The sequence below is a fragment of the Embleya sp. NBC_00888 genome (assembly GCF_045207655.1).
Taxonomy (GTDB): Bacteria; Actinomycetota; Actinomycetes; order Streptomycetales; family Streptomycetaceae; genus Embleya.
Genome location: NZ_CP108785.1, coordinates 5,237,841 through 5,699,213, shown reverse-complemented (window position 1 = coordinate 5,699,213; position 461,373 = coordinate 5,237,841). Strand labels below are relative to the sequence as shown.

Annotated in this window: 400 protein-coding genes and 34 pseudogenes (2 of these 434 running past the window's edge); 184 read left to right on the top strand and 250 right to left on the bottom strand. The window is 70.1% G+C overall.

Going from position 1 to position 461,373, the window contains the following annotated elements:
• Window positions 1-5,852: the 5' portion of a polymorphic toxin-type HINT domain-containing protein gene (locus OG948_RS59445; protein ID WP_331773367.1), read on the bottom strand. The gene continues 1,093 nt to the left of window position 1, outside the view; only the first 5,852 of its 6,945 coding nucleotides appear in the window; the start codon lies at window positions 5,850-5,852; the stop codon falls past the left edge of the window.
• Window positions 5,853-6,276: 424 nt separating this feature from the next.
• On the opposite strand from OG948_RS59445, the gene OG948_RS59440 reads away from it, so the two are divergent.
• A complete protein-coding gene (locus OG948_RS59440) occupies window positions 6,277-11,358 on the top strand; it encodes an FG-GAP-like repeat-containing protein (RefSeq protein ID WP_331773366.1) in 5,082 nt (1,693 codons plus the stop codon).
• A 558-nt stretch (window positions 11,359-11,916) separates the two neighbouring features.
• Here the strand turns inward: OG948_RS59440 and OG948_RS59435 are convergent.
• Window positions 11,917-12,399: an excalibur calcium-binding domain-containing protein gene (locus tag OG948_RS59435; protein WP_331773365.1), complete on the bottom strand. Its 483-nt coding sequence runs from the start codon at window positions 12,397-12,399 to the stop codon at window positions 11,917-11,919.
• 1,292 nt (window positions 12,400-13,691) lie between these two features.
• On the opposite strand from OG948_RS59435, the gene OG948_RS59430 reads away from it, so the two are divergent.
• The 3 genes from OG948_RS59430 to OG948_RS59420 all read left to right on the top strand — a co-directional run bounded on the left by OG948_RS59430 (window position 13,692) and on the right by OG948_RS59420 (window position 17,545).
• Window positions 13,692-14,000, top strand: a complete 309-nt coding sequence (locus OG948_RS59430; protein ID WP_331773364.1) for a hypothetical protein — start codon at window positions 13,692-13,694, stop codon at window positions 13,998-14,000.
• 23 nt (window positions 14,001-14,023) lie between these two features.
• Window positions 14,024-14,350, top strand: a complete 327-nt coding sequence (locus tag OG948_RS59425; protein WP_331773363.1) for a type II toxin-antitoxin system PemK/MazF family toxin — start codon at window positions 14,024-14,026, stop codon at window positions 14,348-14,350.
• A gap of 432 nt (window positions 14,351-14,782) precedes the next feature.
• Window positions 14,783-17,545, top strand: a complete 2,763-nt coding sequence (locus OG948_RS59420) for a Helicase associated domain protein (protein WP_331773362.1) — start codon at window positions 14,783-14,785, stop codon at window positions 17,543-17,545.
• Between the two features lie 330 nt (window positions 17,546-17,875).
• On the opposite strand, the gene OG948_RS59415 is transcribed toward OG948_RS59420, so the two are convergent.
• The gene (locus OG948_RS59415) at window positions 17,876-18,190 is read right to left on the bottom strand and encodes a hypothetical protein (RefSeq protein WP_406300863.1); all 315 of its coding nucleotides are present in this window, start codon (window positions 18,188-18,190) and stop codon (window positions 17,876-17,878) included.
• Window positions 18,191-18,386: 196 nt separating this feature from the next.
• Between OG948_RS59415 and OG948_RS59410 the strand changes: the two genes are divergently transcribed.
• A complete protein-coding gene (locus OG948_RS59410) occupies window positions 18,387-19,121 on the top strand; it encodes an A24 family peptidase (RefSeq protein WP_331773360.1) in 735 nt (244 codons plus the stop codon).
• A 67-nt stretch (window positions 19,122-19,188) separates the two neighbouring features.
• Here OG948_RS59410 and OG948_RS59405 read toward each other — a convergent pair whose 3' ends face one another.
• From OG948_RS59405 to OG948_RS59395, 3 genes are all read right to left on the bottom strand, one after another.
• Window positions 19,189-19,503, bottom strand: a complete 315-nt coding sequence (locus tag OG948_RS59405) for a hypothetical protein (RefSeq protein WP_331773359.1) — start codon at window positions 19,501-19,503, stop codon at window positions 19,189-19,191.
• 389 nt (window positions 19,504-19,892) lie between these two features.
• On the bottom strand, window positions 19,893-20,726 hold the full coding sequence (locus OG948_RS59400; RefSeq protein ID WP_331773358.1) for a hypothetical protein: 834 nt from the start codon (window positions 20,724-20,726) through the stop codon (window positions 19,893-19,895).
• A gap of 75 nt (window positions 20,727-20,801) precedes the next feature.
• Window positions 20,802-21,041, bottom strand: a complete 240-nt coding sequence (locus OG948_RS59395; protein ID WP_331773357.1) for a hypothetical protein — start codon at window positions 21,039-21,041, stop codon at window positions 20,802-20,804.
• A 407-nt stretch (window positions 21,042-21,448) separates the two neighbouring features.
• Here OG948_RS59395 and OG948_RS59390 point away from each other — a divergent pair, with 407 nt between their 5' ends.
• Both OG948_RS59390 and OG948_RS59385 read left to right on the top strand, forming a co-directional pair.
• On the top strand, window positions 21,449-23,203 hold the full coding sequence (locus tag OG948_RS59390; RefSeq protein ID WP_331773658.1) for a protein kinase domain-containing protein: 1,755 nt from the start codon (window positions 21,449-21,451) through the stop codon (window positions 23,201-23,203).
• A gap of 282 nt (window positions 23,204-23,485) precedes the next feature.
• Window positions 23,486-23,857: a hypothetical protein gene (locus OG948_RS59385; protein WP_331773356.1), complete on the top strand. Its 372-nt coding sequence runs from the start codon at window positions 23,486-23,488 to the stop codon at window positions 23,855-23,857.
• Window positions 23,858-24,395: 538 nt separating this feature from the next.
• Here the strand turns inward: OG948_RS59385 and OG948_RS59380 are convergent.
• Complete coding sequence (locus OG948_RS59380) at window positions 24,396-25,289, bottom strand: hypothetical protein (RefSeq protein WP_331773355.1); 894 nt, start codon at window positions 25,287-25,289, stop codon at window positions 24,396-24,398.
• 375 nt (window positions 25,290-25,664) lie between these two features.
• On the opposite strand from OG948_RS59380, the gene OG948_RS59375 reads away from it, so the two are divergent.
• From OG948_RS59375 to OG948_RS59355, 5 genes are all read left to right on the top strand, one after another.
• A complete protein-coding gene (locus OG948_RS59375) occupies window positions 25,665-26,318 on the top strand; it encodes a DCL family protein (protein ID WP_331773354.1) in 654 nt (217 codons plus the stop codon).
• 80 nt (window positions 26,319-26,398) lie between these two features.
• On the top strand, window positions 26,399-26,683 hold the full coding sequence (locus OG948_RS59370; RefSeq protein WP_331773353.1) for a hypothetical protein: 285 nt from the start codon (window positions 26,399-26,401) through the stop codon (window positions 26,681-26,683).
• Window positions 26,680-26,979, top strand: a complete 300-nt coding sequence (locus OG948_RS59365) for a hypothetical protein (RefSeq protein WP_331773352.1) — start codon at window positions 26,680-26,682, stop codon at window positions 26,977-26,979. The genes OG948_RS59370 and OG948_RS59365 overlap by 4 nt, the downstream gene beginning before the upstream one ends.
• Window positions 26,976-27,980 carry a DUF3800 domain-containing protein gene (locus OG948_RS59360; RefSeq protein ID WP_331773351.1) on the top strand — a complete coding sequence of 335 codons (1,005 nt, stop codon included), beginning with the start codon at window positions 26,976-26,978 and terminating at the stop codon, window positions 27,978-27,980. Before OG948_RS59365 ends, OG948_RS59360 begins: the two co-directional genes overlap by 4 nt.
• Before the next feature lie 260 nt (window positions 27,981-28,240).
• Window positions 28,241-28,531 carry a hypothetical protein gene (locus tag OG948_RS59355; protein ID WP_331773350.1) on the top strand — a complete coding sequence of 97 codons (291 nt, stop codon included), beginning with the start codon at window positions 28,241-28,243 and terminating at the stop codon, window positions 28,529-28,531.
• 32 nt (window positions 28,532-28,563) lie between these two features.
• Here OG948_RS59355 and OG948_RS59350 read toward each other — a convergent pair whose 3' ends face one another.
• The gene (locus OG948_RS59350; RefSeq protein ID WP_331773349.1) at window positions 28,564-28,968 is read right to left on the bottom strand and encodes a tyrosine-type recombinase/integrase; all 405 of its coding nucleotides are present in this window, start codon (window positions 28,966-28,968) and stop codon (window positions 28,564-28,566) included.
• On the opposite strand from OG948_RS59350, the gene OG948_RS59345 reads away from it, so the two are divergent.
• Window positions 28,902-29,435 carry a hypothetical protein gene (locus OG948_RS59345; protein ID WP_331773679.1) on the top strand — a complete coding sequence of 178 codons (534 nt, stop codon included), beginning with the start codon at window positions 28,902-28,904 and terminating at the stop codon, window positions 29,433-29,435. The genes OG948_RS59350 and OG948_RS59345 overlap by 67 nt on opposite strands.
• Window positions 29,436-29,479: 44 nt before the next feature.
• Here the strand turns inward: OG948_RS59345 and OG948_RS59340 are convergent, their stop codons facing one another.
• Window positions 29,480-30,322: a tyrosine-type recombinase/integrase gene (locus OG948_RS59340; RefSeq protein WP_331773348.1), complete on the bottom strand. Its 843-nt coding sequence runs from the start codon at window positions 30,320-30,322 to the stop codon at window positions 29,480-29,482.
• A 657-nt stretch (window positions 30,323-30,979) separates the two neighbouring features.
• Here OG948_RS59340 and OG948_RS59335 point away from each other — a divergent pair.
• The 4 genes and pseudogenes from OG948_RS59335 to OG948_RS59320 all read left to right on the top strand — a co-directional run.
• Window positions 30,980-31,321 (top strand): hypothetical protein, encoded by a 342-nt coding sequence (locus OG948_RS59335; protein WP_331773347.1) that lies wholly within the window; start codon window positions 30,980-30,982, stop codon window positions 31,319-31,321.
• Window positions 31,322-31,333: 12 nt separating this feature from the next.
• A pseudogene (locus tag OG948_RS59330) lies at window positions 31,334-31,840 on the top strand (reverse transcriptase domain-containing protein); the annotation flags it as partial.
• Entirely contained in the window at window positions 31,823-32,224 is a 402-nt protein-coding gene (locus OG948_RS59325; protein ID WP_331773657.1) for a group II intron maturase-specific domain-containing protein, read from the top strand. The pseudogene OG948_RS59330 and the gene OG948_RS59325, both read left to right, overlap by 18 nt.
• Before the next feature lie 400 nt (window positions 32,225-32,624).
• Window positions 32,625-32,698: pseudogene (locus OG948_RS59320) on the top strand (DUF1348 domain-containing protein); the annotation flags it as partial.
• 166 nt (window positions 32,699-32,864) lie between these two features.
• Here the strand turns inward: OG948_RS59320 and OG948_RS59315 are convergent.
• On the bottom strand, window positions 32,865-33,443 hold the full coding sequence (locus OG948_RS59315; RefSeq protein ID WP_331773346.1) for a TetR/AcrR family transcriptional regulator: 579 nt from the start codon (window positions 33,441-33,443) through the stop codon (window positions 32,865-32,867).
• Window positions 33,444-33,555: 112 nt separating this feature from the next.
• On the opposite strand from OG948_RS59315, the gene OG948_RS59310 reads away from it, so the two are divergent.
• Entirely contained in the window at window positions 33,556-34,080 is a 525-nt protein-coding gene (locus OG948_RS59310; protein WP_331773345.1) for an ATP-binding protein, read from the top strand.
• Between the two features lie 528 nt (window positions 34,081-34,608).
• Complete coding sequence (locus tag OG948_RS59305; protein ID WP_331773344.1) at window positions 34,609-34,920, top strand: transposase; 312 nt, start codon at window positions 34,609-34,611, stop codon at window positions 34,918-34,920.
• Between the two features lie 296 nt (window positions 34,921-35,216).
• Here the strand turns inward: OG948_RS59305 and OG948_RS59300 are convergent, their stop codons facing one another.
• The 3 genes from OG948_RS59300 to OG948_RS59290 form a co-directional block, all read right to left on the bottom strand.
• Complete coding sequence (locus OG948_RS59300) at window positions 35,217-35,846, bottom strand: pyridoxamine 5'-phosphate oxidase family protein (protein WP_331773343.1); 630 nt, start codon at window positions 35,844-35,846, stop codon at window positions 35,217-35,219.
• A gap of 125 nt (window positions 35,847-35,971) precedes the next feature.
• The gene (locus OG948_RS59295; protein WP_331773342.1) at window positions 35,972-36,832 is read right to left on the bottom strand and encodes an alpha/beta hydrolase; all 861 of its coding nucleotides are present in this window, start codon (window positions 36,830-36,832) and stop codon (window positions 35,972-35,974) included.
• The gene (locus OG948_RS59290; protein ID WP_331773341.1) at window positions 36,829-38,085 is read right to left on the bottom strand and encodes an MFS transporter; all 1,257 of its coding nucleotides are present in this window, start codon (window positions 38,083-38,085) and stop codon (window positions 36,829-36,831) included. Before OG948_RS59290 ends, OG948_RS59295 begins: the two co-directional genes overlap by 4 nt.
• Before the next feature lie 79 nt (window positions 38,086-38,164).
• Between OG948_RS59290 and OG948_RS59285 the strand changes: the two genes are divergently transcribed.
• Both OG948_RS59285 and OG948_RS59280 read left to right on the top strand, forming a co-directional pair.
• Window positions 38,165-38,770, top strand: coding sequence for a CGNR zinc finger domain-containing protein (locus tag OG948_RS59285; protein ID WP_331773340.1), 606 nt, complete (start codon window positions 38,165-38,167; stop codon window positions 38,768-38,770).
• Between the two features lie 475 nt (window positions 38,771-39,245).
• On the top strand, window positions 39,246-39,524 hold the full coding sequence (locus OG948_RS59280; protein WP_406300862.1) for a helicase associated domain-containing protein: 279 nt from the start codon (window positions 39,246-39,248) through the stop codon (window positions 39,522-39,524).
• 377 nt (window positions 39,525-39,901) lie between these two features.
• Here the strand turns inward: OG948_RS59280 and OG948_RS59275 are convergent, their stop codons facing one another.
• The 5 genes from OG948_RS59275 to OG948_RS59255 all read right to left on the bottom strand — a co-directional run bounded on the left by OG948_RS59275 (window position 39,902) and on the right by OG948_RS59255 (window position 44,730).
• Window positions 39,902-40,339 carry a hypothetical protein gene (locus OG948_RS59275; RefSeq protein WP_331773338.1) on the bottom strand — a complete coding sequence of 146 codons (438 nt, stop codon included), beginning with the start codon at window positions 40,337-40,339 and terminating at the stop codon, window positions 39,902-39,904.
• 225 nt (window positions 40,340-40,564) lie between these two features.
• A complete protein-coding gene (locus OG948_RS59270) occupies window positions 40,565-41,335 on the bottom strand; it encodes a DeoR/GlpR family DNA-binding transcription regulator (protein WP_331773337.1) in 771 nt (256 codons plus the stop codon).
• Window positions 41,332-42,366 carry a 4-hydroxythreonine-4-phosphate dehydrogenase PdxA gene (gene pdxA, locus OG948_RS59265; RefSeq protein ID WP_331773336.1) on the bottom strand — a complete coding sequence of 345 codons (1,035 nt, stop codon included), beginning with the start codon at window positions 42,364-42,366 and terminating at the stop codon, window positions 41,332-41,334. Before pdxA ends, OG948_RS59270 begins: the two co-directional genes overlap by 4 nt.
• Window positions 42,367-42,409: 43 nt before the next feature.
• Window positions 42,410-43,666 carry a four-carbon acid sugar kinase family protein gene (locus OG948_RS59260; protein ID WP_331773335.1) on the bottom strand — a complete coding sequence of 419 codons (1,257 nt, stop codon included), beginning with the start codon at window positions 43,664-43,666 and terminating at the stop codon, window positions 42,410-42,412.
• Entirely contained in the window at window positions 43,663-44,730 is a 1,068-nt protein-coding gene (locus tag OG948_RS59255) for a 2-keto-3-deoxygluconate permease (RefSeq protein ID WP_331773334.1), read from the bottom strand. The genes OG948_RS59260 and OG948_RS59255 overlap by 4 nt, the downstream gene beginning before the upstream one ends.
• A gap of 1,193 nt (window positions 44,731-45,923) precedes the next feature.
• Here OG948_RS59255 and OG948_RS59250 point away from each other — a divergent pair.
• Window positions 45,924-46,955, top strand: coding sequence for a Gfo/Idh/MocA family oxidoreductase (locus OG948_RS59250; protein WP_331773333.1), 1,032 nt, complete (start codon window positions 45,924-45,926; stop codon window positions 46,953-46,955).
• 323 nt (window positions 46,956-47,278) lie between these two features.
• Here the strand turns inward: OG948_RS59250 and istB (OG948_RS59245) are convergent, their stop codons facing one another.
• The 4 genes and pseudogenes from istB (OG948_RS59245) to OG948_RS59230 all read right to left on the bottom strand — a co-directional run bounded on the left by istB (OG948_RS59245) (window position 47,279) and on the right by OG948_RS59230 (window position 51,215).
• Window positions 47,279-48,085, bottom strand: coding sequence for an IS21-like element helper ATPase IstB (istB, locus tag OG948_RS59245; RefSeq protein WP_331773332.1), 807 nt, complete (start codon window positions 48,083-48,085; stop codon window positions 47,279-47,281).
• Window positions 48,082-49,342: pseudogene (gene istA / locus OG948_RS59240) on the bottom strand (IS21 family transposase). The gene istB (OG948_RS59245) and the pseudogene istA overlap by 4 nt, the downstream one beginning before the upstream one ends.
• A gap of 85 nt (window positions 49,343-49,427) precedes the next feature.
• Window positions 49,428-49,961 (bottom strand): N-acetyltransferase, encoded by a 534-nt coding sequence (locus tag OG948_RS59235; RefSeq protein ID WP_331773331.1) that lies wholly within the window; start codon window positions 49,959-49,961, stop codon window positions 49,428-49,430.
• A 6-nt stretch (window positions 49,962-49,967) separates the two neighbouring features.
• Entirely contained in the window at window positions 49,968-51,215 is a 1,248-nt protein-coding gene (locus OG948_RS59230) for a hypothetical protein (protein WP_331773330.1), read from the bottom strand.
• Between the two features lie 198 nt (window positions 51,216-51,413).
• On the opposite strand from OG948_RS59230, the gene OG948_RS59225 reads away from it, so the two are divergent.
• The 3 genes from OG948_RS59225 (at window position 51,414) to OG948_RS59215 (ending at window position 53,193) form a co-directional block, all read left to right on the top strand.
• On the top strand, window positions 51,414-51,620 hold the full coding sequence (locus OG948_RS59225) for a hypothetical protein (RefSeq protein ID WP_331773329.1): 207 nt from the start codon (window positions 51,414-51,416) through the stop codon (window positions 51,618-51,620).
• 278 nt (window positions 51,621-51,898) lie between these two features.
• Window positions 51,899-52,684, top strand: coding sequence for a hypothetical protein (locus OG948_RS59220; protein WP_406300861.1), 786 nt, complete (start codon window positions 51,899-51,901; stop codon window positions 52,682-52,684).
• The gene (locus tag OG948_RS59215) at window positions 52,681-53,193 is read left to right on the top strand and encodes a hypothetical protein (RefSeq protein ID WP_331773327.1); all 513 of its coding nucleotides are present in this window, start codon (window positions 52,681-52,683) and stop codon (window positions 53,191-53,193) included. Before OG948_RS59220 ends, OG948_RS59215 begins: the two co-directional genes overlap by 4 nt.
• 173 nt (window positions 53,194-53,366) lie before the next feature.
• Here OG948_RS59215 and OG948_RS59210 read toward each other — a convergent pair whose 3' ends face one another.
• A complete protein-coding gene (locus tag OG948_RS59210) occupies window positions 53,367-54,290 on the bottom strand; it encodes a hypothetical protein (protein WP_331773326.1) in 924 nt (307 codons plus the stop codon).
• A 60-nt stretch (window positions 54,291-54,350) separates the two neighbouring features.
• Window positions 54,351-54,560 (bottom strand): hypothetical protein, encoded by a 210-nt coding sequence (locus OG948_RS59205; protein ID WP_331773325.1) that lies wholly within the window; start codon window positions 54,558-54,560, stop codon window positions 54,351-54,353.
• Window positions 54,561-54,779: 219 nt separating this feature from the next.
• On the opposite strand from OG948_RS59205, the gene OG948_RS59200 reads away from it, so the two are divergent.
• The 5 genes from OG948_RS59200 (at window position 54,780) to OG948_RS59180 (ending at window position 60,461) form a co-directional block, all read left to right on the top strand.
• A complete protein-coding gene (locus OG948_RS59200; RefSeq protein WP_331773324.1) occupies window positions 54,780-55,526 on the top strand; it encodes a hypothetical protein in 747 nt (248 codons plus the stop codon).
• Window positions 55,527-55,852: 326 nt separating this feature from the next.
• Window positions 55,853-56,458, top strand: a complete 606-nt coding sequence (locus OG948_RS59195; RefSeq protein ID WP_331773323.1) for an ATP-binding protein — start codon at window positions 55,853-55,855, stop codon at window positions 56,456-56,458.
• A gap of 108 nt (window positions 56,459-56,566) precedes the next feature.
• Window positions 56,567-57,700 (top strand): tyrosine-type recombinase/integrase, encoded by a 1,134-nt coding sequence (locus OG948_RS59190; RefSeq protein ID WP_331773322.1) that lies wholly within the window; start codon window positions 56,567-56,569, stop codon window positions 57,698-57,700.
• A 2-nt stretch (window positions 57,701-57,702) separates the two neighbouring features.
• A complete protein-coding gene (locus OG948_RS59185) occupies window positions 57,703-58,029 on the top strand; it encodes a helix-turn-helix transcriptional regulator (RefSeq protein WP_331773656.1) in 327 nt (108 codons plus the stop codon).
• Window positions 58,026-60,461, top strand: a complete 2,436-nt coding sequence (locus OG948_RS59180) for a hypothetical protein (protein WP_331773321.1) — start codon at window positions 58,026-58,028, stop codon at window positions 60,459-60,461. The genes OG948_RS59185 and OG948_RS59180 overlap by 4 nt, the downstream gene beginning before the upstream one ends.
• Here OG948_RS59180 and OG948_RS59175 read toward each other — a convergent pair.
• On the bottom strand, window positions 60,450-61,043 hold the full coding sequence (locus OG948_RS59175) for an Imm21 family immunity protein (protein WP_331773320.1): 594 nt from the start codon (window positions 61,041-61,043) through the stop codon (window positions 60,450-60,452). The two genes, OG948_RS59180 and OG948_RS59175, sit on opposite strands and share 12 nt — an antisense overlap.
• Window positions 61,044-61,315: 272 nt before the next feature.
• Here OG948_RS59175 and OG948_RS59170 point away from each other — a divergent pair, with 272 nt between their 5' ends.
• Complete coding sequence (locus OG948_RS59170) at window positions 61,316-65,107, top strand: hypothetical protein (RefSeq protein WP_331773319.1); 3,792 nt, start codon at window positions 61,316-61,318, stop codon at window positions 65,105-65,107.
• A 286-nt stretch (window positions 65,108-65,393) separates the two neighbouring features.
• Here the strand turns inward: OG948_RS59170 and OG948_RS59165 are convergent, their stop codons facing one another.
• From OG948_RS59165 to OG948_RS59140, 6 genes and pseudogenes are all read right to left on the bottom strand, one after another.
• Window positions 65,394-65,813, bottom strand: coding sequence for a hypothetical protein (locus OG948_RS59165; protein ID WP_331773318.1), 420 nt, complete (start codon window positions 65,811-65,813; stop codon window positions 65,394-65,396).
• Between the two features lie 160 nt (window positions 65,814-65,973).
• Window positions 65,974-66,213 (bottom strand): replication-relaxation family protein, encoded by a 240-nt coding sequence (locus OG948_RS59160; protein WP_331773317.1) that lies wholly within the window; start codon window positions 66,211-66,213, stop codon window positions 65,974-65,976.
• Window positions 66,214-66,593: 380 nt separating this feature from the next.
• Window positions 66,594-66,965, bottom strand: coding sequence for a transposase (locus OG948_RS59155; RefSeq protein ID WP_331773316.1), 372 nt, complete (start codon window positions 66,963-66,965; stop codon window positions 66,594-66,596).
• A gap of 293 nt (window positions 66,966-67,258) precedes the next feature.
• Window positions 67,259-67,855, bottom strand: a complete 597-nt coding sequence (locus tag OG948_RS59150; RefSeq protein WP_331773655.1) for a transposase family protein — start codon at window positions 67,853-67,855, stop codon at window positions 67,259-67,261.
• A gap of 471 nt (window positions 67,856-68,326) precedes the next feature.
• A pseudogene (locus tag OG948_RS59145) lies at window positions 68,327-68,518 on the bottom strand (NucA/NucB deoxyribonuclease domain-containing protein); the annotation flags it as partial.
• A gap of 1,020 nt (window positions 68,519-69,538) precedes the next feature.
• On the bottom strand, window positions 69,539-70,852 hold the full coding sequence (locus OG948_RS59140) for a hypothetical protein (RefSeq protein ID WP_331773314.1): 1,314 nt from the start codon (window positions 70,850-70,852) through the stop codon (window positions 69,539-69,541).
• A gap of 574 nt (window positions 70,853-71,426) precedes the next feature.
• Between OG948_RS59140 and OG948_RS59135 the strand changes: the two genes are divergently transcribed.
• From OG948_RS59135 to OG948_RS59120, 4 genes are all read left to right on the top strand, one after another.
• A complete protein-coding gene (locus OG948_RS59135) occupies window positions 71,427-72,938 on the top strand; it encodes a serine/threonine-protein kinase (protein WP_331773313.1) in 1,512 nt (503 codons plus the stop codon).
• 386 nt (window positions 72,939-73,324) lie between these two features.
• The gene (locus OG948_RS59130; protein WP_331773312.1) at window positions 73,325-73,987 is read left to right on the top strand and encodes a hypothetical protein; all 663 of its coding nucleotides are present in this window, start codon (window positions 73,325-73,327) and stop codon (window positions 73,985-73,987) included.
• 217 nt (window positions 73,988-74,204) lie between these two features.
• Window positions 74,205-74,447: a DUF397 domain-containing protein gene (locus tag OG948_RS59125; protein WP_331773311.1), complete on the top strand. Its 243-nt coding sequence runs from the start codon at window positions 74,205-74,207 to the stop codon at window positions 74,445-74,447.
• Window positions 74,448-74,549: 102 nt separating this feature from the next.
• Window positions 74,550-75,476 (top strand): helix-turn-helix transcriptional regulator, encoded by a 927-nt coding sequence (locus tag OG948_RS59120; RefSeq protein WP_331773310.1) that lies wholly within the window; start codon window positions 74,550-74,552, stop codon window positions 75,474-75,476.
• A gap of 685 nt (window positions 75,477-76,161) precedes the next feature.
• Here OG948_RS59120 and OG948_RS59115 read toward each other — a convergent pair.
• From OG948_RS59115 to OG948_RS59080, 8 genes are all read right to left on the bottom strand, one after another.
• Window positions 76,162-76,587, bottom strand: coding sequence for a DUF4259 domain-containing protein (locus tag OG948_RS59115; RefSeq protein ID WP_331773308.1), 426 nt, complete (start codon window positions 76,585-76,587; stop codon window positions 76,162-76,164).
• A gap of 122 nt (window positions 76,588-76,709) precedes the next feature.
• Window positions 76,710-76,883, bottom strand: a complete 174-nt coding sequence (locus tag OG948_RS59110) for a DUF6210 family protein (protein WP_406300860.1) — start codon at window positions 76,881-76,883, stop codon at window positions 76,710-76,712.
• Between the two features lie 11 nt (window positions 76,884-76,894).
• Entirely contained in the window at window positions 76,895-77,380 is a 486-nt protein-coding gene (locus OG948_RS59105; protein ID WP_406300859.1) for a hypothetical protein, read from the bottom strand.
• 299 nt (window positions 77,381-77,679) lie between these two features.
• Window positions 77,680-78,495, bottom strand: a complete 816-nt coding sequence (locus OG948_RS59100; RefSeq protein ID WP_331773306.1) for an SAM-dependent methyltransferase — start codon at window positions 78,493-78,495, stop codon at window positions 77,680-77,682.
• Window positions 78,496-78,773: 278 nt separating this feature from the next.
• Window positions 78,774-79,238: a sigma factor-like helix-turn-helix DNA-binding protein gene (locus OG948_RS59095; RefSeq protein ID WP_331773305.1), complete on the bottom strand. Its 465-nt coding sequence runs from the start codon at window positions 79,236-79,238 to the stop codon at window positions 78,774-78,776.
• A 92-nt stretch (window positions 79,239-79,330) separates the two neighbouring features.
• Entirely contained in the window at window positions 79,331-79,879 is a 549-nt protein-coding gene (locus OG948_RS59090; protein ID WP_331773304.1) for a hypothetical protein, read from the bottom strand.
• Window positions 79,880-79,995: 116 nt separating this feature from the next.
• Entirely contained in the window at window positions 79,996-80,265 is a 270-nt protein-coding gene (locus OG948_RS59085) for a hypothetical protein (protein ID WP_406300858.1), read from the bottom strand.
• Window positions 80,266-81,117: 852 nt separating this feature from the next.
• A complete protein-coding gene (locus OG948_RS59080) occupies window positions 81,118-81,465 on the bottom strand; it encodes an alpha-ketoglutarate-dependent dioxygenase AlkB (RefSeq protein ID WP_406300857.1) in 348 nt (115 codons plus the stop codon).
• Window positions 81,466-82,262: 797 nt separating this feature from the next.
• Between OG948_RS59080 and OG948_RS59075 the strand changes: the two genes are divergently transcribed.
• Complete coding sequence (locus OG948_RS59075) at window positions 82,263-82,445, top strand: hypothetical protein (RefSeq protein ID WP_331773678.1); 183 nt, start codon at window positions 82,263-82,265, stop codon at window positions 82,443-82,445.
• Between the two features lie 43 nt (window positions 82,446-82,488).
• On the opposite strand, the gene OG948_RS59070 is transcribed toward OG948_RS59075, so the two are convergent.
• A complete protein-coding gene (locus OG948_RS59070) occupies window positions 82,489-83,844 on the bottom strand; it encodes a transcriptional regulator (RefSeq protein WP_331773301.1) in 1,356 nt (451 codons plus the stop codon).
• 337 nt (window positions 83,845-84,181) lie between these two features.
• Here OG948_RS59070 and queC point away from each other — a divergent pair, with 337 nt between their 5' ends.
• The 13 genes from queC to OG948_RS59005 all read left to right on the top strand — a co-directional run bounded on the left by queC (window position 84,182) and on the right by OG948_RS59005 (window position 94,413).
• Window positions 84,182-84,892, top strand: a complete 711-nt coding sequence (gene queC, locus OG948_RS59065; RefSeq protein WP_331773300.1) for a 7-cyano-7-deazaguanine synthase QueC — start codon at window positions 84,182-84,184, stop codon at window positions 84,890-84,892.
• Window positions 84,889-85,590 carry a 6-carboxytetrahydropterin synthase gene (locus OG948_RS59060; RefSeq protein ID WP_331773299.1) on the top strand — a complete coding sequence of 234 codons (702 nt, stop codon included), beginning with the start codon at window positions 84,889-84,891 and terminating at the stop codon, window positions 85,588-85,590. Before queC ends, OG948_RS59060 begins: the two co-directional genes overlap by 4 nt.
• A complete protein-coding gene (locus OG948_RS59055; RefSeq protein WP_331773298.1) occupies window positions 85,587-86,306 on the top strand; it encodes a 7-carboxy-7-deazaguanine synthase QueE in 720 nt (239 codons plus the stop codon). Before OG948_RS59060 ends, OG948_RS59055 begins: the two co-directional genes overlap by 4 nt.
• Window positions 86,296-86,748, top strand: a complete 453-nt coding sequence (locus tag OG948_RS59050; protein ID WP_331773297.1) for a DUF6884 domain-containing protein — start codon at window positions 86,296-86,298, stop codon at window positions 86,746-86,748. Before OG948_RS59055 ends, OG948_RS59050 begins: the two co-directional genes overlap by 11 nt.
• A gap of 189 nt (window positions 86,749-86,937) precedes the next feature.
• Window positions 86,938-87,624: a PIG-L deacetylase family protein gene (locus OG948_RS59045; protein ID WP_331773296.1), complete on the top strand. Its 687-nt coding sequence runs from the start codon at window positions 86,938-86,940 to the stop codon at window positions 87,622-87,624.
• Window positions 87,621-88,343, top strand: a complete 723-nt coding sequence (locus tag OG948_RS59040) for a WbqC family protein (protein WP_331773295.1) — start codon at window positions 87,621-87,623, stop codon at window positions 88,341-88,343. The genes OG948_RS59045 and OG948_RS59040 overlap by 4 nt, the downstream gene beginning before the upstream one ends.
• Window positions 88,340-88,939, top strand: coding sequence for a GTP cyclohydrolase I FolE (gene folE, locus OG948_RS59035; protein ID WP_331773294.1), 600 nt, complete (start codon window positions 88,340-88,342; stop codon window positions 88,937-88,939). Before OG948_RS59040 ends, folE begins: the two co-directional genes overlap by 4 nt.
• 134 nt (window positions 88,940-89,073) lie before the next feature.
• On the top strand, window positions 89,074-89,625 hold the full coding sequence (locus OG948_RS59030) for a formylglycine-generating enzyme family protein (protein ID WP_406300856.1): 552 nt from the start codon (window positions 89,074-89,076) through the stop codon (window positions 89,623-89,625).
• Complete coding sequence (locus tag OG948_RS59025) at window positions 89,622-90,731, top strand: glycosyltransferase family 4 protein (RefSeq protein WP_331773292.1); 1,110 nt, start codon at window positions 89,622-89,624, stop codon at window positions 90,729-90,731. Before OG948_RS59030 ends, OG948_RS59025 begins: the two co-directional genes overlap by 4 nt.
• A complete protein-coding gene (locus OG948_RS59020) occupies window positions 90,728-91,531 on the top strand; it encodes a reverse transcriptase domain-containing protein (RefSeq protein ID WP_331773291.1) in 804 nt (267 codons plus the stop codon). Before OG948_RS59025 ends, OG948_RS59020 begins: the two co-directional genes overlap by 4 nt.
• A gap of 26 nt (window positions 91,532-91,557) precedes the next feature.
• Window positions 91,558-92,940, top strand: a complete 1,383-nt coding sequence (locus OG948_RS59015; protein WP_331773290.1) for a glycosyltransferase family 4 protein — start codon at window positions 91,558-91,560, stop codon at window positions 92,938-92,940.
• Window positions 92,937-93,764: a 5'-3' exonuclease H3TH domain-containing protein gene (locus tag OG948_RS59010; RefSeq protein WP_331773289.1), complete on the top strand. Its 828-nt coding sequence runs from the start codon at window positions 92,937-92,939 to the stop codon at window positions 93,762-93,764. Before OG948_RS59015 ends, OG948_RS59010 begins: the two co-directional genes overlap by 4 nt.
• Window positions 93,765-93,909: 145 nt before the next feature.
• On the top strand, window positions 93,910-94,413 hold the full coding sequence (locus OG948_RS59005) for a nucleoside 2-deoxyribosyltransferase (protein ID WP_331773288.1): 504 nt from the start codon (window positions 93,910-93,912) through the stop codon (window positions 94,411-94,413).
• A 237-nt stretch (window positions 94,414-94,650) separates the two neighbouring features.
• Here OG948_RS59005 and OG948_RS59000 read toward each other — a convergent pair whose 3' ends face one another.
• Window positions 94,651-95,508 carry a hypothetical protein gene (locus OG948_RS59000; RefSeq protein ID WP_331773287.1) on the bottom strand — a complete coding sequence of 286 codons (858 nt, stop codon included), beginning with the start codon at window positions 95,506-95,508 and terminating at the stop codon, window positions 94,651-94,653.
• Between the two features lie 162 nt (window positions 95,509-95,670).
• On the bottom strand, window positions 95,671-95,913 hold the full coding sequence (locus OG948_RS58995; protein WP_331773286.1) for a hypothetical protein: 243 nt from the start codon (window positions 95,911-95,913) through the stop codon (window positions 95,671-95,673).
• Window positions 95,914-96,409: 496 nt separating this feature from the next.
• Between OG948_RS58995 and OG948_RS58990 the strand changes: the two genes are divergently transcribed.
• Window positions 96,410-96,652 carry a hypothetical protein gene (locus OG948_RS58990; protein WP_331773285.1) on the top strand — a complete coding sequence of 81 codons (243 nt, stop codon included), beginning with the start codon at window positions 96,410-96,412 and terminating at the stop codon, window positions 96,650-96,652.
• Between the two features lie 90 nt (window positions 96,653-96,742).
• Here OG948_RS58990 and OG948_RS58985 read toward each other — a convergent pair whose 3' ends face one another.
• The 5 genes from OG948_RS58985 to OG948_RS58965 all read right to left on the bottom strand — a co-directional run bounded on the left by OG948_RS58985 (window position 96,743) and on the right by OG948_RS58965 (window position 101,700).
• On the bottom strand, window positions 96,743-97,390 hold the full coding sequence (locus OG948_RS58985) for a hypothetical protein (RefSeq protein ID WP_331773284.1): 648 nt from the start codon (window positions 97,388-97,390) through the stop codon (window positions 96,743-96,745).
• A 205-nt stretch (window positions 97,391-97,595) separates the two neighbouring features.
• Window positions 97,596-98,732 carry a UDP-N-acetylmuramate dehydrogenase gene (locus tag OG948_RS58980; RefSeq protein ID WP_331773283.1) on the bottom strand — a complete coding sequence of 379 codons (1,137 nt, stop codon included), beginning with the start codon at window positions 98,730-98,732 and terminating at the stop codon, window positions 97,596-97,598.
• A 24-nt stretch (window positions 98,733-98,756) separates the two neighbouring features.
• A complete protein-coding gene (locus OG948_RS58975; RefSeq protein ID WP_331773282.1) occupies window positions 98,757-99,773 on the bottom strand; it encodes a serine hydrolase domain-containing protein in 1,017 nt (338 codons plus the stop codon).
• Complete coding sequence (locus OG948_RS58970; RefSeq protein ID WP_331773281.1) at window positions 99,770-101,092, bottom strand: UDP-N-acetylglucosamine 1-carboxyvinyltransferase; 1,323 nt, start codon at window positions 101,090-101,092, stop codon at window positions 99,770-99,772. The genes OG948_RS58975 and OG948_RS58970 overlap by 4 nt, the downstream gene beginning before the upstream one ends.
• Before the next feature lie 5 nt (window positions 101,093-101,097).
• Window positions 101,098-101,700, bottom strand: a complete 603-nt coding sequence (locus OG948_RS58965; protein ID WP_406300855.1) for a hypothetical protein — start codon at window positions 101,698-101,700, stop codon at window positions 101,098-101,100.
• Between the two features lies 1 nt (window position 101,701).
• On the opposite strand from OG948_RS58965, the gene OG948_RS58960 reads away from it, so the two are divergent.
• The 3 genes from OG948_RS58960 (at window position 101,702) to OG948_RS58950 (ending at window position 103,326) form a co-directional block, all read left to right on the top strand.
• Window positions 101,702-101,872 (top strand): hypothetical protein, encoded by a 171-nt coding sequence (locus OG948_RS58960; protein WP_406300854.1) that lies wholly within the window; start codon window positions 101,702-101,704, stop codon window positions 101,870-101,872.
• Window positions 101,873-102,083: 211 nt separating this feature from the next.
• Window positions 102,084-102,650: an A24 family peptidase gene (locus OG948_RS58955; protein WP_331773279.1), complete on the top strand. Its 567-nt coding sequence runs from the start codon at window positions 102,084-102,086 to the stop codon at window positions 102,648-102,650.
• Between the two features lie 256 nt (window positions 102,651-102,906).
• Window positions 102,907-103,326: a hypothetical protein gene (locus OG948_RS58950; RefSeq protein WP_331773278.1), complete on the top strand. Its 420-nt coding sequence runs from the start codon at window positions 102,907-102,909 to the stop codon at window positions 103,324-103,326.
• 168 nt (window positions 103,327-103,494) lie between these two features.
• On the opposite strand, the pseudogene OG948_RS58945 reads toward OG948_RS58950, so the two are convergent.
• The 3 genes and pseudogenes from OG948_RS58945 to OG948_RS58935 form a co-directional block, all read right to left on the bottom strand.
• A pseudogene (locus tag OG948_RS58945) lies at window positions 103,495-104,727 on the bottom strand (NADH-quinone oxidoreductase subunit D); the annotation flags it as partial.
• An 89-nt stretch (window positions 104,728-104,816) separates the two neighbouring features.
• Window positions 104,817-106,811 (bottom strand): aconitate hydratase, encoded by a 1,995-nt coding sequence (locus OG948_RS58940; protein WP_331773276.1) that lies wholly within the window; start codon window positions 106,809-106,811, stop codon window positions 104,817-104,819.
• A 67-nt stretch (window positions 106,812-106,878) separates the two neighbouring features.
• The gene (locus tag OG948_RS58935) at window positions 106,879-107,079 is read right to left on the bottom strand and encodes a hypothetical protein (protein WP_406300853.1); all 201 of its coding nucleotides are present in this window, start codon (window positions 107,077-107,079) and stop codon (window positions 106,879-106,881) included.
• Window positions 107,080-108,204: 1,125 nt separating this feature from the next.
• On the opposite strand from OG948_RS58935, the gene OG948_RS58930 reads away from it, so the two are divergent.
• From OG948_RS58930 to OG948_RS58920, 3 genes are all read left to right on the top strand, one after another.
• Window positions 108,205-108,390 carry a hypothetical protein gene (locus tag OG948_RS58930; protein ID WP_331773274.1) on the top strand — a complete coding sequence of 62 codons (186 nt, stop codon included), beginning with the start codon at window positions 108,205-108,207 and terminating at the stop codon, window positions 108,388-108,390.
• A 251-nt stretch (window positions 108,391-108,641) separates the two neighbouring features.
• The gene (locus OG948_RS58925; protein ID WP_331773273.1) at window positions 108,642-109,217 is read left to right on the top strand and encodes a hypothetical protein; all 576 of its coding nucleotides are present in this window, start codon (window positions 108,642-108,644) and stop codon (window positions 109,215-109,217) included.
• 354 nt (window positions 109,218-109,571) lie between these two features.
• Window positions 109,572-110,456 (top strand): hypothetical protein, encoded by an 885-nt coding sequence (locus OG948_RS58920; RefSeq protein ID WP_331773272.1) that lies wholly within the window; start codon window positions 109,572-109,574, stop codon window positions 110,454-110,456.
• Between the two features lie 191 nt (window positions 110,457-110,647).
• On the opposite strand, the gene OG948_RS58915 is transcribed toward OG948_RS58920, so the two are convergent.
• From OG948_RS58915 to OG948_RS58865, 11 genes and pseudogenes are all read right to left on the bottom strand, one after another.
• Window positions 110,648-111,175 carry a transposase gene (locus OG948_RS58915; RefSeq protein ID WP_331773271.1) on the bottom strand — a complete coding sequence of 176 codons (528 nt, stop codon included), beginning with the start codon at window positions 111,173-111,175 and terminating at the stop codon, window positions 110,648-110,650.
• Entirely contained in the window at window positions 111,172-111,780 is a 609-nt protein-coding gene (locus tag OG948_RS58910; protein ID WP_331773270.1) for a helix-turn-helix domain-containing protein, read from the bottom strand. The genes OG948_RS58915 and OG948_RS58910 overlap by 4 nt, the downstream gene beginning before the upstream one ends.
• A 213-nt stretch (window positions 111,781-111,993) precedes the next feature.
• On the bottom strand, window positions 111,994-113,229 hold the full coding sequence (locus tag OG948_RS58905) for an IS701 family transposase (RefSeq protein WP_406300852.1): 1,236 nt from the start codon (window positions 113,227-113,229) through the stop codon (window positions 111,994-111,996).
• A 56-nt stretch (window positions 113,230-113,285) separates the two neighbouring features.
• Window positions 113,286-114,398, bottom strand: a complete 1,113-nt coding sequence (locus OG948_RS58900; RefSeq protein ID WP_331773654.1) for an IS630 family transposase — start codon at window positions 114,396-114,398, stop codon at window positions 113,286-113,288.
• A 66-nt stretch (window positions 114,399-114,464) separates the two neighbouring features.
• Window positions 114,465-115,467: pseudogene (locus OG948_RS58895) on the bottom strand (IS5 family transposase).
• Window positions 115,468-115,860: 393 nt separating this feature from the next.
• Window positions 115,861-116,835, bottom strand: a pseudogene (locus OG948_RS58890) (OmpL47-type beta-barrel domain-containing protein); the annotation flags it as partial.
• 105 nt (window positions 116,836-116,940) lie between these two features.
• A pseudogene (locus OG948_RS58885) lies at window positions 116,941-120,438 on the bottom strand (ThuA domain-containing protein); the annotation flags it as partial.
• 199 nt (window positions 120,439-120,637) lie between these two features.
• The gene (locus OG948_RS58880) at window positions 120,638-121,498 is read right to left on the bottom strand and encodes a sugar phosphate isomerase/epimerase family protein (RefSeq protein WP_331773268.1); all 861 of its coding nucleotides are present in this window, start codon (window positions 121,496-121,498) and stop codon (window positions 120,638-120,640) included.
• 95 nt (window positions 121,499-121,593) lie between these two features.
• Entirely contained in the window at window positions 121,594-123,363 is a 1,770-nt protein-coding gene (locus tag OG948_RS58875) for a substrate-binding domain-containing protein (RefSeq protein WP_406300851.1), read from the bottom strand.
• 655 nt (window positions 123,364-124,018) lie between these two features.
• Window positions 124,019-124,258 (bottom strand): annotated as a pseudogene (locus tag OG948_RS58870) (L-rhamnose mutarotase); the annotation flags it as partial.
• A 459-nt stretch (window positions 124,259-124,717) separates the two neighbouring features.
• Complete coding sequence (locus OG948_RS58865) at window positions 124,718-125,068, bottom strand: hypothetical protein (protein ID WP_331773652.1); 351 nt, start codon at window positions 125,066-125,068, stop codon at window positions 124,718-124,720.
• Between the two features lie 589 nt (window positions 125,069-125,657).
• On the opposite strand from OG948_RS58865, the gene OG948_RS58860 reads away from it, so the two are divergent.
• From OG948_RS58860 to OG948_RS58850, 3 genes are all read left to right on the top strand, one after another.
• Complete coding sequence (locus tag OG948_RS58860) at window positions 125,658-125,966, top strand: transposase (RefSeq protein WP_331773267.1); 309 nt, start codon at window positions 125,658-125,660, stop codon at window positions 125,964-125,966.
• Window positions 125,963-126,883 (top strand): IS3 family transposase, encoded by a 921-nt coding sequence (locus OG948_RS58855; RefSeq protein ID WP_331773651.1) that lies wholly within the window; start codon window positions 125,963-125,965, stop codon window positions 126,881-126,883. The genes OG948_RS58860 and OG948_RS58855 overlap by 4 nt, the downstream gene beginning before the upstream one ends.
• Before the next feature lie 348 nt (window positions 126,884-127,231).
• Window positions 127,232-127,426, top strand: coding sequence for a hypothetical protein (locus OG948_RS58850; protein ID WP_331773266.1), 195 nt, complete (start codon window positions 127,232-127,234; stop codon window positions 127,424-127,426).
• 50 nt (window positions 127,427-127,476) lie between these two features.
• Here the strand turns inward: OG948_RS58850 and OG948_RS58845 are convergent, their stop codons facing one another.
• Complete coding sequence (locus tag OG948_RS58845) at window positions 127,477-127,632, bottom strand: hypothetical protein (RefSeq protein WP_331773265.1); 156 nt, start codon at window positions 127,630-127,632, stop codon at window positions 127,477-127,479.
• 194 nt (window positions 127,633-127,826) lie between these two features.
• Window positions 127,827-127,985 (bottom strand): hypothetical protein, encoded by a 159-nt coding sequence (locus tag OG948_RS58840; protein WP_331773264.1) that lies wholly within the window; start codon window positions 127,983-127,985, stop codon window positions 127,827-127,829.
• 185 nt (window positions 127,986-128,170) lie between these two features.
• Here OG948_RS58840 and OG948_RS58835 point away from each other — a divergent pair, with 185 nt between their 5' ends.
• From OG948_RS58835 to OG948_RS58805, 7 genes are all read left to right on the top strand, one after another.
• Window positions 128,171-130,579, top strand: a complete 2,409-nt coding sequence (locus tag OG948_RS58835) for a tetratricopeptide repeat protein (protein WP_331773263.1) — start codon at window positions 128,171-128,173, stop codon at window positions 130,577-130,579.
• A gap of 359 nt (window positions 130,580-130,938) precedes the next feature.
• Window positions 130,939-131,172 carry a hypothetical protein gene (locus OG948_RS58830; protein WP_331773262.1) on the top strand — a complete coding sequence of 78 codons (234 nt, stop codon included), beginning with the start codon at window positions 130,939-130,941 and terminating at the stop codon, window positions 131,170-131,172.
• Window positions 131,173-131,612: 440 nt separating this feature from the next.
• Window positions 131,613-132,752 (top strand): S1 family peptidase, encoded by a 1,140-nt coding sequence (locus OG948_RS58825; protein WP_331773261.1) that lies wholly within the window; start codon window positions 131,613-131,615, stop codon window positions 132,750-132,752.
• Between the two features lie 292 nt (window positions 132,753-133,044).
• Window positions 133,045-133,275, top strand: coding sequence for a helicase associated domain-containing protein (locus tag OG948_RS58820; RefSeq protein WP_331773260.1), 231 nt, complete (start codon window positions 133,045-133,047; stop codon window positions 133,273-133,275).
• A gap of 140 nt (window positions 133,276-133,415) precedes the next feature.
• On the top strand, window positions 133,416-133,547 hold the full coding sequence (locus OG948_RS58815; RefSeq protein ID WP_331773259.1) for a hypothetical protein: 132 nt from the start codon (window positions 133,416-133,418) through the stop codon (window positions 133,545-133,547).
• Between the two features lie 179 nt (window positions 133,548-133,726).
• Window positions 133,727-133,954, top strand: coding sequence for a hypothetical protein (locus OG948_RS58810; RefSeq protein WP_331773650.1), 228 nt, complete (start codon window positions 133,727-133,729; stop codon window positions 133,952-133,954).
• A gap of 783 nt (window positions 133,955-134,737) precedes the next feature.
• Window positions 134,738-135,469, top strand: a complete 732-nt coding sequence (locus tag OG948_RS58805; protein WP_331773258.1) for an A24 family peptidase — start codon at window positions 134,738-134,740, stop codon at window positions 135,467-135,469.
• Between the two features lie 61 nt (window positions 135,470-135,530).
• Here the strand turns inward: OG948_RS58805 and OG948_RS58800 are convergent, their stop codons facing one another.
• The 11 genes from OG948_RS58800 to OG948_RS58750 form a co-directional block, all read right to left on the bottom strand.
• Window positions 135,531-136,187 carry a hypothetical protein gene (locus tag OG948_RS58800; protein WP_331773257.1) on the bottom strand — a complete coding sequence of 219 codons (657 nt, stop codon included), beginning with the start codon at window positions 136,185-136,187 and terminating at the stop codon, window positions 135,531-135,533.
• Window positions 136,188-136,231: 44 nt separating this feature from the next.
• A complete protein-coding gene (locus tag OG948_RS58795) occupies window positions 136,232-137,074 on the bottom strand; it encodes a hypothetical protein (protein ID WP_331773256.1) in 843 nt (280 codons plus the stop codon).
• An 80-nt stretch (window positions 137,075-137,154) separates the two neighbouring features.
• Window positions 137,155-137,610 carry a hypothetical protein gene (locus OG948_RS58790; RefSeq protein ID WP_331773255.1) on the bottom strand — a complete coding sequence of 152 codons (456 nt, stop codon included), beginning with the start codon at window positions 137,608-137,610 and terminating at the stop codon, window positions 137,155-137,157.
• A gap of 34 nt (window positions 137,611-137,644) precedes the next feature.
• Window positions 137,645-138,475 (bottom strand): hypothetical protein, encoded by an 831-nt coding sequence (locus OG948_RS58785; protein WP_331773254.1) that lies wholly within the window; start codon window positions 138,473-138,475, stop codon window positions 137,645-137,647.
• 107 nt (window positions 138,476-138,582) lie between these two features.
• A complete protein-coding gene (locus OG948_RS58780; protein ID WP_331773253.1) occupies window positions 138,583-139,584 on the bottom strand; it encodes a hypothetical protein in 1,002 nt (333 codons plus the stop codon).
• Window positions 139,585-139,688: 104 nt separating this feature from the next.
• Complete coding sequence (locus OG948_RS58775) at window positions 139,689-140,273, bottom strand: hypothetical protein (RefSeq protein WP_331773252.1); 585 nt, start codon at window positions 140,271-140,273, stop codon at window positions 139,689-139,691.
• A gap of 51 nt (window positions 140,274-140,324) precedes the next feature.
• Complete coding sequence (locus OG948_RS58770; protein WP_331773251.1) at window positions 140,325-141,296, bottom strand: hypothetical protein; 972 nt, start codon at window positions 141,294-141,296, stop codon at window positions 140,325-140,327.
• A gap of 209 nt (window positions 141,297-141,505) precedes the next feature.
• Window positions 141,506-142,228, bottom strand: coding sequence for a DUF317 domain-containing protein (locus OG948_RS58765; protein ID WP_331773250.1), 723 nt, complete (start codon window positions 142,226-142,228; stop codon window positions 141,506-141,508).
• Window positions 142,225-142,734 (bottom strand): DUF317 domain-containing protein, encoded by a 510-nt coding sequence (locus tag OG948_RS58760; protein ID WP_331773249.1) that lies wholly within the window; start codon window positions 142,732-142,734, stop codon window positions 142,225-142,227. The genes OG948_RS58765 and OG948_RS58760 overlap by 4 nt, the downstream gene beginning before the upstream one ends.
• A 61-nt stretch (window positions 142,735-142,795) precedes the next feature.
• Window positions 142,796-143,146 carry a hypothetical protein gene (locus tag OG948_RS58755; protein WP_331773248.1) on the bottom strand — a complete coding sequence of 117 codons (351 nt, stop codon included), beginning with the start codon at window positions 143,144-143,146 and terminating at the stop codon, window positions 142,796-142,798.
• 200 nt (window positions 143,147-143,346) lie between these two features.
• Window positions 143,347-143,799, bottom strand: coding sequence for a hypothetical protein (locus tag OG948_RS58750; protein ID WP_331773246.1), 453 nt, complete (start codon window positions 143,797-143,799; stop codon window positions 143,347-143,349).
• Window positions 143,800-143,966: 167 nt separating this feature from the next.
• Here OG948_RS58750 and OG948_RS58745 point away from each other — a divergent pair, with 167 nt between their 5' ends.
• Window positions 143,967-145,103, top strand: a complete 1,137-nt coding sequence (locus tag OG948_RS58745; protein ID WP_331773245.1) for an IS30 family transposase — start codon at window positions 143,967-143,969, stop codon at window positions 145,101-145,103.
• An 88-nt stretch (window positions 145,104-145,191) separates the two neighbouring features.
• Here OG948_RS58745 and OG948_RS58740 read toward each other — a convergent pair whose 3' ends face one another.
• The 11 genes and pseudogenes from OG948_RS58740 to OG948_RS58690 form a co-directional block, all read right to left on the bottom strand.
• Window positions 145,192-146,751: a LysM peptidoglycan-binding domain-containing protein gene (locus tag OG948_RS58740; RefSeq protein WP_331773244.1), complete on the bottom strand. Its 1,560-nt coding sequence runs from the start codon at window positions 146,749-146,751 to the stop codon at window positions 145,192-145,194.
• The gene (locus OG948_RS58735) at window positions 146,748-147,233 is read right to left on the bottom strand and encodes a hypothetical protein (RefSeq protein WP_331773243.1); all 486 of its coding nucleotides are present in this window, start codon (window positions 147,231-147,233) and stop codon (window positions 146,748-146,750) included. Before OG948_RS58735 ends, OG948_RS58740 begins: the two co-directional genes overlap by 4 nt.
• Window positions 147,230-147,721 carry a TadE/TadG family type IV pilus assembly protein gene (locus OG948_RS58730; RefSeq protein ID WP_331773242.1) on the bottom strand — a complete coding sequence of 164 codons (492 nt, stop codon included), beginning with the start codon at window positions 147,719-147,721 and terminating at the stop codon, window positions 147,230-147,232. The genes OG948_RS58735 and OG948_RS58730 overlap by 4 nt, the downstream gene beginning before the upstream one ends.
• A 3-nt stretch (window positions 147,722-147,724) precedes the next feature.
• Window positions 147,725-148,141 carry a TadE/TadG family type IV pilus assembly protein gene (locus tag OG948_RS58725; protein ID WP_331773241.1) on the bottom strand — a complete coding sequence of 139 codons (417 nt, stop codon included), beginning with the start codon at window positions 148,139-148,141 and terminating at the stop codon, window positions 147,725-147,727.
• A gap of 83 nt (window positions 148,142-148,224) precedes the next feature.
• Window positions 148,225-148,548 carry a hypothetical protein gene (locus OG948_RS58720; RefSeq protein ID WP_331773240.1) on the bottom strand — a complete coding sequence of 108 codons (324 nt, stop codon included), beginning with the start codon at window positions 148,546-148,548 and terminating at the stop codon, window positions 148,225-148,227.
• Window positions 148,549-148,612: 64 nt separating this feature from the next.
• Window positions 148,613-149,509: a type II secretion system F family protein gene (locus OG948_RS58715; protein WP_331773239.1), complete on the bottom strand. Its 897-nt coding sequence runs from the start codon at window positions 149,507-149,509 to the stop codon at window positions 148,613-148,615.
• Window positions 149,506-150,417, bottom strand: a complete 912-nt coding sequence (locus OG948_RS58710; protein ID WP_331773238.1) for a type II secretion system F family protein — start codon at window positions 150,415-150,417, stop codon at window positions 149,506-149,508. The genes OG948_RS58715 and OG948_RS58710 overlap by 4 nt, the downstream gene beginning before the upstream one ends.
• A pseudogene (locus tag OG948_RS58705) lies at window positions 150,414-151,793 on the bottom strand (CpaF family protein). The gene OG948_RS58710 and the pseudogene OG948_RS58705 overlap by 4 nt, the downstream one beginning before the upstream one ends.
• Entirely contained in the window at window positions 151,790-152,653 is an 864-nt protein-coding gene (locus OG948_RS58700) for a hypothetical protein (protein WP_331773237.1), read from the bottom strand. Before OG948_RS58700 ends, OG948_RS58705 begins: the two are co-directional and overlap by 4 nt.
• On the bottom strand, window positions 152,653-153,273 hold the full coding sequence (locus OG948_RS58695; RefSeq protein WP_331773236.1) for an SAF domain-containing protein: 621 nt from the start codon (window positions 153,271-153,273) through the stop codon (window positions 152,653-152,655). The genes OG948_RS58700 and OG948_RS58695 overlap by 1 nt, the downstream gene beginning before the upstream one ends.
• Before the next feature lie 194 nt (window positions 153,274-153,467).
• Window positions 153,468-153,743, bottom strand: a complete 276-nt coding sequence (locus OG948_RS58690) for a hypothetical protein (RefSeq protein WP_331773235.1) — start codon at window positions 153,741-153,743, stop codon at window positions 153,468-153,470.
• On the opposite strand from OG948_RS58690, the gene OG948_RS58685 reads away from it, so the two are divergent.
• Entirely contained in the window at window positions 153,727-153,912 is a 186-nt protein-coding gene (locus tag OG948_RS58685; RefSeq protein WP_331773234.1) for a hypothetical protein, read from the top strand. The genes OG948_RS58690 and OG948_RS58685 overlap by 17 nt on opposite strands.
• Window positions 153,913-154,273: 361 nt before the next feature.
• On the opposite strand, the gene OG948_RS58680 is transcribed toward OG948_RS58685, so the two are convergent.
• Window positions 154,274-154,798, bottom strand: a complete 525-nt coding sequence (locus tag OG948_RS58680) for a hypothetical protein (RefSeq protein ID WP_331773233.1) — start codon at window positions 154,796-154,798, stop codon at window positions 154,274-154,276.
• Between the two features lie 111 nt (window positions 154,799-154,909).
• Between OG948_RS58680 and OG948_RS58675 the strand changes: the two are divergent.
• Together OG948_RS58675 and OG948_RS58670 are read left to right on the top strand one after the other, a co-directional pair.
• Window positions 154,910-155,656 (top strand): annotated as a pseudogene (locus OG948_RS58675) (helix-turn-helix domain-containing protein); the annotation flags it as partial.
• Between the two features lie 70 nt (window positions 155,657-155,726).
• Window positions 155,727-155,957 carry a hypothetical protein gene (locus OG948_RS58670; RefSeq protein WP_331773231.1) on the top strand — a complete coding sequence of 77 codons (231 nt, stop codon included), beginning with the start codon at window positions 155,727-155,729 and terminating at the stop codon, window positions 155,955-155,957.
• Window positions 155,958-156,261: 304 nt separating this feature from the next.
• On the opposite strand, the gene OG948_RS58665 is transcribed toward OG948_RS58670, so the two are convergent.
• The 30 genes from OG948_RS58665 to OG948_RS58520 all read right to left on the bottom strand — a co-directional run bounded on the left by OG948_RS58665 (window position 156,262) and on the right by OG948_RS58520 (window position 192,137).
• Entirely contained in the window at window positions 156,262-156,918 is a 657-nt protein-coding gene (locus OG948_RS58665) for a hypothetical protein (RefSeq protein WP_331773230.1), read from the bottom strand.
• Between the two features lie 20 nt (window positions 156,919-156,938).
• On the bottom strand, window positions 156,939-157,142 hold the full coding sequence (locus OG948_RS58660) for a hypothetical protein (protein WP_331773229.1): 204 nt from the start codon (window positions 157,140-157,142) through the stop codon (window positions 156,939-156,941).
• A 566-nt stretch (window positions 157,143-157,708) separates the two neighbouring features.
• Window positions 157,709-158,689, bottom strand: coding sequence for a hypothetical protein (locus OG948_RS58655; protein WP_406300850.1), 981 nt, complete (start codon window positions 158,687-158,689; stop codon window positions 157,709-157,711).
• Window positions 158,690-158,791: 102 nt separating this feature from the next.
• Window positions 158,792-159,619 carry a hypothetical protein gene (locus tag OG948_RS58650; protein ID WP_331773227.1) on the bottom strand — a complete coding sequence of 276 codons (828 nt, stop codon included), beginning with the start codon at window positions 159,617-159,619 and terminating at the stop codon, window positions 158,792-158,794.
• 415 nt (window positions 159,620-160,034) lie between these two features.
• A complete protein-coding gene (locus tag OG948_RS58645; protein ID WP_331773226.1) occupies window positions 160,035-161,171 on the bottom strand; it encodes a Fic family protein in 1,137 nt (378 codons plus the stop codon).
• Between the two features lie 269 nt (window positions 161,172-161,440).
• On the bottom strand, window positions 161,441-162,331 hold the full coding sequence (locus OG948_RS58640; protein ID WP_331773225.1) for a hypothetical protein: 891 nt from the start codon (window positions 162,329-162,331) through the stop codon (window positions 161,441-161,443).
• The gene (locus tag OG948_RS58635; RefSeq protein ID WP_331773224.1) at window positions 162,328-163,302 is read right to left on the bottom strand and encodes a bifunctional lytic transglycosylase/C40 family peptidase; all 975 of its coding nucleotides are present in this window, start codon (window positions 163,300-163,302) and stop codon (window positions 162,328-162,330) included. Before OG948_RS58635 ends, OG948_RS58640 begins: the two co-directional genes overlap by 4 nt.
• Before the next feature lie 4 nt (window positions 163,303-163,306).
• Window positions 163,307-164,269, bottom strand: coding sequence for a replication-relaxation family protein (locus tag OG948_RS58630; protein WP_406300849.1), 963 nt, complete (start codon window positions 164,267-164,269; stop codon window positions 163,307-163,309).
• A 181-nt stretch (window positions 164,270-164,450) separates the two neighbouring features.
• Complete coding sequence (locus OG948_RS58625) at window positions 164,451-166,910, bottom strand: type IV secretion system DNA-binding domain-containing protein (protein WP_331773222.1); 2,460 nt, start codon at window positions 166,908-166,910, stop codon at window positions 164,451-164,453.
• Window positions 166,907-169,171: a VirB4 family type IV secretion system protein gene (locus tag OG948_RS58620; RefSeq protein WP_406300848.1), complete on the bottom strand. Its 2,265-nt coding sequence runs from the start codon at window positions 169,169-169,171 to the stop codon at window positions 166,907-166,909. The genes OG948_RS58625 and OG948_RS58620 overlap by 4 nt, the downstream gene beginning before the upstream one ends.
• Window positions 169,168-170,160, bottom strand: a complete 993-nt coding sequence (locus OG948_RS58615; RefSeq protein WP_331773221.1) for a PrgI family protein — start codon at window positions 170,158-170,160, stop codon at window positions 169,168-169,170. The genes OG948_RS58620 and OG948_RS58615 overlap by 4 nt, the downstream gene beginning before the upstream one ends.
• A gap of 77 nt (window positions 170,161-170,237) precedes the next feature.
• Window positions 170,238-172,013: a conjugal transfer protein TrbL family protein gene (locus OG948_RS58610; protein WP_406300847.1), complete on the bottom strand. Its 1,776-nt coding sequence runs from the start codon at window positions 172,011-172,013 to the stop codon at window positions 170,238-170,240.
• A gap of 452 nt (window positions 172,014-172,465) precedes the next feature.
• Window positions 172,466-172,942 (bottom strand): pilin, encoded by a 477-nt coding sequence (locus OG948_RS58605; RefSeq protein ID WP_406300943.1) that lies wholly within the window; start codon window positions 172,940-172,942, stop codon window positions 172,466-172,468.
• Window positions 172,943-173,400: 458 nt separating this feature from the next.
• On the bottom strand, window positions 173,401-174,219 hold the full coding sequence (locus OG948_RS58600; RefSeq protein ID WP_331773219.1) for a hypothetical protein: 819 nt from the start codon (window positions 174,217-174,219) through the stop codon (window positions 173,401-173,403).
• Between the two features lie 1,479 nt (window positions 174,220-175,698).
• Window positions 175,699-177,645, bottom strand: coding sequence for a hypothetical protein (locus tag OG948_RS58595; protein ID WP_406300846.1), 1,947 nt, complete (start codon window positions 177,643-177,645; stop codon window positions 175,699-175,701).
• A gap of 53 nt (window positions 177,646-177,698) precedes the next feature.
• Window positions 177,699-178,760, bottom strand: a complete 1,062-nt coding sequence (locus OG948_RS58590) for an IS3 family transposase (RefSeq protein ID WP_331773648.1) — start codon at window positions 178,758-178,760, stop codon at window positions 177,699-177,701.
• 114 nt (window positions 178,761-178,874) lie between these two features.
• A complete protein-coding gene (locus OG948_RS58585; protein ID WP_406300845.1) occupies window positions 178,875-180,287 on the bottom strand; it encodes an IS4 family transposase in 1,413 nt (470 codons plus the stop codon).
• 54 nt (window positions 180,288-180,341) lie between these two features.
• Window positions 180,342-180,644, bottom strand: coding sequence for a transposase (locus OG948_RS58580; protein WP_406300844.1), 303 nt, complete (start codon window positions 180,642-180,644; stop codon window positions 180,342-180,344).
• A gap of 367 nt (window positions 180,645-181,011) precedes the next feature.
• The gene (locus OG948_RS58575; RefSeq protein WP_331773215.1) at window positions 181,012-182,187 is read right to left on the bottom strand and encodes a CoA transferase; all 1,176 of its coding nucleotides are present in this window, start codon (window positions 182,185-182,187) and stop codon (window positions 181,012-181,014) included.
• Window positions 182,180-183,499: a CoA transferase gene (locus OG948_RS58570; RefSeq protein ID WP_331773214.1), complete on the bottom strand. Its 1,320-nt coding sequence runs from the start codon at window positions 183,497-183,499 to the stop codon at window positions 182,180-182,182. The genes OG948_RS58575 and OG948_RS58570 overlap by 8 nt, the downstream gene beginning before the upstream one ends.
• On the bottom strand, window positions 183,496-183,822 hold the full coding sequence (locus OG948_RS58565) for an antibiotic biosynthesis monooxygenase (protein WP_331773213.1): 327 nt from the start codon (window positions 183,820-183,822) through the stop codon (window positions 183,496-183,498). The genes OG948_RS58570 and OG948_RS58565 overlap by 4 nt, the downstream gene beginning before the upstream one ends.
• Window positions 183,819-184,124: a Dabb family protein gene (locus OG948_RS58560; protein WP_331773212.1), complete on the bottom strand. Its 306-nt coding sequence runs from the start codon at window positions 184,122-184,124 to the stop codon at window positions 183,819-183,821. The genes OG948_RS58565 and OG948_RS58560 overlap by 4 nt, the downstream gene beginning before the upstream one ends.
• Before the next feature lie 42 nt (window positions 184,125-184,166).
• The gene (locus tag OG948_RS58555; RefSeq protein WP_331773211.1) at window positions 184,167-185,327 is read right to left on the bottom strand and encodes an iron-containing alcohol dehydrogenase; all 1,161 of its coding nucleotides are present in this window, start codon (window positions 185,325-185,327) and stop codon (window positions 184,167-184,169) included.
• Window positions 185,324-187,480 carry an acetate--CoA ligase family protein gene (locus OG948_RS58550; protein WP_331773210.1) on the bottom strand — a complete coding sequence of 719 codons (2,157 nt, stop codon included), beginning with the start codon at window positions 187,478-187,480 and terminating at the stop codon, window positions 185,324-185,326. Before OG948_RS58550 ends, OG948_RS58555 begins: the two co-directional genes overlap by 4 nt.
• Window positions 187,452-188,399 carry an enoyl-CoA hydratase-related protein gene (locus tag OG948_RS58545; RefSeq protein ID WP_331773209.1) on the bottom strand — a complete coding sequence of 316 codons (948 nt, stop codon included), beginning with the start codon at window positions 188,397-188,399 and terminating at the stop codon, window positions 187,452-187,454. The genes OG948_RS58550 and OG948_RS58545 overlap by 29 nt, the downstream gene beginning before the upstream one ends.
• Window positions 188,396-189,307: a fumarylacetoacetate hydrolase family protein gene (locus OG948_RS58540; RefSeq protein WP_331773208.1), complete on the bottom strand. Its 912-nt coding sequence runs from the start codon at window positions 189,305-189,307 to the stop codon at window positions 188,396-188,398. Before OG948_RS58540 ends, OG948_RS58545 begins: the two co-directional genes overlap by 4 nt.
• 3 nt (window positions 189,308-189,310) lie before the next feature.
• Complete coding sequence (locus OG948_RS58535) at window positions 189,311-189,724, bottom strand: tautomerase family protein (protein ID WP_331773207.1); 414 nt, start codon at window positions 189,722-189,724, stop codon at window positions 189,311-189,313.
• A 3-nt stretch (window positions 189,725-189,727) separates the two neighbouring features.
• On the bottom strand, window positions 189,728-190,522 hold the full coding sequence (locus tag OG948_RS58530; RefSeq protein ID WP_331773206.1) for a fumarylacetoacetate hydrolase family protein: 795 nt from the start codon (window positions 190,520-190,522) through the stop codon (window positions 189,728-189,730).
• The gene (locus OG948_RS58525) at window positions 190,522-191,358 is read right to left on the bottom strand and encodes a 2-keto-4-pentenoate hydratase (RefSeq protein WP_331773205.1); all 837 of its coding nucleotides are present in this window, start codon (window positions 191,356-191,358) and stop codon (window positions 190,522-190,524) included. Before OG948_RS58525 ends, OG948_RS58530 begins: the two co-directional genes overlap by 1 nt.
• Window positions 191,359-191,372: 14 nt before the next feature.
• The gene (locus OG948_RS58520; protein ID WP_331773204.1) at window positions 191,373-192,137 is read right to left on the bottom strand and encodes an SDR family NAD(P)-dependent oxidoreductase; all 765 of its coding nucleotides are present in this window, start codon (window positions 192,135-192,137) and stop codon (window positions 191,373-191,375) included.
• 233 nt (window positions 192,138-192,370) lie between these two features.
• Between OG948_RS58520 and OG948_RS58515 the strand changes: the two genes are divergently transcribed.
• Window positions 192,371-193,315, top strand: a complete 945-nt coding sequence (locus OG948_RS58515; protein WP_331773203.1) for a LysR family transcriptional regulator — start codon at window positions 192,371-192,373, stop codon at window positions 193,313-193,315.
• Here OG948_RS58515 and OG948_RS58510 read toward each other — a convergent pair.
• Window positions 193,306-194,529: a DUF3500 domain-containing protein gene (locus OG948_RS58510; protein ID WP_331773202.1), complete on the bottom strand. Its 1,224-nt coding sequence runs from the start codon at window positions 194,527-194,529 to the stop codon at window positions 193,306-193,308. The two genes, OG948_RS58515 and OG948_RS58510, sit on opposite strands and share 10 nt — an antisense overlap.
• 784 nt (window positions 194,530-195,313) lie before the next feature.
• Window positions 195,314-196,492: an ABC transporter substrate-binding protein gene (locus OG948_RS58505; protein ID WP_158696126.1), complete on the bottom strand. Its 1,179-nt coding sequence runs from the start codon at window positions 196,490-196,492 to the stop codon at window positions 195,314-195,316.
• A gap of 476 nt (window positions 196,493-196,968) precedes the next feature.
• On the opposite strand from OG948_RS58505, the pseudogene OG948_RS58500 reads away from it, so the two are divergent.
• The 11 genes and pseudogenes from OG948_RS58500 to OG948_RS58450 form a co-directional block, all read left to right on the top strand.
• A pseudogene (locus OG948_RS58500) lies at window positions 196,969-197,484 on the top strand (ISAzo13-like element transposase-related protein); the annotation flags it as partial.
• 302 nt (window positions 197,485-197,786) lie between these two features.
• The gene (locus tag OG948_RS58495; protein WP_331773201.1) at window positions 197,787-200,498 is read left to right on the top strand and encodes a branched-chain amino acid ABC transporter permease/ATP-binding protein; all 2,712 of its coding nucleotides are present in this window, start codon (window positions 197,787-197,789) and stop codon (window positions 200,496-200,498) included.
• Window positions 200,495-201,223 (top strand): ATP-binding cassette domain-containing protein, encoded by a 729-nt coding sequence (locus tag OG948_RS58490; protein ID WP_331773200.1) that lies wholly within the window; start codon window positions 200,495-200,497, stop codon window positions 201,221-201,223. Before OG948_RS58495 ends, OG948_RS58490 begins: the two co-directional genes overlap by 4 nt.
• Window positions 201,224-202,281: 1,058 nt before the next feature.
• A complete protein-coding gene (locus tag OG948_RS58485; RefSeq protein WP_406300942.1) occupies window positions 202,282-203,334 on the top strand; it encodes a tyrosine-type recombinase/integrase in 1,053 nt (350 codons plus the stop codon).
• A gap of 114 nt (window positions 203,335-203,448) precedes the next feature.
• Window positions 203,449-204,084, top strand: a complete 636-nt coding sequence (locus tag OG948_RS58480; protein ID WP_406300843.1) for a hypothetical protein — start codon at window positions 203,449-203,451, stop codon at window positions 204,082-204,084.
• 26 nt (window positions 204,085-204,110) lie between these two features.
• Window positions 204,111-204,506 (top strand): hypothetical protein, encoded by a 396-nt coding sequence (locus OG948_RS58475; RefSeq protein WP_331773196.1) that lies wholly within the window; start codon window positions 204,111-204,113, stop codon window positions 204,504-204,506.
• Window positions 204,503-205,519 (top strand): IS3 family transposase, encoded by a 1,017-nt coding sequence (locus OG948_RS58470; protein ID WP_331773647.1) that lies wholly within the window; start codon window positions 204,503-204,505, stop codon window positions 205,517-205,519. Before OG948_RS58475 ends, OG948_RS58470 begins: the two co-directional genes overlap by 4 nt.
• Window positions 205,520-205,756: 237 nt before the next feature.
• Complete coding sequence (locus OG948_RS58465) at window positions 205,757-206,203, top strand: transposase (protein WP_331769178.1); 447 nt, start codon at window positions 205,757-205,759, stop codon at window positions 206,201-206,203.
• A complete protein-coding gene (locus OG948_RS58460) occupies window positions 206,200-207,216 on the top strand; it encodes an IS3 family transposase (RefSeq protein WP_331769179.1) in 1,017 nt (338 codons plus the stop codon). The genes OG948_RS58465 and OG948_RS58460 overlap by 4 nt, the downstream gene beginning before the upstream one ends.
• 220 nt (window positions 207,217-207,436) lie before the next feature.
• Window positions 207,437-208,795 carry a tyrosine-type recombinase/integrase gene (locus OG948_RS58455; RefSeq protein WP_331773646.1) on the top strand — a complete coding sequence of 453 codons (1,359 nt, stop codon included), beginning with the start codon at window positions 207,437-207,439 and terminating at the stop codon, window positions 208,793-208,795.
• Between the two features lie 22 nt (window positions 208,796-208,817).
• Window positions 208,818-209,468: pseudogene (locus OG948_RS58450) on the top strand (DUF6193 family natural product biosynthesis protein); the annotation flags it as partial.
• On the opposite strand, the gene OG948_RS58445 reads toward OG948_RS58450, so the two are convergent.
• The 3 genes from OG948_RS58445 to OG948_RS58435 form a co-directional block, all read right to left on the bottom strand.
• On the bottom strand, window positions 209,401-210,840 hold the full coding sequence (locus OG948_RS58445) for an ISL3 family transposase (protein WP_331773195.1): 1,440 nt from the start codon (window positions 210,838-210,840) through the stop codon (window positions 209,401-209,403). The pseudogene OG948_RS58450 and the gene OG948_RS58445 sit on opposite strands and share 68 nt — an antisense overlap.
• Before the next feature lie 241 nt (window positions 210,841-211,081).
• Complete coding sequence (locus OG948_RS58440) at window positions 211,082-211,198, bottom strand: hypothetical protein (RefSeq protein ID WP_331773645.1); 117 nt, start codon at window positions 211,196-211,198, stop codon at window positions 211,082-211,084.
• Window positions 211,198-211,710, bottom strand: coding sequence for a transposase family protein (locus OG948_RS58435; protein WP_331773194.1), 513 nt, complete (start codon window positions 211,708-211,710; stop codon window positions 211,198-211,200). Before OG948_RS58435 ends, OG948_RS58440 begins: the two co-directional genes overlap by 1 nt.
• 50 nt (window positions 211,711-211,760) lie before the next feature.
• Between OG948_RS58435 and OG948_RS58430 the strand changes: the two genes are divergently transcribed.
• Window positions 211,761-211,955, top strand: a complete 195-nt coding sequence (locus OG948_RS58430) for a hypothetical protein (protein WP_331773677.1) — start codon at window positions 211,761-211,763, stop codon at window positions 211,953-211,955.
• 88 nt (window positions 211,956-212,043) lie between these two features.
• Window positions 212,044-212,172: pseudogene (locus OG948_RS58425) on the top strand (recombinase family protein); the annotation flags it as partial.
• A gap of 439 nt (window positions 212,173-212,611) precedes the next feature.
• Here the strand turns inward: OG948_RS58425 and OG948_RS58420 are convergent.
• The 10 genes from OG948_RS58420 to OG948_RS58375 all read right to left on the bottom strand — a co-directional run bounded on the left by OG948_RS58420 (window position 212,612) and on the right by OG948_RS58375 (window position 224,301).
• Window positions 212,612-213,679, bottom strand: coding sequence for a LysR family transcriptional regulator (locus OG948_RS58420; RefSeq protein ID WP_406300940.1), 1,068 nt, complete (start codon window positions 213,677-213,679; stop codon window positions 212,612-212,614).
• Between the two features lie 427 nt (window positions 213,680-214,106).
• Complete coding sequence (locus OG948_RS58415; RefSeq protein WP_331773192.1) at window positions 214,107-214,595, bottom strand: HtaA domain-containing protein; 489 nt, start codon at window positions 214,593-214,595, stop codon at window positions 214,107-214,109.
• 6 nt (window positions 214,596-214,601) lie between these two features.
• Window positions 214,602-216,041, bottom strand: coding sequence for an aldehyde dehydrogenase family protein (locus tag OG948_RS58410; RefSeq protein ID WP_331773191.1), 1,440 nt, complete (start codon window positions 216,039-216,041; stop codon window positions 214,602-214,604).
• Window positions 216,038-217,177, bottom strand: coding sequence for an NAD(P)-dependent alcohol dehydrogenase (locus OG948_RS58405; protein ID WP_331773190.1), 1,140 nt, complete (start codon window positions 217,175-217,177; stop codon window positions 216,038-216,040). The genes OG948_RS58410 and OG948_RS58405 overlap by 4 nt, the downstream gene beginning before the upstream one ends.
• A gap of 29 nt (window positions 217,178-217,206) precedes the next feature.
• Complete coding sequence (locus OG948_RS58400) at window positions 217,207-218,484, bottom strand: FAD-dependent oxidoreductase (RefSeq protein WP_331773189.1); 1,278 nt, start codon at window positions 218,482-218,484, stop codon at window positions 217,207-217,209.
• A complete protein-coding gene (locus tag OG948_RS58395) occupies window positions 218,481-218,672 on the bottom strand; it encodes a ferredoxin (RefSeq protein WP_406300842.1) in 192 nt (63 codons plus the stop codon). Before OG948_RS58395 ends, OG948_RS58400 begins: the two co-directional genes overlap by 4 nt.
• Before the next feature lie 23 nt (window positions 218,673-218,695).
• Window positions 218,696-219,970 (bottom strand): cytochrome P450, encoded by a 1,275-nt coding sequence (locus tag OG948_RS58390; protein WP_331773187.1) that lies wholly within the window; start codon window positions 219,968-219,970, stop codon window positions 218,696-218,698.
• Window positions 219,971-220,157: 187 nt separating this feature from the next.
• A complete protein-coding gene (locus tag OG948_RS58385; RefSeq protein ID WP_331773186.1) occupies window positions 220,158-222,461 on the bottom strand; it encodes a CoA transferase in 2,304 nt (767 codons plus the stop codon).
• A 5-nt stretch (window positions 222,462-222,466) separates the two neighbouring features.
• Window positions 222,467-223,384, bottom strand: a complete 918-nt coding sequence (locus OG948_RS58380; protein WP_331773185.1) for an SDR family NAD(P)-dependent oxidoreductase — start codon at window positions 223,382-223,384, stop codon at window positions 222,467-222,469.
• 77 nt (window positions 223,385-223,461) lie between these two features.
• Window positions 223,462-224,301 (bottom strand): MaoC/PaaZ C-terminal domain-containing protein, encoded by an 840-nt coding sequence (locus OG948_RS58375; RefSeq protein WP_331773184.1) that lies wholly within the window; start codon window positions 224,299-224,301, stop codon window positions 223,462-223,464.
• 255 nt (window positions 224,302-224,556) lie between these two features.
• On the opposite strand from OG948_RS58375, the gene OG948_RS58370 reads away from it, so the two are divergent.
• From OG948_RS58370 to OG948_RS58355, 4 genes are all read left to right on the top strand, one after another.
• Window positions 224,557-224,967 (top strand): OB-fold domain-containing protein, encoded by a 411-nt coding sequence (locus tag OG948_RS58370; protein ID WP_331773183.1) that lies wholly within the window; start codon window positions 224,557-224,559, stop codon window positions 224,965-224,967.
• Entirely contained in the window at window positions 224,964-226,127 is a 1,164-nt protein-coding gene (locus tag OG948_RS58365) for a thiolase C-terminal domain-containing protein (protein WP_331773182.1), read from the top strand. Before OG948_RS58370 ends, OG948_RS58365 begins: the two co-directional genes overlap by 4 nt.
• 179 nt (window positions 226,128-226,306) lie before the next feature.
• A complete protein-coding gene (locus tag OG948_RS58360) occupies window positions 226,307-226,960 on the top strand; it encodes a TetR family transcriptional regulator (protein WP_331773181.1) in 654 nt (217 codons plus the stop codon).
• 64 nt (window positions 226,961-227,024) lie between these two features.
• Window positions 227,025-228,392, top strand: coding sequence for an MFS transporter (locus OG948_RS58355; RefSeq protein ID WP_331773180.1), 1,368 nt, complete (start codon window positions 227,025-227,027; stop codon window positions 228,390-228,392).
• On the opposite strand, the gene OG948_RS58350 is transcribed toward OG948_RS58355, so the two are convergent.
• From OG948_RS58350 to OG948_RS58325, 6 genes are all read right to left on the bottom strand, one after another.
• Complete coding sequence (locus OG948_RS58350) at window positions 228,360-229,220, bottom strand: amidohydrolase family protein (RefSeq protein ID WP_331773179.1); 861 nt, start codon at window positions 229,218-229,220, stop codon at window positions 228,360-228,362. The two genes, OG948_RS58355 and OG948_RS58350, sit on opposite strands and share 33 nt — an antisense overlap.
• A gap of 206 nt (window positions 229,221-229,426) precedes the next feature.
• Entirely contained in the window at window positions 229,427-230,188 is a 762-nt protein-coding gene (locus tag OG948_RS58345; RefSeq protein ID WP_331773178.1) for an SDR family oxidoreductase, read from the bottom strand.
• A gap of 43 nt (window positions 230,189-230,231) precedes the next feature.
• Window positions 230,232-231,269: a phosphotransferase family protein gene (locus OG948_RS58340; protein WP_331773177.1), complete on the bottom strand. Its 1,038-nt coding sequence runs from the start codon at window positions 231,267-231,269 to the stop codon at window positions 230,232-230,234.
• Entirely contained in the window at window positions 231,266-232,444 is a 1,179-nt protein-coding gene (locus OG948_RS58335) for an acyl-CoA dehydrogenase (RefSeq protein WP_331773176.1), read from the bottom strand. Before OG948_RS58335 ends, OG948_RS58340 begins: the two co-directional genes overlap by 4 nt.
• Window positions 232,445-232,520: 76 nt before the next feature.
• Window positions 232,521-232,745 carry a ferredoxin gene (locus tag OG948_RS58330; protein ID WP_331773175.1) on the bottom strand — a complete coding sequence of 75 codons (225 nt, stop codon included), beginning with the start codon at window positions 232,743-232,745 and terminating at the stop codon, window positions 232,521-232,523.
• Window positions 232,746-232,775: 30 nt separating this feature from the next.
• Window positions 232,776-234,155 carry a cytochrome P450 gene (locus tag OG948_RS58325; RefSeq protein ID WP_331773174.1) on the bottom strand — a complete coding sequence of 460 codons (1,380 nt, stop codon included), beginning with the start codon at window positions 234,153-234,155 and terminating at the stop codon, window positions 232,776-232,778.
• Window positions 234,156-234,838: 683 nt separating this feature from the next.
• Between OG948_RS58325 and OG948_RS58320 the strand changes: the two genes are divergently transcribed.
• The 7 genes and pseudogenes from OG948_RS58320 to OG948_RS58290 form a co-directional block, all read left to right on the top strand.
• Entirely contained in the window at window positions 234,839-237,031 is a 2,193-nt protein-coding gene (locus tag OG948_RS58320) for a SpoIIE family protein phosphatase (RefSeq protein ID WP_331773173.1), read from the top strand.
• A gap of 117 nt (window positions 237,032-237,148) precedes the next feature.
• Window positions 237,149-238,687: a hypothetical protein gene (locus tag OG948_RS58315; RefSeq protein WP_331773172.1), complete on the top strand. Its 1,539-nt coding sequence runs from the start codon at window positions 237,149-237,151 to the stop codon at window positions 238,685-238,687.
• A 398-nt stretch (window positions 238,688-239,085) separates the two neighbouring features.
• A protein-coding gene (locus OG948_RS58310; RefSeq protein WP_331773171.1) for an IS3 family transposase occupies window positions 239,086-240,266 on the top strand; the annotation gives its coding sequence in 2 pieces (ribosomal slippage) (window positions 239,086-239,350 and window positions 239,350-240,266; 1,182 coding nt in all).
• 784 nt (window positions 240,267-241,050) lie between these two features.
• Window positions 241,051-241,359: pseudogene (locus OG948_RS58305) on the top strand (transposase); the annotation flags it as partial.
• Window positions 241,360-241,572: 213 nt separating this feature from the next.
• Window positions 241,573-241,803, top strand: coding sequence for a hypothetical protein (locus OG948_RS58300; RefSeq protein WP_331773676.1), 231 nt, complete (start codon window positions 241,573-241,575; stop codon window positions 241,801-241,803).
• Window positions 241,746-242,579 (top strand): transposase, encoded by an 834-nt coding sequence (locus OG948_RS58295; protein WP_331773644.1) that lies wholly within the window; start codon window positions 241,746-241,748, stop codon window positions 242,577-242,579. The genes OG948_RS58300 and OG948_RS58295 overlap by 58 nt, the downstream gene beginning before the upstream one ends.
• Window positions 242,580-242,713: 134 nt before the next feature.
• A pseudogene (locus OG948_RS58290) lies at window positions 242,714-243,593 on the top strand (IS110 family transposase); the annotation flags it as partial.
• 8 nt (window positions 243,594-243,601) lie between these two features.
• Here OG948_RS58290 and OG948_RS58285 read toward each other — a convergent pair.
• From OG948_RS58285 to OG948_RS58210, 16 genes and pseudogenes are all read right to left on the bottom strand, one after another.
• Window positions 243,602-244,750, bottom strand: a complete 1,149-nt coding sequence (locus OG948_RS58285; RefSeq protein ID WP_331773170.1) for a DUF475 domain-containing protein — start codon at window positions 244,748-244,750, stop codon at window positions 243,602-243,604.
• 452 nt (window positions 244,751-245,202) lie between these two features.
• Window positions 245,203-246,483 (bottom strand): aminotransferase class V-fold PLP-dependent enzyme, encoded by a 1,281-nt coding sequence (locus OG948_RS58280; protein WP_331773169.1) that lies wholly within the window; start codon window positions 246,481-246,483, stop codon window positions 245,203-245,205.
• Window positions 246,484-247,088: 605 nt separating this feature from the next.
• Entirely contained in the window at window positions 247,089-248,309 is a 1,221-nt protein-coding gene (locus tag OG948_RS58275; protein WP_331773168.1) for an FAD-dependent monooxygenase, read from the bottom strand.
• The gene (locus tag OG948_RS58270) at window positions 248,296-249,708 is read right to left on the bottom strand and encodes an MFS transporter (RefSeq protein ID WP_331773167.1); all 1,413 of its coding nucleotides are present in this window, start codon (window positions 249,706-249,708) and stop codon (window positions 248,296-248,298) included. Before OG948_RS58270 ends, OG948_RS58275 begins: the two co-directional genes overlap by 14 nt.
• Before the next feature lie 61 nt (window positions 249,709-249,769).
• Window positions 249,770-250,558, bottom strand: coding sequence for a YoaK family protein (locus tag OG948_RS58265; protein ID WP_331773166.1), 789 nt, complete (start codon window positions 250,556-250,558; stop codon window positions 249,770-249,772).
• Entirely contained in the window at window positions 250,555-252,366 is a 1,812-nt protein-coding gene (locus OG948_RS58260) for a gamma-glutamyltransferase (RefSeq protein WP_331773165.1), read from the bottom strand. Before OG948_RS58260 ends, OG948_RS58265 begins: the two co-directional genes overlap by 4 nt.
• An 18-nt stretch (window positions 252,367-252,384) precedes the next feature.
• A complete protein-coding gene (locus tag OG948_RS58255) occupies window positions 252,385-253,494 on the bottom strand; it encodes a DUF3500 domain-containing protein (RefSeq protein WP_331773164.1) in 1,110 nt (369 codons plus the stop codon).
• A gap of 141 nt (window positions 253,495-253,635) precedes the next feature.
• Window positions 253,636-254,337 carry an alpha/beta fold hydrolase gene (locus OG948_RS58250; protein WP_406300939.1) on the bottom strand — a complete coding sequence of 234 codons (702 nt, stop codon included), beginning with the start codon at window positions 254,335-254,337 and terminating at the stop codon, window positions 253,636-253,638.
• Between the two features lie 744 nt (window positions 254,338-255,081).
• Entirely contained in the window at window positions 255,082-255,699 is a 618-nt protein-coding gene (locus OG948_RS58245) for a TetR family transcriptional regulator (RefSeq protein ID WP_331773162.1), read from the bottom strand.
• Between the two features lie 1,208 nt (window positions 255,700-256,907).
• Complete coding sequence (locus tag OG948_RS58240; RefSeq protein WP_331773161.1) at window positions 256,908-257,588, bottom strand: response regulator transcription factor; 681 nt, start codon at window positions 257,586-257,588, stop codon at window positions 256,908-256,910.
• Entirely contained in the window at window positions 257,585-258,811 is a 1,227-nt protein-coding gene (locus OG948_RS58235; RefSeq protein ID WP_406300840.1) for a sensor histidine kinase, read from the bottom strand. Before OG948_RS58235 ends, OG948_RS58240 begins: the two co-directional genes overlap by 4 nt.
• Before the next feature lie 151 nt (window positions 258,812-258,962).
• Window positions 258,963-261,209, bottom strand: a complete 2,247-nt coding sequence (locus OG948_RS58230) for an MMPL family transporter (RefSeq protein ID WP_331773159.1) — start codon at window positions 261,207-261,209, stop codon at window positions 258,963-258,965.
• A 235-nt stretch (window positions 261,210-261,444) separates the two neighbouring features.
• Window positions 261,445-262,104: a DDE-type integrase/transposase/recombinase gene (locus OG948_RS58225; RefSeq protein ID WP_331773158.1), complete on the bottom strand. Its 660-nt coding sequence runs from the start codon at window positions 262,102-262,104 to the stop codon at window positions 261,445-261,447.
• Between the two features lie 98 nt (window positions 262,105-262,202).
• On the bottom strand, window positions 262,203-263,732 hold the full coding sequence (locus tag OG948_RS58220; protein ID WP_331773157.1) for an ISL3 family transposase: 1,530 nt from the start codon (window positions 263,730-263,732) through the stop codon (window positions 262,203-262,205).
• Between the two features lie 195 nt (window positions 263,733-263,927).
• Window positions 263,928-264,509 (bottom strand): transcriptional regulator, encoded by a 582-nt coding sequence (locus tag OG948_RS58215; protein ID WP_331773156.1) that lies wholly within the window; start codon window positions 264,507-264,509, stop codon window positions 263,928-263,930.
• A 62-nt stretch (window positions 264,510-264,571) separates the two neighbouring features.
• Window positions 264,572-265,207, bottom strand: a pseudogene (locus OG948_RS58210) (hypothetical protein); the annotation flags it as partial.
• Between the two features lie 14 nt (window positions 265,208-265,221).
• On the opposite strand from OG948_RS58210, the gene OG948_RS58205 reads away from it, so the two are divergent.
• From OG948_RS58205 to OG948_RS58195, 3 genes and pseudogenes are all read left to right on the top strand, one after another.
• A complete protein-coding gene (locus OG948_RS58205) occupies window positions 265,222-265,557 on the top strand; it encodes a hypothetical protein (protein WP_331773154.1) in 336 nt (111 codons plus the stop codon).
• Window positions 265,558-265,682: 125 nt separating this feature from the next.
• Window positions 265,683-265,829, top strand: a pseudogene (locus tag OG948_RS58200) (Na+/H+ antiporter NhaA); the annotation flags it as partial.
• A gap of 79 nt (window positions 265,830-265,908) precedes the next feature.
• Entirely contained in the window at window positions 265,909-266,256 is a 348-nt protein-coding gene (locus OG948_RS58195) for a hypothetical protein (RefSeq protein ID WP_331773153.1), read from the top strand.
• Here OG948_RS58195 and OG948_RS58190 read toward each other — a convergent pair.
• Both OG948_RS58190 and OG948_RS58185 read right to left on the bottom strand, forming a co-directional pair.
• The gene (locus OG948_RS58190; protein ID WP_331773152.1) at window positions 266,174-266,605 is read right to left on the bottom strand and encodes a nuclear transport factor 2 family protein; all 432 of its coding nucleotides are present in this window, start codon (window positions 266,603-266,605) and stop codon (window positions 266,174-266,176) included. The genes OG948_RS58195 and OG948_RS58190 overlap by 83 nt on opposite strands.
• Window positions 266,606-266,677: 72 nt before the next feature.
• A pseudogene (locus OG948_RS58185) lies at window positions 266,678-267,596 on the bottom strand (zinc-binding dehydrogenase).
• Between the two features lie 1,293 nt (window positions 267,597-268,889).
• Between OG948_RS58185 and OG948_RS58180 the strand changes: the two are divergent.
• From OG948_RS58180 to OG948_RS58170, 3 genes are all read left to right on the top strand, one after another.
• A complete protein-coding gene (locus tag OG948_RS58180) occupies window positions 268,890-269,051 on the top strand; it encodes a hypothetical protein (protein ID WP_331773151.1) in 162 nt (53 codons plus the stop codon).
• 99 nt (window positions 269,052-269,150) lie between these two features.
• Complete coding sequence (locus OG948_RS58175) at window positions 269,151-269,372, top strand: hypothetical protein (protein ID WP_331773150.1); 222 nt, start codon at window positions 269,151-269,153, stop codon at window positions 269,370-269,372.
• A 227-nt stretch (window positions 269,373-269,599) separates the two neighbouring features.
• A complete protein-coding gene (locus OG948_RS58170; RefSeq protein ID WP_331773149.1) occupies window positions 269,600-270,727 on the top strand; it encodes a hypothetical protein in 1,128 nt (375 codons plus the stop codon).
• Between the two features lie 93 nt (window positions 270,728-270,820).
• Here OG948_RS58170 and OG948_RS58165 read toward each other — a convergent pair whose 3' ends face one another.
• Window positions 270,821-270,991: a hypothetical protein gene (locus tag OG948_RS58165; RefSeq protein WP_331773148.1), complete on the bottom strand. Its 171-nt coding sequence runs from the start codon at window positions 270,989-270,991 to the stop codon at window positions 270,821-270,823.
• Window positions 270,992-271,147: 156 nt separating this feature from the next.
• On the opposite strand from OG948_RS58165, the gene OG948_RS58160 reads away from it, so the two are divergent.
• Window positions 271,148-271,642 carry an NUDIX domain-containing protein gene (locus OG948_RS58160; RefSeq protein ID WP_331773147.1) on the top strand — a complete coding sequence of 165 codons (495 nt, stop codon included), beginning with the start codon at window positions 271,148-271,150 and terminating at the stop codon, window positions 271,640-271,642.
• 91 nt (window positions 271,643-271,733) lie between these two features.
• Here the strand turns inward: OG948_RS58160 and OG948_RS58155 are convergent, their stop codons facing one another.
• Complete coding sequence (locus OG948_RS58155) at window positions 271,734-271,934, bottom strand: hypothetical protein (protein ID WP_331773146.1); 201 nt, start codon at window positions 271,932-271,934, stop codon at window positions 271,734-271,736.
• Between the two features lie 335 nt (window positions 271,935-272,269).
• On the opposite strand from OG948_RS58155, the gene OG948_RS58150 reads away from it, so the two are divergent.
• Window positions 272,270-272,416 (top strand): hypothetical protein, encoded by a 147-nt coding sequence (locus OG948_RS58150; protein WP_331773145.1) that lies wholly within the window; start codon window positions 272,270-272,272, stop codon window positions 272,414-272,416.
• A 316-nt stretch (window positions 272,417-272,732) separates the two neighbouring features.
• Here the strand turns inward: OG948_RS58150 and OG948_RS58145 are convergent, their stop codons facing one another.
• The 5 genes and pseudogenes from OG948_RS58145 to OG948_RS58125 all read right to left on the bottom strand — a co-directional run.
• Window positions 272,733-274,292, bottom strand: a complete 1,560-nt coding sequence (locus tag OG948_RS58145) for an asparagine synthase-related protein (protein ID WP_406300839.1) — start codon at window positions 274,290-274,292, stop codon at window positions 272,733-272,735.
• 494 nt (window positions 274,293-274,786) lie between these two features.
• A pseudogene (locus OG948_RS58140) lies at window positions 274,787-274,927 on the bottom strand (helicase associated domain-containing protein); the annotation flags it as partial.
• A gap of 39 nt (window positions 274,928-274,966) precedes the next feature.
• Window positions 274,967-275,125 carry a hypothetical protein gene (locus OG948_RS58135; RefSeq protein WP_331773142.1) on the bottom strand — a complete coding sequence of 53 codons (159 nt, stop codon included), beginning with the start codon at window positions 275,123-275,125 and terminating at the stop codon, window positions 274,967-274,969.
• Window positions 275,126-275,294: 169 nt separating this feature from the next.
• Window positions 275,295-276,164 (bottom strand): annotated as a pseudogene (locus OG948_RS58130) (helicase-related protein); the annotation flags it as partial.
• Window positions 276,165-276,202: 38 nt separating this feature from the next.
• Window positions 276,203-276,829 (bottom strand): annotated as a pseudogene (locus tag OG948_RS58125) (thiamine pyrophosphate-requiring protein); the annotation flags it as partial.
• Between the two features lie 359 nt (window positions 276,830-277,188).
• Here OG948_RS58125 and OG948_RS58120 point away from each other — a divergent pair.
• Window positions 277,189-277,512 (top strand): plasmid stabilization protein, encoded by a 324-nt coding sequence (locus OG948_RS58120; RefSeq protein ID WP_331773141.1) that lies wholly within the window; start codon window positions 277,189-277,191, stop codon window positions 277,510-277,512.
• A 332-nt stretch (window positions 277,513-277,844) separates the two neighbouring features.
• On the opposite strand, the gene OG948_RS58115 is transcribed toward OG948_RS58120, so the two are convergent.
• Window positions 277,845-278,168, bottom strand: coding sequence for an SH3 domain-containing protein (locus OG948_RS58115; RefSeq protein ID WP_331773140.1), 324 nt, complete (start codon window positions 278,166-278,168; stop codon window positions 277,845-277,847).
• Window positions 278,169-278,926: 758 nt separating this feature from the next.
• Between OG948_RS58115 and OG948_RS58110 the strand changes: the two genes are divergently transcribed.
• The 6 genes from OG948_RS58110 (at window position 278,927) to OG948_RS58085 (ending at window position 285,345) form a co-directional block, all read left to right on the top strand.
• Window positions 278,927-279,082 (top strand): hypothetical protein, encoded by a 156-nt coding sequence (locus OG948_RS58110; protein ID WP_331773139.1) that lies wholly within the window; start codon window positions 278,927-278,929, stop codon window positions 279,080-279,082.
• A gap of 79 nt (window positions 279,083-279,161) precedes the next feature.
• Window positions 279,162-280,883, top strand: a complete 1,722-nt coding sequence (gene ctaD, locus OG948_RS58105; protein WP_331773138.1) for a cytochrome c oxidase subunit I — start codon at window positions 279,162-279,164, stop codon at window positions 280,881-280,883.
• 268 nt (window positions 280,884-281,151) lie between these two features.
• The gene (locus OG948_RS58100; protein ID WP_331773137.1) at window positions 281,152-281,784 is read left to right on the top strand and encodes a methyltransferase; all 633 of its coding nucleotides are present in this window, start codon (window positions 281,152-281,154) and stop codon (window positions 281,782-281,784) included.
• A 186-nt stretch (window positions 281,785-281,970) separates the two neighbouring features.
• A complete protein-coding gene (locus tag OG948_RS58095; protein ID WP_331773136.1) occupies window positions 281,971-282,687 on the top strand; it encodes a neocarzinostatin apoprotein domain-containing protein in 717 nt (238 codons plus the stop codon).
• 306 nt (window positions 282,688-282,993) lie between these two features.
• Window positions 282,994-283,533: an isochorismatase family cysteine hydrolase gene (locus OG948_RS58090; protein ID WP_331773135.1), complete on the top strand. Its 540-nt coding sequence runs from the start codon at window positions 282,994-282,996 to the stop codon at window positions 283,531-283,533.
• 699 nt (window positions 283,534-284,232) lie between these two features.
• Window positions 284,233-285,345 (top strand): glutamate--cysteine ligase, encoded by a 1,113-nt coding sequence (locus tag OG948_RS58085; RefSeq protein WP_406300938.1) that lies wholly within the window; start codon window positions 284,233-284,235, stop codon window positions 285,343-285,345.
• Window positions 285,346-285,463: 118 nt separating this feature from the next.
• On the opposite strand, the pseudogene OG948_RS58080 reads toward OG948_RS58085, so the two are convergent.
• Window positions 285,464-286,474, bottom strand: a pseudogene (locus OG948_RS58080) (phytoene desaturase family protein); the annotation flags it as partial.
• Between OG948_RS58080 and OG948_RS58075 the strand changes: the two are divergent.
• Together OG948_RS58075 and OG948_RS58070 are read left to right on the top strand one after the other, a co-directional pair.
• Complete coding sequence (locus OG948_RS58075) at window positions 286,404-287,435, top strand: aminotransferase class I/II-fold pyridoxal phosphate-dependent enzyme (RefSeq protein WP_406300838.1); 1,032 nt, start codon at window positions 286,404-286,406, stop codon at window positions 287,433-287,435. The pseudogene OG948_RS58080 and the gene OG948_RS58075 overlap by 71 nt on opposite strands.
• Before the next feature lie 203 nt (window positions 287,436-287,638).
• Window positions 287,639-288,841, top strand: coding sequence for an FUSC family protein (locus tag OG948_RS58070; protein ID WP_406300837.1), 1,203 nt, complete (start codon window positions 287,639-287,641; stop codon window positions 288,839-288,841).
• Between the two features lie 2,151 nt (window positions 288,842-290,992).
• Here OG948_RS58070 and OG948_RS58065 read toward each other — a convergent pair.
• The 5 genes from OG948_RS58065 to OG948_RS58045 all read right to left on the bottom strand — a co-directional run bounded on the left by OG948_RS58065 (window position 290,993) and on the right by OG948_RS58045 (window position 293,513).
• A complete protein-coding gene (locus tag OG948_RS58065) occupies window positions 290,993-291,367 on the bottom strand; it encodes a hypothetical protein (RefSeq protein ID WP_331773132.1) in 375 nt (124 codons plus the stop codon).
• Between the two features lie 157 nt (window positions 291,368-291,524).
• Window positions 291,525-291,848, bottom strand: coding sequence for a hypothetical protein (locus OG948_RS58060; protein ID WP_331773131.1), 324 nt, complete (start codon window positions 291,846-291,848; stop codon window positions 291,525-291,527).
• A 117-nt stretch (window positions 291,849-291,965) separates the two neighbouring features.
• Window positions 291,966-293,024: a helix-turn-helix transcriptional regulator gene (locus OG948_RS58055; protein WP_331773130.1), complete on the bottom strand. Its 1,059-nt coding sequence runs from the start codon at window positions 293,022-293,024 to the stop codon at window positions 291,966-291,968.
• Window positions 293,025-293,033: 9 nt separating this feature from the next.
• Entirely contained in the window at window positions 293,034-293,225 is a 192-nt protein-coding gene (locus OG948_RS58050; protein ID WP_406300836.1) for a hypothetical protein, read from the bottom strand.
• Window positions 293,226-293,303: 78 nt separating this feature from the next.
• A complete protein-coding gene (locus OG948_RS58045) occupies window positions 293,304-293,513 on the bottom strand; it encodes a hypothetical protein (protein ID WP_406300835.1) in 210 nt (69 codons plus the stop codon).
• A 62-nt stretch (window positions 293,514-293,575) separates the two neighbouring features.
• Here OG948_RS58045 and OG948_RS58040 point away from each other — a divergent pair.
• From OG948_RS58040 to OG948_RS58030, 3 genes and pseudogenes are all read left to right on the top strand, one after another.
• A pseudogene (locus tag OG948_RS58040) lies at window positions 293,576-293,887 on the top strand (discoidin domain-containing protein); the annotation flags it as partial.
• 177 nt (window positions 293,888-294,064) lie between these two features.
• A complete protein-coding gene (locus OG948_RS58035; RefSeq protein WP_406300937.1) occupies window positions 294,065-295,462 on the top strand; it encodes a glycosyl hydrolase family 95 catalytic domain-containing protein in 1,398 nt (465 codons plus the stop codon).
• Window positions 295,463-295,636: 174 nt separating this feature from the next.
• Window positions 295,637-295,954 carry a hypothetical protein gene (locus tag OG948_RS58030; protein ID WP_331773127.1) on the top strand — a complete coding sequence of 106 codons (318 nt, stop codon included), beginning with the start codon at window positions 295,637-295,639 and terminating at the stop codon, window positions 295,952-295,954.
• 946 nt (window positions 295,955-296,900) lie between these two features.
• Here OG948_RS58030 and OG948_RS58025 read toward each other — a convergent pair.
• From OG948_RS58025 to OG948_RS58010, 4 genes are all read right to left on the bottom strand, one after another.
• Window positions 296,901-297,221, bottom strand: coding sequence for an STAS domain-containing protein (locus OG948_RS58025; RefSeq protein WP_331773126.1), 321 nt, complete (start codon window positions 297,219-297,221; stop codon window positions 296,901-296,903).
• 826 nt (window positions 297,222-298,047) lie between these two features.
• Window positions 298,048-298,182 (bottom strand): hypothetical protein, encoded by a 135-nt coding sequence (locus OG948_RS58020; protein WP_331773125.1) that lies wholly within the window; start codon window positions 298,180-298,182, stop codon window positions 298,048-298,050.
• The gene (locus OG948_RS58015) at window positions 298,179-298,529 is read right to left on the bottom strand and encodes a serine hydrolase domain-containing protein (RefSeq protein ID WP_331773124.1); all 351 of its coding nucleotides are present in this window, start codon (window positions 298,527-298,529) and stop codon (window positions 298,179-298,181) included. Before OG948_RS58015 ends, OG948_RS58020 begins: the two co-directional genes overlap by 4 nt.
• Before the next feature lie 815 nt (window positions 298,530-299,344).
• A complete protein-coding gene (locus OG948_RS58010; protein ID WP_331773123.1) occupies window positions 299,345-300,112 on the bottom strand; it encodes an FtsX-like permease family protein in 768 nt (255 codons plus the stop codon).
• Window positions 300,113-300,240: 128 nt separating this feature from the next.
• On the opposite strand from OG948_RS58010, the gene OG948_RS58005 reads away from it, so the two are divergent.
• Both OG948_RS58005 and OG948_RS58000 read left to right on the top strand, forming a co-directional pair.
• Window positions 300,241-300,696 (top strand): hypothetical protein, encoded by a 456-nt coding sequence (locus tag OG948_RS58005; RefSeq protein ID WP_331773122.1) that lies wholly within the window; start codon window positions 300,241-300,243, stop codon window positions 300,694-300,696.
• A gap of 260 nt (window positions 300,697-300,956) precedes the next feature.
• Window positions 300,957-301,175 (top strand): hypothetical protein, encoded by a 219-nt coding sequence (locus OG948_RS58000; protein ID WP_331773121.1) that lies wholly within the window; start codon window positions 300,957-300,959, stop codon window positions 301,173-301,175.
• Window positions 301,176-301,622: 447 nt separating this feature from the next.
• Here the strand turns inward: OG948_RS58000 and OG948_RS57995 are convergent, their stop codons facing one another.
• Complete coding sequence (locus OG948_RS57995) at window positions 301,623-301,925, bottom strand: hypothetical protein (protein ID WP_331773120.1); 303 nt, start codon at window positions 301,923-301,925, stop codon at window positions 301,623-301,625.
• Between the two features lie 795 nt (window positions 301,926-302,720).
• Here OG948_RS57995 and OG948_RS57990 point away from each other — a divergent pair.
• Both OG948_RS57990 and OG948_RS57985 read left to right on the top strand, forming a co-directional pair.
• Window positions 302,721-302,936, top strand: a complete 216-nt coding sequence (locus tag OG948_RS57990; protein ID WP_331773119.1) for a hypothetical protein — start codon at window positions 302,721-302,723, stop codon at window positions 302,934-302,936.
• 381 nt (window positions 302,937-303,317) lie between these two features.
• On the top strand, window positions 303,318-304,577 hold the full coding sequence (locus tag OG948_RS57985; protein ID WP_331773118.1) for a PP2C family protein-serine/threonine phosphatase: 1,260 nt from the start codon (window positions 303,318-303,320) through the stop codon (window positions 304,575-304,577).
• Window positions 304,578-304,652: 75 nt separating this feature from the next.
• Here the strand turns inward: OG948_RS57985 and OG948_RS57980 are convergent, their stop codons facing one another.
• The 3 genes and pseudogenes from OG948_RS57980 to OG948_RS57970 all read right to left on the bottom strand — a co-directional run.
• A complete protein-coding gene (locus OG948_RS57980; RefSeq protein WP_406300834.1) occupies window positions 304,653-304,976 on the bottom strand; it encodes a hypothetical protein in 324 nt (107 codons plus the stop codon).
• 158 nt (window positions 304,977-305,134) lie between these two features.
• Complete coding sequence (locus tag OG948_RS57975; protein WP_331773643.1) at window positions 305,135-305,692, bottom strand: serine hydrolase domain-containing protein; 558 nt, start codon at window positions 305,690-305,692, stop codon at window positions 305,135-305,137.
• A gap of 119 nt (window positions 305,693-305,811) precedes the next feature.
• A pseudogene (locus tag OG948_RS57970) lies at window positions 305,812-305,886 on the bottom strand (hypothetical protein); the annotation flags it as partial.
• 435 nt (window positions 305,887-306,321) lie between these two features.
• Between OG948_RS57970 and OG948_RS57965 the strand changes: the two are divergent.
• From OG948_RS57965 to OG948_RS57950, 4 genes are all read left to right on the top strand, one after another.
• On the top strand, window positions 306,322-306,660 hold the full coding sequence (locus OG948_RS57965) for a PadR family transcriptional regulator (RefSeq protein WP_331773117.1): 339 nt from the start codon (window positions 306,322-306,324) through the stop codon (window positions 306,658-306,660).
• Window positions 306,657-307,220 carry a hypothetical protein gene (locus OG948_RS57960; protein ID WP_406300833.1) on the top strand — a complete coding sequence of 188 codons (564 nt, stop codon included), beginning with the start codon at window positions 306,657-306,659 and terminating at the stop codon, window positions 307,218-307,220. The genes OG948_RS57965 and OG948_RS57960 overlap by 4 nt, the downstream gene beginning before the upstream one ends.
• 754 nt (window positions 307,221-307,974) lie before the next feature.
• On the top strand, window positions 307,975-308,187 hold the full coding sequence (locus tag OG948_RS57955; RefSeq protein ID WP_331773115.1) for a hypothetical protein: 213 nt from the start codon (window positions 307,975-307,977) through the stop codon (window positions 308,185-308,187).
• 191 nt (window positions 308,188-308,378) lie between these two features.
• Window positions 308,379-308,939 (top strand): hypothetical protein, encoded by a 561-nt coding sequence (locus OG948_RS57950; protein WP_331773114.1) that lies wholly within the window; start codon window positions 308,379-308,381, stop codon window positions 308,937-308,939.
• A 226-nt stretch (window positions 308,940-309,165) separates the two neighbouring features.
• Here the strand turns inward: OG948_RS57950 and OG948_RS57945 are convergent, their stop codons facing one another.
• The 9 genes and pseudogenes from OG948_RS57945 to OG948_RS57905 form a co-directional block, all read right to left on the bottom strand.
• Window positions 309,166-309,393 carry an MFS transporter gene (locus OG948_RS57945; protein ID WP_331773113.1) on the bottom strand — a complete coding sequence of 76 codons (228 nt, stop codon included), beginning with the start codon at window positions 309,391-309,393 and terminating at the stop codon, window positions 309,166-309,168.
• A 1,372-nt stretch (window positions 309,394-310,765) separates the two neighbouring features.
• Window positions 310,766-311,947, bottom strand: coding sequence for a hypothetical protein (locus tag OG948_RS57940; RefSeq protein WP_331773112.1), 1,182 nt, complete (start codon window positions 311,945-311,947; stop codon window positions 310,766-310,768).
• Between the two features lie 313 nt (window positions 311,948-312,260).
• Window positions 312,261-312,497: a hypothetical protein gene (locus tag OG948_RS57935; protein ID WP_331773111.1), complete on the bottom strand. Its 237-nt coding sequence runs from the start codon at window positions 312,495-312,497 to the stop codon at window positions 312,261-312,263.
• Window positions 312,498-313,000: 503 nt separating this feature from the next.
• Entirely contained in the window at window positions 313,001-314,650 is a 1,650-nt protein-coding gene (locus OG948_RS57930) for a TerD family protein (RefSeq protein WP_331773110.1), read from the bottom strand.
• 311 nt (window positions 314,651-314,961) lie between these two features.
• Window positions 314,962-315,069: pseudogene (locus OG948_RS57925) on the bottom strand (IS481 family transposase); the annotation flags it as partial.
• A gap of 49 nt (window positions 315,070-315,118) precedes the next feature.
• The gene (locus OG948_RS57920; RefSeq protein ID WP_331773109.1) at window positions 315,119-315,823 is read right to left on the bottom strand and encodes a hypothetical protein; all 705 of its coding nucleotides are present in this window, start codon (window positions 315,821-315,823) and stop codon (window positions 315,119-315,121) included.
• A 183-nt stretch (window positions 315,824-316,006) separates the two neighbouring features.
• The gene (locus tag OG948_RS57915) at window positions 316,007-316,459 is read right to left on the bottom strand and encodes a hypothetical protein (RefSeq protein ID WP_406300832.1); all 453 of its coding nucleotides are present in this window, start codon (window positions 316,457-316,459) and stop codon (window positions 316,007-316,009) included.
• A 1,036-nt stretch (window positions 316,460-317,495) separates the two neighbouring features.
• Window positions 317,496-317,951 (bottom strand): VOC family protein, encoded by a 456-nt coding sequence (locus OG948_RS57910; RefSeq protein ID WP_331773107.1) that lies wholly within the window; start codon window positions 317,949-317,951, stop codon window positions 317,496-317,498.
• A gap of 102 nt (window positions 317,952-318,053) precedes the next feature.
• Window positions 318,054-318,974 carry a LysR family transcriptional regulator gene (locus OG948_RS57905; RefSeq protein WP_331773106.1) on the bottom strand — a complete coding sequence of 307 codons (921 nt, stop codon included), beginning with the start codon at window positions 318,972-318,974 and terminating at the stop codon, window positions 318,054-318,056.
• 71 nt (window positions 318,975-319,045) lie between these two features.
• On the opposite strand from OG948_RS57905, the gene OG948_RS57900 reads away from it, so the two are divergent.
• Entirely contained in the window at window positions 319,046-319,621 is a 576-nt protein-coding gene (locus tag OG948_RS57900) for a DsbA family protein (RefSeq protein WP_406300831.1), read from the top strand.
• A gap of 145 nt (window positions 319,622-319,766) precedes the next feature.
• Here the strand turns inward: OG948_RS57900 and OG948_RS57895 are convergent, their stop codons facing one another.
• Both OG948_RS57895 and OG948_RS57890 read right to left on the bottom strand, forming a co-directional pair.
• Window positions 319,767-320,657 (bottom strand): hypothetical protein, encoded by an 891-nt coding sequence (locus tag OG948_RS57895; protein ID WP_331773104.1) that lies wholly within the window; start codon window positions 320,655-320,657, stop codon window positions 319,767-319,769.
• Between the two features lie 411 nt (window positions 320,658-321,068).
• A pseudogene (locus tag OG948_RS57890) lies at window positions 321,069-321,493 on the bottom strand (hypothetical protein).
• Between the two features lie 234 nt (window positions 321,494-321,727).
• On the opposite strand from OG948_RS57890, the gene OG948_RS57885 reads away from it, so the two are divergent.
• A complete protein-coding gene (locus OG948_RS57885; protein ID WP_331773103.1) occupies window positions 321,728-322,267 on the top strand; it encodes a DUF998 domain-containing protein in 540 nt (179 codons plus the stop codon).
• On the opposite strand, the gene OG948_RS57880 is transcribed toward OG948_RS57885, so the two are convergent.
• From OG948_RS57880 to OG948_RS57870, 3 genes are all read right to left on the bottom strand, one after another.
• Complete coding sequence (locus OG948_RS57880; protein ID WP_331773102.1) at window positions 322,264-323,934, bottom strand: IS1182 family transposase; 1,671 nt, start codon at window positions 323,932-323,934, stop codon at window positions 322,264-322,266. The genes OG948_RS57885 and OG948_RS57880 overlap by 4 nt on opposite strands.
• Window positions 323,935-324,743: 809 nt before the next feature.
• Window positions 324,744-325,472 carry a DUF2637 domain-containing protein gene (locus OG948_RS57875; protein ID WP_331773101.1) on the bottom strand — a complete coding sequence of 243 codons (729 nt, stop codon included), beginning with the start codon at window positions 325,470-325,472 and terminating at the stop codon, window positions 324,744-324,746.
• 99 nt (window positions 325,473-325,571) lie between these two features.
• Entirely contained in the window at window positions 325,572-325,769 is a 198-nt protein-coding gene (locus OG948_RS57870) for a hypothetical protein (protein WP_331773100.1), read from the bottom strand.
• Window positions 325,770-326,632: 863 nt separating this feature from the next.
• Between OG948_RS57870 and OG948_RS57865 the strand changes: the two genes are divergently transcribed.
• From OG948_RS57865 to OG948_RS57855, 3 genes are all read left to right on the top strand, one after another.
• Window positions 326,633-326,881 (top strand): hypothetical protein, encoded by a 249-nt coding sequence (locus tag OG948_RS57865; protein WP_331773099.1) that lies wholly within the window; start codon window positions 326,633-326,635, stop codon window positions 326,879-326,881.
• Complete coding sequence (locus OG948_RS57860) at window positions 326,878-327,096, top strand: hypothetical protein (RefSeq protein ID WP_331773098.1); 219 nt, start codon at window positions 326,878-326,880, stop codon at window positions 327,094-327,096. Before OG948_RS57865 ends, OG948_RS57860 begins: the two co-directional genes overlap by 4 nt.
• 627 nt (window positions 327,097-327,723) lie before the next feature.
• Entirely contained in the window at window positions 327,724-328,953 is a 1,230-nt protein-coding gene (locus OG948_RS57855) for a PP2C family protein-serine/threonine phosphatase (protein ID WP_331773642.1), read from the top strand.
• 351 nt (window positions 328,954-329,304) lie between these two features.
• On the opposite strand, the gene OG948_RS57850 is transcribed toward OG948_RS57855, so the two are convergent.
• Window positions 329,305-330,522 (bottom strand): phospholipase D-like domain-containing protein, encoded by a 1,218-nt coding sequence (locus OG948_RS57850; RefSeq protein ID WP_331773097.1) that lies wholly within the window; start codon window positions 330,520-330,522, stop codon window positions 329,305-329,307.
• 184 nt (window positions 330,523-330,706) lie between these two features.
• Window positions 330,707-331,579: an RNA polymerase sigma factor SigF gene (locus tag OG948_RS57845; RefSeq protein ID WP_331773096.1), complete on the bottom strand. Its 873-nt coding sequence runs from the start codon at window positions 331,577-331,579 to the stop codon at window positions 330,707-330,709.
• A 466-nt stretch (window positions 331,580-332,045) separates the two neighbouring features.
• Here OG948_RS57845 and OG948_RS57840 point away from each other — a divergent pair, with 466 nt between their 5' ends.
• Window positions 332,046-332,648, top strand: coding sequence for an ATP-binding protein (locus OG948_RS57840; RefSeq protein WP_331773095.1), 603 nt, complete (start codon window positions 332,046-332,048; stop codon window positions 332,646-332,648).
• A 54-nt stretch (window positions 332,649-332,702) separates the two neighbouring features.
• Here the strand turns inward: OG948_RS57840 and OG948_RS57835 are convergent, their stop codons facing one another.
• The 3 genes from OG948_RS57835 to OG948_RS57825 all read right to left on the bottom strand — a co-directional run bounded on the left by OG948_RS57835 (window position 332,703) and on the right by OG948_RS57825 (window position 334,112).
• Window positions 332,703-333,092, bottom strand: coding sequence for a PP2C family protein-serine/threonine phosphatase (locus OG948_RS57835; protein ID WP_331773641.1), 390 nt, complete (start codon window positions 333,090-333,092; stop codon window positions 332,703-332,705).
• A gap of 229 nt (window positions 333,093-333,321) precedes the next feature.
• Complete coding sequence (locus tag OG948_RS57830; RefSeq protein WP_331773094.1) at window positions 333,322-333,552, bottom strand: hypothetical protein; 231 nt, start codon at window positions 333,550-333,552, stop codon at window positions 333,322-333,324.
• Window positions 333,553-333,761: 209 nt separating this feature from the next.
• Entirely contained in the window at window positions 333,762-334,112 is a 351-nt protein-coding gene (locus OG948_RS57825; RefSeq protein ID WP_331773093.1) for a MerR family transcriptional regulator, read from the bottom strand.
• 2,160 nt (window positions 334,113-336,272) lie between these two features.
• Between OG948_RS57825 and OG948_RS57820 the strand changes: the two genes are divergently transcribed.
• Window positions 336,273-337,448 carry an ATP-binding SpoIIE family protein phosphatase gene (locus tag OG948_RS57820; protein ID WP_331773092.1) on the top strand — a complete coding sequence of 392 codons (1,176 nt, stop codon included), beginning with the start codon at window positions 336,273-336,275 and terminating at the stop codon, window positions 337,446-337,448.
• Between the two features lie 792 nt (window positions 337,449-338,240).
• A complete protein-coding gene (locus tag OG948_RS57815) occupies window positions 338,241-338,411 on the top strand; it encodes a hydrophobic protein (RefSeq protein WP_331773091.1) in 171 nt (56 codons plus the stop codon).
• A 455-nt stretch (window positions 338,412-338,866) separates the two neighbouring features.
• On the opposite strand, the gene OG948_RS57810 is transcribed toward OG948_RS57815, so the two are convergent.
• A complete protein-coding gene (locus OG948_RS57810; RefSeq protein WP_331773090.1) occupies window positions 338,867-339,517 on the bottom strand; it encodes a type III effector protein in 651 nt (216 codons plus the stop codon).
• Between the two features lie 144 nt (window positions 339,518-339,661).
• Between OG948_RS57810 and OG948_RS57805 the strand changes: the two genes are divergently transcribed.
• The 3 genes from OG948_RS57805 (at window position 339,662) to OG948_RS57795 (ending at window position 341,397) form a co-directional block, all read left to right on the top strand.
• Window positions 339,662-340,093 (top strand): Hsp20/alpha crystallin family protein, encoded by a 432-nt coding sequence (locus OG948_RS57805; protein WP_331773089.1) that lies wholly within the window; start codon window positions 339,662-339,664, stop codon window positions 340,091-340,093.
• Window positions 340,094-340,310: 217 nt separating this feature from the next.
• Entirely contained in the window at window positions 340,311-340,745 is a 435-nt protein-coding gene (locus OG948_RS57800; RefSeq protein ID WP_331773088.1) for a DUF2267 domain-containing protein, read from the top strand.
• 196 nt (window positions 340,746-340,941) lie between these two features.
• Window positions 340,942-341,397 carry a GNAT family N-acetyltransferase gene (locus OG948_RS57795; protein WP_331773087.1) on the top strand — a complete coding sequence of 152 codons (456 nt, stop codon included), beginning with the start codon at window positions 340,942-340,944 and terminating at the stop codon, window positions 341,395-341,397.
• 22 nt (window positions 341,398-341,419) lie between these two features.
• Here the strand turns inward: OG948_RS57795 and OG948_RS57790 are convergent, their stop codons facing one another.
• Window positions 341,420-342,064 (bottom strand): nitroreductase family deazaflavin-dependent oxidoreductase, encoded by a 645-nt coding sequence (locus OG948_RS57790; protein ID WP_331773086.1) that lies wholly within the window; start codon window positions 342,062-342,064, stop codon window positions 341,420-341,422.
• Between the two features lie 211 nt (window positions 342,065-342,275).
• Between OG948_RS57790 and OG948_RS57785 the strand changes: the two are divergent.
• From OG948_RS57785 to OG948_RS57770, 4 genes and pseudogenes are all read left to right on the top strand, one after another.
• Window positions 342,276-343,109, top strand: a pseudogene (locus tag OG948_RS57785) (aldo/keto reductase); the annotation flags it as partial.
• A 132-nt stretch (window positions 343,110-343,241) separates the two neighbouring features.
• A complete protein-coding gene (locus OG948_RS57780; RefSeq protein ID WP_331773085.1) occupies window positions 343,242-344,246 on the top strand; it encodes an NADP-dependent oxidoreductase in 1,005 nt (334 codons plus the stop codon).
• A 109-nt stretch (window positions 344,247-344,355) separates the two neighbouring features.
• Window positions 344,356-345,255, top strand: a complete 900-nt coding sequence (locus OG948_RS57775) for an alpha/beta hydrolase (RefSeq protein WP_331773084.1) — start codon at window positions 344,356-344,358, stop codon at window positions 345,253-345,255.
• Between the two features lie 400 nt (window positions 345,256-345,655).
• The gene (locus tag OG948_RS57770; RefSeq protein WP_331773083.1) at window positions 345,656-346,219 is read left to right on the top strand and encodes a GNAT family N-acetyltransferase; all 564 of its coding nucleotides are present in this window, start codon (window positions 345,656-345,658) and stop codon (window positions 346,217-346,219) included.
• A gap of 316 nt (window positions 346,220-346,535) precedes the next feature.
• On the opposite strand, the gene OG948_RS57765 is transcribed toward OG948_RS57770, so the two are convergent.
• Entirely contained in the window at window positions 346,536-346,940 is a 405-nt protein-coding gene (locus OG948_RS57765) for a hypothetical protein (RefSeq protein WP_331773082.1), read from the bottom strand.
• A gap of 646 nt (window positions 346,941-347,586) precedes the next feature.
• Between OG948_RS57765 and OG948_RS57760 the strand changes: the two genes are divergently transcribed.
• The 3 genes and pseudogenes from OG948_RS57760 to OG948_RS57750 all read left to right on the top strand — a co-directional run bounded on the left by OG948_RS57760 (window position 347,587) and on the right by OG948_RS57750 (window position 349,038).
• A complete protein-coding gene (locus OG948_RS57760) occupies window positions 347,587-347,790 on the top strand; it encodes a cold-shock protein (RefSeq protein ID WP_331773081.1) in 204 nt (67 codons plus the stop codon).
• Window positions 347,791-348,136: 346 nt separating this feature from the next.
• Window positions 348,137-348,481, top strand: a pseudogene (locus OG948_RS57755) (helicase associated domain-containing protein); the annotation flags it as partial.
• A gap of 308 nt (window positions 348,482-348,789) precedes the next feature.
• Window positions 348,790-349,038: a hypothetical protein gene (locus OG948_RS57750; protein WP_331773080.1), complete on the top strand. Its 249-nt coding sequence runs from the start codon at window positions 348,790-348,792 to the stop codon at window positions 349,036-349,038.
• Window positions 349,039-349,289: 251 nt separating this feature from the next.
• Here OG948_RS57750 and mihF (OG948_RS57745) read toward each other — a convergent pair whose 3' ends face one another.
• From mihF (OG948_RS57745) to OG948_RS57735, 3 genes are all read right to left on the bottom strand, one after another.
• Window positions 349,290-349,607 carry an integration host factor, actinobacterial type gene (gene mihF, locus OG948_RS57745; protein ID WP_331773079.1) on the bottom strand — a complete coding sequence of 106 codons (318 nt, stop codon included), beginning with the start codon at window positions 349,605-349,607 and terminating at the stop codon, window positions 349,290-349,292.
• A gap of 1,049 nt (window positions 349,608-350,656) precedes the next feature.
• Complete coding sequence (locus tag OG948_RS57740; RefSeq protein WP_331773078.1) at window positions 350,657-351,379, bottom strand: DUF2637 domain-containing protein; 723 nt, start codon at window positions 351,377-351,379, stop codon at window positions 350,657-350,659.
• A gap of 101 nt (window positions 351,380-351,480) precedes the next feature.
• A complete protein-coding gene (locus OG948_RS57735) occupies window positions 351,481-351,678 on the bottom strand; it encodes a hypothetical protein (protein ID WP_331773077.1) in 198 nt (65 codons plus the stop codon).
• Between the two features lie 916 nt (window positions 351,679-352,594).
• On the opposite strand from OG948_RS57735, the gene OG948_RS57730 reads away from it, so the two are divergent.
• Entirely contained in the window at window positions 352,595-352,837 is a 243-nt protein-coding gene (locus tag OG948_RS57730; RefSeq protein ID WP_406300830.1) for a hypothetical protein, read from the top strand.
• A gap of 1,463 nt (window positions 352,838-354,300) precedes the next feature.
• Here OG948_RS57730 and OG948_RS57725 read toward each other — a convergent pair.
• Together OG948_RS57725 and OG948_RS57720 are read right to left on the bottom strand one after the other, a co-directional pair.
• Entirely contained in the window at window positions 354,301-355,911 is a 1,611-nt protein-coding gene (locus tag OG948_RS57725) for an alpha/beta hydrolase (RefSeq protein ID WP_331773075.1), read from the bottom strand.
• Between the two features lie 46 nt (window positions 355,912-355,957).
• Window positions 355,958-356,155 carry a hypothetical protein gene (locus OG948_RS57720; RefSeq protein WP_331773074.1) on the bottom strand — a complete coding sequence of 66 codons (198 nt, stop codon included), beginning with the start codon at window positions 356,153-356,155 and terminating at the stop codon, window positions 355,958-355,960.
• 343 nt (window positions 356,156-356,498) lie between these two features.
• Between OG948_RS57720 and OG948_RS57715 the strand changes: the two genes are divergently transcribed.
• The gene (locus OG948_RS57715; RefSeq protein WP_331773073.1) at window positions 356,499-357,029 is read left to right on the top strand and encodes a hypothetical protein; all 531 of its coding nucleotides are present in this window, start codon (window positions 356,499-356,501) and stop codon (window positions 357,027-357,029) included.
• Window positions 357,030-357,115: 86 nt separating this feature from the next.
• Here the strand turns inward: OG948_RS57715 and OG948_RS57710 are convergent.
• From OG948_RS57710 to OG948_RS57685, 6 genes and pseudogenes are all read right to left on the bottom strand, one after another.
• Window positions 357,116-357,250 (bottom strand): annotated as a pseudogene (locus tag OG948_RS57710) (tetratricopeptide repeat protein); the annotation flags it as partial.
• A gap of 200 nt (window positions 357,251-357,450) precedes the next feature.
• Complete coding sequence (locus OG948_RS57705) at window positions 357,451-359,145, bottom strand: hypothetical protein (RefSeq protein ID WP_331773072.1); 1,695 nt, start codon at window positions 359,143-359,145, stop codon at window positions 357,451-357,453.
• Entirely contained in the window at window positions 359,142-363,023 is a 3,882-nt protein-coding gene (locus OG948_RS57700) for a hypothetical protein (RefSeq protein WP_331773071.1), read from the bottom strand. Before OG948_RS57700 ends, OG948_RS57705 begins: the two co-directional genes overlap by 4 nt.
• Window positions 363,020-365,485 carry a hypothetical protein gene (locus OG948_RS57695; protein WP_331773070.1) on the bottom strand — a complete coding sequence of 822 codons (2,466 nt, stop codon included), beginning with the start codon at window positions 365,483-365,485 and terminating at the stop codon, window positions 363,020-363,022. The genes OG948_RS57700 and OG948_RS57695 overlap by 4 nt, the downstream gene beginning before the upstream one ends.
• Entirely contained in the window at window positions 365,482-371,007 is a 5,526-nt protein-coding gene (locus OG948_RS57690; RefSeq protein ID WP_331773069.1) for a DUF6603 domain-containing protein, read from the bottom strand. The genes OG948_RS57695 and OG948_RS57690 overlap by 4 nt, the downstream gene beginning before the upstream one ends.
• Window positions 371,008-371,043: 36 nt before the next feature.
• Window positions 371,044-373,041 (bottom strand): hypothetical protein, encoded by a 1,998-nt coding sequence (locus OG948_RS57685; protein WP_406300829.1) that lies wholly within the window; start codon window positions 373,039-373,041, stop codon window positions 371,044-371,046.
• Between the two features lie 774 nt (window positions 373,042-373,815).
• On the opposite strand from OG948_RS57685, the gene OG948_RS57680 reads away from it, so the two are divergent.
• Entirely contained in the window at window positions 373,816-374,037 is a 222-nt protein-coding gene (locus OG948_RS57680; protein WP_331773067.1) for a hypothetical protein, read from the top strand.
• An 833-nt stretch (window positions 374,038-374,870) separates the two neighbouring features.
• On the opposite strand, the gene OG948_RS57675 is transcribed toward OG948_RS57680, so the two are convergent.
• The 3 genes from OG948_RS57675 to OG948_RS57665 all read right to left on the bottom strand — a co-directional run bounded on the left by OG948_RS57675 (window position 374,871) and on the right by OG948_RS57665 (window position 380,541).
• Window positions 374,871-375,488 (bottom strand): TetR/AcrR family transcriptional regulator, encoded by a 618-nt coding sequence (locus OG948_RS57675; RefSeq protein WP_331773066.1) that lies wholly within the window; start codon window positions 375,486-375,488, stop codon window positions 374,871-374,873.
• A gap of 722 nt (window positions 375,489-376,210) precedes the next feature.
• Window positions 376,211-377,047, bottom strand: a complete 837-nt coding sequence (locus tag OG948_RS57670) for an NAD(P)-dependent oxidoreductase (RefSeq protein ID WP_331773065.1) — start codon at window positions 377,045-377,047, stop codon at window positions 376,211-376,213.
• The gene (locus OG948_RS57665) at window positions 377,044-380,541 is read right to left on the bottom strand and encodes an indolepyruvate ferredoxin oxidoreductase family protein (RefSeq protein WP_331773064.1); all 3,498 of its coding nucleotides are present in this window, start codon (window positions 380,539-380,541) and stop codon (window positions 377,044-377,046) included. The genes OG948_RS57670 and OG948_RS57665 overlap by 4 nt, the downstream gene beginning before the upstream one ends.
• Before the next feature lie 122 nt (window positions 380,542-380,663).
• Between OG948_RS57665 and OG948_RS57660 the strand changes: the two genes are divergently transcribed.
• A complete protein-coding gene (locus tag OG948_RS57660) occupies window positions 380,664-381,845 on the top strand; it encodes a helix-turn-helix domain-containing protein (RefSeq protein ID WP_331773063.1) in 1,182 nt (393 codons plus the stop codon).
• On the opposite strand, the gene OG948_RS57655 is transcribed toward OG948_RS57660, so the two are convergent.
• The 6 genes from OG948_RS57655 to OG948_RS57630 all read right to left on the bottom strand — a co-directional run bounded on the left by OG948_RS57655 (window position 381,838) and on the right by OG948_RS57630 (window position 390,145).
• Window positions 381,838-382,437, bottom strand: a complete 600-nt coding sequence (locus OG948_RS57655) for a TetR/AcrR family transcriptional regulator (RefSeq protein ID WP_331773062.1) — start codon at window positions 382,435-382,437, stop codon at window positions 381,838-381,840. The genes OG948_RS57660 and OG948_RS57655 overlap by 8 nt on opposite strands.
• On the bottom strand, window positions 382,434-383,708 hold the full coding sequence (locus OG948_RS57650) for a M24 family metallopeptidase (RefSeq protein ID WP_331773061.1): 1,275 nt from the start codon (window positions 383,706-383,708) through the stop codon (window positions 382,434-382,436). The genes OG948_RS57655 and OG948_RS57650 overlap by 4 nt, the downstream gene beginning before the upstream one ends.
• 88 nt (window positions 383,709-383,796) lie before the next feature.
• Window positions 383,797-385,011: an SGNH/GDSL hydrolase family protein gene (locus OG948_RS57645; RefSeq protein WP_406300936.1), complete on the bottom strand. Its 1,215-nt coding sequence runs from the start codon at window positions 385,009-385,011 to the stop codon at window positions 383,797-383,799.
• Window positions 385,008-387,836: an ABC transporter permease subunit gene (locus OG948_RS57640; protein ID WP_331773059.1), complete on the bottom strand. Its 2,829-nt coding sequence runs from the start codon at window positions 387,834-387,836 to the stop codon at window positions 385,008-385,010. The genes OG948_RS57645 and OG948_RS57640 overlap by 4 nt, the downstream gene beginning before the upstream one ends.
• Window positions 387,833-388,648 carry an ABC transporter ATP-binding protein gene (locus tag OG948_RS57635; protein WP_331773058.1) on the bottom strand — a complete coding sequence of 272 codons (816 nt, stop codon included), beginning with the start codon at window positions 388,646-388,648 and terminating at the stop codon, window positions 387,833-387,835. Before OG948_RS57635 ends, OG948_RS57640 begins: the two co-directional genes overlap by 4 nt.
• 243 nt (window positions 388,649-388,891) lie before the next feature.
• Window positions 388,892-390,145: an ABC transporter substrate-binding protein gene (locus tag OG948_RS57630; RefSeq protein WP_331773057.1), complete on the bottom strand. Its 1,254-nt coding sequence runs from the start codon at window positions 390,143-390,145 to the stop codon at window positions 388,892-388,894.
• A 160-nt stretch (window positions 390,146-390,305) separates the two neighbouring features.
• Here OG948_RS57630 and OG948_RS57625 point away from each other — a divergent pair, with 160 nt between their 5' ends.
• The 7 genes from OG948_RS57625 (at window position 390,306) to OG948_RS57595 (ending at window position 403,182) form a co-directional block, all read left to right on the top strand.
• Window positions 390,306-391,112, top strand: coding sequence for an SDR family oxidoreductase (locus OG948_RS57625; RefSeq protein ID WP_331773056.1), 807 nt, complete (start codon window positions 390,306-390,308; stop codon window positions 391,110-391,112).
• A 528-nt stretch (window positions 391,113-391,640) separates the two neighbouring features.
• Window positions 391,641-392,174 carry an ATP-binding protein gene (locus OG948_RS57620; RefSeq protein WP_331773055.1) on the top strand — a complete coding sequence of 178 codons (534 nt, stop codon included), beginning with the start codon at window positions 391,641-391,643 and terminating at the stop codon, window positions 392,172-392,174.
• Window positions 392,175-392,869: 695 nt separating this feature from the next.
• The gene (locus OG948_RS57615; protein WP_331773054.1) at window positions 392,870-394,963 is read left to right on the top strand and encodes a serine/threonine-protein kinase; all 2,094 of its coding nucleotides are present in this window, start codon (window positions 392,870-392,872) and stop codon (window positions 394,961-394,963) included.
• A 1,744-nt stretch (window positions 394,964-396,707) separates the two neighbouring features.
• Entirely contained in the window at window positions 396,708-397,007 is a 300-nt protein-coding gene (locus tag OG948_RS57610) for a hypothetical protein (protein ID WP_331773053.1), read from the top strand.
• 425 nt (window positions 397,008-397,432) lie between these two features.
• Complete coding sequence (locus OG948_RS57605; protein ID WP_406300828.1) at window positions 397,433-399,346, top strand: hypothetical protein; 1,914 nt, start codon at window positions 397,433-397,435, stop codon at window positions 399,344-399,346.
• Complete coding sequence (locus tag OG948_RS57600; protein ID WP_331773051.1) at window positions 399,343-399,585, top strand: type II toxin-antitoxin system RelE/ParE family toxin; 243 nt, start codon at window positions 399,343-399,345, stop codon at window positions 399,583-399,585. Before OG948_RS57605 ends, OG948_RS57600 begins: the two co-directional genes overlap by 4 nt.
• Window positions 399,586-400,557: 972 nt before the next feature.
• Window positions 400,558-403,182: a hypothetical protein gene (locus OG948_RS57595; protein ID WP_406300827.1), complete on the top strand. Its 2,625-nt coding sequence runs from the start codon at window positions 400,558-400,560 to the stop codon at window positions 403,180-403,182.
• 412 nt (window positions 403,183-403,594) lie between these two features.
• Here the strand turns inward: OG948_RS57595 and OG948_RS57590 are convergent, their stop codons facing one another.
• Window positions 403,595-404,593 carry a DUF234 domain-containing protein gene (locus OG948_RS57590; RefSeq protein ID WP_331773048.1) on the bottom strand — a complete coding sequence of 333 codons (999 nt, stop codon included), beginning with the start codon at window positions 404,591-404,593 and terminating at the stop codon, window positions 403,595-403,597.
• 387 nt (window positions 404,594-404,980) lie between these two features.
• Between OG948_RS57590 and OG948_RS57585 the strand changes: the two genes are divergently transcribed.
• Window positions 404,981-405,184 carry a cold-shock protein gene (locus OG948_RS57585; RefSeq protein ID WP_331773047.1) on the top strand — a complete coding sequence of 68 codons (204 nt, stop codon included), beginning with the start codon at window positions 404,981-404,983 and terminating at the stop codon, window positions 405,182-405,184.
• 681 nt (window positions 405,185-405,865) lie between these two features.
• On the opposite strand, the gene OG948_RS57580 is transcribed toward OG948_RS57585, so the two are convergent.
• Together OG948_RS57580 and OG948_RS57575 are read right to left on the bottom strand one after the other, a co-directional pair.
• Complete coding sequence (locus OG948_RS57580) at window positions 405,866-406,297, bottom strand: nuclear transport factor 2 family protein (RefSeq protein WP_331773046.1); 432 nt, start codon at window positions 406,295-406,297, stop codon at window positions 405,866-405,868.
• Between the two features lie 72 nt (window positions 406,298-406,369).
• Complete coding sequence (locus OG948_RS57575; protein ID WP_406300825.1) at window positions 406,370-406,798, bottom strand: hypothetical protein; 429 nt, start codon at window positions 406,796-406,798, stop codon at window positions 406,370-406,372.
• A gap of 546 nt (window positions 406,799-407,344) precedes the next feature.
• Here OG948_RS57575 and OG948_RS57570 point away from each other — a divergent pair.
• Complete coding sequence (locus tag OG948_RS57570) at window positions 407,345-408,190, top strand: TMEM175 family protein (RefSeq protein WP_406300824.1); 846 nt, start codon at window positions 407,345-407,347, stop codon at window positions 408,188-408,190.
• On the top strand, window positions 408,073-408,588 hold the full coding sequence (locus OG948_RS57565) for a DUF6624 domain-containing protein (RefSeq protein WP_331773044.1): 516 nt from the start codon (window positions 408,073-408,075) through the stop codon (window positions 408,586-408,588). Before OG948_RS57570 ends, OG948_RS57565 begins: the two co-directional genes overlap by 118 nt.
• A 212-nt stretch (window positions 408,589-408,800) precedes the next feature.
• Here OG948_RS57565 and OG948_RS57560 read toward each other — a convergent pair whose 3' ends face one another.
• The 5 genes from OG948_RS57560 to OG948_RS57540 form a co-directional block, all read right to left on the bottom strand.
• Window positions 408,801-409,115: an integrase core domain-containing protein gene (locus OG948_RS57560; protein WP_406300823.1), complete on the bottom strand. Its 315-nt coding sequence runs from the start codon at window positions 409,113-409,115 to the stop codon at window positions 408,801-408,803.
• Complete coding sequence (locus tag OG948_RS57555; RefSeq protein ID WP_331773381.1) at window positions 409,096-410,295, bottom strand: IS30 family transposase; 1,200 nt, start codon at window positions 410,293-410,295, stop codon at window positions 409,096-409,098. Before OG948_RS57555 ends, OG948_RS57560 begins: the two co-directional genes overlap by 20 nt.
• A gap of 169 nt (window positions 410,296-410,464) precedes the next feature.
• A complete protein-coding gene (locus OG948_RS57550) occupies window positions 410,465-411,163 on the bottom strand; it encodes an IS3 family transposase (protein WP_331773043.1) in 699 nt (232 codons plus the stop codon).
• A gap of 26 nt (window positions 411,164-411,189) precedes the next feature.
• On the bottom strand, window positions 411,190-411,480 hold the full coding sequence (locus tag OG948_RS57545) for a transposase (RefSeq protein ID WP_331773042.1): 291 nt from the start codon (window positions 411,478-411,480) through the stop codon (window positions 411,190-411,192).
• A gap of 81 nt (window positions 411,481-411,561) precedes the next feature.
• Entirely contained in the window at window positions 411,562-412,413 is an 852-nt protein-coding gene (locus OG948_RS57540; protein WP_331773041.1) for an alpha/beta hydrolase, read from the bottom strand.
• A gap of 265 nt (window positions 412,414-412,678) precedes the next feature.
• Between OG948_RS57540 and OG948_RS57535 the strand changes: the two genes are divergently transcribed.
• On the top strand, window positions 412,679-413,407 hold the full coding sequence (locus tag OG948_RS57535) for a GntR family transcriptional regulator (protein ID WP_406300822.1): 729 nt from the start codon (window positions 412,679-412,681) through the stop codon (window positions 413,405-413,407).
• Window positions 413,408-413,674: 267 nt separating this feature from the next.
• Window positions 413,675-414,064, top strand: coding sequence for a helix-turn-helix domain-containing protein (locus tag OG948_RS57530; RefSeq protein WP_331773640.1), 390 nt, complete (start codon window positions 413,675-413,677; stop codon window positions 414,062-414,064).
• Here OG948_RS57530 and OG948_RS57525 read toward each other — a convergent pair.
• On the bottom strand, window positions 414,024-414,950 hold the full coding sequence (locus OG948_RS57525; RefSeq protein WP_406300821.1) for a LysR family transcriptional regulator: 927 nt from the start codon (window positions 414,948-414,950) through the stop codon (window positions 414,024-414,026). The two genes, OG948_RS57530 and OG948_RS57525, sit on opposite strands and share 41 nt — an antisense overlap.
• A 94-nt stretch (window positions 414,951-415,044) precedes the next feature.
• On the opposite strand from OG948_RS57525, the gene OG948_RS57520 reads away from it, so the two are divergent.
• The 13 genes from OG948_RS57520 to OG948_RS57460 all read left to right on the top strand — a co-directional run bounded on the left by OG948_RS57520 (window position 415,045) and on the right by OG948_RS57460 (window position 433,056).
• Window positions 415,045-416,154 carry an epoxide hydrolase family protein gene (locus OG948_RS57520; RefSeq protein WP_331773038.1) on the top strand — a complete coding sequence of 370 codons (1,110 nt, stop codon included), beginning with the start codon at window positions 415,045-415,047 and terminating at the stop codon, window positions 416,152-416,154.
• A complete protein-coding gene (locus OG948_RS57515) occupies window positions 416,151-416,465 on the top strand; it encodes a hypothetical protein (protein WP_331773037.1) in 315 nt (104 codons plus the stop codon). Before OG948_RS57520 ends, OG948_RS57515 begins: the two co-directional genes overlap by 4 nt.
• Window positions 416,462-417,352, top strand: a complete 891-nt coding sequence (locus OG948_RS57510) for a fumarylacetoacetate hydrolase family protein (RefSeq protein ID WP_331773036.1) — start codon at window positions 416,462-416,464, stop codon at window positions 417,350-417,352. The genes OG948_RS57515 and OG948_RS57510 overlap by 4 nt, the downstream gene beginning before the upstream one ends.
• Before the next feature lie 150 nt (window positions 417,353-417,502).
• Complete coding sequence (locus OG948_RS57505; RefSeq protein WP_406300935.1) at window positions 417,503-418,375, top strand: SCO6745 family protein; 873 nt, start codon at window positions 417,503-417,505, stop codon at window positions 418,373-418,375.
• Window positions 418,376-420,142: 1,767 nt separating this feature from the next.
• Window positions 420,143-420,490, top strand: a complete 348-nt coding sequence (locus OG948_RS57500; RefSeq protein ID WP_406300958.1) for a hypothetical protein — start codon at window positions 420,143-420,145, stop codon at window positions 420,488-420,490.
• 786 nt (window positions 420,491-421,276) lie between these two features.
• A complete protein-coding gene (locus OG948_RS57495) occupies window positions 421,277-422,458 on the top strand; it encodes a tyrosine-type recombinase/integrase (protein ID WP_331773034.1) in 1,182 nt (393 codons plus the stop codon).
• Window positions 422,455-424,929, top strand: coding sequence for a site-specific integrase (locus tag OG948_RS57490; protein WP_331773033.1), 2,475 nt, complete (start codon window positions 422,455-422,457; stop codon window positions 424,927-424,929). Before OG948_RS57495 ends, OG948_RS57490 begins: the two co-directional genes overlap by 4 nt.
• Entirely contained in the window at window positions 424,926-425,444 is a 519-nt protein-coding gene (locus tag OG948_RS57485) for a DUF6262 family protein (protein WP_406300820.1), read from the top strand. Before OG948_RS57490 ends, OG948_RS57485 begins: the two co-directional genes overlap by 4 nt.
• Entirely contained in the window at window positions 425,441-425,587 is a 147-nt protein-coding gene (locus tag OG948_RS57480) for a hypothetical protein (protein ID WP_331773031.1), read from the top strand. Before OG948_RS57485 ends, OG948_RS57480 begins: the two co-directional genes overlap by 4 nt.
• Window positions 425,588-426,004: 417 nt before the next feature.
• Window positions 426,005-426,307 (top strand): CU044_2847 family protein, encoded by a 303-nt coding sequence (locus OG948_RS57475; protein ID WP_406300819.1) that lies wholly within the window; start codon window positions 426,005-426,007, stop codon window positions 426,305-426,307.
• Between the two features lie 83 nt (window positions 426,308-426,390).
• Entirely contained in the window at window positions 426,391-430,593 is a 4,203-nt protein-coding gene (locus tag OG948_RS57470) for a trypsin-like peptidase domain-containing protein (RefSeq protein ID WP_331773029.1), read from the top strand.
• Between the two features lie 1,067 nt (window positions 430,594-431,660).
• Window positions 431,661-432,167 (top strand): SigE family RNA polymerase sigma factor, encoded by a 507-nt coding sequence (locus tag OG948_RS57465; RefSeq protein WP_331773028.1) that lies wholly within the window; start codon window positions 431,661-431,663, stop codon window positions 432,165-432,167.
• Window positions 432,168-432,255: 88 nt separating this feature from the next.
• Window positions 432,256-433,056: a hypothetical protein gene (locus OG948_RS57460; protein ID WP_331773027.1), complete on the top strand. Its 801-nt coding sequence runs from the start codon at window positions 432,256-432,258 to the stop codon at window positions 433,054-433,056.
• 855 nt (window positions 433,057-433,911) lie between these two features.
• Here OG948_RS57460 and OG948_RS57455 read toward each other — a convergent pair.
• From OG948_RS57455 to mihF (OG948_RS57430), 6 genes are all read right to left on the bottom strand, one after another.
• A complete protein-coding gene (locus OG948_RS57455; protein WP_331773026.1) occupies window positions 433,912-434,178 on the bottom strand; it encodes a hypothetical protein in 267 nt (88 codons plus the stop codon).
• A complete protein-coding gene (locus tag OG948_RS57450; RefSeq protein WP_331773025.1) occupies window positions 434,171-434,530 on the bottom strand; it encodes a hypothetical protein in 360 nt (119 codons plus the stop codon). Before OG948_RS57450 ends, OG948_RS57455 begins: the two co-directional genes overlap by 8 nt.
• 629 nt (window positions 434,531-435,159) lie before the next feature.
• Complete coding sequence (locus tag OG948_RS57445; protein ID WP_406300818.1) at window positions 435,160-435,477, bottom strand: hypothetical protein; 318 nt, start codon at window positions 435,475-435,477, stop codon at window positions 435,160-435,162.
• A gap of 47 nt (window positions 435,478-435,524) precedes the next feature.
• The gene (locus OG948_RS57440; RefSeq protein ID WP_331773023.1) at window positions 435,525-435,788 is read right to left on the bottom strand and encodes a hypothetical protein; all 264 of its coding nucleotides are present in this window, start codon (window positions 435,786-435,788) and stop codon (window positions 435,525-435,527) included.
• A 549-nt stretch (window positions 435,789-436,337) separates the two neighbouring features.
• Complete coding sequence (locus OG948_RS57435; protein WP_331773022.1) at window positions 436,338-436,928, bottom strand: restriction endonuclease; 591 nt, start codon at window positions 436,926-436,928, stop codon at window positions 436,338-436,340.
• A gap of 177 nt (window positions 436,929-437,105) precedes the next feature.
• The gene (gene mihF / locus OG948_RS57430; RefSeq protein ID WP_406300817.1) at window positions 437,106-437,462 is read right to left on the bottom strand and encodes an integration host factor, actinobacterial type; all 357 of its coding nucleotides are present in this window, start codon (window positions 437,460-437,462) and stop codon (window positions 437,106-437,108) included.
• 98 nt (window positions 437,463-437,560) lie between these two features.
• Between mihF (OG948_RS57430) and OG948_RS57425 the strand changes: the two genes are divergently transcribed.
• Together OG948_RS57425 and OG948_RS57420 are read left to right on the top strand one after the other, a co-directional pair.
• Window positions 437,561-438,817 (top strand): hypothetical protein, encoded by a 1,257-nt coding sequence (locus OG948_RS57425; RefSeq protein ID WP_331773021.1) that lies wholly within the window; start codon window positions 437,561-437,563, stop codon window positions 438,815-438,817.
• Window positions 438,802-439,017 (top strand): hypothetical protein, encoded by a 216-nt coding sequence (locus OG948_RS57420; RefSeq protein WP_331773020.1) that lies wholly within the window; start codon window positions 438,802-438,804, stop codon window positions 439,015-439,017. The genes OG948_RS57425 and OG948_RS57420 overlap by 16 nt, the downstream gene beginning before the upstream one ends.
• 286 nt (window positions 439,018-439,303) lie before the next feature.
• On the opposite strand, the gene OG948_RS57415 is transcribed toward OG948_RS57420, so the two are convergent.
• Complete coding sequence (locus tag OG948_RS57415) at window positions 439,304-439,861, bottom strand: hypothetical protein (RefSeq protein ID WP_331773019.1); 558 nt, start codon at window positions 439,859-439,861, stop codon at window positions 439,304-439,306.
• A 454-nt stretch (window positions 439,862-440,315) separates the two neighbouring features.
• Between OG948_RS57415 and OG948_RS57410 the strand changes: the two genes are divergently transcribed.
• From OG948_RS57410 to OG948_RS57400, 3 genes are read left to right on the top strand one after another with little or no spacing between them, the layout of a single operon-like run.
• Window positions 440,316-440,651, top strand: coding sequence for a hypothetical protein (locus OG948_RS57410; RefSeq protein WP_331773018.1), 336 nt, complete (start codon window positions 440,316-440,318; stop codon window positions 440,649-440,651).
• On the top strand, window positions 440,564-441,079 hold the full coding sequence (locus OG948_RS57405; protein WP_406300934.1) for a DUF6461 domain-containing protein: 516 nt from the start codon (window positions 440,564-440,566) through the stop codon (window positions 441,077-441,079). Before OG948_RS57410 ends, OG948_RS57405 begins: the two co-directional genes overlap by 88 nt.
• 51 nt (window positions 441,080-441,130) lie before the next feature.
• Window positions 441,131-441,568, top strand: a complete 438-nt coding sequence (locus OG948_RS57400; RefSeq protein ID WP_331773017.1) for a hypothetical protein — start codon at window positions 441,131-441,133, stop codon at window positions 441,566-441,568.
• 323 nt (window positions 441,569-441,891) lie between these two features.
• Here OG948_RS57400 and OG948_RS57395 read toward each other — a convergent pair whose 3' ends face one another.
• Window positions 441,892-442,281 (bottom strand): hypothetical protein, encoded by a 390-nt coding sequence (locus OG948_RS57395; RefSeq protein ID WP_331773016.1) that lies wholly within the window; start codon window positions 442,279-442,281, stop codon window positions 441,892-441,894.
• Window positions 442,282-442,926: 645 nt separating this feature from the next.
• Between OG948_RS57395 and OG948_RS57390 the strand changes: the two genes are divergently transcribed.
• A complete protein-coding gene (locus OG948_RS57390) occupies window positions 442,927-443,718 on the top strand; it encodes a hypothetical protein (RefSeq protein WP_331773015.1) in 792 nt (263 codons plus the stop codon).
• An 11-nt stretch (window positions 443,719-443,729) separates the two neighbouring features.
• Here the strand turns inward: OG948_RS57390 and OG948_RS57385 are convergent, their stop codons facing one another.
• The 3 genes from OG948_RS57385 to OG948_RS57375 form a co-directional block, all read right to left on the bottom strand.
• Window positions 443,730-443,996, bottom strand: a complete 267-nt coding sequence (locus OG948_RS57385; protein WP_331773014.1) for a hypothetical protein — start codon at window positions 443,994-443,996, stop codon at window positions 443,730-443,732.
• Between the two features lie 483 nt (window positions 443,997-444,479).
• The gene (locus tag OG948_RS57380; protein ID WP_331773013.1) at window positions 444,480-444,935 is read right to left on the bottom strand and encodes a hypothetical protein; all 456 of its coding nucleotides are present in this window, start codon (window positions 444,933-444,935) and stop codon (window positions 444,480-444,482) included.
• Window positions 444,936-445,285: 350 nt separating this feature from the next.
• Entirely contained in the window at window positions 445,286-446,401 is a 1,116-nt protein-coding gene (locus OG948_RS57375; RefSeq protein WP_331773012.1) for a hypothetical protein, read from the bottom strand.
• Window positions 446,402-446,759: 358 nt separating this feature from the next.
• Here OG948_RS57375 and OG948_RS57370 point away from each other — a divergent pair, with 358 nt between their 5' ends.
• Window positions 446,760-446,924 carry a hypothetical protein gene (locus tag OG948_RS57370; RefSeq protein WP_331773011.1) on the top strand — a complete coding sequence of 55 codons (165 nt, stop codon included), beginning with the start codon at window positions 446,760-446,762 and terminating at the stop codon, window positions 446,922-446,924.
• 584 nt (window positions 446,925-447,508) lie between these two features.
• Window positions 447,509-448,333 (top strand): hypothetical protein, encoded by an 825-nt coding sequence (locus OG948_RS57365; protein ID WP_331773010.1) that lies wholly within the window; start codon window positions 447,509-447,511, stop codon window positions 448,331-448,333.
• 973 nt (window positions 448,334-449,306) lie between these two features.
• On the opposite strand, the gene OG948_RS57360 is transcribed toward OG948_RS57365, so the two are convergent.
• The gene (locus OG948_RS57360) at window positions 449,307-449,474 is read right to left on the bottom strand and encodes a hypothetical protein (protein WP_406300957.1); all 168 of its coding nucleotides are present in this window, start codon (window positions 449,472-449,474) and stop codon (window positions 449,307-449,309) included.
• A gap of 76 nt (window positions 449,475-449,550) precedes the next feature.
• Here OG948_RS57360 and OG948_RS57355 point away from each other — a divergent pair, with 76 nt between their 5' ends.
• Window positions 449,551-451,167 carry an ISL3 family transposase gene (locus OG948_RS57355; protein WP_331773009.1) on the top strand — a complete coding sequence of 539 codons (1,617 nt, stop codon included), beginning with the start codon at window positions 449,551-449,553 and terminating at the stop codon, window positions 451,165-451,167.
• Between the two features lie 162 nt (window positions 451,168-451,329).
• Window positions 451,330-451,920 (top strand): annotated as a pseudogene (locus tag OG948_RS57350) (helix-turn-helix domain-containing protein); the annotation flags it as partial.
• A gap of 75 nt (window positions 451,921-451,995) precedes the next feature.
• Here OG948_RS57350 and istB (OG948_RS57345) read toward each other — a convergent pair.
• From istB (OG948_RS57345) to OG948_RS57335, 3 genes are all read right to left on the bottom strand, one after another.
• Window positions 451,996-452,766 carry an IS21-like element helper ATPase IstB gene (istB, locus tag OG948_RS57345; protein ID WP_331773008.1) on the bottom strand — a complete coding sequence of 257 codons (771 nt, stop codon included), beginning with the start codon at window positions 452,764-452,766 and terminating at the stop codon, window positions 451,996-451,998.
• Between the two features lie 180 nt (window positions 452,767-452,946).
• Window positions 452,947-453,270 carry a helix-turn-helix transcriptional regulator gene (locus OG948_RS57340; RefSeq protein ID WP_331773007.1) on the bottom strand — a complete coding sequence of 108 codons (324 nt, stop codon included), beginning with the start codon at window positions 453,268-453,270 and terminating at the stop codon, window positions 452,947-452,949.
• Window positions 453,267-454,331, bottom strand: coding sequence for a tyrosine-type recombinase/integrase (locus OG948_RS57335; RefSeq protein WP_331773006.1), 1,065 nt, complete (start codon window positions 454,329-454,331; stop codon window positions 453,267-453,269). The genes OG948_RS57340 and OG948_RS57335 overlap by 4 nt, the downstream gene beginning before the upstream one ends.
• A 145-nt stretch (window positions 454,332-454,476) precedes the next feature.
• Between OG948_RS57335 and OG948_RS57330 the strand changes: the two are divergent.
• A pseudogene (locus OG948_RS57330) lies at window positions 454,477-454,626 on the top strand (ATP-binding protein); the annotation flags it as partial.
• Window positions 454,627-454,733: 107 nt separating this feature from the next.
• Here OG948_RS57330 and OG948_RS57325 read toward each other — a convergent pair.
• The 5 genes from OG948_RS57325 to OG948_RS57305 form a co-directional block, all read right to left on the bottom strand.
• The gene (locus tag OG948_RS57325) at window positions 454,734-455,384 is read right to left on the bottom strand and encodes an HAD family hydrolase (RefSeq protein WP_331773005.1); all 651 of its coding nucleotides are present in this window, start codon (window positions 455,382-455,384) and stop codon (window positions 454,734-454,736) included.
• A gap of 638 nt (window positions 455,385-456,022) precedes the next feature.
• Window positions 456,023-456,274 (bottom strand): hypothetical protein, encoded by a 252-nt coding sequence (locus OG948_RS57320; RefSeq protein ID WP_331773004.1) that lies wholly within the window; start codon window positions 456,272-456,274, stop codon window positions 456,023-456,025.
• The gene (locus OG948_RS57315) at window positions 456,271-456,627 is read right to left on the bottom strand and encodes a hypothetical protein (protein ID WP_331773003.1); all 357 of its coding nucleotides are present in this window, start codon (window positions 456,625-456,627) and stop codon (window positions 456,271-456,273) included. Before OG948_RS57315 ends, OG948_RS57320 begins: the two co-directional genes overlap by 4 nt.
• The gene (locus OG948_RS57310) at window positions 456,624-457,070 is read right to left on the bottom strand and encodes a hypothetical protein (protein ID WP_331773002.1); all 447 of its coding nucleotides are present in this window, start codon (window positions 457,068-457,070) and stop codon (window positions 456,624-456,626) included. The genes OG948_RS57315 and OG948_RS57310 overlap by 4 nt, the downstream gene beginning before the upstream one ends.
• A 136-nt stretch (window positions 457,071-457,206) precedes the next feature.
• A complete protein-coding gene (locus OG948_RS57305; protein ID WP_331773001.1) occupies window positions 457,207-457,410 on the bottom strand; it encodes a hypothetical protein in 204 nt (67 codons plus the stop codon).
• 815 nt (window positions 457,411-458,225) lie between these two features.
• Here OG948_RS57305 and OG948_RS57300 point away from each other — a divergent pair.
• Window positions 458,226-458,567 (top strand): hypothetical protein, encoded by a 342-nt coding sequence (locus OG948_RS57300; RefSeq protein WP_331773000.1) that lies wholly within the window; start codon window positions 458,226-458,228, stop codon window positions 458,565-458,567.
• 292 nt (window positions 458,568-458,859) lie between these two features.
• Here the strand turns inward: OG948_RS57300 and OG948_RS57295 are convergent, their stop codons facing one another.
• Both OG948_RS57295 and OG948_RS57290 read right to left on the bottom strand, forming a co-directional pair.
• Window positions 458,860-459,144, bottom strand: coding sequence for a hypothetical protein (locus OG948_RS57295; RefSeq protein WP_406300816.1), 285 nt, complete (start codon window positions 459,142-459,144; stop codon window positions 458,860-458,862).
• A 703-nt stretch (window positions 459,145-459,847) separates the two neighbouring features.
• Window positions 459,848-460,427 (bottom strand): annotated as a pseudogene (locus OG948_RS57290) (ArsR/SmtB family transcription factor); the annotation flags it as partial.
• Window positions 460,428-460,495: 68 nt separating this feature from the next.
• On the opposite strand from OG948_RS57290, the gene OG948_RS57285 reads away from it, so the two are divergent.
• Both OG948_RS57285 and OG948_RS57280 read left to right on the top strand, forming a co-directional pair.
• Entirely contained in the window at window positions 460,496-461,140 is a 645-nt protein-coding gene (locus OG948_RS57285) for a flavin reductase family protein (RefSeq protein ID WP_331772998.1), read from the top strand.
• Between the two features lie 159 nt (window positions 461,141-461,299).
• Window positions 461,300-461,373 (top strand): annotated as a pseudogene (locus tag OG948_RS57280) (IS1182 family transposase); its annotated part runs 178 nt beyond the window's last position; the annotation flags it as partial.

The following is a 461,373-nucleotide window of genomic DNA, read 5'->3' as shown; positions in this document are numbered from 1 at the left end:
TTGCCCTTGCCCGTGTTCGAGGAGGAGGGCTTCTTGGGCTTGTCCATGCAGTACCTGACGCAGCCGGCCGTGCCCCCGGGGGCTGTGGGCGAGGTGGTGGTCTGGTCGGTTCCGGAGCCTCCGCAGGCCATGACGTTGCCGCAGTAGACGGGGTCCGGGTCGCAGGACATGACGTTGCCGCAGTAGGCCATGCCGGACGGGTCGGACTGCGTCAACGGGTTGTTGTTGCTGTAGGTGTAGCCGTGCATCTGGCCCGCGTCGGTCAGATCCATGATCGGGTCGACGCTGATGAAGCGGCCCAGGTCCGGGTCGTATTCGCGGGCGCCGACGTGGGTCAGGCCGGTGGCGTCCATCGGTTTGCCGAGGAAGCCCTTGTCGTCGGGCCATTGGCCGTTGGCCTGGGTGGGCTGGGGGCCGCGGGGTTCGCCGAAGGGCTTGGACTGGCGGCGAGTTGCGTCCAGGGTGGCGGAGTCGAGGGTGCTGACCGGGGTGCCGTGGTGGTCGGCCGCCATGTACACGATCGCGCCGTTGCCGCTGCGCACGACGGCGGCGCCGCCGGCCGTGGGGTAGTAGCGGGTGCCGACGACCGGGCCGGACTGGTCGGTGTTGGTGGTGAGTTCGTCGCTGCCGAGGTAGAGAGTGGTCTTGCCGGCCTCGCGGCGGATGATCCGCTGGCCGTCGGCGTCGTAGAGGTAGTCGCTGCTGCCGGTCGCGGAGGCGACCTTGGCAAGCTTGTCCTCTTCGTTCCAGGTGAGGGTCTGGAGGTTGGCGTCGGCGCCGGGGCGGGTCTTGATGCTGCCGTTCGCGTCGTAGGTCAGGCCCGTGGTGACGGCCTCGCGGGTACCGGTCTTGAGGGTGACGGTCTCCAGGCGGTGGGTGCGGTCGCCGGCCTGGGCGCCGGGGCGATAGCCGTACTCGGTGGTGACGTTCTTGGCCGGGTCGTCGGTCGCGTCGTGTTCGACGAGTTTGGTGCGGTTGCCGACCGCGTCGTAGTCGAAGGACTGCCAGTACGGGTCCGGGCCGCCGACGGTCGCCGTGCTCGGGGCCTGGGTGACGCAGCCGCCGATACCGGGGACGCTGGGGGCGGGCAGGGTGGTGGTGCCGGCGGTGTCGGTCCAGGCCTGCTTGAGGCGGCGCAGGCCGTCGTAGGCGAAGCACTGGGTGTCGGTGGTGGTGCCGTCGCGGACGGTCTTGACGGAGGTGACGTCGCCGCTGGGCTTGTAGGTGTAGGAGGTGGCGTCCACGCTGGCCGTGGTCGCGGTCTGCTTGTCCCAGTTGGTGGACAGCAGGCGGCCGGTGGCGGGGTCGTAGGCGCTGGTGAACGCGGCTTGGAGGGGGGCGTCGCCGAGGGTGGCGCGGATGTTGCGGCCGAAGACGTCGTAGATTGCACGGTTCAGATACGCCCGTTCGCCGCCGAGCTTGGTCCGCAGTCCCTGGGTGCTGTAGGTGCTGCTCAGGGTCTCGGCAGGGAGACCGCCCTGGGCGGGGACGTCGGTCTTGATTGGCAGGCCCAGGACCGGCTCGTAGGTGGTGGCGGTGGTGTAGGTGCCGGCGAGTTTGCCTTCGGCGGAGGGGATGGTGACGCGGGTGCCGGTGGGGCGGTAGGTGCCGGGTTCGAACCCGGTGATCTCGCTGGTGTACTTCGCGCCCGACTTGCCGCCGACGTAGCGGGAGGAGCCGTCCGCCTGGCCCTTGGCGTAGCGGTCGTACGTCCACTCGGAGAGCAGGTTGGCGTCGGCGACCGTGTCCTTGTAGGTAGCGGTCTTGCGGCCGAGCGCGTCGTAGGTGTAGGCGAGGATCTGGCCGCGGGCGTCGGTGGTGCCGGTGACGCGCCCGACGAGGTCGTAGCGGGTGTCGGACGGGCCCTTGTCGGGGTCGTCGACGTGGGTTTTGCGGCCGAGGAAGTCGTAGGTGTAGGTCCAGGTGTTGCCGCCCGGGTCGGTGACGGTCTTGAGTTCTTCGCGCGGGGTGTAGGTGTAGGTGATCTTCGAGTAGTCGGTGCCGGTGGGGGCTCCGCCGTTGTACTCGCGCAGTTCCTTCGGTTTGCCGCGGGCGTCGGAGATGGACAGGGTCGCGGTTCCGCCGGGCGGTGGGGTGACCCGGGTCTCGTCGGCGCCGACGTAGGCGGTGGTGGTGCGCCACTGCTCGATGGCCTTGGAGGAGAACGTCTGGGCGGTGGTGCGGCCCATGCCGTCGTAGACGACCGCGTTCTGGCCGGGGACTTCGTTGTCGTTGGCGACGAAGAGGTCCGTGTTCGGGAGGTCGTCCTCGTTCAGGTAGGGCGTATTGGTCTTGTGGGGGCGGCCGAGGCTGTCGTGGAAGGTGTCGGTGATCATGCGCCCGGCCGCGTCGTTGACCGGGTCTGATTGGGTCTGGCGTTCCTGGAGGAAGCTGTTGAGGATCCGGTGCGAGACCGCGTAGTCCTTGTTCAGCTTCAGGGTGCGGGTGGTGACCACCGAGGGGCCGGTCTTGCTGGGCGCGTAGGCGAATTGCAGGTCCGCGTTGTCCTGTTTGGTGTGGCCCGGTTTCCACACCGCGATCAGCCGGCCGAGAGTGTCGTACTCCTGCTCGATCACCAGACCGTTGGCGTCGACGGCCTTGACCGGAAGGTTGCGAGCCCCCGCGTAGACGGTGGAAGCCGTCCAGTTGGCGGGGCCGGTGACGGCCACCGTGGTGGGCAGGCTGCCCGCGGCAGGGGTGTACGCGGTCGTGGTGGTCTTGTTCTCGGCGTCGGTGGCCTTGGTGACGCGGCCGTAGGCGTCGTATTCCGACTTGGTGGTGGTGACCCAGTTCGGGGTGCCATCCGCCTTGTAGTCGATCACCGCGTCGGTGGAGGTGGTGTCGCCGACCGCGCCGACGTCGCCGTAAGGCTTGTTGTCGTAGAGGGTGTGTGACCACGCGTACACGGTGTCCTTGGACGGCGTGGTTGCGCAGGTGCCCACCAGAGACCGGGTTTCGGCGGGTTTGCCGATGATCCACGCGGACGTGTTGTGTGCGTAGGTGGTCTTGGTGCAGTACTCGGGCAGGCCGTCGGCCTTGTCCGAGACCGTCTCCGGAAGGCCGTGGACGGGCTCGAACGTGGTGGACTTGGAGGTCTCGCGCCACGTGGTGCCGTCGGCGAGGAGACTGCGGTCCCGGGTCTTCTCGGTCGCGGTGCGGCGGGCCGTGAGCGGGGGTAGGCCGCGGACGCGGGCGTGGGTGGCGGTGACCGCCGAGGCGTGCGGCGTGCTGAGGGAGGTTGCGGCCACCGTGCCGCCGTCGCCGGTGAACGTCTTCGTCTCGTAGGCGAATCCGGCGTGGTGGTTCGCGTCGACGATCGACGCGCCGGTGGAGTCGGTGAGGGTGACGGCGCGTGTGGTGCCGTCCTTCCTCACGTCGGCGTCCATGCCGCGCAGGTAGAACGTCGCGGACTGGGTGACCGGGTCGGGGGCGACGCCCGAGCGGGTGATCACCTGGCCGTAGCCGCGGTACTGGTTCCAGGTCCGGCGGTCCTTGCTCTTGGGCCGGGAGGCTTCCTTGTCCTCGGTGAGCTCGGAGTCGTCGCGGTGCCATGCGGCGCCGCCGACGTACTCGTAGCGGGTGGAGCGGTTGGGGGCGGTGGTTGCGATGTCGTGTTCGGTGACCTCGGCGACGGTGTACTTGTGGAACCAGTGCAGGACCGGTTCCGCGTCCTCGTCGTAGTTCCACCACATCGGGTAGCACGCCTTGGTGTTGGCGTCCGGGGTGGGGAGGGTGGCCGGGGTGCACTCGGGGGTGTTGTACACGACCGTGGTCTGGCCGCCGGTTTCGTTCGTGATCCCCTTCAGGCGGCGCCGGTTCATCGGCGGCGCCAGGTCACCACCGGCGTCGACGCGGTTGTGCATGAACTCGCCGGTGAAGTCGACCGAGGGGACGTCGATCTTCTTGGCGCCGTCCCAGGCGGTGCGGGTGATCGAGTTCAGCCACAGCGTCGGGGAGGAGCCGTCCTGCGGGTCCGGGTAGTCCTGGCCGAGGGCGTATTCGTCGACCGTCTGGTAGCCGGCTCCGACGAGGGACTGGGTGACGATCTTGGTGAGGCGGCGGGTGGAGAAGAACGACTGCCCGTGCTCCTCGCACGTGCCCGACGTCGCGCACTGCTTGTCGACGGGTACGTCCGGCCACTTGGCGGCGTTGGCCTTGGTCATCTTGGCCGGGTCGCAGTCGAACCCGTCCTTGACCAGGCATCGCTCGGCGGTGTCGAAGAGGACCTGGGCGGTGGGCGGGGTGGTGTCGGTGGTCTTCGACCCGTAGGTGATCTTGGCGAGGGTGCCGCCGCGGGTGTACTCGGTCAGGGTGCCGGAGCCGACCAGGACCGTGCCGCGGGTGTATCGGTTGGTCTCGGCGTTGTACCAGTAGGTGACCATGCCGCCGCGCGGGTCCACGACGTAGTCGAGGTTCCAGCGCCACCCCTGCCGGCACCAGGACGCGTCGAACCCGGCGGTCTTGTTGCAGGGTTCGCCCGCGTTGTTGCCGTAGACGGGCGCGGACCAGGTCGAGTTGGTGGCGGTGTCCTGGTTGTTGCCGCCCGGCTTGTGGCCCACGCCGAAGTAGTACTGGACGCCGTCGCCGGTGGTCAGGCGCCAGTACTCGCCGTTGTCGTCACCGTTGACCGCACCGGTCAGGGGTTCGATGCGGGAGTCGTCGTCGCCTTCCAGACGCCACTTGGTCTTGTCGGTGTCGTCCTGGATCAGGGTCGAGGACTTGCCGTTCAGGGACAGCGTCAGGGAGTTCTGGTTGGACCAGCACTTCTCGCCGGACTTGTCCTGGCCGTCGCGCGCGCAGGACTGGTAGGAGCGCTCGACGAACCCGGGTGAGTATTCCCAGCCCTCGCCGATCCAGGAGGCCTGGTTGTTGGTGGAGGTGGTGCGGCCGTCCACGGCGCCCGAGTTGTAGGCCAGACTCACGGTCGGCGCGGTGCCGCCGATCGCGGGCGGCACGCCGATCGCGTACGACCAGTTCATCGAACCGGAGTTGCCGCCCGCCGACCACTGACCCGACGGCGACAGCGAAGTCGCCTTGTAGTCGCCGGAGGGACCCGACGCGTCCGCCGTCGCGGCGAACACCATCGCGCCGCCCGTAGCGGGAGCGTTCGCCGACTTTGCGGTGGTGGGCGAGGCCGCAGTCAGGTCGACGTCGGCGAGTACGCGGTTCTTGACCCGGTCGTTGCGTCCGCCCGTCACCGGCGTCTTGACACGACACGCGGGAACGTCCGGCGTGGTCAGCGCGCACTCGGGCATCGACACCAGACGCAGCCGGGAGGACCAGTCGGCGCCGAACGCGTCCCGGAATCCCGCGTAGTCGACGCCGACGGTGACCTTGCCGGGGGCGGTGGCGGTGTCGGTGGGGCGGACGGTGATCAGGACGCCGTCGACGCCGGCCCGCTCGGCCGCGGCGTGGTCGGCGACGGTGACCTTGAGCCGTCCCGAGGGGCTCGCCGCGCCGGTCGCGGGGGCGGCGAAGGTGTTCGAACGCAGGGGGCCGCGGGCGGAGGTGTCGGGGGTGGTGATCCATACGGGGGTGCCGGGGGCGTTGCCGCCGGTAGGGGCTGCCAGCAGGGACGAGCCTCCCCGCGCGACGAAGTTGGACGCGGGCGCCGGGGTGGTCTCGGACTCGGCCGGCTTGGGCCAGGTGGTCGCGGTGGGTTTCCACGAGCGGTGGCCGTCGCCGGGGATCGGTCGCGCGTCGGGTTTGGGTGCCTTCTTTCCGCCGACGGAAGGCGTCTTGGGCAGGTCGCGTGGTGACCATCCCTCGTTGTCGGGGCGGGATTCGATCCAGTCGACGGCCTGGGCCGGGCCCACGCTCGCCGTCAGCGCCAGGACCGTCGCACCCGTCACGAACAGGCGCGCCGCACGCGACCCTCGTGCACGCCGGGACTTCGATCCCCACGACCAACCACGCATGACGAACCCCCACCGAGACAGGACGGATCCCGCCCCCGAACAGGCGAAAGATCACAGACGGAGCGCACCGTACGCGGCAAGTTCCCTGCGGGTAAAGGGAGTTCCCGTGGGTGGATGTGTGCTTCGTCACTACAACCCAACCGGTCGCTCGAGAGTCCCCGGCAGGACCGAATCGCCCGTTGGCAGGCATAGTTCGGCAATTCGAAAGCGCCTTCGAGAGACTTGATTCCTTGTCGATATATCGAATGAGTCGATGTGATCTGCGTCACCTGGTGAAGGGTTCCGGCCAACCGGTACGTTCCGCGCATCTATGCGCGCTCGCGCCCCGCACCGCCAACTCTCCCGAGGAGCACCCTTCATGGGGCACCCGCCTCCCCGCCCACGCCCATACGCACGAGGACTGTCGGCGCTCGTCGGCGGACTCGTCACCTTGTCGATGACGTGCGCCGCCGGCGCCGCCGGCGCCGCCGGCGCCGCGCCCCACCACGCACCCGCCACCGCATCCGCCGCCGGGGTCTCCACCTCGACCGCGGGCAGCGCCGCTGCGGGTGCCCCGTCGGCCGAGGCGAAGGCCGCGGCCGAGGCAAGGGCGACCGCGCAGGCCGTGCGCACCGGAGTCCCCGTCCCCGTACCGGAGTTGACCACCGAGACGGACACCGTCACCGCGAAGCCCGACGGCGTCCTGGCGCTCGAACGGACCGTGGAACCGTCGCGGACGAAGAAAAGCGGTGTCTGGCGCGACCTCGACCCGACGCTGGCACGCGCCGCGGACGGGACGGTGCGGCCGGCCAGCACGACCGGTGACCTGCTTCTGGGAGGCGGTGGCACCACGCTGCTGGCGTCGATGACCAACGGCGGCCGCAAGCTCACCTTCACCTGGCCCACGACGCTGCCCACGCCGGTCCTCGCCGGCGACGGCGCGCTCTACCCCGGTGTCCTGCCCGACGTCGACCTCAAGGTCACCACCGGCGAACAGGGCGGCTTCACCCACACCCTCATCGTCAAGACCGCCACCGCCGCGAAGAACCCGCAACTCGCCACGCTCAGGCTCGGGATGGCCACCGACGGCGTCACCGTCACCGAGACGGCCAACGGATCACTGGCCGCCAAGGCGGCCGACGGCAAGGTCGCGTTCACCGCGCCCGCGCCCGTGATGTGGGACTCGCGCAGCACACCCAAAACCTCCCCCGCCACCGGGAGCACGAAGACCGCGTCCGCGCCGGCCGGGACGCAGGACCCGCCCCCTCCGGTACCCGCGGACGAACTCGTCTCCACCGACAGGCGCCCCGGTATCCACGCCACCACCGCCCCGCTGGAAGCCGCCGTCACCGGCACCTCGCTGACCCTGACACCGGACGCGAGCCTGCTCGGCGCGGCGGACACGGTGTTCCCGCTCTACATCGACCCCGGCTGGGCCCCCATCCCCTTCCGCGACAACATCAGCACCTACGGCTGGGCCCAGGAGGCCTACCCCGACACCCCCGGCTACGGACGCACCGACTACCAACCCGGTGCCGGATACCAGCGCTGGCGCACCAAGACCGGCCTGGAACGCACCTACTACCGGGTCGACTACAACTGGCAGGGGCGCCTGAACGGCAAGGTCATCAAGCGCGTCACCTTCAACACCACCCAGGTCGACTCCGCCGTGAACGGCTGCGAGGAAAACCTCGCCCAGCCCGTCTATCTGTACCTGGCCAGTGACACCCTCACCAACGCCACCAACTGGGACAACAGGCCCACCGAACAAGGCCTGTGGGGCACCGCGTCGGTACCGAGCTCCAGCGTCGACTCCCACTGCGGAAATCGCCTGGTCGACTTCGACATCACCGCCAACATGCTCCCGCACCACAACTGGGAGTTCCTCACCCTCAGCGTCCAGGGCAAGGAATCCCCCCAGAGCACGGCCAACAACGGGTTCAAGCGGTTCTCCCGCAACGCCGCCGACAACTTCATCTACATCGAGTACAACACCCCGCCCAACCAGCCCACCAACCTGCGCATGACGCCCGTCCCCGTCAACGGGGGAACCTCGGGCAACGACGGCTACATCGGCGCCGTCAACCCCGCGGTGGGCGGCGTCAGCCTCTACGCCACCGTGACCGACCCCGACCGCGTCCAGACCCTGGACGCCAACTTCGTCGTCACCGAGGTCGGCAACGGCGACCCCGTCGTCCACACCAGCGGATTCGTCTCCAAGGGCGCAGACGGCCACGAGGCCCGCGTCGACCTCCCCGTCGGGCTGCTCCTCGACGGCCACACCTACAGATGGACCGCCCAAACCGGCGACGGCGACGCGAGCTCGCCCCCCACCGTCGGCCGGACCTTCACCATCGACGGCACACCGCCGTCGGTACCGACCGTCGACAGCATCGACTACCCGAAGGCCGGCGGAGGCAAGACCGCCGGCGACAAAGGCACCTTCACCTTCACCGCCGTCGACAACGCCTCCGGCGTCGACACCATCGAATACGCCCTGAACGCCACCATCCCCGTCGGCGGCGCCGCCCGCGCCACCTGGGACGACATCACCAAGATCTGGAGAACCGACCCCCTGCCCGTCGTCCTGTGGGGCGCCAACACCCTCTACGCCCAAACCGTCGACAAGGCCGGCAACCGCTCCCAACCCACCATCTACAAGTTCTACGCACCCTCCGACCCCCACGCCAAAACCACCCTCGGCGACGTCACCGGCGACGGGCGCATCGACCTCCTCACCGTCGACGACGCCGGCGCACTGCGCATGTACGCCGCCGACACCGACCCCGCAGCAGGCGGCACCATCGCCTCAAGCACGCTGCAAGGGCCGCCCAACGCCAATGGGAAACGCACCTGGGCGGGATCGCTGATCACCCACCGCGGCGGGGCCGGCATCACCTACGACGACCTGTACGCCCACGCGAACGGACAGCTCTACCGCTACTCCAGCGCCGGCGCGGGCGCCCAGGGCCAATACTTCACCAGCGCCGTCCGCGATGTGATCACCCGCCCCGGAACCTGCAGCGATCCCACTCGGCCCGGCGGCAACTGCGCGGCGTACACCTCCGACTGGTCCCGGGTCCGGCAGATCCTCGCCCCCGGCAATGTCGACAACGACCTCAGCGGATCCCGCGTCGCGCGCCTGGACCTGCTCACCCTCGAGAACAACGGTGACGGCAGCGCCGGCCTGTGGCTCTTCCACGGCGACACCTCCGGCGGCGCCTTCGACAAGGCGATCCCCCTGGGCACCGCCGACTGGAGGAACCTCGACCTCCTCGCCCCCGGCGACGTCACCGGCGACGGGCTTCCCGACCTGTGGGCTCGCGACCGCGTCACCGGACAGCTCCACCAGTACGCGTCGAAGAAGAACGCCGACGGCAGCGTCGACGTCACGGCGTTGGGGAACACCGCCGCGCGCACGCCGATCGGGACCGGGTTCGACGCCGCCGCCTACCCCAGGCTCAACTCCGACGGCGACCTCGACGGCGACGGCAAAGCCGACCTGTGGGGACAGGCCGCCGACGGAAGGCTCTACGTCGCACTCGGGATCACCCCCGGGCCGGACGGGAACGCGTTCGGGCCGATGCGGCTGATCGCGGACAACCAGACGCCGTGGACCACCTGCGAGAAGTTCCCCTCGGCGGGGAACCCGAACATCAAACTCGACCTGTGCGGGCCGATCCTGGCCAAGTACAAGGCCACCGGCGGGCCCACCGGGCCGCTCCGGCTTCCCACCAGCGGCGTGGTCGACGACGGCGGCATCGGCAAGTACGCCGACTTCCAGGGATCCGCGAACGACGGCACCACCAACGCCCACATCAACTGGTCCCCCACCACCGGCGCCTGGTCCCAGCGCGGTGACACCCGCACGAAGTGGCTCCAGAGCGGCGCCCTCAACGGGCCGCTCGGATACCCCGTCTCCGACGAGACCACCGTCCGCGACGGCGCCGGCACCGTCGTCGGCCAGATCACCCACTACGCCGGCACAACCACCACCGGAGCCGGCGCCGTCACCTGGACCGGCGACACCGGCGCGCATGTGATCAGCGGGGAGACCTACAACCGCTGGCAGGCCACCGGAGGCCCCCGCGGCACCCTCGGCTTCCCCGCCACCGACATCGCGAACACCCCCACCAAACCCGGCACATACACCCACTTCCGCACCCCCGGCGCGAGCGCCGACAACGGCTCCGTCTACACCAGCCCGAACAACGGGGCGTGGGCCGTCTACGGCAGCATCCGCAACCGGTGGGCCACGCTCGGCTGGGAACAGGGATACCTCGGGTTCCCCACCAGCGACGAGTACGACATCGCCGGCGGGCGTCGCGGTGACTTCCAGGGCGGCTACGTCCGCTGGAACTCCGTCACCGGCGCCGCCGTCGACCACCGCCCGGGCGACGGCACGAGCGCGCAACGCAACGAATACTCCGGCGACTTCGACGGCGACGGACGCGACGACGTGCTGACCGTCTACGACCACGGCCAGGCCACCACCGCGTTCTTCGTCTCCCCCGGCAACGCCGACGGCAGCTTCGGCGCGCCCCGCCAGGCGTGGGTCAGCCTCGCCGGGCACTTCGACGTCGGACGCACCAAGTACAGCGTCGGGGACTTCGACGGCGACGGGCGCGACGACATCGCCGCCCTGTACGTGTGGACCGACGGCAGCACCTCGCTGTTCAAATTCATCGCCCACCCCGGCGGCGTCTTCTCCGACCCGATCCCCGGCTACGTCACACCCGCCGGGAACTGGGACTGGAACAGGGCCGCCATCCTGGCCGGCGACTACAACGGCGACGGCAAGGACGACGTCGCCATGATCTTCGCCCAGGTCATCGACCCCGCCGGCGGCACCACCTCCGTCCACACCTGGATCATCCGCAGCGATGGCGCCTTCGACACCCCCGTACCCGGCTGGCAGTCCCCGCCCGGCACCTGGAACGCCGGCTCCGCCAAATACACCGTCGGCGACTACAACGGCGACGGACGCACCGACATCGCCGCCCTGTACGGCTGGGCCGACACAAGCGTCACCCTCCACACCCTCCTCGCCCAACCCGACGGGAAACTCGCCGCACCCGTACAGTCCTGGCGCGCAGCCCCCGGAGCGTGGGACTGGAACAAGGTTCAACTCACCACCGGCGACCACAACGGCGACCACCACGTCGAACTCGGCGCCATGTACGACCTCGGCGGCGGCACGACCGAATACCGGACCTTCCCCAGCACCGCGGCGGGACTGTTCACCGACCCCAGCGTCGCCTGGCGCTCCGCCCCCGGCACCTGGGCAACCAGCGCCGCATGGCCCCTGACCGGCGACTACAACGGCGACGGACGCGACGACCTCACCGCCATGTACGAATGGACCGACGGCTCCACCACCCTCGACGCACTCCTCGCCAACCCCGACGGCACCCTCACCCGCGCCCCCCAAGGATGGCGCGCCCCACCCGGCACCTGGTAACCACGACACCGCACACCGACCCGACCCGTGCCAACAAACGGAGCCCGGCGCACACCCGCGCCGGGCTCCGCCCATTTCGGGTGTGAAGTCCGCGCGCTTCGGGCCGGGTTGCCGCCGCCGTGGGTGAGTGCTGTTCGCGGTAGGGCGGCCGGCCATGCGTGCCGGGCCGGATGCGCGGATCGGTCCCGGGTGCGCCACCGGCCGGCCTGTTCACCCGTTCGGGCGGGCTCGTTCGTCTCGATCGGCGCCCACGCCGGGGGCCGGGTTGCCGTAACCGTGAGCGGGTCCCCATCGCGGGGTCCACACGTTCGCCGGCGGCGCGTTGTGCGGGCTGTGCCCCGCGACGGACGACAGGACACGGCTCCGACCGCGGCAACACGCGGTCGGAGCCGTTCTTTTCGTCGCGCGAGCAATCGGACGCAGGGACGGGCCGGGCGCTCGCGTACGGGTTCGGGCCGGCTTGCCCCGCGGATCCGGTCCGCGATCGCCTCGGTCCACCGGTCGGGTCGGCACCATCCGACAACGCCCACGCCGATGCCCCGGCGCTCGGTCCTTTGCTCAGGCCACGTTCGAGGACGTGCGCCGACGGCGGACCAGGAAGGCACCGACACCGGTCAACGCACCACCGCCGATCAAGGCGGCTCCCGCCGCCGACCAGGCGTCGTCGTCGTGGGTGACCGGCCCGAAGCCGGTGTCCACACCGCCGACGGGCGTGCCACCGGTCACCGCCTCGGCCGCCTCGACGACACCGGCCGGGGCCGGGACGGTCGGGGTCGTTCCGGGCGCGGCAACGGTATCGGGGGTGGTCGCGGCCGACGCGCCGCCGGGACCCGAGGGGCGGTCCTCGCAGGCCAGGCCGTCGTTGTCGGCGTCCAGGCGTTCCGGATCCGAGGGGTCGAGATCGAACGCGGCCTGGGCCAACTCGCGGGTGGCGAAGTCCGCGCAGTCCCGATCCACCGGCGCGGCCTGCGCGAAAGAGGCCGTCGGCAACACGGCGACGGAGACCAGAACGGCCGCGCAGGCGGCATGACGAATACGCACGACACAACTCCAATACGGAAGGTGATCGAACGGTCACGACGATCATCCGTCCCCGACCACCACCACGCCACCCGAGGAGTTGGGTGCTGGTGCCGGGCCCTTTGTCCGGCGACGGGCGGTTCGGGCGCAGGCTGGAGAAAGGTGGCATCCGGGGCAGCCGCCAGGGGTAACCGCATCCACTCGAACACCTGGCGCGTCCCGACCCGCCGGCCAGGGCATTCCCACCGTGTAGCCGGCCGATCCCGGGCCTCGTCCCACTCACCCGGCCGGGACGAGACCACCAACTCCCCTACGGACAAAGACGGATCCCGGTTCCGCGTCCACGCACCCATGGACGCTCCGATGAGAGTCCACCCGACGACAACACGAGACCTACCACCTGGTGCGTCCCGTCACGCCGGGCAGGGCATTCTCACCGGGTGGCCGGCCGATCCCGCAGCATCCGTCCCACTCACCCGGCCGGGACGAGACCACCAACTCCCCTACGGACAAGTACAGATCCCGGTTTCGCGGCCCACGCACCATGGGGGTCCGATGAGAAGAACCCGCCGCACGACAACTCACACGCACCACCCGACCCGGGCGCTTGGACCCGGCCCGCTCCGCGGGCCCCGCCACCGACGCTCTCCGGCCCTCCCGGGCGAGTTCGGCACTGACTTGCCTATGCGAACCGAACAAGGCCTCCACGTCGGCCACGAGCCCGTCCTGATACCTCCAGGAAGCCCGCAATAGCCACCTGGATGCTCCAACACGGCCCCCACGCCTCGCGCCGCCCAATACCCGCCAGGGCTTGCGGGACGTCGTCTCCATGACGCCGGAAAACCGCACCGGAATGACGCAACAAGGCCCACACAGCCGTGACCAGGCACGACCTGTCATACGCCGCGACACATTCACGCGGCCACCCGACACCGAACCGCCCCGGGAACGACTCACCGGGCCGACACCCGCCCGCTGTTCCTCGCCACTTACCTCACACGACATTCAGCACATGAATCCTCCCCACTTTCGGATCGGCGCCCGTCCGCGTGCCACTACCCGAGCACCCGGGACGACCGATCCGGACCACGACTGTGCTGCTTGATCTGATTCAGATATTGATGCCGGGAGTGCATCACGTGTGGTTCACTGGGACGTAGCAGTGATGGCCCTGCCACTCCAAAGGGCGGGGCCGTGCTGAACCACCACTGGCGCCGGGAGCAACGGCGCCACGACGGGAACCCGAGAAGGACGAACCGTCGAGCACTGCGTCTTCCGGAACGCCGTGCTGAACATATATGGGAGTCCGCGCCATGTCCGAAACCAAGATCCGAAAGTCAGTGCCACTCAATCCTGACGACATCCACGCACTCACCGAGCTGCGCACACCCGACACGGGCCTGAACGAAGCATTGAAGGTGCTGCTGGCAAAGGCAGGGCTTCCCGAGCCCGGCAACGAGTCCGCCGCCCTACATGCCTTGCTGGTTCTGGGTCGCCGTGCGGTCGAGGAGCAGGCCCAACTCACCGGGTACGCCGCCTACGCGGCGTCTCTCGACGACGAGGACAGGGCCGTGGCGAAGTCGATGCGGCGAAGGCGTCGCATCGCGGATGACGTCGTTTAACCCCGAAGGAGCGCGTTCCGCACGTGAGCACCCTCATCCCGACCCGCGGCCGGGTCTACCTGATCGCGGGTGACGAAGAGATCGGGCCCAAGCCCTTCCTCGTCGTCTCCAACAACGCGCGCAACCAGCGCCTGGACGGCTTTCTCGCCGTGCGCCTGACCACCTCGCCCAAGCCCGACCTTGCCTCGATCATCGTCTTGGATCCGGCCGATCGCCCTCTGGTCGGCCGGGTCCTGTGCGACGACCTGCACACGATCTTCCGCGACGAGATCGTCAAGGACATGGGCGGTCTCACCCCGCACACCCTGCAACGCGTCGGCGTCGGACTCCGCGCCGCCCTGGCCCTTTAAAATTGCACCTACCGCATCGAACGAGGTCCCCATCGGAAATTGCCGGTGGGGACCTCGTCGGCATGGGCGCGCTCGGCCGGGTTGCGTCTCCGGTCCCCGGCAACGGAGGAACCTCCCACCCGCACGAGCGCGCGGCGTCGTGCCGAACACGGTCGAGTCGCCCGGCAGTCGTCGCGCCCGGCACGGGCAGGTCGACCACGTGGCCCCGGTCCCCCACGCGCGCCGTCGACCCGAGGCCGGGGCCCGGCGACCAGGACACGACCCAAAAAAGCGGACCCGTCGACGCCGTTTCGAAGGGCCGAGCGCACTCTGGTGTCAGCCGGGGCCACGACGCGGGAGTATGGCACTCGTCGGACTGCCGGTTCCACCGAAACGACACCGAGACGCTGGCACGACCACGATCCGGGACCCGGCGACGTCAAGAGAGACACCGTGCAGCATTCCTTGCCACTTTTCCCGTCCGAGACCTCACCACATCCCCTACGCCGGCCCGTGTCGCCGCTGCGCCCGCACCAGCGCGAGGCCGTGGACGCGATCGTCCGCGCCCTGGAGAACCCGGATGTGGAAACGGCCCCGGACGGGCCGCACGGTGGCACCAGGGCCACCGTGGCGATGGCCTGCGGCACCGGCAAGACGAGGATCGCCGCAGCCGTGGCCGCAGCCCTCGCGCCGCGCGGGCGGGCGCTGGTCCTGGTCCCCACCCTCGATCTGCTGACCCAGACCGTCACGGCCTGGCGAAACGCCGGGCGCACCGCGGGAACGCAGATCGCCGTGTGCTCCCTGGCCAACGATCCCACCCTGGACGAAGCCGGGGTGCGGTGCACCACCAGCGCACCACGACTCGCCCTGTGGGCCAGTGCCCAGGGGCCTTTGACGGTGTACGCCACGTACCAGTCGCTGGGCGCCGTCCTGACCGCCCAAGCGGGCGTCTACGGCCTCGCCCTGGCCGGATTCGACCTCGTGATCGTCGACGAGGCCCACCGCACCAGCGGATCGATCGGGAAGGAATGGGCCGCCGTCCACGACAACACCCGCCTCCCCGCCGCGCGCCGGCTCTACCTCACCGCCACACCCCGGGTGTGGGAGCCGCCCGGGAACAGCGCCTACAGCGAGGCCACCACCTCGGACGCCGACCCCGAACTGCCCCCGGCCTTGGCCGAGGACGACGTGTGGGAGGACCTCGACCCCGCGGTCGGCGAGGGCGACACCGAGGAGTGGGCCGAGGGAGGCGGGGACGATCGGCCGGTCCGGGTTCGGGGCGGACGGCCGGTGCACTCGGCGCTGAAGGCCCGCGCGGTGGCGTCGATGGACGACGAGGCGATCTTCGGTCCCGTCGTCCACCGCCTGGAACTCGCCGCTGCATCCCGTATGGGCCTGATCGCGAGGCCGAGGGTGGTCGTGGTGGAGATCACCGATCCGCAGGTCCAGGAGCTCGCGGCGGCCACCGGCAGCGACCTCAACCGGGGCCTCGGCCGGCGCAGTATCGACGAGGTCGAGCAGTACCGGGCAGCGCGTCTGGTCGCGCTGCAGACCGCGCTCCTGCGCGCCGCGGCCGACGACGACCTCGACACCGTCATCGCCTACCACTCCCGCACCCTGGAGGCCCAGGCCTGTGCGGCGAGCCTGCCGGACGTGGCCGCGCGCCTGCACCAGGACGACCCGGGGCGTCATCCCGCGTACGTGTGGACGGACTGGTTGAGCGGCGAACACCCCGCCGACCACCGGCGCGATGTCCTGGCTCGGTTCGTCGAACGCGCCGACCCCCACGGCACCATCGCCCGCCGTGCGGTCCTCAGCAACGTGCGCGTGTTGGCCGAGGGCGTGGACCTGCGGGCCCGCGCGGTGGCCTTCATGGACCCCAAGTTCAGCATCGTGGAGATCGTCCAGGCCATCGGCCGAGCCCTGCGCCAGAATCCGGGCGAGGGACGCACCGCCACCATCATCGTCCCCGTCTTCCTCGCCCCCGGGGAACGACCCGACGACATGCTCGTGTCCGACAGCTACCACCCGCTGGTGCGCACCCTGCACGCCCTGGCCGCGCACGACGCACGCGTCCTGGACATGCTCGCCACACCCGCTCCCAGCGGACCGAAGACCTGGGCGAGGGCGTTGACCGATACCGAGGACATCGAGGAACGGGGCGACGTCGAGCCCGGTGACGGCGACGAAAGCGACGCCGGCGGTAAGGAGGAGCGGTTCCTGGTGCGGTTCATGACCGACCGCGACCCCACCCTGCTCCGCGACTTCATCAACCTGCGCGTGATCAACCCCGAACGCCGCGACTGGCGCCGGGGATACCAGGCCGCCAAACGCTGGCACACGGCCCACGGCCACCTGCGGGTGCCGCTGGAGAGCATCGACTACGACAGCGAAACCGGGACCTCGTACCCACTCGGGCAATGGATCGGGGACCAGCGGCGGGCCCGGGCGGAGGGGTCGATCACCCCGCACCGGATCGAGCTGCTGGAGGGGTTGGGGATGGTGTGGAACACCGACGACACCGCCTTCGAGGACGGGCTGGCCATAAGCCGCGCGCACTTCGCCGTCCACGGGCACCTGGCGGCGCCCAAGCCGGCCGCGATCAACGGGTACCCCGTCGGGCAATTCCTCGCCAACTGCCGACGGCCTCTGGAGACACGCAAGAACCCCGAACGATGGCGCGAACGCTGGGCGAGGCTGGCCGAGATCGACCCCGACTGGAACTCCACCGGACGACCCGACCCCGCCCAGCGGTGGTCACTGGACTGGCAACGCGTGCTCGCCGCAGTACGCCTGCACACCGAGGCCGGCGGCAGCGTCGACGACCTGGTGCCCGGACACACCGTCGGCGGCGAGGACGTCGGAGCATGGCTCCAACGGCAACGGCGCAGCGGGGCGGGTCTGACACCGGCGCAGCGGGAGGCGTTGGCGGGTGTGGGTGTCCACGTCACCGAGCAGAAGGAGCAGCCCGCGATGTCGGCGGCAGGGGTGGTGCGGGCGGATCGGTGGGCGCTCACCCTCGCGGCGGCGGCGGCGTTTCGGGAGCGCGAGGGGCACCTCACCGTCCCGCGCAAGCACGTCGAGTCCGTTGAACACGGCGGCGAGGCGCACCGGGTCAAGTTGGGGGTTGCCCTCGCGAACGCGCGACAACGGCGCGCCACGTACCCGCCCGAGCGGCTCGACGCGCTTTCCGCGCTCGGGATGCGGTGGGCGTGAGTTTCGGGCGTCGGGCCGGGTGGGACTCGAGGTCGCTGGGTCGGTGCGCCCGGCTCCGGGTCCGGGGCCGGGTGGCCGGTTTGTCCGCCGGAGGGGCGTGTTCGTCTCGTTCGGATGAACCGCCCGCGTAGGGGGTCGGTTTGGTGCGAGGGTGGGTGGGTGCCCTTCGTGGGGTCCACACTTTTCGCCTCGTGGCGTGTTGTGCGGGCTGTGCCCCGCGAAGGATGACGGGGAATGGCTCCGGCCGCGGCAACGCGTGGCCGGAGCCATTCCTGTTCGTCGCGCGGGCACTTCGGTGGAGGGGACGACCGGTCGGTGCCCGTGGACGGGTCAGGGTGTTTCGCCGCGTCTGATCCTCTCCGCGATGGTCTCGATGTGTTGGTCGAACATGCGGTTGATGGTCGCCATCAGCTGCGGGTCCAGGTCCGGGCGGAGCAGGCCGGGGACCAGGTCGTCGAGGCCGATGTGCCGGCCGGGGGTGTTCAGGCCTTCGAGGCGTTCCAAGACGAAGGCGTCGAGGTTGCTGTTGAGGACTTGGTTGACGGGTTCGAGCGCGGGGTCGGGGGGCTTTTGGGCGAGGAGTTCGAGGCGGCGGTGCATCGCGCGGAGTTCCTCGTCGGAGCGGGCGGCGGCCTCTTCGCTCATGACGGCTTTGCAGGTGTGGCCTTCGTCGTCGGTCCATTCACGGATGACCCACACGTGACCTCCCAGGATCGGGACCGGGAACGGTACTCCGCAGATCCGACAAGCAGAAGAGGGGCCGCGTCGCGGATTGCCGGGGCCGTCGGTGCCCGCGGTGCGGGCCGGTGGGGGGCGGGGGTTGCTGTGAGGATGGCAGGTGATGGCGATATTCGTGGCGGTGTTCGCGGCCGGGGCCGGTCTGGGATCGTTCGTGCGCTCGGTCGTCTTCCGGTACGCGGTGCCCGCCGGCGAACCACTTCGGCGGGCCTGCCCGGACTGTGGCGGTGCGGTTCCCGTGTCGGCGGCGCCGGTGGTGGTGCGGCCGTTGTCCGCGCGGGGGCGTTGTCGGTGGTGTGGGGTGCGGGTGGGTTCGGCGCCTGGGGTGCCGGAGGTGTCGACGGGGCTGGGTTTCGTGGGCGCGGTGTCCGTGGCGGCTCCGCCGTGGACGGCGATCGCCTGGTGCTGGTTGGTGCCGTTCGCCGTGGCGTTGGCGTTGGTCGACGCCGCGGTCCACCGGCTTCCCGATCGGCTCGTCCTGGTCGCCGGCGTCGGCCTGGTCGTGATCCTGGGCGGCGTCGCCGGGGTCCAGGGCCGTCCCGGGGCGTTGGTTCGCGCGGTGGCGGCGGGCCTGGTGCTGGGGGCCTTCCATCTCGTGCCGGCGTTGGCGGGCGGGATGGGCATGGGTGACGTCAAGCTCGCCCTGGTCGTCGGGGTGGCCTTGGGGTGGGCGGGGTGGTCGTGTGTGCTCGTGGGCGCGTGTGCGTCGTTCGTGGTGTCGGGCATGTACGCCGGGGCGATGCTCGTGGTACGCCGGGGTGGGCGCGCAGGGCGGGTGCCGTTCGGGCCGTGCATGATCGCGGGTGCGTGCGTCGCGCTCGCGATCGGCAGCGTCTGACGCGGCGGCACCCAGCCCGGGGGCGGCGTGCCGGTTCGCGTTTCGCGGATCGGGTCCGGGGCCGGGGTCAGGGGCGGAGGTTCTCCAGGAGGGCCCGGATGGCGTCGCGGTCACGAATGCCCTCGGTGAGGAGGGCGAGTTGGGCGAGGGTGCCGCCGTTGTTGACGGAGGCGGCCTGTTTGCCGAAGGCGGTGTGTACGGCGTCGTCGAGGTCTCCTTCACCGATGCCGAGGTCGGCGGCGAGGGCGAGCAGGTCGCGGGTGTGTTCCAGGTGTGCGAGTGCGGTGCGGGCGTGGTGGCCGGTGGCGGCGTGAAGCAGTCGTGTGCGGGTGTCGGGGTCGGGTTCGGCCGCGATCCGCGTGGCCGTGTCGGTGTCGATCACGGGGGTGCCGGATCGGTCGCAGGGGCCTCGCCAGGTGTGTCCGGGGGGCGCGGACGAACAGGTCGCCGGCCTCGCCCCGTTCGATCTCGGTCCGGACGCGGTACGCGAGTGCGGGGTCGAGCGTGGTGAGTTCGTCGAGGAGGGTCTGCACGTCGTGGGCGTCGAGGCCGTAGGCGGTCAGGGCCGGGCCGGGCGCGAGTTGGGGTTCGTCCGCGTCGGGGTCGGTGCGGTGGCGCTCGGTGTCGGTCATGAATCCCGCGTCGCGCAGGTGGTCGCCGAGTTCGGCTGCGGTGTCCGGGGAGCAGTCGATGACGGTGAGGATGGCGTAGTACTCGTCGTCCATTGCCGATTCTCCTTGTCGTCGTGCGGGTGTCGGGGCTGTGTCGGGGTTACGCGTGGCGGAGGTCGCGTCGGGCCCGGTTGAGGTGGTGGTCGGTCGCCGCGATCGGGCCGATGTCGGTGGCGGCGTCTGCGCGCCAGTCGGCGGGCCTGCCCGGCGCCTGCGGTGCCTCGGGGTCGGCCGCGGGGTGGTTGAGCCATCCCCACAGGTCGCCGACGAGTTCACGCAGTCGGCCGTCGTCGTCCTCCAGGTAGAAGTTCGAGCCGCCGCCGAACCCGCAGGGATCCACGTAGTCCCATACGCAGACAAGGCGGGTCCCGAAGGCGTCGTTGAGGCGTCCCAGGACGGCGTTCACGTGGTCCTGGTCGTATCCGTCGTCCATGGATCCGCGCAGATCGTTCAGCACTGCGGCGTGGGGGTCGTGGTGCGGATCGGGCGACGGCGTGCTACGAGGGCCGGTTTTGATCCACTCTTCGAGGCGCGTGCGGAGGTCGTGCACGGTGATCGAGGCCAACTCCTCGATGGGCACGCCGAGGTCGTCGTGGAACGAGAAACCGGTCCGGTACCCGAGGCCGCGCTCGTGGATTTCGACGGCGGAGGGCGGGAAATAGCGCAACTCCCACCCGACGTCGCGCACGCGCACATAGGGCGTGTGCCCGTTCTCCAGATGGATCGTCTCGTCGGGGAACTGAGTCCGTGTCTCGTCGTAGTCCCGTTCCCGGGCCCGGCGGACGATGTCGTCGCACAGGCTCGACAAACTCGCCCGATGGTGTTCGCGACGGATGTGCCGCTCGTCGACGCCGGCGGATTCGATCAGGTTCCGAGCGGTGTCCGCGCCGGGGTCCTCGTCGCTTCCTCGGGCCGGGTGGTCGGGAGTGTGCACGTGTGTCTCCCTTCGGGGTTCGGGCGGGGCCGGCGGGCCCCTGCCCGCCGCATCGCGCGCGGCGGGCAGGGGGTCTCAGGCCGGGGTGTCGTGGCAGCAGGCGCAGGGGGCAGCCTCGGCGCGGCGTGCGCGGGCCGCGGCGCGACATTCGCGCTGTTCCAGGCAGGTGCGGCAGGTGATCTCGCCCGTGGTGACGCGGTATCGGGTGAGCAGCTGGTTGCGGTCCATCGTGCGACACAGGGGATGGACGACCTCGTGGTCGTGGTCGCGGGGGTGGGCGGTGTGGGTCTCGCCACCCAGGACCGACGTGCACACGGTGGAGAAAGTGTCCTCGTCGGCGACGGTGATGTGGGTCCGCCAGTCCTGGTCGAGGGCGGCCTGCCACGCCTTGGCCTCTCAGTAGTACTGGCCGAAAAAACACCGGATATCGCTGACCTGCGGTGATGGGCGTTTGCCTGACCGGGCGGGCGCTCGACACGCCCCGGTTCTCCGCGTGGGCGAAGTCGGGTCCCCCGTACGTCGCGAGCCATTCGTCCGGGAGGGCACGGAGCGCGTCGTTGACGGGGTGCGCAAGATCGGTGAACGGGTCGCCCCTGCGAGGGGCAACCCACCTTGGGTTCGGTCGAAGCGGTTGCGGGCGGGCCGGGTTGTGCGATCGGCTGTGGCATCGGACAGCGCCGGCCGAGACGCGGCCCGGGCGTTGCTCCGGAATCGGGGGCGTGATGGAGCCGCTGGACAGTGGGGATCCACAGCAGGTGGATCGGTTCCGGCTGGTGGGGCGGTTGGGGTCCGGGGCGATGGGACGCGTGTTCCTCGGGCGGGCACCGGACGGCGCGGCCGTGGCCGTGAAGACGGTGCACCCGCACCTGCTGGTCGGCGACCAAAGCGAGTTCCGGCGCAGGTTCGTGCGGGAGGTGCAGGCCGCGCGGAGGGTGGGCTCGGCGTTCACCGCCGCGGTGGTGGCCGCGGATCCGCACGCGAAAGTCCCTTGGCTGGCCACGGAGTTCGTGCCTGGGATCTCCCTGGGTGCGGCGGTGGAGCGGTTCGGGCCGCTGCCCGAGGCGTCGCTGCGCGAGCTGGCCGCGGGCCTGTTCGCCGCGCTGGCGGAAATCCATGCGGTCGACCTGGTGCACCGGGACGTCAAGCCGTCGAACATCGTGCTCGGTGTCGACGGCCCCAGGGTGATCGACTTCGGGATCGCGCTGCCGGCCGGCGCGACCGGCCTGACCGGGACCGGACACACCGTGGGAACGCTGGGGTTCATGTCGCCCGAGCAGTTCGAACGCTCCGACGTCGGACCGGAGAGCGACGTGTTCTCCGCCGGCGCGGTCCTGGCCTGGGCGGCCACCGGCCGCCCTCCGTTCCCCGGCGACACCCTGCCCGTGCTGTTCGCGAGCCTGACCACCCGCGCCCCCGACCTCGACGGACTCCCCGCCTCGCTCGCGCCCCTGGTCGAGGCCGCCCTCGCGAAGGGCCCCGCGGCACGCCCCACCGCCCGGGCCGCCCGCGCGATGGTGCCCGCCCCGCCCACCCACGTCGGCGCGGACCACGGATGGCTGCCGCGCGGCGTCACCCACGCCATTCTCCTCGCCGCCTCGGCCGTGCTCCGCGCCCCCGCGCCCCCGCTCGCGTCCGACGGCGACACCGCAACCGCCGTACCGCCCCCATCGGCGACGCCGAAACACCCGGCGCCGTCCGCCGCCGAACCGCCGCAGCAGGCACGGACCACACCGGAACCGGCACGCACCGAGCCGCAGGCGCCGGAAGACCGGACCTTCCCCGAAGACACCTTCGACATCTCCTGGACCGGCCGGGAACCCATCACGGACTACGCCACCCCGAGATACGACCTCGCCAAGGACATGCGCTCGGTCCTGATCTTCCTGGCGATCGCGCTTCCCTTTGCCCTCGGCCTGATCTCCCACTGGGACGCCATGCCCGACGACGGCAAGGGAGGGAAGAACTTCGACACCCTGGGAGGAGTTCTGGGCTGGTGTGCCGCCATGGCAGCGCTCGGGGGATTGCTCGCACTCGGGGAACTGGTGCTCGACGTGTTCCGCAAGGTGTACGCGGACGAGCGGCACCGGCTCGGGGTTCCGAACAGGGTCCCGTGGTCACTGCGCATCGACCCGCACGGCATCACGACCGCCGACAACGACGCCCACCGCTCCGTCCCCTGGACACAGGTCAAGAAGGTCAGAATCACGCGCATCGCGGGCGGTGGGCCGTACACCTATGCGGGACTGCACGTCTACGCCGTCAAGGGCGCCAAGGTCACCCGCGTACGCCCGGCGGGCTGGTTCTACCCTGACAGGACTGGTCTCGACGGTGCATCTGAAGTCCCCGTGTGCGTTCTCGGTCCACTGACCGACCACCAATACGTCGCACTGACCCGGGCCCTTACCCGCCACGCCGGTGCCTGGGAGCAGAGTCTGAGTTACACAGGCAACCCGACGCCACGAGCCACGAGGTCGTAGGCGCCGCGGACTCCGGGGTCGAGTAGCAGGCGTACAACCGTTGGCGTCGATAATGATCTTGTTGGTTCGCCCGGCTCCGTTTCGCCCGCGAAGAGCGCGCTCGCACTGGAGGGCGTCGGATACGTCGTCCATCGTCGCGGTAGCCCGACACGCCCGCCCCCGCGCGTGTGCCAGCACCACCCGGGCACGGACCGCGGTGGGCCCGCAATCCAGTCCGCCAGAAAGGTGAATTCGCTGCTTCGGGCGTTCCCACCACGTGGAAGCCACCGGTACAACCACGACATGACGAAATCTCTTGTGTCGAGCATGGCCGCCGTCACGTTCGTTCTCGGGGCCTTCACGCTCGGTTCGACAGCACATGCCGCGGAGACCTCGGCTCTCGCCGCAGCGGGCAGACCCTCGGTCCTTCGAGCGGCGTGCGAGATGAACGGTCCCCACACCGATTTCAAGGGCACCGACATCAACATGCGCAACAGGCCGGGCGGGGACCACGTCGGGTGGGCCAACCAGGGCGACTGCGCGGAGTTGTTCCAGACCGAACCCGGGCCCGAGGTCCAGTGCCCGGACGGTCAGAGCACGGCCGCTTGGCATTCGGTGCGGAACAAGCGCACCGGCGTGGTCGGTTACGTTTCCGGCTGCTATCTGGGTTCGTAGCGGCGGAATCGCAGCACGGAACGGGGCGCCGACAAGGAGACCTTGTCGGCGCCCCGTGGACGAGGTGAGCCGTAGGGCGGCGGCGACTTCCGCCGCCCTACTTGGTGCCACGAGCAGCGGTCGAGCAGCCTCAAAATGCTCTCCCACAGCGCCTTCGCGCCGAGGGCGGCACCAAGACGTACGGCCAACTCGCGACGCCAACCCTGATGCACCGGGGCCTTCTTCGTGACTTCCATCGTGCGCCTCTTCTCCCTGAGGTCACCCCGGCCTAGGCCTGGACCGGAGGTGTCCCCTGGCGTGCCGCCTCCACGGCACCCGGGAGTTGGTCAAGCTCTGGCGTACCGCAGCCACGGCAAACCATTGCGAGCTTGGGATCAAACTGGATTGGGCTCTGGGGCACGTTCAGGGATAACGAGGTGTCTCTCACGGTAACTTCAACTCCGCTGGCAATGCACGCCTTCGAGCCGATCTGCGGTGCCGTCGCCTATGGACAGGACGAAGGGCAGCGATCGCCGGGCCCGGCGCACGGTCTCGTACGTCACCCTTCCCCCTCGGCGGCGGAGGGGGCGACGGGCCACTGCGCACCGGTCGCGGTCTGGTGCACGTGGTGTGCGTGGCGGGGCGGCAGGGTGCAGGGCCGGTCGGGGTTCCCGGGGGACGGTTCGCCGCAGATGCGGATCGCCGGCACCGAGTCCCGGTCCTCGTCGCCGGCGGCCGCGGCGCGCGCGGCAAGGAGTTCGCGCAGTTCGGCGGCCTGGCCGCGGGTGCGCGTGGCGTATCGGCGGTAGCCGTCGGCGATTTCGGCGTCGGGTTCGGCGTCGGCGAGGCGTTCGTAGAGCACCGTCTGCCGTTCGCGCACGGCGGCCAGCTCGTCCAGGGGCAGCGGTTCGCGGGCGTGGGCGAGCAGGACGTCGAGTTCCTCCTCGGACGTCATCCGGCGCAGCGCGCTCGACACGCCCCGGTTCTCCGCGTGGGCGTGGTCGGGTCCGGCGTAGAGGGCGAGCCAGTGGTCCAGGAGGGCGACGGTGTCGTCCTCGATCGCGGGCAGTCGGGGCAGGCCGTGCGCGTCGGTGGCCTCCGCCCGCCAGGCGATCAGTTCGGGGTTGTAGGCGCGGTAGACGGCCTGGCGCTTTTGTCCGAGCGTCTCGGCGATCTGTTCCCAGTTGGCGCCGACGGTGGCCGCGTGGAAGATCGCGGCGGCCTTCGCCCGCGTCGTCTGCCTGTGCGTGTGGTCGGCGACGCGTACCAGGCTGAGAGCTTCCGGGACGTCGGTGATCTCCTGGTCCTCGACGGCCACCAGGGTCACCGCGTCGTCGCAGATTCCCTGGGCCGCCAGGGCCAGTTGCAGCCGGGTGACGCTCGCGGGCGCGTACGGGGCATCGTCCACCTCGGGCTCGGAACGCAGATCGATCGCCTCGTCATTGAATGTCATGTGAGCAACATAGTGTTGCTCGACGGCACTTCAGGCCGAAATCGAGCTTTTCCCCGATCGTGCGAATTCGCGCGTTCGACCCACTATCCGCGCCGGCAAACGCCCCGACAAGGTCCGCGAGATCAGCGGACACGCCTCCGGCTCGGCCTCGTTCTGGGAGTACGTGCGCGACGCGAGCCTGTGGCAGGACGCCGCGACGGTGGGGTTGCTGTAGAGGCCCGGACCGACGTCGCCCACCCCGCCTCGCAACACCGCCCATCGGTGGCGCGGGGCGGCAGAACCGCCGGGTCCGACCCCCGGTGTCCCGGAACACCGCTGCCCCGGCGGGTGTGGTTCGAGTGGCGGCCCGGTATGGCGCACGGGAGAGTTGATGACATGGCCGCGTTTACGATCGGGTCCAGGTGCTACCCGTCGAAGGAAGCCGCGAAGCAGGCCGTGCGGGATGTGCTGTACCGGTACTCGCCGGGGGACAAGGTGGATCGGCCGGACGACGTCGAGCTTCTGCGGGATCTCCTCGACCTGCATCCGGATGCGGACGAGAAGGTCGGTCCGGGGGTGGCCGGGTTCCGCGTTGTACGAGGGGAACGGGCCGGAGTGCACGCATTCGAGGTGGTGCACACGGACGACAACGTGCTCGATTTCGGGATCAGGAAGTGCTTCGACCCGCCTTCCCTCCGTCGGCGGGTCCTCGAGGCGATGAGCCACGAAATCGAGCCGAACTCGACGGCCTACCTCGACAGCCGGGTTCAGGGTCGTTCCCTCGTGTCGGACCTGTCCGGGACACCGGTGGCCACAAACGCGGTCCGCGTGAGCCATTTCCAGGGGCCGCAGCGCGACGTCATCGCCACCGAGTTCGTCGAGGAGCACGGCGGATGGGACGCGATCGAGCTGACCGGTTCCCGGCGGCCAGGGCGCCCGCGGTTCGTGGATCGTGAGCTGGCCGACGAGTGGCGCGCGTATCACCGACAACGCGCCGTGCTCGGACTGCTGACTGTGGACGAGCATCTGCATCGTGCCTACGGCTCGTAGAACACCGATCCTCCCTGCATGGACAATCGAGTCGATCATCGACACCTCACACTGAACTCGCACGCGGCCTGGTGCCCGCCGTGTACGAGGAGCGCCGCAGTGATCCGGTGTGCTACCTGCGCGACGTCCTGACGATCCGCGAGAAGTTCCTCGCTCCCCTGGTCGTGCGCGCGGTGATCGCCAGCCGCGAATGCGGCGCGATCTGGGAACAGATCGCCTGCGCACACGACCCGGAGCACGTCGCCCTGGAGGCCCAAGGCCTGCGCGTGGAGGTGCCCGCGGTGAAGGGGGGCCCGCGTTCCGCGCGGTCGACCAGGTCGGCCGGATCGGCGACGGCCTGTCGCCGAACGGGTGTTGCGCGGTGATCACCCGGGTCGCCGAACGCGCCGGGCTCCCCGTGCGCCTGACCGCCCACTCCAGTCGCGCCGGCCTGATCACCACCACCATCCGCGCTGGCAAACGCCCCGACAAGGTCCGCGAGATCAGCGGACACGCCTCCGGCTCGGCCTCGTTCTGGGAGTACGTGCGCGACGCGAGCCTGTGGCAGGACCCCGGTGCCGGCGAGGTCGGCGGCAAGCACCGGCGTGACCGCGTTGACCGCGGCCTTGGAGCTGAAACCGGTGGCCGCCGCGCCTATCCACCCGGCATGCTCCGGAAATGAACACTCGCCTCGGATCGCTCCCCGTCGTCTACGCGGATGAGTCCTCGAACTCGGGGCAGAACCTGCTCGACCCAGATCAGCCGGTGTTCACGGTGGCTGGGGTCCACCTGGCCGACGAATTGGCCGCGTCGATCGTGGACAAGGTCCGAGCCCAACTTCCAAGAACCCAGGGGGAGCCCAAGTACGGCTCTCTCGCCCGGTCAGCGGGGGGACGGAAGGCGTTGATGGGGGCCTTCGAGCAACTACCTGAAGGAAGTACCCGCAGCTATATCGTGCGCAAGTCGTTCATGGTGACGACGAAGATGGTCGATGTCCTGGTCGAGCCACGGGCGTACGCGAACGGCTTCAACTTGTACGAGGGCAAACAGGCACTGGGCCTGGCGGAACTCCTGTACGAGTACGGGCCCGTCCTCGGGGACGCCGCAGCCTTCCAGCGGCTGCTTCAGACCTTCGTGGACTGGCTGCGCCAGAGAGCCTCGACCGACGACCTGTTTGCGACCGTGGCCGCATACAAGGAGTCAGTACACGGCGGCCGCTTCGCCAAGTGGATCGATCTGCTGGCGTCCTGTCGGAGAGAGGCCGATCAGTTCGCCGCCAACCTTGCGACCGGTGAGCATAGCGATCCGCTCGACCCGGCGGTTCCCTCGCTGTACTGCCTGTGCACCAGCTTTGGGAAAAGCATTGGACCGTTCAGTCTCGTTCACGACACATCCAAGGTGATCGACCGCAACGCGGCGCTGCTGCGCATGGTGCACCTGCTCCCGGATCCAGCCCGGCCGGGGCAATTCATGGAACCTCTCATGGCCACACGAATCGACTTCGCGGACAGCACGGCCCACCCACAGCTCCAACTGGCGGACTGGGCGGCGGGTGCGGCACGGCAGTGGGCCACCCACCGGGCAGTGGGCGGCGGCGACCGGTTCTCGAAGGAACTGGAGAATGTGGTGCTGCCTTGGCTGGTAGACGGCATCTGGCCATCTGGCCTCAATCGAAGAGAGTGAACTCCGGGCCCTCGGCCGTTGGCTGAGTGCCTACCTGCGGGGCCGCCGAACGGTCGCCGAGTACATTACTCCCGCCCCGGTCGCCGCCGGTGTCGACGGGTTCCGCCCCCAGGACACATGTCCGCCCGAAGCCCTCGTTCGCGATGTCGCGAACGAGGGCTTCCTCAACGGCACCGACAGGGTGGCCCACTCGGGTGTATTTCGTCTGCCGCCCGGACGCGTTGTCGTTCAGGCGGCAGACGGCGGCATAGCGTCGCAGCATGACGGAACCGGTCCCCGATGCCACTCAGTGCGTCCGCTTCGCCGTCGAGTTCCTGACGCCGTACATGGCGGCGGACACTCAGGAGGAGCGTGCGGAGGCAGCCGAATACATCGCCCGGAGGCTCAGCGGCCTCGATGCACTCGACCCCATTCACGTAGTCCGGGGCCAGTTGTATCTCAATGAGATCCTCCTGATCTCCCTGGCCAAGGCGAACGGTGTCCAAGCCGAAAACTACCGGACATGGGGCGGGGATTGGCTTCGTACCTTCTCTCCGGAGCTGCCCGAGTAGAGGGTCGGCGTTCGCGTATGTCGGGCGGTGGTTCAGGGCATCCAGCGGTCGATGAGGTGGTCGTAGAGGGGTACGGTGGCCGCGGCGTGGGCGGCGCGTTTGGTGCCGTCGTCGCGGCGGCGCACGTACACCAGCGTGGTCGCGAGGTCCTGGTGGTCGGCGAATTCGCGGATCTCGTCCAGGTCGATGCCCTCGTCGTGCATGTGGGTCAGCCGGGAGGCGCGCAGCACGTGCGGAGTGAGTAGGTGGTCGACGTCGTGGCTAGGCGTTCGCTCTTCTCGTCGAGCATCAGTGGCCCGTCGACGCGGTCGCCCAGGACAACGTCGAACAGGGTTGGCCCCCTTCACGGACGGCCAGGACAATGCTCCGCATGGATGCAGGCATAGCCGCGTTGCTCGGAGCCGTCGTCGGTGGGCTCCTGGGTGCCGGCGGCACATTGGGGGCTGCGGCCCTCACGGCACGGACCCAGGGACAGAGCCAGCATGCTCAGTGGCGGCGCGAGGGACGCAGAAACTCATACAGCGCCTTCATTGCGACGGTGAAGGCCCACCAGACGGCCGCCGACGACCTGATGTCCCTCATGGACGAGGTGCCCTTGCACCAGACACGGATCGCGGCGGCGTTGGAACGCGTGAAAAGTCTCCTGCCTGCGGTGAGTTCGGCGGCGCCGGTGATTGCGGTGGAGGGCCCGGCCGACATGGGAGCAATTGCAGAACAGATTGCGCGCCACGCCGAGAACCTCACGGTGTGCCTTGAACTCTGGATGTCCGAAGTGCCGAGCGGGAGCGGCCAACCGTCTACGTTCGCCAACATGGCCCACGGGCACATCGTGGACATCAATCGACGCCTCGACAACTACACCGCCCTGGCGAGGGCGGCGCTGGACGCGACGGATCGCGTTTGAGCCGAGGTGTTGCGGCGACCCTGCGGGATCGCCAACGGCCCAGTTCAGGCGCGGCGGAACTTCGGGACGACGTCGGCCAGGACGGTGGCGCCGGCGTCGACGTGGCCCTGGTTGCGCTGGTCCTTCCTGCGGCGGTTGTTGTACGCGATGGTCGTGGCCGGGTTGTCGTGGTCGGCGAACGCCTGGACCTCGGCGAGCGGGATTTCGTCGTCGAGCATGTGCGTGATGCGGGAGGCGCGCAGGACGTGCGGTGTCAGGTCGCGCCCGGGCAGTACGCCGGCGCGCTTGCCGAGTCGGGTGAGCATGCGGGCGACGTCGTGGCGGTCGAGGCGGTCGCCCTTGGAGTCGAGCAGCAGGGGCCCGGTGGTGCGGCCGTCGAGGTATTCGTCGAGGTTCTCGGCCAGTTCCAGCGGCAGGGGGAGCAGGCGTTCCTTGTTCTCCTTGCGGGTGAGGTCGATGTAGGTGCGACGGCCCCGGTGGACGAGGTCGTCGACGTCGGCGGCGCACATCTCGGAGACGCGGCTGGCCAGGATGTACAGCAGTTGGCTGGTGACCAGGTCCGGCAGGGACTCGGAGCGTGCGACGACGGCCTGGATCTCCTCCTTCTCCAGGACCGGGGTGGACGTGCTGGAGTTCTGCTTGTCGATGTGGGGCCGGTCGTCCTGGGTGACCGGGTTGCGCGGTAGGTCCATCTTCTCGGCGGCGTACTTGTGCAGGGATGACAGGACGTTGAGTCGGCGCGTGATCGTCGTGGGGGGTACGCCCGCGGCTTCCATCGCGATCCGCCAGACCCGGACGTGGTCGGCGTTCAGGCAGCCGACGAAGAACCGTTCGTGGCCGCCGAGTTCGAGGGCGAGCGGCGCCCACACGTTGCGGATGTCGTCCACGTAGGCGCGCTTGGTGTTGACCGAGCCGCGTCGGGGCCTCGCCGTAGTACTGGCCGAAAAAACAACGGATAGTGCGTCACGAACGCGGATCGGAGCTTGATACGTAGGTAGTTGCTCGGTGATGCGATGTTCCACGGGAGATGAAGGTTTTGTGGCCCTTCGGAGCCGCCCTTACGGGGGGAGGCTCCAAGCCACCTCATGCTGCGTTGGCTGAAGACCGTCGTGGTGAGCGATGAGGAAAAGGCGCACGTGATGCGTCAGGCGGGGACCGGGAAGACGACCACCGTCGAAGGCGTCGAAATGTTTTCAGATGGCATCAGAACCGGGGTGTCTATTCGCACCCCGGGAGAAGTCTGGCGGGTGCCCGTGTTCTGGCCAGGCGGTGCCCGGCGTAAAGGTGGCGTGAGTCCGGTCTGCGGCTCTCGTGGGGAACGTGAGAAGGCGTGTCTCGATACCGTTCGCGGCCCAGCGGCTGCGGCGACAGGGAGAGTCCCGGGCGGAAGTGCTCCGCCGGGGCGTTGAGTACCGTCGCGGGACACGCCGGCGGACCGGCCCGTAGTAGTGCCGAAGTCTCTGTAATGGGGGCGGAGCGAAGGGGCCGGGTCGTTCGTGGCTGGTGTTCGTCTGGTTCAACCAGAGGATCTGGGAGGGGCTTTGATGGACGAGCTGAAAGCATCCGGTAAGCCGTTCGACATCTCCAAACAGGAGGTGTGGGACGCCTGGGTGAAGGTGAGAGGGAATCAGGGTTCGGCCGGAGTGGACGGGGTCTCGATCGCGGAGTTCGAGAAGGATCTGAGGAACAACCTGTATCGGATCTGGAATCGGATCACGTCCGGCACGTACTTCCCGCCGGACGTGAAAGCGGTGGAGATCCCCAAACCGGGGGGCACCAGAACGTTGGGGGTGCCCACCGTCGGCGACCGGGTGGCGCAGACCGTGGTGGCCGCGCATCTGTCGGCTCGGGTGGAACCCGTGTTCCATCCTGATTCATACGGATAGCGGCCGGGTCGCTCGGCGCTGGACGCGATCGAGACGTGCCGGGTGCGGTGCTGGAAGTACGACTGGGTGGTCGAGTTCGACATCCGGAAGTTCTTCGACACCGTCTCCTGGGACAAGGTCGTCAAGGCCGTCGAGGCGCATACCGACGCCCGTTGGGTGGTGCTGTATGTCAAGCGGTGGCTGGCCGCCGGACTGCGCATGCCCGACGGGTCCGTGCAAGAGCGGGACCAGGGGACGCCGCAGGGATCTGCGGCTTCCCCGGTTCTGGCGAATCTGTTTCTGCACTACGTGTTCGACCTGTGGATGGATCGGGAGTTCCCGGCCGCCAAGTTCGAACGCTACGCGGACGACGCGGTGGTCCACTGCCGCTCGTTGGCGGAGGCAGAGCGGCTTCTGGCCGCGTTACGGGCCAGGATGGTCGACGTCGGGTTGGAGTTGCACCCCGACAAGACGAAGATCGTGTACTGCAAGGGCAGCAACCAGACGGGCGGATATCCGCTCATCGAGTTCACGTTCCTGGGGTTCACGTTCCGACCGCGCAGCGCCAAGAACAAGAACGGGGTCCAGTTCACCTCGTTCCTGCCCGCGATCAGCAAGGAAGCCCTGAAGAAGCTGAGCGGGAACGTGCGGTCCTGGCGACTGCACCGGCGTTCCGGAAGTACGGAATCCGACCTGGCCCGGGTGATCAATCCGATGATCCGGGGATGGATGAACTACTACGGGCGCTACTACCGTTCGGCGTTGAACCCGCTGTTCTACCGCATCAACACCTACCTGCTGCGGTGGATCAGAAGGAAGTACCGACTCGGCTGGAAGCAGGCCGTCCGTCGATTGGCGCACGGGCACGCACTTCGGCCGAAGTACTTTGCTCACTGGGCCTGGACGAAACCGGGTCCCGGATGACCAGGACGACAAGAGCCGTATGGCGAGAGATTGTCACGTACGGATCTGTGGGAGCCCGGGGGTGAGATTCCCCCGGGCCACCCGACTCGCTGACCTGCACTGATGCGACTCCAATCCTCGTGGAGCCGACCGATCGGTTCGGTCCCGTGGTTGCGGCCTCGTGGTTGCCCGACCTGCGACAGGGTTGAGGGTGACCGAACGAGTGGTGGGGGTTCGATGGGCAAGCGGACGAAGAAGAAGCCGGGCACGATCGCGAAATGCTCTCGTCGCGCTGCGGTCGGCGCCGGGGCGGAACGTGGACCGGTGGGTGCCGGCCCTCGCGGCGGCGGCCGCGTTCCGCGGGCGGGAAGGTGGCGGTGCGGCTCGTCCAGGTGAAGTCGCGGGCCGGGGATGTCCGGGCGAGTCGGAACGCACGTACCGTGGACGCTCGGGCGCCGCTCCGACGACCACCCGGGTCTGAGCGACCTCGGTCTGTGCGGCACGTCGCCGCGCCCCGAGGCCCTCGCCGACCGACGGCGGGTACCCCCGCCGATCACCGGGCGGGCGTACGGTCGCGCTCGGGGAAGTCCCGGCGGTCGCGGTATCCGACGCTGCCGTCGGCCTCGTAGGCGGCTTCGCGGGCGGTGCTCGGCCGGGATCCTCAGACGGTTCGGGCGGTGCGGTCCCCGGTGGCGTCGAGGAGGAGGCGGGCGGCGTCGCGGGCCTGGTGTGCGGGTTCGGGGTTGCCGATGATCGCTGCCGTGGTCATGGCGCCTTCGGCCAGCAGGGCCAGGTGGTCGGCCAGCCGGGTCGGCTCGTCGGCGGCCGTCACCAGGTCGGCGAGGTATCGGAAGAATTCCTGCTTGTGTGCTCGGGCGGCCTCGGCGACGGCGGGTTCGCCGGCGCCGAGTTCCCCGAAGGAGTTGACGAAGGCGCAGCCGCGGAAATCGGGCTCGGCGAACCAGTCGTGGAGCCAGTCGAAGACCGCCAGGATCCGCTCGCGCGGGTCGGTCCGGGCCTCGACGTACGCGGCCAGACTCTCCCGCAACCGGACGTCGCGTCGCCGCAGGTACGACCGCACCAGGTCCGCCTTGGAGGGATGGAGCCGGTAGAGCCGCTTGAGGGAGACGCCGGACGCGGTGCGGATCTCGTCCATGCCCACCGCCTGGATGCCCCGGGCGTAGAACAGGGACTCGGCGGCATCCAGGACCCGCAGCTCCGCGGTCTCCGAGTCGATCATGTTCCTCACCTTCTCCCTTGCATCGAGAACTATCGTTCTCCTATAATAGCAGCCAGACGCGAGAACGATCGTTCTCCTCGGGGGTCGGGGCCGAAAGATCGCGAGCCCAGCCATGTTCGTCCCACCGAACGCAGTACCGCCGGCTCAGACCGGAGGGCTTTGCCGCCGAACGCGGGCGCTGACAACGACCACCGCGCAACCGCCCACACCCGCGGCTCCGTGCCGGTGCGCCGCCGCAGCCCTGCCGGCGCGGGAGTGCCGGGTCTCCGAAGCCCGCCATTTCGCCCGCGCCCTCCTGGCCCTGTGGGGTGTGGCCGGGGACGACCTGGACTCCGCCGTCCTCGTCGTCGGCGAACTGGCCGGCAACGCCGCCCGGCACGGCCGCGCCGACATGACCCTCACCCTGACGCTGACCGACCGCGTCCTGGGCATCGAGGTCACCGACTGCGGCAAACCGGACGAGCGCCTCCATCCCCCACGCGCCGACGACGAACACGGCCGGGGCCTGGCCATCGTGGAACACCTCGTCGAAAACCTCGACACCCGAGAAGAACCACGCCGCCGCACCACCCACGCGACGCTGCGCCTCGGCCCGACGACGGCTTGCGTCAACCGGTGCTCCCCCACGCGCCGCTGACGCCGAGCCGGGTGTGGGAGGCGCTGGTCGCGGTGTGCGGGTTGTGCGCCGCTTCCGTTGGCCGGGCGCGACTGTCTCGAGTCGCTCCCGGTGCGGTGGCATCGGGTCACCGACCGCGGGATCCGCATACCGCACTTACGACCACGAGGCGTTGGGTCCCTTCGTGGGTAATCCTCCGGCGTCGTCGCCCGGGAGGGGGAATTGGGGGGTGCACCAGCGCGCACTGGATCGCGTCGACATCGGCCCGTTGGTCCTGCCGACCGGCTACCCGACGCCGGCCGTCCTGCGTCGCACCGGCCGCGGCCGATTGGAGACGCGGCTCGGAAACCGCGGAGTCCGCGGCGCCGAGGCCCTGGCCGAAACCGTTCCGGACGCGGCCGAGCGCCGGCGCACCGCCGTCCCCGGGGAGAGGTTCACCGCGCAGGTGATCCACACCCCTCGCGAAGGAGGTGACGGGCCTCAACGAGCGGACCCTCGGAGATCTACAAGCTCACTGCGGCCCGCTTTCGCGAGCACGGACTCGCCGAAGTGATCTCCAGCCTGCCCGGAATCGGCCCGCTGTCGGGCGCCGAGTGCCTCGCCGCCACCGCCGGCGACATGAGCCGCCACGGCAACTCCGACCGCCTGGCCGGCGTCGCCCCGGCCCCCGGGGAATCCGGCAGCGGCGACGGCAACCGGCACCGCCCCCGGCGCCATCACCGCGGCTTGCAACGCGTCTTCCGTACCTCCGCACTCATCGGCATTCGCAACCGCGACGCGTCCCGCCGCTACGACGAACGCAAGCGCGCCGAAGGGAGGCGGAACACCCGGCCGTCCTCGCGCTGGCCCACCGACGGGTGAACGTCCTGTGGGCCTTGATCCATGACGGACGGTGCTTCCGATGAACTCCCCATCACAGGCGCAGCTTGACAACGTCATGGGGTGGAGGGCGACGTGGTCTTCGAGCCGGATCTCGGCCTGCTCGGTGGCCCACCGGGCCACAAGCTCGGCCGGCGACGATGTCCGTCCGGTTCACGCCGGCGGGGCCCCGGTCGTTGTCGACCGGAACCGCACCGAGGAGGATCCCGTGCCGGTTGATGTCGTTCGCGGACGCGGCAAAGGAGTGCCGGCCCGGGTGCGGGCCGGGGATCCGTTGCTCAGGTGGGGCGGCGCGCCAGCTCCGAACGCAGTGTGTCGTTCTCGGATCTCAGGCGTTGGAGTTCTTCTCGCACCGGGATCAGGGCCTCCTGAAGTTCGGCTGCCGTGTAGCGGGGGGTGATGTGCTGTGGGCAGTTCCAGTCGTAGGCGTGGACGTGTAGCAGCGCGAGCCGCTCGATCCGGGTGCGAGGGGTTGTGGGCATGGTCCGGGCCCGGAGTTCGGGATGCTGGTCCGGATCGAGGAGTTGGATGCTGCCGAAGATCTTCAGGCGCTGCCGGTGGGCGTAGTCCATGAGGAACACGGAGGCCCGCTTGTCCGTGGTGAGGTTGCCGTGGCTGATGTACTGCCGGTTTCCTCGCAGTTCCGCCCAGGCGAGTGTGGTCTCGTCGATGGCGTGCACGAATCCCGGGAGGCCGCCCCGGTACTGCACGTAGGGCCATCCGCTGCTGCCGGCGGTGGCGAGGTAGAAGCCGTCGCGTTCGGCGATGAACGCTTCTTCGGCGGGTCCCAGGACGTCGTTGTCGAAGTCGGCTTCCTCGAAGCGCTGCATGGCGCGTCTGCTGCCGTTCGCCCGCTGTGCTTCCTTGACCTCGTCGGTGAAGGCGATGCGTGCGTAGTGCTGGGGCATGCGCTCTCCTTGGTGACTGCGGCATGGTGGGTCGAGGCGTGGGTGTGCGGCGCGTCGTAGTGGGGTGGCGACGGTGCGGGATGGGCAGGCCGGCGGGTGCCGGCCTGCCCGGCGCGGCGGTTTGGTCAGTTCAGGACGCGCCCGAGGAAGCCGCGGATGTAGCCGGCGATGGTGTCGAGCTGGTCTTCGAGGGCGAAGTGGCCGGCGTTCAGGAGGTGGATCTCGGCGTCGGGCAGATCGCGACGGTACGCCTGGGCTCCGGCGGGGCCGAAGATTTCGTCGTTGCGGCCCCAGACGGCCAGCAGGGGCACCTGGGTGGTGCGGAAGTACTCCTGGAAGGCGGGGTAGGCGGGGATGTTGTTCTTGTAGTCGCGGAAGAGTGCGAGCTGGATCTCGGCGTTGCCGGGCCGGTCGAGAAGTGCCTGGTCGTGCGTCCAGGTGTCGGGGCTGATCAGGGTGGTGTCCTTGACGCCGTGGGTGTACTGCCAGTGCGTGGCGTCGGCGGTCAGCAGGGCTCGCACGGCGGGTTCGGTGTCGGCGCCCGGCTCGGTGGCGTAGGCGAACAGAGGCTCCCAGAAGGGGGTGAAGCCTTCCATGTAGGCGTTGCCGGACTGGGTGATGATCGCGGTCACCCGGTCGGGGTGGGCCTGGGCGATCTTGAGGCCGATGGGTGCGCCGTAGTCCTGGATGTACAGGGCGAAGTTCTGCAGCCCGAGGTGGTCGAGCAGTGCGAGTGTGACCGCGGTGAGGTTGTCGAAGGTGTAGTCGAAGGCGTCGGCGGAGGGGGCGGAGCTGCGTCCGAAGCCGATGTGGTCGGGTGCGATGACGTGGTACCGGTCGGCGAGGGCGGGGATCAGCTCGCGGAACATGTGTGAGCTGGTCGGGAAGCCGTGGAGCAGGACCAGGGTGGGGGCATCGGCGGGTCCGGCCTCGCGGTAGAAGACCGTCTGGCCTTCGATGTCGGCGAACTTGTGCTGGGTGGTCATGACATGCCCTTCGTTGTCAGGCGGGTGGAAGGATCCGGCACGGGGGTGTCGGAAGTCTGGGTGGAGGCCGGCTGCGTCGCGGCGCCGCGGTCGGAGTCGGCCGTGCGGTCGCGCAGCAACAGCACCAGGGCGAGAAGGGGTGCCGCGGCGATGCCGGCGAGCAGCGTGGTGTAGCTGCCCGTCCAGGCGTGCACGGCGCCGCCGGCGGCGACGCCGATGGCTGCGGCGCTCTGATGGACGAGCCACGCGCGCGCCATCGACCGGCCCAGCCGGCTCGCGGGGCTCTTCTCGGTGAGTGCCGCGACCGTGAGGGGGATGGTCGCGAAGCTGGAGAGACCGAACAGGAGGGTTCCGGCGAGAACCAGGGCCGGCCCGGGCGCGAAGGCGAGCAGGAGCAGCGCGAGCGTACGCAGTGCGTGCAGTGCGTAGAGCAGGCTGCGGGGTGCGGTACGGCGCAGCAGGAGGCCGGTGGCGATCATGCTTGCGAGGCTGGCGGCGGCGGCGAGGGCTGCCAGGTTTCCACTGGCGGCCGGGGTTGTGCCGTGGTCGATCGCGTACTGGGGCAGGGCCAGCATGACCATGTACAGCGACAGGGCGTGCAGGCCGAACGTGATGGTCAGGGTCGGGGAGCCCGACCGCGGCGCCTCGCCGGCCGAGTTCGCGGGTGCGGGGGGAGGGGACGCGCCGGGAGGCTCTGTGGGGATGGCCAGCAGCAGCGGGACGACCAGCACGGCGGCGCCCGTTCCGAGGAGGGTGTAGGTCGTCGGGATGCCCTGTGCACCGGCGAGGAAGGCCGCTGCCGGTACGACGAGCAGCTGTCCGATGTTGATACCGGCGGTGATGATCGTCAGAGCTGTCGCCTTCCGGCGTGGGAACCAGCGGCTCACCAGCGCGGAGACGGGCGGCGTGCTGGAGGCGGCGAAACCCGCGGCGCCGAGAACGCCGTAGGCCAGCACGAACTGCCACAGCTGCGAGGTCAGCGACAGCAGCAGTTGGGCCGCGACCAGCAAGGCCATGCCGGTGAGCAGGACCCGGCGTGCGCCCCACGCGTCCACCGCCCGGCCCACCAGCGGCTGCAGAAGCCCGGTGAGTGCAGTGTTCAGGCCCGCGACGGCGCCCAGGGTTGCCGCGCTCCATCCGTGCTCGGCCGCGAGGAAGGGGAACAGCGCGCCGGCTGCGAAGTTCATGCCGAAGGCCGCGGTCATGCAGGCGAGCCCCGCCAGGAGCGCAACGTGTCGACGCCTCAACAACATCGTAACCCCTTCGGATGCTTGTACCGGTTATCTCGGTTCGAGGTAAGCACGCTTCTGCTAACCTGTCAAATGTGTCTGAATGGTTATTCGGGAAGTGGGTGTCGTGGTCGTGACGCAGCAGGGCGAGACCGAACCGGAGGCGCGGCTGGCGGCGATGGGGTGGCCCGGGCGCCCTCTCACGGACGAGCCGTTGGCCGCCGACCTGATCAATACGCGGTGGCTGGCGGGGACGGATGAATACGACCTGCTGGAGGAGGACGCGCTCACCCTGGCCTGGCTGGACAAGCACGGCCTGGACACGGGGGCTGCCGCGGCCGACGTCCGCCGCCACCTGCGCGAGGCCCGGTCCGCCCTCGCCGCCGCGGTGGCGGATCCCTCGGACACCGCCGCCCTGAACCGCATCCTCGATCACGGACGCGTCAGGCTGTCCCTCGAAGCCGAAGGGGCGATCGAAACCCCGGAGGTGGGGGACGCGGCACGCCATGCCGCCTGGATGTGCGCACGCGACCTGCTGCGCGTGACGACCGAGGCACCGGGGCGCATGCGCAAGTGCGCCAACCCGCCCTGCCCGCTGCACTTCGTCGACACTTCACGCAAGGGGGAAAGACGCTGGTGCTCGATGGCACTGTGCGGCAACCGGGCCAAGGCCCAACGCCACCGCACACGCCATCACGTCGCCACTTGAGCAGAGACGGGCGGCCGCAGATCCGCCTGCTCGAGACGCCGGGGACGGTGCGGAACACCGACGACACCGCCTTCGAGGACGGACTCGCCACAAGCCGCGCCCACTTCGCCGTCCACGGACACCCGGCGGCGCCCAAACCCGCCGCCATCAACGGCCACCCCGTCGGCCCTTTCCTCGCCAACTGCCGAAGGCCACTCGAAACCCGCAAAAACCCCGAACGACGGCGCCAACGCTGGGCACGGCCGGCCGAGATCGACGGAACCCCACCGGACGGCCGACCCCGCCGCGCGGTGGTCGCTGGACCGGCAACGCATGCTCGCCGCAGTACGCCTCCACGTCGAAGCCGGCGGTCACGTCGACGACCTGGCGCCTGGCTGGGTACACCGTCGGCGGCGAAGACGTCGGAGCCTGGCTGCAGCGGCAACGACGCGCCTGGGCGGACCTGTCACCGGCGCAGCGGGAGGCGCCGGCGGGTGTGGGCGTCGACGTCACCGAACAGAAGGAACGGCCGGCTGCCTTGGCGTCGGCGTCGCGGGCGGACCGGTGGACCCTCACCCTCGCCTCGGCGGCCGCGTTCCGGGAGCGCGAAGGCCACCTCACCGTGCCCCGCAAACACGTCGAGGCTGTCGAACACGACGGCCAGACGCACCAGATCAAGCTTGGGGTCGCCCTCGCGAACGCGCGGCAGCGACGGGCCACATACCCACCCGAGAAACTCGAAGCGCTCACCGCGCTCGACATGCGATGGACATGAGGTCGGGCATCGGGGCGGGTGGGCCCGAAGTCGCGTTCGGCGTCAGTCGAACGTGCGGTGATCCCGATCCGGGCCACCACACGCGTCGATGTCGCTCCGGCGGTCAGTCGGTCGTGGCGCGCGAGCGCACCGGGGTCTCGCTGTCGGGCGTCGGCAGCCGGTGCTCGGGAAGAGGGTCGTCTGTGGGAGTGGTGGTACGTCGAGCAGGGGCCGACGGCCGATCCCGGCGCGGCGACGAGCATCCGCACCGCCTTGCCCCTCGCGAGTCGGCCACTTGGTGGCGTCCACTCATCCGCTCGCTGCTGCCGGTCGACGCGTTGGACGGCTTCCACCTCGCGTGCCGCCCGTGGGCGCTGGGGCGGGTGGTCGGTGCGCCGCTATGGAAGGCCGCCGACGGGGACCGCCAGTGCGGTCGCTTCGGCTTCGGTCTCGCGGGTCACCGGGATCTTCGGTGTGCGGTACCGGTCGAGGAAGACGAGGGCGATGGCGGGGACGGCCAGGTAGAGCAGGAGGACGACGAGTGCCTGTGTGGTTCCGTGGCCGTCGAGGTAGATGGTGTTGCGGAAGCCGAGGAGAGCGGTGTGGCGTCGGCGTCCGGTCGGGCTGCCGGTGGTGGCTCTGAGCATCGTGGCGGCCATGTATCCGCCGACCAGCAGCGGGACGAGCATCAGCGACTCGACGAGGCCGAACGGGTCCTTCTCGGCGAGCGGGTGCGGTGCGTACTGCTTGACGGTGAGCGGCTGCCCGAGGCTTCTGGCGGCGATCTCGAAGTTCGCGGCCAGGTCGAGGGAGGCGAGGCCGCTGAGGGTCGGCACGACGAGCAGGGTGTCCTCGCAATCCGGCGCACCGGCTCGGACCGGGCCGCGTCATGGCCCACGGTCAGGTGGTTGCCTCGGCCCGGGTAGCGGTGCCTCAGGCTTCATGCTCCTGATGCACCGCCCCCGGGGCTCTCCCCGCAGTCCCTCGCTCCGACGGCGGCTGTGCCACGGGTGTTCGCGATCGAGTCGAACGTCGGTACACCCCGTGCCGAGCGTCGGTTGTCAGGAAGTCGCGGCCGCCACTTCCACCGTGCACAGGTGGTCCATGCGGAACAAGGCCAGTTGCGCGTTTGTGGCACTCGCGTCGGTGATCAGCGTCCAAGGGCGGGTGAACGACGCCCACCAGTTCGACTCCGCGCGGCCCAGCTTCTGCGCGTCGGCAAGTACATAGACCGCACGCGAGCGTTCGACCATCAGCTGCTTCAAGGACGTCTGTTCCGGCCGTGCCTCGCAGATACCGCGGCCCGCCACCACACCGTCCGCGCCCAGGAAGACCGCGTCGGCCGTCAGTTGCGACACCATCGATTCGGCCAGTGGGCCGACCATCCCCAGGCTCAGGCGCCGCAGTGCGCCGCCGATGACGATCAGTTCGATCCCCGGTGCCCCGGCCAGAATGTCGACGGAAGTCAATCCCGGTGTGGCGACCGTCAGTCCATCGTGGGTCGCGAGCCGGGACGCGAGCGCCCCCACCGTGGTACCCGCATCGAGCAGGACCAGACGACAACCCGCAACGTGCGCCTCGGCAGTGCGGGCGATCGCCGCCTTCTCGGCGCGAGCGAGCGTCTCCCGTTCCTGCAGGGTCTGCTCCTCCGCGCCACCGGACAAGAGCGCGCCACCGTATGTACGAACGATCTCACCAGCCCCCGACAGCTGCGTCAGGTCCCGACGGACGGTCGACTCCGATACTCCGTACCGTTCCGCCAGTTCCGACACCGACAGCGGGCGCATTCGCAGGAGGTCGCGGATCTCCTGGCGCCGCTGCGCTCCGCTCATGCCGCGTTCCCCCCGGCTGCGGCACCGGCGGTCGAACCGCCTCGTAGCGGCGCCAGCTCCACGGCTTGTCGAAGGGCCTCCACCATCGATGCCTCGTCGGCGCGGCCGGTGCCCGCGATGTCGAAGGCGGTCCCGTGGTCGACGCTGGTGCGGATGACGGGCAGGCCGACGGTGATGTTGACGCCCGCGTCCAGGCCGAGCACCTTCACCGGCCCGTGTCCTTGATCGTGGTACATGGCCACCACGAGGTCGAAGTCACCGCGAACGGCACGGAAGAACACCGTGTCGGCAGGGAGCGGGCCCTGGACGTCGATGCCCTCGGCTCGGACCTTCTCGATCGCAGGGACAACCTTCGTCTCCTCCTCGCCCTGTCCGAACAGGCCGTTCTCGCCGGCGTGCGGGTTGATGCCGCACACCGCGATGCGGGGCTCGGCGATGCCGGCGGCGACCATCGTCTCGTACCCGCGGCGGATGGTGCGCTCCACGAGGCCCGGCTCGATTTTCGCGACTGCGTCGATCAACCCGATGTGGGTGGTGACGTGGATGACGCGCAGCTTCGGCGCCGACAGCAGCATCGACACCTCCTGGGTGCCGGTGAGTTCGGCAAGCAGTTCGGTGTGGCCCGGGTACTTGTGCCCGGCCGCTTGCAGCGCCTCCTTGTTCAGGGGCGCAGTGCAGATCGCGTCGACTCGCCTCTCGGAGGCGAGCCTGGTGGCTGCCTCGACATACCGGTAGGCGCCCTCGCCGGCCACGGGTGACAGTTGTCCGAACGGCAGGTCCTCCGGGATGTTCGCAAGGTCCAGACAGTCCACGGTTCCGGGCTGATAGATGCCGTCCTCGGGGGAGGCGACCGGGTTGACGCGAAGATCGACACCTGTCAGCTCGGCCGCGCGGCGCAGTCGGGCCGCATCGCCAACCACGAAGGGAAGGAAAGGCAGCAAGGCCGCGGAGCCCCCCAACGCCTTGACGACGATCTCCGGTCCGACGCCGGCGGCGTCTCCCATGGTGATGGCGATGATAGGCCTGGGCATGAGTCTTCCTTCAGGATCGTTTGCGTAGCACGGATGTTACGGGTCAGGAGGTGGCGGTCGCGGCGGCTCGTCCCCGCAGCATCCGGGTGACGCGCAGCAGCGTTCCCGGATCACCGAAGGCCCCTGCCTTGGTGATGACGGTCAGCCCCCCTGGTGTCCGCAGGCGTACCACCCCGGGCTCGACCTCGCCCTCGACTTCGAGTGTGTGCACGCCGATCGCGAGCAGCACGGCTCGCGCGGTCTCCCCGCCCGTGGCGACAAGGGCTCCTGCGGTATCCAGGCCGGCGCGCGCGACCTCGGCCAGCGCCGCCACGAACTGCTGGGCGCACTCGGGCCGGACGGCCAGGGCGGGGTCGGGGAAGACGACCGCGTCGTAGCCCGCCGCAAGTGTGCTGCGCACTTCGCGCATCGCCCTCGCGGCGTCGCCGGGCGCGGTCGACACCTCGACCGGTACGGCGGGCAGTTCCTCCATCAGGGCGTGGCGCTGGGCGTGCGCCTGCTCGCTGCGGCTGCCGATGCAGACGAGCGCCGGCCCCGGGACCGAAAGGTTCGTCATGGCCGCGGGTGCCGCGGGGGTTGACGCCGCATCCGCGTCCGTCCGCAGCGGGTCCAGCCTGTGGGCCATGCCGCCGGACCCGACCAGCAGGACGGGCAGGTTTGCAGAGGCTCGGACCGTGAGCGCGAGGTCGTCGTCGGTGACAGCGTCGACAACCACCGCGTCGACGGTGCCGACCGCTGCTGCAAGGGTGCCGGCCGGGTCGCCGTCCCGGAGTTCCGCCAGGCTCAGCAGCGCCACCCTCAGTCCTGCGGCTTCCAATTGCTCGACGAGTGGACGGCGGCCGGGGTGTCGTTCCTGGACGGGTTCGCCTGCGATGAGTACCTGGCCGTCGACGACGGTGCGTCCCGTGGCGGGGAAGGCAGGGGCGACAACCGCGAGGTGACGCGCCCCCTCTCGTTCGTGCAGGGCCGATAGGCAGCCGCCGATCTCGGGACCTACGTTTCCTCGCAGTGTCGAGTCCATCTTCTTGTAGATCAAGGTCTGCGGAGCCGACCGGCGGATGGCCGCTGCGGCCCGCCCGGCAGCGATGTCCGGGCCGGCGTGACGGGAGTCGATGTCGATCGCGACGACCCTCGCTCGCGGCCACTCCGCCTCCGGGTCCAACAGCACCACCGTGTCGGCGCGACCCGCGAGTGCGACGGCACTGTCCGCCGCACCGGACAGGTCGTCGGCGACGATGAGCAGGGAGGGAGGTGGCGAGGACAACGGGGTGATCAAGGCATTTGGCGGTATCCGGCTCATGGGCCTGTGCTCCCGTCGGTTGCCGCGGCGTCGGCGGTCGTGGTCTTGGCGGTCGTGGTCTTGGCGGTCGTGGTCTTGGCGGGCACGTCGTCGTCGGCGAGCGCCTCCGGCCGCACCCGCTGCAGTCTGCGGTGGTACGCGGCAGTGATGACCGGTGTGAGCAAGGAGGTGACCACCACGGAGGCGGCCACCAGCACGGTGGCCTTGTCCGCTGCTTCCTTGTAGACGGGATTCGCCGCTGCGACGAGCGCGGGCACGGCAGCTGCGTTACCGGCGGTGCTGGCGGCCGCGAGGCCGGGCAGGCCGTTGCCGCCGAGCAGCCTGTCCGTCACGAAGAGGGTGCTACCGCTGACCGTCAGGACGAACAGGCCGAGCCCAAGGCCGAGCAGGCCGGCCGTCCACACCGCGCCCAGGTCGATACCGGAGCCGAGCGCGAAGCCGAAGAACGGGATGCACACCGGTACGGCTGCGCCGAGGAAGCGGCGCATGTCCGGGTCGAGATTGCCCAAGGCCATGCCGACGACGAGCGGCAGGATCGCACCGAGCATGGTCTGCCACGGGAATGCGGACAAACCCGCCACACCCAGCGTGAGCATCGTGAGGAACGGACCGGACTCCAAGCTCATTACCGAATATGCCACCGTGTCCTTCGGCTTGCCGAACTGTCCCATCAGGGCCATGTACAGGCCACCGTTGGTGTCGTTGAGCGCGGCCACGATCGCCAGGGTCGATATACCCGCGAACATTCCGCCGTCCACCGGGGCCTCGCCCAGGAAATGGCCCGCGATGACGCCGATCACGACTGCGACGCCGGCCTTCACGGACAGGAGCGCCCCGCCCTTCTTCAAGATATAGGGCGTGGTGCGCAGTTCGATCGTGGCGCCCATACAGACGTAGAACAAGGCCAGAATCGGCAGCGCGCCGGTGAAGAGCGCACCGGTGAACGAGCCGAAGAACTTGCCCGTGCCGGAGTAGACGGTGTTGATCGCAGCGCCCGCCAGAAGCGGTACGAGCATCATCCCGCCGGGCACACGCTCCAGGCCCTTCTTGATCGGTACAGACATGGTGTGTGTCCCTGCCTTCCGTCGGCCCCTCGGAGTGTCGGCGACACGCCACATCCCTCCCTCCCGAAGAAGGGGAGCCGCGACACTCGGCTGATGCGTGGACATTAGCCACGCGTGCGCGCTTCGCGCAAGATGCTCGAAACAAGCAATCCTGAGAGCGCCTCTTCCAGGGCACGAACATGACAATTCGGAATATGCCAGCTACCTGGCGTGCGCTGCGGACACCTGTCTTGCCGCGCTTCGATCACTGTTGCGCACTTCGCGCAGGCAGGGTCTCCGTGGTGCGGCCGCGCGAACCTCCCGCTCAGCGCGCCCCCTCCGCCGCGCATGAATGCCGCTGGATCGGCACGATCGGGCACGAGGCCCTCGACTACAACTGCCACCGGTCACACCGATCACGAGACAAACGCCCCCGAGGCCCAGGAACAGCCGGGGGTCAGTTCCACGATCGCTCTGCATCCGATGAGCAAAATCAATGCGTTCACTCGCGATGGCACACCTGGTCCTACGATTCCAAACGTTTACCAACAAGGGTTGATTCGGCAAAAATCGGATTATCCTTCCCGTCTCCATGCAGGGCAGTCGGCCTCATGGAGGCGATGAGCAGGCCTCGCCGTCGATGATTGCAATGTTGGAAATTGTTGATGTATGGTGCTTCAATCGACCACGAGGGCTGGATGTCGGAGTCCCTCGGACGGCGCCATGACCTCGATCGAGGCACCCAAGGGGAACACTGCCACCGTCGCGTAGGCAGGAGCGGTTCCGCCTGCGCCGGAAAGTCATTCCCTCCAGAAGGAACAAAATTGATCCTATAAATGGTCAAACCATCCAGTCGACTGCAAGCCGAGCCCGACCTTTCCGGAACCGATTCCAGGTGCAGTCACGCACCGTCCGGACAACCACCCCGGCGCGCCGGCGATCGGACGAAACGGCGCGGTAGGTCCGAGTGTGCAGCAGGCCGCGCCGTACCGCATCGACAGCGAGACGACACCGGCATGGCAAGAGATCGCCGAGCAGGAACCCGGGTCCTTCGCTCGAGAGCCGTGTCGAGCGCTCCCGAACGGAGCCGCGCAGTCGAGGCGTACCCCGGTGAGCGGCAGCCCCCTCTCGTGCTGCCGCGGACCGGCGAGGCACTTCGAGCCCGTCCAGACCGACCCACCACAATGTCCCCGACCATGCAAAGGCGCCTTTCCATGCAGTCACCCATACGTATCGGACTCGTCGGCTACGGGTTCGGTGGTCGCTTCTTCCATGCCCCGCTGATCGCCGCCGAGCAGGCCTGCGACTTCGTGGGAGTGGTCACCACTTCGCCCGAGCGCCGTGCCCAAGTGGCCGAGCACTGGGACCGGCCGACCTACGATTCGCTGGAGCACCTGGTGCGGGCGGGCGCCGAGGCGGTCGCCGTCTCCACTCCCGCGGCCACCCATGTCCCGCTCGTGCGGCGGGCGTTGGAACTGGGATTGGCGGTGGTCTGTGACAAGCCGTTCGCCCTCGACGCGGCCTCCGCGCGTACCACGGTCGAACTCGCGGAAGAACTCGGCCGTCCGCTGACGGTGTATCAGAATCGGCGATGGGACTCCGACTTCCTCACCCTGCGCGCACTCCTCGAGGGCGGTCGGCTCGGTACGTTGGTGCGGTACGAGTCCCGCTTCGAGCGCTTCGCCCCCGGGCAGGCGGTGCCCCTCGCGGGCGGTGGCACGCTCGTGGACTTCGGCAGCCACCTCGTCGACCAGGCTCTGGTGCTCTCCGGGCCGGTCGCGAGCGTGTACGCGGAGATGCATCGGCGCGACGACACCGCAGGGCTCGACGACGACGTCTTCGTGGCCCTCACCCACCGCAACGGGGTGCGGTCCCACCTCTGGGGCAGTTGGCGACAGGGCTCCCCGGGCCCCAGGATGCGCGCCACCGGAACCACGGGCACCTTCGTCGTCGACCGCGTCGACGGCCAGGAGCAGGCACTGCTCGCGGGCGCGACTCCCGAATCCGAAGGGGACCACTGGGGTCGAGAGCCCGAGCAACACCGGGGCCACGTACGGCGCGGGGACGTCGTCGAGCCCGCTTCCCCCGAGCGCGGCAGATGGGATCTGTTCTACGCCGGTTTCGCCGCCGCCGTCCGTGGGACGGGCCCCGTGCCCGTCGACCCCTGGGACGCCGTGGCCACCGCCACCGTCCTGGACGCCGCCCTGAGCAGTGCCCGCGAGGGGCGAGTGGTTCAACTGCCCTGACTGCACACGGGACGCCATCGCAGGCCGACCCCCGCCGGCATCCGTCAGACCAGGCAGAACTCGTTGCCAGAGGACACCAACGCAGGGCGGCGAGGGATGCCTCGATGTGCCGGCGCGCCATGCGCGCGAGCAGCGATCGAGCGGCGGCGTGCCCCGGTTCGGCCGTGCGGCGCTCTGTCATCGCACGGGCGAACCGGGCACATCCTCCCACGGCAGGTGCTCGGCCTCCGGTTCGCGATCGATCACGTGTCCGGTGGGCGCTGTCAACGCTCTCTGAAAACTGACCCCCTGCGGGTCTCGGAAAATTGACCCCCGCGGCTGGTTCAACCCTGATTCGCGCGGTTCTCCTTGGCGAGGAGTTCGCGCCGCTGGCGAGTGCGATACGAATCACCGGTGAGGGTGAGAACCTCGGCATGATGGACCAGGCGGTCGATCATCGCGGCGGCCACGACGTCGTCCGAGAACGTTTCTCCCCAGCGCCCGAACGGCAAATTTGAGGTCACCATGACCGAGCCCTGCTCGTAACGGGACGCAATGAGTTGGAAGAACAGATTCGCGGCGTCCTGGTCGAACGGGATATAGCCGACCTCATCGATAATGATCAGCTTGTAGCGGCGGATCTTCTTCAGCTCGGCTTCCAGACGGCCGGCCTGGTGGGCCTCGCCGAGACGCGAAATCCAGTTGCTCGCGGTGTCGAACAGGACCGAATAACCTGAGTGGGCCGCCTTGACGCCGAGCCCGATGGCCAGATGTGTTTTCCCGAGTCCCGGCGGTCCGAGTAGAATTACGTTCTCCGCCTTCGCGACGAATGTGCCGGTCGCCAGGTGCGCGAGAACATCACGCCGCAGCGAGGGCAAGTGGTCGAGGTTGAAGTCCTCCAGCGTTTTGACCTGCGGGAAGTGAGCAGTGCGGATCCGCATCACCGTTCCCTTCGATTCCCGATCGGCCACCTGTCGCTGCAGCAGGGCGGCGAGGTATTCCTCGTGGGACCAGTTCTCGTCCCTTGCCTGAGCAGCGAGGTCCTCCCAGACGACACCCATCGTCGGCATCTTCAGTGCCCGGGTGAGATAGGCAATCATCGAGGGAAGCCCGTCCTTGTGGCCCGAACTCTCCTTGGTGGCAGTGGTCATTCGTTGCTCGCTTTCGTGGGTGTGGGGTCGAAATCGACACCGAAAAGGGCGTCGTAGTCGGGCAGGGCCCGCAGTGTGACGGCGTGGCCGTCGGGATGATGCCGGGTGGCGGCCTCGCGCCGCCGGCGTTCCAGGGCGAGGGCCTGGCGCATCCGGGCGGCGGCGGCCGCATGAGCGGGGTCGGTGACCACGGCCTGCTTGGCCCAGGACCGGTGGTGACGTGCGACGACCTGGCCGTCCGCAGAACACCGTCACCTCCTCCGGCGACGCGGTCACGTCGACGAATCGGCCGATCACCTGCGGGTCCACGGAATAGTCGACGGTGTCGACGCGTACGTAGTAATCACGCGCCAGACGAATCCGGTTGTTCAGCCCGATCGGTGGGACGACGGGCGGCAGCGGAAGCATCGACTGATAGTCGGTCTCCAAAAGGTAGACCGGCCGGCCCTGAATCGAGCGGACCGTGCGGGAGTTGGCCCGCACCAGCCATTCCGCCAGCTGGCCGTTGAAATCCGCCGGCGAGGTGAACCGACGCCCGGGCAGGAACGATGTCTCCAGGAACTGGTTGTTCCGTTCGACCATTCCCTTGTATTCCGGGTCCCGCGGCGGCGCGAGCTGGATCCGGGTGGCCAGTGTCCCGGCAAAAGCCGCCGCCGGAGCAGTCACCCGACCCGTCCCGCCGATCGCGGACTCCCGATCCCGGACCAGCGTTCTGGTGACCCGCCCAATCGCGCCGATCAGGGACCACATACCCGACAGGATGTCGCCGCCCTGACGGGTCGGAATCATCGCTGCGGACAAGTGGCGGGAGAACCCCAGCGTCATGACCAGCACCGGCAGAATCCGTTCCTGACCGGTCATGACCGGTATCTTCGTCTCGGGAAACCACAGATCGCACTGCGTGATCCCGCCGGGCTCGTAGTGGACACGATCCACCGGGTCGATGCCCACGTATTCGGGCCGCAGCAGAGCCAGTCGCTTCCTCAACGGCGACATGGAGTACGGCCAGCCGATCCGTTCCGCGACGACCGGGGCCGGCATCCTCGGCCATTCCTTCAACAAGACACGGATCTGCGATTCGAAGGCGTCCACGACCGAACCCTGCAGGGCCCGCTCGTATTTGGGCGGCCGGTTTGAGTTCAACGCGGCCCGCACGGTATTCCGGGCCACCCCTAGCCGCCGCGCGATCTCCTTGATGGGTACGCCCTCCGCTCGATGCAGACGACGTATCTCGGCCCAATCCTCCACCTTTAGCACCCCCCATGATCAACAAGGGGGTCAACTTTCGGAAGCCTCCTGGGGGTCAGTTTTCAGGAACCAGCGACAGGCGCCCTGTGGTCGATTACGTGAGTTGGCGGACCATCACCGCGTATCGGGGTGAATCGGCGAACGGTTGGGCGTCGGCCACACGCCGGTACTGCCACGCCTCGTAGAGCGCGAGCACCTTGGAGTGCTCGGGGTCCACCAGCAGCGTCACGCGCTCCTCGGTCCGCGCGGCGAGCAGTTCCTCGTGTATCCGGTGGGCGAGGTCGCCGCCGCGGTGTGCGGGCAACAGCATGAGTTCGAACAGGGCGAGCGTCCTCTCGCCGGTCTCTGCGGTGAACCCGTCGGGAACCGGTGTCACCAGAGCGGACCACCATCGCGCGGTCGGGGTGAGGGGTGCCGCATAGCTGAACCCCGCGGGGTTGCCGTCGGCGTCGTACGCGATCACCGCGTGCCAGTCGGGGCCGCGTGTGTGGCCTTTCAAGCGCTCCTCGAAGCGCTCGGCGGTGTGGAACTCGTCGGCGAGGTCTCCCGAGTAGACCTCGGTGTAGATCCGGGTCAGGATCGGTCGGGCCTCGTCCAGGTCGGCGAGGCGGTAGTGCCGTAGGTCCATCTCGTGTCACTCCTGGGTGCGGGTCTCGCGCTGTCGGGTGATCCACCCGCGAGTGTGGCGGGAGTCGGGGGCCACCGTGAGCAGTTCGCGTCCGAAGCGGGTGAGCAGGTCGCCGGTACGGCCCGTGGGCGGGGCTCCGTCACCGACACGGGCGGCGGTGGCGCACGCCTGGTCGAGGTCACCTTGTCGGAGTTGGGCGCGGGCGAGGTACGCCGTGTAGTACGCCCGGTTGCGTTGCAGACAGGGGCGGAGCAGGGCGAGGGCGTGATGGGCGCTGGCCTCGGCCTCGGCTGGCCGGCCCAGGTCCAGGTGCATCACGCAGGCGAGGCCTGCGAGTTCGGCGGCGTCGTAAAACACCATCCAACTCGGGCGGTCCTCGGCGTTGTCGACCCGGGCCAGAGCGTGGTGTGCCCGTTCGTAGTTCCGTAGGGCCGCGGTGCGGTCGCCGGTGGCTGCGTACACGCCTGCCACGCGGGCGGCGGCCAACGACCGAAACAGCGGGCTGCGTCGCGTCATCGGGGCCGCGCGCGCGGCCTCGGCCGCGGCGAGGGCCTCGGCGTGGTTGCGCTGCTGGAGCGCGAGGATCGAGGTGTGGCTCCAGATACGCCACTGGATCGCGCGGTCCGTGGACAGACCGGCGAGGTGCGCGGCCTGTTCCAGGTGGCGACGGGCCCGGCCGGGGCGGCGCGCGTCGACGCTCGCCCACATGGCGGTGGACATATAGGAGGCGGCGAGGCCGTAGAGCCGGCCGCGTACCCTCGCCGACGCGTTGCCGGACTGCTGGAGTTCGAGGGTGTGCCGCGCGAGGTGCACGGCGCGAGCCTCGATGCTGTCGGTACCGCCGTGCCGGTCGTCCGCGGCCGTGAGTCGGTCGAGTTCACCGCGCAGGCGCTCGACGTCGGATGTACCGAGCGTGCGCCGGGTCGGAACGACGAGAGGCACGGCAGTGGCCGTGCCGGCGGCGAGGAACTGACGGCGGTTCACGGGCGCGTCCTTCCGGGTGCCCCCGCCTGGGGGGCGGGGGATGAACCCCAACTCCTCGACGGGGCATCCGAAATATGCCTCGAGGGCGGCTCGTTGACGCGCCTGCGGCCATTGCGACCTGCCCGACACCCACCGCGCGACCGTGAGCTCGGTGACGGACCCACGCGATCCGGTGATGTCGGCTATCGCGTCGTTGACGTGCTCGGCGGTCTCACGGTGGGTCAGGCCACGGCTGCGAATCACATGGGCCAACTGAGAGTTGCCGGTCATGGGCCGACCGTAGCGACGAGGTGTCGGCAGCCCGACCGGCTTTGCAAACCGATGGTCAAAATGATGGGTCGCCGGTCGGCGATCGGCGCCGGCTTTGATGGGCGCCTGGTCGACGCATCGCCGTTGACTGGTCGTGGCGGCCCGGCCCGCTGTTCGGAGCATCCGCTTCGCATCCGGGCCCGAGGAAGGGGCCGCGACGTGGCCGAGGAGGGGCTCCGGGTCTGCGAGGTCCGGGTCGAGTCGACGACAGGCGAGCGGCCCATCACGGTGCGCGTCGCCTACACGTACGGCGCACGGGTGGAGACGGGCGTCATCCACGCCCACCACCTGACCCTGGCACAAGCCGAGTCGCTACACGCTCGGCTCGGCCTCCACCTCGCATACCCTCCTCCGCCCCCGCGCTGACCTCGTCGCCCACCAACGGCCGTCCCCCACCCACCCGGGCGCCGGCCCAACACGGGTGGGGCCGGCTCCACCCTCGTTCCTCGGAGGATCACGTGAGCAGACTCGCGGCGCCCGTGCAGGCGGGCGCCGAAGGCATCGACGATTCGGACCGTCCCATGCCCGGCGAGGATCGACACGACGGGGTTCGGGCACGGGATCTGCCCGTGCGGCCGCGGGGCCCGCATCCCTCGCTGGCCACTTCCCCGGCCGCAACGGGTGAGCCCTTGGAGGGTGTTGTCGTGGCACCCACGGGGCCGGTGCGCCCGCCGGACTCGCCCTACGCGGCGCGCAGCGATCACGCGTTGCGGGCCTCGTCGCCCGTGGGCGCGAACGGCTACGCACTCGACGCGTGGTGCCGTCCCGAGCAGGAGACGCGCCGGTACGCGGGCATCGTCGCCGAGGGCCGGGCCATGGCCGGTGACGCGGCTCGCGTGGACAATCCGCACGTGACGCACGCGAGATGGGTGGAGCGGGTGATCGGGCGTCACGCCCTGGCCCTGCCCCGGGCCGGGCTCGGCCCCGATGTGGGGGTCGTGGCGAGCTCCCTCCTGTGTGGCAGCGGGGGCGTCACGGTGCCGATGCACCAACGCGGGCACGGTCCCGGTCATCTCGTCGACCCGCGCCACGCGATGGGTGTGGTGTGCCTGCTCGCGCACGACGGGGCCCGGCCGTGGGCCCGGGTCGCCCCGTACACCCCGGGCTGCGGCTACATGGCACACGACTACACCGCCCTTGCCGGCCCCTTCGGGGTCTGGCCCACCCTGCCGGGCACCGACGGCCGCCTCTTCGAGTCGGCCGACGTGGACATGTCGCCGGGTGCCGTGCTGTACGTGGACGGCCGGACGCTGCTCTCGTACGGCACCGCGGCGTCGTGGATGGCGCTGGAACTCCTGTTGGTCGGGCGGCACGGGCTGATCGGCAGCGCGGCGGACGCCCCACCCGTCCGGACGATGTCGGGGTCCGCGGTGCGCTGGCAGGCACGGCCGCGCGACGTGGCCCGGCTCCGAGGGTTCGCGGCGCCGTGAACGCACCGACGGCAATCGAGGTGGAGAGCGACGCCCTCGCGGCGGCGATCCGCACGGCCACCGGGCCGCGACGGCGCGCGGTGCCGGACCGGGGACCCGGCGACGGCCTGTACCTGGCCGCGACCGTACGCCTGGTGACACCGGCCGGCCGGGCGTGGGAACGCTCGACCTGGGTGGAGGACGGAGCACTCCACGCACACCTGTCCACCGGCCTGGGCGCCTGGGGACCTCACTCGAACCTGCAGGAACCCCACGGCGGCAAGGAGTGCGCGACACCCGGCCACGCCTGCGACCCGGTACCGATGTGGGAACACCTCGCGCGGCTGGACGGACGGCGGGCCGGCCGGGGCACTCTGACAGCCGCCGTCGCACTCCACACCCCGGGCGGCAAACGACGTCTCGTCACCTCCGGCACGGTGACCGAGTGCACGGTGCGCGTCGACCTCGCCGCGTTGCTCACCACACTGCCCCGGAGATATTCACGGCTGGACCCCTACTCGGCGGGATGACCCCCTCCGGTGCGGCGCACCGCGCGTCGTCGATGGGCCTCGTACTGCTTCGCGTCCCTCGATGCGTCCGACCCGGCGCTGACCCGACGAACGGGGTCGTCAAGCCGAAGTGCCCCTCCTCGTGCCCGGGTTCCCGATTGCCGATGCACGGCGCCGGTGGTCGGGGCCGGTGATCACAACTCCGAGTGCGGTGACGATGTCACCGCACGACGCCTGGCCGCCAGGTCGGTGACGGTCGCCGGTGGCGTCGACGAGGACGCGTCCGCGGGCGGCACGTTCTCGTCCCTGCCGCTCCCGGGTCGGGGCAGGCATCCTGCCGCGGACCCGCCGCTTCCGGGGTTCGACCAGTTCCGGCACAGGTCGTCGAAGTCCTCCCGCAGCACGGACAGGGCTTCCTCGGCGACCACCGTCGCCGGGTCGATCAGGTGCACGCCGTCCGCGAAGGCTTCGAAGCCGACCCTGGCCCACGCGGCGGTGATCCGCGCCGTGACGCGGTCCCACTCCTCCCGCCCAAGCTCCCGGTCCGGTTCCCGGTCGGAGATCCCGGGCATGCAGGCGACCGCCCGCGTGCCCGGGGACAGTCGTTCGATCGCCTCCGCGGCCAGGATCGGCCCCAGGCCGAACCCCCGCCACCGCTCGTCCAGGACGACCCTGTCCATGACCAGCAGATCCACCCCCATGTACTCCAGGTACTCGGCGGCCCGCTCGCCGAAGTCCCCGCTCTCCTCGTCGAGCAGCACGCAGCCGATCCGGTGCAGGTCCGCGGACTCCTCCTCCATCGCCCACCACGCGTTCATCCCCCGGTCCATCCGGACACGGAAGAACACCATGCGCCCCATTGCGACGCCGTCCGGCTCGAACGCCGGGCAGAAGGTGTCGTCCCGGCCCGGCGCCTCGTCCTCGCAGGAGATCTCGCCGTCCGAGCCGAGAAGGGTCGGGCAGCGGGTGTCGTCGTGTACCTCGTAGCCGTGCCGGACCGTCACCGTCCAGCGTTCGATCGTGTGGTCGTGGGGGTCCTCGCGCAGACGGTGCCGCAACGAGTACTCGAGGTGCAGCTCGGACGGGTCGCCCGGCAGGTCCTGCGCAGTCTTGGTCACCCCGCCAGACTAGGACCGCTTCGACGGCACAGGCGCCGACTTGTCGCGGTTGCGCCCGCGCTATCGGCCGCCCGTCAGGCGCGGCAGCAGCATTCTCAGGTCGCGGGCGGCGCGTTCGGCCAGGGCGGTGGGGTCGTTCGCGGTCCATTGGTGCGCCGTCCCGAGCGCGTCCGGCCGCCTGCTCCGGGAGCTGCCCGGGCGCGGCAAGGGGGCGGACTCGACGCGGACGGTGAACGTCGACGGCCCCGGCGGGCGGGGCAGGAACAGCATGTGGCACTGCTCGCTCCTCGTGATTGCGGCGAACTCCCCAGGGGGATACTCGCGTTCCGGGAAGCCGGCCTTCCCGGGTCCCCCGTGTCGTGTCGGGCGCGGACGGAACGCTCCGGCGGCACGGGACTGTCGCCGTGCGTCCACCAGACATTACGATCCGCACGCGTGGGTCGCGTGTGCGCGACTGCGCGCCATGGATCGACGTTCGGGGGAGAAGTCGTGTTGTCGTATTCGAGGGTCCGTCGTGCCCACGCGGCCGCCGCAACCGCCGCGCTGCTGTTCGGGATGACCGCCTGCGGATCCGACGGCGGCTCCCTCCCGCGCCCGCACCGAACCCAGGCCCCGCCGATACCCCAGTTCGCCCCGACGGTGGGCCCTTTGACCCAGGATCAGGCGCGGCGCAGCGTCCTGACCCCCGAGGACGTCGGTCCGGGCTGGAGCGCGGGAGCCCTCGAGGACGGTGTGCCCGGTCCCGGCGACGAGGCGTTTCCGAAGTCCGCCGGGAGCCGGGCGTGCGACAAGGCGCTCGACGATGCGCGGACCGGCGCCACCCGCGTGACCGTCGGTGTGGAGCGCGAGTTCGAGCAGGACGGGACCGGGGTCAAGGTGATCGTCTCCACGCATGTCCATTCGGGGGACGGCGCGGTGGTCCAGCTTCGCTGGACCCGCGCGATGGTGGAGAGCTGCGGGGATGTCGATTTCCCTGTGGCCGACGGTGCCGCCACCATCCGATACCGTGCCATCGCCGCCCCTGTCGTGGGGGACGAGGCTGTGGGCATGCGGATGGTGATGCGCCCGGGCGTCAACCCGGGTACGGCTGTTTCGACCGGGGACATCATCACCGTGCGGGTGGGCCCCAACACCGTCACCCTCCTCGTCGTCGGCGACGCCGGCCTCGACCCCGTCGTCCTGGAACGGCTCGCCCGCCGCGCCGGCGAACGTCTGGTGACCGCCACCCGGGAGTGAACGACCACGCCCCGACCCGGACGCGGCGCCCCGACGAAATCCGTTGCGCCCGGGACGGCCGTCCACTGGGTCACGTCACCGCTCGCCCTGTGTGCTGTGCCTGGCGGCCGGTACACCAGGGACCGCGCCGGCCGGGCGCCGGTTCGTGCGGGTCCGCCCCGTACGGGGATCGGGGTGCTCGAGCGAAGGAGCGTGCGGTCGTGGTGGAACACGACGGCGCCGCGGGTGCGGTGGTCGGTGGTCTTCGTCGGTTTCGGTGTCGTGGTGGGTGGGGCGCAGCCAGACTGGGTCGCGTTCGGGGTGTGTCGATCGGGAGGAATCGTCGCGTGTTCGTGGAGTCCGAGGTCGATTCCGTGGTCGTGTCCGGATGGGGCACGGCGGTGACCGCCGGGCTGCCGGAGGTCCACGAGGCGGTGCGGGAAGTCGCCGCGATGCCCGCACTGGCATGTGTCACCGGGGCGCCCGGGGTCGGGAAGAGCACCGCCGTCGCCGACGCGTTACGCGCCGATCGTGGTGAACGCGGGCGGGACGCGGTGTGGTTGACGTTCCGCTCGCGCCCCACCACGGCGATGCTGCGCGACGCCCTGTGGCAGCGGCTGTGGCCGGGGACGTCGACCCCGCGCTCGCGCACCGATTTCGAGCACGGCCTCACCCGGGCGTTCGAACGCACCCGCCGCACCGTGGTCCTCGACCGCGCCGACGTGCTGCCGCGCGAGGCGTTGGAGTACTTCGCCGCCCTCGCGGAGGATCCACGCGTCGACATCGCGCTGATCGCGATCGGCTCCCCCGCCTGGGGTGCGGCGCTGCCGCAACGGGCCCCGAACCTGCACTCGTTCACCTGCCGCCGCATCCGCCTCGAGCCGAACCCCGGGAAATTGCATCTGATGCGTGATCCGCACAGGGCCCATGCCGCTGTACTGCGGGAAGTCTAGCCTCCTCGTCCTGCTTGGCATGCCGATGTGATCGCAGCTCTGACCTGGCAATTTGGCCATGATCAGTCATCAGATGCATGATTCTACCCTCTGACGAGAGGGCGGGGAGTGTTCGAAGGTACGCGTGAAGTCGCTGGTTCGGCTCGGCTGGAGCTGGTCTCCGGGGTGCATCTGCTGCACCCCGAGGACGCGGTGCTGGAGGCGATGCTGGCGGGCTGGGCACGCCAGCAGATCGGCGGCCGAGGCCTCCAGAAGAAGACGGTCAGCGACCGTCGGAAGATCGTCGAGCAGTTCAGGGACTTCACAAACGCGTACCCGTGGACGTGGACGGCCGCGGACATCGACGAGTGGATGGCCGACCTGGTCATGCGCCACAACCGGGCCAAGGCGACGCTCCGCACCTACCAGGGGGCCGTGGGCGTGTTCATGGATTACCTGCTCAACCCGGTCTACGGGTGGGTGGAGGTCTGCCTGGGGAGATTCGGTACACACCCGACGCCGATCCTCCACGACGGCAACCGGCGCGAACACCTCGTGGGCTACGAAGGCGAGGAAGACCGCCGGCCGATGACACGGGAAGAGTGCCAGCTCTTCTTCGACCACATCGACGAGCGGGTCGAGAAGGCGATCAAGCGGGGCCGCAAGGGGGCTCTGACCGCCTACCGCGACTCCACCCTGTTCAAGACGATCTACGGGTGGGGGCTGCGGGCCTCGGAGGCGTCCGGCCTGGATGTCGTCGACTTCTATCGCAACGCGAAGGCCCCGCAACTCGGCCGGTTCGGCATGATGCACGTCCGCAAGGCCAAGGGCACAAGAGGGTCGGGGCCCCGGCGGCGGAACGTCGCCAGCATCATGCCGTGGGCGGTCGAGTCCCTGGAGGACTACGTCGTCCACATCCGGCCCCGTTACGGCTTCCCCAGCCACCCGGCCCTCTGGCTGACCGAACGCGGCGGTCGGCTGCAGGTCCGCGAGATCGAGGACCGGTTCGCCCTCTACCGCGATGAGTTGGGGCTTCCCAAAGAGCTCGTTCCGCACTGTCTGCGCCATTCGTATGTCACGCACAACATCGAGGACGGCGTCGATCCGAAGTTCATCCAAGAACAGGTCGGCCACCTCTACGCCTCCACGACCGCCCTCTACACCGCGGTCAGCGACGACTTCGCGAACACGATGATGCTCAAGGCCATCGAGTTGGCCTTCGACAACGACTCCGGCCTCACGGCCCAGGAACGGAACGGATGACGATGTCGGCCAAGCTCGACTACAAGTGGCACCTGCGCGAGGTCATGGCGACCAAGGGCATGTTCTCCACCACCGACCTGCGGCCCTTGCTGGCCGAGCGGGGCATCGACCTGTCACCCAGTCAGATCTACCGGCTGGTGGTCGAGACGCCGGAACGGCTCAACCTCAAGGTGCTGATGGCCCTGCTCGACATCCTCGACTGCCAGACGGACGACCTGATCGAGCCCGTCGCCGCGGGCAGGCCCCGGGCGAACAAGGCCGCGGACGGCACCGAGACCACCGGCGTCGGCGACTTCCGGCCCAAGCGGGCCCGGATCACCCGGTCGTGACCGCCGAGTCCAGGGTGGCGGACGACCCGCACGCGGTGATCGGCGACCTGGTCGCCGACGTCGAGCCCGGTCTGCCCGCCGAGACCGTCCAGGAGGCGCTTCGCCGGGCGGTCCGCACGAAGGCGGACGCCGTCCGGCTCGGCCGTGCTCTGCTCGGCGACCCGGGTCTGCTGACCTCGGGCCGGGCCGAAGGCCCGGCCTCGGTCGAACGCTTCATTCGCATCCTCACCGAGCTCGGTGCCACGAGCGTCGTCCGCCCGCTCTGCTCACGCTGCGGCAACCTACGGCCGCTGATGAGCATCGGCGAAAGCGGTCGAATCTGCTCCTCATGCAGCAGTTCTCGCAGGTCGGCGGGCTGGGCCTGCGCGGCCTGCGGCAACGGCGCCACCCCGCGCTACGGCTTGGACCCCGCAGGCCGGGACGTCTGCCGTCTCTGCTTCAAGGCCGAGTGCACCGAGGACCCGGCCACCGACCTCCTGGACCACCTGCACGGCCTCGCCCTCGGCGTCGACGCGTTGGTACTCAACCGTGTGATAGCCGATGTCACAGCCGGGAACACCTCCGTCATCCGCCGACTGCTCTGGGATCTTCGGCATCAGCCCGGCCTGCTGGCCGGGAAGGCTCACCACTACTCGCCCAGGACCGTGCTGCTGGCCACCCGGCTCCACCAAGAGGGAGCCGACGACGTCCCCGCCCCGAAGTGCCCGCACTGCGGCCGAGCCGTCCGCCTCGGCTACTCGATCAAGAAGCTGCGGGTCTGCGGCACCTGCTACAACCACTCGAAAGCCGAGCCCTGCAAGTGGTGCGGCCGAAGCCTCCCGGTTGCCGGCCGCGACGACACCGGCGCCCCGCTCTGCATCTCCTGCCGCAGAAAAGAGGCGTCCTACCAGGAAAAATGCCGAGCCTGCGGCCGTCTCGGCGCCGTCGCCACCCGCAACGAGGAGGGGCCGATCTGCAGTGTCTGCCTCAAACCGCCGGTCGTGAAGTGCGGTTCCTGCGGCAAGATGCGGCCCTGCCACTTCGGGGACACCGACTCGCCCCGCTGCCGGATGTGTTCGCTCAAGCTGGAATCCTGCACCGACTGCGGCACCCCGTCGCGCGTCGTCGCCCGGACCCCACGCGGACCGTTCTGCGAGAACTGCTGGAAGAGGGCCCCCGAGGCCGTCAAGCAGTGCAAACACTGCGGCACCGTCGAGCGGCTGTTCCACTACGACCTCTGCCGACGATGCGCCGGCGAATGCTACCTGCGCGACCTCCTGACCTCGCCGGACGGCACGACGCGACCCGAACTCGACAGAATCGTGGACGCACTGCTGAACTTCAACTCCCGCCGAACACTTCTCTATCTGCGCGAATCCGCAACCGCCGCCCGCCTGGTCACCGACCTCGCATCCGGGGCCTGCGAGCTCACCCACGAAGGCCTCGACGCCCGCATGGTGGGAGGCCAGAAGGATCTGGCCGTCGACTACTTCCGCTCCGTCCTCGTCTCCGCCGGCGTCCTGCCCGTCCGCGACGCACACCTGGCCCGGCTGGAGCGGTGGGTCGAGCGGAAGATCGCCACCATCGACGATGCCGAGGACCGCAGGCTGATCACCGCGTTCGCCTGCTGGGACCGCATCCCACGAGTGAGACGGCGGGCCCGCAGCAAGCCGACCTCCGAGGCGTCCACCAACATCGCCCAGACCCAGATCGCCAAGGCCATCGCCTTCCTCGACTGGATCAAGGGCCGGGGCGAAACGCTGGCCACCTGCCGGCAGGCGCTCGTCGACCACTGGCTCACCTCCGAGGACCACCAAGGCCCCTACGGCGCCGCCCCGTTCGTCACCTGGGCGGTTCGCAGCAAGTTCGCAACCGACATCAGCATCCCCGCCCGGCCCCGACGCGTCTTCCACCCCCCACTGGACGCCGACGCGCGATGGAGCCTTGCCCGCCGATTCCTGAACGACGACTCGATCGAGATCAAGGACCGCGTTGCCGGGCTGATGGTCCTGCTCTATGGCCAGACCCCCGCCCGGACCTGCCGCCTGACCACCGATCACGTCGTCCAGAACGGCAACGGCGTCGCCCTCAGACTCCGCGAAATCCCGTTGCGGATGCCGCCGCCCCTGGACGACCTGATCCTCCGACTTGTCGACATCGCCAACGAGCACCAGCACGTCGCGATGGGAAACGAGTCCAATGCCCCTTGGCTGTTCCCGACTCAACAGCCAGGAAGGCATCTGACCAGCAAGCAACTCGGCGCCCGCCTGCGGAAGATCGGGCTCTACTCGGAATCCGGCCGTTGCGCGGCCCTGCTCGACATCTGCACCACGATGCCCGCAGGCGTCCTCGAACGACTCCTGGGCGTCAGCCCATCCGCCGCTGATCGGTGGTCGGCCGGCGCCATCAGAACCGCCTATGCAGCCGAAGTGGCCAGTCGATCAGAGGGCTGAGACTGACTGCGCAGGAAGGAGCTGGACGATCCCCACCCACGGAAAGTCGCCTGTCTTGTGAAATGCGCGAACTCTCCAACGTCCCGCCGGCACGGCAATTTTGGCCTGCTCTGGCAAGCCTTCCTGATCCGGGTACTCCATGGCCAGGTCAGCTCCCGCGACAGCGGAGTCCAGGAGCACCGCTGCCCCATCGGCCTCCCAGACCCCACAGTCTTCCCAGTCGGTTGCGGGGTCCTCCAAGACGGCGTTGGCAGCTTCAAGGAGCTCGGCGTCAGAGTCGGCGGCAAGCCATCGCAGGAAGACATTTTGCTCAGAGAGGTAGCAGGTCGTGGCAGGCTCGTCGGCCAGCACCAACCCTGATCCCTTGGCGCCGACTTCGACAATCCCCGCCCAGCCTTCCACGTCACATGCGCGGTCGTAGTCGTCGGGAACCTCGGTGCCGCCCACGATCACTCCGTCTTCCGTGCATCCGCCCCACTTGTCCAGCGCGGAGACCGGGATAACGATCAATGGGCCACCCATCGACCGCACCCAAGCGAGTTCGGCATGGACGTGACGAGAGACGTTGAGGGAGGCGGTCATGTGATCAGTCTGCCCTTGCCCGCTGACACCGCCTAAGGCGCTATTCCGCACAGACGAATATCCGAACCTACCGATACTGACCGACACCGAGGCCCGCACCGTCGTCCCCGGCCTCCACCCCATCTGGGCCGACGCCACCGCCCACGCGATCACCGACCTCAACCACGACGTCGCGGGGGCCCTGCGCGGATGGCAACCCCACCACCCACCCACCGTTGAAATTGCTCCAGCCATGACTTCGCCCGCCAAGAAGAGTAAGTTTCGGAGGATCAGTGGACTACAACTATGAATCGCTGCTGGATCAGCGATTTCAGATGCTTTGCCAATCACTTTTGACTACCGAGTATGACAACATTCAATGCTTCCCTATTGGAATGGCCGACGGGGGGCGGGACGCCACTTCCCGCGCGGGCGGTCGCCTCGAAACGGTCTTCCAAGTCAAATTCACGCGCAATCCCAGCGCCATCAAGAACCCCAGCAAGTGGATTATTGATGCCCTTAAGGGCGAAAAGGAGAAAATCGACAGACTGGTCGAGCGAGGCGCAACACGGTATATCATCATTACTAATGTCCCACCAACGGCCAGTCTCGACAGTGGCACCATTGACAAAGTCGATGCGTATCTCGCAGACAATGTCCCCATTGACGCTTACTGCTGGTGGCGCGATGACCTAGATAGGCGACTTGACGGTCAATTTGACCTGAAGCTTCGATACCCGACACTGCTATCCGGCGTCGACATGCTTCGCCTTCTATGGGAGAACCTCGGATCGCGTCAGGACTCCGAACGTCGACAAATGGCGCTGACCGCCTATTTCGCCCACCAAGCAGAGTTCGAGGCGACTATTCGATTCAAACAGGCCGAGCTTCTCCCAAGTTCCTTGCTCAATCTTTTCATCGACGTTCCGGCAGCAATCCCAAACACTGCAAGCAAGTCGGAGTCTGATCATCTTGCACTGCATTATATCAATCACCTTAAGCGAAGGATTAGGGAGGCAAGAGACGGGAGTGATACCGCAGCCCAGGCGCGCTTTGAACAAATGACTGCGATGGCACCGTCGCTTCTCTTCCCCGAGGGCATGCATCACCGAGAACTCATTTACATGCTGGAATCCTCGAAAGCTTTTAGCGGAGCTGCCGAATTGCTCATGGACGAGCAATTCATGGAGAACTGCCCCGCAATCGTGTTGGAGGGCGCCCCCGGTCAGGGCAAATCAACGCTCTCTCAGTACCTGGCGCAAATTCACAGGTTGCGCATCCTCAGCCGAGAGGACGAACTGCGACAGCTACCACGCTACACCGAGAGCGCAATCCTAATTCCGTTCAAGATTGAGTTGCGGGACCTTGCATCATGGATGAAAGGGCAAGACCCGTGGTCTGGAACAGGAGGCTCACAGCACGATAAACCCAAAACTCTCGAAGGTGCTATTGCCGGCCACATCGAGAGGTATTCTGGGGGCGTCGTGTTTGACGTATCCGATGTCGCATTCATGGCACGCGAACGTCCCGTATTGTTGATCCTCGACGCGTTGGACGAGGTCGCCGATCTGGAGGACCGGCATCGGGTCGTTGAAGAAGTCAGCTCCGCCATCACGCGCTTGCGGCAAGTTAATTCAAACTTGAAGGTTCTGATCACAAGCCGGCCAACCGCAGTAACTGGAGCCGCGTCCTTCCCGCGCACGAAATTCCACTATCTATCCTTGGCGCCGATTCCACAGGATTTGGCCCTTGAGTATGCAGATAAGTGGGGCACTGCCAGAAAACTGAACAGATCAGACATCATTGAAATCAGTCACGTGCTGAAGCAAAAAATGTCTGCACCGCACATGGCTGAACTTGCGAAGAACACCATGCAGCTCTCCATTCTACTGAGTCTCATCTACCACCGAGGGTCGAGCCTCCCTGATAAACGGACTGAACTATATGACGCTTACATTGCCTCGTTTTTCAACCGGGAAGTTGAAAAAAGTCAAGTAGTTCGCAAGAACCGGATGCTTTTGATCAGCTTGCATCAGCATCTGGCATATTACATGCACGCCAGAGCGGAGAGCAATCGCACCACAGGACGTATCAACTTCGACGAACTAAAGCGGGTTGTCACAGACTATTTGAACGCCCATAAAGAACCGCCGGACGTGCTGGATGACCTGCTGACAGGCATGGTCGAGCGAGTGGTTGCTCTAGTTTCTCGCGTAGAAGGGACCTATGAATTCGAAGTACAACCGCTGCGTGAATATTTCGCGGCACGCTACCTGTACGATACGGCACCCTATGTCCCTGCGACTAGCGTCGGCCGTGGAACGAAACCTGATCGCTTTGAGGGTATTGCGCGCAACCCTTATTGGATGAATGTAACCCGGTTCTTCGCGGGCTGCTTTACGGTCGGGGAATTGCTAGATCTCGCGGAAAGGGTTTGCGCCCTATGTGATGCACCAGAGATGGCAGGATCAACCTATCCTCGCTCATTGGCCCTTTCCCTCCTGCAAGACTGGGTCTTCTCCCAGTCTAAGGTAGCCACGGAAAAGGTGATTGACAAGGTTTTCAATTCCTACGGAATCCGATCTGCCTATCTGGCAAACAGTGAGCATCGGCGCTCTCCTTGGTCTGCGACGTCATATCTCGACGTGAGCCTCTCGCCGACAACTGGGTCCGCATATCTTACAGAACAGCGGCGGGCAGAATTCTTCGACTGCAGCTTGCCGACCGAACATACTCGCGCTGTCGCATTCCTTCTCGGGAAGCAAACGGAAGAAAGAGCGGAGTTGCAGTCGGAGTGGCTGGACCGCTTTAGATCTGGAGATGAGGCTGAACGGCTCAAACTACTGCGTCTTGCAAAATGGGCTGGCTTCAGTGCACCGTCACGCCACCTGAGATCGCTCCACGGAGAGAAGAGCGCGCTTATGCTGCTGCGGCTATTTATGGCTGGGGAGCCTAACAAAAATATCGTGCCTGTGTCGCGCCATCGCGATCTGATCCTGGCTAAGCTAAACGGGCCTGATCAATTCGACGTGGAGAATGGGCCTGGCGCTCTCGGTCGGGCACTCTTGTGTACGCTGCCAGCCATTTGGTCATACCGGGCCATGGAAGGCGCAGGCACCTTCATGTTCCAGCACATGGGTATTCCTCTAGAAGAGAGTCGGTCCAAGCCGCTTGCCTTGCTTACGGATATCGCCCGCCCTCTCTATGAGGGAGATGAATCACTCATTGAGGGACTTGCTAGCTGGCGATACATTGTCCGGGAAGTCGATGCGGCATTCGGAATTAACTGGTCAACTTTTCTGATCGGCCTGATCTCGGCGTCAGTGCCCTCGCAGCATGATCGAGGAACCGGTGCTGATGAATTCTTCTCAGAGGAGCATTCGCTTGTTGATCGAATCCGCAATGCTAGACGCCGCGGCAAAAATGTCGATTGGTGGAACAGTCAACTGCAGGCAGCAAGTACAGATTCGGAAAAGGAGCGACTGCTAGCAGCAGCTTACTGCTGGGCTGATGTAGATACTCTGCGCGCACTCTGGGAAAGCATCGAATCGGTAGTTGACTCCCTTCCAGAACCGTCGTTTATGCGCCTCGCAGACCTTGCCAACCTCGCAGCAATCCGCGTATCTAGGCGCGCCGGCGAAGAGGTTGAGGTCACCGCCAGCTGGCTCAGAAGGGCGGGTATGGGATCACGCATGTTGACCCTATTCTTCCATCGATTTCCTGCAGGGGCAGCGAAGGATCGAGTTTTTTCCAAAAAGACCGGAAATGAAATTTCTCCCCTGTTGGCGCAGTCCATCCTCGCGTACGCCTGGGACCGTCGCATTCAAGGAATCATCAGCGATACAGAACTCTTGTCCCTCACGAAAAAGTTCTACCGCCATGAAATCTTCTTTAATCACAGCTTCCCTGTTCCTTCGTTGATTACCGAGAAGCGCGCCCTTCGGGGCGTAGCTGAACAGGTACTGAAGAATCCAGATGCAGCCCCAGACAGTTTTATCATCGCAGCCGAGCAGACACTTCGGTCCACGTCACGGAAACCCAAGCCGGTACTGCGCATTGCCGAAAAGGACAAATGGTTCTCTTAGGGCTCGTAACATGATCAATGAGCGGGTCTTCTTGAGACGTCGGTAGCAGATGAGGCTGCAGGCGAGTGCTGAAGGTGTCGTGGGAGCTGGTGCGGCGTTCTCATCGGACTGCGAGGCGTTGAAGTGGTGGAGCAGGGCGAAGGTCTGCTCCACGGCTTAGCGGATTTTCCCAGACCCTTGATGTTCGGGCAGCCCTTACGCAAGACGACGGGCAGGATCCGGCGCTCGCGCAGGCGTCTCGGCTTGAGTTCTGGGCATCACCCCATTCGTCCGTTGAGGTTCTTCCTCAACGGACGGACGGTCGGGGCTGGGTCGGAAGGACATGGCCGTTGCTCGGTCGCTCGGCCAGTTGAAGCCGGAGCTGTCGGTTCTCCATCACCACCTGGTGCAGGGCGCCGACCAGTGCCTCGTTGTCGGCCTTGAGCTGTCCGATCTCCTTCAGTGCCTGGGCCCGGAGTTCCTTGGCCTTCACCAACTGCCGCCGGAGACGCTTCTCGCTGTCGGGCATCTCGCCGCGGGCTCGGTCCTTTTCGTAGAACTCGTTCTTGAGGTCGAGGTGCCGCTGGGTGAGGGCATCGCGGGGGACGTCGGCCTCGGTGGCGAGAGCGACGATAGTCAGAGCCCCGTTCGACCGCTGCGGGGTTCCTCCGAGGATGCGGTCCATGGCCGCGCGGATGCGGTCGCGTTCGTCAGGTGCGGGGCTCATGCAGGCCCCTCCGAGATGGTGAGCCGTTCGCGGTAGTGCTTCTCCGCGAGGTGTCGCAGCCCGGCGGCATAGCTCCGGAGCCGTTCGGCCAGGGGCTCCGCAGTCCGCTCACCAGGATGAGTCGGCGGTCCCCGAGGGCTCGGCGAGCGGCCGGGCCGGGCTACTCGCCGGTCTCAACGGCCGTCACGGCGGCGCTGGCCGGGGGCAGGATGAAGTGCAGCGGGTTCGATCCGTTTTCCGCACAGGGTCGGAAGCGGTGGACGGCCCCCTTGTCTTCGAGGTCCTTCATGCAGCGCCGGGCCGCGCTCGGGCTGTTGAACGCCACCTCGGTGATCTGATGCGAGGTCAGGACGCAATGCGTGGCGAGGGTGCGCAGGACCAGGCGGTCCTGGTCGGTCAATTTCGGCGGGTACCTCGTCCCCCACTACCACCTCCCGCGGTGAAGTCGGACGGCGTCTCGCCGTGTTCGTCCTGGACGCGGAGATCGTCTCCAACAGGTCCATGCGGGATTGTTCAACGCGCCAGCGCCGACTGGCGGCCAAGCCTCCGTGCGGTCCAGGACGTCCCGGGTCTCGCCGTGACACTCGAGCGCGGCGACGCCACTTGAGCTGGACCCGGACATCAGGGTTTCGTGTTCCGGACGCCGCTCGTCACCTCGAACGCAGCAGACCGCCGACGACCACCAGGGCGCCGTCGGCGTGTTCGACTCGGATCGACATTGCCCGCGCTGGTGACGGTGGTCGTGGAGAGCTGGGTCTTCGGCGATTTTCGTGAAGCGCGTCAATCCGCGAGGAGTATTCGGCGTCGTAGAAGCCCGAAGCTCGCGCGGCCATAGGTCTGGCGTTTGAGCATCTTCGTCCGGTTCACGTGCCCTTCCACCGCCCCCGAGCTCCAGCGGAGCGTCAAGCCGGCGGTGACGGCGTCGAGGTCTTTGCGCAGGCCCTGGGCGAACGTGCGCAGTTCCTTGATCTCGGAGACGTCCGTCTGGGCGAGCCATTCGGGAAGCCGGTGGCCATGTCGTTTCCGCAGAAGCGTCGCGAAGCTGCGAGCGAGTCGGTTGATCTCCGCGAAGTGGGGGCAGCGCTCGCACAGTTCCTTTAGTTGCCGGCGGGCGGCTTCGCTCTGCCGCTCTCGGGTCGGCGGACAATCCACCGGACCACCTCCCGGACGGGCGGCGGAGGAGGTGGCTTCATGGGCGAAAGCTCTTTCTCGGCAAGGCTGTTGAGGAAGCGGCGGACGGTTTTGCGGCCTCCGGTGTACCCGCGGGCGGCGATCTCGTCGCGGAGCGTCCGGGCGTTGTTGCAGCCTTCGGCCCACCGCGCGGCGAGGTAGGGCATGTGGGGTGCGAGAGCGCTGCCGCGGCGCGGTCGGCGTGCGCGTAGCGGCGGACGGTCTTGCGGTCCAGCCCGGTCTGCTCGCTGATCGCGGTGATGGTCAGGCCCCGCTCATGGAGGGTGCGGATCTCGGTCCAGCGGGCGCGTATCTGCTGCCGGGCGGGGCTCTCCTCGGGGTCGGGGGTGCTCGCGTAACCAGGCGGCGAAGGTGTCCGCGGTGTGGTCCGGCAGCACGTCGACGGGCCGGTGCGTTTCCATGTCGACCAGGATCGTCCCGAAGACGCGTCCGCGCCGCAACGAGAACTCGTCCACGCCCAGCACCTCCACCTTCGGCGGTGCGGGGACGTCGAGCCGGTGGATCGTCCGCAGCAGCGTCGACCCGCTCGCGGGGACGGCCATGTGCGCGGTGAGCCGCTCGCCGGCCTGGCCGCCGAGCGCGAGCGCGACTCGTTCGAGCAGCCGCTGCGCGGTCGGGGTGCGCCGACCGTACCGGACGGTGAGACCGTCGACCTGCTCGGCGAACGTCCTTCTCCCGCACGCGACTTCGTCGCAGAAGAACCGACGAACATGCAGTTCGATCCCGGCTGGGCGGCCTGAGACCGCAGTGTCCGCGAGCATTCGCGCGTACCGGCTGTGGACCCGCCGGGACGGCGACCCGCACCCCGGGCACTCAGCCTCCAGACCGGTACAACGCGCCTTGATCCGCACCGACCTCCCGACCGCGGCGACCGCCTCGACCGCCACCCGCGCGAGATGCGGAAACAGGACTCTCAGCAGTTCAGCGACTTGACCCCCGAGCACCCAGCACAATTACCACACCATGATCCGCTTCACGAAAATCGCCGAAGACCCAGCTTTCCACGACCACCGTCACACGTGCGAAGTCCACATCGAGCAGAGCCTGGCCGCGCCGGGGGCCTGGGCACCACCAACGCCCTCCGCTGGCATTGGTGGTTGACCGCCCGGCCGAATCGTGCACTCCGACTACCAGTACACGATGAAACTGTGCGACCAAACGGCCCGCAGATGGGCGGCCAAGCACGGAGGGACGATCAAGTGACGGTTGGTGGCGCTTGGGCGACGCCGATCCCGAAGCGCCCCGTCGCCTTGGTCGTGCGCCGCCGGCGCGTGTTCGGGCCCCGCCTGCCGCCGGTGCACTCTGTAGGGCTCGGCCCCGGATCAGGGGACGACGGTGACGAGGAAGGCGTCGCCGTCGAGCATGCGGTGTTCGCCGTAGAAGGTGCTGCCCAACCGGCTGCCGACGCGTTGGTTGTCGTCGCGGTCGATCAGTCGGGCGGAGAAGTGCCCGTCGCTGAGCGAGGCGCCCTCCTTGGTCGCGGCGAACGGGTATTCGTCGCAGTCCAGGCGTTTGCCCGGCCCAGTCGCCCCAGACCTCGGTGCACACCTTGCCCGCGGCCGTGCGGTTCTGTTCCTGGAGGGTGGGGTCGATCAGGCGGTGGAGTTCGGCGGGGACGTTCTTGCCGACGGTCGGGGGGAATGTCTTGACGGGGTGGTGCAGGGCGTCGTCGATGTGGCGGGCGCTCTCGTCCTCGTCCGGGTTGCCCAGGCTGACGGCGAACGTGGGTTTGTGGTCGGGGAAGACGGTGCCGCGGGTCTTGCCGGCGACGCGTCCGGCGGAGTCGAATCGCACCCGGAGGGCGGCGCTGCGTTCGTCGACGTAGGGGTCGGCGCCGGGTGGGCCGGTGACCTCGAACCGCACCAGCATCGTGGCGAAGAGTTTCTTGAAGGGTGTGGTGACCGCGCCGTCGGGTGAGGTGTAGGTGAGGACGGTCTGGGGGCGGGCGTCCCAGGCGCCCCACAGGTCGGTGCGGTCCTGGCCTGTGGGGCGGACGATGTCGGCGCCGCCGCCGTCGGAGACGGTGGCGCTGTAGCTGACGCGGATCGGCCACGTGCGGGCGTCCTGCCCGGGCACGGTCGAGGCCTGGATGTTCTCCAGGCTGGAGACGAAGTCGACGCGGCGGTCGCCGTCGTAGGCGAAGCCGAGTTGCCACTCGTCGAACCACATCGTGCCCAGCCGCTTCGGCGGCCGGTCCTTCGTCGTCAACACCACCTCCCGCCGCCGATGCACACACACCTCGAACCGGCTCTTCACCCACCCCGTCGGCGACGCCGCCTCGGCGGGATGCCGGGCGCACTCCTGGCGCAGGTCCGCCGCCAGGGCCGCCCGCGCCGCCGGCCCGATCCCGGCCGGGCCCGCGCCGGCAGTGGGGGTGGTGTCGGCGGGGGCCGCGGCCAGGGTGAGCAGGGCCGCGACCACCGGGACCAGGACGCGGCGCAGCGCACGGCGGCGCGGCCGCAGGCGTGGTGGTGTCACGTGTGACCTCCGGGAGTCGCGGTCGTGAGCGCGGGGTGGGGTGGGTGCGGTGGGGGTCATGGGGTGCAGGCGGGGCCGAGGCAGGCGTGGACGAGGGCGCCGGTGCGGGCGTCGAAGGTGAGGCGGTAGCCCGTGTGTTCGCGTCGGTCGCCGGTGAAGGCGCGCATGCGGCCGGTATTCGAGGTCACCACCCACACGGGGCGCTGCCCCACCGTGTCCTGGCCCTGGGTCGTGCCGGGTGGGAGGGTCGCGGCGTGGGCGCGGGTGTCGGGGTCGGTGCCCGGGCGCAGCCGGGCGGCGGTGGCCAGGGCCTGGTCCTCGGTGTCGATCGCGCCGTGGGTTCGGGTGGCCTGGTCGGTCGCGGGTTCGGGGGTGGCGTTGCAGGGCAGGCCGGCGTCGATGCAGGCGCGTAGGCCGGGGACGTGGTCGAGGCAGGTGTCGGGTTCGGTGTTCGCGCAGGTGTGCAGGGCGTGTTGGGCGACACCGTTGAGCGTCGCGACGGTGGGCGCGGGCGAACTCGTGCCGGGTTGTGCGGGATTCGGGCTGCGGGTGGTGGTGCGTGGGGTGGGGGTGACGACGTCCTTGGCCACGTCCCAGGACACGAGGTGGTCGGCGGTGGTGTTCAGTGTCGTGGTGAAGCGGAAGCAATAGGCGGGGTCGGCGCCGGGTTCGCAGTTCCCGGCCGGGGCACGGACGCTCAGGTGCGCGGTGGGGTGGCGCAGGAACTGGCCGTTGCCGTTGAGGTAGCGGATCCGGTCCTGCGTCTGCGGAAACGAACTCTGCGCGTATTCGGCCGGGAGGTCCCAGCCGGTGACGGTGTGCCGGGCGAACGGCGCGCCCTGCGCGGTGGTCTCCCCCACCGGGTTGAAGTCGTAATGCACGCGCCAGGCGGCGCAGCCGGAGCAGGTGGGGACGGCCATCCAGCTGTGGAAGCGGTTGTCCGCGACGTTGTGTTCGGGGCCGATCGCGTGGAACTCGTAGTTCTCGCCGTGGTTGGCCCAGAACGGCTGATACCGCGTCCCGCCCGGGTCGTTGCGGGCGCGCAGGCCCATCTCGAACGAGCGGCCCAGATCGTCCGCGGTGAACATGCGGGTGCTGTTGTACGCCTCCCCCGCCGGGTCCGAACCCGCACCGTACGCCACCGGGCGATGCACGAACGTCAGGAAGACGCCGTACATGTTCTCCGCCGGGTCCGCACACACCTGCGCCACCGCGTCCCGCGGCTCGTCCGCACACACCGACGGCGCCGACACTCGCGTGGGCGCGGGCGGTTGCGCCTGCGCCGGGCCGCCCGGCAGGAGTGACAGCGACGCCGTCACCACAACCGCGGCCGCCAGAGCCATCCGGCGCCTGCCCCGATCCGATGCCACCCGGCTTCCCCTTTCCCTCGTCGAGCGGTCTGCCCCGACACCGGGACCACCGAGCCCGGAATCACCCAACCGGTCGGAAGAATGGGGCGATCAATACCCGAAATCATCCGAACGGTCGCCGCGAATGGGCCTCCTTGATCCGCCCGAACAGGGGCACGGGCACCGACGAGAGGGCCCTTCTTTCGAGGACCATGAGCACGACACGGAGCCGGCCTTAGCCACGATCGATCACCCTCTCCGGGTTCCACCGTGCCCGATGCGGGTACCGACACGGTCCTCGATGGCGTGAACTCGCCACCGGCACGGCACAACCTCGGCCGCCCCGTCGCCCGAACCGACCCGAACCGGGCGAAGCCGCAAGGTCGGCGCGCGACTCCTCGTCTCGCCGGGCTCGTCCGATCGTGCCCGGCCGAAGCTCCGGTCGGCGTCGTCGGCGCCTCCTCCGGCGGGCCGGACCGTGGTCGTCCCGAAGGGCTTGCGCGGCGAACAGCGTGCGTCCGTATCGGAGTCGGGTTTGCCACCGCGGCGTCCGGTCTTTCGCGATGATGGCTTCCTCAACGAAACGGGGTACCGCGTGTCGGATCTGTCGTGGGGTGCGCCGCCGGAGGCGGGGGACCCGGTGCGGGTGGGCCCGTACACGGTGTTGCGAGTGCTGGGCGAGGGCGGCATGGGGCGCGTGTTCCTGGCCCGGGGCCTGGGGACGCGGTTGTTCGCGGTGAAGACGATCCGCCCGCACCTGGCCCACGACGCGGATTTCCGCAAGCGATTCGTCCGCGAGGCACGGGCGGCGCAGCGGGTGAGCGGGGTGTTCACCGCGCCGGTGGTGGGGGTGTCCGGTGAGGGTGAGCGGGTGCCGTGGTTGGCGACGGCGTTCGTGCCGGCGCCGTCGTTGGAGGAGGTCGTGGCGCGGTGTGGTGTGTTGCCGGGGCGGGGGTTGTGGTGGCTGGCCGCCGGGGTCGCGGAGGCGTTGGTGGCGGTGCATCAGGAGGGGTTGGTGCATCGTGATCTGAAGCCGGGGAACGTGTTGGTGGCCGAGGACGGGCCGCGGGTGATCGACTTCGGGATCGCCAAGGCCTTGCACGGCTCCACCGCGTCGACGTCGGTGGGTCATGTGGTGGGGACGGTGGGGTTCATGGCGCCGGAGCATCTGCGGGGGGCGGCCGCGCCGGCGAGTGACGTGTTCGCTCTGGGGGCGCTGCTGGTGCATGCGGCGACCGGGCGCGCTCCGTTCGCGGGGGCGGACGTCTTCGCGGTGATGACCGCGACGTTCTTCGACGCGCCGGACCTGGACGGCGTGCCGGAGGGGGTGGTGGAGCTGGTGCGCGACTGCCTCGACAAGGAACCGGGGCGGCGGCCGTGCCCCGAGCAGATCCTCGAACGGTTCGCGCGGTACGCGGGCACGGACGCGGGGGCGCACGCGGTACGAGGGTGGCTGCCCGCGGCGGTGTGCGACCTGGTCGAGACCCGCGCCCGCCCCGGCCACGTATTCGGCGGCGCCGCGGAACAGACCGCGATGGTCCCTCCTCCGCCTCCGACGCGCCTGGTCACCCGGGAACAGGCGCCACTCCCGACGCAGGTGCGCGAGCTGGCCGCGGGCGGGACGGCGTCCGGCACGGAAGATCCCGACGGGGATGACCAAAGCACGCTGAATACTCTGCGGGACCGGGCAAAGTCTCTCGGTGAGAGCGGTGAACCGGGCGAGGCCCGGGACCTGTTCGCCTTGCTCGTACGCCGCTGTACCGAAGTCCTGGGTGCCGACCACCCGCACACCCACGGCGCGCGTGTCGAGCACGCCCGCTGGACGGGTGACGCGGGCGACGCCGCCCAGGCGCGGGACCTGTACGTGTCGCTGATCGCCGACCGGGTACGGGTGCTGGGTACCGACCACCCCGACACCCTCCAGGCCCGCCACAGCCACGCCGGCTGGACGGGCAAGGCCGGCAACCCCGCCGAAGCGCGGGACCTGTTCGCGCCGCTGGTCACCGACCGGGCCCGTGTGCTGGGTGCCGACCACCCACACACCCACGGCGCGTGCCGTGAACACGCCAGTTGGACCAGGCAGGCGGGGCCGACCGGTTCCGGATAGCGGTGGTAGTGCTGTCGCCGGTCGGCCGACGCCCCTGTGCCCGAGCGGAAGAACTGCTCCGGCTGCGGTACGCCGACGGCCGCTCGTGGCCTTCGTTTCGGGAAACGTCGGTCGACCGGGAGCCTTCTCGGGCCATTCGTCGACGGCCACTTCAACCGGATCATCGTCCTCAAGGCAGGGCCTGCCCGAGGAACACCGCAGAGCGAGCATGAGACCGGACGGTCTCGGGCGGCCGAGCCGACGGGCTCGCCTCCTCGTGCTCGCGCGAGGACGTGTCGGGAGGCCCTCGCCCGCGACCGCCGGTCGCGAACCGGTCGTACACACAAAGGCGCGGCGCCCATGGGCGCCGCGTACACGAGGAAGGCTCGACGATGGTTCCGGTACGGATGTCCACCGCCACCACGGTGGCCGTGGTCCTACTCCTTCTCCTCGGCGCGGGCGTCGGCGGATGGGCCGCGGGACGCGGCTCCGCTCCCGAGCGATCGAACGCCGCGCCCGCCGCCGCGGGTTCCCCCGGGGCCGCGTCGGCCGGTCCGGTCCCGGCCGTCGCGACGGGCGGGTTCGCCAGGACCGCCGAGGGGGCCGGGGACGCGCTCGCCTCGTACGTGCGTCGAAGCTTCGCGCTCACCGTCGCTCCGGTCGAGCAGGGCGACGCCTTCGTGAAAGAGATCGCCGCCCCGGGCGCCGAGAGCCGGGTCGCCGCGAGGTTCGGCACCCGCGGACTGCTCAACGGCTCCCCCAACGCGTTCAACGTCTTCACCCCGATCCGGGTGCTCACCACGACGCAGGCCGACGGGTCGATCCGCGCCACGGTGTGGGGAAACAGCGTCCAGGGCGCCGAGACGGACGACACGCTCGCCCAACCCGGCGCCGTGACCGCCTGGTTCACCGTCACCGCACGCATGACCTGGGGCACGGACGACACCTGGAAGGTCTCCGAGCCCACCGACGCCACCGGACCCACGCCCCACACCATGGGCGAGCCCGACCCGCCCGCCGCGTTCGGGCCGATCCTGACCACGGCAGGCCGCACACCCGGCGAACGCTGACCGCACTCCCGGCGGGACGACCATCGGCCCACCGAACGTCGTGGCCGGCGGCGCGGGCCGGCCCGGGCGGGAAGTGGCCACCCTTTCGGGGGACTTTGCTCCCCCGATTCCGTGACTAGCATCGTCCCAATCGGCTCGTGCAATTGCATATGGCGTTGCACGGCCGCGCGCGGGCCTCGTCTCGGGGCAGGCGGATCGGGCGGCTGAGGGAGTGATGATGGACGTGCGCGAGGGTGTCAACGGTGCCCCGGCGGCTTCGTTGGGCGTGACGGAGTGGGTCAAGAGCGCGGCGAGTTCGGCTACGGGTCAGTGTGTGGAGCTGGGCGTGGTGCCCGGTGGTGGTGTCGCGGTGCGGAACTCGCGGGATCCGCAGGGGCCGGCGTTGGTGTACACGCGGGCGGAGGTGGCGATGTTCGTGGCCGGGGCCAAGGCGGGCGAGTTCGACCGCCTTCTCGAATAGCGACCTGCTCGCGGTGTGATCGTGTGATCGGCGGACGGGGGTGTGCGCCTTTGGAATACTGGCGCGTACACCCCCTCTTTTGTTCCGCTTGGGAGTCGCCGCGTGTCCCTGTCCCCCGACCCCGCCACGGGCTCCACGCGCGAGGCCGGTCCCGATCCGCTGCCCGATCGGCCGGCCGCGGCGGTGAAGGTGCTGGGGTCGATGCTGCGGGACCTGCGGCTGGAGAGCGACATGGGGCTCAAGGCGGCAGCCGACGTCGTGCGCGGGTCGGCGTCGAAGGTCTCGCGGCTGGAGCGGGGTGAGAGTCCGCCCAAGCACCGCGACGTGATGGAGCTGCTCAAGGCGTACGGGGTGCGGGAGCCGGGCACGTTGGCCACCGTCGAGGACCTGCTGCGCAAGGCCGTCCAGAAACCGTGGTGGCACCGGTACGCGGATGTGACCCCGGGCTGGTTGCGGCGGTTGATCAGCCTGGAGGAGTCGGCCACCCGGATCAGCACCTGGGAGGTCCACGTGGTCCCGGGCCTGCTGCAGACCCCCGAGTACGCGCGCGCGGTCATCCGCAACGGCCTCCCCGACGCCGACCCGGGCGAGATCGAACAACGCGTGGCGCTGCGGCGCGGCCGCCAGGAGGTGCTGGGCAACGGCCAACGCACCCAGACGCTCATCGCGTTGCTGGACGAGAGCGTCCTGGCGCGCCCGGTGGGCGGGCCCGCGGTGATGGCCGATCAGATGCGGTTCCTGCTTGAGGCGATCGAACGCCGCTGGATCCAGGTGCGGATCGTGCGCTTCGCCAAGTCCGCGACGCTCACCCCGCCGTCGTCGATGACGCTGTTGCGGTTCGCGCACGGCGGCCTGCAGGAGTTGGTCTACCTCGAACATGTCGAGGCGGCCACCTACCTGAGCCGGGTCAAGGACGTGGAGCGCTACCGCGCGCTGCTGGAATCGCTGTACCTGGCGGCGGAGTCGCGGGCCCGCAGCAAGGCTTTGATCCTCGAAGCCCACGACCGCTACCGGGCACAGACGACCTGACACTCGGGAACACTCGGCATCCTGTTCGCCCGCGAACCGCGAGCGCCGGTCGTCGATGCGGTGGTCGGTTCTACCACGGGCGCCAGGTCTGGTATCTGCCCTGGAGAGAGGATGCGGCCGCGTCGGCGACGTCCGCGCGGGGGCCGGCCGCGCAGCCTTGAAGGAACTCTCGGACCCGGGGGCCGGACCAGCCCGCCGCGGCGGCCACCGCCCAAAAGCGCAGCCCGTCGTGGGGTTCCAGGGGGTCGAGGAAGTCGAGGACACGGTCGACGGTTTGTGGTCGAGACGCAGGCGTTGCACGGCGACGGCGCGCAGGGCGCCGTCGGCGAGAGCTGCGGTGCCGCTGTCCACGCACCAGAGCAGGGCACCGGCCGGGTCCTCGGGGGTGCTCAGTCGCACGATGGTGTCGCCGAGGGCGTCGTACACCGCGGTGGCGTCGAAGTGCCGTCGGGCGAGTTCGCGAGCGGTTCGAGGGCGGGCCGGTGGTCGCACGCCCCCAGGGCCATGACCATCTGGTATTGGGTCTCCCAGGTGCGACGATCACGCACCTCCCGCCGTAGGGCGTCCAGCAGCGGCGGGCCCGCGGCCGGTTGTGCGAGCCGGCGCAGGCGTTTCGCGGCCGAGCGCCGTCTGGCGGAACGCGCATCGCCGAGTTGTTCCACGGCTTCGCCCAACGTCGGTGCCATCACGTGCCGTCCGGGCGGGTCTCGGCGCCGGCGCAGATCCGCCGTGTGTGGGTGATGTTTCGCCGCCATCGGGGACCGTCGCCGGTCTCGTCCCACAGGTCGGCGAGTTCGGAGTCCTCGGCCAGGACTCGGTCGAGCGCGTCGATCGCCAGTGCGCGCAGGTCGAAGGACAGTGGCGGGATGGACTTTTTGGGGCCGTGGGAGGAGGTGATCGGTGCTCCTCCGGGGCATTGGGCCGCGATCAGGGCGGCGGCCGCGACGGCCTCCGTCCCTTCGAAGGCGTCGAGGTAGCCCCGGGTGGCGATCGTGGAGGTGAGCGCGGCGCGGACGATGTTCTCGCGCTCCGTTTCGGGAGCCTCGTCCAGGGTGTCGGCGAAGTCGGCACCCATGTCGTTGTCGAAGGGGCCGATGTCCCAGCTGCCCATGCCGTTCCTCTCGCTTCACTCTCTCGCGCATGTTCGCATCGATCACCGACACACGGCGGGCGACGCGAGCGCGGCGTGTTCGAGGCCGTCGGCCTCGCGTGGATACGGCGGCTGACGGTGGGTCAGTCGGAGTGGGGCCACACGAGGATGCCGTCTTCGAACTCGGTGGTCACGGGGATCCACGCCTGCGTCGCCTCGGACAGGCGGGATTCGTCGACGTGGACGGGCGTTCCGGGTCGGCCGGCCGCCGAGGTCCTCCGCTCGGCACACCTTGGTGAACGCCCCCGCCGTATCACGTTGTCAGGGGTCAGCCGTCGGCTGTCGGCAGGCCCATCGCGCGCAGCAGTTCGAAGAAGTGGTGCTCGGCGGACTCGATGCGATCCGCCGACAGGATCTCCAGCACCTTCGCGGGCTCGGGGCGCCAACCCGCCGCCTCCGCCCAGGTGCAGGCCTCGCGGGCCCGCTGCGGCATCTCGTCCCTGATACGGCTGTGCGCCGCGTCCCACGCGGCTTGGTAGGCCGTGCCCGGCATCCCGGTCTCGTCCTCGTAGCAGATGTCGTTCGGGACTTCGTAGTCCGCCGCGAGTTCGGGCGTGAACCAGGTCTCGAACAAGCCGCCCCCGTCCGACCAACCCTGGACGAACCCGGTGTCGCTGTCGCAGATGTACACAACCAGCGCGGGACGGCCGGTCCGCTCCACCAGCGTTCGCAGCGTCTGCGGTGTGTGGCCGGGCAGTCCGTGGCGCACGACCACCGTCTGCCAGCCGTCACCGTGCGCGCGGGGAACACCCACGCATCCCTCGTCGCCGTCCCGACAGACACCCGCGCTCAACGGTTCCAGTTCCGACAACGACCGGCCACTGCGGGCCACGACATACTCGCCCCAAAAGCCCATGACACGCCTCTCGTTCCGCCGGTACGCCGCGAACCTACCGGCGGGCACCCACATCGCCTCCGGTCCCCACCGCACGCACCTCCCCCGCGATCGTCTCGCCCTTCAGGAGACGGTCCGGTGTGCAGCCGCGATCGATGCGCGAGACGGACGTGCGGTGCGGCCCGCGGGCCGACGAGGGTTCGGCGTCGCGGGTTCGGTCACCGGACGCGGGCGAGGCCGCCGTATTCGATGAAGTCGTCGCTCTGCAGGACGCGGGGTTCGGTGTCCGGGTACCAGTCGGTGACCTCCATCAGCCCGGGCGGCATGATCTCCAGGCCCTCGAGGAAGTCGTGGACTGCCTCGCGGGGGCGTACCTCACCCCAGTTGCCGTCGGTGGCCTCGGCCATGAACCGTGTGACGCCCTCGCGGACGCCCGCATCGTCGCTGACGAGTTGGCACACCACCAGGAAGCTGCCCGGGCACAGTTTCGCGGCGACCCGACGCACCAGCGCCTTGGGATCGTCCTCCTCGGGGATGCAGTGCAGGACGGACACGAACAAGGCGGCGACCGGCCGGTCGAAGTCGATCATCGAGCGGACGATCGGCCGGTCGAGAATGTCGTCGGTGCGGCGCATATCGGCCTGCAGGAACAGCGTCGACTCGTCGTCCTCGTCCAGGAGGGTACGGCCGTGGGCCAGGACGGTGGGGTCGTTGTCGACATACACGACGCGGCAGGAGGGGTCGACGGCCTGGGCGACCTGGTGCACGTTGTCGCGCGTCGGCAGCCCGGAACCGTGGTCGACGAACTGCCGGATCCCGTACCGGTCGGCGAGCACGCGCACCACCCGGCGCAGGAACGCCCGGTTGTTCAGGGCGAGGGCGCGGGTGTCGGGGACGATTCGCAGCAGTTCCTCGCAGGCGACGCGGTCGGCGACGTAGTTGTCGGTGCCGCCGAGGAGGTAGTCGTACATGCGGGCGACGCTGGGGGTTTTGGTGTCGATGGGCGGCGGATCGAAATCCGTGTCCTCGTGCATGGTGTCCCCTCGACGTCCGCGCCACCTCCCGCCAGGGTGACGTTTGCCCATGCTAGGGGCCCCGCCGGCAGGACCGCCGGTACTCCGTGGAGTGAACCGGCCTCCCGCGGGGGTGATTTCGGGGCGGCGGCGGCGAAACGGGCGCGCGGGCGGAGCGGGAACGCTCGAGAGGGGGCGCGCGGTCGCCGCGAGCCGCAGCGGGTCGGGCGGAGACCGCAGAGGGGCCGCGGTGGTCGCGTCTGAAGTGGGTCGCCCGGGTGCGCGGGATGGGCGGTTCGTCAGGCGGGGCGGGTGCGTTCGAGGTCGCGGATCATCGCGGCCGGCAGGGCCTTCTCGGCCAGGACCAGGTGCAGGGCGACGGTGGGGGCGTCGACCCCCATCAGGTCCGCGGTGCTGGTCAGCGTCATGCCCAGGCGGTAGTGCAGGACGAGGGCGTCCAGTTGCTCCGGCGGCAGGGCGTGATGCAGGAGGTCGCGGGCGGGGCGGGTGTCGGGGGCGCGGGTCGCGGCGGCGTCGACGGCTTCGGTCAGCACGTTCCAGGCGTACCCGTTGGGGTTGGCGGTGCGCAGGATCTCCTCCCAGCGCGCGGCGAGTTCGGCGAAGGCGCGCTCGACGGCGGTGTCGGCGCGGTGATGGTCGGCGACGCGGGTGTGGGCGTAGCGGAGGTAGGGGGCGTGGTGGCGCAGGCGGAACGCGGTGAACGCGGCGGAGGCGGTGGGTGGGGCCGGCCGTGACGTGGTCATGGGGCTGCTCCGTGATGTGCGGGGGCGGGCGTCGTCGGGTGGTGGCGTCCTCGCGGGAGGTCGGGCGGCCCGGGACGGGCCGTGGGGGGTGTTCAGGGCGTCGGGGGTGGCGCGGTCGGCGGCGTGTCGGTGGTGTCGGGTTTGGCGGCGAACTGGATGCGTTGGGCTGCGGCGAGGTGGTGGTCCGGGCTGCGCTCGCTCACGGGCACGGTCGGGTCGAACGGATCCGCGACGGCGGCGGCGAGAATGTCGTCGGGCGGAAACGGCGACGGTGGTGTGGCCGGGGCCGTGGCGTGCGGGTCGGGCGAGGCGGGCTGGGGTGCCTCGCCGATCTGGTGTGCCAGTCGGTCGTTCTCGGCGCGCAACTGCTCGTGCAGGTGGTTCAGTTGCCGGGGCGCGTCTCCGCGGCGGTAGGCCTTGGCCAGTGATGCGGCCAGGGTGAGGATGACGTCGGCGGGTGTGGTGTCGTCGGGAGTGTCGCGCCCGCGTGCGCGGCCCTCGCGTTTGCGGGCGTTGGCGGCCGTCGCTCGGCACGCCTTGCCGCAGTACTCCGGGGGGCGGCCCCGGCCGGTGGGCGGCAGGGCGAAGTGCTTGCGGCAGGTGGGGCAGATCGTGGAGGTCGCGCGGGAGCCGGCGCCCATGTCCATCTCCGTTCGCTCGGGGCGCCCCGCCCCGCCGTGCCCGCCCCGGGGATCGGGTGGGCACGGCGAGGTGGGCGGACAAGGTTGTGCCGGCGGACCGGCGGGGGGCGTCGGGCTCAGCGCAGGCGGATCCGCGCCCAGCGGATCGTGGAGCGCCCCATGAACGCCGTGGCCGCCACCGACAGCCCCACCGCGACGGGGTGCGCGGCGACGCCGGGTGAGGCGGCCCACCAGGACACTGCCGCGGCGGGCACGACCGCGCCCGGGCGCAGCCTCACGTCCCAGATGTCGATGCCGCGAGTTTCCGCGCCACGAGGACGTGGAATGATATATTCGATTGGCGGCAACGGTTCGCGCGTGAATCGTCGACGCAGTGATTCGAGCATTGGAATATCCGTTCGGATTGTGGGCCCTGGGCGCGCTGGTATCGCACCCGGGGCCTTTGCGTTGGGTGGAACCCCGTCATTTAATCAGGCGTAAACGGCCGGCCGTCCAGCATTCTGTCCAACGCTCGCACCTGGACATACGGGTCTTAATTTCTCGAACGCCCGCACGGTGGACTTTCGCGAAAATAGGATGAATCGAAATTCGACGGTCCGCTTTCGCATTCGATCGCCGAATGGTCGTCGTATGGTCGGGACGACGGCGCCGTCGGTCGATTCCGCTCAACCGCTTCCACGGGCTCAAACGGTCATCCGCGCAGGCTTTCACCCGCACGGGTGAATATGCGATTGCATATGCAAGGGGACATCTTCGGAATCACCGGGCGCGGACGACGCGCGGGACCGCTCCGCGCGGTCGTGATCGCTCCTCCAGCGTAGCCCGGGGGTCCGACACCCCCGCGTTCGCGGCGCCCGCGTCGGGCGGGAACCGGCGGGCGGGGCTCAGCCGTTCGGGAACAAGGGATGACGTCGGGCATGTTCGCGGGGACGCCCACCCGGCGGCGTTGCCCGTCGGCCGCAAGGAATCGGCCGCACGCCCAACGCTCGCCCGCCGGATGTGCACACGTGAGGTGCCTCTCTCGGTTCGCGAGAGCACGACGATGGCCACCCCGATCCGCCATCTGCCTGCGTGGGTCGCGGACGCCGCACCCCGACCCGGCCGGCTACCCGAGCAGGACGAACGGCCGGGCAGCGCCCCCGGCGGCCCTTGGGCCCCGGGGGCGTACACCGCTGCGACCCGACGGTTGACGGCGGGCCGCGCCGCGTCGGGTCATCGAATCGGCCGACTCCGCGCCGTCACCGCCCGGGAGGTCGAACGCCGGCGTCGTCTGCGTTGCGGTCCGATGCCGCAGTGGGCTCGGGAGCGTGAAACGAACCCCGACGGGTGGACGTCGACGCCCGATCGAAGTGTCGAAAGGTGAGGCTGACGCGGCGCCCGGCCGTCCGCTCACGCGGGACGGCACGGCTCCAACCGCGTTGCGTCACGGCCGTCATCAGCAGCAACGAGCCGTGTTCCAGAGCCAATTCCTGCTCGTGTACGCGATCGAGGCTGCGGAACACCAGGCGGCGCGTCGCGCCGAGGGAGACGATCGCTATCGCGTTGTCGGGGACGAGGTCCTCGTACGAGTCCTGATGGAAGCCCATCGTGTTGTCGCCGGTCTCGTACAGGTTCGCCAGGCAGTTGTCGAACGGATGACCGGCATGCTCCCCGGCCCGGCCCGGGCCGCGATCGCGGCGATCCGAGGGGGCATCGGAGTCGCCGCATAGCGCTGGCCCGCGTAGTCGTACGGCACACTGAAGCCGGCCGTCCGCCGTGCCCGCATGCGCCCGTCCCAGACGACTTCGGCCGAGACGAAAGCCAAGTCGGCGTCGGGATCGGCCGATACGCCGGCGAGAAGGCGGATTCCGAGGGGTGGTGGCGCCATCGTCTCTCCAGGTGAGTGCCACCACGGTGAGCCGTGGTGCGTGGTCGTCGCCGATGATCGTCCCTGTCCGCGTCCGGGTCACCGCGGTGCTTGGCCTCGGACCGCTCCTCGGCCGGGACAGCAGTGCGGCCGGCGAGGCTCGAAGTCGACGGGTGTCCGGACGGCCGATGCTCCCGTGCCGCACAAAGGACGTCACGACCGACCCTATGAACCCGGCTCCATGATCCGCCAAGGATTTACCACGCGGTGTCGTTCCCGACGTCGACCATCGATTCTCCCGATCGGCGCGCCCACCGGAGCCGTTGCCGGGCCCGCGCCCACGGGGTCCGTAAAGGTCCTGGGCCGGCGCTGGACGACTCATTCGAGGCGGTCACCAGATCCACTCGCGCTCGAACCCGATTCCCGACAAGAACGCAGGTCGTGGCCCGTTTTCCGCGGAATCCCCTTGTTCGACCGGATCGCCGCTCGTGATCTCGACGCTTCCGATCCGTGCCAGTCGGCGTGGACGATGGCGCCGTGACCAGCATCAGCGACGGCCACGTAAAGATCCATTTCCGACTGGAAGCGGACGAGGGCGGCTGGCCGCCGGCAAACACCGAAAGCCTGTGGGCGGTCGATCTCGGCGACGGAACCGTCCGCCTCGACAACATCCCGTGGTTCGTCCGTGGGTCGCGAGCAACGGAGGCGGCCGTGCGGTGATCGGGCCGTGTGGGTGCGGCGTGCCGCGACAGCGGGTCGGGGGTTACCTGGTGAGGGTGAGGAAGTCGCGGACGGCGGGGACTTGGTGGTGCTTTCCGAGGTTGCGGCGCAGGGTGGCGAAGGTGGTGTCGCTGCGGGTGGAGGCGACGTCGCCGAGGTGGGTGAGGACGTCGGTGGCGACGGTTGCGGCGGTGTCGACGTCGCCGAGGGTGAGGTGGGTGGCGGCGGTGCGGGTGAGGCGCAGTGCGGTGCCGCGGGGGTAGGCGGGTGTGTCGTGGTGTTCCTGGTGGTGGGCTCGGGGGATGGTCAGGTAGTGGTGGAGGGCTTGGCGGGGGAGTTTGAGGTCGGTGGCGTTGGAGGCGAACCAGGAGTGGAGTTCGCCGAGGTCGACCCAGTACAGGCTCGGTAGGGGTTCCTCGGTGGGGTGGGGGGCTTGTGCGTAGGCGGTGAGTGCGGCGGTTTCGGCGTGGGCGCATGCGCGGGCGTCGCCGGCTTTGGCGTGTGCGCGGGAGGCGCGGGCGTGGAGCATGGCGCGCATGCGGGGGGATCCGGTGCGTTCTCCTTGGCGCAGTGCCTCGTCGATGAGGTGGAGGCCGCCTTGGGGGTCGTGTTCGGAGTAGCGCTGCATGGCCCAGAAGGAGAGGGTGGTGGCTGCGGTGGCGGGGTCGTTTGCGGCGGCTGCGGCGCGCAGGGCTGCGGCGTAGAAGCGTTCGGCGACGGCGGGGTTGTCGTTGTCGAAGGCGGTCCAGCCGGCGATGCGGGCGGCTTCTCCGGCTGCTGCGAACAGGCGTCTGGCGGTGGGTTCGGTGTAGGAGGCGTCGTCGAGGGTGTGGGTGATCAGGGCGAGGTCGGCGCGGGCCATTTCGTGGACGCGGGCGGAGCCGAGTTCGTCGTCGAGGCGGCGTAGGGCGGCGAGTCGGTGGTCGATGTGGTCGGCGGCGGCTTGGCCTATGCGGCGGCCGTGGGTGCGGGTGGTGGCGGGGGGTGCGGTGGAGAAGAGGGTGACGGCGGCGGTCACCGCGGCCGGGGAGTAGGTGATCAGGGTGCGCCGTTTCATGGGTCCTCCCAGTCGGGTCAGGGCGTTCACGGCGGCGTGTGTGGTCCAGGCCTGTAGGAGTTCGTCGTCGTTGTCGGGTAGGGCCAGGCGTAACCAGCGGGGCCAGCCCAGGTCTTGTACGCGGGCGGCGGGGATGCCGTGTACGTGTGCCATCGCGAGTTGGGTGTCGGCGTCGGGTGTGGCGCCGGCGAGCCATCGGCTGACTTTTTCGGGGCGGATCGCGGAGACGCTCAGGCCCAGGGCGCGTTGCGCGTCGGCCACGGCGGTCAGGTAGGTCCTGGCGTTCCAGCCTCCGCCGTGGAGGACGGCGTTGAGTGGATGCGCCTTGGTGTCGTGTCGCACGGCGTGCCCTTTCCGTCCGCGTGTGACAACCATCGTCGCCGGTTGTCAACGGCTTGGACAGGTGCTCGGGAAAGAGGCAAGGGGCGCAATCCGGAGGCGGCGGGAGGCAACGTCCGGCTACTCCCGCCGGCTTGCCAGCCGTGGGTAGCTTCGCGTCCTGCCCTCACGGTCGGGGACGACGTTCGTCCTTTGGAGGCGTGCACGCTCGCGTCCTCGTGGCCGGTCTCGGCCCGCATCGGCGGGCCGGGCCGGCGAATCCCCGGCCTGGGGGCAGGCCCGAGGTCCGCACGCGATCCCCGTACCCCGGCCGTTGCCGGGAGACCCAGAAGGGCACGCCATGTCTCGATCCCCTGTGCCGCGTCACGTGGTGCTCATCTTCTCCGGCGGCCTGGACAGCGCCGTTACCGCCTACAGACTCCTCGCCCAGGGCTGCAGGGTGCGTCTGCTCTCGTTCGCCTACGGGCAGCGCCACGCGCGGGAGTTGGACCACGCCGGGCGGATCGCCGAACTGCTGGGCGTCACCCACGACGTCGTCGACCTGACGTGCCTGGGCCGGATCCTGGGCGGGTCCGCGCTCACCGACCCGGACGTGCCCGTGCCGCACGGGCACTACCGGGCCGCAACGATGCGCGCCACGGTGGTCGCGAACAGGAACGCGATCATGTTGGAGATCGCCGCCGGTGCCGCGGTCGCCGCCGGGGCGGACGCGGTGGCGTTCGGCGCGCACAGCGGGGACCACGCGATCTACCCGGACTGCCGGCCGGAGTTCCTCGCCCGTCTCGAGGCGTCGATCAGGGCAGGGAACGAGGGTCACATCGATCCCGGGTTCCGGATCGTGCCGCCGTTCCTGGAATCGGCGAAGGCCGACATCGTCCGCGAGGGCGCGGTGCTGGGCGTTCCGTTCGCACTCACCTGGTCGTGTTACGAAGGCGCGCGGGTGCACTGCGGGGCGTGCGGCACGTGCGTCGAACGGCGCGAGGCGTTCGACCAGGCCAAGGTCGCGGACCCCACCGTGTACGCGCCTTCCGCGACGGGGGCCGCCCGGTGAGCGCCGAAGGGGCCGTCTACCGGATCGGGAAGCGTTTCCGCTTCGAGGCCACCCGCCGGCGCGACGACCGCACCTGGGACGGCAACTCCTTCATCGCGGAGGCGGTGCTGTCCTCCCCCACGCTGGGCCCCGAGGGTTTCGTGGCGGACTTCGGCGAACTGGGCCCCCTGGGCCGGTACATCGACCGGGCGTTGGATCACCGGATCCTCGACGAGGTGGTCGAGGACGTCTCCGACGAGGGCATCGCCGCGCACCTGACGCGGTGGGCGAGCGCGCACCTGCCCGCCGACGTCGCGGGTGTGCTGGAGTCGATCCGGGTGCGCACCGGGCGGCCGTCCGCGCCGCCCGCCGGCGCGTTCGTCTCCTTCGCGGCGTCCCACCGCCTGCGCGGACTGCGGCCGGACCACCCGTGCGGGCGTCTGCACGGCCACTCCTACGTGCTGACCGTGCCCGGGTCGGGCACGGGCCGCCGGGGGGAGGTCCCGGTGCTGTTGCGCACCCACGTCCGCTACGCGGTGCACGGCCGGGTCCTCAACGAGGCGTTCCCCGGGCTCAATCCGACCTCGGAGAATCTCGCGAGGCACTTCGCGCACTGGCTGGCCGATCGGGCCGTGGGCACTGCGCGCGGGATCGGTCCGTGTGTGCGGGTCTCGGAGACGGAGACCAGTTGGGCCCAGTACACCGGGAGCACCTCGTGATCGCGCCGTCGACGACGGTATCGCGGTCGGTGCGGGTCGCCGAGAAGTTCGGTGACACGGTCCAGGGCGAGGGGCCCGGCACCGGGATCCCGGCGTGCTTCATCCGGTTCTGGCTGTGCAACCTCGTCTGCTCCGACTGCGACACCCCCTACACGTGGGACACCACCAGGTTCGACGCGGGCGTGGAGTCGCACTGCGAGAGCGTCGAGGACCTGTTGGCCTGGGCCTTGGATCGGCCGGAGGAGCTCGTGGTCGTCACCGGGGGCGAGCCGCTGATCCAGATGGCGGGCCTGACCGCCCTGGTCCGGGGGCTGCGCGCGGCCAGGCGGTCGGTGGAGATCGAGACCAACGGCACCATCGCGCCCTCACGCGAACTGGTCGCGGCGCGGCCGTACTTCAACGTGTCGCCGAAACTCTCGAGGTTCGGCGCGGGCATGCCACCGGCGCGCAGGCTCGTCCCGGACGTGTTGCGGGCGTTCGTCGCCACCGGCAGGGCCCGTTTCAAGTTCGTCGTCTCCGAGCCTTGTGAGGTGGCGGAGATCGCGGCGCTGGAGGCGGCGTACGGGCTCATCGACATCAGCGTGATGCCGGAGGGCACCACCGCGGAGAAGGTCCTCGCGGGGATGCGGGCCCTGGAGGGGCCGGTGCGCGAACGCGGCTACCGGCTCGGCACGCGCCTGCACGTCCTGCTGTGGGGTGACGAACGTGGCCGCTGACCCCACGCGGGTGGCCGACGGGCTGGTGATCGTGGCGTGCTGCCGGGAGAAACGCGTGACCTCGGGTCCGGTTCCCGCGCTCGACCTGTACGAGGGCTGGGTCGTCCCGTTGATCCGGGACAGGATCGCCCGCCCGGGCGGGCCGCGGGAGCGAGTCCTGGTGCTGTCCGCGCTGTACGGACTGATCACCGCCGACACGCCCGTCACCACGTACGAACAGCCCATGACCGACGAGCGGCAACACGTCCTGGGCACCACCGCCCCCCGGGCCCTGCGCCGCCACCTGGCACGCCACCCCACGTCGCAAGCCCTGCTGCTGATGATCTCCTCCTACGCGCGGGTCCTGGGCCCGGTCCCGGTGTCGACAACCCTCCTGATCACCGACCCGATGCGGCGCCACGACGACATCCACACCGTCCTCGACTCCTGGAACTGGCCCTGACCCGGCCGGTTTCGACAGCCGCCGCACCACCGACCCCACCCGCCCGGGACACGCACACCCACGCACGCCCCGCACCCCGCACCCCGCACCCCGCACCCCGCACCCCGCACCCCGCACCCCGCACCCGACGACGGTTCCGCTCACCCGTACACACCCGTCCCCCTTCCACGGATCAAGAGGAGGCAGGCCATGTTCGGCCTGAAGCCCGGCGACCGCGTCCTGGTCGTCTCGCCCCACCCGGACGACGAGACCCTCGGTGCCGGAGGCACCATCGCCCGCCTGACCGCCGTCGGCGTCGACGTGCACGTCCTGGCCGTCACCTGCCGCACCGAGCCCCGCTGGGGCGCCACCACCGACTCCGGGTTGCGGCGCGAGGAGTTCGACGCGGCGTGCGACGTCCTGGGCGTCGGCGGCCGCAGCGTCGCGTGCACCGACGACACCCCCGAGCTCGACCTCGCGGACCTGGTCCGTCTGGTCGAGGCCGGGCCCGAGCTGTCGCTGGCCGCGCTGGAGCCGGCCGCGCTGTTCATCCCGGCGGCCGGCGCCGTCCACCAGGACCACCGTCTGGTCCACCGGGCCGGCTACGCGGCCGCGCGTCCCAGCGGGTCGCTGCGGCCCTGGCCGCGAATGGTCCTCGGTTTCCGCGGACCCGAGGACCACGCCTGGGGTGCGGAGGCCGCGCGTTCGACCGTGGTGGTGGACATCACCGGGACCGCGACCGTCAAGGACAAGGCCTTGGGTTGCTACGCCCGGGAGTTGCGCGAGGGCGACCATCCCCGGTCCCTGGAGCGGATCCGGGCGATCGACACCGCGACCGCCGCGGGAGTGGGCACCGGCCGGGCGGAGGCATTCGTCGCCTACCGCATGATCTGGTGACGCGTACCGTGACCGGGGCGGTGGCCTTGCACCAGCCGGCGTACCTGCCCTGGCCCGGCTACTTCTCCCGCCTCCTGGACGCCGACGAACTCGTGCTGCTGGACCACGTGCAGTTCGCCAGGCACGGCTGGCAGAACCGCAACCACGTGCGCGGTGGGGCGGGTTCGGGGCCGGTACGGCTGACCGTGCCGATCCGCCGCGACTTCGGACAGAGCATCGACACCGTGCGCATCGCCGACGGATCGTGGGCCCGGCGGCACTGGCGCACCCTGTCCCAGGCGTACTCTCGCGCCCCGTTCTGGCCCCGGTACGGGCCCGCCCTGGAGGACATCTACCGCACGCCGTGGAAGCGGCTCGCGCCGTTGAACGAAGCGCTGCTGCGGCTGCTGCTCGACGGCTTCGCACTGCGCCTGCCGGTGATCCGCTCCAGCGAGCTGGCCCCGGCCGGCCACCGGACGCGGATGTTGGTCGACGTGTGCCTGCGGCGGGGCGCCACCCGGATGGTCCTGGGCGACGGCGCGCACGCCTACCTCGACCACGACCTCCCGGCCGAGCACGGCATCACCGTCGAGTTCGCCTCCTACGCCCCCCACCCGTACGGCACCGCGCCCGGTTGGACGCCGCATCTGAGCGCGCTCGATCTCCTGCTCCACGAGGGCCCGAACGCCCCCGTCGTCCTCCGTGCCGGCGCACGGACCCGAACGAAGGCCACATCATGACGCACCCGGACACGATCACCCACACCCGCGGTTTCGACCTCGACCGCGTCACCGCCCTGTACACCGAACTGCTGTACGCGCTCGGGGAGGACCCCGACCGCGAGGGCCTCAAGGGAACGCCCGGCCGGGTCGCCGCCTGGTGGCGGGAGTTCCTGGGCCACGACGCCGGACGCACCGACACCGTCTTCACCCAGCACCTCGCCCACGGATCCGCGCACCTGGTCGTGGTCCGCGGGATCACCGCCTGGAGCCTGTGCGAGCACCACCTGCTGCCCATGCGCCTGGATATGACGATCGGCGTCCGACCCGACGGCGGCAAGGTGTTGGGGTTGTCGAAGTTCTCCCGGATCGTGGCCGCCCACGCCCACCGACTCCAACTGCAGGAACGCATCGTGGACGGCGTCGCCGCCGACATCGTCACCACCCTGGGCACCCCGGACGTGGGAGTGGTCGCCGAGGGCCGGCACCTGTGCATGCAGATGCGCGGTGTCCGCGAACAGCAGGCGAGCGTCCTGGGCTACAGCTTCGCCGGCGCCTTCGAACGCGAGGGCGCGCTCGGAGACCGGCTGCTCACCCTCGCCGGAGCGCACACGTGAGGGGTCGGGCGCCCGGACAGGGTCGTCTTTCGCCGGCGGCGAGCCCGCACGTGTGGGGAAGCGGACCAGTTCGGCCACCGGGGAACGTACCTGCCGCCCGGGACACCTCCACGGTAGCGCCCCGCGTCGATCCCGTGCAGTGGATCCGCGTGATCGGCGGACGTGTTCCGCCCGGCGAGTGGCACCCCGGCCGGCCGGTGGCGACGCTGTGGTGGTCCGCGACACCCCTGGCCCGCGGTCGGATGCCGATCACCGGACTGTCCCTGCCCCACGCCGCCCGACTCGCCTTCGAAGTGGGCGGACGGCTGCCCACGTCCGCCGAATGGGAGTGGATGGCCGGCGGCGGCACCCGCCGCTTCCCCTGGGGCAACCGGGCCCCGGAACGCGGATACGCCAACCTGCGCGGGCTCGGCCCGGGCCGCGTCACGCCCGTCCGCGCCCACGCCGCCGGCCGTACCCCGGAAGGGGTGTGGGACGCGGCCGGGAACGTGTGGGAGTGGACCACCGCGCCCTGGCGCCGCGACCGCGCCGCGCTCCTGCACGGCGGCTCCCACCACTCCCTGATCCAGTACGCCGCGTGTATCCACGCCAACGACGCCCCGCCCGGGCTGTGTTCGCCCGGCATCGGCATCCGCGCCGTCCGCGACACCCCACCCGACCCCCACGAGAGCGGAGCCCGACCGTGAACATCGCCTTCGTCCTGCTCACCCACAACCACGACGAACCCGCCGGCATCGAACGCAGCGTCGCCGCCCTGGCCACAGGGCTGCGCGAACTCGGCCACCGCGCCCTGATCATCGCCGCCGGCCCCGCCCGCACGGGCGATGGACCCGACCTGCTGCGCCTGACCACCTTGACGCTGCCCCGACCCGCGCTGGAGGAGGACCTGACCGCCCTGCTCACCGACCCCGCGCCCGTCGAGGCCGAAGTCCGCGCGATCCTGACCCACCACAAGGTGGACCTGGTGTGCTGGGCCGACGCCATGTGGGGACTGGGCTACCTCGCCCCCACCCCGGCCGGGACGCGCACCGCGTTGATGGTCCACGTCCCGCGCACCGACGCACCCCTGCACCGGAGCCTGGACCACCGACCCGGCCGGGTCCTGACCGTCAGCGCCTTCATGCTCGAGGAGTTCGCCCGACGAGGCATCGACACCGAAGCCTGGGCGACCCTGCCCAACGCCCTCATGCACACCGTCGCCCCGCCGTCCCCGGACGAACGCGAGGCGCTGCGAGAGCGCGGACCGGTGCGGATCGTGGCCCGAGCCGAGCCCCAGAAGGGCATCGCCGAACTCCTTCAGGCATACCCGGCCGGCGGCGTGGGCCGGCCGCTGCAGATCGTGCTGGCACAGGCCGGATTCGAATACTGGCCCGGGATGCAGAACGAGGTCGTCGCAAAGTGCCGCGCCCTGGCCGCGAATCTGCCGGACGTCGAGATCCTCGAGGCCCTCCCGTGGCAGGACGTCCCGGTCTTCCTCCGGGACGCCGCCACCACCGTCGTGTGCTCGACCGAGCCGGAGACGTTCGGCAACGTCGCCGCGGAGGCCCTGTCCGTGGGCACGCCCGTGATCGGATACGGACTCGGCCACCTTCCCGAACTCACCGGCGCGGCCGGGCGGATGACCGACCCGGCCGACGGGCCCGGGCGCCTGTGGCAGACCCTCACCGGGCTCCTGGACGACCGCGACGCGTACCACGCCGCCTCCCGGGAGGGTCCGCGCCGCGTCGCCGCCCACACGCCGGCGGCCGTCGCCGCCGCGTTCCTGCACGCCACCGCCGACGCCCCGCGATGACCGCGCCCCCCGCGGCCCACTCGCTGATGCGGCAGGTCACCAGCGAGCGCAACCTCAAGCGGGCCGCCCGCCAGTGCATGCGCCGCACCGGCGCCCCCGGCACCGACCACACGACCTGGCACGACTTCCGCCGCGACATGCCCACCCGCCTCGCCGCCCTGTCCGCCGCCCTCGCCGACGGCACCTGGACGCCCGCCCCGGTGCGGATCGCGGAATTCCACGCCTGGGGCAAACGCCGGAGCATCGCCATCCCCACCGTCGGCGACCGGATCGTGCACCGCGCGCTGCGCAACGCCGTCGAACCCGTCCTGGAACACCACGCCTACCCGCCCTGGATGTTCGGCTGGCACCGCCGCGCCGGCCGACACCTCGCCATCGCCGCCGCCGACCGACACCTGCGCTCGGGCCGCCCCTGGGTCGTCGACATCGACGTCGCCGCCGCCGCGCACGGCGTCGGCCTCGAGGACGCCGTCACCTCCGTCGCCCGCTTCGTCCACGACGGCACCCTCCTGGCGCTGCTGCGCCGCATCCTGGCCGCCCTCCCCGAACCCCTGGCCCCGGGAAGCGGCCTGTGCCCCATGCTCACCAACCTGCGGATGACCCCCGTCGACCAACGGCTCGCCGACCTCGCGGTGGTGCGCATGGCCGACAACTACACGATCTTCTGCACCACCCGCCCGGACGCCGAGACCACCTACCGGCACCTGAGCGACCTGCTCGCCGCACACGGGATGAGGCCCGCGCCGGCGAAGTCGAAGATCTGGCGGCCCAACCCCGAAGACCTCTACGCCGCCGGCTGACCCCACACCCCGGAAGGGAGACATCCGTGCCCCACGGCAACGCGCTGCTGTACTGCGCCGCGAACGGCATCGCCAACAACACCAACGGCGTCGGCCGCCAGACCAAGACCCTCCTGGCCACCCTCGCCCACCACCACACCCGACTCGCCGCGCACACCGGCGCCTTCACCCCCTACCTCGCCGTCCCCGAACCCGGCCCCGCCACCTGGGGACACGACGAGAGCGACCTCGCCCACGCCCGAGGCGTCGTCGAAGCGCTCGGCGGCGCCGTCATCCCCCTCCCCCACGACACCACCCGCCCGATGTGGCGCCCCGCCACCTGGCGAGGCCTGTGCGACCGGGCCGCCCTCGCCGCCCGCGATCTCGCCGACCGGCACGACCACGTCCTGGCCATCGGCGCCGACACCCCCTTCGCCGGACTCGCCCACCACGGCGGCGACCGCGAGAACCTCGACGTCCTGCTCGCGCTGTTCTCCACGACCCGCATCACCGAACGCCCCCACCCCGACCCCGACCGCCTCGCCTGGGAAGAACACGCCATCGCCGCCGCCAACCACCACCCCCGTGCCTGGGTCGCGGACATCGGCACGTTCCTCACCGACCACCTGCGCCGCCACTACGGCCTCCACCCCTCCCGGCTGCGGCGATGGCCCTCCGCACTGCCCCTGAACTCCCCCGACCTCACCCCACCCACCCCGGGCGAAGCCGAACGGGTCCTGCGCGCCTTCGACATCCCCACCGGGCGGCCGATCGTCGCCGCGGTCGGCCGCACCGACCACACCAAAGGCCTCGACCTCCTCATCGAAGCCCTCGCCCCGCTGCGCGAGGACGTCCACCTGGCGATGATCGCCGTGCCCAGCGACGACGAACGCGCCGCCCTCCTGGACATCTACCGGCGTCGGTGCACGCAACTGCGGCTGCACGCCACCGTGATCGGCCGCTACGACCGCGCCCTGCCCCGCGCCCTCGCCGCGCTACCCGCAACCCGCGCCATGGCCGTGCCCAGCCGCGGCGAGACGCTGGCCAACATCGTCTTCGAGACCGCGCTGTGGGCCCGACACCACGGCGCCGTCGTCGTGGCACCCAGCATCGACGGCTTCCCCGAACAGATCACCGACGGCCACAACGGACTGCTCTACGATCCCGCCACCCCCGGCGCGCTCACCAGCGCACTGCGCCGCGCCCTCGTCCTGACCGACACCCAACGCGCCGCCCTGCGCACCGCCGCCCACCGGCGGGTGGTCGCCGAACGCTGCGCCACCGAACACCTCGCCACGCTGCTGTCCGGCTTCCGTCGACCCCGTCACGACGGGCCGGCTAGACTTGTCGACCATCCGGACACGGGTACCCGTACGCCGCGGTCACAGGCATCCACCAGCATCCGACGGAACCCGGGGACCGCGCCATGACCGTGCCGCTGCTGCTCGTCGACGGCCACAACCTGCTGCACCGCGCCTGGTTCGGCTTCGCCACCCGCATCCTCAGCCGGGACAAGACCCTCGACCGCACCGGCGTCTTCGGCTTCGCCGCCCTCCTGCGCAAGGCCCAGACGCACCACGCGAACGGCTTCGAGATCCTCGTGGTCTTCGACGCCGAGAACGGCTCCGCCGCCCGCGCCGCCCGGGACGGCGACTACAAGGCCCAACGCCCCGCGCCCGACCCCGGACTGTACGCGTCCCTCGCCCTGGTCAAGGACGGCCTCGACCACACCGGGGTCCGCTGGATCGAACACGACGGCTGCGAAGCCGACGACGTCATCGCCACCCTGACCACCCGAGCCCGCGCAGCCGGCCGACCCGTCGACGTGATGAGCACCGACAAGGACTTCGTCCAACTCCTCGCCGACCCCGGCGTGCGCCTGCTGAACACGGCACTGCGCGAAGACCTCCGCCACACCACCGCCGAGCACATCCACCCCCGCCACGGCGTCCTGGCCGCACAATGGCCCGACTACCGGGCCCTGACGGGCGACCCCGCGGACAACATCCCCGGGCTGTGCGGCGTCGGCCCCAAGACCGCCGCCCGCCTCCTGGCCGACGGACGACGCCTGGAGAACGTCCCCGCCGAGCGGATCCACCCGGCCTGGACCCAAAAGTGGGAACAGGTCCTGCTCTGGCGCGAAATGATCAGACTCGGCACCAAAGTCGACCTCCCGGACGACCTGATCACCGACCTGGCGACCCCACCACTGCCCGCGGCGGCGGTCCTCCTGGAAGAACTCGACCTGTGGTGACCCCACCCGCGGCCCCGGACTTCGACCGGGTGCCGGACCCACGCGGCCGCCGCGAGACCGTGCCCGCGCGGCACGCCAGCCGCCACACCCCACGAGGCGGCGGCCCGGTCACCGCTCCGGCCGCAACGAACACGAAAGGGCCGTCGTGACGATCGAGGCTCGGCGCAGGGCGTACGTGGCCGCGCCGTTGTTCAACGATGCCGAGAAGACGTTCAACCTCCTGCTCGACGCCCGGCTGCACACGGCCAGCCTGGACACCTACCTGCCCCAACGCGACGGCGGCGAGGGCGCCGAGATGGTCCGCCGGGGACTGGACGAGGCCACCGTCTCCCGCGAACTGTTCGACAAGGACGTCGCCGCGGTCGCCGCATGCGACCTGTTCGTGATCGTGCTCGACGGTCGCGTCCCCGACGAGGGCGCCTGCGTCGAACTGGGCCTGGCCCACGCCTGGAACAAACCCTGCTTCGGCCTACAGACCGACAGCCGCCGATTCGGCGGCACCGGCACCAACAACCTGATGATCGACCACGCGCTCGACCACGGCATCAGCCACACCCTCGACGAACTCGTGACGGCCGTGACGGTGTTCCTCGGGTCGAACACCCTCGCGCAGGGACACCGCGTGCCCGATCCGAGCGCAACCCGCTGACGCAAGGCCCCCGAACCGCGGAAACCGAAACCCATCCACGCACACGCCCGCCCGGCCTCCGCAAGGAGGATCCGGGCGGGCTCCCGTCGTGGAGGCCGTCGCCGCAGGTGTGCCGTCTCCGTGCCGGCCGTCGATCGAGAACACGCCTGCGAAACGGGCACGAGTGGCCACCTGCGCGGGCGCGCTGGCCGTCGACCTCCCGGCACGAGGGAGAACGTTCGCCACCACCGCGCCCGATCAGGACCCCGTGCCACCGTCCCTCCGCCGTGGTTCGACCGATGCCCGCGGTGGGCGCATGGAGCCGCCGGAGTGCTCGACGTGGGACCTCAGCAGGGCCGGCCCCCGATCGAAGGCGACCGGGTCCTCGGACAGGTTGACGCGCAGCAGCTGCCCGCCGGGGTACAGGCCCTCCCATGCGGCGGAGGTGCCGCCGTGGACGACGGTGGGGTTCAGCCGCAGTCCCGCTCCGCCGCACCGGGTAACCCATCGCAGGAAGTCCCCTCGAGGCGCGGCGAGTTCCGCGAACGCCGAGAAGCCCGTCGCCGCCCCCACGCCGGTGATCGGGCGCAGCGGCGACTGCGGGTCCTCGAGGGCACGGGCGTTGCGGCGAAAGCGCTCGCCCATGGCGGTGAGGTGGTCGCGGACGTCCCGGTACGTCCGCTCGTCGGGGAGGTCGGGCAGGCGGGCGCGTCGGGCACGGTCCCGCGCGGTCTCCACGAGTTCGCGGGTGCGTGCGGCGGAGGCCTCCAGGACGGGCAGCAGGGAGGTGTGGAAGAGCATGACGGTCTCCCCGATGGGGTTGCCGCTCGTGGCCATCCGCTCGAAGCGGTCCCGGGAGAGGTGCTCGAGCAGTGGCCTGTTCCTGGAGACGACCAGGGCCGCGCGAAGTCCCGGCAGGGACAGGTCCTTGGATGCCGTGACGATCAGCGCGGCCCTGCGCAGGTCGAGGCTGCGCACGCGGTCGCGGAGCATCCGCGCCGGGTGCAGCCCCTCGGCGCCGATCTGGAAGGGCACGTCGACCAGCGTGAAGTCCGGCTCGGGAAGATCCGGCAGCGTGTGGCGGGCTCCGGTGACCCCGTTGGGAAGGACCTCCACCAGGAGCGCAAGCGGCGCAGCAGTCGTCGGCGGCGTACGAGGCCACCTGAACAGCCAGGCGCGGTCGAACGTGCACAGCGTCCGATCGCGTGACGACGAGCTGTACGACGCTCCGCGCTGTGGCTACCGTTCGGTGGGCCGACTGGCGAGAACCCCTGGCCTCTACCGCCGGCGCATGACGGCGACGACAGTACGGTTGGCCATGGTGAAGCCGGCAAGGCTCCAGCCGGCCTGGTCGAGCATCTCCACGGCGCTCATGACCAGTGGGATCTGGCTGTCCGGAGTGCCGATCTTGGCAACCTGCACCACGGCGAGATGACGGTAGGGGTAGGCAGAGGTGTCGAACTTCCGGTCGACTACCTCGCGTGCGGTTACGGTCAGCGTCTGGACGGAGTCGGTACCCACGCCCGCAGGGTAGCAAGCATCTCCGCCGCGTCCGATCAAGGCTCGGCATGAACCTCGACCGTCGGTGAACCGTGCACGTCCAGCCGTACCGGGTGGGACAGGTTGACTCGGATTTGTTCCCGAGCATGTCTGCTGTCCGGGAGTTGGATGCGGATGGACGACAGGGTGAGCACCACACCGACAGCGTGGCCACGAACTCCGACTTCTCGCGCTCGGCAGGAGCGCCGTCCTGGTGCTCATTTTGAGTGGCGGTCAACAGGGATGCGGGAGACAAAGTCCCCGATGTCCGGAGTGATCGTAGTGATCTGTTGTCATGCGTCGGCTATCACCGGTGATGCGCTGCGAATGGAGCGGCCGTGAACAACATGTGGGCCGGTGGATCCGAACCGGTGTACCGCGCCGCGCGGATCGCTGCGTACCGACGAATGTGTGATGGCATCGCCCGGCATGACCTCGACTCCACGGTGTCCGTCCACACCGAGGAGAAGACGCTGCGATGGGACCTGCACAGCCGCGACGAGGTCCGCGATCGGTCACGTTCGGGACGCAAACCGGTGAGCGCGGTACCCATCGACCGCCGTGGCACGTCCTGGACTCCCTGGAAGAGGGCTGCCTTGCCGACCACTTCGAGCAGGTGGGCAGCAACCTGAATCCCGTTGCCGATCTCGGGACGATCTTCACCCTGCACACGGGCATCCCGGTGGTCGCCGAGACGTTGGGCTGGGACACCGGTTACTGACGGCTGTGAGCTGCGTCCGGTACGCCGGTCGGCCCGCCGAGCCAAGGGGGCGCCGGCCGGCGGGCCGATCAAGGCCATGGGGCGGGGTCGCTACGACTCCCGGCCGGCAAAGAGGGTGCTGAGCAGCGGTATCAGCCCTCTCACTCCCCGGTCGTGCTCGGCTCTCAGGATCGCTGCGAACTGCGAGTAGCCGGTAACCGCCCAATGCTCGTTGCGGAGCCCGCTCGGGAACATCTGGTCCATGGGCTTTCCGTAGCCGTCGAGGACGACGAATCTCACCGGGAGTTCCGGGTCGGTCTCGTGCATCCACTGGGGCCAGTAGTCACTGGTCGCGGCCTCGTGGGCCACGTCGGTTTGCCAAGGGGCGCCGGGGTTGGTCCTGTACCCCGGGGCGTGGGAGGGGGAACGGAAGCGCTTGTGCTCGACCACCACGAGTTCGCGACGATCCGGCCGGTGGACTTCGAACACGAGACCGACACCGCTGGACGGGCAGTAGGGCCACAGCACCCGGACATCGTCGGTCCGCAGCGATGGATCATGGCCGGCGAGCAGAGCGTGGCACACCGAAGGGGCAGACTCCGGATCCAGAAGGCCGGCCAGGATGAGCCCGGTGTAGGGAATTTCCTTCATGTCATAGGGCTGCTCATTGATCTCCTTCTCCCGGAGCCACGTGCGATGTGCCACGTGGTCGTCCCGCAGCCTCTGCTTCTGATCCGCCGTAGGCGCCTTGATGTCCATGGGCGGAAGGTTGTCAGCCCACTCTGACGTGAAGCGGATTCGTCGGGGGGATTGCTCAGGGATCGCCGACGGCGAGGGCAATCCGGACGGCCTGTCGAAGCCGGGCAACGCGCGGCGTCAGGAGATCAGGTCGATCGAGGTGTTGGGGTTGTGGCTACGGCAACGTGACGACTCGCCCGCGCGACATCGTCCGGTCTCCTTCGGATCATGACACCGGACTGCCGGCACGCGGACGAAGATCGGTGGCCGGCGCCGGCGTGGCGTCCCGTGGGTCGGCATCGTGCCCCGTGACGGCTGCGGACCACCCTCGAAGAGGTTGCGCCAGTCGACAGTGGGGCGTGTTCGGTTCGGGGCGCAGGCGGATGCCGAAGGTTGTTTCGACGTCGGTCACCAAGCCGGCCAGTGTGTCGGCGAATGCGGTCGCGGTGGCATTCTCCCGGGCGACGACGGTCAGTGCGCGGAGGGTCGAGCACCAGATGCCGGGGCCCAGCGGTGAGTCGGGTCGGTGTCCGAGTCGTTGGATCATCCAGCCCGCGCTGGCGCGTTCGGTGCCGTCCGAGGTGCGGTGGAGGGGTCCTCCCGCCGCGCGTACGGCTGTGGCCTGGTGCGCGGTGACGGGTGGGTTGAGGAAGACGGAGCCGACCTGGCGGGCGTCGGGGCCGTGGGCGGGCAGCAGGAGTCCGCGTGCCGCGCGGTCGGCCGCTACGCCTGCGGCGGCTTCTGCCAGTGGTGGCGTCGCCCCGAGGACGACGTCGAGGGCTTGGGCCAGGTGCCGGTAGGTGATCGGTGCGGCGTGGCTGCGTGGGGTCAGGCGCAGGGTGATGTCCAGGATGGTGAATCGGCCGGGTTGGGTCTTGAAGCGGCTGGTGCGGTAGCCGAATCGGCATTGTTCGCGGGTCAGGCGCACGGTGCGGCCGGTGTGGTGGTCGTGGGCGGTGAGCGTGGTGAGGGTGTCGGCGATCTCCTGTCCGTAGGCGCCGGCGTTTTGGACGGGCGCGGCGCCTGCGGTGCCGGGGATGCCGGTCAGGTATTCGATTCCGGAGAGGCCGTGGGCGACGGTGTGGGCGACGAGGTCGGCCAGGGGTTCGCCGGCGCGGGCGGTCACTTCGACGGTGTCGCGCGGGCCGTGGGTGGTGGTGATGCCTCGGGTGGCCATGATCACGACGACGCCGCAGTGTCCGGCGTCGGGTGCCAGGACGTTGCTGCCGCCGCCCAACACCCACGGTTGGCAGGGCAGTTCCCCGAGGAGGTCGGGCCAGGCGGTGGGGTCGGTGTGGACGAGGAGTTCGTCGGCGGGGCCGCCGAGACGCAGGGTGGTGTGGTCGGCGAGAAGGTCACCCATGGTGAACCTCCGAGGTGGTGGGGGTCAGGTGATGGTGAGGGTCTTGCGGGCGAGGGTGCGCAGTGGGGCGAGGCGGGGGCTGGGTGGGCCGTGGTAGACGGCGTTGGTGCAGATCGTGATGTAGCGGCCGATGGTGGGGGCGAGGTACAGGCTGGTGCCGGTCCAGCCGTGGTGGTACAGCATGTGGCCGTCGTCGGCGACGAGCCAGGCGAGTCCTCGGTCGAGGCCGGGTTCGACCGGGGCGTGGGGTGTGCGGGAGGTGGTGAGCCAGGTGTGGAGCGGGTGTTCGGGGTCGAGGAGGTGTTCGGCGTAGCCGGCGAGGTCGGCCGCGGTGGTGAAGGCGCCGGCGTGTCCTGCGACGCCGCCGAGGAGGGCGGCGTTGTCGTCGTGGACTCCGCCCCAGATCCGGGGTGCTCCGGCGAGACGCTGTTCCGTGGGGGCGACGTTCGGGCCGCGAGCGACGGGTCCGTATGTGGTGTGGGGCATGCCGAGGTCGGTCCACAGTTCGGTGGCGAGTTCGTGCAGCGACCGCCGGTGGACGTGGGTCAGGGCCAGGCCGAGGAGGATGAAGCCGCGGTTGAGGTAGCGGTGGCGGCCCGGGGGTTCGTCGAGGGGTTCGCGGCACAGGAGTTCGGCCAGCGGGGTGGGGTTGCCGCGGTAGCGGTCGAGGCGGGTCTCGGCGCGCAGTCCGCTGGTGTGGGTCAGGAGTCGGCGGATGGTGGCGTCGGCGCCGGGGGCGTCGCCGGCGATCGGGGCGAGGTGGGTGTCGATGGGGGTGTCGAGGTCGAGGAGTCCGGTGTCGAGGGCTCGGCCGATCAGCGGCCAGGTGGCGATCACCTTGGTCAGGGACGCGGCGTCGTAGGCGGTGTGTTCGGTGGGTGGGGCGTCGCCGCACTCGGGTGCGACGACGCCTGCGGTGATGGTGTGCCGCTGCCCGGTCGACGTGCCGCAGACGACGATGCCGCCGGGGCTGCCCCCTGTGGTGACGAGGGCGTCGTGCAGGGCTTGGACGTCGGTGCGTGCGAACGGCGTCGGACTCATGGGTGGGGGTTCTCCGGGGTGGTGAGGATGGCGTGGGCTCCGAGCGCGGCGAGGGTCGGCAGGAGGCGCTGGTAGCCGCGTCGGAGGTGGTACATGCCGCGGATCGTAGACGTTCCGTTGGCCGTCAGGGCGGCAATGAGGTAGGCGGTGGCGGCGCGGATGTCTTCGCCGTGCACGTCGGCGGGGTGGAGTCGAGCGGGTCCGCGAACGCGGATCTGGGGGCCGTCGGTGGCGATGTCGGCGCCGAATGCGCGGAGGCCGGCGACGTGGGTGTCGCGGCGGGGGTAGATCGTCTCGGTGATCGTGGAGGTGCCGCGGGATTGGGTGAGCATGGCGGTGAGTTGGGGTTGGGTATCGGTGGGCAGCCCCGGGTGTGGGCCCGTGCTCGCGGCGATCGGGAAGAGCCGGTCGGGGGCCGGGACGGCGACGGCGTGGTGCAGGTCGGCCAGGGTCACCCCTGCGTCGGTCAAAAGCGTGGTCAGCCCGGTGGGCAGGTCGGCCAGGGTGATGCCGTCGAGGAGGACGTGGCCGCTTGTGGCGGCGCAGGCCATCGCCCAGGTGGCGGCCTCGATCCGGTCGCCGGGGATGGTGTGTGCCCCGCCGGTGAGGTGGTCGGTGCCGGTGACGTGCAGTCCGTCGTCGGCCCAGTGGATGCCCGCGCCGGCGGCGGCGAGGAACGTGGCGGTGTTGACGACTTCGGGTTCGATGCTCGGGTGGGTGATCAGGCTGCTCCCGGGCGCGCGGGCGGCGAGCAGCAGTGCGGTGACGGTGGCGCCCATGCTCGGGCCGTAGGGGGTGTTCACGTCGACACGGAACGGGCGCGGCCCGTGCGGGCCGAGGTGGGCGCGGATGGTGTGGCCGTCGTCGATGATGGTGGCGCCGGCCTCGGTCATCGCGGCGAGATGGCGGTCGATCAGGCGGAGGCAGAACGCGTCCCCGCCGGGCCGGGGCATGCTCACGTGGCCGGCGCGGGCCAGGACGGCGGCGCCCAGGATGGTGGTGATGCGGACACGGCCGCCCAGTGTGGGGTGGGTCTCGGGGATCGGGCGGTCGGTCGGGGTGACGTGGAACTCGTGGTCGGTGTGGTCGGCTTCGGCGCCGGTGTGGCGCAGGATCGCGGCGCATACGTCGGTGTCGACGATGGCGGGGGTGTTGCGCAGGACGGTGGGGCCGTCGCAGGCCAGGGCTGCGGCGTAGAGGTGGAGGGCGATGTTCTTGCTGCCCTGGATGGTGGCGGTGCCGGTGAGGGGCGTGCCGCCGGTGATCCGCAGACTGTCCGTGGCCCCGGTTGTCGTGGTGGTGGGGTGTGTGGTGGTCACGGGGGTCACCTGATTCGGGCGCCGCGCGGCAGGACGCCGCCGACGTGGTTGCGGGGGAGGATCACGGTGCCGGGGCCGATGAGGGTGGCGGGGCTGAGGACGGTTGCGGCGGGGAGGGCAACGCCGTCGCCGATCACCGCGCCGAACTTCGTGTGGCCGGTGGTGATGCGCTCGCCGTCGAGGACGAGGGTGATCTCGTCGGTGGCGGGTTCGGTCACCGGGCCGGTGACGCGCATGCCGGTGGTGGTGCAGAACGCGCCGACGTTGACTTTGTGGCCCAGGATCGAGTCGCCGACGAACGCCTGATGCACCATCAGCACTCGGCCGGCCAGGAGGCTGCGGGTGATCTCCGCGCCGCCCGCGATCCGGCAACCCGGTCCAATCACGGTGTGGTCGCGGATCACCGCACCGGACCCGATCACGGCGCCGGCGCAGATCAGCACGGGTCCCACGATCGTGGCGCCGGCCTCGATCCTTGCCCCGTCCTCGATGCGGACGGCTCCGGTCAGGCGCGCGTCGGGGTGGACGTCGGCGATGGTGGCGGTGAGGCGGGCCAGGTCGGCGGCGATGGCCGGCTCCCTCGCAACCGGCGTCGCAACCTGCGGCACGGTGGCCCTGGGCCTGGTCGCACTGCGCCAGGCCACCGCCGCCTCGCGAGAGGCGGCGATGAGCGGCTCCCCGGTCGGATACCTCCTGCGCGCCGAACACGCCCTCCAACCCGTCTCCCTCCTCGAGCGCTTCCCGCGCGCACTGGCCCGAATCTCGGGTTCCGCCCTGTAGACCGTCGAGGATCGAGCAGCCGACGCGGCAACCGACCCGGGCCGACAACCCGGAGCCCGACATCTCCCGGTCCGGGCGAGAACGCGGCGCAGGTGCCACCGGCGACACCGCCGGTCGGCGACGACCGCGATCGCCCGACGGGCAAGTCCGGTGCCGCCAACACGGCGAGCAGACACTTCACCTCGATCGGCTCGAGTGACAGGATCCCTCGATGCGGACATCCCCGATACGTTTGGACGAGGACGTGCGCCGCGTGCTGCGCCGGGACCGATGGCCCATCGTGATCGTCGGCGTGATCACGGGCCTCGCCACCGCGACCCGGTTCGGGGCACGAAGCGACCTCCCCGCGCATCTGGTGTTCGTCCTGATCGCCCCGGTCCTGGTGGTGTGCGACGTGAGGCTCATGCGCCTGCCCGACGCGTTCACCCTCCCCGGATACCCGCTGCTGGCCGTGTTGTTGGCGATCCCCCTCGACGCGAACGCCTACCTGCGGGCGCTGCTCGCGATGACCACGACACTGGCCGGCCACCTCCTCCTGGCGCTCCCCCGTGGCGGCATGGGCATGGGCGACGTGAAGGTCGCGGGCCTGGTCGGATTGATCCTGGGGTGGTCGTCCTGGGGCGCGCTCGCCCGGGCCCTCGTCCTCGCGTACCTGTGCGCGGCGCTGTACCTCCTCGGCCGCAGAGCAGTGGCACGAGCCGCGAGCGGGACGGCGATCGCGTTCGGGCCGTTCCTGTTGGGCGCGGCAACGACCGTCATCGTGCTCACCGGGCACTGAACAACCGAACACCCGGAGCCGGCGGACCACGATTCGCACCCGGCTCGTTCCGTGCCCTCGCGCGGTGGTTCTTCGCCGTTCGTGAGTCACGACGGCCCGTCACGGACTAACGTGCCCGGCACCAGGGACATGGGGGTGGCGGATGGGGCCGATCGACGATGCTCGAAGGCGGGAGCACGAGATCGAACAGATCAAGTTCGCGGAAGAGCGGGAGCGCCTCAGACTCTCGGGCATCGACTCGCGCCGGGGAGTTCGGATGACTCCCGAGCTCGCCACCTTCGTGGCCGACGTGGCCGGGCGGCTGCCCACACGGAAGCTCGTATCACTGTTCCTGCACATCGACACTCGCAAGGAGAAGGCCGGCCTGTTCGGCCGCAAGACACAGTTGGTGCGAGTCTTCGAGGAGGTCGGCAAGGGCTGGGAACTGGCGATGTTCGCACCGGAGACCGGCTACAGCGAACACAGCCTCGTATTGTCTGCGGATGGGCGTCTGTTCGAGGCACGCAGGGTCGACGCCGCATTTCACCGCGGCATCCCCAAGGGAGGCGGGCTGACGTTGGTCCCGACGAGCGAGGACGTCATCGCTCTGACCCCGGATCTGCAATCGCTGTTCTTGGACTACCTGGACTCGCGAACCGCCACCCGAACACAAGACCCCTGCCGACCTCCCGGTTAACCCCTGGATCGAACAGGTGCGCCGGGCCTTGACCCGCGCCCGCAAACGCCGACGGCGCCCGACCCGCCACGCTTCTCTTTCACCGGAGCGTGGACCCTCCCCCGTGAAGCCCTCGGCCACGTCGGCCTGTTGCTCACCGCCGACGACGAACAGTCACGCTTCTCCGATTCAGCGGTCGACGCCGCCGAGGACGGGGTCGGTGCTGGCCAGGGCCGCCACGACGTCTGCGATCAGGCCGCCTTCGATCATCGCGGCGACGGCTTGGAGGTTGGCGAACGACGGGTCGCGCAGGTGTACGCGGTACGGTCGCGGTCCGCCGGTGGAGACCAGGTGGCAGCCCAGTTCGCCGCGCGGGGATTCCACGGCCGTGTACGACTGGCCGGGCGGGACCGGGAAGCCCTCGGTGACCAGCCGGAAGTGGTGGATCAGGGACTCCATCGAGGTACCCATGATCGTACGGATGTACTCGGCCGAATTGCCGAGCCCGTCCGGCCCCAGGGCGAGCTGGGCGGGCCAGGCGATCTTCTTGTCCTCGACCATCACCGGCCCTGGCTCGAGGCGGTCCAGGCACTGCTCGACGATGCGGAGCGACTGCTTCATCTCGGCGATCCGGAGCCGGTAGCGGTCGTACGCGTCGCAGCCGTCCAGCGTCGGCACGTCGAACTCGTAGTCCTGGTACCCGCTGTACGGCTGGGTCTTACGCAGATCGTGCGGGAGCCCGGTGGCCCGCAGGATCGGACCCGTGACACCCAGCGCCATGCAGCCGGTCAGGTCCAGGTAGCCGATCCCGACGGTCCGCGACCGGAAGATCGTGTTGTCGTCGAGCAGTTGCTCGTACTCGTGGATCCGCCCGGGCAACACGTCCAGCAGTTCGCGCACGCTCGCTTCGGCGCCGGGCGGTAGGTCCTGGGCCAGGCCGCCCGGTCGGACGTACCCGTGGTTCATCCGCAGCCCGGTGACCGCCTCGAACACGTCGAGCACCAGTTCGCGGTCGCGGAACCCGAACGTCATCACGGTGAGCGCGCCCAGTTCCATGCCGCCGGTGGCGATGGCGACCAGGTGCGAGGAGATCCGGTTGAGTTCCATGAGCATGACGCGGAGCACGCGGGCGCGTTCGGGGACCTGGTCCCCGTCGGGGCCGGTCAGTCCCAGGAGTCGTTCCACGCCGAGGCAGTAGACGACCTCGTTGAACACCGGCATCAGGTAGTCGGCGCGCGTCAGGAACATGACGGCCTGCGTCCAGTTGCGGTACTCGCAGTTCTTCTCGATGCCGGTGTGCAGGTAGCCGATGCCCAGTCGTGCCTCGACGACGCGCTCGGCGTCGAGTTCCAGAATCAGCCGCAGCACGCCGTGTGTGGACGGGTGCTGGGGGCCGAGGTTGACGACGATGCGCTCCTCGGGCGCCGTCCCCATCTCGGCGACGGCCTCGGTCAGCTCCTGCCCGGAGTCGACGAAGACTTCGCGGGGGGCGCTGCCTGCCTGTTCTCCGGTCATGTCGGGCCTCCGTCGCGGCGGGCGGCCAGTGCCGGGATGACGCCGCCGGCCAGCACGTTCTCGCGCTGGCGCGCCGAGAGCCGGTGGGTGACTTGGTAGTCCTCGTCCTTGTCGGCGTTGTGGACGACCAGCCGCGGTTCCGCATCGCCGGCGAGCGCGGCGTGCAGGTCCGCCAGATGCAGCCGGTCGCCCTGTTCGATGCGGTGGTAGTCCGCCGGGTCGGTGAACTCCAGGGCCAGGACGCCGAAGTTGGCGAGGTTCTGCCAGTGGATGCGGGCGTACGACTTGGCGATGATCGCGCGCAGTCCGAGCAGCCTCGGGGTGATGGCGGCGTGTTCGCGGGACGATCCCTGCCCGTAGTTGTCGCCCGCGACGATCAGGTGCGGTCCGGCCCGGCGCGCGCGCCCGGGGTAGTCGGGGTCGATGCGGGTGAGCGTGAAGTCGGCGAGCCTGGGCAGGTTGGAGCGGTACGGTAGGGCCTTGGCGCCGGCCGGGGAGATCTCGTCGGTGGACACGTCATCGCCGACCTTCAGCAGTACCGGGCCGTCCCATTCCCGGGGGAGCGGGTCGAGTTCGGGGAGTGCCGAGATGTTCGGGCCGCGGACCAGCTCGACGCCGCGGGACTCGTCGGGCGACAGGGGTGGTTCGAGCATCCCGGTGTTGACCGCCGCCTGTTCGGGCAGGTCGAGGCGCGGTGCGTCGATGCCCTCGCGGAGCGCCCAGGCGCGCGGGTCGGTGAGGTGGCCGACGAGCGCGGAGGCCGCCGCGGTCTCCGGCGAGCACAGCCAGACCGCGTCGTCGGCGGTGCCGGAGCGGCCCGGGAAGTTGCGCGGGAAGGTCCGCAGGGAGTTCTGTCCGACGGCGGGCGCCTGCCCCATGCCGATACAGCCGAGGCAGCCGGCCTGGTGGATGCGCGCGCCGGCCGCGATCAGGTCGAACGTCGCACCCATGCGGGTCAGGTCCTGGAGGATCTCCCGCGACGTCGGGTTGACATCGAAGCTGACCTCGCCGGACGTCTGGCGGCCCTTCACCATGGCCGCGGCGACCGCGAAGTCGCGCAGGCCCGGGTTCGCGGAGGAGCCGATGACGACCTGGCCGACCGGGATCCCGGCGGCATCCCGTACGGGCACCACGTTTCCCGGCGAGGTGGGCTTGGCGACCAGCGGCTCGAGGGAAGCGAGGTCGATGTCCTCGGTCAGGTCGAACCGGGAGTCCGGGTCGGCGGCGAGCGGGGTGTAGTCGTCCTCGCGGTGTTCGGCGCGCAGGAACGCGAGGACCGCTTCGTCCGCGGGGAACACGCTGGCGGTGGCGCCGAGTTCGGCGCCCATGTTGGCGATGACATGCCGGTCCATCGCGGACAGCTGTGCGAGTCCGGGGCCGTGGTATTCGAGGATGCGGCCGACGCCGCCTTTGACGCCGTGGCGGCGCAGCAGTTCGAGGATGACGTCCTTGGCGCTCACCCAGTCGGGGAGTTCACCGTCGAGCCGGATGCCCCAGATCTCGGGCATGCGCACGTACAGCGGCTCACCGGCCATGGCCAGGGCGACATCGAGGCCGCCGGTGCCGATCGCGAGCATGCCGAGCGCGCCGGCCGCACACGTGTGCGAGTCGGAGCCGATCAGCGTCTTGCCCGGGATGCCGAAGCGCTGCATGTGGGTGGGGTGGGAGACGCCGTTTCCGGGCTTGGAGTACCAGAGGCCGAATCGCCGGGCGGCGGAGCGCAGGAAAGCGTGGTCCTCGGCGTTCCGCTCGTCGGCCTGCAGGATGTTGTGGTCGACGTACTGGACGCTCAGCTCGGTGCGGACCCGGTCCAGGCCCAGGGCTTCGAGTTCCTGCATGACCAGGGTGCCGGTGGCGTCCTGGGTGAGGGTCTGGTCGACGCGCAGGGCGATCTCCTCGCCCGTGACCATCCGGCCTCCGACCAGGTGCGCGGCGATGAGCTGCTGCACGACGGTGAACGGACCGACCAGATCCTGTGGGGGAACGGTCACACCATGCACCTCCTCGGCCTGCGCACGATCGTGTCGTCTACTCCGGCGTCTGCCCGGTTCGGACGCTTCATACGCCCACTCGGGCCCCGGGCGGCGCTGTCCGGTCCGCGGTTGCGCCGGCCGTAGCCGGTTCGAGAGTCTGCCGGAGCCGGATGTCGGCGAGCGCGGTGTGCGGGTCGCATTCTTCGGCGAGGTCGCCGAGCGAGATGAATGCGACGGGCCGGTCGTCCCGGATGACCGGCAGACGCCGCACCGTGTGGGTGCGCATGAGGCCGGTGTGGGCCGTGGTGGAGGAGTCACAGCGCACGGTGTGGTCGTTCGCGCTGTTCTAGCATGTGGGCCCGTCGAGGTTCGGCATGACCCACGAGCAGGCGATGGCCACGGTCGACGGCGTCCTGGAGGCGATCGGAACGCGCGGGGACGGCGAGGGGCGGGTCACACGAGCCGATCTGACGATCTGACTCCAGGACACAGCGTCGGCGGCGAGGACGTCGGAGCCTGGCTCCGGCGGCAACGACACGGCGCGGGGAGTCTGACGCCGGCGCAGCGAGCGGCGTTGGCCGAGGTCGGCGTCGACGTCACCGAGCAGGAGACGCAGCCGGCTGCGGTCGCGTCGACGACGAGAGCGGACCGGTGGACGCTCACCCTCGCCGCGGCTGCGGCGTACCGGCACCGCGAAGGCCACCTCACCGTCCGCGCAAGCACGTCGAAGTCATCGACCGCGACGGTGAAACACACCAGGTCAAGTTGGGGGTCGCCTTGGCGAACGCGCGGCACCGACGGGCCACATACCCGCCGGAGCGGCTCGACGCCCTCTCCGCACTCGACATGAGGTGGACGTGAGTTTCGGGCGTCGGGGGTGGGTTCGCGAGCGGGGTGGGCGTCCCGATCGCATCTTCCTCGATCGGGACGTCCGTGCCGCACGCTACCGGGTAGGTGACCGAAATCGATCATTCCCAGCCGCCAAAAGATAGGTTGCCAGGTGGTGTCGGAGGGTGGATCGCAGTGCGCGAGAACATGCGGAACGGGGGCGTACGGGATTCGGGGCCGTCCAGGTCCCCGCATCCAAGTCGCGGCCGAGCGGATCGCTGCGTGGCGCACTCGCGCTGTGGTGGGCGGGCGTCGAGTGTGAGCACCCGGCGCCCCGGCCGGATGTGCGAGCCGGTCCGGCCGGTGCAGTCGCTCTGTCGAGGGCGCGGCCCCCTCTTTGGGGTGAAGTTCCCGAGCCCCGGTGCCGGGTTGCACGGTGGCTGGGTGCCGTTCGTGGGGCCGCACATTCGCTGTCCGCGGTTGTGCGGACTGTGCCCCGCGATGGGATCAAGAAGAAGGCGTCGACCACGTGTGTGCTCGACGCCTTCTCCGCGTCTCACAGGCGCCGGTGGAGCATGCCGTCGTGAAGCCGTGGTGCGAGGCGTTGGACGCGCACATGAGCCGGCGCCCGCCCGAACACCCTGCCTCCGCCTGGGAACAGGCGTGGGTGAGCCCCTCGAGCGCGCTCTACGAGGACCTGCTGTTGTTGTCCGAGGCGCGGGTGGCGTTGATCGCGCTGTGCACGATCGTGATGGACCCTCCGACGTGATCGGCCGGCGAGGGAGGGTCCGGCACCCGCACCGGGGATGCGAATGCAGGTTTCGGCACGGTCGCGGCCGCGCGAAAAAGAGGCACGACCAAGCGGACCGCCCGCTCGGGAGCCGGCAGCGGGACCGGTTGTCCACAACGCGCACAGGCCCGATGAATCCAGGATAATTCATATATGACCGATTCAGACCTTTTGCTGAAATTCATATCTCTCGATGCCTCGGATGAACAATCCAGGAGTGGCGGTCCGGATTGATCTTCCGCAACCCCACCGGCCGGATCAAGGTCGGCCAATACGAGTACGGAGTGCTCCAACCTCTCGCACCCGACCAGATCGACCGCTCCGTCAGAGCGGCCATAACCCCGGCCGCGCGACTGGTCCTCGCCCTCGTCGCGGTTCACGCCGCCCGAGTCGCCCAGATCGGCAACCACATGTTCGACGACATCGACCTCGGCAACCGCCGGCTGACCATCGCCGGACGGGTCCGTCGGCTCGACGACCTCACCCTGAAACTGCTGCTGGACTGGCTGGAGCACCGACGACATCGGTGGCCCAACACGGCGAACCTCCACCTGCTGATCAACAACCAGACCGCCACGAGGACCGGACGCGCCAGCAACCACTGGATCAGCGCCGCGATGCGCGGGCAGGACGCGACACTGGCGCGACTCCGCGTCGACCGGCAACTCGAAGAGGCCCTGACCCACGGGCCCGACCCGCTCCACCTCGCCGAGGTGTTCGGGCTCGACGAGAAGACCGCGATGTGCTACGCGGACTCCGCAAGGGCGCTGCTGGAGCAGGCCGCCGAAGCCGACCCCGTGGGTTGACCGCGAACCCACCGGTCCATCCCCCGGAATCCGGGCAACACACCCCGGGTTCGTGCTGAAGAACCTTCAGTTTCCGCGAACTCACAGGCCTCCTCGGGGTCGAGGAACACCGGAACGAGGACTGGCGCTGGGGAGAATCTCCGGCCGGCCGCCGGATTCGGGGGCGGGGCGGCCGATTCCCCGACCTCTCGTCTGTCTCCTGTCGGTCTCCCGACGATTTTCCGTCGGTCTCCCGCCGAGCTTTCCCGTCGACTTCTTTCGTTCGCCTCTGTCGCGCGTGTGCCCGCTTCCGGCACCCTTGCCCTGGAAAGACCGTCGTGCGCGTGGGTCGTGACGCATGGTCAGGGGGCCGTGATGGGGATCTGGAGCGTGTCCGCCACGGTGATCGGGGGACTGACGTTCGTCGCCGCGGTCGCGTGTTTCGGGCTGTGCCGGGCCCGGAGGGCTCGAGAGGCCGCGAAACGGGTGAGGATGGAGGCGGTGCTCGCCGGCGGGATCGAACTCCATGACGCGGTGCGGTACACGTGGGGCAGGACGACCTGGTCGAGCCTCGAGGAGGTGGTGTTGGGACGGCTGCACCACGAGGGCCGGGTGCACGTGTCCAGGGACGGCCTGGTCACCTACGCGGCGCGAGAGGGCGGTTGGACGAAGGCGGAGGACCCGATCGCCGAGGCCGCACTCGTCGCCGTGCGAGACCGTCCCCACGGTCTCAGGCTGTACGAGCTCGCCGAGGACCCCGCCTACCGGGTGGCCAGGGACGAGCACGCGCCTTGGCCGCCGGAATTCGTCGTCGTGGCCTCGCAGGCTCGCGAGGACTTGCTCGACGAGGCGGTGCAGCCGGTGTTGTGGGTCTGGTCCGGAGGAATCGCCGGCTACCTGACGTGGTTGGTGTCGTGGGACGCCCTGGTGGACGTGCGTGTGATGGTGGGGTATCCCGGTGTCTGGGCGGTGGCCCTGATCTCGGCGGCCTTCGTGCTGACCGGAGGGCTCACGTCGGCGGCGCTGCTCGAATCGTGGCCCTGCCACCACCATGTGTCCTGGACCGAGATCGTGAAGGAACGGTGTGCGGAAGTCGTGCGCCGAGAGACGAGCGACCTCGACCCCACGATCGCAAGCGCGCTGCGGTTGCACCGCGAGCGTTCCCGCATGGCCGCCGACTCGAATGCGGCCTGGTCGAGCTATTGCGGAGACATCTGTGGTGAGGGTGACGTCTACGGCGATGCCGATGGCGATCTTTGAAAGAGCCTCATGTCGCCCCGCCCCCGCCCCCGCCCCCGTCCGTGGACGCCGAGGAGTCGGAACCGCACCACCCAGAGAGGGGGAACTCCCACGTCCCACCAGCTCCGAACCGCCTCCCGGCCCCAAGCGATCCGGGCTGTCCGCGGCTGGTCGGCGCCCTGGACCACGCTGCAACGCTAGTGCTGCATTCCTCAAAGGATGTACATGAACCGGCGCCGTAACGTGCGGGTCGGTGGGGCAGGTCTTCCCCATATCCAAGGTCTGGCACGGGCGTTGAGTTGGAATGTCGCGAGGGTCGTGGCCTGCGCAATGTCGGAGGGGTTGGAAAACGAGCGGCCGGCCAGTGCCGCCTTGCGGAAGATGCGCCACCACCCCTCCTGCAGGTTCAACCAACATGCGCCGACCGGCACGAAGACATGTTGGATCCTGGGATGGTCGACGAGCCATTCCCGAGTGGAAAGGCTGTTGTGGGAAGAGAGGTTGTCGGTGACCACCACGATGTCGCCGGTGGGGTTGGCGTCCTCGACGAGTTGGAGGAATCGCTGGTAGAAGACGCTGTTGCGCGACGACGCGGTCATCGTGACCTCGGTCCCGTCGCGGACCCGCAGGCCCCCGTAGACCCAGGTCTTCTCCGGGCCGCGGCCGTAGTCGAGTTCGTTCTTGATGCGATGCCCGTCCGGCGACCAGCCCGGCGCCGGAGGGAACGCGCGTGGGATCACCGGGCCGAGCTCGTCGACGCACACGACCGTCGCGTCTTCGGGCGGGTTGGTGTAGAGCTCGACGATCCGCGTCCTTTTCCCGCGAAGTCCGGGTCCCTCGACCGGACCCACGACCGGGTGCGGCGCCACCGAACCCCCTCGGCGAGCAGGATCCTGCGGACCTGCGAACGGCTCACCGCAATGCCGATCCTTCCGGCCTCGGCGGCCAGGGCGTCCAACGTCCACTCCGGCGGCCCCGCCTCGTCCGCCGCCCACAACTCGTCGGATGGCTGCGTCTCCAAGCGGCCCGGTGGAGTGAGCTTGACCAAGGCGACGATCCGGGAGCGCTCGGCCTCGGTGATCCGCCGTTTGCGGCCGCAGCCGGGCCGGTCCGCGAGGCCGTCCAGGCCCTGTTCGTTGAACCGGTGCAGCCACCGCCGCACGGTCTTCGCATCGCACCCCGCCCGAGACGCCACCTGCGGCACGCGCAGACCTTCCCAGCTCAGCGTGACGATCCTCGCCCGCAGGATCCAATCACCCGGCGCGTGACGCGCCCCGGCCAACCGCCGGATCCTCTTCTCCTCGTCCCCGTCCACGGGTTCACGGGCCATCAGAAACTTCGGCACCACACTCGCCCCCGAGCAGCCGAAACACCACTGTTTGACCAGTACTTACCCGCCCAAAGCGGAACCTAGCACTAGTAGTACTTCGTTAGGTCGGGATTGGTATTCGTGTGCGGTGTTCGGGTTTCCTTGTGGGGAGAGGGCGTTCGCAGGTGTGGCAGATGCCGTCCCAGCAGCTCAGGAGGTCCTGGAGTGCGTCGAGGACCTGGTAGAGCGTCAGGCCGGCGTGGGGACTTTTGGGTGGAGCCGGTGGAAGGTGAGGAAGGCGTGGGCAGCGGTGACCAGGGCGACGTGGTGGTGCCATCCGCGCCAGGTCCTGCCCTCGAAATGGTCCAGGCCCAGGCCGTGTTTCATCTCGCGGTAGTCGTGTTCGATCCGCCATCGCATCTTCGCCAGGCGCACCGGCCGACGGGTCGAGGTGCCCTCGGGCAGGTTCGTCAGCCAGTACTCGGTGGGGGCCTTCTCCCCCGCGGGCCACTCGCTGAGCAGGGTCGCCGTGGGCAGCACCCCGTCCCAGGCGGCCGAGCCGCCCGCCCGTTCGATGGCGTGCGCGCGGATCGCGACGCCGGCCGGGCGCACGATCCGCACTCTGAAACGGGAACGCATCGGTCCCCTGGAACCCTTGCGCCAGGTCACCCGCCGGTGGGACTTGGGACCGGGTTCCAACGCGAGGGCCTTGAGGGAGGACGCCTTCCCGCGGTAGCGAACCGCGGGTCTGCGGCCCCTCCCGCTCCAGGCGGGCGCGGTCGGCAACGCCTCGTGCGGGTGGGCCGACTCGTCGGCCCGCACCGCGACCACGAACTCCAGGCCCCGGTCGACCAGGGCCCGCCGAAACGCGGAGTTCTGCCCGTATCCGGCGTCCGCGACGATCGTCCTCGGGGACAGCCCCCAGGCGATCGCCTCGTCGATCAGGTCCAGCGCCAGGCGCCACTTCTCCCGGTGCCCCACCTCGTCCGGAACCCCGGCCCGGGTCCTGCGTCCGGCGTCCTCGTCCCACTCGGCGGGGACGAACAGCCGCCACGAGATCGGCACGGAGGCGAGGTCGGAGGCGGCGTGCAGACTCACCGCGACCTGGCAGTTCGACTGTTTGCCCAGCGCCCCGCACCACTGCCGGGCCACCCCGACCGACATGCGCCCGTCCTTGGGGAAGGACACGTCGTCGATCACCCACACCTCGGGCTCCACGATCGGAACCGTCCTGAGCGCGACCGCCCGCAACACCGCCGCGTGGTCCCACGGCGACTGGTTCACGAACTGCTGCAACGACTGCATGTCCCCGTCCGGCAACCGATCCGCCATCGGCTGGATCGACTTCCGCCGCCCGTCCAACATCAACCCGCGCAGATAGCAGTCCGCCCACCCACGCGTGTCCCGACGCGACACCGACGCGAACACCTCCGCCACGAACGCACCCAACTCGGACCGCAGTTCCTCGATCTCCCCCAGGTTCACACCCACCAGCATGCCGGAAACCGGTCAGTGAGATCAACAGAGCTAACGAAGTACTACTAGTGTCCTGCGCCGGAGATCCGTCGGCAGAACCGGGCGAGGGAGTCGAGGATCTCCTCGGCTGTCTTGGTCCATACGAACGGCTTGGGATTCTCGTTCCAGTCCTTGACCCAGGCTCGGATGTCGGCTTCGAGGGCCTGGACGTTCCTGTGTGCGCCGCGGCGGATCATCTGGTCGGTGAGGAAGCCGAACCACCGCTCGACCTGGTTGATCCAGGAGGAACCCGTCGGGGTGAAATGCACGTGGAAGCGCGGGTGTTTGGCCAGCCACGCCCGAATCGCCGGGGTCTTGTGGGTGCCGTAATTGTCACAGATCAAATGGACCTGGAGATGCGCGGGGACCTCCTTGTCGATCCTGATCAGGAACTTCCTGAACTCCGCCGCCCGATGCCGGCGATGCAGGGCGGTGATGACTTCGCCGGTGGCGACGTCGAACGCGGCGAACAGGGTGGTCAGGCCGTTGCGGAGATAGTCGTGGGTGCGCCGTTCGGGCATGCCGGGCATCATCGGCAGGACCGGCTGGGATCGATCCAACGCCTGGATCTGCGACTTCTCGTCCACGGAGAGCACGACCGCACCCTCGGGCGGGTTGAAGTACAGCCCGACGACGTCGTGGACCTTCTCCAGGAACAACGGATCCGTCGACAGCTTGAACGTGTCCGTCAGGTGTGGCTTGAGCTGGAACCGGCGCCAGATGCGGCCGACGGTGGACTTCGACAGGCCGCTGCGGTCCGCCATCGACCTGCGCGACCAATGGGTGGCGTTCCTCGGGATCTCCTCCAACGTGGCGACCACGACGGCCTCGACCCGTTCGACGTCGATGGTGGGCGGCCGACCCGGCCGGGGTTCGTCCACCAGACCGTCCAACCGGTCGACGAGGAAACGCCGCCGCCACTTGCGGACCGTGTCCGCGGCGACTCGCAGATCCCGGGCGACCGCGACGATCGGCGGCACCTCCGGCCCCGCACACGCCAACACGATTCGCGAGCGAAGTGCCAACGCCTGAGCCGACGTTGCCCGGCGGGTCCACCGCTCCAACGTCACCCTCTCCTCGTCGGAGAGCAGTAACGGCTCCAACTTCGGACCACGACGAGGAACCGACGCACCAACCACAGAAGTCACACAACATCTAACGAACAACTACAGGCGCAGGACACTAGGCCGCGTATCCAGTTGAGATCAACAGGTGCCCCGGCTGAGGGCGTTGACCCAGATCATCGCGGCGCGAAGGTGGAGGCCGGCGAGGTAGCTCTCGGGGGTCTTGTCGTAGCGGGTGGCGATGCCTCGCCAGGCCTTGAACCTGTTTATCAGGCGCTCGACGGTGTTCCGTTCCTTGTAGAGGTCTGCGTCGTGGCCGACGGGCCTGCCGCCCCCGGTGCCCTTCCTCTTGCGGTTGGCGGCCTGGTCCCTCTTTTCCGGGATGACTGCCTTGATGCGGCGTCTCCGCAGGTGGGCGCGGTTGCCACGGGACGAGTAGGCCTTGTCTCCGGCGACCGCGTCGGGCCGGGTGCGGGGACGCCCGACGGGCCCGCGGACCCGTACCTTCCCGAGGACGGGGACGAACTGCGGGCTGTCGGCGGCCTGTCCCGCAGTCAGGATCAGCGCCAAGGGCCGGCAGTTGCGGTCCGAGGCGAGATGGATCTTGGAGGTCTGTCCACCCCGCGAGCGTCCGAGCAGGCCGGCCCTCAGCCGGATCCGATGCCGGCGCCGGACACGTCGTCGTTCCTCCCGGTCCGGGTCGATTCCGGCTCCGTTCCCGCTTTGTTCCTCCGGATCGCCCCCTTTGCCGGGCCTTCTCCTCCTCGGCGGCGGCCTTCTCCAGAGCGGTGAGCGTGTCCGGGTCGAGATGCATCCCGGCGGCGTCGTGGTGCGCCCGGACGGTGGTCGAGTCCACGCTCACCAGCGACATGTCCACCACGCCCCGCTTCGCGGCCTCCGCGATCAGGCCCTCCAACAGGGCCTCGAAGACACCGGCGTCCCGCCACTGCCGAAAGCGGTTGTGCACGGTCGGCCACGCACCGAACCGCTCCGGCATCTCACGCCACTGCGCACCCGTCCGAAACTTCCAGATCACGCCCTCGAACTGCTGCCGCAGCCGCTCGGGATACGGACCGAACCCACCGATCGGCAGATACGGCCCGATGAACTCCCACTCCACGTCCGTCAGTTGCTCTCGCGTCACAACAAGACCAATTACCAGACCAGGACCGGGTTGACGACGAATCCCACAGATCGATCACAACCCGATACACGCCCTAGCGGTCTCAACGCCATCACGAACGGCATCACGAGGTCGGCGAGTTCGCAGCGGAAGCCGTCCTGGTCGCGGTACGCGCAGTCCGCAGCAACCGCCCGGAAGGACACGCCCGCCTGCTTCGCCTCACGGGCCAGAGCGGCTCCGATCCGCAGTTTCGTGCGGACACGTCTGCCATCGGACTTTCCCATTCAGGAACAAAGTTGGTGACGACAGTATCGGGATCCCGCGGCCCCGCCGAAGCGGGGCCGCGGTGAACTGTGTTCTCCTTCCCGCGTTGCCGCGGTTCGCGGCATCACGCCCTGGCTGATACCGGTGAGATCACCCTTCGATGTCGGCGATCACGCGATTGGCATCCCGTGTGATGGCCGTGCGCACGTCCGCGTTCGGGACCACCTTCACATCGGCGACGAGGGTCTTGAGCTTCCCCAACTCGGCGATCGCCTTGTCGTCGTTGCCGTGTGCCTCGGCCACGCGCGCCTGCTCGAGCCGGCTGGTGAGCTTCGTCTTGGCCGTCGCGGACAGCCAGCCGGTGGCGCGGAACCGGTCGATGAGGTTCTGCATGTCGCGCATCGATGTGGTCACCGCGAACCGGATCGCGGTCGTGGTCTTGTTGCCCGCGTTGTCCACGGCGAGGACGTCGACGGTGTGCTGCCCGAGGCTCAGGGCGAACAGCGGTTGAACCGTGCCGGACGTGGCGGCCTTTCCGTCGACTGTGCCCGCGAGCGTCTTGACGCCGGAGGTCGGGTCGATCGCTTCCCAGCTCACTCGCACGTCCTGCGAGTCGCCGTAGACCGCGCCGTCGGCGACCCCGGCGACCAGCAGCACCGGCTTGGTCGCGTCGATCTTGATCGTCGCGGCCTTGTCCGCTTCGACGAGTCCGGCCCGGTCGGTACCCCGGTAGCGCAGGACGTGTTCGCCGTCGCCGGACACCGATACCGCGCTGCCCGGGTAGGGGGTCCAAGCGCCGCCGTCCAACGCGTATTCGATGCCCGCGACCCCTGACGATTCGTCAACGGCCGTGAGCGTGACCGGAATCGCTCCCGCGTGCCAACCGCCGTCGCCCGGTGCCGCGAATCCCGCCGTGGTCAACGGCGTCCTGGTGTCGACCTTGACGACCAGTTCCTTGCTCTCCTCCGTGTTGCCGGCCCCGTCCTTCGAGCGGTACTGGAGCTTGTGTTCACGGTCGCCGCTCACGCTCACCGGGGTTCCGGCGTACGTCGTCCACCCGGCGGCGTCCAGGTTGTACTCGGTGGCGGCGACGCCCGACCCGTCCGCCTCGTCGGTCCCGGTCAGGGTCACGTTGACGGGAGCCGTCGTGTACCAGCCGTCCTTCCCCGTGGGCTGAGCCGGATCGGGCGTCGCGGTGGTAACCGGTGCCTGGGCATCCGCGGCGACCTTGGTGAACTTCCACTTCTGGTTGTTCGCGCCGTTGCAGGTCCATTGCACGACCTTGGCCCCGTCCTGCGTGCCGACACCGGCGACGTCGGCGCACAGCTTGCTCGTGACGTTGGCGAGCGAGTACGCGCCGGGCTCGGCGCCCGCCGTCGGCTTCCAATGCTGATTGCCGCCACCGTTGCAGGTGTACTGCGCGAGTTGCACATCAAGCTCGGTGGACCGGCCCGGGACTTCCAGGCACTTGCCGTCGATCGCCGACTTGATCGTGTACGAGCCGTCACCGACCGGGTCGACCTGCCACTTCTGCTCCTTGCCGGCGCCCGGTGCCTGCTGGACGATCGGCGCGGAGTCGGCCGGCGACGCGCCCTGCACGGCCATGTTCTTGCCGCTGTGCTTGGCCGTGAGCGTGTACAGGCCCGCTTCGATGCCGGGCTCGGTGACCACACCGGTATCGAACTGGATCGCGTCCACATCGAAGGAGTTGTTCTGTGCCGCCTTGAACACCATGTAGAGCTTGTGCGTTCCGGCGAGCGCGGCGAGCGACACGCCCGGGGTGGTCTGGTAGTTGTTCCAACCACCGGTGGACGGCACGGGCGTACTGCTCAGGAGCGTTCCGGTGGGAGAGTCCGCGTGCACCTCGATGCGTGCGCCGCCGGCGGGTGAGGACAGCCGGTATCGAATCGACGCGGTCCCCACGAGGTTGGCGGGATCGAACATGACCCAGTCGTTGTCGCTGATGTCACCGAGGCGTTTGCCGCTCTCCGCGCCCGGTTCGTCGACCACCCGAATCCCGGACTGCGCGGTGAAGTACTCGGCCTGCTTGTGGCGCGGCTGGAGCACGGCCCGGGCGTAGCCGGTGAGCGGGCTCGCGTTGGGGCCACCCTTGTCGGTGTACTTCGCGTTCAGGACGAAGTACAGGTTGGCGCCCTCCGGGTGCCCGCCGAGGTCGCCGGTGGCGATGGTGCCCTCACAACCGGGAATGTCGGCGGTCGGGTGTTCGTGGTCGTCGTGTCCGAGGGCCGGGTTGACCACGACGTTCGCGCAGTCGACGGGCCCGTCCTCGGGGTCGGTGACCTTGACCTTGTAGGGAACGCGGTCGCCGAAGGCGATGAACTGCCCGTTCGCGGGGAACTCCAGGGTGACCGTGGGCGCGGTGTTGCCCACGGATATCGCGAGGTTCGCGAAGCCCGATTTGCCGGTCGCGTCCGTCACCTTGAGCTGCGCGCTGTAGTCGCCGTTGACGGTGTAGACGTGCGTCGGATCGGCCTCGGTGGAATCGGTGGTGCCGTCGGCGTCGAAGTCCCACGCGTAGGTGAGCGATTCGCCGTCGGGGTCGAATGTGCCCGCGCTGGAGAACTTCACGGTCAGCGGGCCGGGGCCGTTGGGCGGGGTCGCGCTCGCCTTGACGATCGGCTTGCGTTGGCCCTGCGTGTAGTCGATCCGGTAGAGGCCGGAGTCGTTGTTGCCGCCGCCGAACGAGCTGCCCCAGTCGAGCACGTAGAGGGAACCGTCGGGGCCGAAGGTCATGTCCATCGGCTTGGCGAATTTCGCCGTGGGCAGGAAGTCGTTGATCTTCAGGAGCCTGTTCGACGCGTCGAAGCGGATCTCCTTGACGAAGCCGCGCGCCCATTCGTAGAAGAAGCCGGCGCCGTCGTAGTAGGCCGGGAACTTCGTCGTGGAGGGGTTGTTCGGGTCGTAGCGATACACCGGCCCGGCCATCGGCGCGGAGCCGCCCTGGCCCATTTCGGGGAACTCGGGCGAGGCGCCGTAGCCGTACCAGATATCCGGCAGTTGCACGGCCGGGAGCTGGGTCAGACCGGTGTTGTTGGGCGAGGGGTTCGTCAAGTTGGCGCAGTCGAACTTCGCTCCGACGACCTTGGTGTCGGGGTTGTAGGGCGCGTAGGGCTGGTTGTTGCCGTGGCAGAACGGCCAGCCGAAGTTGCCGGGCTGCTTGATGACGTTGTACTCGACCAGGCCTTCGGGCCCCCGGTCGGTGGTGGGCAGCCCCCGGTCGGGCCCGTAGTCGGCCACGTGCACCCATCCGTTGGCCCGGTCGACCCGGAAGCGGAACGGGTTGCGGAAGCCCATCGCGAAGACCTCGGGCCTGGTCTTGTCCGTGCCCACCGGGAACATGTTCCCTGACGGGATGTCATATCCCCCGTCGGCCTTGGGCTTGATCCGCAGGATCTTGCCGCGCAGGTCGTTGGTGTTGCCCGCGGTGCGCGCCGCGTCGAGCATGAACTTGCCGGGCCGCCAGTCGATCGGCGCGTAGCCCTGCCAGTTCGGGTCCAGGTTGGGCGGCACGTCGTCACCGGTACCCAGGTACAGGGTGCCGTCGGGGCCGAAGTCGAGTGCGCCGCCGGTGTGGCCCGGTTCGCCGAACGTACGGCTGCGGTAGGCGGGCACGTCGATGATCTTCTTCTCGCTAGCCAGGTCCATCGTGTCACCGGTGACGGTGAAGCGGGACAGGCGGTTCACGTCGTCCGGGCTCGCGGCCGGCGAATGGTAGAGGTAGATCCATTTGTTCTGCGCGAAGTTCGGGTCGAGGGCCATACCGACCAGACCGTCCTCACCGCCGGTGTACACCGAAAGCTTGGCCACCGTGGTCGTGCTGTGCGTGTCGGGCTTGTAGACCTTGACCTCACCGCTGCGCTGAATGTAGAAGACCCGGCCGTCGGGGGCAACGTCGAGTTGCATCGGGTCGGCGGTGTTGTCGTCGAGGGTGACCTTCTCGAAGCCGCTCCACACCGTGCCGCCGCAGTCGCCGGGGACGTTGCCGGCCGCCCACTTGAGGCCGCCGATGATGTGCTTGCGCAGATCGGGTTCCGCGTAGGAGGAGGCGGTGTGGCCCATGGCGGTGGCCCAGATCCGGCCGCCCTCCGCATTGCGGCACCAGGAGATGGGGTGGTCGGCGCCCATCCTGGACGGGCCTGGGTTGTAGGTGATCTCGTCCGCCGTCACCAGGACGTGCACGTTCCCCCGGGGGTTCTTGTCGAAGTTGTACCACTCCTCGCTGCGGGACCAGCGCTCCGGCAGGTCCTTGGTCGAGGGGTGCACGCGGTCGGCGACCTTGGCGGTGCCCGCGAGGACACCGGGCGAGTGGGCGGGCATGTGGGCACCGCCGTTGACCAGGTCGTCCCACCACGGGAAGTCGTTCTCGATGCCCATGTCGGTGGCGTTGTGGATCGCCACGATGCCCTTGCCGGAACGGACATACTTCTGCAGGGCGGTGCGCTGGGCGTCGTTGTCCCAGACCATGCCCGAGTTCTGCAGCATGACGATGGCGTCGAAACCGGCCAGGCTCGCGTCGTTGAAGACGGCCGAGTCGTTGGACTGCACGACCTCGTAGTGGTTGGCCTCGGCCTCGTCCTGGAACATCTTGATCCCGGCGGGGATCGAGTCGTGCACGTAGCCGACGGCCTTGGTGAACAGCAGGGCGCGGAACGTGGCGTGCGCCTGCGCCTGCTGAACGGGTGTCAGGGTGAACAGGGCCAGGGCCATCGCGAGGACGGCGCCGAGCGACCGTACGGTTCGAGTGGTTCGCGAGGTGCCTCTGGGGAAGGGTGGACCGATCGAGCGCATGGGTTCTCCTCGTTTCGCGCGGGGATGCGCTGCTCACGCCACGCGGATCGCGGGTGAGCGGGACTGGGCGAGGGTTTCCGTGGCCGGCTGGTCGAACTTTGGCGAGGTGCCGTACGGGTCAGAGCGTGGCGAGGGTCGCGCGCAGGAAGGCGATGCCGTCGCGGGCGATCGTGTCCTGGGTGGCGGCGAGAGGTCTCCAGATGGAGGCGGCCACCGCGATCGAGGCGTTGTGCGCGGTGAACGACTCGATGCAGAGCGGACCGTGATGGCCGGCTGCCGCCAGGGCGGTCAGGAAGCCGGGCCAGTCGAGGTGGTCGGTGCCGGGCGTGCCGCGGTCGTTCGCGCACACCTGCACGTGCGCGATCCGGCCCGCCGCCGCTTGGACGGCGCCGACGAGGTCGTGTTCCTCGATGTTCTGGTGGTAGGTGTCCAGGGCGATGCCGACGGCGTCGGCGGGGAGTTCGGCGATGGCTTCCAGGGTTTGCGCGACGGTGTTGAGCACGCTGGTCTCGTACCGGTTGAGGGGTTCGACGGCCAGCAGGACGCCGGCGGAGCGGGCGTGTTCGACGATCGGGGCGAGGCCGTCGCGGAACTCGTCGAGGAGGCGGGCGCGTTCGGCCTCGGTGGTGCGCCAGGTGCGGCCGACCGCCGCGTACATGGGGCCGGCGACGACGGGTGCGCCGACCTCGGCGGCGGCGTCGACGCAGCGGCGCAGGTAGTCGCGGGTCCGACCCAGGCCGGCCGCGTCGGTGGCGACGAGGTCGCGGCCCGGCGACATGACCGCCGCGACGGACGCAGCCGTCAGGTCGTGGTCGAAGGGAACCTTGCGGAGCGACGCCGTACTCCAGTCGTCGGGTTGCTCCAGCGGAAGCTCGACCACGTTGACACCGAGCTCCCGGACGCGAGGCGCGAGTTCGACGAGGTCGGCATCGTTGAACGGGGAGGTCCGGATCCAGGTGTTCACACCGAGCGCACGCATGGCTGTGCTCCTTGTCGTCGCGGGGTCGCGGAGGCGGCGGGATCGGTGCGGGGCCGGAACCGGGGGTAGCGGGACGACCGCCCGGGCCCGCTCCGCTACTTGCCGCCCCACTTCTCCAGGTAGCCCGGCAGGGTCCCGCAGCCGCACATCGCGTAATGCAGCGGCGGCATGCCGGGCTTGAGGTACTGATCGCGGTTGTCGGCCGTGATGGTGGGTTGCGGAAGCTTCCATTCCTTGGGTACCGGCTCGCCCTTGAGGATCTTCAGAGCCGCGATGATCGGAGTGCGCCACTGGTACGAGGGGTAGGTCGGGGCGATCGCGGTGAGGTTCTTCTTCTTCCAGACCTCCAGGAACTGCTGCTGGTCCTCGCCGGTGATCGGCGGGACCTTCCTGCCCGCGTCCTCGAACGCCTCCACGGCCGCGACGGCGGTGTCGCCGGCGTCCATCCAGACGCCGTCGATGGTGCCGTGGCGCTGGATGGCGTCGCTGACGACGGCCTTGGTCCTGGCCGGGTCGCCGTCGGTGAACTTCACGTCGACGACGTCGAGTCCGCCCTGCTCCAGCACACGCTTGCCCGCGGCCCAGCGGTTCTCCAGGACGTCGACGCCGGGCAGGACCCGCAGCGCGAGAATCTTCCCGCCGGGCTTGACCTTCTCCTTCAGGAACCGGGCGCCGGTGTCGCCGAAGGCGTAGCCGCCGACGGGCGCCGGGACGTTGCCGGTCTGCACGGGAACCCATCCGTTGCCGTTGTCGGCGCTGGTCTCGACGGCCGCGAGGACGCGCTGGACTTGCAGGCCGTCGGCGAACGTGGGTGTGGGCTCCGTGCGTTCGGCACATGCGGTGAACAGATCGGTGGCCTGGTGGGTGAGGGTGTGTTCGTAGCCGAGCACGTGGCCCGGCGGCCACCGGGCACCGGTGTAGGGGTGTTCGGGTTCGGGGACGAGGATGCGGCGGAAGCCTGCCGTGCGGGCCTCGTCGGCCCGGTCGTCAAACCGCAGTTCGTTCATGGGCTCGAAGTCGAACACGGTACTGCCGGCCGAACCGTTGACCTCGATCCGCAGGCTGTTCTTGCGCCCGGTGGCGAAGCGGGTGGCCTCGAACGACGCGAGCCCACCGCCGGAGAGGCGGCCGATGAACAGGGCCGCGTCGTCGACGCTGACGTCGCCGTGTTCCGATCCGGACTCCCCCAGCGGCCGTTGGCGCACGAACGTCTCGGTGAGCGCGCTGACACCGGTGAGATGTTGGCCGGTGACGAACTGGGCGGTGGCGATGATGTGCGCACGGAACTCGCCGAGCGCATCCGAACCGGCCTTGCTCTTGGCGAGGCGCCATACGAGCGGGAAGGAGGGGACGACGATCCGGTCCTGAAGGTGCTGGGCACGTACGTGTCGAATCTCGCCGAGTCGGCCCTCGGCCACGGGTTCGCGGGCGAGGGTGAGTGCGGGCACCCGCCGGTAGTTGAACCCGACCATGGCGCGCACGCCGTGGACCCGGGCGGCGTCGGCCCCGGCTGCCATGGCCTCGGCCTCGGCGACGGAGTTCGCAAGGGGATTCTCGCACGGCACGTGCTTGCCCGCCGCGAGGGCGGCAACGGCGATCTCGGCGTGCGAGGCGCCGGGCGTGCAGATGTCGTCGTCGCGGTCGAGCAGCTCGCGCCAGTCGGTGAGAGCGGTGGACCAACCGAGCCTGCGTGCCGCCGTCGTCACGGCGGAACGGTCGCGGCCGACCAGCGCGGCCATCGCCGGAGCATGTGCCGAATCGAAGAACGGACTCACGTTGCGCCACGTCTGGGAATGCGCACGGCCCATGAACGAGTAGCCGACTGTTGCGATCCCGAGTGCCGGTCTGTCGTGATGCGTCGTCACAAGTTGCGTCCCTTCGCCGCACAATCGCCCTCAGTGGTCGATGTTTCGCCAGGAACGTAGTCTCTTTTACTCAACCCCAGAAGAGTTTTCCCCGAAGAGAAATAAACTTCTTCCACATACTGGACAAATGATCAGGTCGAGCGGATCCTGATTCTGATCCCCTGTCTGGAAAGGGAGTTGCGTCCCCTTCCCGGGCGGCGCCGACGCGCGCACCTGCGCGGCCTGACTGGCCGGTGGCCGAGGCCCCAGGAGGCCCGGGCCGCCGGCCGAGCCGGCCCGGCGGACAAGCCCCCCGAGGAGTCGACGTGCCAGGGGAATTCCGCACCACGGTTTGCACACCGTGTTGGGACGGCCGGCCAGGGATACGGATCCGCAACGACCTGGGTTCCGCCGCACCGGATGCGATGGACGGCTTCGCGGCGTGGTCCAGGACGAAGGTCAGGCCGAGGAGCCGGGGGCTGCGGCCGTCAGGGCGGGCAGTCGGTGCGGGAGGGCGACGAGGTCGTAGGCCGGCGTCGGCGACGAGGCCGCGCAGCACGTCGTAGGTCGGCGAGGGTGAAGTAGTCTCGCAGCCGAGCGAGTTCGGGGCCGGTGGTCCAGTCTCGGTCGCGCACGGACAGGTCCCATACGTGGTGGTGCGCGCCGGCGACGGTCGCATCTGCCACACCACGGGGAGAGCCGCGGCGGCTCTGTCGGCGCAGCAGTCGAGGAGTTCCGCCATGCGTGCCTGCCACACGAGGTCGACCGGATCGTTCGACGATGGCGAACAGCGCGGCGTAGTCCTCGCATTCGACGAGTGGCAACGGTCGGTACCGCCGCGCCGGATGGTCCAGGATGTGGCGCCGGTCCGGCGGATGGCCTGGGTGAGTTCGGCGGGGACTTCGCGGTGGACTGCTCCTACTCGGTGATGCGGTCGGCGTGCTGATCGCGGACCGACACCACGAACGCCTCATGGTGGTGCCGGATACCGCCTGGCGCGGTTCCTCGATCTGACGACGAACCGGCACCTGAGCGTGGTCGAGCCGGACAAGCGGTGGGCTTTGCAGGAGTTGGACGCCGACGGCAAGCCGGTCGGTGCCCCGGGCTGCGTCGGAGCCGGCGTGGATCACGGCCGCGAACACCCGGCCCGCCACTACCGTGAGCCGGCATTCGTACGCCTTCGCCACGGCCGTCTGGAACAGATGCGCGGTGGTGGCGATCGCGGGGTCCTCCAACTCGGCGGGGTCAACGACGCTCGCGTACACCGCGACGGAGGCACCATCGACGACCCCGCTCACCGGGCCGAACGGCTTGTACACCGCCGGGCCTTCGACGTCGGCGGCGAACGTCCGGGCGGCGGCCGGGTCGTTCGTGATCAGCGTGCGTGGGACCACAAGGCCGCACTCGGCCGCCACCCGCAACTGCAGCGGCTTGTAATCGGCATCCGCCGCCCGCCCCGCAGGCGGCATCCAGCGGCACGGCAACGCGGCCAGGAGCCCGCCGAAGCCCAAGCGTGCCTCGCACTCCGCAATCCGCCGCGCGGGCGCCGACATGCCGGCGGGGAACGCGGCCGGGTCGGACGGCGATAGTGGACCGACCGCACCGTGGCGAGATCGAGATCGCGCCGGTCGTCGCGCAACGACCCGGACCAGGCCGTGCCGTCGAACGTCGCGACCAGGGACAGAGCGAGGGGGAACTCACCCAGATCCGTACGGAAGACCGGCACGGCGCGCCGGTTCAACTCCTCCACAACCAGGTCCGCGGTCGTGTCGAACCGACCCGACAGGACCGGGACTTGGCCCTCCCGGCGCAGCGACGGGGTCGGGGTGGGCGGACGGGTTCAGTCAGCCCTGGTGCCGGGGGCGTCGGGGGCGTCCGTCTGGCCCGACACGGTTGGGTGGGGCCGTAGGCCTTGGGCGGGTTCTCGGTCATGTAGACGCCTGGCGAGAGATCCTCGTACACGCCGGTCTGCGCGTCCTCGTCGTACGACAGGTCCTCGCGCAGGATGCCGGCGGTACCGGCGACCGAAACCAGGAACCGGAACGCGAACGGCAACGAGCCTTGTCGATCCGACAGGTCCGGCAACGGCCCTGCCTCCGACGGGTTCACCGGCAGACGCAACTCCGGAGCGTCCAACGCCAAGCCCACCGGCCCTGCGAAACCCGGCACCAGCCCCGAACCCGCGAAAACACCAGATCAACCAGGCCGATCAGGCCTGCGGACAACCCCGGGCCACCCCAGCACCGTGAGGTTCCCCCGAGATGCGGAAGGCGGCATTCCGTGGCCTGATGGGTCATGAGAAGGGAGCCATCGACATGCCCGCTCCGAAGAAGTACCCGCCCGAGTTGCGGCAGCGTGCCGTGGCGATGTATCGCGCCGCGGAACCCAAGCCCGTGATCCGCCGGATGGCCGACGACCTGGGCGTCCATCCCGAGGCCCTGCGGAACTGGATCCGCCAGGACCAGGCCGACCACGGCGAACGCGAGGCGGCGACCACCGCCGAGAAGGAGGAACTCGCCGCGCTGCGACGCGAGAACCGGGAACTGCGACGGGCGAACGAGATCCTCAAGGCCGCCTCCGCTTTTTTCGCAAGGGAGCTCGACCCGACCCTGCGCAGGTCCTGACGTTCCTCGACGAGCACAAGGACCTCGGGGCCGAGCCCGTCCTCAGGGAACTCCACATCCCCGCCTCCACCTACTACCGCTGGCGCCGTTCGGCCGAAGTCCCCTGCGAACGACGCAGGTTCGACCTGGAACTCACCGCGCGAATCACCGCGATCCACGCCGGATCCGACCACACCTACGGCTCCCCGCGCGTGCACGCCGCCCTCGCCCGCGAAGGCGTGCGCGTGGGCCGCAAACGGGTGGAACGCCTGATGCGCGAGGCCGGCCTGCAAGGAATCAGCCCGAATCGGCGGCCCGAGGGCTTCACCCGCCGCGACCCGGCGGCGGACCTCGCCCCCGACCTCGTGCGGCGCGACTTCACCGCCCGGGTGCCGAACCGGCTGTGGGTCACCGACCTGACGATGATCCCGACCGGCGAGGGACCGCTGTGGCTCGCCGCGATCCGCGACGCCTTCTCGCGCCGGGTGGTGGCCTGGGAGACGTCCGCCCGCGCGGACGCGGACCTGGTCCTGACCGTGCTCGAATACGCCCTGCGCGGGCGTGAAGTCGCGCCCGGCACGTTGGTCCATCACGCCGACCACGGCTGTCAGTACACGTCGATCAAACTGACAACGCGCCTTCTGCGCGCCGGAGTTGCCGCCTCGATGGGTTCGGTGGGCGACTCCTACGACAACGCCCTCGCCGAGAACCTGTGGAGCGTCATCAAGACCGAGTGCATCCGTGGCAGGGTCGCCGAGACCCGTGCCGAGGCCAACCTGGCGCTCTTCGCCTACATCGACGGCTGGTACAACCCCAAACGCATCCAAAAGCGTCTGGGACGGCTCAGCCCGGACGAATACGAGGAGAAGCACTACGCCGAACAAGCGACGGCCAACCAGGCAATCATCAAAACCCCGCAACCCGCCCTGACCAGCTAATCCACACCTCCCGCACAACGGGGGAAGCTCAACCCGACCACTGCCGCGCCGCCCGGACCGCCTACGGCGACCCTCTCGACATCGGCGAACGCGTCCCCCACCCTCCGTCACCCGCAACCCTCCGTCACCCGCAACGCGAAGGAGACACGACGAAGACGACACCGATCAATACGGCTTCATGTCCCCAGAGATTCGGAAACGTGTCACCACGGTCCAGGACCGAAACAACCACGACCCGCATGAACAAGAACACTCATCAGTGACACACAGAACCGAACATCCCAGTGACACCACAACCGAACCTCACACCTGGGACACGGCCTGATCCCGGCCCGCGGGGAACGCACCATGGCCGCGCTCGTGTTGCTGTGCCTGGAGCAGCAGCCGATCCCGCTGCCCGGCGAGGACACCGCACCGACCGACGTCGACCAGGTCCTCGACGCCGCCCGGCGCCTGGTCGGGGTCGGAGCGGTCGGTCACGACGACGAGCTCGGCGGGTACCTCGTCCCCCGCTACGACCTCCCCGCCGCGTTCAGGAGATAGGCCCGGGGCGCGTCGCCGGGTCGGCATCGCGCGAGTGGACCTGGACCCGGCTAACGCGAGTTCGGGTCCTGGCCCGTCAGGGCGGTCAGCAGTTCGATGATCCGGGCGTTCGCGGCACGCTGCTCGGCGACGAACGCGGTGAGCCCGGTCAGCGTCTCACCGTGTTCGTCCTGGCCGCGGGAGATCTTCTCCCGGCACCGCTGCAACCGGGCGGGGGGTGTTCATGCCGCCCTCCAGTTCACGACCAGGTGCGGCTCGTTCGCCCCTTTGGTCCGGGCCGTCACCGACCTTGCCCACTGACTGCTCCGGCTGGCTCGAGCGGCTCCCGGCACGGCATGGCCGCGTGGTCGTCGGCTTCGCCGGCTGCGGCTTCCGCGACGGCGCCGAGCGTTGCGACGGGTCAGTGGTGGGTGATCCACCACACGATCCAAGTGCCGGTGGCGGTGCCCGCGCCGGTGGCGAGGCCGCGAGTGGCGCTTGCGGCGAGGGTACGGACGACACGCACCAGGCGGCCTCGGCTCGCGCGGGTGGGGTCGCTGGTGGGCTGATCGTCGTTCACGGTGGTCTCCCCGAGTGGGTGCGAACCCCTGGGCGGGTTCGCGTCGCCCCATCGAGCGCTCACGGACGTTTTTCCGGCGACCGTCCCCGGGCCGGTCGTCCGTCTCTAGGCTGCTGGGTCCGGGAGCGTGGGTTATCCGGTGGTCGTCCGGACCGGATCCGGACCGGACGGGAAGGTCGGGGTGCGTGGCAGGGGATGTGGGCGGCAAGGCGGCGGAACTGGCGCGGTCGCTCAGGGAGTTGTGGGAGCGGGCCGGGTCGCCCACGTACGCGACACTCGTTCGCCGAGGCGCCGGGGAACGACCCGCGGTGGTGTTGAGGACGACGGTGCTCAGCGACTGGTTCAACGGGCGCGGGGTGCCGGCCGATCCGGTGCGGTTCGCGTTCCTGGTGACATGGCTGGAGCGCGAGGCCGCCCGCATCGATCACTCCCATGTCGCGACGCCGGCCGCGGGGTGGGAACGCCGGCGCACGGCTGCCGAGCGGGAACGCCGCCCCGCCGGACGACCCCGCGCGCCCCGTCGCGGCGAACCCACGGACGGTGGGGGTGGTTTCGTCGGGCGGCCGGTTCGCGAGTTCACGGATCCGTTCGCGTTGGAGGTCCACCACGCGATCGACGCCCCCGAACACGCGCAGGCCGGGTTGCCGCTGTTGCCGGTGTACGTGCCCCGTGCCCACGACCTGGTGCTGCGCGAGGAGGTCGACCGCGCGGTCGGCGGGGAGAGCGTGATGGTCACGTTGGTGGCCGGGTCCTCCACCGGCAAGACCCGCGCCTGCTGGGAAGCGCTCCGGGGTGTGCCGGACGGGTGGCGGTTGTGGCATCCCATCGCCCCCGGACGGCCTGAGGCCGCCTTGGCCGAGTTGTCGGCCGTCGGGCCGCGCACGGTCGTGTGGTTGAACGAGGCCCAGTTCTATCTGGGAGCTGTCGGGGTCGGGGAACGTGTTGCGGCCGAGGTGCGTGAACTTTTGCGCGACCGGTCCCGCGGCCCGGTGCTGGTGCTGGCGACGCTGTGGCCCGACCCCCACTGGACGACCCTGACCGCCACCCCCGCGGCTGGGACGCCGGATCCGCACGCCCAGGCCCGGGCCCTGCTGACGGGCACCGATCTGCGGGTTCCGGAGGCCTTCACCGGCACCGACCTGGACGCCGTCCGAGAACGCGCCGTGGAGGATCCGCGGTTGGTAAACGCCCTGGCGGCCGGTGACGACGGGCGGGTCACGCAGTATCTGGCGGGGGCGCTCGCGCTGCTCAAACGCCTCGAGTTGGCGCCGGCCGCCGCCCGGGCGGTACTCGAAGCGGCGATGGACGCCCGACGCCTCGGCCACGGACCCGTCCTGCGACAGGCGTTCCTCGAGGACGCCGCCGACGCCTACCTCACCGACCACGAATCCGACACCCTCGACGACGACTGGTTCGAACAAGCCCTCGCCCACACCACCGAACGGGTCCACGGCGCGACCGCACCCCTGACCCGCATCCGCCCCCGGGGGAGACGCACCCGCGACGTCACCGGCGACGGACCCACCTACCGCCTCGCCGACTACCTCGAACAACACGCACGGCGCACCCGCAGCACCTCGTGCCCTGATACCTCGTTCTGGATCGCCGCCCACGACCACGCCCACACCACCGACGACACTGTCAACCTCGCAGAAGCCGCAGTCGACAGGCTCCGGCTCCGCCATGCCGAACGCCTGTACCGCAAAGCGGCGAACACGTGCGATACACGCGCTCTTGTAGGACTGGCCCGGCTGCTGGGGGCTGCGGGGGACCTGGAAGGCGCCGAAGGCCTCTACCGCCAAGCCTCCGACGCCGGAAACCTCGACGCGCTATGGGCCGTCGCCTGGACGCTTGGGGAGGCGGGGGACCTGGAAGGCGCCGAACGCCTCTGCCGCCAAGCGGCCGATGCCGGAGAACCCCACGCGTTGACGGACCTGGCCAACCTGCTGGAGGAGGTGGGGGACCTGGAAGGCGCCCAACGCCTGTACCGCCAAGCGGCCGATGCCGGAGAACCCTACGCGCTGATGGACCTGGCCAACCTGCTGGAGGAGGTGGGGGACCTGGAAGGCGCCGAAGGCCTCTACCGCCAAGCCGCCGACGCCGGAAACCTCGACGCGCTAGGGATCCTGGCCTGGATGCGAGGGGAGGTGGGGGACCACGAAGGCGCCGAACGCCTCTACCGCCAAGCCGCCGACACCGAAGACACCGGCGTACTGATACGCCTGGGCAGGCTGCTGGAGGGAGCGGGGGACCGGGAAGGCGCCCAACGCCTGTACCGCCGAGTCGCCGACGCCGGAAACACCGCCGGGCTGAAGCACATGGCCCTTCTGCTGGAGGAGGCGGGGGACCGGGAAGGCGCCGAACGCCTATACCGCCAAGCCGCCGACACCGGACAACCCCACGCGCTGACGGACCTGGGCAGGCTGCTGGAGGAGGCGGGGGACCGGGAAGGCGCCGAACGCTTATACCGCCGAGTCGCCGACGCCGGACACGCCTACGCGCTGGAGGACGTGGGGGATCGCAACAGCGTCGAACGTGTCTTGCTCCGTCGTGGTCTCGACGCCGACGACGACCTTCCACCCTTCGAGGAATGAACCGGCATCAGGCGGCAGCGGGGGCTTGGATTGAGTCGCTCTGACGTCATGCGGTTGGGATCCGGCGATTCGAACGCTCACGCGCGAACGTCATCACAGGCATTTGCTTTCGAAGCGGGATGGTTCGCCTCTGCACGGCCCTATGGAAGGATCGAGTCGTGAACAGAGGATTATCGAAGACCGCAGCCATTGTTGTCATGACGGTTGTTTTGGGAGGATGTGCGGCATCGAATCCGGATACCGTCTGCACCGCCGACAAGTCGCCCTCCCTGATGTTCGACATCGCTCCCGACGTCGCCGATCGCGTCACCGACATCTCCATACGCCTCTGCAGGGCGGGATCGTGCGAGGAACCGTCCGTGACGCTGCTGCCCGCCCGGGAAGGGTCCGGTCGAGTCGGTCGGGTCCTCGACTCGGCCCTGACGGCGGAGCCCGTGGAGACGACGGTGCAGGTGAGTACCTCGACGGCCGGCGATCCCGTGGCCTCACGGCTCACGATCACGCCCCGAACGATCCGCCGCGGTGGGAACTGCGGAGTCGACTACACCGCACAACTCCGTGTCGCCGGCGACGGGAGCGTCACCCAGTCCTGAGTGTGATCAGGAGCGGAAAGGGAACGGCCGGACCTTGCCGTCTTCCTGTTCGAGGCGATTTCGTCGCGGGTCACTCCCAGTAGTCGATATGGCCGGAAAGCTCCTGTCGCCATCATTATCCATCCGGTTGGATCGAGCGGTCGGGAAAGAGCCGCTCTCTTTCGAGGCGGCCGCGAACCCGATAATTCCACCGATCGAATCCCATGGAAAAATGGTGAATCATGGATCGACGTTCTAAAAGTCGCTTACGGGGCATTCCACTGCTCGTGTCCGCGGCTCTAGTGCTCGGCCTCACGGCCGGGATTCCGACCGCATCCGCGGCGGACGGGCCCGGGGCATCGAACCCGACCCCGTCGAATCAACTCCGAGACACCCCGCAGGATCGGCTCATCCATAGGAACTCGGCCGTCCTGAGCCGCATCGCCGATCAGCTGATCAACGTGCCGGAGGATCGCCGGAAGGACGTCCCGGGCTTCGCGGGGATCGTCCTGGACGCAGAGCAGGGCAAGATATCCGTCTACTGGAAGGGGGAGGCCCCCGCCAGGATCGGTCGGATCCTTGACGCCGCGCCGCGCGGCATCACGGGTCGGATCCTGCCGGCGCCGTACTCCAAGCATGAACTGAGCGTCGCCCGCGACGCGTTCTTCGCCCGGGAGGACACCCGCGACCCGGCGTCCCTGGCCGCACGAGGTCTGCGGGCGGGGTCCGTCACCGCCCTCTCGGACGGGACCGGACTCGACGTGGCCTACGACATCGAGGCCGCACCGCTGCAACCGGGCCTCGCTACGGACACCGCCGAACCACCCGCCGCGGAGTCCGACATCGGCCGGCGAATGACGGCCGACCTCAAGGTTCCCGTGATCCTGCATCGCCGACCCGCCCCCGTGCCCGCGGCAACGCGACAGAACGACGCCTCCCCGTGGAAGGGCGGCGCCGCTCTGTACACCCCCACCAAGAAGTTCTGCTCCTCGGGGTTCGGCGCGTATTCCGGAGCCGGGTCATTCCTCATCACGGCGAACCACTGCGGCGCGCAGGGCCTCTACAGTGACTGGGCCGAAGAACCCATCGGCGACGTCTGGGGCGCTCGCCCGTCGATGGACGCGGCCGTGATTAAGATCGCCAACGGATATTCCGCCGAGTACTACTACGACGGCCCCTGGGACACCCAGTGGGGCAAGATCGTGGACGGATCCGCCACCAACTGGACCGGCGACTACATCTGCGGCTCCGGGGCCATGTCCGGCATCCGATGCAATCTGAAGATCATCAACGATGACACCACGTGCGACATCAACACCGGCGTCCGGGTATCTCCCTGCGTGCAGGCGAAGCGAGTCTTCCCGACGGACATTGCCCTCGCCTTGGGCGACAGCGGCGGCCCCATCGTCGCGTCGTCGGACGGAACGTACGGACCGAAGATGACGGCCCGCGGGATCATCAGCGCCTCGTACGGGACCTGGGTGGTCTGCCCGCCGGAGGGCGACGGCGTCGCGGGCCCGACGGAATGCTTCGAGGGCGTCTCGTACGTGCCGATCCGGCCGATCCTGAACAACTTCGGCATCAGCCTGCGCACCGGATAGGCGAACCGAGAATCCGGGCGACTCCCTTCGGGAAGGGCGCGGTCCGACGGCCGGACGGGGGTGAGCGGGCGTCGGACCGCGCGAGTGCCGACCACGGGGAAGCCGGCAGCACCGGACGACTACCCGAGTCACGACCGGCAATGCACCTGGGCCCGTGCGTGATTGTTCGGGCGCGGCCACGGCAGCGTGGCGAACCGCGATCGAAGGAGCGTGGTCCGGTTCAGCAGGGAACCTGGGGTGCGGCGGTAGTCGGGGGACGATCCGTGTGTTGCCGGCCACTTCGATGAGGGTGGTGTCGAAGGACCAGGAGCGGGTCTCGAAGGGGGCGCGGCCGGGGGCCTTCCGTAAGCGGGTCGGGAACCTCGAAGTCCCACGCCGCCATGTGGAAACCGTGGTGGCGTTCGACGGATGGTCCGAACAGGTGCGCCTCGGGGTGTGGATCACCACCACCAGGTCCAGGCGAGCGAAGCTTCCGGCCGAGCGGAGCACCGCGCTCGACGAACTCGGCGTGCGATGGACGTGAGTACCGGTTTCCGAACCCCTGGGCGGGGTCGGGGTCATAGCCCGGTCCCCCATCCGCTGTACCCCAGGGAGAGCCACGCCCGAGGTTTCCGACAGTCATCCACGCACTCTTGCTGCCGAACCCAGGCGCTTCGGCAGCGCGTGTACGACGCCGTCGCCGGGTCGGACGAGCTGACACCCGACATGAGCTTCCGGCTCGGGGAGGCGTTCGCCTCGCTCGGGTCGGCGGCACGGACCCTGGAAGCGGCGGCCAACGAGGCCACCCGGGCCTGAACGCCCAGGGCAGTTCCGTTCGCCGAACGGTCACCGTGACCACGTCGGTTTCGAGCGCAACATACCGGGACGCCACGTCCCGGTGTTGGGCGGCGTCTTCCCGGGTCTTTCGTTCTTCTCTGGTTAGTGTCGTGATCGACTCGGCGATGACGGTGCCGACGTTCCACCGGGAGGCGACCATGTCTGTTGACCCTTCGGATCCTTCGACTTTCGAAGAGGATCCCCACGTGGTCGAGATCGACGTCGAGGTTCCCGAGGCGGACGCGGCGGAACGACACGCCGGCCTCACGCCGCGGCGTGACGACCGACTCACGGGTTTCGATCCGGCTGCCGCCGGCGCGGCCGATGCGGCCGATGCGGCCGAACAGGCGCGGGTGGTGGAACCGGACGAGGACGACTACCGCTGAACCCCGTTCCCGGGTGGGGTCTGTCGTTCGGGCGGGCGTGTCGGTCTCGTTCGGGTGAAGTGCGCGCGCCGGGGGCCGCGTTGGTGTAACGGTGGGTGGGTGTCCTTTGCGGGGTCCACACTTTTCGCCTCGTGGCGTGTTGTGCGGGCTGTGCCCCGCGACGGAGACGAGGGAATGGCTCCGGCCGCGGCAACGCGTGGCCGGAGCCATTCCTGTTCGTCGCGCGGGCACTTCGGTGGAGGGGAGGACGACCGGTCGGTGCCCGTGGACGGGTCAGGGTGTCTCGCCGCGCCTGATCCTCTGAGCGATGGTCTCGATGTGTTGGTCGAACATGCGGTTGATGGTCTCCACCAGCTGCGGGTCCGGGTCCGGGCGGAGCAGGCCGGGGACCGGGTCGTCGAGGCCGATGTGCCGGCCGGGTGTGTTGAGGCTTCGAGGCGTTCCAGGACGAAGGCGTCGAGGTTGCTGTTGAGGACATGGTTGACGGGTTCGAGCGCGGGGTCGGGGGGTTGTCGGGCGAGGAGTTCGAGGCGGCGGTGGATCGCGCGGAGTTCCTCGTCGGAGCGGGCTGCGGACTCTTCGCTCATGACGGCTTTGCAGGTGTGGCCTTCGTCGTTGGTCCATTCACGGATGACCCACACGTGACCTCCCAGGTTCGGGACCGGGAAGGGTACTCCGCGGATCCGACAAGCAGAAGAGGGGTCGCGTCGCGGGTTACCGGGGCCGTCGGTGCTCGCGGTGCGGGCCGGTGAGGGGCGGGGGTTGCTGTGAGGATGGCGGGTGATGGTGATATTCGTGGCGGTGTTCGCGGCCGGGGCCGGTCTGGGATCGTTCGTGCGCTCGGTGGTCTTCCAGCACGCGGTGCCCGCCGGCGAACCGCTTCGCCGGGCCTGCCCCGGCTGTGGCGGGGCGGTTCCCGTGCCGGGCCCGGTCACGGTGCGGCCGTTGTCCGCGCGGGGGCGCTGCCGGTGGTGTCGGGTGCGCCTGGGTCCGGCGCCTGGGGTGCCGGAGGTGTCGACGGGGCTGGGTTTCGTGGGCGCGGTGGCCGTGGCGGCTCCGCCGTGGACGGCGATCGCATGGTGCTGGTTGGTGCCGTTCGCCGTGGCGTTGGCGTTGGTCGACGCCGCGGTCCACCGGCTTCCCGATCGGCTCGTCCTGGTCGCCGGCGTCGGCCTGGTCGTGGTCCTCGCGGGCGTCGCCGCGGCGCAGGCCCGTCCCGGGGCGTTCGTTCGCGCGGTGGTGGCGGGCCTGGTGCTGGGGGCTTTCCATCTGGTGCCGGCGTTGGTGGGTGGGATGGGCATGGGTGACGTCAAGCTCGCCCTGGTCGTCGGCGCGGCGTTGGGGTGGGTGGGTTGGTCGTGTGTGCTCGTGGGCGCGTGTGCGGCGTTCGTGGTGTCGGGTGTGTACGCCGGGGTGATGCTCGTGGTGCGTCGGGGTGGGCGCGGAGGGCGGGTGCCGTTCGGGCCGTTCATGATCGCGGGCGCGTGCGTCGCGCTCGCGATCGGCGGTACCTGACGCGGCGGCATCCCGCCCCGGGGCGGGGTGCCGGTTTCCGTTTCGCGGACCGGGTCCGGGGTCAGGGGCGCAGGTTCTCCAGGAGGGCCCGGATGGCGTCGCGGTCACGGGTGCCTTCGGTGAGGAGGGCGAGTTGGGCGGGGATGCCGCCGTTGTTGACGGAGGCGGCCTGTTCGCCGAAGGCGGTGTGGACGGCGTCGTCGAGGTCTCCTTCACCGATGCCGAGGTCGGCGGCGAGGGCGAGCAGGTCGCGGGTGTATTGCAGTGCCGCGAGCGCGGTGCGGACGCTGTGGCCGGTGGAGGCGTCGAGCAGTTCCGTGCGGATGCCGGGGTCGGGTTCGGCTGCGATCGCCGCGACGGTGTCGGCGTCGACCATCGGGGTGCCGGATCGGTCGCACGGGCCCTGCCAGGTGAGTCCCGGGACGCGAACGAACAGGTCGCCGGGCTCGCCTCGGTCGATTTCGGTCCGCGCGACGTACGCGAGTTTGTGATCCAGCGCGGTGAGTTCGTCGAGGAGGCCCTGCACGCCGTCGGCGTTGATGCCGTAGGCCGTCAGGTCTTGGCCCGGCGTGAGCTGGGGCGCGTCCGTGTCGGGGTCGGTGCGGTAGCGCTCGGTGTCGGTCATGAATCCCGCGTCGCGCAGGTGATCGCCGAGTTCGGCCGAACTGTCCGGGGAGCAGTCGATGACGGTGAGGATGGCGTAGTACTCGTCGTCCATTGCCGATTCTCCTTGTCGTCGTGCGGGTGTCGGGGGTACGGGGGCTACGCGTGGCGGAGGTCGCGTCGGGCGCGGTTGAGGTGGTGGTCGGTAGCCGCGACCGGGTCGATGTCGGTGGCGGCGGTTCCGCGCCAGTCGGCGGGCCTGCCCGGCGCCTGCGGTGCCTCGGGGTCGGCCGCGGGGTGGTTGAGCCATCCCCACAGATCGCCGACGAGTTCACGCAGTCGGCCGCCGTCGTCGTCCTCCAGGTAGAAGTTCGAGTCGCCGCCGAACCCGTAGGGGTCCACGTAGTCCCAGAGGCAGACGAGGCGGGTCCCGAAGGTGGTGTTGAGGCGTCCCAGGACGGTGTTCACGTGGTCCTGGTCGTATCCGTCGTCCATGGATCCGCGCAGATCGTCCAGTACTTGGGCGTGGGGGTCGTGGTGCGGATCGGGCGACGGCGTGCTGCGAGGGCCGGCGTTGATCCACTCTTCGAGGCGTGCGCGGAGGTCGTGCACGGTGATCGAGGCCAGCTCCTCGATGGGCACGCCGAGGTCGTCGTGGAACGAGAAACCGGCGCGGTACCCGAGGCCGCGCTCGTGGATTTCGACGGCGGACGGCGGGAAGTAGCGCAACTCCCACTGCCACCCGGCGTCGCGCACGCGCACATAGGGCGTGTGTCCGTTCTCCAGGTGGATCGTCTCGTTGGGGAATTGGGCCCGTGTCTCGTCGTAGTCGCGTTCTTGGGCCCGGCGGACGATGTCGTCGCACAGGCTCGACAGTCTCGCCCGATGGTGTTCGCGACGGACGTGCCGCTCGTCGACGCCGGTGGATTCGATCAGTTCCCGAGCGGCGTCCGCGCCGGGGTCCCCGTCGCTTCCTCGGGCCGGATGGTCGGGGGTGTGCATGCGTTTCTCCCTTCGGGCTTCGGGGTTCGGGCGGGACCGGCCCCCGGGGCCCGCCGCGTCGCGCGGCGGGCCCGGGGGGTTCATGCCGGGGTGTCGTGGCAGCAGGCGCAGGGGGCGACCTCGGCGCGGCGTGCGCGCTGTTCCAGGCAGGTGCGGCAGGTGATCTCGCCCGTGGTGATCCGGTATCGGGTGAGCCGCTGGTTGCGGTCCATCGTGCGGCACAGGGGGTGGACGGCCTGGTGGTCGTGGTCGCGGGGGTGGGCGGTGTGGGTCCCGCCGCCCAGGACCGGTGTGCACAGCGTGGAGAAGGTGTCCTCGTCGGCGACGGTGATGTGGGTCCGCCAGTCCTGGTCGAGGGCCGCGTCCCATGCCTTGGCGGGGGTGTGGGTCCTGGCGCGCCACAGGGTGCGGGCGGCGGCGGTGACGGCCGTTCGGCGGCGTTCGGGCAGGTCCTCGAAGTTGCGGCGGGCCCAGCGGTTGGCGGGTTCGGTCCGACCTCGGGGTCCTGTGGTGTCGGTGGGTTCCGGAAATGCCATCGGTACTCCTTGGGGGTGTCCGTTCGGGTGGCGGTCAGGTGCGGATGCCGGCGTGGAAGCGTTCGGTGGCGATGCGGACGGCGCGTTCGGCGCCGGTGGCGCGGACGACGTCCCGGTGGGTGAAGGCGAGGCCGGGGATCCGGTGGTGTATGTCGAGGTCGGGCTCGCCCGGGATGGTGGCGTGGAAGGTCACCGCGCGGTCGTCGTGGGTGCCGTGGACGCTCCACCACCGGGTCGGCTTCGCGCGGGTGGGGGCGATACCGGCGCGGCTCAGGGCGTGGTCGGCGTCGACGGCCCATATCCGGTCGGCGTAGGGCACGGTGCCGTCGGACAGGCGGGCGAGTTCCAGGTCGGCGGCTTCGCCTGGGAACGTGCCCAGGACGAGCGCGGTGTCGTCGGGCATGCGCAGGCCGACGACGGTGAACGGGACGTGGACGTAGTCGATGCCGTCGGCGACGGCCCGGACGTACGCGTGCTCGCCGACGACGCGGGCCGCGTTGTCGTGGTCGGGGCGGATGCCCACGAGTCGGTCGCGGACGAAGCGCATGGCCTCGCGGGGGTCGACGTTCCAGTTCCTCGCGGTGAACGCCGTCGCAGCCGGGCCCTGGGGGGTGAGGACGATGTCGATGTCGCCGTGCCGTCCCTCGACGGCGGCGACAACCGTCCTGTCCTCGCCGCGCCGCACGCCGAGCACGGTGTACGGGATCAGGGGGCTCTTCAGGAGCGGCGAGGTGAGGCGGACGTGGGCGCGCTCGCGTCGGGCGAACGTCAGGGACGCGCGCCCCGACGACTCGGGCGGGTCGGTCGGGTCGGTGGGGGTGTGAGTGTCGTCGGCGGGGGTTCGGGGTGTGGGGGTGTCGGTCACGGTTCGTCCTCCGGACGTGGATCGTGGTGGGGCTCGGGTCGGGTGGGGTGTGGGGGTGAACGGCGGGGCGGGTGTGGGGCGTTCGCCCCGCTGTTCACCGGGTGGGTCTAGGTGGTGGGCGGGCGGCGGTAGAGGTACTCGCGCATGGCGTGGACGTAGGCGGTGACGGCCTCGACCATGTGGGCGTCGTCGGCGGGGCCGCTGCGCTCGATCCGGAAGAGGTCCTGGGGGATGTAGTCGGTGGGCGGGTCGTCCCAGCGGTGGTGCATCGCGGTCCAGGCCCCGACTTCGCAGAGGTTGTCGGGGAGTTCGTCGTCGTGCTCGGTGTCGGCGATGTGCAGTCGGGAGCCGTCGGGAAGGACCAGGAGGATCAGGGGGTAGCCGGCGGCGTCGACGGCGACGCGGGCGACGTGCCCGGCGGCGTTGAGGGCGTCGACCACCGGGGCGTATTCCTCGTGCATGCGCCGCTCCGGTTCGTCCAGGGCGGGCTGGGCCATCGCCTCGACGACGGCCGCCAGGGCGGGGTACGTCCACCAGCCCCTGGGGGTGACGGTCGATTCCTCGCGGCCGTCCGTGACGCGTCGGCCCACGTGGATGTCGCGGCCCGACACCGACACGGTCGCGTGGGCGGGGAACTCGCAGGCCGGTGGGTCGGTGCGGTGCGTGGTGATCGTGGGCTGCGCGGGGCGGCGCCGGACCGCCCCGACGATCACCGCGACGTCCCAGGGGGTGGGTGTTTCGGGGTCCCGGGTCTCGGGGGCACCAGCCAGGATCGCGCGGATGGTGGGGACGGCGACCTCGGGGCGCACGGCGCTCCCGCGCAGGGTCAGGTACGCGATCGGCTCGCCCTCGTGGGGGGCGTCCAGTTCGGTGCGCGGGTGGATGCTCACGCCCACTGACTCGCCGGCCGAGAACACGACGACCGGGTGCACGCTCATCGACGCCTGCCCACGGCGCGCGGGGGCGACGGGCACGTGGAATCTGCCGGCGCCGGGCGCGGCCCACAGGGCGCGGGCGATGGCCGCGACGTGGGCGGGCTCGCCCCGGAGCTCGCCGGGGTTGTACAGGCCGGGGCTGTTGTGGCTGAAACGCGTGGGCTGCATGCCCATGGGGTCTTCTCCCTCGTGTGGTGTGGGGCGGTGGGCCGGCCCCGCCTCGCGGTGTTCGCGACGCGGCACGGCGAGGCGGGGCCGGTGGGTGGGGGTGCGGGGGCCTATCGGCCGCCGCAGCCGGCGTGGCCGCAACCGCCGCAGAATCCGCCGTGGTTGCACACGCACGGGCACGGGCCGCCGGCGGTGGCGGTCGTCCGTCGGCGGGTGGGGCGCGGTGCGGGGCCGGCCGGGCGGGCGGACGCGTTCGCGGGCGCGGCGGCGGTGATCGCGGTGGTGGTGGTGTGTTCCGTCGCGTACTTGTAGGCGTCGACCAGGGTGTTGAGGTCGCGCACCGCGATGGCGTGGTGGGTGGCGGTGGCGTCGAGTCGGGGGCCGGCGCCCTGGAGGATCCCGGCCTCGTGGAGGCGGCCTTGGGGAACGGCTTCCAGCGCGCGGTTGAGCGTGTCGATCAGGCGGTGGATGTCGTCGACGAGGGTGGTGGTGGCGCGGTCGACGTCGGTGGCGATGGTGTCGATGAGCACGGCCAGGCCGTGGAGGCTGTCGGACTTGTCGGCGTGGCGCTCGTGCAGGGCGCCGGGGGTGACGCCGAGGCGGTCGATCACGGTCCGGGTGCCCGGCTTCGAGGCGGCGATCCCACGCGGGGTCGGCGGGGTGGGCGCGGTCGTGGGGGTGGGCGGCTTGGGCATCGGGGTGTTCTCCGTTCGTGGTGTGTGGGAGGGCGGGATCGGGGGGTGGGGTCAGCGTTTGAGGACGTGGACTCGTTGGCCGCCGATCAGGGGCGCGGTGGGTGGGCCGGCGATGTGGTCGCCGATCCAGATGGGGCGGGCGCGGACCTCGTCGCTGAAGCGCGGTGCGCGGTAGCGGCGCCAGTGGCCGCGAACGACCCAGCGGTGCTGGTAGGCGCGGGTTCCCGGGGTGTTCTCCTCGGCGCCGTCGCCGGATGTGCGGGCGTGGCGCAGCTCGATGACCCGTACGCGGGCGGGTGTTCGGGGGGTGAGGCGGGCGATGCGGCGGCGGGCGGCGCGGGGGATGTCGCGGGTCGTGTGGGTCGCGATGGTCTGGCCCATCAGGAGCCAGGTGGCCGCGAGCAGGCGCAGGGTGTGGGCGTTGTGGTCGCCGAAGGCGGCGTCGACGGGGCTGCCGGGGTGGAGTGCAGCGGAGAGGGCGAAGTCGTGGTGGTGGGGGGTGTGGACGGGGTGGAGGCGGTGTTCGGGGCGGGTGGGGTGGGGGCGGGGTCGGGTGTCGGTGTGGGGGACCGGGTACATCGCGGTGTAGTGCCGGGTCCAGTAGTCGACGGCGGTGGTGCCGCGTTGGGGGCCCCAGGTGATCGCGTGGACCGGGCGCCTGACGCCGTTGCGGTCGCTGTCGTCGGGTGGGTCCTGGAAGACGAGGAGGCCGGCGGGGGCGGGCAGGTCCTCGACGGTGAAGGTGTAGTCGGTCAGGCTGCGGGCGGCGTGGTGGGCCAGGGCCGTCATGTCGGCGGTGACGTAGAACGCCTCGGCCAGGTCGAGCGTGTCGGCGAGGTGGCGGGCGACGGAGGCGGGCACGGTGTGTCCGGCGAACGCGGGTCCGGTGGGCAGGCGGTGGATGCCGGCGGCGGTGAACAAGGTGGTGAAGTAGCCGGTGGCGCCGTGGCCGGTGGTGTCGTGGGCCCACGCGGCCATTTCGGCCTGGAGTTCGGGGACGTCCTGGGCGGTGCGGACGATCACGGTCGTTCCTCCTTCGACGGGCGGGCGATAGGCGCGGGCGGGCGGTTCGGGTCGGGGTTCGGGCAGGGGGCATCGCCGACGCGCAGGGGGTGTGGTGGGTGTGGGCCGGTGTGGTCACGGGCCCGGGGCCGGGGCGGCCCGCCCGGGTGCTGTGGCGGGGCGGGCGCCCGGCGGTCGTGCGAAGTGCGGCCGTGCCGTGGGGCGGTGGGTCAGGGTGTGCGGGTGGGGCGGCGGACGTGGTCGGGCAGGTCCTCGGGGTGGCGGACGATGTCGGTGGTCATCGCGGCGCAGAACGCGGTGATGGGCTCGTCCGGGATCGGGCCGGTGAACTCGACCTCCCAGGAACCGGTGAACTGGGCGTTGCCGACGGTGACCTGCCACCGTGCTCCCCCGTCCGGGGCCGCGCCCGGGGCCGGGTCGGGGTCGGGGTCGGTGGTGTGGGTGATGGTGGCCAGGTTGTCGGGTGCGGTGAGGGTGTGTGTGCCGGTGTCGCCGGTGCGGGTCCAGCCGGCGCCGGTGAGGATCTCGAACGCCGGCCCCGGGTCGCCGGGAGTGCCGGGCGGGCGGACGCGGGCGGGGAGGGCGGACAGGGCCGCGCAGAACGCGTTGATCAGCTCCTCGGGAACGCCGTCGGGGAACCCGGCGTGCCAGGCGATCCGCCGGTCGGCGCCGCCCACCACGACCATCCGGATCGGGTCCGGATCGTCGAGGGGGCGTTCCGGCCGCCAGGACACGAACGCGTTCCGGTCCGGGGCGATCAGGTGGATGTTGCCGGGGTCGTCCTCGCGGCGGGTCCAGGCGGCGTCGGTGAGCGTGTCGAAGATCGCGCCGACCGTGCCGTGTCCGATGCCCGCCAGATAGGCGGGCACGCTCACGTCGCCGTCCGGGTCGTACAGGTGCTTCAGAAGCTGGAGTTCCGCCTCTGGTGTCATCGCACGTGTCCCTTTCCGTGCGGGTGCGGTCGATGGATTCGGACCCCGGGGTGTCGGGGGCGGGTGGGGCGGACCGGGTCGGCGCGGTCGGGCAGTTCCTCGGGGTGGCGGACCAGGCCGGCGGGGTCGGTCATCGCGCGGCAGAACGTCTCGACGAGTTCATGGGGCACGTCGTCGGTGAACGTGGTGTGCCAGGTGGGCTGGTACCTGCCGTCGCCGACGGTGATCCGCCACAGGTTGTCGTGGTGGTGGTAGTCGGGGTCCTCGGGCTGGAACCGCACCCTCGCCAGGCGGTCCGGGGACCACGCGGTGACGTTGCACCAGGAGTCGGTGACCATGGTCCAGCCCGCCACCTCCAGCGTGCGGAAGACCGCGCCGACGGTGTTGTCGCCGATACCCGCCAGGTAGGGCCTGACCGCGATCCGGCTGTCCGGGTCCTCGAAGCAGGCGCCTTCGTCGTCGTTCACCGGCTCGTCCTCGACGTGGGCGTGTTCCTCGCTGTTCACGGGGTCGTCCTCTCGGTTCGGTGGGGTCGTGCGCCCGGGCCGGGCGCACGACCAGGCGGGGTCAGGGCCTCGGGCCGGCGTCGGCGCGGACGCCGGCGGTGGTCCCGGACGGGTCGTGCGGGGCGGCCGGGTCGGGCGCGATGGCACGCCGGTAGGTGTCCAGGAGGCCGCGTAGTTCTTCGGCGGTGCTCTCGCGGCGGGCGGCGTTGACGGCGGCGTCGCGGGCGATTCGCCCGGCCCGGGAAAGGCCGTACGGGTCCGAGAGGCGGGCGGCTGCCGGGTCGATGTCCCGCGGGTCCGCGCCGAAGTTGTCGAGCATGTTGAGAACGTCGGCGGTGTGGACGATCCGGGCGATCAGTCGGGCCAGGCCCGGGGCCGCGTCGGTGCCGGGCGGAGTGTCCCGAAAGTCCACGAGCGCCCGGTCGGGGTCTGCGGATGTGTCGCCGAGGGCTTCGTGGATAGGACTTGGTCGGCGGGGGTGGTGGGCAGGCGGTAGGTCACGGCCCAGTCGATGTCGGCGCCGATGACGTTCGCGGCGGACATGGTGGATGTGGAGGTGATCACGACGGGCTCCCGTCGGGAGGTGATGGGTTCGGAATCGGGTGTCGGGGGTCAGAACCAGCGGTCGCAGGTCGCCGTGTGGAATCGGGCCTGGCCGATGTAGGGGCCGGCGACCGCGCGTTCGATCACCTCGTCGGCGTAGTCCGGGTCGAGGACCCGGCCGAGGTCGGCGAGGTTGGTGATCTCCACCATGGGCATCGGCCGGTCGCAGCAGGGGCATTCGCTCACCCAGCACACCGTGAACACGTCCTCCGGGGAGGGCTCGTCGGGGGCGGGCGGCACCCAGAACGTGTGCCGGCGCGTGCCGTCGGGCACGTGGAGGAACCAGATCAGGTCGGGGCCCCGTTCGCGGACGATGACCTCCGGGTCCACCTCGAGCATCCGGGCGAGCATCCGCCACGGCTCGCTGCGGCGCATGTGCGTGAACACGTTCGCGCGGAACAGGCCGTAGGCCTCGTGGGCCCGCAGGGCGCCGTCCGCACGCTCCGCGAGCGTGATCGGCACCGGTTCCGGGCCCCGGGTGTTTCTAATGGCTTGGGTTCTAAAGGTGGTTGCAACACCTGACCCTGCGGGGTGTTGCGATGGCCAAGCCGCGTCGAACATCGAAGAAGCGCGGACCTGCTCCGTTGGCGGACAAGCGTGATCAATACCTTCGCCTCATGGCGCAAGGGATGAGCAACTCGGCGGCGTGCCGCGAGGTGGGGATCAACCGCAGGACCGGGACCCGCTGGCGGTACGGACGCAAGGCGGTCGACCGTACCGGGCGCGAGCGTGTTTACGCGCCGATCACCGAGGAGCGCCGTCGCGACGGCACTTCGGACCGGTTCCTGGCCGAGGACGAGCGCCTCGTCATCGCCGATCTGCTCCGGTCCGGGAACTCGCTGCGCGCGATCGCCCGGGAACTCGGCCGCAGCCCGGCCACGATCAGCCGGGAGGTGCGGCGCAACAGCGACCCACGCACCGGCAAATACCACCCCTACCAGGCACAGCGCCGGGCGGCCGTGCGCCGCGCCCGCTCGAAGGAAGGCAAGATACGGCGCGACCCCGAGCTGAAGGAGTTCATCCAGCAGCGTCTGGACCGGCGGTGGAGCCCGGAGCAGATCTGCCAGGCCCTGCGCACCGCCTTCCCGGACGAGCCCGAGCGGCACCTCGCGCACGAGACCGTCTACCAGGCCGTCTATCTGCCGCACCGCGGCGGCCTGGAGCGCACCCCCGGCGTCCTGCGCACGGGCCGACCCGCTCGCCGTCGACGCCGCCGGCCCGACGAGCGCGCCACCCGGTTCATCGACCCCGGCACCCTGATCAGCCATCGCCCCGAGGAGCTCAACGACCGTCAGGTGGCGGGCAGTTGGGAGGGCGACCTGATCGTCGGCAAGGGCAACCGGTCCGCGATCGGCACCCTGGTCGACCGATCCACCCGCTACGTCAAACTCCTCCACCTGCCCGGTGGCCGGGGCGCCGAGCAGGTCCGCGACGCGCTCGTCCACGCCCTCGGCGACCTCCCCGCCGAGCTGGCCCGCTCGGTGACCTGGGATCAGGGCAGCGAGATGAGTCGGCACGACGAGTTCACCCGCGCCACCGGCATTCCCGTCTACTTCTGCGAACCCGCCAGCCCCTGGCAACGCGGCTCGAACGAGAACACGAACGGCCTGCTCCGCCAGTACTTCCCCAAGAGCACCGACCTGTCCCTCTTCGGCGCCGAGGACCTCGCCTTCGTCGCCGCCGAACTCAACAGCCGCCCCCGCAAGACCCTCAACTGGAACACCCCCGCGAACCTCTTCGCTAGGCTCGTCGCAACACTGGAATGATCACCGTGTTGCGACGATTACTGGAATCCGCCGTTCGACGCGGCTTGGCCATCGCAACACCCCGCAGGGTCAGGTGTTGCAACCACCTTTAGAACCCAAGCCATTCCGGTGGGGCCAAAAACACCCGGTATAGACAGCTCCCGGAAGTCACGTCCCACACCGTGAGCTCACGACGGCCGCGCACGCCGACGGTGATCGCCGCCGCGGCCTGCGGCGCTGCGGGGAGGGGGCGTCGGGGGGCCGCGTCGGCCGACACGGGGGTGTCGTGGGCCGGCTCGTCCGGGTCGGGGACCTCGGTGGCGGGGTCCGCTGTCCGGGCCCACAGGTGGGCGTGTTGGGCCTCGCGGACGATCCCCGCCAACGGCGGCGGCTCCGCGTCCCCCACCCGGTGCCGGCGACGCCGGTGCGCGCGGGCGAACACCAACGCCGCCGCGATCCCCGCCGCGAACGTCACCCCGATGAAGCCCGCCTCCCCCACCTCGATCCCCACCGGACGACCCTCGTCCTCGCGATCGTCCGAGGGCGAGGCCGCGGACGGAGGCACGGCGGGCGCGGTGGTGGCGGGCGCATCCGCGGTCGCCGTCGGAATCGGAACCTCGGCCGGGGCCGGAGGTGCGGCCGGGGCGGGAAGGTTCTCGCCGGGCGGGGTGGTCGGCTCGGACCGGTGCGGGGACTCGGCGGCCGGCGACGCGGGCCCGGTCGACCCCGGCGGCGGCGCGGCAGGCGCGGGAACGTCGGCCGGCTGCGCGGGATTCGGCGGCGCGGTCTCGGGCGTGGCAGGCGCGGTCGGCGTGTGCGGAGCCTGCTCCGGGTCGGGGGTGTCCGCGGCGGGCGCGGTCGCGTCGGCGGGCAGGTGCAGGACCCAGCCCGGCTCGATCAGGTCCGGATCGCCCAGGAGGGCACCGTCGGGCTGCGGCAGGGTCTTGCTGAGCTTGTAGATCTCCGGCCACCGCAGCGGATCGCCCAGGCATTCGGCGGCGATGTCCCACAGGGTGTCGCCGCGTTGGACTGTGTACGGAACCGGCGGCCCCACCGCGGCGCTGCGGGCAGGCATCGGGCGGGCGGCCGTGTACTGCTCGCCGACCGACGCGGGCGCGGGGGCGGGGGCGTGTCGGTCGACGATCGTCGCCGGTTGGGCAATCCCCGGTGGTCGGTGTGTGTGGTCGGGCGCGGCGGCGGGGGCCGCCGCGGCGGTGGCGCCGGTGCGCCACATCGCCAGGACGGTGAGCATCACGCCGCCGACCAGGACGGCCGCGACCATGCGATAGGCGGGCAGCTCGGCCAGGTGTGCGGCATGCGCGGCCCGGGCCCCGGTATCGGCGGCCAGGGCGGGCAGGCGGCGGGCGTACCAGCCGAGTTCGCCGAGGATGTTGAGGACGAACGCGAGCCAGCAGATCCAGGCGATGACGGCGAGGAGGCGGATGAGGGTGTCGTCCTCGATCGGCTGGGAGAGGTTGTCCCAGGCCTGGCTCGGGGAACCCCAACCCTCGCCGCGATGCCAGGGGTTCGGGTTGCCGACGAAACGCACGAGCAGCCACGGGATGCCGACCGTGAGCGCGGCGAGGCCGGCTGTGTCGAACAACAGGCGCGCAGTGGCCGCGACCGCGTGCAGGAGGCGGCGCAGTCCGGTGGGAGGGGTCGTCGTCATGGTGTGCCCCCCGGGCGGGAGTCGTTTTTGGTGAGGACGCCGCGCTGTGCCTCGGCCGTCGCCGACGCCGTGACCGTAATCTGCGAAACCCCGGCCAAGGTCAGGATCTGCGTGCGCTGTTTGTGGGTCACATGAACCGTGACCCGGGCACCGGTGACGGTCGCGGTGCCCTGATACCCGGCACCGGCAAGGGAATCCAGGGCCGCCTGGCGCGCCTTCGCCGCATCCACGGTGGCGGGGCCGGCGCCCCGGGCTGCCGCCAGGTCCAGGGCCTGGGCGCCGGAACGCGCGGCCTCCTGCGCGGCGTCGAGCGCGTCCGTCTTCGCCGCCAGGGCCAGGCCGCCGTCCAGGACCAGCCCGGCACACAACAACAGGCCGGCGATCAGCGCCGCGACGAAAGCGGTGATGCGCCCTTCGTCGCCGGTGAGACTCACGCGGCGAACCCGGGCGCGCAGGCGGGCGATCGCAACTCGTGGGGTCATCGTGAACTCCCCGGGGTGCCGGAGGTACCGCGGTGGGTGTCGACGGCGGAGCTGGCCGTCGCCGAGAGCGTGCGGCTGCCCGGCAACCCGAACGCCGTCACGTCCGCCAAGTCCACGGCGCAGCGCACGGTCACCCTGGCGACGCCGCCGGGCGCGAACGAGGAGACGTCCACGCTCACCCCGACCTTGCTGCAGGACAGCCCGGCGGAGGCGAGCGCGCTGCGCGCGGTGCTCTCGGCGCGGGTGCGGGCGGTGACCGGGTCCCGCGCCAGTGATGCCGCGCGTGCGGCCTGGTGGGCGGCGTCCTTGACCTCGATCCGGTTCCCTGCCAGGCGTCCGGCGGCGACCACCAGGAGCAGGATCATGACCAGGAGCGGCAGCAGGACGGTGAGTTCGGCGGTGATCGAACCGGCATCGGGCCGCGCACGCAGCAGCGCGACGCGGCGGCGCACGGCATCCGACGCGCGGCGGGCTCGGGTCGGGGGCATCGGTCATCGCCTCGTGTCGGAGGTCGCGGCTTCGCTGATGTCCGGCCGGAAGGTGTCGACGGGGCCGGAGACGACGGCCTTGACGCCGGGGTGCATGCCGGGGACGACCGAGACGGTGCTCCCCCTGATGACCACGCGCACGGTGGTGCCGTCGCGGGTCACCTGCACGGACGGGTTCTGCAGGGTGCGGCCGCCGATCGCGGCCAGGACCGACTCCGCCCGCGCCTGCCCCGCCGCCGCCGTCCCGCCGTCGGCGCGAGCCTGAGCGAGGGCGCGGGAGGCGGCGGCCTGCGCCACGTGTTGGGCGTGCATGGCCAACGCGAACTGCACGATCAACAGCAGGATCAGCATCAGCAGCGGCGTGATGACTGCCAGTTCGGCGCTCACCCCGCCCGAGTCGTCGCGGAGTCGGGCGCGCACGCGGCGGACGCGTCCCGGGCCGGGCCCGGGATCGGGGGTCGCCCGACGGGGTCGACGGGGCGTTGTCGTGGTGGGCATGGCGGCTACAGGAAGGCGAGGACGGCGTGGGCGACGAACGTGTGGGCGGCCGAGACCGCGGTGTGCGTGGCGCCGTCGACCGTGTCCATCCCGAAGTTGATCGAATTCACCTTCGTGATGATCTTGCCCCGGAGAATCACCAGGACGGCGATCGCAATGGCCAGGAGCGTCGCGGTGACGATGATCGTCTCGGTGGTGTAGCCGTCGTCCTCCGTCCGCAGCCGATGCCACAGATCCCGCGCCGAAGCACGAAAGCCGCCTGCGGGCTCGGCCGGTTCGGCGGTCGCAGTCTCGTCGTCGCCCGGAGCGGGGGTGTTCTCGGTGGTCATCGGTGCCTTCCTTGCGTACGGGTCGAACGGGAGGGTCGTCGGGAATCGTGAACCTGCAGGTGCGTCACAGGCCGTTGGACACCGCGGAGACGGCGGGGTAGCCGATGAACAGCAGGAAGCCCATGAACAGCACCGCCAGCGGAAGGGTCATGCGTTCGGTGGCCGCGCTCGCGGCGCCTTGGGCGTCGGTGAGTTGCCGGGTGCGCATGCTCACCGCCTTCGACGTCAACGAGGCCTTGACCTTGGCACCCTCCGAACCCGCCAGGGCGACGGTGGCTGCGAGTTCCTGGAGTTCGCGTACGTCCAGCTCCTCGCCGAGCCGGGCCAGGGGCTCCCACGGGGCCGTACGTGTCAGGGCCGCGGTCGACAACGCGCCGCGCAGTTGATTGGCGGCCCAGCCGCGCGGCACGGACGCGGCGTCGTGGAGCGCCTGGTCCACACCCGCGCCGCCCGCCAGGGACACGACGGTCAGGTCCAGGAACACCGACAGGGCGTGACGCATCTCCGCGCGCCGGGCCCGCGCCTTGGCACGCACGTCCGCGTCCGGGGCCAGGAACAGGGCAACGGCCAGGAGCAGAGCCCCCGCCACCGGCATCACGACGCCGCCGTCGACGGCTCCCCCGGCGGTGAGCACACCCAGGAACAGCGGCGGGATCAACAACCCGGCGACACCCGCGGCCGCCTTCTCCGCGAGGTGGCGCTCCACGCTGCGGCCCACCACCCGCAAATCCTGGCGCAGCGTGGTGTTCGGCAGCCCCAACGCGAGGAGGGCGGGGACCAGGACGCGTCCGGCGCGCGCGGACCAGCCCTCGCTCTCGGCGTCGGCGACGGGTGCGGGCTTGGCCGGGCGCTGCAGGGCGGCGAGGGCTTCGGACAGCGGGACACGGGGCGGGAACGCGGCCTTGAGGGCGACGAGAACACCGGCGCCGGCGAGGGCGCCCAGGAGCATGGCCCAGATCACGAGGACATCGCCTCCCGCGACGCGGCGGACGTGTTGGTGGGGGTGGTGGGGGTGGTGGTGGGGTTCTGTAGGAGGCGGGCGGGTGCGGGGATCGCGGCGATTCGCGCCATCCACGCGAACGCCACCCCGAACAGGCCGCCGACGCCGGCCAGGACGAGTTGGCCGGTTCCGGTGTCGAACGGGTCGAGGTAGGTGCGGTTGAGCAGGACCAGCCCGGCCGCCATGGCCAAGGTGGTGGCGACGACGATCCGCACGCTGCTGTGGACGCGGGTGCGCTCGGCGTCGACCTTGAGGCGCATGACGACCTGTTCGCGGGCGGCCTCGGCCAAGGTGCCGAGCAGGGCGGCGAGTTGGCGGGCCTGGCGTTCGGCGGCCAGGACCAGGGCGGTGACGACCAGGTCGCAGGTGGGGTCGTCGACGTCGTCCGCGAACGCCCGCAACGCGTCCGGGAGGCGCTCGCCCGCCTCGATCCGTGCCGCCAAAGCCCGCACCGGGCCGGCGAGGGCGAGCGGCGGGGCGGTGGCGGTGGCCCGCAGGGCCTGCTCCAGACCCGCCGCTGCGGACAGGGTGTCGCGGAGCATCTCGGTCCACACCGCGACCGCCTCGATCCGCTCCGTCCGCTCCCGCGCACCCCGGTCCGGGGCGACGATCCGGGGCACCAACAACACGGCGATCGTGACCAGCAGCCCGCCGACCGGCCAGCCGGTCAACACCCCGGCCACGATGCCCGCGGCGACGGCGCCGACCACCAGACGCTGGTGACGCAGGATCTCCCGCACGGCGAGCAGCCAACGAGGTGTGGGCCTGACGGTCTCGGCTTCCGGACGCACGGCAGTGCCGCGCCATCCGACGACGGCCAGGACGAGACCACCGGCGGCGGCCATGCCCAGCAGCACCGTGGCGTTCATCGGCGGCCCGCCCAACCGGGGCCGGGGTAGCCGGCGTTCCCGGGTTGCCAACCGACGCGGGCCAGGCGGGCCGCGGTCTCCGCGCGCACGGGTGTCGCCGGCACGGCGCGCAGGTCCGGGCCGGGCCGGTAGACCTCGTTGGAGATCACCTGGGGGCCGTCCGCGCCGACGATCTCCCGCACGGAGTCCACGACACGGCAATTGTCGGTGGACCAAGTCACGTGGACCACGAAGTCGACGGCGGCCGCGACCAGGAGGTTCGTCGCCTCCATCGACAACCGCTCCGGCGACTGCGCGGCATACGCGGCGAGCTTCGCGAACACCCCGGCGGAGGTACTGGCGTGGATCGTCGACAGTTAACCGTCGTTGCCCTGCGACATCGCGTTGCAGGCCGGCACGACCTCCGAACCGCGGATCTCGCCGACGATCACCCGGTCCGGCGCCATCCGCAGGCCCTTGCGGACCAACTCGGCCTGGTCGACCTCCCCGACGCCTTCGAGGTTCGCCTCGCGAGCCTGCATCGCGACGACGTCGGGGTGGGCCTTCTCGTCCTTGTCCAGGCCGAGCTCGAAGGTGTCCTCGATGGTGATCAACCGCTCCTCGGGAGGGATCTCCGACACCAGGCCGCGCAGCAGCGTGGTCTTGCCGGTGTTGGTGCCGCCCGCGACCAGGATGTTCATCCGGGCCCGCACCAGGGCGCCCAGCAGATCGCGCAGTTCGCGGTCGAAAACGCCGAGGTTCTCCAGGGCGTCGAGCGTCACCTTCGGGAAGCGGTGGCGGCGGATCGACACGGAGACGCGGGGTGTCAGGTACATCAGGGCGTGCAGGCGGCTGCCGTCGGGCAATTGCAGATTCAGACTCGGCTGGGTGCGGTCGATCCGCCGCTCCTCCGCACCCGCGCGAGCGGCGACCGTGCGCAGCAGCTCGACCAGTTCCTCGTCGGAGCCCACGAACGGCTCGACGCGTTCCTTGCGGCCGTCCGCGTACGTCACGAACACCTTGTCGTAGCCGTTGACGTTGATGTTCTCGATCGACGGGTTCTGCAACAACCGCTCCAGACCGCCCAGACCGAACAGACCGTCCACGACCAGGCGCGTCACCCGGGCCTCGGCGAACTCGTCCAGCGGTGCCCGCCCTGCCTGCAGACTCGCCGAGGTGTCGGCGGCGAGTTCGGAGGCGAGGAGCCTGCGCACCGTCTCCTCGCGCTCCGCCACCGTCTGCGGCGGCCGACCCGCATCCTCCAGACTCTGCGCGTACGCGGTCATCCGAGGCCCGATGCGGGCACGGAGCGCGGCGGCGTACGCCTGTTCGTCACTGCCCGGTGTCTGCTCGTGGCCCACCCACGGCAGGTGGGCGGGGTGCTCGGGAGTGCTCATCGGTGGGATTCCCATCCGTGCGTCGGCGATTCGGCCGAGGGCGGCGCGGCGGGCCGGGCGGCGGGGAGTTCGACATGGCGGCGGACCTCGCGGATCAGATCCTCCATCGCCGCGGGCAACGTGTGGCGCCCACGACGGCGGCGCGGCGGGGCGCCGCGTCGGAGCGCATCGACCGCGTCCGGATCCCACGGCAGGTGCTGCACCCGGTCCAGCCCCAGGTTCCGGGCGATCTCCGCCATCGGATAGGGGCACGGGCCCACCACGGCCAGGCACATCCACGACGCGGCCGCCTTGAGGTCCTCGATGGCCGCCGCGACATGCGCGAGCGCGTCCACCCCGCCCTTGCAGACCAGGACGAGAGCGTCGGCCGCGCCCGCCCAGGACGTTTCGACCGGGCCGAGCCGACCGACGTCGACCACCAACACCCCCGACGACGCGGCCTCGTTGGCGCCTCGCACGGCGGCGAAGGAGTTGCGGGCAAGGAGCTCACTGCCCGCACGGGCCTGCGCCGCGCTCGCCGGGGCCGGCACCAGCAACGCCCCAGGTTTCGTGAGGGGTTGGGCCCAGCGGGCGATCAGATCGCCCGAGTCCGAGCCGTGACGCACCGCCGCGGCCAGGTCCAGCAGACCGGGGCTCTGCGACAGGCCCCGCCACGCGGCGACGTCACCGCCGGAGGGATCCGCCTCCAGCAACAACCGCACCCCGGCCCCGTCCGAGGCGGACGTGCCCGTCGACGTCGAGCGGCCGCGCCCCGTGGGGGCTTCGCCGTCGACGGTGGGCCATTGGGTGGCCAGGGCCAGCGCGGTCGTCGTCGCCCCGGGCGCGCCCTTGACCGACGCCACCACCACCATCCGCCGCATCACGGCACCTCGGACGTCGACGCCGGCAACAACACCAGGCGCGGCTCGCGCATCGCGGTGACCACCCGCGACGCGGGAATGTCCACCAGCAGACTCACCGCGAAATCCTGCGTGGTCACCGCCGCGCCACCGACGGTGACCACGGTGGCCACCACCCGCGCTGCGGGAAGAGCGGTCGCTGGCGCGGTGCCCGCCGTGGCGGCGGGTTGCGCGGCCTCGATCACCGCCACCCGCTGCCCCTCACGCACCTGCGCCGGCGCGCCACCCGGCTTGATCGACACCGACACCACGGCCCGACCCGCAGGCGGGAACGCCTGGGCGTCGCCGACGAAGGAACGCTGCAGCAACGCGCCCGCCTCCAACGGCACCAGCGCCACCCGGCCGACGACCTGCGCGCGGTCGCCGTCGCGAAACAGCCCCAGGCCACCGTCCTCGGCCACCTGGACCCGGCGCAGGTCCCCGTCCGCGATCACCTGCCCGGCGGGAACCGGCCGCGCCAACGCCAGGACCGCGTGCCGATCCCCCAAGCGCTGCGCCAGCAGAGCGAACACCAGGCCGGCGACGACGACCAGCGCGATCCCGCCCCACAACCAGCCGTGCCGGCGCCGTCGTTCGCCCACCGGGGGCGGCGCCTTCTTCGCCGCGCCTGGGCTCACCTCGCCGGGCGCCGTACGCCCGGCGGAACCGCGTGTCCGGACGCCGTTCACACCCCGCGCGGGCGATTCGGGCAAGGGGGTACCCACAACTCGCCTCCCATCAATGTCTGCTCGTTCGTCGAGCGAATCGGTCGTGTCGTCGGGTCGGGAAAGTGAGGTCAGGGGCGGTAGTCCACGATCACGGCCTGGACCTCGGCCACCCGCGCGCCCACCTGCGCCGTGGTCTGCATCCCCGGCACCACCCCGGCTTGCCCGGCACCGGCCCACGCAACCGACCACGTGATCGTCGCCGACACCGCATACGCCGCACCCGGCTGCGACGCGGACGAACGCGTGTAGGTGTGACCACAGTCCGGCGACGCGGACGCCGGGTCGAACCGGGCCGAGTACGCGGTGCCCGGCCCGACACAGTCCACGGTGGAACCGTCGCCCATCGACCACGTCACCTTCCGCAGAGTCGCCGTCGCCGTCACCGACACCCCCGGCACGGTGGCGGTCGCCGACACCGGAGCCCACGACGCCGGAGCGATCCACAACCAGGTGGGCACGTTCACGATCTGCTCGGCGATGGGGTTCATCGCGATCACCGGCGAGGGCAGATGAAGTTGCGACACCGCAGTCTGCGCCACCTCCTGCGGCGAAGGCGGCGCCGGAGGAGGCTGCCCACCAGGAGCCAACGGCGACCCCAACCGAGGACCCGGCCCCGGACCCCAAGCAGGAGGCTGAACAATCGACGGCCCCGACGGGGCGTCCGTGTTCTGGCCGGTCCCGGCCGGGTTTGTCCGCCCCTCGCCACCGGGTGTGCTCGTGGACGGGCTGTTGTTTGCGGTGACGGTGCACTGCGTCCCGTTGCAGGTGACCTTTCCGCCTCCGCCATTGTTGGTGCGGACGCCGTCGTCCGCGAACGCTTGTACGTTTCCGAGGGTCAGCAGCCCGAGGGTGGCCCCGACGACGACTCGAGACCTCAGCATGTGCCCACCCCCTCGATGGTGAGGCTCGTAACTCTCCACCCGCTGGTGGTTCGCGTCACGGTTGCCTCGGCCTGGTGGTGCCCTCCCGGTACGTCGTCCGCCAGTTTTCCGTCGGATGCCCGGTACTTCAGCCAGTGGGAGCCGTCGACGCAGTCCGCCAGGGTGACCCGATCTCCGGTTTCCCCGACCACGCGAGGGGAGATTCCGGGTTCGCCCTTGACCACGACACCCTTCTCCTTGTTTTCCAGGTTGCTTCCGACGAAGTACGCCAAGGCGTCGTCGTGGGCGTACTTGCGCAACTCCGGATCCTCGGCGTTGGCGGTGGCGGCGGCTTTCGTCGCGGCGGTCCACAGGTTCCGGTACGTGGCGAGGGCCTCCGCCTGCGAGGGCGACGTCGAGGCCGTCGGGCTCGGTGCCGACGGCGGTGGCGTCTTCTTCGTTGCCGGCGGGTCGTCCGAGCAGCCCGCGATCGTCATCAGCGCCGTCGCCAGGCCGATTATCGTCACCGCGCCGCGCATGTTCCGTTTCCTCTCCCCCACAGCCGTCGCGCGGTCGGTGCCTCCGCAACCGTGACGACGGATCACACATAGTCCCTGACCTGCGAAGAAAGCGGTAGGGCGCGGGCGTGCATGCCGTTGTCGTGCCAACGTGATCTTGCCTCCCTGATCGTGCCGATTCGACGACGCTCGCCGACCGGATGTGCTTCCACCTGCAGAAACAGGGGTGACTCAGGTAACCGTTCAGTGACAGGATGTGACGCGAGGGGCGAGAGGGGCTCGAGAACGCCGAAGGATCCCGCACATCGATTTTCGGACGACGCGGCCGAGTCGCGTCGCGACCCGAGGGGGGAACACGTCATGGACGTCGACGAGATACGCCGCGAGGACCTGAACCACCTGCTCACCACCTGCCGGGCCCGGATCGAACCCGCCGAGGTGCACCTGGACGAACGCGCCGGCCACCGCGCCCCGGGCCTGCGCCAGAACGACATCGCCGCTCTCGCGGGCGTCAGCACCCGCTGGTACGCCACCCTCGAACGCGGCGAACACCGGGTCCCCCCGCCCCGGATGCTGCGCCGCGTCGCCGACAGGCTCCACATGTCCGAGGCCGAACGCTGGCGACTCGTCCTGCTGGCCACGCCGTTCTGCGGCGGCCCCCACGACCCCGACCCCGTACCCGAGGACCTGTACCGCGAACTCCTGACCCGCCTCGAACCCCGACCGGCGGCCCTGCTCGACCACGCGATGAACCTGGTCGACGCCACCACGACGTTCCGCAGGTGGCTGGGGCCCTCCGACGACGGGCCGTGGACCAACGCCCTGTTCTGGGCGTTCGGCCCGAACGCAGCGCGAAGGTTCGTCGACGTCGACCGGCTGCGGGCCACGGCCGTGGCCCGGGCGCGGGACCTGTGGATCCGCCGGCCCTCCGACAAAGACCGTCAAGGCCATGGTGGAGGCGCTGCTCCTGCTGCCCGACGCGCGGACGCACTGGCACAGCCAGGACCTCGAACTGCTGACCCCGGTCGCCACCCACCGCGTGAGGGATCAGGACGGCGGCGTTTACGACATGATCGCCACCACGACCCAACTCACAGGCGGCTGGCACCTGTTCGAGGTGTACGAGCCAACCGTAGCCGGCCCCCACGCGAGCGCGCCAGCCCCCACCGACGAGAAGTGACCCCGCGCGCGGGCGTGCGCGATATCCCGTGGGTTCGCCCGAGTGTCCGTCCCGCTGATCGGCAGTGTTGTCCCAAGTCGGCGTGGCGTGAAGGTATCGGGCCGCCTGAACAGATCTGACGGTTCTTCAGGATTCCCGAGGAACCGTCATGATCCCCACGTTGAAACGCGGGCCGGTGACCGCAAAACCCATGTTCAGATCCGCGCTGCGGCAATCGCTGCCCGACGGGAACCCACGGGATGTCGGACAATCCAACGCCCTGTTCTCCCGAAGCTACGGCGAAGTGAAAAGTAGCTCCCTGTAATCAGAGTGACGCCGGGTCAGAAGGAGCAAGGGGGTGCCCAGCTGAGTCGCATCGCTCAGGGGGGATCAGGCCAAGCTCACGTGCGGTCTGCAGGTCTTGGTACGCCTGCGTACGGCTGACGTAGGTCTGGGAGCACACGTCCTCCACGATCACTTTGCGTGTTGATTTCTCAGGCGAGGCGCAAGCGACGATGAAGGCTGTCTGTTCGATTCGCGGCAAGTAGGCGTCCCACCACTTCGGCCCTGTCCGGCGCCGAAGCTCCTTGAGCAAGGCAAGCTGCGGGCTGGGCAGGTCGCCGACCTTGTGGACGGCCGGCGGGGACCAGCCCATGGCCACCCACTCCCAGCCCTCTTCCGTCTCCCGGGCAGGGCCGAAGGGTACGGCGGCCAGAGCAAGGGGGAGCGCAAGCTTCCGTGCAGCCACCCGCACCTGGTCCCGCTCACGGTCGGAGGCAACGCCGTGGACCGTGATGGCGTTCTCCTGCTCGATGAACCCCCCGCGGTCGACCTCCAGGGCGATGCACATTGCGATGTCCGACGCGCGGCACTTCATGTAGATCCGGAAGCGCGGGGGGAAGAGGTGGCCGGCCACCTTGACCATGGGCTCCTTGAACCACTCCTCGTCGCCGGGATGGTCTGAGGTGGGCTCCACATACATGCCCTCGCTCCAGTATGGGGTCACTGAACTCCCTGGCCGGGGTTGTCCTTGAGCGCGGTACTCAGCAGCAGGCCCAGCGTGGTGGTCCCACCGAATGCGACGCCAGCGTTCCGGATGACATCCGTAGCGGCGTGCCTGTCGAGCACGGCGAGGATCACGGCGACGGCCGCAGCGAGGAGACCCACCAAGACGATTACCAGCACGCGGTAACGAGTAACTGTCATGGGCAACACTCTTGCGCCCGACCTCGGTCCCAATCCAGCTTTTGCCGGTCCGCAGAAGAGGTAGGAAAAAGTGGACAGCCTCTGAATTGGGCAAACGTGATACCCGTTGGGTCCCGGCTCCGCGGTCCGGTCGGATCGGGGAACGCCGCAGCGTACGACCGACACCTGTCCGGGTGCCACAGCGGCGGCCGCCTGGGCAGCCGTCGCCGTCCGCCACCCCGGCACGGGCCAGTCGCCGTACTGCCCCGTCACAGGTGCACGCGCGCGAGCAGACCACACCCATATGCGACATCCGGCAGGTTCGTCGTGGGGCCCTTGCTTTCGGCGGGCATCTGACCAGAGGTGGTTCGCGGTCCCAGGTCCGTCCCTCTTCGTACCGATCATGATGGAACTTCGGAATTCCTGAAGATCCATCATGATCGGTACGGCCACGTCGGTGCCGCCTGTGTCCCGACCTGCGAAGAACACGTAGAGAAGCCATCGCGAACCCACGGGATGTTCCACAGCCGCGCACGGGGTCGTGGTCGGTCGCGGCGCGGGCGGGGCGCGGCGGCCGGAAGGGGTGGTCAGGCGGGCCGGGGGCGGTAGGGGCGGACCACCGGCTCGTGGACGAGACGATCGCGGCCGGTGTGCGCGTCGTCGACCTCCACCCGCACGTCGGGGCGCAGCGTCACGCAGTACCACCTGTCGTCGTATTCGCTCCTGCGCAGGTCGGTGGGGAGTTCGTCGAAGACGGCCAGTCGGCTGTGCAGTCGTTGGAGCGTGTGGCGCAGGATGGCGAAGTCGAGGGCGGTGCGGGCACCCCATGCGGTGCGGGTGGGGTGGTCGAGGTTGTGGAGGTCGACCTGTTCGTGCATGCGGTCGAAGTCGAGGAGGGTCTCGCCGTGCGCGTCGAGGACGCGCTTGGGGTAGGTGTCCTCGTGGCTGTGGTCGTGGTCGTCGTGGACCGCCAGGAGCAGGTAGGCCGCGTCGGGCAGGGCCCCGGTGATGGTGTCGGCGACGTGGCGCATCAGGGTGTCGGTCGCCGTGCGGAACATGTCCTCGGCCGCCTCGAAGGCGTCCAGACAAGGGGCCTCCGCTCGCGTGAGCAGGCGTACGCCGCCGGCCGTGGCCAGGGCCGTGGTGGAGATCGGCAGTCCGACGCGCACGTCGGGCAGCGGATCGAATCGGGGGAACACTCCGCCCATGCGCCGCAGTCGGTCGAGGATCCCCGCGTGCGCGGCGCGGCGGGTGAGATCGAGATCGCCCCAGTACGCGCGCAGTCGCACATCGGTGACGGCGGGAATCTCGCCGTCGCGCAACCGCAGGACGGGTCGCCCGAAGACGTCCACCACGTACAGGCGCGGGTCCCGGACCGGGTCGGGGTCGCGGCGGTGGTCCGGCTCGTACGGGACGGCGAGAACGTGGGCATCGGGCCCGGCGAGGTGGCCCAACGTGGCGGCGTACACGTCGGCCAACTCCCGCGCGGCGGCAGCCATCCGGTCGTCGTGACGCGCCATGCGGGCGGCGAAAGTGTCGAGATCGTGCTCGTGGACGGTGGTCATCATGCTTCTCCCTGCGATCGCCGATGCGAAAGGGCCGGGCTGGGGTGGGGTGGGGTGGGGTGGGGAGGGCGGGCGTCCGATCACGGGGGCGCCCGCCGTCGCGGGTCAGGGTGTGTCGTCCGGCACGGAGACCGGCGCGGGGGCGTCCCCGGTGGGCGCGGTGGCGCGGTAACGGCGCGGCTTGGGGCAGGCCAGGACCGTGTCACCGTGTTCGGTGAGCGTGGCGAGGGCGTTGGCCACCGCACCGGAACTGCGCCCCAGAACCCGGGCGACCTCGGTGGCCGTGAACTCGGCCTGCGGGTGGGCGAGGAGGTGGGACCGCACCTGGTCCCGCAGCGCGCCGGGCCGCAACCGAACACCCGCGCCTTCCGTGCGCGCCGGGAGCTCGGCCGGCACCGCCTCGTCGGTTCGCTCGGCCGTATCGCCGCTCTCTGCGTCCGCGCCCGACGCGGGCGCCTCCGGCTCCGGCTCCGGCTCCGGCTCCGGCTCCGGCTCCGGCTCCGGGACGATCTCCTGTGTGTCCGTGGTTTCGGTGTCCTCGTTCGCGGGCGTCGGCGAAACCAGAGCCTCCGGCGTCCCGCCGCCGTTGCCGGCCTCCTCCTTCTCCGGGGCGCCGGCGGTCTCGGCGGCCTCGGGCGTGGGGTCGTCGTGGCCGGCGGCGTCAACGATCGGGTCCGGCTCCGGGGTGACGGTGGCCGTGGCCGGGGCGGTGGTGTACCAGCGGGTGGGCTGCGGCTTGTGGCCGACGCTCGGGGCGGCTTCGCGGCGCACCGCCCCCTCGGTCTCCAGACGGACCAGGAGCTTGGTGACGGTGGAGCGGCCCAGACCGGTGGCCTCGGACATGCCCGGCGCGGTGAACCCGCCCCGAGGGGCGGTCTCGGCGATGGCCGCGCGCAGGCGTTCGGCGGCGGAGGTGCGGGTGTTCTCGGGCATGGTGGGGTCCCTGTCTCGACGGTGGTGAGCGGGGTCCCCGGCCGGGGCGGCCCGGCGCGTGGCCTACGCGGTGCCCCGGGCTCGACTCCATGGACGCTCTGGTGCGCCTCAAGAGTCAAGTCGCCTTCCACACATGGGATTTCGCGACGCCGCGCGGCGGGCGGGAGGGCGGGTAACACGTGTTACCCGGGGTAACGCTTGGCGTTACCCTCGCAGGTCACCGCCCCACCGGGGGCGCCGGCGCTTCGGTCGTTGAACCGGGCGCGGAAGTGGACTGCGCGGTCCTGTTCCGGACGCGGGGCAGGGAGGTCCCCACGCGGGTGGTGGGGACCGGCCGTCGCCCCGGAGCACAAAGCCGCCGCGTCGAACCCGAGACGATCGCGCATCGGTGTCCGCTGCGGGCCTGCCACGGACGTCAGTTGCCGTAGGGCTCGCGGTAGAGGTCCGCGTGGACCTCGTCGTGGATTTCGGTCCGGGCCCGGCGTACTTCGGGGCCGGCGAGGTAGTGCTGGGTGCGGGCGTGTCCGACGGCTTGGACGAGGTCCAGGCGGCGCAGGGTGCGGAGGTCTCCGAGGGCCTGGTCGCGGGTGAGGGCTTCCTCGGCCTGGTAGGTGGTGCGGCGCAGGGTGGCGTTGGTGGCGGCGTACAGGGCGGAGACGGTGCGTTCGTCCAGGCCGTGCCGGTGGGCGATTGCTTCGAGTCGGAACCACAGACGGGAGGCGGTTTCGAAGCGGCGTTGGACCTCCTGGGCCTGGAGGTGGTGGGCGGTGAGGCAGAAGCGGATCCAGGAGTGCGCGTCGCGTCGTGGTTGCCACGATCCGGCCTGGACCGAGCGCAGCGCGGCGTAGTACTCGCGGGTGTTGAAGTCGTCGGCGCCGAGCCATTCCTCGATGCTCGAGAATTCCGGGGCGAGGACTCCCTCGCGGGCGAGGACGAGGGTGTGCACGGCGCGGGACATGCGTCCGTTGCCGTCGCGCCAGGGGTGGATGGAGACCAGGTTGAGGTGGGCCATCGAGGCGCGGACGAGCGCCGGCTCCGGTTCGTCGTGGTCGAGTCGGGCGAGGAACTCGGCCATCAGGTCGGGGACCTGTTCGGGGTCCGGGGCGGTGTAGACGGGAGGCCGGTTCGGCCCGCCGGAGACCCATACCCCGCCGGTGCGGTACTCGCCGGGCCGGGTCTCCTCGTCCGTCCTGGTCATCATGAAGTGCAGGGCGGAGAGCAGCGTGTGGTTCCAGGAGAAGATCCGGAAGCCGGACGCCCGTTGGATGTAGGTGAGGGCGTCGCGATAGCCGGTCACGGCGCCTCGGGTCGCGTCGTCGGTCTCGGGCGAGACCTCTCCGCCGGCGACCAGGGTCTCGGCCTCTTCGGGGCTGATCGTGTAGCCCTCGATATGCGTGGAGCCGCGCACCGCCGCCGCGGTCAGGGAACGTCGGAGTTGCCCCTCCCACCTGCGCGGTTCGGCCAGGCGATGGCGGAACTCGGCGCGGAACGCCTCGATCTCCTCCACCACCCGCAGGTCGTCGGCCGTCAGGGGAGGCGTCGCATACAGCATCCTCCGATACTACGACACATGTAGGGTCGGAGGAACGGGAGCGGACCGGCCCCGGGTGCTCCCGAAGAACGGAACTACCGGCCGGAAGGCGTCCGGCGCAAGGCGGCTCCGACCGCGGTGCGCGCTCGTGTCGCCCACAAGGTTGGTGACGACAGGAGCCGCTCCCCCGTGAAGCAGCGGCGCTGCCGGCCGGAGGACGGGTGCGAACAGTGGTCGACCGCCGTTCACTCGGATCGATCCCCGGTGACGAACCGAACCGAGGGACCCGGTTACGGCACCGGCCGGCGACCCGCAAACGCGTGATGCTCACGGTGGCGCCCGTCCTCGCCCTCACAGGTCATCCCACGGCGGGGGGGTGGTGGTGGTTGGTCGTTGAGCCAGGCGCGGAGGTGGACGGCGCGGTCCTGTTTCAGGCGCAGGGTGCGGCGGATGACGCGGATGGACGCCGGGCGTCCGGTCTCGGCGCGGGTGCGTTGGTCCAGGCGCCACGCGGCCAGGTAGAGGCCGTCCGTGCCGCCTTGGGGCGGGTCCGGTTCCTCGGTCGGGTCGAAGCCCGCGGCCGTGACCGGGCCGTGCGATGGAGGGGATGCCGGTGGGGAGGGCGGTGTTGGCGGCGGGGGCGTGTGGGCGTCGGGCGGGGTTGTCGGGGCCGGGTGGGCGAGGAGGGCGGTCAGGTGGGTGATGAGGTCGGTGATGCGGCGGCGGTAGGCGGCGACGGCCTCGGCCAGGAGCATCAGCAGGACCGGCGGAATCGAGTGCAGCACCACCGCGGCGGCGTCCGCGTCGCGCGGGACGCCGACGCGGCCGGTGGGCCAGCACGCGGTCCAGGTGTTGACGGTCAGGGTGGCGATGCCCGCGTACCAGCGCAGCACGCTCCCCCACGCCGGCGGGCGGACACGGTGCTGCGCCAGACGGGAGTCGGTCAGCAGACCGATGGCCAACGCTAGCGCGAGCATCGGATCCAACAGCCAGGCGATCGACCCCGACACCCCATGGTCGCGGGCGAAATCGGTGACATTCACGGCGGTGAACACCAGGGCGAGGCTCGCCACGCCGATCAGCGCCGCCGTCAGACGCGCCAACAGGGCGCGCAGGCCGGCGATCTCGGCCTCGAGGGCGTCGACCGTCGTCGGGGCGGGGAGGAGCGGGTCGACCCTCATCGTGCCGCCGTGGGTCGGGTGGCGCCGAGGAAGTCGTCTCCCCGGTGGCGGATGTCGGCGACGCGGACCGCGACGCCCGGGCGTGGGGCCTCGATCATCCGGGTGCCGTCGATGGCCAGGCCGACGTGGTGCACGTCGGCGGGTGTGCCGTAGAACACCAGGTCGCCGGGCGCGATCGGGGCACCCGGCGCCAGGCGGGGCATGGAGTGGTACTGGTCCTGGGCGACGCGCTCCAGGGTGATGCCGGCTGCGGCGTAGGCGGCCTTGGTCAGACCGGAGCAGTCGTATCCGCCCTCTGCGGGGCCGTCGCCGCCCCACACGTACGGGGTGCCCAGCGTCGTGCGGGCGAACGCGATCGCCTTGGCGATGGCCTCGTTCGGAGCGCCCACGCCGGTGTCGGTGCCCGGTGGGGCGGCGTATTTGGCGGCCTGGTCGAGGACTTGGGTGACGTACCAGTCGGCGTGGTTGTAGGCGAAGATCGCCCCGCGCAGGTTCTTTTCGTCGCGGGCGCCTTCCGCGCAGAGCATGCGGGCGGCCGCCGGGATGGCGTCGGCCGGGTTGTACACGTCCGGCACCCCGCCGGTACTGCCGACGCTCCCGGAGGGGTTGTAGGCGATCCAGGTGGAGTCGATGAACTGCATCGGGCCGCGGGCACCGCTGCCGTTCGCCCCGGAGGCCACGCCCGGGAGTGGGCTTCGGCCGTGATCGGTCTCCACCTTCCCGATCGCCGCCAGCACCGTCCACGACAAGCCCGGGCAGGTCCCGGCGGCCTGTTGATACAGGGTCAGGTAGCCGGGCGGAATGTCCCTGCGGGCTTCGTCGCTCGCGTCGGCGAGGGAGGAGGCGACACCCCCGCCGGTCAGGACATCACCGATCGCATCGACCACGGCGGCCACCAGGGCGCCTGCGAGCAGGACCAGGGCCAGGAACGCGCCCCCGCACCCCAGGGCGACCCTCCCGAGAACAGCCACGAGCTCACCCCCTCCCCCGGCCGGGCACGGCGGTGCGCGTCGGCGGCAGCGGCGGGGCGGGGGGCCAGCGCAGGGCGCCCGGGTTGGACTCGTCGTCGGGATCCGGCGTCCACGTGCCGGGCGCCGTGGGCGCCGGTCCCGGGTGCCGGTAGTGGGTGGGGAGTTCGAGCAGGGCGGTGCGCGCCGCGGTGCCCGCGAGCGGCAACCACACCGCGTCGGAGGGGGATCCGCCGTCGGTGAGGGCGTGGTGGGTGGTCGCCACCGGCACGCCCAGGGTGGTCGCGGTGGGCTGGAGGCGGTTGCGCAGGGCGGCCTCGCGGCGGGGAGTGGAGGTGTGGATCAACACCAGGGTGGGGGTGGGCGGGTGGGTGGAGGCGGCCAGGCCCGCGTAGCCGGCGAGTTTCGCGTCCACGCGGGCGAGCGCGGTGGTCCCGGTGTCGTACTCCAGGAAGAACGCCACCGCCCGGCCCCCGCCTCGGCCGGGGTCGCCGGGCGGGTGGTGGCGGTAGTGGGCGTAGGCGTCGGGGTGAACGTGGTCGCCCCACAACGTCGCGCACACCCGCTCGCACGCCCACAACGTCAACCGCCGCGCGGCGTCCGTGTGGTGATCGGCGGCCAGGCGCACCATCAGGTCGTTGCGGGCGACGTCGTGCCCCAGCCACGGCGAGTGCGCGATGCGGGCGCTGCGGTCGGCCCGCCACCCCAACGCCTTCAGGTCCACGGCCCGTTCGGCGGCCAGGACGACGGCGCCGGCGGGGCCCAGGGTGTAGTGCTCGGGCGCGGAGCCGACCTCGAGGTAGGGACGGAAGCTGTCCAGGACGCCCAGGTCGTACAGGCGGCGCAGGGTGCGCTGGGTGCTGCGGGTGCCGGTGCCGGTGGCGAGGGCGATCTGCGCGGTGGTGAACACGTCGTGGTCGAACAGCGCGTGCAGGAGCCACCGGTCCCGGGCGGTCAGACGGGCCGTCAAACCGACACCGTCGCCACCCCGCCCTCGGGTGGCGCGGGTGCGGCGGCGGACGGGGCGCGCGGTGGTGTGCGGGCGAGTGGCCATGAGGGATCTCCGGCTTCGTCGGGGCTGCGCTCCGGGTGCCCCGGGTTTCCGGGGCGGGCCTCGGGGCGCGCGGGCGCTGGGCGCTGTGGGTGGTGGGTCAGGGTGTGGGGTTGCGGGTGCCGCCGACGCGGCGGTGCGCGGCCGCGCGCAGTGCTTTCGAGCGGCCCGGGATCGGGTCGCGGGCGGGGTGGGTGGTGAAGGTGAAGGAGGGGGTGGAGGCGCCGTCGACGAGCAGGCGTGCGGCGACCTGGTAGGCGCCCAGGTGGGCGAGGTCGTGGGCGCCCAGGTTGGGTTGCACGTGGCGCTCCAGCGCCTTGCCGTCCTCGGGGCTCGCCTGGAAGTACAGCTTGTTGCGGGCGTTCGCGGAGATGCCCTCGCGCAGGTCGCCCGGGAGTTGGGCGAGGTTCTGGTGGGACAGGACCATGCTCAGGTGGTAGCCGCGGGCCTCCGCGAGCATGTCCTCCAGCGGATACGGCAACGTGAGGAAATTGTGGGCCTCGTCGATGACGAGGGACGCGTCGATGCGGTCGTGTTCGGGGATGCGCGAGCGCCGCGCGGCGGCCTGCCAGACCTTGCCGACGACGAACGACCCGAGCAGGCGGGTGGTTTCCTCGCCGAGGGCTCCTTTGGGGACGCGGACCAGGCAGATCCCGCCGTCCAGGACCCGGTCGAGGTCGAAGGTGGAGGGGCCGGCGGCGATGGTCTGGCGGACGAAGCCGCGCAGCAGGAACGCGCGGAGCTTGTTCTGCACCGGCCCGATGACCGCGGCGCGGCTGGGTTCGGACATGGACTCGTACCAGGTCCAGAACCCGCGCAGGACCGGGTCCCGCACCGTGGGGATCATGCGGGAGCGGTAGGCGGGTTCGCCCAACAATCGGGGGACGTCGGCAAGGGTGACGACGTCGCCGGTCGCGGCCGCGTGCCGCATCAACGTCAGGCAGGTGGCGCGCATGATGTCGTCGGTGCGCGGGCCCCAGAAGCTGGAGAAGATCCGGCGGAAGATCCCGGTCACGTTGTCCACGACCACGTCGATGTCGTCGCCCTCGAAGACGTTGAGGCTGGGCGGGGTGTGCGGGTCGTCCGGATCGATCACCACGATCCGATCCGCCGCGCTCGGCGGAAGACGATCCAGGAGATCGGTGATCAGGTCGCCCTTGGGGTCGATGACCACCACCCCGCGGCCGCGCGCCACGTCGTCGTCGACCAGATTCGCCAACAGCGTCGACTTGCCGGAGCCGGTGGCGCCGACCACGTGCAGGTGCTGCCGGCCGTCACGCACGTTCAACCCCACCCCGCGTGGGTGACCGGCGTCGGAGATGCCCAGGGGTTTGACGTCACCGCCCGGGCGCGGCACCGGGATCCGCGACGGCGGGATGACCGAGCGCGCCCCGGCGCGGGCCAGGCCCGGGGCGTCCGCGTCCAACGGCAGGTGGGCCAACGCCGCCAGTTCGGGCACCGACAACAACGAACCGGGACCGTCGAAACGACGCGGCGCGATGACGTGCTCGGGACGGCGCAGGCGCGTGCGGGTGAGCCAGTTCTCCCAGGAGTGGATCGCGAACGTCGTCGCCAACGCGTGCACCCGCCCCCGCAACACCGCATCGATCGCGCCGGCGCCACCGGCCCCGGCCGCGTCCGCGCCGACCCCTCGCTTCACCACGGCGGCGGGTGTGGAGGTGGTGGCGGCGTAGCGGATGCTCACCGCCCATTGCGGGCCGGCGAGTTTCGCGGCCGCGTGGCGAACCTCCAGGGCATGCGCCGGGTCCGCCTTGCCGGAACCCGAGCGCGCCTGGCCACGCGTGGCCAGGGTGCGCAGGGCCGTGGGCCTTCCGCCGGGGTGGTGGCCGGCCTTGAGCCTGCGGGCCGCCGCCCTGGCCCGTCGCAGGCGCAGTCCGGTGGCGGGGCGGGCGAGGATCTGCACGAGTGCCCGTTGGTCGCCCGACATGCCGGTCGCCGCCTGCAGGAGACCGCGCAGCGGATCCGCGTCGTGCCTGTCACGCAGCGGCAGAACCTCCGGGCGGGCCAGGCGCAGGGCGCCGGCGACGGCGATGTGACCGGGGACCAGGGCGGGTTCGGCCGGTCCGGTGGTGGTGTGCGCGCCGGGCCAGGCCCCCTGAACGGCCTGGCGCACCAGCGACTCGGGGACCGTGCCCGGGAGCCACAGCCGCACGGTCAGGCCCGTGGCGGTCCAGGCGTACTCGAAACCGAGATGGAACTGGCCCAGGAGCATGCGCTTCCACCACGGGTGCGCCAGACCCGACAACTGGCGCCACAGGGCCTCGCCGCCGGAGGCGTCCACGCGCGGAGGCGCCAGGATCGTGATGCACCGGGCACCGTCCGCCCACCGGGCGTGCCGCCACTTCCGCACCCGGCCGCGCGCGCCGGCCGCGACCAGGACGCACGCCAGGAGCAGCGGGAGGGTGATCGGGGCGTAGGTCGTCAACGCCGCCCGGGCGGAGTCGGTGATGCCAGACCACCATGCGCCGGGGGCGGTGAGGAACCGCCCCAATGGGCCACCGTCGGGCGCGTTGGCCGGCGGCGCGGGCGTGGGGGTCACCGGGACGTCCTGCGGGCGGAGCGGGCGCGACGCGGGGGCATACGCGAAGCGCCGCCGGGGTCGACACGACCGCGGACGTCGGAGCCGCCGTCGTCGCGAAGCGCATCGGGCCCGGGCCCGCCCGCGGCCGTGTCCGTGTCCACGCGTTCGGCGGTGTCGGCGCCTTGGTCGAAGGGGCTCTCGTCCGGGTCGGCCCGATCGAAGCCGTGGAGAGGGTCGACGTCCTCGTCCTCGTCGAAGCCCTCGTCGTCGAACACGTCACCTTCGAGTTCTTCACCCGGGTCGTCGAAGGTGTCGTCGTCGAGGTCGTCGTCGAACTCGTGGCTTTCGTCGTCGTGTTCCGGGTCGAAGTCGGCGTCGCCGTGGTCGGGGTCGGTGTCGGTGGTGTCCTCGTCGTCGGCCGGGTCGGCGGGGTCGGTGGTGACGAGGGCGTGTTCGCCGGCGGCGGCCAGCGCGGCGAAGGACACCCGGCTGCTCGTGCCCGCCAGGAGCAGGCCCTCGCCCTGGTCGGCGCTCAGGAGGAAGTCGCTTTCCCCGGCGGAGAGGCCGAAGGTGTCGGCGATGTGGTCGACCGCCTGCGGCGCCTGACGCAACAGGATCTGCGTGGCCGAGTTCGCCACCACCGCCCGCCCGAGATCGGAACCCAGGACGTCGTCGGCGTCCTGCGAGACCACCGCAAGGCCCGCCCAATACTTGCGGGCCGCCTTCGCCATCCGGAACAGGAACCGGCCGCCCTCGCCCTCGCGCATCAGCAGCCACGCCTCGTCCACCACCACCACCAGCCGCCGACGCCGATCGGCGGAGTCGGTGACCCGGCGCCAGATCGCGTCCAACGTCAACAACATCCCCACCGACTTGAGTTCGTCCGGCAGCCGGCGAAGGTTCCACACCACCAGATGCCCCTCGGGCCGGGTGGTGGTCGGGCCCTCGAACAGGGAGCGGTGGGTGCCGGTGGTGTACGGCGCGAGCCGCGCCGCCAGGTCGTGCGCGGTCTGCGTGTCGGCGTCGACGAGCGCGGTCTGCAGGTCGAACAGCAGCGGTGCCGGGCGGCCCCAGGTGCGGGGGTCGGCGGTGATGCCCGCCGTGCGATAGGCGCCCATGATCGCGGTGTCCAACACCGCGCGCTCCGCCGCCGTCGTGGAACCCCCGAGCAGGACCGCCAGGAGGGTGTGCACGAACAACGCCCGCCGCGTCAGGACATCCCCGCCCACCGCCTCCGCCGCCTCGCCCTTCGTGCGTCGACCACGGCGACGCGGGGCCGCCGGGAGGTCGAACGGGTTGACGCACACCCCGGGCGCGCCCGGGGTCAGGACCGTGCCGCCGACCGCGCCGGCCAGGCGCACGTACTCGCCCTCGGGATCGATCACCGCCGCCTCGACACCGTTGTGCAGACTCCGAAGGAGTTCGAGTTTCGTCAGGTAGGACTTGCCCGCGCCGCTGCGCGCCAGGGTGACGGAGTTGTGGTTGGGCTGCGCCCACCGGTCCCAGATCACCAAACCGCTGCTCATCGTGTTGATGCCGTACAACACCCCGCCGGTGGGGGCGGCGGCATCGGCCGGGTCGGCGGTCGGCAGATCCGGCGAGGCGAACGGGAACGCGGCGGCGAGTGCGGCGGTGTCCATGGTCCGGCGCGCCCCGATCAGGTCCACACCCAACGGCAGCGTGGAGATCCAGCCCTGCAACGCCCGGAACGTGGCGGGGACGGTACGCAACAGGAGGGAGTCGGCGATCGCGCCGACCGCCCCCAACTCCTCCCCCAGACCGGTCTCGTCGTCGGCGTGGACGGTCAGGTACAGGCCCACGCGGAACAACTTCCCCTCCCCGCGGGCGACCCGGTAGGCCAGATCGGTGGCGTCCGCGGCGGCGGCCTCGGTCTCCGGGTCGTCCAGGCGGCCCTTGTCCGCGTCCTGACGGCGCGTGGACTCCAGGCGGGCGCGCTGCTTGCGCAGGCGCTGGGTGGCGACGTGCCCGGGGACGGGGTCGACGTGCAGGACCACGTCCAGGCGCCCGGGATACGCCAGGAGCGGCTCCAGCCAACCGGGACCCACCTCGACCGGGTACCCGGTGACCACGAGCGTGGACGAGACGTGGCTTCCGACGCCGAGCATGCGCGGCCGCACCACGACCGCGTCCGGCAACAACTCGCGCGGCGTCGCCGGGCCCGACTCCGCCTCGACCGGGCGACGACGGCGGACGAGGCCGCGACGAGGGAAGCCGGGGCGGAGGCGGGGGCGGGTGGGGCGGCGTGGAAGGGATCTCACAGGAACTCCCCGTCGAAGTCGTGGTCGTGGCGCTCGTGTGGGCCGGTGATGGTGGTGTCGGTGAGGGTGTGCAGTGCGGTGGGGGTGGGGTTGTCGGGGTCGGCGGCGGAGGCGATCACCTCGCGGACGCGGGGGCCGTCGAGGGCGACGACGCCGACACCGGCGGGCCCCAGGGCACGGGCGGCCTCCAACACGCGCTGCTCCGCGCGCCCGCTCGGGCGGCCCTTCTCCCGCTGCACCAGCAGGACCTGGCGCACCAGCAGATCCCGCTCGGCGGCCAGGGCCTGGACGAAGTCGGCGTGGGCGAGGGCGGATTCCTCCAGGGCCGGGTGCGGAAGGCCCGGCGCCCGCGACCGCAGGCCCCACAGGTAGGGGCCCAGGTCCATGCGCTGGGCGCGGACCACGATCTGGGCGGGCCCGGTCAGCGAGTTGAGGAAACGGCCGAACGCGCCGGTGAGCGCCTGCTGTTCGGCGTTGGTGCGCAACGCCATGTTCACCGTCGAGCAGGCGGCGATCACCGCGTGCCCGTCCTCGCCCAGATCGACCGCCCCGGCCCGGGTCACCTCGCGCACCGGCGTGCGCAACGGCTCCGGGCGCGGTTTGGACCGGCGAACCCAGTCCGGGCCCAGCCAGGCCGGGGTGTCGTCGGGCGGATCCGCGTCGCGATCACGGGGCGGGGCCAGGTGCTTGGGGCCTCGAAGATGGCGCAGGCCCGCGAGGAGCCAGCGGTCCAGACCCACCCCGTCACGCCGACCCAGGACCACGACGACCAGCAACAGGGCCGTGGGCGCGATCAACGCCAGATAGACCAGCGGCGCCAGCCACGGTTGGGTCAGGAGCCGCCCGCCCCACGCGAGCGCGGCCGCCGCGGCCAGGACCGCGATCTGACGGGCGGTCAACGGGCCCAGGAGCTTGTCCTCCTTCTCGATGTCGGCGGGGATACGAACGCTCGTGTACTCGTCGTCCTCGTCCGTGCGATGTCCGGGCACGACTGCTCACCTCCCGATACGGGGTGTGGATTACGTGGTCGTGGTGCAGGTTCGGGCGCGGGGTGCGGGTGTGGGTTTCAGGAGTCCTGGTCGTCGAGCGGCAGACGCGGTGGACGGCTCGGGCGCGGCACGGGGGGTTGCGGCGTCGAAGCGGGTCGCGGTCCCCAACCTCCGTACGGGGCCTCGACGTCGGGGTGATCACGCGGAAGCGCCCGCTCCGGAGGCGGAGCCGCGCCACGCCCGGGAGTGGGCGGGCGGCTCCGCCGAGGCGGCGCCGGACGCGGACGCGAGGAGGAAGCCGGCGTACCGGCCGCGGGCTCCCCACCGCCGCCGGCCGAGGACGGCGGCGCGGGAGGTCGCGTCGGGCGCTCGGGTCGACCCCCGGCCGGAGGCCGGGTCGGTCGTTGCGGTCGGGCCCCGGCCGGGGGCGTGGTCGGGCGGCGCGGTCGGGCGGGTGCGGCGGGCGTGGTCTTGCGGGGCGTGGTCTTGCGCGCGGGTGAGGCCTGCGCCGAAGGCCGCCGGTGTCGACCGGCCGCCGTGGCGCCGGAGGGGTTCTCCTCGCGGCCGGGGGTTGCGGGTGCGCGGTGCAGGCCGTCGGGCCGACGATGCCGACCGGTGGGAGCGGTCGTGGCGGGGCTCTCCGGGCCGGGCACACCGGGTGCGCGGTGGCGACCGTCGGGACGGCGGTGCCGGCCGGTGGGGGCCGCGGTGGTGGGACGCTCCCGACGCCTGGGGGTGCCGGGCATGCGGTGGCGGCCCTCCGGGCGGCGGTGCCGGCCGGTCGGCGCCCCCACGGGCGGACTCTCCCGGTCCCACGGGCCGACGGGGCGACGATGCCTGCCCCCCGACCCCCGCCCCGGCCCCGGCGAGCCGGGGCGTGGTCGGGGGCCGCCGCCGCGTTGCGACAGGTGCCGGCCCAGACGGCCGCCGAGCCCGCGCGATCCCCGGCCCCCGCCGCCCAGTTGCGGCAGGAACCGGCCCAGCAGGTACGCGGACGCCACCGTTCGCAGGATGCGGCCCACCGGCCCCGACCCCGGGTGCGGGGCGGACATCCCGGAGCCGGCGAACACCGTGCGGCCCACCCACGCCGGGATCTTCAACAGGATCCAGAACAGCGCGATCCCGGTCAGCATCGCCGAGAGCCCGTCGGCGGTGGGGGTGCCGAACATGGTGTTGCCCTTGGCGTACATCACCCGCAGGCCGACGATCAGCGTGACCGACTGGGCGAACTGCATGACCAGCGCGCCGACGAACGCCCGCCACCACATCCGCGCCATGCCCTCGGTCAGCGGGGTCGCGTGCCCGGCCAGGGCCAGCGGCGCCACCACCGCCAGCAGCATCACGAGCGCGATGCGGATGACGAAGCCCAGGAGCAGGCCGACCAGCAGGACCAGCGCGACCAGGGCCATCACGATCAGGTAGAGGGCGTTCCCCGGGTTGAACAGCGGGGAGATCAACTGCTGGGCCAGACCCGCGCCGTCGACGCCCTCGCCGACCACGGCCAGGGCGAGGGCGTTGGACAGCTCGATCAGGCGGCTCATCACCTCCAGCGACGTCGCCGCCGCCACCAGCCCCACCACGATCCGCGGCGCCACGTCCTTGGCCGCGTACCGGGTCTGGACCGTCTGATGGGTCATCACCAACAACCCACCCGCCATGATCAACAGGCCGTACAGGGCCGTCGCCAGCGCCAGGTTGCGCGACCACAACTCGTGCACGGGGCCGTTCGCCGCCACGTCGGGAGTGTGCAGGAGCGTGTGACCCAGGAGATCGAGCAGGGGTTGCGCGGCCTGCGCGACCAGACCGCCCAGGAGATTCCCGATCGCGTCCCACAACATCTTCGGAACGTCCAAAGGCCCGCCCGCGCGAAACCAGTCCCGGGGATCCCACCAGGACGCCGGCGCCACCGGAACCGCCCCCGGCGGCACCGGGCCGGGAGGCCCGGGCACTTGCGGTGTGCTCGGCGGGGTCGTACCGGCGGGTGGGACGGACGGCGTCCCGGCAGACGGCGCGGCCGTGGCCGGCGCGGTCGGGGGCCTCGAGGACGGGGGCGTCGTGGGTGGCGGGGTGGTCGGGGGTGGGGCGGTCGGGGGTGCGGGGTCTCGGGGCGCGGCGGCGATCGCCGGGTTCATCGAAGTCGGCTCCGCGGCAGCCGGGTTCGCCCCGACGAGAAGGACGGCGCCGAGCACCAGGGCCGGGACCACGAGAGCCGACACCGTCAGGCCGGCACGAAGGAACCCCGTCCGCTGCTTTGCGCGCCCGGTCCCCGGTCGCGTGGACGGGGCGCTGCGTCCCGGCGCCGCGTTCACGCCGGCAGGGCGAACGCGCCGGCGACCGCCGCCGGAACCGTGGAGGGTTTCGGCACCTCCGGCGGCGTGGTGGCGGTACCGGGGTCGCCGACGATGCCCTGCAGGACGGCCAGCAACACCGGCGCCAGGATCGCGATCCCGTACCCGACCGCCGCCGCCTTCAACGCGCCCTTGGCCTTCTCCACCTCCCCCGGGTCCCCGCCCGCCAGGAGATAGCGGATCCCGCCCAGGGTCAGGAACAGCGTCGCCAACCCGGCCGCGATCCCCACGATCCAGTTCCGGGTGTTGTCGATCACCGCAGGGATGCTGTTCGCCGCGAACGCCGCATCCGGGCCGAACAACACCAGGAGCAGCCCGATGAACGCGACGGTGAAGGCGAACTCGCGGGTGACGAAGGGACGCCACCACGCAGGGCGACGCCACCACGAGGGACGGGGACGGCGGTGACGCCCCCGCGCACGAAACCGGCCCACACGCGTCAACCGGGCGAGAACGGCGAACCGGGCCGACCGGCGGGACGGGGCGGACCGGTCGGGCAAGGCGGTGCGGGAGGGCCGGGTGGGCTGGGTTCGTGGGCGGGGGTGGGGCATCGGAAACCTCCGGGAAGGACGGCGGGACGGGGCAGGGGACGGGGAGTCGACCACCTCGATCCGGGTGGGCGGGGGTCGGGGTCCGCCCGGCGGGCGGGGCCGCTCCGGGCCACCTCCTCCTCGAGGAGTTCGAGTGGCTCGGAACTCGGGTGTCAGCGCGAGACGGGCGACACCCGCCGGACGAACCACGGTGACGACGCCGGAAACCCGAAGCGCCGAGGGGACAGGGCCAAGGCCGCGGGCTCCTGCCCGGGCGAACGCCCTCACCGGTAATGGAGTCGAACGACTCAGTCCGCGACACCCGCACGGGCATCACATGACGGACGGCGGGACCGGGCCGGTCAGATCACCTCGGCGGTGATCGCCTCGCGCAGACGGTGCTCGGCGGCCCGACGCCGCCGGTAGGCGGCACGCATCCGCGCCGGGGACCCGCCGGTCAACTCCCGCACCAGAACACCGTCGATACGGGTGACCGCAATCAGCTCCGCCTCCTCGACGGAGACCACGTTCGCGCTCACCGCCCGCTCCAGCAGGCCCTCCGCCGCACCCGGGCCGGAGGCCGGATCCGCGCCCGAGGTGGAGGCGGGGGCGGAGGTCGCGAGTGCCTCCTCCGCGCGCCGCGCGGCGGCCTCGGCCTCCAGCGCGACGGTGTTGCGGGCGTGTTGCCGGGCGTCCTCGATCAGGTGGTACGCGGCCAGGTCCGCCGCCCGCCGCAACCCGTGATACGCCCGCGGGTCGTCGGGGTCGGCGGCCAGGAGGGCCTGGAGGAACGCGCCGAGCATCTCCTGCTCCAGATCCGCGCGTTCCACCAACCCCCGCCACGACCGGCGGGCGATCAACCGGCGCAGACTCGGCGCCGCGACCGCCGCCGCAACCACCACCCACTGCTGCGCGTGCGGACGCCGGGCACGCCGGATCAACTCCGGCCACACCACTTCCGCGAGGGCGGAGGCGTGCGGGCCGCGCAGCTGCGCACGGACCCGGTCCACACACACACGACGCCGACCCGGCGCCACGTCCATCACCGGCGCCACCAGATCGGCGGGCAACGTCAACGGACGCGAACCCCGGGACAGCGCGCGGAACGTCGCCTCGAGGACCTGCAACGGACTCGCCGAACCCGACACGGGCGCGGCGGTGGAACGCGTGGACGACGACATGGACGACTCCCGACGAGTGGAGGTGGAGGGGCGACGTCGTCCATGTCACCGACCACCCCCGCACCCCACGCGCACCCTGCGAGCACCCCGGGCCCGAGGCACGCGGGGTGCACGGAGACCGCGCGGGGCGTGCCCGGACCCGGGCGGGTCGATCAGCCCCGCGGCGAGGGTGCCCGCAGGGTGCACATCACGGCCCCACCTGCACGGAAGCAACCCCGAAGGGGTGCCCGGCGTCGGGTGGCGCGCGACCCGGAGCCGCGCACGTGGAGCCGTGGAGCCACAGCAACTGCGACGCACGAGCCCGGATCGGCGGTCAGGAAAACGAGGTGCGTGCCGTCGGTCGTATCCACCCGCCCCAGGACGACGGGGGTGTCCCCCGCCCGCCGAAGGGCCGGCAGTCCCCGGTCGAAATCCTTGCGAGCGACGACACCGTCCTCCGCCGTACACCGGGCCCGCCACACATGGATGTCGAGGAACCGGGCGGCCGGCGCCGTCGACCCGGCCCACACCCGAAACGACACTCCGGCCCGCAACGCCCAAGCGGCCCGACCGGCCGCACCGATCCCATGTCGTTCGACAACGACAGCCAGGTCCTCGCGATCCACGACGTGCAGTCCGGCCCCCGCGGCGCATCGGGGACACAGAGTGCTCGCAGGGTGCACATCACGCCCCGACCAGCGGCAACACACCGACCGACGCCACGTGATCGCCCCGACGCCACAGCCGAGCCGCACGTAGGCGAACACGCCTTGCACCACCGCCCCTTGGTAGGCGAGGGTGTGAAACGACGTGTCATCCGGGACCTCGGACTCTCGCACTTGTCACGATCGAATCCCCGACATCCGACGCAGTAAGCCACGCACGACCGCGCCGTACGGGATGCTTGCGATACGGCAAGGCGGCAGGCCTTCCGCTTGAAGGGAAGGTCGTTGCCCTGGCGGGTTCCGGTGGCCCCAATCTCGGCAAGCCCGACGTCCTCGCCAGATCAGGGCGGCAGTCGAGTATCGAAGCCTGACTGCGAGCCCGAGCACCCCGACCGCCTGGATCGCTCACACCGTGAACACGGGGCATACGCAACTGCGGACACCACATTCCTGCAGCAAGGAAATGAGAGAAATAAGGGCTAATGACCGATTCAGCGAAAGTATGCAAAAACGCGCCCCCTGGGAACTAAAGCTGCAGATCACCGAGTCTGCTCCCCGCGCACGCGGGGATGGTCCCACGATCGACTGCGCCGTGAGGGGCCGGGCCGTGTTGGCCCCGCGAACGCGGGGATGGTCCCCCGTTCAGACGTCCGTCCGTCTCCTCGAAACCCTGCTCCCCGCGCACGCGGGGATGGTCCCGCCTCGATACCTACTTCGCCACGCGCGACGCCCCGCTCCCCGCGCACGCGGGGATGGACCCGGTTCCCGACGTCCGGACGTCCGGATCTGAACCGCTCCCCGCGCACCTGCTGCCGGCCGCGGCTGCACCATCGAGTCAGGGGTTCGATGGTGCAGCCTGGTCCCTCCGTGGGTGCCAGCCGACGTCTCTTGCGATCAGGCTCAGGTGCCCCAGTGCCCCAGGAGCAAGTTGAGGGAACAGCGGGATCGTGTGGGTCCACGATTCGGTTCTCAGTAGGCTTCGTACGATGCGTCGAGCCGTCGCCTGGGCGGGCGGACTGCCTTCGTCAGAAGTCCGAACGAGCGCCAGACAGGTCCGGACCACCCTGTCCTCGGCCCGGCTGTCCGTGGCCAGGGCAATCGGGGCGCCCGCAAGGTACGTGGCGGCTGCACAGAGCGCCGCCGCTCGCCTGTCTGGGGTGCGGGCCGCCTCGGCATGGCGCCAGAGAGCGACGGTGCCACCGTCCAGGGCGGAGAGCACAGCGAGCTCCGCGCAGGGCTCTTCCCCCGGCCGGATCGAGCGCTGCCATCTGTTCGTCATGCCCGCGACGACGTCGATGCTTTCCTCCGGAAGGCAGCCAAAACGCTCCAGGATGAAGAGAACGGTCATCGACGGTGCGTGCCATGGCGGGGGCGCATCGGCCACTCGAAGCGAGGCTAGCCGGATTGCTTCGAGCAGTCGCGGGTCTGGTTGCCGGATGTCCGGATAGGCGAGCAGGAGGGCTGCCAGTTCCGGCAGGGTCCGGAAGGGGCTTCCGGCGTCGATCCGGCGTGTCAGGGCCTCTGTGAGAGATTCGGCGATATGTGCCGCTTCCTCTGGGCAGTGACGCATGAGTCCGGCTGCAACGGCTGTCAGCACCTGCCGTTTCTCCGTTGCGGTACGGCCCGTTGCCGTGGCCGAAGCAGCGGGCCCGTCGCCGGCATAGGCGAGTGCTCGCGCTACGACGTTCGTGAGGCCGGGATCGGGATCGCCCGTCACCAGACGTGCTGCCTCATGGGCGTAGCGGTCTCCCGCGTCCGTGTGGCCGCCGAGAGAGCACCCGAGGGAGAGGGCCGACAGGTGAAGCACACGGTCCGGTGTGCCCGGCAGGCATTCGGCGAGCGCTTCGGCGGCGTTGAATTCGCCTGCCGATCCCAGGGCTTGGGACAGACTCACCGTCCAATCACGCGGGACGGGCGGATGAGGGGGCGAGAGGGGGGAGCGTCGCAGCGCGGTCTCCAGTAGTTCCCGGCTGCGCAGGAGATTGCCTTCGTTCAGTTGATCGTCCGCCTCTTGGAGGAGAAGGAGGTGGTCAGCGCGCTGTCCGTCGCCGAAGGGGCGGAGGCCCGTGGACGGTCGATGCGTGTGCGCGCGTGGGGTTGCCGGGGCGTCCGTCGCCTTCCTCTGTGTGCGTGCTGGTTCCGTTCGCGTCTCTCTATCCTCGTTTCGCCACGCATTCAGTTCTTTTCGTTCGGTGTCCTTCTTCCTGCGCTCCGCATTCCTTTGCTCCTTGGCTGCGATCGAGGCTTCCCTGTCTTGTTGTGCCCTGCGTTCCTCGCCGGCTTCGGCGAGTAGCCAGGCCCGTTCCGGGATGATGTCGCCGAGTACGCCGACGCGCATGTGCTCGGGCAAGGACCGCAGCAGGTGGTCGATGTCGTTGAGGGCGTTCCTCGTGGGTGCCGTGTCGTCTACCGCTTGGGCGAGACGCACCAGGGTTCCGGCCAGTTCGCGGCCGAGGTGCGCCTGATCGTCGTCGGACAACGCGTCGGGATCGGCCAGCGCTTGCGTGATCTGGGCCAGTGCGTCCCGAGTCGTTCTGCGGGCCGCGGCATGCCGGCTGCGCGGAAGCCGGCCGAGCGCCGACGCGGCGATGGCCAGTACGTCGACGGCGCCCAGTCCGTCGGAGGAGCCGAGGTCCTCGCAGATGGCCATGATGCGATCCCCCGCCTCGCTGCCGAGCGCCGGTATCGCCCGCGCCAGTGCTCCCCACAGGTCCGCTGCGGCCGCCCAGGCGCGTGTGCCGCCCGCTCCCAGGGCCTCCGCGCGTTCACGCAATGCCGTCACGACAGTTGCGTTCCCGCGGAACCTGTCAACGCGATCAAGGCAGATATTGATGGTTAACGCTGTGCCGGAGCGTGTTCTCGGTGTTCGGTGGGCTTGTTGATCCACGCATGGGTGGGAATGCGCGGTGGTTCGGGAGGTCCGTGGACGAATCGTTCGGGATGGTCTCGGTAGGCGTCGGCGAGCGTGCCCGCTCGGACTTCGCGGACGACTTCGGCCAGGCCGTGGTGCATGTCGTGGGGCGTGTGGTAGCCGATCCCGGAGTGCCTGTGGTCGTGGTGGTACCAGTCGAAGAACTCCGCGCCCCACTCGCGCGCGTGCGTGATGGAAGCGAACCGCGTCGGATAGTCCGGCCGGTACTTCAGTGTCTTGTATTGGCTTTCGGAGTACGGGTTGTCGTTGGAGGTCTTGGGCCTCGAGTGCGACCTGGAGACGCCGAGTTCGGCCATGAGTTCGGCCACCGACTTCGCAGTCTGGATGGCTCCGCGGTCCGCGTGGATCGTCAACCGGGTCTCGTCCGCGTCGTGTCGGGTGACGGTCTCGGTGACGAACTGTCGTGCGAGTTCCTCGTGTTCGCGATCCGCGACCATCCAGCCCACGGTGTATCGGGAGTAGATGTCGATCATCGTGTAGAGACAGAAGAACACCCGCCGATCCGGTCCGCGCAGCTTCGTCACGTCCCACGACCACACCGTGTTCGGGGCGTCCGCCATCAACTCCGGTTTCACGCGGGGCGGGTGGGTCGCCTGGCGTCGGCGTTCGCGGACCTCGCCGCGCTCGCGCAGGATCCGATACATCGTGGACTCCGAACACAGGTGGACGCCCTCGTCCAACAGCGTGGCCCAGATCTGGGCCGGGGCCGAATCGGCGAACCTCGGCGAGTTCAACGTCGCCACCACCGTCGCGCGCTCGTCGGCCGTCAAGGCCCGCGGGTGCCGTTTGCGCTCGCGGGTCGGACGCGGAGGGGCAGGTGAGAGGCGGTGCCGGCGATACCAGGTGGCGCGGTTGACGCCGACGGCGGCGCACGCCCTTGCGCGGCCGATCGTCGGCGTCAGGTCCTCCAGGGCCCGTTCACGGGCGGCCTCGAATGCCTCGCCGAACCCGCCGGAGGTGCCGATGTCGACCGTCAGGCCTTCTCGCCCGTGCTCGTGTCCGGGCTGCCGGTGGCGAATTGATCCAGCAGCGCGGAGAGTTTTCCCCAACACCGGTGATTTACGGCCACGCACGACTTGTCAAGAGGACAGGATCCCGATGTCGGCGTGGAGGGTGTAGCGACGGCTGGTCTTGGGCACGCCCATCGCGCTTGCGGCGTACTTGCTGGTCGGGCGTTTCTTCGAACGGGGGTTGGTCCGGTTACGTCGTGGTGCGGGCTTCTCGCGCAGGAGCGCCCTGCCGATCACTCCGACGAGGTCGACGGCGGCGGTCACCAGGACTCCGGCGGCGGCGATCACCTGGCCGCAGGCTGTCTCCAGTGCGACGGTGAAGCTCATTCGGTCCGGATCCAGGCCCGGCTCAGTGGCGGCCGCGTCGGCCATGGCGATCCGCAGTGCCTGATAGACGGTCAAGAGCGCGTAGATTTCCTGATCGATGTCCTGGGGGAGGTTGGAACGCAGCACCCGTCCGCCGAGAAGCGTGCATTTGATCGAATACAACGCGGTCTCGACCTCCCACCGCTCGTGGTAGAGGGTGACCAGTTCGCCCGCCGGATACCGCCGGTGGTCGATCAGGCTGGTCACCAGCCGCCACGGTTCGGTGCGCCGGCTGCCGTCGGCGAATCGCACCACGACGGTCGCCTCGACGATTCTGACGGGCAAGCGGCCGTTGCCGAAAACCGACAGGTAGGAGCCGTCCGGCAAACGTTTCAGGATCATTGGGGTCCTGGCTGTGCGGGAACGGACCAGGTAGTCGGCGCCCCTGTCGCTGATCGCCGACAACAGCTCCCAACTGTCGAACCCGCGGTCCGCAAGCACGAGCATGCCGGCGCGCAAGTGCCCGAACAACGTCGGCGCGTACGTCGTCTCGCCCTGGGCGTGAGGACCGAAGGTCACGCCGAGCAGGACTCGCGTCCCGGTCTCCACCAGGACCAGCAGCCGCAGGAACGGGTAGCCGTTCTCGCCTCCGCCCTTGGCTTTCGCCTTCCCGAACGTCATCCTGTTCGCCGGCGCGTCGGGAACCTGCAACGTCGTGCCGTCCATTGCGACCGTACGTAACCCGCGCCAGAAGGCTCCCGGCGTGTTCCGCCAGGCAACAGGCCCCGCAAGCACCTCGAAGAGGGACTTGAACGGCGCCACGCCAACGCGACGACGAGCCCGCGAGAAGGCACCCGAGGTTGGATAGGCCACAGGCAGACCCTCCAACCCGGCCACCAGCTTCGCCCAGACGCTCCGATACCCGACGTGTTCGAACAGGGCCAAAGCCAGCACGAAGTACACCACCACCCGGGACGGCAGCACGCGAACTCTCCGCTGTACACGGCCGGTCTCCGTCAACACGGCGTCGACCAATGCGAAGTCCACGATCTGGGTCAGTTCGCCCAGATGTCCGGGCGCGAACACACCCGGGGCTACGGCGACTTCACGCGAGATGACACACTTTTCCGGCAACGCAACTCCTTGGTCAACGGTCCTGGCCGAACGCTGATCCAACGGAGTTCCATCGGGTTCCGCAAGCCCTCTTGACAAGTCGTGCGTGGCCGTAAATCACCGGTGTTGGAGTTTTCCCTGCACCTCGATGACGGTGCGGGCCTTGCCCAACTCCCCTTTGAGCCGCGCGACTTCACGCTCGAGGCGGGCGATCTCCCGCTCCCGCGGATCGGCCTTCGGCCGGCCCGGCGGGGTCGCGAGCGCCACCCGCGCGCCGTCGTCCCGCTGCTGCCTCCACGTCGAGATCAACGACGAGTACAGGCCCTCCCGCCGGAGCAGGGCGCCCTTGCCCTGCTTGTCCAGGCCCTCGTACTCGGCCAGGATCCGCTCCTTGTACGCCGCGCTGAAACGACGCGTCACCGATCGGGGCTCCACCTGCGGATCCGGGGTTCCACGGTCTCTGCTTCCGGCCATCGGGATCCTCCTTCTCCGTCCTCGACTCATTGATTTGTGAAGATTACCTGACTCGTCCTACTTTGACAGAGAGGGGCCTGCCTCGCCGAAACCGGCCTCACCATCCGACCCAGGGAATGAAAGCCAACCCACCGACATCACGACGAAAACCTCAGCAGCAGTCGAGTCGCCGCGGGGCTCCGGGCGGCCAATCTCAGTGAGCCACACCAGCAGCTGACGACGCACAGCCACACCCGGAACCCCCTGGGCATCCCGATCTTACAAAGAGCCGGAACGACCCATTCCAAAGGTAAGGAAGACGCACTCGCCAAGGTCACCGCCCCCGCCACCCGCCGACAATGGCCCGAGTGTCCTCGCCGATGGCCCCGGCGTAGCGGGCCAACACGGCCGTTGTGTGCTGACCGAGCTGCGGCGCGGGCGCGAGCTGGAAGGGCTCCGAACCGGCGAACGGGGCGCCGGGCATGCGCAGTCGCCCCAGTCCCGGTGCGTCGATGTCGTGCCAGATTCCGGTCTCGGCGAGCGTCGGGTCGGCGAGCAGGTCGGCGGGCCGCGCGACGTAGGAGAACGGCGCGCCGTGTTCGACGGCCGCCGCGTGGACCTCCGCGTTGGTCCTCTCGGCGCACCAGCGGCCCACGAGGTCACGCATCTCGCCGGCCAGGAACGTCTTGTCGGACATGCGGTCCCGGAGGTCCGGCCGCCCGATCGCGGCGAGAAAGGAGTCGATGTTGGTCGGATTGACGAAGATGCCGACGTCTCCGTCGCGGCTCGGGTAGTACGACCACAGCGAGTGGGTCGAGTTGCCTATGCGTTTGCCGTAGCCCGGGTAGGGCGGGTCGCCGTTGTAGGCCATCGGCCCTTGCATGTCCATGGCACTCGCCTGCAGTTCCTGCAGCGCGAGCTCGACGTAGGACGACCGGCCGGTCCGCAGCTGCCTGAGCACCGCGGTCATTGCCGCACCGAGCACCGACAGCGCGGCCTGGCAACCTGCCTGGTCACCGTACGGCTTGACCGGCTCGCGATCCGGCGAGCCCATCAGCGACAGCTGACCGCCGGCGGCGAACGTCGTCAGCTCGGTGACGAGATGGTCCGCCTTCGGTCCGTCCTCCCCGTACGGCGTGACGGCGACGACCGACAGCTTCGGGAACCCGGCCGCAAGCCTTGGTTCGTCGAGGCCGAGTGCCTCGAGCTCGCCGCGGCGACGGTCCGTGACGAGCAGGTCGGCCGCCGACACGATGGCGGTGAGCGCCGAACGGGCGGCCTGCTGCCGCAGGTCGAGCACGACCGACGACTTGCCGCCGTTGAAGTACAGATGGGCGGCGCTGGACTCGCCGTCCGTCCGCCCGTTCGGGAACGCTCCGACGTGGCGCAGGCAGTCACCCTCGGGCGGCTCGACCTTCACGACCTCCGCGCCGAAGCCGGCCATCGTGCGGGTGGCGAGCGCGGTCGTCACGCCGCTTCCAAGCTCGACGACGACCAGACCCTCAAGCATGACGGCTCCTTCCCGGTTTCTGCTGCGGTTCCTTCGCGATGACGCCCTGCGCCTCGAGTTCGTCGACGTAGTCGTCGGACAGGCCGAGCCGGCCGCGGAGGATGTCGCGATTGTGCTCGCCAAGGCCTGGCGCGGCGCGGAGTTCGACGTCCAGCCCGTGGAAGTGCCACGTGGGTGCGGTCAGCTTCATGGGCGTCATGGTGGCGTGGTCGACGGTGCGCAGGAACGCTCGCGCGGTCAGCTGCGGGTCGTCACGGAGATCGTCCGGCGTGAGCACCGGCGATGCCGGCACGCCGACGGTCTGGAGCTTGTCGGCGACGGTCGCCGCAGGCATCGTCCGGGTCCACGCCGCGATTTCCCGGTCGAGGTCGTCGTGAGTGGCGCGGCGGGCGCGGGCGTCGAGCAGCCGGGCGTCGGCGGCGAGGTCCGGGCGGCCCATGGCCTCGGCCAGCCGGGTCCACTGCTCGTCGGTCGTGACCGAAACCGCAACCCAGGAGTCCGCCTGCTCCGCGGGTGTCCCGTCCGCACCCTGGCTGGGGTAGACGCCCTGTGGTGCGTGCACGGGGCTCCGGTTGCCCTGCCGTTCGACGTGCGCCCCGAACTGATGGGCGACGATGGCGTCGCCGATGAAGGTGAGCAGAAGGTTGCGCTGGCTAACCTCGATGCGCCGCCCGACCCCGGTCCGTTCGCGGGCGACGAGCGCCATGAGAACTGCGGCCGCACCGCCCAGCCCGGCCACCGGGTCGCCGTAGGAGATCCCGAACTTCTGGGGTGGTCCGTCGATATAGCCGCTCAGGTGGGAGATGCCGCTCATCTGCTCGACGTTCGGCCCGTACCCGGGCAGCCGGCGTTCGGGTTCGAGGCCCGAGTACGCCGGGAGGGACACCATGATGACGCGCGGGTTGGCGTGGCGGAGTTGCTCGTATCCGAGCCCGAGGCGCTCGATCGCTCCCGGTCGGAAGTTCTCGACCACGACGTCGGACATCGCGGCCAGGTCCTGGACGATCCTGCGGCCGGCGTCGGTCTGCAGGTCGATCGCGAGGCCGTACTTGTTCCGGTTGTACTCGTTGAAGTAGCGGCTGGTGTTGTAGGGCTCGGCGACCGATCGGTCCGGGACCGACACGGTGCGGACGTGGTCGATCCGCGTCGGGCCCTCGACCTTGATGACCTCGGCGCCGAGATCCGCGAGGTGCTTCGTCGCGAAGGGGCCGGCCCAGAACATCGAGAGGTCGAGCACGAGGAAGCCGGCGAGCGGCAGCTCTGCGACCCCTCCGTCGGGCGGCCGGTCCGTGCCGCCGGGTTCCGGGCTCACGGCGCGTCCGCCACATTGGCACGGCGTAGCTCCGAACCCACGGGCTCGTAGTGCAGCAACTCCGGTCGACCGACGAACAGCGAGCCTACGAGAGCGAGGAATTCGTCCAGCAGTCCGTCCTTCGCGAACGTGACGGTCTGGTCTTCGATGTGGTCCCATGTGGCCTCGATGACGTAGCGGGTCTCGTCCTCGACGCAGCGGAGCAAGCGGGCCGAGTGCCAGCCCCTTGCCCGCCGGTAGATGCCGTCTGTCTCGGCGAACGCGGACTCGAACGCGGCCCTATCGGCAGCCGCCACGCGCAGGGCGGCGAGTTCGACGATCACGACGACTCGTCGACCGCGAACTGGATCGCCGCACCCGAGCCGTAGACCGGTGTGACGACGTCCTCGGCGAAGCGGTCGTGCGCGGGGTGCACGAGGTACGCACGCCAGTCGGCCTCGTCGGCGAACCTGGCGATCACGACGACGTCGGCGTTGTCCCGGCCCAGGCCGAGATCCCCGCCGAACGTGAAGGAGAGGATTCCGGGGATCTGCTCGGGTAGGGTGGCGAGTGCATCGAGCACCGCTTGGCGCTGTTCGGGGGTGCTTTCCGGCTTCATCCGCATGCTCCACACGTGACAAATCATGGAAGTCTCCTCGTCTGGTCCGGCCGTGGTCGTCGGCCCGTGTTACTTGGCGAATACGTCGGTGTACAGCTGCTCGATCTCGGGCGCGCTCGGGATCCGCGGGTTGTTGGCCGGTGACCCGGAGGCGAGTGCCTGCTCGGCCATGAGCGATGTCAGGGCCGACCACTCGGCCGCCGGAATGCCGCATGCCTGAGGGTTCGGCACTTCCAGGTCCTCGTTGAGCCTGGTCAGTGCCGTGACCAGCGCGAAGCAGGCGGCCGCGTCCGAGTCGTCGTCCGACGCGACGCCGAGTACCCGGGCGCAGGTTGCGTACCGGTCCGGGGCGCCGTCGACGGAGAACTCGGTTACCACCGGCAGAAGCATGGCGTTCGACAATCCGTGCGCGAGGTGGAAGTGCGCGCCGATCGGGCGGCTCATGCCGTGGATCAGCGCCACGCTCGAGTTCGAGAACGCCATCCCTGCCTGGGTCGCGGCGAGCATCATGGCCGAGCGTGCGTCGTGGTTGTCCGGGTCCTCGTAGACGCGGCGCACGTTGGCGTAGATCGTGCGCATCGCGGGCAGCGCCAGGGAGTCGGCGAACGGATTCGCGCGCCGGCTGACGTATGCCTCGATGGCGTGTGTCAGCGCGTCGACCCCGGCGTCGGCGCTCAGTCGGGGTGGCATCGTCAGTGTCAGCCGGTAGTCGACGAGCGCGGCGACGGGCAGGAACGCGAGCCCGGCGCACAGCATCTTGTCGTTCGTCTCGGTGTCGGTGACGACGGTGAAGCGCGTGCACTCGGACCCGCTGCCCGCAGTCGTCGGGATGGCGATGATCGGAAGGCCGGGCGTGTCGGTCAGCCTCGGCGTTCGGTAGTCACGCATCCGCCCGCCCGACGCGGCGAGGATCGCGGCCGCCTTCGCGGTGTCCATCGGGCTTCCGCCGCCGAGTCCGACGACGCAGTCGAAATCGCCCGACCGCAGGACGTCGGCCGCGGCCTCCACGCAGTCGTCGGTCGGATCGGGAACCGTGTCGGCGAACACGACCGCCTCGATCCCGGAGCCCAACGATCCAAGGACACGGTCCACGACCCCGCTGTCGTACAGGTAGGTGTCGGTGACGACGAGCGCGCGGCGACACTCGAGCGACGAGAGGACCGAACCGAGTTCCGCGCCGGCGCCTCCGCCGATCAGCAACCGTCGGGGCAGATGGATGGATGCCGTCATGATGCGGTGGCCATGTCGTTGTCACTCCAGATCGCCAGGGCGTCGATGACCTCGACCTGCGCCCCGTGGACGCGCAAGGGGTTGATCTCCATCGCGGACAGTGCGGGCCCGCACGCGATCGCGAGATCCGCGATCCGCGCGATGACCGCACCGAGGACGTCCAGGTCGGCAGCCTGCGAATTGCGGGCGCCGAGCAACAGGGGTGCGCTCTTCAGGCTCATCAGCATCGGCTTGACGTCCGAGGGAACCACCGGAAGCAGACGAGCTCTGACGTCGCTGAGGACCTCGGTCCACGTCCCGCCGAGGCCGACGGTGAGCACCTTGCCCCACTGGGCGTCCGTCGTGATTCCGACGAGCAGTTCGAGAGCCGACGACCGCATCGGGCTCACGAGAACGCCGTCGAGTCTGGCCTCGGGGCGAGCCCGGCCGACGCCGTCCATGATGGCCGTGAACGCCCGGCCCACCGCGCCCGGACCGGCCACGCCGAGACGGACGCCCCCGACCTCGGTCTTGTGGGCGATGTCCGGGGACACGATCTTCATCGCGACCGGTCCCGCGAACTCCGCGGCCACGGCGATCGCCTCCTCCGGCGAATGCACGAGCCGACGCGGGACCACCGGGACGCCCCAGTCGGAGAGCATCTCGCCGGTACGGACCTCCGACCACGTGCCACGTCCCGGCTCGGGGGTGGGTGCTTGGGGGATCTTTGCGTCGCCCGGCGTGCGCTGTGACGCGTTCAGTCGCTGGTGCGCCCACCATCGCTGCCGGGCCAGCGCGGACAGCGTGATGTCGAGACCGCCCCCGAGGTAGGGGATGTCGAACTCGGTCAGACTCTGCTTCTGCCGATCGGTGAGGCCTTCGCCGGTGGACGAGATGAGGTAGGTCGGGATGCGTGCCTCGCGCATCGCCTTCGCTCCGTTGATGATCGAGTCGGTGGGCCGACTGCGCTTGCCGAGGTTCTCTTGGCACAACACGACATCCGCCTGCCCGTCGTCCGCGACTGCGGTCAGGACGTCCGCGAGCAGTTTCGGGTGGCGCACGACGGCGCCGGTGAGGTCAAGCGGGTTGTGTGCGCCGGCGAAGTCGGGGAGCAGATCCGCGAGCCGCCGGCGGGTCGATTCGGCGAACTGCGGAAGCGGGATGTCGAGTCGATCGCAGCCGTCCGCGACAAGATCGCACACTCCCCCGGAGATCGCGGCGACGGCCACCCCGCGCAGCGGTTCGACGCCGACCTTGGCCAGCACTCCCGTGGTGACGACCAGGTCCTCGAGGCTGTCGACGCGGATGATCCCGTCCTGGGCGAGCGCCGCGTCGACGACGGCGTCGTCGCCGACGATCGAGCCGGTGTGGGTGGCCGCCGTCTGCGCGGCGAGTTCGGACCGTCCGACCTTGAGCATGACGATCGGCTTGCCGACGGCGAGCGCTCGCTGTGCTGCGCGGCGCAGCCCAGCCGGGTTCCGGATCGACTCGGCGAAGACCCCGATCGCCTTGGTGGCGGGATCGTCGATCGCGAACTCGATGACGTCGCTGACCGTGAGGTCCGCCTCGTTGCCGGTGGCACACAGGAAGTTGATGCCGATGTCGTGCGCTGCGGCGTAGCCGGTCATCATGCCGCCGAGAGCACCACTTTGGGTGACGAGGGCGATCGATCCGGGCGTGACGTCGCCGAGCCCCTTGCCTGCGGGGTACAGGAGTGTGTTGGTGGTGAAGTTCAGGTACCCGAGGGTGTTCGGCCCGAGGAGCACCTGCCCTTGAGCGCGGACCGTCTCGCCGATCCCCTGCTCGATCCGCCGGCCGGACGCACCGGACTCGCCGAACCCGGAGGACAGGATGATGAGACTGGGGATGCCCACACGGCCCGATTCGAGCACCGTCTCGAGTACCGCTGCCGCGGGCGTCATGACGTAGGCGAGGTCGACCTGAGCGTCGATCGCGGACAGCGACGGGACGGCGACGACGCCGTGGACGGTCTCTGCGCGCGGATTCACCAGCTCGACGTCGATGCCGGAGCGGATGAGTGCTTGGTACACGAGGCGCGACCACGCGGAGCGGTCGCTCGCGCCGACCAGCGCCACCCGCCGCGGGCTGAACAACCCCGCGACCCGCGCCGAGGCATCGGCGCCATCAGGCCTGCGGCTCTCCGTCGGTGACATGGGCGTTCCTCCCTCGGTCTGTCGGTGGGAGTGATCCACTCGTCCCGTCGAGCAGGCGGCCGTCGTCGTCGAACGGGTCCGGCCCGGTGACGTTGACGATCCCGGGCCCGAACAGCTCGGTGCGCCGCCGCTTGAGCACCGCGATGTACTCCTCGCGCGGGGTGTTCGCGAGCTGACGGGCCGTGGGTGAGGTCATGGCGCTGCCGTCGGTCATGGCCGCCATCTTGTGGAGCATGTGGAGCCCCATGAGTTCGAGCGTCGTGTTCTCGATGCGCTTCTGGCTGGCCAGCAACTGCCAGTCGATCTTGCTCAGTCGCCGGACGAGACCGAGGGCCTCCGCACGCGCCTGGTCCGCGGGCAGGGCCTTCAGGACGAGGCCGATCCGCGCCGCGTCGGCACCGGAGATGCTGTCGCCGGTGTAGAGCAGGCGCCTGGACCACTGCGGTCCCGCGTAGTAGGTCCACATCGGCGCGGCCGTTGTCCCCATGTCCCGGATCGGGGGGAATCCGAGTTGGGCGTCGTCGGTGACGATCGCGATGTCGCAGAGCGCCACCAGTTCGGTGCCCGCCGCCAGGCAGTGGCCGTGCACGAGCACGACCACCGGCTTCCGGAACGTCCACAGCGAGCGCAGGAGACGCCGGGGGGCCTCGACGGCCTCCACGTGCTTGCTCATGTCGAGGTCGGTGTTGCGCGCGTTCGGTTCGGCCGCGTCATCGCTGCCGACGTCCATGCCACTGCAGAAGTCGGGGCCGTTGGCGGTGATGAGGACCGCGCTGACGTCGTCGTCCGCATCGGCCTCCGCCAGGGCGTCGCGCAGCGCCTCGAGCAACGGCATCGACAGCGCGTTGCGCTTCTCCGGGCGGTTCAGCACGAAGTGCCGCCACCCGGGCTCCTTGATCACTTGCAGGATCTCGCTCATTGCTGCCCTCTCGAAGTCGTAGCGGTCAGGGACAGGGTCGGTGGTGGTCCGTCGGGCGGGAGCACGATCTGGCGTTGCGCGCCGAGCCCGGTGATGCCGAGCTCGACCACGTCGCCGGACCGGAGCCAGACCGGGGGGTGGTGTCCGAGGCCGACGCCCGGTGGGGTCCCGGTGTTGATGAGGTCGCCGGGCTCGAGCACGAAGAACTGGCTGAGGTAGTGCACGATGACCCAGGGGTCGAAGATCATCTGCGCCGTCGTGCTGCTCTGCCGCTGCACGCCGTTCACGGTCAGCCACAGGTCGAGGTTCTGCACGTCGTCGATCTCGTCGGGGGTCGCCAGCCACGGGCCGACCGGGTTGAAGGTCTCCGCGGACTTGCCCTTGGACCACTGCCCGCCGCGCTCGGATTGGAAGGCGCGCTCGCTCACGTCGTTGACGACCACGAAGCCGGCGACGGCCGCGCGCGCCTCGGTCAGGTCGGACAGGTACCTGGCGCGGGTTCCGATCACGATGCCGAGCTCGACCTCCCAGTCGAGCTTGGTGGCTCCGCGGGGGGTGCGGATGCCGTCGTTGGGGCCGGTGATCGAGTTCGGTGCCTTCGTGAACACGAGCGGTTCTTCCGGCACCGCTGCCCCGGTCTCGGCAGCGTGGTCCGCGTAGTTCAGGCCGACGCACAGGATCTGGTGCGGCCGTGCGATCGGGGCACCGATGCGCACGTTGCCGAAGGTGTCGACCTGCCCGCGGGCACTGCGTTCGTCCACGATCGACCGCAGACGGTCCGTCTCGCCCGCGGCGAAGAACCACTCGTCGAAGTCGCCGACCACGTCGGACACATCGACGTAGCCGCTCTGGGCGACACGCACGACGGGGCGCTCTGCGCCGGCCGGTCCGATTCGCATCAGCCGCATGTCCTAGTCACCTTTCTCCGCGCGGCCGACCTCGTCGGCGCGCGCGATGCTCAGTGGTACGCCGGCCACGGCCCACGAGTCGGGTTCCGTCGGCTGGGCCCAGCCGCGGATGACCGACCGGTCGACGTCGAGGGACTCCTCGATCACGTCGGTCAGGCGTGCCAGCAGCGCGGTGCGGTGTTCCGGGGGGCGATGGGAACTGACGTGGCAGACGAAGAACGGCGCACCGATCTCCCCCGGCGCCAGCGGTCGGCCTCCGACGGCTGCTCGTCCCGGATGGGTGTGGATGAAGACGCGCGTGCGGTCGATCGGCGTCTCGAGCGTGTCTGCAATGACCCGGCTCGCCCGCGTCAGCAGTTGCTCGTACCGCTGGGGGTCGGCGATGTCGTCACCGAGGTACAGCATCAGGATCGGCATGGGTCAGTCCGCCTTGATCACGATGGAACCGAGGTGCGTGAAGTGCACCGCCACCCGTGACCCGGGGTGCAGCGGCACCGCCTCGGTGAGGCCGCCGGTCAACACGACCCATCCGGCCTCCAGTGCCTGCCCGCGCTTGGCGAGTTCGTTCGCGGCGAACGCGAGAGCGTGTGCCGGGTTGCCGAGGATCGCTGCGCCGGTCGCACTGTCGACGACCTGCCCGTCGACCTCGAGCAGGCAGCCCTCGAGCGCGAGGTCGAGCCCGTCGGGCGGGAGTTGCAGCGGGCCGGTGATGTAGCGACTCGACGAGTTGTTGTCGGCGACGACGTCGGGGAGCGTGAAGGAAAACCCCGTGAATCGGCTGTCGATGATCTCGATGCCGCCCACGACGCTCGCGACCGACTGCATCGCGCGGGCGGCGGTCACGCCCGGGCCGCGGAGTTCGCTGCCCAGCACGAAGACGATCTCGGGTTCGGCCCGCGGATGGATCAGCCGGTCGGTCGGCACCGCCGTCCCCGGGGCGAGTTCCATCGTGTCCGTCAGCCAGGCGATCGACGGGGTGTCGACGTGCATCTGCCGCTGCTTGGCCACCGACGTGAGTCCGAGCTTGACCCCGACGATCCGCTCCCCGCGAGCGACCCGGAGCCGGACCGCCAGGTCCTGGGCACGGTAGGCGGCGTCCAGGTCGAATTCCGGCCAGCGCGACGCGATGCCCTCGGTCGGGGTTCGCCGGGCCTCGGCGTCGAGAAGCAGTTCGGCCACGATCTCCGATGTCCACGAACGCTCGGGGCCGGCCATCAGGCGGCTTCCTGGGTGTCCGCGGCGAAGACGGCGCCGACCGACCCCAGCCCGGCGAGGTGTGCGCTCACGGTGTCGCCCGGGCGGACGGACTGGGCACGGGTCATCGCCCCGGAGAGAATGACGTGCCCGGCCTCCAGCGTCACGCCGAGCGATCCGAGGGCGTTGGCCAACCAGACCAGCGAGTTCAGCGGCGACCCGAGCACGGCCCCTCCCGCACCCGTGGCAACGACTCCTCCGTTGAGGTGCAGTACGCACCCCGCGAGCCGCAGGTCGATCGACCGAGGCGAGACGGGGTGACCTCCCAACACCACGCCCCCCGACGAGGCGTTGTCGGCGATGGTGTCGACGATCGTCAACTGCCAGTCACGGATCCGGGAATCGATGATCTCGATCGCCGGCAGGAGGCAGTCGATCGCTCGGACGGCGTCGGCCATGGTGACGCCCGGCCCCGAGAGGGGTCGCGCGAGGATGAATGCGATCTCGGGCTCGATGCGCGGCTGTATGAACCTCGTCGCGGAGATCGGGAAGTGCTCGAGCTCGAACATGCTGCGCATGAGGTGTCCGTAGTCGGGCTGGTCGACGCCGGTCTGGATCTGCATCGCGCGCGACGTGAGACCGACCTTGTAGCCGACGATCTCGTCACCACTCTCGATCCAGCCGGCGACCTGCTGCTTCTGGATCGCGTAGGCGTCGTCGACACCTAGGTGCGGATGACCGTCGATGACGGGATCGGTGGCCTCGCGACGCTCGTAGGCGCGGCGTAGTCGCTGCGCGGTCGCGCGATGTACGGCGGCGTTGTCGGTGTTGTCGTGCTCAACCAGGCCCGCAGACATGCTGGTGCTCCTCATCAGTACGTTGAGCGGCCGCCGGAGATGTCGAAGACGGCCCCGGTCGCAAAGGAACATTCGGGTGAACTCAGCCAGGCGAGCAGAGCGGCGACCTCCTCGGGGCGACCGAGCCGGCCCATCGGGATCTTGGAGGTCATGTAGGCGACGTGCTCGGGCGTGGACTGCCCGACCATCGGGGTTGCGATGAGCGCGGGCGTCACCACGTTGACGAGCACGCGCGTGGCGACCAATTCTTTCGCGAATGCCTTGGCGAACGCGATGACGCCGCCCTTCGACGCGGAGTAGGCCGCGGCCTGCGGATTGCCCTCCTTGCCGGCGACGGATGCGAGGAGGACGATCCGGCCCGCGTCGGACCGGCTGAGCGCCGATGCTGCGGCGCGACACATGCGGAAGGTGCCGCCCAGATTGACCCCGACGACCGAGTCCCACTCGGCGTCGGACGTGTCGGCGACCGGGTCGTTCGCCCCCGGGATGCCAGCGCAGTGCACCAAGGCATCCAGTCGTCCGAGAGCGTCGACGGCATATCGCACCACTGCGGCGCACTCCTCGCCGTCGCTGACGTCCACGCGTACCGCCCGTGCAGTCGATCCGGAGCCGGCGATCTCGTCCGCGAGCTCCGCGGCGGCGTCCACGTTCCGATCGGCGACCACGACGGCGTACCCGTCGTTCGCCAGCCGGCGTGCGGTGGCGCGCCCGATGCCCGACGCGCCGCCCGTCACCAGTACGACCCGTTGCTGATCACTCGCACGCTTGGTCCGATCCATGCATTCATCCTGTTGAGTTCGCCTGGGGCACACCAGATCGAAGAACTGGAGTCCGCTATCCGCAAAGTGGATCGGTCGGGGTCGGATCCACTGCGGTGCCGTAGGAAGGACCCGACACATTCCGGGTTCCGCACGGATCCGTGGATCCGGCCGACTATCCGTGCCGAAGCGCCGTCGTCGCCGGCTGCGGACCGCACGGCGGCCGTCCCGGCGCGGACGACGAAGAGGGGGGTATGACCGTGCAGGTTGACTGGCTGACCAGCTTCGTTGCCGTCGTCGACCACGGAGGCTTCGCGGCGGCGGCGGAAGCGATCTTCCGTGCACAGTCGCGGGTATCGGCGCACGTCGGATCTCTCGAACGGGAGTTGGGTGTGCAACTGTTCGATCGCCGTGCGCGGCCGGTGGCCCTGACGCCCTCCGGCGAGGCGTACCTGGCCTATGCCCGCGGCACGCTGACACAGCTGGACCTCGGACGCAATGCGGTCGCCGAGGTCAACGGCCTGATCCGCGGCCAGCTCGCGGTCGCGGCGCACCCGAGCGCAGCCGCGAGCTTCCTGCCGCGGGTGATCCGGGACTTCCGCCGCCGGTTCCCGGGCATCCACGTCGAACTCGTCGAGGAGTTCGTCCACGTCGACGAAGCATTGCTGACCGGCCGGGTGCAGTTGGGGCTGCGCCCGCGCTACCCCGCGACCCAGGACGGACGCCTGCGGGGGTTCCCTCTGTGGAGCGAACCGATGCGCGTCGTCGTTCCCGCGCATCACGAGCTGGCGCGCGTCGGCGAGCCCGTCCGCACCGAGGACCTGGGGCTGTACGACCTCGTCGTCCCGGGCCACAACCTCGGCCAGACGGAGGCGTATCAGATGCTGCTCCAGCACGACGTCACGCCGACCGTCGCATACCTGACCAACATCCCCCAGACGCTGATCGCGCTGGTCCGCAACGACCTCGGCGTGGGGTTCACGAACTCGCTCGCCGTCGACGGCTGCGGGCACGACGGTGTGTGCGTCCTGCCCTTGGCGGACCCGGCGCTCGTGCGCGAGGTCGCTGCCGTGTTCGAGACGAGTCAGGAGTTCGCCGTCATCCGCAGCCCGTTCTGGCAGGCGATCCTCGACGCCCCGCTGCCGGCCGGCACCGTCGACCTGCGCCCGGCCCCGATCGAGGCTCCAGCTCAGCGGTGATGCGCCGTGGCGTAGTGGCGGGCGAGAAGGTTCTTGCCGTAGTCGTTGCCGTTGGGCGTCCGCACGATCGTGTGGACGTGGTACGGCTGCGGCTCGGGGTTGTCGAGGAACACCCCTGAGTGGTTGTCGTACTCGATCAGGATTATGGGGCTGTGGACCCGGTAGTAGAACGGCTCACCGTCGCCCCAGCCGCCCATCCACAGAACGTGTGTCACGTCGAGATGGCGATCGATCTCGGCCTGCCGCGCCAGGCGTGAACCGTCCGGGAGCACTCGCAGGTAGGGCCGGATGAGGTTGTGCAGCAACGTCCGCTGCTCGCGGTCGAGGCTGTCGCCGGAGAGCCCCTCGTAGGGCAGCACCAGGTTGTCCTGGCCGGCGCCGGCGACGTGTCGACCGTTGATGGGTCCGGCCAGATGCGGTGGCAGATCCGCGTTGCGGATCGACCGGTACGCGACCGCTCGGTCGCGCTGTGCTCCGTTCAGGGCGTCCATGAAGCGCACGGCCGCCTTGATGTGTTCGGCGAACAGTTCGTGGCCGTCGAACTCGGTCCCGAGGAAGCTGGGGGTCAGCACGACCTGACCGCCCACGATCAAGCAATTGAGGTCGAGGTGATGCCCCATCAGCTGCCAGCCCCACGGCTCCGTCTCCGACGGTTCGCCGAAGATGGTCAACCAGTACATGTACTCCTTGAGCGTGTCCTCGTAGCCCGCACACAGCTCGCCGAGGCGGGCGTTCAGCCGCATCGCCGTCCGGATGTCGTCCATTCCGGCTGCCGACACCGTGGCGCGGACGAGGTCCATCGCCAACCCACGCCGGTCGGCGCCGAGTTCGTCGAGCAATACCCCGTGCTCCGGGAAGGTCAGAAACGCGTTGATCCAGTGCTGCCACTCCACTGCTTCGACGGACAGGACGGCCTTCCGCCTGTGATCCGCGTCGAGACAGTCGAGCCAGGCGCGGGCCGCCCCGGCGATGACAGCCGTGGAGAGCCCCTCGTCACGCAGCCCGAAGAGGTCGGGCCGCGGTACGCCGTCTTCGGTGATCCCGACGAAAGACTGTGCCGAGGTATGGAGGACCGGGGCAGCCTCCGACACCGCCGCGAACACCTCCGGCCCGAGCGGCATCATCGACGCGTCGATGTGGCCGCGGCGGAACGGGCGGCGGACGGGGCTCGGTCGGGCCCCTCGGTAGACCGTCCGGTCGTCGTCTGAGGGCATGACATTCCTCCGATCACGGTTCGGGTGACAAACAGGGGTTGTGGGCAACCGATGAACGGTCGCGACACACCGCCCGTCCGGGGTGGCGATCCACTTCGGAGCTCGAGTTCTGCGAGACCGTAACACCGGGAATCGGCCCGGCGAACCGAACCGGATCTCGAACCTCGCAGGTGATCGATCCGGATCCCGGAACCTGACCAAACGCCTTTGGATCCGGGGGCGCCAGTGGTGCCGTGACCGGATTGGTTCGTGGCGTTGCTGTTCGGCGCTGTCGGCCGGAGTCTCGGTTGGAGGGTCCTTCGGGGTTGTTCGGGTCGTTCGAGCGGGAGGGTGCGGGTGGCCGAGGGAGTCGTGGTACGGCGGTCGAGTAACAACATCGGGCGCCGCGTGCAGGCGATCGTGCGCCGGGACCGACCAGTGTCCGTGCCATCGTCCGCCTCCTCCAGGCGGACGATGGCACCGTGCGGGATGTGATCCACCGGTTCAACAAGTCGGGATGGAAGCCTGGACCCACGGTGGACGGGAGGCCGTCCCCGCCTGTCGACGCCTGACGACGAGGACTTCGTCGTGGCGACGGACACCACACGCCCGACGAGACTCGGCCTGCCGTCAACCCGCCAGCCCATCCGCAGACTCACCGAGCACCTGCCAGGACTGCCAACCTCACGCGCACGCGTCGGCACCGAGGCCCTGGGCGCCTTGTCGGACCGCCGCAGTGTCACGTTCCAAACGGATCGAGCACGTCACGCGGCACTTTCCCGACCGGGTTTCGCGAACGCGCCGCCTACCTCTTGACGAACGGGTTGAAGGCCGGTCTCTCGACGTACTGGCCGTTCACGATCTCGTTCGTGAACGTGATCGGGTTGACGATCCTCGGGTAGTCCTTGAGCGGGCCGGCCTGGTCGAACGACAGCGATTCGAGCCAGTAGAACTTCATGTTCTCGACCTTGTTCATGGCACCGAGCACGCTGGCACGAGTGATTGGCCCCTTGATGTCCTGGGCGACCTGCGCAAAGAGCTTGACCGCGAGCCAGGCGTTCAGGCCGACACCTGTGATGACCTTCTCGTCCGGCGCGTACTGGGCCATCGACTCCGAGTACGCCTTGCCGGTCGGATTGGTCGCGTTGCTGGACGGTGTACCGACGCAGACGTAGTTGCCCTCGGTGATCTTGTTGCCGGCCTGCTTGATCAGGTCGGCGGAAACCGTGGCATCGCTCATGACTGTCTTGAGGGCCGACTTGCTGGAGCTGATGGCCTGCCACAGGGCTAGGTTGGCCTGCGGAGTCATGCTCGAGACGACGACCTGCGCACCGGCATCGTCGAGCTGCGAGACGTACTGCGTGAAATCGGTCGCGTCGGCTGGGACCTCGATCTTCTTGACGATCTTGACGTCGGACGTTTTGGCACCGGCCTCGAAGTAGGAGTTGAGCGTCCCGACGGCCGGCGTCGAGATGTTCATGACGCCGATCCTGCTCGCATTGAGGTACTTCTTGGCGACCGCCGGCATGGCGGCGAAGCCAGGGACACCGGCAGACGTCGCGAAGCTCATCGGACTCCTGGCGTCGGAGTCGGACACCAGGGAGACACCCACGTTGGCGAGTTTGGCCGCCTCGATGATGGGATTGATCTGGTCGCCGAAGAGGCTGAGCCCGCCGACCAGAGCGACATAGTCCTTGTCCTGGGTCGCGGTCTGCGCACATTTCACCGCCGCGTTCGGATCGTTCCTCTCGTTGCACGAGGCGAGTTCGAGCCGGCGCCCCTTGATGCCGCCGGACGCATTGATTTCCTTGACGGCCGCCTCGGCCGAGGTCTTCATGAACGGTAGCGACGTCGCAGGGGACTGCAGCTCCGAAATCTGATAAAGCTTGATCGGCCCCGCATCGGACCCTGCCTTCTTATCGCTCGAGCCGCACGCGCTCAGCGCCATCGTGACCACGACAAAAAATACCAACAATCGCTTCATGCTGTCTCCTTGTGGAATCCGAACGAGCCCGAACTCGATCCCTGGGATCGTGTGACTCAGATCACGGCGACGTCCACGAAAGCGTGTCTCAAGACGGGCCGGTCGGTCCATGCCGAAAAGGCGACCTCGCTGATCCGGAAACCGGATAGGCAGAACACGTCGTGAAAGCTGTCGACAGGCGCTCACTTCGAGCGCGGCGGTAGATCCGCCGCGTAAGCGACGCACACAGCGCACCAATGGTGCGGGGTGTCGCGGCGGATGCGGCCAGAGCAGGCAAAATCGAGCCTGACGTCATCTTGACGACGGCGGCGACCGGCCCACACTCGGCAACCGGGCGGATAAGTAGAGCCCGTTCCGGATACTCGACAACGAGTTGACTGAGTAGTGAGAGAAACCAGATCCAGAATAACGTCCTTCGGTTGAGGCTTGCGGAGAAACAAATAGTGACTTCCGTCGTGGCTGGTCATTGTTGCGCCATGGGGATGTCGGAAGAAACCGACGCGGTGCCGGCGGCGAAGTTCGAGGCGTTGTTTCCGCATCCGGACGAGCGCCAGCGCCGGTTGGCCACAGGAGCGCAGGTCCGGCCGCCGGGTCATGGCGAATCAGGAAGGTGACCCGTGCGGCCGGGGTGCACGCGCTGCGCTGGACAACGAAGTCGACCCGTCATCTGCCCGGCGAGCCGACCGGACAGGGCCACCGCGTCTCGGCGGAGACCGTGGCCGACCTGATGCGTGAGAAAAGCTTTAGCCTTCAGGGCTATGCCAAAACCCCCGACGGCAGGCAACACCCGGACCGTGAAGGCCAGTTCCGCTACATCAACGAGCGGGCCCGGGACCACCAAGCCGCCGGGGACCCGGTGGTCGGCGTCGACACGAAAATGGAGGAAGTGGTCGGCAACTACAAGAACACCGGCAGCGAGTGGCACCCTGCGGGCGAGCCGGCCCGGGTTGCGGATCCGCGGCTTCCCGGATCCGGAGCCGGGCAAGGACATCAGGGCCCTCCCCGTCGCGGAGAGCCGCGCGATCGGCTTCGCGCACGACGCTCCGGAGAAGATCGCGCATTGCGGCCTCCGCTCGTTGCTCGGCCTCGACGACGGCTGAGCCCGCACTTCCGTTGATCCGTTTTCCGTATGTCGAGTGCGCAGAAACGGCGTTGAACGGCAGCCCGCTGGGTGTGACGATCATGTGCGCCATCAGTGCCCCGGACGCATCGCAGCCGACCAAGACGACGTCGGACGGTTGGTCGGCGCACTCTCTTTCGGCCACGCGGCCACCCACCAGATGGAGGAGCTCACGTGGAGGACATCGCGTACTACGGCCTTATCGGGCTCGGCCCTGGTGCCATGCTCGGCCTGCTGGCGCTCGGGCTCGTGCTGGTCTATCGCGGAACGGGTGTCCTCAACCTGGCGCACACCTCGCAGGCCGCGCTCGGAGCCTACATGTATGCGTACTTCAGCAACTCGATGGGGATCCCCCTGGCACTCTCCCTGCTCGCCGCCGTCCTCTGTGCCGGCCTGTCCGGTGTCCTTGTCCAGCTACTGGTCATGCGCCCGCTGCGCCTGGCCTCACCGCTGACACAGCTCATCGCATCAACGGGAGTGCTCCTCGTGATCCAGGCGGGACTGCTGCTCGCCTTCACGAGCGACGCGCAGAGCGTCAAGTCCCTCCTGCCGACGGCCCCTCTCGATCTGTGGGACGGCCGGTCGATCGGTCGAGACCGCCTGCTGCTCGTAGTCGTCGCGATCGTTGTGACGACGATCTTGTGGGCGATCTTCCGCTACAGCAGGTACGGGGCGATCACCGCCGCGGTGGCCGAGAATCCGATCGCTGGGCAGACGCTCGGGCACGACCCTGGACGTATCGCGATCGGCAGCTGGTTCCTCGGCGGTGTGTTGGCAGGCTTGGCCGGATCTCTCCTCGCACCTCTGAGTGGTCTGAATCTCGTGGCCTTCCTCAGCCTCCTCGTCCCGGTGCTCGCCGCCGCACTGGGCGGCGGTCTCGTGTCCTTCCCGCTGACGATCGTCGGCGGCATCGGGATCGGTGTCGCGCAGTCCGAGGCGACGGTGCACACCGACGTCCGCGGCGCCGGAACGATCGCGACGTTCGCACTCCTGGTCCTCCTGATGCTGTTGCGCGGCCGCGCGATCCCCTCGCGTGGCTTCGTCGGCACCCGGATGCCCTCCTTGGGAGACGGCCGGATCCGTTGGGCGCTGGTCCTGCCGACCTTCGCGGTCACGATCCTGCTTGTGTGGGTCGTCCTGCCCGTGGAGTGGAACTTCGCCTTGCTGACGAGCCTGCTCGTGGCGATCCCGATGCTGTCTGTCGTGGTCGTCACCGGATATGCGGGACAGGTTTCGCTCGCCCCGTTCGCGCTCGCGGGTGTCGGCGCGGTCGTCGCGTCCGAACTCGCCCACGACCACCCCGGGATCCCGTTCCTGCTGCTGCTGCTGATCGGCGGAATCTGCGCGATCCCGTTCGGCTTCGTCCTCGCCTTCACCGCGAGACGTATGCGAGGGGCAAGTCTCGGGATCATCACGCTGGGGTTCAGCGTCCTGCTCTATGCGACGGTCTTCAGCCGCAGCGATCTCGTGACGGTGCCGAGCCCGACGATCCTCGGCCTGGATCTCACGCCGATCATCGATCCCCGTCGCTATCTGACGGTTGTCATCTTGGTGTTCGTGATCTTCGGTCTGCTCGTAGCCAACCTCCGTCGTTCCCAAGGTGGACGCCGGTTGATCGCGGTGCGAGGCAACGAGCGTGCGGCAGCGTCGATCGGTATCAACGTCAACGGTGCCAAGACCACGGCATTCGTGATCTCGGCCTTCATCGCGGCTGTCGGCGGAGTGTTGCTGGCCTTCCGGTCCACCGCCGTCGTCTACGGCAACTTCGACCCGTTGTCGTCGATCAGCCAGCTTGGCTGGACGGTCATCGGTGGGCTCGGCTGGATCATCGGTCCGCTCGTCGGCATGACGTTCGCGAGTGGAGGTGTCGGCAACCAGGTCGTCGCCTCGGCCTACAACGACCAGTTCGCGTGGCTGCCGATGGTCGGTGGCGTGGTGCTGCTCGTCACGATCCTGCTCAACCCCGATGGAATCGTGTCGGTCAACGTCTCGCTGGTCCGCCGTCTGGCCACTCGTCGCCGGCGCAATGCGCCGGCGCGGATCCCCGAGCCGGCGACACCACAATTGCAGCGCGGCACACGGACACGTCGGGCCCTGACCCTGACCGACGTCAGGATGTCGTTCGGCGCGGTGCACGTACTCAAAGGCGTGTCGCTCACGGTCGAGCCCGGCACGGTGCACGGGCTGATCGGGCCGAACGGGGCCGGCAAGACGACGCTCCTCGACGTCATCAGCGGCTTCGCGCACCCGCAGAGCGGGCAGGTCTGCCTCGGCAACGACTCACTGCGGCGGATGCCAACCTGGAAGCGGTCGCGACTCGGGATCGGCCGGTCGTTCCAGAGCCTCGAGCTGTTCGATGACCTCGACGTCTACGACAACATCCGGGCGGCGTCGGAGATCAACCGTCGAGACCATGTGGTCCGCGAACTGATCCGGCCGCAGGAGGTCTCCTTGAGCCCAGCCGGCTGGGAGGCCGTACGCCTCCTCGAACTCGACGGTGTTCTCGACCGCCGCATTGAGGAACTCTCCTACGGCAAACGGCATCTCGTGGCGATCGCCCGGGCACTCGCCACCGACTCGGACATCGTGCTGCTCGACGAACCGGCCGCGGGTCTGGACGAGGTCGAGACCGCGGAACTGCGTACGCTCATCCGCCGGATCGCCGAGCAGAGCGGCATCGGTGTCCTGCTGATCGAGCACGACGTGGAACTGGTCATGGATGTCAGCGATGTCGTGACCGCCCTCAACTTCGGCGAGGTGATAGCCAGCGGTGCGCCGAGCGAGGTCCGGAAAGCCCCGGAGGTCATCGCGTCCTATCTCGGCGAAGAGATCGAGAACGTAGGCAGTGCGGATCTGACAGCCGGCGCGCACGGAGGTGTCCTGTGAGCCCAATAGTCGAAGCGTTCGAAAAGAACGTACCGATACCGAGTGGCAAGGTCGTACTCGCCGCCCGCGGACTGAGCGTCGGTCACGGTGGCTCGGTCGCCTACGTGCAAAAGCTCGATCTGGAGGTCGGACAGGGTGAGATCGTCGCGTTGCTCGGCGCCAACGGCGCCGGCAAGACGACCACGCTCATGGGGCTCGCCGGGCTCCTCACAGCTCAGGAGGGCACGGTCGAGCTGGACGGCGAGACCGTAGCCACACCTCTCCACTCCCGCGCGCGTCATGGGTTGTCCTTCGTCACGCAGGAGCGTTGCGTCTTCATGAGCCTCACCGTGCGGGACAATCTGCGGGTCGGCGGATGCGACGCGAGCGCCCTGGACTACTTCCCCGAGCTGAAGCCGCACTACTCCCGGACCGTCGGTCTGCTCTCGGGTGGCCAGCAGCAGATGCTGGCAGTAGCGCGCGCGATCGCTCGTCACCCCAAAGTCCTGCTGGCCGACGAGTTGTCGCTGGGGCTCGCGCCGATGCTGGTCGACCGGATCCTGGAGGCCCTCGTCGAGGCATGCCGGAACGAAAACCTCGGCGTCCTGCTGGTCGAACAGCAGGTCACCAAGGTGATCGGCATAGCCGACCGCGGTGTGGTCCTGCGTCGCGGTCGACTCGAACTGACCGACACCGCCGCATCTCTGCGCGGTCGGATGGACGAGGTTCGCCGCCTCTACCTGTGATCGCCAGGAGGTTGTCCTTCGCTCACCGATGCCGCGCCGCTGACCGGCGAGCACGCCGGGCCCGACTGCTGGTCTTCGCCGCGAAACTGCGCTCATCCAGGCCGCGCCGGCCGGAGACCGGGCCGGTGCAGGCGTCGCCCAAGAGTGTGGCGGCGAGGTGGAGAAGACGTTGTTCCTGCGCGACCTGGACGCACACGCACCCCACCGCGCTGCCCGCCGAACGGCGCCGCTTCCTGGCCCAGGTCGGAGCGTCCGACCTGGCAGGCGCTGGTGCGGTGCGAGCACAACCGGCACCACTCGATCCTGCTCACGCTGCTGGCCCAGTCCTCGGTCGACGTCCTGGACTCCGTGGTGCAATTCTTCGACCAGACGCGTTCGGGCTCGGCGCCGCGGGCCCGGATCAAGCTGAGCGACGAGTTCGCCGAGCGGGCTCAAGCTCTCCGAGGACCGGCGCGCCCTGCCGGACGAAATCCTGCGGGAGCCGAACGCCATCGGCGCCAGCAGGGCTACCTCGACCGGGCCGCCGCCACGGGAGACGCGACCTGCTACCGGCACTGTGGGAGCTGTGCGCGCTGCGCGACGGCCTGCGCTCGGGGGACGTCTTCGTGCCCGCCCGGCAAAACCCTCGTCCTCACCGAGGCCGGGATCGAGGACACGGTGACGTTCGAGGAGGAGACCGGCACCTCCAGGCGCCTCCACCCGTTCCAACGGCCGCAGTTCGGCGAACTGCCCGCTTACGCACGGCACGGCGACACCGTGCACATCTCCGAGATGTTCCGCCTCGTACAAAACACGCGACATATCCTCGAGGTGCTCGACGTCCTGCGCCAGGGCCGCCTCCCCCACGTATGTCAATGGCCTCTGATCTCTGGGTCTTCGGCTATTTCCGTGAAGCCGGTCAATCCGCGAGGAGTATTCGTCGTCGCAGGAGCGCGAAGCTCGCGCGGCCGTAGGTCTGGCGTTTGAGCATCTTAAAAGTTACGTGGAATCTGCCGGGGTGATCATGTCTCCCTGGTGTAGCCACGAACTTGGGAGACGGCTTGAGCGCCGCTGCGGGAGTGACGGAGAAGTGGCCGGTGCTGGGGCGCCACGAGAGGGCAGCGGGCTGGCTGCAGGTGTGGTGCGATCTTGGCCGTGCGCCTCGGACGATCGATGCCTACGCCCGCGGGCTGGCCGAGTACCTGGTGGTGTGCGAGCGAGAGGGTGTCGACCCACTCGCTGCCAGTCGGGCTCATATTGCCCTCTACGTAAGGGAGTTGACTGAGCGACGCAGTCATCGTGGCGTGAACGTGGTCTCGATTGATTCGGGGGCGGGTCTGGCGAACGCCACAATCCAGCAGCGGCTGGTACCGGTGCGGTTGTTCTACGACTTCCTGATGGAAGAGGGACTGCGGGAGTCCAATCCCGTGGGCCGGGGCCGCTATACGCCGGGCCGCCGCTGGGGCGGGCACCAGCGTGGCCTGGTGCCGCGGCTGACGAAGCTCCCGTGGATCCCGAGCGAACAGCAGTGGTTGACGATCTTGGAGGTCGCGCGGGAGGAGCCGATCCGCAACCGGGTGATGCTCGCCCTGGCCTACGATTCCGCGCTGCGTCGCGAAGAGCTGTGCTCGCTGCGGACCGATGACCTGGACCCGGCTCACCGTACGTTGCGGGTGCGCGCGGAAACGACGAAGAACCGGCTGGAACGAGTGGTGCCGTACTCGGCGTCGACCGGCGTGCTGATGTCGGCCTACCTCGCCCACAGGGCCACGGTCAGCCGGGCGAGAGGCCCGCTGTTCCTCTCCGAATCGCGGCGCAACTACGGCCGGCCGCTGAGCCTGTGGACGTGGTCGAAGGTGGTACGCCGGATCGCCGTGACGGCCGGCGTCCCGCAGTTCTCCACGCACACCACCCGACACCTGTGTCTGACCGATCTGGCCCGCATGGGCTGGGAGTTGCACGCGATCGCGACCTTCGCCGGGCACCGCCACACCGACTCCACGCTTCAGTACATCCATCTGTCCGGCCGGGACCTGGCCGACAAGCTCGCCCGCGGCATGGAGCACATCCACGCGTGGCGAATACAGGCGCTCATCTCCCCGAACGGCACGTCGCCGGAGGTGGCACGGTGAGTACATCTCGGCTGGCCCTGCCCGCGGAGAACGGGCCCGAACGCTGGTCCTGGCCGATCCTCCCGGACCACTACGACACCGCTCTCGAAGGTCTGGCCCGCCGAGGCCCTGGCAGTGAACGAACTCGGGGTGCGGAATCTGCGCCGGCTCAAGGACCACGATCCGTCCGCTGCCGGGTGGCGGGTGATCCGCCGTCTGCTGGGCCCGCTGGAGGCGGTCAACGCCGCCCTGGACTCGCCGTCCACCCCGCACCGTCGACGCGCCATGCTCGACGTGATCGCCGTGCTGCTGACACGTTGCGCGGAGACCGGCCGGACCTTTTGGGGATGGACTCCGCAGGAGTGGATCCATCTGCTCGGCCGCAACCAGACCGAGTTCCACCAGCACGGCCCGGGCTGGGTCACCGATGAGGTCCGCCCCTATCTCGCCGCGCACGCCTACCTGCTGGGCTCTTTCAACGAATTCCACCGCCTCGGCGGCTTCCAGCGGCTCACCCTGTCCTGGCGGATCTTCGGACGCGACCGGGTGAACAGCGAGATCGCCCGCATCCGCGCGGTCCTCGCCTCCTGGGGCTACCAACTCGGGCGGGACGACGACACGCTGCTGCCGATGGTGGTCTGCCAGTTGCTTCTCCTCAACCGCAGCCCGCATCTGGAGGATCTTGACACCTCGCTGTTCGACCGGGTCCGCCGCGAGAAGCCCTCTCTGTCAGTGTGTGGCGAGACGCCCGATAGATCCGGGTTAGCCTGAGAGGGCACGACAGGAGCACCACCTTCATGACCAGCCCGAATCCCGGCGGCGACCCGGCTTCCAAGCCCAAGCGCCGCACCTTCTCCCCGGAGTACAAGCTCCGGATCGTCACCGAGTACGACGGCGCCCCGGATGCCGCCGGACGCGGCGCGATCCTGCGACGCGAGCGGCTGTATCACTCCCACATCCAGGAATGGCGGGCCGCGCGCGACGCCGGCGCCCTGGCGAAGCTCACCGACCGACGCACGAGCCCCGCCCGACCGAAGAAGCCCGCGGCCGAAGCCGAGAACGAGAAGCTCCGGCGCAAGGTCGAGCGCCTGGAGAAGGAGGTGGCCAAGCGCGACGCCGCGCTGGAGATCCTGGGAAAAGGGGTCAAGCTCTTGGAGATGCTCTCCGAGAGCGAGGACCGAAACACGCCCTGAACCACCAACTGACCCTGATCGTCAACGAGTTGGCCCCGCACATCGGGATCGTGACCGCCTGCCGACTGATCGGCCGCTCCCGCGCAACCCACCACCGCCACCTCCACCCGGCCGCCGCGATGCCTCGAAAGCCCCGCTCGTCGCCCGCCTCGGCGCTCGACACGGACGAACGCGCCGCGATCCTGGAGTTGATGAACACCGGCGAGTACGCGGAACTGCCGCCCGCGCAGATCTGGGCCCGCGAGTTGGACGCCGGCCGCCATCACTGCTCGATCTCCACGATGTATCGCATCCTGCGCGCGGCCGGCCAGGCCGGTGAACGCCGCCGCCAGGCCACCCACCCCGCCAAAACCGTGCCCGAACTCGTCGCCGACGCCCCCTCGCAGGTGTTCACCTGGGACATCACCAAAGTGAGGGGTCCGGCTAAGGGCGTGTGGTTCCACGCCTACGTGATCATCGACATCTTCAGCCGATACGTGGTCGGCCACACCGTGGAGCGGGCCGAATCGGCCGAACGCGCAAGGGAATTCGTCGCGGACGCCATCGAGCGCAACGGCCTGGTCCCCGAGACCGTCCACGCCGACCGCGGCACGTCGACGACCTCGAGGAAGGTCTCCCAACTCCTGCTCGACCTCGGGGTCGTCCGGAGCCATTCCCGGCCGAGGGTCTCCAACGACAACCCCTACAGCGAGGCGAACTTCAAGACCATCAAGTACACGGGCGACTTCCCGGGCTCCTTCGACTCGCTCGCGCACGCCCGCGAGTGGTTCGAGGGGTTCGTGTCCTACTACAACCACGAGCATCGCCACTCCGGAATCGGCTACCACACGCCCGCCTCGGTGCACTTCGGCACCGCCGGCCAGGTCCGCGACCAACGCGCGATCACCCTCGCCCGGGCATACTCCGCCCACCCCGAACGCTTCGGACGACGCCCCACACCACCCGCGATCCCCACCACGGCATGGATCAACGACCCCGCCAAACGAAGGGAACCCGAACCGCACAGTTCATAGCTTCACGGACGTCTCATTGGACTTGAAATCTTCCGAAGATGCTGGCCGGCTCACAGCACTACACCCTGCACGCCACGCAGCGGGCGGTTGCCGAACTCGGATTCTGTGATCCTCCCCAGCCCATCACCGGCCGCCACTCGGCACGGGCGACCGGCGCCCTCCCTGTCAGACTCTCGTGAGACATGAGGACAATCGACTCTTCTGTTGTTAGTAGGGCGAGAACAGGATCTTTCGAGCGTGACGCTGAGTAGTGTCGACCTTGAGGCCGGTGTGGCCGATGATGAGGCCGTGGGCAAGAAGAAGCGCGGTCCCCGCGCGGGCGGGCCGAAGCGGCGGTCCTTCACCCCGGAGTACAAGCTTCGGATCGTGGAGGAGTACGAGCGGCTGACCGAGCCCGGCGCGAAGGGCGCGCTGCTGCGCCGGGAGGGGCTGTATCACTCGCACATCATCGACTGGCGGACCGCCCGGGACGCCGGCGCGCTGGATGCGCTGGCCGCGAAGCCGTCCGGACCGACGGGCAAGAGCGCAGCCGAGAAGGAGGCCGAGCGGCTGCGGGCGGAGAACGAGAAGCTGGCCGCCGAGCTGGCCAAGTCCCAGAGGGCGCTGGCCATCCTGGGAAAAGCACACGAGCTCTTGGAACTGCTCTCCGGGAGCGAGGACTCCGAGCCCAAGCGGACGAAGTGATCACTGAGGCGTTCGCCGCCCTGGAGCCGGTCGTCGGGATCAAGCCGGCCTGCGAGCTGACCGGCCGCTCGCGGGCCACCGTCTACCGGCAGCGCCATCCCAAGCCCCGCGTGGCCGGGCCGCGCCGGGCGCCGGCAGCTCACCCCGCGGCCCTGTCCGAGCTGGAACAGGCACGGGTCCTCGGCGTGCTGCGCTCGCAGCGGTTCGTGGACAAGTCGCCGGCGCAGATCTGGGCCACCTTGCTGGACGAGGGCACCTACCTGTGCTCGATCTCCACGATGTACCGGCTGCTGCGCGAGCACGGGGAAGTCCGCGAGCGCCGCGCGCAGGCCACCCACCCGCCCCGGGCCAGGCCCGAGCTGGTGGCCAACGGCCCCAGCCAGGTGTGGACCTGGGACGCCACCAAGCTCAAGGGCCCGGACCGCGGGATGTACTACGACCTGTTCGTGATGCTCGACATCTACTCCCGCAAGGCGGTCCACTGGCTCGTCGTGCCGCGCGAATCGGCCGCACTGGCGAAGGAGTTCATCGAAGACGCCTTCCGCGCCAACGGCGGCGTCGTCCCGGACGTAATCCACGCCGACCGGGGCACCTCGATGACCTCCAAACCGGTCGCCCAGCTGCTCGCCGACCTGAACATCGTCCGCTCGCACTCGCGGCCACGCGTGTCCAACGACAATCCGTACTCGGAAGCAAACTTCAAGACCTTGAAGTACTGCCCGGTCTTCCCCGACCGGTTCGGCTCACCGGCCGACGCCCGCGCCTTCTGCCAGCGGTTCTTCACCTACTACAACAACGTCCACCGGCACTCCGGCATCGGACTGCACACCCCCGCATCCGTCCACGACGGCACCGCGGTGACGATCCGAGCACGGCGGGCCGACGTCCTGGCCGACGCCTACGCCACCAACCCGCACCGGTTCCGCCGAAGACCGACGCCACCCCGCCTCCCGAAGGCGGCCTGGATCAACCAACCCGCCAAGGAGGAGCATCAGGAAGAACCCGCAGCCTGACGTGTCTCACCGGAATTGACAGGCACCGGCGGCGCGAAGACGTGGGAACAGTGGGTCGATCGCTGGTATGCCACCTCTACGCTCACGCCGCGTCCGCGGCGCCATGCGCTCCGCCCTCCTCAGGGTGGGCCGGTGGATAGTCGCGGAACAGCCGGACGTTGCTGACCCGACAGACTGGACGCGGCAGACCTGCGCGACCTGGATCGCCGCAGTGGACCGGATGAAGGTCGGTGACTACGTTCAGCGAACGGCCGGCCTGGGGGACCGTCTCGGCAAGCCACTCGAAGCGTCGACCAAGGCTGGGCAGATCACCGCGCTGCGGACGTTCTTCCGGGACTGCCAGGAATGGGAGTGGCTGCCCCGCAGCTTTGACCCACTACGCACGCTGGCAATCCCGCGCAGCATCACCGCCCTCCTCGGCCCCGACCCGCAGGTGATCGCCGACGAGGTCTGGGCGAAGCTTCTGTGGGCGGGCCTGAACCTGGAGGCCGCGGACCTCCCACAGTCCCAGGCCGGGCAGTTCTATCCCTTGGAACTGGTCCGCGCGGTCACACTGACCTGGTTGTTCTCCGGTCAACGCAGCAACGAGATCGCCCGATTGAGGGTGGGCTGCATCCGTTGGCAGCACGACGGCGCCCCCATCACCGGTGACTCACAGCAGGTCCTGGCCCGCGACACCGTCTGCCTCCTCGACGTCCCGCCCCACAAGACCGGCACCGCCTTCAGCAAGCCGGTCGACCCGATCCTCGGCCAGGCCGTCGATGCTTGGCAGGCTGTCCGCCCGGATCAGCCGACGTTCACCGACCGCCGCACCGGAGAGCGCGTTGACCTGTTGTTCGCCATCCGGGCCCGCCGCGTCTCCACCCACTACATCAACAACACGATCATCCCGATGCTCTGCCGCAAGGCCGGCGTCCCTGCTGCCGACGTCCGCGGGAACATCACCAGCCACCGGGCGCGGTCCACCATCGCCAGCCAGCTCTACAACGCCAAGGAACCGATGACGCTGTTCGAGCTGCAAGCCTGGCTTGGACACCGTTCGCCGCAATCCACCCAGTACTACGCGAAGCTCACCCCGAACACCCTGTCCAAGGCGTATTCCGAGGCGGGCTACTTCGAGCGGAACGTCCGCACCATCGAGGTCCTGATCGACCGGGACGCAGTCGCCTCCGGCGCCGCGGCCAACGGCGAGCCCTGGCAATATTTCGACCTTGGGCACGGCTGGTGCACCTATACCTTCTTCGAGCAGTGCCAGCACCGCATGGCGTGCGCACGCTGCGACTTCTACACTCCCAAGGCCTCCAGCAAAGGCCAGCTGCTCGAAGCGAAGGAGAATCTGCAGAAGATGCTGGCCAACATCCCCCTCACCGATGACGAACGCATCGCCGTCGATGATGGCCAGGCCGCTCTTGATCAACTCCTGGAACGACTCACCGATGTCCCCACCCCGGCTGGCCCGACACCCCGCCAGCTCGGAATACCTGCGACGGCCACCTTGCTTCCCCTCGTCGAGCTGCGGAACATCACGAAGCCGACGGGGAGTCACAAAGAGCCGTTCACAACCGGCGGCACCAACTGAAGGGCGAGCTGTGACGTCTCAAATGGCCGCGCACCTGGCCGGTCTCTATCCTGAACTCGGCCAGGACGGCACGCTCCAGACCGTCATGCAGAAGGCTGTCCGCCGGGCCGGATATCAGTTCGACGTGCTCCCTGAACGACTCCACGGGTGGAAGCGAATCGGCGCCCGGGCGGACAGTGACAACCGGACGACGAGCACTCTCCTGGGCCTCCATTACCGCAGCTTCCTCATGCGGTTTTGGGAACACGGCGTCACGATCGCCACGGGCACGACCAGCAGTCTGAACGAAGCCGCCACAGCAACCGCGGTCTGGCAGTCCGGGGCCAACCCGGAAGCCCTTTTGTCCGCCTGCCCGTTCGTCCACTCTGGACCGCTCACGGAGGCACCCGAGCGCGGCACCGAAGTGGAGACCGCGTGGGCAAGGTATCGCCAGACCCCGGCGACACACGTCGACCACTTCCTCATCGAGGCCGCCTTCAACCAGCCACCGCTGCGGGCGTTGTTCCCCTTCCACAGCCACATGGCGTTGAACTTCAGCCGCTGCACCGACTTCCCCTACACCCACGACGTTCCAGTGGTTACTCCCGTGAACGGGAAATACCGCGTCACCTGGTGGGGGACACGTTCGCCTCACGGACCGGCGGATATCGGAGAGGCCGACAACCCGCAGGACGCGGTCGCCTTGGTCGTCGCCCACCTACCTCCGGAGTGCGGCCCGGCAGTCGTCGGCACCGCCGAAGACCTTGACAAATCAGATTCCACATAATCGTCCGGTTCACGTGCCCTTCCACCGCGCCCGAGCTCCAGGGCAGTGTCAGGCCGGCGGTGACGGCGTCGAGGTCTTTGCGCAGGCCCTGGGCGAACGTGCGCAGTTCCTTGATCTCGGAGACGTCCGCCTGGGCGAGCCATTCGGGAGGCCGGTGGCCGTGGCGTCGTCGCAGGAGCGTCGCGAAGCCGCGGGCGAGCCGGTTGATCTCGGCGAGATGCACGCACCGCCCGCACAGTTCCTTCAGTTGCAGCCGGGCGGCTTCGCTCTGCCGCTCGGCTCGGCCGATGATCCACCGGGCCACATCGCGGACGGGCGGCGGAGGAAGTGGCTTCATGGGTGAACCGTCTTTGTCTGCAAGGCTGTTGAGGAAGCGGCGGACGGTCTTGCGGCTCCCGGTGTAGCCGCGGGCGGCGATCTCGTCGCGGAGCGTCCGGGCGTTGTTGCAGCCTTCGGCCCACCGCGCGGCGAGGTAGGGCATGTGGGGTGCGAGGGCGCTGCCGCGGCGCGGTCGCACGGTGATCAGCTCGTCCCGGGTGGCGGCGTGCGCGTAGCGGCGCACGGTCTTGCGGTCCAGCCCGATCTGCTCGCTGATCGCTGCGATCGTCAGGCCCAGGTCATACCGAGCGCGGATCTCCGTCCAGCGGGCGAGTATCTGCTGCTGCGCCGGGCTCTCTTCGCGACCGGGGTCGGGGGCGCTCTCGGGGACGCCGTGTTCCGGCGGGAGCGGGTTCAGGCAGGCGCGGTGCTTCCGGACGGCCTTCTCCACCGCGGTGGCGAGGTTGTCGAGCAGATGCCAGCGGTCAGCGACCTGCGGAACACCCGGAAGAGCGCGTTCGACGGCCTCGGCGAACGCGCCGCCGCGGTCGCGGCAGACCATGCGGACCTCGGGGTGCTCGCGTAACCAGGCGGCGAAGGTGTCCGCGGTGTGGTCCGGCAACACGTCGACGGGCCGGTGCGATTCCATGTCGACCAGGATCGTGCCGAAAACCCGGCCGCGCCGCAGTGAGAACTCGTCCACGCCCAGCACCTCCACCTTCGGCGGCGCGGGAACGTCGAGTCGGTGGATGGCCCGCAGCAGTGTCGACCCGCTGGTCGGGACGGCCATGTGCGCGGTCAGCCGCTCGCCGGCCCGGCCGCCCAGTGCCAGCGCGACGCGCTCCAGCAGCCGCTGTTCGGTCGGGGTGCGCCGGCCGTACCGGACCGGTGAGCCCGTCCACCTGTTCGGCGAACGTCCGCTTCCCGCAAGCGACCTCGTCGCAGAAGAACCGACGGACATGCAGTTCAATCCCGGCCGGGCGGCCTGCCACAGCGGTGTCCGCGAGCATCCGCGCGTACCGGCTGTGGACCCGCCGCGACGGTGACCCACACCCCGGGCACTCGGCCTCCGGACCGGTACAACGCGCCTTGATCCGCACCGACCTCCCGACAGCGGCGACCGCCTCGACCACCACCCGCGACAGATGCGGAAACAGGACTTCCAGCAGTTCAGCGACTTGACCCCCGAGCACCCAGCACGACTACCACATCATGATCCGCTTCACGAAAATCGCCGAGTGCTCGGTCAGCCAGCGGGCGAGGGTGGTGGCCTCCCGGTCGGGCAGAAGGTCGACGGGACGACGGGTCTCGACATTGATCAGTACGGTGCCGTAGACGTGGCCCTTGCGCAGGGCGAAGTCGTCAACTCCCAGTACCCGTGGTGTCGTCGCCTGCGGATCATCCGCAGCAGCGTCGAGCGGCTGATCGTCGAGTTGAGCACGTCGGACAGTCGGGCGCCGGCTCGGCCGGCCAACATCAGTGCCACCGCCTGCAGGACCGTGTGCAGCCGCTGGCTCCGTCGCCCGTGGCGGAAGGTGAGTCCGGCGACCTGCTCGACGAATGTCGCCCGGGCACACGACGTGGTGGGGCAACGGAAGCGCCGGACCTCCAGCTTCACGATCACCCGGCGACCACCGACTGCCGAGTCCGCCAACCGGCGCTGGTACCGGCTGTGTACCCGACGTGACCTGGCGCCGCAGGCCGGGCAAGGCGCCTCGGGCGCACACGCGCAGGCCGCGACGGTCACGCTGTCGCCGCCGATCTCGATGTTCGCTATCTCCAGGTCGCCCAGGCTCGGGAACAGGACTTCCTTGGCATCCACGTCGTTCACGGCCATGGATCATCACGAACGCGGTACCGGCCGATTCGGAGAACGTCGAAATGGATCACAAGCCGTTGGTGTCGTTCGTGAACGGGATCGTTTCTGATCTTCGGGCGGTGGAGGCGGGGTTGAGTCTGCCGTTCAGCTCGGGTGCGGTGGAGGGTCAGGTGAACCGGATCAAGATGCTGAAGCGGCAGATGTTCGGCCGGGCCGGCCTGGACCTCCTGCGCAAGCGCGTGCTCCTCGCTTCGTAGCCGGAACCCGCTCCTGGCTCGGTCGGTGACGGCTAGTCATATCAGCACGGAAAGTGATCCAGAACCTCAATTCAACCGTTGCCGACACGCCCGTCACCCGCGCTCCGGAGAACCGCTGTCCACCGTGAAGTTCATGGCTCAAACCCTTGCCGCAGCTGGCGACCTGCGGCGCGACCTCCGGCAGGAGCCGACGTACGACGGGCTGCGGGCCGTCGAGCGCGCCGCACTCGACCAGCGCATGACCGTACGGCGCGGCCAGGGCTACACCGTCCGAGTCCCCGGCGCCGTCTGGCCCGCGTGGCAGGAAGGAGTTGGCCCCGACGATCTCGGAAGTCGTGGGCACGGTCCTGCGCCATCTTTGTCCAGGCGGTAGTCGAGCACGCCGCCGCGGATGGTCCCGGGTCGCGTCTGCCCTGATCTGCGATGCCGCATTCACGGTCCTCCCGCACATCGGTGCCGGCTCGGCCAAGGCCGCCGAGGACTCGCGTCAGCTGCACCAAGCGCTGCACATGGCAGGACCGGCGGCTCGGGCGGGCCGAGACACGCGTACGAGAGCCATCCAGAACCTCGCACGGTTCGGGCCGCGTCTCCGGCCGGACGACGAAATCGTCTTCGGTCTCAACCGAGTCAGCGGCCGATCGACGGCGAACGGCAGCTCAGCCGGAGGCGAGTACAGCGCTCGGTGCATCGCACGCCGGCAGGCGAACGGGACGGAACTCTTGGGCAGTCCCGGTCCGGTGCGCCGCCCGGTGGCGCTCTCCCCCGCCGTCGACGAGCCGGGGAGTGGGCGTTGGCGTGGCCGCCGTACCATCGCCCTCCGTGGACGACATCGGCCTCCGCACATCGACGGTTCCGCGCGGCAGTCGACAACGCATCAAAGCCTTCCAGAACGGGTTCGGGGTGATCAGGGCGACCTGGCCAGCCTCGCAGACCACCGACACTTCCCGGACCATCGTGGCGTCCCCGAGCGGCAGGACGCGAACCCCTTCGGTGGTGCCGTTCGCCACGGCGAGCTCGTTGGTGAGCCCGACTCCGAGGTCGCTGCGCACGAGCGCGATCAGCGTCTGCGGAACGTTCGTCAGATAGGTGATCCGTGCGGTGATCCCGCGCTGCGCGAGCAGTTGCTCGGCCTCCGTCTGACCCGCGCCTGAGCCCGGGACCACGAGGTCGTACTTCGCCAGGTCCGCGGCGTCGACCGCCGAACCCCGCAGGGCGAGCGGGTGCTGCGGATGGACAACCACACGCATCGGCTCGCGCCACAGCGCCACACGGTGCAGACGGCGGTCGCCGGACAACGGGTACAGCGGTCTCAGGCCCACCTGCACCCGACCGGTGAGCAGGGCGTCGTCGACCTGGGCCAGTTCCTCGATCAGATCGATGTGGATGCCCGGGTAGCGGCGTCCGAACTCCTGGATGACCTGCGGGAGGAAGGTCGCGGCAGCGCACGGGTCGGCCGCCACGGCCACGTGTCCGCGCGCGAGCTGGTTGACCTCCGCTACGGCATTGCGTCCGAGCTCGAGCTGGCCCAGCATCGCCCGCGCGTGGGTCAGATAGGCCTCGCCGGCCGGGGTCAGCGCGACAGGACGCGACCGCCGATCGAACAGTTGCACCCTGAGCTCGCGCTCGAGCGCGCTGATGTGCGCGGACACTCGCGACTGGGCCCGGAACGTTCCGTTCGCGGCGGCGGCAAACCCGCCGTGGTCGACGACCGCCGTGAAGCTCACCAACCAATCCACCTGCACGACTGCTCCTCTCCGCCCGCGAGTTCACTTCGCCCCGCCTGCAACCACGGCAGCTCGTCCTCGAGACCCGGACTGCTCACCGAGACGCCGATCACCACCGGCGGCCTGTTGGAGGCGGTCATCCACGAGCTCCCCGCCGGGCCGTCGGCAACGGCCGAGCCCGGATCGCTCGCACTCGGGAATTCGAGCCCGACTTGCTGCCGTAGGAAGCACATGCTGCCGCGACGCCGAATGTCCTCGTCGGGTCTGCGCAGGACGGGCATTGCCCCTGCCCCACTAACAAGAACCAAGTTCTACTTAGTGAAGATACACCGCAACCGTCCCCTGTCAAGAGGCGCACACGCAAACTCCCGAACACTGCTGCTGCCCTACAAGGAAAAGGTGTGCGAAACGGTCCGGAGACAACGCGTCAGGCCGTCGCGGACCAACGCACGGGCGCGAGTTCGATTCCCACCGGATAACGGTGGTCGAAAATCCACGACCCGGACGACAACAGCGTCGACGACAGGCTTCGGCCGGAGCGCATCGCGTCGAGGAGCCCGCCCGGAGAGCAGCCGAGCAGCGCGACGACGACGCGCTGCTCGGCTCCTTGCATCCCGGGGCCTCGAGCGACCACGGACAGCGTGACGCCATCCGCGGTCGCGGCGACGGCAGGGTCGGCCAGCGTCAGGTCAATCAATCCGCCGTGGGCGCGCATGCGCACGGACCCCACGTGGCGGACCACGTCGGTTCGGCCGCGCGGACATTTCCGATTCTGAGCGGGCGGAAAGAGAATCCGACCCGCCCGGAATAGCGCGCCGTCGGTGTCACAGGAGCCGCCGACAGCCAGGATGTAGTCGAGGAAGCTGCGTTTCACTCCCCAGTTCAGCAATGGTCCCGCTGATTCCTCCGCGGACACCAAGAATCACCTCGGATTGCCGCGCGCCGGCCCGGTCACGACCTGCAACTCGGTGAAACCCAACAGCCCCCAGGGCCCGTTCTCGACCCCGATGCCGCTCCACTTGTGTCCGCCGAAGGGCAGGTGCATCCGCACGCCGCCCCCGTGCGTGTTGACCGAGACCTGCCCGCCGTCGACGCGCTCGGCGATCGCATAGGCGTGGTCGGGGTCCCCGGACCAGACGGACGCGGTCAGGCCGTAGTTCGAGCGGTTGGCGCGCTCAACCGCGTCCCGCTCGTCGCGGAAGGCGACGATCGGCAGCACCGGCCCGAACTGCTCCTCGTCGACGACCCGCACGCCGTCGTCGAGGTTGTCGAGAATCGTCGGGGCATAGAAGTAGCCCGGCCGATCGAGGGCCGCGCCTCCACAGGCTGCCCGCGCGCCCCTCCCCAGCGCGTCGGCGACCAAGTCCGACACTCGATCGAACTGTGGGGCGTTGTTGATCGGTCCGAGTTCGGCTCCCGGCACCAGGCCGTCGTCGACCTTGGTGTCTCGCGCGATGCTCGCGAGAGCCTCGACCAGTCGGTCATGGATGTTCTCGTGCGCGTAGACCCGTTTCACCGCGAGGCAGATCTGTCCGTTGTTCCCGAACGCGCCCCAGAACAGGTCGCGGGCGATGGCGTCGACGTCGGCATCGGCCAGCACGATGGCCGGGTCGTTGCCCCCGAGTTCGAGCGTCGTCCGCTTGAGGTCCTCACCGGCGGCGGCGGCCACCCGCATGCCGGTCGCCGTTGAGCCGGTGAAGCTGATCTTGCGGGGAACAGGGTGCGCCACCATCGCCGCACCCAGCGGGTCCGGGCCGCTGACGACATTGAGCACGCCCGGCGGGAGAGCTTTCCGGAGCACGGCACCGACGGCCAAGGTCGTGAGCGGTGTGTACGGCGACGGCTTAACCACCACCGTGTTCCCTGCCCGCAGCGCGGGGGCGATCTTCCAGACGGCGAGCAGGATCGGGAAGTTCCACGGCGTGATCGCCGCGACCACTCCGATCGGCCGTCGGCGCACCGCCTCGTAGCCCTCGCTGTCGTCACGCAGCACCTCGTCCGGCCACCCGAGGTCCGCGTAGTAGCGCAACCACGCGGACGACGCCTGCAACTCGATCACCGAGTCGTGCAGCGGCTTGCCCTGCTCGAGGGTGAGCAGACGGCTGAGCCGATCCTGGTCGGCGTCCAGCGCATCGGCTGCGGCGCGCAGGTGCCGGCGGCGAGCGTCGTCGTTCCGCGACCAGGTCCGGAACGCGTCCGCCGCCGAGCCGAAGACGTGGTCCAGGTCCTCGGCCCGGATGGCCGGAGCGGCGCCGAGGATCTCGCCGGTCGCCGGATTCACGACGTCGAAGCTGTCGGCGGTCGCGAAGTCGGCTCCGTCGACCGTGGGGAAAGCCGGTGCCAGGTCGTCGCTGGAGGTCATGTTCGCTCCTTCTCTGGTGGGGCCGGGCGCCCCGTGTCGAGGCCGGCGGGAATGAGGACCGGCTTGATCACGGCGCCGGAAATCGCGTCGGCCTCGGCGGCGTCGATGTCACTGAGTGGGTATGTGCGGATGAGACGGTCGAAGGGGAACAGTCCCCGCCGCCAGAGGTCGATGAGGCGAGGCACGAAGACCTGCGGAACGGCGCTGCCCTCGTAGACGAAGGTGACGTGCTTCCCGGCCAGTTCGTATGCCGTGACGCGCACCTCGCCGCTCCCGCCGCCGACGAGGACTGCTGAGCCGGGACGGGCCAGAACGCGGATCGCGGCCGAGATCACCTCGGTGATCGACGTCGTGTCGAAGCTGAAGTCGACGCTCCCGCCGTGATCCTGCACCGCGGCGACCAGGTCGTCAGTGCTCGCGTCGACCGCGTGCGTGGCGCCCGACTCCAGCGCCGTCTGCAGCCTGCCGGGCTTGAGGTCGACGGCGATGATCCGGCCGGCGCCGGCGGCCTTCGCGGCCATGATGGCCCCGAGTCCGACCGCGCCCACGCCGAACACCACGATGGATTGGCCGGGGGCGAGGCGCATCTCGTTGAGGACCGCGCCTGCCCCCGTCTGCAGGCTGCAGCCGAGCGGGCCCATGATCTCCAACGGCACGTCACGGTCGATCACGACGGTACTCGCCTCAGTCGCGACGGCGTACTGCGCGAACGAGGACTGCGCGAACCATCGATTCGCGATCGGTGTCCCGGCCTGGTCGCGAGCGGAGATCCGTCCGTCGGAGTCCGCACCGGTCAGGTTGGCGATCTCGAACCGGGCGCAGTACGCGGGCGACCCCGAGTGGCACGCCGAGCAGGCTCCGCAGGAGGCGAAGCTCATGACGACGTGGTCGCCGGGCTTGATCGCGCGCACGCCCGCGCCGATCCGCTCGACGACGCCGCTCCCCTCGTGTCCCAGGATCACCGGGAGGCGGACCATCTGCTGGCCGGGGATGCGCGCTTGCAGGTCGGTGTGGCACAGTCCGGAGCCGACGACCCGCACCAGCACCTCGTGCGGCTGCAACTCGTCGAGCGTCACGCCCGTCAGCTCGTAGGGCTTGTCCGATGATCGCAGGACTGCGGCCTGGAAGGTCGTCATCACTGTTCCGTTTCTCGTCAACAGGGGGGTCAGGTCACCGGTTCGCGGCTGGAGCGGGCGCAGAGCGAGACGGCGGCGTCCCAGCCGTCCTCGGCCGCAACCATCCGCCGAAGCTTCATGATCTTGCCGGGCTCGTTGAGCGTCGCGGCGCCCACGAGGTGGCCGGCACGCTCGAACAGTGCGACGAACCGGTCCTCGTCCGGCCCTCCGGAGACGAAGGCGACGCTGTCGGCGTCGGCCGTCCCGACGAACTGGATGCGGTGCCCGTACCAGTCGCTCCAGAAGTAGGGGACCGTGCTGTACGCCTGCCGGCTCGCCGGCCGCAGGGCGTTCAGCACGGCACGCGCGCCCTGCTCGGCGGCGTTCGTCCAGTTCTCGAGCCGCATGCGCGCGCCGAAGACCGGGTTCGGCCAGCCGGCCACGTCGCCGGCGGCGTAGACCCCGGGAAGCGACGTGCGCAGGTACTCGTCGCAGACCACCGCGGAGTCGATGGGATCGAGATCGACGCCGGAGCCGACCAGCCACTGGGTGGCCGGGACGGCGCCCACGCCGACGACGACGAGGTCCGCGGGGACGAAGTCACCGTCGGCCAGGAGCACCTGGGTCGCGCGATCGTCCGAACGGACTCCTATCACGCGAACCCCGCACCGCAACTCCACACCGTGGCGACCGTGCAGCCCGGCGAGCGCCGCCCCTACGACGTCACCCACCGCGCGTACCAGCGGGACGCTCGCACCCTCGAGCACGGTGACTGAGGCTCCGGCATCGAGTGCGACGGACGCGACCTCGGAGCCGATGAACCCTCCACCGACCACGACCACGCGCCCGCCCCGTCCGACTCGATCGAGCACGGTCCGCACCTCGTGTGCGTCGTCGAGCGTGCGCAGACTGTGGACCGCAGGATGCGCAGCCCACTCGCCGACGTCGCGCGGGGCGGAACCGGTCGCGATCAGGAGCCGGTCGTACGGGACGACCTCGCCGCCGACGACGACGCCCTCGCCCGGACGCAACCCGATCGCCCGCTTCCCCAGCCGGAGGTCGACGCGCAGGTCGTGGAGCAGTCTCTGCTCGGTGGCGAGCGGAGTCGGGTCGCCACCGGCGAGGAAGGACTTCGACAGCGGCGGGCGATCGTACGGTAGGTGCATCTCGTCACCGATCAGGGTGATGCGCCCCTGGTACCCGGATCGCCTGGCTGCCTCGACTGCCCGGAGCCCGGCGAGCGACGCGCCGACCACCACGAGCCGGCGGGCCTCGGGGCAGCCGAGAGGCGAGTCGTCCGCCTTCGGGTGTCCGCTGTTCGTCGTCATTCCGACACCACGGACAACGCCACAGCGGGACACGCTCGGACGGCCTTCATGACGGTGTCGTCGCCGTCGTCGGCCATCTCGGACACGAGTACGAGCGCGCCGTTGTCATCGATCTCGAAGTGCTCGGGGTCCAACGACTCGCAGATGCCGATACCGGAGCAGCGCTCTCTGTCCACCACGATCCTCATGTGCTCTGTCCGCTCTCTCGCCGTCAGTTGGTCCGCACCGGAAGGCGCCGGATCCCGTTGATGAACTCGCTGTTGAGCATTTCCGGCTCCCCGACCTCGAGGCGAGGCAGCTGTGTGAGGATCTCGGCGAACAGCGCGCGCAGTTGGGCTCGGGCGATGCCGTTGCCCAGGCAGTAGTGGATCCCGCCGCCGCCGAAGCCGACGTGCGGGGTGCGGGGACGGCCGAGGCTGAAGCGGTGCGGATCCTCGAATACGTGCTCGTCACGGTTGCCGGAGCAGTAGAAGATCCCGACCTTGTCACCGGCCTGGATCCGGACGCCGCGGAGTTCGACGTCCTCCAAGGCGACGCGGCCGAAGCACATGACCGGGGTCGCGTGCCGGACGAACTCCTCTATGGACCCGGCGATCCGGCCGGTGAAGTCCTCGAGAAGCCACGTCCGTTCGTCGGGATTGCGGTCGAGGTTGAGCACGGTCCAGCTGGTCGTCTGCTTGGTGGTGTCGTTGCCCGCGACGCTGAGCAGCAACATCGTCGACGCGATCTCGTCGTCGGACAGGGGTTTGCCGTCCATCCGAGCACTGCCGAGCGCGGTCGCGATGTCGTCTGACGGGTGCTCGCGCCGGTAGTGGACGAGGTCGACGCCGATGTCCCGCAGCACGGTGAGTTGACGGACCATGAAGTCGACCTGGGTCATCCCGGGCGGAAGCATCGACTCGTCGTGACCGCCGACGAAGTTGTCGCCCGCCTGGGCGAACGTCGTCACGAGGCTCTCCGGTACGCCGACCATGTCCGCGATGGTCAGCATCGGGAGCTTCGCCGAGACCGAGGAGACGAAGTCGATGTCGCCCGCCCCCACGACGTCGTTGACGATGTCGTGTGCGCGCGTCTCGATCTGCGCGTTCAGACGGGCCACCGCCTTGGGCGTGAACGCCGCGCTCATGATTTGGCGGTACCGCGTGTGCTGTGGGGGATCCATCTCGAGGAAGTTCGGCGTCATGATGGTGTCGGGGTGTCGGGGCCGAACCATGATGCTGCCCTGCGAGGTGGAGAACAGCCTGTTGTTCTGGCTGATGTAGGAGATGTCCTCGGCGCGGGTCACCGCCCAGAAGCCGGCCTCGCCGTGTACGTCCGGCGGGACGTCGGCGTCCTCGAGCGGCTGCTGCCAGCTGACGGGGCAGTGCTCGCGCAGCCAGGCGAAGGTCTGGTCACGCTCGACGAACGACCGGCGCCAGAACGCCATGCTCGAGATGTCCTGCCCGGATGTCACCGGGTGGTCGGTCGCGAAGAGTCGGCGGATCATTGGATGCTCCCTCGACGGTGGGGGGAAGCCGGCTCCGCCGAGTGCGCTTGCGCGCTGTCGGGGCGAGTCGTCGGCCGGCGATTATGTAGAACTGTGTTCTAATTGTGGACGAGTGTGCGGTTCGTGGTGTCACGTGTCAAGCATCCGAAGCCGACAAGGTCGGCCTGGTCCGCGCAGGCCGCGCGGCTCAGCGGTAGACGGCCCGGAGCTGCATCGCGACGGGTCCGCCCTCGGCCGCGACACCGTCCGCGAGTGCGGCACGGATGTCGGATTCGCCCACCCCCGCCTCGCTCAGGACGGCGGTCGTGTGCTCGCCGATGCCCGGCGGGCTCATCGGTCCGCTGCGTTGCGTGCGGGAGAAGGTGGCGTGTCGACCGGTGGTGGCGAAGACCGACCCGTCGGTCGCGGTCCTGAGGTGCACGAACTCGGCCGACCGCAAGCGGGGGTCGGAGACCGCCTCCGAGATCCGGCGGGCGCGGACGGCGGGAATCCCGAACCGGGCCAGCAAGGCGATCGCCTCCCGCGCGTCGAGGTCGGCGAGCGAGATCCGCATGCGGTCGACGGGGTCGCCCGGGGCCGAGCCGAGCACGTCGTCGACCGTCAGTCGCGGATCGCGCGACTGCAGACGCACCCAACCGTCCGACACCGGGTAGTAGCGATCGAGCGGGCCGGGCCCCTTGAAGTCCGGGCCGCTCCGGACTGTCGGGGCTCGGCCCGGGAACCGGACGAGGTCACCCGACTCGAGCAGCGACGCGGCACCGACGAGGGACGCCGAGACCTGCTGTCCGGCTCCGCTGCACTCCCGGTGCAGCAAGGCGGCGACGACCCCGAGGGCGCACAACGCCGCCGCCGTGACGTCGATGATGGCAATCGTCGTGGCGATCGGCAGCTCGAGGTCGCCCTGGGCGCTCATCATGCCGCTCATGGCCTGCACGACCATGTCGACACCGCCCCGGTCGGCCATCGGCCCACAGACGCCGTAGGCGGACAACGAGACCGACACGAGGTCGGGGTTCGACGTGCTCAGGTGGGCGTGGTCCAGACCCAACGCGGCCATCACGCCGGGGCGCATCCCGCCGATCAGCGCGTCCGCGCCGTCGCACACCCGCCGCACGAGGCGGCGACCCGCCTCGGCGCGCAGGTCGACGGCAAGACTGCGCATGCCACGGTTGAAGACGAATCCGGCGTCGCGGAACGGATCACCGGTCGTCGGCTCGATCTTGACCACGTCCGCGCCGAGTTCCGCGAGGAGGAAACCCGCGTACGGCGTGGCGACGAAGGTTCCCATGTCGAGGATCCGCATCCCGTGCAGTGGGCCCGGACTCGGCGCCGATGGTCCGGCCGGCGCCGCCGACTCCCGCGGCGGCCAGGACGGGTGGTCGTTGTGCTCGCCGAGGGGTGGCGCGGCACCGGCGACCCGCGCGGGCGACCTGCCGAAGCGCAGTGGCACGCCGGGCATGGCGACGGTGCCGCGGTCGGCGTCCTGCACGTCGACCCGAAGATCGTTGGCCGCGACCTGTGGGTGATCGAGCCAATCGTCGCGCGACCCAACCGGGCCCGCCGGGACACCGCGCTCCTCCAGTTCGCGCAGCCAGACGTCGCGTGGGCGGCAGCGGAACGCGGCGGACACCCGTTCCATGACCCACTCGACGTTCTCGGGCAGCACCATGTTCGTCGTCGTCCCGGCCAGCCGTGGGTCGTCGAGGATGTCCGCGATCCCGAGCACCTCCAGGACGGCTCGCTCGAACTTCGGGCCGAGAGCGCCGCAGGCGAGCCAGGCGTCCGCGGCGCGCACCGCCCGATAGGTCGGGTGGCGTCCGAGCACGCCGACCGCGGTGTCGAGGTCGGGTGCGTCGGGAGAGACGGCCAGCGTGTACGAGCTCGCCTCCATCACCGCGTTGACACCGGTGACGGTCACGTGTTGGCCGCGCCCGGATCGCTCCCGTTCGACGAGGGCGGCAAGCGCGCAGGCGGCCGCCCAGACGCCCTGGATGTGGCTGAGGTACGGCACGACGAAGTCGACCGGTGCGCCGTCCTGCGAGGCCTGGCGCCAGGACACACCGGTGTGCGCGCTCAGCATCGCCTCGGACTCCTCGTCCCCGAGCCAGGGGCTCCCCTCGGCGAGGTAGGCCGGCATTTCCAGCACGACCAGCCGATGGTTGGCCTCCGCGGCATTCACCACCTGGTCCCCGTACGCCGCGAGCGACTCGTTCGGCGCGAGGATGCAGACGTCCGCTGCGGCCAGCGCCCGGGCGAGCCACGCCCGCCCGCGCCGGTCGTCGGCCGGGTGGCATACCGAACGTTTGCCCCGGTCCCATACGGCGTATCCCGGCACGTCACGGCGCCGTTGCCCGCTGTCGGGCCGCTCAACGAGCACCACGTCTGCGCCGAAGTCGGAGAACAGCATGCCGGTGACGGCGGCCGCAGTGCTGACCCCGAGTTCCAGCACCCGCCGCCCGTGCAGGGCTCCGGGTGCGGCGGTCGACGACATCGTGCTCACCTCGGTATCCGGGACGTGAAGATGGACGGCGCCGGACCGTCGGCGACCGGCCGGAACTCCTTTTCGACGCGGTCCATGAGGTCGGCGACGCCCCACGGGCCGTCGGACTCGAGGGACCGGACCACCTCGGGCGTGTTCCACAACGTGATCTGCCGCCCCACCGCGCCCAACACCCGACCGGACAACCAGTCCGAGCCGGTGCCGGCGATATAGGCGACCAGCGGTGCGACGTTCTCGGGTGTCATGTCGGCGACGGTCGCCGCGTCGGCGCCCGCGGCCTTGTCCGGGTCGACGGCCGCGGTGAGGCGGGTCGTGGCACCGGGGGCGATGGCGTTGGCGGTCACGCCGAGGCGCCCCAGCGCGTTGGCGAGCGACATCGTGAGCCCCACCACGCCCATCTTCGCCGCTGCGTAGTTCGGCTGACCAGGAGAACCTTGCAGGCCGGAGTCCGAGGTGAAATTGATGATGCGGAAGTGCCCGTCGGGCTTGCGCTGTGCGCGCCAGTACGCGGACGCCGGGCGGATCGTGCTGTAGTGGCCGCGGAGGTGGACCCGGATGACGGCGTCCCAGTCCTCCTCGCCGAGGTTGAAGATCATCCGGTCACGCAGGATGCCGGCGGCATTGACCAGGACGTCGAGCCGGCCGTACTTCTCCACCGCGGAGTCGACCAACCGCCGGCCGGTCTCGGAGTCGGCGACGTCGCCACCGTCGACGATCGCCTCGCCACCCCTGGCGATGATCTCCTCGGCGACCTCGCGGGCCGGGCCGAGGTCCGCCCCGCGCCCGTCCGACTCGGCGCCGAGGTCGTTGAGGACGAGCCTGGCTCCCTCCGCGGCGAACAACCGGGCGACCGATGCACCGATCCCTCGTCCGGCACCGGTGATGATCGCCACTCGCCCCTCGAGGTTTCCCATCTTCTCCTCCACGTTCCAGGGTTGATCGCGCCCGCGTGCATCGGCGAGCGTGTTGTTCGGTCGTACGTGCCGAGCACTCAGCCGATGAGCGCCCGTCCCCGATCGATCACGGCGTTCCCGGCCGAGTCCGTCGTCCGGAACCGCGCGGTCTCGCCGTCGACCCAGATGCTGACCGTGAGGGTCTCCCCCGGCACGATGGGCTTGGTGAAGCGTCCCGACATCGACCGGAACCTCTTCGGATCGGAGTCGGCCGCCGCGTGCAACAGGGCTCGTCCCGTGTACCCGTAGGTGCACATGCCGTGCAGGATCGGCCGCTCGAACCCGCCGCGCGAGCTGAACGACGGGTCGGTGTGCAGCGGGTTGCGGTCGCCGGTGAGGCGGTACAGCAGCGCCTGGTCGGACCGGGTCGCATAGATGACGACGTGGTCGGGTGCCCGGGTCGGCAATTCCCACGACGACGACGGTCCTCGGTCCCCGCCGAAGCCCCCGTACCCGCGGAAGAACACCGACGTGCGCAGCGTCGCCGCCAGTGAACCGGCGTCATCGTGCGCAGTGGTGACCGTCTCGACGAGCGCACCCGATCCCTTGTCGTACACGCCCGCGATCTCGCACCGGGAGTTGACAGCCCCGCTCGTCGCCAAGGTGCCCGCGAGTTCGAAGGCCTGCTCGGCGTGCAGCATCTTGGTCATGTCGACGTCGTCGGGCAACGGGAGCTCGACGCCCAGGGCCACGTTCGCGAATGTCGGCAGGACCAACTGCTCGTGGCCGCAGGTGTTCTCGGTCGTGAACGCGAGCTCGCTCAACGGATTGATCTGTCCGGCTCCGACCGAGATCGCGTAGAGCATCGCGTCGTCGGCGGTCCAGCTCCGTCGCACGGCAGGACCGCTTCGGCCCACCAGCGATTCGTCAATCGGCATCGTCTCGTCCTCCCGGCTGTGCACCTCGTCGGCACCGCACCACCGACCACCCGCCGGCACCGGAATCCGACCACGCGCCCCCCACCTGGGCAATCGATCAACCGTTCTCCGGATAGTGCGATGCCACATTCGGTGGATGACGTTGACCTTGAGGTCGTGATCCGTGAAATTCGCACCGACAGTCCGCGCCGGCTGAACCAGGAACGACCCTCGGCGGTGGACTGACCCGAGCGTGAGTCGTCGAGAGGAACCTTGATGTCTGGCTTCGAGCCGACCCCGACGCCGGAGACGGCGCCGTATTGGGAGGCCGCCGCGCGTGGCGATCTGTCGGTGCAGTTCTGTTTGCAGTGCGCGCGCCACTACTTCTACCCCCGACCCGCGTGCCCCCGGTGCGGCGGCGAAAGTGTGGAATGGCGAACCGTCGCCGGGCGCGCGAGGCTCGTCTCCTACGTCATCAACCATCGCCCCCTGCCGCCGTTCGATGCGACGGTGCCGCAGATCGTCGCGCTCGTCGAGTTGGACGAGGGGCCGCGCATGATGACCGCCATCGTCGGCGTCGAGCCCGCACCCGAGCATTTGCCTCTGGATCTTGCGCTCGAGGTGGCGTTCGTCGACCGCGGCGACGTCCGGCTCCCCGTGTTCAAGCCGATGGCGGTCGCGGCATGAGCGCGACCTCGATGCACGGTGGCCGGGTGGCGATCGTCGGCGCTTCGGAGACCGACACCATCGGGAAGCGCCCCGAGGCCTCGGTGCTCGGCCTGCACGCGGAGGCCGCGCGCAACGCGCTGCGCGACGCGGGCCTGACGATTTCCGACGTCGACGGGATCGCCACCGCCGGCATCTATCCGCAAGACATCTCCCACTACCTCGGCATCACGCCGCGATGGCTCGACGGCACGCTTGTCGGCGGTTGCAGTTTCCTCCTGCACGTCCGGCACGCGGCGGCGGCGATCGCCGCCGGTGCGGCCGACATCGTGCTGGTGACGCACGGCGAGTCCGGTCGATCCGGCGTCGGTGCGGACCCGTGGATCCGAAACCCGGCGGCAATCAGCGGCCAGTTCGAACAGCCTTACGGCGCCCAGGCCCCGTACTCGACGTTCACCGTTCCGGCGCTCCGCTTCCTGCACGACCGGGGAATGACCGTCGAACACCTGGCCCACGTCGCGGTCGCCCAGCGCACCTGGGCCGTCGACAATCCCCGCGCGGCGCGGCGTGACCCGGTCACCGTCGCCGACGTCCTGGGCGGTCCGACCATCGCCTACCCGTTCACCCGCGACATGTGCTGCGTGGTCACCGACGGCGGCGGAGCGCTCGTACTCACCAGCGCCGAACGAGCACGTGACCTGCCGTCGACGAACCGAGCCGTGTACCTCCTCGGATCGGGCGAGTCCGCGGAATCGTCGATCGTCTCACAGATGGCCGATCCGGGGTCGTTCGCGGCATTTCGGCACGCGAGCGCGGAGGCCTTCCGAACAGCGGGACTCACGCACGCGGACATCGATCACTTCATGGCCTACGACGCGTTCGCGCACCTCCCGCTGTACGCGCTCGAGGACGCCGGGTTCGTCGGACGCGGTGAGTCCGGTGATTTCGTCGCCGAGGGGAACACCGTCAAGGGCGGACGCCTGCCGGTGAACACCAACGGCGGCGGGCTCTCCTACACGCACTCCGGCATGTACGGCATGTACGCCATCCAGGAGGCGGTTCGACAGCTCCGCGGCGAGGCACACGCACAGGTTCCGGGCGTGGAGGTCAGCTTCGTACTCGGCGTGGGCATGTTCTTCGCGGCCGCCGGCAGCCTGGTGCTCGCGCGCCACCCGGCCTGACATGGCAGCGCCGCAGGATCGACTGCGCTGCCTGGGAAGATCGGGTCGGCGGGGTGTACGGCTCCGCTATCGTGAATGTGCCGGGTTCGGGCGACAGTCGGCGGGCCGCCGAGCAAGGGACACCGGTCGCCACGGATACCATGCACCGACAGTGCGTGGCGAAGGATCTCGGAGTGACGATGTCAGCGATTCGAACCACCGGGCGCACACCTGCGGCGCAAGCCTTCCGCGCCAACCAGGTGATCGAGACGGCACGTCAGCTCGCGTCCGAAGGCGGCTACGAGGCGGTCCAGATGCGCGAGGTCGCCAAGCGCGCTCGCGTCGCGCTCGCCACGCTCTATCGCTACTACCCCTCGAAGGACGATCTCATCCGGGCCTTCGTCGACACGGACGTGCAGCTGCTGCGCGACGACGTCATCGCGCGGCCGCCGCGCAACTCGACGCCCGACGCGCGGGCGGCGACGGTGTTCATCCGGGCCTTCCGCGCGATGACCCGCGATCGCGGCTTCGCGCAGGCCGCGATGAGCATCCACCACTCGCCGCGCCCGCTCGGGCTCGGCCGCGGCCCGGTCGCGGAGCCACTGCGGAACTCCTTCGTCGACATCGCGGCGCTCGCAGCCTGGGGACCGGACCACGAGACCACGGCCGACGAGTACCTCGCCCTGCACGTGCTCGAGTCGTTGCTCAACAGCAGCGTGCTCAGTTGGCTCGACGGTGCCATGACTGCGGAGTACGTCGAGGAACGGCTGGCGTTCGCCGGAACCCGGATGCTCACTTCCGAGACGCCGGCCCAACACGCAGATGTGAAGACGGGAACCCGCCGGGTCCGATAGCCAGGCGGAATCGCCATGCGCCGCCGGCACGACCGGGAACCGCCCGTCCGGACCGTGATTGAGGATGCGCGGTCCACGATCCACCTGGATCCTTGTCACCTGTCTTCTCGGTCTCTTCGTCACCACGCTGCCCGTCACCCTCTTGACGATCTCGGTCGGTCGGATAGCGCGGGACGTCCACTCCGTGCCGTCCGTCGTCTCGTGGACCACCACGGCTCCCATGCTGGCGGCTGCAACCGCGATGCCGTTGTTCGGTCGCCTCGGCGACATTCACGGTCATCGGCGGATCTATCTCCTCGGACTGGCGACCGCGACGTTGTTCGCCGGAACCACGGCGTTCGCCTGGGATGCGCCGAGTCTCATCGCGTTCCGCACGCTGTCGCAGACCGGCGCGGCGGCCATGGTGCCGAGCACCTACGCGACCCTGTTCGCCACGTTCACCGAGGAGAAGAGGGTTCGCGCATCCTCGCTCGCCGGCGCGACCCAGGCCGCGGCAGCGGCCGGCGGCCTGGTCGTCGGCGGACCCCTGGTCGACCTGATCGGGTGGCGAGCGCTCTTCCTGGCTCAGGCCGGCGCCGCCGCTGCGGCCCTCGTCGCAGGTGCGGGCGTGCTGCCCGCGACCAGGAGACCCGGGCCGTCCCCGTCCCTCGACCTGCCGGGCGCCTGCCTGCTCGGCGTCACCACGTTCTCCGTCACATTCGGACTGAACCGACTGCTCTCCGGCTCCCCCGCCCTCGCGCTGCCGATCCTCGCCGTCGCACCCGTCTCCCTCCTCGCCCTGGTGAGCGTCGAGCGTCGAGCGCGCCATCCGCTGCTTCCGCTGCACCTGCTGACCGACCGGGACACGGCGGTGGGATGCGGTGTCTCCTTCGTGGTCAACATCGCATGGATGGGGAACTTCGTGACGGCCCCCCTGCTCCTGCAGTCGGTGTTCGGTCTCTCCACGACCGCGACCTCTCTCGTGAGCGCCCCACGGACCTCGCTCATCCTGGCGGCCGCACCCGCGTCGGCCGCCTTGAGTGAGCGACGGGGTGAGCGACGCGTGGTCACGGGTGCGGCCATCGTGCTCGCAGCCGTAAGCGGTGGCCTGAGCGTCGCGAGCCATCTTCGCGAGCTCGCGCCGATGGCGGTCCTGCTGGCGGCGAGCGGCCTGGCCCTGGGGCTCGTCCAACCCCCGCTCGTGTCCGCCACGATTCGCACCACGCCCCCGGACGAAGTCGGCCTCGTCGTCTCGCTGCAGCAGACCGCGAATCAGATCGGCGGCGTGGTCGGCATAGGCGCCGGGACCGCGATCGCCGCCGACGCGACCACGCCACAGCCGTTCGTCATCGTGTTCGCGCTGTCGGCGGGCCTTTTCGCCGCCGCGGCACTTCTCAGCACGAGGCTCAGGCGCCGCAGGTCAGGTCGACCCGTCGAAGTCGAGTCCCAGTAGCTCGCCGGCGTTGCGGTACGCGATCCGCGCGAGAACATCGGGAGCGAAACCGATTGCGTGCATCTCCCGGACAGGGAACGCCGTGTAGAAGTTGCGCGGCCCGGAGTAGTGGTCGGTGCCGAGTACGAGCCGGTCCGGTCCCCAGCGCTCGACGAAGTGCGCGAATCCATGCGCCACGGCCGTCGCGACGCCGGTGTCGAACCAGACGTTGGGGAAGTCGCCGGCGACCTCGACGAGTTGGGCCGCCTGCTGCGGGCTGGAGAAGCCGTCGAGCGCGAGGAAGCGCACGTCGGGATATCGGCGTGCCAGCGCGAAGAGCCGCCAGGGTGACTCCATGTCGGAGGACTCGGCGAGGATGTGGACGAGCACCGCGCGGTCGAACGCCCTCGCCGTCTCGAGCACCACCGACATGCGTTCGTCGTTGACGGTCAGGCCGAGGTAGCGGTGGTGGTAGGACACACCGCGGAAGTCCAACTCGTCGAAACAGCGGACGAGTTCGGCTTCCGCAGACTGCGGCTCGGCAGGGTTGACCGTGGCGCAGGCAGCCGCGACGAGATCCGGCCGCTCGTCGCGGTACCGGGCGAGCACGTCGTGGGCGGTCGCGTACCGCTGATTGTCGTGCGTGAGTGTCATCAGCGGCATCGGCATGATGACGCAGCGATCGATGTCGTTCGCTGCCATGAAGTCCTGCCGGTCGGCTTGATCCTGCTGCCGCCACTCGGGTTGCATCCACTCGTCGGGCTCGATGTTCCCCACGTGGTGATGACAGTCGATGACCGGAATGGAAAGCTCGGCAGCGCCGGCTGCGTCGAAAACGCGGTATCCCATGTCTCCTCCGAAATTCCGACTGGCCCGCGCGCCGTCGCCGGCGTGCTGCGCACAGACAACTCGCCATCGCCGACGACCGGCGCCGGCTGTGAAGTCGCTGACTCAGGGGCAACCACCCCGACCGTCGGCTGCGGGTGGCCACTGCGGGAGCAGCCAACCGCATCGAATCGGCGATCAGTGCAGTCACACCGCGTCATCTGCATCGATCAGGTGACACTGAAACCGCCGTCGACGATGACCGTCTGACCACACATGTAGCCACCGGCGGCCGAGGCCAGCCAGATGATGGTCGCCGCGATCTCCTGCGCTGATCCGAACCGGCCGAGCAGAGTGCGGTTGGTGAGCTTGGCGAGTCGGTCGTCGTCGTAGACGGCGGTCATCTCCGATGCGACGTAGCCGGGGGCGATTGCGTTGACCCGGATGCCGAGTCGCTGCGCCCACTGCTGGGCGAGGTCACGGGTCAGACCGACCAACGCCGCCTTGCTCGCCGAGTAGGCGGCCTGCGGCAGCCCGGCCGTGGTATACGCGAGCACGCTCGAAATGTTGACGATGGCACTGCCGGGTTGCATCACTCGCGCGCACGCCTGCGCGAGCCAATAGGCACCCATGAGATTGATGTCGACGACCTGCCGGAACTGTTCCGGCGTTTCCCGAAGAGCCGGTACCGCGGTTCCCAATCCGGCGTTGTTGACCAGGACGTCGACATGACCGAAGTGGTTCATCGCCGCATCCACAACCGCCTGGCAGTCCTCCGGCTTGGTCACGTCGGCCGGCACCGCGAGGGCCTCCCGGCCGGCCGCGCGGACCAGTTCCGCGGTCTCGGCCAGTCGGTCTCCGCGGCGGGCGGCGAGCAGGACATCCGCACCGGCCTCGGCCAGGCTCACGGCGAACTGCACCCCCAGTCCAGAGGATGCGCCGCTGATGACCGCGACCTTGCCGTCCAGTCGAAACGAATCCAGGACGCTCATACGAAGACCTGCCTTCTGGAAGGGTGCGGCGCCGGGCCGGGCGCTATGCGCCATCGAGCAGCCTGAGGCCACGGGCCGCGAGAACGGGCACGGCCGTCCCGACCTTGTCGTAGCCCTCGCCCACGGCGAGCCCGCCAAGGTGGCGCGCATGCACTCCTTCGAGGATTGCTGCGAGCTTCATCGCCGCGAGGGCCAGGTAGATCGGCAGCTGGGACAGATCACGTCCGGTCCGGGCCGCGTAGCGCTCGGCCAACTCGGTGGTCGTGCGGAACCCGGGCAGGGTCGTCAACCCGGCAGCCACCGAAATGGAGCCCCGCTCAACGTCGTCTCGGTCGTGCCAGTAGGTAAGCATGGACGCGAGGTCGACCACCGGGTGCCCGAGGGTGGCCAGTTCCCAGTCGAGGATGGCGAGTACCCGTGGCGGGGCAGTGTTGACAATGGTGTTGTCGAGTCGATAGTCGCCGTGCACGACCGTGGTCTCCTCGTCGGCCGGCACGGCTTCTTCCAGCCTGGCGAGCAACCGGTCCATGTCCGGAAGTTCACGGGTCCTCGAGTTCTGCCACTGCTTGCCCCAGGTGCGTACCTGGCGGGCCGCATAGCCGCCCCGCTTGCCGAAGTCGCCCAGGCCGACCGCGTCGACGTCCACCGAGTGCAGGTCACCCAGCGCATCGACGAGGCCGTCGCTGAGCGCGGCCCGCTGTTCCGGCGTCAGCTCGCCGGCCTCTGCGGCGTCTCTCACCACAAGCCCGCGAACCTCGCGCATGACATAGAACGGCGCGCCCAATACCTTCTCGTCGTCGCAGAGAGCGAGCACCTCGGGGACGGGGACTGGGGTCGGGCCCAGCGCCACCAGCGCCCGGTGCTCGCGTCGCATGTCGTGCGCGCCGCGCAACGCATGTCCCAGCGGCGGCCGGCGCAGCACCAGTCGCTGGTCACCGGCTTCGATCCGATAGGTCAGGTTGGAAAGGCCGCCGGAGATGACCTCGGCGGACCAGTCGGAATCGAGACCGAGTTCCCTCCCCAGGTAGGTGGCGACCGATTCCCGCGGCAGGCCGGGCAGGTCTTTCCGGGTGAGGCTCATCGGGTCTCCGCCCTCGCCCGCCGCACCGCGCGCTTGGCCAACGACATCCGGTGCACCTCCGAGGCGCCGTCGTAGATACGGAAGGCCCGGATGTCGGCGTAGATCCGTCCGACGACCAGTTCCTCGCTCGTACCGAGACCGCCGCAGAGCTGCACGCTGCGGTCGACGATCCGGCCGGCTGCCTCGCTGACGAAGACCTTGGCGATGGACGAGGACTCCGTGCTTCGGTCGCCCTCGGCGATCGTCCAACTGGCTCGCCACGTCAGCGCACGGGCGGCTGCGAGGTCGATCTCATTGTCCGCCAACATTTGCTGCGCCATGCCGTGTTGCGCGAGCGGTTCGCCGAACAGCTCGCGGGTGACACTGCGGGCCAGAGCGATCTCGTGCGCGCGGCGCGCGGCTCCGAGCCAGCGCATGCAGTGCGTGAGCCGCGCCGGGGCCAGGCGGACCTGGGCCTGACGGAATCCTTCGCCCGGCGCACCAAGGACGGCCGCGTCGTCGACGCGAACGTCATCGAACGTGACCCGGCAATGGCCGCCGACCATGGTGCGGTCGATGGTGCGGGCGTGGCCGGTGATCCGATAGCCGGGCGTGTCGGGATCGATCAGGAACATCGTGGCTCCGCTGCCGTCGGCGTTTGCGGCCATGACGATGCACAATCCCGCGCCTTCGGCCCCGGTGATCAGGTGCTTGACGCCCGAGATCGACCAACCGCCGTCGACTCGGGTCGCGGATGTGCGCAGGGCCCTCGGGTCGGACCCGGCTCCCGGGGGCGGCTCCGTCATCGCGAAGCAGGAACGCATGTCACCGGCGACAAGCGGGACGAGATAGCGTTCCTTCTGCGCCTCGGTCGCGACGACATTCAACAGGTGGATGTTGCCCTCGTCCGGTGCCGCGCAGTTGATGGCCAGCGGGCCGAGCAGCGAACGGCCGGCCTCCTCGAGGAGCACCGCGGCCTCGTCGAAACCGAATCCGCCACCGCCGACCGCCGCGGCCGCTTGGGGGGCCCACACACCGGCCGCCTTGGCCGCGGCCTGAAGCCTGATGCGCACATCGTCCGTCAGACCGTTGGCGAACACCTCTTGCTCGATCGGAATGACCGTGCAGTCGACGAAGTCGCGAATGGCTTCCTGCCAGTGTCGTACCCGGTCGGGCACCGTGAAGTCGAACGACATGTCCTCCGCTCCTTTCGAGTGTGTCGGCGAATTCACCGGCCGGCGGACTGCTGATGATCGGCGGGCGCGGACGCGGTCAGGGCGCATCCTCCATCAGGGTGATCGCCAGCGTCGGGCACATGTCCGACGCTTCCTGGAGCTGCTCGCGCTGCGATTCGTCCAGAGCCGGCGATACATAGCGGTCGGTGGACTCGGCGCGAAAGGCAAGCAGTCCCTGGTCGTCCAGGCTGAACACCTCGGGAGCGGAGAACACGCATTGGCCGTGATTGTTGCATCTCTTGAGATCGACTTCGATTCTCATTCGCTCTCCCGTTTGGCTGCAGATGCGGAATCATGTCGCTGCGAATCGAAGCGGAAGTGTGGCCAATCTGTTGACGCCAACGAAAGGCAGCGTACGCACATCGTCCAGAGGAACAGCGGAACGAATGTCGTGCAGCCGCTCGAACAATACCTCGAATGCTATCCTGGCCTCGGCACGGGCGAGGTTTACCCCGAGACAGAAGTGGACTCCGTGGCCGAATGCCATGTGGGCGGAAGTGTCACGATGGATGTCGAAGGTCGCCGATTCCGGGAAGTAGGCTTCGTCTCGGTTGGCCGACGTCCACAGCGGGCGCACCGTCGCACCGACCGGAATCACCGTGCCGCTCATCTCCACAGGCCGACCGACGATCGTACGTCGAGTCCAGCGCGCCGGTGAGACCAGCCGTACCGACTCCTCGAGCATGGCCGGGATCAGGTTTCGATCGGCGAGCACCTCCTCGAACTGGCTTCGGTGGCTCAGCAGCAACCTCATCGTGCCCGAGATCCAGCTCGCGGTCGTCTCGTTGCCGGCTGTGAGGAAGACTCGGATGAGATCGAGAATCTCCGGCCGGTCCAAAGGCCGCTCGCCACCGACCCGGGCTGCCAACAGCGCCGAGATCAGGTCGTCGCCGGACGCCTGCTCCCGCTTCTCGATCTCGTTCGCGAAGAACTTCTGGAAGTCGATGACGTGGTGCTGGATTTCCAGCATCCGCTCCCGGGAGAGGATTTCTCTCCCCTGGATGGAGTCCACGAAGTCGTCCGCCCACCCCATGAATCGATCTTGTTCATCGCGTGCCAGACCCAAGGCGTCCGCGATGATGTATCCGGGCACCAGGCTGGCGAACTCGCTGACGAACTCCACGCTGCCGCGCTCGACGAACCCGTCGATCAGGTCGTGGACGATCCGTCTCATGCTCGGCTCCAGCGCTCGGACCGCCTTGGGGCTGAATGCCTGGTTCACGAGCTTGCGGTACCGGGTGTGGATCGGCGGGTCCGTCATCGTGAGAGTGGGGACCTGCGGGTAGCCGGATGCCTGGAGCTCCTCGAGTTCGGGATCACCGGCCCCGAAGAACGGGCGATCGCTTGAGAATGTCAGCGGGTCACGCATGGCCGCCTTGACATCGTCATAGCGGGCCAGCATGTAAGTGTCCATCGCTTCCACGTAGGGCACGGGGCAGCGTTTCCGCATTGCGTCGAATACGGGCTCGGGATGAGCGATGGCTTCCTCGGACGTGAGGTCGTACTCATTCGGATGCATGAACTGTCCCTCTTCGTTGAAGACGCTCTCGGCGTCTTTTCGGGAGCCCGTCAGGAAAATATCAGGCGGACGGTTCCTGTCCCAGGTCGGAACTGCTCGGTTTCCGGTGATTCGCAATCCGCTTTCCGGATGGCACCGAATCGTCATCGCCATGGTGTGTGGAGGTCCTCGATCCGGACGGTGGAGGGGTCCCGCGCATTGCGGTGAGGGGAACCCGGGGTTCGTGGCCTGTTCGACCATCGCCGGTGCCCGCTCCCGCCCGCTGCCCTCCGGGAATCCCGTACCATCGGGGGCCGGCGACATCGAAGTCGGCAAAGGAAGCGCCGCCGGACCATCCGAGGCTCCTCGCCAAACGGGCCAGGACTCGGGCGCACGTCGCAACCCAGGGTCTTTGCGTGGGGTGGGGGATCGAGACCCGCTGTGTTCCTCGGCCGTGTCGGCGGGCCACCTCCGGCGACAACGACGGCCCGCAGGAAGAGCGCCGAAGCATTCCTCGAATCGGGAGCCGGCCTCACGCGAGGCCGTCCGATCTACGAGAGCCCAATGCCGCCACCGACCGCCGGGAGTTGGCGTCGCGCGTGCTCACATCCCTGCCCCCAGGCCACTCGCTCCGGCGGGCGGCACCACCACGATCCGTTCCCGCGCTGATCCAGGAACCATCCGCAGTCGCCCTCCCCGGCGAAGCCGATCCGCCGGCGGGCAGGGCCGTTGTCGACCGATGGCCGTCGGGTGGGACGGAGGCCCCGTAGTGGTCCGAGCAGGCGAGATGCCCACAATCCAGAGAGTCGCATAATTCCTTTTTCGACGAAAATGGAATGAAGTTCTAAAATGTTCGCATGGCAGATTCGGTGGCAGGCTACGAGGCGCTGCCGATGAGCGACCGCGATCTCCTGTGGCGGGCGCTCACGAGCCAGCGGGACGTAGGTGTCGTCGTCACGGACGCCGACCTGCGGATTCGTCGCGTCTGGAAGGCCCCGGACACGTTCCGCGGCCTGGTCCTGAAAGTGGGGGGTTCACTGCCCGCCCTCGTGCCCCCGGAAGATGCCCCGGGTCTGGAGCAGGAGTTGCTCCGGGTGCTGGCCACCGGTCAGCCCCTGCTCGACCGGACCCAGCCGATGCCGGAACGGCCGAACCGACCACCGTCAGGGCTGGTGGTATCCCTCGCCGCGCTGCGGGCGGGCCCCGACGCACTCCTCGTCACGCTGGCCGACCGGACCGACGAGCACTGGGCGCGGCGCAGCCGCGACCTGCTGTTCCGGGCCACGGAGAGCGTCGGGGAGAGCCTGGACGTGGTGGTCACCGCCCAGCAGATCACGGATCTGCTGGTCCCGGCCCTGGGTGACGCAGCGGGCGTCACCCTGGCCGACGAGGTTTTCCTGGGTCGGGAACCGCCACGGCGCGGCGGAGCGGAATTGGGGCTGCATCGCGCCGCAGTGACGGACTCCCCCGGCTGCCCGTGTCCGCCCCCGTATGCGCAGCCCGGCGAGGCCATGCCCCCGATGCCGCCTGTACCGATCGTGGAGATGTACCGGCGCGGCGATGTCGTGCCCATCCCCGACCCGGAGTCCATGGCCAGGGAACTCGACCACGATCCGGCGCTGATGGCCCGCCTCGTCCCGTCGGCGGGCGCGGACTACCTGGGGATCGCCCTGTTCGCCCGCGGGGTCCCCCTCGGCAGCATGGAGGTCTGGCGGCGGCACGGCGCCCGGCCCTTCGACGCGCACGACCGGCAGGTTTTCGGTGAAATCGCGGCGCGCACGGCGCTGGCGATCGACAACGCCCGCCGACACACACGTGAAATCGAACTGGTCTACCGCCTGCACCGCTCGATGCTGCCGGGCCACGCCCGCACCACCGCGGCGGAGACGGTCGCCCGCTACCTCCCGTCCGACCGCGCGTCCGGCGACTGGTACGACGTGATCCCCCTGTCGGGCTGCCGCGTGGCATTCGTCGTGGGTGACGCGGTCGGACACGGCGTCGACGCCGCGGCCATGATGGGGCGCCTGCGCACCGCCGCACGAACCCTGGCCACCCTGGACCAGGCCCCCGACGAGGTCCTCACCCACCTGGACGACATCGTGGTCGAACTCGCCGAAGACCAGCCCCCGGACGCCCCCGACGAAGTCCTCAGCCGCCTCGTCGGCATCGCGGCCGAGGCCACCGGGGAACCCCCGCAGGCAACCGACGGACCCACGGCCACCACCTGCTGCGTCGCCGTCTACGACCCGGTGGGGCATCGCCTCGCCATCGCCACCGCCGGCCACCCCCCACCCCTGCTGGTCCAACCGGACGGCTCGGCCGCCTTCGTCCATCTGGACCCGGGCCCGCCGCTGGGCGTGGGCTGGCTGCCGTTCGAGGTGACCGAGATCGCCCTCCCACCCGACGCCACCCTGGTCTTCTTCACCGACGGGCTGGTCGAGAGTCGCACCCGGGACATCGGCGCCGGGATGGACACACTGAGGGCACAGGCAACCGGCCTGCGGCCCGGCGACGATCTCGGCGACCTGGCGAACCGCCTGACGACCTTCGCCACGGCCCGCGACCGGGAGGACGATGCGACGCTCCTGATCGCCCGTCTCCGGGAGATACCCGCCGAAGACACCACGGCATGGGAATTCCCGGCCGAGGAGGCACAGGTCTCCTCCGCACGGACGCACGCCACCCGGTGGCTGGCGGAACTGGCCGCCTCGGACGACCTCGTCGCCACCGCCAAGCTGATCGTCTCCGAACTCGCCACGAACGCTGTTCGCTACGGCTCCGGACCCCGCATGGGACTGCGGCTGATCCGCGACGCCGAGGAACTCGTCATCGAAGTGTCGGACGACGCCTCGACATCCCCCCGCCTCAGACACGCACGGCCACGCGACGAGGGCGGCCGAGGCCTGCTCATCGTCGCCCAACTCACCGGAGGCCACTGGGGCGCACGACACACAGAGCAAGGGAAAACGATCTGGACACGGATCTCGTGGCAACACCCGCCCGAACCCGTCCCGACCATCCCACTCGACCTCGACGGCCTCGACCCGTAACCAGCATCCGCGACGACGACTGCGTCCTCGAGCCCCACACCTCCCGAATCACGGAGATGGCAACCCTCGCGGACCCACAGGCCCCTGACACTGACCACCGCCGATCACGTACTCGCCATGGTCCAGTCCGGAGACGGCGAGTACCGCTTCGCCGGGTGGAGTCAACAGCGCACCCTCCGGCTCGCCGACGACGGCGTACGACTGTATGCGCGCCGCGGGCGCGCCCGCTCCGAGCGCCACCTCCACGACACGATGGCGGCCAGGCGGGCGTTGGCTCGCCGTGCGCTGCGGCCCGAACTGCGGCGGCTGTCTGCGGCCGTGGGGCCGCGCCAGCCCCGGGCGGTACGAGACCTGGACGGGAGCCTGGTCGAGGTCCACCCGGACCGCGCCCGGTGCACCGCCTGCCGGGCCACCCACCTCGTGCTCGACGCCACGCTGCTGCCCCACCGCACCTACACGACCCGCTTCATGGGCCGGGCCCTGGTCGCCGCGGCGGGCGCGCGGCCACCGGCCGATCGCCGCCGACCTCGGAGCGCCCCCGGACACCGTGCGCGGCACGTGGCCTCGGCCACCGTCGCGTACGACCGCGCCTGCGCAATCTCCCGGAGCTCCTCGACCCGCCGGGCCGACACCCTCCCGGTCCCGAACCGGTCCACCCCGCGCACCACACCGAAAGCGCGACACCGGCAGGCTGCTTCCTCGATTCCCTCGACGCGGCGGTCCGCCGGATGCACTCTTGAAGGGCCGTTGCGCGCACTGGTTGTGACGTGTGCTCGGGAGGCGTTGATGGGTGTCTGGGGCGTGTCCGTCGTGGTGCTCGGAGGATTGACGGCGATCGCACTCGTGCCGTCCGTGCGTCTGCTGCGGGCCCGGAGAGTGCGAAACCTGGCCGAAAAGGCGGTGGTCGAGCGCCTGATCGCCGCGGGACCGGGCGTGTACGAAGCGGTGGACTACGCCTCGGTGCCGAGCTGGTCGACCGTCGACGAGATCGTGCTGGGCCGGCTCCATCACCAGGACCGGGTGCACGTGTCCCGGGAGGGCCTGATCACCTTCGCGACGTCGAGGGCCGAATCCCCGATGCCCGAGGACCCCCTCCTGGCGGCCGCCCTCGCCGCGGTGCGAAGGCGACCCGACGGCATCGGCCTGTACGAACTCCACGAGGACGACGCCTATCGCGCCGCCCTGCGAACCCACGCGCCCCGGCCAGTCGAGAGGTACTTCGCGACCGACGCGCCGACGCGGCGTACCCCCATGCGGGACGGCATGCAATCGGTGATCCTCCCCTGGTCGGCGGGAGTCATCGCCTACCTGACATGGTTGCTGTCGTGGGACACGGCCCACGCCATCCGGTCGGTGCTGTTGATCGTGCTGATCCCCGTCCCCGCCGCCATGGTCACGACGGCGCTGCTCGTCGAAACGTGGCCGCCCCGCCTTCGGCCCTGGGTCAAGATGCTTCGGGACCACTGCGACGAGGTGGTGCTTCGGGAGACACGTGATCTCGACCCCGCGATCGCAACGGCGGTGCGACGGCGTCGCGACCGTCCCCTCTCCGACGCGAACGATTGCTCGTGCGCTTCCGGCCCCATCGTCGGCTGCGGCGTACCCTCCCCCGAACCGCCCGCGCCCCAGGACCCTCCGATGACATGCGCATGGTAGGGGGCGCGGGAAGTCGTCGACGGGAATCGTGCAACCCCAACCGAACGGCGGGTAGACCCACCGAACGGGCATCGCGGGCGGCCAACGCATTCGATACCCGCCCGCATCACAACAGGAAAACACGACAGCCGGAGGGCACGGCCGGCCGACCACCCACACCGCCCGGCTCGGGCAGGACACGCGCCCGGGCACGCGCGGGTGGGCTTTCACCGGGCAGTGGCCGGCGGGCACGGGTCGGGGCACCGGGGCGTAGCACGCCCGGGACACCACCGGCTCACGCGGCTGCGGCCAGGCGGACGGCGTGCGCCACCAGCGCGGCCGCGGCGGACCGACTGAGGTGCCACGAAGGTTCCGGACAGGGACCCAATAGGGTTGTCCTGTAAGGAATCGAGGAGCCCATGGCACGTCCCAGCTCGTACACGCCAGAGTTCCGCGAGGAAGCGGTTCAACTGGCGCTGAAGTCCGCTCCTCGGCCGATCGCGCAGACCGCACGAGAACTCGATCTGCACCCGGAGACGCTCCGAAACTGGGTCCGGGAGTACAAACGTGAGCACGAGAGCACCGACGAGGCGTCCTCCGTGGACGAGCACGCCAGGCTGAAGGAACTCGAAAACCGCGTCCGTGAGCTGGAGATGGAAAACTCCTTCCTGAAAAAAGCCGCAGCGTACTTCGCGAAGGATTCCCGGTAGCCGGAAAGTACGAGTTCATCGAATCGATGCGACTCGACACCGCGGAGTACGCTTATCCCATCGCATTCATGTGCGATCGCCTCGGCGTGTCCAGGTCCGGATACTACAACTGGCGCCACCGCCCGGAATCCGCGACCACACAACGGCGCGAGGAATTGACGCTGCTCGTCTCCAAGGCCTTCGAGATGTCCGACGGCACCTACGGACATCGCCGCATCCACGCCCAACTGCTGCGCTGGGGCGCCCCGGCCGGCCCGGAGCTGGTCCGCCGGATCATGCGCGACCTGGACCTGGTGCCCTGTCAGCCCCGCCCGAGGCGCCGGTCGCTGACCCAGTCGGCGTCCACGCCCGTGCCGGACCTGGTCGGCCGCGACTTCAGCGCCTCGGCTCCCGGCGAAAAGCTCGTCGGGGACATCACCTACATTCCAACGGGCGAGGGATGGCTCTATCTGGCAACCGTCATCGACTGCTGCACCAAGGAAGTCGTCGGCTACGCGATGGACGACCACTACCGGACCCCGCTGATATCCCGGGCGATTCGCAACGCCGCACGGAACCGCACCCTGGCGAGGGGTGCGATATTCCACTCGGACCGCGGCAGCAACTACATGTCGGTCGAGTACGCGAGCCTGCTCGGTGAACTCGGCCTGCGCCGGTCCGTCGGCCGTACCGGGATCTGCTTCGACAACGCAATGGCCGAATCCTTCTTCGGGGTATTGAAGAACGAGCGGATCTCACGAGTGAGTTACCCGACTCGCGATGCAGCCCGACGGGATATCACCCGGTACATAGGATTCTGGTACAATCGCAAACGCCTTCACTCGGCTGTGGGTTACCGCCCTCCACTCGAAGTACAAGCCGAGTTCGAAGAGTTGCGACTGGCCGCATGAACTGACAGCCGGGCCCTGTCCGAAAAACGCGAGGCCCCTCACTCAACACACCCGACGCCGTCTCACCCAACACGCCGGATCAGGCCACACACCCATGACCAGCACCACCGACCGAACACACCCGCCGACACACCCATCAAGCCCGGAACACCGTCTCAACCAACCCGCAGACACCCAGGCCACACCAACCACCAACCCCACAACCCCAACGAGACAGGACAGTGTCGAGGGAACGTCCACGACGTCCTCGCCGGCCGCGGCCAGCTGCTGGGCGAGCGTTCGACCGAGCCCACCGGCTCCCTCGACCGCGCACCGACGCTCGGGCCACCGCTCGCACCAACGCATCAGCTGCGCGAGGGTGCCGGCGTTGACGACGAACCGCCGCCGGCCGATCTTCCCTCCCCCGACATCGATCGCGACGGCTGTGTGAGAGGACTTGTGGGGGTCGATCCCGATGGTTATCACGCGCATCCCGGCCTGTTCGAAGCGGCAGAAGTGTGCGGTGGGCACCCTGACTTGAAGTAGTGATCACACATTCATGCCTCTGTCGAGCCACACCGCGCGGATGCCGATCGGCGGCGGCACGCCAATCATGAGCCAGTCCCGGAGGACGGCAAGGAGCTATGCGAGCCAGTGCCGATCGGCACCCTGGACGCTACGGCTGCAGACCGAGCATCTGGTGACGATTCAACAAGTCAGGAACTGCGATTCGGTCGCTGTGTAGGGACTCGACGGCGAGGTCGTCCGCGGGACAACACGAACCGACGGGCTTGCGGAGGCGCTTGTGGCAAGGATCTGGGCCGGGGTGGACGCGGGGAAGACCCACCACCACTGCGTGGCGATCGACGAGAACGGCAAGCGGCTGCTCTCGCGCCGGATGGCCAACGACGAGCCGGTGCTGCTCGATCTGGTGGCCGACGTCCTGGCCCTGGGCGCGGACGTCGTGTGGGCCGTCGACCTCGCGGACGGCGCCGCGGACCTGCTCATCGCGCTTCTCGTCAACCACGACCAACACCTCCTCCACATTCCCGGCCGGGTCGTCAACCGCGCGGCCGACGGCTACCGGGGCGAGGGCAAGACCGACTGGGAGGATCGTCCTGATGGTGGTGTTCTCCGGCTGGTCGGACCCGAAGACAGATCGGCTTCGTGCCTTGTTGGCGACGCGTCGGCCGGCCGGGGAACACCGCTTCGCGGAGCCGGTCGGGTGCGCTGTGGCCTGATAGGGGCATGAGGCATCCCATCGCAGTCTTGCCCGCGCTGCCCTGGCCGGCGTCGCCTTCCCGACGGCACGACACGAGGAGCGAGGGTGGACAAGGCCGCGGTGGCAGAGGTCGACGAGGTCCTGGTGACGGTGGGCGTCGACACGCACGTCGACGTGCATGTCGCGGTCGCGCTGGACCAGTTCGGACGCAGGCTCGACGGGCTGAGCATCCCCACCACGGGGCATGGGCACAAGCGCCTGCCGGCTGGGTTCGCGGGCTGGGAACCCCGCACCGGTTCGGGGTGGAGGGCACGGGTGCCTACGGCGCCGGACTGACCCGCTGCCTCCGCCGTCAGGGCATGGACGTGGTGGAGGTCATCCGTCCGAGTCGCCGGATCCGACGCCGGGCCGGCGGCAGGAACGACGCCATCGACGCCGAGGCCGCCGCCCGGGCGGTCCACGCGGGCACCGTCATGGGCCAGGCCAAGTCCCAGGACGGCCCGGCGGAGATGATCCGCACCCTGCGGACAGCCCGCCGCTCGGCGATGAAGGCCCGCACCCAGGCCGCCAACCAGCTCCACGCCGTGGTTGTCACGGCCCCCCAGGAACTGCGCGACCGGCTGCGCAAGATGCCCATCGTGGATCTCGTGACCACTGCCGTCGGGTTTCGGCCCGGAGACGTCAACTCCCTTGAGACCGCTGCAAAACTCGCGTTGAAGAGCCTGGCAGTCCGATACCGGCAGCTCACCCGGGAGATCACCGCGCCGGACCGGCAGATCGAGCGTCTTGCACACCGGGCCGCACCGGAGCTGATGCAGATCAAAGGCGTCGGCGTGGACACCGGCGCCGCCCTGCTGGTGGCCGCCGGCGACAACCCCCAGCGCCTCCGGTCGGAGGCATCCTTCGCCCACATGTGCGGCGTCGCACCGATACCCGCCGGCTCCGGCAAGACCAACCGCAACCGACTCAATCGAGGCGGCAACCGGGAAGCGAACCGCGCTCTCTACATGTTGGCCATCAACCGCCTCAGCCGGGACCCGAGAGCACGTGCCTACACGCGGCACGACGGACCGCAGAAGGCAAGACACGACCCGAGATCGTTCGATGCCTGAAACGGTACCTGGCACGTGAGGTCTTCAAGGCCCTCACCAGCAAGAACAGCACACTGGCTCGACCTCAGGAACAACCGGTCACCCCATCTGCGGCATGACACCGGGCCGTGATCAACTTGACGCATAGGAGCGTCGCGAAGGACGCGGCGATCATCGCCGACCAGGCCCGCGTCCGCCGCGACCTGCACCCGCTGCGACCCGGCGACGAGCTCACCGTCGAGCTGGGGCTCCTCACCGCCCACCGCATGGATCTCGTCGCCGACCGCACCCGCTCGATCACCCGCCTCCGAGCCCTGCTGACCGGCATATTCCCTTCCCTGGAAAGGGAGTTGGACCTCACCAACGTCGGACCACCGGTTCTGCTGACCGGCTACCGGACGCCGGCGGCGATCCGCCGCGCGGGCGCCCGGCGGCTGGAGACGTGGCTGCGCAACCGCAACGTCCGCAACGCCGCGCAGCTCGCGGCCGGAGCCGTTGCGGCGACCGAGCGCCAACACACCGCAGTGCCGGGCGAGAAGATCACCGCGCGACTGGTCCACTCGTTGGCGAAGGAGGTGATGGCCCTCAACGAGCGGATCGCCGAGACCGACAAGCTCGTCGAGGGCCGGTTTCGCGAGCACGAACACGCCGCCGTGATCGCGAGCATGCCCGGCATCGGGCCCTGCTCGGCGCCGAGTTCCTCGCCGCGACCGGTGGCGACACGGCCGCGTTCGCCATCCCCGACCGCCTCGCCGCCTTCGCCGGCGTCGCCCCGGCCCCACGTGATTCGGGCAAGGTCAGCGGCAACCTGCACCGCCCCCAGCGCTACAACCGGCGCCTCCAACGCGTGTTCTACACCTCCGCGCTGATCAGCATCCGGTACTGCGACGAGTCCCGCCGCTTCTACGACCGCAAGCGGGCCGAGGGCAAGCGGCACACCCAGGCAGTCCTTGCTCTGGCGTCAACGTCCTGTGGGCCCTGCTGCGTGACGGACGGTGCTACGAGCCCACACCACCCGTCACACTCGCCGCTTGACAACAAGATTAGGAATCGGCCGCCGCTTGGCCGTTCTGCCCGGGCACGTGGCCGATCCGCTTGTTGCGCATGATCGAGGAGATCAACGCGACGCCGATGAAGCCGACCCCGATCACACCGGTGATCACCTCGTGGATCTCCCACTTGATCGACAGCAGCAGGATGCTCGCCAGGGCGCCGATCGCGTACATCGCGCCGTGCTCCAGGTAGACGTAGTCGTCCAGCGTGCCCTGGCGCACCAGGTAGACGGTGAGCGACCGGATGTACATCGCGCCGATGCCCAGACCCAGCGTGATCATCAGCAGGTCCTGGGTGATCGCGAACGCGCCGACCACACCGTCGAAGGAGAACGACGCGTCGAGCACCTCGAGGTAGAGGAACATGAAGAACGCGGCCTTGCCGGCGGCGAGCTGCACGGGCTTGGGCCCGCCGCGGCCCTCGGCCTCGGCCGGCTCCGCGGCCGCCGCGGCCTCGGCTTCCTCCTCTTCCTCGTTGATGTGCGCCAGCGTGCCGTGCGTCTCGAAGTAGTCCGAGAGCCCGCCGACGCCCAGGTACGCGATCAGGCCGAGCACGCCGGCCACCATGACCGTGCCCTCCTTGTGCGCGGGCGAAAGCGTCTGCGCGGTCACCACGAGCACGATCAGCGCGATCAGCGTGGACAACACGTCGAAGTTGCCGAGCCTGCCGGTGACCCGCTCCAGCGGGCCGATCCACCGGTGCTCACGCTCGTCGTCGAACATGAAGTCCAGGAAGATCATCATAAGGAACAGGCCACCGAAGGCGGCGATCGCCGGATGCGCCTCGTCCAGGTGCTGCGCGTAGGTCATCCCGTCGATCATCTTGTCGTCGTGGAACGCGAGGTCGACGACGTCCACCGGACCGATTCCGGCGGTCAGGCTGACGATGAGCAACGGGAAGACGAGCCGCATGCCGAAGACGGCGATCAAGATGCCGATCGTCAAGAACATCTTCTGCCAGAAGGCATTCATCTTCTTGAGGACGGTGGCATTTACTACAGCGTTGTCGAAAGACAGCGAGATCTCGAGGATCGACAGGATCAGCACGATGCCGAATCCGGTCGCCCCCCAAAAATAAGCGGCGACGGCGAGACCGGCCACCGTCACGCCGAACGACCAGCCGAACGTACGGATTACCACGGATGAGGTCCTTATCTACCTGGGGATTGCATCTCCGGGTGGGTCATCAGGAAGACCGACCCTCACTCCCCCCACCCGAGAACCTCGGGATAGGCGTCAGGGCCGGCCCCACCGGGTGACCGACCCTGACACACACCGTCAGCACGTACTCATTGCACGCTGACGCCGAAGTCGAGTGCGATCTCCCGCAGGCCCGGGGCTGATTGTCCGCCGATGGTGGGATCGCGTTCCGTCGGTGGGGGAAGGCATCGCGTTGCGGTCGCGAACGCGGCGCGCAGGTTCGTCTCATGTCGCCTCGACTTGTCCGGTGATGATTCGCCTCGCCACCGAGTTCGCCGAGGTGGGACAGCGTGGACGAACGCCCACAGCCGTCGCCGGAACATCGGGTTCCCGCACTCGGCCGCGGACGCGAGGACAGGCGGGCATGAAGTGTCTTCAGGGCGTCGGCGAAGCTACTTCGCGATCCGTTCGGTGACGTGAAGGAAGTGCTCAGCCTCCTGCGGGGTGTGGCAGTGCAGAGGAGAGACCCGCACCACTCCTTCGAGGCCGAGCGAGCGGAGGATACGGGCAGAGTAGTGGTTGTTTGCGACGCGCTCGTAGACGATTACCCCGTTGTCCTCGTAGGCGCGGACGGCGTTGGCACAAGAGAGCGCGTCGAAGGTCAAGGGCACGATGAGATCCCGCGGATGGTCGGATGACGCATCGGCGAAGTGCACTTGGACGCCTGCCATGTCACGCAGGCCGGTCTGTCCCTCCGTGCCGTCAAGCAAGGTGCGCAGGATCGCCTGCTCGTGTCGTTGCACGGCGCGGATCCCGGCGACGATGGACTGACGGCGCTCGGTCCCGGGTGCCGTTCCGCCAACAGCGGCAAGGTAGTCCATGATCGCGGTGAACCCAGCGAAGGCCGCCGGCGCGGAGCTGCCCAGGCTCCAGCTGTCCGGGTTCGCACCGGTGAGCTTGTCGTGGGTGAGTTCCGCGAGTCGGGGCGAGAGATAGGTGAATGCGTTGCCTCGGTCGCCGAACATCTTGTATGGCGCGATGTTGACGCCATCGATCTCCCAGGCTTGGGCGTCGATGATGCCGTGCGGTGCGTATTGCACCGCGTCCACGACGATGTAGACGTCGGGGTTCTTCGCCCGAACCGCCTCGACCACGGCGGGGACGTCGATGACGGCGCCGGTGATGTTCGACGTGGCGATAACCGAGACCAGGGAGGTGCCGGTGTCGACGAGTTCGGCTATCGCCGAGGCGTCGACGCCGCCGGTCGTGCGATTGGGCTGGGCGACTCGGAGTTGCTGTTCGGTCCGTCGCGCGTACTGCTCGCAGGCGTCATAGGACGACGGGTGCTCGATCGCGGTGGTCACGATGTTGGTGCCGGGAACGTTTTCGGCGACCGTCCGGATGAGGTCGAACATCGCCCGCGACGCGGTCGCCGTCGGCAGGATGGCGCCGGACGTGCCGGCTCCGAAGAAGGCCAGGAGATCGGCCTGGCCCTGCTTCTCGACCTGGTCGAGCGCTTGGGCGACTTTGCTGGGTCGTGAGGGGGCTTCCGGATAGAGGGAGACCTCCATGGAGCGCTTGGCGGCCTGTCGCAGCCGCAGCGAGCCGCCGGAGTTTTCGAAGAAGAGCCGGCGTGCGCCGTGCGCGTCTTGTTCGAGGTGGGCGAACTGCTGCCGCACGTACTGCATGGTCTCCGGGCCGAAGGGCTCGGAGTCTTGGGGGGTGAGAGTCACGTTCTTCTCCAGGGCGAGGGGAAGCGCGGCCGGCGACGCGGTTGTTCGCTGCCGACTCCCAGGTCAGGGCCTGGGGCCGGCCATGAGAAGCGCGGCGCGGTGTGAGCTTGGGCGAGAGATAATGACATTGAATGATACGACTATATCAGTTAGAGGATGTCAGCGCGGCTCGTGCACCGAAAGCCGGGAGGGCGCATTGATCGGAAACCCGGTGGAGTTCGACCCAAATCCCTTCGCATTCGGGGCATTTCCACCCAGAGCCCACCACCTCATAGCCTGCGATGTAGGACCAGCTGATGAGCAAGAAATGAGACTTCTTCCCCAAATAAGAAGCTCTACTCGATTCGTAGGTGTAGCTCGGCTCGGCCCCCTCGATCCGTCGAGATCGGCCGTGTCCACCGCCACATCCGCCGGCGACTGCGCGGCGTCTACCGACCTGGGTGCTTCGATGCCGAGGCCGGGGTCGGATGGGTGCCGCCCCTTGAACGTGACGGTGGGGGTTCCCGGCCACCCTTGTGACGTGACCGGGAACCCCCACCGTCGCCGGCGCCGGGTCCCGGACCACCGGCCGCTGGTGGCGCCCTTCATCGGCACGCGTAACCGGCTCACGTCATCGGCACGAATTCGGGCAGGGTGAGGGCCGAGTGGGCCGGTCGTCCCTCTGCGGAGGGTATGGCGCTGAGTTTGCGCAGCCTGTCGTTGCGCTCTTCCAGGGCCTCGGTGGTGGTCGGGAAGAGGGTGGCACCGCCCTTGCCGACCAGATTCTGATTCACGGTCACGAACTCACGGGTGTTGTGTTCGTAGGCGTCGAAGCCCGCGGCGTGGTGCCGGTCGGCCACGGAACCGGCGAGCATGTACGCGCCGACGAGCGCGAGGCTGGAGCCCTGTCCGGTAAGGAACGAAGGCGCCCACGCGGCGTCGCCCACCAGCGCGACCCTGCCGTCGGACCAGCGAGGCATCCGGATCTGGCTGACCGCGTCGAAGAACAGGTCGTCCGACTTGCGCATGGCGGCCACCATGCCCGGGACCTCCCACCCGATGTCGGCGAAGACCTTGGCGACCAGGTCCCGTTGGGCATCCGGGTTCGGGAACGCGTCGAACGGCGGTTCCGGGTGGGCGAAGTTCAGGAAGGCGTGCACTTCGTCTTCGTCCCCCACGGCGTAGAGTGCCGCGGCCTTGCCCGGGGCGTTCCACATCACGGTCTCGTGGGAGAGCCCGAAGGTGTTGGGCATGGTGAAAACGGCGAAACAATAGCCGAGGAAGTGGTGGAACTGCCCTTCGGGGCCGAACAGCAACTCGCGGGTGTGCGAGTGCAGACCGTCCGCACCGAACACCATGTCGAACGTACGCGTGCCGCCCCCGCGGAAGGTGACGTCGACCCCGTGGCGGAACTGATCGAGGGTCTCGATGGAGTCGTCGAACAAGAACTCCACGTCGTCACGGACCGCCGCGTAGAGAGCGTCGGACAGATCCCCGCGCCGTACCTCCAGGTCCCGTCCCTCGACACCGCCGGTGACGCTGTGCGGGTGGACCGAGACCACCTCGCTGCCGTTCCCGTCGAGGAAGGTCAGCCGGCGCAGGTCGATGTGCGCCTCCCGCAACCGCGGCATGATCCCCATCCGCCGGACCACCTCGAGTGCGGTGCCGCGCACGTCGATGGGATAACCACCGCCACGAAGTGTGCTCGCCTTCTCGACCACCGTGACCGCGAATCCGTGGCGGTTCAGCCAGAACGCCAGGGCGGGCCCCGCGATACTGGCACCGGAAATCAGAACCTTGCGCTTCGACGTGGTACGGATGTCCGTCGACTGGTCAGTGCGGGTCATTTTCTTTGGCTCCTTTACCCAGGGTACGAACGAAAAACAGGGCCAGCGCCGTGACGGCGGCGGCGATGAGGAAGCCGGTGACGAAGGCCGATTCGGCCGGCACGTCCGACCCGGAAGGGGTCCCGGCGGTGAGGTAGGCGCCGCTGACCTGCACACCCACGGCGAAGCCGATCACGCGAGTCACCAGAAGCAGGCTGGTGGCGGTGCCGGTGGTGTCACGATCGACAGAGGTGGCGGTCTTGACGACCATCGCCGTGACACAGGCACCACTGCCCAGGGCGATCAGCGCCTTGGCGACGATGAGGTGCCAGATCTCGCTGTGTACGACCGCCAAGGCGACAAACGTGGTCGTCATGACACCGATTCCGGTGGCGACCGCGACACTCGCGCCGAAACGCCGCGCCGCGATCCCGCCGAGCGGCCCGCTGAGCCCCGCCGTGACGGCGCCGGGCAGCAGGTACCACCCGATGTCGGTGGCGCTGGCGCCGAAGCCGTACCCGTCGCCGGAGAGCGCGAAGAGTTGCGGAACGAGATACAGCGATGCCGAGGTGCCCAGACAGACGGCGAAGGTGATCACATAGGAACTCCAGATCGCAGGCTGCACGAGCATGCGCAGATCGACCATCGGCGAGGTCACCCGACGCTCGACGGCTATCCATCCGATCACGCAGGCGGCCATGAGCACGGCCATGGCGCTGGGCAGGAGCGGCCGCGAGTCGAAGTCGGGCGACCATCTGAGCAGGAGCATGAGCGCGACCAACATCCCGCTCAAGAGAACCAGGCCGGGCCAGTCGAGCCCGATGTCGTTCGACTCGCCCGGCAGATCGTCCGGCATCAGCATGCCCAACGCGATCGTGGACACGATGACCACGATCGTCGGCAGCGCGAACATCCAGTGCCGGGACAGCTTTTCCGCCACGGGCCCGGCCGCCAGGATCCCGACCATCCCGCCCCCGACGAACAAGCCGCTGATCACCCCGATGGCCACCTTGGACTCTTCCGCCGGAAGGTGTTTGCGTACCAGGATGAAAGCCAGGGGCAACGCGCCCACCATCGCCCCCTGCAGGAGCTGGCCCAGCAGCAACACCGGCACGTTCGGCGCCAGGGAGGACACCAGGCCGCCGATACAGACCACCGACATCAGCCGGATCATGATCCGTTTCCCGCCGTAGCGGTCACCGAGGTTGCCCGCGATGGGCGCGACTATGGCACCGGTGAGAAGCAATGTGATGCTGAGTAGTGCCCCATCGGAAGGGGTCATCGACAATTCGCGTTGCAGCAGCGGGAGCGTCGGCGTCACCACCGACTCCAGGGCACCGGTAGCGAGTGCCAGGATGCCGAGGGCCCAGATGCCGGCCTTCCCGATGCGGACCGGGGGAGCCAGACTTGCGGTGGTCATGGACGTCCTTTCCGTCATTGCCGGCGAGTAAGGGGTCGGACACACGCGTAGCGCTGCCGCCTTACCCGGAAATACGCGCGCTGCCGCCTGTCGAAGGCACGGTCGCGGAACTGCTCGTGGAGGACGTGGTCGATCCGGTCGTGGCTGTCGCCGCGTCGTCGGCGATGCGAGCGAACGCGTGGCCGAGGCCGGCCACGGCGAGCACGACGAACGCTGCCGCCGCCACCGCGAGACCTTCGTGTACTTGGCACAGCGCCGCGCCGGCGACCGCTCCGAGGGTGATCAGCGCAACGGCCGCGACTCGACGCAGGGCCCCTTGGCCGCGGTTCGCTCCCAGCCGGGAGTCCGCCGCGAGGCCGGTCAGGGTGGAGGTGACGACCACGGTGGTGACGTCCTTCACCCCCAGGTGGCGGGCCGTCGCCGCCTGCACCCCCATGGCCAGGGCAAGTGACGACGCCATCGACGCGCGGCCGGCGTGGGTGCCCACCCCGGCTACGGCCATGCCGAGCGCAGTGGCGGCCAGGACCAGTCCGACACCGCCCAGCAGACCCGTGCACCGGCGGCCCCAGCCCGGGGCGGCGGTGCGCAGCAGCCGCCCGGCCGCCGCCGCGCCGACGAGAAAGCACGCCAGCGCCAGGAGCGGACCGAGGACGGGCAGCCCCGTCCCGCCTGTGGCCGCCATGCCGAGGATGACGACGTTGCCCGTCATGTTGCCCGCGAACACCTGGTCCAGGCGCAGGTATCCGACAGCGTCGACGACGCCCGTCGCGAAGGTGAGGGCAAGCATCAGACCCAGCGGCGTGACCCGCCGTTGCACAAGCCGGCGAGTGCCGGACGCAAAGCCGCTCATCGCCCCGCCGCATACCCCTGGGCACCACGCGGGTTCGCCGCCGCCCGGAGGACACCGTTGTCCGGATCACGCGTGACCACCGACAGCCGGCCCTGACTCCATGGCCCGGAGACGGTCACGTCGTGGCCACGTTCGCGCAGCTCGTCGACGACTGCCCCGCCCGCTCGTTCCTCGATCACCAATCCCCCCGGCGTCCAGGTCCGGGGCCAGAACGAGCTCGGCACCGCCGTGGTGTGGAACGCGGGCGCGTCGATCGCCTCTTGCGGATCCAGCCCGAAAGCGAGCGTGCGGATCAGGTAGATCAGTTGCCACTGGTCCTGCTGGTCACCCCCCGGTGTGCCCAACGCGGCCACGGGGCTGCCGTCGCGCAGCAGGAGGGTGGGAGTCAGGGTCGTACGGGGTCGCCGCCCCGGCGCCAGACGCGATGGGGCAGCCGGGTCCAGCCAGGTCATCTGGAGCCGGGTGCCCAGCGCGAAACCGAGATCCGGCACGGCGGGAGAGGACTGGAGCCACCCTCCCGACGGTGTGGCCGAGATGATGTTTCCCCAGCGGTCGACGACGTCGATGTGGCAGGTGTCGCCGCGGGTCTCCCCGGTCTGCTGCACGGTGGGTTCGCCCACGCCGTCGACCCGAGCGGGGTGCCGATCGATGACGAGCGGTGGTGTGTACGGGGTGACGCCGATGTCACCGGGCCTGAATTCGGTGGACGCGACCGGGCCGATCAGGCCGGCTCGCTCCCTGCTGTACCGAGGGGACAACAGCCGGCGCACCACGGCCTCCGCGTCCGCCGGATCCAGATGCCCGTAGAACGCCTCCCGGTCGGCCATGGCCAGCTTCAGTGCCTCGGTGATGGTGTGGATTCCCCCGGCGGTCGAGGGATCGATCCGTTCGTCGTCGAAGTGGTCGAGCATGGTGAGGGCCTGGAGCAGCACGGGACCCTGGGACCACAAGCCCGCCTTCGCCACCGTGGTCCCCCGGAACTCCGCGGTGACCGCGGGTTCGAGGGAGGGAACGAAGTCGGTGAAGTCGGCGGCGGTGATCACTCCGGCGTGGTCCGTGCCCGAGGAATGCCGGTGCGGCGTGGCCGCGAACTCCGCCACGGCGGTTGCCACGAACCCGGTTCGCCAGGCGCGCCGTGCGGCGTCGATCCGTGCGGTTCTCGTCTCGCCGGCAGCCGCCTCACCCAGCCGGCGCAGAGTCCGGCCGTAGGCGGGGTTGACGAGAGTCTCATCCCGTTGCGGGACTCGTCCTCCGGGCATCCACAGCGCGTACGACGTCGGCCAGTGCGTGCGGAAGAGATCCTCGACCGTGGCCAGGACGCGCGCCAATTGGGGAACGACCGGAACTCCGTGCTCCGCGTAATGGATTGCGTAGGCCAAGACGTCGACGAGTTCCCAGGTGCCCAACTCGGCGAGCAGCCAGAGCCAGGAGTCGACGGCGCCCGGGACGGCGGCGGCCAGGGCACCCGCACCCGGGACGTGGTCCAGCCCTTCGGCCCGGAAGTGCTCGATCGTGGCTCCCCTCGGAGCGTGGCCCTGTCCCGCCAGCACGAGCGGAGACGGGCTTTCCGCGATTGCGAGCACGGCGACGAGGTCACCGCCCGGCCCGTTGAGATGTGGTTCGGCGACGTGCAGCACGAAGGCGCCGGCGGTCGCCGCGTCGAACGCGTTGCCGCCCTGCTCCAGTACGGACTGGGCGGTCGCGGAAGCCAGCCAGTGCGTGGAAGCGCACATGCCGAAGGATCCGCGCAGCGTGGGGCGCGTCGGTTGGGGAGGAGCGTCGCTCGGTGACGGCTGTCGACCGGCCATGTCTGTCACATCCCGTCGTTATGGCACGTGGTGGGCGGCGTGGTGGGCAGCGAGGACGTCGCCGCCGAAGTCGGTCTCGGGGTCCCGCCACACGGCGTGGGCGTGGTTGACGCCGCGGTGGATGTTGGTCCACTCGACGAGCAGCCGCGGGCCCTGCAGGCGGTAGTAGTGCGGCTCGCCCGCCGTGGTGGAGCCGGCCCAGGCGAGGTGCACGGCATCGAGCGCCGTCGGGTCGTCGTAGCGGGGCAGCGGGGACACCCCGTTCGGAACGCGGTCGAGGTAGGTGCCGAGCAGGGCCCGCAGCAACTCCCGCTGCGCGGCGTCGAGTTCGGCGCCCGGGACGCCCTTGGGTGTCGGGGTGAGGGCCAGCGCCTGCCGGTTCGCGCCGTCGAGGCCGGTGACCGGGTGCTCGGCCCGGTCCGGGGTGTGTCGGCCGGGGCGCCAGAGGTCGCTGCGCCTGACCACACGGTCGTCGATCCGATTGCTGTTGCCCGCCACGATGTCGTTCGGGGCGCGCCCGAGCAGCACCGCGCGGGCGGCGGACTCGGGGCGCAGCGAGCGGACCAGCTCGCGGGCCAGGTCCTCGGCCGTCCCCAGCGGGCGCAGCTTCTCGCGGCCCAGCAGCGGCGACACGGCCGGGTCGGCGCCCAGGAAGCAGGGGGTGGTGGCGACGACGCGTCCGTCCACCACGAGGTTGTTGAGGGAGACGTGGTGGCCGCCGAACCGCCATCCCCACGGCTGCGGCCCGCCGGGCTCGCCGAAGACCCGCAGGTAGTACATGGCCGGGTCGCGGGTGCGTTCGCGCCCCCAGTTCACCGAGAAGCCCTCGACGTGGTCGAGCACGTTCTCCAGGCCGAGCACGGTGGCGACGGTGTTGTACCCGGCTTCGGACAGTCCGCTCGCGACCAGTTGCATCACCAGTCGGTGCTGGGCGGGGCGCTGCCGATGGAAGGTGAGGCCGCCGTGATCGGTGGGCGTGTAGTACCAACGGGTCCGTTCGGCCTCGCCGTCGGCGCCCGGCCGGGGTCCGATCGCCGTCCGGCGCTGGTCGGCGTCCAGGGAGTCCAGCCACGTCTGGGCTGCTTCGGCCATCCGGGTCGCGACCTCGCGGGCGCCGGTGTCAATCATTGCCGTACCGGACGTCGTGCCGGGTCGGTCCGGCAGGATGCGGATGGGGTCGCCGCGAGCCGGCCGTGACGTCCCGAGCCGGGCGGACGATGCTCGCGCCCGAGCCCGGGGCCGACCGGATGCGGGCCTGCGTCGCGCCGCTCACGCTGCGGTCACTCCAAGGAACTCGCGTACCCAGGGGGCGATCGTGTCCGCGAACTCCATCGCGATCGCGTGTCGCCCACCCTCGATCGAACGCAGTTCGGCGTTCGGAATTAGCTGTCCCATCAGGACGGCGCCGTCCCAGGGCGCCAGCCGGTCCTCCGTACCGTGCACGATCAGCGTGGGTGCGGATATCTCCCCCAGCCGGTCCCGGATCTCGTGCTGTCGGGCGACGTCGTGGCGGCGGGCGCTCTGCTCGGGATCGCGGACGGTGAGTGTCCGGGCGGCCCGGTTCTGTAGCTTGGGCCGGCCTTCGGGGGTGACGAAGTAGTCCGCGACCGCGTTCTGCCGATCCTCGTGGGACATGTTCAGCAGCCTGTCGATTGCCTTGCCACCCATCGCGAAGCTCGGCGTGGTGGCGACCAGGATCAGGGACGCGACCCGCTCGGGATGCCGGAGCGAGACGTGCTGGGCGACGGCGCCGCCGAAGGAGGTGCCCAACAGGTGCGCACTCTGCAGCCCCAGGGCATCCAGCAGATCGACGAGGTCATCGGCGAGGTCGGCCAGCGTGAACGGAACGGGCGGGTTTACGGTGATCCCCGAATCGCGTTGATCATAGGAGATCGCCCGGATTCCTCCGCCGAGGTGCGCGCGGAGGGTTGCGAACTGGGTGCGGTCGCTCTCGCCGCCATGAACGAGCACGAGCGGCACACCGCTACCACCGTCGATGTACCCGACTTCGAGCTCACCGGCCCGAATGGTGGAACCGGCCGAATCGGCGGGCTCGGCGGGCTCGCGCTCTGCCTGGTGCGTTGCCACTGTTGACCTCCTTGTTCGACAAGCGTTCTTAGATGCTTCTCTGATTTGAGATGACCGTATCAGATAATGCTGTGGTGGCTAGTGTCGTGAGGGGACGTATTCGCCGGTGCGACGCCTTGGTGCGTCCTCGTACCCCGGAGTACTCGGACGTCTCGGCGGTGCGGCGAGGGGCGGGGCGTATGTTCCAGGCCACGGCACTGGTCGGGAGAGGTCTGCATCCCGCGACCGGAGGTGCGAGGTGTGTGGCGATCCCCAGGGCCTCGCGGCCTTCGCGCGGGGAGGTACCGGGTCCGCCGCTCGGCCTCGAACCGCCCGAGCACGCCGGGTCGAACGCCGCAGCACGTGCAATCTCACCGAGCCGTGCGGTGATCAGCGGACCCTGGGCGATATGTGACGCCGCAGCGTCGGCTCCACGGGTGACCAGCCTGTCTGCGGGCGCGGGACTCGGCGTACCCGGTCCGGCGCCGTGAGCGGCGCCGGTGATCCGGTGGCGGACGCAAGCGAGGGAGCCATCGACGCCGAACCGGCGCCACGTCGGCGCCTTCGGTGGCGGCCAGGCGGTACCCGGCGATCCGGCCGCCGAATTCGTAGGATCCGGTCCGGCGACCCGTCGGCGCCCGGGGGCGATCAGCCCGCCCGCGCCCACCCACGCAACGCGCCGCCGTACGCCTCGGTGAGCCGGGTGATGACCTCCCGGCGGGAGAGGTCCGTCTCCTGCAACAGGTCCTGAATCTCGCGCGGATCGAACATCATGTTGCTGAGGAACAAGGCGTACTTGATCATCTCGTCCGGGAGACCGATGTCGTCGAGCAGCCCACGCACCGGCTCAGTCCAGGCATCTCGCACGGTGACTAGGATCTCGTTTTCGGCGTGCAGCCGCTCCAGGTAACCCCGTCGGGATCGGAGTTGCACCAACACCGGGCCGTGCTCGGCGAGCAGGTCCACCCATTTGTCCACGACGGAATCGAACAGCGGTCGCCCTGCCGCGGTCGACGTCTCGCTGAAATCGCGCAACTCCCCGACGACGCTGAGCACATAGGCCGCGAGCACGTCTTCGATCGAGGAGTAGTAGCGGTAGGCGGTGGCCGGGCCGATCTCCGCGCGGGACGCGACGGCCTGCATGGTGAGCTGGTCGGGCGTCTCCCGGGCAAGCTCGCCGACGGCCTTGAGAAGGCGCCGATGATTGCGGCGGGTGTCACTACGCAACTTGCGCCCCCCACGTGGGGCGACCTCCTGCTCGGTCACAGGTCTCCTCCACCCTCATCGATGCGCGGGCAAACAATACCCGCCCCCCAGTGACTCGCGTCCGACCGCTCCGACATGGTCGATACGAAGTGCGCTCGCCCGACCACGTCAGGGCCTCGCATGCCTGGATGATGGACGACGCGGACGGGACCGATCCGCAGGTCGTCCTGCGTCGCCCACGAGCACGCCACCCACCGCCCCCACGTCGCCGACTGCCACAGGGCACCCGCGCCGGCCCGTATTCGGCGCGTCCGGCGGGAGTTCCCACCCACGCGCAGAGGGCCGTGGCGGTCTCGGACAACTCCTGAACGTCCCGGACGGCACCGTCGACTTCGGCATACGCAATCCCAACTCGGAGCGAACGTTGTTTGTCATTTACATCAACGATGATGGATCCTACTTCTTAAATAAGATCCATCTCCCAGATAAGGGAAGTATACCCTCAGGGCCTCCGGCTGACGACTCGGGCCGCCGGGATCGACACCAGGAGTGGGCAGGCGCAGAGCACGAGCAAGCTGCACGGCGGACATCAGAATCGGCGCAGCGCCCGCATTGCACGGCGCGATCACCACGCACCACTGGGTTCTGGACGAGTTCGACCCACTGCATGGGGCCGCCCGCCTCGGCACCGTCGACGCGGCGAACCCCAGCAGCCCGGCGCGACCTTCGAGACCCGGTCCGCCGCGGCCCGCGCCGGCATCGAGCGTGCCATCGCCCACGCTCTCAAAAGTGGTGGAGGCTCGGCGCGAGAGCATGTCCGATGCCCAGCGCCGGACGCTGGCCGCCGCCCAGATCTTCGCGAACTCTCCAGGGATTCCGACGGCACTGGACAGCACGGATCCGACCGCGGTCCTGCAGCCGCGCGTCGAGGTGGCGCGGACGGTCGCCAAGGTCGATGACCTGGTCGTGTACGGGCGGAACGGGATCGTTCTCGACCCAGGGGGCCGTCCGTGGCCTCGGCCGCCCCCGTCAAAGACGCCGACGGCTCCGTGGTTGTTGTCGTCGCCGCCTCGGCTGCCCGGCGGTGTTCTGCCGCCGCATCGCCCGCGCGACGAGGCGGCAGACGCGCGCCGGTCGCGGTCACGCACAAACTCTCACCATCGCCGTCCGGCACGTCCTGCACGACAAGGTCCCCTACCGCGACCTCGGCACCGACCACTACATGTTGACGCCTCCTTTGTTGGCGGGGGGTGCTGCGCGGGTTGTTGTCAGAGGCTGGGGGGTTCGGGGTGTACCAGGCCGTTCTGGTAGGCGATGACAACGAGTTGGGCGCGGTCGCGGGCGCCGAGTTTGGTCATCGCGCGTTGGATGTGGGTGCGCACGGTCAGGACGCTGAGCACGAGTTTCTCCGCGATCCGGTCGTTGGACTCGCCGTGGGCGGCCAGGACGGTGACCTCCTGTTCGCGGGGTGTGAGGTCGGCGAGGCGTTCGGCGGGGGCCAGGGGCGGTCCGGAGGCGGGGGTGGTGAGGAAGCGGGTGATCAGGGCCCGGGTGGCTCCCGGTGACAGGAGCGCCTCGCCGGCGGCGACGGTGCGGATTCCCTCGAGCAGCGCGTCGGTGGTGACGTATTTGCCGAGGAAGCCGCTGGCGCCGACGCGTAGTGCCCGGGCGACGTATTCCTCGGTCTCGAACATGGTCAGGATCAGGACGCGGGTGCCGGCGAGGCCGGGGTCCGCGCAGATGGCGGCGGTGGCGGCAAGGCCGTCACCGTTGGGCATCCGGATGTCCATCAGGACGACGTCGGGCCGGTGGGCGCGGGCGAGTTCCAGGGCTTGGTGACCGTCCGCGGCCTCTGCGACGACCTCCATGTCGTCGCAGGAGTCGATCAGGAGCCGGAAGGTGCCGCGCAGCAGGGCCTGGTCGTCGGCGAGCAGGACGCGGATGGTCAACGGGTTTCCTCGGGTCGTGGTCCGGTCGGGGCGTCCGCCGGGGTGCGGGGCTGGAAGGGGAGGGCGGCGGCGACTTCGAAGCCGCCTTCGGGTCGGGGGCCGGCGCGCAGGTCGCCGCCGACGGAGTGGGCGCGTTCGCGCATGCCCATCAGCCCGTAGCCGCCTCCGGGCACCGGCGGGGCGACCCCGCCATGCATTGTGCCGTCGTTGGTGACGGTGATGAGCAGCCGCGAGCCGTCGTAGCGGAGCCGGACTCGGGCCGTGTGGTCGGGCGCGTGCTTCGTGGCGTTGGTCAGGGCTTCCTGGATGATCCGGTAGGCGGTCAGATCCACTCCCGGGGACAGGGGCCGGGTCTCGCCCTCGGTGTCGACGGTGACGGTCAGGCCGGTCGACGCGCAGGCCGCGACCAGTTCGGGCAGGCGGTCCAGGCCCGGGGTGGGTTCCAGCGGGGAGGCGTGCGGGTCGGCCGTCTGGCGCAACACGCCCACGGTGGCGCGTAGTTCCAGGAGCGCGGAGGTGGTGGTGCCGACCAGGTCGGCGAGGATCCGGCGGGTCTGTTCGGGGTGGCTGTCGGCGAGGTGGGCGGCGGTGCCGGCCTGGGCGTGGGCGACGGCCATGTGGTGGGCGACGGCGTCGTGGAGTTCGCGGGCGATGCGCATGCGTTCCTCGGCGACGCGGAGCCGGGCCTCCTCCTCGCGGGTGTGTTCGGCGTGCGCGGCGCGGGCCTGGACGGATTCGAGGTAGGCGCGCCGGAAGCGGCTCCTGCCGCCCAGGGACACCGGCAGCAGCAACCACAGGACGGTGCCCACGGTGCGCAGGATGAAGTCGTCGCCGAGCGGCGCGCCGGCCAGCGAGGTGGCCACGAGCAGGGCCACGGTCGCCGAGCCGTAGACGCCGGTGGTCCGCGAATCGGTGAGCGCGGCAAGCCAGTACAGGGCGGTCATGACCGGGGCCAGCAGCAGGGGACTGGGCAGGTAGCCGAGCGCGGTCAGCAGTGCGGCCGCGCCGGTGGTGACCGCGAGGGTGGCGCGCGGGCGGGTGCGGGCGGCGAGCACGGCTGCACCCGAGACGACGAGGATCCAGGCGGGCCACAGGGCGTGTGGCGGCGAGGAATCCGACGTGCTGATCTGCGCCCCGAAGAGCGTACAGACGCACAACGCCACCGCCGTCACCACATCCGCGGACCGGACACGGCCTTCCGCGGCCCGGGCATGGCGCCCCATGCTCCGGGCATGGCTTTCCGCGTACCGTTCAAAGCTACTGGACATTGTGCTCTCCGCCGGGGGCGTGCTGAGGCCATGGTCGCCGATTATGACGAGGATGGGTGCGCGGACCGCCCGAGAAGTGCTCGGGCGGTCCTGTGGGCGGAGCCGGTCACACGCGCGCCTCGACCGGCCCGTCCGGATCACGGCCCGGGCCGGCGGGCCGCGCGTGGTCGAGCGCCTGGCCTTCCACGTCGACCCGGGGCAGCACGCGGCCCAGCCGGCTCGGCAGCCACCAGGCCCGGTCGCCGAGCAGGGCCAGGACGGCGGGCACGATCGCCATCCGGACCACGAAGGCGTCGAAGAGCACCGCGGCGGCCAGCCCGAACCCGAGCATCTTGATCAGCCCGCCCTGCTCCCCGATGAACCCGGAGAAGACCGCGATCATGATCAGCGCGGCGGCCGTCACCACCCGGGCGCTGTGCCGGAACCCGGACACGATCGCCTGATCGGCGGATTCCCCGTGGGTGTACGCCTCCCGCATCCGGGAGACCAGGAAGACCTCGTAGTCCATGGCCAGCCCGAAGACGATGCCCATCATGAAGATCGGCATCAGGCTCATGATCGGCCCGGTCTGCTCCACCCCGAACAGGTCCGCCGCGTGTCCCTCCTGGAAGACCAGCACCAACACGCCCAGCGCCGCCAGCACCGAGAGGACGAAACCCAGGGCCGCCTTGACCGGCACCAGCACGGACCGGAAGACCAGCAGCAGCAACACCACCGCCAGGCCGCCCACCACCGCCAGGTACGGCACCAGCGCGGACTGCACCTTCGCCGCGATGTCGATGTTCAGCGCGGTCGTGCCGGTCACCTCGAACGTCGCCGACGCCTGCTTCTCCACCGCCGAACGGTCCCGCCGGATCGTCTCCACCAGGTCCTTGGTCTTCTCGTCCGTGGGGCTGGTCGAGGGGGTGGCCCGGAAGACCGCCGTGTCGCCGGCCTGGTTGAAGCGGGCCTGCGAGACCGACACGATGCCGGCCGTGTCGCCGATCCGGTCATGGACGGTGCGCACCGCGGCCTTCGGGTCGGCCGATCCCCTGGCGTCCACGACGATGGTCAGCGGTCCGTTGAAGCCGGGGCCGAAGCCCTCGGCGAGCGCGTCGTAGGCCCGCCGCTCGGTGGTGGCGGTGGACTTGGCCTCGTCACCCGGCATACCCAACTGCAGCGACACCACCGGTACGGCCAGTGCGACCAGGGCCACCACGCCGAGAATCAGCACCGCCATGGGACGACGCAGCACGAAACGAGCCCAGAGCGTGCCCAGGTTGCCACGCCCGCCCGCGCTCGGCGCGCCGCCGATCGGGAGCAGGACCCGGTCGCGGTCCAGCGTGCGGGCCTTGCGGACCTTGCGAGCCAGGACCGCGTCGGGCCAGTATCCGAGCAGCGCGGGGACGACCGTCAACGCGACCAGCACGGCGATCGTGACCGCTCCTGCGGCGGCCATGCCCATCTTCGTGAGGGTGGGGATCCCGACCACCGACAGGCCCGCGAGCGCGATCACCACGGTGACCCCGGCGAACACGACCGCCGATCCGGCGGTGCCCACCGCCACCCCGGCCGCCTCCTGTGCGGCCCGGCCGCGCCCGCGCTCCTCCCGGTAACGGGACACCACGAACAGGGCGTAGTCGATGCCGACCGCCAGGCCCAGCATCATCCCGAGGGTGAGCGTGTCCGCGGACAGGCCCAACGGGCCCGCCAGCAGAACGATCGAGAACAGGCTCACAGCGACACCCACGATCGCGGTCAGCAGCGGCAGACCCGCGGCCGCCAGCGACCCGAACGTGAACAGCAGTACGACCGCCGCCGCCGAGAGGCCGATGAGCTCCGCCGTCCCGCCGGGGCCGCCGCCGCTGTCCATCGCCGACCCGCCGGTCTCCACCGTCAGGCCCGCTGCCCGCGCCCGTTCCGCCGCCTTGTTCACCGCGGCACGACTGGCGTCGGTGACGTCGTCGGACTCCACCTTGTAGGTGACGGTCGCATACGCCGTCGAACCGTCCCTGCTGACGGCCTGCGACTCGAACGGGTCCGCGACACCGGCCACCTGCGGGCCGAAGCCCATCGAGCCCACCGCGTCCTCGACGGCCTTGCGCAGGTCGCCCACATTCACCTGTTGCCCGTTCGGGGCGACGAAGACGACGCGGGCGGTGGCGCCGTCTGCGGCCGTTCCGGGAAAACGCTCCTCCATGAGATCGAACGCCTTCTGCGACTCGATCCCCGGCATCGAGAACTCCTCGTCCGAGGGCCCCGACGCCAGCGCCGCGCCAGCCGCGACCACCACCAGCATCCCCAGCCACACCAGCAGGACCCGGCCGCGCCGCCGAAAGGCGCCGCGACCGAGCCGATACAGAAAATTCGCCACGTCAGGGTCTCCAAATCCACAAGCGATGACCGCTCAAGGCTCGCTCTGGAGGACCCGTCCCGTCGTCATGCTGCTACAGACACTGCGACCTACTGAAATCACACGACCGTCTACTGAAATTGCAGTAGGGACGCCCCGGCGTCACCCGCCCGTGCCGGAAACTCCCTCGTTCCCCGGCTCAAGGCGCAGGCGCCTCGTGGCGGAAGATTTCAAGTCCAATGAGACGCCTATGAGGCTATGAACTGTGTGGTTCGGGTTCCTTGCGTCTGGCGGGGTCGTTGATCCACGCGGTGGTGGGGATCCCGGGTGGTCTGGGGCGTCGCCCGAAGCGTTCGGGGTGGGCGGCGTATGCCCGGGCGAGGGTGACCGCGCGCTGATCGCGGACCTGTCCCGCGGTGCCGAAGTGCACGGACGCCGGTGTGTGGTAGCCGATCGCGGAATGCCGATGTTCGTGGTTGTAGTAGGACACATACGCCTCGAACCACTCGCGGGCGTGGGCGAGCGAGTCGAAGGATGCCGGAAAGTCGCCCGAGTACTTGATGGTCTTGAAGTTCGCCTCGCTGTAGGGGTTGTCGTTGGAGACCTTCGGCCGCGAGTGGCTCCTGGAGACACCGAGGTCGATGAGCAGTTGGGAGACGTTCCGCGAGGTCGTCGACGTTCCGCGGTCGGCGTGGACGGTGGCGGGGACGATGCCGTTGCGTTCTATGGTCTCGGCGATGAATTCCCTTGCCCTGTCCGATGATTCGGCTCTCTCGACGGTGTGGCCGACCACGTATCGGCTGAAGATGTCGATGATCACGTAGGCGTGGAACCACTCGCTTCTCGCCGGTCCCCTGACCTTGGTGATGTCCCAGGTGAACACCTGGGAGGGAGCGTCGGCGACGAGTTCGGGCACGATCCTGGCGGGGTGGGTGGCCTGGCGCCGGCGTTGGGTCTGTACAGGCCAGCGGCTCTTACAAGATTTTCGTAGCCGGTGATCGTCTCGGTCGGATGTCAGCTGAGCAGTATGCGCTGGCGTAGGAGCGGGTGTTTGGCGCGGCCGTACATCTGCCGCTTGAGCAGTTTGATCTTGTTGTTGACGCCCTCGGTGCGCCCGTTGTGATGGGGCAGGGTCAGGGCGGCGTCGGCGGCGGTGCGGTCGCGTTCCAGGCCGGTGGCGTAGGAGTGCAGGAAGGGCAGGTCGGCGGCGCGGACGCGGGTGATCCAGCCGGTCAGTGCGGTGGCGTTGCCGGGGGCCGGATCCAGCAGGTGTGCGAAGCCGCCGATCAGGTCGGCCAGGGTGGTCATCTCCGGGCACGCTCCGGCGAGTTGGTCGCGCAGGGTGCGCCGGTCCTCGTCCAGGTGGTCGGGGTGGGTGAGCAGGAGGCCGGTGGCGCGGCGCGGGGACAGGCGGGCGTGGTCGACCTCGACGCGGCCCTGGGTGATGTGGCGGACCAGAAGGTTGGCGCTGCCGCTGTAGCCGAGTTCCCGGATCTCCGCCAGGAGGTGGGTGGTGGGGACGGCCGGGTCCTGGTCCCGGCGTCGACGCAGGTGGTCGCGGAAGGGGTCGATCAGGGTGGGCCGGTACTGCGGGGCCTTGACCGGGTGGTCGGGCTCGGTGTGGCGCGCGTAGCGCTTGACGGTGTTGAGCGCGAGGTTGAGGCGGCGGGAGCACTCCGGCAGTCCGACGCCGGCGTCGAGGAGCGCGTGGACCTGCCGCCAGCGCTCCCGGGTGGTCTCCGCGCGCTTGCCCTCCCGCAGCGGCGGACCGTACTTGGCCCGGCAGGCGCTGTGGGCGCCGACGTCCTTCAGGGCCGCTTCGGCCAGCCCGTGCCACAGGTGCCAGCGGTCCGCGACCTGCACGATCGTGGGGTCGGCGTCGGTGACGGCCTGCGCGAAGCCGCCCGCCCCGTCCCGGCACACCACTTCGACCCCGGGATGCCCGGCCAGCCACGCCACGACCGTCTCCTTCTTCCGGTCGGGCAGCACGTCGATCCGCTCTCCGGTCTCGGCGCAGGTCAGGATCGTGGCGTAGCGGTGGCCGCGCCGCAGTGCGAACTCGTCGATGCCCAGCACCCGCGGGGTCGGCCGGTCCGGCACGGTGATCCGCATCAGGCAGTTCAGCACGCTCGCCCAGGACAGCACATGGTGCAGCACGCCCAGCAGGCGGGCCCCGGCCGAGCCCACCAGCGCCACGGCCACCGCGTCGACGATCCGCTGCAGGGCCGGGGTGCGCCGCTGGTAGCGCCGCGTCAGCCCGTCGACCTGCTCGGCGAAGGTGGCCTTCGGGCAGTCCGGGTTCTCGCAGTACAACCGGCGCACCGTCAGGTCGATCCGCAGCGGCCGACCGCCGACCGCCTCGTCGGCGACGTGCCGCTGATAGCGGCTGTGCACCCAGTCGGAGGACCGCCCGCAGCCCGTACAGGGGGCCGGACCGCCACGCGTTCGCGCGGTCACGACCACCACACCGTCGACCGCCTCGACCAACTCGGCCACCACCGTCTTGAGTTGCGGCAGCAACACGTCCAAAACCTCGTCAGACACCCCGTAGCATCTCGCCGCGCGGCCCCGGTGTCACGCCCTGCGGGCACTGGCGATCACCGGCTACGAAAATCTTGTAAGAGCCTAAATCCTGATACTCCCCAGGACACCCACTGACCTGCGTAGTCTCACGAAGGGACATGCATAGGACATGGGTCGTGAGATTAGGACACGCGGGCTGAGACCCTACAACTGCCCTCAGGCGGCGAATCCGACTCCGGAGGCGTATTCGTAGCCGCCCCAGTCGGAGCCCAGGTCGGCCAGGGCCTCGTCGGTCCACAACTCGTCCAGGGCGTGTTCGTCGCCGGCCGCCCAGGCGCGGACGATGGCGTCCCATCGGCGGACGTTGACGCTGCGGTGCCCGGCCACGCCGGTCCGGCGGTGCCGGTCGCGCACCCCGGACTGGTCGTGCGCATGCAGTTCTACCCGGGTGCCGCGGCCGCCGTTGTTCAGACGGTTGGTCAGCGAGCGGACCACGTTGCGGCGGCGCAGGTCCCGGTAGGCGGTCTCGATCCGGCGCAGGTTCGCCCGGTTCGGGGTCTGGTCCTCGGCGAGCCAGGCGGCGAGGGTGCGCGGTGTGACGGCGATGCCCGCCGCGTCCATCGCGGTGTAGCCGGCTCCCGAGGCGGTGAGGTAGCGCAGCCGTGCGGCGAGGCCGCGTTCGCTGTCGACGGGGGAGGTGATGCCGTCGGCGAGTTCGTCCAGGCGCTCGGCGGCCAGGGCGGAGGCGCGCATGCCGCGCATCCCGTACTTGCCGGGCTCCAGGGAACGGTACGGCATCCGCGGTCAGGTCCTCTCGGGCGCGGCGGGGGTGGGCTCGGCGGGGTCGGTGGGGCGGGCTGTCAACTCTTGTCCTTGGTCTGGAGAATGTACGTGTCCTTGATCTTCACGTCGCCCACACCGCGTCCCTCGGTGAACACGGTGCGCCAGTCGCCCCCGGTGAGGTGGAGCTCGTCGGTGCCCATCACCCGCACCACGGCAAGGCCGCCCCGGTGGGCCTTGAACGCCTTCACCCACAGGTTGGAGAACGCCTGGGAGCGGATGACGTGCATCCAGTCCGGGCGGTTGATCTCCCGGTTGTAGTTCGAACCACCCATCGTGGACACGAGTTTGGCGTACATCTGCTTCACATGGTCCAACGTCACGTCGTCCCCCTCCGCGATCGCCGCGTCGCGGGCATCGCGCAACGCAGTCCGCAACCGCTCGAGGAGGTTCTCGGTGGCGACGGCGGTCCAGGATTCGAGGACGTGTGGCTCCTCGCACAGGTTGCCGTAGGCGGGCGACGCGCACCGCAGGAGCAGCCGCGGGGTGGGGTCGGTGATCCACAGCGGGCCGGGCTCGTCCCGGTCGCCCAGCGGGTTGGGCAGGGTCTCGTGCTCCCAGGCCGGAGGGTCGACGAGGTAGATCCCGGCGCGGCGACGCTTGCGCCCTCGCGGTCCATCGAAGTCGTCCCACTCCGGGCCGGCGCGGTGCTCGAGCGGCCGTCGCCCGCTTGAGGATCGGCGACCCCGAGCGCTGGGCGGAGCGGTGGGAACAACTCACGGCGATCGCCCCGGACTGGAACCCCATGGGGCGCGAGAACGTGACGGACCGGTGGTCGATGGACTGGCAACGCATGCTCGCGGTCGTACGGATGCACCTCGCGGACGGTGGATCCCTGGCCGAACTGACGCCCGGTCACACGGCCGGCGGCGAACGGGTCGGCGCGTGGCTCACACGGCAACTCCGGGAATGGGCGGGGCTGTCCGAGGCGCAGCAGCGGGCGCTGTCCGCGCTCGGGGCCGGGCCGGTGGAGGCGCCCGCTCCTGTGCGGGCGCCGGACCGGTGAGCGCTGACCATGGCCGCCGCGACCGCGTTCAGCGAGCGCGAAGGGCACCTGAAGGGTCACACGCTCGCACGTCGAAACCATTGCGATCGACGGCACCGAGCACGTAGTGAAGTTGGGGGTGGACACTGCCGGTATTCGCCGCCGCTGGCGGCGGCACCTCGCTGTCCGGGGCGGGCGACTTCCGGACGAGCACGATCACCTGGGGCATCCTCGCCAAACTGATCGGCGGCAAGTTGCCGGGCATCTTCGGCGCCACGTTGCTGACCGCCCGCTTCACCCCCGCCCGCCTCAACCCGCAGCTCAGCTGGGCCGACATCGCGGGCGTCGGGATCCACGGGCGGCATCGGCTTCATGGTCTCCCTGCTGGTCGCCGAACTCTCCTACACCGACGACGCCCACCTCACCGACGCCAAGGGCGCCATCCTCCTCGCCTCCACCGTGCCTGCTCGCCGCCGCCGTCCTGGGCACCCGCAACCGCCACCACCGGCGCCTGGCACAGCCGACGCGCACGCGAGCATCCGATCAGGTGGGAGGACCGGCGTGATCACCGAACGCACGGGCTCGTCGATCCGTCCCGGGGCGCCCGGGAGCCTGTGGCGCTCCCGGGCGGAGGGACTCACCGGGCCGTGGACTCGTTCGCGTCGCCGAAGAGGACGGACGCCACGTGGTGGGTGTCGGCGTACTCCCGAACCGAGGTGATCCGTCCGTCGCGGACGACGAAGACGCCGATGCAGCGGTTGCGATACGCCGCGCCCCCCGCAGCGGTGCCGTCCGAGGTCCATTCGGCGACCACTTGCTCCCCATCCGCGACGATGTTGGTCAACGCGATGACCAGCGGGGCGCCCGCCTGCAGGCGCGTGCCCATGCCGCCCAGGAAGTCGTCGATGATGTGGTCGCGCCCCTCCCACACGCCGGAGATCGGCAGGCTTCCGGGAAACGTCCAGGCCGCGTCCACGGCGAAGCTGTCGCGCATGACGTCGACGTCGACGTCGCGCACGGCCTCGACGTAGCGGGTGACAACGGTCTTCGGGTCGAGCGATGCGGCCATGGTGGCTGCTCCTTCGGGTGTCGGAATGTCGGGTGTCGCCGGGAGAGTCGTGCCGAGGCGAGACGCCGGTGGTCAGGAAACGGTGAGGACCGCGTTGCCGCGTATCTTGCGGTCGCGGAGCCTTGTCAGGACGTCGGCGGTGTCGTTCCAGGAGGCGACGAGACCGATCTCGGGGTGCAGGCGGTCCGCTGCGACCAGCCGGACCAGCGTGTCGAGGTCCTCGCCGAAGGATGTGTCGAAGTGGTCGTAATGGAAGTGCCGGATGGTGGCGGACTCGGGACCGCTGAAGAAGTCGAAGAAGTTCAGGGTGACCGGAGTCCGGCTGGCCTGCCCGAACCAGATCAGGGTGCCATGCGGCTTGAGTCGCGCAAGGGCCCTGGGCAGATCTTCACCACCCGTGGACTCCAGGACGATGTCGAAAGGGTCTTCCGCGTCGGCTGTTGTGTGCACCGTCTCGGCGGCACCCAGTTCGAGCAGACGTCTTCCGCGCTGCGGTGAACCGGTCACGGCCGTGACATCCGCCCCTGCCGCCGCTGCGAGTTCGACGAGGTAGTGCCCGACGCCCCCGGAGGCACCGGTGGGCAACAGTCGGCGGCCCAGGACCGAGCCCGCGGTGCGCAGCAGCCTCAAGGCGGTGAGTCCGGCCGGCGGGAGCGCGGCCGCCGTCACCGCGGCGACGCTGTCGGGGAGCTCCGCGAGCGAGGACGTGGGGACGGCGACGTATTCGGCCCAGCCTGCCTGTGGTCTGTCCGACGACGCGGCAGCTCACCCCCGGCCCCGATCCGTCCGCCGCGGCCTGCACGACCAGGCCCGCCACGTCCTTGCCGGGACGCCAGTGGGGCTGCGGATTCTCCAGTTGGAACGTCTCGCCACGATTGACCGAGAAGGCCTCCACTTTCACCAGCGCCTCGTCGGGTCGCGGCGTCGGCGGCTCGACGTCACCGAGTGTGATGTGCGATGCCGCGTTCCCGGTCGCCACGAATGCCTTCACGAGAATCCCACCTCGTCATAACGTCGGCCGCGGCGTGCGGCCCGGTGTGCGACCAGCAAAGACCAGCGCGCGCCGGCGGTCCAACAACTCCCGGAGATTTACGACAACCATCGGTTGTCGCCCCTGTTCCAAGGGGATACCAGGCGTCCCTCCGCTCCCGGTCGACCGCAGGACGCGTGGCGGCTGGTGGCCGATTGGAAGGGCGTCCGAGGCGCCGACGTGATGTCCATCCGCATGTCGCCGCCTCTCGGGCATCCGCAGCGAGAAGACGTCCGCGCGACGATGTCGTGCGGTCCCCCCGCTCCGTACGTACGGCTGTGGAATCGGCAGAATCCACCACAGGAGTGTCCGAGCGGTCTGCCGATGCCATTCATGTCGAGGTGGCCGGGTGCCACTGTGACGGCCCCAGTCGTAGCCCCGGTCGATGATCGACTCGCGGACCGTCGGCTGACGCGCTCCTTCTCAACTCCTGGAGGGTCCATGAGAAACGCCGACCGCGGAGTTCCGGACGCATCCGGTGTCGGCGGCGGCTCAATTTCGGTTCTGGATCACTCAAGGTCGGCCGCTGGGCTGCCGATCAGTGCCCAGAGGCCGAGGACCCGACTGCTTGGACTCGGCAGACGTGCGCGACGTGGGTCGCGGCGCTGGACCGGATGAGCGTGGGAGACCATGTCCAGCGCACTGTCGGGCTGCGGGGAAAGCTCGGCAAGCCGCTGCAGGCTCCGACCAAGGCCGGGCGAATCTCCGCGCTGCGCCGGTTCTTCGTGGACTGTCAGGAGTGGGAGTGGCTGCCGCGCCGTTTCGACCCCTACCGGGTGCCGGCCACCCCGCGCAGCATCCGTGCACTCCTCGGCCCGAACCCTCGTGTGATCGCCGACGAGGTCTGGGCCAAGCTCCTGTGGGCCGGACTGAACCTGACCGAGGCGGACCTGCCAGTGACCCAAGCCGGGTCCTTCTACCCCATTGAACTGGTCCGCGCGGTCACACTGACCTGGCTTTTCTCCGGCCAGCGCTCCGATGAGATCGTCCGGCTGCGCACCGGCTACATCCGCCGGCAACACGACGGGCGCCCGATCGCCGGCGACGCCGATGTTCTGGTCGACGACGCCGTCTGTCTGCTGGACGTACCGGCACACAAGACCGGCACCGCCTTCAGCAGCCCGTTGACCCGATCCTGCGCCAGGCCATCGACGCCTGGCAGGCCGTGCAACCTGCCCAGCCGAGCCTCCTCGACCGACGCACCGGCGAGCTTGCAGACATGCTCTTCGCTGTCCGTGCCGCCGGGTATCGGTCGTGTATATCAACAACTCCGTCATCCCGATGCTCCGCCGCAAGGCCGGGCTCCCGGCCGCCGATGTACGCGGCACGATCACCAGCCACCGCGCCCGCTCCACCATCGCAAGCCGGCTCTACAACGCAAAAGAGCCGATGACCCTGTTCGAACTGCAGGCCTGACTCGGACACCGCTCACCGCAATCCACTGCCTACTACGCCCAGATCAGTCCCACGACGCTGACCCGCGCCTACGACGACGCCGGCTGCTTCGCCCGCAACGTGCGCACGATCGAGGTCCTGGTCGACCGCGACACCGTCACCTCGGGAGCCGCCTCGGGCGGCGAACCGTGGCAGTACTACGACCTGGGACACGGCTACTGCTCCTACACGTTCTTCGAGCAGTGCCGGCACCGGGTGGCCTGCGCGAAATGCGACTTCTACACTCCGAAGCACTCGAGCAAGGGCCAACTGCTCGAAGCGAAGGAGAACCCATCCCGCTGACCGAGGACGAAAGGGCCGCGGTCGACGACGGACACGCCGCGCTCGACGCCTTGCTCGACCGGCTCGCCGACGTGCACGCCCGCCGGCCCGACTCCGCGCCAGCTCGCGGTCCCGGCTGGTGTAAAGCCCTTGCCGATCGTCGGTGTGATCCACCGGAACCGACGGCGTCCTCCGGCGCGGCCGACTCGGCCGTGCCGGAGGAACCGCACGGGCGTTAGCCTTCCCCGGTGACAGACACTTTCGTCGACGCGCCCGACGCCTGGCTCACGCTCACTTCAACCAGCGACGTCGAGCGTAAAGTGGGGATCTCGTGGCTGTCCGGGCTTTGCTTCAACCGCGCGGCACCCGTGAACGTGCTCCTTGACCTCCTGGACGCTGACGAACCCGGTCTCTTGTGGCGTGAGGACCTGCCACCCGACGTCCTGGACGCGGCAGTCGTCCACACCGCAAGGCGTGTACGCGCCACCGCCGCCGAATGCGGCCGCCTTTCCGAGGATCAGTGGGAACGGCTGATCGCCACCGCGCAGAGTCCGCGCGAGCGAGAGCTGCTGACCGAATTCGCGGAAGAGAACCTGGCAGCACGACGGCTCTCGCGCGGCGGCCGCGGCATCGGACGCGCTCCGCACCCCGATGCCACACCGCCTGCGACCCCCGATGAGATCGCGGCCGCAGCCGCTGAGGTACCCGATATCGATCCGGACGGCCAGACGACCGGGCTGTGGTGGGTCGGTGCCCTCCACGACGACGCCGAAGCCATGCGCCGGCTCGCGGCTTCGCCGAAACTGCTCGTGCGCCGCAGCGTTGCGCGGGCAGCGCGCCTCCCCGAAGACGTGGCTGCCTTGCTCGCTCGCGATGAGGACCGCGTTGTACGGCTGTTCCTCGCCGAGTCCTGTGACGACGCGCCGCCGGAGATGCTTTTGGAGGTCGCATCGTGGTGGGACGGCAGCCTCTCCTTCCCGGGCCGGCCGCGCAGCCACCCGAACTTCCCGCGCGACGGCCTGCTGCGCTACGCAACCGACCCGAACCCGCGCCTGCGGGCAATCGCACTCGACGACCCCGCGGCCACGGGCGCCGTGATCGAGCAGCTGAGCCGGGACGCAGACCCGCTCGTTCGCATGGCCGCCGGTGAAGACCTCCGGCTCTCGCCGGACTCCTTGCGACGGCTCATCGCCGATCCGGACCAGGCCGTGCGCCGGCGGGCCTGGAAGAACCCGTCCCTCCCGCCGGATGCGCTCGTCAGGCTCCTACTCGACGCCCACAGCGCCAAATACGCCGCCCACAACCCGCTCATCCCGACCCCCGTCATGCGCCACATGGTCGCCCTCGGACGACGTATCTCAGCGTCACAGGCTTGATGAGCCAACAGCGTAACCGGAACTCGCACCCTGATAGTGCGTGCACCGGACCGCTCGGGCTTGACAGCTCAGATTCCACATAATGATCCGGTTTCACCCGACCTCCACCGCACCCGAGCCGAACGGCAGACTCAACTCCGCCTCCACCGCCCGAAGATCAGAAACGATCCGGTTCACGAACGACACCAACTCGGGCGGGCCGGTGACCTTCACCCGGTCGATCCAGCCGGTCAGCTGATTGCGGCCGGTACGGGCGGTCGTCATCTCGGCGAAGGTCCGAACACGGTCGGCAGTGGTGTCGAGCTCGGGGCAGCGGGGAAGCAGAACCGAACTTCGGGTGCCGGAGACGGGACTCCACCCAGGAGGTACAGACCACCAGGCGATGATGCCTTGTCATGTCCTTCGGAGAGTTGGGGTCGCATGTCGTATGTAGGTTCCTACCTGTGGTCGGTGCGTCAGAGCGTGGGGTCACGGCTGCTGCTCGTGCCCGGTGCGCAGGTGGTAGTGGTCGACGAACTCGGCCGGGTGTTGTTCCAGCGGCGGGCGGACACGGGTTTGTGGGAGTTCCCCGCGGGTGCCTGTGAAGAGGGCAGCAGCTTCGCCTCGACGGCGGCGCAGGAGTTGGCGGAGGAGACGGGCCTTCGGGTGGACGTTGCCGATCTTCGGGCGTTCGGCTGTCTGTCGGATCCCGGGGTGCACGTGGTGCGGTATCCCAACGGAGATGTCACGCACTGCTTCGCGATGTGTTTCGAGGCCCGGCGATGGGCGGGTGATCTCGCTCTGGAGGCCGGGGAGGTGACCGAGGCGGTGTTCGCGAACCCCGCCGAACCGCCGGGGCCGCTGCACGGCCCGACTGTCGCGGTCCTGACGATGCACCGCCGATACCGCGATACGGGCGAGTTCCAGACCAACTGAGCACCCACGCCCGTCGAGGGCCGGGCGGGTCGGTGCATCCGGTCATGGCGGAATCGGGTGTTTCGCTCACACAGGGTGTCTCGGCCGGTCATCATGTGCGCATCCGGGCGCGGACCGTCGCGCCTGCCGGGGAGTCGAGTGAGGGAGTCGCCGAATGGCGTCGTCGGTTCGGGAACTGCTCGTGACGCTGGAACACGAAGTCGAGGAACTGGCCGTGCGCCGCGAGGAGTTGGAGAGGGAGCTCGCCGAAGTGGAAGCCCAGTTGGAGGCCCGCCGCCAGGCGGTGGCGCACCTGGCCCTTATCCGGCCTCTCACCGCCCCGCCACGCCCACGCCCACGCCGGGAGGCCACGCCCCCGACTCCCCTCGCCCAACCCCCGAAATCGAGGGCGGGTCTCGCCGCCGCCGACGGGCGGTCCGCATCCGAGCGTCGCCGCGGTGCCACACCGCACCCCCGAGCCCGATCGGGCACCGCGCGCACCGCTTCCACACCTGCGGCGGCCACGAACGGCGCCGCGCGCTCGAAGGCTCCCAGAGACGCGAAGCCACGCCTGTACCGGCCGGGCCGCGCGCTCGCGGTCGGCTGCGCGAGGAACTGGCCGCCGTTCTGGCGGACTCCGACGAACCGATGAACGTCCGCCGACTCACCGAGGCATTGGGCGAGAACCCCACCAAGAGCCGCATGGAAAACGTGCGGACCACCACCGAAGCCCTGGTCAGGAACGGACGCGCCGCCAAGGCCGGACGCGGACTGTTCACCCGCCCCGCCCCCTGACCCTGCGCGGCACGCACAGCACCGGCCGATACGCGCCTCAGCGGCTCGATCGGAGTCGATGTCGAAGGCAGGTACCGTCCTGCGGCGAAGTCGCGACCGCCGCTCGCCCCAAGGCACAACCACCACGGACGTCGCCGTTGTTGTGGATGCGAACCCGGCCGGAGCGAATGCAGACGGGCAACGCGTGGCACAACCGGCCGACCCCCCGAACCGGTCCGTGCCGCGTCGGAGTGGCCGCAACGCCAACGACGTCCCGCAGGCCGGGCCGGCCGGGACGGGTTCCGCTCCGTCGTGACATCGGCGTGCGGGTACGGGTTCACGGATGCGCGCCGCTGTCCTTGTCCTGCCACCAGCCGGCGCGGGTGTCGTCGAGCGTGGCGAGCCAAACCTCGGCCACGACCAGGTCGCGCAGGTGCGTCGACGGAGCGGGCATGCCGTGGACGGCTTTCTCCAGGTCGCCCAGCATGCGAGCGGGGTCGACCAGGCCCGCCCGCCCGAGCGCGGATCCGGCGATCAGCGCCCGCAGGGCGGGCGCGTTGCGGCGCAGGCCGGCGTGGATGTTCGCGGTGGCGGCGGTGTTCGTGGCGCGGCTCGGCAGCCATGGGGGGATTCGGCCGGTGAGCGCGGCGCGCAGCAGGGGTTGGGACTGTCCGGGTCTTTCCCGCTCGGGTCCGGGGACGGCGAGGGCGGCGTCCACGACGGTCGTGTCGAGGAACGGCGCGTGTACGGTCGTCGCCCATCGGTGGTGGGCGATCTGTGTGAACGTGGCGTGGCGGTTGCCGGTGCGTTCGAGGGCGAGGCGGTCGTGGAGTTCGGCCGCGCGGGTGTCCGCGCAGGCGTGGTGGGCTCGGTCGGCCACGAGGGTCGCGGCGGCGCGGCGGCCGTCGGGGGTGAGCCACCCGGCTGCCGCGGTCGTGCCGCACCAGCGCAGCGGTGCGGGGCGGCGGGGGCGTGGGTCCGGATTCTCCAGGGCGTTTGCCAGCAGGCTCAGGGCTCGGGGGTATGTGCGGGCGGCGGCTTTGGTCGCGTCCGCGATCGCGTGGTGGGTGGCGAGGCGGTGGGTGCGCGCGTGCGCGGTGATGCGGCGCAGGGCTTCGACGCGGTAGTAGCCGTCGCGGAGCAGGTCGATCAGGTGGGTGGGGGTCGAGCGCAGGATGGTGTCGCCGCCGCGTCCGGTCAGGTGCGTGGTCGAACCGCCGATGGCGGTGGCTGTGAACCGTGCGTTGGTGAGGGCGAGTCGGGTCAGGGTGGCGGCGGGCGCGTCGGTGCGCGGCAGCGCGGCGAGGTCGTCCAGGTGGTCGAAGTGCGCGGTGGTGGGGCCGTGGACGATGTGGTGGGTGATGCCGGGGGTCTCGGCCGCGACGCGGCACGCGTGGCGCAGGTCGTCTTCGACGGTCGTGCGGTCGTCGGTGAAGGTGACCGCGTCCACCGGTCCGTGTGCTGCCGCGAGGCAGGCGAGGGAGGCGCTGTCGAGGCCTCCGGAGAGGTCGCAGGTCACGTGTTCGGCGTGCCGGGCGCGGCGGGAGGTCGCCTCGGTGAGGGCTCGGCGCAGATCGGCGGCGCCTTCGTCGAAGGACGAGGGGGCGCGGGTTCGTCCGAAGGCGGTCGGTGCGACGTGTGTGGCTGGTTCGGCGCCGTTGTCGCGCGTGATGATCAGTAGGGATCCGGGCGGGACCCGGCGTACGGCCTGGAACCGGGATTGGTGCGCGAGGGTGTCCACGCCGGTGACGGCCAGTTCGGTGGCCGGCAGTGGCAGGTCGGCGCCGGTGCCGGCGAGGGCTGCGAGGGGGTGGCCAGGGTCGACCAGAGTGTTCCGCCGGCGGTGGGGGTCCAGAACAGGGGGACCGCGCCGGCCCGGTCCCCCGCCACCCACCACGCGCGTGGGGTGCGGATCGCGGTGAGGTGGGAGCCGGGCAGGCGCATCGCGTCACGCCACGATCCCGCGGCGGCGGTGTCGGCCGCCTCCCGTGCCTGCGTCGCGGTGGCGAGGCAGTGACCGATCAAGTGGAGTGTCGCCGTCCCGTCCCGTGAGGAGACCACCCTCACGTCGGCATCGGGATGCCCCACCGCCCACAGGTCCTTGTCGATCTCGTGTCCCCCGCGGGGGCGTACGCGGAGATCGGTGTTGTTCCCGCGACCCATCCCGTGGTGTATCGCATGCTCGTTGTCCTTCGGTTCGGTGTGTGGTCAAGCCGGCGCATGGGATCGGGCGCACGCTGCGGCCGTGGCAGGGTCGACGTTCGGCGGTCTTGCCCGGGTGTTCGGGGCAGCGGGGCGTGCCCGGGCGTTCGCGGTCCCGCAGGCGCCGCCCCTCTCGGGCCGGGACGGTCGGTGTTCGTCGACGGTGGGCGCGGTCATTGGGTCGCGTAATCACGGGCGTACACCGAGGGCCTGTAGCAGGGCGGCTCGTCGAGGGTCCAGAAAGCCTTTGCGCCAGCGGACCCTTTGGTAGATCAGCCACCGGCCGAGGGGGATCCCGGTCTCGACGTGGTCGCCGGGGACTTTCGCGTGGTGTTCCCTGGCGACCTACAGGCGCAGGGCTGCGAGGTGTCAGTGGAACTCGACGTCTCGGGCGTCCTGCAGGAGGTTGTGTTGCTTGATCAGGGTGATGCGCCGCTGTGGCATGGTGCCCTGGCGGAGTGCCTCGAGTTGGATGGCGCGCCATTTGCCGAGTTCGATCCCGTCGGCGGTGACGTGGTCGAGGGGCACGGTGGGGTGGCCGTTGGTCCGCGACCGTTTGGCCGAGGTTGCGGCCGGCGGGGTTGGTGTAGTTGGTCGGGACGTCGAGGTCGGGGTGGTCGACCAGGTATGCCTTGAGGTCTGTGACGAATTGCCGCCAGGCGTGGTCGTGGGGGTTCCAGACGATCCCCAGGGCTTCCATGTCGGTGATCTGCTCGGGGCTCAGTCGTCCTTCGCGGTAGCGCTCTTTCACACTTTGGAGCCAGCGCCACAGGGGGAGGCCTCGTGGGGTGGTCCACCCGCGTGGCATACCGCGCAGGGATCCCCCGTTGTCGGTCCGGTAGGTGGCGGCGGCGGCCAGGTATTCGGCCCAGGAGTCGGTGGATTCGCGAATGGCTCGTACCGTGATCGCGTGGGCGAAGCCGGGGGGTACGTCGATGCCGTGGAAGGTCAGCCATTGCGGGAGGCCGCGGCGGGTGTCGGGCTCGGTGTAGGACCCGAGGGATCGTCGGGCCCGGTCGAGGTGCTGGGCGAGGGAGTCGTCGTGGGCGGCCAGGGCCCGTACGACCGCGAACACGGTGGCGTACGCGGATCCGGACAGGGCCGTCTCCGGATCCTCCCCGGGGCCCAGCAGCACGGGCACGATGATCGTCGCCGCCTTGTCCGCGCCGCGGTCGCCGCGGCGCAGGGCTCTGCCGACGGCCTGGATGGTGTCGATCGGGCTGCGGGGGTGGAGGAAGCAGACCGCGTCGATCCCGGGGATGTCGACGCCCTCCGTCAGGAGTTTGGCGTTGGCGACCACGACCACGCGTTCGTCCGCGGCGCGGAGGTGGTCCAGGACGCGGCGGCGTCGGGCCGTGGATTGTTCGCCGTGGACGTGTCCGGCCCACAGTTGCCTGGTTGCGCACGTCGTAGCCCGGGAAGCGCCGGTCCCGCTCTCCGGGTGTGCTGCCCCGGCCTCGTGCCGGTGGGCGGGTCGTGCGTGGTCCTCCCGGCGCAGGACCGTCGCCGACAGGCCCGTGCCGCCGACCGTCGTCACCAGCAGCGGAGCGAACAGTGGCGGCCCCATTTCGATGTTGTAGCGGGCCATCGACCAGCCACCGGGCTTTTGCGCCACTTGCCGTGCTTCTTGCGCCGCACCAGCGGCAGCAGCCGCGCGCGTGTCTCGCGCGCGTCGCCGACCAGGTTGATCTCGTAGGGGTAGCGCAGGCCGATCATGGAGGGGTCGATGTCGATCTGCACGCCGCGTGCCTGCCCGTACTCCGGGAGGAACTGCGAATAGGGGAAGTTGGACCCGATCGATACGAGCGTGTCGCAGCCGGTCATCAGTGCGTAGGAGGGACGGGTGCCCAGCAAGCCGATCGAACCGGTGACATACGGCAGTTCGTCGGAGAGCACGTCCTTGCCAAGCAGTGCCTTCGCGACCCCCGCGCCGAGCAGGTCGGCGAGTTCCGCCACCTCCGCTCGTGCCCCGCGAGCCCCCTGGCCGCCCAGGATCGCGACCTTCTCCCCCTCGTTCAGCAGGTCGACCGTGCGCCGCAGGTCCTCGTCCGAGGGAACGGGCGCCGAGCGCGACAGACCCAGGCTTGAGGGCACCGTCTTGAAGGCGTGCCCGGGTGCGGTGTAGTCGAGTTCCTGCACATCGGCCGGGATGATCACGGCCGTGACCGTGCGGCGCGTGTAGGCGATCCGGACCGCCCGGTCCAGCACGTTGGGCAACTGCTCGGGCACGGTGTCGTCCACGGGCCGGCGACCGCGCCGCAAACCGGCCTTCGAGACCCGGGTCGTCGGCGAGGAACTCCAGGTCCGCCTGCCGGGCGCGGGTTAGCCGCGGGCGCCGCGCGCTCGCCTTCCCGGACGCTGCCGGCGACGCCCGGAGGTTCCGCCCTCGACGTCCCATCGCAGGCATCTGTGCCCGTGGAGCCGCACACGTGTGTGGGCGACGGTCTGGACGTAACACGCCGCACAGAGTCGGGACGGTAACCGCGTTTGTCCACCCGACAATCCCGGGCTATCCGTTACTCCACGAATAGCCTCACGCATGTCGGGTACGCGGCATGGAGTCCGAATTCCCCCGACTCGAGGTGACCGGCATGCCCAGCGGATCGAGCCCCAAGCGGGAACGCCAGTACGAGCACATCAAGGACAGTGCGAAGAAGCGCGGCGAAAGCACCAAGCGGGCCAAGGAGATCGCGGCCCGTACGGTGAACAAGGAACGCGCCCAATCCGGTGAGTCCAAGACCGCAAGCCGTACCTCGCTCAAGGACAAGCCGGCGAGCCAACGTGGGGGGCAACGTTCGCACAGCGGCTCGCAGGGCCCCACCTACGACCAGCTCTACGCGGACGCCAAACGCCGGGGCGTCAAGGGACGCTCCTCGATGAACAAGAAGCAACTCCAGCAGGCCCTGAGCCACTGACCCGCCGAGCGAGACGCGGGCCCGCTCGGCGCCACGCCGGGCGCGGTCGGAAGGGGCGGCGTCCGGCCCTCTCGGCGGTGCGACGACGAAGTCGGGCATCGTACGACCGGATCCTTCACCATGGGGATCGACGCCTCGGCACAGACCATCCGATGCCGACACAGTCTTCATGCCCGCGTCCGGTTTTCCGCATCAGACGACAAAGGCGGCTTCCGACCCAAGTCCCGGGCCGGAAGCCGCCCTTCGCGGTGCGCTACGACGAACGTCCGATGTGGAGCGTGCGGACTCGTGCCCGCGAACTCACGACCCGCCCGTCCATCGGAGCCGGATGTCTAGGCGTACGCCCACCACACCCAGCCCTTGACCCCACTGGCGTTGTGCTTCACGTAGTACCACCAGTTGGCCTCGCCGGCGTCTTTCTGGCAGTACAAGGTGACGTCGGCGCCCTTCTGCAGCAGCCGAAGCACCGTGGAGTTGCTGCTCGGCTTGGATCGCAACCGCACGTTGCTGCCGGAAATCTCCACGACATGGTCCCGGAAGTCCTGATCGCAGGACGGATGCGACGCGGCCGACGCGCCGGGAGCCACGACGACGGCGCCACCGGTGAAGAGCAACGCGGCCGAGGCCGCCATGCCCAGACGACGTCGAAGCGTCATGGATCGCCCTCGGTACTCGCGGTTTGCCGTATCGGATTTCATCGAATCCCCTTTCCGCCCGCACACGCGCGGACGACCCGGAGCGGCGGCACACCGGCCACCGCGTGAGCACAGTCGGCAGTTCAAGCTAGTTCCAGGCCCCGGCGCCGACTATCCGTATCGCGCACACCCAGGTGCCGGATGATCGGCGTTGGGGATCGCCCGATGGTCCACCCGCCAGGCGCCCCCGGCCCCGTGTCCGCTCCTGCGACCGTCTGCGTCTCGCGCCGCGACCGTCGCGACGCCCCCGTTCGCGTCGCCCTTCACCACCAACCAGGCTGTGCAGCCCCTCCTCATGCGCCATGTCGGCGAGGGCTACCCGTGCGTGTGGGCCGCAGACGGCTCCGCCTCGCTCCCCTGCCGCGATCGACCGTTGCGCCACTGAACAACGAGGAGTTCGGGGCGGGTGCGCACCCCTCGGCCCGAGGTCGCCGCTCGCGACACCTTCAAGGGCGAACCCGGCTGTGCCGTGGGCCGGTCGGGTGAACTCTGCTCGCCCGCGCGTGGATCGGTGGCTTCGCGGGCAGGGGCCGCGCGTTTGCCGTGACGCGTGGTCGCGGTGCTATGAGGAGGCGGCCGTGGATGGCGGGATCCTGAGTGAAGGCGAACGGCGGGCGTGGTGCGCCCTCGTGGCGGAACTTCGCCTTGGCACGAGGGCGCATGAGCATGCGCCGGCCGGCGCGACAACGCCCGTACCGAAACTGCGGATCGTCGCAGCCGTGACCGTCCTGGCTCCCGTGGCCGTGGCGTGTGGCGTGATGGCGGCGACCAGGCTGTCGCACCCGCTGGTACTGGTTCCCCTTGCGTCGCTCGCGGCACTGGGCGCACTGCCCCTGATGGCGTGGGCCTCCCGGCATCGGCGTCGGCATCCGTGAACGACGTCCTCACCCGTCGAGCGCACCGATCGGCCGCCCCGATCCTGTTCTGCCTTGCCACTTCTTCCGTGGAGCACGAATGACCGACGTCCAGACCCCCCTGGCGCCTTTCCCGCCCGACGCGGCGGCTCCGCGCTCGTCTCGTCGTGGGACGATCGTGGTGAAGTGGCTGACCACCACCGATCACAAGACGATCGGCAGTCTGTACCTCACGACATCGTTCCTGTTCTTCCTGTTCGGCGGGATCCTCGCGCTCGCGATCCGGACCGAACTGGCCCGGCCTGGGACCCAGTTGCTCTCGAATGAGCAGTACAACCAGGCCTTCACCATGCACGGCGCGATCATGCTCCTGATGTTCGCCACGCCCTTGTTCGCCGGCTTCACCAACTGGATCATGCCGCTCCAGATCGGCGCCCCGGATGTGGCGTTCCCCCGCCTGAACATGCTCGCCTACTGGCTTTACCTGTTCGGTTCGCTGATCGCGGTCGCCGGGTTCCTCACCCCGGACGGGGCAGCCGCCTTCGGCTGGTTCGCCTATACCCCACTCAGCTCGGCCGTGCGCTCACCCTCCGTCGGCGGCGACATGTGGATCATGGGCCTGGCCCTGTCCGGATTCGGCACCATCGTGGGCGCGGTCAACTTCATCACCACGATCATCTGCATGCGCGCGCCCGGAATGACGATGTTCCGGCTGCCGATCTTCTGCTGGAACGTACTGCTGACCTCGGTCCTGGTCATCATGGCATTCCCGGTCCTGGCCGCCACGCTGTTCGCGCTGGAGGCGGACCGCAAGTTCGGCACCCACGTCTTCGACCCCGCCAACGGCGGTGCCCTGCTGTGGCAACACCTGTTCTGGTTCTTCGGCCACCCGGAGGTCTACATCATCGCGCTGCCGTTCTTCGGCATCGTCACCGAGATCCTCCCGGTCTTCGCGCGCAACCCGGTCTTCGGCTACAAGGGTCTGATCGCCGCCACCATCGCCATCGCGGGCCTGTCGGTCACCGTCTGGGCCCACCACATGTTCCCCACCGGTGCCGTGATGCTGCCGTTCTTCTCCCTCATGACGTTCCTGATCGCGGTCCCCACCGGCGTCAAGTTCTTCAACTGGATCGGCACCCTGTGGCATGGGTCGCTCTCCTTCGAAACGCCCATGCTGTGGTCGATCGGCTTCCTGGTCACCTTCCTCTTCGGCGGCCTCACCGGCGTCATCCTCGCCTCACCCCCGCTCGACTTCCACGTGACCGACTCCTATTTCGTCGTCGCCCACTTCCACTACGTCGTCTTCGGCACCGTGGTCTTCGCCATGTTCGCCGGATTCCACTTCTGGTGGCCCAAGTTCACCGGCAAAATGCTGGACGAGCGCCTGGGCAAGATTCACTTCTGGACCCTGTTCGTCGGTTTCCACACCACCTTCCTCGTCCAACACTGGCTCGGGGCCGAGGGCATGCCCCGCCGCTACGCGGACTACCTCGCCTCCGACGGCTTCACCACTCTCAACACGATCTCCACCGTCGGCTCCCTCCTCCTCGGCCTGTCCACCCTCCCGTTCCTGTACAACGTCTGGAAGACACACCGATTCGGCCGCGAGGTGATCGTGGACGACCCCTGGGGCTACGGACGCTCACTGGAATGGGCCACCTCCTGCCCGCCACCGCGGCACAACTTCACCAGACTGCCCCGGATCCGCTCCGAATCACCGGCCTTCGACCTGCGCCACCCCGAGATTGCCGTCCTGGACTACGAGACCCAACGCGGAAGAGAGGGCCTCCTCGACGTCAACCCCGACAAGATGGGCAGATAGGAACCGCGGACCGAAAAGTCTCGACCGGCGACGGCCGCCACCCAGCGGCACGCCGTCGCCGGCCCGACCCCGACTCGACGCGGCGCGCACGCAGTAGAGGAATAGAGGCGCGAGCCTTCGGGTCCTGAATCGGCATTCGCCGTTCGTCGAAGTGTTCGCGACGCGAGGTGACGACGTCCTCGCCACCACGGGAACAACGGCGAGGGCACCCCGGCCCCGTATCCCACTCGCCAAGTTTTCTCCCGGAGGGTCCGGGCACCGGGGAACGATGTGGTTGCTCAGGCTGCCGGGAACATACCGTCCGCAGGCCGACACGAGACTGGTGGCGTCGGCCTTCGTCGACCAGGGGCCGTATCGGGCCGGACAGGTGCTCGATGTGGGCACCGGAACCGGCGCAGTGGCGCTCGCCGCAACCACCGCCGGTTCCCGGGCGTGTTCGGTAACAGCCATCGACGTCTCCCGCAAAGCCGTGTGGACCACCCGCCTCAACAGCGCCTGGCGGCGGGGACGCTTGTCCGTCTTGCGCGGAGATCTACTGGAACCGGTCGCCGGACAAACCTTCGACGTGGTGTTGGCGAATCCCCCGTACGTCCCCTCACCCGAGGAGAACGCCCCCACCCACGGGCGAGCACGCGCGTGGGACGCAGGCACCGACGGACGACTCGTTCCTGGACCAGCTGTGCACCCAGGCCCCACGGCACCTCAATCCCGGCGGGACACTCCTGGTCGCGCATTCCGCGCTGTGCGGCGCGGGAACGACCCCAGGCCTCCTGGAGCCCCTCGGCCTGCACGCCGAAGACGAAACGCCCACCGAGCCATTTCCACCGTCAACCGCACGCAGGTGACTGCGGATCGGCCCGGTCCCCGAATTCTCCCGGCCTCGCATCCCCACTCCGGCTGATCCGCCCGCGACACCACAACGTGTCGCGGATGACCGCGCCCCCTCGGGGTATCGGCAGAAACCGAAACGATCAACGCTTTCGCGTTTGCACTCCCGGAAATCGGATTAACCCGGAAAACAGGACAAGGCACCGCCATGCGCCCACCGGCCGACGGCGAACTCGAAACGATTGGAAGCATCATGGTCATGCCCTCGACCGGCCGTCCCCTTCGAGCCGCCCTCACCCTCACCGCGCCCCTCCTGATGTGGACACTCGCGAACTCGCCGGGACTCGCGCACGCCTCCCCCCTCCCCACGAACGACGGTCGACCGACCCTGACCGCCGACCGCACCGGCACACTGGACCCCGCCGGCGATCGCATCACCGTGACAGGCCGCGGCTTCCAGCCCGGCAGCGAGGTGCGCGTCAAAACGTGCGACCCCGCCCAGGGCTCCGACAAGGCATGCGACACCGACCTCGGTGAAGAGCCCGTTCGGGTCGACACCGACGGCTCCTTCGCCCGGGAGTTGCGCGTACGCGCCGCGTTCGGTCCCGTCGACTGCCTGCGCACCCGCTGCGCCGTGGCCACCACCAAGGTCGGCGGCGGCGGGGACCGCAGCCAGGAGAGCTACCTCTCGATCGGGTTCCGCGGCGAAGTCCCCGGACTGCCGGCCACCTGGGCACCAATCCCCTCGGCCACGCCCGGCAGCGACGGCGCGACGGCCACACAGCCCTCGCCGGCAAGTCCCTCGTCCCCCACCGACTCGGCGCCCCCGAGTGCACAGGACACCGACACCGACGAGAACCCCTGGGTACTCCCCGCCATCATGGCGGGCGTGATCGCGGTCGTCGCCGTGATCGTGGTGTTCGTGGTCCGCAACCGACACCAGGCCGGTACGGGACGAGGCAGCGGCGACAAGTAGATCCGAGACCGGGCGTGGACCACGAGACTTGGGAATTGGGGCATGGGCGTGGGACCAAAAACGGCGCGTCGCGTGCGCGGACGTTATGAGGCTTTCGGTCGCGAGTGAGATGGGCTGTTCCAGGGAGCGGGCGTGACTCGCTCGATCCCGCTTCGGGTGCTGCCGGCGCCGGGGCGGGTACTCGTCCCGTTGCGGCAGCCGTCCGCTCGCCTCGGAAGAAGGGACCCGGATGTCGACTGTGCAGACGACAGCGCGAACGAATCGTCTCCAGCGGGTTCGTCACCGCGCCGGGTTGGACGGCTCGTGATGCCGAGTACCGCTCTGATCGTCATCGACATGATCAACGCCTACGAGCACGAGGACGCCGAGGCATTGGTCCCCTCGGTACGTGAGGCCCTACCCGCGATGCGGCGGCTGATCGACCGCGCCCGCGGACACAAGGCGGACGTGGTCTACGTCAACGACAACTTCGGCAGGTGGCGCTCGCACCATGACGAGATCCTCGATGCCGCACTGCACGGGCGGCACGCCGACCTCGTCGAGCCGATCCGGCCGGACGACACCTCGATGTTCGTCGTCAAGGCCCGCCACTCGATCTTCTACCAGACACCCCTCGAATACCTGCTGAACCAGCAGGGCGTGCACCGGATCGTGCTCTGCGGCCAAGTAGCCGAGCAGTGTGTGCTGTACTCCGCGCTCGACGCCCACATCCGCCACTTCGAGGTGACCGTGGCCGCGGACGCGATCGCGCACATCCACGCGGACCTCGCGGACGCCGCCGTAAGCATGATGGAACGCAACATGGGTGCCACCGTCCTACCCACCGACCGGATCGAGTTCTCCTGACCACCGGGGCGAGCGCCCGCCATCCGGAGCCCCTCGGCCTTGTCACCACACCGGGCACGCACCCCGCTCGGATGAACTTGGTCCGTCGGAACCAATCGGGGCGATCGCCGCTCTCGGAGCGGGTCCGGCTCCGGACAGGCGTCACGGTCGGCGACCACCGCCCGGGTCGAGGCGAGTGTCAGGCCGCCGGGACAAATCAGTCCCAGGCATGGTGGTGGGCATAGGCCGGTGGCACCTGCCAGGCCCGCATCCGCATCAGCCATCACCTCCGGCGGCATTGGGGGATGCCGCCCCTCGCCAAGGCGTCGATCGCGTCGGCCGGAAACCGGCAGCCGGCATCTGCTCGATCCGGGTACGGCGGCGGTGTGGCCCAGTACCGGCCGCCTCGACGAGACACTGGGCCATCCCGGTCCTCAGGTGCGGGATAAGCACCTCCCACGTGTCCGAATCCGTGTCATCGCTCAAGGCAGCAGGCGCACGATGCCTGTCGATAGGGTTCCTCACCCTTCCCCCGCCCGAGGTCCGGCGTTCGGGACTCTCGGGTCTCGCATGGGCGGACTGCCACAGGGTGGGCGGTGTACCCCTGCATGCGAAGGAGTCACGATGCCGGATTCCGCCCGCCCGCGCGACCGGGCCGCAGACCACCCGCCGGTTCCGGTGCCCGGATCGGCCCGACCTGCGGGCGGGGGACGGCCGCAGGTGGTCACTCTCGACGTCGAAGAGGAGTTTCTGCTGCTGAACCGCGAGGACGGGGAGCCCGTCGCGTGTGCGGAGGCGGTTCGTGCGGCGGCCGACCTACAGCCCGCGCTCGAGGATGGTGAAGTACAACCGGAGATGCTCCAGGTCCAGGTGGAGGTGGCGACCCCGGTGTGCGAGAGCCTCGACGAAGTCGGCGAACACCTGCTGCGGCTGCGGCGGGCGGTCTCCGCTGCGGCCGAGCAGACCGGGCGCATGCTCGCGCCTTGCGGTTCGGCGGCCTTCGCCTCCGAGGGGCGGGCGTCGGTAACGGCACGTCCGCGCTACCGGTCCCTGCACACGGACGCTCCGCAACCGGTCGACGAGCAATTGATCAACGGTATGCACGTCCACGTGGGGATACCCGACCGCGACGCGGGCGTCGCCGTGATCAATCGGCTGCGGCCCTGGCTGCCACTCCTGGTGGCGATGTCCGCGAACTCTCCCATGTGGCACGGCGACGACACCGGCTTCGCCGGCTGGCGTACCGTCGTCTTCGGCCGCTGGTCGGTCAGCGGCATCCCGCCGCTGTTCGCCGATGCCGGCGACTACGACCGGCGCGTGGACGATCTCCGGGACGTCGGGGCGCTGCGAGATCGCGGCAGGATCTACTGGCAGGCCCGGCTCTCGGAGCGGTACCCCACCGTCGAGGTGCGCGCCATGGACGTGCAACTGCGCGTCGACGAGGCGGTGCTCCTCGCGGGGGTCGTCCGTGCGTTGATCACGACGGCCCTGACCGAGGACACGGCAGGCGCCCCCCTTGCCCGACCGGCCCCAGAGCTCCTGGCCGCAGCCCAATGGCACGCCGCGCGCTACGGCTTGGGCGACGCGCTCATCGACCCGCGGATCCCCCAACGCGTCCCCGCCGCGGACCTGGTCGGCCGGTTGATGGACCACGTACGGCCGGCCCTCGAGGACGCCGGCGACGCAGAGCGCGTCACCGCACTGGTGCACCGATTGCTCGCCGAAGGAACCGGCGCCCAACGACAACGCGCGGCCATGCGCCGCGGCGGCCCCGAAGCGCTCATGGACCTGCTTGCCACCGAGACGACCGCGGCCCCACAACCCCACCAGTAGAAGCGGCAACCCCATCGGGAGACACGCACGGACAGACCCACCCCGACCGACGGTGCCTCGAGACCGACCGTCGACGTCGATCACGAAACGGTCGAGCGCTCGACGTGCCCGGCGGGGGTCAGCAGCCGATGACGCGGGCAATCGCCATGCGATCGGCGCGCAGCGCGGCGCGGGCGGCGTTCGCGCCGCAGGCCCCGTGCACACCCCCGCCGGGGTGAGCGGATGCGGAGGCCAGATACAGCCGACGGACCGGCGTGCCCGATCCGCCCGTGCCCGGGACGGGGCGGAAGACCAACTGCTGGTGCAGCGCGGCGGATCCACCATTGAGGGCGCCGCCGACCAGGCTCTCGTCCGCCACCTCCAGAGCGATCGGGGACATGATCCGGCGCGCGGTAATCCGAGCGCGAAACCCCGGCGCGAAGGACTCGACCCGTGCTTCGAGGCGATCGGCGTACGCTTCCGTCTCCGCAAGGTCCCAGCGTCCGGTCAGACCACCTCCGAGGTCCTCGGTGACGTGCCTGGGGACGTGTGTGTAGGCCCAGGCGGATTCCGTTCCGGCCGGGGATCGAGTGGGGTCCGTCGTGGTCATCTGTCCCAGCAGCAGGAACGCGCGGGCGGGCAGTCTGCCCGAGCCCACCTGTACGGCGTAGTCGGAGAGTTCCGCGAGGTCGCCGACCAGATGCACGGTGCCGGCTTCGGACGCCGCATCCGCTGTCCATGGGATCGGCCCGTTGAGGGCCCAGTCGACCTTGAACGTCCCCGGGTCCCAGGCGAACCGACGCAGGTCCTCGCGCAGCCGCGTGGGCAGGTCGTCCCACGAGACGAGCCCGCCGTACAGCGCCGGCGCCGGGACGTCGGCCAGCACTGCCCGGCGCGCCCGCACAGCCTCGCCGTCCGCCGTACGTACTCCCAGAGCCGCACCGCCGCGCACGACGACCGACGTCACCCGCGAGCCACAGCGGACGTTGCCGCCCTTGGCGGTGAGGCGTCGAACCAGCGCGTCGGTCAACGTGCCCGCGCCGCCCACCGGCACAGGCCAACCGCACTGCTGGCCGAGCATGGCCAGGAGCCAGCCGTATGCCGCGCTCGGGGCGGTCTCCGGCAACAGATCGGCGTGCAGTGCGCAGCCGGGAACGTGCGCGGACCTGGCCGCGATCGCCGAGGTCTGCCATCGTCGTGGTCGACCGCTGATCGTCGACGAGGCGTGGGGCGCCCACCTGCCGTTCCACCCCGACCTGCCCACCTGGGCGATGGATGCGGGCGCCGACGTCTGCGTGACCAGCGTGCACAAGATGGGCGGCGGGCTGGAACAAAGCTCGGTCTTCCACCATCAGGGCGACCTCGTGGACCCCGACGTCCTCGCCTCCCGCGCCGACCTTCTCGGCACTACCAGCCCCAACGTCCTGATCTACGCGGCCCTCGACGGTTGGCGCGCGCACATGGTCGCCGACGGACACCGCCTGCTCGACGCCGCGCTGCGTCGGGCCCGCTCGGTGCGCACGAGCATCGAGGAGATCGACGGCCTGCACGTCGACCACGCAGAGTTCCTGGGCCCACAACGTGCCTACGACCTCGACCCGCTCCAGGTCATCATCGACATCAACACGCTGGGCCCCAACGGCTACACCGCCGCGGACTGGCCGCGCGAGCACCACCGGATCAACCTGCATGTCTCCGACCACCGCCGGATCAGCGCGCAACTGACCTACGCCGACGACGACCACACCACCGAGAAGTTGCTCCAAGGGCTCCGAGACCTGGCGGCACACGCCGACTCGATGGCGGACGAGCGGGGTAGCGTCCAGGTTCCCGCTCCGCACGAACTGCGGCTGGAACAAGTACTCCTGCCCAGGGACGCCTTCTTCGCCCGCACCGACCAGGTGCCTGTCCGCGACGCGGTCGGCCGCATCAGTGCCGAAATGCTCACGCCCTACCCCCCGGGCATCCCCGCCGTGCTGCCCGGCGAACGGCTCACGGCCCCGGTCGTGGACTACCTGACGTCCGGAGTCCGGGCCGGCCTGGTCGTTCCGGACGCGGTGGACCCCAAAGTCGGCAGCATCCGGGTGGTCGACGAAGAACTCGACGAGTAAGCGCCGATCAAAGGCGAACACGCGCGGGCAGCGGGCTGTTCGACTGCGAAATCCACGTCCCCGGCAGCTCGTTCGTCGAGTGTCGGTCTCCGTTGCTCGAGTTCCCGACCGTCGCCCGCGCCGGAATGGCCGAACTCCGCCAGACACAAGAACGGGTATCAAATCGGGACGGCGGGACAGGCTCGGGTGATGTCATCTGTGTCTTGGGGGCGACTCGTGGTGCGCCCGCAGTGGTCGGGGCGGAGCTGCAGGGGATCGGGCGGTCGGCGACCCGCGCGTGGCGAGGTCCAGGGTGCGAGCGGGATCTGGTCTGGCAGTCGGCCAAGGCCGCGCTCGCGGCGGTGCTCAGTTGGGCCGTGGCAGGGTGGTGGCTGCGGGCCCCGATGGCGATCATGGCGCCCTGGGTGGCGATCGTGCTCGTTCAGGCGACGGTGTACCGATCGGTGGCTCATGCTCTCCAGGTCCTGGTGTCGATGACCTTCGGCACACTGATCGCCGCCCTCGCCTGGGTGATGTGCGGCAGCACCATCGGGGCGATGGCGGCGGTGCTGCCGATCACGATGCTGCTCGGCAACTGGCGACGGTTCGGGGACAAGGGGATGTACAGCTCGACCAGCGCGCTGTTCGTGCTGTCCTACGGCCCGGTCACCGGCGCCACCATCGGACACCGTCTCGGGGAGGCACTCCTCGGAGCCCTGATCGGACTCGCGGTGAACTTCCTGATCCGGCCGCCGATGCACCTGCGGGACAGCCGCCGCGCCGCGCTCGACGTAGCGGACGAAGTCGCGGAGATCCTGGCCGAGTCGGCCACCGGGCTGCGCAAGCAATGGGACGCGTCGGCGACGGACGAACGGTATCGGCGAGCACTGCGGGTCTCCCGACGGTGGGAGGACCTGCGGGCGGCCACCGAATACGCGCGCGAGAGCGTCCGGATGAACCCGCGCCGGCACCGCCATGGCCCGGTACCGGAGATCGAGCACGGCTTCCTGCCCACGCTGCAGGACCTGGCGGCCCGCACGATCGCGATCACCAGGACCATTCGGGACACTGCGCGAGCGGACGGGGTGGACCTGACCCCGGACGGCAGAACGTTGGCGCCCTACGCGGCCTTCCTGGAGGCACTGGCACGAGCGGTGCGCGAGTACGGACGGGCCGTGGCCACGACCGGCACCACCTCGGCGCGGCCTGACGCAACAGCCTCACCGGACACGCAACTGCGCCGCGTCCGGGAGGATTTGGACCAAGCCGTCGAACTCCACTCCGTACTGTCCGAGCGTCTGCCCGAGGCGGCGCGATCGGGCCCGATGACGACGGCGCCGACCGGTTCCCTACTCGCGGAGGCGGGCCGGCTGCTGAGCGATCCGAAAGTCGACCCGGACAACGGTCTTCACCGGGTCGGAGACTGAGCAGCGTCGCGCCAGAGCAGTCATGTCGGCTTGGCTACCCCGGCTCGCCAAACTCGCCCGTCCCCCTCGCCGCTCCTCGTCCTGGTGGTGCTCGGCTTCGCGTTCCTGGTGCCGATGCCCTACGTCGTGGTCCGACCGTCCGCGACGCTCGACACTCTCGGCGAGAGCACGGACGGACCCACGGTCCGGCTCGCCGGCCCCTCCCCGTGTATCCGACCGCCGGACACCTTCTGTCGACCGCGATCGGGGTCAGCGCTCGCAGCGAAAAGCACTACGGCGAGAGGTGCCGGCTCGCCGTCGGCCCACGCCAGGACCAGGGCACAGTCGCCAAGCGGTCCACACGGGATCGCCCAGGCACGACACCACCGGGAACGGCGCGTCGACGGACTGGGCTTGGAGTGCCGCTCCGCGCGGATGCGGTTCTCGGGGCCGAAGATCCGCGGTATGCCATGACAACGCACAAGAACCGGCCAGACGAACATCGCGACAAGAGCGCCGGCGGCCGGGTCGACGCCGAGAATCGCGGCTGGTCCCCTTCCGTGAATGCCACCCACCAGGAGGACAACGACAGCGCGCACCGCTCGTTCCACCCCGACGACTACGCCCGCCCCCGGGCCCGGACGGACCGTGTCGAAGGAGGAGACCGAAGAGGTCACCGGCGACACGGTCGAGAGCACCGGCCGACGCGGCGAGGAACAGAGCGGGAAATCCGGCGACAAAGGCACCCATGACCGAGGCCCCAAGGGCCCGTCCCGCCGACCCGGCGGAGGCGAGGACGCCTCCGCCGCCACCGGCGTCGACCCCCAGGACGCGGACTCCCCCGACCCGCGCGCCCACGCCGCGCCTGACATCCGGATCCGGCGGACGGGACCGGTGGTCGAATTCGGGCACCCGAGGTGCTTGTCGTCCCCTGTGCCGGACGTCGCCGTTAGGATCCGTGCCGGAGGTTCTGCGGCGTTCTCGCCTGATCAGAAACGAGGCGCCGTCTCGACCGTACTCGGTGCCGTCGTCTCCGGACCCGGTTGGCGTGGGGGTACGCAGGGGCTCGGCGGGGAGTCGGATCGCGACCGGGCGCGCCCGCCTGTGAACGCCGCCCATCCGGATGGGCTGTTCTACCCCGGGGGCGGCGGCACTCCAAGCCATTGTGCACAGCGTGCCACCTGCCCGTGCGGTCGATCGCCCCACACCTCGACGAAATCCTGAGCGGCATGTCTGCGGATCGCCTTGGCCATCGCCGCCAGGCGTCGTGCCCGTGTGTGCAGTCGCGCGAGCGCGGCGGCCGGTCGGAGCTCCCGTTCCGGTCCCGGCCGGCGACCCCGACGCGCCGCAGGAGTCACTCGGGCTGGCGCGATGTCTCCGCTGTTCCGCCGTTCTCACCGCTCCCCGGGGAGGCCGAGTTCGGCCGACCGAGTGCCGACGTCGGCGGCCGGGTCGACGGTGGCGCGGGCAGCCGGTCTGGGCGTCCTCGTCGTAGGACAGGTCCCCGGGGAGGATGCCGCCGGCGCCGATGCCCGGAACCAGGAAGCGGAACGCGAACGGCACCGGGCCTTGTCGATTCGTCAGGTCCGGCAACGGCTCAGCCCCGGACGGGTTCACCGGCAGACGCGACTCCGGCGCGTCCAACGCCAGGCCCCCGGTTGGCTGTTCACGTGCCCCGGTATCGGCCGCGGCCGTCCCCTCCCCGCACGGTGACAACGGTTCGAGCATGCACACCCACACACCGCCACCACAAGAGGAGCGCAGGAAGGACGCGAACGGCGGCCGAACCCGGCGGCGGGTGGCGAACTGGCGGACGATCCGCACACCGCCGACGCCCGAGCACAACGTCCGGGCGTCCGTAGGCGAGCACGTGAGCGAGGTCCTCGCGGAACGAGGCGAGAGCTTCGGCCGGTGCTTCTATGACGGCCTCGATCTCGCTGTCGCTCAACCGCAGGTCTTCCAGCGCCTCAGGGGCGAGCAGGACACGGCGGTCTTCTCGTCCAGGCCGAAGACCTCGACGAGGTGGAGCGGGTCGGGGCCGTCGACGAGGGCTTCTTCGAGTCGGCGATCCGCGTGGAGTCGGTCCGGGGTGGCTCCTTGGCCGCAGAACTCGCGGTCGATGTATCAGCCGCTGATCGGGGCCGGTCTCCAGCGCGGTGTTCATGTTGACGATCAGGTGCGGGTTGGCGGTGTTCGGCCGGCGCCGGCGATCCAGCCAGGCCGGCAGAGTCTGCCGGGACAGGTCGTCCAGGGGTGGGAGCATCCGTTGAGGAGGATTCGGCGGCTGCCGGGGTCGACGTCGTCCGATTGGAGGGCGCGGATGGCTCCGGGCCGGGCGGCGTGGATCGCGGCCCGGACGAGGGCGAGACGCCCGGCCGGGCTGGTCACGGCCTCGGCGGAACGGGCCACCAGCGCGGGCGGCAGCGGCTGCAGCACGGTGGTGACCCGCTCGCCGACCTGATCCGGGATGTCGGGTTGCGGAAGACGACGCCGTTCTTCCTCGCCCAGGCGAACAAGGACCGCAGCCGGCTGCCCGACATATGTCACGTGTTGCCGGCCCTCGCCTTCCGGAAAGGCGCGCCTCGGGCACCCTTTCGTGCACGCCGCCGGAGAAGACCGTGATCCGGTGGCCGGACCGGCCCACCGGATCACGCGTACGGGTCCCGCTCGGCGATGCGCCGGAGAGCCGGCTCCTATCGCCCGCTCAACCGATGGCCCGCACCGATTGGGGGCCTCCGACGTAGGACAGCCCGCGGCCGGGGGCCAGGTTCGTGACGAAGGTGGCGCAGCTCGTGCCGAGGTAGACGCTCACCGTCTTGTTCGTCTCGTTGCTCATCGAGGTTGCCCGGACCTGGAGGGTGATACAGACGTTGTCCGGCGGGTTGGCGACCCTGAACTCCTGTCCGTTGGTGTTGAAGTACCGGAAATTTCCCGTGGCGGCCTGCGCGTTGGTGGTCAGGCCGGTCGCCAGCACGACTGCCGTACCGACTGCCAGGCCAGTCCTGACCAGGTGGGTGAGTGCAAGCATGGTGGAGGTTCCCTTTCCGTGTGCGCGCCGGCTTCCAATGTTCCGGCGTCTCCACCATCGTCGGGTCGCACCGCGACTGCCGGACCCCCCTGATGTCGGGGATGTACGTCCGGCCGCTCATCGTGTTATCGCGGCGACGAGTTCATCGCGCCCGTCTGCGCCGGTCTTGCGGAAGACCGCCTTGAGGTGGTCGTTCACCGTGTACGCGGACAGGTCGAGGCGGCGGGCGATCTGCTTGACGGACGCCCCGATGCGCAGTTGTGCGACGACGTCGCGTTCGCGGGCAGTGATGCCGTACCACTCGGCCAGGGACGGCAGGACCAGGTCCCACGTGGCCCCCTGGATGACGAGCGCGACATCGCCGGCGGCGTCCGCGTCGAGCGCCTGGCCCTGGCAGGTGATCCAGCGGCCGTGGACCGCCGGGGGCACGCAGACCAGGGGAACCGACGCGTCCTGCCGACGCGCTGCCGCCCGGGCGGCGAGGGAGAGCGAGACGAAGGAGGTGTGCGGCGCCCACGCGGGCATGGTGTGCGCGGACCACTGGTCCAGCCACAGGCGTGCCTGGGGGCTGACGGCCTTGATCCGATGGTCGGAGCCGACGGTGATCACTCCCGCCGGAAGAGGGGGTACCTCGGGGCAGAGCGGGCCGGCTGTCGCGTACCGGCGCAGGGCGGCCACCAAGGCCGGTACCAGCCGGGCCGCCCGCTGCGCATCGTCCTGACCGAACGGCGCCGCGCCCTCGCAGCGGAGCAGCCCGAGAGCCCCCCACAAGCCGTGCCTGTCCCGGAGCAGCAGCCGCAACCCCGAACTCGCCCCATGCGCGGTGAGAATCTCCCGCAGACGCGGTTCCGGCGACCCGTGCGCGTCCGTGCCCACGACCACAGCCGGAGTCCGTGGGAGAGCCGGAACCGCCGGTTGCCGCGGGTCACCGCTCAGATACTGGTGCATGACGAGCGCGCTGACCAGTTCGGGGTCGTACTGGTGCCAGAAACTGAAGCTGCCCAGACCGAGACCGGTTGCCGGGTCGGTTGCCAGCAGGCTCAGCCCGTCGTGAGCCACGATGGGGGCGACCACGCGGGAGATCCCGGCCCCGACCTGATCGGGCCCGGTGTGCCGGCTCGCCGCGGCATGGACATCCCGCGCCAAGCGCCTGTCGTCGAAGAGCGAAAGGCTCATGACACCCGATTATCCCTGAATATGCAGGCGTCCGGGCAGCGGACACGGTGTCCCGGGGCCGGGGTGGGGGAGATCGAGGACGTGGAATTCGGCCTCGGGGCCGGGCCGCCGGCCCAGGCCCGCGACCGTACGCGGGCTCGGCACCACGGTGCTCGCCTCCAGGTGCGTCACCCGACCGGTGCTGTCGGCGAGTCCCGCCACGGCGCTGTCCGGGCCGGCGGACGAACACAACGGCGGCACGACAGCGCCTCCGACCGCAGAGCAGCGCTGGTCGAAGCTTCAGGCGAAGCTGTCCGCGATCACGGGCCAGTGGACGGACCAGAAGTACAGCGGCTCGATCTCGACCAAGATCCCCAATACGGCGCTCCTCGGCAACGGCGACGTCGGCGTGACCTCCGGCGGCAGCGTCGGCGTGAAGACGTTCCACATCTCCAAGAGCGACTTCTGGAACGGAAACGGCAGCACCCAGCCGCTCCCGATCGGCGGCATCACGCTGAAGTCGACAGCAGGGTGGCGAAAATCTCGCAGTCGGGGCCAAGGCGACCGCGAGCAGTGCCTTCCTCGCACCCGACCGCGCGGTCAACGGCCAGTGGGCCCCGGGCTACGAAGGCTGGGTCTCCACCGTCGGCAAGCCCCAGTGGATCACCCTCGACCTGGGCTCCGAGCAGACCATCGCACGGTACGTCATCCGCAACGACGAAGCCGCCCGCCCCGGCACCCAGGCATTCAACACCAAAGACCTCGCCGTCCCAACCAGCCGGGACGGCAGCACCTGGACCGACGTCGACATCGTCACCGGCAACACCGCCGCGGTGATCGACCGGAACGTCGCCACGTTCACCACGCGCCACCTGCGGCTGTACATCGCCGAACCCACCCAGGGCACCACCGACGACTCGATCCGCAACCCCCGTGCACGCATCGGTCAGTTGGAGTTGTACGCGCTGCCGAAGACCGCGCCGGATCCGGGCGCACCGAGCCCCGATGCCTTCCACGAGGTGCAGCGGATCCTGGACGCCCACGTCACCACCTCCGTCGTGATGGACGGCGTCACACTGGCGTTGGACACCTGGCTTGCGGCCGAGGACAACATCCTGGTCGTCACCGTGACCTCGAAGGGGACTTCGCCGGTGGAGCTGGTGGCCCAGACGTGGGCCCGCGCGAACTCCCCCTCGTACCCGGCGACCGCCGGGGTCAGCGGGGACACCGCCTGGGCGCAGCGGTCGACCGCCTCCGGCACCAACTGGCTGTCGACGGCCGCCTTGGCCACTCGGGTGTTGGGAGCCGACTCCGTACAGGCGCCGATGGTGAAGGGGGCGACCGCAAGCACCGTGTTCACCCTGCGGCCCGGCCAAACCGCGACGATCGTGACGGCCGTCAGCGGCGGCGGCAAGAACCCCGGCGGGGTGCAGACGGACGCGGTCCGGGCGGCGGGCGCGCAGAACGGACGCACGCTTTCCACACTCGCAACGAAGCATGCCCACTGGTGGAAGCGGTACTGGCTGGCATCAAGCATCGACATCGGCAACCCGGTGTTGGAGAAGTACTACTACGCGGCCCAGTACTTCATCGGCTCGGCCAGCCGGCCCGGCAAGGTCGCCCCCGGCCTCTACGGCGTCTGGACCACCACGGACCAGGCCGGCCGGCACGGCGACATCCACCTGAACTACAACGCCCAGGCCCCCTTCTACGGGGTCTACTCCAGCAACCGCCCCGAACTCGCCCTGCCCTTCCACGACGTGATCCTCGACTACGTACCGGAGGCGCAACGCCGGACACAGGGAGAAGAGGGCGGCGCGAGCCGGGACGGGCGTGAGGGTGGCGTTGGGCCGGGGTCGGGCAGCACCTGGTCGGTGCGGGCAGGCCTGGGTTCGGCGTGGGCAGGCACGCTGAGCGCATGCGCCCCGACGAGTTCGAGTGGTTCGACGGTCACGACGCGAGCGAGTTTGCGAACGCCGCCTGCCGGGCATGGATGGCGGCCGACCACGCCCGGCGTGAACGCGCGGCCGGGCGGTGGACGCCGAACGCCGCGGGAACGCGACCTCGCCGGCCAGGTGTGGCGGGTGTTGACCGGGCCTCCGGCGCCCGGGGCGTTCGAGCCCGGCGCCGACGACGACCCGCTCGTGTGGTGGGGTCTGGCCCACGCCGGGACCGTCGCGGTCACGGTGCCGATCCTCGTCGAATACGCCGCCGTTCCCGCGTCGTCGACGCTGCCGGCGGCCCTGGTCGCCTGCTGCGACGCGCATGCCGTCGTGAAGCCGTGGTGCGAGGCGGTGGACGCGGACATGAGCCGGCGCCCGCCCGAACACCCTGCCTCCGCCTGGGAACAGGCGTGGGTAAGCCCCTCGAGCGCGCTCTACGAGGACCTGCTGTTGTTGTCCGAGGCGCGGGTGGCGTTGATCGGGCTGTGCACGATCGTGATGGACCCCCCGACGTGATCGGCCGGCGAGGGAGGGGCCGGCACCCGCACCGGGGATGCGAATGCAGGGTTCGGCACGGTCGCGGCCGCGCGAAAAAGAGGCACGCCCAAGCGGACCGCCCGCTCGGGAGCCGGCAGCGGGACCGGTTGTCCACAACGCGCACAGGTCCGATGAGCCCAGGATAATTCATATATGACCGATTCAGACCTTTTGCTGAAATTCATATCTCTCGATGCCTCGGATGAACAATCCAGGAGTGATCCCTACCGGATTCAGGTGCTGGTCCGAGGGGTCGTGCTGAGCGGCCAAGTGATCGCCGTGAGTGCTTTCGTGGGGGAAGCACTCTCCCCGGACCAGAAGCAGAAGTACGAAAAGAACCACTCCGTCGAGGACGACGCGAGGGCGTACCTGCACTTGCACACGGACTCGGAAGGGGAGGTCGGGAAGGCCCGGCGACAGAAAATACGGATCCGAATCGATCACATCGATGCCTGGTGGCCGAGCACCTGACGGGAGAGGCCGCGCAACGACCCGGATCCCGTATCGGCAACCGACATGTAGCCGCGCAGTGGGATGGCCTTCGCCACGATCACGACCGGTTCCACTGTGTCGGGCGGCGTCACCGCAGGCCTGTTCACGACTCGGGCCGCCGGAAGACAGGCCAAGGCCACAGCCGAACAGCCCCCGCCGGCATCCGGCGCCCTCAGCGTCCTGGACGACCTGGTGCGCCGAGCGGAGCCTTCACCCGGCCGACCGCACCGACACTCGGGGACTTCCCGCGAGCAACGGACCGGGAACGGAGCTCCGCACCTGCGACAAGAGGAAGAGGATCTCCCGAACGTGACCATCCCGGCTTCCCAGGCTCCGTCACTACCGGCCTGTCCGGGTGAACGAGCACGTCGACACGGCGGAACACGGACACCGACCCGGGCGGCGACTTCAGCCTGCGGGAGATGGACTCCACCCCGATGCCCGAGCCGCTGCGCCGGGCGGCTATTCAACTCGCCGCCGAGGCGATCTGCCACATCCGGGACGTCCTTCGCTTCAGCGAACCGAACGTCACCGACGACGCGACCGCGAACCGGGTCCCCAGGCGAAGGACCGGGCCCGTCTCGCGGCCCTGCTCGCCCCGTCCGAGGACGCGATCGGCGAGCCGAGCCTGCGTGCGCGGCAGGCGCCGGCGAACGCCGGGTCGAGCGACCCGCAGGACCTGTTCATCCGGGTGTGCCTGTACGGCTTGCACGCCACGCTCTGCGGGGACGTCGACACCCTCGACGACTACCTGCCGCCGCAGGTGGCGGAGATCGCGCACCAAGTGGCCGACGCCCTCGAGGAATGCCAACCCGCGCGTCCGGTCGTGGTCTTCGTCGCGATTCGCGTCGCGGTTTCGCGGACGAACTCCTCCCACGCCGGGACTTCCCGCTTCCCGATTACTCACGTCCGGGGCCGTCGAGGTTCAGAGCACCGTGAACAGGTGTCGGGTCCCGGTGACGTCCAGGAGTTCGGCCACGATCGGCGGCACCTCGTGCAGGACCACCAGCGCGTCCAGGGCCCGGGCCCGGCGACGGGCGCTCAGGAACGCGTCGAGTCCGCGACAGTCGCAGAACCGGACGGCGTACAGGTCCACATGGAGCTCGGCCGAGCGGTGGTGCAGGCAGCGATGCAAGGCCCGTCGCAGGTCCGGCGCGGTGTCGACGTCGATCTCCCCGGCGGGTGTGACCAGCGCGAAGGGACCGGCGAGGACGGTGTCGACGATCAGGATCGGGTCCGCGGGCATCGGGTGTCCTTCGGGATGTATCCGGGGACGGGCGGGCACGGCCCATCGAACGAGCCGATGTCGAAACCGCGCGGGGCGACGCGGCAACACAGGATTCCTTCCCCGCTCCCGCGACGGCATTCCGCCGGGTGCGGGGCGGCGCTCTTGAACGCGGGCTCGCCGAAGCCGGCCGCGTGGACGGCCCGGGCGGCCTCGGCGGGCTCGATGTGGCCGACCCCAATGAGTTCTGCCACGAGCAGGCAGATCGCGCCGTCGTCCGTCAGCGACCCGAAGGCCCCGACCAGGGTGTGGTGAGGTCGCCGTCACCCTGGCAACCACAGGAGGTCATGTCGAACGTGCCGTCGTAGTCCTCGTCGACGAATTCCCTGCCGGTGATCCGGACGCGGAATCAAAGGGACACGCAGGGCCCGTTCACCCGTCGACGCCCGCGCCGTCCACGAGAGCCTGCCCATCCGCGTCACCCACCTCCAGCCCCTGATCGCCCAGGGTCCCTGCGCCCGGATCTGGGGGCGGGTGCGGTCGTGGGTGCCGCAACTCTTCGCCCGCTACACGGATGGCACCGCACTGTTGGCCACTCGTAGAGTCCACGGGATGCAGGTGCAGCGCCGACGACGACCAGCCCTACCGACGGGCTCCGCGTCGCCGGCACTCGGGCCGCCCCGTTCTGCACGAGGCGGCCCGACATCCGTCCGAGGAGCGGCGGGGCGGCGGGCTCGGCGAGGAGCCCCGCAGGGGCGGATGCCGTGCCGGGCGCCACAACGAGGCAAACGTTGCCCGGCGCGGCACAAGGTCGGAGGGCGCGCGGCTCGGGCGACGCCCCCGTTGATCACGGGCCGCACAGCGCGGCGGCCAACACCCTTTCCACTGCTCGGCGTTGGGCGTCGTCAGGCTTCAGGCCCAGTGGGTTGTAGGACACGGCGACACTGCGGTGGCCGTCCTCGGTGGTCCAGAGTTCGGTCATGAATCCCGGTGCGCCGCCGGGTGGCCCCACACCGACTTTCCGCAGGGCAGGACTTCCGATTCCAGACCGAGGCCGTATCGGTACGGCGCGCCCGCGTCGATCGTGTCGGTCATCTCGCGCAGTTGCGCGGGCCGGAGCAGACGGCCCGTCGCCAGGGCGCGGATGAAGCGGGTCAAGTCCCGGGCGGTGGAGAGGATTTCGCCGGACGCGCCGGCCTGGGAGGCGTTGAACTCGGTGACGTCGATCGGCTGCGGCACGAGTTCCGCGTACGCGTGGGCGTGCGGTCCGGGGATCGTGGCGGACGTGCCGGGGAAGGTCGTGTGTGTCATGCCGAGCGGTCGCAGCACGCGCGGTGACCTCGTCCGCGTAGGTACGACCGGTGACCTTCTCGATCAGCATTCCCGCGAGGACGTAGTCGGTGTTCGAGTAGCGGTAGCCCGTGCCCGGATTGAAGTACGGCGGCTGCCGGACACCGGCGGCGACCTTGTCCTTCGCCGTCCAGGTCTGCCAACGGCCGTGCAGGTACCAGTTCTCGCTACCGATATCGAGTGCGTACACGTAGTCGTGGATGCCTGCCTGGTGTCGGAGGACCTGCCGTACGGTGATCCCGGGACCGCCCGGGACCACGCCCGGCAGGTAGTGCTCGATTGGGGTGTCCAGGCCGATTCGGCCTTCGCCGACGAGTTGCAGGACCACGGTCGCGATGAACGTTTTGGTGGTGCTGCCGATGCGGAAGGTCGCGTCGGGGCGCATCGGTGTGTTGTCGGCGTGGTCCGCGATTCCGGCGGCGAGCGCGCGGTGTGCCCCGTCGCCGTCGACGCGCGCGAGGACGGCGGTGGCACCGGCGCCGACGACGGCGTCCAGGGCGTGGCGGAGTTCGTCTCCGCCTCGGGTCGGCGATCCCACTGCGGGAACGGCCCCCGTCGCGGGCGGGATGGACAGGGCCGCGACGAGTCCCCAGCCGGTGATCACGGCGCCGATGCGCCTCTTCGTTCCACTTCTCATGTCCGTCCTGCCTCTCTGTGCTCCTTCGGTACGGAGCGGTCGGCCGTGACGACCCGGCGGGTCGTCTCCGGCGGTCTTGCGAATTTGGCGACGACCCGGCCCCGTCGCGCCGCGCGGTGTGCTCTGCCCGGACTCCACGGAACATGGCAGGGCCGCATCAGCCGTCGCCGATCGCCGTCAGGATGTTCATCCGGGCTGCGCGGCGGGCCGGGAGTGTCGCTGCCGCGACTCCCATTGCGGCGGCGCCGATCGCGACCGCGACGATCGTGGGCCAGGGGATCGCGAGCACGGTCATGGCCGCCGTGGCGCGCTGGTTCGCGATGCCCCAACCGACGCCCAGGAGCAGGCCGAGCAGTGTGCCGTAACCGGCGATGACGAGGGATTCGAGTCGGATCAGTCGGCGGATCTGGACTCGGGACGCGCCGACCGCGCGCAGCAGGCCGATCTCGCGTGTGCGCTCCAGGAGCGACAGCGCGAGCGTGTTGAGCACGCCGAGTCCCGCGAGGAGGATCGCGAGGGCGGTCATCGCGTACACCGCGGTCAGCAGGGCGCCGACCCGGTCGCGGGCCGCCGCCCGGAAGCCCGAGCGGTCCAGGCAGGTCAGTTGCGGATGGTCGACCAGCGCGGCCCGGAGTTCCCGGCCCAAGGCCGCCCGGTCCGCGCCGGACGCGGCGGTCGCGAAGACCGTGGTCGCGCGGGCCCCGGGAGCGATCCGGTCCAACGTGGCGTTGCCGACCATGGGGGCGCCCCGCACCCGGCCGATGCTGCCGCCCGGCGGTTCCACGACCTGGATCGCGCCCACCGTCAGCGGGACTTCGGGTCCGCCCTCGGCGCGCAGCCGTACCGTGTCGCCCACGCGTACGCGGTGCCGCGCGGCGTAGTCGTCGCCGACGACGATCTTCCCGTGGGTGAGCGCGTCCCCCACCGAGCCGGAGCGAGACCCGCACGGTGCTCTGACGTTCGTTCACGACCACGCGCACGCCGCGCACGCCCCGGACCGCGCCGGCGACGTCGTCGCCGAATCCCGTGTCGCCCGCGTTGCCGGCAAGGTCCTTGCCGTCGCCGGCGATCACGAAGTCGGCGCCGAGCATCCGGTCGGCCGGCACGGATTGCGAAGCCACCATCGACGCGCCGATCACCGACATCGCGCACACCACGGCCACGCCGACCATGAGCGCGGCGGCGGTCGATCCCGTGCGGCGCGGATCACGCACCGCGTTGCGCGCGGCGAGCCGACCCATCGAACCGCATCTCGCCGGGAAAGCGCTCGTGAGCACGGGCAACAACCGGCGGACCAGGATCGGCCTCAGTACGACAAACGCCGCCGACGAACAGACGATCGTCGGGATCAACGCCTGCATGCCGCCCGCGAAGGCCCCAACCCCGGCCGGGACGAGGAGCCCCGTGCCCGACAGCACGCGCCGCCACGACGATCGGACCGGCTCCCGAGGCGCCTCGCGCAACGCGGCCATCGGCGCGACCCTCCCGGCCTTGCGGGCCGGCGCGTAGGCCGCCGCGACCGTGACCGGCGTACCGACGAGGTACGCGACGATCGGCGTCGCCGCGCGGCAGGCGACGCACACGGCCCGGCCCCGGAACCGGTCGAATGCCGCGGTGCCTGCAGGACCGAAGCGACATCCGAAGCCGGCGGCGGCATCGACGACCTGGCCGGGTACACCGTCGGCGGCGAGGACGTCGGAACACGGCTTCAGCGGCAACGACGCAACTGGGCGGACCTGACACCGGCGCAGCGAGAGGCGCCGGCGGGTGTGGGCGTCGAAGCCACCGAACAGACGGAGCAGCCCGCGACGGTGACGGCAGGGGCAGCGGCGGCGCGGGCGGACCGGTGGACCCTCACCCTCGCCGCGACGGCGACGTTCGGGGAGCGGGAAGGGCACCTCACCGTTCCGCGCAAGCACGTCGAGGCTGTCGAACACGGCGGCCAAACGCACCAGTTCAAGTTGGGGGTCGCCCTCGCGAACGCGTGACAACGACGCGCCACATACCCGCCCGAGCGCCTCGACGCGCTCACCGCGCTGGACATGCGATGGACATGAGAACGGGGATTGGGGCCGGGTTTGGGGTCCGATGGCATGCTCGGCCGACACTGCGTTGACCCCGACCGGAGGTGATCCGCTCGCCCCGGCCGGATGTGTGGCTCGGTCTCGGATCCGCTCCCGGGCCGTTCGGTTCGCCGACGTCGTGGTGGCGCGTTTGCCTCGTTCGGGTGAACCACCCGCGCCGGGGCCGGGTCGGTGCAACAGTTGGCGGGTGCTTTTCGCGGGGCCCACACATTCGCTCGGCGTGTTGTGCGGGCTGTGCCCCGCGGAGGATGACGGGGAGCGGCTCCGAGCGCGGCAACGCGCGGTCGGAGCCATTCTCGTTCGTCGCGCAGGCACCGGTGGAAGGGGATCACCGGTGGCCCGTGGACGGGTCTATGCCGCCTTGCCGCGCCGGATCCGATCGGCGACGGTCTCGATCCGTCGATCCAACAGGCGGTCCATGCTCGCCATCGACTGCTGGTCCAGGTCCGAGCGCAGCCGGCCGGGCGCGAGGTCGTTGGGGCCGACGTGGTGACCGGGGGTGTGGAGTCCTTCGAGGCGTTCGAGGACAAAGGCGTTCAGGTTGGTGTCGAGAGTGCGGTTGACGGGTTCCATCGCGGGGTCGGGGGTGGCGAGGGAGCGGCGGTACATCGCGCGGTGTTCCTCGTCGGGTCGGGCCGCGGCCTCGGCGGTCATCGCGGCCCGGCAGGTGACGCCATTCTCTGTCGTCTGTGGAACGCGTGAGGGGCCCTGGTGCCGTTGGCGCCAGGGCCCCGAAGGAACTGCTACACCATCCGCCGACCCTGACACTGCGCCGGCCCGTTGTTTCCGCGGACCCGACCGGGAGGGCGTCGGGGGCGCGGGGATCGCGGTTGCTTGACCGGAGACCACCTCACTGACGATGTCCTGCGGTACCCGGGCTCAGGTTTCCGCCCGGGCGATCCCGATGGCGCTTCCACTCCTTCGTTGTTTCCTCGGTGACCATCTTGCGTACTACCGGTACTGCCTTATCGGTTTCTGCGTACTGCCGGTACTGCTTTCTTGTGTGCCGCGGGTGATGCGTCCTGCCCGGTGGCCCGTGACGGCGCCACTCTCCACGCTTCGACAGCCAGCCCCGTCGCCGACCCTGCGTCTCGCTCTTGGCTTGGAACCCCACTGCCGAACCTCCCGGTGCGCGCGCCCGCAGCCGACGCCTTCACCGAGGTACCGCCCACCTACTCCACTGCTCTACTGCGGACTGCCTACTGCGACTGCCCCAACTGCGGTACTGCTCACGGCGGCCCCGGTCGTTGCGGACCGCCCGGTGCGTCCGTCAGTCCCGTCGCCGTCCTGCGACAACCTGGCTTCGGGACTCCACAAGCGCACCGTCCTGCACCTGCGACCTCATGTATTGCGCACTGCTACCACGGGTACTGCGGCCGGCAGTTCGTCTCTGCCAGGCCCTTCGGCCTCTCTGGGCTACGACAGAAACCATAACCACACCAGCACCTGATGTCTACTGCGGCCAGCATAGATTTTCGTGCGCTCGGTGGTGAGGTAATCGACCACGAGCAGCGGTGGGGCGCGGCCGTCACCCCCGGGGTCGGCGGGCGGTGGGGCGGCACGGTGTCGCGGACCTCGGCCGCCGGTCCGCCGCTCCCGGCCCTCCTGCCGGGACACCACGCACCCCACTACCGGCTGTTCACCGGGGTGGAGAGCACCAGGTGAGCGAGTCAGGCCCGCCGGTCACCCCCGAGCACTCCGACGCCCCAATCCGGCACGAGGATCCCGCCCAGCCCATCCAAAAGCTCGGTCTCGTTGTCCACGACCTCCGGGACCGGTAGCCCCTCGCGGGCATCACCGCAGGCGCGGGATCCGGGTTCCCGTCCGCGTGGTCGTTCACCGTGGCCGGCCGGGCGGGCGGGCCGCGGGGCTGCGGGGGTGGTGCAATGTTGACGTGTCCCGTGCCGAGCTCGGCATGAAAGTCGCGCAGGTTCGGGAATAGGCCCGGGGCGTCGTCGAGCAGTGGGAGTCGTTGTGACCGCTGAAGGGCCCAACGGCGGGTCGGACTCTCGTCCTGTCGGGGACGGGAGCCACCGGGGCGGGGCGATGACTTTGGCGGGGACGTTGGCGGCGGCGGAGGCCGCGGCGCCGGTGGAGTCGCTCGACGTGGTCGCGCGCATGCTCAGGGAGCACCTCGGGGCCGCGTCGGTGTCGTTTTTGATCACCGACTTCACCGGCGGTTCGGTCGTGCGGTTGGGGGCGACGGGCACCGTCGAGACCGGTGAGCCGGCCCGGCGCATCCCGCTGCGGGGCACCCTGTACGACGACGTGATCCGCACCCAGCGCCCGAGCGTGGAGGCCCTGGACGGGGGCCCGCAAGTGCAGGTGGTCGCCCCGGTGACCAACCGCGGGGACGCCATCGGGCTCCTCGAACTGTTCCTGCCCGCGGCACCGGACGCGGGGACAATGCGCGAGATCGGCGAGACCGCGCACGCACTGGCGTACATCGTCATCGCGAACCGGTCCTACACCGACGTGTACCAGTGGGGCCGGCGCACCACCCCGCTGAGTCTGGCCGCGGAGATCCAGCACCGACTCCTCCCCGCGTCCCTGGCCTGCGAGGCCGCGCAGTTCGCGGTCGCCGGGGCGCTGGAGCCCGCCGACCGGGTCGGGGGCGACACCTTCGACTACGTGATCGACCGGGACACCGTCCAGCTCTCGGTGACCGACGCCATGGGTCACGACGTCGACGCCGCGCTGCTGGCCACCCTCGTGGTGGGTGCCCTGCGCAGGGCCCGGCGGGCGGGCGCCGACCTCGGCGAACAGGCCCGCCAGGCCGATCGGGCCATGCGGGACCACGCCCGCCAGGCCTACGTCACCGGCCAGTTGCTGCGTATCAGCCTCCTCGACGGCGGGGCCGAGTTCGTCAACGCCGGGCACCCCTGGCCGCTGCGGATGCGGGACGCAAAGGTGCGGGAGATCGTTCCGGACATCGACCCGCCGTTCGGTCTCGGGTTCGGGTTCGGTTTCCGAGCATCGGAAGCCCCCGCCTATCGGGTGCAGTCGCTGGATCTGCGGCCCGGTGACCGGCTGGTGATGTTGACCGACGGCATGCTCGACCGCAACGTCACGAGTCTCGACCTGTCGGACCTGATCGTCGGCACCCGCGCGCTGCATCCCCGCGAGGCCGCCCGCGCCCTCGTCGGAGCCATCGTCGACGCCGCCCGGGGCCATCTACAGGACGACGCGACCGTCATGTGCCTGGACTGGCACGGCGTCGACCACTCCCGGCGAGAAGCCGCCACCGGCGCCGACCTCACCGAAGCATCACGACCCTCGATCACGGAACCGCCCACCCCCGGGTGACGACCGAGCACGGGAGGAATCGCCCCGGACAGGCAACCGGCCGCCACCCGGACACGCTTGTGGATCGGTCCTCTCTCAGTGCCTGGGCACTGATGACCCCACCAGGCGACCGTCCCGCTCTCCGTTGGCAGCACCGGCCGCGGAACGGAACCGGGCGATTCCCGGGTCCTCGACCGTCACGTGCAACCGTGTCGCCGATGTGTTGAGAGCCTGCGTGGCCATCCACGAGGTGAAGCCGCCAAGAAACGCATCGTCGGGAACCACCAGATCGAAGATCAAAGGCAGGTTCCCACCGACTTCGATCGTGTCGTCGGCGTGGGCACCGCCCCGGGCGGACGCCGGGACGCGTTCAGCCCAGGCGATCCGCCCACCGGGCCCGACGATCTCGACCGAGGACAACAGCGGCGCAGCCAGGCACAGCGGCCACCAAGCTCGTCCCGAACGAGGAGATCGCCTGGACCGTCGAGGGCCGCATCCGACCGCACGTCCGCCACGTGTACGGCTACCGGTTGGAGCCGGCCGAGGGCGGCACCCTCGTGACGTCCTACTACGACTGGTCAAGGCTCGCCGAGGAGTGGAAGCGGCGCCTCACCTTCCCGGTGGTCCCAGAGTCGGCGCTCAAGGCCACCCTCGGAATCCTCGAACGTACCGTCCGCCGGGCGGGTGTTGCCGCGCATCCCGGCGAGTTGGACCGGTTCGAGGAGGTCGCCCTTCAGGAGCTTGCCGTAGCAGCGGTTCAGGTCGGAGTCGGTGGAGACCATCTGGCCGGCCGACCACGCCCACGACGGGTCCATCTCGGTGATGTCGGTCAGCGGCGCACCCGGCGACTCCCGGTCGTAGCCCCTGGGGTGCGGGCCCCGGATGGTGCTGTCGTGCCGGGCGGGGAAGTGGGTGTCGCGCGGGCCGATGCGCTTGATGATGCGCCGGTCGAGTTCTCGGGCGATGGGGTGCCTGGTCACCTTCTCGACGAGCATGCCGGCGAGTACGTAGTTCGTGTTGCGGTACTTCCAGCGCTCGCCGGGCGCGAAGTCGGCCGGGTGTCGCAGCGCGATGTCGACCGGCTCGCGCGCCTCGTAGTACCGGAGTTCCAGGTTGAACTCGGTGTGGTTGGGCAGCCCGCTGGTCTGCTGGAGCAGGTGTCGGACGGTGATGACGTTCCCGTCGATCCTGTCCCCGTGACCACGCCCGGCAGGTAGGTCTCGATCGGCTCGTCGAGTCGGATCCTGCCCTCGCCGACCAGTTGCAGTACGACCACCGCGGTGAACGCCTTGGTGTTGCTGCCGACCCGGACCCGGCCGTCCCGGGGCACCTTCGCGCCGGTGGCGATGTCGCCCACGCCCGCGGTGTGTACGGGTGCGCTCGTCCCGGTCCTTGACGCTCGCGAGCGCGCCCGGCGAGCCGTCGGGCCCGACCAGCGCGTTCAGGCCCCGCTGTACGCCGTCCGGCCGGCGGCCGACGCGGCGGGCGGTGCCATCACCCCCGCCACGATCAGGCCGGCGGCCGGCGCCGCCACGGCCGAGACCGCGCCGCGCCGGCCGATCCGGGGTCGTCGGGAAGGGTGGTGCCTGTGCCGTGCCGATGAACGCACGAGTCAACTCCTGGGGGGAGATGCCGGTCGGTTGCCTGATCCAGGATCCGCGCCCACACCCACCCGGCACGATCCGGCCGGCCGCCCGACTTCGGGTAGTGCCAACCCCCCGGCTGTCTTTTGCCGTTATATATCGCCGCGCGATATATAACAGTCATGAAGCCACTGAGAGAGCAGAGCTACCTCATCCTGCTCGCACTGGCCCCCGAGCCGCTGTACGGCTACGGGATCATTACCGCAGTCCGCGAACTCTCCGACGAGAGAGTCAAGTTGGGCGCGGGAACCCTGTACGGCGCGCTGGACCGGCTCGCCGGCGACGGCCTGGTCGCACTCGACCGCGAAGAGGTCGTCGGCGGCCGATTCCGCCGCTACTACACGTTGACCGGCGAGGGCCGCCAAGCCCTCACCGCCGAAACCGCACGACGGGCACAGCTCGCCCAGCGGGCCGCGCGCCGGCTCGGCACCCTTCCCTTCGCACTCAACCCGGCGGGATGATGAACGACACGTACGAGAGACACAGTCGCCTGCTGCTGCGCACCTACCCGCCCCGCTACCGGGACGCCCGGGAGGCCGAACTCATCGGCACCCTGCTCGACGCCGCCCCGCCCGGCGCGACACGGCCGTCGATGGGCGAGGCGTGGGACATCGTGCGCGGCGGGCTGCTGACCCGGCTGCGGGACCGCCCTCCGCTGCACCACTGGCTCGCCTACCGCCTGTTCGCCAAGCGTGTCCCGGATCGGTACCGCATGTGGGTCCGGGACGATGCCCTCGGCCGTTTCCACTTCCTCCGCAGAAACCTCTGTGGTCATCTGGAGGGCATCGGCCTCTTCGTACTCATGATGGTCTTGAGCGGACCCGGCTTCACCGCTCTCATGGAGCCCGGACTCCTGCTTCCACCCCAACCCGGGCCGTGGATCCTGCTCGCCGTACTCGTACTGGGGATCTTCAACCCCCTGTACTCCAGGCGTTATCGCACTCGCACGCTGCACAAGCATCGGTTCGCCGCGGACGGAACCGAGCTGCCGGCACTGCCCGGCGCCCCGAGCGGGGCCTGACCCCCGAGAGCGCACCGTCGGGCTCGGCCGAGGGCGTCGGTCAGGTCGCGGAGGCGACCCGCCACGGGGCCGACGGTCAGCAGGCCGCTCGTGGCGCCGGCCTCCTCGGCCGCCTCGATGGTCGCCGAGCGGTGCCAGCGGGCCGCGGGCACCGACGGCGAGGTCGCGCGCCAGGCCCACCGACGACGCCAACCGGGCCGTATGTCAAGGCCACGGTCATTCTGGCCTGGGACCAGGTATCCCTATGGCGATGTGGAACAGCGGACGCCTGCGGGCACGTGGCCCGCCCTCACAACCTCCTCTCCGTCGCGGTCCCCGCTCCCGAGCGGATCGCCGCCGCCGTCCGAATGCTGCTGACGGGCCTGCCCGTCGGATCGTCGCGGGCGGATGAGACGCCTCTGCATCGGCCACCGCCCTGTCCCACGACCTGCGGCGCGCCGTCGACGACGGCGACCTCGAGCACGACACCGCGGCCCGCCTGGCGATCTGCGCCGCGGCACCGCACTTCAGCGGCATCGGGACGGCCGGCCGTCCACGCCCCGGTAGCGCAACGCGAGACGGCCCGCACCCGCCGGACAAACCTCGAGGTGGGCACCCGCATGAATCGGGCCCGATTCGGGGCGGCGGGCCGCGCCGGCATCCGGGCGGAGCCGCGGCTTCGGCGCGCCCTCGTCGGTGTGGGTCGGGTCGTAGGGTGGGCGGGTGATCATCCTCGACACGAGTGGTTCGGCGTCAGTCCGTCGATTCCCCCACCGTGACCACGCTGCGCGCGGTCGCCGAACACATGGGCCTGCCGCTGGCGTTGCCCACGATCGTCCTCGAGGAGGAACTCGCGAAGTACGGGCACGAGGTGGCCCAGGCGCACGGCGCGGTCAGGAAGGCGGTCAAGGATCTCGGCATGCTCGTGCCGGACTGGCCCGCCGACCTCTCCCCGTTCGACACGGAGCGGGCGGCCCGGGCGCGGTGACCGTCTCCGCGAGGTGTTCGCGCTCCTGACTCCGCCCGAAGGCGCTGAAGCCGACGGCCTGCGCCGCGAGACCTGGCGCGAGCTGCCCGCGAAGCGGGACTGGGAGCGCCCCGGTTCCGGCGGGGGCGAAATCGTGGTGTGGCACACCGCCGTCGAGGCGTGCCGGGGGCGGCACCGGGCGATTCCTGCTGGTGTCCAACGACGCCTCCGCGTTCGGTCCGGGAGGCGTCCTGCACCCCGAGTTGTCCGAGGAGCTGTGGATGCGGCTCGGGGGCGACGCGGAGCGGTTCGCGTATCAACCCACGCTCGCGTCCGCCCTCGACGCGCTGGTCGAGTCCCACCCCGAGCACCGGCTCACGCACGCGGACGTGGCCGGCTCGCCGACGCTCCTCGACGCCCTGGAGAAGGAAATGGCGTCCGGGGAGACGTTTTTCGAGCTGTTGGCCGGGGCCGGGCTGGTCGGCAAGGGTACGTTCACGTCCCGCGCGGCGGTCCTCGAGCCGGCGTTGTCGAGTCTGGGGAAGGTCGTCGCGTATCGGGTGGGCAAGGCCGCGCTCGTGTGCGCCAACCCCCGGTGGATGGCCCATCGGCTCCTGACGGGCGACTACGCGCTGCCCGGCGGACAGGCCCGAAACGTCACGGTGCGGGTGCGGCGGCGGCCCGGCGAGGGCTGCGACGACGAAGGCCACGCCCGCCATCGGGGACATCATCAGCCCGGCCCCGCACGGGACCGTGGCCGAGCTGCGACTTGAGCCACACCGACACCTGCGGGAAGTACGCGAACGCCGAGAACCGCAGGGCGAGTCCGGCCAACAGGTTCCCGCTGAAGGAAGGGTTCCGCAGCAGCCGGAGATCCAACATCGGCGCCGCAACCCGGCTCTCGATCACCACGAAGGCGATCAGGGCCGCCACCGCGCCACCCAGCGCGAGCCGTACCCCCGGGTCGCTCCAGCCGCTCTCCCCCGCCCGGATCAGGCCCTACGTCAGCGCCCCGGCCGGCCCCGTGAACACCGATGCTCCGGGCAGGTCCACCCGGGTACCCGACACCCCGCGCGACTCCCGCAGCATCCGCGACGCGAGCACCAGCGTGAGCACGCCGACCGGGATGTTGACCAGGAAGATCGACCGCCACCCCACCTGCTCGGTCAGGATTCCGCCGACCATCGGCCCCAGCGCGGCCGCCGCACCCGAAACGGCGCCCCACACGCCCAACGCGATGCCCCGGTCACGGCCCTGGTACGCCGAACCGACCTCGGCGTGTAATTCGCGTGGAGGGTGCAGACGACGCGCTGATGGTTTCCGCCGAACCTGTACTTCCTCACCAGGCGTTCGTGGATCACCGAAACCTTCGACAAGACCTCGCGCCGCAACCAGGCGTCGATGATCGGCTCGACTTCGCTGATCACCCTCCGCGGACCCGTCGGCCGGCCGACGGCCTTGCGCGGCGGGCCCGGCGGAGCGTCCGTGGACAGGTACTTGCGCATCGTCCGCCGATTGAGGCCCGTTTCACGGGCGCGGCCCAACTCGTCCTTGACCTGCTTATAGCTCTACTCGATCCCATGACGGGTCCCATAAATCCGCACGATCTCGTTCAGGTCGGCGGCCGAGTGCGGGGCCTCGTCCTCGTGTGGCCCGCCGGGGCGGGACAGGTTGGTGGCGAGGTACCAGGTGGCCTTGGCGGAACACGATCGCCACCAGCCGGCCACCGCATCCCGTGCTCACACCCACGGCCTCCCTTTCACGGGCCCAATTCGCACTCCGCGCTCGGGGCCGGGCCCGTGTCCAGGGCGCGTTGGGGGCTGCGGAACGTGGCCGAGACGCCCGGGGACGGGAGGGTTGGTTCCGCGCCGGCGACCCCCTTGGGGCGCACGGGGCCGAAAGACCTGGCGAGCAGACGGGTGAGCGGCGATCCGAAGGCTCACTCGGTGAGGTTCCGCTCGACCGCCGCCGGGAGCCTGGCCAGAAGATCGCGGCCCTCCCCGGCGACACCGGCAAGCGTGCGGTCCTCCGACTCCTGTCACATCGTGGTGACCTCGGGACGCAGCGCTTCCCCGGTCTCCGGATCGCCAATCGATCGGACGAATCCCGTACTCAAGGTGCTGCCCGGGACGGTCAAGGTGAGACCAAGGCGCAGACCGCGGCGACCACCGTGCTGCCGGATCGCGCGAAGGCGCAGGTGCACCGTCGGATGGCGAAGTCCGGTTCGGGCGACGAGTGATCGGCCGGGCGCGGCACCGGGCGGAAGCGCTGATCGGCGGCCCGGGCACCAACGGGGCCGGCCCCGTGGCTGACGCCTCCCGCACCGTGCAGGAGACGCCCGGAGAGGCCGGGCGCCGTGGCGTCCGGCCTCTCCGGCGTGAGTCCGGTCAGGGAGACCACTCGGCGCGCGGGGACGGGGCCGCGCCGGCTTTCCGACGGGCACGAGACCCGTCGCCGAACTGCTGTTCCCGGCGGCAGGTATGACGAACAACTCGGACCACGGCCGCCCCGGCACGGCCGTCGGGCCCGCGGTGCGGGTCCAGAGCGGCCCGCACCGGGGGCGACCCGGTCTCGCTGCGTCAGTACGAGCGGCGCCCGGTCAGGTGAGCGGAATCCGCGGCGTCCAGGCGGTGAACGGCAGCGTGCGGGACGGATCGGCGTTCTGGGCCGTGCCGATCACCCGGAGGCCGATGCCGAACTCGCCTGCCGTGGCACCCCAGAGGTGTTGCACGCCCGGCGGCAGGGCCACCCGCGTCGCGGACTGCCCGGGGCGGGTGGGCAGTCGAACGGCGTAGCCGGACTCGCCGATCGGCGCGGCGGGGTCGTACTCGGCCCCGACGGCGACCGGGCCGGCCGCGGTGAACGCGACGTCGTCGAGCTGGTATCCGGCTCCGGGGAGGGTCACCCGCTCCCAGGCCCGGCCGGCCCAACGCAGCGCCACCGCAACTCGGGGACTGCCCACGACGTAGCCCACCGCCCAGGTGCCCTGGTCACCCGACGAGCGAACCTGCTCGAGCCAGATACTCGAGCCGTCGTCCGCGCGGGGCACCGCAACCTGCGTCCAGGCGCGGCCGTCCCAGTGGGCGGAGGTGTTCTCCGGCCCGACCACCCACACGTCGTTCGGCGCGAGCGCGCTGACCCCGCTGTACCAGCCGATGTCCCACGGCGTGCCGTCCGGGTGCGTGGGGAGCGCGACCCGGGTCCAGGTGGTCCCGTCCCAGCGGGCGACCAGCGATCCGTCGTCGGCGCCGCCGACCGCCCACAGGTTCCCCGCCGTGCCGGTGATGCCGAACAGTTCACCGCCCGGCAGTGCCTTCGTGTCCACGGTGCTCCACGTGGCGCCGTCCCAGCGGACGACCCACGGCCGCCCGTCCAGATTGCCCGCCGCCCAGGCCTCGCGCGGACCGGTGACCCGGACGCTGTGCAAGCGCGCGAAACTCGCGTCCGCCGGTACCGGCACGGCGTTTGTCACCCACTTGCCGCCTGCCCAGTGCGCGGCCACCGGAACCCATTTCTTCGTCCCCGCCGGCCTGAGGGAACCGACCATGACGGTGGTTCCGCCAAAGGTGCCGACCTTCTCGAGCACGGTGATGGGCGTATCGCCCGTCGGCGGGGTATCGACGCGCCACGCCGAGTTGCTCGCCTCCTCCGCCGCCCGCTCCTCCGGCGTCGCCGTCTGGGCGTGCGCCACGGACAGTCCTGCCGTCAGCGCCGCCACCATCAGTCCTGACCCCGCCACCCGCGCGATCTTCGCCGCGCGTGCGCCTCGCTTGACCACCATGTACCGCTTCTCCCAGCTTGCCGGCCACCGGCACCCCGCCCGAACGTGGAAGTCTCGACGAGGCGTTCACCCTTCTGACGCAGCGGGAACACCACGGCGTCACACCCCGACCCGTCGGAAGAAGGAAGTCGGTCGTTGGCCGACCGGGAGGCGGATTCGGCTCATCTCGGCAGAGGTTGTCGAGTCAGGCGAATGCCGCGGAGGTAAGGGGCACCCGTGAGGCAGGCAACTTGCGAAAGGTGTAAGGACGGTGGGCAGTCGCGCGCGCCTCCGCCCCGCCCACGACGGGCGGGGAATGTGATGTTCGGCGCGGTCAGCTGCCGGCGCCGTGCCATTGCAGGAGCAGGATGGTGGCGTCGTCCTGGAGGCGGTCGTGGTGGTATTCGCGGATCGCTCGGATGAGTCGGCGCAGGGTCTCGGGCGCGGACGGGCCCCGAACATCCAGCAGGCCTTCGAGGACCAGGCCCCCCGGACCGACATGCGCATCGACGTGTGCGACGCCCCGACCCGGCTCGCGCTGTCCGCCTCCGACACGTTCGGCGACCGGCACATCGAACTGCTCCCGGCTGGGAGTACTACCTCGACATACTCGCCGCCGCCCGCACGGATACCGCCCGGCCCACATTCGACGACTACCACCCCGCACAGAAGCCCTACTTCGACGCCCTGGCCGCCGACCTCTGAACAACCCCCACGATCCCGGGGCACCGTCCCCCCGGGGCGGTGCACGCCGTCGTGCACGTGGTCGTGAGCGGTTGGTGTGGGTCGGGGCTACGCACGGATCGAGTGGATCGCCGACACCGAAGGAGTGGTTCGGTGTCCTTCGGCTTTCGCCGCCGTATCGGTTTCGAAGAGGATTCCGACACGGTCGAGATCGACGTCGAGGCGCCCGAGGCGGACACGGCGGAACAACACGCCGACCTCACGCCCCGCGCGTGGCGACCGACTCACGGGTTTCGAGCCGGAGTTTGTATTCGTCATTTCGGCCGTCGACTCGGTTGTGATGTACGAGAGTTGCTGCCCCAAGCGTATTCGTGGGTGGTCCGGTTTCGGTCAGGGGTACAGGTTGTGGCCCTCGCGGATGTGTTGGTGGACGTCCGGGTCCAGGATCAATTCCCATTCCCACTCGTCGATGGGGGTGCCGTCCTTGAACTCGGTGGGTCCCATGCTCATCGCGAAGCGCCCGTCGGCGTAGAGCATCGGGCGTTGCTCGTCCGACTCGGAGTACCGCTCGACGTGCCGGACCGTCGGGCCCTCCGGCCGGGTGAAGTCGATCAGCGCGATGGCGACCCAGTAGCTGTTGTCGTTGTCGTCGAGGAGCGGGACCGTCACGACGGAGCCTCGGCCGTCGTCGACGACGGCCTTGGCGCCGTAGGACTTGAAGCTGCCGGCGCCGTTGCCGAGCGCGCTGTACGCGCAGATCAGCACGTGGCCCTGGAGGTCGGGGCGGGTGATCCGGATGACCTCGCGGCCCGGGCCGCGGGCGTCGCCGTCCAGGTGTACGTACGGCTCCGCGGTTGCCGAGCCGAAGTCGCGGTAGTAGATCGCGCCCTTGGTCGGTATTCGCCTGTCGCTCGGGGGGACCGCCTCGGTGCGCGGCACGAACATCGCGTAGAGGTCGAGGTCCGCCTCGCCGAAGTCGGCGTACGCGGTGCCACCGTCCCATTCGAGCGCCGCCGTGATCACGGTGCTGCGGTCGCCGTCCCACGGCAGTGCCACGCTCTGATCCTTGGTCAGCTTCATCGCGCCGAGCGGCGGCTTGGTCATGGTCAACGGCGCGGCGGCGTACGGGGCCGCCGCCGGGTACGGCGTGGGTACGTACGCGGTCGTCGGCGCGGGGGCCGGTTGCCGCGTCGGGGCGTCCGGGCGCCGGCGCAGCCGAGACAGCGCCCGGGACACCGGGGAGCCGGACGGCGGGGCGGATGTCCGTGCGGTGGGCGGCGCGATGGCCGGCGGCGGGGTGAATCCGACGGGAACCGGCGCGGACACGGGTGCCGCGAATCCGGTGGCGTACTCCGGAGCAACGGCGGCCGGGGGCGCGGCGAACTCGGTTCCCGGGAGCTGCTGTTGCGGCTGCGCGGCGGGTGGAGCGAAGGCGACGGGCGCCAGTGGTGCGGTGGGGCCGGCGAAGCCCGGGGGTGCTTCCGCCGCGTCGGGGATCGCGAAGCCCAAACCACGCTCCGGGTCGGTCGGCGGGTCGTCGGGCTCCTCGGCGACCTCGATCCCGAAGTCCGTGGCGATGCCCGCGAGACCGCTCGCGTAGCCCTGACCGACCGCGCGTACCTTCCACGCGTCCGCGCGCCGGTACACCTCGACCAGCACGGCGGCGATCTGGCCCCTCGTCAAATCATCGGGCCGGTAGACCGTCTCGCCCACGACGGCCTGTAGGCCACGGACGTCCGCGAGGGTGTCCGCGCCCGTCTGGCCGTCGGCCGCGACCACCACGACCAGGCTCGCCACGTCGTCGGCGACCGCGCTCGTGACCACGGTCATCCGCCCGCCGCCGGCAAGCCGGACCGCACCGTCCGGGCTCGCGGGGTTGTTCCAGAAAACGAAGTCCGCGTCACCGCGCACCAGATGCTCGGCGGTGAGGAGCAACGCCGAGATGTCGACGCCCGCGCGCCCCTCCCACGACACGACGATCTCTACGACCCCATCGTCGAGCGGCGCGTTCGCGCCCGTCGTCAACACGACACGCGACATCGATGACCAACCCCCCGGAGTCGATGAGTTCCCCGCTGGGATCCTACGCGGCGATCTGCGGGAGCGACGTGCGGGAGTCGGATCGCGTGGCGGATCAGGCGTGCCGACGAGCGCCGGATACGGACGGGAGTACGCCGAGGCGGCGGATCGTACGGACCCGAGGGTGCGGTTCCGGAGGCGGTGGTTGGTGTGTTGGGTGGTATCCCGGCTGGGGTTGGTGACGTCGACAAGGTCTGCAGGACCTTGGCGCGCGGCGTTCGGTGCGCTCTACGCGGTGCGCGGGTCTGCGCTGAACTCGGCGCCTGGGCCCGCCGGTTGGTGCGAGGCTTGCCGGTGGCCTCGTGGCCGCCGCCGTCGGGGATGTTGCCGAGTTTCTTGATGTCGACGTGGACCAGGTCGCCGGGTGCGGCGTGCTCGTAGCAGATGTCGCAATCCACACCGAACCCGAGGGGCCCGCATCCGTTCGGATCACCTGGCCATGCGATCCGTCGCCAACCTCCGTGGGCAGTACACCTGGTCCTGCCCCCGCAAGGGCCGGAAGAAGTCCCGGAGGTCGCGGGCCAGTTGCTCGGGCTCCTCGTGGGCCATGAAGTGCCCGCCGCGCTCCGGGGTGCGCCACTGCCGCAGGTCGGTGAAGATCCGCTCGGCGAGGCCGCGCGGCATTCCGCGGAACGCCGGCTCGTTGCTCAGCGTCACGGCGCCGGGGACGGCGATCGGCGGCACCGGCCGGTTGTGCGGCCAGTCGTAGTACTCGCGGAACGACGTGCCGATCGACCCGGTCGCCCAGTACAGGGTCGCCACCGTCAGCAGCCTGTCGCGGTCCCAGCGCGTCGCCACGTCGCCACCGCAGTCGCTCCAGTCGCGGTACTTGTCCACGATCCACGCCGGCAGCCCCGCCGGGGAGTCGACCAGCGCGGCCGCGACGGTGTCCGGGCGGGTGGACATGATCCCGCTGTAGCCGCCGTCGGCGGCGTCGTATTCGGCCATCGCGTCGAGGAACTCCCGCTCCTCGGGCGTCGGCGGCGCCGCACCGAAGTCGGTCGGGACCACCGACGAGGTGACCAGTACGCCGGCCACCTCGTCCGGGAACAGCGCGCCAAGCCACTGCGTGATCCCGCCGCCGATGTCGCCGCCCTCCGCACCGAAGCGCGGATAGCCGAGAACGTCGACCATGAGCCTGTGCCACGTCTCGACCGCGTCGTTGCCCGGCGGACCGGTACACCAACGGCCGCGCCGCCGGCGACGCGCAGGTTCACCGATACCGGGCCGTCCGCCGACGCACGGCGGTCGAAGACGACCAACCGACGACGCAGATGGCTGGGACCCGGGGTTTTGCATCGGCTTGCCAGTGGCGGGTCAGAAGGTCGGGCAGATGTGTTTGCGGATGATGGCGAGAACTTGCTCCGCCTTTGCGGTGCCGATCGGGCCGTTCGGTGTGGTGAATCGCTGTTCGGTGAGGGCGACCCACTTGGGTTGGTCGTTGGGCCACATCTTGATCGAGGTGCATTGGTCGCGCCCTCGGCTGACGGCGCGATCCGCCCTGCCGTTGACGATGGCCGCATCGATTGCGTCGAGGTCGGCCACGAACTCGGCCTGGGTGGCGACGTCGGGCTTGGGGACGGGGACGGCCGCGCCCGGCGCCGGGGCTTCGCCGGTTTCGGCCTTGGTGGCGGGTGCGGGCGGGGCGTTGGTCGGTGGTCCCGACTTCGAGGCGGTGGCAGCGCTCGGTGTTGTCGCCTGGGCTGCCGGCTTGACGACCTTGTCGTCGTCCCCGCCGCCGCAGCCGGTGGCCAGGAGAAGTGCCGCCACGAGAGTTGTGGTGGTGGTGATGCGTCGCACTGTGCCCCCAGATATGGATGTCGCTGGGTAGACCTGCGGTGTGGGGGCGAGGTTGTACGACAGGCGGCGAAGTGATGTATCCCACGGGCTGGTTGTTCGAAGGTGCCGACTGAGGGAATCGGCCGAAGGGGCGGCAACGCAGGGTTGTCGGGTGGCCGGGGACGGCGACTGCCGGGTATCCGGCGCCGCACTACATAAACCGGGTGAGATCCCGGCTTGTCCACGGAATACGCCGACTTGCTCTGCGAACCATGCATGGCCGGGTCGCAGGGATGATCCCGACCACGCAAGCCGACTCCATGACGACCGCGGCCTGGGTCGTCCGATGCCGGGTTCCCTCGGCAGGCCGTTCATCGTGCCCGCCGACGAACGGCCCCTTCGCGATCCGGCTCCACCACCGACCGGTCCCACGACGACGCCGGCAACAATACGATCGTCCGCACCGCCGAGACCTACACCGACCTCGGCCGGCCCAAGGCGATCACCGCCGACGCGACCACGGCCGACGCCACCCACGCGGGCACCGACGCGAGCGAACGCACCGCCTTTTCCGGCACGACGTTCGCCAACACCGCCCTCAGCGCCACCCGCGGCCAACCCGCAGGCGTGACAACGGGTGAGAGAAGGTGGGTTCGGGGCCGGGACGTGGTGTCCGTCGTACCCCGGGCCGGATTTCGACTGTGCGCAGGATCCGGAGCCGGTCGGCGGGTCGCCCTTTCGAGGGGCACGTGCGCCTCTTTGGGGTGAAGTTTCCGCGCCCGGGCCCGGGTTGCCGGTAGGGTGGGTAGGTGCCCGTCCATGGGGTCCACACACTCGCTGTCGGCGGCTGTGCCCCGCGCGGGATGAAGGAAAAGGCGGCGACCACGTGTGCGGTCGACGCCTTCTCCGCGTCCCACGGGCTTCTCTTCGCGCTTCGCCGATGTCGGGCGGCCCCGCTCACGCACTGCCGGTGGTTGTGGCCGTGTCCGGCGTGAACGGGGCCGGTGGTCGTGCGAAAACGTCGCCGTCAGAGGTTGACGGCCGCAGCGGTCGCCTTCAGTTCCTCGGGCGTCATGTCGGCGACGCGGGTGGTGAAGAACCAGGAGTGGCCGAAGGGGTCCTCCAGTTCGACCTGTCGATCACCGTGGTACTGCATCTCCACCGGTCGGACGACACGCGCTCCGGCGGCTGCGGCCCGTTCGGCGAGAGTGTCGACGTCCGGTACGTAGACCAGCAGATTGACCGGAGTGCCGCCGATCGTCCTCGGGCTGTGGAAGCGGTATTCGGGGTATTCGTCGCGCAACATGAACAGCGCGTCGCCGATCTTGAACTCGGCGTGTGCGACCTTGCCGTCGTGACGGGGGATCTCGATACCCACCTGCGCGCCGAAGGCGTCCCGGTAGAAGCCGATGGCGGCCTTGGCGTCGTGCACGTTGAGGTAGGGGACGCCGGCCTTGAACCGCTCGGGGACGGGGTTCGTCATGTTCGCCTCCGGTGATGGGGTTTCTCGTGTTGACGTCTCCATCCTCCTTGGGCCTCCGACCTGCAACAATGACGAGATTCGCACCGATTGCCAACCTGTGGGTTAGCGATCGACGGGCTCCCTCGTCGCCCTCGCCGTGTCCTCGCCGAGCTGTGAGCGGGCGAGCGCGATGAAGGAGCGCACCCGACTGGTCTGGCCGCCTGCGGGCCAGACAGGTCCGTACTCGATCGGCGGCAGGTCCTCGATGGGCACGTAGACGATGTCCGCCCGGGCGTGGAAGCGGGTTGCCTGGCTCCCCACCACGGCCATCCCCTCGCCGGAGCCGACCAGCGTGAGCAACTCCTGACGGGAGGTCAGGGTCGGGGTGCGCAGGATGGGACGCCCGCTGGGCGCTTGCGCCGGCACGAGCGCGTCCAAGAGATAGCCGGGAGCGTCGGCGGGCACCAGCAGGGTGTCCCGGGTGAGATCCTCCACCGTGACGCGCTCTCGGCGGGCGAAGGGATGCCGGGCGGCGACGGCCAGCATGCGCGGGTCGCGCACCAGCGCGGGGCCGCACGACAGATCGTCCTCGCGCACGGGCAACTCGGTCACCTGCATATCGAGTTCGCCGCTGCGCAGCGCGCCGAACGCGTCCGACAGGTGCACCTCGCGGATGCGTACCTCGCAGTCCGGATGGCGGGCACGGAAGGCGTCGGCGGCCTTCATGATGACCTCGCCCGCCAGTGGGCTGGAAAAGCCGACGCGCAAGGACCCGGTGAATCCTCGCCCGGCGGCGATGGCCCGGGCGATGCCCTCCTGGATGCGCTGGTAGCCGGCCTGGACATCCTCACGCAAGGCGCTGCCGGCAGCGGTGAGCTCCACGTGCCGACTGGTTCGCCGGAACAGTGCCACGCCGAAGCGGCGCTCCAGTTGTTTGATGGTCTGACTGACCCGGGCGCCGCTGACGCCGAGCCGCTCGGCCGTACGTGCGAAGTGCAGCTCCTCGGCCAGGGTCAGGAAGATCTCGATGTCGCGCCGTTCCATAACCCCCAGATTAGCGATCGACACGTTCTCCGTCGTTGTTGCCGCCCGGCACGACCGCCAGGCTGAACCCCATGAAGAACTCAACGCATGTGGAAATCACTCTCGACGTCGTCTGCATTTGGTCCTACCTGGCCTTTACCCGCTACCGGCGAGCCGCCGCCCGATTCCGGGAGGAGGGCGGCCACACCGATCTGACGGTCCGTTCCTGGCAGGTGGAGCCCGGGGCGGCAGGCGGCGAGTCCAAGCTTCGGCAGAGCTTGACCAGGTTCGGCGAAGGCGCACTCGCGCGACTGAACGCCATGGCCGCCGTCGACGACATCCCGTTGGACTTCGCCAGAGCGGTGACCGCCGACACCGCCCACGCCCACCGTCTGATCGCCATGGCAGCCGGTCAAGGGTCGGCCGAAGAGATGACCGCACGGTTGTTCCGGGCGCATTTCGTGGAAGGAGCGCACATCGGCGACTCGGACGTCCTGCGTGCTCTGGCCGCCGAGGTCGGCGTGCGTTGGAACGAGGCCACCGAGGTTCTCTGGGCCGAAGATGTCAGCGGCGTCCCGGTGTTCCGTTTCAACCGCAAACCGGCGCTCGACGGCGGAACCCTGTCGGAAGAAACCTTGTTCGGCCAGTTGATCACGGCCTCGGGATGACGACAGCCCTTCCGTGACGTCATCTCGAGCGGCCATGGGACCGAGCCCCGGTTCCCACCCCGGGAATGGGGAGCATCGGCACAGACCAGCGCGCCGCGCGGCGGCTGGTTGTGCGAGCGTGTATCGACACCCCCGTGGTCGACGCTCACGCGATCCGGCGCTCGTCATTCCTGTCCGGTCGTCGGACCGCGCTTTCCCGGAGATACGGCAAGTGACCGAAATCCGGACGCCACCGGGCGCCGGCGTGGCGATCGAGGGCCTGAGTGAGTTCGTCGTACTCCTGCTCGGTCAACGGGCCCAGGATGCACAGGGGGATGCCGCCTATCACGCCGGAAGCAACGCTGCCGGGGTAGAACCAGCCCGCGGGACGTAGGGGAGTGTCACCGACGTCGTCGACGAAGTGGACGTGCAGTCCCGAATAGCGGTACTGCACGTGGGCGTTGACTATCTGCGCGGTGACCACCTCGACCTGGTCCCAGGTGACGGTGCGGCGGGAGCCATCGGTGGTGACGATGCCCTGGGGGCCGACGTGAAGGGACCAGGGGGCCCTGTTCGGGAGCGCGTGTCGGTGTCGCCAACCCCCGGGTGCCTGCCACAACAGAAGCAAGAGCATGAAAATAATGGTGATGCCGCCCGCGAACGCCGTCCAGGCCAGGTTCTCCCAGGACTCGGCCTTCACTTTGGGGTCGAGGCCGCCCTTGGTGTTCATGCCGATGACGCAGGCCATCGAGATCAACAGGGCGATCTTGACGACGAGCACGATCCGGGAGGTGGGTACGAAAATCGGCCGGGCGTAGTCGGTGATCGGTTCCCGGCCGGTCCAGGAGATATCGAAGGCGCCGTCGCGAGCCGGCCGGCGTTGTGTGTGCGGTGGGGTCGTGTTCGGGGATCGTGGGGCGGTGACGGTGGTCGCGGCGGAAGTGCCGGGAGCGGCGGGGGCGGTGCCGAGTCGGCCGAGGCGTTCGTGGACCTCTTCCGCGCTCCGGGGGCGCCGGTCGGGTTCGCGTTCCAGGAGTGCGGCAACCAGTTCCGTCAACGCGGGCGGCAGGCCGGGGCGGAGGGTGTCCAGGTGTGGGGCGCCCTCGGTGAGCTTGCGTCGTCGGCCCCGCAGAACTCGTCCGTTTGAACCGACTCGTCGACGGCGCGGGTTCTGGGATGCGCGGATCCTCGATCCTTCGTCGTCGACCGGCGGTTGACCCGGCAACCACCCTGAGACCGCCGTCGTGGGCGGGTCGGCGTTCGAGCCGTGGAGCGGATACCCGCCGGCCTCGCCCAGGCCGAGCGGGTCGGCACGGAAGGCACGGCTGCGGGAGTGCCATTGGCGGGGTCGGTCGTCGCCAAGGGATGTTGCCGGCGTCCTGGCCGCGTTGCGGTCGTGGTCCACCGTCGGCGCCCGCCGCCCACGACGCGGGCCCCGCCGCATCCGACCCCGGGTAGTCCCCCGGGCTCAGACCCTGGTCATGGTCGACGTGTATCCGCCTCCACCGGGGTAGACCCAGTCACCGGTCATCACCGTGTCGTCGGCGTTGAAGGTACCCCGGAAATACGCCGGACTGCTCTTCGCCCCTGCCCAGATGGTGAGTGTGTCGCCGGCGAGTTCGTAGACGTAGTCGAACGTGTTGCCGTTCGAGTCGTAGTACCGCGACACCACGTCCACGCCGGCGGGCTCGCCGAACGGACGGAGGTTCCCGATCACTTGCAGGCCACTCACCGGCTCACCGAACTGGGTGAGTTCGACCTGCTGACTCAGGAAGAACCCGCCGGGCATCCACTCGTATCGCACGCTTCCTCGGCCCCGCCGGTCACCGCCCAGGTACCGACCAGACGATCCAAAGCCTTGAGCTCGACGCTCGGCTGGTTGCTCTCGGACATGTCGTCCTCCTTCTTGTCGATGGTCACCGATACCTCGAAGCCATCGACCCGACCTCGACACCCGGCGCGTGTGGCGTGGATCACGCCTGAGAGATGTCGAGACCCGGGATTGGGCACCGAGGTATCCGGCAGGACCCACCAAGGAGGAGTCATGACAGACACCGTCACCATCGCCGCCGTCCCCGTGATGCGCCGCTCGGATCACCTGTTCATCGCCGGGGCGGGGACGGGCCGGTGTTCTTCGCCCCGGCGGGCGTCCAGATGGCCACCCGCGAGGGCTTCGACATCACCCGGCACCCGATCAGCCAACTCTCCACCGGTGGGGCCGGCTGGATCCAGGTCACCACGTTCGTACTCGCGGGTCTCGGTGCTCTCGCCCTGGCCGCCGGCATCGCGCGCGCCCTGACCGAAGGTGTCGGTCGGCGGACGGTACCGGTCCTCGTCGCGGTCTTCGGCGTCGGGATGATCTCCACCGGACTGTTCGCCATGGACGCGGAGAACGGCTTCCCGGTCGGCACCCCCGACCGACCGGTCGAACACATGTCCTGGCACAGCATCGTCCACTCGGCCTCGGCCGTCGGCGCACGACTGCCCGCGGGTCCACACCACCGGCGAGTACGCGTACACCTGATGCCGCGTGTACAAGGGCAAAGTTCGACTGATCGCCGACTGCAACGGACCCGACGCCTACTCGGGCCGGATCACCCCGGAGGCGGGCAACCCGACCCAGCGTCGGCAGGCGGGCCCGTGCCGTCTCGGGACGCTGTTGGTTAATTCGCCCCGTCGAGCTTCGGCTCGGCGGGGCGAAGCCGTGCGAAGTGGCTGGTCCGGGTCCGGGCTCGCGGTGTGTGGGTGAGGTGGGCGTCGATGCGGGCGAGGTTGATCGCGGCGCCGGTGAGTTGGTGTTGGAGGCTTGTCTTGGCGAGGCCCCGGTAGCGGGATCTGCGCAGGCCGCAGCGTGCGGCGCCCTGGGAAATGGTGCCCTCGACGCCGGCGCGGATCTTGTAGCGGTCCTTCCACGCGTCGGTCTGCTGTTCGGCGCGGGCGGTGCGCAGAACCTCGTGTTCGTCGCGGTGGCGCAGGGTGAGCTCGCGGCGCTCGGCGCTCGGCGAGTTGACACAGGCGCGCAGATCGGGGCAGTGCCGGCAGACGGCGGTGGGGAACCGGATCCGAACGACCGGCAGTCCGGCCTGCGAACGGCGCTGGTGCCACTCGGTGTTGGTGGCCCCGTTCGGGCAGGTGGCTCGCTGGTCGTCCCAGTCGACGGTGAACGAGTCCTGCCGGAACGGGCCGTCCGCCTGGGCGTTGGTATCGGCTCGGACCGGTCCGAGCAGCGCGACGTCGTGGTCGCGCCGGGCGGCGACGATCTGCGCGGCGGTGGGGTAGCCGGCGTCGACCCAGTGCTCGTCGGGCAGCAGGTCCCGCTCGGCGAGGCCGGCGTGGACCCGGTCGGCCAACACGCTGTCGGGGACGGTGGACTCGGTGGTGGCCACGTTCGTGACCAGGTGCACCGCGTCCGGATCGCAGGTCTCGGTGAGGTGGACCTTGTAGCCGTCCCACATCGTGTCGCGTTTGACGCTGCCACGCGCGTCGGTGTCATAGGGGGTGACCAGGCGCTTCGCGCCCGGCGGCCGGTCTTTTGGGCCGCGGCGCACCACCTGCCCGTCCACCCGGTGGAAGTGCTGCACCCACACCCGCCGCAGCGTCTCCACCTCCTCCAGGGCACGCAGACCGCCCGGCGCGTCCGCGGCGAGCACGAGTGCGAGCAGCCGCGTCCCGTCCCGGCCGATCCGCGCCCCCACCTCGTCCCGCCGGGTGCGGGCCCTGGGGAAGCGGGACTCCTCCGCCCGGGTCGCGTAGTGCCGGAACCAGTCCGGCTCGGCGACCGGGCGCAACCACTCCGGGTCGGCCTCGGCGACCGCGTTCAACGCCGCGCGCAGCGTCTCGGACACCAACTCCAGAAAACCCAACTCGCGTGCGGCGGACAGCACATGCGTGGAATCGGTGCGCGCCTTCCCGCCGCCGGCCAACAGGCCCTTCTCCCGCGCCGCGGCCAGAACACCGTCCAACACCCGCCGTCCCGCGTCCGCCTCCACCAGCCGGTCGCGGAACTCGGACAGCACCGAGAAGTCGAACCCCGGATCGCCCAACTCCAACCCCAGCGCGTACTTGAAGTCGATCCGTGCCCGCACCGCCTCCGCGGCCTGACGATCGGTCAACCCCTCCACGAACTGCAACACCAGCACCAGCGCCAGACGTCCCGGCGACCACGCCGGCCTGCCCCGCCGCCCCGGGAACAGATCGGCGAACCCCTCGTCCCGGAACAACGGCCCCAACTCGTCCCGGACCCGGATCGCCAGACTCCCCTTCGGGAACGCCGCCCGCGCCACCCGTACCGTCTCCGCCGGAATCTCCCCCGGCTCCCGCGGCTGCATCGACATCGACACCCTCCCCCTACGACAACGTCGGCCCCCAAGACCACAACCGGGTCTTGAGGGCCGACGTCACGCGCAGGGCCCAAATTAACCAACAGCGTCCGTCTCGGGCTCGGGCCCAACAGCGGTGTGCAGGGGGCGTCCTGATGGCCGATGCCCGCGGCGGGCCCGTTTCCTGCGTGGCGCGGCCGTGGCGGCGGCGCTGGTGTTCGGGCTCGTCGCCCCTGTCGCGTCGGCGAATGCCGCGAGCCACGGATCGGGGTCCGGTTCGTCCGCCGGCGTCGTCGTCGCGCGGTGGACCCTCACGGCGAAATGCCCCATGGAGCGGATCTCCGACCTGCACATCGTGGACGTGGTGTACGAAACCGGATCGGGATCCACCCACCAGAGCGCCTGGAAGAACGCGGTGAAGAAGGCCAACGACCAGCGGCAGGGCACCGCGCCCACCATTGCCGAGAGATCTGAGCAAACCCTTCCGATGGGTGGGCCGCCGCCGAATGGCGACATCCGGCGGCGGCTGTGCCCGGCTCGGACTACCGCGAACGCGAGGGTCATCCGAAGGTTTCGCGTGCGCATGTCGAGGCCAGGACCGTGGCCGGGTCGGACGAGGAGGTCCAGTCCGGGTGCGGTTGGGGAAATGGATCAACAACCAACGCAGGCGCGATTCGGCGGGCAAGGGCTCGGATGCCCCGGCCCGGCCGGCTCCTGACATGATCGTCGCCGGACGGTGGAGCACGGCCGTCGCCTTCGCGGGAACGGCCGCCCGAAATCCCGGCTTCCGGACGACTGCCGGAGGCTCGCGCCACGGGCGTGGTTCAGGACGGGGTGTCGCGGCGCGGGCCTGGAATGGAGCGTCGGGGTGGTCGGGTGAGGGTGATCTGGCGTACGAGCTGGTGCAGGCAGGCCGTGGTCGCCACCGCCGGCAGGACGGCGACGACGACCCCCGCGACGGTCATGGGGGCGTGGGTGAGGGACAGCGCCATCGACAGGCCCGCGAAGGCGGCGACCACGATCCACGAGTGCAGTGCCCGGCGGCGGTGCAGGCTGGAACGCAGGATCGACAACGACGCCACCACCCACGGTCCCTGGACCAGGACCGGCCACCACCGCGCCGGGCCGGTGGCGGCGTCGGCGGTGTGCCGCAGCGGAGCGAGGGTGATCACCGCGCCGAGCACACCGATCGCGGCGACCAACACGACGCTGACCACGACCAAGGTGCGGCTGAGCCGGTCCAGCCGCCCCGCGCCCGTGACCGGGAGGGCGGGCGGCAGGGGCCGCCGGCGGTGACTGCCCGGCCCCCGAACCGGGGCCGGGGCCGGGAGTTCGACGGTGGCGGGAACCTCCTCGGCCGGGCCGGCCAGCAGCCGGGCGAGGTCGGCCTCGAACCGCGGGTCCCCCACCACCGCGAACGACGAGGACAACCCGTCCGGCGGCGCGACCGCAGCCGGCGGCGGCCACTCCGCCACCGGGGGGAACGACGCCGCGTTCGGGGGGAATTCCGTACCCGGCGGGGGGTACGGGTCGTATCCATAACCTTCGTACATGGGCCTGATTCGTTCAAGGGATCGGACATCGGCGGGGCACCGCCACAAATATTCGATGCCGAATACACGTATTCGACGGCGGGCGTACGGTCCCGGAATTCACGACCGGGGATCGTCCAGGACGTCGTCGAGACGGCGCGAGTACTCCGCGACGATCAACACCATCGCCAGGGCGAACTGCTCGATGTCGGCAGAGCAATGACGAAGCGCGATGCGACGTCCCGCACGCTCGATGAACGCGTGCGGAGACCGCTTGCGGAACGTCGCCCCACGAGGGGTGAGCACCCAATCCCCCATGGGGAAGGCACGTTGGGCGAGCGCGGGAGGAGCGGAGGTGGAGGCGGAAGCTCTGGGAGTCACGGCGGGGTAACGACACGCCCTCCCCGCAGGCTCTGGCCCAAACCGGTGAACGACGACCCGCGGGCGCGTCTCCATCGGCCGGCCATCGCACATTTCCGAACACCGGCACCACAAGGCCCGCACCGCCGGGAACGCGAATCCCGTGCCTGCACAGGGAAGCGGCACCATTCACCCGAGGCACCCTTTACTTGCGCAACAAGAACCCCACGAATCGGTAAAAACTCGGGACACACCCACTCAAACGCGGTCCCATCCCCCGCCGTACCCGTCATCGTGAACGGCGGTCCCACCTTCCGTGTGCACAAATTCGGGGAAATCTCGTCACCCCGGACCCGCGTCGCGCCGGCCCCGCAAACGTCGCAAACGCCGCCGCATCCTCGACACCGTCGGCACGTTCCTGCGCCCGGGCGAATACGGGGCCTCGGTCGGACGATGCGAGCGAGGCCGCCGCACGTTGCCGGGCACAGCCCGCACAGCACATCGCGAGTGACCGTGAGGACCCGACGAACCGCACCTACCCGACACGGCCACCGACACTCGACGACACACCGGCCATCACCCGAAAGAGTCGTCGGCACACGGTAGTTCCGCTCGCGCCGGGCCCACCCGATCACGGCGTGCGCCGCCCGGCGGACCGTAACCGACCTGCACTCGAAGGCGGGCCTGGGGTCGCACCCCCAGACCCCGGGTTCGAAGGGCGACGATTCACGATCGGAAATGTCCGCTCCGCTACCTGGGGGTGATATGTCAGTGATTGCCCGCAGGCCGTACGGCGGGTCCGCGCGGGCACCGGCACCCGTATGAGGCACAGCGATCCACCCCCGAAGGCCGATGCCGACGCCGACGCCGACGCGTTGGCGGCCCTGGTCGCCCAGGCGCGGCCGTGGAGCGACCCGCAGCCGCCGCTTCCGGACCGGGGACGGACGTTCCCGCACGCCCTCGCCGAAGCCATCGGCGATCGCCTGCGACGCCCCACCTCCCACCTTCGGGCGATCCGGGCCCGACGGCACCCAACCCGCGACGCGCAAGGCTCGTTGGACCGGCCGTGAGCGGCCTCCACGCACGACCCGATCCCACGTCCCCCGAAGACCGGCACGACACCCCGGTGTTCGACGCACTGGCGAACGAATGGACCGCGGCCGGACGCGAACTCCCCTGGGAAACCACCGCGGACCAGGCGAACACCGGACCCGGACCGCGCACCCGCCCACCCGGCGCCGGCGGACCCACCCCCGTACCCGGCCCCCGCACCGGACGCCCCTGAACAACGCCCACCCACCCTCCACGCACCGGCTCGGCGGCCCACCCGAGCACGTGAGGGCACGGGCCGACACCGGGACGGCCACCGATCACCGCTTCGTTCGGCGAGAACGCGGCCCGACCGGAGTTCACCACAACGGGCGACCCATGAACCCCCCGACGCCCGGGTATGAAACCCCTCGGGCGCGGCGCCGGGTCCTCGGGGAAGAAAGACCCGGCCCGCGCCCCCGCACCAACCGCCACCGCACGCCGCCCGGCCCAACGCCCACCGGCCCCACGGGACACGACCGTTGCGACGAGGACTGTAAAAAGTCCGGATACTCCCACCACCGGACATGAGAGCACCGACGATCACCTCCCGAGGCCGCCATCGGCCCCGTGTCGAAGGTCGGCGGCGGGCCCGAGCGGTCGATCCGCCGTCGTCGAGTCCTGGCAATACATGACCTTGAGCGGGGCACACTCACCCCGGGAAATGCACCACACCGGCCCCGCAGGCAGGCGAGACCCACTCGCCGTCCTGGCTCGATCCCGACTTCCCGGGGCCGGTGGGGGCGGGTTCCCGCCGCGATGCGTCGCGGTTGTGGCTGTTGTCGTGTCGGCACGGAGAAGTGCCGGTGGCCTGGGGAGTGATCTGGTGCGTGAACGGATTGGACTGGCCGAGGTGTTGGCGGCTGCGGAGGGTGCCGCGCCGGTGCGTTCCCTCGATGTCGTGGCACACAATCTGCGCGAGCGTTTCGACGCGCGATACGTGTCCTTCCTGTTCGTCGACGTCGTCGGACGACGGCTGCTGCGGGTCAACGACACCCCCGCCACCGACCACGAGCACCACGCGGAACAGGTCCCTCTCGCCGGCAGCAGCGTCTACGACGAGGTCCTGCGCGCCCAGAAGCCGGTCGTGACACCACAGGGCGACCAGGGGCAGCGGGTACTCACCCCCGTCACCAACCGCGGCGACACCATCGGTGTCCTGGAACTGTTCCTCGCCCACGTCACCGCGGACGTGCTGGCCCAAGTCGAGGAGGCCGCGCACGCGCTGGCGTACATCATCGTCACCGACCGCCGCTTCACCGACCTCTACCACTGGGGCAACCGCAGCACCACCGTCAGCCTGGCCGCGGAGATCCAACGCCAACTCCTGCCCTCCGCCCCCACCTGCGAAGCCCCCGAATTCACCCTCGCCGGCGCCCTGGTCCCCGCCTCCGACATCGCCGGCGACACCTACGACTACGCCCTCGACCACGACACCCTGCACCTGTCCGTCACCGACGCCATGGGCCACGACGTCGACGCCTCCCTCATGGCCACCCTCTTGGTCAACGCCTCCCGAGGCGCCCGCCGCGCCGGAGCCGACCTCGCCGAACAGGCCCGCCAGACCCACCAGGCCCTCCTCGACCACGGCCGGCAGACCTTCGCCACCGGCCAACTCCTGCGCATCGGCCTCGACGGAAGCAGCGCCCAACTCGTCAACGCCGGCCACCCCTGGCCCCTGCGACTGCGCGACGGAACGATCGAAGAACTGCGCTTGGCGGTGAATCTGCCCTTCGGCGTCGTCGGACAGGGCGGCTACCGCGTGCAAAACCTCGACCTGCACCCCGGCGACCGCCTCCTGCTCCACACCGACGGCATGCAGGACCGCGAAGCGCATACCGTCGACCTGCCCGGCCTCGTCCGCAAGACGGCCGCCGAGCACCCGCGCGAGGTCGTACGCACCCTGGTCGCCGCCGTCGCCGACGCCTACGACGGCAGACCGCCCAAAGACGACGCCACCGTCCTGTGCCTGGACTGGCACGGCCCCCGACCCGGCCCCGGCCCCGAAATCCGGTACCCGGACTCGGCCCGGTTCTCGCACGGCCAAGGCTGATCCGTCGACGGCGACGGACGAGGCTCCTCTGTGCATGGTTCGCCACTCGGCCGCTCGGTGACGGCCGTGATTGCCCAGGGTCCCAGACGTGTTGCCTTCCGTGGCTGGGGAAGTCGTCCGTTGGCGCCGGCTTCCCCCGTGGTCGACGCTCGCGCGGTCCGACGCCCGCTCACCCCCGTCGGCCGTCGGGCCGCGCTCTTCCCGGCCTGCCCGAGAGGATCCGCCCGGTGATCCGGCTCGGTGGTGGTGAACGGCGCGGAGACGGCGTATGGGTGCCGGGGCGCGGCCACGTCGCTCTTGAGCGAATCTCGCAGGTATCGGTCGGGCGGCCCCATCGATCGTTTCGGGTGGCTACAGGAACCGTCTGATGGGGAGGACCGCCGCCTCTCGCAGGCGTTGCCCGGCGGCCCGATGCCGCCATCGGTCCGGGTCGATGGTCACGCTGCGTTCGAGGTCCGCGTCGTAGTCCCGGTCCAGTTCCGCGGTGAAGGTCTCGTCGAGGACGGCGAGCATGACTTCCTCGTCGTGGTCCATGGAGCGGCGGTTGAAGTTGGTCGAGCCGATCAGCGACGCCACCCCGTCCACGGTCATGATCTTGGCGTGCATCATGGTCGGCTGGTACTGGCGGATGTGCACGCCCGCTTCGAGGAGTCGGCTGAAGTGGTGCCGGCCGGCGAGTTGGCAGGCACGTTGATCGGTGTGGGGGCCGGGGAGCAGGATTTCCACCGTGACGCCGCGGCGGGCGGTGGCGCACAGCAGGTCGACGAAGTAGGTGTCCGGGGCGAAGTAGGCGGTGGCCAGGCGGAAACGTTGTTCGGCGGAGGTGAGCATGACGCGGATGAGGGTCTGCATGTCCTGCCATCCCACGCCGGCCGAGCCGCGCACGACCTGGACGATCGAGGTCCCGACCTGGTCGTGTCCGGTGAAGCGGTCACGGTCGTCGAAGAGTTCGTCGTGGCATTCGGCCCAGTTCTGTGCGAACGCGGCGGCGATCCCGTCCACGGCCGGGCCGCGGACCTTGACGTGGGTGTCGCGCCACTCGTCGGGGTTGCGGGCGTCACCGCACCATTCCTCGGCGATGCCGACGCCGCCGGTGAAGGCGGTGTGCTCGTCGACGACGAGGGCCTTGCGGTGGCAGCGATGGTTCTGTTTGAACGGCGACAGCCACAACGGCTTACGGAACCAGGCCACTTGGACACCGGCGTCGTCCATGACGTCGAGGAGGTCCCGCTCGATCTCCTTGGCGCCGAAGCCGTCGAGGAGCAGCCTCACCCGCACGCCGACCCTGGCCCGGTCGGCGAGCGCGGCGGCGAAGTCGCGAGCGATCCGACCTCGCCAGTACACGAAGGTCATCATGTCGATGGTGTGCTCGGCGCCGCGTATCGCGTCGAGCATGGCGGGGAAGATCGCATCACCGTTACGCAAAGGTACGAGTTCGTTGCCTTCGGTGGCCGCCATGCCCAGCAGGCGCTCCAGTCGCCGTCGCAGGCGCTGCTTGCGGGCCGGTACATCGCCCCGGGCCGTCACATCGGTGCCGTCGGCGTGTTCCGTGTTCTCCCGAGTGCTCATGCGGCACCTTCCGACGATTGGGATGGCGAGCGCCTCGGTCATCCGCGGACAGATCAGCAGCGGGGCGATGGTGCCCATGTTCATCGGAGTTTTGACCGATGTGGTGCGTGGGAAGGTCCACCACGCGCGGTTGCGAACCAGGCGACGCGGTCGTTCCCCGGGCATCGCGTACCTCGATCGGGTTTCAGTCGGCGAGGAGTTGAGTGCGCAGTCCGGTCAGGGTTCGGGCCAGGAGGCGGGAGACGTGCATCTGGGAGATGCCCAGGCGCTCGCCGATCTGGGACTGGGTCAGGTCCTGGCCGAAGCGCATGGACAGGATGTCGCGCTCGCGCTGCGGCAGGGCCGCGATCAGTGGCTTGAGGGTGTGCAGGTTTTCGGCAAGGTCGTATCCGGGGTCGACGAACGAGGCGCGCGAGGCGTGGACCTCGGTGGGGCCGTCGTCGCCGGCCGGGGCGTCGAGGGAGGCGGCCGTGTAGCCCGCGGCGGCGGTGAGGCCTTCGACGGCCTCCTCGACGCCGATGCCGAGCTTGTCGGCGAGTTCGGCGGGGGTGGGTTCGCGGTCGTGTTCGGTGGTGAACGCGTCGCGGGCCCTGGCCAGTTCCAGGCGCAGTTCCTGCAGGCGGCGCGGGACGTGCACGGCCCAGGAGGTGTCGCGGAAGAAGCGCTTGATCTCGCCGGAAATGGTGGGGACGGCGAAGGTGGGGAACTCGACGTCGCAGGAGGGGTCGAAGCGGTCGATGGCCTTGATCAGGCCGATCGTGCCGACCTGGACCATCTCCTCGGTGGTCTCCGGGCGCGAGCGGAAGCGTCCCGCGACGAACCGGACCAGGGGGATGTTGAGTTCGATCAGGGTGTTGCGCACGTACTGGTACTCGTGCGTGCCCTCCTCCAGCACCCGCAGCCGGTCGAACAGGACCTTCGACATCGCCCGCGCGTCGACGGCGGAAACACTGCCCGGGTCGTCGACGATCGGCAGATCGGCGAGCGCGCCGTCCCCGGCTGCGGCGGTCGCGGTCGCGTCGGGGGCCGGGAAGGCGGTCGCGGCGGTGCGGTTCATGTCGGCGTCCTCCTGCTTTCGGGCCGGCTGTGGGCCGGAGCATTGTGCCCCACGCCGCGGGGCGTACACCCGTTCGGGGGTCGGATTCCGCGCCGACGGCAGTAACGCGTCCCCCTCCCGCCGGGGGCGGCATCCGAAATACGGCATTCGCGGCGCCGAGTGCCGATCCACTCGATCGGGCGACGCGTAAGGCGCGGGTCGCCGGGCAGGTGTGCGGGCACGACGGCGCCGGCCTCGGGAAAGGATCGCCGATGGTGCACGAACGGCCAGGTCACGGCACCTACGGTGGATTCGTGGTCTCCCGCTCCGATCCCGCGCTCGAGGACCGTCCGGACGAGGACGCGAGCGAGTCGCTCCGTGCCCGGGCCCGTATACCGAGGTCGCGTCGGAACACCGTCCGCCGTCCGCCCACGTGCCTGTGAGGAAGGTCATGCCTCGACGTCGTCGTTGTCTCGTCCGGTGGCGCGTGCCACGACGGACCGGGGCTTCCGCCCGGGCCCGCACGGCTGCGGGAGCCGCCCTCGCCGACTGGGGTTGGGACGAGGATCGCGTGGCCGCGGCCGTCCTGGTCCTGTCGGAGATGTTGACCAACGCCCAGGTACACACCGACGGGGACGTGGTCCTGGCCCTGCGCCGGACCGGGCGCGGGGTGCGGTTGTCCGTCACCGACACCGACCCCCGGATGCCGACGCGCCGCGATACCGGCCCCGAACACGAGGGCGGCTTCGGCCTGCACATCCTCGACACGATCACCACCGACTGGGGCGTCCGCAAGCACCGGGGCGGCAAGACCGTCTGGGCCGACCTGGGCGTCCCCCACCCCGACGCACACCGGCATCCGCGTCCCGTGCACGCCCGCCCCGGGGCCGCCTCGATCCGGGCGGCCCTTGGCTCAATTCGTCGGGCGGGGCCGGCGGCGGCCCGCCGAGCGGCAGTGCCGCGTCGATCGGCGGCGTGGGTGCGGCGGCAGGTCGGCTCGTCGGCGCGCGGGTGGGTGCCGGCGGCGATACGGCGGATGCGGCACGGGAGTTCGCGCCTGATGCTGGTGGACGTCCTCGCCGCGGTCTGACCCCGCGCAGCGGGCACGCCGGCCGAAAGCAGGGTGTTCCCCGGTCAAGGGCGGTCAGATGCCGGCGCCGTGCCATTGCAGGAGCAGGATGGTGGCGTCGTCGCGAAGCCGGTAGTGGTGGTACTCGCAGATCGCTCGGATGAGTCGGCGCAGGGTCTCGGGCGGGGGCAGACCGTCCGCTATGTGGCGGATGACGAAGTCGACGAACCGGTCGGGGCCGAAGATCTCGCCTTCGGGGTTGCGGGCCTCGGTGACGTCGTCGGTGTGGAACAGGACCCGATCGCCGGGTTCGAGCTGCTCGTCATACAGCTCGACCGACAGGCCCATGGCCGTGCCCATCGGGTGCGCGGGCGGGCGTTCCAGGGTGGCGACCCCTTGGCCGTTGCGGATCGCGATCGGCGGGTGGTGGCCGCGGTTGACCCAGGTCAACGCTCCGGTGAGCAGGTCGAGTCGGCCGATGATCGCGGTCGCGTAGCGGCTGCAGCCGAACTGACCAGCAGCGCGGCCTCGATCGCCTCGCTTTGGCTATACGAACGGCGGGCCTTATCGGGACCTCTTCCCCGATCCCTCGGTGGTCGCCCGGTCGGAGGTTGCCGTCGGCGTCCGCGCCTGCCGATGTCGACGGGTCCGGCGGCGGGATCGGCGGCGTGCCACGCGGGTGCCGTCGCGTCGGTCAGCGCGCGCGCCCGGGTGCGTCGTCACGGGGACCGGGCCCGCCCTGGAGGGCCGTGATGCGCGCGGCGCTGCTGCTGAGGCAGCTCGCGATGTCGCGCAGGTGGGACCTGTTGTACGAGTCGGTCGACCAGCCGAGGTCGTCCATGCCCTTGACGGCGAGGAGCAACTGGTCCGCCGCCGCGGCCAATCGCTTCGCCAGGGCGGCCATGTCCGCCGGGTCCGGCTCCATCGCTGCCTCCGATCATCGACCGGGCCCACGGCCCGCTTGGGTGTCCTCGTCGCGGGCTCCGCCGCATTCCGGATAGGGGTTGCCGCCTCGTGACGAGGACCCCGGCGGCTTCTCGGGGAGGACCGGACCCGGCGGTTTCGACCGCGGTGGCGTCGATCCGCGCCGGGACGCGTGCCCGTGAGGGCGCCGCGCCTGGCGTCCTCGGCGGGTCAGGGGCTCTCCTGCGGCCGGGTCTCGTTGGCGTCGCGCAGTTCGGCGTTCAGGCGCAGGGCCTCCTCGAGTTGGTCCTCGAGGATGACGATGCGGCAGGCGGCGTCGACGGCGGTGCCCCGGTCGACGAGCTCGCGGGCGCGTTGGGCGATGCGCAACTGGTAGCGGGAGTAGCGGCGGTGGCCGCCCTCCGAGCGCAGGGGGGTGATCAGGCCATAGTCGCCGATCGCGCGCAGGAAGCCCTGGGAGGCGCCGATCAGTTCGGTCGCGCGGCCCATGGTGTAGGCGGGGTAGTCGTCGTCGTCGAGCCTGTCGGCCTTGGGCGGGGTCAAGCCGGATACGGGTGCCATCGGCGCCTCTCTGGAGTTCACATCCGTGTCGGGGTTGTCAGGAAAACGCGTCGAGGGGCCCCGGTGCCGTACGGCACCAGGGCCCCGAAAGAAATCCACACCATCCACCGACACCGACGTGTCGGCCTACCTGTTCCGCATCCGCCTCACGTGGCGGGGCTGCGGGGATCGCAATTGCGTGACCGCGGACCACCTTTCGTACCGGTGTTCTCGACGGATCCCGCTCGGCCGAACAACCTCACCGCACCGAGCGGGCGATCCGGATGGCGTTCACTCCTTCCTTTCCTGGCGTTGTGCAACGTGTAATGCCACCGCGGGTACAACCGAACTGCAGGTACTGCCGGGTTACTGCTCGTCCTGCACGACGGCCGTGGGCCGCCCTCAGTTTCTCCTCGGCCCGACAACCAGCCTCCGGAACCCTTCGCCGAACAACACACGGCCCCGGGACTCTGCTGTCGAACCCTCAACAACGCGCGCCAGTTCGTCTCTGTCGCGCCTCACTGATTCGCTTGGCTACGACAGAAAACATACCCACCGACTCCCCTGATGTCTACCTCGGGCACGGTAGATTTTCCGGTGTCTTCGAATGCGGAAACGACTCGCTCGGTAACGAACGATCACTTGCCGCCGCGCAACCCCACCGATGTGACCCTCCGTTCCCGGCAAGGACCCGACGAGCCCGGGCAGCGGCGGCGCTCGGTCGCCCGTCGGCCTGCCACGCCCAGGGGTCGGGCCGGGCCCCTCCGACCGGCGCCCGCGTCGCGGGCGGTCCCGCTCAAGCCTGTTTGCCCACTCGGGGCGTCCTGCGGATCTCGCGCGGCGACAGCAGCGAGGCCGGGGCCTGCTCGGGGTCTTCGCCCGGATCCGGGGTCCGGCTTCGCCCGGTCGCGGCGTTGCGGACCGCCGATCGACGGCTTCCGGGTCACCGCTGCGGCCGGAGGCGGGCCCCGCAGCGAGGGGAGGTCCGGGGCCACGAGAACCGCGTACCTGCCCATCGCGCATCCTTTCGTGGAACGCGTGGAGGGGCCCCGGTGCCGTGCGGCACCGGGGCCCCGAAGGAACTGCTACACCATCTGCCGGCCGTGATACTGCGCCGGCCTCATGTTTCCGCCCACCCGACCGAACTGCCGTCGGGGGTGCGGGGATCGCGGTTGCTCGACCGGAGACCACCTCACTATCGATGTCCTGCGGTACCCGGGCCCAAGACGTCCGCCCGGGCGATCCCGATGGCGCCCGGCTCCTCCGTTCTTCCCTCGAATGATCAACTGCTCGACTGCTCTACTGCGTATTACCGGTGATGCGGACTTTCGGTGACCTCTCATGGCGCCACCCTTCGACAATCAGCCCCGTCGCCCGTCCTGCGTCCGCTTGGCTTGGAACCCCACTGCCGAACCTCCCGGTGCGCGCGCCCGCAGCCGACGCCTTCACCGAGGTACTACTCACCCATTCCACTGCCGGGTACTGCGACCTGCACGCACCGGTACTGCCACTGCGTGGACCACTGCCTGCGGCGGCCCCTGTTGCTGCGGGCCACCCGATCCGGGTGGCCGTCCCGTCGCCCTGTCGCTCAAACCGTGGCTTCGGAACTCCACCGCCGAACCGTCCTGCGTACTGCGACCACGTACTGCCGCCCGGCAGTTCGTCTCTGCCGGGCCCTTCGGTCCCTCTGGGCTACGAGAGAAACCATAACTACACGACCATGTAATGTCTACTCCCGTCGCAATAGATTTTGCGGTGTTGCGGGAGGAGGGAATCTTTTCCCGACATCGAGGGGCCTTCCCCGGAGACTCGAAGCCTCCGTCCCGGAGGCGGCTTCGGGGCATCCGATACCGGCAGCGGCAGTCGGGGACCGGGACAGGAGCGGGAGTCGTCGCCCCCACCGGTGCCGGGGCCGCTTCGACGCGCCCCGGTGTCGCCTGGGCGCCGGGCGACGGCCCTGCCCGGCATCGGCGAACCGCAGCCCACGAGCCGCTTCGCCGGCGGTCCGGCCGGTGCGGTTCGTTCGAAGGCGATCGTCGTTGCCTTTCGGGGGCATACGGCCGCCGGCAGGACCGGTGGAACCGCCGCCGGTACGCCCTTTCACCCTGGAGTCGTCCTGAACCACGGCCGTACCGACATCAAGCGACCCGCCGCCGCGGCGCGCACCGCCGGGCGTATGCGGTGAGCGTCGTGCTGTTGGAGAGCGAGGACGTGGCGTGGTTCCGCGACAGCCTCATCGGCGCCCGGGGGGCCGCCTCCCGGTTGGCCGCGCGGATCGGGCTGAGCGAGCACCGCGCCGGCGAGGTCGCCCTGGCCGTGTCCGAAGCCGCCTCCAATCTGGCCAAACACGCCGTCGCCGGGGCGATCGTGCTGCGGATCGTGCGGACTCCGCAGATCGCCGGGATCGAATTCCTGGCCCTGGACCACGGACCGGGAATGGCGGACGTGGCCGCCTCCATGCGCGACGGCCGCTCGACCACCGGCACCCTGGGCATCGGCCTGGGCATGGTCGCCCGCCTCGCGGACACCTTCGACCTGCACTCCGCCGCCGGACAGGGGACCGTCATGCTCGCCCGGTTCTGGCCGCGGGGCGCGACCTCGCGCCTGCGGGGCACCCCCGGCGAACCGTCGGAATCCGTGGTGGCGGGAGTGACCCGGCCCATCAGCGGGGCGATGCCGCGCGGCAACGGCCCGCCCGCGTGCGGGGACGGCTGGGCGGCACGCCGGGACGACACCGGGACGGAGGCACCCGGGCCCGCCCCGGGTGATCCGACGGCCGATGCCCGTGTCCGTGCCTTGGCCCCGGCCATACCCTGGTCGGCGCCGGCCTCCGCGTCCACCGCCCTCGGCACGGGGGCTGCGGTGACGGTGATGCTGTGCGACGGACTCGGCCACGGCCCCCTGGCGGAGACCGCCTCCCGGGCCGCGATCCGTGCCTTCCACACCGGAGGCAACCGATCACCGGAAGAGACCGTGCAGACCATCCACCGGGCCCTGGCCGGTACCCGGGGCGTCGCGGTGGCCGTCGCGCGCATCGAACCCGACCGCGCACGCGTGCTGTTCTGCGGGGTGGGCGACACCGCCGCCGCAATCGTCACACCCACCACCAAGACCAGCCTGCCGTCACAGCCCGGAATCGCCGGACACCGCATGCGCACCCCGCGCACCACCACCCACCCCCTACCGACCGGCAGCGCACTGGTCATGCACTCCGACGGCCTCACCCAACGATGGAACCCCGAATCCCTCCACGGAGTCCTCCGGCACTCCCCGACAGTCATCGCCGGACACCTCCTGCGCGGCGCCGGCAAACACCACGACGACGCCTCGATCCTCGTCGCCAAGGGGCCGTGGTGACCACGCGAAACGAGCCCACGCCGCGTCCCGGCGAACCGAGCCGGCCTGGTCCCGTCCGCCGACGCGGGCAACGAACTCGCTCACCCGAGTGAACCCCGCACGTCGACGGGACACGCCACGCGAAACACGGGACGAGCCACCGGCGAGCGCAGTCCACGGCTCCTCCTTCCTGCGTTGGCCGCAGGACTGTGCCCCGGCGTTCAGGGATTCCGGGACCCCGATCGCAAACGATCGGGTCTTCGTCGTGTCCTCCGCCCGGCCTCCCGAGTTCGGGTAGGGGCACCCGCTCGCAAGCGCGGGGGCAGGCGCGCGGAGGATGCACGTCGTTTCATGTCGCTCTCACGACGCCCGCACAGCCCGCCTCGCCACCCCCGTGCCGCGGACGACGCCCGGCGGCTGTGCGCGGCGGTCAGGTCCCGCGCGAGCAGGGGAAGACCTCGACGCCGCCCGAGTCGGGCGCGAGGACCACCGTTGCGGATGCACCTCGCGAGGCCTTCGGGTGGCTCGGTCAGGAGCCGGGCGAGCCGACGCGAAGAGCACGCACGACGCGGCGCCGACCCCGGGCACACGACGCCGCGGCGAGCGCCCGCCCCGTGGATGACCCGCCGTCGGGCGCGACCGCGGCATGTGCGGTGTGCGGCACACCCCGCGCCGGAAACGCCGGCGGGAAAGGCGTTCATCCCGTTCCGGATCGCGCCCGGCCGAAAAGAAGGCCTTTCCCAGGTATGCGCCCCGAAGGGTGGGGCACAAGCGGGTCCGTGACGGACACGACGGGTCGGAGGTAAGACGAAAATGATTCCCCTGCTGCTGGTCCTGCTTCTTGCTCTGGTCCTCTTCGGCGCCGGTTTCGCGTTGAAGGCGCTGTGGTGGTTGGCCGTGATCGTCCTGGTCGTGTGGGCCTTGGGCTTCGTCTTCCGATCGGCCGGCGTCGGGGGCGGCCGAGGTCGCTGGTACCGCTGGTAGACACGCCCCCTGGCGACGCCACGACGCGCGGCGGGTAGTACCGGACTCGGAGCACCGAGCCGGGCACAACCCGCCGCGCGTTTCGCGTTCCGTTGCGGCGCACGCGCCGACATACCGACCGGAACACGCGTCCCGCCCGGGGAACCCTCACCCGCCTCCACCCGCACCGCCTCCCCGTGCCCGACCAGCGGTACCGACGGGCAACGCGATGCCGCGCCACGCGGGCCGCACCCTGCGCAGACTCGACAAGTCCCGGACGTCCTCGGCCGAACCTGCTCGGGCACGAGGCACGGAAGGTAGGTGCGCAACGCGGTTCGGACAGTCTGCACGGCGGCCGTGATCCGACCGGTGTCTGATGCCGTGCATCGGGGGCGTGGCGGCGCCCCGCACACCGGCAAGCTCCTGCGCCTGCCGGACCCGTGAGATCTCGACCCGCACGGAAGGCGGGTCGACGGTCATGTCGGCGCGGCGTGGCCGGTCGCGGTGGGCGGGTCCACGAGGGCCCCGATGCGGGCGGCCAGGTCGGGGTGTGCGGTGGCCAGGTGCGCACGGGCGGCGTTGAGGGGGTCGATCAGGGCGGTCGGGTCGTCCTGGCCCAGGGCCCGGTCCAGTCTTCCCACACATGCGCGGGATGCGGCCGGGAGGTCGGTGAGTGCGGTGATGCGGCCCGCGAGGCGGCGCAGGTCGGCGGCGTTGTCGCGGGCCCGGGCGCCGGCGGCGCGGTCGGCGGCGCGGCGTTCGCGGGTGGCGGTGACGCGTTGTTCGCCGGTGGTTCCGGCGGGGCCCGGACGCAGCCGCAGGTAGCGGCGCTCGGCCGCCTGCCGGCTGGCCACGCCCAGGGGGTGGGCCAGGTCCGCCCAACTGGCGCCCGCGTCGCGGGCGTTCTCGATCAGCCCGCTCTCCCATCCGGCGAGCCGCTCGCGGATCTCGCGGAGCAACAGCAGCGAGGCCAATGCCTGTTCGGGGCCCTCGTCCGGGTGCGGCGGCCCGGCGTCGCCGTCCTGGGCCGTGCGCACGGCTCGGTCGATGGCTTCCAGGGCCGCGGCGGCGGCCAGGAAGGACGCGGGCCGTGCGGCGGGGTTGTCGGGTCGGTCGGTCGCGTTCACCGGAGCCTCTCTCACAACGTCATCTCCTGCGACGTCATCACTTGGACGACCCATGTATTTGTCATCCTTCCGATGACATGCTACAACAGTTTCGGGTGGCCCGTCAGGGCGCTACCGACCGATACTTTCGGAGGTGTTCTCGCGATGTTGATGCGTACCGACCCCTTCCGCGAGCTCGACCGGCTCGCGCAGCAACTCCTCGTACCCGGCGCCGCCTCCCGGCCGACCGCAATGCCGATGGACGCCTGGCGCGACGGCGAGGTGTACGTGGTCGCGTTCGACCTGCCGGGCGTGACCCCCGAGGCGATCGACATCGACGTCGAGCGCAACATGCTCACCGTCAAGGCCCGCCGCGAACCCGTCGCCAAGGCCGACGAGGTGCAGGTGGAGTTGTCCGAGCGCCCCGTGGGCGTCTTCTCCCGCCAGATCGTCCTCGCCGACACCCTCGACACCGAACGCATCGACGCCGACTACGAAGCCGGCGTACTGACCCTGCGGATTCCCATCGCGGAACGCGCCAAGCCCCGCAAGATCCCGATCGGCGGCGCCGCCGACCGCAAGGTCATCACCGCCTGACGCAGAACCCCGACACCGCGGCACGGGGCGGGCGGCGGGCACGCCGAGACGGGGCACGCCCGCCGCCCGCCCCCAACCACCATGCGCGAGCGGCTACATGAGCCCAAGCCTTCACGGGATCGCGGTCACTCGTATGCCCTCGCCCGCCCGCGCCGTACCGACGCTTCCCTCCGCCGACACCCATCCGACTCCGAGATCGGAAAGGCGATCCGCAACGATGCACACCCGAACCGAACCCTCTCCGACCACGACGGTGGGCACCTACACCGAACTGGTGGACCAGGTCCGCCTCGAAGGGGCCTACCGCACCCGGGCCCAAGCCGAGGACGCGATTCGCGTCGTGCTCGCCGGGCTGGGCCGCCAACTCGCCGGACGAGAACGCCTGGACCTCGCCGCCCGGCTCCCCCTCGAGGCGGCCCTCCTACTCACCGCGTACACCGCCGAACCCCGACCCTCCAACGGCCTGCGCTTCGTCAAGGACATCGCCGCCCGCACCGACACCACCCCCGGCGTCGCACGCTGGGACACCGGATCGGTCCTGACCGTCGTCGCCACCCTCGCCGGCGCCGACCTCCTCACCCGCATCCTGACCCGGCTCCCCTCCGGCTGGGCACTGCTCTTCGGCCGCGCCGAACTCGCCCCCGCAGCCTGAAAGAAGCAGATGCTTGCGGTGTAGGGACATCGCTTGCGACAAGTAACCACGGCGCCGCCGACGTCGGGGCGACCGACGGCGGGTTCGACGTCCTTGCGGCGATGGTGGTCCTCCTCGTGATGGCAGCCTGCTGCGTCCGCCATCGGGCCACAGCCCGCCGCCGATCAGGGGCGGCCCGCCCGCGTAGCCTGGCGGCATGATCGTGTTCCGCGAGGCAGGGCCCGGCGATTTCGATGCCATCCTGCGTCTGTACCGGCAGTTGCAGCCCGAGGACCCGCCGAGCTGCGATGGCGCGGACGCGGCTGTGTTCGTCCGGATCCTGCGCTCGCCCGGCCTGCACCTGTTCGCCCTGGAGAGCGCGGGCGAGGTCGTCGCGACCACCTACCTCAATGTCATCCCGAACCTCACCCGCTCGGCCTCGCCGTACGCGGTCATCGAGAACGTCGTGGTCGACGCGAGGCTGCGCGGTACCGGTCTCGGCCGTCGGATCATGGATGCCACGCTGCAGGCCGCCTGGGAGGCGGGCTGCTACAAGGCGATGCTGCTGACCGGGTCCCGTGACCCGGGCACCCACGCGTTCTACCGGGCATGCGGGTTCTCCGCCGACGCCAAGACCGCCTATCTCGCCCGTCCCCCGTCTGTCACGGCCTAGTCAGCGGGGCCGGCCCCACCCCTCACGATCGGGTCGAACCGGCCCGGCCGTTCCCGACGAGCGGTTCGAGGACGATGACCGGGATCCGGCGGTCGGTGTTGCGCTGGTATTCGGCGTAGTCGGGGTACGCGTCGACGGCGCGGGCCCACCACTGGGCCTTCTCGTCGCCGGAGACCTCGCGCGCCCGGTACGTGTGGGTGGTCCTCCCGTCCTGGATCGCGACGACGGGCTCGGCGAGCACACCGGCGAACCACTGCGGATTGGTCGCCGTGCCACCGTTGGACGCGACGGCCGCGTAGCGGCCTTCGTGTTCGACGCGCATGACCGGGGTCTTGCGGAGTTTGCCGGTCTTGGCGCCCCGGTAGGTCATCAGCACCGTGGGCAGGTCCTTTATGGTGACGCCGTCGGTTGTGCCGGTGCGGTGGACCCGGTCGACGTGGTCGCGGACCCACGCCAGACCGCTCGGTTCGTATTCCCCGGTGAGTCCGACCGCGCCCGCCGGGTCGGCGGGGCGCCTGGTGTCGACGTTGCGGGTCGGGGCGTTGAGAAGGCCGGGCAGTTCGGTGGCCGTGCCGGCGGGCAGGCCGACCACGGTCTCCTCCGCCAAGGCGACCCAGACCTGCTTGACCCGCTCGGCCAATGCCCGGTCGCCGTCAAGTGCCGACACTGGGACCGGTCAAGGTTCGCCCCGAGTCCGGTCTCCGGTCGGTTCGACCGTCGCCCGGGTGAAACGCCTGCCCTCGACGGCCACCGAGAGGGACCCGGGAGCGGTTGGCGACGTGCTCCGGATTGACCCGGGCACGCGCAAGTGCGCAGTTGGAACCGATCTCGTGATGGGCCGCGAGCGCATCTGCCGGTCCGGACGCCGGGTTCGGCCCAGGGACCACTTCGTGCTGGCCACCAAGTTCACCAACGGGGCGACGCCGCAGCCGGGCGTCTCAAGCACGGGCAACAGCGGCAAGAACATGGCCGCGTCCGTGGAGGCGAGCCTGAAGCGACTTGGCACCGACCACATCGACCTGCTCTGGGTGCACTTCCCCGACGACCTGACCCCGATGGAGGAGATCCTGCGCGGGCTCGACGACCTGGTGAGCTCCGGCAAGATCCACCACGCCACCCTGTCCAACTTCCCCGCCTGGCGCGTCTCCCGCGCCGCCACGCTCGCGGACTGGAGGAACTGGGCGCCGGTGGCGGGCATCCAGGTCGAGTACAGCCTCGCCGAGCGAACCGCCGACCGCGAACTACTGCCGATGGCCGAGGCCCTCGGACTCGGCGCGGCGCTGTGGTCCCCACTCGGCGGCGGACTGCTCACCGGAAAGTACCGCCGCTCCGACGAGGGCCGACTGACCGGCCTGGGAGCGGTCATCCACACCGAGAGCACCGACCGGAAGACCGCCGTCGTCGACGCCGTCCTGGGCGTCGCCGAGGAGACCGGCGCAGCCCCCGCCCAGGTGGCGGTCGCCTGGATCCGCGAGCGTGCCGCCCGGGCGGCGACCCCGTTCGTCCCGATCATCGGGCCACGCAGCCTCGCCCAGCTCGACAGCTACCTGGGCGCTCTCGACGTGGAGCTGACCCCCGAGCAATTCGCCCGGCTGTCCGAGGTGAGCGCCGTATCTCCCGGGGTTCCCCACGAGGCGATCGGGGGCGCCCGGGACGCCGTCCGCGGAGGCGCCGCCTACCACTTGAGCCCCGCAGCCGCGCCGGTGGCATGACGTCGAGGGCGCGGCTCTCGCGACAACCCCAATAACCCTGATAACGCCGCAAAACGGTGTCTACTACTCACAGGGAGCCCGCGATGAACGGAAACCCCCCGCCCCGCCCGAGGACAGGAAACGGAGACGACGATGAGGGCCGTGATGGTCGAGCGCTACGGCGGCGAGGCCGGCGTGCGCACGCGCGAGGCGCCGGAACCGAACGTGGGCGCGGACGACGTCCTCGTCCGGGTCCACGCGGCCGGCGTCAACCCGCTGGACCTGAAGATCCGGGACGGGGAGTTCAAGGCGATCCTGCCGTACCGGGTCCCGTTCATCCTCGGCAACGACCTGGCCGGGGTGGTCGTCGACGTGGGCGCGGCCGTCACCCGGTTCGCGGTGGGCGACGAGGTCTACGCACGGCCCGACAAGGACCGCATCGGCACGTTCGCCGAACTCATCGCGGTGCACCAGGACGACCTGGCGGCCAAACCCGCCACGCTGACCATGCAGGACGCCGCCTCCCTGCCCCTGGTCGCCCTCACGGCGTGGCAGGCCCTGGTCGAACGCGCGCACGTACGGCCCGGCCGGAAGGTCCTCATCCACGCGGGCTCCGGCGGTCTGGGCACCATCGCCATCCAACTCGCGAAACACCTCGGCGCACACGTCGCCACGACCGCGGGCACGGACAACATCGACCTGGTCGAGAGTTTGGGTGCGGACGTCGTCGTGGACTACAAGAAACAGGACTTCGCGACCGTCCTCCACGACTACGACGTCGTCCTGGACACCCTCGGCGGCGAGACGCTCACCAAATCCCTGGACGTGCTCAAGCCCGGTGGGAAGGTCGTCAGCGTCGCAGGGCCTCCCGACGCCACGTTCGCCCGGGAACTGGGCGCGAACCCGATCATCCGCCTGGCGATGACCGCGCTGAGCTTCCGCACCCGACGCCGCGCAAGGCGACGCCAGGTCACCTACTCCTTCCTCTTCATGCGAGCCAGTGGTGACCAACTGCGCGAGATCACCGCACTCGTCGACACCGGAAAGATCCGCCCCGTCGTCGACCGCGTCTTCCCGTTCGAACACGCCAAGGACGCACTGGCGTACGTCGAACAAGGACGCGCCAAGGCCGGAAAGGTCGTCATCACGATGACCTGAACAGGCCGCACCCCACGCCCCCGGTCCTCGCCAAGTCACCGAAACCGCCCCAGGCCAACGGCCGAAGCACAAACCCGAAACGCCGCCACCGCACCGGAAAGTCCCTGCCATGACCACACCAGGCAAACCCCCGCCCCACCCGCCCTCGTCGTACCAGGACACGCCGACCCGCTCGGTGTCCGTCCGCGGCGTGGACTTCGCCTACCGGCGACTCGGCCCGGAGGGCGGCGTACCGCTGATCCTCCTGAACCACCTGGCCGCGGTCCTGGACAACTGGGACCCGCGCGTCGTCGACGGCATCGCCGCCCCCCGAACCGTCATCGCGTTCGACAACCGCGGGGTCGGCGCGTCCGGCGGCACCATACCGAACACCGTGGAGGACATGGCCCGGGATGCGGTGCTGTTCATCCGCGCCCTCGGCCTCGACCGGATCGACCTGCTCGGCTTTTCGATGGGCGGCTTCATCGCCCAGGTCGTCGCCGCCGAAGAACCACGCCTGGTCCGCAAGGTCATCCTTGCGGGCACCGGCCCCGCCGGAGGCCCCGGCATCGACAAGGTCACGCCGCTGACCCTGAGGGCCATGCTGAAGGGCGCGCTGACCCGCAAGGACCCGAAGCAGTACCTCTTCTTCACCGACACCGACGGCGGCCGACAGGCCGGACGCGCCTTCCTGGCACGGCTGAAGGAACGCACGGACAACCGCGACAAGGCCATCTCGCCGCGCTCGTTCCGCGCCCATCTCAAGGCCATCAAAGAATGGGGCCTCCAGACGCCGGCAGACCTTTCGGCCATCACCCACCCGGTCCTGGTCGCCAACGGCGAGAGCGACCGGATGGTGCCCAGCCGGAACAGCCCCGACCTGGCCGCTCGGCTGCCGCACGGCGAACTCGTCCCCCTCTACCCGGACGCCGGACACGAAGGGATCTTCCAATACCACGACGACTTCGTCGCCAAGGCGCTGGAATTCCTCGAAGCCCCACCCCAAGCCGAGCAGCCGAGCGCCCGCTGACGACCGCGTCCAGCGAGCACGGATGCCGGTTTCGAGCACACGCAGCCCGCCGTACTCCCGGCACGCCACCGGTGCGATGACCCGGCAGCGCGCCGGGCGCCCGCTGTACCGGAACCGCCTTCCCGCTATGGATGGTTCACCGAAACCGGACCATGCCCGGTCTACCGCGTCCTACGGTCGCGACGGCACCGGCCCTTCGGCGCGGCCACTTCACAGGCGAACGGGAGTTCGTGACGGGGAGGGATCCGGGGCCGGACGGCGTCGTCGACTACTTCACGCTCGGTGGCGCCGAGTGGACGGTGATGCGCAAAGCAGGCTGGTCGCCACCCACGAGAAATGCTTCTTGTCACCATCCGCAAGTGTGTCACCCGAAATCTCGGGCACACCGTCAAGAATGCCCGTGACCCATCGCATCGAAGCTCCTCACCCCACCGATGCCGACGCCGTGGGCCGGATGGGGGCGTGGCTCCAGACGTACCCCAACGATGCGGCGGGGATCGACGAGACGTGGATCCGGGAGCAACGGAGGTCCGCTGTCACCACGCAAGGCACCACCCGCCGGCTAGAGTTCATCGCGCAGACCGGGCGGCGGCCGAACCTGCTCTTCTGCCGTGTCGTCCTCGCCGAGGCGGAGATCGTCGGGCTCCTCTGTGCCCGGCGAGAGGAGACGGTCACCCTCGGACCGATGTACCTGCTGAACGAAACCCAGAGTCAAGGCATCGGACATGGGCTGATGGGCGAGTACCTCCCATGGGCGGAAGACGCGCCGATACACCTCTGGGTGACCGACTACACCAAGAGGGCGATCCGCTTCTACGAGCACCACGGATTCAAGCTCACAGGCGAGCGCGAGCTCTGGCGAGGCCGGCTACCCAACGTGCGCATGGTCTGCGACTCCATGCCGAACCATGAACTGTTCAGTGAGCAGATGGCTTTCCCGCAGCCGATCGAGGCGGCTGCTTGACGCCTGAGCGCCATGAGGTGTCTGCCTTTGTGGCAACTACGGCGCTTTGGCTCAGCGATCTGAAGCCCAGAATCCGATGGATCAGTTTGTAGGGTCCCAACCCCCGTGGCACAGGCCGGGCTTCTGACCAGCGACTTCCTCGCTGTCTCATCGCGATGGCACGCCGCTTCAGTCTCAGATTCGTGGCACACCCTCAGCCGACTCGTACATCCGCCGGGCACCCCAGTCCGCTGACCTGCGGCGTCTCAGTTCGATGCCACGTTCGATGCCAAGATCGTGAGACTGTGCCACGGCGGCTGAGACCCCACAAAGTTGGTCAGGCTGCGAATCCGACCCCGGATGCGAACTCGAAGCCGCCCCAGCCGGATCCGAGATCGGCCAACACCTCGTCGGTCCACAGGTCGTCGAGCATCCGTTCGTCGCCGGCCGCCCAGGCGCGCACGATCGCGTCCCAGCGGCGGACATTGACGCTGCGATGCCCGGCCACCCCCGCTCGGCGGTGCGACCCGCTACGCCGGACTGGTCGTGGGGGGTGCAGTTCCACCCGGGTGCCGCAGCCGCCGTTGTTCAACCGGCGGATCAACGACCAGGCCACGTTGCGCCGGCGCAGGTCCCGATAGGCCGCGTCGATCCGGCGCAGGTTCGCCCGGCTCGGCGTGCGGTCCTCGGCCGGCCAGGCCGCCAGGGTGCGCGGCGTGACGGCGATCCCGGCGGTGTCCATCGCCTCGTAGCCGGCCCCCGAGGCGGTGAGATAGCACAGGCGTGCGGCCAGTTCGGTGTCGACGGGCGAGGCGACGCCGTCGGCCAGCTCGTCCAGCCGCTCGGCCGCCCCACACGGTCATCGGCAGACCGTCCAACGCTGCCGAACCGTACGGGAAGCGGGCATTGCGGCGTACGGGTCACCCGGATGTTCGTCATCATCCGGTGGCCAGTCGGTCGTCGCTGTCGATCGTGATGGTCCGACGTCCTGTCCCAGTCGCCACACCTCGGCCGGTTGGGCACCTCCGCCTCCCGCGGTATCGGCCGTCAAAGCCGTGTCGGGCGCGAAACCGGCGGGCGCGTCGGGGGCGTTCGGCGAAGAGCGCGAGGCCGTGGCTCACCCACACGCGTGGGGTTGTCCCGCACGAGAGCGACGTCGCACCGCATCCCGTGCCGGGCAGCTGCACCGGATCGCCCCAGCCGCATCCGTTGTACCGGGACCGCGTGCCGCACGGTGTCCACGATGGACACGAGCGGGTGAGGTTCCCCGACACGGGGGCGACACGAGTCCTCGCATCGCGTCGGGAAGGGCATGGTGGGAACGCCGTCGCCACGTGGGGCCGCGGCGGGCGCGGCGCGCCGTGGCACGCGAGAAGGGATCGACACCGATGACAACGGGCATCGTGAAGTGGTTCAACACCGAGAAGGGCTACGGCTTCATCGAGCAGGACGGCGGCGGCCCGGACGTGTTCGTCCACTTCTCCGCGATCCAGACCACCGGCTACAAGGAACTGGCCGAGGGAGCCAAGGTCGAGTACGACATCACCCAGGGACCCAAGGGCCCCCAGGCGGAACAGGTCGTCCCGATCTGACGCAGGATTTCCCGACCGGTCGTCGGGCGGTCCCTGCGGGAACCGCCCGACGACGAAGGCACCGAAGGCCGAACCACACCACCGCACACGAATCCCCGGCGCCGCGGACAAGTCGCCGCTCGGCGCCGGCACGCCACCCGCGGCCACCTGAGAGAGCCGCTGGATGCATCGACTACGACACCGAGACCGGGACGTCGTACCCGATCGGACAATGGATCGGAGACCGGCGACGGAGGCGACCGGGTCGATCACCCGCACCGGGTCGAACTGTTCGAGCGGCTCGGAATGGTGTGGAACACCGACGACACCGCCTTCGAGGACGGACTGGCCATAAGCCCGCGCGTACTTCGCCGCCCACGGGCACCTCGCCGCACCCAAAGCCGCCGCCACCAACGGCTACCCCATCGGCCGATTCCTCGCCAACTGCCGCAGGCCGCTGGAAACCCGCAAAAACCCCGGACGCTGGGCGCAGCGGTGGGAACGCTTGGCCTCCATCGACCCCGACCGGTACCCCACCGGACGACCCGACCCCGCCAAGCGGTGGTCGCCGGCCTGGCAACGCATGCTCGTTGTCGTACGCCTGCACGCCGAGGCCGGCGGCCACGTCGACGACCTGGTACCCGGGTACACCGTCGGCGGCGAAGACGTCGGGCCTGGCTCCAACGGCAACGGCGCTGCGGGGCGGACCTGACACCGGCGCAGTGGGAGGCGCTGATGGGTGTGAGTGTCGACGTCACCGAGCAGGAGAAGCAGCCGGCGACGTCACCGGCAGGGGCGGTGCGGACGGATCGGTGAACGCTCGCCCTCGCTGCGGCTGCGGCGTACCGGGAACGCGAAGGCCACCTCACCGTCCTGCGCAAACACGCCGAAACCATCGAACACGACGGCGAGACACAGCAGATCAAGCTCGAGGTCGGCCTCGCCAACGCGCGGCAGCGGCGGGCCACCTGCCCGCCGGAGCGGCTCGAGGCGCTCCGGCGTGCTCGACGTGCGATGGACATGAGTTCGGGCGCCGGGGCCGCGCGGGCTGTGCCCTGCGGCGCGGACACGGCATCCTACTTCTTCGACGTGGTGGTCGCCTGCGCGCATATCACATTGGGCCGGGAACACATCCGCGCGATGTCGGAGGCACTCATGGGCGGCGACGACGGGGACACCGAGACCGGCGGTTGCTCCGCAGGAGCGCGGGACGACCCCTCGTCGAGCACACGCGTCGCCGTCCAAGCGGCCACCACCACGACGACGTAGACCACCGCGTGCTTCCGGTATCGACGCATGACTCCCCCGTGGACTCGGACCCGCGACACAGTAGCCACGGCTCCCGACACCTGCGCCCACCGATCCACGCACGGTACGTTCGGGATTCCGGATGAACGGACGGAATGCCGCCCGGAGTCGGGCTCGATCCTTGAGCGTCGTGGTCGGCGCCGCACGGTCGGACCGGAGCAGGCCCCGGTGTGTCCGGTTCGGCACGGTCACGGTGGGAAGGCGGCCGCCGGTCAGCCCTGCGGCGTAAAACGTTGCCGGAGACGATCGCGCTGTTGGACACCGAGGCCGCGGATCCGGCGGCTCTCGGAGATTCCCAGTTCGGCGAGGAGTCCGTCGGCACGTACCCTCCCGATGTAGGAGAGAGCCTCGAGCAGGGCTCGCACCGGCATCCCGCGGACGGCCGGGGAGTCGGTGGCCAACACCTCGCGCAACGACAACGTGCCGCATTTGAGACCCTCTCGCACCTCGGCTCGCTCCCTGCGGACGGCAGCGGCCTTGACGAGCGCGGCTTGGCGCCGCTCGGGACTGAGCGGTGGAGGCGCGGTCATCGAAATCTCCTCGCGTCGTGTCCGAAACGGGATCATCATGGCCGCACGTTCGGGGCATCGACCAGCACCTTACGGATGATGACGAATGTCCTCGTACTCGGGCGGCCGACGCCCTCGATGACGCATGGTTGCCCGGACACGGCGGTCGACCGCACGACCCGCCCCGGGTAGGGGCGTCAGAACACCGGGAACCGGCTCCCCGGCTCCGGACGGCCGGCGCGTCTGTCCGCGCGCGTTCGTCGCTCGTTCGGTGAATCACCCACGCCGCGATCCGGATGGGCACAGGCGTGGGCGGGTGCCCTTCGCGGAATCCACACACTCGCCTCGCGGCGTGTCGTGCGGCAGCATCGGAGACGAGGGAACGGTCCCGGCCGCGGTAACGCGCCGACTCTGTTGGCGAAATAGGGCCCGCAGCGTGACGTCAGCCTCCGAGACCCGATTCCCCCTCGTCCGGCGACGGCCGGGTCAGGCGGCGCCGGCCGGGCCGGGGTCGTCCGGGCCCTCGCCCGCCGGGTATCGACATCCGCTCGAACACCGACAGGGCGGTTCCCAAGGAAAGACGACGAACGGCGGCGAAGTCCCGCAGTGGACATGGGAGGTGCGCAGCAGCCGGGTGCCGTGCGGACCGACTCGATACACGGTCACGGTCAATCGCGAATCCCCCGCCGCCGGCGAGGCGGCGACATCCGAACCGAGTGCGCCGGACACGGGTCCTCCTTCCACGACCGAAGAGGCCACCTCACAGACAACCACGGACGTCGGGGACCCGCGCGGGCGGGCGTATCCCACCACCCGAACGGCGCAAGGCGGCCACCGGCACCCCGGGCGCACCTCCCGCAGCTCAAGGCATCCTGCGGCAGGGCATCAAGGACCCGGACAAGCAGCGGGGGGTGAGCCCGGACGGGGACGACCGGCGGTCGTTCGCCCCCGTCCGGGACACGATGCGCCGACGGACGCAAGGATGCACGGCCGACGGCCCGCAGGAACAACCGCCCGAAATACCGGCGTTGGGGATGACGCTCGCCTACGGCTCGCACCATGGGCGTGGTTCACGCTCGAGGCGCGCGGCGTGGGCCGGGAATGGAGCGTCGGGGCGGTCGGGTGAGGGTGATCTGGCGCACGAGTTGGTGCAGGCAGGCCGTGGTCGCCACGGCGGGAAGGAGGGCGACGACGACGCCCTGGACGGTCATGGGGGCGTGGGTGAGGGACATCGCCATGGACAGGCCGGCGAAGGCGGCGACCACGATCCACGAGTGCAGTGCCCTGCAGCGGTGGAGAGTGGAACGCAGGATCGACAGCGAGGCCACCACCCACGGTCCCTGGACCAGGACCGGCCACCACCGGGCCGGGCCGGTGGCGGCGTCGGCGGTGTGCCGCAGCGGAGCGAGGGTGATCACCGCGCCGAGCACACCGATCGCGGCGACCAACACGACGCTGACCACCACCAACGTGCAACTGAGCCGGTCCAACCGCCGCCCGCCCGTGACCGGACGGACCGCCTCCGGCGAACGCCGGCGATGACTGCCCGGCCCCCGGACCGGGGCCGGCAGCTCGACGGTGACGGGCACCTCCTCGACCGGATTCCCCAGCAGCCGGGCGAGGTCGGCCTCGAATCCCGGATCCCCCACCACCGCGAACGACGAGGACAGCCCGTCCGGCGGCGCGACCGCGGCGGGCGGCGGCCACTCCGCCACCGGGGGGAACGACCCCGCGTTCGGGGGGAATTGCGAACCCGCCGGGGGGTACGGGTCGTATCCATAACCTTCGTACATGGGCCTGACTCATTCAAGGGATCGGGTGTCGCGCGGCACCGACACGAATATCGATGCCAAGTACACCTTTTCGACGGTCGGCGGGCGGTCTGTCCGGGAATTCACGAACGGGGATCGTCCAGGACGTCGTCGAGACGGCGCGCGTACTCCGCCGCGATCAACACCATCGCCAGGGCGAACTGCTCCATGTCCGCGGAGCAATGACGAAGCGCGACGCGACGTCCCGCACGCTCGATGAACGCGTGCGGAGACCGCTTGCGGAACGTCGCCGCACGAGGGGTGAGCACCCAATCCCCCATGGGAAAAGCACGTTGGGCGAGCGCGGGAGAAGCCGCGGCGGAGACGGAAGCTCGGAGAGTCACGCCCGGGTAACGACACGCCCCCTCCGACGGCGCTGGTCCGAACCGGTGAACGACTCCCCGGAATCGCGCCCCTTTCCGGCCACGCGTCGCACATTTGCGAACACCCGCATCATCCGAACCGCACCGCCGGGAACGCGAATTCCGTACCCGGACAGGGAAGCGGCACCGTCCACGCGAGGCACCCTTTGCCCGCGCAACAAGAACCCCACGAATCGGTAAAAACTCGGGACACCCACCAGCCGCAGCCCCATTCTCCGCCGTACCCGTCATCGTGAACGGCCGTCTCACGCTCCGCGTGCACGGATCCGGGGAAACCTCGTCACCCCGGACGCGCGTCGCGCCGGCCTCGCGAACGCCGCAGACGCCGCCGGATCCTCGACGCCGTCGGCACGTTCCTGCGACCCGGGCGAACACACCACCGTCCCGGGATTCCCGGGGTGCGGGCCGCGCGCGAATGCGTACGGGGCCTCGGCCGGACGATGCGACCGAGGCCCCGTGCGGCGCCGGGCACAGCCCGCACAGCACATCGCGAGTGACTGTGAGGACCCGACGAGGCGCACCTACCCGGCCGGAGCGTGGCCCACTCGACGACACGCCGGCCCTCACCCGAAAGAGGCACCGGCGCGTGCGAGTTCCGCTCGCGCGGGGCCCACCCGCTCGCGCCTTCCGCGGCCCGGCGGCGCGGACCCCCGCCCCTCACCCCAAAGACGCGGCCACCGCCGAGAAACCCCGAGGCCAAGAGCGCGAAGGACGACAACCCGTGACCGGAAATGTCTGCTCCGTTACCTTGGTGCGACATGTCCGTGATCGTTCGCAGGCCGTACGACGCGACCACGCGGGCAACCGCACCGGCATGAGGCACAGCAATCCCCGCCCGAAGGTCGATGCCGACGCCGACGCGTTGGCGGCCCTGGTCGCCCAGGCACGGTCGTGGAGCGACCCGCAGTCGCCGCCTCCGGATCGGGGACGGACGTTCCCGCAGGCCCTCGCCGAAGCCATCGGCGACCGGCTGCGACGCCCCGCCTCCCACCTTCGGGCGATCCGGGCCCGACGGCGCCGAACCCGCGACACGCAACGCTCGTTGGACCGACCGTGAGCGGCCTCCATGCGCGACCCGACCCCGCGTCCCCCGACGACCGGCACGACACCCCGGTGTTCGACACGCTGTCGAACGAATGGGCCACGGCCGGACGCGAACTCCCCTGGGAAACCCCCACGGACCAGGCGGGCACCGAACGCGGGCCGCGTACACGCCCGCCCGGCGCCGGCGGACCCACCCCCGTACCCGGCCCCCGCACCGGACGCCCCCGAACAACGGGCCGCCCAGCCTCCACACCGGCTCGGGCAGCCCGAGCCGGAGCGCACGGGGCATGGGGCCAGGGGCCGACACCGGGACGGCCACCGAACACCGTTTCGCTCGTCCGCAACGCGGCCCCACCGGAGTTCACCACAACGGGCGACCCATGAACCCCTCGACGCCGGGGCAGAAACCCCTCGGGCGCGGCGCCGGGTCCTCGGGGAAGAAAGACCCGGCCCGCACCCCCTCACCAACCGCCACCACGCCCCACCCGGCCCAACGCCAACCGGCCCCACGGGACACGGCCGTTGCGACGTTTGGATCGCCCCGGCCGAGTTCCGCGCAGCCCGGGGGCTGCGGTCGGACCACGGTCGACCGCCGCGCCCGCACCACCGCGGCCACCCGCCGGACGGGCGGCGGCAAGACCGCCGGCGCCCTCCTCGCCCGACAACCGCCTCGGCGCCGGCCGGAACGGCCACCGGCCCCCGGATCGATCCCACCGACGACTGTTCCACGGAAGGCTGACCGCCAGGGTCGTCCCGCGCGACGGAGCACCACATGCGAGTGCAGGGGTCGATTCCCTCGGCCGGGTGGCGATTGGGGCCGCTGTTGAGGGGCAGGTCTGCGGACGCGACGGCGTCGACCTCCGGGGCCGTCGCCGCAGTCCCACGAGCGACCGGGCCACCGTCCGCGTCGAAGACCCACGTCCGCCCCGCGTGCCTTCAGCACCGTCGAATCCGGGATCCGGGATCCGGGCACGAGTTCACTCCGAGGAGTATCTGCAGCCCGACCGGAAATGGTGCATCATGCTTCGACTTCGCGGGTCGTATGCCCGGTGGCGCGTGCCACGGCGAACCGGCGCGTCAGCCCGGGCCCGGGAAGCGACACGGACCACCCTCTCCGGCTGGGGCTGGACGAGGACCACGGGCAGCCAGGAACCGTACGAACGGGATCGGGAAGTCGGGAGAACCTCCTCCATCCGCGCAGGGGGTGATGCACACGCCGACGTGGTCGAGACTCCCGGATTCACCGTCGCCACCGGTATCGGTCCGCAGCCTACCGATGCGTGGGGGGAGACTTCCACGGCGTCATCCCGCTGCCCGACGGACGGACCGGCGTTGCCGTGCGAGACGTCACGGACAGCGGGCCGAGCGCGGTCGCCCTGACGGGGCGACCGCGCTCGGGCACCACGATGGCGCATCGGTGGGCGTACGCGGGGTCTCCGCACACGCCCACCGGGTGCCGCCCGGCCGGAGGACCGGCTACTTCACGCAGGTCGGGTCGGTCGCGGGCAGTGTGCCCGTGGCCAGGTAGGCGTTGACCTGGTTGTCGACGCAGGCGTTGCCGTAGGAGCCGAAGACCCCGTGCTGGTTCGCGCCCTGAAGGGTGACCAGCCGGGAGCCGGGCAGTTGGTTGTGCAGGGCGACGGAGCCCTTGTAGACGGTGCGCGGGTCGCCCGTGGCGGCCACGATCATGATCGCGGAGTCGCGCTGCACCCGGGTGGGTTGCTCACGGGGCCGATCCCAGAAGGCGCACGGCACGATGTTGTTGCTCAACGGACCGAACAGCGGGTGCGCGGCACGGCTGCGCTGCACGTCCAGCCAGTAGACCTCCGGGTTGCGCGGGGCGGCGACGTCACCGCAGAAAACCGCGGACTGCGCGCTGCCGTGCGGCGAGCCGCCGCCGGTCAGCGCGAACCGCAGGAGCCCGACGAGGCCGGGCGACGCCGGTGCCGGAAGCCCCCGCGCGGCCTTGTTCAGCACCGACACCTGTTCGGCGAGAGCCGCTCGGGCCGCGTCGCTGTCGTCGGCGATCCCGATGAAGTACACGAACGGCACCTGGGTGTCGTCGACCCGGAAGACCTCGGGCGCGGTGCCGACGGTCAGCGGACTGCGCGCGGACGCCGCGACGATGCGGTCCGCCGTGGCGAGCACCTCGTCGCGGGTGCGGCCGAGACCGTAGACATCGTTGCGGCTCGCCGCCCACGCGGCCCAGTCGCCGAACGCGTGCTCGTACTCGGCTTCGCCGCCGCGCAGGGTCCGGGAGCCGTAGTTGTTCGGGTCCAACGCCCCGTCGAGGACGACCCGGTCGTAGCGGCCCGGGAACATCTGGGTGTAGGCCGTGCCCAGGTAGGTGCCGTACGAATAGCCCAGGTAGGAGATCTTCCGTTCGCCCAGCGCGGCCCTGATGACGTCCATGTCACGGGCGGTGTTGCGGGTGGTGACGTACGGCAGCACCGATGCGTTCGTGGCGCGACACCGGTCGGCCAGGTCTTTCTGCAGGGCGATCTGACGGTCGAAGGCCGCCCGGGTCAGGCCGGCCGCGAAGATGTTGGTGCCGACGGGCCAACCGCAGTCCAGTTGGTTGCTGCGGCCGACGAAGCGCGGGTCCATCCCGATGATGTCGTAGCGCGCGCCGACGTCCTTCATCGCGGTGCGGGTGTCCGGTGGCGCGCCGATGGTGTCGTTGCCCGGACCGCCGTAGTTGAGCAACAGGGCGCCGAGCCGCCGGCGGGTGTCGGTGGCCGCGAGCCGCGAGATCGCGACCGTGGTGGTGCGGCCCCGGGGGTTGCCGTAGTCCAGCGGAACGGTCACGTTCGCGCAGCGTGCGCCCGCCTGCTCCAGGTTGCGGCCCACGGCGTCGTCCGGACCCAGGACACAACTGCGCCAGTCGAGGTGTTGGTGGTGGAAGCGGTCGAGGCCGACCTCGGACGCTGCCACGTCCCCGGTGCGGTCCGCCGAGGTCGCCGCGGTGGCGGACACCGTCGTCAGACTCGCCGTGAGAATGAGACCCGTGGCCAGCGCGGTGGTGCGCCGGGCCGTTCGATACATGCCGCAGAAGGATCTCTTCTCGCCGTGCCGTATGAAAGTCATAGGGCCGGACGCTAGGGGGGTGCGACACCCCATCCATCGTTCCCCGCTACGAAAGCCGACCCGCGCTGCTGTGCCGAGACCCGTAGCGGGCTCCCGGCAACGTGTCGAACTCGAGCCACCGTCTCGACAACGCCGCCGAGAACGCCGCGAAGCTCCGGATGTGGTCGTGCACGCCCTCGTAGCGCAACACCCGGAGATCCTCCGCCTGTTGCGGCGTCGCCGGAGCCGGATGGTCCAGGTTCACTGGCCCGCCCCTCGGCGAGTTCGCCGCCCGGAACCTCGATTCCGGTCGGCATGCCGAAGAGCTTGTAGCCGCGTCTCGGCGGCGGTACGTCGTCGACGGTACTCAGCCGCAGGGCCGGTGAAGCCCCCTTGAACGCCTGGCCGGTGCCGACACGGACACCCTCCCTTCGGATTCGCCCCTTGACGGCGCCCCGCGGTCACCGCCACCACCGCCCGCCGTGCATCCGCCGGCCACGACGAACTCACCCTTCCAGGCCGGTGATACACCTGCCTTGAGGGTTTCCGCACGGCATTCTTGGGCCCATCGACGAAACAGTCGTCTCGTCACTCTCGATGGAGGACCCATGGGCGTGCGCGAGGATGCGAAGGCGGTCGGAGACGCGCACGGGCTCGGCCGATACGAGTGCCTGGCACGTCCCGGCCTCGACGGTCGAAACCTGCCCCTGGCCTTCGCCGCGCTCACCGCCGTTCCCGCCGCGGCGGAGCACGACGGGTCGGCCTTCGTGTGGATCTTTTCCGCCATGGCGGCCGGTTGGATCGGCGTATACGGGTTCCTCCGGTACCAAGGTCGTGCCGGCGCGGACGTGCCCCACCTGTACTGCTTCACCCACGGCGTCGTCCACACCCACAACGGCACGTCGACCCCGTACCGCTGGACCGAGGTCGGCATCGGCAGTTCAACGACGGTCACGGAGGAATCGGTACAAAAAACCACCCTCATCTTCCTCAACTCGAACGACGACGGCTACCAACGCCTGGCCGCCTTCACCGGTGAACCCCGCCGCGCACACCTGGCACGCCTGAAGGACCTGCACACCGCCGCCATCGACGCCCTGGGCCGGGATGCCACTCCCCCGACATCCGGACAGACCTGAAGACCCTTTGGCCCGACACGGTGTCTTCCCAGGTCGCTGTAGGCCCTCGCCAGGTTGTTGCGGGTGTTGAGTGTGTGGGGGTCGTCTTGGGGCAGAATGCGCAATCGGTCGGCAAGCGTTCGCGCGAACATTTCTGCGGCTTCTCGAAGGCGGCCCACGCTCTGGAGGGCGAACGCGAGGTTGTTGCGCGAGTTCGACGTCTCCGGGTCGTCCTCGCCCAGGAGTCGGGCGCGGACGGACAGCGTGGGTGTGCAGTTCGATGGCCTTCCCGGGGTTGCCCGCGGTGAGGTGTGCGACTGCGAGGTCGCTGTACAACCTGAGTGTGGGAACGCCCTCCTCGTCCAAGGCCCGCATGACGTCGGAGTTTTGCGCGCTGTTGTGGTAGCCGGTGTGTGTGCCGGATACCACCTGCTCCTCTCGGTTACGCGAGAGGATCGGGTTCGGCGCCGGTCACCACGGGAGGGGTGTCCGCATTGTCGGGGCTAATAAGCGGTACGGATCCGAGATCGACAAGGGGACTGTCGCCGCCGAGGGGTCTCCAGTACAGGTAGAGGTGCGCTGAACCGAAGTTGGCCGGGGGTTGTACCTTGTTGTAGATCTTGATGGTGACCTCCTTCCCAGCTGGAACCAGCGCCGTTGCCGAATCGCCACCGGAGGCGTAGTCCTTGCGATAGACCTGTGTCGTCGAGGCACGAGCCGACTCGCCGCTCTGCACGTCGATGGTCACTCCGAACACGTTGAAAAATTCATTCGCGGGAGTGACCGTAAGAGTGGAGGTGGGATAGATGGAAGCGCTGAGGAATCCGTCTGACTGCGCCCTGAATTTCTTGGAAAGACCACTGCTCACAGCAGCACTGAATACTGTGTAGGTCGCAGCCCTGAGGATTTCGGCTTTCCCCTTGACGCTGAGGGTTGTCCCCGCTGGGACGGTGGCGCCGCCATTGGCCTTGATCTCACCGCTTGCGGTCAGGGAGCCGGTGCTCGTGCTGCCGAAGGAGCCCAGCCCGTCGGCGGTGACCGTAGTGCCCTTCACTGCGCCGGTGGCGGTCAGGGAGGTGCCCTTCACCGTGTCGGTGGCGGTGAGGGAGGTCGTGCTGGCCGCTCCTGTCACCGAGAAGGCGGTGCCGGGGGCCAGAGCGCCCCCGACGGTGAGCGTCGTTTCCGCCGTAACCGCACCTTCGGTGACGAGGGTGTTGCTGATGGTAAGCGCGGCCAGGGTCTGGTCGCTGACGCAGACGGTGACGTGGTCCCAGCGGACGACGTGGCCGCCTGTCGGGGTGGGGGTGCTGGTCTTGAGGGCGAAGGCCGTGTCGCGTCGGAGGCCTTCGGTGATCTCCCAGCGGCTGCCGCCGGCGATCGCCTCGAGTTCGGCCTGGGTGGACCCGACGCGTTTGCCGTCGGCGTACAGCTCGTGGTTGTCGCCGCGCAGGTGGTGCCATTCCAGGACGAGGGCGACACCGGCGTCGATCTTTGTCGCGGGGGGCTGGCCGGTGCCGGTGAGGGCGACCAGGGCGCGGCCGATGCCGGGGTGGGGGTCGGATCCGCTGCGGAAGGGGAATTTCGCGACGTCGAGGCGGCCGGTGTTGGGGACTTCGGGGAGGGGGCCTTCGGTGTCGGTGGCCCATTCCTCGATGCCGATCCGGGCGGTGCCGCTCTTGGTGCTGACCTTGATACCGGAGAGGTGGATGTAGAGGCCGTCGACCTCGATCTCGCGGCCCGAGCGCGGGACCACCTCGAAGCGCGCCTGGGAGGGCTCGGCCGTGGTGTCGTCGGGCGGGGCGAACACGGCGGTCTCGGTGGTGGGTACCGCGAGCAGGACGTCGGACTGGATGTCGACGATGGTCCATTGCGTCTCGGGGCTGACGTAGGCGTCGATGCCCTCGCCGGTGACGGCCAGGTCGCGGGCGTAGGAGCCCACGGGCAGCACGACGGCGATCCTGGAGCACCGCACGGGTTTGTTGCCGGTGTTCGAGATGACGATGTCGATGTCGGCGAAGGCGTGTTCGTCCTCGGTGCCGGGAATGATGTTCGGCGGGCTGGCGGTCAGCGGGTTGGGGGTCGTCGTCAGCGCGTAGGTCAGCTTGCAGTCCTGTTCGGTGCGCACGGCGGTGGTCATCGGCGGGTTCCTTCGCTCTCGTCGGCGGGGGCGGGACGCAGTTGCAGACGCCCGGTGCGCAGGGTCGGGCTGGGGCGGGGGTGGTGAGCCCGGCCGTCGGCGGCGTCGGTGGGGGCATCGGCCCAGGTGTCGCCGTCGCGTTGGGCCCAGGTCCAGGTGCCGTGGCGGTCGGAGGGCCGCGGCAGGGTGAGCGCGGCAACCTCGCCGGTGCGCGTTTGGTCGGGGGCGGGGGTGGCTGCGGGGAGAGGGCCGAGACGGAAGGAGACCGGCAAGGCGGCAAGGGGTGGTTCGACCAGCCGGGTGGGGAGTTTGATCTCGGCGGTGGGCACGATGTCGGTGGTCGCGTGGACGGTCCCGCGGGGATCGGCGAGGAGGGTGAGGAACGCCGCTTCGCGGCCGTCGGGATCCGAACCGGGTGGCCTGGCGGGCAGGGTCAGGCCGGCGCCGGTGCCGATCGGGTCGAAGTAGTCGCGTCCCCCGGCCGGCAGTTCGTCGTCGTCGAGGACGGTGTGCAGGAGGGTGTAGTCGGTGGTGCCTTGTGCGCCGCGGAAGTAGCCGACGAGGCCGTCGGCGAGTTCGTTGCGTTCGCCGAGGCGGATCGGCCACCGGTAGTGGGGGTAGGGCGGCGGTTCGGCCTCGCGCAGGTTCTGCCAGGAGGGGTCGGCCGGGGGTGGCCCCTCGAGGTCGAGTTGCAGCCTGACGCGGATCAGGGCGACGGGGCGTCCCAGGAGGACGCTGGGGGTGGCCGGTGGTGGGGTGCCGCCGGTGGGCGCGGACGTGGACAGGGTTCGGTCGACGACCTCGAGGAGTGCGCGCAGCGCGGCGGGCCCTCGTGCGCGCAGTGCGGTGAGGAAGTCGTACAGGTGCTTGAACTCTTCGCGCAGGTCGTCCTGGTCGGGGTACCGGGAGTAAGGCAGTGCGTGCCAGGTGACCCGCGGGGTGCCGTCGGGGGGCACGGTGGTGCGGAGTTCGCCCAGGGGTGCGCCGTCGGGTGCGTAGCAGTGCAGGGCCTGGTCGAGGTGGGCGGGGACGAGCCAGGCGGCGACGGCGGTGACGTCCGGGTCGGGGGTGCGGGTGAGGGGGGTGTGGTCGTCGAGGGCGTCGAGGAGGGTAAAGCGGGCGCGGGCGGGTTGGAGCAGGCGTGGGGTGAGTTGGGCGAAGCGGTACCAGGTCGGTGGGTGGATGGTGTGGGATCCGTCTTCGGGGCGGTCGGGGTTCTTGGGGGTGGGTGCGAGTTCCTCGGGGAGTTCGGGGGCGAAGCGGCGGGCGGGGGTGCCGGGGGCGATGACGTCGCCGGGTTCGTCGTCGTCGAAGTCCAGGGCGCGCGGGTCGGGGTAGATGGCGGGGAGGGTGTGGCCGAAGCGGTCGATGACCGCGAGGCGTTCGAACGCGAACTGCCCCGCGCGCAGGGGCTGGTGGAGGGTGGGGTTCCAGCCCTCGAACGGGTGGGGACGGTGGCCGGGGTTGGGGGGCAGGGTACGGGCGGCGGCTTCGGTGAGTGCGGTGCGCAGGTCGGGGTCGAGGTCGTGGTGGGGGTTGATCACGGCGGGGGTGTGGCTGCGGGCGGTGAGTTGTTCGGTGAAGCCGACCATCTGCTGGGAGAACAGGTCGCCGTCGTCGGCCTGGCGGGCAAGAGCGCGCAGGGCGCCCGCGTGGGGTCCGGGGTGGGTGCGGGCGTATTGGCGCAGCGCGGCGGCGTCGGTGCGGCCGGGGGTGGGGGTGAGGAATTGTCGGCCGCGCAGGGTCAGGGGGACGGGGTTGGCGCCGGTGCCGAGCCAGTGGTAGCGGTCGCCGTCGAAGTCCCAGTTCGCTCGGTCCGGGTTGGCTCCGTCGGGGTCGCCGTGCCAGGTGATGGGGAAGTAGTCGACCTTCCACTCGAAGAACAGCGGTGACCACGGTTGGCGCCATTGCGCGGTGTACGCGTCGGGGGTGCCGATCGCGTTGGCGTGGGGGTCGCGCATGGCGTCGGCGAGGGCCTGGACCTGGCCGGTGTGGCCGGTGACGGCCGCGAGCGTGGGGGCGTTGGAGGAGGCGAGGTGGAAGAGCTCGCGCAGCAGGGCGTCCAGGGCTCCGGAAAGTCCTTCTGGGGCGGGCAGGTTGCGCGGTTTCGGGGTCTGGGCCTGGGTCGCGGACACCGGTCGGCCGGCGACGGTGACGCCGGTGATCAAGCGGTCGGGCCAGCGGCAGGCGAGCGGCGGGTTCTCGTCCTCCTCGTCTTCGGCCCAGGTGCCGGGGGGCACGGTGTAGGGGTCGGTGTCGAGGGGGGTGGGTGGTGTGGGTTTGTCCTCGGTGCCGCGGATGACGACGACGGGGTCGTTGGGTAGTTGGAAGTCGGGCAGGACGGCGCGTTTGAGGACGACCTCGTCCCGGGGCAGGTCGTGGTCGGTTTGGTATCGGCGGATCGCGGCGTCGAGGGTGTTGGGGGTGTCGCCCCAGGGGACGGCGACGCGTGCGGCCAGCGCGTCGGCGCGGCGCGCGACGGCCTCGCGGATGGCATTGCCGACGAGTTCGTTCAGGTCTCGGCGGTAGGCGCCGTCGTCTTCTCCGGGAGCGTCAGGGACTTTGGGCAGGTTCGCGGCCCACCACAGGTCGTACAGCCGGCGTTGGGCGGCGGCGAGGTCGCGCATCGCGGTGTCGTAGGCGGCTTGGTCGGTGTTGAGGCGGGCCAGGGCCGCGGCGTGGGCGACGCGGGTCACCCGGGGGCGGCGGAGGGTGGTGCGGGGCGTAGGGGTGTTGTCGCCTTGGGGGGCGGCTTCCTCCAGGACCCAGGTGTGGCCGGCGGCGGTGGGGGTGAACCAGGAGGCGTGAAGGGCGCGTTCGGCGGCGAATTCGCCGTCGGCCTCGTCGAGGAGGTCGAGTACGCCGGAGTGGAGCGCGGTGAGGAGCGCGGCCGTCTCGGGGGGCTCGCCCGCCCGGTGGGCGGCGCCTTCGCGGAGGGCGCCGGTGGCGTGTTCGGTGGTGTTGCCGACTGCGATGGTGACGTAGTCGGGGCGGTCCGAGTCGGGCATGCCACCGACGCGTTGCCAGCACACGTCCAGGGCGGTGCCGTGGCACAGGGTGCGGGCGGCCGTGGTGGGCGCGGTGCCGCTGGCGACCCAGTTCAGGGCCTGGATGCGGGCATGGTGGTCTCCGGCGAGGGGGTCGCTGGTGGGGTCGCTGTACCAGCCGGCGACGAGGTAGTTCAGGCGCCACTCAAGGGTCGCGTCGAGGCCGGTGAGGCGGTCGTGGATGGAGAACACGTCGGTGTTGTAGGGCTGATAGACCGCGAACGTAGCCAGGCCGGGACCCACGGCGGTGAGGAACATGCCGCCGGCCGGGGTTCCCGGCTCGGTCCAGGCTCCGGTGGCCAGGTCAACGCGACGGCCGATGCGAGTGAGGCTCCCGTCGCGGGGATGGAGGTAGGGGCTGGCGCCGTGTTCGGGGTCGAGGTGGTCGCTCTCGACGATCCAGCCGCTCTCGGTGCGGGCCCTGGACGCGGTGGCGATGGCTTGGCGGACGATCAGCCATCGGTTGGGAACCGTGGGGAACACGGGCCCGGCCTCTGCCCCGTCCCCCTCCCCCGCGCGCTCGGGGTCGGGTTCGGCGGTCTCGTCGGTTCCGGCGGTGAGGGCGTCGGGGAGTTGCCAGTGGAGGTAGACGCCCTCGCGGTCGGGGTCGGCGTTGAAGTCCAGGTCGGTGTTGGAGAACGGCGGGGGTTCCGGGGACAGGTGCAGTCGGGTCAGGGCGTAGTTCGCCTGCCAGCGTTGGAACACCTCCGCTTGGCGGACCCGTTGATTGACCGTCAGTGCCTCCACCCGCATGGGCACGACCAGCGGCTGTTCCGCCGCCGCGGCGATGGCCGGGGTGGGGGTGGTGGCGGGGCTTCGGGAGTCGGTCACGGTGTGTCCCTGCCCGTCGTCGAGGTGGGCCGCGCGGCCGAGGCCGTGCGGGTGATGAGCTGGCGGCGTGGGGTGTTGACGAGTTGCACTGCCAGGCCCGCCGGCCCGAAGGCGGCGGCCGAGGGCTGCCCCAGAGCGGCCAGCCGGGCGCCGAGCGCGCGCACAAGATCCGCCGGGTCTGCGGGGCGCAGGTTCAGGATCGCCGGGCTGCCGGAGGGGTCGGGACGTAGGTACGCGTCGAGTCCCGTCGGCCCGGCGGGGGTGGGGAACGCCTCGCCGGGGATCTCTTGGGCGACGGGGGCGTCCAGGCGCCGCAGGCTGATGACCGGGGTGCCGCCGGGGGCGGTGTCGATGCCGAAGGACAGGCCCTCGGGGGGTTCGGCGAGTTCGATCTCGTCGGGGACGTCGGCGAACAGGACGAGCAGGACGTCGGAGGCGAGTGCGTCCTGGCGCATCACCCGGATCGGCGTGCGTGTCGGTTCGTCGGCGCGGTAGGGCCGTACGAGGAGTCCGGGGCATTCGTGGACGAGGGCGGAGCGGATCAGGACGCCGGCGCGTGGCGGGTTGGTGTTGGCGCCGTGGGCCCAGGGGGCGGCCATGTGGGTGATGTCGGTGTCGTTGTCGCCAGTGATGGCGATGCCCGCAGCCCCGGCTGCCAGGGCGGTGGGCCAGTCGGCGTCGACGTGGAACAGGCGCAGCGACTCGGGGGGCAGCATCCGTTCGTCGGGGACCAGGTCGGCGAACGGCACGCCGTGCAGCAGTCGCAGGTGGTCCAGCCAGGTGACGATCGGGGCGCCTTCGAGGGCGAGGAGGTCGGCGAGCGCGGTGCGCATCGCGGCGGGCGGGTCGGCGAGCAGGTTCGCGGCGCGAGCTGCCCGCCCCTGCCCTCGCCGCCCCGGCACCGCACCCCGGCGCCGTGGCGTGGGAGGCGGGGTATTGCGAGCTTGGGCCGGGTGGGTGGCCGCGCGCAGCAGTCGGGCGGCGGAGCCGTCCCCGACGAGGGCCTCCAGCATCGTCCCGAAGGGACGGTGGCCGAGCGCGCGGGCCTGTCGGGCCGCGAACGCGGCCGGTTCGGCCTCGGCGCCTGCTTCGGTTTCGGTGGTCGTGTCGGTGTCGGTGGCCGCTTGGGCTTCGGCAGCGGTGTCGGCGAATGTGGGGGGTTGTGCGGCGTCCAGGCCGGGGGCGGCGAGGCGTTGTGCCATGGCGGCGGCGCGGGCGCGGGCCTTGGCGTGCCAGGCGGTGAGCATGGCGGAGAACTCCGCGTCGGCCAGCGCCAGGGCCCGCCCGAGTGTCCAGGCCGCGGCGCGGCTGGTGTCGAAGACGCCCCACGCCTGTTCGTAGGCCAGGAGTTGGGCGGCGCTGGTCCAGCCCCCTTCGGGGGTGGGGGGCAGGGGTTGGGCGGGTTCGGCGGTGAACGGTCCCCGGTACCAGGCGTAGGTGTCCTCGCCGGTCTCCACACGGTAGGGCAGGGGGAGATGCCCCGAGGCCAGGCGGGCGTGGGCGGCGGCGTGGGCGGCGGGGTCGACACCGGGCGGGGGCGCGGGCGGGGCCTGAGGCAGCCGCAGCAGGAGGTCCCGGTCGTTGCCGTTCTCGTCGCGGAGGAAGTTGCGCACGCGGCCGGGGAAACCGCCGCCGGGGGCGGGGATGCTGGTGAACACCCAGCTGTGCAGGGCCGCGAGGCGGATGCGCACGTGGGGGGTGAGGGTGCCGGCGTCGGCGTCGGCGAGGATCGTTCGGCAGCCTTCGAGGGAGACCAGGTGGGCGCTGTATCGGGTCTCGGTGGTGCGGTCGGGCAGACGGGAGGCGACCACGACGGCGAATTCGCCCTCGGCGAGTTGTTCGGCGCGCAGCCCGGGGTCGGGGCGGACGTCGCGCACGTGCAGGAGGTGCCGCAGCTCGTCCGTGCGTGGGACGACGGTCTGGAAGATGTCGCCGGGGATGTCGACGGTTGCGCACAGCGCGTTCGGGTCGCCTTCGATCTGTTGCTCGCCGATGCCGGGATGGCGGATGCCGGGCGTGTCGGTGAGGAGTTCGCGGGCGGTCATGGCGGTGGTCGCCGCAGTGGCTCCGGGGTCGTCGGGGAGCTCGCCCTGGGCGAACAGCAGCAGGGCCAGCCACGGTGCGGTGGGTTCGGAGCGGTCGGTTTCGGCGAGGTGGCGTTTCCACGGCAGGAGCGGGTCGGTGATGGTGATGTGGGCCAGGGTGGTGGTGAAGTCCGCTGCGGCCTGCGGGGCGGGGTTGACCGCGTGGACCAGTTCGGTGTCGAGGGCGAACTGTGGGGCGCGGACCTCGAAGTCCTCGTGGACGGGGTCCAGGTAGGTGCCGGTGTCCAGGTCGGTGACGGTCTGGGTGGCGCGGATGCGGAACTTGCCCGCGGGCACGGCGGGTTCGCGGTTGTCCTGGAACCGCAGGACGAAGCCGGGGTCTGCGAGCGGTGTGGGGTCGTCGAGTCGGTCCGTCATCGTGCGGCCCTTTCGGGAGCGGTTGCCGTGAACACGGGGAACAGGGCGGCGGAGGCGACCGTGCCCGGGGGCAGGTCCCACCGGTCGACGACCCGCGGGCCCGTGTCGCCGACCTCGACGACCGCGACGGTGGTGTCGGCGCAGGCGATGTAGGCGCGGGCGGCGTCGGCGGCGAACGCGATCACCACCGGTGGCGCGTCGAGTTCGACCGTGCCGCGCGGGTTCGCGCCGTCCACGACCGACACGGCCGCGGCGTGCAGGACCCAGCGGCGGTCGCGCGGGTCCAGGGCCAGGGCGACCGGCGCGGCGTCCAGGGCGACGTCGGAGACCAGGCGTGTGCTTCCGGGAGTGCCGTTCTGGACGGCGAACGTCGCCAGGTGCCCGGTGCCGTCGGTGAACGCGCGGGCCAGCACGGCCTGGTTGTCGAAGTCGACGAGCATGGCCCTCGCGGTCCCCTTCCTCGGGAAGCGGTAGGGCTCGTAGTACTTCGAGGCGGGCGGACGAGGCCTGACTTGGACGACGCCGTTGCCGCCCTGTTCGGAGCCGTAGACGAACAACACGTCCTGCCCGGGGACCGCCGACACCAGCAGCGGTGCCGACGGCTCCGGGACGTGCCCGATGTAGGTGCCGGTTTCGGTGTCGAACGCGGCGGTCCTGCTGGTGTTCGTCTCGACGGCGTACAGGTGCCCGGTTTCGGCGTCCACCGCCAGCGTGTCGATCCGCTGCACACCGCTGCCGTACCCGTCGGTGGTGACCGGTTCCCGGGCGCCGGTCGGGTCGATCGACACGGCGGCGGTGGACTGCGCCGCCGGGGCGGCGGCAATCACGCGTGTCCCGTCGCGCTTGAGGGCCAGCGCCCGGATCCTCGCGCCCAGGGCGGCGAGTGGGAGCGGCGCGCGCAGGCGCATGGTGATCGTGTCGAGGACGTCGATTCGCCTCCCCGGAGCGCCGGCGACGTACAGACGTGCGCCGTCCGCCGAGGTGCGGGCGAGGTAGGGACCTTGTTCGAGGCCGCCGACGCGGCCCAGGACCGCTCCGGTGCCGGGGTCCAGGGCTAGGACGGCGGCGGTGGTGTCGTCGAGGATCAGCACGGTCGCCTCGGGTCGGGGCGGGGCGGTGTCGTGGGTGAGCAGGAGCGGGTCGGCGTCCAGGCCCACGGTCTGGGCCTGTTCGGCGTATGTGCCGAGGGTGCCGTTGGGCAGGTCGTCGTGCCCCAGGAGCCCCGCGAGGGCGCCGTGCAGGCGGGTGCGGGCGGCGGCGGAGGGCAGGGTGGCGAGGTGGTCGGCGACCATGGCGACGCCGGTGCCGGGCGGCGCCGGGACGCGGACCGGGGGGCCGGTCGGGGGGTCGGCGGGGTTCAGGGGGTTCGGGGCGTTGGGGTGAAGTGTCTCCCAGGCGAGATCTTGTTCCGCGATCGGCCCGAGGTCCTGCCCGTTGATCCGGTGCGGGGGCACGGTCACGCGCAAGCCGGTGATGTGGGTGAGCATGGCCTCGTGGCCCGGTTTGAGCGCGTCCTCGGTCTTGACGGACGGGTCGCCCCAGACCGAGAACGGGACCCGGCCGTACTCCGGTGCGACGATCCACCGCTCCAGGCCCGGGACCGCGTCCCACGTGCCCTGCCGGGCGGGCTCCCCGGGGGGCAGGTAGGTGACGCTCACGTGCAGGAGGCCGTCCAGGCGGGTCTTTCCCATCGGGCGGATGTCGACGGCTTTGTCGCCGACGTCGGCGCGGGTGTCGAAGCGGACGCGTTTGGTGGGCACGACCGTCGCGACGACGAAGGAGAACGCGACGGGGTCCACCAACCACGGCTCCTCCCCCGCCTCCACCCGCGCGGCCCGCAGCTCAGGGCCGGCGTCGGCGTCGACCCTCAGCCCGGTCAACGCGGTCACCGTCAACGGGAGGCCCTCGGGCAACAACTGCCGGGCGAAGTCGGGCCACTCCAGCTCCACCGGCCGTGCGTGGTCCGCCCCGAAGCGCACGGTGACGGTGATGAACACGAACTTCGCGGTGACCGTGCCGCCGGTCGGCGGCCCCCACAGGTCCAGGGAGGCGCCCAGCTCGGCACGCAGCGTGAACAACAGCTTGACCTTGACGCCCACACTGACCGAGATCCCCGCGCGGAAACTCAACGGGGCCCACTGGACGAGGATGTCGGCCTTCGCCGTCAACCACGCTTCCACGTTCCCCGACCGGTACCGCACGTCCAGCATCCCACCCGCCATCACCGCGTTCGGGGTGAGCGCGAAGTACGAGCCGCCGGTGATGCTGACCGAGCCCAGCGACCAGGAGAACCCCAACCGCGGCACCACCGGGAAATGCGCAGGCACCTTGTAGTCGGGGTGGTAGCCGCCGACGGTGACCACGAAATCCCCCGCGTAGGGGCTGCGGCCCGACCACAGATAGAACGCGAACCCGCCGGTGAGGACACACGCGGGGTCGATCACGTAGGAGTCGACGAGCTGCGCGGTGACAGCGAGTTCACCCCGCTTGGACTGGTACACCACGCGCAGGTCCACACCGATGCGCGCGTACGCCTTGCCCGTCTTGGGGAAGCTCGCGTTCGCCCGGCCGATCAACGCGAGGGTGAGGTCGCTCCCGGCCTCCAGGAGCAGGAGCACGCGGGTTCGGACGAACTCGAACGAGGTGAAGTCCAGGCCGCCGGCCAGCCAGATCTGGCCCTGGGCCGGTTTCACCCACGGGTTCTCGCCGCCGGTGAGCAACGCCAGGGTCTGCAGCGGATCCGCCGGGAGGTCTACTTCCCCGTCCTTCACGCCCTCGAGCAGGGGGAACGACTCGATCTCGTGCTGTTCGGGGATTCGCACACTCGACTGGTAGCCGAAACCCAGGGCGAACCCGGTCACGTGGAACGGCGGGGGCCCCCCGAACGGGCCCGACGCCCGCCCGAACACGAACAACGACACCTGCCCGTGCTGCGACTTCTGGTAGGCACCGATCGCCAACACACTCAGCTTGGGGGCCAGTTCCACCGTCAACGAACCCTGGACCAACACCGGCCACTCGGGAGGTTTCGGGCGGCTGACCAGGGCGCCCGCGACGTGCAGCGGCGGGCGTTCGAAACCCACGCCCAACCCGTCCAGGCGGGTGCGCACCGGGAAGGCGTCGTCGTCCTCGCCGTTCAGGTCGATGCCCAGGCCCAGGCCCGCCACGCCGATCGTCAACCCCGCGGCGGACAGGGACGCGTCGACCATCAGCCACACCGTGCCCTTGGTGTACGCCAAGCCGATCCTGGCGACGTGCAGCGGGCCGAACGCACGACCCACGTCCAACCACGCGCCGGGGGCGGTGGACGGCTGCGGGGGCGAGGAGGTTCGGGCGGGTTCCAGGGCCGGGGGTTTACCCGGCGGGCGAGGGCCCGCGAGTTGGAACGACATCACCGATCGCGCGACGCCCGGGAGTGTGTAGTCGGCCGCCAGCCACGTGCCCGCGCCCAGGCCGCCAGCGCCCGGCTCCAGCGCCGGCAGGGTCAGTTCGGACCCGGCCGCGACGATCGCCGCGTTCAGGCCCGCCACCAGCGGCGCGGGTACCGGGGCCGAGGTGTACAGGAGTCGGATCCCGTGCAGCATCAGATCCGCAGCGGGCGGGATCATACCCTCGAGCAACGGAAGCGACGACAATCCGAACTCTGCGGCCACCACGACCTGCACGGCGGTGACCCGGCGGCCCTGCAGGTCCCGCCCGGACGCGACCACGACCTGGAGGGGGTCGACGGCGGCAGAGAACACGCTGCGGCCGCCCACCGAGTCGTACACGATTCCCAGCGACCGCAGCGCCGGCCGCAGTGCGGCCGGCCACACCTGCTCCGCCACGTCGATGCCGTCCACGCCGACCGCGGCCAGCAGCGCGAACAGGGGCACCGCCCGGTCCGTGGCGTTCCAGCGGGCACTCCACGCCGTGCCCGTGCCGCCGTGATCCAGCTCCATGTCCAAACGCATCGGGTAAGGGGTGTCGTCGAGGGCGACGACAAGGTCCAGGGATCCGGAGAACGTGACGCTCGGCTTCCCTGCGCCGTCCCTGGCGACCTGGGCGTCGAGAGTGAACGCGGCGCGGTTCCCGGCGTCGCCCAACGGAAGCGTTCCGGTGAGGGTCACCGACCCCGCCGGCTTGGAGTTCACCGCGACGTGGACCTCGGTCAGTTCCAGGCCCGCAAGGGAACCCGGCAACGGCACGCCGAACGTCGTGGCGAACCACCCGGCCACCGCGTCCAGGCCGATGCCGTGGGCGCTCCCGGCCACGGCCCAGCCGTCGGCGCCGCGACGGGCCTCCAGGATCAGCGGCACACCGTCCAGGTCGACCACCCCGGTCACGGCCACGTCCGTGGCCGCGCCACCGTGGGTCAACTGCAGCGACAGCTGCTCGAGTTCGAGGCCGGGGGCGAACTCCCAGTTCGTGTCCAGCGCGAGCGCGAGGGTGTACACGCCGGATCGGGGCGCGCATCCCACCGCGAGACGACGCAGGGCGATACCCGTGGGCAGGCCGGTACCCTCAAGGGAATCACCGATCAGGTCTGCGCCACCGGGCGGGTTCGACACGGACGCGGTCAGATAGGCGTCGGGAAAGGTGACCGCCGCTTCCAGGACATAACCGCCGTCGAGACGGCATCGCCCGGACAATCCGCCCCGTAGAAGGGGCGCTGCCGCGAATCCCCCACCGGGTGGGCGGGATTCGGGCGACCCCGCGGCGGCCGGCCCGGGGCCGGCGCCGCCCGGATCGGGTGCGGGTGTGGCGGTCATCAGGTGCAGCCACAAGCGTAGTTCGTCCAGAGTCAGGACGCCCGGCAGAACTGCCCAGGCGGAGGTGTCCAGGCGCAGGTCGAGCGTGATCTCGCGGAAGCGTCCGGTTCGGGTGTCGAAGGCGCCGCCGATGCTGACCAGGGACAGCGAGGACAGGACGTCCTGGATCTCGTCCGGGAGCGCGGCGTCGCCGAGAACCTCGGCGTCCACGAAGGGAAGCGCGGCCAGTGATGTCAGCGAGGCGAACGTGAGGCGGTCGGCGAAGTACCCGACCACGCGCCACACCCCGGTCAGTTCCTGCTGCGCCATCAGCAGGTGCTCGGCGCGGCCCGTTCCGGCGAAGGCGAGGGCCGCCATCGCTCCGGGCCGCAGGACGCCGTCCTCGTTGGGCGTCGCCAGCAGCACCAGCGCGGCGGATCCGAAACCCAGTCGGGACAAGGAGCCCAGGTCGCAGGTGAGGTAGGGCATGTCGATCCGCCAGGTCGGCCAGGTCGCGACCACCTCGACACCGATCACGGCGAGTCCCTCGTCGTCCGCCAGGAATCGCGCGATCGCCGGCAACCGCCCCGATTCGACGCCCGGCAGGGCGAGATCCCCCGAGACGCTGAGCCCAGCGCTGTCGCCGGTCGCGTCGGCGAAGTCCAGATCACCGCCCAGGTAATCGGTGAACAGCGGTTCGGCGTCCGCGATATCCAGCGTCTCGGCCGACAGTAGGAATTCCTTCGATGCCGAGTCGAGAAGGTGCCTCAGCTCGGAAATCGGCATGCCCATACGAACACTCCCTCTTGGTCGGCCGGAGCATGAGGTCTACGCGAAGGAGGCTCGGGTCCCGGGTCGGGCCAGCCACGTCATGTTCGAATCGTTCGGTCCCCACAGGAACACCGGGCCGGTCTTGCGGGTGGGCGCGGGAACCCTGTTCACCCACAGCGAGTCCTCCGCGCCGGGGGCGTTCTCGCGTGTGCCGAAGGTGAACCATTCGCCGCTGCTTTCGCGGAGCACCCAGAACTCGGGGTTGCGGCCGTCCGTGCTGCCGGGGCGCGGCCAATAGGCGAGCAGGGTCTGGCCGGTGTCGCTCTCCCACAACTGCAAGGCGTATTCCGTGCCGCCGGGCGTGGCGAAACCGGAGAGCGTGTCGATGCTGAAGATCATGCGACGGAAGCCGGTGCGCACAGCGTCTGTGCCGAGCCCGAGGAGGGTCCAGATGGGGGGTGTCTGGGCGCCGGGTGAGGCCCGGTAGCAGGGGTGGCTGGGGTCGGTCCACCAGAACACCGGGGCGGTGTCACCGGGGGGTCGGCTTTGGGCTTTGACGCTGAACGTCGGTTTCTCCGCGTCGGGCGCCCCGTCCGCCTGAAGGGCCCACACCGCGACGTACTCGGGAAACCCGGGCGTCTGCGCATACGCCCGAAGCCAGAAGTCCGGCTTCCGGCCCGGCGCCTGCGCCACCCACGTCGCCACGCCGCCGTCGATACCGGACACGAAGTTGAAGGGAACACCCGGTTTGAGTTCGGAAGCAGAGTCGACCCGGAACTCGCACTCGCGGGATTCGATCCCCGTCGGCGTCTCACGCAACCAAAAACGCGTCACCTGATCTGCGGGAACACCGTCCGGACGCCCACCAGGAGGCCGCATCATCCACGTCGGGCCACTGCCCGAAGACTGATCCAACCAGCGGAACACCGGCCCTTGGTCCCGTTTCGGCGCAGCCGTCCGGGCCACCCACAACTGCGGGCGCTCCCACTCGCTCCCCGGATTCTCCCGAACCCCCAACGCGAACCACTCCACCTGCCCGGTGGCCTGGATCTCACGACGCACCCAAAAACTCGGAAACCGCCCCTCCGACGTCCCCGCACGAACCCAATACGCGCCGAAACGCCAATTCCTCCCATGAATCTCCAAAACCTCGTCCGTACTGCCCGGCACATCAAACGAACGCAACCGCCCGATATTGAATTCGCAGGCGGGCCATTCGTCGGCGTCGCCGAGCCCGAGGAGGGTCCAGATGGGGGGTGTCTGGGCGCCGGGTGAGGCCCGGTAGCAGGGGTGGCTGGGGTCGGTCCACCAGAACACCGGGGCGGTGTCACCGGGGGGTCGGCTTTGGGCTTTGACGCTGAACGTCGGTTTCTCCGCGTCGGGCGCCCCGTCCGCCTGAAGGGCCCACACCGCGACGTACTCGGGAAACCCGGGCGTCTGCGCATACGCCCGAAGCCAGAAGTCCGGCTTCCGGCCCGGCGCCTGCGCCACCCACGTCGCCACGCCGCCGTCGATACCGGACACGAAGTTGAAGGGAACACCCGGTTTGAGTTCGGAAGCAGAGTCGACCCGGAACTCGCACTCGCGGGATTCGATCCCCGTCGGCGTCTCACGCAACCAAAAACGCGTCACCTGATCTGCGGGAACACCGTCCGGACGCCCACCAGGAGGCCGCATCATCCACGTCGGGCCACTGCCCGAAGACTGATCCAACCAGCGGAACACCGGCCCTTGGTCCCGTTTCGGCGCAGCCGTCCGGGCCACCCACAACTGCGGGCGCTCCCACTCGCTCCCCGGATTCTCCCGAACCCCCAACGCGAACCACTCCACCTGCCCGGTGGCCTGGATCTCACGACGCACCCAAAAACTCGGAAACCGCCCCTCCGACGTCCCCGCACGAACCCAATACGCGCCGAAACGCCAATTCCTCCCATGAATCTCCAAAACCTCGTCCGTACTGCCCGGCACATCAAACGAACGCAACCGCCCGATATTGAAATTGAAGTCGCCTCCGGCGACCACATCTCGGCCAAGCCATTCGCGCACGGTGCTCATCGACCGGCCGCCCCCCGTCTGCGCACCGGGTCGACCGCCGGAAGGCGCCGACGCGGGTGCACGCACCGTCGGTACCCCCGGCCGCGCCGCGCCCGCGCCACCGGCAAATGCCTCCCGACCACCGCCGCTCCAAAACGCGGCCTTCTCGGACAACGCCACGAGTCCCCCTCGCCGTCGTGTATCTCCAGACCTGCGCACACGTCACCGGGCAGGCCCAACCCCACAACCCACGACGCGCCCCGCCTCACGCACGACCCGCGACCACTCGCCCGGCATCGCACACGTCCCCTGCCAACCGGCTCGCGCCCACACCGAACCACCCACCCCGAGCCGGCGGGGACACGTGATCCTGACATGCCACCAACCAGGCGGGAACCCACCGAGCGAAGCTGACCGGAACTGTCCGACACATGACCGGATCAACGCCGCCGCACACGTTCGCCCCGCCGGTTCGTCCGGCCTCGGTCGGCTCAGAGTGCCGGCGCAGGTGGTCCGCTCGAGTCCGGGGCTGACGACCGGACGACGACGCCCCACCGCGCGGTTGCGAACCGCGGAGAGGTGTGACCGCATTCGGCCTCGCCCTCTCCCACGAGCTCGTCGTCCACGGCCTGCTCACGCCGCCGGACTGCGCGGGGAACTGCCAGTCCCACAGAGCACGAGGCGGCGACAACCTCCGAATAGGCGCAACGCGGGCCGCGTCCGGGGCCGCGTCGGCGCCGAGCCGGTCTCGTCGGTACCCACGACACGCCTGCTAGCATTTGCTAGCATCGGGTCATGGTGAAAACACAACTCAACGTGCGCTTGGACGAGGACACGGCCAACGCCGCCCGCCAGGCCGCCGAAACACGACACATGACCCTGCAGCAATACATCGAACACCTCGTGCGCAGCGACACCGACCCGTTGCGCGCGGCGTTCGTGGCGTCCGCGCGCGATGTGATCACGGAGTACGGCGATCTCATCGAGGAGCGCGCGTGCACCTCGCGGTTGACCTGACGTGGATCCTGGAGATCGCCCGCCTGGCGGGCGAAGGCGACCCCTCCCCCGACGACTCGGGATGCGGTGGACGTAGGGGGAGGGTGCCTGGTGGGGTTTGTGGGGTCTCGTGGGTGTGCCGGCGACGGTATGCGGTTCGTCCTGGTCGGCCCCGACCCTCGTGCTGTCACCGATGAGAGCCCTCGGCGACATCCTCGACCGAACCGGGCACGCCACGGCGCAGCCGCCGGGCTGATCGACGCGAAGGATCGCGGCTGGAGCCTCCGTCCGCCGACGGTGTTCGTCTCGTTTCGGGCAACCGCCCGCGTCGGGACCGGGTTGGTGTAAGGGTGGGCGGGTGTCCTTCGCGGGGTCCACACATACTCGCCTCGTGGCGTTCCGTGCGGGCTGTGCCCCGCGCAGGTCGACGGGGAAAGGCTCCGGCCGCGGCAACGCGCGGCCGGAGCCCTTCTCGTTCGTCACGCGGACGACCCGGCGGAGGGGGACACCGGTCGCCCGTGGACGGGCTCAGGCCGACCCGCCGCGCCGGATCCGGTCCGCGATCGTCTCGATCCGTTGGTCGAACAACAGGTTCATGGTCGCCAGGAGTTGCGGACCGATGTCCCGGCGCGGCAGGCCCGGCACCAGATCGTCCAGGCCGACGTGGTGTCCACACGTGTGGAGGCCTTCAAGGCGTTTCGCGCGGCGTTACCTTGGCGGTGCTCCGCGTCGCGACCGGCGTCCCCGTCGCCTCCGGTCGGGCGGAGCTCCCGGCCTGAGGCCCGCCGGCCGAATCCGGTTACGAATGGTGATGGCACACCCGCACAACGACATGCGGCCGGGCGGCGCCGGGGTCACCTGCGCGAGCGGCGTGCGGGTGCCCCGTACAGCGCCGTCACCGAGGTGACGATCGCGTCGATCAGCTCGTCGCGGAGTTCGTCGGAGCCGATCAGGCGGCGGTAGAGGAACGGCCCGGAGACGAAGTCCCCGACGATCTCGGCGTCCGTGTCGGCGCGCAGTTCGCCTCGCTCGATGGCGCGCTCGATCGCGCGCTCCAGGGACTGGCGGCGCGGCTCGACATAGTTGCGGTTGAACAGCTCGCGGGCCGCCGGGTCGCTGGCCATCGCGAAGTAGACGTCGGCGAACAGGTCCCGCTCGGAGCGGTCGTACATCCCGCGCATCGACTCCAGTCCGGCGCGGAGGTCCCCCGTGAAGGACCCGCTGTCGGGGAAGACGTCCGGCGACTCCGACGCCCAGGTCATCGCGGCGACGACGAGCGCTGCCTTCGAGGGCCAGCGACGGTAGACGCTCTGCCGGCCGACGCCGGCCCGGCGGGCCACCTCGTCCATCGAAAAGCCGGCATAGCCGTGCTCGAACATCAGCTCCCGGCCGGCCTCGAGGATCGCCTCGTCCGCGCCGAACCGCCGGGGGCGGCCGCGCTCGGGCGGCTCCTCCCACGAGGTCTGCCCCATCGGGTCCTACTTCCGTCGCGGCTTCCGGTCCTCGCAGACACTACCGCCCGGGAACGCGGTCATTGCGGCCCGCGCCCGGTCCGATCCGAGGAGCCGGGCGCTGAGCGCGATGATCGCGTCGGCGTGTTCCTCCGGATGCCGCAGCGTGGTCCGGGTGAGCACCGCCTTGGTCTCCGCGAGCCCCTGCGGGTGTGCCCGGAGCAGCTCCGCACACGCCGACGGCGGCCTCGTCCGGTGCGCCGAACCGGCCCCGCCCGGGTGGCCGGTTCGATCCGCACCGCCTTCTCGGCGCCGAAGGTGCGCGCTGTGAGCGAGGTGGCGTCGGTGGGGCGATGGTGACGTCGTCGGCACGGCGCACCGGGTCGCCCACCGGGTCGCCCACCGTGACGATCCCGAGGCCGGCGGCGCGCATCGGGCCGGCCGGGTCACCGCCGGCTTCGGGAGGAGCAGGAGCTGTTGCGGCAGGTCGACCGGGCGCCCGGCTCCCTCGGTCGTCCCGCCGTCGGCCGCCTCGGCCGCCTCGGCTGCTGAGCAGCAGACACCGCCCGCCGAAGTGAGCACCACGACAGCGAGGCGGTGGTCGGCAGAGGCCTTGTCGAGCCGCTGTTCCAGGTCGTCGGCGAGCCGCCGAGAGTGCGTTCCGGTTGTGGGGGGAGTCCGGGGTGGGGGTGGCGACCCGGTGGCGTACCTCGTTGCGGACCAGCGGGCTCGCCGCGTGCGTCTCAGTCGAGGAACAGGTCGGTCTCGGGCTCGTCGTCGGAGACCGCGTACGCCGTGAAGTCGGTGACCCCGGCCTCACGGAGCACGCCCTCGTCCAGCAGCGTCCGGCCGGTCCGCCGGATGCTCGGACCGGTGATCACGTCGTACGCCGCGTCGGCCATGATCTGGGGCCGCCGGGAGCGCCGGACCGCCTCCTGTCCGCCGATCACGTTCGCGACCGCGTCGGTGGCGATCAGCGTCTGCGGCCACAGGCAGTTGGCGGCGACCCCGTCGGCGGCGTTCTCGGCGGCCAGGGTCAGCGTGGTCAGGGTCATCGCGTACTTCGCGACGGTGTACGCCGGATGCGCGGCCAGCCAGCGCCGGCTCAGGTTCAGCGGCGGGCTGAGTGAGAGGATGTGCGGGTTGGCCGCCCGCTTGAGGTGCGGCAGGCAGGCCCGGCTCAGCATGAAGGTGCCGCGCACGTTGACGTCCTGCATCAGGTCGTAGGCCTTCGGTCGGACCTCGGTGGTCGGGCTCAAATCGAGCACGCTGGCGTTGTTGATGCAGATGTCGATGCCGCCGAAGGCCTCGACCGCGGCCTCGATGGCCGCCTCGATGGTCGCGTCGGACCGGATGTCGCCGACCACCGGGAGCGCGGTTCCGCCCGCGGCCCGGATCGCCTCCGCGGCCGTGTGGATGGTGCCCTGCAGGCGGGGATGCGGGGTGTCGGTCTTCGCGATCAGGACCACGTTCGCTCCGTCGGCGGCCGCGCGCAGCGCGATCGCCAGTCCGATGCCACGGCTGCCGCCGGACATGACCACCGTCTTGCCGGCGAGGGCGGGCCGGCCGGGCTGTGTCATGCGGTCACCTCTCCCCGGGTGTACGCCGCCAGCAGTTCGGCGGTCCGTTTCCGGTAGCGCTCGACGTTGGCGAGTTTCACGTGCTCGTAGCCGCGGATCACGTCGGGTGCCTCGGTCAGCGCCAGCGCCGACTCCAGGTTGCTCCCGTCGAGACCGGCGAGCACCTGGTCCACCAGGACGGCGTACTCCTCGATCAGCCGGCGCTCGACCCGCCGGACCTCGGCGTGGCCGAACGGGTCCAGGCGGGTGCCGCGCAGGAACCGGTGCGCCGCCAGGACGGCGAAGACGGGCCGGAACCAGCGGCCGAGCCGGATCTTGCGCTTCATGCCGAGCGCGCGCAGCGTCGGCGGGTGCAGCCGGTACTGGTAGCGGGCGCCGGGACCGAACTCGGCCTCCACGGCTGCGGTCAGCTCCGGCAGCAGCGCCAGTCGGGCGACCTCGTACTCGTCCTTGTAGGCCATCAGCTTGTGCAGGTACCGGGCCACCGACGCGGTGAGCGCGGTCGATCCGGGGTGGACCACCTGTTCCCGCTCCCTGACCCGGTGGACCAGGTCGGCGTAGCGCTGGGCGTACCGCTCGCTCTGGTAGGCGACCAGCTCGGCGACACGGTCCACGACCAGCGCGGCGACCTGTGGATCGTCGTCCAGCGCGACCCGGCCGGCGATCCGCAGGACGGCGGCCGAGGGGACGACGGGCGTGGGGTCCGCCGAGGAGGGCAGCGTCCGGTCGAACGCTGTCCGGTCGGCGACGTACTGGCGCCCCCACCGGAAGGCGTGGGTGTTCTCCTGCACCCGGACCCCGTTGAGCTCGACGGCCTGTTCGATCGCCGACGCCGGGATCGGGAGTTCGCCCAGTTGGTAGGCGATCCCGGTCAGGAACAGGTTCGCGAACTGGTCGTCGCCGAAGAGGGCCCGGCTGAGCGCGCGTGCGTCGGTGAAGACCGCGTCGGGTGCCCGGGTGGAGCGCCGGATGTCGGCGATCAGCGGCTCGGGGTCGGGGTAGGAGGCGGTTACGTCGGTGGCCATCCGCCCGGTCGGGATCCGGGTCGTGGAGACGACGGCGCGGGTGCGGGTGCGGTGCGTCGCGGTCAGGTTCCGCGGGTCGGCGGCCACCAGCAGGTCCGCGCCCAGGTAGAGATCGACCTCCTCGGCGGCCGCCTTGGACGCGACTGGCCCGGCCGGCTGCCCGATCTTGACGTCGGAGACGACGGCGCCGCCCTTCTGCGCCAGGCCGGTCTGGTCGAGGGTGGCGACGGTGCGGCCGGCCAGGCTCGCCGCGGTGGCGAGGATCTGGGAGAGCGTCACCACTCCGGATCCGCCGATGCCCAGGATCCGGGTGGTGTGGTGTCCGGTCAGCGGGCCCCGGCCGGGGTCCGGCAGGTCGGTGGGCGCAGGCGGCGTCGGCCGGCGTCGCGCTTTCGGCGCGCGCGGGGTGACCGTGAGGAACGCCGGGCAGTCGCCGTCGAGGCAGGAGTAGTCCTTGTTGCAGGAGGACTGGTCGATCCGGGTCTTGCGCCCGTGCGCCGTCTCGACCGGGTGTACCGAGAGGCAGTTCGACACCCGCCCGCAGTCGCCGCAGCCCTCACAGATCCGCTCGTTGATGAGCACCCGTTCCCGCGGGTCGGCGGCCAGTCCCCGCTTGCGCCTGCGGCGCAGTTCGGTGGCGCACTCCTGGTCGTGGATGAGGACGGTGACCCCGGGTGTCGCCGCGAGCGTCTCCTGCGCCTGCACGAGCCGGTCGCGGCTCCACACCGCGACGCCCGGCGCGAGCTTGGCGCGGCGGTAGGTCTTCGGGTTCTCCGTGGTCACGATGATCCGGGCGACGCCCTCGGCGGTCAGGCTGTGGGTGATCGCGGGCACGCTCATCGCGCCTTGGGCCTGCTGCCCGCCGGTCATCGCGACCGCGGCGTTGTGGAGCAGTTTGTAGGTGATGTTCACGCCGCCGGCCACCGCCGCCCTGATCGCGAGGCTGCCGGAGTGGTGGAAGGTGCCGTCGCCGAGGTTCTGGAAGAGATGGGCGCGATCGAGGAACGGCGCCATTCCGAGCCATTGGGCGCCTTCGCCGCCCATCTGGGTCAGGCCGGTGACCTCGCCTACCTGTTCGGGCGCCATCCCGAGCACCAGGCCGTGGCAGCCGATGCCGCCGCCGACCAGCGCGCCCTCGGGCGTCTTCACCGAGCTGTTGTGTGGGCAGCCGGAGCAGAAGTACGGCGTCCGCTGGGCGAGCGGCAGCAGTCTCAGGTGCCGGCGCGGCCGGCGCTCGGCGGCCCAGCGCTCGACGCTCGGGAAGTCGCCGTGCTCCAGGAGCCGGGCGGCGAGCACCTCGGCGATCCGGTCCGGGTCGAGTTCGCCGGCGCTGTCGAACGCCGCCCTGCCGTCGGGCCCGGTCTTCCCGGTGATCACGGGAGCCTGGGTCCGGCCGTAGAGGAGGTCCTTGATCGCGCTCTCCAGGAAGGCCCGTTTCTCCTCCACCACGATGATCTCGCGGAGCCCGGCCGCGAAGGCGGCGACGATCCGCGGCTCCAGGGGGTGGATCATCCGCAGCTCCAGCAGCCGGATCCCGCGCCGGGCGAGCTCCTCCTCGTCGAGGCCGAGGGCGCCGAGCGCCTGGCGCAGGTCCAGGAAGGTCTTGCCGCCGGCGACGATCCCGATCCGGTCGCCGGGATGGCGGGTGAGCCGGTTGAGGCCGTTCGTGGCCGCGTATTGCCGGGCGATCTCCAGGCGCACCCCGTTGCGGCTCTCCTCCAGCGGGGTGAGTGCGGGCTGGAGGAGCTTGGCGGTGACCTCGTGCCGATAGGGCTTGCCGTCGATCTCGACCTCCGGTCGGACCGGGTCGAACTCGTCGAGGAGTATCGGCACCCGGCCGCTGCCGTCGGCGACGTTGGTGACGATCTTGAGGGCGACCCAGAGGCCGCTCGCCCGGGAGAGCTCGACCGCGTGCAAGCCGAGCAGCAGTGCGTTCGCGGGGTCGGCCGGGTAGAGGATCGGCAGGCCGAGGTCGGCGAGGAGTTGTTCGGACGCGCCGGGGACGGTCGACGACTTCGCGGCCGGGTCGTCGCCGACGAGGGCGACCGCGCCGCCGAGCGGATGGGTGCCACCGAGGTTGCCGTGCCGGAGCGCGTCCGCCGCCCGGTCGAGTCCCGGTGACTTGCCGTACCAGATGCCGACGACGCCCTCGACGCGTTTCTCCGGGCGGGACGACGCCAGCTGGGTGCCCTGGACGGCGGTCGCCGCGAGCTCCTCGTTGACCCCGGGCCGGAAGACGATGCCGAGCTCCTCCAGGAGCGGCCGTTGCCGGGCCAGCTCCAGGTCGTAGCCCCCCAGGGGCGACCCTTCGTACCCGGAGATGTAGACCGCGGTCGACCGGCCGCGGGCCCGGTCGGCGCGGCGGACGTCCATCGGCATCCGGGCGAGCGCCTGTACGCCGGTCAGTTCGACCGTTCCGGACAGGTGGAGGTAGCGGTCACTCGGCGACGGCACGACGGCTTGGGTCACGGATTCTGCCCTTCTGGGGATTTTCACCAGAGTCTCGCCTGCGCCGCCCCGTAGACTAGGGACAGATCCGAGAAGATCCGACCGCTTGTTCGTGATTGTCACGAGCCCCTCGAGGAGTCGCCGTGCGGGATCGATCCGTGCTCGCGCCGGTCCTGGCCGACCTGCGGGGCGGCTTGGGGCCGTTCGCCGGGGAGGTGGCCGCGCAGATCCGCCGGGAGGTTCCGGGGTATGCCGGGATGACGCCCGCCGAGCACCTGCGCGGCGTCGAGGGCCAGCTCGCCGCCATCCTGGACGGGCTGGTCTCGCACCGGCTGCCGGCGGACACCGACGTCGCCCAGGCCCGCGCACTCGGCGCCCGCCGGGCCGAACTGGGGATCCCGCTGCAGGACGTCGTGAACGCGTACCACGTCGCCTACCCGGCCATCTGGCGCGAACTCGAAGCCCGCGCCGGCACGCCCACTCAGCAGCGTGCCCTGCTGGCGGAGGTCGAGTTCGTCTGGCGCTGGCTGCATCTGCTCAGTACCGCGGTGGCGGAGGCACACGTCGCGGAGACCACCAACCGCGCGACCGCCCGCGCAGCCTTGATGCGCCGGCTCGTCGAGGTCCTCGAACGCAGTCCGCTGGAGGCCTCGGCGGGAGCCCGGCTCCTCGGCCGGCTCGGGTTCGACCCTGCGGGCGGGTTCGTCGTGGCCTGCGTCGCGGGTCTGTCGGTGACCGAGACCGAGGCACTCGAGGCCGCCCTCGCGGGACCGGGCCGGCTCGTCCACGGCGTCCAGCAGGACGAGTACGCGGTGGTGGTCGCCCAGGGCTGGCCGGCCGCCGCGATCACCGACGCCCTGGCCGCCGGCTTCGGCGACCGGACCGGCGCCGCCGGCGTCGGCCGTGGCCGGGACGGCCTCGTCGGCGCGGCCGCGAGTCTGCTCGACGCCCGTGACGCGCTCGGCCGCTCCGCCCTGACCGGCCGGGTCACCGGATTCGACGCGGACTGGGCCGGCTGCGCGCTGGAAGGCGCCCGGCCGCGGCTGGAGCCTTTTGCCGCGAGGGCCGCGGAGGTGGTCGCGCGGAGCCCGCACATCGCCGAGACGGTCCGGGCGTTCGCGGCATCGGGCTTCGCGATCAGTGGCTGCGCGCGGAGACTGCAGATCCACCCGAACAGCGCCAAATACCGGCTGGAGCGCTGGCATCGGCTCACCGGTTGGGATCCGACGACCTACGCGGGGCTGCAGCAGTCGATGGTCGCGCTGGACTGCTGCGGCTTCGGCACGGGCGACGACCCGCCCGCGCCGAAGCCGCCGGTCAGCTGACGACCCCGGACGTGCGGTGGGCGCCGTACAACAGCACGACCGCATCCACGCTCGCCTCGACGAGCGAGTCGCGAAGGTCGTCGGCGGCGATCAGCCGCCGGTAGAGGAACGGACCCGAGACGAGATCGATCACCGTCGAGACGTCGGTGTCCGGCACCAACTCGCCGCGCTCGATCGCCCGCGAGATCGCACGTGCCAGGGAGCGTCGCCGCGGCCGTATGTGATGCTCGTTGAACAGGTCCCGGGCGACCGGGTCGCCGGCCATCGCGAAGTAGACGTCGGCGAAGAGCTCGGCGCTCGACGCGTGGTAGAGCGCACGCATCGCCTCCAGGCCGCAGCGGAGGTCACCCGCGAACGAGCCCGTGTCCGCGAAGACCTCCGCGTCGGTTCCGGCCGAGGTCATCGCCGCGACGACGAGCGCCGACTTCGACGGCCACCGCCGGTAGACGCTCTGCCGGCCGACCCCGGCGCGGCGGGCCACCTCGTCCATCGAGAAGCCCGCGTGTCCGCGCTCGGTCATGAGCTCGCGTCCGGCGCGGAGGATCGCGTCGTCGGCGCCGGAGCGCCGGGGCCGGCCGACGGCCGGGTTCACCAGTCCTCGCGCGGAGCCGTCAGATACTCCAGGCGGCCGTTGCGGAAGATGCCCGTGTCGCCCAGGATGCCGAACCGGTTCGTCGGCCGGTGCACCAGCGTCGGATGGATGACCACGGCCATCCCGTCCTCCACCGTCTTGGGGTTGTTCGGCATGAACTGGAGCGTCGTCTCCTGGAACTGGCCGTCGCGCCGGTCGCCCGGGTCCTTGCCGAGGTCGCCGGCGGACCAGTAGCCGATCCAGTGCCCGGACCGGGCGATCGGCTCGAAGTCGAAACGCTCGCAGGCGTCCAGGGTGATCCTCCACATCGCGTCGCCGGTGATCCCCTCGCGCAGGCGCTCGCGCATCACCTCCTGCACCGCCCGCAGCCCGTCGAGCAGGTGCCGCTGGGACGGCGTCGGCCGGTCGCCGACGACCCAGGTGCGACAGAACTGCACGTGCCAGCCGCGGTGCGAGACCGGCAGTTCGCCACCGATCAGGTCGCCCTCCCGGATCCGGGCATCCGGCAGCGTGTAACGGTCGTCGAAGGGCCACCACGGGGTACCCTCGCCGGACATCACGGAGAAGAGCGGGTAGGCGTTGCACTCCAGATCGATCAGCTTGTGCCACATCGCGGTGAACACCTCGGAGTAGAGGGCGCCCGGCTGGGCGGTCTCCATCAGCGTCCGCATCGTCGCCTCGGCGGCTCGCTGGCAGTAGGTCAGCTGGACCTCCTCGTACGCCGAGTTGATCGTGAGCGCCACGTCCTTGAGCACCGCGTCGGCCACCTCGAAGCTCGCCTGCGGCAGCGCCGTGCGGGTGGCGTCGATGCCCGGCCAGGTGCCGACGGTGCCGATCCGGCCACGCTCCAGGCCGGACTGCTTGAGCGCGGCCACGACATCCTCGTCGTACGAGGCGCCGAGAAGGCCGAAGAAGGTCCGCGCCTTCTCCTCGGCGGTCGTCGCGACCGTGCTGACGATGTTGGTGATCCAGGTGCGGTCGGCGGCCTTCGCCGCGACGCCGCCGCCGGGACCGGGCGAAACCACCAGGGTCACCTGTCCCTCGGCGGGGACGATGACGATGCTGTGGTACAGCGGCCACTTGAGGCCGAACCCGCTGAGGTAGGCGCTGTAGCGGAAGCCGTCCTCGAGGCCGTAGGGATGGTCGCCGACGACGACCGTGTCGAGACCGCGCTCGCGCATTCTCGCGCGGACGGCGGCGATGCGCCCCTCGTACTCCGCGACGTCCGCGGGCGTCATCGCGTGTGACGACTTGGTCAGCTCACCATGCATTCCTCTGAATCCTCTCCAAATTAACGATACGGTAGTTACGTATTGAAAGTCGGCCGATGCGGCTTCCCGGGATTCCGGGGACGGCGGCTCAGCCGGCCGCGAAGAGCCCGCCGGGACCGAAGACCCGGTCGGCGAAGCGCTCGCCCATCGACCGCTGGGTCTCGGCGTCCGGGTGGATCGCGTCCGGCAGAGGGTGTTCCTCGGCGTCCGCCTCGCCGTACAACTCGCGACCGTCGAGGTAGCCGATCAGCGGATCGGTGGCGGCGCGGCCGTCCACGATCCGGGCCAGTTCGTCGCGGATCACCGACAGGGTCAGCTTGCCCGCGGCGACCTCCGCCGGATCGCCGGCGGCGAGGAAGCCGATCCGCCCCTCGGCGAGACGGGCCATGTCCGGCACGCAGGGTCCGGGCGTCTCCTCGTGGATCGGGCACAGCACCGGGGAGACCACCAGCAGCGGGGTGGACGGATGGCCGTCCCGGATCAGGTCGAGGAACCCGTGCACGGCGGGCGTGAACGCGCGCAGTCGCATCAGGTCCGTGTTCACCAGGTTGATCCCGAGCTTCACGCTGATCACGTCGGCCGGGGTGTCCCGCATCGCGCGGGCCGTGAACGGGTCGAGCAGCGCACTTCCGCTGAACCCGAGGTTGACCGGATCGACACCGGCGCGGATCGCGGCTGTCGCGACCCACGTCCGCGTCGGGCTCGCGGAGACCGACCCGTGGCTGAGGGAGCTGCCGTGATGCAGCCAGACCCTGCGGCCGGACCCGGTCGGCGGGGCCACCGGCGCGTCGGTGCGGAGCGCGACCGGCTCGACCGCCTCGTTCCAGGGCAGCCAGATCTCGACCTCCTTCGCCCCGGGCGCCAGACCCTCGAAGCGCACCGTCCCGGTGGGCCCCTCGGTGAGGGTGGCCGCCCCGGTGGTCATGTCCATCGTCACCGTCCGGCCGCCCTCGACGGTCCCGGACGCGACCGGCCGGCGGTCGACGAGCAGGTCGTAGACACCCGCCGGCTGCGGCGGCGCGCCGACGTAGGCGAGCCGGGTCGCCAGCGCCTCCAGCTCGACCACGGTCGCGCTCGTGGAGAACGCCACCCGGACTCCGGAGGTCTGGCCCTCGGCCATCGTGAGCCGGGCGTCGGCCAGCGCCCGTGCGGACGGCGGTAGCCGGTGCGGCGTCACGCCGCCGCCCGCGCGCGGTTCGAGATCCGGGGCGCCGCGGACCAGGTCGGCGGTGACGGGGGTGCTGAGCAGTTCGGACACGGTTCTTCTCTCCGTCGTCGGTAGGGGCAAGTGTCGGATCGTCAGGTCGCGGCCGCCAGGTAGACGCCGGCGAGGTGGTCGACGTCGGTCTCGGTGGAGTCGCCGAACCAGACCACCGTGCCTCTCGTCATGCACGCGATCCTGTCCGCCACCCGGAGCGCGTTGTGCGCGTGCTCCTCGACCAGGAGCACCGCGGTGCCCTTGCCGCCGAGCTCCACGATGGCCTCCAGAACCAGCGCACCGACCAGCTGGGAGAGCCCGAGCGTCGGCTCGTCGGCGATGAGGACCCGCGGCGGTTCGACCAGCGCCGGCGCGAGGCTGAGCATCTGCTGCTCTCCCCCGGAGAGGAGGCCGGCCACCTGCTTGCGGCGTTCCCCCAGGATCGGGAATCGCTCGTACGCCGCCTCGACCCCGGCCGGATCGGCGAGCATCACCCGGAGGTTCTCCTCGACGGACAGGCCCGGGAAGATGCCCCGCGCCTCCGGCACCAGCATCAGCCCGTCCCGGGCGCGCAGATAGGTCGGCCGTTCGGAGACCGCGACACCGTCCAGCAGCACCCGGCCCTGGGTCGGCGTCAGCAGACCGGCCGCGACCGCGCAGAGCGTCGACTTGCCGGCGCCGTTCGGCCCGAGCAGCGCGGTGATGGTGCCGCCGTCGAGCCGAAGCCCGACGCCGTGCAGCACCTCGATGCCGCCGTAGCCGGCACGGACCTCCTCCACGCTCAGTGCCGCCGGGCCCGGGCCGTCGCCGGCCACCACCGTGAGCGCTCCCACCCGGTGCCCGGCCCGCGCCGGCGCCGGTGGCGTGAGTGCGGCCGCCTTGGCACGTCGCCTGGCGAGCTTGCCGTTGCCGACCAGGGAGAGGATGCCGTCCGGCTCCTGGGCCAGCTGGACCGCGCCGAGGCCGGTCAGGATGGGCAGCAGGTACGGCGAGTCCAGCAGTACGTTGACCGCGCTCCCCGACGAGCCGATCCCCGCGACGGCGTGGAAGAGCGCGCCGCCCCCGGCGCACGCCAGGCCGGCGAGCAACGCGCCGCCGGGCCGGCGCACGCCGAACAGCACCACCAGCGCGAGCCAGAAGAGGCTCGCCATCGGCGGTGCGGTCGCGTTGCTCACCTCGAAGCTGAACAGCCCGAGCAGCACGCCGCCGAGGCCGGCGATCGCCGCCGCCAGGCCGAAGACGAGCACCTTGGTCCGCTCGACCCGGACACCGGCGGCAGCGGCGGCGACCTCCGAGCTGCGCACGGCCAGCACCGCGCGGCCGGACGCCGAACGTCGGAACCCGTGCAGGCCGGCCGTGATCAGGCCGAAGAACCCGAGGAAGAGGAGGACCTGCTCGACCAGCCGGGAGCCGTCGAAGAACGGCTGCGCCCCGGGGGCCATCAGGTCGTTGATCTGGTTGAGGACGGGGACGTCCCAGGTGGGCCCGGTGATCGCCCAGCCCCCATCACCGTTGCCGATCCGCGGCAGCGGGAAGACCACGAGCGAGGCGACCAGCGCGATCGCCAGTGTGCCCAGGGCCAGGCCGATCCCGCCGAGGCGGGCGAGCGGGAGCGCCACCGCCATGCCGACCACGACCGAGACGACGACCGCCAGCGCCGCCGCGCCGAGGAAGCTCCACTCCCGGGAGAGCGCCCACCCGGCCGCGAAACCGCCGAGTGTCACGAACGACGCCTGCGCCAGGCTGACCATGCCACCGAGGCCGGTGACGACGACGAACGAGAGGAAGATGACCGCCATCGCCAGGCCCTGCGCGATCCACGTCTGGGTGTAGACGCTCGCCTGGAGCCCCCCGACCGGGATCCAGTGCATCGTGTAGGCGAGCAGGATCAGCGTCCAGATCGCCCACGGGAGCCGGCGCCGCAGCGGGGACAGCCCGGCACGATGGTCGGCCGGCGGCGCCTCCTCCGCGACGGTGCCGCCGCGCCGGGAGCGGTCCCGGCCGAAGAAGAGCAGCAGGATCAAGGTGAGGAGGAAGGGGACGGCCGCCTTCAGCCCGCTGAGGCTGCTGATCGCCTCGGGAAGCAGCCGGTCGCTGTAGCCGGCGATCCAGTTCTGCAGCACGCCCATCACCAGGCCGCCGACGAACCCGATCGGGATCGAGCGGAACCCTCCGAGCACGACCGCGGCCAGCGAGCCGAGCACGACCAGCGTGAAGACGCTCTCCTGCAGCGAGAAGAGCGGGGCCAGCAGCACCCCGCCGAGACCGGCCAGCACCATCGTCAGGATCCAGGCGATCGCGGAAGCGCGGCCGGCGTTCACGCCGCGGAGACCGGCGAGGCTCTCCCGGTCCACGACGGCCCGCATCCGCAGGCCCAGCCGCGTCCGCCGGATGACCACCCACAGGGCCAGCGCGCAGACCGCCGCGGCGACGAAGACGGCGAGTTGACCGGAGCCCAGCACGATCCCCGGGAACGGCTCGAAGAGCGTGGCCGGGAACGGACCGATCCCTGGGACCGGGGTGCCCTCGCGGACCGCGGAGTTGTCGGCGAGTCCGAGTCCGAACACGTTGCGCCCGACCGTCTCGCCGAGCCACATCATCAGGTTCGGCAACGCGATCAGCAGCCCGATCGTGCCGACCAGACGGGCGTAGAGAGGCGCGCCGGCGAGTCGGCGCAGCATGATCCGGTCGAGCAGCAGCCCGAGCAGCGGCGCGAAGACGAAGACGCTGATCATCGCGGCCGGGATCGGGTCCATCCCGAGGCCGGTGTGGAGCTGGTAGAAGACGTACGCCGTGGCGAACGCGATCGCGCCGTGGGCGAGGTTGAAGATACCGGAGGTGGTGTAGGTGAGGATCAGACCGGCGGCCATGATCGAGTAGATCGAGCCGGTGACCAGTCCGGAGACGGTCAGGTTGAGGAACTCTCTCATGCCGATTGTGCTCCGTCCTTCTTCGCGTCCTTCTCCCGCGCCCCGCCCAGGTACGCCGCCCGCACCGCCGGGTCGGCCTGGACCTCCTTCGGAGTGCCCTGCGCCAGGACGGCGCCCTGGCTGAGCACGACGATCCGGTCGCTGTGCCGCATCACGAAGCCGGTGTCGTGCTCGACCAGCAGCACCGAACATCCGTTCGTGGTGCGCAGGTCCTCGACGAGCGCGGCCAGGACCGCGGCCTCGCTCTCGTCCAGGCCGGAGGCGGGCTCGTCCAGGAGCAGCAGCCGCGGCGGCTCGGCGATCGCACGAGCCAACTCGACCATCCGCGCCACCCCGATCGGGAGAGAGGAGGCGAGTCGGTCGGCGTACCCGGCGAGGCCGCACCGGTCGAGCACGCCGGCGACCAGCGCCCGCCGTTCGCGCTCCCGTTTCCGGCGCAGGGGGAGCGAGAAGACGTCCCCGGCGAAGCCGCCTCCTCCTCCGCGGCAGTCGAGTGGGACCAGGACGTTGTCCTCGACGGTGAGCCAGCCGAAGGTCTGGACGCGCTGGAAGGTGCGCCGCACTCCGCGGTGGGCGCGGGTGGTCTCCGAGAGCCGGGTGACGTCCTCGCCGTCGAGGCGGACCGCGCCCTCGCTCGGCCGGCGGACGCCGGAGACGACGTCGAACAGGGTGGTCTTGCCGGCGCCGTTCGGGCCGATCAGGCCGACGGTCTCGCCGTGCCCGACGGTGAGGCTGACGCGGTCGAGCGCCTGGATGCCGCCGAAGCGGACGATGATCTCGTGCAGCTCGAGCAGGGGGCTGGTGCCGTCCAACGGGTACGCCTCACGGTGAGTGGTGAACGGGGGGCCGGGTCGGTCGCCGGGCGCGTTCCGCGCCCGGCGACGGACACGGGTTGGTGCCGTGGCGGCGACGTCTGCCCGTGAAGGAGCGGTGTCGGTGTGTGCGCTCGGCGTGCCGGCCGAAGGCCCTCGTATGGGACGGATTCGGGTCTTCGTCCGGTGCGGCGAGAGTGCGTGCCGGGCGTCGCGACGGGGCGAACGTTGCCTGTCACGGCACTATTTGTTGTGGAAGGTGTTGTCGAGACAGGTGAACTTCATGACGGTCTGCCACTGGGTGCCGTCGGACTCGAGCACCGAGCGGCAGCCGGTGGCCACCGCGGACGCCTCCGGGTAGTGGGTCGGCCCGACGAGCCCCTTGATCTCGAAGGTCATCTTCGACGCCTCCTCGCGGACCGCCTCCGGGGTGATCTTGTCCTTGCCCTTCTCGGCGACGGCCTTGAGCGCGTCGATGAACATCGAGGCGCTGAAGTAGCCGGAGATGACGCCGATGTCGATCGCCTGGTCGGATTTGACGGCCCTGACGTCGGCGCGCATCCGGTCGGCCGCCGGGGTGGAGTCGTTCGGGTTCGCCCACGCGATCGGGGTGAGGCTGCCGGCCATCGGCTTGACGAGCGCGTCGGACCACAGGCTGTGCGCGTACAGGCCCTTGAAGCCGCCGGCCTTGAGCAGTGCGTAGATCTGCACGCAGTCGGGACCCAGGTAGCACTGGATGACGTCGGGTGCGCTGCCGCCGTCGGACTTGAGGAGCTGCTGGATGTACGGGGTGTAGTCGGAGACGGGCGGCGGGGGCACCATGGCCTTGGAGAAGACGACGTCGAACCCGGCGCCGGCCAGTTCGGTCCCGCCGTACTTGGTCGTGATCCGGCCCGCCTCGACGTCGTAGCTGAACAGCGCGATACTCGGCGACTTCTTGCCGGTCTTCTCGGTGGCGTACGCGCGCAGCAGACCGAAGGCGTTGGGCAGCTTCTCGGGATTGGGTGGGGTCAGGCACCCGGAGTAGCCGAATCCCCAGAGGTCGGTCGACGGCTTGTCGGCGCAGTAGCTGGGCTCCAGGCCGATGCCGAAGTAGGGCACCTTCTGCTGGGCGAAGTACTGGACCGGATTGGTCTGGGAGACGTCGCCGACGATCGCGAAGACCTTGTCCGAGGTGACCAGGCGGCGGGCCTCGGACAGCGAGGTCGCCGGGTTGGCCTGGTCGTCGACGAACTTGGTGTAGTCGATGGTGAGGCCGGGGATCTCCTTCTCGGCGTTGAACCGCTCGATCCGGGCCTTGGCGCCGATCTCGGCGCTGCCCATGTTGGCCTTCACTCCCATCCCGGCCACGGTGACGGTCTTGCCGTCGTAGCCGCGGGCCGAACCGGAGGCCGCCCCGCCGTTGTCGGGGGAGCCGCAGCCGGCGATGAGCGCAATGGCGACGATCGCGGCCACCATGACCGGCCGGCGCGCACTGGTCGAGCTGATGATCTTCACTTCTTGCCTTCCTCTAGAAGGGCGAGACAGGCCACAGCTCCCACCACCGAGAAGGGTGACTGTCGAGTTGCGATACGGTATTCTCGTATCGTAATCACGTCAACGGTCTGCGCCGTGAAGAATCGGCGTCGCCCGTCGCCAGGTCGCCGGAGGGATTCGGATGAACGTGTTGGAGGGCCGTCGCGCCCTGATCACCGGTGGTGCCTCCGGCATCGGCCGCGCCACCGTGCGCCTGCTGGCGGCCGAGGGCGCCAAGGTCGCGATCGCGGACATCGACGAGAGCGCGGGCCTCGAGACCGCTGCCGAGGTCGGCGGCACCTTCGTGCGGATGGACGTGGCCGACCCCGCCCAGGTCACCGCGGGCTTTGCGCAGGCGGCCACCTCGCTGGGCGGGCTCGACATCGTCCACCTCAACGCCGGCGCCGGCACCGCCGAGGCGGACATCGCCGCGATCACCGACGAGCAGTACCGGCGCGCGGTCGGGATCAACGTCGACCAGGTCGTCTACGGCGTCCGTGAGGCGGTCCGGCTGATGGAGCCGGACCGAGGGGGATCGATCCTCGCCACCTCCGGGCTGGCCGGGCTGTTCCCGTACGTGCAGGACCCCGTCTACTGCATGGCCAAGCACGCGGTCGTCGGCCTGGTGCGCGGCCTCGGCCCGACCCTGGCCGCACGCGGCATCACCGTCAACGCGATCTGCCCGGGCATGGTCGAGACGCCACTGATGGGCGCCGAGGCGACCGCCTTCCTCTCCGCGGCGGGCTTCCCGCTGCTCAAACCGGCAGAGATCGCCGCTGCCGCACTGGCCGCGATCACCTCCGGCGGCAGCGGCGAGTGCTGGATCTGCCGGCCCGGCATGCCGGCCCGCCCACTCGGCGCCGACCTCGGCCTGGCGGACGTCGAGGAGCACGTGAACCGGATGATGGCGGTTCTCGCCAGTCCGGAGTTCCCCTACCCGAAGAGCTGAGCCCCATGGATCCGGTCACCGAGCCCGCCATCAGGCGTCGTCCCTCGACTGCACCAGGGACGAGGCCAAGCTGCCGAACCTCCCGGCCCACCCGGTCGACCGGCCCCGGGCGAGCCCGGACCTCCTCGGCCGGACGGGCCCGCGCGCCGCTGCAGGCCCCCTCGTCGCCGCGCTCGACGGCTCGCTCGTCGGCGTCCGGTCGGAAGCCGTACGACATCGCCGCCCAGGGCGAACAGGTCGTCGCCGCACTCGACAGGAAGCCCGTCCCCAAGAGCATCTCCACCGACCTCGTCGCCGTCACCAAGGACGAGGTCGACCGACCCGACGCGAACACGCGCCTCGACAAGGGCGCTTGCCGACGTCCAACCGAACCCCGCCCGGACCGCACCGACTCGCCGCGAGCCGGTGCTTCCCGGGGGCGACGAACCGCGCATGGTCCCGCGGGCCGTTCCGCGTCCCGGCGCCGCACACAGCGACCAAGACAACTCGGGGAGCCACTCGTCAACGCTCTGTACCTCGGAGACCAACGTGAACCCCCACAGCACCACCTCCGCCTCGCCGGGCGGGAACGCGTTCGTCGAACTCGTCCCCCGGCCACTCGCCCCACCGTCCGACCCGCCCACCGCCCCGTTCGGTCCGCCGCTCGCCGAGTTGACGGTGGCGGCCGACACCCGCCTGGCACGCGACGTCCGTGCCTTCACCCGCGAGCACCTGGTCCGCATGGCGGCCGACCGTGACACCGTCGCCGATGCCGTCCTGCTCACCTGCGAGCTGTACGCGAACGCCCTCCAACACGCTCCCGACGGCGCGGTGGTCCTGCGCGTCCTCCACGACAGGCCCAGCAGCACTTTCACCGTGTCCGTCGACGACACCAGCCGCGTCCCGCCGGCAGCCGCCGACTGCAGATCGGCACGCCTCCAGGAGTCCGGGCGCGGACTGGCCCTCGTCGCCGACCTGGCCCTCGCGTGGGGATGGCACCCCATCGACACCGGGAAACGCGTGTGGTTCTCGATGAGCATCGTCCCCATCGCGCAGGACTCCGAGGAGTCGTCGTGTGCGTGAGGACACCAGGTTCGACACCACGGGCACCATCCTGTGCGGTTGGCCGTACTTGCCGACGCCCCGCCGTGCACCGCTTCGAACCGCATCCCGGTGCACCCGGTCGACATCGGAGCCGTGGAACGGCGGGAAGGCATCGGCGACACCGAGTTCCGCTGGTCACCCGAAGGCGCAGCACCCGTCGAGGACTTGTAAAGCCACCAGGCGGACGACAGCCGCACCAAGCGGATCATGCGCCAGATGCACGGCCGAGCCGGATTCGACCTCCTCCGCCACCGCATCCTTCTCCAATGACGACGGAACGTCACCACCGACTACGGAACAGAGCCGAGTCCTTGATAGTCCCGTGGGTCGAGCGCACGGCGGACCCTGCGGCACGGGTGGACGCGGCGGCGGTGTGATCGGGCTTGATGACGTTTCCTGAAAGTCCGCCTTGCGCTCGCGTGGTTGGCCGGAGCTGCTCGTCTGCATCCCTTGCATCGAAGCCGCGATGCGTCCGTGGGCGGGTGTCTCGTCGATCGGGACATCGTGGGGCTTGTTGGCCGTGTGCCGGTCGTCGGCATGAACTCGTCGGAGACAAGGGCGGATTCGCTCTCGTTGCCGCTGGGTGGAGGGACGGGTGGGCGGGTGGTGTGGGATCTTCGGTGTGGTCCCGTGAGGGCGGGCCGGGCCGATGTGCCGTTCGGGGGGAGTTGTCTGTGGTCGTTCGGGTTTTGGGTGGTCGTTACGAGTTGGTGGCGTTCGTGGGCCGGGGCGGTATGGGGGAGGTGTGGGAGGGCCGGGATCGGGTGATCGAGCGGCGGGTGGCGGTCAAGCTGTTGCCGCACGATCGACGCGACGCCTCTGGCGCGGAGTTGTTCTTCCGGGAGGCCAAGACCGCCGGCGGGCTGAACCACGCGGGTGTGGTGACGGTGTTCGACCTGGGCCGGGATCCGGACGACGGCACTCTCTACCTGGTGATGGAGTTCCTCGCCGGGCGGGACCTGGACACCGTGCTGCGCCAGGACGGTCCGCCCGAGGTGGCGACGGCGGTGGAGTGGGCGGCGCAGGCCGCTGCGGCGTTGGAGGTCGCCCACGCGGCGGGGGTCGTACATCGGGACCTGAAGCCAGCGAACCTGATGCTCGGCCCGGAGGGTCGGGTGAAGATCCTCGACTTCGGCATAGCCCGCTACGTGGCGTCGACGAATCGATCGAGCAAGGTCGTGGGTACCCTGGCGTACATGCCTCCGGAGCGGTTCGGCGAGTTTCCCGGGGACGCCCGCTCGGACCTGTACTCCCTGGGTTGTGTCCTGCACGAACTCCTCAGCGGGCACCCGCCCTTCCGCGCCGGTGACATGGTCGCGATGATGGCCGCCCATCTGCACGCGACCCCGGTGCCACCGGGCGGCACGCGTCCGGGTGTCCCCGCCGCCCTGGACGACCTCGTCCTGGCCCTGCTCGCCAAGGACCCCGACCAGCGGCCCGCGTCCGCGGCCGAGGTCCACGACCGGCTTCGCGAACTCCCCACCACCGCCGCGTACTCGCCCGGCACGGGCACGAACAGGGCCCCGCTCGCGGACGCCGACCCCCCGGCTGCCGCGGGGGGAGCAACGACCGTTCTGCGTGCCCCTGTCCCGCACCAGGTGCCCACGGTCACGGCCCAGGTGCCGGAGCGCGTTTCGGGAGCGGCGGCGGACACCCCGTCGCCGCGAGGGCGCGTCACCCGCCGCACGGCGCTGAGGCTCGGCATCAGCGCCACGGCCGGCGCCGGCGTCACCGCCGCCCTCACCCTGTTCGACGACGACGCCCCCTACTCGCGGCTTCGGTGGCGGCAGCGCATCGGCACCCTGATCGGTTCGTCGCCTGCGGTCGCCGAGGGGGTCGTGTACGTCGGCAGCGACGACAAGGAGATGCACGCCCTGGACGCGCGCACGGGGAACCACAAATGGACCTACACCACCCGCGACAAGGTCGACTCGTCGCCGACCGTGGTCGACGGGGTTGTGTACTTCGGCAGCGACGACGGAAACATGTACGCCGTGGAAGCGGGCACTGGGAACCGGAAATGGACCTTTACCCCTCGCGTCCTTCCCTACCCCGTCCAAGAGTCCCCGGCGGTGGTCGGGGGGAGCGTGTACATCGGCAACAGCAACCACGTGTATGCACTGGACGCCGCCACCGGGGTCGTGAAATGGAACTTCGAGCGCCCCGGCATCGATCGCCCCGGCATCGATTGGGGTTTCTCGTCGACGGCCGTGGTCGGCGGAGTCGTGTACGTCGTCGACGCCACCAACGTGTACGCCCTGGACGCCGCCACCGGAAACCAGAAATGGGCCTCCACCCCCGGCAGCGACCGGGCCTTCTCCTCGCCGGTGGTGACCGACGGAGTCGTGTACACCGGCACCCGCACAAACGTGTACGCCCTGGACGCCGCCACCGGAAACCAGAAATGGGCCTCCACCGTCGACTACAGCGACTTCCACTCGTCGCCCGCGGTGGTCGACGGGCTCGTGTACTTCGGCGGCAACGACAGCGTGCACGCCCTGGACGCCGCCACCGGGGTCCGAAAATGGATCTTCACCACCGGCGGCTCGGTCCCAGAACCGCCGGTGGTCGTCGCGGGGGTGCTGTACGTGGGCAGCTACGACAAGAACGTGTACGCCTTGGACGCCGCCACCGGAAACCGGCGATGGACCTTCACCACCGGCGGCGGGGTCTTCGGGACACCGGCGGTGGCCAAACAGGTCGTGTACGTGGGCAGCGCCGACGGGAACATGTACGCCCTGGACGCCACCGGAAACGACCCGGCATAGCTTTTTCCCCACCCCACCCTCGACAAGGGGGCGACTCCAATCGTCCAGGGTCGAAGCACGTGGAGATCGTCGAGGCGGGTGGTGAGGCGCATGCGGCGAAGTTGGGTGTGGCGCTGGCCAACGCACGCCAACGACAGCCTGCTTGGGCGCCGGAGCGCGCCGAGGCGCTCACCGCGCTCGGGATGCGGTGGACGGAGTTCTCGTGGGTGTGCCGGCGACGGAATGCGGTTCGCCCTGGTCGGCCCCGACCCTCGTGCTCTCACCGATGAGAACCCTCGGCGACACCTCGACTGAACCGGCCACATCACCGTGCAGCTGCCTGCTGATCGACGCGAAGGATCGCGGCGGGATCCGGCGTCCGACGACGGTGTTCGTCTCGTTCCGGTGAACCGCCCGCGACGGGGGCCGGGAGGGTGTAAGTGTGGGTGGGTGTCCTTCGCGGAGTCCACACATCTCGCCTCGTGGCGTGTCGTGCGGGCTGTGCCTCGCGCGGGTCGACGGGGAAGGGCTCCGGCCGCGGCAACGCGCGGCCGGAGCCCTTCCCGTTCGTCGCGCGGACGATCCGGCGGAGGGGAGGGCCGTCTCGCCCGTGGACGGGTTCGGGTCGACTCGCCGCGCCGGATCCGGTCCGCGATAGTCACGATCCGTCGGTCGAACAACAGGTTCATGGTCGCCAGGAGTTGCGGGTCGATGTCCGGGCGCAGCAGGCCGGGGACCAGGTCGTTGAGGCCGACGCGGTGGCCACACGTGTGAAGGCCTTCGAGGCGTTCGAGGACGAAGGCGTCCAGGTTGGTGTTCAGGGTGCGGTTGATCGGTTCCATCGCGGGGTTCGGTGGGCCTTGGAGCAGGGGTTCGAGGCGGCGGCACATCGCTCGGCAGCCTGGCCCGCCTGGTACGCCAGGCCGCGATCGCAGCGATCCTCGACGGCACCGAGAAGATCACCACTACCGCCCCCGCGTCACCAGGCGCGTCCGCACCGGCGGCCGACACGCCGACACGCCATGTGAACACGACCGGGACCGGCCTGGCCCCGGGGTCGGGGTCGGGGTCGGGAGGACTCCCGTGACGCGACGGAACCAACCGGCGGGGCCCGGCCGCGAACCCGCGGGGCAGGACCCGGACCGGCACACGACCGGACGCGTTCCGTGTGGCGCCCCTGCCCTACGAGTCCACCGCCTCCTGGCTCGGCTGCGTCGCGGCGACGTACCGGCAGAGAGCGCCCGACCTCCTGAACGGCATCGGCATCGCCACCTCGGGCACGCGAGGCGCCGGCGACACCGACACGACCGAGATCCACCTCGACCCGGCAGCACAACGGCGCCTCGCCGCGTTCGCCCGAGTCCCCCACCACCACCTGAAGCGAGCGCTCCCCCGCCTCGAACGGCCCGGGACGGGCACCCGGCCCGAACACCGGACGCCGTCGGGGCGACCGGGGCCGCCATCGCCGTGTGGCACCGCCTCGACCCCCGGGAACAACCCTCATGGGCGTGCCCGTGGTGCACCCTGCGACACACCCATGGCGCCACCGCACGGACACGGGTGTACCTGCCCGCCCATCGGGTGTGGTGCCCGCGGCACCGGTGTTGGAGCGCCGGCGGGCCCCGGCCGCGGCTCCTGGACACCCGGGGGCTGCCCGAACTCGCCCACACACACCGGGAACACCGCAGGCTCGGGCGCCGGCCGAACGCGAACACCGCTTACACGTGGGCGTCGTCGATCGTCACGCGCCGGCAACGACCACCGGTTGTATCTCACCGGCCGGTGGCGGGCACGAGGACACCGCCTGGCCACCTTCAACCGAGACCACACGGCCGCGCAGGACAGTTCCCGGGAACTCACCGCCCGGCCCGTGATCGTGTATCCCGAAACGGTCACCTCGTCCGCGCCCTCGCTCGCACACACCCAACGGCGACACCCCCGGCCCGACCGGCACCCGGCCGTGACCGCGTTCCTCGAACACACCGCCCACACACTCGAACTCGCACGCCTCGCGCCCGGACCCGACGACTTCCTGCGGGCCTGGACCCACCACACCCGACCCTGAAAACCCCGCCCCGGGGCCGATCCCCAACCGCCCGGCAAACAGGGCGGGCAACCGCTGCCTACGGCATTCCCATCCGAACTGCACAAAATCTCAGTACATCCCACAACATCCGCTAAATCCAACAGAAGTGAGAAAACCCCAGCTCACAACCCCGTCGAACCCACCGACACCCCACCCCACACCCCGAAAACCAGGCCCGCCACACCTACACACCCGAAAACCATCCCGACACGACAGCGAAACCCCAGCCCACACACCCCACCAAACCCCACAACCAACGACCACTCACACATGTCGGGGCAGAGGAAATGGCTTGCCGGATCTGCCCTGAGCGGCCTGCGGCACACAGTGAACTGCGCCTGTGTCAACGGCATCTGAGCTCGTGGAAGAGCGGGGGCGCCGACAGCGCGGCCTTCGCCTCGTGGGTGTCCGGCAAACAGGCGTATCCCGGCTACGGGCCCTGCGGCGCGGTCGTCTGCCCGAGTCCGGCCGACTCCCCGCTGGGGCCGTGCTCATGGCACGGCAGCCGCTACCGCCGTGACGGCAGGCCCGGCAAGGCCGCGATGCCGAGCAACTGGTGGCCGCGATACGAGAAGTTCGGAAAGCCGGTCCCGATCGATTACGGCGACCAGGCGGCGTTCCGGCGCTGGTGTGCTGCCGTTCCGGCACATCACTGGCCGGGGCAGATCAATCTGGGCGGGCTGCGGCCCCTGGTGCGGGCCGAGATCCAGTGGGGTCTGTTCGTCCACACCCGCCGAGCCCGGCCCAGTCGGTGGGATCTGGGCTGGATCCGGTCGCTGGTGACCACATGCCGCACGCTGGAAGTGAACTCGCTGGTCGACTTCGAGTTCGGGACCGGCGGTTCGGCCGCGTTCACCGGGGCGATCGCCGAGGAGATCCTGCACGAGCTGCGGTTGGTCTACTTCACCCCGCAGGAGGCCAAGGACGCCGGCTTCCTCGAGACCGAGCACTTCGGGGTGCTGTTCCCGCACCGGATGAGCCACATCGACCTGAGCGGCATTCCGCAGCGCCGGCTGCGGGATCTGACCTGGGACCACGTGGCGGACCTGTTGCGGTCACCGCGCTGTCCCCGCTCGGCCGGCCCGGTCGACGACCTTCGCCGGGCCTCCGTCGAGCCGGGAACCTTCCTGGAAGTCGAGGCGCGTGGCGGTGGCCACGACCCTGCGGTTCCGCGGGAAGAACACGCCCAGCGTTTCGTCGCCGACCAGCGCCACCGCGAGCGCGAAGGGCTCCCTTCGCCGGCCATCAAGCGGCCGGACGGGACCGCGAGCGTCGTCACCACCGTCACCCGGTCGGTCGTGTTCAACGCCGTGCGCAAGCTGATGCGCGAGGCACTCGACACCGGCGCCGCGGAACGGCTCGGCCTGAAGAGAGAGTTCATCATCGCGTTCCCGACAGCCGGCGCCACCACCGGCCGGACCGCGCGCCGTCCCTTCCCCGACGAAGTCGCCCTGGCCCTGGCCGACGAGGCGAATCCGGCGGAACTCGCCGCCACCTACGACGCTCACGACAATGGCGTCCGCGATATCTGGGAGACCACCGTCACCACCGGCCGTCGCATCGGAGAGGTGATCAAGGTGCGGTGGGACTGCATCGGCCGCTACGGCGGCCTGGCGATGTTCTGGCACGACCAGACCAAGGTCGGCAACCACGACGCCGCAATCCGCATACCCGAACGGCTCTACGAGCTCCTCGCCGAACGCCGGCGCAAGACCCTGGACCGCTTCACCGCCCGCTACGGCTACCGACCGACCGGCGCCCAACGCAGCCGCGCTGGCTCTGTTTCCCACGATCCACCGCAGCCAGGACGGGACCGTGTCACTGACCCATCAGTGGTTCTACAGCCGGTTCCGGCCCTGGGTGGACACCATGGACCTCGGCCACTACGTCCCCCACCAGGCTCGCCACACTCTGGCGGGCGCCTCATGCGTCTCGGGGATCTGCCGCCCCGATGCGGTCTTCACGCCACCGGCGCGCACACGCTTCACATAGTCCAGGCACTGCGTGCGGTTCACACTGGGGAGGACGAGACGTCCGGGAATGGGGAGTGTGCGGTGGAGCCGATGACGACGGTGGTGCGCGGCAAGGTGGTCGCGCTCCCGAGAACACTGGACGAGATCCGCGAGGCGCTACCGGTCGACAGGCGCGCGGAGTTCGACGCGGTGATCGGAAGCACCCCGATCGCGCAGTTGACGCAGGTCGCGGCGGTGTGGGCGCTGCCGGTCGAGGCGCGCGAGGACGCGGACGCGGCGATCGCACGAGTGGAGGCGGGCGACTTCGACGGCATGTTCAACCGGGACGGAACACCGGTGCGGTGAGCTACCGAGTCCAGCTCACCAACGAGGCCCGCAACACCTACGGCCACCGCACCCCCACCCAGAGGCAGGCCTTCGACCGCGGCATCTCCGACATCGCCGACGACCCCTACCGACGCGGCACCGCCCCCGAGGGCAAAGACCCCGACCGCCGCACCGCCGCGTTCGGACCCGTGATCGTGGCCTACATGATCCACGGCAACATCCTCACCGTCACCGTCCTGCACATCATCCCCATCTGAACCCACGCGCCCGAACGGCAACCGAACAGAAACACAGGGGCACCGCAGGCCAACCACCCTCCACCCGGCGCAGCGGGTGCGTTCACGGGTTTTTGATGGCGCCGACGATGTCCGGGTCAGAGCCCAGGCGCAGTTGCGGGTCGGAGCTTTCCGGGAGCGGTGCGGCCCCAGGACCACGAACCGGCCTCCCCGTTGGGCATGTCGACCATCACCCCGAACGGGCGGTGGCGAACCACGACAGCCTCCACCACCGCACCCCGCGCATACGCATTCGCCATCGGCTCCCCGCCCTTCCTCGGAATTTCCACCGTCCGATCCGCGAACGCCGCGACGGGCCCGGGGTCACGCTGAGCGGCCTGCGGTCCACCACACCGACAGGTTCACGTCCCACAACACGTTCGACGTGCACGTTCGTCTCGTTCGGGTGAAGTGCGCGCGCCGGGGGTCGGGTTGATGCAACGGTGGGCGGGTGCCCTTCGCGGGGTCCACACTTATCGCCTCGTGGCGTGTTGTGCGGGCTGTGCCCCGCGACGGAGACGAGGGAATCGGCTCCGGCTGCGGCAACGCGCGATCGGAGCCGTCCTTCGAGTCCGGGCGGGCGGGGTTCAGTGGTGGAGGAGCCACCACACGAGCCATCCCCCGGCAGCGCGCCCCGCGCCCGAGGCAATCCCGCGAACCGCATGGGAGGCGGCCGTACGGGCGGCACGGACGATCCAGGCGTGGACGCGCCTGCGGGCCGCGGGGATGCGGGTGGGGGTGGTGTCGGTCATGTCATCTCCCGAGTCCGGTCGGGCGCCCTCGATGTCGGGCCGCCCGGTGTCAGGAGCCCATGAGGCCCGGACAGCGGTGTGTTCGGCGATCGGACGGTGACCGGCCCGAACGATCCCTACTCTGGTCACCCCGGGAATCCGCAGGTCCCCGGGAAGGGATTCGGTCCGTATTCGGACCGAAGACACAGGCCGGGGGGCGTGAGTGGGGACGGACGAGCGAAGCGCCGGCGACGACAGCCGCGGGCAGAGCCACGCGGGCGAGTCTGCGGTGGAGTGTTTCGCGCGATGCCTGCGCGAACTCCACCAGGCGGCCGGGAGCCCCGCACACGCCGAACTGATCCGGCGGGGCCTGGCCCACAAACCACCGATCCGCCTCAAGGCCGCCTCGCTCAGCGACTGGTTCACCGGCCGTTCCACCCCCACCGCACGCTCCACCCAACTCGCCTTCCTCCTCGGGTATTTGGAGAAGATCGCCGACAACCACACACCCGGACGGCAGCCCACCCCACCCGAGCAATGGCGGCAACGCCGCAGACTGGCCGAGAACGAACGCCGCGCGAGACGCCCCTCCCCGAGCACACCCGGGACGCGTCCCGACCACACCGCGCCCGGCCACACCGCGCCCGGCCACGTCGACGAACCCGACCCTGGCGCCCACGCCGACGGCCGGGCCGCCACGGTCGTCTACCAGGGCGACCCCATCGACTCCGGTCACGGCACCCTCACCGGTCCCGGGCTCCACCGCACGATCGGCGCACCCGAAACCGCAGGCCGGCCTGTGCGCGAGTTCACGGACCCGTTCGCGCTTGAGGTGCACCAGGCAATCGACGCACCCGAACACACCGGAAAGGCACTACCGGTGCCGCCGGTGTACGTACCCCGCGCCCACGACCGGCTCCTGCGTGCGGCCGTGGAACGAGCGGCGGGCGGGGAGAGCACGATGGTCACGCTGGTGGCCGGGTCCTCCACCGGCAAGACCCGCGCCTGCTGGGAAGCACTCCAACACGTGCCGAACGGCTGGCGGTTGTGGCATCCGATCGCCCCGGGACGACCCGAGGCCACCCTGGCCGAGCTGTCCGCCGTGAGGCCCCGCACCGTGCTGTGGCTCAACGAGGCCCAGTTCTACCTGGAACCTGACGAGGTCGGCGAGCGCGTCGCGGCGGAAGTGCGCGAACTCCTACGCGACCCCGCCCTCGCACCGATATTCGTGTTGGCGACGTTGTCGCCGGACCCGTACTGGGACGCCCTGACCGCTTCCCCCTCCGCCGGTGCCCCGGACCCACACGCGCAGGCGCGGGCCCTGCTCACCCGAACCGACCTGCGCGTGCCCGACGCGTTCACCGGCACCGATTTGGACGAGGTGCGCGCCCGAGCCGGAGAGGACCCGCGGCCGGCGGATGCCCTCGCGAGTGGGGACGGCGGGCGTGTGACCCAATTCCTGGCTGGCGCACTCGCGTTGCTCAAGCGCTACGACCTCGCCCCGGTCGGCGCACGGGAGGTGATCGAGGCCGCCATGGACGCCCGCCGCCTCGGCCACGGACCCGCCCTGCGCCAGGCGTTCCTCGAGGACGCAGCCGACGCCTACCTCACCGACCACGAATCCGACACCCTCACCGACGACTGGTTCGAACAGGCCCTCGCCTACGCCACCACCCGCGTCCACGGCGCCTCCGCACCCCTGACCCGCATCCGGCCCCGCCGACGCACCCGCGACACCACCCGAGACAGCGGTGACCAACCGACCTATCGCCTCGCCGACTACCTCGAACAACACGCGCACCACGCCCGGAGACGCTTCTGCCCACGCGCCTCATTCTGGGACGCCGCCCACGAGCACGCACACACCACCGAGGACCTGCTCAACCTCGCTGACGCTGCGCGCGCTCGGTTGCGACTGCGCCACGCCCAACACCTCTACAACAAGGCGGCGAACACCTGCGATCCACGCGCACTGATGAGCCTCGCCGAATTGCGGGATGAGGCTGGGGATCATGAAGGCGCCGAGCACTGGTACCGCGAGGCCGCCGATGCCGGACACACCGGCGCGCTACAGGCCCTGGGGAACCTGTGGGAGCGCGTGGGCAATCACACCGCCGCGGAACGCCTGTACCGCAAGGCCGCCCGTACGGGAGACATCTCCGCACTGCATTGCCTGGTCATGCTGCGCGTGGGGATGGGCGACCTGAACGGCGCCGAACGCCTCGCCAACGAAGCCAGCGACGCCGGAGACAGCGACGCACTGTCAGCCCTTGCTCAGATGCGGTACGAGGCAGGCGACCACGACGGCGCCGAACGCCTCTATAGGCAGGCCGCGGACGCCGGCAATACCTACGCGCTGACAACCCTGGCCCAGATCCGGGAGGAGGCAGGCGACCACGACGGCGCCGAACGCCTCTATAGGCAGGCCGCGGACGCCGGCAATACCTACGCGCTGGGAACCCTGGGTCGGATCCGGGAGGCGGCGGGCGACCTCGATGCTGCCGAACGCCTGTACCAGCAAGTCGTCAACGCCCAGCTTGAAAGATTCCTCAGATCGTCCAACCGGAGAGCAGGCGATCCGCGGCTCCCCGACCGCGCATACCACCCAAGCCTCGGCTACGGCGGTGCCCTCGGGCTGCTTTCCCTGGTCCAGGCCCGGGAAAGGATGGGTGACCGCAACGGCGCAGAACGTCTAGCTCGCGAAGTCGCCGACACCGGAGACACCCACGCACTGACGGCTCTCGCCCAATTCCGGGAGGAGGCAAACGACCACGACGGCGCCGAACGGGTGTGGGGGTGGCTACGTAGCGGCCTCGACGCAGACGATGCGCCATCCGTCGACGGCTGAGGACGTAGCGGCGCGGTGCACCGGCGTCGGGTCGGGGTGTCCTCGATCGCAGAGGTCAGGCGGGAGGGCCGGGCCAAGGGCGATTCACACATCTCGTTCGGACCAACGCTCCGAGAGTCGGTCTCGGAGCGGGCTGCAGCACCTTCGCTCATGACGGTTTTGCAGGTGTGGCCTTCGTCGTTGGTCCCTTTACGGAGGACCCACACGTGACCTCCCACGGGATCGGGATCGGTACTCCGCCGATCCGTCATGCTCGGTCGTCGGACCGCACGCACCCCGCCAGGAGCGGGGGTGGGCCGCGGTCGGTCGCCTACCGGCGCCGGGAACTGCCCGACCCCCTGCGGAACTTACAACAATTCCTCACAACTTGGGACTGAACCGCGCACCGGCCGGCGCGTCGGTGTCCTCCTCGCTATTCCCAGGCTGTGAGCAGGTCTTGGGGTTCGTAGGCGTAGTCGATGCCTTGGGTGGTGGTGCCGGAGCGGCTGGCGGCGATCAGGGGGGTGTCGGGGCCGGCTCCGGGGAGGCGGTCGCGGTGGACGGTCAGTGCGGCCAGGTCGCGGTGGTCGAACGCCGCGCCCTCGAGCCATTTGATGGAGCCGACGACGGTGACGTGTTCGGCGACGGGTGCGCGGTCGGCGGCGACGATGTCGATCTCGGGGTCGTTGGTGCGGGTCCAGTAGCCGCCGAACGCCTCGCATCCCGGTGGGAGGCGTTCGGGCGGGAGGAGGGCGAGGGCCTCGCGGACCACGGGTTCGACGGCGCGGCCGCGCCGACTGCTCCACGAGGTGCGCAGGCGTCGGTTGGCGCGGTCTCCGCGGCCGCGTTCGATCTCGGCGAGGTGCGGACCCACGAAGGCCGGCCACAACCGCAGGTGGGGGTCGGTGACCCGATAGCGGGTGTCCTTGTTCGCGGGTTTGGTCGACAGGGGTGTCTCGGCGGCGACGATCCGTTTGTGGACCGGGAGCGTGAGGGCCCGGGTGAGGCCGGCGCCGGCGATGTCGCCGGCGGCGCGGGCGATGTTGGTGAAGGTGCGTTCCCCGCTGCCGATCGCCTCCAGGACCCGGCGTGCCTGGGCTTCGGTGGGGAACTCGGCGGCCAGGCTGCGTTCGCCCGACACCACCAGGGCCGAGAGCAGGTCGGCCAGGCAGGTTGCGAGGTAGGTGTCGGTGTCCGTGCCCGGTTCCCATTCCGCGCACAGCAGCGGCAGGCCGCCGGTGGCCAGGTAGGCGTCGAAGGCCTCGGCCGCGGGAAGGTCGAGCATGGCGGCGACCTCGCGCGGGTTCGGTTGGGGGACGACCGTCTCGGTGGCGCGCTGGTAGAAGGGGCGTCCGTAGGTGCCCATCGCCTCCATCATGGCCAGGTCCGAACCGATGCCGATCAGCAGCACCGGCTTGCGGGGCTGCCACATACGGGGTCGATTCCCCCTCGTCCGACGACGGCCGGGTCAGGCACCGGCCGGGCCGGGGCCGTCCGGGCTCCTGCGGCACCGGCAGGACAAGGGCCGCCGCAGCGGTCGCTGCCGCTCTCACGCCCCGAGGGCGGGTGTTGGACCGGGTGAGGACGTAGCGGCCTCCGCCGTCCGAATCCACCCGGTTTTCGAACGTCCGGTCGGGGCCTCGTCCATCCCGGAGGACACCCGATTCGGGAACCCTCCGGCGTGGGGCCGGTGTTCCCGCCGCAGGAGCGGGAGGTTCGGCGAGGACGTGGGAGGGAAACGTTCAGGAGCCGGAGCCGGGTCGAGGCTGCGGTCGGCGCGTGGTTTTGCGCTGTGGGCATGCGAGAGGAACCGGCACCGATGGCGCAAGGCACTGTGAAGTGGTTCAACGGGGAAAAGGGCTTCGGGTTCATCTCGCCGGATGAAGGCGGCCCGGACGTGTTCGTCCACTTCTCCGCGATCCAGGGCTCCGGGTTCCGGAACCTGGAGGAGAACCAGCGGGTCGAGTTCGAGATCACGCAGGGCCAGCGCGGACCGCAGGCGGACAAGGTCCGCGCCCTGTAACGGCAGCCCTGCCGAAAAACCGCCGGCGTCGACACGGGTGCGGCCCGGCGGACGTGGGAACCGCTCGAAACGCGAGCAGGACGGCGAGGCGTCGGTGTTCCATGTACCAGACGATCAGGCGGCCCTCGGGGTGATCACGGATGCCCGACACGCCGGAATCGTGGTCGGAGGGGTCGCCGAGGTCCCGGACGGCGGCGGCCAAACGTTGTCACGACGCACCGTGTGATGAGCGTCGCCAACGACACGCCCCGGGTTTGCGAGGGGACTCCGTCTTCGGTGTCCTTGTCGGCTCTGGCACACATCCAGCGGTGCAGCGCCTTCACGTTCCCGTCCAGGTCCGTCAGACACGCCCAGAGCGCGTCGTCCAGCGTGAATCGGTCACGTCGCACGCGGGTCCACGCGATCCGACCCGCGTGCCGCTGCCAACCAGCGCCACACGGTGCGCTCGGACACACCCACCGCGTCGGCGGTGACCGCCATATGCGCGCGGGTGACACCCCCGCTTCCGCCAGGGCCGGCAGACGCCGCACCACCAGCGGCCGCATCCACCGGCGCTTGGCACAGCCGACACGCACGCGAGCATCCGATCAGGTGGGAGGACCGGCGTGATCACCGAACGCACGGGCTCGTCGATCCGTCCCGGGGCGCCCGGGAGCCTGTGGCGCTCCCGGGCGGAGGGACTCACCGGGCCGAGGACTCGTTCGCGTCGCCGAAGAGGACGGACGCCACGTGGTGGGTGTCGGCGTACTCCCGAACCGAGGTGATCCGTCCGTCGCGGACGACGAAGACGCCGATGCAGCGGTTGCGATACGCCGCGCCCCCCGCAGCGGTGCCGTCCGAGGTCCATTCGGCGACCACTTGCTCCCCGTCCGCGACGATGTTGGTCAACGCGATGACCAGTGGGGCGCCCGCCTGCAGGCGCGTGCCCATGCCGCCCAGGAAGTCGTCGATGATGTGGTCGCGCCCCTCCCACACGCCGGAGATCGGCAGGCTTCCGGGAAACGTCCAGGCCGCGTCCACGGCGAAGCTGTCGCGCATGACGTCGACGTCGCCGTCGCGCACGGCCTCGACGTAGCGGGTGACAACGGTCTTCGGGTCAAGCAATGCGGTCATGGTGGCTGCTCCTTCAGGTGTCGGAATATCGGGTGTTGCCGGGAGAGTCGTGCCGAGGCGAGAACCCGGTTGTCAGGAAACGGGGCCCTTGCACTGCTCAAGCCGCACGGCACCCCGATCTGGTTCGGGCAGGCCGGCCGGACTCCGGTCACCCTGAACTTCTTCGACTTCTTCAGCGGTCCCGAGTCCGCCATCATCCGGCACTGCCATGACGACCACTTCGACACATCCTTCGGCGAGGACCTCGACACGCTGGTCCGGCTGGTCGCAGCGGACCGCTTGCACCCCGAGATCGGTCTCGTCGCCTCCTGGGACGACACCGCCGACGTCCTGAGACGGCTTTGCGACCGCAAGGTGCGCGGCAACGCGGTTCGCGGCGAAGTAGTGCCCGACGCCCCCGGAGACACCGGTGGGCAACAGTCGGCGGCCCAGGACCGAACCCGCGGTGCGCAGCAGCCTCAAGGCGGTGAGTCCGGCCGGCGGGAGTGCGGCCGCCGTCACGGCGGCGACGCTGTCCCGGAGCTCCGCGAGCGAGGACGTGGGGACGGCGACGTACTCGGCCCAGCCTGCCTGTGGTGGGTGTCCGACGACGCGGCAGCTCACCCCCGGCCCCGATCCGTCCGTCGCGCCTTGTACGACCAGGCCCGCTATGTCCTTGCCGGGACGCCAGTGGGGCTGCGAATTCCCCGGTTGGAAGTCTCGCCGCGATTGACCGAGAAGGCCTCCACTTTCACCCGGCGCCTCATCGGGTCGCGGCATCGGCAGCTCGACGTCACCGAGTGTGATGTGCGATGCCGGGTTCCCGGTCGCCACGAATGCCTTCACGAGAATCCCACCTCGTCATAGCGTCGGCCGCGACCTGCGGCCCGGTGTGCGACCAGCTAAGACCAGCGCGCGCCGGCGATCCAACAACCCCCGGAGATTTACGACAACCATCAGTTGTCACCCCTGTTCCGAGGGGATATCAGGTGTCCCTCCGCCGCCGGTCGACCGCAGGACGCGTAGTGGCGGGTGGCCGATCGGAAGGGCGTCCGAGACGCCGACGTGATGTCCATCCGCATGTCGCCGCCTCTCGGGCGTCCGCGGCGAGAAGACGTCCGCGCGACGATGTCGTGCGAGAACGGCCCCGGCTGCCACTCCGTCGACCACGGGCCTCGGCCCGGGAGGACCCGGTCGGTGTCTCCGAATCGGCCGCGGTGCCTGCCCCGCGGACCGATCGCAGGCCGCCCGACCGGCCCGGGCCGGGAGAGTCCGGGCTCGCGACACGGCCTCGGATGCGGAAGGCCACCTGAGGGGTATATCAACATAAATCTGACAAACTCCATTCATGGCAGACGCGGATACGGGCGCGGACGAGGGTCGGTCCCGTCGGCTGCGGACCGCTCGGCTGGAGCGTTCAGCGACGGCGTCTTCGCCATCGCGATCACGCTGCTCGTCCTGGACATCGCCGTTCCGCCCGGGTCGGCGGACGACTTGGCGCACGCTGTCTTCGAGCAGTGGTCCTCGTACCTGGGATACGTGGTGAGCTTCGCCACGATCGGGGCGGTGTGGCTGGCCCATTCGGCCATCACCGAGTACCTCGAGTACGCGAACATCTGGCTGATGCGCCTGAACCTGCTGCTGCTCCTCGCGGTGTCGTTCCTCCCGTTCCCGACCAAGCTGCTGTCCGAGTACATCCGCGAGGGACCGCACCGCATTGTGGTGTGTGCGGCGGACCGCAGATGCCGGCGCACCGCCAAGACGGCAACCCCGCGACCGAAGGGAAGGCCGAACCCGTGGCAGACCACGTGGACGAGGGACTGCGCACCGAGCTGCTCGCACGCATGGACCGCGACCAGCAGGCACGCGAGGCACTCGGCCCTGCGGCGACCGACGAGGAATGGGCGCGGGTGAACGCGGTCGACGCCGACAACACCCCATGGATCATGACGGTGATCGCCGCCCGGGGATGGCCCGGGCGCAGCCTGGTCGGCGACGACGGGGCAACCGCCGCCTGGCTCTTGGTGCAGCACGCCCCGTTGGAGGCACAGTTGACGGCTTTGCCGTTGCTTGCCTCCGCTGTCGCGGTCGGGGACGCCGCGTTCCGGGACTTCGCGTGGCTGCTCGACCGAATCCGGATGCGGCAGCAACTCCCCCAGGTCTTCGGGTCGCAATTCACCCGCGACAGGCCGTCGGACCCGTGGCAGGTCTACCCCATGGAGAAGCCCGAGGCGGCAGTCGACGCGCTGCGTGCCGCAATCGGCGTGGATCGCGTCGACACGACACGCGGCATCCTCAACCCGGGCACCTGACGTTGGGGGAAATGCACGGACGCCTACAGGGGGACGTGCAGGTGTCCGGTGCTCCCGTGAACCGATGACTCGTGCCGCAACGGTGTGGGCTCGGGAGCGTTTCGGGTGTAGGTGACTCACCGGGAGACAGCGGGCGTTCGGGGCGCGCGTTGATGGGCCGACAGCGAATCCTGAGGGGCCTCGCGTTCTTCGGACAGGGCCCGGCTGTCAGTTCATGCGGCCAGTCGCAACTCTTCAAACTCGGCATGTACTTCGCGTGGAGGGCGGTAACCCACGGCCGAGTGAAGGCGTTTGCGATTGTACCAGAATTCTATGTACCGGGTGATATCCCGTCGGGCTGCGTCGCGAGACGGGTAACTCACGCGTGAGACCCGCTCGTTCTTCAATACCCCGAAGAAGGATTCGGCCATTGCGTTGTCGAAGCAGATCCCGGTACGGCCGACGGACCGGCGCAGGCCGAGTTCACCGAGCAGGCTCGCGTACTCGACCGACATGTAGTTGGCGAGTTCAACCGGTCGTTGCAACACCGGGTTGTTGTAGTGAGCGTAGCTGTTCCTCGAAGACCTCGGCCGGGGTCTTCCAGCCGAGGATCTTGCGGGGTCGGTTATTGATGGCCAGGGCAACGGCTTCGAGGTCCTCGGCGGACCACCGGGACAGGTCGGTGCCCTTCGGGAAGTACTGACGCAGCAGCCCGTTCGTGTTCTCGTTTGTGGGTCGCTGCCAGGGCGAGTGCGGATCGGCGAAAAACACCTTCGTCCCGGTCTCGAGCGCGAACTGGGCATGCCCGGAGAGTTCCTTCCCGCGGTCCCAGGTCAGGGTCTTGCGGAGCTGCTCGGGTAGCTTCGTCATCGACTCAGTCAGGGCAGTGTTCATCGCGACGGCGCCGTAACCGCCCAACGGCGGGCCGTTCTTCACCGGCGGCACCTCGCCCCAGCCCTCCATCCTCGGCAGATGCACCAGGAGTGTAGATCGGCTGCTGCGCTCGACGAGCGTGCCGATCGCGGACCGGCCCGTCCCAATGATCAGATCGCCTTCCCAATGCCCCGGGACCGCGCGGTCCGCGGCCTCCGCAGGACGTTCACCGAGGACGACATCCGCGGTGACATGCCCCTGCGGCTTGTTCCGTGACCTCGACCGAGGCTCTCGAAGTGCCCGCCCGGTGCGCAGGCAGGCGACCAGCTCCCGCTTGAGCGCGCCACGGCCCTCAATGAACAGCGACTGGTAGATCGCCTCGTGGCTGATGCGCATGGACTCATCCTCGGGGAAGTCGGCCTTCAACCGGTGCGAGATCTGTTCCGGGCTCCATGCTGTCGCCCACCGCCTGTCTTGCCGGTGCGGCTTGTTCAGCCCCTTCCACGGAGGCGTCCGCGGTCCCGCGACGACCGTCCCGTCAGGCCGGTGAACGTTCCCCGAAAGCCTCTCCTGCACGTACTCACGCAACCGGTCGTTGCCCAGGAGCTTCGCGCTCTTCGGGCGCTTGGCCGCCTGCTGAGCCTTCCACTGGGCGACCGTCGCGCGGTACTCCTGCTTGCCGCCGCGCGTGGCGGCGTTGCGGCGCAGTTCGCGAGAGATTGTCCCGGGGTCACGCCCCAGGGCGCGGGCGATCTCGCGCACGCCCTTGCTCGTCGCCCTGAGGATCGCAATCTCCTCGCGCTCCTCGAACGTGAGGTACCGGCCCGAGGGCTCGGCCAACGAGATCGGCGGCATGCCGCCAGCGTGACGAAACCACCTCGCGCCCACCGGCCACGACACGCCGACCGCCAGCGACGCCTCCACCGTCGTGACCCCCGTGGCGATAAGTCGCCAGAACTGGCGCTGCACGACCCGAGACGGATCAGGCCGCCCGGGCGAACGCATCGCCGGCCGCAACGCACGGTCAGCGCGCCACTGCCGACGCCGCCCCTCCGGAACATCGCTGGTCTTCAAACTCCAGTCCGCCGTGGCCACGCCGCACACCTCCGAGATCAGGGTGTTGCGACGACCGGTTGAATCCACCGTTGCTCCCGCGGTCCGAGTGGAATATGGCATCTCTCGCCAGGGTGCGGTTCCGCGCGGCGTTGCGAATCGCCCGGGATATCAGCGGCGTCCGATAGTGGTCGTCCATCGCGTAGCCGACGACTTCCTTGGTGCAGCAGTCGATGACGGTTGCCAGATAAAGCCATCCCTCGGCCGTCGGAATGTAGGTGATGTCCCCGACGAGCTTTTCGCCGGGAGCCGAGGCGCCGAAGTCGCGGCCGACCAGGTCCGGCACGGGCGCGGACTCCGGCTGGGTCTGCGACCGGCGCCTCGGGCGAGGCTGACAGGGCACCGGGTCCAGGTCGCGCATGATCCGGCGGACCGGCTCCGGGCCGGCCGGGGCGCCCCAGCGCAGCAGCTGGGCGTGGATGCGGCGATGTCCGTAGGTGCCGTCGGACATCTCGAAGGCCTTGGCGACGAGCAGCGCCAATTCCTCGCGCCGTTGTGCGGTCACGGATTCCGGGCGGTGGCGCCACTCGTAGTATCCGGACCTGGACACGCCGAGGCGATCGCACATGAATGCGACGGGATAGGCGTACTCCGCGGTGTCGAGTCGCATCGATTCGATGAACTCGTACTTTCCGGCTACCGGGAATCCTTCGCGAAGTACGCTGCGGCTTTTTTCAGGAAGGAGTTTTCCAACTCCAGCTCACGGACGCGGTGTTCGAGTTCCTTCAGCCTGGCGCGCTCGTCCACGGAGGACGCCTCGTCGGTGCTCTCGTGCTCGCGTTTGTACTCCCGAACCCAGTTTCGGAGCGTCTCCGGGTGCACATCGAGTTCTCGCGCGGTCTGCGCGATCGGCCGAGGAGCGGACTTCAGCGCCAGTTGAACCGCTTCCTCGCGGAACTCCGGCGTGTACGAGCTGGGACGTGCCATCGGCTGCTTTCCTCGATTCCTTACAGGACAACCCTATTGGGTCCCTGTCCGGAACCTTCGTGGCACCTCACCCCCACATGATCAGAGCTTGTTGTCGTGAAGGAACTCCCTGATCAACTCGTTGTACTGCGCCGGATTATCCAGAAACGGCGCATGGCGGCATCCGTCCATGACGACGGGCGTCGACCGCCACAGCGCGGCATAGGTCAGAGAGTCCACATAGGTGCGGTTCACGAAGGGATCTTCACGTCCGTCGATGATCGCCAGTGGCACGGACGATGTCGCGACGAGTGCCCGCTTGTCCAAGTCGTGTCCCGCCCAGACGGACGCGAACATGACGCGCCGCGCCCGCCCATCCGTGCGCAGGATGTCGCTGAGCACCCCTTCCGGTGCAGGTGGCGTGGTGACCTGGTCGGCATAGTCCGCCGCCTCGGCGAGCGTGATGTCCTCGACGCCCGCGTACCGGAGGTCGGCGGTCGGGAGGAATCCGTCACCCAGCGTGTCCTTGCCGACCGGTGGTGTACCGGTCATGATCAGCCCCGCCAGACCGGGGAACCGGGGAATGAGCTCCAGACCGATGTACCCGCCGAGCGACCAGCCGACCACGACCGCTCGCTTGATGCCCAGCGCGGTCAACACCTCCACGATGGTCGCTGCGTAACCTCGGTGCGTGTACGCCTGCTCGGGGTCCGTCGCGTTGTCGGACTCGCCGTGTCCCAGCAGGTCCAGAGCCAGCAGCCGCCGCGGCCCGAAATCATCGTCGAGTTGCGCGCGGAAAACAGCGCGGGACGCGGAGTTTCCGTGCACGAACACCAGCGGGGCGCCGGTGAGCTCGGCGTCGGGGTCGGAGTCCGTGTAAGCGATGCGGCCGAACTGCGTTCGGACGAAACGGGTATCGCTCGGGGCGGCGGGGGACTCGTTATGGGTTGCCATGATCGGGGACCGCTCTTTCGATGTGTTTCACAAGACGCCGCGGGATGCGCGTATGCATCCCGGGACACTGCCGGATGCGACGGTGTCGGACGCCGTGAGGCCGGCTCGCCTGGTCGGCTCGAGGCTCGTTGCGGGGCCGGCGTCGTACATCTCAGCCGTCACGCGCCACATCCGGACATCGGCGACAGTAGCCCGCCGATCATCCGACACACAAGATGATTTTCGACATTCATGCTGAGTGTCGCATCAGCGCTAGGGTGTCGGCATGTCAAAAGGGGTGACGACTCGCGGTGAAGTCGTGTTCATGGCGATTCGTGAAGATATTTTGACCGGGCGACTTCCTCCGGGCTCTCGACTGCCGTTCGCTCGGCTGTGCGAGCGATACGACGCCAGCATGGGAGTGCTGCGCGAAGCGCTGTCCCGGCTGTCGGAACAGAACCTGGTGCATGTCGAGCCCCAGCAGGGGTACCGAGTCGCCCCGCTGTCGGCCGAGGACCTCACCGACCTGACCACCGCTCGGATTCACATCGAGAGCCTGGCCCTGCGTGAGTCCCTGGCGCAGGGTGACCTCGCGTGGGAATCGCGCGTAATCGCCCTGCACCACACCCTGGCGCGTACGCCACAAAGCCGTCCCGACGATCCCGCGCGTCTCACGGAGGCGTGGACCCGCGCGCACGCCGCGTTCCACGCCGGCATCCTCGACGGCTGCGCCAATCGGCGCCTCCGCAGCATCGCCGCCGGGCTCCGCGACTGCGCTGAGCTCTACCTTCATTGGTCCCGGCTCCTGGGACCCGACGAGGACCGTGACGTCGCCGGCGAGCACCGTGCCCTGCTCGACGCCGTGCTCGCCCGAGATACCGACACCGCCGTCGACGTCCTGGTGCGACACATCCAACGCACTACCACCACGTTGCTCGACAGCGCAGCAGGAAACGCCGACCTCGCCGGGCTCGGCGCCGAAGCCGGAGCGCGTCCCGCACCGCCGCGGAAGTGATTCGGAGAGCGTGTCGGCGACGGCGACGTCAGCTCTCCCCCCGCATGATCAAAGGGGGTGCGGCGGTCGACGCTCCAGGTCAGGCGGGCGGTCAGGGCCAGCCGCCGGGGCGCGGGCGGCGACGCGGCGCTGTGAGGTGTCGGTGAAGGCGTTGTCGTGGGAGCGGTCGGGGGGTTCGGTGTCGAGGACGAGGATGTCCCCGGGGCGGGTTTCGCGTTCGGCCACGGCCTGGGAACGAGATTCCGGGTTCCGGACGTTTTCGTCGTGATGTCGTGGACGGTCGGAAGATCCCTAGGCCAAGCCGCGGATACGCCGGATGCGCAAAGTGGTGGGCCGGCTCCCAAGGAACGGGCGGCGCGGGAGCGGTTGCGGTTGAATGCCGCCGAGCGGTTCGAGCGCGGTGAGCCGAACGCGGTGATCGCGTCGGAGTCACGGGTGGCGCGTCGGTCGGTGCAGCGGTGGCATCGGGCCTGGCGTGAGGCGGGTGTTCAGGGTCTGCGGTCCGCCGGCCCCGCGTCGAGTCCTCGGACGAGTCCGCCGATCTCGTCGAGGCGCCGTGGCGGCAGATCAAGCACGGGCCATGATCGCTCGTGTATGCGGGCGGAGCCGTCGCGGATCACGTTTTTCGTGTCGGTCCGGCCTCGTGGGTTCCGGTGAGCAGAGCTTCGGCGTGTTTGCGGAAGGCGGTGACCAGGCGGCTGCGGTCGCCGGTGCGCGTGGCGAGCACGACCTGGCTGGGTTCGACCCCGTGCAACGGGATGGTGGTGAGGCTGGGATGCAGGCCGGTCGCGTAGTCGAGGGGCGGCCCGATGGCCACGGCCTGCCCGGCGGCGATGAGTTCGTGTTTGTCCTCGAGGGCTTCGACCAGGGGGCCGTCGGGCGCGGGCCGCCCGTCGGGCCGGGGATCGAGCCGCCAGTAGGCGTTCAGCAACGGGTCGGACTGGCGTACGTGGGGGATCGGCTCGTCGGCGATGTCGTCGAGGGTGACCGACTCCTTGCCGGCCAGACGGTGGTCCCGGGGCACGACCAGCACGCGCGGTTCGTCGTAGAGGACGGTGACGCGCAGCCGGTCGGTGGGGAACGGCAGGCGCGTCACCACCGCGTCGACGCGGTGCTCCAGCAGCGCGCCGCGCGAGTCGTTCCAGGCGAGCAGGCGGGTGTGGACCTCGGCATCGGGATGGCGGTCCCGCAGGGCCCGCACGGCCGCAGTGAGGACCAGGCCCTTGGTGTAGCCGATGGTGATGCTGCCGGGTCGGGCCGCGGCCCGGGTGCGGGCCATCGCCTCGACCGCGGCGCGCAGCAGCCCTTGGGCCTGGGGCAGGAAGATCTCGCCGGCCTCGCTGAGCCGGGTGCCGCGCGTGGTGCGGTCGAGGAGGCGGGCGCCCACTTGCTGTTCGAGGCGGCGGATCTGCCGGCTCAGCGACGGCTGGGTGGTGTGCAGCGCCTCGGCGGCGCGGCCGAAGTGCTGGTGCTCGGCGACCACCGTGAAGCACTGCACCAGCCGGAGGTCGAGGTCGACGGGGGCGGGGAAGCGTTCGGACACCATCCCACTCTAGCCGGCCTTATACGCAGACCGTATTACGCGTTGCGGAACAATCATTGGACCGCGAACCCATCGTGGCCGCACCGTAGTGATCATGACATCGAACAGCGTGACACCGTTTCGCATCGATATTGCGGACAGTGCCCTGGAGGATCTGAAGGACCGACTCCACCGGGTACGCCTTGCCGACCGGGAGACAGCGCCGGACGGCACCCAGGGAGTGCAACGGGAGCGGCTTGAGGAGTTGCTGGGCTACTGGGCCACCGGCTACGACTGGCGCAAGCTCGAGCGGCAGCTCAACGAGCTGGGCCAGTTCCGCACGACCATCGACGGTCTCGGCATCCACTTCATGCACGTGCGCTCGCCCCGGCCCGACGCCACTCCCCTGTTGCTGCTGCACGGGTGGCCGGGCTCGTTCCTGGAGTTCCTCAAGACCGTCGGCCCGCTCACCGAGCACGGCTTCCACCTCGTCGTCCCCTCGATGCCCGGCTACGGCTTCTCCGACCAGCCCGCCTCGACAGGCTGGGACCCGGACCGGATCGCCCGCGCGTACGGCGTGCTCATGCGGCGCCTCGGCTACGACTCCTACCTGGCCCAGGGCGGCGACTGGGGCGGTGTCGTCGCGACCCGCATGGGGGCGCAGCGCCCGACGGGCCTGCGTGCGATCCACGTCAACTTCCCCGAGTTCCTCGCCGCACCACCGGTCGGCGACGACCCGACCCCTGAGGAGAAGGCCGCACTCGAACAGGGCAGCCGCTTCTTCGCCGTCCATTCCGGATACCACGTCGTGCAGCGCACCCGGCCGCAGACCATCGGCTACGCCCTGACCGACTCGCCGGCCGGGCAGGCCGCGTGGATCTACGAGAAGTTCCTCGACTGGGTCCGGCCCGACGCCCTCACCCCCGACGAGATCCTCGACCACATCTCCCTTTACTGGTTCACCGGCACCGGTGCCTCCTCCGCCCGCCTGTACTGGGAGTACGCCCGGCAGCCGCTCGCTCCGACCGAGCTGGACCTTCCCGTCGGGGTCAGCGTCTTCCCGGACGAACTGACGCGTACCCCACGCATCTGGGCCGAGCGCGCCTACCACGACCTGCGCTACTTCAACGACGACATCCCCGCGGGCGGCCACTTCGCCGCCCTGGAGCAGCCTGAGCTGTTCGTCGAGGAGATCCGCAAGTTCGCGCGGACGGTGGCCGCATGAAGACGGTCGTGATCACCGGGGGCACGGACGGCATCGGGCACGGCATCGCCCGTGTCCGTCTCGGGCGTGGGGACCGGGTCGTGGTCGTCGGGACCGACAATGCCGAGGCCGCGCGCATCGGCCGTCTTCGCGCGACCGGTAAACCTGCGGTGATCGCCGTCGGGAAGACCCTGCCGTTCCTGGACTCCGGCACTCCTGGCCGGCCCGTCGCCGTGAGCGAGGGGGTCGCCGGCCCCCCGGACCCCCGGGCCTCCTCCCCCGCCGGCGCACGGCGACTCCACGACTGCACCCGGGAGGTGCTTGCCCGATGAGGTGGGTCAGCTACCGCTCCGCGGACGGCTTCACACGCTGCGGCGTGGTGCACGACAACGAAATCCACGCCCTGGGTACGGACCTGCTGGAGCTGCTGCGCGCCGAAGGCGGGCTGGCGGCCGCCGCAACCAGGCAACCGAGCGAGATCGTCGAGCTGGCTACGGCCCACCTGCTGGCGCCGATGCCCGTACCCCCGGCGGTTCGGGACTTCGCCGCGTTCGAGCGCCACGTCGGCAACGCGGGAAAGGCAGCCGTCGGCGACGGCACGGTCAGCCCGGTCTGGTACGAGTATCCGCTCTTTCACTTCTCCAACCCGGCGGCGATCAAAGGACCGCACGACAAGATCCCCATCGCCCCGGGCGCGCGGTTGTGGGACTACGAGGTCGAGGTCGCCGCAGTGATCGCCGGGGACTGTTCGAACCTCGACGCCGGCACGGCGGAGGAGCACATCGCCGGCTACCTGGTCTATTGCGACTGGAGCGCACGCGATATCTCGGCAAGCGAGATGGGGTTCGTGTACGGCCCGTCCAAGAGCAAGGACGCCTCGACCAGCCTCGGCCCGTTCCTCGTCACCCCCGACGAATTGGAGCCCTACCGCTCGGGCAAGGGCTACGCGTCGCGGATGGACGGATACGTCAACGACGAGCACTACGGCGGCGGCAGCTGGGACGAGATCCACTGGTCGTTCGGCGAGATGCCGGCGCACGCGTCGCGCGGCACCACGCTGCGAGCCGGCGACATACTCGCCAGCGGCCCCGTGGGCACCGGCTGCATCCAGGAGTTGTCCGGCCACCGCCCCTACCTGGCATCCGGAGACACAGTCCGGATCGAAGTACAAGAACTCGGCGCAGTCTCCGCACGGATCACCGCGCCAGAGCCGCCCTGACATACCCGGATAGGTCACAGACGATCCTGCACTTCACCGCGTGAGGTTGAGCGCGGTCACCCTTGCGCCGCCCCTCACCCGACGTTGATCCTTCGACTTGCCAGGAGACAACCCGCGATGCATCTCGCCGGCACCTTTGGTCGTGCCAACATGGACATGAACGCCGTTCGCGAGGTCAGCCTCACCATCAACGCGACCCACCTGTTCGTCTACTTCGTCCCCGAGGCACCGGAGGAGGCCGCCAAGCTCGGCGTGACCGAGTACGGACCGGCGTACTTCGCGTTCCGGTCGGCCCCGATGGGCGCAGTCCCGTGGCAGGTCACACTCGCGACCTTCTACAACTTCAGCCCGCGGTCGGTCCAGGCCATGGCAGGCGTGTGGGATACCGCAACGCCGGAGCAGTGGCAGGCCGCTCGCTTCGCGGCCGTCGATCGTGCGTTGCAGCGCGTCGACGTGAACCTCACCGCCGATCAGATCGCCGAGGCGCGATCGCTGATCGCCCCGGTCGTCGCCGGCGCCGACTACGCCGGAAAGACGATGGCTGCCGCCAACGCCTCCGTCCCCCTCCCATCCGACCCGCTCGTCGCGCTGTGGCAGCAGATCACGGTGCTGCGCGAGTGGCGCGGCGACGCGCATTTCATCGTGCTCGCCGCCAACGACCTCGGGCCGTGCGACTGCAACGTTCTGCAAACCGCGACAGGACACTTCCCGGAAGCGATCGCACGCGCCACCCGGCTGTGGAACGACGAGGAGATGGCCGCGGCAACGACACGCCTCGTCGCACGCGGCTGGCTCAACGCCGACGGCACCGCGACCGATGCCGGCATCGCGGCGCGCGAGCAGATCGAGGCCGAGACCGACGCGCACTGCGCCGCGCTGTGGACGCCGATCGGCGACGCCAACGTCCGTCGCCTCACCTCGCTCATCATGCCGATCCACGACACCTTCACCGCAGCCGGGACATACCCCTTCCGCGTGGAGATGGGAGACACGCAGTCCGCCGATCCGCAGGCCGCCAGGTAGTCCGATCGCGGTGACGGGACATCCCGCCGGTGTCGGCCACGGCCGGCAAACAGACAGGCCCGCCGCGAGCATGGACGCGCCGCCGGCTGGGACAAGTGCCCGGCCGGCGGCGCGGCGCCCAGGCGCGCCGCAGCCACGCCGGCCGCCGGCGGACCTCACCCCGCGACGAGTGCGGGGGCACGGCACGTTTCATAGGTGACCGCTCAATGCCGCGAAGCCGGGGCTCGCAGACCATTGACCCGCGGCTTCCCGGTTTGGCGGTCGTTGATGTGGTGTGAGCGGGCGGGACGGGCAACAGGCTTTACCGGCAGCCGACTTCGATGCGGACCTGCCGCATCCGGATGAGCGCCGGCCGTGGTCGAGCCGGACGTGCGGGGTGATCCGATCGTGACGCAACACACTCGAAACCGGGCACAACCGCGACCAAGTCCCGCACCAGCCGAACACCTCGCTCCACGGCACCCCCTCCTCCGGGCCCTCAGAGTAGATCCACCAGCGTCGAGCCGGCCGCCGAGATGCCGGCCCAGCACGCGGCCCCGGACCCGCGCACGCCGATCCCGGCCGCGGCGGGAGCGTTCCGGGAGCGGGAGGGGCACCCGGTCGTGCCGCGCAAACACGTCAAGGCGGTGCGGGTCGACGACGTGGAGCATCCGCGCGTCGATGTCGCGCTGTTCGCGATCGGCGCCCCGCTTGGGGCACGGCGCTGCCGCAACGGGCCCCGAACCTGCGCTCGTTCACCTACCGCCGCATCCGCCTGGAGCCGTTGACCAACGGCGAGGCCCGCACGGTCGTCCCCGGCCTGCACCCGATCTGGGCCGACGCCACCGCCCCGCGCGATCACCGACCTCAACCACGACGTCGCGGGGGCCTTGCGGGGGTGGCGGCGGGTCACCGCGCACCGCCTCGCCACGTCGGGCGCCGATCGGACGTAACGCCCGGGGACGAGCCGGGCTCGTACCGGGCGTGTCGGTAGGGGCGTGTACGTTCGCGCGTGGCCGCCGGAGACCTTGCCTCCCCACTCGGGTCCGCCGGCCACATGTGCGCACCCCCTGGCCGGCGGACCGACCGGCGTCCCGGACACAGGCCCGCGCGGGGGTCGGGCCCCTCCGGGACGCCGCAACGGACACCATGATCATCACCTCGGCCCGCCGTTCGGCGTAGTGACGACGGTCGCAGAACCTGTGCGGTCACCGGGAGGCCGCCGACACCGGCGACTCCGACCCGCTGCGGCACTGCATCGCGATGCAGTGGATGGTGTCGCGGCGTGTGCGGGCGCGAGTGTCCTTGGCCGTGGAGCTGTCAGTGGCTTGGCTGTCGGTTGTCGGTGGGTTGGCCGTGAAAGTTGCGGCTGCGTCAAACGCTGAACCACGCGGTGAGTGGCAAGAACGCAGCCAACCTCGCTACCTACACCTGTGTGCGCACGTTACCGCCCCGCTCGCGTTGCACCGTACCGCGCTCGCAAAGTGCGCGGTCCTGACCGGCGCCGGCGGCGCCGCAGCCGCACGCAAGGCTCACCGCGCGTACGCGGACCGCATCGGCGCCGCGTCGCCTTCGTAGACACTCAGACGAGGTCGAGGCGACCGAGTTCGTGAGCCGTGGGCAGGAATTCGGCTGGGACCCCGAGGCCGCACAGGTTGATCGACTGAAGGGCGGGGTGTTATGAGCACGGCGTTGCCGGCTGCTGTGGCGGGCCTCCTCGGTCTCGTTGTGGGGAGGTTGTGGGATGTGCGGTCAGAGACATCACGCTGGCGCCGAGACCAGAAGGTGGTGAGCTATCAGCGCCTGGCCGAGGCATTCATCGTGCTCTACGAGGATGTGCGATCGATTGCGCTGGCGGCGCCTGGTACCCACGCCGCGACCGAAGCAGTTGACCGCGCACGACGAGACAAGACGTGGGACAACGCCCTCGTCGCGGTCTGGCTGCATGGGTCGGCTCCGGTTGCCTCGGCGGCCACCGTGATGGACCGCGTGGTCACCGAACCTTCTACGGAGTACAAGAGCGGCTGTTCTCCCTCGCGGACTGGGACCAGGCCCGACGGCCTGCCGAGGAAGCATTCAAGGGCTTTACGCCTCGCCCGGAGCGTACGCACCGCAGTCAGGGCCGGATACGTGTGACCACCCGTCCCACCGCCCGAGACGATCAACCGAAGAGCCCGGTCACGCGGAAGACGATCGACGAAGTCACTGATCACAGCAAGAACTCCCCATCCGGCAAAGCCGGGATTCACCCCCGCCGTAGTGCGTCCAGGATGCCTCACCCCACCGCCCCGGCACGCCGCTTACACCCGGCAGGGGTACCCGATCGGGCCGGTCGACGCCGGAAGTCGGACGAGGGCCCTGCCGGGCACGGCAGTTCGTCCGCTGCCCTCGGTCATCGGGCGCAGCACTGCGGACCACGGTCACTTTCGGTGCCTCGCCCGAGTCGAGTCGGGGTGCGGTCCCCGATGCCGGGCGTCCGGCGCCGAGGCGCCGGACCCGTCGCAAGTCAGCGTTTCATCAGGAGGTGAAGCGCCAGGAGCAGGGCGATTCCGACGGTCAACGGTGTGCCGAGTCCAAGGTGTTCGTGGGTGATGTACACCGTTGCGGCGAAGGCGCCGAGGAGGACGACGGTACGGACGTCGAGGGGGCCGTTGGGTTCCTCGGGGTGTTGTTCGGGGGCCGGGGGTGTTGTTCGCCTGGTTGGTCACCAGGCCCTCGCTTCCGTGCCGGCGGGTCGGTCGCGGGCAGGTGGGGGCCTGTCGGACGTGGGGTTATGCGGGTGTGGCGATGCCGACCGTCACCGTCACCTTCTCTGGGGGTTCCGAGTCCGTGGCGTGACGTCGCAGTGCGCCTTTTCGTTGGGCGTGCCGTGGCGGTTTTTTGGGGGTTGTGGCTCTGCGGTGGATCGATGCGGATCAACTCGTGGAGCAAGAGGTGGAGATGCGCGCATTCCCGGTACGGATGCCTTCGGGTACCGGCTACTGGACCGTGGTGGACGACGACCTGGTGGTCGTGCGGGAGGCGGATCGGTTCCTGCGGGAGCTGCGACTTGCCCGTGACCGGGCGGAGTCGACGACGAAGGCCCACGCGGGTGGGGTCGCGTTGTTCCTGCGTTGGTGCGCCGGCACGGGGCGGGACTGGCGGACCGCGGCCCGGGACATGGGGCTGTTCATCCTGTGGCTGAAGTGGATGCCGGGCGACGGGGAACGGGGTCGGGTGGTCGTTTCGGGCCCGGGCTCCGAGCCGGTGCGCGGCAACGCTCGCATCAACGCGGTGCTTGCGGCGGTGCGCGGGTTCCTGGTTCACGCCGTGGTGGAGAAGTCGGTGCCGGGCTGGGTTCTCGACGAGATCTACGAGGTGGGCGACAGTCGGGACCTGCCGTTCGAGGCGCAGGGTGAGGACGGCGGGTTGCGGTATCGGCTGAGTACTCGTCACCGGCTCCGGGAGGAGGAGAGCGGTGTCGACCGGGCCACGGACGAGGAGGTCGTGGCGATGTTCCTGGCCTGTCGTTCGGCCCGTGATCGGCTGATCGTGTTGCTGTTGGCCCGGGTGGGGCTGCGTCGGGGGCAGGTCGCGGGGTTGCGCCGGTGCGATCTGCATCTGTTGATGGACTCGCGGTCGTTGGGCTGTGCGGTCGAGGGCGCTCACGTTCACGTCGTGCGGCGGCAGAACGAGAACGGCGCGTGGTCGAAGTCCAGGAGGTCGCACGCGTTGCCGGTGGATTTCCTGGTGGTGCGGGCCTGTGACCAGTACGCGCTGGAGCGCCACGAGGTACTCGGGGCGGGCGGCAGCGACTTCGTCCTGGTCAACCTCGCCCGGCCGCCCTACGGTTCGCCCGTCACGCCGGAGGCGATCGGCGAGATCGTCCAGTCGTTGTCCGGGCGGGCCGGGCTCTCGCGGCGCGTGACCTCGCGGATGTGTCGGCACGCGATGGCCAGCAATGTCGCGGATGCGGGTGGTTCGCTGGACGAGGTGCAGGCCCTGCTCGGCCACGAGAACCCGGCCTCCGCGCGCCCCTACCTGCATCCGAAGGCGTCCCGGTTGCGGGACGCGGTCGAGCGTGTGTCCTCCCCGCGTGTCCGCGTCGAGGAGGGCCGGCGATGACCTCCCCGCTCGCCCTGCCGCGACCGGGCGAGGCCGAGGACATCGCCGCCGCGATGATGGCGGCGGTGGCCTTGGACTTTCGCACCCTCATGGGCTTCGACCCGACGGCGCGGGTTCTGGTCTTCCCGACCGGCGACCCGTTGCTCAGTGCCGACGCGTGCGCGGTCGACGGCTGTCACCAGCAAGTCTTCGACGGCGGGCACCCCAGGTTGTGCGGCGGGTGTTCGCGGCGCATGGAGCGGGAGGGCCTGGGCTTCGAGGAGTTCGTCGCGACGACCAAGCGGTACTGGAAGGGTGTCGGGGTCTCGCCGTGCCGGGTCCCCGACTGCGGTCGTCCGTGGAAGACCTCCCTCAAGCAGTTGTGCGCCGTGCACGACGGGCAGCGGGCGAAGGCACGGGTGCCGGTGGAGGAATTCATTCGCCGTCCGAACGTACGGCCGTTGCCGCGGTTCGGTCCCTGCCGGGTGGCCGCGTGCCACAGGGATCGCGACGGGCGGGGACCGTACTGCGCGGTGCACACCCAGCGCCGGGCCGCGGATCTGCGGCGGGGAGGGGAGGCGGACGAGGGGACGTGGGAGGCGACGGCCGCGTCGGTGGCCCAGTCCGGCGTGGTGAGCCTGCGCGGTCTGCCCGATCGGGTGGTCGCCGAGGTTCTGTACGGGATGCAGCAACGCGTCGCGGCGGGCCCCAAGCACAGGGACCACCACCTTCGTACGTTGTGTGACCTGGTCCGGGCCCGGCGGGTCGGCTCGCTGGCCGACCTGGACCTGGACTCCTTGGATACCGGGCACCGGCGGCTGGCGAAGGGACTGCTCAAACACGTGGGCCGGTTCCGGATGTCCCCGGAGACCGAGCGACACAAGGACGTCTGGGACGGCGTCGCGTTCGGCCTCAACGGCGAGGTCCGCTTCGACGCGATCGCCCAGGCGTGGCTGCGCCAGGCCACGAAGGACTGGGCCCTGGACAACGCGCCGCGGCGGCGGGGCAACAACCCCCGGGCCTCGATGCAGCAGCAGATCAACGCGGTGGCTCGCCTGTCCGAGAGTCTGCGTCTGCACCGCGACGACGACGGCGCGGATCCGCGGCTGCTGGGTCGTGCCGACGTGGTGACCTTCCTGTTGAGGCTGCGCCTCCTGGAGGAGCGGGGAGTGATCGCGGCGAGCCGTCGGGTGGAGGACGTGCGGGACGTGCGGCGTCTGCTGGCCCGGATGCGCACGCTCGGGCTGGCCCGTCCGGGCCGGGCCCTGCACGGCCTGCCCGGCGACTTCGACCTGCGCGAGGAGGACGTCCCCGACGATCCGCAGGACCGCGAGGCCGGGCGCGACCTGCCGGTGGAGGTGATGCGCCATCTGTGCGACCATCTCGACGCGTTGGCGGCGGGCGGTCCCCAGTTGCGCGTCGCGGTCGAGATGGTGATCGACACCGGTCGACGACCGGGCGAGATCTCCGGCCTGGCCTGGGCCTGCCTGGACCGGGACGGCGACGGGAAACCCGTCTTGGTCTACGACAACCACAAGGCGCTGCGGAACGGCCGGCGCCTGCCCGTGCCCGAGGCGACCGCCGTCGCGATCCTGGACCAGCAGCAACGCGTGCGCGATCGCTTCCCGCACACGCCGACCGCGGCCCTGAAGCTGTTTCCCTCCGCAGTCGCCAACCCCGACGGCACCCGGGCCGCCACCCACGGCTGGATCACCGCACGACACCGGATCTGGGTGGATTCCCTGCCCGAGATCCTCGTGCCCACCGTGGTCGACGTCGCCGGGGAACGCGTCACCAGGATGCTGCCCTTCGACAAGCGCAGGATCTTCCCGTACGCGTACCGGCACACCTACGCCCAGCGGCACGCCGACGCCGGCGTCGAGCCGGACGTGCTGAGGGAATTGATGGACCACCGCCAACTGAGCACCACCCTGCGCTACTACCGGGTCGGGCAGGACCGCCGCCGCGAGGCGGTCGACCGGGTCACCGCGATGCAGTTCGACCGCCACGGCCGGCGCGTGTGGCGCACGGCGAAGGCGCTGCTGGACTCCGAGCACACGCGCCGGGCGATGGGCGAGGTCTCGGTGCCCTACGGCCTGTGCACCGAACCCTCGAACGTCGCGGCGGGCGGACACGACTGCCCGGTTCGGTTCCGCTGCGTGGGCTGCGGACACTTCCGCAGCGACATCTCCTATCTGCCCGACCTGGAGGCGTACCTGGCCGACCTGTTGCGCAACCGCGAGCGGCTGGCCGCGTTCGCCCACGCCGACGGCTGGGCGGCAGCCGAGGCCATGCCCTCCGACGAGGAGATCACCCGCGTCCGGCGCCTGGTGGACCGCCTCAAGGAGGACCTGGACGAACTCACCGACGACGACCGCGCGCAAATCCGGGACGCGGTCGCGGTGGTCCGCCGCACCCGCCGGGTGGTCTCCCTCGGCCTGCCCCGCATCCCCCAGCCCCTCCCCGACATCCGCCCCGACAGGACCACGTGAACAACGCCATGATCGAAGGACGCCGGGCCGACTCCGCCCGGCGTCGCGAACGCGTCCTCAAAGCCCTCGACGCCGCCCTGCGCACGGGCGAGGACATCACCGTCTCGGCCCTCGCCCGCGCGGCGAAGGTGGACCGCGCCTTCCTCTACCGCCACCGCGACCTCCTCGCACGCGTCCACACCGCCGCGACCACCCCGCACACCGAAGGACACCGGACCGCGGTCGGCCGAGCGTCGCTGCAAGCCGACCTGGCCAACGCACTGGACCGCAACACCCGCCTGCAAGGCCAGATCCGACGGTTGGAGAAACGTCTGTCCGAGACGATGGGCGAGGCTCTCTGGTCGGACTCCGGACTCGGCGCCCCCGTCGACGTCGACCGACTCCAGCGACGGATCGCCACGCTCGAACGGGAACTCGCCGGGACACAAGCCGAACTCGGCGAACGCACCGACGAACTCGACGCGGCACGCGCCGCCAACCGGGAGCTGACGCGGGCCTTGAACCAGGGCCCGTGATCGGAACATCCGGCCTGCAGGCGGCGGGCGACTCCCCGCTCAAGGACGAGTACCTCATCAACGGGTCGTACCCGTTCGTACGGCCCGGCCTCGCCGACGGCCTGCGGTCGGTGCGCGATCCGAACGGCACCGGCGAGGAGTGATGCCGATCACGGACCCCGTAAGCCCAAAGAGCGTGGGCAGGCAGTAGTGGTGTCCGACGGCAGACGCTTGGTCTGCCGCCTTCGGTCGGGCTGCTGCGAACTGGTGGAAGTAGGGCGTCCCGGCCCCTTTGCGTCGCTACGATCGCGGGTGAACCTCCGCTCCGTCCGGCCGACCTCGCGGAGCGGCATCGTCGATTCGATATGGAGCACCATGTTCCTCGTTCCGGCACCGGACCGCTCTCGATGCCATGAGTCGTGCCGCCGCGACACGGGGCTGCGGGTACGTCGAGATCACCGGCCCCCTCGTCTTGTGGCGTGTGCACGCGCCGACGGTGGACAGACGCGATGAGCGAGCGTCAGTCCTCCCACATCGTCGAAGTGCCCTTGGGCACCGGCGGAGACGTCGTCCGAGTCCAGGTGAACGAGATCGACGAAAGCCTGGTGCGCGTCGGCCGGGGCGGCCGCACCGTGGGGCGGGCCGAGGAGACACTCAGCCAGATGCTCAGCGTCATCCGTCCCGTGGCGAACGCCTTCGTCACGCAGTGCCGACAGATGGCGTACCCGCCGGACGAGGCCACCCTGCAATTCGGCATGTCGCTGTCGGCCGACGCGAAGATCCTCATCGCCGGGTCGTCCGTCGCTGCGAACTTCTCCGTCGGCATGACCTGGCACAGGAATGACGGGCCGGTGTCTCCCGAGAGCGGTCCGCAAGGGAACTGACCGGGCATCGGGTCGCGTTCACGGGGAGGTCGGCGGTGGCAGGAGACGGCGAGGGCGACACTCGAGGACCGGAGTCGGTACTCGTGTCCGCAGTCGTGCGGATCAGGGGCCGGGACGGCACGATCGGCGGCGCCGGCTTCCTCGTCGCCCCGACCCTGGTCCTCACCTGCGCCCATGTGGTGTCCGACGTGCTCGACCTGCCCCGCGACACGCCAGTGGGGATCGGCGCCGAGGTCACCGTCGACCTGCCGCTGGCCGACGGCACGGGCGAAATCCCCACGGCCACGGCCGACGTACGGCAGTGGGTGCCCATCCGGGCGGACCAGAGCGGGGACGTGGCCCTGTTGCGATTACGCGACCCCCTCCCCGGCGCGCTCCCACTGCCGATGGCCGATGCCGAGAGCGTATGGGACCATCAGGCACGCGCCGTCGGCTTCACCGACGACCACCCCGACGGCATCTGGCACCAGGGAAGATTCCGCGGGCCCACCGGCCGCGGCTGGGTCCAACTCTCCCGCACCAACGGACAGGCCGTACACGTCAAACCCGGCTTCAGCGGAAGCCCCGTCTGGGACGACCACCTCGGCGCTGCGGTCGGCCTCATGGTGGCCGCCCAGCCGGCACGCGAGGCTCAGCAGGCGTTCGTCCTGCGCACCCGGGCACTGCTGCGAGAGATCCCCGAACTGGCCCCCGTACTGCGCCCGGCGGCTCCCTTCCGCGGACTCGCCACCTTCCGGGAGACCGACGCCGAGGTGTTCTTCGGCCGCACCGAGGATGTGGACGGGGTGGTCGACGCCCTGCGGGGCGGGCAGCCGAGTGTCACGGTCTACGGGCCCTCCGGATGTGGAAAGTCCTCGCTCGCGCTCGCCGGCGTGGTGCCCGCCATGCGACGAGCCGACCACGCGGTGCTGGTGGTCGACGCCGGCCGTGTCGGGTCCGCGCGGGCGGCGCTCGCGACGGAGTTGTTCGAGACGGCGAGGTCGGGTGGGCCCGGGCCCGCCGCCCGGGTGGACACCGCCGACCGGGTGGACGACTGGTTGCGCGAGTTGGGGCTCGTGGATGCCTTCCACCGGGCCACCGGGCGGTCGCCGGCAGGGCTGCTGGTCGTACTCGACCAGGCCGAAGCGCTGCTGAACGTCCCGGAGCCCGAGCTCGCCGAGATCCTCGCGCTGCTGTTCCCCATACACCCGCCGGCCGGCCTGCGGGTCCTGGTGACCCTGCGTGCCGACTTCATGGACTCCGCCCTGAGCCACCCGCTCCTGGGCCCCGCCCTCAAGCGCGGGGCGACGCTCCCGCTCACCCCCATGACCCGGGACCAACTGCACACCGTGATCACCGAACCGCTCGCCCGCGTTCCGGCCGTCGAGTACGACCCCGGGCTGGTCCGGCGCATCCTGGACGACGCAGGCAGCGAGCCCGGCATCCTGCCACTCCTGGGCTTCGTCCTGGAGCAACTGTGGGAACGACGGAACGCGGGCAGGATGCGGGCCGCGACCTACGAGGACATCGGCGGGGTGTCCGGCGCGCTGCGCCGCCACGCCGACCAGGCATGGCGCGAATGCGTCACACCCGCGGGCGAAGCGGAGGCGTGGAGGCTGTTGACCGGTCTGGTGCGGGTGCTGCCGGGCGGCGAGGCCCCGCTGCGGCGCGCCCTGACCCGCGAGGAGGCCGGGGAGAACGCCTGGCACCTCGCGCGGGCGCTGGCCGGCCACCGCCTGTTGGTCCTCTACGGCGGCGACGGCCAGCCCGAAAGCGCGGAACTGGCCCACGAGGCGCTGATCAGGGTATGGCCGACGCTGGCGGAACTGGCCCGGGCAGACGCCGACTTCATCGCCGCGCGGGCGGAGGTGCAACACGACCTGGAACGGTGGCGGCTCGCGGACCGCCCCGCCGACCTGCTGCCCGGCCCACTCCAACTCGCCGCACTGGAAGCCAGGCTGCGCGGGCGCGGCACGGAACTCGCCCGCGATCAAAGCGACTTCCTCGACCGTGCCCGCCGACGCCGACGGGCCCGACGGATCCGGGCTCACGTCGCGTGGATCACGGTCGCCCTGGTCCTCGCGCTGATCGCCGGTCTGGGCACCTTCCTCGCCCAGCAGTCACAGGTCAGCGCGCGACGACAGGTCGAGGGACGCTCGCGCACACTCGCGGTGCAATCGGACGAATTCACGAAGAGCAACCCCGGGCAGGCCGCCCTCGCCGCCCTCGCCGCGTACAAGACCGCACCGACCCAGGAAGCCCGCAACGCCCTGCTGCGGCGCTACGAAGAGCTGAGGGACGCGGCGTGGATCCTGTCCGGCGGTGAGGGGAAGATCCTGTCGACGGCCATGAGCACCGACGGCGCGGTGACGCTCGTGGTGACCAAGGAACGCCACGCGACCCTGTTCGTCCGCTCCGTCGAGGGCAGGGTCCGACAACAGCCGCTCCGCCTCGCCTACCCCGTCCTGTCCCCCGTGGTCAGCCGGGACGGACGACGGATCGCCTATGTCCGCGACCGGGACGGAGTGGTGATCTGGCACGACGTCACGCCCTTTGGGAAGCAACTGGTGGGGTCGGCGCACCCACTCCAGGGATCACTCCAAGAACCCTCCGTAGGTATCCGAATATCCGGTGGCATGAAGATCCTGGACTTCTCCCCGGACGCCCAACGACTGGCCGGGGTATCGGCGATGTCGACGACACTGCCGGCCCAGGTGTGGGACCTGGACACGGGACGGCAGCGGACACTGCCGACCGACGTCGCCCACTTCGGGGAGATGTGGTTCGGCCCCGACCGGAACACCTTGCTGGCCATCCACGAGACGGGTCAGGGAAGGACCGCGATGGTGACGATCGACATCGGCACCGCCACAATGCACGAACTGGCAGATGACATCAACAGTGCACATGTCGCAGTGTCCGGGGACGGCAGCCTGACCGTCGTCTGCAAGCAGAGCACCGACCTGTCCCAGGCGCACTACGAGGCCATCGGCGTAGTGGACGGACGAGTCCTGCGCCGCCACGAAACGGACCGACTTTGCGGCAACTTCGTCGTCGACGCGAAGGGCGAACACTTCGCGCTGGCCACCGATTCGCCTGACAAGTGGGACCTTGTCGAAACACGCGGTGACAGTCGGCCGCAGCCTTTCCTCAGTTCCTCGGGCCCCACGAGCACGGAGGCGTATCTGACGCTCCTCGGGACTCCGCGCGAGCCCGTCCTGGTCATCCAACACGCGAACTCGGTGACCGGGTGGAAGTTGGCGAACGCGGACGACAGCACTACTTACACCCCTCCGACGCTCCTCGGCGACGGCAGCACGATGGTGATGCGCGTGGGCCGCGACGGCGCGAGCCTGAGAGTCTCGGAGACCGAGCGCGAGCAACGCACCCTCGTCGAAGTCGCGAACGAAGCACGCATTCCCCCGGACAAGCGGCAGGAACTCGCGGTCAACCGAGCCCAGACTCTGGTGGCGGACGTGTCGGACCGCAACCGGATCACCGTCCGCGCCCTCCCCACGCTGCGCCGGGTGGCCGAGTTCACCACCGCGGAGCCCCCCACCGACCAGGACGGAAAGCCGGAGCTACTGGACTTTCTCTTCCTCGATGGGGATCGGCTCCTCACGGTCTCCGGCACGCACGTCGAGTACTGGGATGCCCGCGACGGCCACCCCCTCTCGTCGCCGATCGACCTTGAGAACCTTCGACTCACCACCGAGGACCGGCCGAACTACGTCGTCACACGCCGCCCCGAGCCGGGGTACGTGGTGGTCGTCGTGCAGGGCGAACCTGACATGCACACCATCGACTTGCGAACGGGCAAGGAGAACGAGGGCCTTCGTGTGCACCTCGTCGACGGCCTCACCGAGGCCTTCCCCTTGAGCGACCGTCGCCACGTGGCCGTGTTCACCAGGAGCGACATGGTGGAGCTGTGGTCGACCCGGCCCGGGAAGCCGGCGAAGAGGGAGGCGGGCCCATTCGGGCCGTTGAACCCGGACCTGGATCTGGTGGGCGACATCGGGAGCTCCGGGTTCTTCCTGGCCACCGGCAGTTCCGTGCGCTTTCTGAAGGCGGACGATCCTGGGTACCTACAAAGGTACGAATTCGCGGAGAACCAGCGCTTTTTGGCGGCCACCAAGGACGGCAAGGCAGTGCTCCTCAGCCCCGTGCCGGGAGGCGTCCTACGCCTGGTCCGCTTCGACCCGGCCCTGTGGAGGCGGCACCTGTGCACCGTCCTGGGACGTGGCCTCACCGACGACGAACGCGGCAGCCTCCCGGGCGACCTGCCGACCGAAATCTGTCCTCCGTGAATTCGCATTCGCTACGAAAGTGCTTCGCAGGTAGTCACTTTCGCCGGGGACGTCGAGGCTGTGCCGCTGGTCTCGGAAGTCTCACCCAATCCGGTGATGGCGCCACACCTGTTGCACTGGCTATCTTCATGCGGACCAGAGCCGAGCTGTATCAACCCTGAGGTACGTGCGCCAGGGCAACAGCTCGAACCCCCAGAGAAGTCACCAACCGCGCGACGGGCGCGGGTGGGGCGGTCGAGGTCGCGGCTCCCAGCAGCGGGGTGCGCGGGTACACGCGTACGCGGCATCGGGAACGATCGAGGCGGTCCCCGGTGCGCAGGCCGACGACGAGCCGGTGCAGGGGCGACGTCCGGGCGCGCGAGAGCTCGTGCGTCGACTCGGCCCAAGCCCAGGCGGCGGCCGACGTTCGCGACCAAGTCGACGCTGCGCGCGCCGAGTTCACGCAGCCGTCCGCGCCAGGTTCGCGCTCGGTGGGAAGTCGCAGTTCCCAGCAGCGCCTGCAGGCGGTCGAGCCAGCCCGTCCCCGGGAGCCGCTGGTCGTAGATGTCCTTCCACGCCTGTTGGACGACGTCGAGCGGCACCGCCGGAGCGGGGTCGTGCAGGAGGTCCCGGTAGAGGTCGCCGAGGGCCGCGATCCGGTCGGAGTTGTCCTGCGTGGCGCGCACCACACGAACGAAGACATCCTCCTGGGGTCGCCCCGCGACCCAGGCCCACGGCACACTGCCCGGAGCCGGAGCGGGGACGCGAAGGATGGGGTCGGCACCGAGCGTCCAGGGACCGGGCCCGCGAAGCACACGATGGTCGAAGTACGTTCCGGCCAGGGCGACATCGCGCGGACCGAAGGTCACGCCCATCCCGCCACCCCCTCCCCCGACAGTCGGCCCGCCGATCGAAAAGTGCCACACAAGCACCGCCGTCCCCGCCCGTGACCGCGTTCGAGGTGCCACACAAGCACCATCGTCTCGGCGTGTCCCTGGTTCCCATCCGGATGCGACGCAGCGTTCGACGGGCGTGGCTCCGTCCTTCTTTGTGACACCGGCAGATCTCACAGGAGGGCCGGAGCAGGAATGAGAACGAACGACGAGGCCGACTTCGACGCGTTCGTCGTCGCGCGCGGGGCGGCGTTACGCAGGACCGCGTACCTGCTGTGCGGTGACTGGCACGCCGCCGAGGATCTGGTGCAGACGACGTTGACCAGCGTCTACATACGCTGGAAACGCATTCGCGAGCCCGGTGCGCGGGGCGAGTACGCCCGCAAGGTCCTGATCCGGGCGTACATCGACACCACGCGCAAGAAGTCGAACGACGAGGCGCCGATCGCGAACTTCCCGGACATGCCCACGGTCCGCGACGGTGACCCGGACGTGCGCGTGGCGCTGATGGCCGCGCTCGCACAGGTGTCACCGGGCTACCGGGCGCTCTTGGTACTGCGGTTCTGGGAGGACCAGAGCATCGAGCAGACCGCCGCACTGGTGGGCCGGTCCCCGAGCGCGGTGCGCTCGGGGACCGCACGTGGCCTTGTCCGGCTGCGAGCCCTCCTCGGTGACGAACTCGCCGAACTGCCGCGTCCCTGACGCCGACATGAGACCGCGAACGCGTGACGCGTATTCCGAAGACCGCTCGAACAGGACCGATGTGCCGGCACGAGGAGATGACGAGCCCATGCTCACCGAAGCCGAACTGCGAGACGTTTTCAACCGTGCGCTGCCCGACCTGACGGACGAACCCCCGCTTCCCGATTTCCGTACCCCGGCCCGCAGTCGCGGACACGCCATCCGCCGCCGGCGCCGCGTGGTCACCGGTATCGGCGCGCTGGCCGTCGCCGGCCTCGTCACCGGGATCGTCATGCTCCCGGCGTGGCTGCACGAGCCCGCCGAGCGAACCGCAGGACCCGCGGCGGCGAGCCGTGTGACGCCCGGGCCCGTCGCCTCCGCGTCCGCGAGGGACTCCGAGCTCGCCGCGGTGGCGGACGCCGCCCAGGAACGACTGCGGGAGATCCTCGACCGCCGTCTCCCCGACGCGGTCGGAACCGTCGAAAACGACCGGGAGGACCTCGGTCCCTGGTACGTGTTGACGCTGCGGGACGGGCGCACGCTGCGGCTCGGCGCCGCCGATCAAGCGGTACGCCAGTTCTACGGCGAGCCCGGGCAACTCGGCCTGTGCGGCCTGCCGCCCGGCCTGCCGGGCGGCCCGGACGGCCCCGGCGACGCATGCGACCGGCGCACACTGCCCGACGGCACCAAGGCCGTCGCCGCTCGCCACACCGACCCGAGGAGCGGCATCACGTTCGTGTGGATCAGCATGCTGACTCCCGAGGGGAAGGCTCGATACCTGGTCTCCGAGGACATTCCCGCCCAGGGGCCCAATCGCGCCCAACCCCTCACCGCCGAAGAACTCTTCACCCTCGCCGGCAACCGGGAAGTCATCGAGGGTCTGAACGCCCTGATCCGCAACCAGGGCTGACACCACAACCGTTGACGCCCAGGCGAGGTCGCGACCCCGGGTCGCGGCCTCGCCGACCGTCCCGCTCGGATCCCCCACCTCCGGGTCCTCGGTGTTCTCGCGAACGCCCGTGCACCGTCGAGTCGTTCCCGGACCGCCCGAGGACGCCAAGATCGCCGTCGGACGTACGGGTCTCGTATGCCTCGATGCCTTGGGACCGGATCTCCGCCCGGCCAAGCGCCTCCTCGGCGCCCGGCCCTGGCTATGACGTCTTGAGTTGGCCCCGGCGGGACCGCCGGGGCCAACTCAAGACGTCATAGCCACCCGGCAGCGCGCCCGACCAACTCACGGTGCAACGCAGCGGCATTGCCCCGGTGATACGCCAGCTGGCGCCGAAGCTCGTCGGTGACCGCGAACCGCGCTCTCCGCGCGGGGACGTACCGGCCCTGTTCACGCGCGACCGCCAGCCACCGCCGGACGCTCCGCTCACCGACACCCAATGCCTGCGCGACCATCCGCACATGCCCCGGCGTCAACTCACCGGTCGACTCCAACACCAACAACCGACGAACCGCGGGCCCGCGCAACGCGACGTCATCCCCACCCGACACCACCGCGCAACCCCCACACCCCGCCGCGACAACCAGCAGGGACCCTACCCGGTGCAGGTCCCACCCCGAAGACCAGGGGCAATCCCACCCCACGACCGGCCGATCCTCACAAGCCGTCCCACCCACCGAACGACACACCACCGGCAACTCCCCCACAAACAAAGGCACATCCCGACCGGAAGCCGACACACCCATCGGACAACCCAATGAGAATCCACCCGGACAACAGCACAAGACCCACCAGCTACGACGACAGGAGGCGGTGTCAGGGTCCGAGCCAGGTGACCTGGGTGTTGTAGATACATTCCCGGCGGGGGACGGTGAGGTATTCGAAGAGGAGATTACGGGCCGGGTCGCTGTGGGTGCGAATGCCCGGGCCGGTGCCCTGGAAGTCGACACCGTCGAGATAGACCATGGAGTTGACCGTGGCCAGGTCCGCGGCCGCCTTCTCGACGGCGGACAGCACCTCGGACGGCAGACCCGCGGCGACCTCTTCCAGGCTGGGCAGCCAATCCCAGGACCAGTCACTCACCGGCGATCTCGCGGTGCGCCTCGGCGCGCAGGCGAGCGATCTCGGTACCCGCGTCCCGGATCTCCTCGGGATCGTGCGACCGCGCCACGACACGCTCCAACTCGCGCAGACGCCGCGCGAGGGCGGGGCGGCGCTCGATCGCCACGAACACGGCCCACTTGCGCAGGAACAGACGCACCGCGTTCGGCTGGAGGTTCTCGGCAACCCAGTCCAGCGCCTCGTCCTCCTCCTGCTGGAACTCCGGCAGAAAGGTCGGACTCAACACGGCCACCGCCTCCCGAAGCGCCCGGATCTTCAACGGCGGCATCGGAATCAGCGGCTCGTCGCCCCACTCGGCATGCTCAGCGGTCATGATCTCCTCCTCCACCACCCAGTCAACCAGAACCATCCGACCCACACCCCCCACCACCACGAACCTGCCAGAGCACAACAGGCCCGGTCAGGCCAAGCCGGTGGGCCGGGGGAACGAGTTGTCGATGCTCGGTCCGGAGCCCCGTCAGGCGCGGCGGGGGGTGTCGCCATCGAAAGCGGGCCCGGCAGCCAGTGGCGCAGAGGTTGTCGAATTCGACCTGGCTGAAGCCCGAGGCCCCGGGAGCAAGCCTTCCAGACCGCCCCCGGCATCGCGGCAACCCATGGGGAACGGGTTCAGGCCAGTCCGCCAGCCCGAGGATGGTGGCGGCGCAGCGGGGGGACTATCGGGGACTCGGCTCAGTGCTTTGTCATTTCGAGACGATCCGCCTGTGTGGCATTTGGCTTTGTCCACGTCCAGCGACAGCGTTTGTTCACCAGATTCAGCAGCATTCGCTCCAGGCGACCAGCTGCGGATGTTCACGAGAAACGCAACATGTGAACAAAGCCAGGCATTGATGCGCGCTTGCGCTTCCTGCGGCATCTGGTCCCACAGCGCTGCCGGTTGGGCAACCACCACGGGCAGCTGTGTGTCGGGACAGTTCCCCGTGGTGGAGAACCTGCGCCGCAGCCTCACTTCGACGGTCGGCGCCCTGTGAGCTCCTGCCACCGGTCACACGCTCCGCTCAGCTCGTCGAGGGCCTCCTTTCGGCGGGGGTCGCGGCTCTGACGGGCCAGGACCTGGGACAGACGCCGACGGGCCGCGTCCAGGGAAGTGGTGTCCTGCCGAGCCTCGGCCAACTCTTCCTGTCTCTGTTCGAGCCACGCGGGCAGGTGGGATCGGAAGTCGTTCTCGTCCGCCACGGCATTCTGGATCTCCACCGCGAAGTCCCGTACCCGGTCCTCGTCGAAGAACTGCACGCTCTCTGCCTCGTCCGTCGCCGCCGGCACGGGACGATGGGGGTACTTCGCCCTGTGCATCCTGCCGTCGGGCCGAGTCAGGTAGATCGAATGGGTCTGCCGGCCGACGCGAAACGGGCCTGAAGGCCGGCGAGCGGAATTGTCCCCGCGTCCGACGAGACCACCGCGTGCTCGTGCAAGACAAGTTCACCGACCCGCCCCGTCAGCCGCACGCCCAAGCCCGGATCGCGGAGATCCTCGACCGCCCGCTTCAGCGCGTCCACCCGTCGGTCGTACTCGGCGCTCTCCGCATCGACTCGCTCCCGTGCGGCCGCCTCCAGCTTGCCGGACTTCTTCTCCACCCCACGCAACTCCCGCCGCGCCCTGGCCAGATCCTCCCGATCGCCCGCATGACGCGCGCCGAAAACGAAAGCCCACCCCCCCGGGATACCTGCTCCGCCTCCACACCACGAAGGCCACACCGCCCAGCAGCACGAACACAACCGCGCGCACACCTTCCACCCCGCCCCTCCCCGATCGTCGTCCAACGCACCCGCTCTGTCATACCGCCCGAAATCCGACGACGTGAGCGAATCGGCCGAGAAGGCGGTCGCACGGGGAACCCGCCGCAAGGCGTAGCCGACCAAAACCGGGGCCGCGTGACTTGCCAGCCATCGGCGTCGTCCTGTTGGCCGGGCGTCTCGAGCTGACCAACACCACCTTCCGAACTCCGCCGATCGGAGTTTGAAGCCTGCGTCCGCGATGGCCGGGATCCGGTTCGCCTTCGACATCAGGGAACCCGGGTCAACTTGGCCGACGGCTTTCATGGCGTCGCTCTCCCGGTGCGCCAGCACCATCAATTCCTCGTCGACGGAGGCGGCCGCACCGCTCGAGGCGTACAACGGTGGGCGTCAGTGCGTGGTCGGGGGCTTGGGGCGGGGTTTGCGGGTGGGGCCCTGGCCAAAGCCGTTGAGGCCGGCGATCGATTCGAGCGGGGTGCCCTTGTTCCACAGGCCGAAGAAGTCGCGGTGGATGGCCAGGATGCCGTTGGCGACAGCGAACTCGGTTGACTGTTTGGTGAACCCGGTGGTGGTCACGAAGACCGCGACGTCGGCCCCGAAGTGCGCCTTCGCGCCCAACAGATCACGCATTTCTCGCGGGGGGATCCGGCTCTTGGTGGTGTAGCGCTTGCACTGGATCACCGCTGTACGGCCGTCGGGAAAGCGGCACAGCACGTCCGCTCCGTTGTCGCCGGCACCGCCGACCCGGCGTACCTCGGTGAACCCGTCCCGGCGGCACAGCCCGGCGACCAGTTCCTCGAACTGCGCGCCGGTCATCGCATCGACCTCGTCGAGCGTCCGCAGACCGACGGCGACCGCGTCCGCCTGCCGCCAGCGCTGGTCCTCCGACCGGACCCGCCGATGCGTGCGGCTCAGCACCCAAGCGCCGAAGGCCGCGCCACCGAGCACCAGGACCACCAACCCGTACAGCACACCAGCCATGTCGGTTCCCCCAACCGTCGAGCCGCTGCGAAACAGTATGCTCACCCGATCGGGCCGTCGGCAGCGTTTCGCCCAATTCGTCACCGGTCGACTCCACTGCGGTCCGGCGACCGCCGGAGCGGGCGGGCACGATCTCACGGGGTCGGAGTCGCCGGTGTCACGTGAATTCCCGACCGGTCAGTCCAGTGGGGCGAACCGTTCCAGGAGACGCTCGCGTTGCCGAACGCCCAGACCGCGTACCCGGCGGCTCTCGGAGATCTCCAACTCCGCAAGAAGCCGTCGGGCCCGCGCCGTGCCGATGTCGGGGAGCGATTCGAGGAGGGCGCGGACCGGCATCTTGCGCACGGCATCGGAGTCGGCGTCCAACACCTCGCGCGGCGACAGTCCACCGCGCTTGAGTGCTTCCTTCACCCGGGCCCGTTCGCGCCGCGCGGCGGCGGCCTTGTCGAGCGCGGCGCGACGCTCCTCGGTGGTCAACGACGGCACGGCCATCACGGTGCTCTCCTCGCGTCGCCCGGAACGGAACGGGCCCATCATGTCTCTTTGCCCGCGGCTTCGACCAGCGACTTTGCAAGGATCGCCGTCGCCAGGTCAAGGATTCCCTGATCACGGCCGCGCAGCACCAACCCGACGTGTGGGATCTGCTGGTCCCCGTTCTGCCCACGAACGGCGAGTGGGACTGGTTCGACGGTCTGCGTGGTGATTTCCCGTTCGTGCGGGAGATGTGGCACCGCGACCGGCTGGACGAGGAACTGTCGAGACACACCGATCTGGTACACGCCGTCCAGGAGCCGGACGGCTATCTGGCGGATCGGATGGCGGAACTCAACGCGGAGCACGCCGTGATGCATCGCGGTATCCCGGATCTGGTGGAGCGGTACCAGGCGTTGGAGCGCCGCGCGCGTGAGATATCCGTCCACTACGACGTGTCCGTCTCGCGGACCGGGTCGGCCACGGTGACCACGATATCGGCGAAGCGCGGTGGCGGGGCGGTCGAGGTGCCGCCGATCGTCTTGTCGGGGGAGGTGGTGTTCGAACGCGGAGCGGTGGGCGACGCGGCGCGGCGGGAGTTGGAGGAGGCGCTGACGTACGGCGGGGACGTGCGGTTGGGCGAGGAGCACCTGCGTCGGTGGCGTGTGCGGGCACCGGCAGAGTTGGGGTTGTCCCAGACCGTGGACCGGCCCGATCGGTTGACGTTGTCGGCGCATCGGGTTCCTTTGCGCCCGGCGTTGTGTGCGACGTTGAGTCTGCTGGGTGGATCGGGTATTCCCGTGCGTTCGGTGCCGGTGCGCTTCGACGAGCGCGCGCAGGGCCGGCTGGGCGCGACGTACCACGGCGAGGACCTCACCGGGCTGTGGTCGACGCGGCTGCGGGTGGACGAACGCGGGTGGACGCTCGACGTGACCCAGCGGGAGGGGGCGATGCTTGCGGGAGCGGCCCTGCCGATGGTGCGGCTGCTCGCCGCGGCCCGGGCCGCAGACACGCTTCGCCTGGGCATGCCGGTCGACGGGCACACCCGCTTTCTCGACGTCGTGCTCACCGACGACCTCCAGGACGACGACTACCGCGTGTGGGCGAGCGCCGTGGAGACCCCGCACTCCGTCCAGGAACGCACCACGGCGTCGTTTCCCGTCCCGGCGCGGATGACCGGTCTCGATGTCCGCAACGTCCGTGACGCCCTGCGTCTGCTCGACGGCGAAGCCGTGACGGTGGGCAACGGGGACGTCCTCACGATCAAGGGTCTGCACCCGGCCGCGGGGGCCCTGGAGCGATTGACCGCGCCGGGGCGGTTCCAGGTCGCGGTGGTCCGGCAGGCGTTCGCGTACGACTTCGAGGGATGGCAACCCCCCTGGGGCCCTGCGCGGAGACGTGCGTGGTCGAGGGGCTGATCAACCTCGACGAGCTGCGCGAGGCCATCGCGTCGGGAGGCCCGACACGGTTGTGTCTTCGCCTGGCCCCCGGACAGGAGTTGCAGCGGCGGCTGCCGGCACACCTGCCGCCCGGCGCCGACCTGCCCACCTCCTCGGGCGTGTTGTACGTGCGGCCGTGGCCCGCGGAGGCAGGAGACGCGGTACCCGAACGAGTCTGACCGGACAACCACCGGGGCCGTTCGGATCGCCGGGAGCCGCGGCTCGGCGCCGGCCGCCGGACCTGCCGCGTCGAGCAGTGGGGCGCCCACCACGGCCGTCGCCTGGCGCAGCCCATCGATCCGAAGGACCCCGCCACCGCACCACCGCACCGACCCGCCCTCGCAAGACCGATCCCGAACATCCCACGCCGAACAACCCCCCACCGCACGAACGCCGACGTCTCGCGGCGTAGCCGAACGCCCCGACGTCGGGATGTGTAGGGCTCCCGCGCCGGCGGGCGCGGGTTCAGGCGTCGCGCCACGCCTGCCGGAAGCGTCCGCGGTCGGCCGGGTCGTCGTCGGGTCGGGCGGCGAGCAGGACGCGCCAGGCAGCGAGTTCGACGTCGCGCAACCACGCCTCGCCCAGGATCGCGGCTTCGAAGCCACCGCGGTCGAGGGCGTCGACCAGTGCCTGCCCCACGACACGCGCGGTGGCGACGCGGCGGTCGCCGGCGATCCCGGAGAGAAAGGACAGGATCTGTCCGGCCGGCCCGTCGCCGTCGCCGGCGAGCGCGCGCAGGACCTGGCCCTTGACGTTGGCCGGCAACAGGTAGGCGCTGTCGGACGTCTTCCACAACCGCGCCCAGAAGTCGTCGGGGCCGCCCGGTTCGGGAAGGACCGCCCACAGGGTCAACAGATGCGCGCCGGCGGCGTAGGAGGAGGAGTGGGCCGCGGCGAGCGTGGCGACGTCGCACACGCCGCGGACGTCGAGATCGGCGACGGGAAAGTCGCCGGGCAGGTTCAACCGCCCGAGCAGGTGCGGCAGCAGGGCCTCGGTCGTGTGAGGACGGTGATCGGGCAGCATCGAAACTCCCGTGGGTCGGGTACGGGCGACACCGGCACGCTCGGCGCCGGTCGGATCGATCCTCGCAACCACCGTGCGACCACCGCGGCGACGTCGGCGGCCCTTGGCCGGGAACAGAGCACGAACGCCGCGTTGTCGCTCCTTGGGCATCGGTGTGAGGATCGGTGGAGGCTCGATGCGCGGACCCACATCCGGCTCCACGACGGACGCCCGGGGTCTCCCACCTTCCAGGGCGCGACACCCGCCGAGGCGCGACGCCATCGCCGCGGACACCGGCCATCGACGGGGATGCTTCCCGGACGGAGGACGGACCGCCAAGATGTGGGTGGTCGAGGACGGCGTCCTCACCGGCTACGACAGAGTCGGCGCGGACCGGTCGTTCACGACCGGGGCACGCGACACGTTCCCCGCCCGCAGGGGTTCCGACGTCGCACGCCGGTCCTAGGGTGGGGGCATGAGCACTGGGGACGGCATCGCGTGGCTGCGCGAGGCCCGCGAGTTCGAGTCCGACCGCTGCGTCACGTTCGCCCGGGGCCTGGAGCCGTTGGAGCTGCTGACCCGTCTGGGGTGCGATCCGGCGACAGCCTCGCCGATGGGGCTCGTCGACGCCACCGAGACCTACTTCGACACCGGGGTCGAGACCATCCGGGCCGGCACCTCGCGCGGATGGGCCCACGCCGTGGAGACCGCGGGAGGTCGGGGATTCAAGGACGGTGTCCTGGCCGCGGTCTCGACCGGCACACCGAGGCGGTACTGGTCTACGGCGACTGCAATCCCGTCGCGTACCTGATCCACGCCCGGGACGGCGAGATCGTGTGCGGCTTCGAGGCATACGCCCCCGGGCACCGCTTCGGAACGGACCCCGACCGGCTCCTCCCGCACATGATCGCCGCCGGGCTCCTCGGCCCCGACGGCCACCCACCCGACGACGGCACCCAGGCGCGGGGATGCGAACTGCGCACGGCCGAGAGCGCGTTCGGCCTCGACCTCCCCCACCACGACGTCGTCCACGGTCTGCTCCTCGCGGCCGGACTCCGCGAAGACTCTCCGAACCCCTACCCCTCGTCACCCAGCCAGGGCGTGTCTGACAAATATGCAGGGGTCGGGCGGACAGACAGGTGCACCGACCGAGCCCGTCCGCGACCGCAGACGGCGACCCCGTCGGGACGGGCCGACGCGACGAAGGTCGGGAATGGCCGCGACGTACAATCGCGGTGAGGGCGAAGCGCCGGGCCGAGATTCCGGCACCGGTGTGAGGGAGGGGCCAGGATGTTCGGTTCGAAGAAGAAGCTCGACGATCCGATGGCGCAGCTCAGGCCCGACCTGAGTCGGGAATCGCTCGGCGTCGGGCCCGACTTCCCGGGCGTCGCCCCGAACCCGCTCCTGAGCGGTGATGCACGCAAGCGCAATGCGGAACTGCGTACGGGGGCGCTTGCGCTCGGCGTTCTCGTCGACTGGCGGGAGGTCAACAGCAATCCACGCGTGGTCCTGATGTTCGACGTGGAGACCGCCGACGGCATCTCGTTCCGCGGTATCGCGGACGAGGACCTCACGATCACCGAGCTCACCCGACTCGCCCCGGGACGGACGTTGCCCGTGCGCTACCGGCCGGCCGTCATGGACCACTACGTCTGCCTCGCCCGGGACGCGGACCCCGCCCACGTGCAGCAACTCTCCGACGAGATCGCGAGCCGCAAGCGGACCTGACCCGAAGCCGTCGGCCGGATCCCCGGGGCGTGTTCGGCAAGGGTCGAGCGTTCCGGCCGGAACTTCGGTCCCGTGTCGCGGTTTCGGTTGCTCTCGGATGCCCGGTGGTCGTTGATCGAAGGGATGCTCCCGAAGCCGACGGGACCTCCGGGCGGGAAGTTCCCGGATGCGCGGTCGATGGTCGAGGGGATCATCCACCGCCATCGGTGCGGGATCGCAGCCCGGATCGCGCCGTGCGCATCGAAATCAACCGAACCCCCGAGGGCGGGCGTGCGCGAAACGTCGGCCGCCCGTGGTCCTCTCGTCTCGGCGGCGACCGTCGGCTACCGCGGACGGTAGGAGTTCGCGATCTCCCCCACCGCGACCACCATCGCGACCAGGCCGACGGCCCACGCGAGGACCGCGCCGCAGCGCACGGCCCGCACACGGGCGAGGATCGCCACCGTCCCGACGACGGCCAGGACCGGCCCGCCGAACCACGGGATCTGCCAACACAACGCCCGACCCCTCGCCATGCAGATCAGACCATCCGCCGCCGAACCACACGGATCGCTCGCCATCGCCCCCAGCGGCAGAACCAACATCAACACCCCGGTCGCCGCCCACAACAACACCAGCGACGACGCCACCACCACGCCACGACCCCCGGCGCCCGCCCCCGACGCCCGCATCCCGCCCACCGCATCGCGCCGCCCCACCGCCCTCGTCGTCATGCACCCACCCTCCCGGGGCGAAAGGGCACACCCACAGGGGCGACGTACTCAACCGAGCGCGTCCACGTACTCAACCGACCGCGCTCACCCCGGCCGTCGCCACGCACGCGAGGCGCGACACACGCCGGATACCGGGCCCGCGGTGCACGTGGACGCCGCTGGCCGCACCGAGCGAACGGCGCACCGCGGTGGGTGGTCCACAGACCGTCGGCACGGCGTCGTGTCGCGACGGGCTCGACACAACGCCGTGGAAGTTCGCCGAGCCGGACAACTTCGCGCGATCGCGCCCGCGTCGAATTCCTGGCGAACACCGACGAGCCCGAGAGCCACACCCGGCACGAAACACTCACGCTGAGCATCGACGATCGGATCGTCGTGGAACCCGCGGACATCGAACTGCAGGACGCCTGACACCACATGCCCGTTGCCGCCATGCGTCCGGCGACCACGGCCACACCAACGCGCGAAGTCCCCTTCTTGCGCGGGGACTTCGCGCGTGGGGATCCCCGCGGCCCCGGCGCTCGCGCCCACGCACGGCCCGGGGTGGCGCCCCGTGTGTGGTCGCTCGGATCCTCGAATGCGGCCATCGGGATGCCCGTCTTCGGGTCGCGGCGGCGTCCGGAATGGCTGGTTGAATGCGGTCCCATGACGGATTGGTCGCTGCTCCATCACTTCGAAGGCCCGGCGGACGACATACCGGTCCTGTTCGCGAGTCTCACCCCGCAGAACCGGAAACGGACCTGGCGCGACCTGCACGGCAGGCTGTGCCGGGACGGGAGGGTGTGCCCCGCGAGCTTCGCCGCGTTGCCGCTGTTGTGGGAGGTCGCCGTCGGCGGGAGTCCGCCCGACCGCGACGCGGCGCTGTCCCTCGCCGGCGACATCGTCGCGAAGGGACGCCGGTACCGCGAAGAATACGACGCGGCCCTCGAGGCGCACGCCTTCCGGATCGCGGGGATGGCGACCCTCGCGGACGCGCACCTCGCCGACCACGCACACCGGGCGCACTACATCTCGCTGCTGTGCGGCATGCTCGCGCTCGAGGGGCACCTCGCCTGGGCCTGGGCGCTCGACGACCTCACCGACACGTTCCTCGCCGTCCACTGCCCCCACTGCGGCGCCGACGTCACCATCTCCGTGGGCCGTTACGGAGACCACTCCGCGATCCGGGACCGGCATCGGGGAGACATCGACCGCCGCCCCCTGCGGCCGGCCGCGGCAGGCGAGTTGTCCCCACTGGGCGCACGCCTGCTCTCGATCGCGACCCGCGACGGGCAGATCTCGCTCGCCCGCGGCCTGCCGTACCTCTTCGGAACGGCGCAATGCCCGCCCTGCGCAAACCCGTTCGCGATCGCCCCCGCATTCGAGAAACGCGTCGCATCCGACGGCGAGCCGAGGCTCCCGGGTACCCAGCGGCAACATCATCGAGGAACCGGCTGAACAGCGGACGTTCAGATGTGGGCCCGGATCTGCTTCACCGGATGGCCCAGTCGCTCCCCGAGTGCCGTCAACTCGTCCTCGCCGAACCAGAGGCGTTCGGGGTTCCAGATTGCGATCTCGAAACGGGCGAAACCACACGGCCAGTCGTAATCGAGCACATCCAGAGTGGTCGAACCCCCACAACACGGGACCTCGACCGCGAGCGTGGTGAACCCGTCGTCGCGGTGGGCCTCGAGGAGGTCGCCCCACCACTCGGTGTCGATGGCCGCCCGGCACAACGGGCAACCGAGCCTCTCCAGGTTCCCCCACAGTCGACGGCAGTGACCACGTCGTGCCGGATCACGTCGATCTCCACGCCCACACCGTCGGCAACCCCGATTGTCAGGTCCTCGACCAGCGCCATGACGCGATCGACCCCATCACGGTCCGGCTGCCACCGCGGATCACTCGGAATGATCGACAGGACGTCATCGCTCACAGCTTCCTCACCTCGTCAGGCCACGGCAACATCGCGACGCAACGCTATCGATCACACGTTCCGACGCTGTACGGACATCACCTCGCGCAGCAACACCCACGTTCGAGCGCCTCCTTCACCCCCACCCGATGCAAGGACTGGAAGACTGACCGCGTCTGCGTTGGGTGTGGTCACGACGACGTGAACCATCTGCCGTCGCTCGCGTCGCGGCCGGCGCGCGTACCGGTGACGGCCGGCACGAGGGCGCCGAACACGGGAGCCGGGGATGCGCGGGAGGTACTCCTCAGGGCATACCGCCGGTCGGTGCCGCATAGCGGGCGACGATCGCGGCGAGGGAGTGCCACTCCCGGTCACTGAGTCGGTACGGGTTCTTCCCCCGGTTCCTGCGCTTGCTGTCGAAGATGCCGCAGTCGACAAAGGAGCCCTTGTCGGTCAGCACGTCGTCGGCGTGCAGAACCGTACGCGGCACGGTGACCGGCACGGCCTGTTCGACCCGTAGGTGCAGGAAGCGCGTGCCCTGCAGCGTGTACTGCCCGCGTACGACCACGCCTTGCGAGACCACGATCTGTGTTTTGGCACGGTAGTCGGCGCGCCACAGAAGGTACGGCTCATCCGGTTGCGGCGCCTCGGCCGGGGAGAAGTTCCGCCCCATCGACCATCGGAATCGCGAGCCGACACCGTGTTTGGTCGCATCGAGGTTGCTCGGACTGCCGTCCCAAGCCAGCACCCAACCGGTCACGCGTGCCCCCTGATCCCCGGCCTCGGAAGGCTTTCCGCCGGGCTTGGAGGAGGTCCCATAGCAGGACGGGGTTTGGCAGGTCTTGGGTCTGTTGGCGCTGCCGCCCGCATGGTGCCCTCCATGCTCCGTATGACGTCTCACCGTACCTCGGCGCTACCACCGCGGCGGGGTATCCGGTCGAAGTGCTGGTCAACGTAGGCCGGCATGGCTCGGTACACGTCAGGTGAGACGGGTGAAGCGCTGCCAGAGCAGCGGGAGCAGTTGCTCACCGCAATCGGCATGCACTGGTGAACACGGTGTTGCCCGGGGGGATCCACACACACCGACCACCACCCGGAATCACGGCAGCCTCACCACGCGCCCCAGGAAGTCGACACGGGAGTGATGTCACGGTCGTGCCAGGTGGCGACCGCCTCCTTGACCCGTCCCACACGGATCAGCAACGAAGCCAGGGTGGCGACGTCCCACTCCCTCGTGCTCGGTGTGAGGATCTCGATGGCCTCGTCGAGGCGCCCGGTGAGCGTCAGGAGGTCGACCGGATGGCCCCTCATGTTCGAGGTGTCGGCGTCCGGACTCGCGCGCACTTCGGCGATGGCCCGGTCGGCACGGCCCAGCTCGGAGAGCAACCAGACATGCAGGCCGAATAGTTCGACCGACATATCGGCGACCGGGGCCAACCCGTCGACCATGGCCAGAGCCTCCTCGGCCCGCCCGCGTTCGATCAGCAGGATGAACAGCGACTGCAGAGCCCATGCCTCGTAATACTCCAACCCCGGCGCCGGGCGCAACAGCTCGACCGCCTCGTCGACGCGGCCGTGTCGGAACAGTATCTCCGCCGTGCCCAGCGCGGGATTCAGGCCGCCAGTGGCGACGAACGGTCGCAGGGCGTCGACGGTGTCGTCCACGCGGCCCCGTTCCTCCAGGTGGAGGGCCAGACGCGACGCCGCGTGCACTCCGCCGGCCCCGTCGGCGAAGTCCCGCAGCTCCGCTTCCCGGTCGTGGCGCGCGAGGATGTCGGCGTACTGCTCGACCAGGTTGACCGACCCGTTTGGGTGGTGGACTCGAGTGGCCAACAGGGCCAGGGCCTCGTCGACGCGGCCTTGGCGCTCCAACACCTCGGCGGGCAGACCCACGACACGGGGGAACTCCCCGAACGACGGCTCGGCGGGCACCGCGGGCAGCAGGCGCAACACCGTGTCGTCACGGCCACATCCGGCGGTCAGGTCGACCAACTCCCAGGCGCGGAACATGTCCGCGGTGCGCGGGGCCAGCACCGCGATCGCCTCGTCGATCCGGCCTTCGCCGGCCGACAGCGCCGCCAGCCGCTTGATCGCGGGCCCCTCGCCGCGCTCCGCCGCCGGGCGGACCAGGGCGATCGCCTCGGCCGTGCGCCCCCACCCGGCCAGGTGCTCCGCGACCGTCTCCACCGCCACCCACCAACTAGTGTCGGCGAACGGCGCCAACACCCCCAGCGCCCCGTCCCGCTCACCCCCGCGGCAAGCACCGACGCCCACTCCCGCGCGCAACACCAATCCCCCGCCCGCGCCCGGAAACGGAGTTTGAGGTCGGCGAGTGACGGGCCCGCACGAGACGGAGGACCGGCCTCATGTACGACAAGCCCGCGACGGTGACCTTGTTCAGCGGCCCGAATCACACGGGTGAAAGCTGCGAACTCCCGACCGACGACAACACCTACTCCTTGAAGACGAACTGACTCGGATCGGCTCGGTCAAGATCCAGCAATCCGACCACTCCAAGGACACCGGATGGGTCGTTGCCGCGCGCCTGTACCTCGAACGCCCCGAACACGAACACGACTCCGGGATGCAGGCGTACAACGACTTCGAGAGTGTCTCCGACACGGAGGAGTGGGCCAAGCCCACCTACGTCCAACCGCTGAACTACCTCCCCGTCCGCTCGTTTGGGTCCGGGGCAGACATGATCCGTAGGCCGCAGAAGCGCACCATCCACGACACGGTCCAACGCTGATGCGCTGACCGGACGACGCGGTGACCCAGCCGGCGCCCGCAGGTCGCGGGGCGCACGGCCAATGTCACGGCACGCCGAGCAGGGCATTGTCCTCCCACCGGTCGACGACTTCGAGGTAGCCGGCTTGGACTTCGGAGTGCAGGCCAAACCGCCCGGCTCGGCGACGATCCGAGGGCTGCTGGGCGCTGCCGCCACACCGTGGCGCGACACCGGCCGCCTCCTGGAGCCCCGGCGAACCGTCGCAGACACGTCATGGCAGAGAGTGACAATGACCGCACCCCAACCCAGACGGCGCCGAAACGTTCTCACGCCACCTGCAACACCCACCCCAGCCCACACCACCACCCACACACCAACCACCGCCCCCGGAATCACACCGGATGATTTGCGGGTTCCCGCGGCGATACGATCATGTTTCCTCCGCGTGTGTGACGTCGGGCCGTCGGGGCCCCCGGCTCGGGCGGCGGACGGTGCCGGCCGTCTCGTCTCGCGAGCGATCGAAGGGTGCCTCCCCCTTGCGCGTCGGGGCGGGGACCGGGATCGTCGTCGGTGGAGTGATTACGCGCCTGCGGACGGGAGCGATCATGACAGCGACGACGGCGATGGCGGCGTTGTGGACGTTGGTCGCCGGTGTGGGTGCGTTCGTCGTGGTGTGTCTGTCGCTGGGCATCGCGCGCTGGTGGGTTCTGAGGCCGGGCAATGCCGTGGTCGCGCGGGCGAAGCGCGGCGAGATCACGCTCTGGCAGGCGGCGTGCGAGGCCCAGGGCGCGCGGGGCTTCGTCTGCGCGGGCGCCCGAGTATTGCACCGGCGCGGACTGGTGCACATCTCCCGGGACGGTCTGGTGACCGCGACCGACACCTCGCCCGACCAGGCCCCCGACCCGTACAGCGCTCGGATCCTCGACGCCGTCCGCAGGCGCGCGGCGCTGGGTCGGGTGCGACTGCGCGACCTCGCGCACGACCTCGATCATCGGGACGTTCCCCGGGTCGCCCCCGAGCTGGATGTGATCGAACGGCGTGCCAAGGCCGTGACCACGACCGCCACGCGCGTGACCACGGCAATCGTCTGGGCCTGCACGATCACGTGGGCGGTGCTGGTCGTCCCCGACTGGGCATACCTGTACGCGGTTCTCGCGGTGGGCGTGTTCCTCACCATGTGTGCCATCAGAGGGGGAGAATTCCTGGTCGGCCGGTGCGGCCCTCGGCACCCGCGCAAGCGCCTCGGGGCACATTGCGCCGCGGTGTTGTCGCGGTATCTGACACCAGACGAGGACCAGGACGTCCGCGACGCGGTGGACCGGAGTTGGGAGCACACCGACGCGCGCACCGTGACAACCGAGACCACGCGACTACACGAAGACAGCGTGGGCATCGAGGCCTGCGGGGGCATGGACTGTGCGTTCGGCTGAGACGTCGAAGCCGGATGGTCGCCCGCCGTAGCGCCCCGCCGCCCGGATCGTCCCGGGCCGACGGCGACCTGCAGGCCATCGTGCGCCGGCCCCGGTGACCGCGCCCGTGGGCCCACCGGTGCGTTCGAGGGTGCGTGGGCGGTGCGGCCGGGGGTGAGGTGCCCCCGGCCCGCCGGACGCCCGAACAGGCAGGTCGGGGCCTCTGTTCGGGCTCCCGACGACGCCGACATCTCCTTCTGCGTCTTTCGTACCGGCCGAGGTGCTTCTCTCTTTCTCGCCCGGGCCCGAGGCCCCGTTATCCGTGCTTGCCGTCGCGCGCCGTGCACCGGTCGACCCGGGGCCTGTGCGACAGCTACTACCCCGCAGTGTCCAGGCCATCTTCATGCCACCTCGTACACCCGGGCCGACAAACATCACCGGCTCGCGGCCAGGTCGAACAGACAGTCGGTTCTGCCGTGGGCGCCGGCCGGGCCGAGCACGATCGGCAACAGAATCAAACGGGACACCGCGGCTGCCCCGAAGGGCCGGAAGGCAACACCCCATGCTCGCGCGGGTCCACGTCGGGACTCCCGCATGTTCGTGGACCCCGAATCCGTGCACGTGGCCGGGTACACCGGCTCGAACGTGACCAGGCGCAGGCGGGGCGTGGCGAGCGAGGCGTGTTGGACTGTGCCGCAGTTGCAGGAGTTGCTCGACGAATGGATCACGACGGAAGCCGTCGAGGTCTACCGCCGCCTCACGACCGCGAACCCCGGCCGCACACGAAGCCCCTCGCCACGGCGTCGAACAACCTGTCGGTCAACTACGGCGGGCTGGGCAGACGCAACGAAGGCCTGACCGTATAGGCCACCCGCAGGCGGACGCACGGCGCCGAACATTTCCGGGGTGTCGGCAACGGGTGAAAATTGGTTCTGGATCACTTTCCGTGCTGATATGACTAGCCGTCACCGACCGAGCCAGGAGCGGGTTCCGGCTACGAAGCGAGGAGCACGCGCTTGCGCAGGAGGTCCAGGCCGGCCCGGCCGAACATCTGCCGCTTCAGCATCTTGATCCGGTTCACCTGACCCTCCACCGCACCCGAGCTGAACGGCAGACTCAACCCCGCCTCCACCGCCCGAAGATCAGAAACGATCCCGTTCACGAACGACACCAACGCTTGTGATCCATTTCGACGTTCTCCGACTTGGCCGGTACCACGTTCGTGATGATCCATGGCCGTGAACGACGTGGATGCCAAGGAAGTCCTGTTCCCAGGCCTGGGCGACCTGGAGATAGCGAACATCGAGATCGACGGCGACAGCGTGACCGTCGCGGCCCGCGCGTGTGCGCCCGAGGCGCCTTGCCCGGCCTGCGGCGCCAGGTCACGTCGGGTCCACAGCCGGTACCAGCGCCGGTTGGCGGACTCGGCAGTCGGTGGTCGCAGGGTGGTCGTGAAGCTGGAGGTCCGGCGCTTTCGCTGCCGCACCATGGCGTGTGCCCGGGCGACATTCGTCGAGCAGGTCGCCGGATTCACCTTCCGCCACGGGCGACGAAGCCTGCGCCTGCACACGGTCCTGCAGGCGGTGGCACTGATGTTGGCCGGCCGAGCCGGCGCCCGACTGTCCGACGTGCTCAACTCGACGATCAGCCGCTCGACGCTGCTGCGGATGATCCGCGCGATGCCCGATCCGCAGGCAACGACACCACGAGTACTGGGAGTTGACGACTTCGCCCTGTGCAAGGGCCACGTCTACGGCGCCGTACTGATCAATGTCGAGACCCGTCGTCCCGTCGACCTTCTACCCGACCGGGAGGCCACCACCCTCGCCCGCTGGCTGACCGAGCACCCCGGCGTCGAGGTAATCTGCCGAGACCGTGCCCCCGGCTACGCAGAAGGCGCCCGCGTCGGTGCACCGAACGCGGTCCAAGTCGCAGATCGCTGGCACCTGTTCCACAACCTCACGGAAGCCGTGGAACGCTGCGTCACCCGACACTCCACACGACTGCGTGAACCCGCCCGTGTCCCCACCCGGGAGGAATCCGCAGCCGCCCTCGCCGAACTGGAGAAGATCACCACGACGGCGAAGGCGGACCGGGCGGCACACCGATACGCGGACCGCACCCACGAGCGACATCAGGCCGTGCATACCCTGCTCGACCAGGGTTTGTCCCGGCGGGAGATCAGCCGCCGGCTGGGCTTGGCCCGCGGCACCGTGAGCCGGTTCGCCCGGGCCGACGCCCCCGAGGACCTCGTGGTCGGCAAGTGGCAGGGCCGTGCCAGCGTTCTGGACGACTACAAGCCCTACCTCCACCAGCAGTGGCAGGAAGGCCGCACCACCGCGAGGACGCTCTTCGACGAGATCAGGGCCGCCGGTTACACCGGCGGCCTGACCGTCCTGCGCGACTACCTGAGGCCCCTACGATCCGGTTCCCAGCCGCAGGACCGCTCCACCCGACCGCCCTCGGTCCGCGACGTGACCTCCTGGATCACCCGCCACCCCGAGGGCCTCACCCTGGAAGAGACCCTCAAGCTCGAGGGCGTCCTCGCCCGCTGCCCCGAGCTCGACACCACCGCCAACCATGTCCGAACCTTCGCCGAGATGATGACCGCCCGTACCGGCCGCAATCAGCTGACCAGCTGGATCGACCAGGTGAAGGCCACCGGTCCGCCCGAGTTGGTGTCGTTCGTGAACGGGATCGTTTCTGATCTTCGGGCGGTGGAGGCGGGGTTGAGTCTGCCGTTCAGCTCGGGTGCGGTGGACGGTCAGGTGAACCGGATCAAGATGCTGAAGCGGCAGATGTTCGGCCGGGCCGGCCTGGACCTCCTGCCCAAGCGCGTGCTCCTCGCTTCGTAGCCGGAACCCGCTCCTGGCTCGGTCGGTGACGGCTAGTCATATCAGCACGGAAAGTGATCCAGAACCTGAATTGAGGTCCACGGACGGCGCATCAAAAGCGGGCCACTCTGCGATCTCTTGATCATCCTGACTTCATTGGTACTGGAGTCAGGAGGAAGAGAGGTGATCCACGTGGAGGACTGGGCTGAGATTCGCCGGTTGCACCGGGCTGAGGGCTTGTCGGCGCGGGCTGTCGCTCGGCGGCTCGGGATCTCCCGAGGCACGGTGCTGCGGGCACTGGCCTCGGACCGGCCGCCGCAGTACCGGCGGGCGCCGAAGGGTTCGGCGGTGGATGCGGTGGAGCCGGTCGTGCGGGAGCTCTTGAAGGAGACCCCGACGATGCCTGCCACGGTGATCGCGGAGCGGATCGGTTGGGAGCGGGGGCTGACGATCCTGCGCTAGCGGGTGCGGGAGCTGCGACCGGCCTACCCGCCGGTGGACCCGGTCTCCCGGACGATCTACCGGCCCGGAGAGCTCGCTCAGTGCGACCTGTGGTTCCCGGCCGTGGACATCCCGCTCGGCTACGGCCAGTCGGGGCGCCCGCCGGTCCTGGTCGTCGTCTCCGGGTATTCGCGGGTGATCACGGCCCGGATGCTGCCCTCGCGGCAGACCGGCGACCTGATCGACGGTCACTGGCGGCTGCCGGCCGACGGTTGGCACGCAGTCCCCAAGACGCTCGTCTGGGACAACGAAGCCGGCGTCGGCAAAAGCAGGTTGACCAGCGAGTTCGCCGCGTGTCGGCGTACTGAGGAATGTGCTCAGCCGAGTACAGCCGAACGTGCCCAGTTGTCAGGCGACGTCGGTTTCGCGCTCGATGGCCTTCAGCCGGTTCTTCAGTCGATAGCTGGGACCGTTGATCGCGACGACGTCGCAATGGTGAAGGAGCCGGTCGAGGATGGCGGTGGCGAGGACCTCGTCGCCGAACACCTGTCCCCATTCGCTGAAGGTCTTGTTCGAGGTCAGGATGATCGAGCCCTTCTCGTAGCGCTTGGAGATCACCTGGAAGACCAGGTTGGCTTCGGCGCGTTCGAGGGGCTGGTAGCCCACCTCGTCGACCACGAGGACGCCCGGCCGCAGGTAGGAGCCGAGTTTGGAGGTCAGGCGCCCGGCGGCCTCTGCGGCCTTCAGCTGTCGGACCATGTCGTCGAGCGTGGTGAAGTAGACGGAGAACCCGGCCCGGCAGGCCGCGACCGCCAGGGCGACGGCGATGTGTGTCTTGCCGACCCCGGGCGGCCCCAGCAGGGCGGCGTTCGCCTTGGCCTCGACGAAGCACAGGGTGGCCAGGTCCTTGACCTTGCGCGGGTCGAGGTCGGGCTGGAACGAGAAGTCGTAGTCGTCCAGCGTCTTGTGGTGTGGCAGCTTCGAGAACAGCAGGGCCCTGCGGAAACGCCGGTCGTCACGGACGGCGAGTTCCTCGGAGAGGACGAGGTCGAGGAAGTCGAGATAGCCGAGCTTGCCTTCCTCGGCCCGGCGCGCGAACTGGTCCAGCCCGTCGGCGAGATGGGGCAGGCCGAGCTTGCCGGCCGTGGTGCGGATGCGGTTGCCGGTCAGCTCGCTCAACGTGTTTCCTTGCTCTCGGGAGGGGTGTTGAAGGGGCGGGTGCCCGTGAGTTCGTCGTAGATCGACAACGGTCGGCGGCCGACCTCGATCCGAGTGGCCGCGGCCCGGTTGAGCAGGGCCCTGAGCGGCCCGGCCTCGTCGCCGAAGGCGGTCGTGCGACGCGGCCCCGGCAGGTCCGGTTCACCGGTGGTGACCCGGCGTCCCCGGCCGGTGGGCAGGCCGTTCCAGCTTCGGTGTTTCCGCGACCGGCCGCAGGGGCGCCGCGGGTCGTTCGACGGGGGTGGTATCCACCTCGAAGAGGTCGTTGGGGGTGCACTCCAGGGCGGTGCACAACGCGATGAGGGTGCTCATCTTCACCTGCGAGGGTTCCTTGGTGAACAGCGCGGACACCGACGCGGAGGACAGCTGGACGCCGGCGCGTTCCGCCAGGAGCCGCTGGAGTTGCGTGCCGGTCCAGACCTCGCGCTGGGCGGCGGCCATCCGCAGTCGCCATCGGATCTTCACGAGCGACCGTCCTCTCCCGCGGTGAGTTCGCCGAGTGTGGTGGTGATCGCGCGCCGATAGGCGTCCTCGACGAACGTCGCGGACGGGCGGACGTATCTCATGGTCGAGCCGACGGTCCAGTGGCCGAGGAGTTGCTGAATGGCCACCAGGTCCACACCGCGCTCGTAGTTGTGCGTCGCGCACGCCCGCCGTAGAGCATGTGGACTGAACCGGTCGGCGGGCGGTCGGCCCTCCAACTCCATGAGATGGCGCCGGCGATTGCGGATCGTCCCGCGATGCAGGGGGCCGCCTGACTCGTCCGCGAACAGCACGGGCGAGTCCGGGAACCTTCCGCGGACGTCGTCGAGAAACCAGTGCAGCACCAGGTCGAGGCCGTCGAGCATCGGCACCCACCGCGGGCGCGGACCGGAGGTGCGGGCGCCCTTGCCGAAGCGGACGTGGAGCTTGCCGAACGGACCGCGCGAGAAGTGGACGTCCGGAAGGTCCAGAAGCGACGCCTCCTCCGAACGACGGCCGGCGTGATAGAGCGTCCGGAACATCGCGTAGTCGCGGGCGGCGGGTGCGTACTTGCGCGCGGTCGCGATCCGGGCCTTGAGGAAGTCGAAGAACTCGACCACCCGCTCGGGAGCCGGTGGCGCCTTCTCGGCCGGGGAGTCGTCGCCGACATGGCGCGAGGCGTTGAACTCGTCCACCGGACAGACCAGCCGGACACCGAAGCCCGTCTCGATCTCGACGGCCTTGCGGACCTGCAGGAAACGATGGAAGGCATTGAAGATCTGCACGTATCCGCGTCGAGTCGACGCTGTCCGGCTGGCAACGGCCAGGTCACCGACGACGCGGTCGATGTCCTCCGGGGTGACGTCCCACGCCGGCCGCCCGAGCGCGTTCAACGTTCGCTCCAACAGGCCGATGTCGTTCTCGATCGTCACCGGACTGAAGCCGCGCGCCCGCCACGAGGCGACGAACGCCTCGACGCACTCGGCCTGGAACTCCGCCGGATCGGCGGTCACCGGTTCAAGCGGGACGCCGCCGCCTCGGATCACCCGCAACTGGGACGTCACCGGCACACCTTCCTCGCACCTGACCCGTCAAGGCAGCACCTGGAGAATGCGAGCACCACCACGAAGACCAACGAGGGCCGCCGGAGATGGATACGGGCCGGTGGCAGCGGCGATTCCCGAAAAGGAACAAGTGCCAGCCCCAGTTGGCTGGGCCAAGACATTCACCGACCCTCGCCTCTGCGCGGCCATCGTCGACCGCCTCACGTTCAACGGCACGATCATCGAAACCGGCACCGACTCCTATCGCCTCGCCAGCACGCGGGCCCGAGCCGAACAGCCTGCGACGGCCGGCTGACTCCTGCGGGTTCAGTCTCGACGGTCCGCCGCCTTCACGGGCGGCGGACCGTCCCATGCATTTAAGCCATTTCGGAGGGCCCGGGGTTTCGACGGGGTGGCGGCGGCCTATCCCGGATTCCGCATGGCGTGGCCGATCGCAGAGGCAACGCTGTTCGCGACGTGGGTGGGCCGGTAGGAATCCTGGGACCAGGGCCGGCCGTTCGCCACCCACACGCTGCGAAGCCCGAGCCGTTCGGCGCCGGCAATGTCGGCATGCGGTGAATCGCCGATGATCCACGCACCAGGCAGCGGAATGCCGACGGTTGCCGCTGCCGCATGGAAGATCTCCGGTTCCGGCTTCTTGTGGCCGACGGCCTCGGAGATCACCCAGCCCTGGACGAGTCGGTCGAGTCCGGTGTTACGGATCTTCGCTTCCTGCTGAACGGTGCGGCCGTTGGTGACGATCACACAGGCCCAACCATCGCCCCGTGCCCTGCTCAACGCCTCGTGGGACGAGGGCGTCAGGACGACGTGGTCGGCGCCGCCATTGTCGAGAAGGGCGCGGATAGCGGTGGTTGGCACCATGTCGCCGTATCGGTCGGCCAGGGCCGTGGTGACTTCGTGCCGCGCGGTATAGCCGCCGGCATCAAGCGCGGTCACCCACGCGAGCTCGGAGTCGGGCAGGCCGTGCCGGGCAAGGAAGTCGGCGACGGCGGTACGGAAGGCTGTATCGCGGTCGACCAGGGTGTTGTCGAGGTCCAGCAACAACAACGGCATGACCGGCAGTAGATCACAGGCACTGGGTGGCCAACTACACCGATGAAGCTCGACCCCGGGTGCCGAACTTATCTTCCTGTGGGTTCAGTTTCGACGGTCCGCCATCCTCACAGGGGGCCGACCATCTCATGCCCTGACGTCATTTCTCGTGAACATTTCCGCGCCCATCGACCTCCGTCTGCTGCCCAACCTGCCGGACAAACGCTGCTACTGAAAGCGAACGAAGCCACGCGCGGGGTGGGCCGCTGGGAATCCGCAGAACGGGACTGTCGCCTGCGGACGGAGCGTTGTGCCGCGGACTCGGGGAACGGGTCGGGCGGTCGGGGCCGGTGGCCGCGGTCCGGGACGGCGCCCTCCTGATCGCGTGGACGGGCGCCGCCATCCGCCGACGGCGCGCCGGCGCGGGCGTGGAGGCTGCGTGTGCGCAGGTCGGCCGGATCCTTCGAGGGTCGCAGCCGCCGGATCCGGTGGTCGATGGCGAATCCGCGGTGATCGGCCCGGTTCCGGCATCCCCGCGACAGGGGCCGCCCGGGGGCGACGGCCTCGGTGTTCGAAGCGCTCGCGCGGCCACGCCCGCCGATCGAGGGCACCGAAGCGGCCGGCGGCCCGGAGAGGCGAGCGTCTGGGGTGAGTGCGGTTTACCAGGCGGTGACCTGCAGGATGTAGACGCGTTCGTGACGTGGGACGACCTGGTAGACGAACATGCCGTTCGCGACCAGGGCCGTGCCGCCTTGGGGTGACATGCCGTCGTATGCCTCGCCGTGGATGTAGAGGGCTTCGGCGGCGCGGACGAGTTCGGCGGCTTTGTCCTCGATCTGGACGAGCAGGGCCGGGGGCGCGTCGCCGGTCACGTACGCCTCGTCGGGTTCGTACTCCCACGCCCAGGTCACGTGGTGGCCTCGCGGGCCTCGGTGAGGACGGCGAGGAGTTCCGCGCGTGCGGCCTGCCAGGCGGGGTCGTGGCGTTGCAGGGTTTGCAGGGTCTGCTCGGCCGCATGGCGGCGGGCGTTCAGGTCGGGGCGGCGTTCGATCTCGACCTCGCCCGCCCACACCGTCAGCCAGCCCTGGATCGGGCCCAGGTGTGCGGTTTGGGCGGCGAGTTGGAAGGCCTCGTTCTTCTGGCGTTCCATCTCGGGCAGGCGGTGCGGCGCGACGCGTGCGAGGGCCACGCGCAGGGCGTCGGGGTTGCGCTCGGGGCGGGGCAGCCGTGCGCCGCCCGGCAGGGGTGCGGTGGGCTCGGTCATGCCGCGTCGTCCTCTCGGTGGGTGCGGGGTACGTGGCCGGTCGCGGTCAGCGTGGTGGTCAGGTGTCCGTCGACGTAGCCGCCGAGCAGCAGCTCGCACAGCACGGGCATCGACTTCATGCCCGCTGCGGCGCGCCGGTGGTCGGCGCGCGACCACACGTGGTGCGACAGCGGGCCCGTGCGGCAACCGGTGCGGGCGGTGCCGTCCCGGGTCGGGCCCAGCGAACGGCCCGCGGGCGGGGTCACCGTCACCCGGCCGTCGGCGTAGGCGTCCAGGAGGGCCTCGAGCACCGGCGTCAGACCCAGGGCGTCGTCGGCCGCGCGGGCGCGGGCCCGCCGCCACACGGCGACGTCCATCCACAGCAGGCGCTCACGCGCACCGTCCTCGGGATGGTTGGCGTCCTTGCGGCGCGCACGGACGTGGGTGTCGGTGGCGTCCGACATGGCGTCGTCTCCCGTCTCGTGACAGGTCCCTCTCGGACCGACCACAATCCTAGATGTGGCGCATCGAGCCCCGCAAACCCCTGCGCCCTGGCCACGCGGAACCGGGAACGCGGCTCGCGGCCAGAGCACTGACGGCTCACGAGTCGAACCAGCGGAGCCGGATGGGCACGTCCGTCCCTGCGTGCCAGCGGTCGTTTGCCGCACGACGCAGTTCCGGGGTTGTCAGCCGATTTTCGCGGGTGAGCCAGTCCACGTACCACTCGCCGAAGGTCGCGGGCTGTCCGTCGTCGTTCAAAAGCGGGTTGAGGCGATCGCAGGTCGCGCGTCCGTCGAACCACATGGCGCCACGCATTGGGTCCGCTGACCACAAGGAGGGTGTGGAAGCCGCAGCCGTCGTCTCGAAGAGGGACGGCCCCGCAAGTGCGCGCGTCCTCGGCGGCATCGGCCGTCCACAGGCCCCACCGGACCCCAACCCCGGCCTGGTGCGTCCCGTCACGCCGGGCAGGGCATTCTCACCGTGCGGCCGGCCGATCCCAGGGCGTCGTCCCACTCACCCGACCGCGGCGAGACCACCAACTCCCCCACGGACAAGAACAGATCCCGATTTCGCACCCACGCACCCCACGGGACAGCCCGACGAGAATCCACCGGACAACCACACAGGACCCACCAGCCCGCTCCGCGGCCCCACCTCCGCACCCAAACGGGCCGACCCGAAACCGACCCCAGCCGCATCGAACCGGCCCTCCACAGCCATCGCAAGCCCACCCCGACACCCACACCAGAAAGCCCCGACAAGCGGCCTGGACGCCCTCCTGCCACCCTCACACACCGAACCCGCCATCAACCACCCCCGGGGCCGACAACGCCACACCCCCACACCGACGGCCCCGACCCCAACCGGAAACCTTCGTGGCACCTCACATGCCGAGCAGGCACCCATCGGGGGCGGGTGATGGCTGTGGCGGATATTTCGTGACGGTCGCCGACCTACAGTCCATGGGGTCTCTGTGAAGCTGCCTTGGTGGCCGCCGGCGTCCGTGGTGTCGGTTCGCGGCGCGTCCGAGAGTCACGCGCGGCGTCGATGCAAGCTCGATTTCGGCAGGAATCGACTTCCCCTGGCTGCGCCGCCGCGCGGTGCTGCAGGTCTTGGACGTGCCTGACCAGGACTGCGAGCTCGCCCACCTCGTCGGCATCGACCATCCCGGCGCCGCGGTTGGACGGCGCGTTGTACTGGTCGCGAACAGCCTTGTAGGCGTCGGCGTGATGCTCGTGCCGAAAGGCCAGAAGGGAATCGCCAATGGGTTCGATCGGGCTGTCGTGTCGGGCGTTGCGAGAGAGAGCGAAGACCGTGGTGCGGCCGGCAGCCAGTTCGCTGAGTCGGTAGCCGACCGTCTTGCCGCCATGGCGTGCGTGGAGACCGATCGGGACCAGCAGGGGCAACAGGTCCCGGTCACGAGCAAGCAGGGCCTGCTCCTGTTCCTCCTGTTGGGGTAGCACGGAGGCGCGGGGGCCTCTCCGTTCCGGAGGGACAGCCATCCGCCACGGCTGGTTGAAAAGGACGATGAGCAATTCCTCGGTGGCTTCGGGTGTTTCGGCCAACACGAAGAACTCCCGCGGGAACCGGACCCCGTAGCACCGCTGCAGAACCTCTGCGGGCCTCAGCCCGGACCCGTACAACCTCAGTGCCAGGCGCGCCATTGCGGAGATGAGCGCTCGCGCGTCACTGCTTCGCGCCGGCGATCTCACACTGCGGCACACACTCCGAACCAGGTGCACGCATGCGCCGCTATGCGGAAGCCACAACCTCCCCGGCCATGACCCGGGGAGGAGTGGGGAGCACCGCCGCGAGGTTGTCCCGCGCGAACTCCGACGCCCTCGAGATCGACGCCTCGGCACCGGCCCGGTCCTGGAAGACACTGGTCGAGACCATCACTCCGTCCCCGGCATCGATCCAGTAGTAGGCCACGAAGCCGGGAACCCGGCGGATGAGCGGCACGAACCCTTCTTTCACCACGCGTGCCGCCTCGGCCGCATCGGTCACACCTTCATACCGCCGGACAGCTGCGTACATGGCCGATCTCCTCGCGGGTTCCGGGTTCGCACATTGCCGAGACCCCGTACCCCCTGCGACCCACCTCGCTCACGAGGCGTTCGGCATTCACCGGAAGGGCCGCCTTGTGTGACCCGAACGGCGGCTTCCGGTCGAGGGTGTCGAAGTGGAGGTGCACCCCGTCCACATCTGCGGCGGCGACGTGGACGCGGATGACGAGGCCGAGCGTGGCCGTCGGGAGGCTGTGGCCGCAGCGGCGAAGCAGGTCATCGGGGATGGCCCGGAGTACGGCGGAGCAATCCCCCGCTGCCACGCCCGCGGGGCCGGTCGGCGTGCCACCGCAACGGCCGAACCCTTAACGGGAGGCCGATGCCTTCGGGAGCGGCACCGGGTTCCGAACAAAGCGCCCGCGTCACCGCGAGCGGAATCGGTGGTCACGGTGCCTGTCGATCACCGTCCGAAGTCCTGCGTCCACCATGGTCCGCCGGAACCGATGTACACGCCGATGGGAAAGCCCAAGACTTTGGCGCGGACGGCGGGCCTTTGCCGTGGCGCCAACTCGCATTGCTCTCCCTCGTTCGTGTCCCTTTGGTTCACGACCAGGTGGAGGTCGCCGCGTTCCACGTTCTCGTGGCGGCGGCGGCGGCGGTCAAGCGGGCGTCCGCGAACGCGGTGACGTGCCTTACCACCTCGGTGAAGCGTTCCGGGTAGGCGTCGGCGGCGGTCCTTGTCGGCGGGCCAGGTGGGGTCGGCGTTCCGTCCAGTCCGGGCAGGAGCGGACAGGCGGACGCCGCTTGTCGGGTGGAAGTGTGATGCCGAGCTCGTCCAGCCAGGTGATCCCGTTGCCGGTGAGCGTCAGCTCTTGCTCCCAGTCCAGCAGTCCCCGATCGGTCATGGCCGTGGTGATCGCGACCCCGAGGGCGCCGGCGAGGTGGTCATAGCACGTGCGGGCGCGGGCCGGCGCCCGGCTGCGGTTGACGGCCGGCAGCGAGTGGAGCGGGGCCGGTGTGTCGAGGAGCCATGGAGGCAAGGTTCTCGATCAGTTCCGCCGTATCGGGGTCGGCCAGGCGAACGTAGCGATGACGGCCCTGATGCTCCTGTGCCGGCAACCCTCCGGCGACAAGGAGGTTCAAGTGCTCGGTCGCAGTCGAGGCAGCCACCCCGGCATGGCGAGCCAACTCGATCGCGGTCCACGCTCGGCCGTCCAGCAGCGCAAGGCAGAAGCCCGCCCGGGTGCTGTCGGCCGGCAGACCGGCCAGGGCGGCCAGGTCCGGGCCCTCGACATGCGCGTCACGGCTGTTCATCATCGTCCATCATCCACCAGCGATCCTTCGGCGCGCGCCGAAGAGCCCCCGCCCTACCGTCGAGTCCCATGAACACCATGACATCGGGCAGCGCGCCCACCGACACCTCGGCGGATCACGTGACCATCACGCCGAGCATCCTGTACTTCGGGACACCGGTCGTGCTGCTCTCCACGGAGAACGAGGATGGCTCCTTCAACCTTGCGCCGATGTCCTCGGCTTGGGCACTGGGCCAGGTGATCGTCCTGGGCGTGGGCGGCGAGGGACAGACCGCGCACAATCTCCGCAGCCGCCCCGATCTCGTGATCAACCTGCCCGCGCCGACTCAGTGGTCGGCGGTGGAACAGCTTGCGCCGCTCACCGGGCGCGCCCCCGTACCCGTGGACAAGCGTGGTGGCTTCCGCTTCGAGCCGGACAAGTTCGCGGCTGCGGGCCTGCGACCTGAGCCCTCCGAGCTGGTCGGGCCGCCCCGGGTCGCCGAATGCCCCCTGCAGCTGGAGGCCCGTGCCGCCCGGGTCCAGCCTGACGTCTCCGGCGGGTTCCTCATCATCGAAGCCCATGTGCTCAAGGTCCACGCCGATCCGCGCATTGTCGTCCCCGGCTCTCAGCACGTCGACCCGGCCATGTGGAGCCCGCTGATCTACAACTTTCGTCACTACTACGGACTCGGCCCCGAGCTCGGCCACAGTTTCCGTTCCCAGACACCCCGCTGAAGCCGCTGAGCCGATACCGAAGTCAGGCGGCATCGCGGGAAAACCGCAGGGAAACGATCGAACCGCTGTCGGCGGTCCCTCTGAATCGCAACCGCCGGGGTCGGCTCCGGTTGGTAACCATTCGTGCGGGATGATGGAGGTATGCGTGATGGGGATGGGCTGTTCGAGGTCGAGCCGGTCGAGAAGAGGCAGCCGCAGGGCCGTCCGGCGGCGGTGGACAAGCGGTTTCGGTC

Bases quoted from the DNA above. Each gene is read 5' to 3' on its own strand.
- OG948_RS57295 (WP_406300816.1), bottom strand. From the start codon at position 459,144: ATGTACGCAGCTGTCCGGCGGTATGAAGGTGTGACCGATGCGGCCGAG.
- OG948_RS59270 (WP_331773337.1), bottom strand. From the start codon at position 41,335: ATGAGCGGAGCGCAGCGGCGCCAGGAGATCCGCGACCTCCTGCGAATG.
- OG948_RS58370 (WP_331773183.1), top strand. From the start codon at position 224,557: ATGTCTGGCTTCGAGCCGACCCCGACGCCGGAGACGGCGCCGTATTGG.
- OG948_RS57395 (WP_331773016.1), bottom strand. From the start codon at position 442,281: ATGACGACGAGGGCGGTGGGGCGGCGCGATGCGGTGGGCGGGATGCGG.
- OG948_RS58640 (WP_331773225.1), bottom strand. From the start codon at position 162,331: ATGAGGGTCGACCCGCTCCTCCCCGCCCCGACGACGGTCGACGCCCTC.
- OG948_RS58395 (WP_406300842.1), bottom strand. From the start codon at position 218,672: ATGAGGATCGTGGTGGACAGAGAGCGCTGCTCCGGTATCGGCATCTGC.
- OG948_RS58535 (WP_331773207.1), bottom strand. From the start codon at position 189,724: ATGCCGATCCTGATGCTGTACCTCGGTGACGACATCGCCGACCCCCAG.
- OG948_RS59185 (WP_331773656.1), top strand. From the start codon at position 57,703: ATGTCGGCCAAGCTCGACTACAAGTGGCACCTGCGCGAGGTCATGGCG.
- OG948_RS59315 (WP_331773346.1), bottom strand. From the start codon at position 33,443: ATGATCGACTCGGAGACCGCGGAGCTGCGGGTCCTGGATGCCGCCGAG.
- OG948_RS57285 (WP_331772998.1), top strand. From the start codon at position 460,496: ATGAACACCATGACATCGGGCAGCGCGCCCACCGACACCTCGGCGGAT.
- OG948_RS57465 (WP_331773028.1), top strand. From the start codon at position 431,661: ATGAGAACGAACGACGAGGCCGACTTCGACGCGTTCGTCGTCGCGCGC.
- OG948_RS58400 (WP_331773189.1), bottom strand. From the start codon at position 218,484: ATGACGACGAACAGCGGACACCCGAAGGCGGACGACTCGCCTCTCGGC.
- OG948_RS57535 (WP_406300822.1), top strand. From the start codon at position 412,679: ATGTCAAAAGGGGTGACGACTCGCGGTGAAGTCGTGTTCATGGCGATT.
- OG948_RS58955 (WP_331773279.1), top strand. From the start codon at position 102,084: ATGCGGACATCCCCGATACGTTTGGACGAGGACGTGCGCCGCGTGCTG.
- OG948_RS59375 (WP_331773354.1), top strand. From the start codon at position 25,665: ATGGCCGCGTTTACGATCGGGTCCAGGTGCTACCCGTCGAAGGAAGCC.
- OG948_RS58090 (WP_331773135.1), top strand. From the start codon at position 282,994: ATGCCGAGTACCGCTCTGATCGTCATCGACATGATCAACGCCTACGAG.
- OG948_RS57515 (WP_331773037.1), top strand. From the start codon at position 416,151: ATGAAGACGGTCGTGATCACCGGGGGCACGGACGGCATCGGGCACGGC.
- OG948_RS58575 (WP_331773215.1), bottom strand. From the start codon at position 182,187: ATGCTTGAGGGTCTGGTCGTCGTCGAGCTTGGAAGCGGCGTGACGACC.
- istB (WP_331773332.1), bottom strand. From the start codon at position 48,085: ATGACCACTGCCACCAAGGAGAGTTCGGGCCACAAGGACGGGCTTCCC.
- OG948_RS59345 (WP_331773679.1), top strand. From the start codon at position 28,902: ATGGATGCAGGCATAGCCGCGTTGCTCGGAGCCGTCGTCGGTGGGCTC.
- OG948_RS57990 (WP_331773119.1), top strand. From the start codon at position 302,721: ATGTCTACTGCGGCCAGCATAGATTTTCGTGCGCTCGGTGGTGAGGTA.
- OG948_RS58505 (WP_158696126.1), bottom strand. From the start codon at position 196,492: ATGAAGCGATTGTTGGTATTTTTTGTCGTGGTCACGATGGCGCTGAGC.
- OG948_RS59045 (WP_331773296.1), top strand. From the start codon at position 86,938: ATGTTCGGCCTGAAGCCCGGCGACCGCGTCCTGGTCGTCTCGCCCCAC.
- OG948_RS58430 (WP_331773677.1), top strand. From the start codon at position 211,761: ATGGATCACAAGCCGTTGGTGTCGTTCGTGAACGGGATCGTTTCTGAT.
- OG948_RS57865 (WP_331773099.1), top strand. From the start codon at position 326,633: ATGAGGCACAGCGATCCACCCCCGAAGGCCGATGCCGACGCCGACGCC.
- OG948_RS58095 (WP_331773136.1), top strand. From the start codon at position 281,971: ATGCCCTCGACCGGCCGTCCCCTTCGAGCCGCCCTCACCCTCACCGCG.
- OG948_RS59175 (WP_331773320.1), bottom strand. From the start codon at position 61,043: ATGACCGCCTCCCTCAACGTCTCTCGTCACGTCCATGCCGAACTCGCT.
- OG948_RS58735 (WP_331773243.1), bottom strand. From the start codon at position 147,233: ATGACCCCACGAGTTGCGATCGCCCGCCTGCGCGCCCGGGTTCGCCGC.
- OG948_RS58690 (WP_331773235.1), bottom strand. From the start codon at position 153,743: ATGGGCGACGGTTCCACCGTGGACTGTGTCGGGCCGGGCACCGCGTAC.
- OG948_RS58075 (WP_406300838.1), top strand. From the start codon at position 286,404: ATGGCCAGGAGCCAGCCGTATGCCGCGCTCGGGGCGGTCTCCGGCAAC.
- OG948_RS57415 (WP_331773019.1), bottom strand. From the start codon at position 439,861: ATGCTGCCCGATCACCGTCCTCACACGACCGAGGCCCTGCTGCCGCAC.
- OG948_RS58860 (WP_331773267.1), top strand. From the start codon at position 125,658: ATGCCCGCTCCGAAGAAGTACCCGCCCGAGTTGCGGCAGCGTGCCGTG.
- OG948_RS57845 (WP_331773096.1), bottom strand. From the start codon at position 331,579: ATGAACCGCACCGCCGCGACCGCCTTCCCGGCCCCCGACGCGACCGCG.
- OG948_RS58525 (WP_331773205.1), bottom strand. From the start codon at position 191,358: ATGTCTGCGGGCCTGGTTGAGCACGACAACACCGACAACGCCGCCGTA.
- OG948_RS58445 (WP_331773195.1), bottom strand. From the start codon at position 210,840: ATGTCCGTCGGTTCTTCTGCGACGAGGTCGCTTGCGGGAAGCGGACGT.
- OG948_RS58325 (WP_331773174.1), bottom strand. From the start codon at position 234,155: ATGGCGATGACGATTCGGTGCCATCCGGAAAGCGGATTGCGAATCACC.
- OG948_RS57880 (WP_331773102.1), bottom strand. From the start codon at position 323,934: ATGTCGATGCAGCCGCGGGAGCCGGGGGAGATTCCGGCGGAGACGGTA.
- OG948_RS57540 (WP_331773041.1), bottom strand. From the start codon at position 412,413: ATGGCAACCCATAACGAGTCCCCCGCCGCCCCGAGCGATACCCGTTTC.
- OG948_RS58655 (WP_406300850.1), bottom strand. From the start codon at position 158,689: ATGATGACCACCGTCCACGAGCACGATCTCGACACTTTCGCCGCCCGC.
- OG948_RS57730 (WP_406300830.1), top strand. From the start codon at position 352,595: ATGAGGCACAGCAATCCCCGCCCGAAGGTCGATGCCGACGCCGACGCG.
- OG948_RS58365 (WP_331773182.1), top strand. From the start codon at position 224,964: ATGAGCGCGACCTCGATGCACGGTGGCCGGGTGGCGATCGTCGGCGCT.
- OG948_RS57530 (WP_331773640.1), top strand. From the start codon at position 413,675: ATGTCGTGGACGGTCGGAAGATCCCTAGGCCAAGCCGCGGATACGCCG.
- OG948_RS57850 (WP_331773097.1), bottom strand. From the start codon at position 330,522: ATGAGCACTCGGGAGAACACGGAACACGCCGACGGCACCGATGTGACG.
- OG948_RS58530 (WP_331773206.1), bottom strand. From the start codon at position 190,522: ATGGCCGGCCCCGAGCGTTCGTGGACATCGGAGATCGTGGCCGAACTG.
- OG948_RS58765 (WP_331773250.1), bottom strand. From the start codon at position 142,228: ATGACACCAGAGGCGGAACTCCAGCTTCTGAAGCACCTGTACGACCCG.
- OG948_RS58030 (WP_331773127.1), top strand. From the start codon at position 295,637: ATGACCGATTCAGACCTTTTGCTGAAATTCATATCTCTCGATGCCTCG.
- OG948_RS59020 (WP_331773291.1), top strand. From the start codon at position 90,728: ATGACCGCGCCCCCCGCGGCCCACTCGCTGATGCGGCAGGTCACCAGC.
- OG948_RS57675 (WP_331773066.1), bottom strand. From the start codon at position 375,488: ATGGGGCAGACCTCGTGGGAGGAGCCGCCCGAGCGCGGCCGCCCCCGG.
- OG948_RS57650 (WP_331773061.1), bottom strand. From the start codon at position 383,708: ATGCATGGTGAGCTGACCAAGTCGTCACACGCGATGACGCCCGCGGAC.
- OG948_RS58035 (WP_406300937.1), top strand. From the start codon at position 294,065: ATGGACGGCGTCACACTGGCGTTGGACACCTGGCTTGCGGCCGAGGAC.
- OG948_RS59295 (WP_331773342.1), bottom strand. From the start codon at position 36,832: ATGACCACCCAGCACAAGTTCGCCGACATCGAAGGCCAGACGGTCTTC.
- OG948_RS57960 (WP_406300833.1), top strand. From the start codon at position 306,657: ATGATGAACGACACGTACGAGAGACACAGTCGCCTGCTGCTGCGCACC.
- OG948_RS58555 (WP_331773211.1), bottom strand. From the start codon at position 185,327: ATGACGGCATCCATCCATCTGCCCCGACGGTTGCTGATCGGCGGAGGC.
- OG948_RS57545 (WP_331773042.1), bottom strand. From the start codon at position 411,480: ATGGCACGTCCCAGCTCGTACACGCCGGAGTTCCGCGAGGAAGCGGTT.
- OG948_RS58235 (WP_406300840.1), bottom strand. From the start codon at position 258,811: ATGGGGCGCCATGCCCGGGCCGCGGAAGGCCGTGTCCGGTCCGCGGAT.
- OG948_RS59095 (WP_331773305.1), bottom strand. From the start codon at position 79,238: ATGACCACGTCACGGCCGGCCCCACCCACCGCCTCCGCCGCGTTCACC.
- OG948_RS57875 (WP_331773101.1), bottom strand. From the start codon at position 325,472: ATGTACGAAGGTTATGGATACGACCCGTACCCCCCGCCGGGTACGGAA.
- OG948_RS58270 (WP_331773167.1), bottom strand. From the start codon at position 249,708: ATGACCACCGCAAGTCTGGCTCCCCCGGTCCGCATCGGGAAGGCCGGC.
- OG948_RS57680 (WP_331773067.1), top strand. From the start codon at position 373,816: ATGGTGAAAACACAACTCAACGTGCGCTTGGACGAGGACACGGCCAAC.
- OG948_RS59085 (WP_406300858.1), bottom strand. From the start codon at position 80,265: ATGCTCGAATCACTGCGTCGACGATTCACGCGCGAACCGTTGCCGCCA.
- OG948_RS59125 (WP_331773311.1), top strand. From the start codon at position 74,205: ATGGACGTGCGCGAGGGTGTCAACGGTGCCCCGGCGGCTTCGTTGGGC.
- OG948_RS57590 (WP_331773048.1), bottom strand. From the start codon at position 404,593: ATGTGGCAGCCCCGCAAGCCGGTGCTGCTGATCGGCATCGGTTCGGAC.
- OG948_RS58805 (WP_331773258.1), top strand. From the start codon at position 134,738: ATGGTGATATTCGTGGCGGTGTTCGCGGCCGGGGCCGGTCTGGGATCG.
- OG948_RS58720 (WP_331773240.1), bottom strand. From the start codon at position 148,548: ATGACCACCGAGAACACCCCCGCTCCGGGCGACGACGAGACTGCGACC.
- OG948_RS59430 (WP_331773364.1), top strand. From the start codon at position 13,692: ATGTCCGAAACCAAGATCCGAAAGTCAGTGCCACTCAATCCTGACGAC.
- OG948_RS57550 (WP_331773043.1), bottom strand. From the start codon at position 411,163: ATGCGACTCGACACCGCGGAGTACGCCTATCCCGTCGCATTCATGTGC.
- OG948_RS58380 (WP_331773185.1), bottom strand. From the start codon at position 223,384: ATGGGAAACCTCGAGGGGCGAGTGGCGATCATCACCGGTGCCGGACGA.
- OG948_RS58165 (WP_331773148.1), bottom strand. From the start codon at position 270,991: ATGACGACCGCCCGTACCGGCCGCAATCAGCTGACCGGCTGGATCGAC.
- OG948_RS57735 (WP_331773077.1), bottom strand. From the start codon at position 351,678: ATGGGGGATTGGGTGCTCACCCCTCGTGCGGCGACGTTCCGCAAGCGG.
- OG948_RS58190 (WP_331773152.1), bottom strand. From the start codon at position 266,605: ATGGCCGCATCGCTCGACCCGAAGACCGTTGTCACCCGCTACGTCGAG.
- OG948_RS57815 (WP_331773091.1), top strand. From the start codon at position 338,241: ATGATTCCCCTGCTGCTGGTCCTGCTTCTTGCTCTGGTCCTCTTCGGC.
- OG948_RS58780 (WP_331773253.1), bottom strand. From the start codon at position 139,584: ATGGGCATGCAGCCCACGCGTTTCAGCCACAACAGCCCCGGCCTGTAC.
- OG948_RS57450 (WP_331773025.1), bottom strand. From the start codon at position 434,530: ATGACCGCTGAGCATGCCGAGTGGGGCGACGAGCCGCTGATTCCGATG.
- OG948_RS58670 (WP_331773231.1), top strand. From the start codon at position 155,727: ATGGTGGAGGCGCTGCTCCTGCTGCCCGACGCGCGGACGCACTGGCAC.
- OG948_RS57690 (WP_331773069.1), bottom strand. From the start codon at position 371,007: ATGGGCATGCCGATTTCCGAGCTGAGGCACCTTCTCGACTCGGCATCG.
- OG948_RS58475 (WP_331773196.1), top strand. From the start codon at position 204,111: ATGACCAGCCCGAATCCCGGCGGCGACCCGGCTTCCAAGCCCAAGCGC.
- OG948_RS58045 (WP_406300835.1), bottom strand. From the start codon at position 293,513: ATGCCGCCGATCGGGAGCGGCTGGGTGCTGCCGTTTCCGTTCCAGAAG.
- OG948_RS59360 (WP_331773351.1), top strand. From the start codon at position 26,976: ATGAACACTCGCCTCGGATCGCTCCCCGTCGTCTACGCGGATGAGTCC.
- OG948_RS58550 (WP_331773210.1), bottom strand. From the start codon at position 187,480: ATGTCACCGACGGAGAGCCGCAGGCCTGATGGCGCCGATGCCTCGGCG.
- OG948_RS58410 (WP_331773191.1), bottom strand. From the start codon at position 216,041: ATGACCTCCAGCGACGACCTGGCACCGGCTTTCCCCACGGTCGACGGA.
- OG948_RS58935 (WP_406300853.1), bottom strand. From the start codon at position 107,079: ATGCGCACCCACACGGTGCGGCGTCTGCCGGTCATCCGGGACGACCGG.
- OG948_RS57965 (WP_331773117.1), top strand. From the start codon at position 306,322: ATGAAGCCACTGAGAGAGCAGAGCTACCTCATCCTGCTCGCACTGGCC.
- OG948_RS59010 (WP_331773289.1), top strand. From the start codon at position 92,937: ATGACCGTGCCGCTGCTGCTCGTCGACGGCCACAACCTGCTGCACCGC.
- OG948_RS57760 (WP_331773081.1), top strand. From the start codon at position 347,587: ATGACAACGGGCATCGTGAAGTGGTTCAACACCGAGAAGGGCTACGGC.
- OG948_RS57795 (WP_331773087.1), top strand. From the start codon at position 340,942: ATGATCGTGTTCCGCGAGGCAGGGCCCGGCGATTTCGATGCCATCCTG.
- OG948_RS58115 (WP_331773140.1), bottom strand. From the start codon at position 278,168: ATGACGCTTCGACGTCGTCTGGGCATGGCGGCCTCGGCCGCGTTGCTC.
- OG948_RS58390 (WP_331773187.1), bottom strand. From the start codon at position 219,970: ATGATCCGCCGACTCTTCGCGACCGACCACCCGGTGACATCCGGGCAG.
- OG948_RS58350 (WP_331773179.1), bottom strand. From the start codon at position 229,220: ATGGGATACCGCGTTTTCGACGCAGCCGGCGCTGCCGAGCTTTCCATT.
- OG948_RS57705 (WP_331773072.1), bottom strand. From the start codon at position 359,145: ATGACCACCGCCGTGCGCACCGAACAGGACTGCAAGCTGACCTACGCG.
- OG948_RS57740 (WP_331773078.1), bottom strand. From the start codon at position 351,379: ATGTACGAAGGTTATGGATACGACCCGTACCCCCCGGCGGGTTCGCAA.
- mihF (WP_406300817.1), bottom strand. From the start codon at position 437,462: ATGGGCCCGTTCCGTTCCGGGCGACGCGAGGAGAGCACCGTGATGGCC.
- OG948_RS59130 (WP_331773312.1), top strand. From the start codon at position 73,325: ATGTCCACCGCCACCACGGTGGCCGTGGTCCTACTCCTTCTCCTCGGC.
- OG948_RS57985 (WP_331773118.1), top strand. From the start codon at position 303,318: ATGACTTTGGCGGGGACGTTGGCGGCGGCGGAGGCCGCGGCGCCGGTG.
- OG948_RS58540 (WP_331773208.1), bottom strand. From the start codon at position 189,307: ATGCGGCTGATGCGAATCGGACCGGCCGGCGCAGAGCGCCCCGTCGTG.
- OG948_RS58055 (WP_331773130.1), bottom strand. From the start codon at position 293,024: ATGAGCCTTTCGCTCTTCGACGACAGGCGCTTGGCGCGGGATGTCCAT.
- OG948_RS57640 (WP_331773059.1), bottom strand. From the start codon at position 387,836: ATGAGAGAGTTCCTCAACCTGACCGTCTCCGGACTGGTCACCGGCTCG.
- OG948_RS58950 (WP_331773278.1), top strand. From the start codon at position 102,907: ATGACTCCCGAGCTCGCCACCTTCGTGGCCGACGTGGCCGGGCGGCTG.
- OG948_RS58510 (WP_331773202.1), bottom strand. From the start codon at position 194,529: ATGCCCTCAGACGACGACCGGACGGTCTACCGAGGGGCCCGACCGAGC.
- OG948_RS58315 (WP_331773172.1), top strand. From the start codon at position 237,149: ATGGTCCAGTCCGGAGACGGCGAGTACCGCTTCGCCGGGTGGAGTCAA.
- OG948_RS58120 (WP_331773141.1), top strand. From the start codon at position 277,189: ATGCCCAGCGGATCGAGCCCCAAGCGGGAACGCCAGTACGAGCACATC.
- OG948_RS59440 (WP_331773366.1), top strand. From the start codon at position 6,277: ATGGGGCACCCGCCTCCCCGCCCACGCCCATACGCACGAGGACTGTCG.
- OG948_RS58060 (WP_331773131.1), bottom strand. From the start codon at position 291,848: ATGCTTGCACTCACCCACCTGGTCAGGACTGGCCTGGCAGTCGGTACG.
- OG948_RS57715 (WP_331773073.1), top strand. From the start codon at position 356,499: ATGGGCGTGCGCGAGGATGCGAAGGCGGTCGGAGACGCGCACGGGCTC.
- OG948_RS58790 (WP_331773255.1), bottom strand. From the start codon at position 137,610: ATGGCATTTCCGGAACCCACCGACACCACAGGACCCCGAGGTCGGACC.
- OG948_RS57830 (WP_331773094.1), bottom strand. From the start codon at position 333,552: ATGGAGCCGGACCCGGCGGACATGGCCGCCCTGGCGAAGCGATTGGCC.
- OG948_RS58775 (WP_331773252.1), bottom strand. From the start codon at position 140,273: ATGCCCAAGCCGCCCACCCCCACGACCGCGCCCACCCCGCCGACCCCG.
- OG948_RS59080 (WP_406300857.1), bottom strand. From the start codon at position 81,465: ATGGGCTTCCATCAGGACTCGTACGAGGACCTCGTCCCCGACAACGCG.
- OG948_RS59335 (WP_331773347.1), top strand. From the start codon at position 30,980: ATGGACGAGCTGAAAGCATCCGGTAAGCCGTTCGACATCTCCAAACAG.
- OG948_RS58745 (WP_331773245.1), top strand. From the start codon at position 143,967: ATGAGCAACTCGGCGGCGTGCCGCGAGGTGGGGATCAACCGCAGGACC.
- OG948_RS57685 (WP_406300829.1), bottom strand. From the start codon at position 373,041: ATGAGCACCGTGCGCGAATGGCTTGGCCGAGATGTGGTCGCCGGAGGC.
- OG948_RS58980 (WP_331773283.1), bottom strand. From the start codon at position 98,732: ATGGGTGACCTTCTCGCCGACCACACCACCCTGCGTCTCGGCGGCCCC.
- OG948_RS59100 (WP_331773306.1), bottom strand. From the start codon at position 78,495: ATGCACGAGGACACGGATTTCGATCCGCCGCCCATCGACACCAAAACC.
- OG948_RS58330 (WP_331773175.1), bottom strand. From the start codon at position 232,745: ATGAGAATCGAAGTCGATCTCAAGAGATGCAACAATCACGGCCAATGC.
- OG948_RS58385 (WP_331773186.1), bottom strand. From the start codon at position 222,461: ATGTCGTCGACCGCCGCACCCGGAGCCCTGCACGGGCGGCGGGTGCTG.
- OG948_RS58795 (WP_331773256.1), bottom strand. From the start codon at position 137,074: ATGCACACCCCCGACCATCCGGCCCGAGGAAGCGACGGGGACCCCGGC.
- OG948_RS58215 (WP_331773156.1), bottom strand. From the start codon at position 264,509: ATGCCGTACCGTTCCCTGGAGCCCGGCAAGTACGGGATGCGCGGCATG.
- OG948_RS58520 (WP_331773204.1), bottom strand. From the start codon at position 192,137: ATGGATCGGACCAAGCGTGCGAGTGATCAGCAACGGGTCGTACTGGTG.
- OG948_RS57585 (WP_331773047.1), top strand. From the start codon at position 404,981: ATGGCGCAAGGCACTGTGAAGTGGTTCAACGGGGAAAAGGGCTTCGGG.
- OG948_RS58025 (WP_331773126.1), bottom strand. From the start codon at position 297,221: ATGCCCGCGGACCCGATCCTGATCGTCGACACCGTCCTCGCCGGTCCC.
- OG948_RS59250 (WP_331773333.1), top strand. From the start codon at position 45,924: ATGCAGTCACCCATACGTATCGGACTCGTCGGCTACGGGTTCGGTGGT.
- OG948_RS58355 (WP_331773180.1), top strand. From the start codon at position 227,025: ATGCGCGGTCCACGATCCACCTGGATCCTTGTCACCTGTCTTCTCGGT.
- OG948_RS57940 (WP_331773112.1), bottom strand. From the start codon at position 311,947: ATGGTGGTCAAGCGAGGCGCACGCGCGGCGAAGATCGCGCGGGTGGCG.
- OG948_RS57505 (WP_406300935.1), top strand. From the start codon at position 417,503: ATGGACATGAACGCCGTTCGCGAGGTCAGCCTCACCATCAACGCGACC.
- OG948_RS57825 (WP_331773093.1), bottom strand. From the start codon at position 334,112: ATGGCACCCGTATCCGGCTTGACCCCGCCCAAGGCCGACAGGCTCGAC.
- OG948_RS57775 (WP_331773084.1), top strand. From the start codon at position 344,356: ATGACCACACCAGGCAAACCCCCGCCCCACCCGCCCTCGTCGTACCAG.
- OG948_RS57780 (WP_331773085.1), top strand. From the start codon at position 343,242: ATGAGGGCCGTGATGGTCGAGCGCTACGGCGGCGAGGCCGGCGTGCGC.
- OG948_RS57315 (WP_331773003.1), bottom strand. From the start codon at position 456,627: ATGACCGAGCCCACCGCACCCCTGCCGGGCGGCGCACGGCTGCCCCGC.
- OG948_RS59310 (WP_331773345.1), top strand. From the start codon at position 33,556: ATGTTCGTCCCACCGAACGCAGTACCGCCGGCTCAGACCGGAGGGCTT.
- OG948_RS57460 (WP_331773027.1), top strand. From the start codon at position 432,256: ATGCTCACCGAAGCCGAACTGCGAGACGTTTTCAACCGTGCGCTGCCC.
- OG948_RS57920 (WP_331773109.1), bottom strand. From the start codon at position 315,823: ATGGTCGACGTTCTCGGCTATCCGCGCTTCGGTGCGGAGGGCGGCGAC.
- OG948_RS58255 (WP_331773164.1), bottom strand. From the start codon at position 253,494: ATGATTGACACCGGCGCCCGCGAGGTCGCGACCCGGATGGCCGAAGCA.
- OG948_RS59350 (WP_331773349.1), bottom strand. From the start codon at position 28,968: ATGTGCCGCCGGCACCCAGGAGCCCACCGACGACGGCTCCGAGCAACG.
- OG948_RS59260 (WP_331773335.1), bottom strand. From the start codon at position 43,666: ATGAGCCGGATACCGCCAAATGCCTTGATCACCCCGTTGTCCTCGCCA.
- OG948_RS58275 (WP_331773168.1), bottom strand. From the start codon at position 248,309: ATGACCCGCACTGACCAGTCGACGGACATCCGTACCACGTCGAAGCGC.
- OG948_RS59255 (WP_331773334.1), bottom strand. From the start codon at position 44,730: ATGTCTGTACCGATCAAGAAGGGCCTGGAGCGTGTGCCCGGCGGGATG.
- OG948_RS58020 (WP_331773125.1), bottom strand. From the start codon at position 298,182: ATGACCGAACTCTGGACCACCGAGGACGGCCACCGCAGTGTCGCCGTG.
- OG948_RS58360 (WP_331773181.1), top strand. From the start codon at position 226,307: ATGTCAGCGATTCGAACCACCGGGCGCACACCTGCGGCGCAAGCCTTC.
- OG948_RS57905 (WP_331773106.1), bottom strand. From the start codon at position 318,974: ATGGAACGGCGCGACATCGAGATCTTCCTGACCCTGGCCGAGGAGCTG.
- folE (WP_331773294.1), top strand. From the start codon at position 88,340: ATGACGCACCCGGACACGATCACCCACACCCGCGGTTTCGACCTCGAC.
- OG948_RS59285 (WP_331773340.1), top strand. From the start codon at position 38,165: ATGGTTATTCGGGAAGTGGGTGTCGTGGTCGTGACGCAGCAGGGCGAG.
- mihF (WP_331773079.1), bottom strand. From the start codon at position 349,607: ATGACCGCGCCTCCACCGCTCAGTCCCGAGCGGCGCCAAGCCGCGCTC.
- OG948_RS58990 (WP_331773285.1), top strand. From the start codon at position 96,410: ATGGGACCTGCACAGCCGCGACGAGGTCCGCGATCGGTCACGTTCGGG.
- OG948_RS58405 (WP_331773190.1), bottom strand. From the start codon at position 217,177: ATGACGACCTTCCAGGCCGCAGTCCTGCGATCATCGGACAAGCCCTAC.
- OG948_RS58560 (WP_331773212.1), bottom strand. From the start codon at position 184,124: ATGATTTGTCACGTGTGGAGCATGCGGATGAAGCCGGAAAGCACCCCC.
- OG948_RS58880 (WP_331773268.1), bottom strand. From the start codon at position 121,498: ATGCGTGCGCTCGGTGTGAACACCTGGATCCGGACCTCCCCGTTCAAC.
- OG948_RS58645 (WP_331773226.1), bottom strand. From the start codon at position 161,171: ATGCTGTATGCGACGCCTCCCCTGACGGCCGACGACCTGCGGGTGGTG.
- OG948_RS57370 (WP_331773011.1), top strand. From the start codon at position 446,760: ATGCAGGCGTACAACGACTTCGAGAGTGTCTCCGACACGGAGGAGTGG.
- OG948_RS58985 (WP_331773284.1), bottom strand. From the start codon at position 97,390: ATGGACATCAAGGCGCCTACGGCGGATCAGAAGCAGAGGCTGCGGGAC.
- OG948_RS59235 (WP_331773331.1), bottom strand. From the start codon at position 49,961: ATGGACCTACGGCACTACCGCCTCGCCGACCTGGACGAGGCCCGACCG.
- OG948_RS58850 (WP_331773266.1), top strand. From the start codon at position 127,232: ATGGCCGCGCTCGTGTTGCTGTGCCTGGAGCAGCAGCCGATCCCGCTG.
- OG948_RS58975 (WP_331773282.1), bottom strand. From the start codon at position 99,773: ATGAGTCCGACGCCGTTCGCACGCACCGACGTCCAAGCCCTGCACGAC.
- OG948_RS58680 (WP_331773233.1), bottom strand. From the start codon at position 154,798: ATGCGCGGCGCGGTGACGATAATCGGCCTGGCGACGGCGCTGATGACG.
- OG948_RS57695 (WP_331773070.1), bottom strand. From the start codon at position 365,485: ATGACGGACCGACTCGACGACCCCACACCGCTCGCAGACCCCGGCTTC.
- OG948_RS57580 (WP_331773046.1), bottom strand. From the start codon at position 406,297: ATGACCGCATTGCTTGACCCGAAGACCGTTGTCACCCGCTACGTCGAG.
- OG948_RS58600 (WP_331773219.1), bottom strand. From the start codon at position 174,219: ATGTCGTCGTCCACGCGTTCCACCGCCGCGCCCGTGTCGGGTTCGGCG.
- OG948_RS58920 (WP_331773272.1), top strand. From the start codon at position 109,572: ATGGGGATCTGGAGCGTGTCCGCCACGGTGATCGGGGGACTGACGTTC.
- OG948_RS57900 (WP_406300831.1), top strand. From the start codon at position 319,046: ATGAAGAACTCAACGCATGTGGAAATCACTCTCGACGTCGTCTGCATT.
- OG948_RS57725 (WP_331773075.1), bottom strand. From the start codon at position 355,911: ATGACTTTCATACGGCACGGCGAGAAGAGATCCTTCTGCGGCATGTAT.
- OG948_RS57400 (WP_331773017.1), top strand. From the start codon at position 441,131: ATGTTCGGTTCGAAGAAGAAGCTCGACGATCCGATGGCGCAGCTCAGG.
- OG948_RS58810 (WP_331773650.1), top strand. From the start codon at position 133,727: ATGTCTGTTGACCCTTCGGATCCTTCGACTTTCGAAGAGGATCCCCAC.
- OG948_RS58150 (WP_331773145.1), top strand. From the start codon at position 272,270: ATGAACGTCCGCCGACTCACCGAGGCATTGGGCGAGAACCCCACCAAG.
- OG948_RS57570 (WP_406300824.1), top strand. From the start codon at position 407,345: ATGTCCATCCGCATGTCGCCGCCTCTCGGGCGTCCGCGGCGAGAAGAC.
- OG948_RS59090 (WP_331773304.1), bottom strand. From the start codon at position 79,879: ATGGGCGCCGGCTCCCGCGCGACCTCCACGATCTGCCCCACCTGCCGC.
- OG948_RS59355 (WP_331773350.1), top strand. From the start codon at position 28,241: ATGACGGAACCGGTCCCCGATGCCACTCAGTGCGTCCGCTTCGCCGTC.
- OG948_RS58265 (WP_331773166.1), bottom strand. From the start codon at position 250,558: ATGAGCGGCTTTGCGTCCGGCACTCGCCGGCTTGTGCAACGGCGGGTC.
- OG948_RS59380 (WP_331773355.1), bottom strand. From the start codon at position 25,289: ATGACATTCAATGACGAGGCGATCGATCTGCGTTCCGAGCCCGAGGTG.
- OG948_RS58650 (WP_331773227.1), bottom strand. From the start codon at position 159,619: ATGCCCGAGAACACCCGCACCTCCGCCGCCGAACGCCTGCGCGCGGCC.
- OG948_RS58660 (WP_331773229.1), bottom strand. From the start codon at position 157,142: ATGACAGTTACTCGTTACCGCGTGCTGGTAATCGTCTTGGTGGGTCTC.
- OG948_RS58335 (WP_331773176.1), bottom strand. From the start codon at position 232,444: ATGTCGTTCGACTTCACGGTGCCCGACCGGGTACGACACTGGCAGGAA.
- OG948_RS58320 (WP_331773173.1), top strand. From the start codon at position 234,839: ATGGCAGATTCGGTGGCAGGCTACGAGGCGCTGCCGATGAGCGACCGC.
- ctaD (WP_331773138.1), top strand. From the start codon at position 279,162: ATGACCGACGTCCAGACCCCCCTGGCGCCTTTCCCGCCCGACGCGGCG.
- OG948_RS57510 (WP_331773036.1), top strand. From the start codon at position 416,462: ATGAGGTGGGTCAGCTACCGCTCCGCGGACGGCTTCACACGCTGCGGC.
- OG948_RS57800 (WP_331773088.1), top strand. From the start codon at position 340,311: ATGCACACCCGAACCGAACCCTCTCCGACCACGACGGTGGGCACCTAC.
- OG948_RS58160 (WP_331773147.1), top strand. From the start codon at position 271,148: ATGTCGTATGTAGGTTCCTACCTGTGGTCGGTGCGTCAGAGCGTGGGG.
- OG948_RS57995 (WP_331773120.1), bottom strand. From the start codon at position 301,925: ATGACCGCCGAGGCCGCGGCCCGACCCGACGAGGAACACCGCGCGATG.
- OG948_RS57390 (WP_331773015.1), top strand. From the start codon at position 442,927: ATGACGGATTGGTCGCTGCTCCATCACTTCGAAGGCCCGGCGGACGAC.
- OG948_RS58455 (WP_331773646.1), top strand. From the start codon at position 207,437: ATGAAGGTCGGTGACTACGTTCAGCGAACGGCCGGCCTGGGGGACCGT.
- OG948_RS59415 (WP_406300863.1), bottom strand. From the start codon at position 18,190: ATGAGCGAAGAGGCCGCCGCCCGCTCCGACGAGGAACTCCGCGCGATG.
- OG948_RS57910 (WP_331773107.1), bottom strand. From the start codon at position 317,951: ATGACGAACCCCGTCCCCGAGCGGTTCAAGGCCGGCGTCCCCTACCTC.
- OG948_RS57490 (WP_331773033.1), top strand. From the start codon at position 422,455: ATGACCTCCCCGCTCGCCCTGCCGCGACCGGGCGAGGCCGAGGACATC.
- OG948_RS57435 (WP_331773022.1), bottom strand. From the start codon at position 436,928: ATGGCTGGTGTGCTGTACGGGTTGGTGGTCCTGGTGCTCGGTGGCGCG.
- OG948_RS57555 (WP_331773381.1), bottom strand. From the start codon at position 410,295: ATGCCGCCGATCTCGTTGGCCGAGCCCTCGGGCCGGTACCTCACGTTC.
- OG948_RS57625 (WP_331773056.1), top strand. From the start codon at position 390,306: ATGAACGTGTTGGAGGGCCGTCGCGCCCTGATCACCGGTGGTGCCTCC.
- OG948_RS58545 (WP_331773209.1), bottom strand. From the start codon at position 188,399: ATGAGCGAGATCCTGCAAGTGATCAAGGAGCCCGGGTGGCGGCACTTC.
- OG948_RS58710 (WP_331773238.1), bottom strand. From the start codon at position 150,417: ATGAACGCCACGGTGCTGCTGGGCATGGCCGCCGCCGGTGGTCTCGTC.
- OG948_RS58700 (WP_331773237.1), bottom strand. From the start codon at position 152,653: ATGCGGCGGATGGTGGTGGTGGCGTCGGTCAAGGGCGCGCCCGGGGCG.
- OG948_RS59390 (WP_331773658.1), top strand. From the start codon at position 21,449: ATGGAGCCGCTGGACAGTGGGGATCCACAGCAGGTGGATCGGTTCCGG.
- OG948_RS59115 (WP_331773308.1), bottom strand. From the start codon at position 76,587: ATGGGCAGCTGGGACATCGGCCCCTTCGACAACGACATGGGTGCCGAC.
- OG948_RS57750 (WP_331773080.1), top strand. From the start codon at position 348,790: ATGAGTTCGGGCGCCGGGGCCGCGCGGGCTGTGCCCTGCGGCGCGGAC.
- OG948_RS57305 (WP_331773001.1), bottom strand. From the start codon at position 457,410: ATGTGGTTCGACGGACGCGCGACCTGCGATCGCCTCAACCCGCTTTTG.
- OG948_RS59410 (WP_331773360.1), top strand. From the start codon at position 18,387: ATGGCGATATTCGTGGCGGTGTTCGCGGCCGGGGCCGGTCTGGGATCG.
- OG948_RS58740 (WP_331773244.1), bottom strand. From the start codon at position 146,751: ATGACGACGACCCCTCCCACCGGACTGCGCCGCCTCCTGCACGCGGTC.
- OG948_RS58260 (WP_331773165.1), bottom strand. From the start codon at position 252,366: ATGGCCGGTCGACAGCCGTCACCGAGCGACGCTCCTCCCCAACCGACG.
- OG948_RS57365 (WP_331773010.1), top strand. From the start codon at position 447,509: ATGACAGCGACGACGGCGATGGCGGCGTTGTGGACGTTGGTCGCCGGT.
- OG948_RS57310 (WP_331773002.1), bottom strand. From the start codon at position 457,070: ATGTCGGACGCCACCGACACCCACGTCCGTGCGCGCCGCAAGGACGCC.
- OG948_RS57930 (WP_331773110.1), bottom strand. From the start codon at position 314,650: ATGTCGCGTGTCGTGTTGACGACGGGCGCGAACGCGCCGCTCGACGAT.
- OG948_RS58375 (WP_331773184.1), bottom strand. From the start codon at position 224,301: ATGCCGATTGACGAATCGCTGGTGGGCCGAAGCGGTCCTGCCGTGCGA.
- OG948_RS59385 (WP_331773356.1), top strand. From the start codon at position 23,486: ATGACGAAATCTCTTGTGTCGAGCATGGCCGCCGTCACGTTCGTTCTC.
- OG948_RS58665 (WP_331773230.1), bottom strand. From the start codon at position 156,918: ATGTATGTGGAGCCCACCTCAGACCATCCCGGCGACGAGGAGTGGTTC.
- OG948_RS58195 (WP_331773153.1), top strand. From the start codon at position 265,909: ATGGTCTCCCTGCTGGTCGCCGAACTCTCCTACACCGACGACGCCCAC.
- pdxA (WP_331773336.1), bottom strand. From the start codon at position 42,366: ATGCCCAGGCCTATCATCGCCATCACCATGGGAGACGCCGCCGGCGTC.
- OG948_RS59230 (WP_331773330.1), bottom strand. From the start codon at position 51,215: ATGACCGGCAACTCTCAGTTGGCCCATGTGATTCGCAGCCGTGGCCTG.
- OG948_RS58730 (WP_331773242.1), bottom strand. From the start codon at position 147,721: ATGCCCCCGACCCGAGCCCGCCGCGCGTCGGATGCCGTGCGCCGCCGC.
- OG948_RS57325 (WP_331773005.1), bottom strand. From the start codon at position 455,384: ATGCCGTTGTTGTTGCTGGACCTCGACAACACCCTGGTCGACCGCGAT.
- OG948_RS59290 (WP_331773341.1), bottom strand. From the start codon at position 38,085: ATGTTGTTGAGGCGTCGACACGTTGCGCTCCTGGCGGGGCTCGCCTGC.
- OG948_RS59300 (WP_331773343.1), bottom strand. From the start codon at position 35,846: ATGCCCCAGCACTACGCACGCATCGCCTTCACCGACGAGGTCAAGGAA.
- OG948_RS58340 (WP_331773177.1), bottom strand. From the start codon at position 231,269: ATGAGCCTCACCCGGAAAGACCTGCCCGGCCTGCCGCGGGAATCGGTC.
- queC (WP_331773300.1), top strand. From the start codon at position 84,182: ATGTCTCGATCCCCTGTGCCGCGTCACGTGGTGCTCATCTTCTCCGGC.
- OG948_RS59205 (WP_331773325.1), bottom strand. From the start codon at position 54,560: ATGCTGTTCCTGCCCCGCCCGCCGGGGCCGTCGACGTTCACCGTCCGC.
- OG948_RS58345 (WP_331773178.1), bottom strand. From the start codon at position 230,188: ATGAGCGTCCTGGATTCGTTTCGACTGGACGGCAAGGTCGCGGTCATC.
- OG948_RS57805 (WP_331773089.1), top strand. From the start codon at position 339,662: ATGTTGATGCGTACCGACCCCTTCCGCGAGCTCGACCGGCTCGCGCAG.
- OG948_RS58100 (WP_331773137.1), top strand. From the start codon at position 281,152: ATGTGGTTGCTCAGGCTGCCGGGAACATACCGTCCGCAGGCCGACACG.
- OG948_RS57410 (WP_331773018.1), top strand. From the start codon at position 440,316: ATGAGCACTGGGGACGGCATCGCGTGGCTGCGCGAGGCCCGCGAGTTC.
- OG948_RS57670 (WP_331773065.1), bottom strand. From the start codon at position 377,047: ATGACACAGCCCGGCCGGCCCGCCCTCGCCGGCAAGACGGTGGTCATG.
- OG948_RS57520 (WP_331773038.1), top strand. From the start codon at position 415,045: ATGACATCGAACAGCGTGACACCGTTTCGCATCGATATTGCGGACAGT.
- OG948_RS58515 (WP_331773203.1), top strand. From the start codon at position 192,371: ATGACCGTGCAGGTTGACTGGCTGACCAGCTTCGTTGCCGTCGTCGAC.
- OG948_RS59165 (WP_331773318.1), bottom strand. From the start codon at position 65,813: ATGAGCCCCGCACCTGACGAACGCGACCGCATCCGCGCGGCCATGGAC.
- OG948_RS57870 (WP_331773100.1), bottom strand. From the start codon at position 325,769: ATGGGGGATTGGGTGCTCACCCCTCGTGGGGCGACGTTCCGCAAGCGG.
- OG948_RS57765 (WP_331773082.1), bottom strand. From the start codon at position 346,940: ATGGACACCGCCGGGATCGCCGTCACGCCGCGCACCCTGGCGGCCTGG.
- OG948_RS58800 (WP_331773257.1), bottom strand. From the start codon at position 136,187: ATGGACGACGAGTACTACGCCATCCTCACCGTCATCGACTGCTCCCCG.